At 67.4% G+C, this 450,249-nt stretch carries 433 protein-coding genes, 7 tRNA genes, 1 other RNA gene, 1 pseudogene and 1 riboswitch (2 of these 443 running past the window's edge); of the genes and pseudogenes, 255 read left to right on the top strand and 187 right to left on the bottom strand.

The features are described from left to right. Positions 1–284, bottom strand: partial view of a tripartite tricarboxylate transporter TctB family protein gene (locus M1D55_RS21255; RefSeq protein ID WP_006578403.1) — the 5' portion only. It extends 178 nt beyond the left edge of the window; 284 of the gene's 462 nt are visible here — the first part of the coding sequence; its start codon is at positions 282–284; the stop codon falls past the left edge of the window. A gap of 414 nt (positions 285–698) precedes the next feature. On the opposite strand from M1D55_RS21255, the gene M1D55_RS21250 reads away from it, so the two are divergent. Then, complete coding sequence (locus M1D55_RS21250) at positions 699–2,417, top strand: potassium/proton antiporter (protein ID WP_456281763.1); 1,719 nt, start codon at positions 699–701, stop codon at positions 2,415–2,417. On the opposite strand, the gene M1D55_RS21245 is transcribed toward M1D55_RS21250, so the two are convergent. The 4 genes from M1D55_RS21245 to M1D55_RS21230 form a co-directional block, all read right to left on the bottom strand. After that, positions 2,414–5,290, bottom strand: coding sequence for a hypothetical protein (locus M1D55_RS21245; RefSeq protein WP_456281762.1), 2,877 nt, complete (start codon positions 5,288–5,290; stop codon positions 2,414–2,416). The genes M1D55_RS21250 and M1D55_RS21245 overlap by 4 nt on opposite strands. A gap of 203 nt (positions 5,291–5,493) precedes the next feature. Next, positions 5,494–6,522: a Bug family tripartite tricarboxylate transporter substrate binding protein gene (locus M1D55_RS21240; protein ID WP_006578400.1), complete on the bottom strand. Its 1,029-nt coding sequence runs from the start codon at positions 6,520–6,522 to the stop codon at positions 5,494–5,496. 125 nt (positions 6,523–6,647) lie between these two features. Beyond that, positions 6,648–7,106: a DUF2214 family protein gene (locus tag M1D55_RS21235; RefSeq protein ID WP_053821254.1), complete on the bottom strand. Its 459-nt coding sequence runs from the start codon at positions 7,104–7,106 to the stop codon at positions 6,648–6,650. 121 nt (positions 7,107–7,227) lie between these two features. Then, complete coding sequence (locus M1D55_RS21230; RefSeq protein WP_006578398.1) at positions 7,228–8,448, bottom strand: CaiB/BaiF CoA transferase family protein; 1,221 nt, start codon at positions 8,446–8,448, stop codon at positions 7,228–7,230. A 370-nt stretch (positions 8,449–8,818) separates the two neighbouring features. Here M1D55_RS21230 and alaS point away from each other — a divergent pair, with 370 nt between their 5' ends. Continuing rightward, the gene (gene alaS, locus M1D55_RS21225) at positions 8,819–11,443 is read left to right on the top strand and encodes an alanine--tRNA ligase (protein WP_456281761.1); all 2,625 of its coding nucleotides are present in this window, start codon (positions 8,819–8,821) and stop codon (positions 11,441–11,443) included. Between the two features lie 216 nt (positions 11,444–11,659). Here the strand turns inward: alaS and M1D55_RS21220 are convergent, their stop codons facing one another. After that, complete coding sequence (locus M1D55_RS21220; protein ID WP_456281760.1) at positions 11,660–12,880, bottom strand: GNAT family N-acetyltransferase; 1,221 nt, start codon at positions 12,878–12,880, stop codon at positions 11,660–11,662. A gap of 167 nt (positions 12,881–13,047) precedes the next feature. Between M1D55_RS21220 and M1D55_RS21215 the strand changes: the two genes are divergently transcribed. Both M1D55_RS21215 and glnK read left to right on the top strand, forming a co-directional pair. Beyond that, positions 13,048–15,165 carry an NAD(+) synthase gene (locus M1D55_RS21215; RefSeq protein ID WP_064572883.1) on the top strand — a complete coding sequence of 706 codons (2,118 nt, stop codon included), beginning with the start codon at positions 13,048–13,050 and terminating at the stop codon, positions 15,163–15,165. Positions 15,166–15,246: 81 nt separating this feature from the next. Then, positions 15,247–15,585 carry a P-II family nitrogen regulator gene (gene glnK / locus M1D55_RS21210; RefSeq protein WP_006578394.1) on the top strand — a complete coding sequence of 113 codons (339 nt, stop codon included), beginning with the start codon at positions 15,247–15,249 and terminating at the stop codon, positions 15,583–15,585. Between the two features lie 63 nt (positions 15,586–15,648). Here the strand turns inward: glnK and M1D55_RS21205 are convergent, their stop codons facing one another. Both M1D55_RS21205 and trxB read right to left on the bottom strand, forming a co-directional pair. Continuing rightward, positions 15,649–16,347 (bottom strand): Smr/MutS family protein, encoded by a 699-nt coding sequence (locus M1D55_RS21205; protein ID WP_456281759.1) that lies wholly within the window; start codon positions 16,345–16,347, stop codon positions 15,649–15,651. Positions 16,348–16,642: 295 nt separating this feature from the next. Then, entirely contained in the window at positions 16,643–17,590 is a 948-nt protein-coding gene (gene trxB, locus M1D55_RS21200) for a thioredoxin-disulfide reductase (protein WP_456281758.1), read from the bottom strand. A 184-nt stretch (positions 17,591–17,774) separates the two neighbouring features. Between trxB and M1D55_RS21195 the strand changes: the two genes are divergently transcribed. The 4 genes from M1D55_RS21195 (at position 17,775) to M1D55_RS21180 (ending at position 22,554) form a co-directional block, all read left to right on the top strand. Beyond that, a complete protein-coding gene (locus M1D55_RS21195) occupies positions 17,775–20,096 on the top strand; it encodes a DNA translocase FtsK (protein ID WP_064572886.1) in 2,322 nt (773 codons plus the stop codon). 132 nt (positions 20,097–20,228) lie between these two features. Beyond that, positions 20,229–20,885 carry an outer membrane lipoprotein chaperone LolA gene (gene lolA / locus M1D55_RS21190; RefSeq protein WP_023263422.1) on the top strand — a complete coding sequence of 219 codons (657 nt, stop codon included), beginning with the start codon at positions 20,229–20,231 and terminating at the stop codon, positions 20,883–20,885. Then, the gene (locus tag M1D55_RS21185; RefSeq protein ID WP_456281757.1) at positions 20,882–21,313 is read left to right on the top strand and encodes a hypothetical protein; all 432 of its coding nucleotides are present in this window, start codon (positions 20,882–20,884) and stop codon (positions 21,311–21,313) included. Before lolA ends, M1D55_RS21185 begins: the two co-directional genes overlap by 4 nt. A 185-nt stretch (positions 21,314–21,498) precedes the next feature. After that, positions 21,499–22,554: a Fe(3+) ABC transporter substrate-binding protein gene (locus M1D55_RS21180; RefSeq protein ID WP_023265225.1), complete on the top strand. Its 1,056-nt coding sequence runs from the start codon at positions 21,499–21,501 to the stop codon at positions 22,552–22,554. 33 nt (positions 22,555–22,587) lie between these two features. On the opposite strand, the gene M1D55_RS21175 is transcribed toward M1D55_RS21180, so the two are convergent. Together M1D55_RS21175 and M1D55_RS21170 are read right to left on the bottom strand one after the other, a co-directional pair. Then, on the bottom strand, positions 22,588–23,322 hold the full coding sequence (locus M1D55_RS21175) for a hypothetical protein (RefSeq protein ID WP_456281756.1): 735 nt from the start codon (positions 23,320–23,322) through the stop codon (positions 22,588–22,590). A 169-nt stretch (positions 23,323–23,491) separates the two neighbouring features. After that, the gene (locus tag M1D55_RS21170) at positions 23,492–25,180 is read right to left on the bottom strand and encodes an ABC transporter permease (RefSeq protein ID WP_456281755.1); all 1,689 of its coding nucleotides are present in this window, start codon (positions 25,178–25,180) and stop codon (positions 23,492–23,494) included. Positions 25,181–25,402: 222 nt separating this feature from the next. On the opposite strand from M1D55_RS21170, the gene M1D55_RS21165 reads away from it, so the two are divergent. The 4 genes from M1D55_RS21165 (at position 25,403) to M1D55_RS21150 (ending at position 29,562) form a co-directional block, all read left to right on the top strand. Further along, a complete protein-coding gene (locus M1D55_RS21165) occupies positions 25,403–26,443 on the top strand; it encodes an ABC transporter ATP-binding protein (RefSeq protein WP_456282745.1) in 1,041 nt (346 codons plus the stop codon). A gap of 123 nt (positions 26,444–26,566) precedes the next feature. Continuing rightward, entirely contained in the window at positions 26,567–27,931 is a 1,365-nt protein-coding gene (locus M1D55_RS21160; RefSeq protein ID WP_064573729.1) for a replication-associated recombination protein A, read from the top strand. A gap of 119 nt (positions 27,932–28,050) precedes the next feature. Next, positions 28,051–29,364 (top strand): serine--tRNA ligase, encoded by a 1,314-nt coding sequence (serS, locus tag M1D55_RS21155; protein WP_456281754.1) that lies wholly within the window; start codon positions 28,051–28,053, stop codon positions 29,362–29,364. A 108-nt stretch (positions 29,365–29,472) separates the two neighbouring features. Then, positions 29,473–29,562, top strand: a tRNA-Ser gene (locus M1D55_RS21150). Positions 29,563–29,668: 106 nt separating this feature from the next. Here M1D55_RS21150 and M1D55_RS21145 read toward each other — a convergent pair. From M1D55_RS21145 to M1D55_RS21135, 3 genes are all read right to left on the bottom strand, one after another. Next, positions 29,669–30,613, bottom strand: coding sequence for an Rpn family recombination-promoting nuclease/putative transposase (locus M1D55_RS21145; RefSeq protein WP_456281753.1), 945 nt, complete (start codon positions 30,611–30,613; stop codon positions 29,669–29,671). Between the two features lie 171 nt (positions 30,614–30,784). After that, a complete protein-coding gene (locus M1D55_RS21140; protein ID WP_052511479.1) occupies positions 30,785–31,738 on the bottom strand; it encodes a glutamate/aspartate ABC transporter substrate-binding protein in 954 nt (317 codons plus the stop codon). 130 nt (positions 31,739–31,868) lie between these two features. After that, on the bottom strand, positions 31,869–33,131 hold the full coding sequence (locus M1D55_RS21135; RefSeq protein ID WP_456281752.1) for a D-amino acid dehydrogenase: 1,263 nt from the start codon (positions 33,129–33,131) through the stop codon (positions 31,869–31,871). 124 nt (positions 33,132–33,255) lie between these two features. Between M1D55_RS21135 and M1D55_RS21130 the strand changes: the two genes are divergently transcribed. Further along, positions 33,256–34,209 carry a LysR family transcriptional regulator gene (locus tag M1D55_RS21130; RefSeq protein WP_456281751.1) on the top strand — a complete coding sequence of 318 codons (954 nt, stop codon included), beginning with the start codon at positions 33,256–33,258 and terminating at the stop codon, positions 34,207–34,209. Positions 34,210–34,227: 18 nt separating this feature from the next. On the opposite strand, the gene M1D55_RS21125 is transcribed toward M1D55_RS21130, so the two are convergent. Together M1D55_RS21125 and M1D55_RS21120 are read right to left on the bottom strand one after the other, a co-directional pair. Beyond that, the gene (locus M1D55_RS21125) at positions 34,228–35,571 is read right to left on the bottom strand and encodes an MBL fold metallo-hydrolase (protein WP_023265219.1); all 1,344 of its coding nucleotides are present in this window, start codon (positions 35,569–35,571) and stop codon (positions 34,228–34,230) included. Continuing rightward, entirely contained in the window at positions 35,568–37,736 is a 2,169-nt protein-coding gene (locus tag M1D55_RS21120) for a S8 family serine peptidase (protein WP_456281750.1), read from the bottom strand. Before M1D55_RS21120 ends, M1D55_RS21125 begins: the two co-directional genes overlap by 4 nt. Positions 37,737–37,869: 133 nt before the next feature. Between M1D55_RS21120 and M1D55_RS21115 the strand changes: the two are divergent. After that, positions 37,870–38,847, top strand: a pseudogene (locus M1D55_RS21115) (phosphatase PAP2 family protein); the annotation flags it as partial. A gap of 148 nt (positions 38,848–38,995) precedes the next feature. On the opposite strand, the gene M1D55_RS21110 reads toward M1D55_RS21115, so the two are convergent. Continuing rightward, positions 38,996–40,441, bottom strand: a complete 1,446-nt coding sequence (locus M1D55_RS21110) for a hemolysin family protein (RefSeq protein ID WP_232204798.1) — start codon at positions 40,439–40,441, stop codon at positions 38,996–38,998. Positions 40,442–40,755: 314 nt separating this feature from the next. Here M1D55_RS21110 and M1D55_RS21105 point away from each other — a divergent pair, with 314 nt between their 5' ends. Continuing rightward, positions 40,756–41,493: a transporter substrate-binding domain-containing protein gene (locus M1D55_RS21105; protein WP_231906276.1), complete on the top strand. Its 738-nt coding sequence runs from the start codon at positions 40,756–40,758 to the stop codon at positions 41,491–41,493. Positions 41,494–41,706: 213 nt separating this feature from the next. Continuing rightward, positions 41,707–42,366, top strand: coding sequence for an amino acid ABC transporter permease (locus M1D55_RS21100; RefSeq protein WP_006576846.1), 660 nt, complete (start codon positions 41,707–41,709; stop codon positions 42,364–42,366). A 246-nt stretch (positions 42,367–42,612) separates the two neighbouring features. Here M1D55_RS21100 and cphA (M1D55_RS21095) read toward each other — a convergent pair whose 3' ends face one another. Then, complete coding sequence (cphA, locus tag M1D55_RS21095) at positions 42,613–45,186, bottom strand: cyanophycin synthetase (protein WP_456281749.1); 2,574 nt, start codon at positions 45,184–45,186, stop codon at positions 42,613–42,615. A gap of 130 nt (positions 45,187–45,316) precedes the next feature. Then, the gene (cphA, locus tag M1D55_RS21090) at positions 45,317–47,965 is read right to left on the bottom strand and encodes a cyanophycin synthetase (protein ID WP_456281748.1); all 2,649 of its coding nucleotides are present in this window, start codon (positions 47,963–47,965) and stop codon (positions 45,317–45,319) included. A 314-nt stretch (positions 47,966–48,279) separates the two neighbouring features. Here cphA (M1D55_RS21090) and M1D55_RS21085 point away from each other — a divergent pair, with 314 nt between their 5' ends. The 3 genes from M1D55_RS21085 to M1D55_RS21075 all read left to right on the top strand — a co-directional run bounded on the left by M1D55_RS21085 (position 48,280) and on the right by M1D55_RS21075 (position 51,865). Next, positions 48,280–50,640, top strand: coding sequence for a cyanophycin metabolism-associated ABC transporter (locus M1D55_RS21085; protein WP_456281747.1), 2,361 nt, complete (start codon positions 48,280–48,282; stop codon positions 50,638–50,640). Between the two features lie 12 nt (positions 50,641–50,652). After that, on the top strand, positions 50,653–51,147 hold the full coding sequence (locus tag M1D55_RS21080; RefSeq protein WP_456281746.1) for a cyanophycin metabolism-associated DUF1854 family protein: 495 nt from the start codon (positions 50,653–50,655) through the stop codon (positions 51,145–51,147). Between the two features lie 145 nt (positions 51,148–51,292). Further along, positions 51,293–51,865: an RcnB family protein gene (locus M1D55_RS21075; protein WP_006576842.1), complete on the top strand. Its 573-nt coding sequence runs from the start codon at positions 51,293–51,295 to the stop codon at positions 51,863–51,865. A 159-nt stretch (positions 51,866–52,024) separates the two neighbouring features. On the opposite strand, the gene M1D55_RS21070 is transcribed toward M1D55_RS21075, so the two are convergent. Beyond that, complete coding sequence (locus tag M1D55_RS21070; protein WP_456282744.1) at positions 52,025–53,845, bottom strand: DEAD/DEAH box helicase; 1,821 nt, start codon at positions 53,843–53,845, stop codon at positions 52,025–52,027. A 1,008-nt stretch (positions 53,846–54,853) separates the two neighbouring features. Here M1D55_RS21070 and M1D55_RS21065 point away from each other — a divergent pair. Then, a tRNA-Arg gene (locus M1D55_RS21065) sits at positions 54,854–54,928 on the top strand. A gap of 128 nt (positions 54,929–55,056) precedes the next feature. Here the strand turns inward: M1D55_RS21065 and M1D55_RS21060 are convergent. Further along, a complete protein-coding gene (locus M1D55_RS21060; RefSeq protein WP_456281745.1) occupies positions 55,057–55,497 on the bottom strand; it encodes a hypothetical protein in 441 nt (146 codons plus the stop codon). A gap of 358 nt (positions 55,498–55,855) precedes the next feature. Between M1D55_RS21060 and M1D55_RS21055 the strand changes: the two genes are divergently transcribed. Beyond that, the gene (locus tag M1D55_RS21055) at positions 55,856–57,184 is read left to right on the top strand and encodes a TrkH family potassium uptake protein (RefSeq protein WP_456281744.1); all 1,329 of its coding nucleotides are present in this window, start codon (positions 55,856–55,858) and stop codon (positions 57,182–57,184) included. Continuing rightward, positions 57,174–57,872 carry a potassium channel family protein gene (locus M1D55_RS21050; RefSeq protein WP_023264703.1) on the top strand — a complete coding sequence of 233 codons (699 nt, stop codon included), beginning with the start codon at positions 57,174–57,176 and terminating at the stop codon, positions 57,870–57,872. Before M1D55_RS21055 ends, M1D55_RS21050 begins: the two co-directional genes overlap by 11 nt. 126 nt (positions 57,873–57,998) lie before the next feature. On the opposite strand, the gene M1D55_RS21045 is transcribed toward M1D55_RS21050, so the two are convergent. The 4 genes from M1D55_RS21045 to M1D55_RS21030 form a co-directional block, all read right to left on the bottom strand. Further along, positions 57,999–58,859, bottom strand: coding sequence for an aminoglycoside 6-adenylyltransferase (locus tag M1D55_RS21045; protein ID WP_456281743.1), 861 nt, complete (start codon positions 58,857–58,859; stop codon positions 57,999–58,001). Between the two features lie 7 nt (positions 58,860–58,866). Further along, complete coding sequence (locus M1D55_RS21040) at positions 58,867–59,196, bottom strand: BrnA antitoxin family protein (protein WP_456281742.1); 330 nt, start codon at positions 59,194–59,196, stop codon at positions 58,867–58,869. 7 nt (positions 59,197–59,203) lie between these two features. Then, positions 59,204–59,473, bottom strand: coding sequence for a BrnT family toxin (locus tag M1D55_RS21035; protein WP_043440957.1), 270 nt, complete (start codon positions 59,471–59,473; stop codon positions 59,204–59,206). Between the two features lie 180 nt (positions 59,474–59,653). Continuing rightward, positions 59,654–60,835 carry a benzoate/H(+) symporter BenE family transporter gene (locus M1D55_RS21030; RefSeq protein WP_456281741.1) on the bottom strand — a complete coding sequence of 394 codons (1,182 nt, stop codon included), beginning with the start codon at positions 60,833–60,835 and terminating at the stop codon, positions 59,654–59,656. Positions 60,836–61,271: 436 nt separating this feature from the next. Here M1D55_RS21030 and M1D55_RS21025 point away from each other — a divergent pair, with 436 nt between their 5' ends. The 4 genes from M1D55_RS21025 (at position 61,272) to M1D55_RS21010 (ending at position 66,850) form a co-directional block, all read left to right on the top strand. Next, complete coding sequence (locus M1D55_RS21025) at positions 61,272–62,480, top strand: NAD(P)/FAD-dependent oxidoreductase (protein WP_456281740.1); 1,209 nt, start codon at positions 61,272–61,274, stop codon at positions 62,478–62,480. 57 nt (positions 62,481–62,537) lie between these two features. Continuing rightward, positions 62,538–63,245, top strand: coding sequence for a two-component system response regulator CreB (gene creB / locus M1D55_RS21020; RefSeq protein WP_064572915.1), 708 nt, complete (start codon positions 62,538–62,540; stop codon positions 63,243–63,245). 16 nt (positions 63,246–63,261) lie between these two features. Beyond that, positions 63,262–64,716: a two-component system sensor histidine kinase CreC gene (gene creC, locus M1D55_RS21015; protein ID WP_456281739.1), complete on the top strand. Its 1,455-nt coding sequence runs from the start codon at positions 63,262–63,264 to the stop codon at positions 64,714–64,716. Positions 64,717–64,888: 172 nt separating this feature from the next. Beyond that, complete coding sequence (locus M1D55_RS21010) at positions 64,889–66,850, top strand: ATP-binding cassette domain-containing protein (RefSeq protein ID WP_456281738.1); 1,962 nt, start codon at positions 64,889–64,891, stop codon at positions 66,848–66,850. 214 nt (positions 66,851–67,064) lie between these two features. Here the strand turns inward: M1D55_RS21010 and M1D55_RS21005 are convergent, their stop codons facing one another. Beyond that, positions 67,065–67,196, bottom strand: a complete 132-nt coding sequence (locus tag M1D55_RS21005; protein WP_006578368.1) for a hypothetical protein — start codon at positions 67,194–67,196, stop codon at positions 67,065–67,067. A 2-nt stretch (positions 67,197–67,198) separates the two neighbouring features. Further along, the gene (locus M1D55_RS21000) at positions 67,199–68,410 is read right to left on the bottom strand and encodes an MFS transporter (protein ID WP_023263934.1); all 1,212 of its coding nucleotides are present in this window, start codon (positions 68,408–68,410) and stop codon (positions 67,199–67,201) included. 359 nt (positions 68,411–68,769) lie between these two features. Between M1D55_RS21000 and M1D55_RS20995 the strand changes: the two genes are divergently transcribed. Then, positions 68,770–70,773 (top strand): DNA topoisomerase IV subunit B, encoded by a 2,004-nt coding sequence (locus tag M1D55_RS20995; protein WP_064572921.1) that lies wholly within the window; start codon positions 68,770–68,772, stop codon positions 70,771–70,773. A 38-nt stretch (positions 70,774–70,811) separates the two neighbouring features. Further along, complete coding sequence (gene parC, locus M1D55_RS20990; protein ID WP_456281737.1) at positions 70,812–73,136, top strand: DNA topoisomerase IV subunit A; 2,325 nt, start codon at positions 70,812–70,814, stop codon at positions 73,134–73,136. Positions 73,137–73,268: 132 nt separating this feature from the next. On the opposite strand, the gene M1D55_RS20985 is transcribed toward parC, so the two are convergent. The 3 genes from M1D55_RS20985 to M1D55_RS20975 all read right to left on the bottom strand — a co-directional run bounded on the left by M1D55_RS20985 (position 73,269) and on the right by M1D55_RS20975 (position 76,382). Continuing rightward, positions 73,269–74,867 carry a SulP family inorganic anion transporter gene (locus tag M1D55_RS20985; protein WP_456281736.1) on the bottom strand — a complete coding sequence of 533 codons (1,599 nt, stop codon included), beginning with the start codon at positions 74,865–74,867 and terminating at the stop codon, positions 73,269–73,271. Between the two features lie 35 nt (positions 74,868–74,902). Beyond that, the gene (locus M1D55_RS20980) at positions 74,903–75,535 is read right to left on the bottom strand and encodes a carbonic anhydrase (protein WP_456281735.1); all 633 of its coding nucleotides are present in this window, start codon (positions 75,533–75,535) and stop codon (positions 74,903–74,905) included. Positions 75,536–75,785: 250 nt separating this feature from the next. After that, entirely contained in the window at positions 75,786–76,382 is a 597-nt protein-coding gene (locus M1D55_RS20975; RefSeq protein WP_456281734.1) for a LysE/ArgO family amino acid transporter, read from the bottom strand. 108 nt (positions 76,383–76,490) lie between these two features. Here M1D55_RS20975 and M1D55_RS20970 point away from each other — a divergent pair, with 108 nt between their 5' ends. After that, entirely contained in the window at positions 76,491–77,441 is a 951-nt protein-coding gene (locus M1D55_RS20970) for a LysR family transcriptional regulator ArgP (protein WP_456281733.1), read from the top strand. A 40-nt stretch (positions 77,442–77,481) separates the two neighbouring features. Here the strand turns inward: M1D55_RS20970 and M1D55_RS20965 are convergent, their stop codons facing one another. Together M1D55_RS20965 and ycaC are read right to left on the bottom strand one after the other, a co-directional pair. Next, on the bottom strand, positions 77,482–78,060 hold the full coding sequence (locus tag M1D55_RS20965; protein WP_006576180.1) for a flavin reductase family protein: 579 nt from the start codon (positions 78,058–78,060) through the stop codon (positions 77,482–77,484). Positions 78,061–78,271: 211 nt separating this feature from the next. Next, positions 78,272–78,895: an isochorismate family cysteine hydrolase YcaC gene (ycaC, locus tag M1D55_RS20960; protein WP_006576181.1), complete on the bottom strand. Its 624-nt coding sequence runs from the start codon at positions 78,893–78,895 to the stop codon at positions 78,272–78,274. A 232-nt stretch (positions 78,896–79,127) separates the two neighbouring features. Between ycaC and M1D55_RS20955 the strand changes: the two genes are divergently transcribed. Further along, entirely contained in the window at positions 79,128–80,072 is a 945-nt protein-coding gene (locus M1D55_RS20955; protein WP_023265127.1) for a LysR family transcriptional regulator, read from the top strand. Between the two features lie 107 nt (positions 80,073–80,179). Here M1D55_RS20955 and ssrA read toward each other — a convergent pair. From ssrA to ompA, 4 genes are all read right to left on the bottom strand, one after another. After that, positions 80,180–80,538: a transfer-messenger RNA gene (gene ssrA / locus M1D55_RS20950) on the bottom strand. Between the two features lie 54 nt (positions 80,539–80,592). Beyond that, positions 80,593–81,267, bottom strand: a complete 675-nt coding sequence (gene gph, locus M1D55_RS20945) for a phosphoglycolate phosphatase (protein WP_006576183.1) — start codon at positions 81,265–81,267, stop codon at positions 80,593–80,595. Positions 81,268–81,269: 2 nt separating this feature from the next. Further along, on the bottom strand, positions 81,270–82,019 hold the full coding sequence (ubiG, locus tag M1D55_RS20940; RefSeq protein ID WP_006576184.1) for a bifunctional 2-polyprenyl-6-hydroxyphenol methylase/3-demethylubiquinol 3-O-methyltransferase UbiG: 750 nt from the start codon (positions 82,017–82,019) through the stop codon (positions 81,270–81,272). A gap of 203 nt (positions 82,020–82,222) precedes the next feature. Continuing rightward, the gene (gene ompA, locus M1D55_RS20935; RefSeq protein WP_023265125.1) at positions 82,223–82,885 is read right to left on the bottom strand and encodes an outer membrane protein OmpA; all 663 of its coding nucleotides are present in this window, start codon (positions 82,883–82,885) and stop codon (positions 82,223–82,225) included. Between the two features lie 436 nt (positions 82,886–83,321). On the opposite strand from ompA, the gene gyrA reads away from it, so the two are divergent. The 7 genes from gyrA (at position 83,322) to aroA (ending at position 92,807) form a co-directional block, all read left to right on the top strand. Then, the gene (gene gyrA / locus M1D55_RS20930) at positions 83,322–86,042 is read left to right on the top strand and encodes a DNA gyrase subunit A (protein ID WP_456281732.1); all 2,721 of its coding nucleotides are present in this window, start codon (positions 83,322–83,324) and stop codon (positions 86,040–86,042) included. Positions 86,043–86,123: 81 nt separating this feature from the next. After that, entirely contained in the window at positions 86,124–86,687 is a 564-nt protein-coding gene (locus M1D55_RS20925) for a DUF2059 domain-containing protein (RefSeq protein WP_023265123.1), read from the top strand. Between the two features lie 114 nt (positions 86,688–86,801). Then, the gene (gene serC, locus M1D55_RS20920; RefSeq protein WP_456281731.1) at positions 86,802–87,956 is read left to right on the top strand and encodes a 3-phosphoserine/phosphohydroxythreonine transaminase; all 1,155 of its coding nucleotides are present in this window, start codon (positions 86,802–86,804) and stop codon (positions 87,954–87,956) included. 82 nt (positions 87,957–88,038) lie between these two features. Beyond that, positions 88,039–89,190, top strand: a complete 1,152-nt coding sequence (gene pheA, locus M1D55_RS20915) for a prephenate dehydratase (RefSeq protein WP_043442431.1) — start codon at positions 88,039–88,041, stop codon at positions 89,188–89,190. A 71-nt stretch (positions 89,191–89,261) separates the two neighbouring features. After that, on the top strand, positions 89,262–90,377 hold the full coding sequence (hisC, locus tag M1D55_RS20910) for a histidinol-phosphate transaminase (protein WP_456281730.1): 1,116 nt from the start codon (positions 89,262–89,264) through the stop codon (positions 90,375–90,377). A 167-nt stretch (positions 90,378–90,544) separates the two neighbouring features. Next, on the top strand, positions 90,545–91,441 hold the full coding sequence (locus tag M1D55_RS20905; RefSeq protein WP_456281729.1) for a prephenate dehydrogenase: 897 nt from the start codon (positions 90,545–90,547) through the stop codon (positions 91,439–91,441). 61 nt (positions 91,442–91,502) lie between these two features. Beyond that, a complete protein-coding gene (gene aroA / locus M1D55_RS20900; protein WP_456281728.1) occupies positions 91,503–92,807 on the top strand; it encodes a 3-phosphoshikimate 1-carboxyvinyltransferase in 1,305 nt (434 codons plus the stop codon). A 24-nt stretch (positions 92,808–92,831) separates the two neighbouring features. Here the strand turns inward: aroA and M1D55_RS20895 are convergent, their stop codons facing one another. Next, positions 92,832–93,086 (bottom strand): DUF2061 domain-containing protein, encoded by a 255-nt coding sequence (locus M1D55_RS20895; RefSeq protein WP_456281727.1) that lies wholly within the window; start codon positions 93,084–93,086, stop codon positions 92,832–92,834. Between the two features lie 117 nt (positions 93,087–93,203). Between M1D55_RS20895 and cmk the strand changes: the two genes are divergently transcribed. From cmk to cysM, 11 genes are all read left to right on the top strand, one after another. Continuing rightward, positions 93,204–93,878: a (d)CMP kinase gene (cmk, locus tag M1D55_RS20890; RefSeq protein WP_006576193.1), complete on the top strand. Its 675-nt coding sequence runs from the start codon at positions 93,204–93,206 to the stop codon at positions 93,876–93,878. 167 nt (positions 93,879–94,045) lie between these two features. Next, positions 94,046–95,740: a 30S ribosomal protein S1 gene (gene rpsA / locus M1D55_RS20885; protein ID WP_006576291.1), complete on the top strand. Its 1,695-nt coding sequence runs from the start codon at positions 94,046–94,048 to the stop codon at positions 95,738–95,740. Positions 95,741–95,779: 39 nt separating this feature from the next. Continuing rightward, complete coding sequence (locus M1D55_RS20880; RefSeq protein WP_006576292.1) at positions 95,780–96,298, top strand: integration host factor subunit beta; 519 nt, start codon at positions 95,780–95,782, stop codon at positions 96,296–96,298. 338 nt (positions 96,299–96,636) lie between these two features. Continuing rightward, entirely contained in the window at positions 96,637–96,960 is a 324-nt protein-coding gene (locus tag M1D55_RS20875; protein WP_006576293.1) for a LapA family protein, read from the top strand. Between the two features lie 3 nt (positions 96,961–96,963). Beyond that, positions 96,964–98,211 (top strand): lipopolysaccharide assembly protein LapB, encoded by a 1,248-nt coding sequence (lapB, locus tag M1D55_RS20870; RefSeq protein WP_456281726.1) that lies wholly within the window; start codon positions 96,964–96,966, stop codon positions 98,209–98,211. Between the two features lie 44 nt (positions 98,212–98,255). Further along, on the top strand, positions 98,256–99,629 hold the full coding sequence (locus M1D55_RS20865; RefSeq protein ID WP_456281725.1) for a UDP-glucose dehydrogenase family protein: 1,374 nt from the start codon (positions 98,256–98,258) through the stop codon (positions 99,627–99,629). Positions 99,630–99,680: 51 nt separating this feature from the next. Then, positions 99,681–100,631, top strand: a complete 951-nt coding sequence (gene rfaE1 / locus M1D55_RS20860; protein WP_006577905.1) for a D-glycero-beta-D-manno-heptose-7-phosphate kinase — start codon at positions 99,681–99,683, stop codon at positions 100,629–100,631. A 26-nt stretch (positions 100,632–100,657) separates the two neighbouring features. Further along, positions 100,658–101,653, top strand: coding sequence for an ADP-glyceromanno-heptose 6-epimerase (rfaD, locus tag M1D55_RS20855; protein WP_064572953.1), 996 nt, complete (start codon positions 100,658–100,660; stop codon positions 101,651–101,653). A gap of 207 nt (positions 101,654–101,860) precedes the next feature. Beyond that, the gene (locus tag M1D55_RS20850) at positions 101,861–102,244 is read left to right on the top strand and encodes a ComEA family DNA-binding protein (protein WP_232204778.1); all 384 of its coding nucleotides are present in this window, start codon (positions 101,861–101,863) and stop codon (positions 102,242–102,244) included. Between the two features lie 341 nt (positions 102,245–102,585). Then, a complete protein-coding gene (locus M1D55_RS20845; protein WP_006577902.1) occupies positions 102,586–103,884 on the top strand; it encodes a solute carrier family 23 protein in 1,299 nt (432 codons plus the stop codon). A 111-nt stretch (positions 103,885–103,995) separates the two neighbouring features. Then, positions 103,996–104,898 carry a cysteine synthase CysM gene (gene cysM, locus M1D55_RS20840; RefSeq protein ID WP_006577901.1) on the top strand — a complete coding sequence of 301 codons (903 nt, stop codon included), beginning with the start codon at positions 103,996–103,998 and terminating at the stop codon, positions 104,896–104,898. A 67-nt stretch (positions 104,899–104,965) separates the two neighbouring features. Here the strand turns inward: cysM and mltB are convergent, their stop codons facing one another. Next, positions 104,966–106,078, bottom strand: a complete 1,113-nt coding sequence (gene mltB / locus M1D55_RS20835; RefSeq protein WP_456281724.1) for a lytic murein transglycosylase B — start codon at positions 106,076–106,078, stop codon at positions 104,966–104,968. 200 nt (positions 106,079–106,278) lie between these two features. On the opposite strand from mltB, the gene M1D55_RS20830 reads away from it, so the two are divergent. The 8 genes from M1D55_RS20830 to M1D55_RS20795 all read left to right on the top strand — a co-directional run bounded on the left by M1D55_RS20830 (position 106,279) and on the right by M1D55_RS20795 (position 114,733). Continuing rightward, positions 106,279–107,202: a histone deacetylase family protein gene (locus M1D55_RS20830; protein ID WP_006577899.1), complete on the top strand. Its 924-nt coding sequence runs from the start codon at positions 106,279–106,281 to the stop codon at positions 107,200–107,202. A gap of 58 nt (positions 107,203–107,260) precedes the next feature. Next, positions 107,261–108,067 (top strand): enoyl-CoA hydratase, encoded by an 807-nt coding sequence (locus M1D55_RS20825; RefSeq protein WP_456281723.1) that lies wholly within the window; start codon positions 107,261–107,263, stop codon positions 108,065–108,067. Between the two features lie 178 nt (positions 108,068–108,245). Continuing rightward, positions 108,246–109,280: a methionine ABC transporter ATP-binding protein gene (locus M1D55_RS20820; protein ID WP_006577897.1), complete on the top strand. Its 1,035-nt coding sequence runs from the start codon at positions 108,246–108,248 to the stop codon at positions 109,278–109,280. Beyond that, the gene (locus M1D55_RS20815) at positions 109,270–109,923 is read left to right on the top strand and encodes a methionine ABC transporter permease (RefSeq protein WP_006577896.1); all 654 of its coding nucleotides are present in this window, start codon (positions 109,270–109,272) and stop codon (positions 109,921–109,923) included. The genes M1D55_RS20820 and M1D55_RS20815 overlap by 11 nt, the downstream gene beginning before the upstream one ends. A gap of 95 nt (positions 109,924–110,018) precedes the next feature. Further along, a complete protein-coding gene (locus tag M1D55_RS20810) occupies positions 110,019–110,816 on the top strand; it encodes a MetQ/NlpA family ABC transporter substrate-binding protein (RefSeq protein WP_023264942.1) in 798 nt (265 codons plus the stop codon). A 235-nt stretch (positions 110,817–111,051) separates the two neighbouring features. Then, positions 111,052–111,801, top strand: coding sequence for an electron transfer flavoprotein subunit beta/FixA family protein (locus tag M1D55_RS20805; protein WP_456281722.1), 750 nt, complete (start codon positions 111,052–111,054; stop codon positions 111,799–111,801). Positions 111,802–111,821: 20 nt separating this feature from the next. Then, a complete protein-coding gene (locus M1D55_RS20800) occupies positions 111,822–112,757 on the top strand; it encodes an electron transfer flavoprotein subunit alpha/FixB family protein (RefSeq protein ID WP_456281721.1) in 936 nt (311 codons plus the stop codon). A gap of 191 nt (positions 112,758–112,948) precedes the next feature. After that, positions 112,949–114,733, top strand: a complete 1,785-nt coding sequence (locus tag M1D55_RS20795; protein ID WP_456281720.1) for an acyl-CoA dehydrogenase — start codon at positions 112,949–112,951, stop codon at positions 114,731–114,733. Between the two features lie 69 nt (positions 114,734–114,802). On the opposite strand, the gene M1D55_RS20790 is transcribed toward M1D55_RS20795, so the two are convergent. Then, entirely contained in the window at positions 114,803–116,095 is a 1,293-nt protein-coding gene (locus M1D55_RS20790) for a D-amino acid dehydrogenase (RefSeq protein ID WP_232204770.1), read from the bottom strand. 108 nt (positions 116,096–116,203) lie between these two features. Here M1D55_RS20790 and M1D55_RS20785 point away from each other — a divergent pair, with 108 nt between their 5' ends. From M1D55_RS20785 to phaZ, 3 genes are all read left to right on the top strand, one after another. After that, a complete protein-coding gene (locus M1D55_RS20785) occupies positions 116,204–116,707 on the top strand; it encodes an Lrp/AsnC ligand binding domain-containing protein (protein ID WP_006577018.1) in 504 nt (167 codons plus the stop codon). Between the two features lies 1 nt (position 116,708). Beyond that, positions 116,709–117,983 carry a PA0069 family radical SAM protein gene (locus M1D55_RS20780; protein ID WP_456281719.1) on the top strand — a complete coding sequence of 425 codons (1,275 nt, stop codon included), beginning with the start codon at positions 116,709–116,711 and terminating at the stop codon, positions 117,981–117,983. A gap of 90 nt (positions 117,984–118,073) precedes the next feature. Then, a complete protein-coding gene (phaZ, locus tag M1D55_RS20775) occupies positions 118,074–119,294 on the top strand; it encodes a polyhydroxyalkanoate depolymerase (RefSeq protein ID WP_064572968.1) in 1,221 nt (406 codons plus the stop codon). 1 nt (position 119,295) lies between these two features. On the opposite strand, the gene M1D55_RS20770 is transcribed toward phaZ, so the two are convergent. From M1D55_RS20770 to M1D55_RS20750, 5 genes are all read right to left on the bottom strand, one after another. Continuing rightward, a complete protein-coding gene (locus tag M1D55_RS20770; RefSeq protein ID WP_006577015.1) occupies positions 119,296–119,511 on the bottom strand; it encodes a hypothetical protein in 216 nt (71 codons plus the stop codon). 140 nt (positions 119,512–119,651) lie between these two features. Beyond that, positions 119,652–120,158, bottom strand: coding sequence for a TM2 domain-containing protein (locus M1D55_RS20765; protein ID WP_064572970.1), 507 nt, complete (start codon positions 120,156–120,158; stop codon positions 119,652–119,654). Positions 120,159–120,385: 227 nt separating this feature from the next. Next, positions 120,386–120,529, bottom strand: coding sequence for a hypothetical protein (locus M1D55_RS20760; protein WP_217435632.1), 144 nt, complete (start codon positions 120,527–120,529; stop codon positions 120,386–120,388). Positions 120,530–120,881: 352 nt separating this feature from the next. Further along, the gene (locus M1D55_RS20755; RefSeq protein WP_006577011.1) at positions 120,882–121,286 is read right to left on the bottom strand and encodes a hypothetical protein; all 405 of its coding nucleotides are present in this window, start codon (positions 121,284–121,286) and stop codon (positions 120,882–120,884) included. Positions 121,287–121,483: 197 nt separating this feature from the next. Beyond that, entirely contained in the window at positions 121,484–122,599 is a 1,116-nt protein-coding gene (locus M1D55_RS20750; protein ID WP_231906240.1) for a PQQ-dependent sugar dehydrogenase, read from the bottom strand. A 163-nt stretch (positions 122,600–122,762) separates the two neighbouring features. Between M1D55_RS20750 and rpsP the strand changes: the two genes are divergently transcribed. From rpsP to M1D55_RS20725, 5 genes are all read left to right on the top strand, one after another. Beyond that, a complete protein-coding gene (gene rpsP / locus M1D55_RS20745; protein WP_006577009.1) occupies positions 122,763–123,014 on the top strand; it encodes a 30S ribosomal protein S16 in 252 nt (83 codons plus the stop codon). Between the two features lie 36 nt (positions 123,015–123,050). Then, positions 123,051–123,761, top strand: coding sequence for a ribosome maturation factor RimM (gene rimM, locus M1D55_RS20740; RefSeq protein WP_064572974.1), 711 nt, complete (start codon positions 123,051–123,053; stop codon positions 123,759–123,761). A gap of 64 nt (positions 123,762–123,825) precedes the next feature. Beyond that, positions 123,826–124,608 (top strand): tRNA (guanosine(37)-N1)-methyltransferase TrmD, encoded by a 783-nt coding sequence (trmD, locus tag M1D55_RS20735; RefSeq protein ID WP_064572976.1) that lies wholly within the window; start codon positions 123,826–123,828, stop codon positions 124,606–124,608. Positions 124,609–124,683: 75 nt separating this feature from the next. Beyond that, positions 124,684–125,076 carry a 50S ribosomal protein L19 gene (gene rplS, locus M1D55_RS20730; protein ID WP_006577006.1) on the top strand — a complete coding sequence of 131 codons (393 nt, stop codon included), beginning with the start codon at positions 124,684–124,686 and terminating at the stop codon, positions 125,074–125,076. Positions 125,077–125,257: 181 nt separating this feature from the next. Next, a complete protein-coding gene (locus tag M1D55_RS20725; protein ID WP_006577005.1) occupies positions 125,258–125,938 on the top strand; it encodes a CoA pyrophosphatase in 681 nt (226 codons plus the stop codon). A gap of 36 nt (positions 125,939–125,974) precedes the next feature. Here M1D55_RS20725 and M1D55_RS20720 read toward each other — a convergent pair whose 3' ends face one another. Further along, positions 125,975–126,859 carry a sulfurtransferase gene (locus tag M1D55_RS20720; RefSeq protein ID WP_052511446.1) on the bottom strand — a complete coding sequence of 295 codons (885 nt, stop codon included), beginning with the start codon at positions 126,857–126,859 and terminating at the stop codon, positions 125,975–125,977. Between the two features lie 285 nt (positions 126,860–127,144). On the opposite strand from M1D55_RS20720, the gene dnaE reads away from it, so the two are divergent. Beyond that, entirely contained in the window at positions 127,145–130,657 is a 3,513-nt protein-coding gene (gene dnaE, locus M1D55_RS20715) for a DNA polymerase III subunit alpha (RefSeq protein ID WP_456281718.1), read from the top strand. A gap of 205 nt (positions 130,658–130,862) precedes the next feature. On the opposite strand, the gene M1D55_RS20710 is transcribed toward dnaE, so the two are convergent. Then, the gene (locus M1D55_RS20710; RefSeq protein WP_456281717.1) at positions 130,863–131,924 is read right to left on the bottom strand and encodes a glycosyltransferase; all 1,062 of its coding nucleotides are present in this window, start codon (positions 131,922–131,924) and stop codon (positions 130,863–130,865) included. 239 nt (positions 131,925–132,163) lie between these two features. Between M1D55_RS20710 and M1D55_RS20705 the strand changes: the two genes are divergently transcribed. Then, positions 132,164–133,447 carry an O-antigen ligase family protein gene (locus tag M1D55_RS20705; protein WP_456281716.1) on the top strand — a complete coding sequence of 428 codons (1,284 nt, stop codon included), beginning with the start codon at positions 132,164–132,166 and terminating at the stop codon, positions 133,445–133,447. A 4-nt stretch (positions 133,448–133,451) separates the two neighbouring features. Here M1D55_RS20705 and M1D55_RS20700 read toward each other — a convergent pair whose 3' ends face one another. Next, complete coding sequence (locus tag M1D55_RS20700; RefSeq protein ID WP_232204764.1) at positions 133,452–134,495, bottom strand: glycosyltransferase family 4 protein; 1,044 nt, start codon at positions 134,493–134,495, stop codon at positions 133,452–133,454. A gap of 52 nt (positions 134,496–134,547) precedes the next feature. Then, the gene (locus M1D55_RS20695; RefSeq protein WP_456281715.1) at positions 134,548–135,306 is read right to left on the bottom strand and encodes a glycosyltransferase family 2 protein; all 759 of its coding nucleotides are present in this window, start codon (positions 135,304–135,306) and stop codon (positions 134,548–134,550) included. Between the two features lie 232 nt (positions 135,307–135,538). On the opposite strand from M1D55_RS20695, the gene msbA reads away from it, so the two are divergent. From msbA to M1D55_RS20675, 4 genes are all read left to right on the top strand, one after another. Further along, a complete protein-coding gene (msbA, locus tag M1D55_RS20690; protein WP_232204762.1) occupies positions 135,539–137,263 on the top strand; it encodes a lipid A export permease/ATP-binding protein MsbA in 1,725 nt (574 codons plus the stop codon). 167 nt (positions 137,264–137,430) lie between these two features. Further along, positions 137,431–138,057, top strand: coding sequence for a peroxidase-related enzyme (locus tag M1D55_RS20685; RefSeq protein WP_064572986.1), 627 nt, complete (start codon positions 137,431–137,433; stop codon positions 138,055–138,057). A gap of 197 nt (positions 138,058–138,254) precedes the next feature. Then, positions 138,255–138,527: a hypothetical protein gene (locus M1D55_RS20680; protein WP_223819805.1), complete on the top strand. Its 273-nt coding sequence runs from the start codon at positions 138,255–138,257 to the stop codon at positions 138,525–138,527. A gap of 304 nt (positions 138,528–138,831) precedes the next feature. Beyond that, positions 138,832–139,194, top strand: a complete 363-nt coding sequence (locus M1D55_RS20675; RefSeq protein WP_456281714.1) for a hypothetical protein — start codon at positions 138,832–138,834, stop codon at positions 139,192–139,194. Between the two features lie 99 nt (positions 139,195–139,293). On the opposite strand, the gene M1D55_RS20670 is transcribed toward M1D55_RS20675, so the two are convergent. The 9 genes from M1D55_RS20670 to M1D55_RS20630 all read right to left on the bottom strand — a co-directional run bounded on the left by M1D55_RS20670 (position 139,294) and on the right by M1D55_RS20630 (position 147,687). Next, positions 139,294–139,779: a hypothetical protein gene (locus tag M1D55_RS20670; protein ID WP_043439705.1), complete on the bottom strand. Its 486-nt coding sequence runs from the start codon at positions 139,777–139,779 to the stop codon at positions 139,294–139,296. Positions 139,780–139,944: 165 nt separating this feature from the next. Continuing rightward, positions 139,945–141,408 carry a ribonuclease G gene (gene rng, locus M1D55_RS20665; RefSeq protein WP_023264366.1) on the bottom strand — a complete coding sequence of 488 codons (1,464 nt, stop codon included), beginning with the start codon at positions 141,406–141,408 and terminating at the stop codon, positions 139,945–139,947. Between the two features lie 169 nt (positions 141,409–141,577). Next, positions 141,578–142,240 carry a Maf family protein gene (locus M1D55_RS20660; protein WP_456281713.1) on the bottom strand — a complete coding sequence of 221 codons (663 nt, stop codon included), beginning with the start codon at positions 142,238–142,240 and terminating at the stop codon, positions 141,578–141,580. Between the two features lie 3 nt (positions 142,241–142,243). Further along, entirely contained in the window at positions 142,244–142,714 is a 471-nt protein-coding gene (rlmH, locus tag M1D55_RS20655) for a 23S rRNA (pseudouridine(1915)-N(3))-methyltransferase RlmH (RefSeq protein ID WP_232204759.1), read from the bottom strand. 31 nt (positions 142,715–142,745) lie between these two features. Continuing rightward, complete coding sequence (rsfS, locus tag M1D55_RS20650; protein WP_456281712.1) at positions 142,746–143,561, bottom strand: ribosome silencing factor; 816 nt, start codon at positions 143,559–143,561, stop codon at positions 142,746–142,748. A 99-nt stretch (positions 143,562–143,660) separates the two neighbouring features. Continuing rightward, complete coding sequence (locus M1D55_RS20645) at positions 143,661–144,401, bottom strand: nicotinate-nucleotide adenylyltransferase (protein WP_456281711.1); 741 nt, start codon at positions 144,399–144,401, stop codon at positions 143,661–143,663. Between the two features lie 20 nt (positions 144,402–144,421). Beyond that, entirely contained in the window at positions 144,422–145,333 is a 912-nt protein-coding gene (gene hemF / locus M1D55_RS20640) for an oxygen-dependent coproporphyrinogen oxidase (RefSeq protein WP_043440327.1), read from the bottom strand. 266 nt (positions 145,334–145,599) lie between these two features. Next, entirely contained in the window at positions 145,600–146,868 is a 1,269-nt protein-coding gene (gene purD, locus M1D55_RS20635; RefSeq protein WP_064572999.1) for a phosphoribosylamine--glycine ligase, read from the bottom strand. Positions 146,869–146,961: 93 nt separating this feature from the next. Then, positions 146,962–147,687: a YebC/PmpR family DNA-binding transcriptional regulator gene (locus M1D55_RS20630; protein WP_456281710.1), complete on the bottom strand. Its 726-nt coding sequence runs from the start codon at positions 147,685–147,687 to the stop codon at positions 146,962–146,964. A gap of 337 nt (positions 147,688–148,024) precedes the next feature. Between M1D55_RS20630 and M1D55_RS20625 the strand changes: the two genes are divergently transcribed. Further along, complete coding sequence (locus tag M1D55_RS20625) at positions 148,025–149,569, top strand: helicase HerA-like C-terminal domain-containing protein (RefSeq protein WP_064573005.1); 1,545 nt, start codon at positions 148,025–148,027, stop codon at positions 149,567–149,569. Positions 149,570–149,792: 223 nt separating this feature from the next. On the opposite strand, the gene upp is transcribed toward M1D55_RS20625, so the two are convergent. Next, positions 149,793–150,443 (bottom strand): uracil phosphoribosyltransferase, encoded by a 651-nt coding sequence (upp, locus tag M1D55_RS20620; protein WP_006577223.1) that lies wholly within the window; start codon positions 150,441–150,443, stop codon positions 149,793–149,795. A gap of 337 nt (positions 150,444–150,780) precedes the next feature. Between upp and M1D55_RS20615 the strand changes: the two genes are divergently transcribed. From M1D55_RS20615 to M1D55_RS20600, 4 genes are read left to right on the top strand one after another with little or no spacing between them, the layout of a single operon-like run. After that, the gene (locus M1D55_RS20615) at positions 150,781–151,722 is read left to right on the top strand and encodes a DMT family transporter (RefSeq protein ID WP_006577222.1); all 942 of its coding nucleotides are present in this window, start codon (positions 150,781–150,783) and stop codon (positions 151,720–151,722) included. Between the two features lie 43 nt (positions 151,723–151,765). After that, positions 151,766–152,554: an SDR family oxidoreductase gene (locus M1D55_RS20610; protein WP_023263585.1), complete on the top strand. Its 789-nt coding sequence runs from the start codon at positions 151,766–151,768 to the stop codon at positions 152,552–152,554. An 8-nt stretch (positions 152,555–152,562) separates the two neighbouring features. Further along, on the top strand, positions 152,563–152,979 hold the full coding sequence (locus M1D55_RS20605) for a methylglyoxal synthase (protein WP_064573008.1): 417 nt from the start codon (positions 152,563–152,565) through the stop codon (positions 152,977–152,979). Positions 152,980–153,036: 57 nt separating this feature from the next. Next, positions 153,037–154,011 (top strand): quinone oxidoreductase family protein, encoded by a 975-nt coding sequence (locus M1D55_RS20600; RefSeq protein ID WP_456281709.1) that lies wholly within the window; start codon positions 153,037–153,039, stop codon positions 154,009–154,011. Between the two features lie 69 nt (positions 154,012–154,080). Here the strand turns inward: M1D55_RS20600 and M1D55_RS20595 are convergent, their stop codons facing one another. The 6 genes from M1D55_RS20595 to M1D55_RS20570 all read right to left on the bottom strand — a co-directional run bounded on the left by M1D55_RS20595 (position 154,081) and on the right by M1D55_RS20570 (position 160,715). Then, positions 154,081–154,374 (bottom strand): YkvA family protein, encoded by a 294-nt coding sequence (locus M1D55_RS20595; protein ID WP_006579827.1) that lies wholly within the window; start codon positions 154,372–154,374, stop codon positions 154,081–154,083. 376 nt (positions 154,375–154,750) lie between these two features. Then, entirely contained in the window at positions 154,751–155,899 is a 1,149-nt protein-coding gene (locus M1D55_RS20590) for a BMP family ABC transporter substrate-binding protein (protein ID WP_006579826.1), read from the bottom strand. 75 nt (positions 155,900–155,974) lie between these two features. Next, complete coding sequence (locus M1D55_RS20585) at positions 155,975–156,895, bottom strand: ABC transporter permease (protein WP_232204750.1); 921 nt, start codon at positions 156,893–156,895, stop codon at positions 155,975–155,977. A 26-nt stretch (positions 156,896–156,921) separates the two neighbouring features. After that, on the bottom strand, positions 156,922–158,028 hold the full coding sequence (locus tag M1D55_RS20580; RefSeq protein ID WP_456281708.1) for an ABC transporter permease: 1,107 nt from the start codon (positions 158,026–158,028) through the stop codon (positions 156,922–156,924). Beyond that, positions 158,021–159,601 carry an ABC transporter ATP-binding protein gene (locus tag M1D55_RS20575; RefSeq protein ID WP_232204748.1) on the bottom strand — a complete coding sequence of 527 codons (1,581 nt, stop codon included), beginning with the start codon at positions 159,599–159,601 and terminating at the stop codon, positions 158,021–158,023. Before M1D55_RS20575 ends, M1D55_RS20580 begins: the two co-directional genes overlap by 8 nt. Positions 159,602–159,953: 352 nt before the next feature. Beyond that, positions 159,954–160,715 (bottom strand): GntR family transcriptional regulator, encoded by a 762-nt coding sequence (locus M1D55_RS20570; protein ID WP_006578958.1) that lies wholly within the window; start codon positions 160,713–160,715, stop codon positions 159,954–159,956. A gap of 186 nt (positions 160,716–160,901) precedes the next feature. Here M1D55_RS20570 and M1D55_RS20565 point away from each other — a divergent pair, with 186 nt between their 5' ends. The 5 genes from M1D55_RS20565 (at position 160,902) to M1D55_RS20545 (ending at position 168,636) form a co-directional block, all read left to right on the top strand. Further along, positions 160,902–162,122 (top strand): pyridoxal-phosphate-dependent aminotransferase family protein, encoded by a 1,221-nt coding sequence (locus M1D55_RS20565; protein WP_064573014.1) that lies wholly within the window; start codon positions 160,902–160,904, stop codon positions 162,120–162,122. Between the two features lie 15 nt (positions 162,123–162,137). Beyond that, the gene (locus M1D55_RS20560) at positions 162,138–165,305 is read left to right on the top strand and encodes an FAD-binding and (Fe-S)-binding domain-containing protein (protein ID WP_064573016.1); all 3,168 of its coding nucleotides are present in this window, start codon (positions 162,138–162,140) and stop codon (positions 165,303–165,305) included. Positions 165,306–165,482: 177 nt separating this feature from the next. Continuing rightward, on the top strand, positions 165,483–166,466 hold the full coding sequence (locus M1D55_RS20555) for a tripartite tricarboxylate transporter substrate binding protein (RefSeq protein ID WP_064573746.1): 984 nt from the start codon (positions 165,483–165,485) through the stop codon (positions 166,464–166,466). A gap of 69 nt (positions 166,467–166,535) precedes the next feature. Further along, positions 166,536–167,099, top strand: a complete 564-nt coding sequence (locus M1D55_RS20550) for a tripartite tricarboxylate transporter TctB family protein (RefSeq protein WP_231906241.1) — start codon at positions 166,536–166,538, stop codon at positions 167,097–167,099. A 10-nt stretch (positions 167,100–167,109) separates the two neighbouring features. After that, the gene (locus tag M1D55_RS20545; RefSeq protein ID WP_023263323.1) at positions 167,110–168,636 is read left to right on the top strand and encodes a tripartite tricarboxylate transporter permease; all 1,527 of its coding nucleotides are present in this window, start codon (positions 167,110–167,112) and stop codon (positions 168,634–168,636) included. A gap of 240 nt (positions 168,637–168,876) precedes the next feature. Here M1D55_RS20545 and M1D55_RS20540 read toward each other — a convergent pair whose 3' ends face one another. After that, positions 168,877–169,812, bottom strand: a complete 936-nt coding sequence (locus M1D55_RS20540; RefSeq protein ID WP_064573018.1) for a pirin family protein — start codon at positions 169,810–169,812, stop codon at positions 168,877–168,879. An 866-nt stretch (positions 169,813–170,678) separates the two neighbouring features. Between M1D55_RS20540 and M1D55_RS20535 the strand changes: the two genes are divergently transcribed. From M1D55_RS20535 to M1D55_RS20520, 4 genes are read left to right on the top strand one after another with little or no spacing between them, the layout of a single operon-like run. After that, a complete protein-coding gene (locus tag M1D55_RS20535) occupies positions 170,679–171,395 on the top strand; it encodes an ABC transporter permease (protein WP_064573748.1) in 717 nt (238 codons plus the stop codon). A 56-nt stretch (positions 171,396–171,451) separates the two neighbouring features. Then, positions 171,452–172,366 carry a glycine betaine ABC transporter substrate-binding protein gene (locus tag M1D55_RS20530; RefSeq protein ID WP_064573749.1) on the top strand — a complete coding sequence of 305 codons (915 nt, stop codon included), beginning with the start codon at positions 171,452–171,454 and terminating at the stop codon, positions 172,364–172,366. Positions 172,367–172,409: 43 nt separating this feature from the next. Then, positions 172,410–173,060 carry an ABC transporter permease gene (locus M1D55_RS20525; RefSeq protein ID WP_006580114.1) on the top strand — a complete coding sequence of 217 codons (651 nt, stop codon included), beginning with the start codon at positions 172,410–172,412 and terminating at the stop codon, positions 173,058–173,060. After that, positions 173,057–174,262 (top strand): osmoprotectant ABC transporter ATP-binding protein OsmV, encoded by a 1,206-nt coding sequence (locus M1D55_RS20520; protein WP_064573019.1) that lies wholly within the window; start codon positions 173,057–173,059, stop codon positions 174,260–174,262. The genes M1D55_RS20525 and M1D55_RS20520 overlap by 4 nt, the downstream gene beginning before the upstream one ends. A gap of 54 nt (positions 174,263–174,316) precedes the next feature. On the opposite strand, the gene M1D55_RS20515 is transcribed toward M1D55_RS20520, so the two are convergent. From M1D55_RS20515 to M1D55_RS20500, 4 genes are all read right to left on the bottom strand, one after another. Further along, entirely contained in the window at positions 174,317–175,282 is a 966-nt protein-coding gene (locus M1D55_RS20515) for a hypothetical protein (protein ID WP_456281707.1), read from the bottom strand. A gap of 203 nt (positions 175,283–175,485) precedes the next feature. After that, a complete protein-coding gene (locus M1D55_RS20510; protein WP_456281706.1) occupies positions 175,486–177,063 on the bottom strand; it encodes an aldehyde dehydrogenase (NADP(+)) in 1,578 nt (525 codons plus the stop codon). A gap of 127 nt (positions 177,064–177,190) precedes the next feature. Next, on the bottom strand, positions 177,191–178,108 hold the full coding sequence (kdgD, locus tag M1D55_RS20505; RefSeq protein WP_456281705.1) for a 5-dehydro-4-deoxyglucarate dehydratase: 918 nt from the start codon (positions 178,106–178,108) through the stop codon (positions 177,191–177,193). A gap of 216 nt (positions 178,109–178,324) precedes the next feature. Beyond that, positions 178,325–179,122: a FadR/GntR family transcriptional regulator gene (locus M1D55_RS20500; protein WP_456281704.1), complete on the bottom strand. Its 798-nt coding sequence runs from the start codon at positions 179,120–179,122 to the stop codon at positions 178,325–178,327. Positions 179,123–179,285: 163 nt separating this feature from the next. Here M1D55_RS20500 and gudD point away from each other — a divergent pair, with 163 nt between their 5' ends. Both gudD and M1D55_RS20490 read left to right on the top strand, forming a co-directional pair. Further along, positions 179,286–180,638 (top strand): glucarate dehydratase, encoded by a 1,353-nt coding sequence (gene gudD / locus M1D55_RS20495; protein WP_456281703.1) that lies wholly within the window; start codon positions 179,286–179,288, stop codon positions 180,636–180,638. Between the two features lie 108 nt (positions 180,639–180,746). Next, complete coding sequence (locus M1D55_RS20490) at positions 180,747–181,703, top strand: Bug family tripartite tricarboxylate transporter substrate binding protein (RefSeq protein ID WP_006578287.1); 957 nt, start codon at positions 180,747–180,749, stop codon at positions 181,701–181,703. Positions 181,704–181,857: 154 nt separating this feature from the next. On the opposite strand, the gene M1D55_RS20485 is transcribed toward M1D55_RS20490, so the two are convergent. Continuing rightward, positions 181,858–181,947, bottom strand: a tRNA-Ser gene (locus M1D55_RS20485). Between the two features lie 232 nt (positions 181,948–182,179). On the opposite strand from M1D55_RS20485, the gene M1D55_RS20480 reads away from it, so the two are divergent. After that, positions 182,180–182,671 carry an outer membrane lipoprotein gene (locus M1D55_RS20480; RefSeq protein WP_006578288.1) on the top strand — a complete coding sequence of 164 codons (492 nt, stop codon included), beginning with the start codon at positions 182,180–182,182 and terminating at the stop codon, positions 182,669–182,671. A gap of 93 nt (positions 182,672–182,764) precedes the next feature. Here the strand turns inward: M1D55_RS20480 and hemW are convergent, their stop codons facing one another. Genes hemW through rph form a run of 3 tightly spaced genes read right to left on the bottom strand, consistent with a single transcriptional unit; the run spans position 182,765 to position 185,414 of the window. Then, entirely contained in the window at positions 182,765–184,009 is a 1,245-nt protein-coding gene (gene hemW / locus M1D55_RS20475) for a radical SAM family heme chaperone HemW (RefSeq protein ID WP_456281702.1), read from the bottom strand. Beyond that, entirely contained in the window at positions 184,006–184,686 is a 681-nt protein-coding gene (gene rdgB, locus M1D55_RS20470) for an RdgB/HAM1 family non-canonical purine NTP pyrophosphatase (protein ID WP_456281701.1), read from the bottom strand. The genes hemW and rdgB overlap by 4 nt, the downstream gene beginning before the upstream one ends. A gap of 8 nt (positions 184,687–184,694) precedes the next feature. Next, positions 184,695–185,414: a ribonuclease PH gene (rph, locus tag M1D55_RS20465; protein ID WP_456281700.1), complete on the bottom strand. Its 720-nt coding sequence runs from the start codon at positions 185,412–185,414 to the stop codon at positions 184,695–184,697. A gap of 258 nt (positions 185,415–185,672) precedes the next feature. Here rph and M1D55_RS20460 point away from each other — a divergent pair, with 258 nt between their 5' ends. From M1D55_RS20460 to M1D55_RS20445, 4 genes are all read left to right on the top strand, one after another. After that, positions 185,673–186,608, top strand: a complete 936-nt coding sequence (locus tag M1D55_RS20460; RefSeq protein WP_456281699.1) for a YicC/YloC family endoribonuclease — start codon at positions 185,673–185,675, stop codon at positions 186,606–186,608. Positions 186,609–186,613: 5 nt separating this feature from the next. Then, positions 186,614–187,312 (top strand): guanylate kinase, encoded by a 699-nt coding sequence (gene gmk / locus M1D55_RS20455; RefSeq protein WP_456281698.1) that lies wholly within the window; start codon positions 186,614–186,616, stop codon positions 187,310–187,312. Positions 187,313–187,391: 79 nt separating this feature from the next. Then, positions 187,392–187,595 (top strand): DNA-directed RNA polymerase subunit omega, encoded by a 204-nt coding sequence (rpoZ, locus tag M1D55_RS20450; protein WP_006578656.1) that lies wholly within the window; start codon positions 187,392–187,394, stop codon positions 187,593–187,595. 125 nt (positions 187,596–187,720) lie between these two features. Next, positions 187,721–190,222, top strand: coding sequence for a RelA/SpoT family protein (locus M1D55_RS20445; RefSeq protein WP_232204735.1), 2,502 nt, complete (start codon positions 187,721–187,723; stop codon positions 190,220–190,222). Positions 190,223–190,253: 31 nt separating this feature from the next. Here the strand turns inward: M1D55_RS20445 and greB are convergent, their stop codons facing one another. Then, complete coding sequence (gene greB / locus M1D55_RS20440; RefSeq protein ID WP_006579280.1) at positions 190,254–190,820, bottom strand: transcription elongation factor GreB; 567 nt, start codon at positions 190,818–190,820, stop codon at positions 190,254–190,256. 123 nt (positions 190,821–190,943) lie between these two features. Here greB and M1D55_RS20435 point away from each other — a divergent pair. Next, a tRNA-Arg gene (locus tag M1D55_RS20435) sits at positions 190,944–191,020 on the top strand. 149 nt (positions 191,021–191,169) lie between these two features. Here M1D55_RS20435 and M1D55_RS20430 read toward each other — a convergent pair. Further along, complete coding sequence (locus M1D55_RS20430; RefSeq protein WP_456281697.1) at positions 191,170–191,577, bottom strand: hypothetical protein; 408 nt, start codon at positions 191,575–191,577, stop codon at positions 191,170–191,172. Between the two features lie 247 nt (positions 191,578–191,824). Between M1D55_RS20430 and M1D55_RS20425 the strand changes: the two genes are divergently transcribed. Next, entirely contained in the window at positions 191,825–192,085 is a 261-nt protein-coding gene (locus tag M1D55_RS20425; protein WP_006579278.1) for a hypothetical protein, read from the top strand. 135 nt (positions 192,086–192,220) lie between these two features. Beyond that, a tRNA-Met gene (locus tag M1D55_RS20420) sits at positions 192,221–192,297 on the top strand. Between the two features lie 176 nt (positions 192,298–192,473). Here the strand turns inward: M1D55_RS20420 and M1D55_RS20415 are convergent. Both M1D55_RS20415 and M1D55_RS20410 read right to left on the bottom strand, forming a co-directional pair. Then, a complete protein-coding gene (locus M1D55_RS20415) occupies positions 192,474–192,764 on the bottom strand; it encodes a hypothetical protein (protein WP_456281696.1) in 291 nt (96 codons plus the stop codon). Positions 192,765–192,883: 119 nt separating this feature from the next. Continuing rightward, a complete protein-coding gene (locus M1D55_RS20410) occupies positions 192,884–193,183 on the bottom strand; it encodes a hypothetical protein (protein WP_006579276.1) in 300 nt (99 codons plus the stop codon). A 248-nt stretch (positions 193,184–193,431) separates the two neighbouring features. Here M1D55_RS20410 and M1D55_RS20405 point away from each other — a divergent pair, with 248 nt between their 5' ends. Next, positions 193,432–193,743, top strand: a complete 312-nt coding sequence (locus M1D55_RS20405; protein WP_006579275.1) for a hypothetical protein — start codon at positions 193,432–193,434, stop codon at positions 193,741–193,743. 117 nt (positions 193,744–193,860) lie between these two features. Then, on the top strand, positions 193,861–194,763 hold the full coding sequence (gene lpxO, locus M1D55_RS20400; RefSeq protein ID WP_456281695.1) for a lipid A hydroxylase LpxO: 903 nt from the start codon (positions 193,861–193,863) through the stop codon (positions 194,761–194,763). Between the two features lie 73 nt (positions 194,764–194,836). Here the strand turns inward: lpxO and M1D55_RS20395 are convergent, their stop codons facing one another. Beyond that, the gene (locus tag M1D55_RS20395; RefSeq protein WP_456281694.1) at positions 194,837–196,273 is read right to left on the bottom strand and encodes an aminotransferase-like domain-containing protein; all 1,437 of its coding nucleotides are present in this window, start codon (positions 196,271–196,273) and stop codon (positions 194,837–194,839) included. Positions 196,274–196,545: 272 nt separating this feature from the next. Between M1D55_RS20395 and M1D55_RS20390 the strand changes: the two genes are divergently transcribed. From M1D55_RS20390 to M1D55_RS20375, 4 genes are all read left to right on the top strand, one after another. Continuing rightward, positions 196,546–196,890 (top strand): hypothetical protein, encoded by a 345-nt coding sequence (locus M1D55_RS20390; protein WP_006576023.1) that lies wholly within the window; start codon positions 196,546–196,548, stop codon positions 196,888–196,890. Positions 196,891–196,951: 61 nt separating this feature from the next. Further along, a complete protein-coding gene (locus tag M1D55_RS20385) occupies positions 196,952–197,932 on the top strand; it encodes a threo-3-hydroxy-L-aspartate ammonia-lyase (protein ID WP_232204730.1) in 981 nt (326 codons plus the stop codon). Between the two features lie 128 nt (positions 197,933–198,060). After that, a complete protein-coding gene (locus M1D55_RS20380) occupies positions 198,061–199,689 on the top strand; it encodes an NAD(P)/FAD-dependent oxidoreductase (RefSeq protein ID WP_023264642.1) in 1,629 nt (542 codons plus the stop codon). A 3-nt stretch (positions 199,690–199,692) separates the two neighbouring features. Beyond that, positions 199,693–200,253: a DUF1415 domain-containing protein gene (locus M1D55_RS20375; protein ID WP_456281693.1), complete on the top strand. Its 561-nt coding sequence runs from the start codon at positions 199,693–199,695 to the stop codon at positions 200,251–200,253. A gap of 31 nt (positions 200,254–200,284) precedes the next feature. On the opposite strand, the gene M1D55_RS20370 is transcribed toward M1D55_RS20375, so the two are convergent. Further along, complete coding sequence (locus M1D55_RS20370) at positions 200,285–201,112, bottom strand: class I SAM-dependent methyltransferase (protein WP_006576020.1); 828 nt, start codon at positions 201,110–201,112, stop codon at positions 200,285–200,287. A gap of 234 nt (positions 201,113–201,346) precedes the next feature. Between M1D55_RS20370 and M1D55_RS20365 the strand changes: the two genes are divergently transcribed. Further along, on the top strand, positions 201,347–202,981 hold the full coding sequence (locus M1D55_RS20365) for a DUF342 domain-containing protein (RefSeq protein WP_456281692.1): 1,635 nt from the start codon (positions 201,347–201,349) through the stop codon (positions 202,979–202,981). A gap of 56 nt (positions 202,982–203,037) precedes the next feature. On the opposite strand, the gene M1D55_RS20360 is transcribed toward M1D55_RS20365, so the two are convergent. The 6 genes from M1D55_RS20360 to pepN all read right to left on the bottom strand — a co-directional run bounded on the left by M1D55_RS20360 (position 203,038) and on the right by pepN (position 209,533). Further along, positions 203,038–204,057 carry a hypothetical protein gene (locus M1D55_RS20360; RefSeq protein WP_456281691.1) on the bottom strand — a complete coding sequence of 340 codons (1,020 nt, stop codon included), beginning with the start codon at positions 204,055–204,057 and terminating at the stop codon, positions 203,038–203,040. A gap of 179 nt (positions 204,058–204,236) precedes the next feature. Continuing rightward, entirely contained in the window at positions 204,237–204,665 is a 429-nt protein-coding gene (locus tag M1D55_RS20355) for a hypothetical protein (RefSeq protein WP_456281690.1), read from the bottom strand. 184 nt (positions 204,666–204,849) lie between these two features. Beyond that, a tRNA-Thr gene (locus tag M1D55_RS20350) sits at positions 204,850–204,925 on the bottom strand. Between the two features lie 103 nt (positions 204,926–205,028). Then, the gene (locus M1D55_RS20345) at positions 205,029–205,460 is read right to left on the bottom strand and encodes a hypothetical protein (RefSeq protein WP_456281689.1); all 432 of its coding nucleotides are present in this window, start codon (positions 205,458–205,460) and stop codon (positions 205,029–205,031) included. A 206-nt stretch (positions 205,461–205,666) separates the two neighbouring features. Continuing rightward, complete coding sequence (locus tag M1D55_RS20340; RefSeq protein WP_006576016.1) at positions 205,667–206,683, bottom strand: class 1 fructose-bisphosphatase; 1,017 nt, start codon at positions 206,681–206,683, stop codon at positions 205,667–205,669. A 144-nt stretch (positions 206,684–206,827) separates the two neighbouring features. Continuing rightward, entirely contained in the window at positions 206,828–209,533 is a 2,706-nt protein-coding gene (gene pepN, locus M1D55_RS20335) for an aminopeptidase N (RefSeq protein WP_064573053.1), read from the bottom strand. 334 nt (positions 209,534–209,867) lie between these two features. On the opposite strand from pepN, the gene M1D55_RS20330 reads away from it, so the two are divergent. Further along, positions 209,868–210,479, top strand: a complete 612-nt coding sequence (locus M1D55_RS20330) for a DUF4136 domain-containing protein (RefSeq protein ID WP_064573056.1) — start codon at positions 209,868–209,870, stop codon at positions 210,477–210,479. Positions 210,480–210,811: 332 nt separating this feature from the next. Then, the gene (locus tag M1D55_RS20325) at positions 210,812–213,133 is read left to right on the top strand and encodes an NADP-dependent malic enzyme (protein ID WP_064573057.1); all 2,322 of its coding nucleotides are present in this window, start codon (positions 210,812–210,814) and stop codon (positions 213,131–213,133) included. Positions 213,134–213,299: 166 nt separating this feature from the next. Here the strand turns inward: M1D55_RS20325 and M1D55_RS20320 are convergent, their stop codons facing one another. From M1D55_RS20320 to M1D55_RS20295, 6 genes are all read right to left on the bottom strand, one after another. Then, the gene (locus M1D55_RS20320) at positions 213,300–213,545 is read right to left on the bottom strand and encodes a hypothetical protein (protein WP_456281688.1); all 246 of its coding nucleotides are present in this window, start codon (positions 213,543–213,545) and stop codon (positions 213,300–213,302) included. Positions 213,546–213,921: 376 nt separating this feature from the next. Continuing rightward, on the bottom strand, positions 213,922–214,986 hold the full coding sequence (locus M1D55_RS20315) for a porin (RefSeq protein ID WP_064573059.1): 1,065 nt from the start codon (positions 214,984–214,986) through the stop codon (positions 213,922–213,924). Positions 214,987–215,218: 232 nt separating this feature from the next. Beyond that, positions 215,219–215,701 (bottom strand): 2-oxo-4-hydroxy-4-carboxy-5-ureidoimidazoline decarboxylase, encoded by a 483-nt coding sequence (gene uraD, locus M1D55_RS20310; protein WP_052511403.1) that lies wholly within the window; start codon positions 215,699–215,701, stop codon positions 215,219–215,221. A 131-nt stretch (positions 215,702–215,832) separates the two neighbouring features. Then, positions 215,833–216,783 (bottom strand): allantoinase PuuE, encoded by a 951-nt coding sequence (gene puuE / locus M1D55_RS20305; protein ID WP_456281687.1) that lies wholly within the window; start codon positions 216,781–216,783, stop codon positions 215,833–215,835. Between the two features lie 111 nt (positions 216,784–216,894). Next, positions 216,895–218,301 (bottom strand): nucleobase:cation symporter-2 family protein, encoded by a 1,407-nt coding sequence (locus tag M1D55_RS20300; protein ID WP_023263726.1) that lies wholly within the window; start codon positions 218,299–218,301, stop codon positions 216,895–216,897. A gap of 178 nt (positions 218,302–218,479) precedes the next feature. Next, complete coding sequence (locus tag M1D55_RS20295) at positions 218,480–219,220, bottom strand: GntR family transcriptional regulator (protein ID WP_006576976.1); 741 nt, start codon at positions 219,218–219,220, stop codon at positions 218,480–218,482. Positions 219,221–219,513: 293 nt separating this feature from the next. Here M1D55_RS20295 and uraH point away from each other — a divergent pair, with 293 nt between their 5' ends. Continuing rightward, positions 219,514–219,867, top strand: coding sequence for a hydroxyisourate hydrolase (gene uraH / locus M1D55_RS20290; RefSeq protein ID WP_006576977.1), 354 nt, complete (start codon positions 219,514–219,516; stop codon positions 219,865–219,867). Between the two features lie 31 nt (positions 219,868–219,898). After that, positions 219,899–221,107, top strand: coding sequence for a urate hydroxylase PuuD (locus tag M1D55_RS20285; RefSeq protein WP_064573062.1), 1,209 nt, complete (start codon positions 219,899–219,901; stop codon positions 221,105–221,107). 425 nt (positions 221,108–221,532) lie between these two features. On the opposite strand, the gene M1D55_RS20280 is transcribed toward M1D55_RS20285, so the two are convergent. The 12 genes from M1D55_RS20280 to xdhA all read right to left on the bottom strand — a co-directional run bounded on the left by M1D55_RS20280 (position 221,533) and on the right by xdhA (position 236,214). Then, positions 221,533–222,636, bottom strand: a complete 1,104-nt coding sequence (locus M1D55_RS20280) for a HesA/MoeB/ThiF family protein (protein ID WP_456281686.1) — start codon at positions 222,634–222,636, stop codon at positions 221,533–221,535. Positions 222,637–222,652: 16 nt separating this feature from the next. Beyond that, the gene (locus tag M1D55_RS20275) at positions 222,653–223,147 is read right to left on the bottom strand and encodes a glycine-rich domain-containing protein (RefSeq protein WP_156526363.1); all 495 of its coding nucleotides are present in this window, start codon (positions 223,145–223,147) and stop codon (positions 222,653–222,655) included. Further along, positions 223,125–224,435, bottom strand: coding sequence for an MFS transporter (locus M1D55_RS20270; protein WP_456281685.1), 1,311 nt, complete (start codon positions 224,433–224,435; stop codon positions 223,125–223,127). The genes M1D55_RS20275 and M1D55_RS20270 overlap by 23 nt, the downstream gene beginning before the upstream one ends. 1,230 nt (positions 224,436–225,665) lie before the next feature. Next, a complete protein-coding gene (locus M1D55_RS20265; protein ID WP_064573066.1) occupies positions 225,666–226,109 on the bottom strand; it encodes a type II toxin-antitoxin system VapC family toxin in 444 nt (147 codons plus the stop codon). Positions 226,110–226,133: 24 nt separating this feature from the next. Further along, positions 226,134–226,349, bottom strand: coding sequence for a FitA-like ribbon-helix-helix domain-containing protein (locus tag M1D55_RS20260; protein WP_064573068.1), 216 nt, complete (start codon positions 226,347–226,349; stop codon positions 226,134–226,136). A gap of 119 nt (positions 226,350–226,468) precedes the next feature. Then, on the bottom strand, positions 226,469–227,044 hold the full coding sequence (locus tag M1D55_RS20255; RefSeq protein ID WP_006576979.1) for a TMEM165/GDT1 family protein: 576 nt from the start codon (positions 227,042–227,044) through the stop codon (positions 226,469–226,471). A 57-nt stretch (positions 227,045–227,101) separates the two neighbouring features. Next, a riboswitch (yybP-ykoY riboswitch) is annotated at positions 227,102–227,275 on the bottom strand. A 68-nt stretch (positions 227,276–227,343) separates the two neighbouring features. Beyond that, complete coding sequence (locus tag M1D55_RS20250) at positions 227,344–228,465, bottom strand: fatty acid desaturase (RefSeq protein ID WP_456281684.1); 1,122 nt, start codon at positions 228,463–228,465, stop codon at positions 227,344–227,346. Between the two features lie 190 nt (positions 228,466–228,655). Continuing rightward, entirely contained in the window at positions 228,656–229,987 is a 1,332-nt protein-coding gene (gene guaD, locus M1D55_RS20245) for a guanine deaminase (protein WP_456281683.1), read from the bottom strand. A gap of 70 nt (positions 229,988–230,057) precedes the next feature. Continuing rightward, positions 230,058–231,113, bottom strand: coding sequence for an adenosine deaminase (locus M1D55_RS20240; RefSeq protein WP_023263723.1), 1,056 nt, complete (start codon positions 231,111–231,113; stop codon positions 230,058–230,060). A gap of 60 nt (positions 231,114–231,173) precedes the next feature. Continuing rightward, entirely contained in the window at positions 231,174–232,244 is a 1,071-nt protein-coding gene (gene xdhC, locus M1D55_RS20235; protein WP_456281682.1) for a xanthine dehydrogenase accessory protein XdhC, read from the bottom strand. 32 nt (positions 232,245–232,276) lie between these two features. Then, positions 232,277–234,685: a xanthine dehydrogenase molybdopterin binding subunit gene (gene xdhB, locus M1D55_RS20230; RefSeq protein ID WP_456281681.1), complete on the bottom strand. Its 2,409-nt coding sequence runs from the start codon at positions 234,683–234,685 to the stop codon at positions 232,277–232,279. Positions 234,686–234,702: 17 nt separating this feature from the next. Next, on the bottom strand, positions 234,703–236,214 hold the full coding sequence (gene xdhA, locus M1D55_RS20225) for a xanthine dehydrogenase small subunit (protein WP_456281680.1): 1,512 nt from the start codon (positions 236,212–236,214) through the stop codon (positions 234,703–234,705). Positions 236,215–236,482: 268 nt separating this feature from the next. On the opposite strand from xdhA, the gene M1D55_RS20220 reads away from it, so the two are divergent. Beyond that, on the top strand, positions 236,483–237,433 hold the full coding sequence (locus tag M1D55_RS20220) for a LysR substrate-binding domain-containing protein (protein WP_064573078.1): 951 nt from the start codon (positions 236,483–236,485) through the stop codon (positions 237,431–237,433). 62 nt (positions 237,434–237,495) lie between these two features. On the opposite strand, the gene M1D55_RS20215 is transcribed toward M1D55_RS20220, so the two are convergent. Beyond that, complete coding sequence (locus tag M1D55_RS20215) at positions 237,496–238,353, bottom strand: substrate-binding domain-containing protein (RefSeq protein WP_456281679.1); 858 nt, start codon at positions 238,351–238,353, stop codon at positions 237,496–237,498. A 164-nt stretch (positions 238,354–238,517) separates the two neighbouring features. Here M1D55_RS20215 and M1D55_RS20210 point away from each other — a divergent pair, with 164 nt between their 5' ends. From M1D55_RS20210 to M1D55_RS20190, 5 genes are all read left to right on the top strand, one after another. Next, positions 238,518–239,609, top strand: a complete 1,092-nt coding sequence (locus M1D55_RS20210) for a substrate-binding domain-containing protein (RefSeq protein WP_023263840.1) — start codon at positions 238,518–238,520, stop codon at positions 239,607–239,609. Between the two features lie 150 nt (positions 239,610–239,759). Next, positions 239,760–240,359 (top strand): DUF4126 domain-containing protein, encoded by a 600-nt coding sequence (locus M1D55_RS20205; RefSeq protein ID WP_456281678.1) that lies wholly within the window; start codon positions 239,760–239,762, stop codon positions 240,357–240,359. Positions 240,360–240,421: 62 nt separating this feature from the next. Next, on the top strand, positions 240,422–243,112 hold the full coding sequence (locus M1D55_RS20200) for an ABC transporter permease (protein ID WP_456281677.1): 2,691 nt from the start codon (positions 240,422–240,424) through the stop codon (positions 243,110–243,112). A 33-nt stretch (positions 243,113–243,145) separates the two neighbouring features. Further along, positions 243,146–243,637 carry a group II truncated hemoglobin gene (locus M1D55_RS20195; protein ID WP_456281676.1) on the top strand — a complete coding sequence of 164 codons (492 nt, stop codon included), beginning with the start codon at positions 243,146–243,148 and terminating at the stop codon, positions 243,635–243,637. Positions 243,638–243,866: 229 nt separating this feature from the next. Further along, complete coding sequence (locus M1D55_RS20190; RefSeq protein ID WP_456281675.1) at positions 243,867–244,487, top strand: DUF924 family protein; 621 nt, start codon at positions 243,867–243,869, stop codon at positions 244,485–244,487. 6 nt (positions 244,488–244,493) lie between these two features. Here the strand turns inward: M1D55_RS20190 and M1D55_RS20185 are convergent, their stop codons facing one another. The 10 genes from M1D55_RS20185 to M1D55_RS20140 form a co-directional block, all read right to left on the bottom strand. After that, entirely contained in the window at positions 244,494–245,078 is a 585-nt protein-coding gene (locus tag M1D55_RS20185) for an LOG family protein (protein ID WP_006577683.1), read from the bottom strand. Next, positions 245,075–245,809, bottom strand: a complete 735-nt coding sequence (locus M1D55_RS20180) for a TetR/AcrR family transcriptional regulator (RefSeq protein ID WP_006577682.1) — start codon at positions 245,807–245,809, stop codon at positions 245,075–245,077. Before M1D55_RS20180 ends, M1D55_RS20185 begins: the two co-directional genes overlap by 4 nt. 128 nt (positions 245,810–245,937) lie before the next feature. After that, positions 245,938–246,417 carry a diacylglycerol kinase gene (locus M1D55_RS20175; RefSeq protein ID WP_149319401.1) on the bottom strand — a complete coding sequence of 160 codons (480 nt, stop codon included), beginning with the start codon at positions 246,415–246,417 and terminating at the stop codon, positions 245,938–245,940. Next, the gene (locus M1D55_RS20170; protein WP_006577680.1) at positions 246,338–247,453 is read right to left on the bottom strand and encodes a glycosyltransferase family 4 protein; all 1,116 of its coding nucleotides are present in this window, start codon (positions 247,451–247,453) and stop codon (positions 246,338–246,340) included. The genes M1D55_RS20175 and M1D55_RS20170 overlap by 80 nt, the downstream gene beginning before the upstream one ends. 69 nt (positions 247,454–247,522) lie before the next feature. Next, positions 247,523–248,548 (bottom strand): UDP-2,3-diacylglucosamine diphosphatase, encoded by a 1,026-nt coding sequence (locus M1D55_RS20165; RefSeq protein ID WP_232206819.1) that lies wholly within the window; start codon positions 248,546–248,548, stop codon positions 247,523–247,525. A gap of 150 nt (positions 248,549–248,698) precedes the next feature. Beyond that, entirely contained in the window at positions 248,699–249,715 is a 1,017-nt protein-coding gene (locus M1D55_RS20160; protein ID WP_456281674.1) for an esterase/lipase family protein, read from the bottom strand. Then, the gene (locus M1D55_RS20155; protein ID WP_456281673.1) at positions 249,712–250,287 is read right to left on the bottom strand and encodes an RDD family protein; all 576 of its coding nucleotides are present in this window, start codon (positions 250,285–250,287) and stop codon (positions 249,712–249,714) included. Before M1D55_RS20155 ends, M1D55_RS20160 begins: the two co-directional genes overlap by 4 nt. A gap of 233 nt (positions 250,288–250,520) precedes the next feature. Next, positions 250,521–251,345, bottom strand: a complete 825-nt coding sequence (locus M1D55_RS20150) for a DUF3106 domain-containing protein (RefSeq protein WP_231906243.1) — start codon at positions 251,343–251,345, stop codon at positions 250,521–250,523. Then, positions 251,320–251,748 carry a DUF3619 family protein gene (locus M1D55_RS20145; protein ID WP_064573092.1) on the bottom strand — a complete coding sequence of 143 codons (429 nt, stop codon included), beginning with the start codon at positions 251,746–251,748 and terminating at the stop codon, positions 251,320–251,322. Before M1D55_RS20145 ends, M1D55_RS20150 begins: the two co-directional genes overlap by 26 nt. Beyond that, positions 251,745–252,311 (bottom strand): RNA polymerase sigma factor, encoded by a 567-nt coding sequence (locus M1D55_RS20140; protein WP_006577025.1) that lies wholly within the window; start codon positions 252,309–252,311, stop codon positions 251,745–251,747. The genes M1D55_RS20145 and M1D55_RS20140 overlap by 4 nt, the downstream gene beginning before the upstream one ends. 303 nt (positions 252,312–252,614) lie before the next feature. Here M1D55_RS20140 and M1D55_RS20135 point away from each other — a divergent pair, with 303 nt between their 5' ends. The 8 genes from M1D55_RS20135 to M1D55_RS20100 all read left to right on the top strand — a co-directional run bounded on the left by M1D55_RS20135 (position 252,615) and on the right by M1D55_RS20100 (position 261,957). Continuing rightward, positions 252,615–254,378 (top strand): acetolactate synthase 3 catalytic subunit, encoded by a 1,764-nt coding sequence (locus tag M1D55_RS20135; protein ID WP_006577026.1) that lies wholly within the window; start codon positions 252,615–252,617, stop codon positions 254,376–254,378. After that, entirely contained in the window at positions 254,378–254,869 is a 492-nt protein-coding gene (ilvN, locus tag M1D55_RS20130) for an acetolactate synthase small subunit (protein WP_006577027.1), read from the top strand. The genes M1D55_RS20135 and ilvN overlap by 1 nt, the downstream gene beginning before the upstream one ends. Beyond that, positions 254,866–256,011, top strand: a complete 1,146-nt coding sequence (gene ilvC / locus M1D55_RS20125) for a ketol-acid reductoisomerase (RefSeq protein ID WP_255674175.1) — start codon at positions 254,866–254,868, stop codon at positions 256,009–256,011. Before ilvN ends, ilvC begins: the two co-directional genes overlap by 4 nt. 197 nt (positions 256,012–256,208) lie before the next feature. Further along, positions 256,209–256,853: a phosphatidylserine decarboxylase gene (locus M1D55_RS20120; RefSeq protein WP_006577029.1), complete on the top strand. Its 645-nt coding sequence runs from the start codon at positions 256,209–256,211 to the stop codon at positions 256,851–256,853. Positions 256,854–256,879: 26 nt separating this feature from the next. Further along, entirely contained in the window at positions 256,880–257,758 is an 879-nt protein-coding gene (gene pssA / locus M1D55_RS20115; RefSeq protein ID WP_456281672.1) for a CDP-diacylglycerol--serine O-phosphatidyltransferase, read from the top strand. A gap of 213 nt (positions 257,759–257,971) precedes the next feature. Then, positions 257,972–258,475, top strand: coding sequence for a peptidoglycan-binding protein LysM (lysM, locus tag M1D55_RS20110; protein ID WP_006577031.1), 504 nt, complete (start codon positions 257,972–257,974; stop codon positions 258,473–258,475). A gap of 373 nt (positions 258,476–258,848) precedes the next feature. After that, a complete protein-coding gene (locus M1D55_RS20105; RefSeq protein ID WP_064573094.1) occupies positions 258,849–260,387 on the top strand; it encodes a 2-isopropylmalate synthase in 1,539 nt (512 codons plus the stop codon). 292 nt (positions 260,388–260,679) lie between these two features. After that, positions 260,680–261,957, top strand: a complete 1,278-nt coding sequence (locus M1D55_RS20100) for a hypothetical protein (RefSeq protein ID WP_456281671.1) — start codon at positions 260,680–260,682, stop codon at positions 261,955–261,957. Between the two features lie 11 nt (positions 261,958–261,968). Here M1D55_RS20100 and M1D55_RS20095 read toward each other — a convergent pair whose 3' ends face one another. Then, entirely contained in the window at positions 261,969–262,493 is a 525-nt protein-coding gene (locus M1D55_RS20095) for a hypothetical protein (RefSeq protein ID WP_006577034.1), read from the bottom strand. Between the two features lie 131 nt (positions 262,494–262,624). On the opposite strand from M1D55_RS20095, the gene M1D55_RS20090 reads away from it, so the two are divergent. From M1D55_RS20090 to ureG, 42 genes are all read left to right on the top strand, one after another. Beyond that, complete coding sequence (locus M1D55_RS20090) at positions 262,625–263,872, top strand: branched-chain amino acid ABC transporter substrate-binding protein (protein ID WP_043442207.1); 1,248 nt, start codon at positions 262,625–262,627, stop codon at positions 263,870–263,872. A 196-nt stretch (positions 263,873–264,068) separates the two neighbouring features. After that, on the top strand, positions 264,069–264,338 hold the full coding sequence (gene rpsO, locus M1D55_RS20085; RefSeq protein ID WP_006577035.1) for a 30S ribosomal protein S15: 270 nt from the start codon (positions 264,069–264,071) through the stop codon (positions 264,336–264,338). A 519-nt stretch (positions 264,339–264,857) separates the two neighbouring features. Next, on the top strand, positions 264,858–267,029 hold the full coding sequence (gene pnp / locus M1D55_RS20080) for a polyribonucleotide nucleotidyltransferase (protein WP_174781427.1): 2,172 nt from the start codon (positions 264,858–264,860) through the stop codon (positions 267,027–267,029). A gap of 214 nt (positions 267,030–267,243) precedes the next feature. Next, the gene (locus M1D55_RS20075; RefSeq protein WP_006577037.1) at positions 267,244–268,254 is read left to right on the top strand and encodes an NAD(P)H-quinone oxidoreductase; all 1,011 of its coding nucleotides are present in this window, start codon (positions 267,244–267,246) and stop codon (positions 268,252–268,254) included. 157 nt (positions 268,255–268,411) lie between these two features. Next, on the top strand, positions 268,412–268,639 hold the full coding sequence (locus M1D55_RS20070; protein WP_456281670.1) for a hypothetical protein: 228 nt from the start codon (positions 268,412–268,414) through the stop codon (positions 268,637–268,639). Between the two features lie 221 nt (positions 268,640–268,860). Then, the gene (gene tpiA / locus M1D55_RS20065; RefSeq protein WP_006577039.1) at positions 268,861–269,601 is read left to right on the top strand and encodes a triose-phosphate isomerase; all 741 of its coding nucleotides are present in this window, start codon (positions 268,861–268,863) and stop codon (positions 269,599–269,601) included. A gap of 45 nt (positions 269,602–269,646) precedes the next feature. Beyond that, positions 269,647–270,015, top strand: coding sequence for a preprotein translocase subunit SecG (gene secG, locus M1D55_RS20060; protein WP_456281669.1), 369 nt, complete (start codon positions 269,647–269,649; stop codon positions 270,013–270,015). 199 nt (positions 270,016–270,214) lie between these two features. Continuing rightward, a tRNA-Leu gene (locus M1D55_RS20055) sits at positions 270,215–270,299 on the top strand. A 169-nt stretch (positions 270,300–270,468) separates the two neighbouring features. After that, the gene (locus M1D55_RS20050; RefSeq protein WP_006576543.1) at positions 270,469–270,828 is read left to right on the top strand and encodes an NADH-quinone oxidoreductase subunit A; all 360 of its coding nucleotides are present in this window, start codon (positions 270,469–270,471) and stop codon (positions 270,826–270,828) included. Between the two features lie 6 nt (positions 270,829–270,834). Beyond that, positions 270,835–271,317 (top strand): NuoB/complex I 20 kDa subunit family protein, encoded by a 483-nt coding sequence (locus M1D55_RS20045; protein WP_006156837.1) that lies wholly within the window; start codon positions 270,835–270,837, stop codon positions 271,315–271,317. 1 nt (position 271,318) lies between these two features. Beyond that, positions 271,319–271,918, top strand: a complete 600-nt coding sequence (locus tag M1D55_RS20040) for an NADH-quinone oxidoreductase subunit C (RefSeq protein ID WP_006576544.1) — start codon at positions 271,319–271,321, stop codon at positions 271,916–271,918. Between the two features lie 19 nt (positions 271,919–271,937). Beyond that, positions 271,938–273,191 (top strand): NADH-quinone oxidoreductase subunit D, encoded by a 1,254-nt coding sequence (locus M1D55_RS20035; RefSeq protein WP_006576545.1) that lies wholly within the window; start codon positions 271,938–271,940, stop codon positions 273,189–273,191. Between the two features lie 166 nt (positions 273,192–273,357). Continuing rightward, positions 273,358–273,858 (top strand): NADH-quinone oxidoreductase subunit NuoE, encoded by a 501-nt coding sequence (gene nuoE, locus M1D55_RS20030; RefSeq protein WP_456281668.1) that lies wholly within the window; start codon positions 273,358–273,360, stop codon positions 273,856–273,858. Position 273,859: 1 nt separating this feature from the next. Then, positions 273,860–275,155, top strand: a complete 1,296-nt coding sequence (gene nuoF, locus M1D55_RS20025; RefSeq protein WP_053821438.1) for an NADH-quinone oxidoreductase subunit NuoF — start codon at positions 273,860–273,862, stop codon at positions 275,153–275,155. Between the two features lie 12 nt (positions 275,156–275,167). Continuing rightward, entirely contained in the window at positions 275,168–277,534 is a 2,367-nt protein-coding gene (nuoG, locus tag M1D55_RS20020) for an NADH-quinone oxidoreductase subunit NuoG (protein WP_064573104.1), read from the top strand. A 30-nt stretch (positions 277,535–277,564) separates the two neighbouring features. After that, positions 277,565–278,629 (top strand): NADH-quinone oxidoreductase subunit NuoH, encoded by a 1,065-nt coding sequence (gene nuoH / locus M1D55_RS20015; protein WP_023263596.1) that lies wholly within the window; start codon positions 277,565–277,567, stop codon positions 278,627–278,629. A 98-nt stretch (positions 278,630–278,727) separates the two neighbouring features. Then, the gene (gene nuoI / locus M1D55_RS20010) at positions 278,728–279,219 is read left to right on the top strand and encodes an NADH-quinone oxidoreductase subunit NuoI (protein WP_006576689.1); all 492 of its coding nucleotides are present in this window, start codon (positions 278,728–278,730) and stop codon (positions 279,217–279,219) included. Positions 279,220–279,377: 158 nt separating this feature from the next. Further along, a complete protein-coding gene (locus tag M1D55_RS20005) occupies positions 279,378–280,019 on the top strand; it encodes an NADH-quinone oxidoreductase subunit J (RefSeq protein WP_006576688.1) in 642 nt (213 codons plus the stop codon). 15 nt (positions 280,020–280,034) lie between these two features. Further along, complete coding sequence (nuoK, locus tag M1D55_RS20000) at positions 280,035–280,340, top strand: NADH-quinone oxidoreductase subunit NuoK (RefSeq protein WP_006576687.1); 306 nt, start codon at positions 280,035–280,037, stop codon at positions 280,338–280,340. A 72-nt stretch (positions 280,341–280,412) separates the two neighbouring features. Next, entirely contained in the window at positions 280,413–282,521 is a 2,109-nt protein-coding gene (gene nuoL / locus M1D55_RS19995; RefSeq protein ID WP_456281667.1) for an NADH-quinone oxidoreductase subunit L, read from the top strand. A 14-nt stretch (positions 282,522–282,535) separates the two neighbouring features. Beyond that, positions 282,536–284,002 carry an NADH-quinone oxidoreductase subunit M gene (locus tag M1D55_RS19990; RefSeq protein ID WP_064573111.1) on the top strand — a complete coding sequence of 489 codons (1,467 nt, stop codon included), beginning with the start codon at positions 282,536–282,538 and terminating at the stop codon, positions 284,000–284,002. Positions 284,003–284,020: 18 nt separating this feature from the next. Then, on the top strand, positions 284,021–285,496 hold the full coding sequence (nuoN, locus tag M1D55_RS19985; protein WP_456281666.1) for an NADH-quinone oxidoreductase subunit NuoN: 1,476 nt from the start codon (positions 284,021–284,023) through the stop codon (positions 285,494–285,496). A 32-nt stretch (positions 285,497–285,528) separates the two neighbouring features. Then, positions 285,529–285,837: a DUF2818 family protein gene (locus M1D55_RS19980; protein WP_006576683.1), complete on the top strand. Its 309-nt coding sequence runs from the start codon at positions 285,529–285,531 to the stop codon at positions 285,835–285,837. Between the two features lie 48 nt (positions 285,838–285,885). Continuing rightward, positions 285,886–286,530 carry an NUDIX domain-containing protein gene (locus M1D55_RS19975; protein ID WP_006576682.1) on the top strand — a complete coding sequence of 215 codons (645 nt, stop codon included), beginning with the start codon at positions 285,886–285,888 and terminating at the stop codon, positions 286,528–286,530. Between the two features lie 296 nt (positions 286,531–286,826). After that, a complete protein-coding gene (locus M1D55_RS19970) occupies positions 286,827–287,288 on the top strand; it encodes a DUF1178 family protein (RefSeq protein WP_006576681.1) in 462 nt (153 codons plus the stop codon). An 89-nt stretch (positions 287,289–287,377) separates the two neighbouring features. Beyond that, positions 287,378–288,580 carry an acyl-CoA dehydrogenase family protein gene (locus M1D55_RS19965; protein WP_232206808.1) on the top strand — a complete coding sequence of 401 codons (1,203 nt, stop codon included), beginning with the start codon at positions 287,378–287,380 and terminating at the stop codon, positions 288,578–288,580. Positions 288,581–288,593: 13 nt separating this feature from the next. Next, positions 288,594–289,712, top strand: coding sequence for an acyl-CoA dehydrogenase family protein (locus M1D55_RS19960; protein WP_456281665.1), 1,119 nt, complete (start codon positions 288,594–288,596; stop codon positions 289,710–289,712). A gap of 230 nt (positions 289,713–289,942) precedes the next feature. After that, positions 289,943–290,395 (top strand): MaoC family dehydratase, encoded by a 453-nt coding sequence (locus tag M1D55_RS19955; RefSeq protein WP_064573115.1) that lies wholly within the window; start codon positions 289,943–289,945, stop codon positions 290,393–290,395. Between the two features lie 19 nt (positions 290,396–290,414). Further along, a complete protein-coding gene (locus M1D55_RS19950) occupies positions 290,415–290,894 on the top strand; it encodes a MaoC family dehydratase (protein WP_006576677.1) in 480 nt (159 codons plus the stop codon). Between the two features lie 202 nt (positions 290,895–291,096). After that, complete coding sequence (urtA, locus tag M1D55_RS19945) at positions 291,097–292,353, top strand: urea ABC transporter substrate-binding protein (RefSeq protein WP_023263595.1); 1,257 nt, start codon at positions 291,097–291,099, stop codon at positions 292,351–292,353. Positions 292,354–292,675: 322 nt separating this feature from the next. Further along, the gene (gene urtB, locus M1D55_RS19940) at positions 292,676–294,325 is read left to right on the top strand and encodes an urea ABC transporter permease subunit UrtB (RefSeq protein WP_440268080.1); all 1,650 of its coding nucleotides are present in this window, start codon (positions 292,676–292,678) and stop codon (positions 294,323–294,325) included. Then, positions 294,322–295,524, top strand: a complete 1,203-nt coding sequence (gene urtC, locus M1D55_RS19935; protein ID WP_156526365.1) for an urea ABC transporter permease subunit UrtC — start codon at positions 294,322–294,324, stop codon at positions 295,522–295,524. Before urtB ends, urtC begins: the two co-directional genes overlap by 4 nt. Positions 295,525–295,532: 8 nt before the next feature. After that, positions 295,533–296,381 (top strand): urea ABC transporter ATP-binding protein UrtD, encoded by an 849-nt coding sequence (gene urtD, locus M1D55_RS19930; RefSeq protein ID WP_456281664.1) that lies wholly within the window; start codon positions 295,533–295,535, stop codon positions 296,379–296,381. A 50-nt stretch (positions 296,382–296,431) separates the two neighbouring features. Beyond that, complete coding sequence (urtE, locus tag M1D55_RS19925) at positions 296,432–297,124, top strand: urea ABC transporter ATP-binding subunit UrtE (protein WP_006579909.1); 693 nt, start codon at positions 296,432–296,434, stop codon at positions 297,122–297,124. 43 nt (positions 297,125–297,167) lie between these two features. Then, entirely contained in the window at positions 297,168–298,052 is an 885-nt protein-coding gene (locus tag M1D55_RS19920; protein ID WP_456281663.1) for an urease accessory protein UreD, read from the top strand. Positions 298,053–298,153: 101 nt separating this feature from the next. After that, entirely contained in the window at positions 298,154–298,456 is a 303-nt protein-coding gene (locus M1D55_RS19915) for an urease subunit gamma (protein ID WP_006579911.1), read from the top strand. Positions 298,457–298,562: 106 nt separating this feature from the next. Next, complete coding sequence (locus tag M1D55_RS19910) at positions 298,563–299,201, top strand: HupE/UreJ family protein (RefSeq protein WP_456282743.1); 639 nt, start codon at positions 298,563–298,565, stop codon at positions 299,199–299,201. Positions 299,202–299,263: 62 nt separating this feature from the next. Next, entirely contained in the window at positions 299,264–299,569 is a 306-nt protein-coding gene (locus M1D55_RS19905; RefSeq protein ID WP_006578015.1) for an urease subunit beta, read from the top strand. Next, entirely contained in the window at positions 299,569–301,287 is a 1,719-nt protein-coding gene (ureC, locus tag M1D55_RS19900; protein ID WP_456281662.1) for an urease subunit alpha, read from the top strand. Before M1D55_RS19905 ends, ureC begins: the two co-directional genes overlap by 1 nt. Before the next feature lie 2 nt (positions 301,288–301,289). After that, the gene (gene ureE, locus M1D55_RS19895; RefSeq protein WP_456281661.1) at positions 301,290–301,961 is read left to right on the top strand and encodes an urease accessory protein UreE; all 672 of its coding nucleotides are present in this window, start codon (positions 301,290–301,292) and stop codon (positions 301,959–301,961) included. A 15-nt stretch (positions 301,962–301,976) separates the two neighbouring features. Beyond that, positions 301,977–302,669 carry an urease accessory protein UreF gene (locus M1D55_RS19890; RefSeq protein WP_456281660.1) on the top strand — a complete coding sequence of 231 codons (693 nt, stop codon included), beginning with the start codon at positions 301,977–301,979 and terminating at the stop codon, positions 302,667–302,669. Between the two features lie 32 nt (positions 302,670–302,701). Beyond that, positions 302,702–303,325, top strand: coding sequence for an urease accessory protein UreG (ureG, locus tag M1D55_RS19885; protein ID WP_006578011.1), 624 nt, complete (start codon positions 302,702–302,704; stop codon positions 303,323–303,325). Positions 303,326–303,342: 17 nt separating this feature from the next. Here ureG and M1D55_RS19880 read toward each other — a convergent pair whose 3' ends face one another. From M1D55_RS19880 to M1D55_RS19870, 3 genes are all read right to left on the bottom strand, one after another. Further along, positions 303,343–303,735 (bottom strand): helix-turn-helix domain-containing protein, encoded by a 393-nt coding sequence (locus M1D55_RS19880; RefSeq protein WP_023263593.1) that lies wholly within the window; start codon positions 303,733–303,735, stop codon positions 303,343–303,345. Between the two features lie 391 nt (positions 303,736–304,126). Continuing rightward, the gene (locus tag M1D55_RS19875; RefSeq protein WP_456281659.1) at positions 304,127–304,819 is read right to left on the bottom strand and encodes a glutathione binding-like protein; all 693 of its coding nucleotides are present in this window, start codon (positions 304,817–304,819) and stop codon (positions 304,127–304,129) included. Positions 304,820–305,012: 193 nt separating this feature from the next. Continuing rightward, entirely contained in the window at positions 305,013–306,275 is a 1,263-nt protein-coding gene (locus M1D55_RS19870) for an acyl-CoA dehydrogenase family protein (RefSeq protein WP_064573137.1), read from the bottom strand. A gap of 192 nt (positions 306,276–306,467) precedes the next feature. On the opposite strand from M1D55_RS19870, the gene M1D55_RS19865 reads away from it, so the two are divergent. Continuing rightward, a complete protein-coding gene (locus tag M1D55_RS19865; protein WP_023263592.1) occupies positions 306,468–307,400 on the top strand; it encodes a LysR family transcriptional regulator in 933 nt (310 codons plus the stop codon). 71 nt (positions 307,401–307,471) lie between these two features. Here M1D55_RS19865 and M1D55_RS19860 read toward each other — a convergent pair whose 3' ends face one another. From M1D55_RS19860 to M1D55_RS19830, 7 genes are all read right to left on the bottom strand, one after another. Then, positions 307,472–309,256 (bottom strand): hypothetical protein, encoded by a 1,785-nt coding sequence (locus M1D55_RS19860; RefSeq protein WP_456281658.1) that lies wholly within the window; start codon positions 309,254–309,256, stop codon positions 307,472–307,474. Between the two features lie 194 nt (positions 309,257–309,450). Then, complete coding sequence (locus M1D55_RS19855; protein WP_456281657.1) at positions 309,451–310,374, bottom strand: NAD-dependent protein deacetylase; 924 nt, start codon at positions 310,372–310,374, stop codon at positions 309,451–309,453. Continuing rightward, positions 310,371–310,565 (bottom strand): oxidoreductase-like domain-containing protein, encoded by a 195-nt coding sequence (locus tag M1D55_RS19850; RefSeq protein ID WP_456281656.1) that lies wholly within the window; start codon positions 310,563–310,565, stop codon positions 310,371–310,373. The genes M1D55_RS19855 and M1D55_RS19850 overlap by 4 nt, the downstream gene beginning before the upstream one ends. 94 nt (positions 310,566–310,659) lie before the next feature. Continuing rightward, positions 310,660–311,646, bottom strand: a complete 987-nt coding sequence (locus M1D55_RS19845; RefSeq protein WP_456281655.1) for a Bug family tripartite tricarboxylate transporter substrate binding protein — start codon at positions 311,644–311,646, stop codon at positions 310,660–310,662. 262 nt (positions 311,647–311,908) lie between these two features. Beyond that, positions 311,909–312,994 carry a phosphotransferase gene (locus M1D55_RS19840; protein ID WP_456281654.1) on the bottom strand — a complete coding sequence of 362 codons (1,086 nt, stop codon included), beginning with the start codon at positions 312,992–312,994 and terminating at the stop codon, positions 311,909–311,911. A gap of 39 nt (positions 312,995–313,033) precedes the next feature. Beyond that, positions 313,034–313,813, bottom strand: coding sequence for an oxepin-CoA hydrolase, alternative type (locus tag M1D55_RS19835; protein ID WP_006578002.1), 780 nt, complete (start codon positions 313,811–313,813; stop codon positions 313,034–313,036). A gap of 60 nt (positions 313,814–313,873) precedes the next feature. Then, positions 313,874–315,397, bottom strand: coding sequence for a 3-hydroxyacyl-CoA dehydrogenase (locus M1D55_RS19830; RefSeq protein WP_456281653.1), 1,524 nt, complete (start codon positions 315,395–315,397; stop codon positions 313,874–313,876). 162 nt (positions 315,398–315,559) lie between these two features. On the opposite strand from M1D55_RS19830, the gene M1D55_RS19825 reads away from it, so the two are divergent. Further along, positions 315,560–316,201, top strand: coding sequence for a glutathione S-transferase (locus M1D55_RS19825; protein ID WP_064573146.1), 642 nt, complete (start codon positions 315,560–315,562; stop codon positions 316,199–316,201). Between the two features lie 187 nt (positions 316,202–316,388). On the opposite strand, the gene M1D55_RS19820 is transcribed toward M1D55_RS19825, so the two are convergent. Both M1D55_RS19820 and M1D55_RS19815 read right to left on the bottom strand, forming a co-directional pair. Continuing rightward, the gene (locus tag M1D55_RS19820) at positions 316,389–317,552 is read right to left on the bottom strand and encodes a pyridoxal phosphate-dependent aminotransferase (protein ID WP_064573147.1); all 1,164 of its coding nucleotides are present in this window, start codon (positions 317,550–317,552) and stop codon (positions 316,389–316,391) included. Positions 317,553–317,603: 51 nt separating this feature from the next. Continuing rightward, entirely contained in the window at positions 317,604–318,137 is a 534-nt protein-coding gene (locus tag M1D55_RS19815) for a putative toxin-antitoxin system toxin component, PIN family (RefSeq protein WP_023263588.1), read from the bottom strand. Positions 318,138–318,175: 38 nt separating this feature from the next. Here M1D55_RS19815 and yaaA point away from each other — a divergent pair, with 38 nt between their 5' ends. Further along, complete coding sequence (gene yaaA / locus M1D55_RS19810) at positions 318,176–318,973, top strand: peroxide stress protein YaaA (protein ID WP_006577998.1); 798 nt, start codon at positions 318,176–318,178, stop codon at positions 318,971–318,973. A gap of 97 nt (positions 318,974–319,070) precedes the next feature. Next, positions 319,071–320,240 carry a M14 family metallopeptidase gene (locus M1D55_RS19805; protein ID WP_006577997.1) on the top strand — a complete coding sequence of 390 codons (1,170 nt, stop codon included), beginning with the start codon at positions 319,071–319,073 and terminating at the stop codon, positions 320,238–320,240. A 54-nt stretch (positions 320,241–320,294) separates the two neighbouring features. On the opposite strand, the gene M1D55_RS19800 is transcribed toward M1D55_RS19805, so the two are convergent. The 3 genes from M1D55_RS19800 to M1D55_RS19790 all read right to left on the bottom strand — a co-directional run bounded on the left by M1D55_RS19800 (position 320,295) and on the right by M1D55_RS19790 (position 323,205). After that, positions 320,295–321,125, bottom strand: a complete 831-nt coding sequence (locus M1D55_RS19800; protein WP_456281651.1) for a BspC domain-containing protein — start codon at positions 321,123–321,125, stop codon at positions 320,295–320,297. Positions 321,126–321,308: 183 nt separating this feature from the next. Beyond that, positions 321,309–322,193: an N-formylglutamate amidohydrolase gene (locus M1D55_RS19795; RefSeq protein WP_006578942.1), complete on the bottom strand. Its 885-nt coding sequence runs from the start codon at positions 322,191–322,193 to the stop codon at positions 321,309–321,311. A gap of 25 nt (positions 322,194–322,218) precedes the next feature. Beyond that, positions 322,219–323,205 carry a Bug family tripartite tricarboxylate transporter substrate binding protein gene (locus tag M1D55_RS19790; protein ID WP_023263476.1) on the bottom strand — a complete coding sequence of 329 codons (987 nt, stop codon included), beginning with the start codon at positions 323,203–323,205 and terminating at the stop codon, positions 322,219–322,221. Positions 323,206–323,402: 197 nt separating this feature from the next. Here M1D55_RS19790 and gcvA point away from each other — a divergent pair, with 197 nt between their 5' ends. Beyond that, positions 323,403–324,305: a transcriptional regulator GcvA gene (gene gcvA / locus M1D55_RS19785; RefSeq protein ID WP_064573152.1), complete on the top strand. Its 903-nt coding sequence runs from the start codon at positions 323,403–323,405 to the stop codon at positions 324,303–324,305. A gap of 122 nt (positions 324,306–324,427) precedes the next feature. Here gcvA and M1D55_RS19780 read toward each other — a convergent pair whose 3' ends face one another. Genes M1D55_RS19780 through M1D55_RS19770 form a run of 3 tightly spaced genes read right to left on the bottom strand, consistent with a single transcriptional unit; the run spans position 324,428 to position 327,210 of the window. Then, positions 324,428–325,603, bottom strand: coding sequence for a vWA domain-containing protein (locus M1D55_RS19780; protein ID WP_006578945.1), 1,176 nt, complete (start codon positions 325,601–325,603; stop codon positions 324,428–324,430). Between the two features lie 55 nt (positions 325,604–325,658). After that, complete coding sequence (locus tag M1D55_RS19775) at positions 325,659–326,264, bottom strand: GNAT family N-acetyltransferase (protein ID WP_006578946.1); 606 nt, start codon at positions 326,262–326,264, stop codon at positions 325,659–325,661. Positions 326,265–326,319: 55 nt separating this feature from the next. After that, positions 326,320–327,210 (bottom strand): AAA family ATPase, encoded by an 891-nt coding sequence (locus M1D55_RS19770; protein WP_064573157.1) that lies wholly within the window; start codon positions 327,208–327,210, stop codon positions 326,320–326,322. Between the two features lie 339 nt (positions 327,211–327,549). On the opposite strand from M1D55_RS19770, the gene M1D55_RS19765 reads away from it, so the two are divergent. The 3 genes from M1D55_RS19765 (at position 327,550) to M1D55_RS19755 (ending at position 328,655) form a co-directional block, all read left to right on the top strand. Continuing rightward, entirely contained in the window at positions 327,550–327,897 is a 348-nt protein-coding gene (locus tag M1D55_RS19765) for a c-type cytochrome (protein ID WP_006578948.1), read from the top strand. Positions 327,898–327,908: 11 nt separating this feature from the next. Next, positions 327,909–328,307: a c-type cytochrome gene (locus M1D55_RS19760; RefSeq protein ID WP_064573158.1), complete on the top strand. Its 399-nt coding sequence runs from the start codon at positions 327,909–327,911 to the stop codon at positions 328,305–328,307. Positions 328,308–328,400: 93 nt separating this feature from the next. Further along, positions 328,401–328,655: a DUF2442 domain-containing protein gene (locus M1D55_RS19755; RefSeq protein ID WP_006578950.1), complete on the top strand. Its 255-nt coding sequence runs from the start codon at positions 328,401–328,403 to the stop codon at positions 328,653–328,655. Positions 328,656–328,700: 45 nt separating this feature from the next. On the opposite strand, the gene aroG is transcribed toward M1D55_RS19755, so the two are convergent. From aroG to M1D55_RS19735, 4 genes are all read right to left on the bottom strand, one after another. After that, entirely contained in the window at positions 328,701–329,780 is a 1,080-nt protein-coding gene (aroG, locus tag M1D55_RS19750) for a 3-deoxy-7-phosphoheptulonate synthase AroG (RefSeq protein WP_006578951.1), read from the bottom strand. Between the two features lie 410 nt (positions 329,781–330,190). Further along, positions 330,191–331,651 (bottom strand): metalloprotease TldD, encoded by a 1,461-nt coding sequence (gene tldD, locus M1D55_RS19745; protein WP_023263474.1) that lies wholly within the window; start codon positions 331,649–331,651, stop codon positions 330,191–330,193. A gap of 117 nt (positions 331,652–331,768) precedes the next feature. After that, positions 331,769–332,650, bottom strand: coding sequence for a carbon-nitrogen hydrolase family protein (locus tag M1D55_RS19740; RefSeq protein WP_006578953.1), 882 nt, complete (start codon positions 332,648–332,650; stop codon positions 331,769–331,771). A gap of 90 nt (positions 332,651–332,740) precedes the next feature. Beyond that, positions 332,741–337,087 carry a YhdP family protein gene (locus M1D55_RS19735; protein ID WP_456281650.1) on the bottom strand — a complete coding sequence of 1,449 codons (4,347 nt, stop codon included), beginning with the start codon at positions 337,085–337,087 and terminating at the stop codon, positions 332,741–332,743. 228 nt (positions 337,088–337,315) lie between these two features. Between M1D55_RS19735 and glnE the strand changes: the two genes are divergently transcribed. Both glnE and rrtA read left to right on the top strand, forming a co-directional pair. Then, on the top strand, positions 337,316–340,126 hold the full coding sequence (glnE, locus tag M1D55_RS19730; protein ID WP_064573159.1) for a bifunctional [glutamate--ammonia ligase]-adenylyl-L-tyrosine phosphorylase/[glutamate--ammonia-ligase] adenylyltransferase: 2,811 nt from the start codon (positions 337,316–337,318) through the stop codon (positions 340,124–340,126). Between the two features lie 90 nt (positions 340,127–340,216). After that, positions 340,217–340,789: a rhombosortase gene (gene rrtA, locus M1D55_RS19725; protein ID WP_456282742.1), complete on the top strand. Its 573-nt coding sequence runs from the start codon at positions 340,217–340,219 to the stop codon at positions 340,787–340,789. A 16-nt stretch (positions 340,790–340,805) separates the two neighbouring features. On the opposite strand, the gene M1D55_RS19720 is transcribed toward rrtA, so the two are convergent. The 4 genes from M1D55_RS19720 to M1D55_RS19705 form a co-directional block, all read right to left on the bottom strand. Next, a complete protein-coding gene (locus tag M1D55_RS19720; protein WP_456281649.1) occupies positions 340,806–342,467 on the bottom strand; it encodes a S8 family peptidase in 1,662 nt (553 codons plus the stop codon). 193 nt (positions 342,468–342,660) lie between these two features. Next, entirely contained in the window at positions 342,661–343,164 is a 504-nt protein-coding gene (locus M1D55_RS19715) for a hypothetical protein (protein WP_456281648.1), read from the bottom strand. 80 nt (positions 343,165–343,244) lie between these two features. Beyond that, positions 343,245–344,963, bottom strand: coding sequence for a DNA repair protein RecN (gene recN, locus M1D55_RS19710; protein WP_064573163.1), 1,719 nt, complete (start codon positions 344,961–344,963; stop codon positions 343,245–343,247). A gap of 83 nt (positions 344,964–345,046) precedes the next feature. Then, a complete protein-coding gene (locus M1D55_RS19705) occupies positions 345,047–345,964 on the bottom strand; it encodes an NAD kinase (RefSeq protein ID WP_456281647.1) in 918 nt (305 codons plus the stop codon). A gap of 102 nt (positions 345,965–346,066) precedes the next feature. Here M1D55_RS19705 and hrcA point away from each other — a divergent pair, with 102 nt between their 5' ends. From hrcA to M1D55_RS19690, 3 genes are all read left to right on the top strand, one after another. Then, on the top strand, positions 346,067–347,104 hold the full coding sequence (gene hrcA, locus M1D55_RS19700) for a heat-inducible transcriptional repressor HrcA (protein WP_006576819.1): 1,038 nt from the start codon (positions 346,067–346,069) through the stop codon (positions 347,102–347,104). Between the two features lie 64 nt (positions 347,105–347,168). Then, positions 347,169–348,284, top strand: a complete 1,116-nt coding sequence (gene hemH / locus M1D55_RS19695) for a ferrochelatase (RefSeq protein WP_023263767.1) — start codon at positions 347,169–347,171, stop codon at positions 348,282–348,284. Further along, a complete protein-coding gene (locus M1D55_RS19690; RefSeq protein ID WP_006576818.1) occupies positions 348,281–348,676 on the top strand; it encodes an RNA-binding S4 domain-containing protein in 396 nt (131 codons plus the stop codon). Before hemH ends, M1D55_RS19690 begins: the two co-directional genes overlap by 4 nt. Before the next feature lie 13 nt (positions 348,677–348,689). On the opposite strand, the gene M1D55_RS19685 is transcribed toward M1D55_RS19690, so the two are convergent. Further along, positions 348,690–348,887 carry a hypothetical protein gene (locus M1D55_RS19685; RefSeq protein WP_006576817.1) on the bottom strand — a complete coding sequence of 66 codons (198 nt, stop codon included), beginning with the start codon at positions 348,885–348,887 and terminating at the stop codon, positions 348,690–348,692. Between the two features lie 264 nt (positions 348,888–349,151). Between M1D55_RS19685 and grpE the strand changes: the two genes are divergently transcribed. Beyond that, positions 349,152–349,739, top strand: a complete 588-nt coding sequence (grpE, locus tag M1D55_RS19680; RefSeq protein WP_456281646.1) for a nucleotide exchange factor GrpE — start codon at positions 349,152–349,154, stop codon at positions 349,737–349,739. Between the two features lie 89 nt (positions 349,740–349,828). Beyond that, positions 349,829–350,245, top strand: a complete 417-nt coding sequence (locus tag M1D55_RS19675; protein WP_006576815.1) for a thioredoxin family protein — start codon at positions 349,829–349,831, stop codon at positions 350,243–350,245. Positions 350,246–350,305: 60 nt separating this feature from the next. Here M1D55_RS19675 and M1D55_RS19670 read toward each other — a convergent pair whose 3' ends face one another. Beyond that, a complete protein-coding gene (locus M1D55_RS19670) occupies positions 350,306–351,634 on the bottom strand; it encodes a phospholipase A (RefSeq protein WP_456282741.1) in 1,329 nt (442 codons plus the stop codon). Between the two features lie 141 nt (positions 351,635–351,775). Beyond that, on the bottom strand, positions 351,776–352,207 hold the full coding sequence (locus M1D55_RS19665; RefSeq protein WP_006576813.1) for a DUF1841 family protein: 432 nt from the start codon (positions 352,205–352,207) through the stop codon (positions 351,776–351,778). Between the two features lie 138 nt (positions 352,208–352,345). On the opposite strand from M1D55_RS19665, the gene M1D55_RS19660 reads away from it, so the two are divergent. Together M1D55_RS19660 and M1D55_RS19655 are read left to right on the top strand one after the other, a co-directional pair. After that, positions 352,346–353,278, top strand: a complete 933-nt coding sequence (locus tag M1D55_RS19660; RefSeq protein ID WP_064573165.1) for a DMT family transporter — start codon at positions 352,346–352,348, stop codon at positions 353,276–353,278. A gap of 84 nt (positions 353,279–353,362) precedes the next feature. Further along, complete coding sequence (locus M1D55_RS19655; RefSeq protein ID WP_232207132.1) at positions 353,363–353,950, top strand: malonic semialdehyde reductase; 588 nt, start codon at positions 353,363–353,365, stop codon at positions 353,948–353,950. Between the two features lie 40 nt (positions 353,951–353,990). On the opposite strand, the gene nth is transcribed toward M1D55_RS19655, so the two are convergent. Both nth and rsxB read right to left on the bottom strand, forming a co-directional pair. Then, on the bottom strand, positions 353,991–354,635 hold the full coding sequence (gene nth, locus M1D55_RS19650) for an endonuclease III (protein ID WP_006580006.1): 645 nt from the start codon (positions 354,633–354,635) through the stop codon (positions 353,991–353,993). Then, positions 354,632–355,420 (bottom strand): electron transport complex subunit RsxB, encoded by a 789-nt coding sequence (gene rsxB, locus M1D55_RS19645; protein WP_043437378.1) that lies wholly within the window; start codon positions 355,418–355,420, stop codon positions 354,632–354,634. Before rsxB ends, nth begins: the two co-directional genes overlap by 4 nt. A 267-nt stretch (positions 355,421–355,687) precedes the next feature. Here rsxB and M1D55_RS19640 point away from each other — a divergent pair, with 267 nt between their 5' ends. Next, positions 355,688–356,323, top strand: coding sequence for a TetR family transcriptional regulator (locus tag M1D55_RS19640; protein ID WP_006577706.1), 636 nt, complete (start codon positions 355,688–355,690; stop codon positions 356,321–356,323). Positions 356,324–356,410: 87 nt separating this feature from the next. Here the strand turns inward: M1D55_RS19640 and M1D55_RS19635 are convergent, their stop codons facing one another. Both M1D55_RS19635 and M1D55_RS19630 read right to left on the bottom strand, forming a co-directional pair. Beyond that, the gene (locus tag M1D55_RS19635; RefSeq protein ID WP_006577707.1) at positions 356,411–357,652 is read right to left on the bottom strand and encodes a polyhydroxyalkanoate depolymerase; all 1,242 of its coding nucleotides are present in this window, start codon (positions 357,650–357,652) and stop codon (positions 356,411–356,413) included. A 295-nt stretch (positions 357,653–357,947) separates the two neighbouring features. Further along, a complete protein-coding gene (locus M1D55_RS19630; protein WP_006577708.1) occupies positions 357,948–359,144 on the bottom strand; it encodes an amino acid aminotransferase in 1,197 nt (398 codons plus the stop codon). A gap of 153 nt (positions 359,145–359,297) precedes the next feature. Between M1D55_RS19630 and uvrB the strand changes: the two genes are divergently transcribed. Next, positions 359,298–361,394 (top strand): excinuclease ABC subunit UvrB, encoded by a 2,097-nt coding sequence (uvrB, locus tag M1D55_RS19625; protein WP_006577709.1) that lies wholly within the window; start codon positions 359,298–359,300, stop codon positions 361,392–361,394. A gap of 252 nt (positions 361,395–361,646) precedes the next feature. Here uvrB and M1D55_RS19620 read toward each other — a convergent pair whose 3' ends face one another. Genes M1D55_RS19620 through M1D55_RS19605 form a run of 4 tightly spaced genes read right to left on the bottom strand, consistent with a single transcriptional unit; the run spans position 361,647 to position 363,755 of the window. After that, positions 361,647–362,732: a tyrosine-type recombinase/integrase gene (locus tag M1D55_RS19620; RefSeq protein WP_456281645.1), complete on the bottom strand. Its 1,086-nt coding sequence runs from the start codon at positions 362,730–362,732 to the stop codon at positions 361,647–361,649. A 4-nt stretch (positions 362,733–362,736) separates the two neighbouring features. Further along, positions 362,737–362,931 carry an excisionase gene (locus M1D55_RS19615; protein WP_151022319.1) on the bottom strand — a complete coding sequence of 65 codons (195 nt, stop codon included), beginning with the start codon at positions 362,929–362,931 and terminating at the stop codon, positions 362,737–362,739. A 60-nt stretch (positions 362,932–362,991) separates the two neighbouring features. Continuing rightward, a complete protein-coding gene (locus tag M1D55_RS19610; RefSeq protein ID WP_456281644.1) occupies positions 362,992–363,453 on the bottom strand; it encodes a hypothetical protein in 462 nt (153 codons plus the stop codon). Positions 363,454–363,455: 2 nt separating this feature from the next. Then, on the bottom strand, positions 363,456–363,755 hold the full coding sequence (locus M1D55_RS19605) for a hypothetical protein (RefSeq protein ID WP_456281643.1): 300 nt from the start codon (positions 363,753–363,755) through the stop codon (positions 363,456–363,458). Positions 363,756–363,788: 33 nt separating this feature from the next. Between M1D55_RS19605 and M1D55_RS19600 the strand changes: the two genes are divergently transcribed. Beyond that, the gene (locus tag M1D55_RS19600; RefSeq protein WP_456281642.1) at positions 363,789–364,046 is read left to right on the top strand and encodes a hypothetical protein; all 258 of its coding nucleotides are present in this window, start codon (positions 363,789–363,791) and stop codon (positions 364,044–364,046) included. A gap of 2 nt (positions 364,047–364,048) precedes the next feature. Here the strand turns inward: M1D55_RS19600 and M1D55_RS19595 are convergent, their stop codons facing one another. From M1D55_RS19595 to M1D55_RS19510, 18 genes are all read right to left on the bottom strand, one after another. Further along, positions 364,049–365,623 carry a DNA cytosine methyltransferase gene (locus tag M1D55_RS19595; protein WP_456281641.1) on the bottom strand — a complete coding sequence of 525 codons (1,575 nt, stop codon included), beginning with the start codon at positions 365,621–365,623 and terminating at the stop codon, positions 364,049–364,051. Next, complete coding sequence (locus tag M1D55_RS19590; protein WP_456281640.1) at positions 365,620–365,994, bottom strand: Lar family restriction alleviation protein; 375 nt, start codon at positions 365,992–365,994, stop codon at positions 365,620–365,622. Before M1D55_RS19590 ends, M1D55_RS19595 begins: the two co-directional genes overlap by 4 nt. Beyond that, entirely contained in the window at positions 365,987–366,229 is a 243-nt protein-coding gene (locus M1D55_RS19585) for a hypothetical protein (protein ID WP_456281639.1), read from the bottom strand. Before M1D55_RS19585 ends, M1D55_RS19590 begins: the two co-directional genes overlap by 8 nt. A 2-nt stretch (positions 366,230–366,231) precedes the next feature. Then, complete coding sequence (locus M1D55_RS19580; RefSeq protein WP_456281638.1) at positions 366,232–367,029, bottom strand: hypothetical protein; 798 nt, start codon at positions 367,027–367,029, stop codon at positions 366,232–366,234. A gap of 1 nt (position 367,030) precedes the next feature. Beyond that, complete coding sequence (locus M1D55_RS19575) at positions 367,031–367,291, bottom strand: hypothetical protein (RefSeq protein WP_456281637.1); 261 nt, start codon at positions 367,289–367,291, stop codon at positions 367,031–367,033. Continuing rightward, positions 367,288–367,623 carry a hypothetical protein gene (locus M1D55_RS19570; RefSeq protein ID WP_456281636.1) on the bottom strand — a complete coding sequence of 112 codons (336 nt, stop codon included), beginning with the start codon at positions 367,621–367,623 and terminating at the stop codon, positions 367,288–367,290. The genes M1D55_RS19575 and M1D55_RS19570 overlap by 4 nt, the downstream gene beginning before the upstream one ends. Further along, the gene (locus M1D55_RS19565) at positions 367,620–368,027 is read right to left on the bottom strand and encodes a zinc-finger-containing protein (protein WP_456281635.1); all 408 of its coding nucleotides are present in this window, start codon (positions 368,025–368,027) and stop codon (positions 367,620–367,622) included. Before M1D55_RS19565 ends, M1D55_RS19570 begins: the two co-directional genes overlap by 4 nt. A gap of 4 nt (positions 368,028–368,031) precedes the next feature. After that, positions 368,032–368,532 carry a hypothetical protein gene (locus M1D55_RS19560; protein WP_456281634.1) on the bottom strand — a complete coding sequence of 167 codons (501 nt, stop codon included), beginning with the start codon at positions 368,530–368,532 and terminating at the stop codon, positions 368,032–368,034. A gap of 57 nt (positions 368,533–368,589) precedes the next feature. Beyond that, positions 368,590–369,408: a hypothetical protein gene (locus M1D55_RS19555; RefSeq protein WP_456281633.1), complete on the bottom strand. Its 819-nt coding sequence runs from the start codon at positions 369,406–369,408 to the stop codon at positions 368,590–368,592. Between the two features lie 22 nt (positions 369,409–369,430). After that, positions 369,431–370,015, bottom strand: coding sequence for a PD-(D/E)XK nuclease family protein (locus tag M1D55_RS19550; RefSeq protein WP_456281632.1), 585 nt, complete (start codon positions 370,013–370,015; stop codon positions 369,431–369,433). Further along, positions 370,015–370,962, bottom strand: a complete 948-nt coding sequence (gene bet, locus M1D55_RS19545; protein WP_456281631.1) for a phage recombination protein Bet — start codon at positions 370,960–370,962, stop codon at positions 370,015–370,017. Before bet ends, M1D55_RS19550 begins: the two co-directional genes overlap by 1 nt. 35 nt (positions 370,963–370,997) lie before the next feature. After that, positions 370,998–371,273: a KTSC domain-containing protein gene (locus tag M1D55_RS19540; RefSeq protein WP_456281630.1), complete on the bottom strand. Its 276-nt coding sequence runs from the start codon at positions 371,271–371,273 to the stop codon at positions 370,998–371,000. A gap of 21 nt (positions 371,274–371,294) precedes the next feature. Next, a complete protein-coding gene (locus tag M1D55_RS19535; protein WP_456281629.1) occupies positions 371,295–371,477 on the bottom strand; it encodes a hypothetical protein in 183 nt (60 codons plus the stop codon). After that, positions 371,474–371,623, bottom strand: a complete 150-nt coding sequence (locus M1D55_RS19530) for a hypothetical protein (protein ID WP_198752607.1) — start codon at positions 371,621–371,623, stop codon at positions 371,474–371,476. The genes M1D55_RS19535 and M1D55_RS19530 overlap by 4 nt, the downstream gene beginning before the upstream one ends. 112 nt (positions 371,624–371,735) lie before the next feature. After that, positions 371,736–371,954, bottom strand: coding sequence for a hypothetical protein (locus M1D55_RS19525; protein ID WP_456281628.1), 219 nt, complete (start codon positions 371,952–371,954; stop codon positions 371,736–371,738). Continuing rightward, entirely contained in the window at positions 371,951–372,268 is a 318-nt protein-coding gene (locus M1D55_RS19520; RefSeq protein WP_456281627.1) for a hypothetical protein, read from the bottom strand. The genes M1D55_RS19525 and M1D55_RS19520 overlap by 4 nt, the downstream gene beginning before the upstream one ends. A 19-nt stretch (positions 372,269–372,287) precedes the next feature. Beyond that, positions 372,288–372,623 carry a hypothetical protein gene (locus tag M1D55_RS19515; protein ID WP_456281626.1) on the bottom strand — a complete coding sequence of 112 codons (336 nt, stop codon included), beginning with the start codon at positions 372,621–372,623 and terminating at the stop codon, positions 372,288–372,290. A 175-nt stretch (positions 372,624–372,798) separates the two neighbouring features. Then, positions 372,799–373,803 (bottom strand): LexA family transcriptional regulator, encoded by a 1,005-nt coding sequence (locus M1D55_RS19510; RefSeq protein WP_456281625.1) that lies wholly within the window; start codon positions 373,801–373,803, stop codon positions 372,799–372,801. Between the two features lie 82 nt (positions 373,804–373,885). On the opposite strand from M1D55_RS19510, the gene M1D55_RS19505 reads away from it, so the two are divergent. Beyond that, positions 373,886–374,131, top strand: a complete 246-nt coding sequence (locus M1D55_RS19505; protein WP_456281624.1) for a YdaS family helix-turn-helix protein — start codon at positions 373,886–373,888, stop codon at positions 374,129–374,131. A gap of 235 nt (positions 374,132–374,366) precedes the next feature. On the opposite strand, the gene M1D55_RS19500 is transcribed toward M1D55_RS19505, so the two are convergent. Beyond that, the gene (locus M1D55_RS19500) at positions 374,367–374,774 is read right to left on the bottom strand and encodes a hypothetical protein (protein ID WP_456281623.1); all 408 of its coding nucleotides are present in this window, start codon (positions 374,772–374,774) and stop codon (positions 374,367–374,369) included. Between the two features lie 175 nt (positions 374,775–374,949). Between M1D55_RS19500 and M1D55_RS19495 the strand changes: the two genes are divergently transcribed. The 37 genes from M1D55_RS19495 (at position 374,950) to M1D55_RS19315 (ending at position 401,761) form a co-directional block, all read left to right on the top strand. Beyond that, complete coding sequence (locus tag M1D55_RS19495) at positions 374,950–375,336, top strand: XRE family transcriptional regulator (RefSeq protein WP_456281622.1); 387 nt, start codon at positions 374,950–374,952, stop codon at positions 375,334–375,336. Further along, a complete protein-coding gene (locus tag M1D55_RS19490; protein WP_456281621.1) occupies positions 375,333–375,518 on the top strand; it encodes a hypothetical protein in 186 nt (61 codons plus the stop codon). The genes M1D55_RS19495 and M1D55_RS19490 overlap by 4 nt, the downstream gene beginning before the upstream one ends. Then, entirely contained in the window at positions 375,518–375,694 is a 177-nt protein-coding gene (locus M1D55_RS19485) for a hypothetical protein (protein WP_456281620.1), read from the top strand. Before M1D55_RS19490 ends, M1D55_RS19485 begins: the two co-directional genes overlap by 1 nt. Before the next feature lie 3 nt (positions 375,695–375,697). Continuing rightward, the gene (locus M1D55_RS19480) at positions 375,698–376,558 is read left to right on the top strand and encodes a hypothetical protein (RefSeq protein ID WP_456281619.1); all 861 of its coding nucleotides are present in this window, start codon (positions 375,698–375,700) and stop codon (positions 376,556–376,558) included. Further along, positions 376,555–377,925 (top strand): replicative DNA helicase, encoded by a 1,371-nt coding sequence (dnaB, locus tag M1D55_RS19475; protein ID WP_456281618.1) that lies wholly within the window; start codon positions 376,555–376,557, stop codon positions 377,923–377,925. Before M1D55_RS19480 ends, dnaB begins: the two co-directional genes overlap by 4 nt. 110 nt (positions 377,926–378,035) lie before the next feature. Further along, a complete protein-coding gene (locus tag M1D55_RS19470) occupies positions 378,036–378,494 on the top strand; it encodes a hypothetical protein (RefSeq protein WP_456281617.1) in 459 nt (152 codons plus the stop codon). Next, positions 378,494–378,964 carry a hypothetical protein gene (locus M1D55_RS19465; RefSeq protein ID WP_456281616.1) on the top strand — a complete coding sequence of 157 codons (471 nt, stop codon included), beginning with the start codon at positions 378,494–378,496 and terminating at the stop codon, positions 378,962–378,964. The genes M1D55_RS19470 and M1D55_RS19465 overlap by 1 nt, the downstream gene beginning before the upstream one ends. A 110-nt stretch (positions 378,965–379,074) precedes the next feature. Further along, the gene (locus M1D55_RS19460) at positions 379,075–379,497 is read left to right on the top strand and encodes a recombination protein NinB (RefSeq protein ID WP_456281615.1); all 423 of its coding nucleotides are present in this window, start codon (positions 379,075–379,077) and stop codon (positions 379,495–379,497) included. Then, entirely contained in the window at positions 379,494–380,483 is a 990-nt protein-coding gene (locus M1D55_RS19455; protein WP_456281614.1) for a phosphoadenosine phosphosulfate reductase domain-containing protein, read from the top strand. The genes M1D55_RS19460 and M1D55_RS19455 overlap by 4 nt, the downstream gene beginning before the upstream one ends. Then, positions 380,480–380,686, top strand: coding sequence for a hypothetical protein (locus tag M1D55_RS19450; RefSeq protein ID WP_456281613.1), 207 nt, complete (start codon positions 380,480–380,482; stop codon positions 380,684–380,686). The genes M1D55_RS19455 and M1D55_RS19450 overlap by 4 nt, the downstream gene beginning before the upstream one ends. Beyond that, complete coding sequence (locus tag M1D55_RS19445; RefSeq protein WP_456281612.1) at positions 380,683–381,312, top strand: hypothetical protein; 630 nt, start codon at positions 380,683–380,685, stop codon at positions 381,310–381,312. The genes M1D55_RS19450 and M1D55_RS19445 overlap by 4 nt, the downstream gene beginning before the upstream one ends. A 201-nt stretch (positions 381,313–381,513) precedes the next feature. Continuing rightward, positions 381,514–382,515 carry a RelA/SpoT domain-containing protein gene (locus M1D55_RS19440; RefSeq protein WP_456281611.1) on the top strand — a complete coding sequence of 334 codons (1,002 nt, stop codon included), beginning with the start codon at positions 381,514–381,516 and terminating at the stop codon, positions 382,513–382,515. Between the two features lie 201 nt (positions 382,516–382,716). Continuing rightward, positions 382,717–383,250 carry a hypothetical protein gene (locus M1D55_RS19435; RefSeq protein WP_456281610.1) on the top strand — a complete coding sequence of 178 codons (534 nt, stop codon included), beginning with the start codon at positions 382,717–382,719 and terminating at the stop codon, positions 383,248–383,250. Continuing rightward, positions 383,180–384,721, top strand: a complete 1,542-nt coding sequence (locus M1D55_RS19430; RefSeq protein ID WP_456281609.1) for a terminase — start codon at positions 383,180–383,182, stop codon at positions 384,719–384,721. Before M1D55_RS19435 ends, M1D55_RS19430 begins: the two co-directional genes overlap by 71 nt. A 5-nt stretch (positions 384,722–384,726) precedes the next feature. Then, entirely contained in the window at positions 384,727–386,001 is a 1,275-nt protein-coding gene (locus M1D55_RS19425; protein WP_456281608.1) for a phage portal protein, read from the top strand. Continuing rightward, the gene (locus tag M1D55_RS19420) at positions 385,940–386,776 is read left to right on the top strand and encodes a phage minor head protein (protein ID WP_456281607.1); all 837 of its coding nucleotides are present in this window, start codon (positions 385,940–385,942) and stop codon (positions 386,774–386,776) included. Before M1D55_RS19425 ends, M1D55_RS19420 begins: the two co-directional genes overlap by 62 nt. Before the next feature lie 11 nt (positions 386,777–386,787). Then, positions 386,788–387,849 carry a DUF2213 domain-containing protein gene (locus M1D55_RS19415; protein ID WP_456281606.1) on the top strand — a complete coding sequence of 354 codons (1,062 nt, stop codon included), beginning with the start codon at positions 386,788–386,790 and terminating at the stop codon, positions 387,847–387,849. A 2-nt stretch (positions 387,850–387,851) separates the two neighbouring features. Continuing rightward, positions 387,852–388,295 carry a structural cement protein Gp24 gene (locus M1D55_RS19410; RefSeq protein WP_456281605.1) on the top strand — a complete coding sequence of 148 codons (444 nt, stop codon included), beginning with the start codon at positions 387,852–387,854 and terminating at the stop codon, positions 388,293–388,295. Positions 388,296–388,359: 64 nt separating this feature from the next. Beyond that, positions 388,360–389,319, top strand: coding sequence for a DUF2184 domain-containing protein (locus M1D55_RS19405; protein ID WP_456281604.1), 960 nt, complete (start codon positions 388,360–388,362; stop codon positions 389,317–389,319). Between the two features lies 1 nt (position 389,320). Further along, entirely contained in the window at positions 389,321–389,617 is a 297-nt protein-coding gene (locus M1D55_RS19400; RefSeq protein ID WP_456281603.1) for a HeH/LEM domain-containing protein, read from the top strand. Positions 389,618–389,620: 3 nt separating this feature from the next. Next, the gene (locus M1D55_RS19395) at positions 389,621–390,013 is read left to right on the top strand and encodes a DUF4054 domain-containing protein (RefSeq protein WP_456281602.1); all 393 of its coding nucleotides are present in this window, start codon (positions 389,621–389,623) and stop codon (positions 390,011–390,013) included. Continuing rightward, a complete protein-coding gene (locus M1D55_RS19390; RefSeq protein ID WP_456281601.1) occupies positions 389,988–390,443 on the top strand; it encodes a hypothetical protein in 456 nt (151 codons plus the stop codon). Before M1D55_RS19395 ends, M1D55_RS19390 begins: the two co-directional genes overlap by 26 nt. Before the next feature lie 98 nt (positions 390,444–390,541). After that, positions 390,542–390,802 carry a hypothetical protein gene (locus tag M1D55_RS19385; RefSeq protein ID WP_456281600.1) on the top strand — a complete coding sequence of 87 codons (261 nt, stop codon included), beginning with the start codon at positions 390,542–390,544 and terminating at the stop codon, positions 390,800–390,802. Then, complete coding sequence (locus M1D55_RS19380; protein ID WP_456281599.1) at positions 390,799–391,311, top strand: phage neck terminator protein; 513 nt, start codon at positions 390,799–390,801, stop codon at positions 391,309–391,311. Before M1D55_RS19385 ends, M1D55_RS19380 begins: the two co-directional genes overlap by 4 nt. Positions 391,312–391,356: 45 nt before the next feature. Continuing rightward, positions 391,357–392,718, top strand: coding sequence for a DUF3383 family protein (locus M1D55_RS19375; protein ID WP_456281598.1), 1,362 nt, complete (start codon positions 391,357–391,359; stop codon positions 392,716–392,718). A 12-nt stretch (positions 392,719–392,730) separates the two neighbouring features. Beyond that, entirely contained in the window at positions 392,731–393,159 is a 429-nt protein-coding gene (locus tag M1D55_RS19370) for a phage structural protein (RefSeq protein ID WP_456281597.1), read from the top strand. Further along, positions 393,159–393,662 carry a phage tail assembly chaperone gene (locus tag M1D55_RS19365; RefSeq protein ID WP_456281596.1) on the top strand — a complete coding sequence of 168 codons (504 nt, stop codon included), beginning with the start codon at positions 393,159–393,161 and terminating at the stop codon, positions 393,660–393,662. The genes M1D55_RS19370 and M1D55_RS19365 overlap by 1 nt, the downstream gene beginning before the upstream one ends. 14 nt (positions 393,663–393,676) lie before the next feature. Then, on the top strand, positions 393,677–393,814 hold the full coding sequence (locus M1D55_RS19360) for a hypothetical protein (RefSeq protein ID WP_456281595.1): 138 nt from the start codon (positions 393,677–393,679) through the stop codon (positions 393,812–393,814). Then, on the top strand, positions 393,811–395,763 hold the full coding sequence (locus M1D55_RS19355) for a tape measure protein (RefSeq protein WP_456281594.1): 1,953 nt from the start codon (positions 393,811–393,813) through the stop codon (positions 395,761–395,763). Before M1D55_RS19360 ends, M1D55_RS19355 begins: the two co-directional genes overlap by 4 nt. Further along, positions 395,760–396,341, top strand: a complete 582-nt coding sequence (locus M1D55_RS19350; RefSeq protein WP_456281593.1) for a phage baseplate protein — start codon at positions 395,760–395,762, stop codon at positions 396,339–396,341. The genes M1D55_RS19355 and M1D55_RS19350 overlap by 4 nt, the downstream gene beginning before the upstream one ends. Beyond that, positions 396,341–396,676, top strand: coding sequence for a phage baseplate plug family protein (locus M1D55_RS19345; RefSeq protein WP_456281592.1), 336 nt, complete (start codon positions 396,341–396,343; stop codon positions 396,674–396,676). The genes M1D55_RS19350 and M1D55_RS19345 overlap by 1 nt, the downstream gene beginning before the upstream one ends. Beyond that, a complete protein-coding gene (locus M1D55_RS19340) occupies positions 396,660–397,574 on the top strand; it encodes a phage protein (RefSeq protein WP_456281591.1) in 915 nt (304 codons plus the stop codon). The genes M1D55_RS19345 and M1D55_RS19340 overlap by 17 nt, the downstream gene beginning before the upstream one ends. Beyond that, the gene (locus M1D55_RS19335) at positions 397,571–398,260 is read left to right on the top strand and encodes a Gp138 family membrane-puncturing spike protein (RefSeq protein WP_456281590.1); all 690 of its coding nucleotides are present in this window, start codon (positions 397,571–397,573) and stop codon (positions 398,258–398,260) included. The genes M1D55_RS19340 and M1D55_RS19335 overlap by 4 nt, the downstream gene beginning before the upstream one ends. After that, positions 398,260–398,619: a hypothetical protein gene (locus M1D55_RS19330; RefSeq protein WP_456281589.1), complete on the top strand. Its 360-nt coding sequence runs from the start codon at positions 398,260–398,262 to the stop codon at positions 398,617–398,619. The genes M1D55_RS19335 and M1D55_RS19330 overlap by 1 nt, the downstream gene beginning before the upstream one ends. A gap of 18 nt (positions 398,620–398,637) precedes the next feature. After that, the gene (locus M1D55_RS19325; protein ID WP_456281588.1) at positions 398,638–400,089 is read left to right on the top strand and encodes a baseplate J/gp47 family protein; all 1,452 of its coding nucleotides are present in this window, start codon (positions 398,638–398,640) and stop codon (positions 400,087–400,089) included. Further along, entirely contained in the window at positions 400,089–400,751 is a 663-nt protein-coding gene (locus M1D55_RS19320) for a DUF2612 domain-containing protein (protein ID WP_456281587.1), read from the top strand. The genes M1D55_RS19325 and M1D55_RS19320 overlap by 1 nt, the downstream gene beginning before the upstream one ends. Next, positions 400,751–401,761 (top strand): hypothetical protein, encoded by a 1,011-nt coding sequence (locus M1D55_RS19315; RefSeq protein WP_456281586.1) that lies wholly within the window; start codon positions 400,751–400,753, stop codon positions 401,759–401,761. Before M1D55_RS19320 ends, M1D55_RS19315 begins: the two co-directional genes overlap by 1 nt. Positions 401,762–401,952: 191 nt before the next feature. On the opposite strand, the gene M1D55_RS19310 is transcribed toward M1D55_RS19315, so the two are convergent. From M1D55_RS19310 to M1D55_RS19300, 3 genes are all read right to left on the bottom strand, one after another. Beyond that, positions 401,953–402,942 carry a class I SAM-dependent methyltransferase gene (locus tag M1D55_RS19310; RefSeq protein ID WP_456281585.1) on the bottom strand — a complete coding sequence of 330 codons (990 nt, stop codon included), beginning with the start codon at positions 402,940–402,942 and terminating at the stop codon, positions 401,953–401,955. 79 nt (positions 402,943–403,021) lie between these two features. Further along, entirely contained in the window at positions 403,022–403,567 is a 546-nt protein-coding gene (locus M1D55_RS19305; protein ID WP_456281584.1) for a hypothetical protein, read from the bottom strand. 20 nt (positions 403,568–403,587) lie between these two features. Continuing rightward, entirely contained in the window at positions 403,588–403,932 is a 345-nt protein-coding gene (locus M1D55_RS19300) for an Arc family DNA-binding protein (protein WP_456282740.1), read from the bottom strand. Between the two features lie 97 nt (positions 403,933–404,029). Here M1D55_RS19300 and M1D55_RS19295 point away from each other — a divergent pair, with 97 nt between their 5' ends. The 8 genes from M1D55_RS19295 (at position 404,030) to M1D55_RS19260 (ending at position 407,136) form a co-directional block, all read left to right on the top strand. Then, on the top strand, positions 404,030–404,200 hold the full coding sequence (locus M1D55_RS19295) for an Arc family DNA-binding protein (RefSeq protein WP_456281583.1): 171 nt from the start codon (positions 404,030–404,032) through the stop codon (positions 404,198–404,200). 79 nt (positions 404,201–404,279) lie between these two features. Next, the gene (locus M1D55_RS19290) at positions 404,280–404,537 is read left to right on the top strand and encodes a hypothetical protein (protein ID WP_456281582.1); all 258 of its coding nucleotides are present in this window, start codon (positions 404,280–404,282) and stop codon (positions 404,535–404,537) included. Then, positions 404,534–405,175, top strand: coding sequence for a KilA-N domain-containing protein (locus M1D55_RS19285; protein WP_456281581.1), 642 nt, complete (start codon positions 404,534–404,536; stop codon positions 405,173–405,175). Before M1D55_RS19290 ends, M1D55_RS19285 begins: the two co-directional genes overlap by 4 nt. Before the next feature lie 85 nt (positions 405,176–405,260). Continuing rightward, a complete protein-coding gene (locus tag M1D55_RS19280; RefSeq protein ID WP_456281580.1) occupies positions 405,261–405,767 on the top strand; it encodes a glycoside hydrolase family 24 protein in 507 nt (168 codons plus the stop codon). 17 nt (positions 405,768–405,784) lie between these two features. Further along, positions 405,785–406,126 (top strand): hypothetical protein, encoded by a 342-nt coding sequence (locus M1D55_RS19275; protein ID WP_238510215.1) that lies wholly within the window; start codon positions 405,785–405,787, stop codon positions 406,124–406,126. Further along, positions 406,110–406,541: a hypothetical protein gene (locus tag M1D55_RS19270; RefSeq protein ID WP_456281579.1), complete on the top strand. Its 432-nt coding sequence runs from the start codon at positions 406,110–406,112 to the stop codon at positions 406,539–406,541. The genes M1D55_RS19275 and M1D55_RS19270 overlap by 17 nt, the downstream gene beginning before the upstream one ends. Then, positions 406,538–406,741, top strand: coding sequence for a hypothetical protein (locus M1D55_RS19265; RefSeq protein ID WP_456281578.1), 204 nt, complete (start codon positions 406,538–406,540; stop codon positions 406,739–406,741). Before M1D55_RS19270 ends, M1D55_RS19265 begins: the two co-directional genes overlap by 4 nt. Continuing rightward, entirely contained in the window at positions 406,738–407,136 is a 399-nt protein-coding gene (locus M1D55_RS19260; RefSeq protein ID WP_456281577.1) for a hypothetical protein, read from the top strand. Before M1D55_RS19265 ends, M1D55_RS19260 begins: the two co-directional genes overlap by 4 nt. Before the next feature lie 803 nt (positions 407,137–407,939). Here the strand turns inward: M1D55_RS19260 and M1D55_RS19255 are convergent. Then, the gene (locus M1D55_RS19255) at positions 407,940–408,374 is read right to left on the bottom strand and encodes a hypothetical protein (RefSeq protein WP_456281576.1); all 435 of its coding nucleotides are present in this window, start codon (positions 408,372–408,374) and stop codon (positions 407,940–407,942) included. A gap of 35 nt (positions 408,375–408,409) precedes the next feature. Beyond that, on the bottom strand, positions 408,410–408,586 hold the full coding sequence (locus tag M1D55_RS19250) for a hypothetical protein (protein ID WP_456281575.1): 177 nt from the start codon (positions 408,584–408,586) through the stop codon (positions 408,410–408,412). A 267-nt stretch (positions 408,587–408,853) separates the two neighbouring features. Between M1D55_RS19250 and M1D55_RS19245 the strand changes: the two genes are divergently transcribed. Then, positions 408,854–409,120, top strand: a complete 267-nt coding sequence (locus M1D55_RS19245; protein ID WP_456281574.1) for a hypothetical protein — start codon at positions 408,854–408,856, stop codon at positions 409,118–409,120. Between the two features lie 111 nt (positions 409,121–409,231). Here M1D55_RS19245 and M1D55_RS19240 read toward each other — a convergent pair whose 3' ends face one another. Both M1D55_RS19240 and M1D55_RS19235 read right to left on the bottom strand, forming a co-directional pair. Beyond that, positions 409,232–409,627, bottom strand: coding sequence for a hypothetical protein (locus M1D55_RS19240; protein ID WP_456281573.1), 396 nt, complete (start codon positions 409,625–409,627; stop codon positions 409,232–409,234). Positions 409,628–409,648: 21 nt separating this feature from the next. Beyond that, on the bottom strand, positions 409,649–409,912 hold the full coding sequence (locus tag M1D55_RS19235) for a hypothetical protein (RefSeq protein ID WP_456281572.1): 264 nt from the start codon (positions 409,910–409,912) through the stop codon (positions 409,649–409,651). 223 nt (positions 409,913–410,135) lie between these two features. Between M1D55_RS19235 and M1D55_RS19230 the strand changes: the two genes are divergently transcribed. The 10 genes from M1D55_RS19230 to iscX all read left to right on the top strand — a co-directional run bounded on the left by M1D55_RS19230 (position 410,136) and on the right by iscX (position 418,962). After that, positions 410,136–410,612: a low molecular weight protein-tyrosine-phosphatase gene (locus tag M1D55_RS19230; protein ID WP_456281571.1), complete on the top strand. Its 477-nt coding sequence runs from the start codon at positions 410,136–410,138 to the stop codon at positions 410,610–410,612. Positions 410,613–410,708: 96 nt separating this feature from the next. After that, positions 410,709–412,910, top strand: coding sequence for a site-specific recombinase (locus M1D55_RS19225; protein WP_456281570.1), 2,202 nt, complete (start codon positions 410,709–410,711; stop codon positions 412,908–412,910). A 134-nt stretch (positions 412,911–413,044) separates the two neighbouring features. After that, positions 413,045–413,611, top strand: coding sequence for a Fe-S cluster assembly transcriptional regulator IscR (iscR, locus tag M1D55_RS19220; protein ID WP_006577712.1), 567 nt, complete (start codon positions 413,045–413,047; stop codon positions 413,609–413,611). 63 nt (positions 413,612–413,674) lie between these two features. Beyond that, positions 413,675–414,892 (top strand): IscS subfamily cysteine desulfurase, encoded by a 1,218-nt coding sequence (locus M1D55_RS19215; RefSeq protein WP_023263778.1) that lies wholly within the window; start codon positions 413,675–413,677, stop codon positions 414,890–414,892. A gap of 47 nt (positions 414,893–414,939) precedes the next feature. Then, positions 414,940–415,344: a Fe-S cluster assembly scaffold IscU gene (gene iscU / locus M1D55_RS19210; protein WP_053821503.1), complete on the top strand. Its 405-nt coding sequence runs from the start codon at positions 414,940–414,942 to the stop codon at positions 415,342–415,344. 23 nt (positions 415,345–415,367) lie between these two features. Next, on the top strand, positions 415,368–415,688 hold the full coding sequence (gene iscA, locus M1D55_RS19205; protein ID WP_023263777.1) for an iron-sulfur cluster assembly protein IscA: 321 nt from the start codon (positions 415,368–415,370) through the stop codon (positions 415,686–415,688). A gap of 117 nt (positions 415,689–415,805) precedes the next feature. Then, the gene (gene hscB / locus M1D55_RS19200; protein WP_006577716.1) at positions 415,806–416,324 is read left to right on the top strand and encodes a Fe-S protein assembly co-chaperone HscB; all 519 of its coding nucleotides are present in this window, start codon (positions 415,806–415,808) and stop codon (positions 416,322–416,324) included. Positions 416,325–416,448: 124 nt separating this feature from the next. Beyond that, positions 416,449–418,314, top strand: coding sequence for a Fe-S protein assembly chaperone HscA (gene hscA / locus M1D55_RS19195; RefSeq protein WP_064573183.1), 1,866 nt, complete (start codon positions 416,449–416,451; stop codon positions 418,312–418,314). Between the two features lie 47 nt (positions 418,315–418,361). Next, on the top strand, positions 418,362–418,700 hold the full coding sequence (gene fdx / locus M1D55_RS19190; RefSeq protein ID WP_064573185.1) for an ISC system 2Fe-2S type ferredoxin: 339 nt from the start codon (positions 418,362–418,364) through the stop codon (positions 418,698–418,700). A gap of 67 nt (positions 418,701–418,767) precedes the next feature. Further along, positions 418,768–418,962, top strand: coding sequence for a Fe-S cluster assembly protein IscX (gene iscX / locus M1D55_RS19185; RefSeq protein ID WP_006577719.1), 195 nt, complete (start codon positions 418,768–418,770; stop codon positions 418,960–418,962). An 81-nt stretch (positions 418,963–419,043) separates the two neighbouring features. Here the strand turns inward: iscX and lysS are convergent, their stop codons facing one another. The 3 genes from lysS to prfB form a co-directional block, all read right to left on the bottom strand. Beyond that, the gene (lysS, locus tag M1D55_RS19180; protein WP_006577720.1) at positions 419,044–420,576 is read right to left on the bottom strand and encodes a lysine--tRNA ligase; all 1,533 of its coding nucleotides are present in this window, start codon (positions 420,574–420,576) and stop codon (positions 419,044–419,046) included. Positions 420,577–420,617: 41 nt separating this feature from the next. After that, positions 420,618–421,388: an SDR family oxidoreductase gene (locus tag M1D55_RS19175; RefSeq protein WP_456281569.1), complete on the bottom strand. Its 771-nt coding sequence runs from the start codon at positions 421,386–421,388 to the stop codon at positions 420,618–420,620. A gap of 109 nt (positions 421,389–421,497) precedes the next feature. Continuing rightward, positions 421,498–422,602 (bottom strand): peptide chain release factor 2 gene (gene prfB / locus M1D55_RS19170; protein WP_144425760.1). Its coding sequence is split into 2 segments (ribosomal slippage): positions 421,498–422,520 and positions 422,522–422,602, totalling 1,104 coding nucleotides; the frame shifts between segments, so codons are not numbered across the junction. A 324-nt stretch (positions 422,603–422,926) separates the two neighbouring features. On the opposite strand from prfB, the gene M1D55_RS19165 reads away from it, so the two are divergent. Continuing rightward, positions 422,927–423,670 carry a peptidoglycan DD-metalloendopeptidase family protein gene (locus M1D55_RS19165; protein ID WP_456282739.1) on the top strand — a complete coding sequence of 248 codons (744 nt, stop codon included), beginning with the start codon at positions 422,927–422,929 and terminating at the stop codon, positions 423,668–423,670. 110 nt (positions 423,671–423,780) lie between these two features. Here M1D55_RS19165 and recJ read toward each other — a convergent pair whose 3' ends face one another. Together recJ and M1D55_RS19155 are read right to left on the bottom strand one after the other, a co-directional pair. Beyond that, positions 423,781–425,478, bottom strand: a complete 1,698-nt coding sequence (gene recJ / locus M1D55_RS19160; protein ID WP_023264021.1) for a single-stranded-DNA-specific exonuclease RecJ — start codon at positions 425,476–425,478, stop codon at positions 423,781–423,783. A 99-nt stretch (positions 425,479–425,577) separates the two neighbouring features. Then, the gene (locus M1D55_RS19155) at positions 425,578–426,729 is read right to left on the bottom strand and encodes a hypothetical protein (protein ID WP_456281568.1); all 1,152 of its coding nucleotides are present in this window, start codon (positions 426,727–426,729) and stop codon (positions 425,578–425,580) included. Positions 426,730–426,876: 147 nt separating this feature from the next. Here M1D55_RS19155 and M1D55_RS19150 point away from each other — a divergent pair, with 147 nt between their 5' ends. From M1D55_RS19150 to M1D55_RS19135, 4 genes are all read left to right on the top strand, one after another. Continuing rightward, entirely contained in the window at positions 426,877–428,127 is a 1,251-nt protein-coding gene (locus M1D55_RS19150) for a lipoprotein-releasing ABC transporter permease subunit (protein WP_006579673.1), read from the top strand. Beyond that, positions 428,120–428,878 carry a lipoprotein-releasing ABC transporter ATP-binding protein LolD gene (gene lolD / locus M1D55_RS19145; RefSeq protein ID WP_456281567.1) on the top strand — a complete coding sequence of 253 codons (759 nt, stop codon included), beginning with the start codon at positions 428,120–428,122 and terminating at the stop codon, positions 428,876–428,878. The genes M1D55_RS19150 and lolD overlap by 8 nt, the downstream gene beginning before the upstream one ends. Before the next feature lie 26 nt (positions 428,879–428,904). Further along, a complete protein-coding gene (locus M1D55_RS19140; RefSeq protein WP_456281566.1) occupies positions 428,905–429,747 on the top strand; it encodes a TatD family hydrolase in 843 nt (280 codons plus the stop codon). A gap of 196 nt (positions 429,748–429,943) precedes the next feature. Then, positions 429,944–432,469, top strand: coding sequence for a DNA internalization-related competence protein ComEC/Rec2 (locus M1D55_RS19135; RefSeq protein ID WP_456281565.1), 2,526 nt, complete (start codon positions 429,944–429,946; stop codon positions 432,467–432,469). An 11-nt stretch (positions 432,470–432,480) separates the two neighbouring features. On the opposite strand, the gene M1D55_RS19130 is transcribed toward M1D55_RS19135, so the two are convergent. Next, positions 432,481–433,464, bottom strand: coding sequence for a MurR/RpiR family transcriptional regulator (locus tag M1D55_RS19130; RefSeq protein ID WP_064573193.1), 984 nt, complete (start codon positions 433,462–433,464; stop codon positions 432,481–432,483). A 294-nt stretch (positions 433,465–433,758) separates the two neighbouring features. On the opposite strand from M1D55_RS19130, the gene edd reads away from it, so the two are divergent. From edd to ftsB, 11 genes are all read left to right on the top strand, one after another. After that, positions 433,759–435,621 carry a phosphogluconate dehydratase gene (gene edd, locus M1D55_RS19125; RefSeq protein WP_456281564.1) on the top strand — a complete coding sequence of 621 codons (1,863 nt, stop codon included), beginning with the start codon at positions 433,759–433,761 and terminating at the stop codon, positions 435,619–435,621. A gap of 219 nt (positions 435,622–435,840) precedes the next feature. Continuing rightward, positions 435,841–436,350 (top strand): gluconokinase, encoded by a 510-nt coding sequence (locus tag M1D55_RS19120; RefSeq protein ID WP_149319295.1) that lies wholly within the window; start codon positions 435,841–435,843, stop codon positions 436,348–436,350. A gap of 231 nt (positions 436,351–436,581) precedes the next feature. Continuing rightward, positions 436,582–438,054 carry a circularly permuted type 2 ATP-grasp protein gene (locus M1D55_RS19115; protein WP_006576083.1) on the top strand — a complete coding sequence of 491 codons (1,473 nt, stop codon included), beginning with the start codon at positions 436,582–436,584 and terminating at the stop codon, positions 438,052–438,054. An 81-nt stretch (positions 438,055–438,135) separates the two neighbouring features. Next, the gene (locus M1D55_RS19110; RefSeq protein ID WP_006576082.1) at positions 438,136–439,089 is read left to right on the top strand and encodes an alpha-E domain-containing protein; all 954 of its coding nucleotides are present in this window, start codon (positions 438,136–438,138) and stop codon (positions 439,087–439,089) included. A 31-nt stretch (positions 439,090–439,120) separates the two neighbouring features. Next, a complete protein-coding gene (locus tag M1D55_RS19105; RefSeq protein WP_023263462.1) occupies positions 439,121–439,939 on the top strand; it encodes a transglutaminase family protein in 819 nt (272 codons plus the stop codon). A gap of 98 nt (positions 439,940–440,037) precedes the next feature. Continuing rightward, positions 440,038–440,859 (top strand): peptidase, encoded by an 822-nt coding sequence (locus tag M1D55_RS19100; RefSeq protein WP_082928252.1) that lies wholly within the window; start codon positions 440,038–440,040, stop codon positions 440,857–440,859. 146 nt (positions 440,860–441,005) lie between these two features. Continuing rightward, positions 441,006–442,661, top strand: a complete 1,656-nt coding sequence (locus M1D55_RS19095) for a CTP synthase (protein WP_006576080.1) — start codon at positions 441,006–441,008, stop codon at positions 442,659–442,661. Between the two features lie 25 nt (positions 442,662–442,686). Further along, entirely contained in the window at positions 442,687–443,556 is an 870-nt protein-coding gene (gene kdsA / locus M1D55_RS19090) for a 3-deoxy-8-phosphooctulonate synthase (protein ID WP_006576079.1), read from the top strand. A gap of 128 nt (positions 443,557–443,684) precedes the next feature. Beyond that, positions 443,685–443,975, top strand: a complete 291-nt coding sequence (locus tag M1D55_RS19085) for a DUF1330 domain-containing protein (protein WP_006576078.1) — start codon at positions 443,685–443,687, stop codon at positions 443,973–443,975. A gap of 130 nt (positions 443,976–444,105) precedes the next feature. Next, on the top strand, positions 444,106–445,395 hold the full coding sequence (eno, locus tag M1D55_RS19080; RefSeq protein WP_006576077.1) for a phosphopyruvate hydratase: 1,290 nt from the start codon (positions 444,106–444,108) through the stop codon (positions 445,393–445,395). A 91-nt stretch (positions 445,396–445,486) separates the two neighbouring features. After that, positions 445,487–445,828, top strand: coding sequence for a cell division protein FtsB (gene ftsB, locus M1D55_RS19075; protein WP_006576076.1), 342 nt, complete (start codon positions 445,487–445,489; stop codon positions 445,826–445,828). Positions 445,829–445,887: 59 nt separating this feature from the next. Here the strand turns inward: ftsB and M1D55_RS19070 are convergent, their stop codons facing one another. From M1D55_RS19070 to M1D55_RS19060, 3 genes are all read right to left on the bottom strand, one after another. Next, a complete protein-coding gene (locus M1D55_RS19070) occupies positions 445,888–446,292 on the bottom strand; it encodes a hypothetical protein (protein ID WP_456281563.1) in 405 nt (134 codons plus the stop codon). Between the two features lie 497 nt (positions 446,293–446,789). Next, on the bottom strand, positions 446,790–447,818 hold the full coding sequence (gene hslO / locus M1D55_RS19065) for an Hsp33 family molecular chaperone HslO (RefSeq protein WP_456281562.1): 1,029 nt from the start codon (positions 447,816–447,818) through the stop codon (positions 446,790–446,792). Between the two features lie 35 nt (positions 447,819–447,853). Then, the gene (locus tag M1D55_RS19060) at positions 447,854–448,378 is read right to left on the bottom strand and encodes a gamma carbonic anhydrase family protein (RefSeq protein WP_023263671.1); all 525 of its coding nucleotides are present in this window, start codon (positions 448,376–448,378) and stop codon (positions 447,854–447,856) included. Positions 448,379–448,560: 182 nt separating this feature from the next. On the opposite strand from M1D55_RS19060, the gene M1D55_RS19055 reads away from it, so the two are divergent. After that, positions 448,561–449,472 carry a ferritin-like domain-containing protein gene (locus tag M1D55_RS19055; RefSeq protein WP_456281561.1) on the top strand — a complete coding sequence of 304 codons (912 nt, stop codon included), beginning with the start codon at positions 448,561–448,563 and terminating at the stop codon, positions 449,470–449,472. Between the two features lie 19 nt (positions 449,473–449,491). Here M1D55_RS19055 and M1D55_RS19050 read toward each other — a convergent pair whose 3' ends face one another. Beyond that, a protein-coding gene (locus M1D55_RS19050) for an acyl-CoA synthetase (RefSeq protein ID WP_456281560.1) crosses the window boundary here: on the bottom strand, positions 449,492–450,249 show its final stretch. 1,015 nt of this gene lie beyond the right edge of the window; 758 of the gene's 1,773 nt are visible here — the last part of the coding sequence; its start codon lies off the right edge, out of view — the gene reads right to left on this strand; the stop codon is at positions 449,492–449,494.

Raw genomic sequence — 450,249 nt, 5'->3', positions numbered from 1 at the left:
GGCTTGAGCAGCAGGCCGAACAGCACCACCGAACCGAGGATCCACAGCAGCAGCTTGATATCCCAGCGGGCCAGCTCGTCGCCCTCGCCCTTGCTGGACATCGATCCGATCAGCACCAGCACGCCCAGCAGGGCGAGCACGACGCCGAGCCAGAACGGGAAATACCCCGGGCCCATCTTCGCGGCGGTTCCCATCGAATAGCCGCGAGCGACCCAGGAAAAGCCGAATCCGACCAGGATGAACATCAGGCCGGAGGCAAAGTCCTTTTGGCTACGTATGCGCAAAATGATTCTCCTCGATTTGACAAAACTGGTGCTTGCGGTGCTGTGAGCCGCGCGTCGATGGCGCTGGTCTCATGGTGTCGCGACGGGCCGTTGCGGCGTTTGTGCAGTGCAACGAAATCGCGCGCGGCACCCTCCCCGTCCGCAGGCAGGGGGAAGGTAAGGGCGCCACCTTTCAGCCACCTTTCAGATGTCTGCAAACTTGGTCAATGTGAGGGTATCTCCCTAGGTCCCCGCCGAAGCCGCCTGACCGGTCGTACCGGAGGGCGGTGCCGTGGACCGCGGCGGTGCCGTCATGGCCGTCGGCTATCATCGGCAGCGCCGCGGCGGTCATGCCGCGCCGCCGCGCCGTCGTGCGCATTCATGCGACGGCGTACGCCGTCGTCGCCTCCTCCACCGTTACTTGCAAGGGCCAGTTTGGAAAGCATTGAACACGTGATCCTGATCGGCGCCGTGGTGATGTCGCTCGGCATCGTCGTCGGCGCCTTCTCTTCGCGCATCGGCGTGCCGTTCCTGCTGGTATTCCTGCTGGTCGGCATGCTGGCCGGGGTGGACGGGCCGGGCGGAATCCGCTTCTCCAATACCTGGCTCAGCTTCCTGGTCGGCAATTTGGCGCTGGCCGTGATCCTGCTCGATGGCGGACTGCGAACCCGGTACGAAACCTTCCGCGTCGCGTTGCGGCCGTCGCTGGCGCTTGCCACCGTGGGCGTGCTGCTGACCACCGGGCTGGTCGGCCTGTTCGCCGCCTGGGTGCTGGAGATCGACTGGAAGCTCGGCCTGCTGCTGGGCGCGATCGTCGGCTCGACCGACGCGGCCGCCGTCTTCTCGCTGCTCAACAGCAGCGGGGTGCGGCTGAAGGAGCGGGTCGCCAGCGTGCTGGAGATCGAATCGGGCATCAACGATCCGATGGCGATCTTCCTGACGCTGACGCTGATCGAGTGGATCCATGTGCCGGAAGGGCTCGGTGGCGGCGCGCTGCTGTGGCGGCTGCTGGTGCAGTTCGGCGTCGGCGGCGCGCTGGGCCTGGCGCTCGGCTATTGCCTGGCCAATGTGCTCGAGCGCATCCGGGTCGCCGAGGGACTGCAGGCGATCCTGCTGTGTTCGGGCGGCGCCATGGTGTTCGCGATCGTGCAGAGCGCCGGCGGCAGCGGCTTTCTGGCGGTGTATCTGACCGGCATGCTGATCGGCAACCGCGACCGCGCGGTCAGCCCCGACGCGATGCGGGCGATGGACGGCATGGCGTGGCTGGCCCAGTCGGCGATGTTCCTGCTGCTGGGCCTGCTGGTGACGCCGCACCGGATCTGGGACGTGGCAGTGCCGGCGATGGCGGTGGCGCTGTTCCTGATGCTGGTCGCTCGTCCGCTGGCGGTCTGGATTTCGCTGCTGCCGTTCCGCTTCAATGCGCGCGAGAAGGGTTTCATCGCGTGGATGGGACTGCGCGGCGCGGTGCCGATCGTGCTGGCGCTGTTCCCGCTGCTGCAAGGCATGCCCGATGCCGGCCTGCTGTTCCGCATCGCCTTTGCCGTGGTGCTGGCCAGCCTGCTGCTGCAGGGGACCACGGTACCGTTCGCCGCGCGGCTCGGGCGCGTGCTGCGGCCAGCGTATCCCGAGCCGCTGGCGCGCGAACGCCTGCATGGCACGCGCGCGCCGGCGATGGACCTGATGCAGTTCGAGGTCGAACCCGACTCGGCGGCGGCCGGCGTGCGCGCGGATCGGCTGGAATTGCCGCCGCGTTGCCGCCTGATGACGGTGGCCCGCGACGAGGCGCTGATGCCGCCCGAGCAGGCCGTGCTGCACGCCGGCGATACGGTCTCGGTGCTGGGGCCGGCGAGCAGCGTGCCGACGCTGGCCCGCTTGTTCAGCACGCCGGAGCGGGCGCCGGTCTGGCAACAGGTCCCGCACGACTTCGTGCTGTCGGGCGACGTGCTGCTGCGCGACGTGGCCGGACTGTACGGCACGCGCGACCTGACGCCGAGCGAATATCCGTCGACGCTCGAGGCCGCGATGCTGAACGCCTTCGCCACCCCGCCGGTGGAAGGCGACGCGATCGAGATCGCGGGACTGACCTTGACCGCGGCGCGCATGGAGGATGGCCGGATCCTGCAAGTCGGGTTGAGGCTGCCGCGGCAGGCTTAGCGCAATGCTCCCATATTGACCAATTGACGCACGGTCCAGCCCAGCACGGGGGGCAGCTTGCCGCTATACAGATCGGGCACGATCTTGCTGGCAGAGGGCTTCCTGCGTTGCACTTGCTGGCGGGACGGGTCGGACAACTCGAACTTGCCGACATCGCCTTTGGGATGGGGCATCTCCATGCCGGCGATGCGTATCGTCGAGACGACCCATTGCAGCGAGTGGGCCAGCGCGTCCAGCGCCCGGTGCACCGCCTGCAGGTCCTCGCGGTATGGCGCGACCGCGGCGTCCGGCAGATCGGCGGTATGGTCGAGGGGGACGACGTGCTCGCGCCGGATCCGGTCGATCAACGGCATCGCATTCGCTGCCGCCTCGCGCAGTTCCAGCGCCTGTCGGCGCGTGGCGTGGTTCGCGTCGAGTTCGCCTTCGTGGTTCATCGAGGCCAGCCAGCCCGGCAGTTTCGCGCTCGCGCGTTCCAGCACGTCGCAGACGGTTTCCAGCATGCCGGGCCTGGACCGGCTGCCTTCGAGCGCGTCGCGCAGTGCCCGCTCGATATCCCGCTTGACATTCCCCATCTGCGCCGCCGATTGCCGGCGTAGCTGCTCGATTTCCGCGTCCAGGCGATTCTCCAGCGCATTGGCGGTGTCGCCCAGCGCCATCGAGGCATGGCGGTCGGCATGGTCCCATTGCTGCCGCAACGTGTGGGCGAGCGCGCTGTTGCCATCCTTGTCCAGCTCCGCCAACTGCCAGTCGGTCCCGCCGTCCCGGCCGGGGCCGCCCGCATCGGGCTCGTCAATGCCGTGGTCCGCCATCCTGGCGCGATACTGGTCGCGCAGGCTGGCCCACTGCTGCAGCGAGCCGTCCAGCGTGCGGGCCGCCCTGACCGCAAGCTGCCCTTCCTGCTGCGCCACGTCTTGCACGCGCCTGGCTTCGAGGCGCCGATTGTGTGCGTTCATCAGCCGGCCGGTAATGTGGACGCTGGCCAGGTCGAGCAGGGTTGCGGCCATCGCGCCGGTCGGCACGCTGGTGGTCCAGTCCGACAGTTCGGGGAACAGGCCGCGCAGTTCTTCGAGCCGGGCTTCGGCGAGCAGCATGTCGCGGCGCACCTGCTCCATGACCTCGTGCCGTGCGCGCAGGAACGACTTGATCGCGGGAAACATGACGCCGATCACATCGGACGGGCCAAGCTCTGCGTTGCGGATACGGTCGTGCAGCGCATGTACGCCGGCCTGCCAGCGTGCCTCCAGCGGGATCGCCGGATAGCCGCCGCGCCGGTGCGACGCGTGGCCGTGGTCTTCGGCAAAGTCGTCGAGCAGCGCGGCAACGTTGTCGCAGATGGCGGCGATCGGCCAGCGTTCCCGGAAGAAGCGCGCGAACAGCTTGCGCGCGCCGTTCAGCATGGGGCGGTGGTTCAGGGCCACGGCTTCGGTTTCGCCGGCTTCGAGCGCGGCGGACAGCCACTGGAAGTCGCTGCTGTCGAGCTCCCCTCGTGTGGCTTCGTCGAACGGATACCGATCGCTGGCGCGCACGAGCGCGGCAATGGCCGCGGCCCGCTCGTGCCCATGGCCGAGGTCGTGCAGATATTGCAGGTTGCGGGCCGCGAGAAACTGCCGCAGGCAGGCGGGGTCCGACAATTTCGCGTCGACGACGCGCAGCAGTGCTGCCTCGTCCATCCGTTCGCCGCGTGCGGTATGGCGATCGACTTCCTGTTGTACGGCCACGCACAAACCCTTGACCAGATCGGCGCGGATCAGGTCGCGCTGCTTCTGCACCGCCAGGTTGCCGTCCAGTTGCGCGCGCGCATGGCTGCGGCGCTGCATCAGCGAGCGGATGTGCATCGCGTCCTGGCTCAGCGGGCTCAGTGCCAGCTCGCCATCGCAACGGCGCAGCACGTCGTGCAGCTCGCGCTCCTTCAGCGCCGCGAGCAGGCCGGTGCGGTTGGTCAGCAGATCGGTCAGCTTGTCGTCGGCTTCGTGGTCGGCATCGTCGTCGGACTCGCGTGCCAACCGGGACCGCTTTTGCGCGATGTCGGCTTCGTTCTGCTTCAGGTCGCGCACCAGCTCCCCGTGCTTCAATTCGGCCAGCAATCCCGCGACCGCGGCCTCCCGGTCGCAGGCCTTGCGTTCGCTGGGGCTCATCGCCGCCTGCTGGATCGGTCCGGCGCGCAGACGGCGATCGTATTCGCGCAGCCATCGGTCGCGTCCCGCGATGTTGTTCGGGCTCGCCAGCTCGGGGGCGCAACTGGCCAGCGTGGATAGCAGCACGGCGGGATCGCGCTGGCGCGCCCGCGTGGTTTGCGCCTGCAGTCCCAGCTTCAGCTGTTCGGCGACGTAGGCGCGGGTGGCGGGCAACGGACAGGCAGCGCCGTGGCCGACGGTGCTGCCCAGCCCGAGGCTGATGCCATCGAGCATCGCGTACAGCGGCGTGGCCGTCGCGGAATTGGCGGCCGGGGTCAGCAATTCGGCATAGAGCCGCTGATTGGCGCGATGCACGGAGAGGGAGCAACGAAACAGCTGGAACACCTGGTGCAGCGCCGCGTGGGAAAGATAGCTGCCGCGCTCGATGCGGTCTGCGATGGTCAGGCCCGGGACGCGATCGCCGGGCAGGGCCAGGCTGGCGCGGCACAGGCGCTCGCGTACCGCGGCGCCGCCCCGGCTTTCGAACGCGGCGATCAGCGCGCGCCATGACGCCCGGTTGCGCGCGGCGTCGGCGCTGATCTTGCCGATACGGAAGATCCGGTGAAGCCCGGCGCGCAGCGCCATGCCGAAACTGCTGCCGAGCTCCAGCTTGCCGTCGGCGCTGCACTGCACGTGACAGCCGCCGTGCCAGGCGGCAGGCGGCAGCGGCATGTCGAAGTCGATGTGGCAGACGGCCATGATGTCCCCCGAGGGCGTTTCGATTCGCAAGCAACCTGGTGGTCGCGTGGCTCACGATAGGGGCAAGGCCATGTCCGGGCATGCGCAAACATCGTTAAATCCGTCCGCGCGGCAATGTCGATGTCAAAAAAGGAAACGGCCCGCCGCCCATGACGGGCGGCGGGCCGCTATCGCGCCAGCCGGGGAAGGCCGGGTAGATGTCGTCAGTCGACCTTCGCGCCCGAGGCCTTGACGATCTGCGCGTACTTCTTCAACTCGCGCTGCACCAGCGCGCCGAACTGTTCCGGCGTGGTCGGCGCGGGCTGGGCGCCGATACGGGCCATGCGCGCCTTCATCTCGTCGGTCTTCAGGATCGCGACGATCTCGCGATTGAGACGGTCGACGACGTCGCGCGGCACGTTGGCCGGCGCGAACACGCCGAACCAGGTCGAGATGTCGAAGCTCTCCAGGCCCAGGCCCTTGCCCGCTTCGGCGATGGTCGGCAGTTCGGGCACGGCGCTGGCGCGCGCCGGCGTGGTCACGGCGAAGGCCTTGAGCTTGCCGGCCTTGATATTGGCGCTGGCCGAGGCCAGGTTGTCGAAGATCAGGTCGGTCTGGCCCGACAGCACCGACAACTGCGCCGGCGCGGCGCCGTTGTAGGGGATATGGACCATGCTGACTTTCGCCAGGCTCTTGAACAGTTCGCCCGACAGATGGCCGGCGCTGCCGTTGCCGCCCGAGGCGTAGTCCAGCTTGCCCGGGTTCTTGCGCGCGTATTCGACCAGGTCGCGCACCGATTCGATGTGCAACTCGGCGGCCTTGCCCGGGTGCATCACCAGCACGTTGGGCACGTCCGCAACCAGCGTGATCGGCGTGAAGTCCTTGATCGGGTCGTACGGCATCTTCGCGAACAGCGTCGGGTTGATCGCGTGCGTCGCGACCGCGCCCATCACGATGGTGTAGCCGTCGGCCGGTTGGCGGGCCACGTAGTCGGCGCCCAGGTTGCCGCCGGCGCCGGGCCGGTTCTCGATGACGACCGGCTGGCCGAGCGAGTCCTTGAGCTTGTCGCCGATCGCGCGGGCGACGGTGTCGAGCGGACCGCCGGCCGGATAGGGCACGACGAACTTGATCGGCTTGCTCGGCCAGGCGGCGGCAGGCGGTTGGGCAGCGGCCGGAGCGGCGAACAGGGCGGCGCCGACGGACGCCACGAGGGCGGCCGCGCTCAGCGCGTTGGCGGCGAAGGTCTTGAACATGGTAGCCAGTCAGCAGGTTTGGGAATCGGCGGGCGCGGCGGGTCCGCCGGCGCCTCGTATTGGTTTCGTATCCGTCTTGGGTGTCTTCAGTGTCTTGCGTGTCTTCGCCGTCCTGGCGGCCCGACTCAGCCGCGGATGCCGAGCCCGCGCGCCATCATCACGGCGCACAGCGGCAGCAGGATCAGCAGATGCGCTTCGATCATGACCCAGCGGCGCGCGGCCTTCAGCTCGGCGTCGGACGGCACGAAGCCGGCCTGGCCCGCGGCCTGCGCGCGCCAGCGGCGGAAGCGGAAGGTCGGCGGCAGCGAGCACAGCGCGATCAGCACGAACACCGTCATCTTGGCGTGGAACCACGGGTTGGGCAGATAGAACTCGACGCCCTTGGCGCCATAGAACAGCCGCAGCAGGCCCGTGGCCAGCGCCGCCATCGCGGAGCCGAAGTACAGCAGATCGTAGATGCCGACGCGGCGCACCGCGGCCGGCGTGATGCCGGGCCGCAGTACGACCGCCTCGGCCACCAGGAAGGTGATCAGCGCGAAGATGGACAGGAAGTGGAGAAAAGCGAGCAAGGCATCGATCTGCATGGGTACTCCGGCTCGGTTCAGGATGGGGGAGGGGCGGAATCGGTGCGGGCGACGGCCGGCCCCGCGGCCGCCGCTTCGTCATTCATCGCTCAGACCGTGATACCAATCGTCATTCGAACCGTCACAGCACGCCCCTGGCCCGCAGTTCGGCGATGCGCTCCGGCGAATAGCCGAGCATCTCGCCCAGCACTGCGTCGGTGTGCTCGCCCAGCAGCGGCGGGTGACGGACCGCCTGCGGCGGCGTGGCGCTCATCTTGATCGGGCTGCCGACCAGCTTGACCTCGCCGGCGCTGGGGTGCGGCAGGTCCACGCGCAGGCCGCGCGCCTTGACCTGGGCGTCCTCGAACACGTCGTCCAGCGTATTGATCGGGCCGCAAGGCACGCCGGCCGCCTCCAGGTCGGCGATCCACTGCGCGCGCGTACGCGGCCGAACCATCTCGGCCAGCATCGGCACCAGCGTGTCGCGGTTGGCCACGCGCTGCGGATTGGTGGCGAAGCGCGGATCGGCCGATAGTTCAGGCCGGCCGCCGGCCTCGACGAACTTGCGGAACTGCCCGTCGTTGCCGACCGCGACGATGATCCAGCCGTCGGCCGCCTGGAAGGTCTGGTACGGCACGATGTTCGGGTGCGCGTTGCCCCAGCGCTTCGGCGCGACGCCGCTGGCCAGATAGTTGGTGTTCATGTTGGCCAGCATGGCGACCTGCACGTCCAGCAGCGCCATGTCGATGTACTGGCCCTCGCCGGTGCGGTCGCGGTGCGCCAGCGCCGCCAGTACCGCGATGGTCGCGTACTGGCCGGTCATCAGGTCGGAGATCGCCACGCCCGCCTTCTGCGGCCCGCCGCCGGGCAGGTCGTCGCGCTCGCCGGTCAGGCTCATGAAGCCGCCCATGCCCTGGATGATGAAGTCGTAGCCCGGGCGGGCGGCGTAGGGGCCGGTCTGGCCGAAGCCGGTCACCGAGCAGTAGATCAGGTCCGGCTTGACCGCCTTCAGCGATTCGTAGTCGAGGCCGTACTTCTTCAGCTGGCCGACCTTGTAGTTCTCCAGCACCACGTCGCTCTGCGCCGCCAGTTCGCGTACCAGCTGCTGGCCCTCGGGCGTGCTGATGTCGCAGGTCACCGAGCGCTTGTTACGGTTGGCGGCGAGGTAGTAGGCCGCCTCGGCGGTGTCGCGGCCCGACTCGTCCTGCAGCCAGGGCGGGCCCCAGGTCCGCGTGTCGTCGCCGGCGCCGGGCCGTTCGATCTTGATCACGTCGGCACCGAAGTCGGCAAGGTTCTGCGCGCACCAGGGCCCGGCGAGCACGCGGGTCAGGTCGAGAACGCGGAGGTGGCTTAAGGCTCCCATGGGAATATCAGGCGGTATCGGTGAGGCAGCTGGACGGCGAAACGGGCAGGGCGGCGAGGCCGGCCGGCGGAACGGACCCGGCGAGGCGGGCCGGCAAGACCTGGCCGGCAAAACCAGACGGCACTGGCGCGCAGGCGGGCGGGCCGCCCCGGCCCGGACAGCCAGCACTGTACCACCGGCGGGTCGCCGGACGCACATCCGCGGACGTCGGCGGCGGTGTCGCCTGCATGCCGCGCATGCCGCCCCGGCAGGCCCCGCGACCACCGGCCCAGCCTGCCGTTGCGGCGGCGTTCCCCGTATAATCAACGGTTTGCAAATCCAATCCGACTGCGCCCTGCGATGTCCATGCGGGGACGCCTTGCCCCCAAACATGAAAGTCTCCGACATCCGCAGCAAGTTCCTGCAGTTCTTCGAATCGAAGGGCCATACCGTGGTCCGCTCGTCGAGCCTCGTGCCCGCCAACGATCCGACGCTGTTGTTCACCAACTCCGGCATGGTGCAGTTCAAGGACGTCTTCCTCGGCACCGACAAGCGGCCCTACTCGCGCGCGACCTCGTCGCAGCGTTCGGTGCGCGCCGGCGGCAAGCACAACGACCTGGAAAACGTCGGCTATACCGCGCGCCACCATACCTTCTTCGAGATGCTGGGCAACTTCTCGTTCGGCGACTACTTCAAGCGCGAGGCGATCCAGTACGCATGGGAGCTGCTGACCAAGGTCTACAACCTGCCGGCCGAGAAGCTGTGGGTCACGGTCTATGCCGAGGACGACGAGGCCTATGACATCTGGGCCAGGGAAGTCGGCGTGCCGGTCGAGCGCATCGTGCGGATCGGCGACAACAAGGGCGCGCGCTATGCGTCCGACAACTTCTGGCAGATGGCCGACACCGGTCCCTGCGGCCCGTGCTCGGAAATCTTCTACGACCACGGTCCGGACGTCTGGGGTGGCCCGCCGGGATCGGCCGAAGAGGACGGCGACCGCTACATCGAGATCTGGAACCTGGTGTTCATGCAGTTCAACCGGGACGAGCAGGGCAACATGACGCCGCTGCCCAAGCCCTGCGTCGACACCGGCATGGGCCTGGAGCGCATCGCCGCGGTGCTGCAGCACGTGCACAGCAACTACGAGATCGACCTGTTCCAGGCGCTGATCCGCGCCGCCGCGCGCGAAACCGGCGTCGACGATCTGAACAACAACTCGCTGAAGGTCATCGCCGACCATATCCGCGCCTGCTCGTTCCTGATCGTCGACGGCGTGATCCCGGGCAACGAGGGCCGCGGCTACGTGCTGCGCCGGATCGTGCGCCGGGCCATCCGCCACGGCTACAAGCTGGGCCGCAAGACGCCGTTCTTCCACAAGCTGGTGGCCGACCTGGTCGCGCAGATGGGCGAGGCCTATCCGGAACTGGCCGAGGCCGAGCCGCGCGTGGTCGAGGTGCTGAAGGCCGAGGAAGAGCGCTTCTTCGAGACCATCGAGAACGGCATGAGCATTCTCGACGCGGCGCTGGCCGATCTGAAGGCCAAGGGCGGCAACATGCTGGACGGCGAGCTCGCGTTCAAGCTGCACGACACCTATGGCTTCCCGCTGGACCTGACGCAGGACGTCTGCCGCGAGCAGCAGGTCTCGGTCGACGAGACGGCCTTCGACGCCGCGATGACGCGCCAGCGCGAGCAGGCCCGCGCCGCCGGCAAGTTCAAGATGGCCGCCGGCCTCGAGTACAGCGGCGCCAAGACGACCTTCCACGGCTACGAGAAGCTGGTGCTGAATGACGCCAAGGTGGTCGCGCTGTACGTCGACGGCGCCTCGGTCGACACCATGCAGCCGGGCCAGACCGGCGTGGTGGTGCTCGACCACACGCCGTTCTACGCGGAGTCGGGCGGCCAGGCCGGCGACCAGGGCGAGATTAAGGCCGGTGCGGCGGTGTTCGCGGTGGCCGATACGACCAAGGTGCAGGCCGATGTGTTCGGCCATCAGGGCACGCTCGCCGGCGCCGCGCTGAAGGTCGGCGACACCGTGACCGCCGAGGTCGACGCGCTGCGCCGCGCGCGCACGATGCGCAACCACTCCGCGACCCACCTGATGCACAAGGCGCTGCGCGAAGTGCTGGGCAGCCACGTGCAGCAGAAGGGCTCGCTGGTCGACGCCGACAAGACCCGCTTCGACTTCTCGCACAACGCACCGCTGACCGCGGCGCAGATCCGCGAAGTCGAGGAGATCGTCAACGCCGAGATCCTGCGCAACGAGGCCACCGGCGCCGAGCTGATGCCGTTCGACGATGCCGTCAAGGGCGGCGCGATGGCGCTGTTCGGCGAGAAGTACGCCGACGAGGTGCGCGTGCTGTCGATCGGCAGCTCGAAGGAACTGTGCGGCGGCACCCATGTGGCCCGCACCGGCGATATCGGCCTGTTCAAGATCGTGGTCGAGGGCGGCGTTGCGGCCGGCATCCGCCGCGTCGAGGCGATCACCGGCGACAACGCGCTGCACTATCTGCAGTCGCTGGACGCGCGCCTGAACGAGGCCGCTTCCGCGCTGAAGGCGCAGCCGAGCGAGCTGGTGCCGCGCATCGGCCAGATGCAGGACCAGGTCCGCGCGCTGGAAAAGGAGCTGGAGCGCCTGAAGAGCAAGCTGGCGGCGTCGCAGGGCGACGAACTGGCGAGCCAGGCGATCGAGGTCAAGGGCCTGAAGGTGCTGGCCGCCCAGCTCGAGGGCGCCGACGTCAAGACACTGCGCGAGACCATGGACAAGCTCAAGGACAAGCTCAAGAGCGCGGCCATCGTGCTCGGCGCGGTGCAGGACGGCAAGGTCAGCCTGATCGCCGGCGTCACCGCCGACGCGACCGGCAAGGTCAAGGCCGGCGAGCTGGTCAACTTCGTCGCCCAGCAGGTCGGCGGCAAGGGCGGCGGCCGCCCGGACATGGCCCAGGCCGGCGGCACCGAACCGGCGAAGCTGCCGGCGGCGCTGGCGGGCGTTGGCGAGTGGGTGGCGGCAAAGGTCTGAGGTCGATACGATCGGCCTTGCCGTTGGTTGGCTCGCCTCTCCCACATGTGGGAGAGGGGCTGCGGGAGAGGGCGATGGGCGTCCGTAAGCGCTGACGGCGCTGGCATCCCTACCGGCGTTTCCCTCTCCCCCGACCCCTCTCCCCGACCCCTCTCCCGCAAGCGGGAGAGGGCGAACACCTCCGCCGTGAGCTATTTCGCGCTCACACTGGCCGCGCTAGCCCGGCTCCCCCGCCGTCCTCGCATACGGCGTCCTGTCGTTCAATTCATCCAGATACGCATCGATTCCGGCGCGTTCGCGCGCGAGGAAGCGCTCGACCGCATCGGCGAAGGCCGGGTGCGCGAGCCAGTGGGCCGAGCGCGTGGCGACCGGCAGGAAGCCGCGCGCCATCTTGTGTTCGCCCTGCGCGCCGCCCTCGAAGGTGCGGATCCGGTGTTCGATGCAGAAGGTCAGCGGCTGGTAGTACGCGGTCTCGAAATGCAGGCAGGGATGGTGTTCGAGCGCGCCCCAATAGCGGCCGTACAGCGTGCTGACCGCCGGATCGTCGTCGTAGACCAGCAGCGAGGCGGCGATGTCACGGCCCTCGCGGCGGGCGATCACCATCAGCAGATGCTCGGGCATGGCCGCGCCGATGCGCTCGAAGAAGTCCAGGTTCAGATACGGCGTCGAACGGTGTTCGCGATAGGTCTGCCGATAGCAGCGATGGAACAGCCGCCAGTCGTCGGGGCCGATCTCCATGCCGCGCAGATGGCGGAACGAAATGCCGGCCTCGGCGACGCGGCGCCTTTCCGCCCGGATGTTCTTGCGCTTCTTCTGCGACAGCGTGGCAAGGAACGCGTCGAAGTCCGGATAGCCGGGATTGGTCCAGTGAAACTGCACGCCGTGGCGCATCATCATGCCGGCCTGCTGCATCAGCTCGGCCTCGGCGTCGTCGGGGAACAGCACATGCAGTGAGGACAGCTGGCTCTGCTCGGCCAGCGTCAGCGCGACCTGAAGCAGCAGTTCGCGCGCCAGCGCGTTCTCGGCCAGCAGGCGCGTGCCTTGCACCGGCGTGAACGGAATCGCCGACAGCCACTTCGGGTAGTACTCCAGGCCGTTCTGCGCATAGGCATCGGCCCAGGCCCAGTCGAACACATACTCGCCGTACGAGTGCGCCTTGGCGTAGAGCGGCATCGCCGCGGCCAGGCGCTCGCCGTCGGCGGTCTCCTTCCACAACGTCAGATGGCGCGGGCTCCAGCCGGTGTCGTCGCTGGCGCTGCCGCTCGCATGCAGCGCATGCAGGAAGGCATGGCGCAGGAACGGTGTGCGGCCGGGCTGCCGCGCCAGCAGGCCGTCCCACTCCACCGGCGAGAGGTCGGCCAGGTTCTCGACGATACGCGTGCGATAATTCTCGGGTCGCTCCGCCGGCATGGCGGCGCTGCCTGCGTGGGATGGCATGGACTTGCTTGCTTTCACGATGTGCCTTGCCGAGATCCGTGGGACCTCCGGCCAGAAGGGGTGATGCGGGTGGTTGCGGGGCAGGTGCCGACTCGCATTATCGCCTGTGGCCGCGCCTGGCATCGGTCCGGCACCATGCGGTCCTGCGCACAACAAGGGTGTTCGAGATGAGCCGATTCTTCAATCTGTATTCCCATGGCTTCGTGCGCGTGGCGGTCGGCGTGCCACGCTGCAAGGTCGCCGATCCCGCCTTCAACGCGCAGCAGACCATCGCGCTGGCCCGCCAGGCGGCGGACGCCGGCGCCGCGCTGGTGGCCTTCCCCGAGCTGGGTTTGTCGGCCTACAGCTGCGACGACCTGTTCCATCAGAAGACCTTGCTCGACGCCTGCGAGCGTGCGCTGGGCGAGATCGTCGAGGCCTCGCGCACGCTGCCGTGCGCGCTGGTGGTCGGCATGCCGCTGCGGGTCCAGCATCAGCTGTTCAACTGCGCGGTGGTGGTCGCCGGCGGCCAGCTGCGTGGCGTCGTGCCCAAGAGCTTCCTGCCCAATTACTGGGAATTCTACGAGGCGCGCCAGTTCAGCGCGGCCGACTGCGCCACGGTCGACCAGGTAGACCTGCTGGGCCAGAGCGTGCCGTTCGGCGCCGGCCTGCTGTTCGAGGTCGAGAACATCCCGCTGCTGCGCTTCCATGTCGAGATCTGCGAGGACGTCTGGGTGCCGATCCCGCCGTCGTCGTTCGCCGCGCTGGCGGGGGCCACGGTGCTGGTCAATCTGTCGGCGTCCAATATCGTGATCGGCAAGTCCGGCTACCGCCATCAGCTGGTGTCGCAGCAATCGGCCCGTTGCCTGGCCGCCTATCTGTACAGCTCGGCCGGCAAGGGCGAATCGACCACCGACCTCGCCTGGGATGGCCAGGCGCTGGTCTACGAGAATGGCGAACTGCTGGCCGAATCGGAGCGCTTCGCCGACGATTCGCACATGATCTTCGCGGACGTCGATCTGGAGCGGCTGTCGCGCGAGCGCATGCACATGACGACGTTCGGCGATTCGGTGCGCCGCCATGCCGGCGAGGTGGCGAAGTTCCGCACCGTCGGTTTCGTGCTGGGGGTCGACGAGGACCGCGATCTGCCGCTGCAACGCCGCGTCGAGCGCTTCCCCTATGTGCCGGCCGATCGCCGGCGGCGCGACGAACGCTGCAACGAGGTCTACCAGATCCAGGTCCAGGCACTGGTGCAGCGTCTGTCGGCCACCGGCATCTCGAAGGTGGTGATCGGCGTCTCCGGCGGCCTGGATTCGACCCATGCGCTGCTGGTCTGCGCCAAGGCAATGGACCGGCTGGGACTGCCGCGCGCCAATATCCTCGGCTTCACGATGCCGGGCTTTGCCACCAGCGACCGCACGCTGCAGCAGGCCAGGCGGCTGATGGAGGTGGTCGGCTGCACCGCGCGCGAGATCGACATCCGGCCGAGCTGCCTGGCGATGCTCAAGGACCTGGGCCATCCGTTCGCCGACGGCAAGCCGGTCTACGACGTGACCTTCGAGAACGTGCAGGCCGGCGAGCGCACCAATCATCTGTTCCGGCTGGCCAATCACCACAACGGCATCGTGATCGGCACCGGCGACCTGAGCGAGCTGGCACTGGGCTGGTGCACCTATGGCGTCGGCGACCACATGTCGCATTACAACGTCAATGCCAGTGTGCCGAAGACGCTGATCTCGCATCTGGTGCGCTGGGTCGCCGAAACGGGCCAGATCGGTGCGGGTGGCAGCGAGGTGCTGCTCGACGTGCTGGGCACCGATATCAGCCCGGAACTGGTGCCGGGCGATTCCAGCGACAAGCCGGGCCAGAAGACCGAAAGCGTGATCGGGCCCTACGAGCTGCAGGACTTCAATCTGTACTACACGCTGCGCTTCGGCTTCACGCCGTCGAAGGTGGCCTACCTGGCGCTGCATGCCTGGGGCGACCGCGAGGCGGGGCAGTGGCCCGAGGAGGCCCATGTCGCGCGCAACGAGTACCAGCTGGCCGACATCAAGCGCAACCTGCGGATCTTCCTCGACCGCTTCTTCCGCACCAGCCAGTTCAAGCGCTCGTGCATTCCGAATGCGCCGAAGGTCGGCTCCGGCGGTTCGCTGTCGCCGCGCGGCGACTGGCGCGCGCCCAGCGACAGCGAGTCGAGCGCGTGGCTGGCCGATCTGGACCGCATTCCGGATACCGCCGCTGAGCCAGGCCGCAAGGGCAAGGGCGGGGCGGCCCCGCAGGCCGGCAATCGACACGACAAGGGGTGATCTCCAACCCGCTTTGGCGCGTCATCGCGCCGCGCGGGCTAGAATCTTGCATCAACCAATCACGACAGAAAGGGGGCCGACATGAAGCAAATTACCGCCATCATCAAACCGTTCAAGCTGGACGAAGTGCGTGAGGCGCTGGCCGACGTGGGCGTGACCGGCCTGACGGTCACCGAAGTCAAGGGCTTCGGCCGGCAGAAGGGCCACACCGAGCTGTATCGCGGCGCCGAGTATGTGGTCGACTTCCTGCCGAAGATCAAGATCGAGGTGGTCGTAGCCGAGAGCCAGCTCGATACCGTGCTGGACGCGATCGTCAAGGCGGCCCATACCGGCAAGATCGGCGACGGCAAGATCTTCGTCACCGAGATCGAGCGCGTGATCCGGATCCGTACCGGCGAGCAGGACGAAGCGGCGGTCTGACGCCGCCGGGTTTTGCCCCTCTCCCGTCCGGGGGAGGGAATTGCAGCCGTCACGCGGCAGCCGTCACGCGTACGGCTGACGCAGCAACACCATCAAGGCCCCCGAGCCGCCCTCGGCGCCCCGGGCCTCCACGAAGGCCAGCACTTCCTCCTTCTGCACCAGCCAACTGCGCACCTTGCCCTTGAGCACCGGCTGCTTGTCCGGCGAGCCGTTGCCCTTGCCGTGGATCACCCGCACGCAACGCACGCCGCGCCGCACGCAACGGCGCAGGAATTCGGCCAGCGCCTCGCGCGCTTCGTCGCGCCGCAGTCCGTGCAGATCGATGCGGTCCTGCGGCACCCATTCGCCGCGCCGCAGCTTGCGTATGACGTCGTTGCCGATGCCAGGGCGGCGGAACGACAGCGTATCGTCGGTCTCCAGCAGGTTTTCCACATCGAAGTGATCCGATAGCGAGGCCGCCAGTACCGCCTGGTCGTCGAGCCGGGTTTGCACCGGCACCGGCTCGGGCCGCCGCGCGGGCGGCGTCACGCGGTTGCGATCGCGCAGTGTCTGGACATTGCCGATGCTGTTGCGGAACACGTTGGCTTCCAGCGCCGCCTGGCGCGCGGCTTCCTCGGCGGCAAGACGCTCAGCCTCGCGGCGCTCGGCGTCGGCCTTCATCTGGTCGCGCAGGCGTGCCAGATCGTCGAGACCAAGGCGGGTACGGGCGGGAGTGGGGGACGAACCGGCAGGGCGGCCGGATTTGCTGGCACCGTGCATCATGATGGGAAAAGCGGCACCGCCGCGGGGCGGCGGGCAAGACCGTGAAACCGGCAAGGTAACACGATCGGCGGCAGAAGGTGGCGCGGGTGGAGGGGCGGAATCCCTCTCCCCCGGCCCCTCTCCCGCAAGCGGGAGAGGGAGAAAACCAGGGGCAGCGGAGACGCCGGCTTGCCCCTCCTCCGCTCGCGGGGTAGGGGAGAAAGCCAAGGGACAGCGGACACGCCGGTTTTCCCCTCTCCCGCTGGCGGGAGAGGGGCAGGGGAGAGGGCAGCTCGCCGAAGGCGAGCAACAAGACTTACTTCAGCGCTTCGACGTAGCGCTGCGCGTCGAGCGCGGCCATGCAGCCGGTGCCGGCGCTGGTGATGGCCTGGCGATAGACATGGTCCTGCACGTCGCCGGCGGCGAACACGCCCGGGATGTTGGTGGCCGTGGCGTCGCCCGACAGGCCGCTCTTGGTCACGATATAGCCGTTGTTCATCTCCAGCTGGCCGACGAACAGGTCGGTGTTCGGCTTGTGGCCGATCGCGACGAACACGCCCGCGAGCTTGCGCTCCTCGGTGATGCCGCTCTGCACATTGCGGATGCGCACACCGGTCACGCCCGACTCGTCGCCCACCACCTCGTCGAGCACGGTGTTCCAGACGATCTCGACGCGGCCTTCCTTCTCGCGCGCCAGCAGGCGGTCGACCAGGATCGGCTCGGCGCGGAACTTGTCGCGGCGATGGATCACGGTGACCTTGCTGGCGATATGCGACAGGTACAGGGCCTCTTCGACCGCCGTATTGCCGCCGCCGATCACCGCCACTTCCTGGTTCTTGTAGAAGAAGCCGTCGCAGGTCGCGCAGGCCGACACGCCGCGGCCCATGAAGTTTTCCTCGGAAGGCAGGCCCAGGTACTGCGCCGAGGCGCCGGTGGCGATGATCAGCGCATCGCAGGTGTACTCGCCGGCGTCGCCGACCAGGCGGATCGGACGCTCGGTCAGCTTGGCCGTATGGATGTGGTCGAAAATGATTTCGGTCTTGAAGCGCTCGGCATGCTCGAGAAAACGCTGCATCAGCTCGGGGCCCTGCACGCCGTTCGGATCGGCCGGCCAGTTCTCCACGTCGGTGGTCGTCATCAGCTGGCCGCCCTGGGCCAGGCCGGTGATCAGCACCGGCTCCAGGTTGGCGCGCGCCGCGTAGACGGCGGCGGTGTAGCCGGCGGGACCGGAACCGAGAATCAGCACTTTCGCGTGTTTGGCCATGATGCGTTCCTGTGGCCGGCGTGCGCCGCGCGCCGGCATGGGTAATCGAAAACCCGCATTATAAGTGGACCGGCGTTGGCGCATTGTTGCAAATTCCAATGGCGGCGATAGCCTGCGGGGGAGGTAAAATGCCGCCACCGCAATTCCGTACGGCGCCGTGCCGCGCCGCCATCCGTACCCCCGCATGGCCAGAACCACCACGACCACCCGCACCGATCCCTCCGTCCTGCCTTCCCGCATCGGCAAGCTGTTGGGAGAAGTACGCTGGTTCCTGCTGCTGGCCGCGACGCTGGCCTTCCTGTGCATCCTGGCCAGCTACAGCAAGGCCGATCCGGGCTGGTCGCACGCCAATCAGGTGGCGCAGATCCACAACCTGGGCGGCCGCGTCGGCGCCTGGCTCGCCGACGTGCTGTTCTTCATCTTCGGTTTCTCCGCCTACTGGCTCGGCGTGCTGCTGGTGCGCCGCTGCTGGCGCGGCTGGCGCATGCTGACGGCCGAGTTCCCCGACCAGGTCGGAGAGGCGCGCCAGGGCGTGGTGGTCAGCTGGATCGGCTTCGGCCTGACGCTGGCCGCCAGCATGGGCCTGGAGGCGGTTCGCATGTACCCGCTGCGCGAGGCGCTGCCGCGCGCCCCCGGCGGCGTGCTGGGCGATCTGCTGGGCGGCTGGCTGCAGACCGCGCTGGGCTTTACCGGCGCCACGCTGCTGCTGCTGTTGATGCTGGCGATCGGGCTGTCGCTGTTCTTCCATTTCTCGTGGCTGTCGGTCTGCGAGAAGGTCGGCGCCTTCGTCGAGACCGCCTTCCTCGGCTTCAAGGCGCGCCGCGAAAGCAAGCAGGACCGCATCATCGGCGAGGCCGCCAAGGTCGAGCGCACCGAGACCGTCGAGGTCCAGCGCGTGCGCATCGAGGAGGCGGCGCCGGTGCAGATCGTGCGGCCGCAGGCGGTGCCCAAGCACGAACGGGTCGAGCGCGAGAAGCAGCAGCCCTTGTTTGCCGACCTGCAGGATGCCGACCTGCCGCCGCTGTCGCTGCTGGACCCGGTACCGGTCTCGCAGGAGACCGTCAGCGCCGAGACGCTGGAATTCACCTCGCGCCTGATCGAGAAGAAGCTCAAGGACTTCGGCGTCGAGGTCAAGGTCGTGGCCGCCTATCCGGGCCCGGTGATCACCCGCTACGAGATCGAGCCGGCCACCGGCGTCAAGGGCAGCCAGATCGTCAACCTGGCCAAGGACCTGGCACGCTCGCTGTCGCTGGTGTCGATCCGCGTGGTGGAGACCATTCCGGGCAAGAACTACATGGGCCTGGAGCTGCCGAATCCGAAGCGCCAGGCGGTGCGGCTGGGCGAGATCCTCGGCTCGCAGGTCTACAACGAGAGCGTCTCGCAACTGACGCTGGCGCTCGGCAAGGACATCGCCGGCAAGCCGGTGGTCGCCGACCTGGCGCGCATGCCGCACTGCCTGGTTGCCGGTACCACCGGCTCGGGCAAGTCCGTCGGCATCAACGCGATGATCCTGTCGCTGCTGTACAAGGCCAAGGCCGACAGCGTGCGGCTGATCCTGATCGATCCGAAGATGCTGGAAATGAGCATCTACGAGGGCATCCCCCATCTGCTGTGCCCGGTGGTCACCGACATGCGCCAGGCCGGCAACGCGCTGAACTGGGCGGTCGGCGAAATGGAACGCCGCTACAAGCTGATGAGCAAGATGGGCGTGCGCAACCTGGCCGGCTACAACAAGAAGATCGACGAGGCGGCGGCGCGCGAGGAAAAGATCCCGAATCCGTTCAGCCTGACGCCCGACGCGCCCGAACCGCTGGAGAAGCTGCCGACCATCGTGATCGTGATCGACGAGCTGGCCGACCTGATGATGGTGGTCGGCAAGAAGGTCGAGGAGCTGATCGCGCGGATCGCGCAGAAGGCGCGCGCGGCCGGCATCCATCTGGTGCTGGCGACGCAGCGGCCGTCGGTCGACGTGATCACCGGCCTGATCAAGGCCAACGTGCCGACCCGGATCTCGTTCCAGGTTAGCAGCAAGATCGACTCGCGCACGATCCTGGACCAGCAGGGCGCCGAAACGCTGCTCGGCATGGGCGACATGCTGTATCTGGCGCCGGGCACCGGCCTGCCGGTGCGCGTGCACGGCGCCTTCGTCTCGGACGACGAGGTGCACCGCGTGGTCGACAAGCTGAAGGAAGCCGGCGAGCCCAACTATATCGAGGGCATTCTCGAGGGCGGGCTGGCCGAGGGCGACATCGGTGTCGATGGCATGGGCGGCGGTGCCGGCATCGGCGGTGGGGGCGAGGCCGACCCGCTGTACGACCAGGCGGTCGAAGTCGTGCTGAAGAACCGCCGCGCGTCGATCTCGCTGGTGCAGCGCCATCTGCGCATCGGCTACAACCGCGCGGCGCGCCTGCTCGAAGACATGGAGAAGGCCGGCCTGGTCTCGGCGATGTCCGGCAACGGCAACCGCGACATCCTGGCGCCCGCCGGCGGCGCGCGCGAGGAATAGCGCGCGCGGGTGGCCGGTCCGATGCCCGGTAATATGCCGTTACGCGTGTCACGCTTGCTGACGCCCGCGGACGGAATCCGGCGCCGCTCCCCGGCTCTAACCGGACACTTACCCAAAACAAGGATCGATTGCATGCCTAATCGCGTACTGGCGTCCGCACTTGCCGCCGTCGGCGCTGCCGCCACCCTGGGCTGGGCCGCGCTGGCCCCGGCCACCGCGCAAGCCGCCGCCACCGATCAGCTGAAGACCTTCGTCACCACCGTCAAGAGCGCACGCGGCGAATTCACGCAGCGCCAGGTCAAGGGCACGGGCGAGGCGATGCGAGTCACCGGCACCTCGAGCGGCACCTTCGTATTCTCGCGCCCCGGCAAGTTCTCCTGGCGCTATACCAAGCCCTACGAGCAGCTGCTGCAGGCCGACGGCCAGACGCTCTTCATCTACGACAAGGATCTGAACCAGGTCACCGAGCGCAAGCTGGACGCCGCGCTCGGTTCGAGCCCGGCAGCGATCCTGTTCGGCAGCAACGACCTGGAGAAGAGCTTCGTCGTCAAGGACGGCCCGACCCGCGACGGCATCGAATGGCTGGAGCTGACGCCGAAGGCCAAGGACACCCAGTTCGAGCGGATCGGCATCGGCTTCAAGGGCGGCAATCTGGAAGCGATGGAGCTGCGCGACGCGTTCGGCAACACCACGCTGCTGACCTTCAGCGCGATGCAGAAGAACCCGTCGCTGCCGGCCGACACCTTCCGCTTCAGCGTCCCCAAGGGCGCCGACGTGATCCGCCAATGAAGCCGGCCAGCTCGAGCCCCGGGGCGCTGCGATTGGCGCGGGGGTTGGCGATCGGGCCGGCGCTGGCCGCGCTGCTGGCGCTGGGCGCGTGCGCCGGCGGCAAGAGCGCGGCCCCTAGCCGGCAATTCGATATCGACGCCTTTCTGCGCGCGCCCGACACCACGCTGTCCGAGGTGCTGACCAACCCGGACTTCCTCGCCGCCACCGCCGCCTCGGCGCGCGACTGCGCGACGATGCTGCAGTCCGAACGCAGCGGCGTGCTGGAGGAATTGCCGGGCGCCGCGCGCGGCGATGCCTGGTTGATGCGTCCGACTGGCCAGCCCGACCGGGTCTGGCTGGTGACGCAGCGGCGCGGCGGTGAACGCGGCTGCCACGGGCCGCTGCCGGCAGACGCGGTCGGCGCGCTGGTTTCTCGCGCCGGCGGCTGAAGTCCAGCACTTGGGCCGGGCGACGTTCTCGCCTGTAAATCGGCTGTTCACCGTCCCTGTCCGTCCCTGTCGCGGCCGTTCCACGCGGGGAAACCGACATTGACGCCGAAAACGGGAATCATTATTGTTTGCGCTCGCCCGCTGACATTTGGCCAGCGGCGGAACCGCAAAGCCCGGAGGAGTCCATGTACGTGTTTCGTCGTCTGCTGCCCACCGCGGCAGCTCTCGCCATGGCGGCCAGCGCCGCATCGATGCCCCTGTCCGCGATGGCCCAGGGCGCCCAGGAAAAGGTGCTGAATCTCTATACGGCCCGGCACTATCAGACCGACGAGGCGCTGTACAGCAACTTCACCAAGCAGACCGGCATCAAGATCAATCGCATCGAGGGCCAGGAGGATCCGCTGCTCGAGCGGATCAAGAGCGAGGGCGCCAACAGCCCGGCCGATGTGTTCATCACGGTCGATATCGGCCGCCTGTGGCGCGCCCAGCAGGCCGGCGTGTTCGCACCGGTCAAGTCGAAGGTGCTCGAATCGCGCATCCCCGCCAACTTTCGCGATCCCAACGGCGAATGGTTCGGCTTCTCGGCGCGCGCCCGCGTGATCGCGTACAACAAGGACACCGTCAAGCCGGGCGACATCAAGACCTACGAGGACCTGGCGGACCCGAAGTGGAAGGGCAAGCTGTGCACGCGCTCGAGCGGCCACGTCTACAACCTGTCGCTGATCTCGAGCCTGATCGCGCATGACGGCGAAGCGAAGACCGAGCGCTGGGCGCAAGGTGTGGTCGCCAACCTGGCGCGCACGCCCAAGGGCGGCGACACCGACCAGCTGAAGGCCGTGGCTGCCGGCGAATGCGATCTGGCGATCTCCAACACCTACTACATCGCGCGCCTGCTGAAGTCGACCAAGCCCGAGGACAAGGCGGTGGCCGACAAGCTCGGCGTGGTCTGGCCGAACCAGGACAGCCAGGGCGTGCACATGAACATCTCGGGCGGCGGCATGCTCAAGCACGCGCCGAACAAGGAGTCGGCGGTCAAGTTCCTGGAGTATCTCGCCAGCGACGAGGCTCAGGCCTACTTCGCCAACGGCAACAACGAGTGGCCGGTGGTGCCGAGCGTCAAGGTCGGCAATCCGGCGCTGGAGGCGATGGGCAGCTTCAAGGCCGACCGGATCAACGTGGCCGAACTCGGCAAGTATCAGCCGGTCGCGCAGAAGCTGGCGGACAAGGCCGGCTTCAAGTGATCGCTCGCTGAAGGCCGCGGCCGGCGCGGATCCTCACGACGGATCGCCGGCCGCGTCGTCACTGGTCTGGCCAGACCTGGCGGTGCTGGCTGTCTCCGCGAACGCCGCCTTGCCGTCCGGCCCTTCGACGCGGCGGAAGGTCAGCCGCGTGCTGCTCGACAAGGCCCGCTTCGCCATGCGGCGTTGCAGTTCGCGCCGCGCCAGGTTCATCTGGCCCACGGTGCCGGTTCCATACGGCTCCTGATTCAACGCGGCAAACGTCGCCAGCGTGGCCCGCAGCGCCGCCAGCGCGGCCTGCGCATCCTTCTTCAGCAAGGCATCGAGCGCCTGGCGCGCGCGCACCTGGGCCTGCAGCAGCGCATCGCCGGGATTGGACTTGGCACGTACCGCGTCCTGCGGCAATTGCACGGTGCCCGCCAGCCGGCGCAGCCCCGCGCGCACCAGCCCGCCGTCCATCGCCGCTTCCTGAATGACCCACACCGCATCGTGGCGCAGCCACGGTTCGGCATCGCACAACCTGCGCAGCAGCGCCGCCTGCAGGCCCGGCACGTCGAAGCGGCCGGTGCGGCGGATCGCATTGACGGCGATGCGGCGCAGCTGCGGATGGTCATCGTCGAACAGTTCCTGCACCACCCGCTCGGCGATGCCTTCCTTGACCACCAGTTCGGCGAGCTCGGTGGCGAAGCCGATCTCCTGCACCGCCGTCAGCTTGTTCTGGCTGGCCAGGCGCGACATCTTGAAGACCAGCATCCGGTAACGAATTTGCATACGACTCCCGCCCATCGAGTTCGAGGAAAGCGGGCCGGCTTGCGCGGCCCAGCTTGGCATTCACGGGATATCGGCGGAAATCGCGGCGGGCTTTAGTCCGACATGGAGAGCGGGCAGCGAGCCTGCACCCCATGCAGGTACGCCGCCAGCGGGGCTGCGTGCCGCTGGTTCAGTCCTGCGCGCTGCGGCGGATCTGCCGCGACAGCACGATCACCGGAATCAGCCCGACCAGCACGATCACCAGCGAGGCGGTCGCGGCCTCGGCGAGCCGCTCGTCGGCGGCGAGGTTGTAGGCCTGCACGGCCAGCGTGTCGAAATTGAACGGGCGCATCACGAAGGTGGCCGGCAGCTCCTTCATCACGTCGACGAAGACGATCAGCGCCGCGGTCAGCAGGCTGCCGCGCAGCATCGGCAGATGCACGCGGCGCAGCGTCGCGGCCGGTCCGTGGCCGAGGCTGCGGGCCGCGGTGTCCATGCTGGGCGTGATCTTCGCCAATCCGGCGTTGACCGTCTGCAGCGCGACGCCGAGAAAGCGCACCAGATAGGCGTAGACCAGCGCGGCAATGCCGCCGGTCAGCAGCAGGCCGGGCGACGCGCCGGTCAGCTGCTGGATCCAGCCGGCGATCGCATTGTCGAGCCGCGCGACCGGCACCAGCACGCCCACCGCGATCACGGAGCCCGGCAGCGCATAGCCCATGCCGCACAGCCGCAGCAGCGCCCGCATCGGCCAGCCCCGGCCGAGCCGGCCGGCATAGCCGATCGCCAGCGCGATCAGCACCGCCGCGAGCGCCGTGACGCTCGCCAGCAGGAAGCTGTTGCGGACCAGCCCGACGAAGCGCGGGCCGAACTGCGCATCGCCGTCGGTGAAGGCCATCTCGAACAGCATCAGCGCCGGCACCAGGAAGCCCAGCAGCACCGGCAGCGCGCACGCCGCCAGCGCGGCCCAGCCTCGCCAACCCGTCAGCCGATAGGCCGGCGCGCGGCGCTGGCCGCCATGCACGCGGGCCCGGCCGCGCGAGATCCGTTCCGCCACCAGGATCGCGATCACGAAGGCCAGCATGCAGGCCGATAGTTGCGCCGCCGCGCTCTTGTCACCGAGCGAGAACCAGGCGCGGTAGATCCCCGTCGAGAAGGTCGGGATCGCGAAGTAGGCGACGGTGCCGAAGTCCGCCAGCGTCTCCATCATGGCCAGCGCGGTGCCGGCCGCGATGCCGGGACGCGCCAGCGGCAGCACCACGCGCAGCACGCTGCGCCAGGGTCCGTGGCCCAGCAGGCGTGCCGCCTCCAGCGTGTTCAGCGTCTGCTGCAGGAAGGCGGCGCGGGCGGTCAGGTAGACGTAGGGGTAGAGCACCAGCGAGAACAGCACGATCGCGCCGCCCAGCGTCCGCACGTCCGGAAACCAGTAGTCGCGCGCGCCCCAGCCGGTCAGCGCGCGCAGCCAGCCCTGCACCGGGCCGGCGAACTGCAGCGCGTCGGTATAGGCGTAGGCGATCACGTAGGCCGGCATCGCCAGCGGCAGCACCAGCGCCCATTCCATCAGGCCGCGGCCGGGGAAGCGGTAGGTGCAGACCAGCCATGCGGTCGGCACGCCGAGCAGCAGCACGCCGACGGCGACGCCGGCCAGCAGCCACAGCGTATTGGCGATGTATTCGGCCAGCACCGTGTCGACCAGGTGGTGCCAGGTCTCGGTGCTCGGGGTCAGCAGGCTGGCCGCCACCACCAGGATCGGCACCGCGATCAGCAGGGCCACCACGCCCGCCGCAAAGGACAGCGGATGGATGGCCGTCAGCCGCCGGCCGCGCCGTGCCAGACCGGCAGGGTCGCTATCGGGCAATCGAGCGGGATGGAGCAGGGACATGCGCGGCGATCGGCTGGGAAGAAGTGCCGCGGAGGGCGCGGCTGGGGCATTCTATCAATCGCCGGTCCGGCGTTGCTGATACTTATAATGATTCGCATGTCCGCCTTCGATCTCGATACCGCGCCTCCGACGGCGCCTACGGCACCCGCCGCGCCGACCGCTTCTGCGGAGCCCGCCGCCGCCGCTGTCCCTGCCGCTGCTTCAACAAGCGTGCCGCCCGATCTGGTGCTGGAGGTCGAGCACATCCGCCACGGTTTCGACAGCCAGATCGTCATCGAAGACCTGTCGTTTTCGCTGGCGCGCGGCAGCATCGGCTGCCTGCTGGGCCCGAGCGGCTGCGGCAAGACCACCGTGCTGCGGGCCATCGCGGGCTTCGAGCCGCTGCGTGCCGGGCGCATCGTGCTGGACGGGCAACCGGTGTCGGCACCGGGCCTGGCGGTGCCGCCCGAACGGCGGCGCGTCGGCATGGTGTTCCAGGACTACGCGCTGTTCCCGCATCTGAGCGTGGCGGACAACATCGCCTTCGGCCTGCATCGGGACAGCCGGCAGGCTCGGCGCGAGCGTGTCGCCGAAGTGCTCGAGCTGGTCGGCCTGGCGGGCGCCGGCGCGCGCTTTCCGCACGAACTGTCCGGCGGCCAGCAGCAGCGCGTGGCGCTGGCCCGCGCGCTGGCGCCGCGGCCCGAACTGCTGCTGCTCGACGAGCCGTTTTCCAATCTGGACGTGGACCTGCGCGAGCGGCTGAGCCTGGAGGTGCGCGCGATCCTGAAGGCCCAGGGCGCGACCGCGATCCTGGTCACGCACGACCAGCTCGAAGCGTTCGCGATGGCCGACGAGATCGGCGTGATGCACGCCGGCGCGATCGAGCAGTGGGGCACCGCCCATCAGCTCTATCACAAGCCCGCCACGCGCTTCGTCGGCGATTTCATCGGGCAGGGCGTGCTGATGCCCGCTCGCGTCACCGCACCGGGACAGCTCGACTGTGAACTGGGCACGCTGCACAGCCGCGACGGGCTCGATCTGGCGCCCGGCGTCAGCGAGGTCGACGTGCTGATCCGCCCCGACGACATCCTGCACGACGATGCCAGCGCGCTGCGCGCGCAGATCCTGCACAAGGCCTTCCGCGGCGCCGAGATTCTCTACACGCTGCGGCTTGCCAGCGGCGGCAGGGTGCTGTCGCTGGCGCCGTCGCACCACGACCACGGCGTCGGCGACTGGATCGGCATCCGCGTCGAGGTCGACGATGTGGTGGCGTTTCCGCGCTAGCGCGGCGAGCCCGATCCCCGCCGGGCGGCGCCGCGTACGGATGCACTACACTGGCGCTTTGGCCGGCCGCGCCGCTTGCAGCCGCCTGCACTGAACCCAAGCCTTCCCAAGCCTTTGACCACCGTGCCGGACACGCTGTTTTCCGAACCCTCCGACGCTTCCCGCCAACCGCTGGCCGAACGGCTGCGCCCGCGCAATATCGATGAGGTCATTGGCCAGCAGCATCTGCTCGGCCCCGGCAAGCCGCTGCGCGTGGCCTTCGAATCGGGCGAGCCGCATTCGATGATCCTGTGGGGCCCGCCCGGCGTCGGCAAGACCACGCTGGCGCGGCTGATGGCCGATGCCTTCGATGCCGAGTTCATCGCGCTGTCGGCGGTGCTGTCCGGCGTCAAGGACATCCGGGAGGCGGTCGAGCGCGCCGAGCAATACCGTGCGCACGGGCGCCGCACGCTGGTATTCGTCGACGAGGTCCACCGCTTCAACAAGAGCCAGCAGGACGCCTTCCTGCCGCACGTGGAAAGCGGGTTGTTCACCTTCATCGGCGCGACCACCGAGAATCCGTCGTTCGAGGTCAACGGCGCGTTGCTGTCGCGGGCCGCCGTCTATGTGCTCAAGAGCCTGGACGATGCGGAACTGCGCCAGCTGGCCCTGCGCGCCAGCGAGGCGCTGGGCGGCGTCGCCTGGGACGACGAGGCGCTGCAGTTGATCGTCGCGTCCGCCGACGGCGATGGCCGCAAGCTGCTCAACAATATCGAGATCGTCGCGCGCGCCGCGCGTACCGCTGGCGCACAGACGATCGACAAGGCGCTGCTGGGCAGCGCGCTGTCGGAGAACCTGCGCCGCTTCGACAAGGGTGGCGACGCGTTCTACGACCAGATCAGCGCGCTGCACAAGTCGGTGCGCGGCTCCGACCCCGATGCGGCGCTGTACTGGTTCTGCCGCATGCTGGACGGCGGTGCCGATCCGCGCTATCTGGCCCGCCGCATCGTGCGGATGGCGTGGGAGGACATCGGCCTGGCCGATCCCCGCGCGGCACGGATGACGCTGGACGCGGCCGAGACCTACGAGCGCCTGGGCTCGCCCGAGGGCGAGCTGGCGCTGGCGCAGGCGCTGATCTACCTGGCGGTCGCGCCCAAGTCGAACGCCGGCTACAACGCCTACAACGCCGCGCGCGCCTTCGTCGCCAAGGACAAGTCGCGCGCGGTGCCGGTCCATCTGCGCAATGCGCCGACCAGGCTGATGAAGGAGCTCGGCTACGGCCATGCCTACCGCTACGCGCACGACGAGCCCGAAGCCTATGCCGCCGGCGAGCACTATTTCCCCGACGACCTGAAGGCGCAGGGCTGGTATCAGCCGACGCCGCGCGGCCTCGAGGGCAAGATCGGCGACAAGCTGCGCCACCTGCGCGAGCTGGACGACGCCTGGCATCGCCGCCAGAAGAGCCAGCCGGCGGGCAAGGGCGGCAAGGCGGACGAGGGCGACGCGTAGCGGGCCGCGGCCCTCAGCCGCCATCCCGGCCGGGCGCTGCCGCGGTGCAGTAAAATGTGCGGTTCGGCGGCATGCCAGCCGCCTCCCGATCGCTCCGACCGCACGCTTTTCCCGCAAACATGCTCGACATCCAGCTGCTCCGCAAAGACCCCGACGCCGTGGCACAACGCCTTGCCACGCGTGGATTCCAACTCGACCTGGGCGCCTTCCAGGCGCTCGAAAGCGAGCGCAAGCAACTGCAGACCCGCACCGAGGAACTGCAGGCCCGCCGCAACACGCTGTCCAAACAGATCGGCATGGCCAAGGGCAAGGGCGAGGACGCGTCGGCGCTGATGGCCGAGGTCGGCGGTATCGGCGACACGCTGAAGGAATCGGCGGCGCGGCTCGACGACATCCAGGCCCAGCTGCAGCAGCTGATGCTGTCGCTGCCGAATCTGCCGCACGACAGCGTGCCGGTCGGCAAGGACGAGAACGACAACGTCGAAGTGCGCCGCGTCGGCACGCCGCGCAGCTTCGACTTCCCGGTGCGCGACCACGTCGACGTCGGGGAGCGGCTCGGCCTCGATTTCGAGAGCGCGGCCAAGATCACCGGCTCGCGCTTCGCGGTGCTGCGCGGCGGCATCGCCCGCATGCATCGCGCGCTGGTGCAGCTGATGCTCGATACCCATACGCTCGAGCACGGCTACACCGAGATGTACGTGCCGTACATCGTCAATGCGGCGTCGATGCGCGGCACTGGCCAGTTGCCCAAGTTCGAGGACGACCTGTTCAAGGTGCCGCGCCAGGTGGGCGGCGAGGGCGCGGACGGCGGCGAGCGGACCGAGAACTACTACCTGATTCCGACCGCCGAGGTGCCGCTGACCAATCTGATGCGCGACGTCATCGCGTCGGCCGACGAACTGCCGCTGCGTTTCGTCGCCCATACGCCGTGCTTCCGCTCGGAGGCCGGTTCGTACGGCAAGGACACACGCGGCATGATCCGCCAGCATCAGTTCGACAAGGTCGAGCTGGTCCATATCGTGCGCCCGGAGGCCTCGTTCGACGCGCTCGAACAACTGACCGGCCATGCCGAGGCGATCCTGAAGAAGCTGGACCTGCCGTTCCGCACCATCGTGCTGTGCACCGGCGACATGGGCTTCGGCAGCACCAAGACCTACGACCTCGAAGTCTGGATCCCCGCGCAGAACACCTATCGCGAGATCAGCTCGTGCTCGAACATGGGCGACTTCCAGGCGCGCCGCATGCAAGCACGCTGCCGCGCCGGTCAGGGCAAGCCCGAGCTCGTGCACACGCTGAACGGCTCCGGCCTGGCAGTCGGCCGCACGCTGGTGGCGATCCTCGAGAACTACCAGAACGCGGACGGTTCGGTCACCGTGCCGACCGCGCTGCAGCCGTATCTGGGCGGCCTGACGCGGCTCGAATCCGAGGCCTGAGGTGGATGAACCAGGCAGCAGGAAGTCACGGGAAAAACGTGCCGACCCTCTTGCAGTCTGTTTTTGACTTCTCTATAATCTCGGTTTCGCCGCAACGCGACCAGTTCAGGAGAGGTGGCAGAGTGGTCGAATGTACCTGACTCGAAATCAGGCGTACCGGCAACGGTACCGTGGGTTCGAATCCCACCCTCTCCGCCAGTAGTGCAAAACCCCCGAAGGCCTGCCTTCGGGGGTTTTTGTTTTGGGCGGTGCTCGTCGAATCGGAAGCGGGCTGCCTCAATCGATCGAACTTGCGCTCTGGCAATCAGGCGGCGGCCAGTCCTTCAGTGTGGTGACTGAAGACGTCGTCGAGGCATCCGGCCGCACCAAGCCGATCTATCCAGGCTTCAATTTGCGAGGCCTTGGCTGCCGCGATCCGCGACGCGATGTCCGGCGACAGCGGGCCGAAACGCTGACTCAACACCTTCTGCAGAACGTACGCTTCACCTTCGACCTTGCTGTCCTGCTTCATTTTGTCCAACGACAACACCAGGCTCATATTGACCTCCTTCAGGTTGACCACCTCCGGCAGCAACAGAACCCCGTCGCTCCGGCGATGGAGTAGTTGACGCATCCAGATCGAAAAAATCCGGTGCAGTTCGACGTCGCCAGCGATCATCTCGTTCAGTTGATCGACCAGTTCCGGCAGACGATCCAGATCCCCGCGCTCGATCAGGATCACCATGGCCACGCGATTGTTCAGCGCCTGCAGATCGCGGTCCCGATACTGGCTCGTATCGATCAGCAGGTAGGCGAGTTGAGGCTGGAACCTTGCTGCCAAGCGGGGAGCGGCAGTGACCATCGACGCAATATCGGTAGGCGCGGTCCACGGTGCCTTGCCGGTGTACATCACCAGCGGCAGCACGGGCGGCAGCTTGCGATCCGCGAGCACGTTCTTGCGGCGGCCAAGGTCCTGATAGAGCAGTCCCATATATTCCATGACCCGCACCGCCATATAAGGGTCGACGGTGCTCTGGAATTCGATCGGCATGTAGAGGTAGAGCCAATCGTCATCGGCGCGGACGCGCCAGACCACATCATTGGCGCGTTGGCGCAAGTTGTCGCCAACATATTGCGGGGGAATTTTCTCCAGCGTTTCGAAATCGAGGCTGCGCAGCCAGTCGTTCTCGACGAATGCGGTGACCAGTTCGCGCACCAGGTCGGGCGTGGAGAACAGCAGCTTGTAGCAGGAGTCGTAGGTCTGAACCATGATCGGCGATACCGTATTGAGACCTGCGTAGCTTGCCGAACGGCGGACCCGGAAGCTTCTGAAAAATGCACGCACTTTACGTTTCGGTTGGAGGCGCGCGCAGAATGAGAAAAGTCCGCATCGACGCGCGAGCGCCGACGCGGACTTCCTGATGTGAGAAACCGAAAACGCTTACTGGAACGCCTTGTCGTTCGGGTTCGCGAACAGTTCCTTCATCTCGGCCGACAGCGGGTAGTTCATGTTGATGCCGCGCGGCGGGATCGGCGACTGGAACCACTTCTTGTACAGCTGCTCGGCCTTGCCCGACTTCATCAGGTCGGCGATCACGCCGTCGGCGAGCGCCTTGAACTGCGGATCGTCCTTGCGCAGCATGCAGGCGTAGTTCTCGGTCTGCAGCGGCGTGCCGGCGACGGTCCATTCGCCGGGATTCTTCGCCTTGGTCAGTTCGCCGTACAGCAGCGGCTCGTCCATGACGAAGGCGACCGCGCGGCCCGATTCCAGCATCAGGAAGGCCTGGCCGTGGTCCTTGGCGCCGGTCAGGTTCATGTTCATCGCCTTCTCGCCGTTCATCTTGACCAGCAGGCGCTCACCCGTAGTGCCGGCGGTCGTCACGACGTTGCGGCCCTTCAGGTCATCGAAGTCCTTCACGCCGGCGTCCTTGCGCACCAGCATGCGGATGCCGTAGACGAACAGGCTGTTGGTGAAGCCGACCTGCTTCTGGCGCTCGAGGTTGTTGGTGGTCGAGCCGCATTCGAGATCGATGGTGCCGTTCTGCATCAGCGAGATGCGGTTCTGCGAGGTGATCGGGATCATCCGCACCTGCAGGTTCGGCATGTTTAGCTGCGTCTTCACCTTGTCGACGATCGCCATCATGATCTCGTGCGAATACCCCATGACCTCGCGGCCATTGGTATAGGAGAACGGGATCGACGATTCGCGATGGCCGAGGGTGATCACGCCGTTCTGCTTGATCTTGCTCAGCGTGTCGTTCTGCTGGGCATGGGCGGCGCCGATGGTGCCGAACGCACCGCAAGCGAGCGCGGCGGTCAGCACGGCGCCCAGGGCGGATCGCAGCGAACGGCGCGCCTGTCGTGGCGCAGTGCGGGTGGCGGTAGGCAGTTTCATGGTCAGGCTCTCCTTGGTTGTGGAACGGCTCTTGTTGAAACGCGACATCGGTTGTACTGCTAGCAAGGGCCGTGCAAGCGGCGGCTCCTCGTTCCGCTCTTCTGTCCTGTACTGCGCGGGCAGTGGCGCGCTACGCCAGCGTCGCGCTGTAGTCGGCGGGATCGACGGCGGGCGGCCGCTTCGCGATCATATCCGCCAGCAGGCCCGCGCTGCCCATTGCCAGCGTAAACCCCAGTCCCCCGTGCCCGATGTTGAGCCACAGATGACGCAGCCGCGACTGTCCGATCAGTGGCAGTCCGCTCGGTGTGGCAGGGCGCAGCCCGGCCCAGGGCTGCAGGTCGGACAGCGCGCGGTCGCCAGCGATGCCGCCGAACACCGCGCGCGTTTCGTCCAGCAGCGTTGCCGCGCGGCGTTCGTCGATGCGCGTATCGGGCCGCGTCAGGTCGGCCATGCCGGCCACGCGCAGCGTATTGCCGATGCGGGCATAGACGATCTTGCGGGCGAAGTCGGTGACGCTGATATGGGGCGCCTGCGCGCCGCTGCCGACGGGCACGGTGATGCTGTACCCCTTCAGCGGCCACAGCGGCGCGCGCAGTCCGAGCGGCCGCAGCAGTGTCGCGCTGCCGATGCCGCCGGCAAGCACCACCGCATCGGCGGCCTCGAAGCCGCTGTCGGTATGCACGCCGCGGGCCGCGTCGCCCCGGCGTTCGATCGCACGGACCGCGGTACCGAAGCGCAGCGACACATTGGGGTGCTGGCGCAGCAGATTGGCCAGCCCGACGCAGAAGCGGTGGCAATCGGCCACTTCCTCGCTCGGGGTATGGATCGCGCCGACGATCTGGTCGCGGATGCCGGCCAGCGCCGGTTCCAGCGCCACGCAGGCGTCGCGGTCCAGCGCATGCTGCTCGCTGCCGAGCCCGGCCTGGTAGTCCAGCAGCCGGCGCGCCGCATCGAAGCTGGCCGCGTCGCGGTGGACGATCAGCTTGCCGCGCCGTGCAAAATCGAAATCGATGTCGTGCCGATCGAGGAAGGCGCGCATGCGGTCGCGCGAATGAAAGGCCAGCCGCAGCAGCTTGCGCGTGGTCGCATCGCTGCGCGAGGCATTGCAGGCGCCGACGAAGGCGGCCAGCCAGCGCCATTGGGCCGGGTCCAGCCGCGGGCGCCAGCGCAGCGGCGCGTCGCGGCGCAGCAGCCAGCCGGGCACCTTGGCCAGCACGCCGGGACCGGCCAGCGGCGCCACATAGCTGTAGCTGAGCTGCCCGCCGTTGGCGAAGCTGGTCTCCAGCCCCGGACCGTCGCGCCGCTCCAGCACCGTGACCTCGTGGCCGTCGTTGGCCAGTTGCCAGGCGGTGGCCATGCCGACCACGCCGGCGCCGGTGATCACCACCTTCATTGCCGTATCCGTCCCTACCGGTTTGCGATGCCGCAAGGGTAGAGCAGGGCGGCGCGGCTGCCCAATGCGAAGACGTGCCAGAATATGTCTTTGGGCTATACCCTGCCCGGCTGCCGAGGATTCCATGCGCCTGAGACAGATCGAGGTCTTCCGTGCCGTGATGCTGACCGGCACCGTCAGCGAGGCGGCGCGGCTGCTGCATGTGTCGCAGCCGGTGGTCACGCGCGTGCTGCAGCATGCCGAGGCCTCGCTCGGCTTCCGGCTGTTCGACCGCGCCAAGGGCCGGCTGCGGCCGACGCCCGAGGCCACCGCGTTGTATGGCGATGTCGAACGGCTATATGGCGAGATCGACCGCGTGCGGCGCGTCTCCGAGAGCCTGCGCCACAAGGGCGCCGGCCGCCTGCGCGTGGCGGCGACGCCGAGCCTGGCCGATCCGCTGCTGGTGCCGGCGCTGCAGCGCTTCTGCGCGCGCCATCCCGACACCCAGGTGCAGGTACTGACCCACCATACCGACGAGATCGTGCAGGGTCTGCTGCGCAACCAGATCGATATCGGCTTCGCCTTCGCGCCGCCACGGCACGAGGCGATCGCCGCGCAGACGGTGGCCGAAGGCCGCATGCTGCTGTCGGTGCCGCGCGGGCAGCCGCTGGCCGGGGCGGCGCGGCGTACGCCTTTGCCGATGGCCAGGCTGATGGACCGCGCCTTCATCGGCTACGACGACCACAGCTCGCTCGGCCTGATGGTGCGCCAGCTGCTGGCGCGCAATGCGCTGGAGCCGCGCTCGACGCTGGAGGTGCAGACCTACTCGCTGGCGCGCAAGCTGGTCGAGAGCGGGCTCGGCGTGGCGCTGCTCGACCAGTACACCGCGCTCGGCAGCGATCCGCGGACCGTCTCGCTGCACGAGATCCAGCCGGCGATGGCCTTCGAGATCCAGATGCTGCGCGCCAGCCATCGCGGCATACCGAGCCTGGCCGACCAGCTGCGCGAGCGCTTTGCCGAGGCCGCGCAGGAACTGGCCGGCCAGCTCGGCCGGCGCCTGTCCGCGCCGGTGGTCGCCTTCGAGCACGCGCTCAAATAGCGCCGCTGGATGCCGTGCTCAGCGCAGCGTCAGGCTGGCGTAGGCGCCTTCGACGAAGCGCACCCGCAGCCGCGGACCGTGCTTGCGCAGTGCCGCTTCGGCCCAGCGCTGGACCTGCTCCATGTGGGCGATATGGCTTTGCTGCGTCTGCGCGGCGGCGGTGGTGTTGAACCAGAACGTGAACGGCCGGGATTCGGCCTCGGGTGTGCGCGCGCGCTGCGCCGCGGGTCCGACGCGTGAGGCCAGCAAGGCGTCGAGCACCGTCAGCTCCGGGTTGGTATGCGCGCCGTTGCCGCAGAACAGGTAATGATCGGCCGATACCGTGCGGCAAAACGCCGGCGACATATTGTTCTCGGAGCCGTGATGCTGGACCTTCAGCACGTCGACGTGCAGCGCGCCGTCGCGCAGCAGTTCGGCCTGCTTGAGGCCGGCCAGGATCATGTCGGGATGCGCGTCGCCGGTCAGCAGCACGCGACGGTCGTCCTCCTCCACGAGCAGGATCAGCGAAGCGATGTTCGGCGTGGTAACACCCCGGTACGACGGCGTGCCCTCCCACTCGCGCAGGTCGAACGGATCGTCGGCCCGGCCGCCCGCCATCGCCAGCAGCCCGCTGGCGTAGCGGTCGCGAATGGCCTGGGCGCGCAGGCGATTGGCGGGATCGCGCAGCCAGTTGTTCCAGCCTTCGCGCAGCCGCTTCAGTTCCGCCGCGGTGGGGCCGAGCACGCGGATGCGCAGCGAGCCGAGCGACTGCACCGGTGCGTCGGGCCGCGCGACGATCAGCTTGCCGGCGGAAGCGGCGGCCGGCGCCACGCCGGTCTCCGCGGTGTCGCCCAACGGGCCATTCAACGCAATATCGAGCAGATCGGCCTTGACCAGCCGGGATACCCGCAGCGCCTGCGGCACCGAGTTGGCAATGCGCGCGTATTCGTGCCCCAGCCGCTCCAGCGGCTCGACGTGGCTGGCCCGCAGCGCCCGCGCATTTGCCGCCAACAGCGTGTGGATCGGTCCCGCGTTGGTGCCGATCTGGTCGTGGAAGGCGTTGTGCCACAGCGCGCCGATGCGCGGCACACGGCGAGCCTCCGGTTTGGCGGGCGGATCGCCCCGCTCGGCATGGTAGTCGTAGACCTTCCACTGGAGCGCGGCCTCGAGCATTGCCAGCACGCCGCCCAGATGATCGTCGTCGATATGCGAGACGTAGACCAGATCGAGCATGGCGCCGTCGCGCGCGAGCCGCTCCAGCGACGGCGCGACGAAATCGCGCATCGCCGCGCCGGTGCCGCCGTCGCACAGCATGCGGTGGCCCGACGCCGCCTCGATCAGCAGGCAGTCGCCCTGATAGGACTGGAACAGGCGGATCTTCATGCGCGCCTCCGCGCCGGTGGGTCGCGACGCTCGCGGCGCTCGTCGAAGGCACGTGCCTCGGCGATCGCGGCGACCGGATCGATCAGGCCGTAGCCCGCGTCGTTGCGCCAGGCGTAGTCGTGCGAGGGCAGCGGCCGCGCGGTGCGCCGCAGGATGCCCTGGCACTGCGCCGCCGTCAGCGTCGGCTTGGCCGCCAGCATCAGGCCGATCACGCCGCATACGTAGGGACTGGCCATGCTGGTGCCCGTCATCGGGACCCAGCCGCCGCCCTCGACGAAGCCATTGGCGGCGACGATGCCGGTGCCCGGCGCGCAGACGTCGGGCTTGTTGCGGCCGTCGCGCGTCGGCCCCTGGCTGCTGGAGATATGCACGCGCGCCTGCTCGGTGTCGGCGTTCGCCACGCCGATCACCCAATGCGCGCAGGCCAGCGAATTGATCGAATGCGAATCGACGTTGGTCGCCTCGGCGAAGAACGATGGGAAGCGGTAGGCCGCCAGTTCGCGCCGGCGCTGCAGCTCCATCGGATCGTCGCGCTCGATCCATGCGTGAAAGCTGCCGTCGCGGATCTCGTCGCCGTGCAACCGTACCTTCCACACGCCGGCGGTGATCGGCGTATAGGCGCGCGCATCGAGGAAGGGCGACAGGTAGACGCCGATGTAGTTGTCGCCGTTGGACGGGTGGTAGAGCTCGTTGTAGACCGACAGCACGGTGCCGTCGGGCAGCCGCCGGTTCTCGATGTATTGCTTCGGCGCGACCTCGTACCACTCGGTCGAGCCGGGCGGCTGCACCGAGACCGTCATGCGGTCCTGCGCGCCGTACCAGATCTCGAGCTCGTTCTCGGACAGATCGGCGATGCCGTCGCCGACCACGATCCATTCGAGCTCGACCGTCAGGCCCTTGGCCGCGATCCTGCCGCTGGTATGGATGCGGCCCATGATCCAGCCGAAGCGGTCCTCGTCGGTGGGACGCTCCTGTCCGGCATTGCCGGCCGCGATCGAGATCGCGCGGCCCGGCGTGGCGAGGAACGCGTCGAGCCAGCGGCAGGTGCCGTTGGCGCCGTCGTGCGAGCCGCCGTTGGTACCCAGGCTGATATTGATCGACAGCGGCAGGCCCTCGCGTTCGGCCACCGCCAGCAGATATTCGACCGCATGGACGATGCGCGAGGCATCGCTGAAGGTCCAGCGCCGCGCGGCATAGTCGTCGCCGGGCGGCTCCACGCTGATCAGCACGCCGGCAATCAGCGCGCCGGGACACAGTCCCTGATTGCCCGCGGCGATGCTGGCCACATGGGTCGCATGCGAGCCGGGCTCCTGCTGCGATTGGCGCTCCAGCTCGGTGGCCGGCGGTCCGCCCTTGCGCGCGGCCTGCAGCGCCGCGTTCAGGCGCTCGCGCGTCAGCTCGGCGCCATAGCCGAAGGCCTGCGGCGGCGGCCGGAAATCGCCGCCCTGGTCCCAGATCGAGACGAAGCGCGTATTGCCGTCGGCATCGAAGAAATCCGGATGCGAGAAGTCGAAGCCGCCGACGTCGATGATGCCGATCAGCACACCGGCGCCGTTCTGCGGCTGGCCGTCGACCGCGACGCGGCGCGGCGTCGGTTCGATCGCCGCCGCCGGGCCGCGGTCGGGCCGCGGCAGCCGCAGCGACAGCGTCTCGCTGCGGTGCACGTAGCGCACGCCGTCGAGCGCGGCCAGCGCGCGCAGCGTGGAGATCGGCACGGTGGCGGCGATGAAATTGCGCCGATGCAGCAGCGGCGTGGCGGGCTGCTGTCCGGGACGGCGCCGATGGCCGGCTTCGGCCAGCATGCGGTCGATGGCGCGCAGCACGTGCTCGGTATCGTCGGGCGCGCCGGGCTCGCGCGGCTCCGTCTCGACGATCACGTTGATGAAGACGTCGTCGGCCACCGGCATGGCCTGCTGCTTGGGCCGGGTCACGCGGCCGCGATGCACCGTCAGGCAGCTGAAGTCGCTGAGGCCGGCGGCAAAGCGGTCGCGTTCCTGCTGCTCGATCGTCAGCCGGCGCCCGGCCGGCTCGGGCAGCGCGGACTTGCGCGTGACCACGCATTGCGAGTATTGCGCGCGCAGCTGGTTGACCGGCTCGCTGCCGTTGCTGACCTGGCGCAGCTTGGGATGCAGATGCTGCAGGGGCGGGATATCGTCGCGTGGCATCGGGGTTTTCTCCTCGTCGCGCTCGCTGCATAGCCTAACGGCTTCGTGCCGGCGCGGCCACTGCAAAATTTTCAAGCGTGAGTTCAGCGCGATCGCAGCCGGGCCGCCGGTTTGCCCAGGGCCGCGTTCTATCATGCGGACTGAGCGGTGGTTTTACCTGGCCGGGATGACACGGTCATTGCCGCGGTCCAATACCGAATACACGGAACCTGCCCATGCTCCGATTGACGACGAGATTGACGACGAGATTGACGACGAGTTCGAGGACACGATGGACGAGCTGATCGCCGAGTGGCCTGCCTGGCTGCGCTTCGAGCAACCCACGCCCGGCCTGCTGATCGGCGGCCTGCTGCTGTTCGTCGTGCTGGCCGTACTGGGGCTTTGCCTCGTTCGTATCGCGCTGGTGCTGATCCATCCGGCGGTGCGGCTGCTCGATTCGCTGCGCCGCGTCGCACACGATGCGCTGCACGCGCGGGCGGGTGACCGCTGGCCGCGCGTGCTCAAGCTGCTGGAGCGCGAGGTCGCCGAAATCCTGCTGGTGGCGATCGCGGCGGCGGTGCTGCTTGCGAGCGGCGGCCTGCTGATCTGGCTGGCGATGGCGGTCGCCGCGGAAACGCCGCTGGTGCGCGTCGACCAGGCGGTGTTCGCGTGGCTGCAGCAGGGCCGGCAGGACTGGCTCGATGTCGCGATGACCGCGATCACCGAATTCGGCGGTGCGCGCATCGTGGTGGCGATCGGCATTGCGGTGTTCGGGTGGCTGGCGTGGCGCCGGGCATGGGCCGCCGCCGCCTATTGGACGATCGCGCTGATCGGTGCGCGTGCCTGCGTGATGGTGCTCAAATACGGCCTGGCCCGCGGGCGGCCGGCCAGCATCTACGGCGGCGTGGAGTCGTTCTCGTTTCCGAGCGGGCATGCGACCAGCAGCATGGTGACCTACGGCTTCCTGGCCTTTCTGCTGTGCGTGCGGCAACCCTGGCGGGTCCGCATCCCGGTGCTGGCGGTGACGGCGACCGTGGTGGTCGCGATCGGCCTGTCGCGGCTCTACCTGGGCATGCATTGGCTGTCGGATGTGGTGGCCGGCTACGCGCTGGGCATGGCCTGGATCGTGATGCTGGCAACCGCCTATCTGACGCTGCATGTGCCGGCCAGGCTGTCGCCGGCGCCGCTGGCCGGCGTGGCCGCGGCCGCGGCGCTGGCGATGGGGGCGTGGGTCGCGGTCTATCATCTGCCCCACAACGTGGAGCGCTACCGCGATGCGGCTAAGGCCGTGCCCGTTGCGCCGGCGCCGGAGACGGAGACGGAGGGGAGTCCGGCGCGGCTGGACCGGCAGCCGGACCGAGTGCTGGCCCCGCAGGCTGTGGCGATGCCTGCGGCGGCGTAGCGCGGGCGCCGCCACCCGTGCCGCTGCCGCCGCCCCGGCCCGCTGGCAGCCGCGACACCAGCAACTGGTCGATCTTGTGGTGGTCGATGTCGAGTACCTCGAAGCGATAGCCCGCGGTCTCGATGAACTCGGACTTCTTCGGGATGCGTTTCAGGGTATAGATCACCAGCCCGGCCGCGGTGTCGACATAGTCCTCGGCCGGCAGCGCATCGAGATCCAGCGCCTTCTTCAGGTCGACCAGCGGCGTCACGCCGTCGACCAGCCACGAGTCCTCGTCGCGCCGCACGATCTGCTCGTCCTCGGACGAATACAGGATGTCGCCCATCAGCGCGCCGACGATATCGTCGAGCGTGACGATGCCGACCACCAGCCCGTATTCGTTCATCACCACCGCGAAGCTCTGGTGCATCTCGCGAAAGCGCGTCATCGCCTCGGACAGCGTCAGCGTGTCGGGAATCACCAGCACGTTCTTGTCGTAGTGCCGCGCGAGATTGGCGATCGCGGAATCGGCCTCGTCGGCCAGCATCGAGCGCAGGATGTCCTGCGATTCGACGAAGCCCTGCACGTCGTCCAGATCGTGGTCGCAGACCGGGTATTGCGCGTGCGGGTACTTGACCAGCTTGCGCCGCAGGCTGTCGGCGCTCTCGTCCAGCGCGAGGTAGACCACCTCGTCGCGCGGCGTCATGATCGCCGTGACGCTCTTCGAATCGAGCTCGAACACGTTCTCGATCAGATGGATCTCGTGCTTGAGCAGCACGCCGGCCTCGGCGCCGGCATCGACCATCGCCGCGATGTCCTCCGACGTGATCTGCTCGACCGCCTTGGTCGGCAGGCCCAGCAGCCGCAGCGCGGCATCGGCGGCGGCATTGAACAGCCAGACCAGCGGCTTGAGCACCTTCAGCAGCCACAGCATCGGCCCGATCACCGCGAGCGCGCAGGCCTCGGGGAAGCTCATCGCGATCCGCTTCGGAATCAGGTCGGCGAACTGGATGAACAGCAGCGTGACCAGCAGGAACGAGCCAATATTGGCGGTGCGCTGCGCGACCGTGTCGCTGAAGTGCGGCGACAGCAGCGCGTAGGCAACGTCGGACAGATGCTTCTCGCCCAGTACGCCAGCCAGGATCGCGACGGTATTGACGCCGATCTGCACGATGGTGAAGAAGTTGCCCGGCTCCTCCTTCAGCAGCATCACCTTGGTCGCCCGCCGGTCGCCACGCTCCGACAGCGTCTGCAGCTTGGTGCGGCGCGCGGCGGTCAGGGCGATCTCGGAGATCGAGAAGAAGGCGCTGATCAGGATCAGCAGCAGCAGGATCAGGACGAACATGGCGATGGCGGCAGGGGCCGGTGGCTTTTGGCCGAAAGGGCGTTTCGATGATGGTGCAGGCCGATGCGGACTGTCAATGCGAACCAGACGCCGCCTGGAGGGGGCGTTATATAGCCATAATAAATTGTTATTTTTCGCTTGATAGGAATTGACTTACTCTGTGCCGGTACGCATGGGGGTGTCGCGTGGGTCGAAACGCCGTCAGGCCCATGCACTATCATGCCGTCCATCAACCTCGATTGGAGAACTCGATGACCTGGTTTCCCGCTGGCTGGATTCGCCCGCTGATCGCGGCGCCGCTGCTGGCCCTGACGATGGCCGGCGCCCATGCCGCCGATCTGCTCGACAACGTCAAGCAGGCAGGCGTCTTGAAGATCGGCCTGGAAGGCACCTATCCGCCGTTCGGCTATCGCGGCGCCAACAACCAGCTCGAAGGCTTCGACGTCGACGTCGCGCGCGCGGTCGCGGGCAAGCTGGGCGTCAAGCCGGAGTTCGTCACCACCGAATGGAGCGGCATCATCGCCGGCCTGCAGGCGGGCAAGTTCGACGTGATCGTCAATCAGGTCAACGTGACGCCGCAGCGCAAGCAGGTGCTCGACTTCTCCAAGCCCTACGTCTTCTCGGCCGCGCAGCTGATCCAGCGCAAGGACGACAAGCGCGAGTTCAAGTCGCTGGAGGACCTGAAGGGCAAGCGGCTGGGCGTCAGCCTCGGCAGCAACTACAACGAACTGGCCAAGTCGGTGGCGGGCATCGACGTCAAGACCTATCCGGGCGCGCCCGAATATCTGCGCGACCTGGCCGCGCAGCGTGTCGATGCCGCGCTGAACGACCGGCTGATGGTCAACTACCTGATCAAGACGTCGAATCTGCCGCTGCGCGCCGGCGCGGTGGTGAAGGGCGGCGATACCGAGGTCGCGATCCCGTTCCGCAAGGACAATCCGAAGTTCGCACAGGCGCTCGACCGCGCGCTGGACGATCTGCGCAAGGACGGCACGCTGACCAAGCTGTCGAACAAGTGGTTCGGCGCGGACGTGACCAAGCCGGTGAAATAAACCGACAAGCCCGTCGTCCCCGCGAAGGCGGGGACCCAGTGGCTTTCGCAGTCGAGACCAAGTCGCTGGGCCTGCGCCTTCGCGGGGGCCACAACTTCAAAGAGCGGACGGCAGTGCAATCGCACTGCCGTTTTGTTTTTTGGGGCACCAATTTATGATTCCGACTTTGCGCGGTCATCAGCGCCTCCATCCCCGCCTCCATTCCCGCCTGCCATGCCATCCCTTCAACTGGTAATCGATTCGCTGCCCGTGCTGCTGCAAGGCATGGTGCTGACCATCAAGTTCGCGCTGTGGTCGATGGCCTTCGGGCTGGTGATCGGCCTGGTGGTCGCGCTGATGGGGATCGGCCACAACCGCGTGCTGAGGGCGATCGCGCGCGTCTATGTCAGCGTGATGCGCGGCACGCCGCTGCTGGTGCAGATCTTCGTGGTGTATTACGGCCTGCCGGGCATCGGCATCACGATGGAGCCCACTCCCGCCGGCGTGCTGACGCTTAGCCTGAATGTCGGCGCCTATCTGTCGGAAAGCATGCGCGGGGCGATCCTCGGCATCTCTCGCGGGCAATGGCTGGCGGCCTACAGCCTCGGGCTGACGCCCGCGCAGACGCTGCGTTACGTGGTCGGTCCGCAGGCGCTGCGCATCGCGGTGCCGAGCCTGTCGAACAGCCTGATCAGCCTGATCAAGGACACCTCGCTGGTGTCGGTGATCACGGTCACCGAACTGCTGCGCACCACGCAGGAGCTGATCGCGGCGACCTACCAGCCGCTGCCCCTGTATCTCGCGGCGGCCGCGATCTACTGGGTATTGAGCACGCTGCTGTCGTTCGTGCAGCGGCTGCTGGAGAGAAGATTGTCGTTGCCGGGGCGGCATTGACGGTGGTGGGGCGGGCGCTGTTTGCCCTCTCCCCAGCCCTCTCCCGCAAGCGGGAGAGGGAGCGGGTCAGCGCGGGCTTGACCTCTAGCGTCTGATCATCGCTGCACGGTGTTCTTTCCCTTTCCCGCAAGAGGGAGAGGGAGCGGGTCAGCGCGGGTGCGACGTCCAGCGCCTGATCACTGCCGCACGGTGTTCCTCCCCTCTCCCGCTTGCGGGAGAGAGGGGCCGGGGGAGAGGGCAAGCGCCTCACCCCGCTTCCGCGATCCGCTTCGCGATATGGTCCAGCGCTTCCTCGACCTGATCGACCAGGATCAGGCACAGGTCGCCCGGCTGCAGGCGGCCCAGCGCGGTATCGATGGCGAGGAACTCGCCGCGGATCTCCTCGACCGCGCTGGCCCGCGTGGCACCCTGCAGCCCTTCGCGCAGCAGCGCCAGCACCTCGCCATCTTCGCGCCCGCGCTGGCACTGGTCCTGGTACAGCACCACGTCGTCGAACACGCCGCCGAGGATCTGCGTCTGGCGGCGGATGTCCTCGTCGCGGCGGTCGCCGGCGCCGCTGATCACCACCATGCGGCGGCGCGAGGGCATCGTCTCGATCGCGTTGCACAGTGCCTGGATCGCGTCCGGATTGTGGCCGTAGTCGGCGATCAGCGTCGCGCCGCGATAGTCGAACAGATTGAAGCGTCCCGGCGCGCTCGCCGCGTCGCTGACGAAGGTCGCCAGGCCGCGACGGATCACCGACCAGTCGATGCCCAGCGCCCATGCGGCCGCGGTCGCCGACATCGCGTTCTCGACCTGGAAGCCGATGCTGCCGCCGCGCGTCAGCGGAATATCCTTCAGCGCGATCCGCACCTGGGAGTCGCCCTCGGCGGCAACGAGCTCGTCGCCGTCGGTGAACACCACGCGCTTGCCTTGCGCGCGATGCGTGGCCAGCACCGGGTGCTCGGCATCGCGGGCGAAGAACGTCACCGCGCCCGGGCAGGCGTCGGCCATGCGCGCGACCATCGGATCGGCCGCGTTGAGCACCGCCATGCCGTGCGGCGCGACGTTCTGCACGATCACGCTCTTGAGCACCGCCAGGTCTTCGACCGTGCTGATATAGGAAAGCCCGAGGTGGTCGCCTTCGCCGACGTTGGTCACCACCGCGACATCGCAGCGGTCGAACGCCAGTCCTTCGCGCAGCAGGCCGCCGCGCGCGGTCTCGAACACGGCCGCGTCGACGTCGGGGTGCAGCAGCACATTGCGCGCGCTGCGCGGACCGCTGCAGTCGCCGGTGTCGATACGCTGGCCGTTGATATAGACGCCGTCGGTGCCGGTCATGCCCATGCGCAGGCCGCTGCCGGCCAGCAGGTGGGTGATCAGCCGGACCGTGGTGGTCTTGCCGTTGGTACCCGACACCGCGACGACCGGAATGCGGCCGTCGTCGCCGTCGGCGAACATCGTCGAGATGATCGCCTCGCCGACCGCGCGTCCCTTGCCGTAGGAGGGCTGCAGATGCATGCGCAGGCCCGGCGCGGCATTGACCTCGACGATGCCGCCGGCCTGTTCCTCGAACGGCTTCAGCACGGTTTCGCAGACCGCGTCGACGCCGCAGATATCGAGGCCGACCATCTGCGCCGCGGCCACCGCGCGCGCGGCCATCTCGGGATGCACGTCGTCGGTGACGTCGGTGGCGGTGCCGCCGGTCGACAGGTTCGCGTTGTTGCGCAGGATCACGCGCGTGCCCTTGGGCGGCACCGATTCCGCGGTCAGGCCTTGCTTGGCCAGCGTGGCCAGCGCGATATCGTCGAAGCGGATCTTGGTCAGCGAGGTCGCATGGCCCTCGCCGCGGCGCGGGTCGCGATTGACCTCGTCGACCAGCTGGCGCACGGTATGCACGCCGTCGCCGATCACCTGCGGCGGATCGCGCCGGGCCGCGGCGACCAGCTGGTTGCCGACCACCAGCAGGCGGAAGTCGTGCCCGGGGATATAGCGCTCGACGATCACGTCGCTGCTGATCTCGGCCGCGACCTCATAGGCGGCCATCACTTCCTCGCGCGTGCGGATGCGCACCGCGACGCCCTTGCCCTGGTTGCCGTCGCGCGGCTTGACCACCACCGGCGCGTCGATTTCCTGCGCCACTTCCCATGCCTCTTCGGCGCTGCTGACCGAGCGGCCCAGCGGCACCGGTACGCCGGCCGCGTGCAGCAGGCTCTTGGTCAGCTCCTTGTCCTGGGCAATCGATTCGGCGACCGCGCTGGTCATATCGGTTTCCGCGGCCTGGATGCGCCGCTGGCGGCTGCCCCAGCCGAATTGCACCATGCTGCCCTGCGTCAGGCGGCGATAGGGGATGCCCCGCGCGACCGCCGCATGGACGATCGAGCCGGTGCTCGGTCCGAGCCGCACGTCCTCGTCCAGTTCGCGCAGGCGGGACAGCGCATCGTCCAGGTCGAACGGCGTGTCGTCGCGCGCGGCGATGCACAGCTGCCGGGCCAGATCGAGTGCAAGGCGTCCAACCTCTTCTTCGCTGTACTGGACCACCACCTGATAGGTGCCGGGCTCGACCGTCGGCGAGGTACGGCTGAAGGTCACCGGGCAACCGGCGGCCGCCTGCAGCCGCAGCGTCGCGCATTCGAGCGCATGGGCCAGCGACGCATCGCCGTGCGCATCGTCGGGTCGCAGCGGGCCGATGTCGGGGAAGCGCGCGCGCAGGCGCTCCTCGAATCCCGGCAGGTCCTCGATCGTGCCCGCTTCATCGGGGCACGCGACGATCGCTTCGATCGCGGTGTGGCGGCACCACAGGTTCGGACCGCGCAGCGCGCGGATGCGTGAGACTTCCATCAATCAGTTTCCTATCGGTCGGCCGCCGGCCGGTCGGGGCGCGACCCCGCGGCAGGCGACCGTTCTATCCTTCAGCGCTTCAGCGTGTCAGAACCTCGGCGCCTTGCCTCTGATCATCGATGCCGGCCGGTCAACCGCGCCGGGCCGGCTGGCCCAGCCAATGGTGAACCTGGTCCAGCGTGGTGCCGATATCGGCCTCGTCGGCCTGCAACACCAGCAGATCGCCCGCCACCAGCTGCGACAGCGCGGCCTCGACGGCCTCGCGGCGGCTGCCCTGGTCGATGATCTTGCTGACGCGGCGGCCTTCGTACAGGCCCTTCTTCAGCAGCGCGCGCGCCTCGCTGTCGGGCAGCTTGCGCGCGACGCTGCGGTCCTCGCACAGGAACACGCGATCGAAGGCGGCGCCGAGCGCCTTGCCCTGTTCGATCAGGTCCGCGTCGCGGCGATCGGCGCCGGCGCCGAACACGGCGAGCCGGCGTTCGGACGGGAAGCGCTCCAGCGCCTTGGCCAAGGCCTCCAGCGCGGGGGCGTTGTGCGCGTCGTCGACGATCACGGTGGCGCCGTTGCGCTCGAACAGCGTAAAGCGGCCCGGCACGTCGAGCTGGCCGACATCGAAGGTCATCACGCCGGCGCGGATCAGCTCGTGCGAGATGCCCAGCGCCCACGCCGCGGCCACCGCCGCCAGCACGTTCTCGATCTGGAAGCCGACGCGGCCGGCATAGGTCAGCGGAATCGTCGCGACGTCGGCCAGCGGCATCTCGCTGTTGCCGGTGGCCAGCACGATGCGGCCGTCGCGCACGTAGACCGCGCGCTTGCCGGCCGCACGGTGCTGCGCGATCGCCGGCAGCTCGGCGCTGCCGCCGAAGAAGATCACGTCGCCGTCGCACAGCTCGGCCATCTCGACCACCAGCGGATCGCGCGCGTTGAGCACCGCGGCGCCGTGCTTGAGCACGACGTCGACCTGCGTGCGCAACACGCTGTACATCTTGTCGGCGTCCTCGATGTAGTAGTGGCCGAGGTGATCCGGAGTATCGATATTGGTGACCACGCCCACCAGGCAGCGGTCGTAGGCCAGGCCCTCGGACAGCATCGTGCCGCTGTCGTTCTCGAACACGGCGGCCTCGACGGCGCGGTTCTTCAGCACGCGGGTCGCGGCCTCCCAGTTGGCACGATCGCCGCCTTCGACCAGCCGGCGATCGAGGTAGAGGCCGTCGCTGCAGGCCAGCCCGGTATGGCGGCCGGACAGCTGCAGCAGACGCGCGACCAGCTTGGCCACCACGGTCTTGCCGTTGGTGCCGGTGATGCCGACCACCGGAATGCGGCCGTCGTCGGCCGGCGCGTCGCCGTCCGCGGCGGGCGGGAACAGGTGATCGACGATCGCGCGGCCCACGGGGCGCGGCGTGCCGGCGGCGGGCTTCAGATGCATCAGCAGGCCGGGGCCGGCATTGACCTCGACGATCGCGCCGCCTTGCTCGGCCAGCGGGCGCGAGATGTCCTCGGCGACCAGGTCGATGCCGGCGATATCGAGGCCCACCACGCGCGCGGCCAGCGCGGCATGCGCGGCGACGCTCGGATGGACCCGATCGGTGACGTCGAACGCCACGTTGCCGTTGCGCTGGATCAGCACATGGCGGCCCTCGGGCGGCACCGACTCGCCGGTAAAGCCCTGGCGCTTCAGTTCGAGGCGGGCGGCCGAGTCAAGCCGCACGCGGTTCAACGGATGATCCTCGGTGTTGCCGCGGCGCGGGTCGCAGTTGATCTGCAGCTCGATCAGCTCGTCGATGGTCGACTTGCCGTCGCCCACCACGCTGGCCGATTCGCCCATCGCCGCCGCGACCAGGCGGCCGCCGACCACCAGCAGGCGGTGCTCGTTGCCGGGCACGAAGCGCTCGACGATCACGCCGCTGCCCTCCTCGATGGCGACCGCATAGGCGGTCTGCACTTCCTCGCGGCTGAACAGGTTGGTGAACACGCCGCGGCCGTGATTGCCGTCGTAGGGCTTGACCACCACCGGCACGCCGATCTCCTCGGCGGCCTCCCAGGCATCCTCGGCGCTGTCTACCAGCCGGCCTTCGGGCACCGGCACGCCGCACGATTCGAGCAGCGACTTGGTCAGGTCCTTGTCCCGCGAAATGCTTTCGGCGATCGCGGGGGTGCGATCGGTCTCGGCGGTCCAGATGCGGCGCTGGCGCGCGCCGTGGCCCAGCTGGACCAGATTGCTGTCGGACAGGCGCAGCGCCGGGATACGGCGGTCGTCGGCGGCATAGACGATGCAGGCGGTGCTCGGGCCGAGCCAGTGGCGATCGATCAAACGGCGCAGTTCATCGACGGCGCCATCGACGTCGAAGGGACGGTCCTCGATCGCGGCCATCACCAGATCGCGCGCGAGGAACAGCGCGGCGCGTGCCACGCGCTCGTCCCAGGCGGTGACGATGACCTTGTAGACGCCGACCAGCGGCGTCTCGCGCGCCTTGCCGAAGCCGCCGGGCAGGCCGGCCAGGCTCTGCAGTTCCAGCGTCACATGCTCCATGATGTGCGCCGGCCAGGTGCCTTCCTTCAGCCGCTGCAGGAAGCCGCCGCGCTCGCCGATGCTGCAGCGGTGCTCGATCAGCGAAGGCAGCCAGGCCGTGAGGCGTTCGTAGAAGCCGGGAATCTTGTTGGAGGGGTATTCCTCCAGTTCTCCGATATCGACCCACGCCTCCAGCACCGGCCCATATGTCCACATATTGGGGCCGCGCAGCGACATGACATCGAATATCTCAATGTCCTTTTTCTTCATTGAATTAGCTTGAGGCATGGGCGATGCGCCCGTGGGGCGGAAGTCTAACCTTTCAATAACGTTACAGCGTAGACCTGGTTGACTTCCCGACGAAAAAGCGTTTGTGCGCCGCGACAGACGCTGCCGCGCCGATGTGGCTTCGATGTGGCTTATGTATACTTGCGCCGCGCTTGCGCCGATCCATCCTGCGACATATCGGCATCCTGGCAGCGCCCGCCATTTTTATTTGTATCAAGACATGTCGTTTCGACCGTCGACCGACCGCTTGCGCCATGCTCGCGCAGCTCGACGAAACGACGCCCGCTGTGCCGACCATGACCCTAGCCGCTACCTCCGTATCCTCGACCCCCACGCTGCCTGACCCCTGGCGCGTCTCGCTGGAGGCCGAACTCGGCTCCCACCGGGACCTGCACGGTGAAACGGTGCTGGCCTGGCTGGAGGTCGATCTCGACCGGCGGCTGCATTTTACAGAAGGCGTGGTAGTTGTCACCGACCGCCGCGTGCTGGCCCGGGGCAATGGACAGGACGGGAAGGACGGGCATGGCGGGCAGGACGGCTGGCGGCAATGGCCGATCGGCGCCGAACTGACGATGCACCATGGCGACCATGCGGGCGTCGGCACGCTGGAGCTGCAGGACCGCAACGGCCGGCTGGCGGCCTGGCACTACACGCTCGGCAACAATCCCGCGGCGCTGCGCCTGCTCGATACGTTCAACGCGCAGCGCGATCGTCTCGCCGCCGGCGCGGCCGCGCGCGAGCCGATCGAGGCCGAGGGCGTCTGCCCGACCTGCCGCGCGCCGCTGCCGCCGGGCGAGGACGAATGCCCGCAATGCAGCCGCGAACTGGAGACGCCTCCGTCGACCTGGGCGCTGCTGCGGCTGTGGCGCTTCGCCCGGCCCTACCGGATGCAGCTGCTGGCGGGCTTCGTGCTGACGCTGCTGTCGACCGGCGCCACGCTGGTGCCGCCGTACCTGACCATGCCGCTGATGGACAAGGTGCTGATCCCCTACCAGAACGGCGTGCCGATCGACTACGACCTGGTGCGGCTCTATCTGGGCGGCCTGCTCGGGGCGGCGCTGATCGCGTGGAGCCTGGGGTGGGCGCGCACCTATCTGCTGGCGCGGGTATCGGAGCGGATCGGCGCGGACCTGCGCACCACCACCTACGAGCACCTGCTGAAGCTGTCGCTCGAGTATTTCGGCGGCAAGCGCACCGGCGACCTGATGGCGCGCATCGGCAACGAGAGCGACCGCATCTGCGTCTTCCTGTCGCTGCATCTGCTCGACTTCTTCACCGACGTGCTGATGATCATGATGACGGCGGTCATCCTGATCTCGATCAACCCCTGGCTCGCGCTGGTCACGCTGGTGCCGCTGCCGTTCATCGCGTGGATGATCCACCAGGTCCGCGACCGGCTGCGCCATGGCTTCGAGAAGATCGACCGCAACTGGTCCGAGATCACCAACGTGCTGGCCGACACCATTCCGGGCATCCGCGTGGTCAAGGCCTTTGCGCAGGAACGCCGCGAGGTCGAGCGCTTTCGCGAGGCGAACCGGCACAACCTGGCGATCAACGATCGCGTCAATGCGGTGTGGTCGCTGTTCACGCCGACCGTGACGCTGCTGACCGAAGTCGGCCTGCTGGTGGTCTGGATCTTCGGCATCTGGCAGGTCTCTCGCGATGCGATCACGGTGGGCGTGCTGGTCGCCTTCCTGACCTATATCAGCCGCTTCTACACGCGGCTCGATTCGATGAGCCGCATCGTCTCGGTCACGCAGAAGGCCGCGGCCGGCGCCAAGCGGATCTTCGACATCCTCGACCACGTGTCGAGCGTGCCGGAGCCGGCGCGGCCCACGCAGCTGCCCCAGATCAGCGGCGCGATCGAGCTGCGCGATATCGGTTTCCGCTACGGCAGCCGCGCGGTGATCCGCGGGCTCGATCTGCAGATCCGTCCGGGCGAGATGATCGGCCTCGTCGGCCACAGCGGCTCGGGCAAGAGCACGCTGGTCAATCTGATCTGCCGCTTCTACGACGTGTCGGAAGGCGCGATCCGCGTCGACGGCGTCGATATCCGTTCGCTGGCGGTGGCCGACTACCGCCGCCATATCGGCCTCGTGCTGCAGGAGCCGTTCCTGTTCTTCGGCACCATCGCCGACAACATCGCCTATGGGCGGCCCGATGCAACGCGCGCCGAGATCATCGCCGCCGCGCGCGCGGCCCATGCGCACGAGTTCATCCTGCGGCTGCCGCACGGCTACGACTCGCTGGTCGGCGAACGCGGCCAGGCGCTGTCGGGCGGCGAGCGCCAGCGCATCTCGATCGCGCGTGCGCTGCTGATCGATCCGCGCATCCTGATCCTTGACGAGGCGACCTCGTCGGTCGACACCGCGACCGAGAAGGAAATCCAGAAGGCGCTGGACAATCTGGTGCAGGGCCGCACCACGATCGCGATCGCACACCGGCTGTCGACGCTGCGCAAGGCGGACCGGCTGGTGGTGATGGATCGCGGCCGCATCGTCGAGGTCGGCCCGCATGACGAGCTGATGGCGCGCGAGGGCGCCTACTACCGGCTGTACCAGGCGCAGGCCCGCAACGTCGATACCGATCCGGACGATCCGGTCGAGGTCAATACCGTCGCGCCCCATGTCACGGCCAGTGCCGCCGTCGTGCAATAAGGAAGTCCGATCATGCAAGCAAGCGAATCGACGACTGCGGTCGCATTCCCGTTCCAGCTGTCGCGCAATCCCTTCGGCCGTCTGGTATTGACGACCGCCGAGGGCGTGGTGCATGAGGGCGTGGTCGCCGTGCGCGCGTTCCCGATCACGGCACCGGACGATGGCATCGCGCTCGTCAGCGCCGAGGGCCACGAGCTGGCGTGGATCGAGCGCCTGGAGCACCTGCCGGCAAGCGCGCGCGCGATCGTCGAGGAAGAGCTGGGCGGGCGCGAATTCATGCCCGAGATCCGCCGCATCGTCAGCGTGTCGACCTTCGCCACGCCGAGCACCTGGCAGGTCGAGACCGATCGCGGCCCGACCCGGCTGGTGCTGCGGGGCGAGGAGGACATCCGCCGGCTGGCGGGCACCACGCTGCTGATCTCGGACAGCCACGGCATCCACTATCTGATCCGCAGCCTGCAATCGCTCGACAAGGCCAGCCGCAAGCTGCTCGACCGCTTCCTGTAGCGGCCGGCGCGCGGCCGGCGCTGCGGTCTCCAGTGGCGAGTCTCTTACGCCGCACCACCGAAATATCCAGATACAAAGCTGCGTTGCCGCCTCGCGCCCCCGGGTGTAACTTGCCATCGCTGTCCCAACCAACAAGGAGATCTCGATGAAGAGGAACCACATGTTGATGGGTTTGCTGGTGGCCGCGGGCGTGCTCGGTTCATCGGTCGGCCTGGCGCAATCCAGCTCCGGTGGCGGCTCGGCCGGCGCCGGCGGATACGGCGCAGGAGCGGGGGCCCCGCCCGAGTCGCAGCGGGGCGGCTCGCAGATGGGTGGGCCGCAGACGGGTGGCTCGGATACGCGCGGCTCGCAGATGGGTGGGCCGCAGACGGGCGGCTCGGATACGCGCGGCTCGCAGATGGGTGGCTCGCAGAGGGGGGGTGCGCAGATGGGCGGTCCATCGGGACGGGTCGCTCAACCCGGCGAGCGCGCCACGCCGTCGGCTACGCCCGGCGGCCCGGGCGCATCGGCCTCGCCGTATGCTTATGCGCCGGGCCAATGGAAGAAGGGCGATCGTTTGCCGGCCGCCTATCGCGATCGTCAGTACGTGATCGACGACTGGCGCTCGTTCCAGCTGGAACGCCCGCCGAAGGGGCACCAATGGGTCGGCGTCGGCAATGAGTTCCTGCTGGTCTCGACCCGCAACGGCACCATCGCCCGCGTCGTTACGGGGCAATAGCCCGGCAATCGTCGCCCCGGCAATCGTCTTGTCTCGGGCAACACGGCCCGCGCAGCGTGAGGACGCTGGCGCGGGTTCTTGTTTCAAGGCATCGCCAAAGAAAAAAGGACGTCAGAAGACGTCCTTTCTTTTTGGTGCGGGGCTGGGCCCCGCACGGTCTTAACGCGAGAAGCGCGAGCGGGCGGGGCGCTGGCCGCCGAAGCCGCCGCCGTTGGCGCCATGGCGATTGCCGTAGCCGCCGCGATTGCCGTCGCCGAAGCTGCGGGCACCATCGCGGCTGTCGCCACGATTTTCGCCACGATAGCCGCCACGGTTGCCGTCGCGGTCGCCGAAGCTGCGCTCGGCAGGCTTGCGGTCGCCGAACGGGCGGTCGCCATATTGACGATCGCCGAAGCTGCGCTCGCCGAACGGGCGATTGCCGTTGCCGCCATTGCCATAGCCACGCGATTCGCCGCCGAAGCTGCGCGGTGCCTGCTCGCGGTCGCCGCGATAGCCGCCACCGTTGCCGCCGCCGTTGCCGCCGCCGTTGCCGTAACCGCGCGACTCGCCGCCGCCGAACTTGCGCTCGCCGCCGCGATAGCCACCACCATTGCCCGGACGGCCGCCGCCCGGCTTGCCGCCGAAGCCGGTGCGCGGCTTGGGCGTACGGCGCGGTTCCAGGCCTTCGATCACCGACGCCGTGACGCGGTTGTTGGTGAAGCGCTCGATCCGCTTCCACTGGAAGGCATCGTTGTGGTTGACCAGGTTGATCGCCACGCCCGAGCGGCCCGCGCGGCCGGTACGGCCGATACGGTGCACATAGTCCTCGGCCTGCTTGGGCAGGTCGAAGTTCACCACATGGGTGATATCGGGCACGTCGATGCCGCGCGCCGCCACGTCGGTGGCGACCAGCACGCGCAGGTTGCCGCGGCGCAGTGCCGTCAGTGTGCGATTGCGCGCGCCCTGCGTCATGTCGCCGTGCAATGCGCCGGCGGCAAAACCGGTGTCCGACAGGCGCTCGGCCAGCGAATCGGCATCGCGCTTGGTCGCGGTGAACACGATCGCCTGCTTCAGCGACGCGTCGCGCAGCAGATGGTCGAGCAGGCGCTCCTTGTGCGACATGTCGTCGGTGAAGTGCAGGCGCTGCTCGATGTTGCTCTGATCGGCACGCGCCGCCGCGATTTCGATGCGCTGCGGGTCACGCAGCTGGCGCGCGGCCAGTTGCGCGATGCGGCCATCGACCGTCGCCGAGAACATCAGCGTCTGGCGGGTGGCCGGCGTCGCGGCGACGATCGCGTCGATGTCGTCGGAGAAGCCCATGTCCAGCATGCGGTCGGCCTCGTCGAACACCAGCATGTCGAGCTGCGACAGGTCGATGCGGCCGGCGTCGATATGGTCGAGCAGACGGCCCGGCGTTGCCACCAGGATGTCCGGCATCTTCGACAGCATCGCCAGCTGCTTCGGATAGGGCATGCCGCCCAGGATGCTCGCGCAGATGATGCGGCGCAGATGGCGGCCGTACTTGGCGGCCGCGTCGGTCACCTGCAGCGCCAGTTCGCGGGTCGGCGTCAGCACCAGCAGCGACGGCTGGGCCGGGGCCGGGCGAGGACGCTTGCCCTTCATCCGCTTGACGGGCTCGTCGGCGCGCGGGCGGTTCGGCGCGGGACGCTCCGAAATGCGCTGGATCGCCGGCAGCATGAACGCGGCGGTCTTGCCCGAGCCGGTCTGGCTCGACACCAGCAGGTCGCGGCCGGCCAGGAAGGCCGGGATCGCTTGTGCCTGTACCGGCGTCGGCGTGGTGTAGTTGGCCTCTGCCAGGGCGCGCAGGATCGCGGCGTCCAGGCCGAGCGCGGCGAAGCCGTCGGCGCTTACCGGTGCCGCAGGCGCTTCCTGCGGGTCGAGGATCGCCTGCAGGCGGTCCAGCGGGCTCGCTGCATTGGTGTTGGAAATATCGTTGGCGGAGGCAATAGGCTGCTCCGCACGGAAATCGTGCTGGGTCATGTCGTAAGGGTCTTGATGCATGGCACCCCTGCCATCGGGCAAGAGGTGGGCGCAGTGCAAAGTCTTAAAAAGGCTTCGGCGCCAATCGGAAGGCCGTGACGACAGACTCAGCTGGCAGTACGGCGGCAGGCAGGGGGCGACCGGTGCAAGACCGGAAGCCGGGTCCCTGGCAGGCAAACAGCGACGAGGCTGTTCAACAGGATCGGAGACGAGGCGGCGTCAAGTGAGATGGCGGCCTGGCAAGCGGCGGGTGGTCGAACACTACTGGAAAACGACCGGAGAACCGAGCGACAGAGCTTGAGAGCGGAAGCGGCATCGCCTCTGGCCCGTGGGGCTGGTCGGCGTGTGCACGGCTCGCATTGCGAACTCACGGGGCGCATTCTAGCAGAACCCGCAAATTCTTGCTGCACTGCGAAAACATGGTCCGCAAGCGCCTTTGGGCGGACATTCGCGAGGCCGCCGCTGGCGGGCGAGTCCACGTCTCTTGAATCCCCGAACCCCCGCCCTATACTCGCAGTGTCGACACGAAGTGCCGGCACGGATGCGGACAACCTCCCACCCGATGGCCGTCTTCAGCGAGTGCCTCGCTGTTCGCCATCGGTATCTCCGCAATGCACGCCAGCGCCTTCTTTCTCCGACTGTCCGGGTGGTCCGGATGGGCGGCCGCGACATCGGCGGAACCATGAGGAAGAGGACCTGTACCGTGGCTTGTGGCGATGCCGCCAGCGTCGACCCAGACTGCCCGGCCCGTCCGCAGCCAGCCCGCCAGGACATTGGCGGGCTTTTCATTTGCGCGGGAGTTGGCGCCACGATGCGGGCTCGACGCCAGATCGCACCCGCGACGCAGCTCCGCGCGCGAAATCGCACATTTCCTGGTGCCGGCGAGACGCTCCCCGCCAAGTGACTTTGCTATACTCCGCCCCTGCCTCGGCCGATGGCCGAGCGCGCGGGTTCACCGGTTCGACGGTGGCCGCATCCCAGGGCGTCGCAGCGATGCCCGTCTATCCGCTCGCCGTAGTTCAATGGATAGAACGAGCGCCTCCTAAGCGCTAGATACAGGTTCGATTCCTGTCGGCGGGACCAATCCCCATATCCGTATTCGCATCGCCCCGTTTCCACGCGGTTGCCGCTCGCAATCCGCGACGCCGGACGCCGCGCGTGCTGTCATGGCCGAGCGTCGGCATCCGGCAGGACCGAATGGCTATCGACGATCAGGCGCCGTCGAGGAACGGACTGCGCTGGCCCAGGCGCGTGCCCAGCGCATCCGGCGGCAGGCTCATGCTGGCCGGATCGATGGCAGGGTCGGTGCTCGCCATGCCCGTTTGCGCGGCAGGCGCGGCGGCTTGCGTGTACGGATCGCCGGAGACCGGCGCGGCGGCTGGAGCTTGCGCCGTTGCCGCGGGCATGCCCTGCATCGGCTGGGCCGACGGCATCGACTGCGTGGCAGGCGCGGACTGGATCGATTGCGCGGATTGCCCGGATTGCGCGGATTGTGCGTATGGCGAGGATTGGGTGGACTGCATCGGCTGCATCGTCTGCGCGGCCGGCATCGGCTGAGTCGGCTGCATCGGCTGGGACTGCTGCGCGAGCAGCGGGTACGACGCGATCATCGCGCCAGCCATCAACAGGGATTTCGCCAGATGTTGCTTCATTCGTGTACCTCCATCAAAACGCCTACAGGCAAGGGAGGAATCACTGTAGCGGCGAGGCGTCTGACATTCTGTTCGATTTTGCAACGGTGATTTACGAGCCTTGTCATCGGCGCCAATGCGGCTTACAACCACGCGCGCAACACTGCGTGCCGCGCTGGCATGCATGTCAAACCAGCGCGAACGCAAGGGCTCGACGTAAATGGGCCAGTGTAGAATCGGCGGCCTGTTGCGGTAGCGCGTGAACCAGCTCTGACGCCGCGGTCGAGCGCCTTCTCGGAGTCGGCAACATGGACGGACAACAAGAAGCGATCCCCTGCGTGCCTCGGACCGGCACCGTCGATGCGCGGATGGCCCATCGATGAAAGCCATCGCGCATCCCCCACGCATCGTCGCGATGGTCTTCCTGCTGGCGATCGCGGCCGGCACGCTGTTGCTGCGCTTGCCGATATCCCAGGCCGACGGGGACTCCGTGCCGTGGCTGACGGCGCTGTTCACCGCGGTATCCGCGATCTGCGTGACGGGCCTGCTGGTCGTCGACACCGGCAGCTACTGGTCCGGCTTCGGCCAGGCCGTGATTCTCGTGCTGTTCCAGATCGGCGGCTTCGGCATGATGACCGCGGCGACGCTGCTGGGCCTGATGGTCAACCGCTCGCTGCGGCTGCGCACCAAGCTGATCACGCAGGTCGAAACGCGCTCGCTCGGCGTTGGCGACGTGACCAGCGTGGCGCGGCTGGTGCTGGTGGTGACGCTGGCATCCGAGGCCGTGGTCACGGCGCTGCTTGCCTTGCGGCTTCGCTACGGCCATGACTTGCCATGGGGCGATGCCATCTGGAGCGGACTGTTCCATGCGGTGTCCGCCTTCAACAACGCCGGCTTTTCGATCCATGCGGACAGCCTGACGCGCTATGCCGCCGATGCGCTGATCCTGATTCCGGTGATGATCGCCGTCGTGGTCGGCGGTATCGGTTTCCCGGTGCTGCACGATGTCCGGCGCAAGGCGCGCAGTCCCCATCATTGGTCCCTGCATACCAAGCTGACCCTGGCCGGCACCGCGGTGCTGCTGGCGATGGGCTTTGTCGGGGTCCTGCTGTTCGAATGGACCAATCCGAATACGCTGGGGCCGATGTCGGCCGGCGACAAGCTGCTGACCGCGGCGTTCGCCTCGGTATCCGCGCGGACGGCCGGCTTCAATACCGTGGACATCGGCGTGCTGACGCCCGAGACATGGGCGCTCCACTACTTCCTGATGTTCGTCGGCGGCGGCAGCGCCAGCACAGCCGGGGGCGTCAAGGTGGGCACGATCGCGATCCTGGCGCTGCTGGTGTTCGCCGAAATCCGCGGCCAAAGCGATTGCGAGGCATACGGCCGCCGGCTGGGCGCATCGGCCCAGCGCCAGGCCATCACGGTGCTGGTGCTCGGCAGCGCGCTGGTCACCCTCGGTACACTGGTGTTGCTGCGCACGACCGATATTCCGACCGATCAGGTGATCTTCGAGGTCATCGCCGCCTTCGGCACGACGGGCCTGTCGACGGGCATCACCGGGGATCTGCCGGCGCCGGCCCAGTTCACGCTGGTGCTGCTGATGTACGCCGGGCGCGTGGGCACCATCACGCTGGCCGCGTCGCTGGTATTGGGCGAGCGCCGCATGCCGTTCCGCTATCCCGAGGAGCATCCAATTGTTGGCTAGATTATTTACCGAGCAGTTCTCGTTCTCGAAGGGCGACAGCGTGGTCGTGATCGGGCTCGGCCGCTTCGGCAGCTCGGTCGCGCAATCGCTGATGCGCCTGGGCCACGACGTGATGGGCCTGGACAAGGAAGCGGAGCCGGTGCAGGTCTGGGGCAACTACCTGACGCATGCGGTGCAGGCCGATTCCACCAACGTCAACGTGATGCGCCAGCTCGGCGTGGCCGACTTCGCCCATGCCATCGTCGGCATCGGCTCGGACCTCGCCGCCAGCCTGATGACGATCATGACGCTGACCGAACTCGACATCAAGGACATCTGGGTCAAGGCGATGTCGGCCGAGCATGGGCAGATCGCGCAGCGCATCGGCGCGCATCACGTGGTCTATCCGGAAGCCGACATGGGCGAGCGCGTCGCGCACCTGATCACCGGCCGCATGATGGATTTCATCGAGTTCGACGACGGTTTCGCGATCGCCAAGGTCCATGCGCCGGCGTCGACCCACAACCAGACGCTGGCGCAATCCGGCGTGCGCGAGAAGTCCGGCGTCACGGTGGTCGGCGTCAAGCGCGCCAACGAGGATTTCCAGCACGCCACGCCAAGCACGCGCGTATTGCCGGGCGATCTGCTGATCGTGTCGGGCCCGACGCGCAAGATCCAGTCGTTCGCGGGCGACGTCACCAAGCGCTAGTGGACGGTCCCGGGGCAGCATGACGAGCTGACTCGATCAAGCGCGCCGCCTGCTGGCACTGGCGCAGACGGGCCTGCACGACGGCCGCGATTCCCTCGATGCCGAGGGTGGCTGCGCGTTCCCCGGTCAGCCGCGCAGGCGCGCCAGCACGGCCCGATTCCATTCCTGGATCTGATCCTCGCAGGCCTGCGGATATGCCAGTCCGGTACGCTCGGCCACCTCTCGCCCGAGGCGCCCATAGAGCTCGACCGTGGCGTCGAAAGCGCGCCGGGCATCCGCGGTGTCGAAGCGTCCGAAAACCTGCTGCATCGCATGCCATGTATCGCGATCGGTCCACTGGTCCATGTGCAGGCCGTTGTGCCAGACGTCGACCTTGCCGCCGTGCAGCGCCAGCGCATGCCATTGCGCCATGCACAGCAGCAACGTCTTCATCGTCCAGTCGCGCTGCTTGACCAGCCACAGTTCGCCGCGCACCAGATAGCGCGGGACATGGAACGCTTCAAACCAGAACTCTTCGACACTGGCCTGGAATTCCTGCTGTGACGGCAGGCCTTGCAACGGGAAGCGATACGGCGCAGGCGGCAGCGAGCCGGTCACGCTGGCCTTGTCGAGCAGGACGCGATAGCCGCGGGCATACAAGCCGTCCAGGCCCTCGGGGCCCGTCATCCGTTCCAGCCGTTCGATACCGGCGACGGTGAAGTCAATCTTGACGCCGCCCCGGTATATCGCCAGCCGCGTCGGCCAAGGCTGATCGTCGCCGGCCTCGAGGCGCAACACCGTGATCAGCGCGCCAATCTGGTGGAGCCACTCGTCGTCGCGCGCCAGCGTATCGGGATCGGACGAGATGATTTCGATATCGAGATCGGAATACTCGTCCGCGGAATCGTCGCGTCGTGCCAGCGAACCCGTCTGGATCACCGCCAGGACCGCGTCCGTGGCGCTCGCCCAATCCAGTACCGACTGCAGATAGCCGTCTCGTGATGTCATGCGACGCTCAGCAGCCGCGCGCCAGCATCCGATGAGCCTTGGCATAGGCGCGCAGCGCATCATTGATGCGCGTTTGCCACCCGTCGCCGGTTGCCTTGAATGCCTGCAGCACGTCAGGATCGAGTCGCAGGGTTTGACTGACTTTGCGTTCGGCCGCCGGAAGGGCAGGGCGACCCCGTCGCTTGATCAGCGCCTCAACGTTTTTCTCGCCAAGCACTTCGGCCAATGCTTCACGTGCCGGACGCATACGCTTGATCTGCTCGGTCGTCAGTTCGACCGCATCCGGATCGCCCGCAATGCCGCGCGCGATGGCGGCGTTCTCGTGGGCGGCCGGCATGGTCAGCTTAGATTTCCTGTTCATAGTCTCGCACCTCTCGGAAATTGGCTTTGCGTAGACTGATGGCCCGCAGCGTGTCGCCTCGTATGGTGAAGACCAGACAGTGCAGGCGGGTACCGATCGGGCCGTAGGCGATGTAGCGTGTTTCGCCGTATTGCCTGCGTTCATCTATTGCAATCAATGCCTTGTCGAAATCCATCAGGCCTGCGTCGGCCAAGGACATGCCGTGCTGGCGCACGTTGCGGCTGTCTTTCACGCAGTCGAACTCGATTTCCATGGATTATTGTAGTAGCAAAAAATATGTTGAACAAGATTTTTGCTACTACGCTAAATCGCCGAAATCGGCTGCGCTTGTGCCGAGTTGACGAAAGCTGTCGGGAACAGGCCGTAGTTGGAGCGGATGCGCCGTTGTCTCAATGCTCCGGCGCGCCGCGAAGCCCCAAGTCTGCGTTGACCTTCAACGGCCTTCCCGCGGCCGCAGCACCCACAGCGCGACGATCCCGCCCACCACGCCCCAGAACGCCGAGCCGATGCCGACCAGCGTCATGCCGGAGGCCGTGATCATGAAGGTCAGCAGCGCGGCCTCGCGCTCGCCAGCGTTTTGCATCGCCGTGGTCAGGCCGCTGGCGATCGAGCCGAGCAGCGCGAACGCCGCCACGGCGATCACCAGCGCCTGCGGGAAGGCAGCGAACAGCGCCGCGATGCTGGCGGCCAGCGTCCCGGCGACCAGGTAGCCGATGCCGCAGACCACCGCGGCGGTGTAGCGCCGCGCCGGGTCCGGGTGCGCCTCGCTGCCGGTGCAGATCGCCGCCGTGATCGCAGCGAGGTTGATGCCGTGCGAACCGAACGGGGCCAGTACCGCCGAGGCCAGGCCCGTCACGGTGATCAGCGGCGACGCCTTGACGTGATAGCCGTCGGCCCGCAGCACGGCCAGGCCCGGAATGTTCTGCGATGCCAGCGCGACGATGAACAGCGGGATCGCGATGCTGACGAAGGCCTGCAGCGAGAACGCCGGCGTGGTCCATACCGGCGCCGCCACCGCGAAATGGAACTGTTCGAAATGCAATTGTCCGAGCATGCCCGCCAGCGCGACGCCGATCACCAGCACACCGGGTACCGCATAGCGCGGCCACCAGCGCTTGCCCAGCAGATAGACCGCGAACATCGGCAACAGCAGCAGCGTCTGGTGCTGCGCCTGCACGAACACGTCGATGCTGATGCGAAACAGGATGCCGGCCAGCAGCGCCGCCGCGATGCTGGCCGGCAGCGCGCGCATCAGCCGGTCGAACCAGCCGGTCAGGCCGGCAGCCGTCATCAGCAGCGCCGCCAGCAGGAAGGCGCCGATCGCTTCGGCGTAGGGCACGCCGGGCAGGCTGGCAATCAGCAGCGCCGCGCCGGGCGTGGACCAGGCGATCACGATCGGCACGCGCGTGACCAGCGACAGGCCGATCGTGGTCACGCCCATGCCGATCGACAGCGCCCAGATCCACGAGGCGATCTGCGCGTCGCTCAGATGCGCGGCCTGTCCGGCCTGGATCATCAGCACCAGCGAACTGGTGTAGCCGGTCAGCATGGAGACCAGTCCGGCGACGAAGGCCGAAATGGAGAGATCGGTGACTTTGAGCGTGGCGGAGGGCATGGCGATTTGTTTCAGTCGGTGCGGTCGGTCGCATATTGCGGGAACAACCGCCGTTGCGGCGATCGGCAACGGCAGACGCAATGCGAAGAGCGTGGCGATCGGGCCAGCAGTGCGTTGAAGGCGACATCTTCGCACGAGCGCGCGATGCCGTCGCTGCGGCGAGCGGGCCGCCGCCGGACTACAGGCGTTTTCCCTTACGGATTTGTCCGACTGGAGCGCCCATCGCGGTCCCGATACAGTGAGGCCGTGCCTTGGGAGCAGGGCACCGAGGAGAGACTCTTCAGCCCGCCTATGTCGCGGGCTGTTCTTTTTTTTGGGCCGCCGCTCGGCCCACCGAGGCACCTCCCGCGACCCGCCGCTACACATCGACCCCACGCCGCCTTCACATTCGCGCGCGACACTGCGCTGCCTGTCACCGACGCAACAGGAGCCCGGCATGATGCCATCCCGTCCCGCAGTGTCCGTTCCGAAGTCCGCTTCCGCCAGCCCTCTGGATAGCGCCTCCACCGTCTCGCGGTTTCCCGCCAGCACTGCCGACTACGACGTGATCGTCGTCGGCGCGAGCTTCGCCGGCGCGGCATGCGCGCTGGCGGCTGCCCGTGCCGGCCTGCGCGTGGCGGTGCTCGAGCGCAAGAGTGATCCGGGCGCGAAGCTCCATACCACCGGCATCGTGGTCAAGGAAGCGGCCGAGCGCACCTGGCTGGGCCGCGCGCCGGCGCACTGCTTCCGCCGCGTCGAGCAGGTCCGGCTCTATTCGCCGGCGCTGCGCAGCCTGCGGCTGGACGCCCCCGGTTACTACTTCCTGACCACCGACACGCCGGCGCTGATGCGCTGGCTGGTCGACGAGCTGGTGCGGCATGGCGTGGCGGTGCACCTGGGCACGCCATTCGTGCAGGCAATGCGCGACGGCGACCGCTGGCGCATTCCGGGCATCGGCCGCACGCGCTACCTGGTCGGCGCCGACGGCGCCAGGTCACGCGTGGCGGCCTGGCTGGGCCTGCCTGGCCCGCGTGACTTCCTCTATGGCATCGAGTACGAATTCGACGGCCTGATGCTGCCCGAGCCCGGGGCCCTGCATTGCTTCGTCGGCAAGCGCTTTGCACCCGGTTATCTGGGCTGGGCCGCGCAGACACCCACCGGCGTGCAGATGGGCGTGGCGCTGCGGCGGCGCCGGCGCGGCCCGCGCACGCCGGATATCGACGGATTCCTGGCCCGCGTGCGTCATCTGCTCGGCGTGCCCGACGACGCGGTGCCGGCGTCGACGCGCGCCGGCCTGATTCCCTGCGGCGGCCCGGTGCTGCCGCTGGGCCGCGATGGCGTGCTTTTGGCGGGCGATGCGGCCGGCGTGGTGTCGCCGGTCACCGCCGGCGGCATCCATTCGGCGTGGGAACACGGCGAGACGATCGCCGCCGCGATCGCCGCGCATCTGCGCGATGGACGGCCGGCGCCGGAGCGCGCCGTCCCGCGCGCCACGCCGCGCTTTCGCGCAAAGCGCGCGCTGCGCTGGCTGTTCGACCGCTGCCAATCCGACCGCCTGTTCGAGTGGATGCTGTATTCGCCGCCGCTGCGCTGGGCCGCGCAACGGCTCTATTTCCACCGCCGGCGCCAGCGGCACGGCGGGGCGGCCGTCGGCGCGCTCGACTAGAATGACGGACCCGTTTCCCCCCTCTCATTTCCTGCCGCAGCCGCCCGCAAGTCCTCGATGCAAGCCAACGCCACGCATGCCCCGTCGATCCTCGTGGTCGACGACGAGTCCGCCATTGCCGATACGATTCTCTATGCGCTGCGCACCGAGGGTATGCAGGTCGAGCATTGCGCGCTGGGCGGCGAGGCGATCGCGCGGCTGCGCGCGCAAGCGGTCGATCTGGTGATCCTCGACGTGGGCTTGCCGGACCTGAATGGCTTCGAGGTCTGCCGCACGCTGCGCACCTTTTCCGATGTGCCGGTGATTTTCCTGACCGCGCGCCACGAGGAGATCGACCGTGTCGTCGGGCTGGAGATCGGCGCGGACGACTATGTGGTCAAGCCGTTCTCGCCGCGCGAACTCGCGGCGCGCGTGCGCGTGATCCTGCGCCGCATGCGCGGCCGGGGCGAGGGCGCCGCGCCGGCGGGCGGACAGGATGCGGTGCCGCCGTTGCTGCACGATCGCGACGGCGCCCGGCTCGCCTACCGCGGCCAGTGGCTCGACCTGACCCGCTACGAATACCGGCTGCTCGCGCTGCTGGCCGACCATCCGGGCCGCATCTACTCGCGCGCGCAGCTGATGGACCTGGTCTGGGACGACGCGCTCGATACCAGCGACCGCACGGTGGACACCCATATCAAGACGCTGCGCGCCAAGCTGCGCGCCGCCGGCGACGAGGACCCGATCCGCACCCATCGCGGCATGGGTTACTCGCTGGCCATCTGAGCGGGACCGGCGACGGATGCGGATCGGCCTGCGCATCTTCCTGGGTTTCTTCCTGATCGTCGGGCTGGCGGCCTGGCTGACGCTTCGCGTGTTCGTGCAGGAGGTCAAGCCGGGCGTGCGCCAGGCGATGGAAGACACGCTGATCGATACCGCGCACGCGCTGGCGGCGCTGGCGGCCGACGACATGCGCGACGGCCGCATCGCCGACGGTGCCTTCGCGCGCCAGCTGAACGCGCTGCGCGACGCGCCGCTGGACGCGGAGCTGTGGGGGCTGCGCAAGCGCGAGATCGGCTACCGCGTCTATGTCACCGACACGGCCGGCATCGTGCGCTTCGATTCGGCCGGCACCGCGGTGGGCCAGGACTATTCGCGGTGGAACGACGTCTACCTGACGCTGCGCGGCAAGTACGGTGCGCGCAGCACGCGCAGCGACCCGAACGACGAGGGCAGCACCGTGATGTACGTCGCGGCGCCGATCCGCGATGGCGAGCGCCTGCTGGGCGTGCTGACGGTGGCCAAGCCCAATGCGGTGATGGCGCCGGTGATCGCGCGCAGCCAGCACCGCATCCTGCTGCACGGGCTGCTGCTGATGGGCGTGGCCGCGGCGATCGGCCTGGCCTGCACGTTGTGGCTGGCGAACGGATTGCGCCGGCTGCGCCGCTATGCACGCGCGGTGGCGGCGGGCGAGCGCGCCGCGATGCCGCTGTCGGGCGCCGGCGAGCTGGCCGAGCTGGGCAGGGCGATGGAGACGATGCGCCTGCGCCTGGAGGACAAGCAGTACGTCGAGCACTACATCCATACGCTGACGCACGAGATGAAGAGCCCGTTGGCGGCGATCCGTGGCGCGGCGGAATTGCTGCGCGAGGACATGCCCGCGCCCGATCGCGCCCGCTTCGTCGGCAATATCGACAGCCAGGCGCGGCGCCTGGCCGAGATGGTCGCCAAGCTGCTGGCGCTGGCCGAGGTCGAGCAGCGCCAGCGGCTGGAGGCGCCGCGTCCGGTCGCGCTGGCGCCGCTGCTGACGGAAGTGGCGGCCGAACTGGAACCGCGCGCGCGGCAGCGCGGCGTGGTGCTGTCGCCGCGCGTCGAGACCGATGCCGCGCCCGCCGAAGTGCTGGGCGATCCGTTCCTGCTGCGGCAGGCGCTGGTCAACCTGATCGACAACGCGGTCGACTTTGCGCCGGCCGGAAGCACGGTCGCGCTGGGGCTGCACCGCGAGCGCGGCGCGCACGGGGAGGCGTTTGCCGTGACGGTCGCCGACAGTGGCCCGGGCATCCCCGACTACGCGCTGCCGCGGGTGTTCGAGCGTTTCTATTCGCTCCCCCGGCCGGGCGGCCGCGACAAGGGCACCGGGCTCGGCCTGTGTTTCGCGCGCGAGGTGGCGCTGCTGCACCGGGGCGAGCTGACACTCGGCAACCGGCCGCAGGGCGGGGCCCAGGCGCTGCTGCGCCTGCCGGCGGTGCCGCGCTAGCCCTCCGTCCGCGGCGGGCGCGCCGCTCCCGCGCATGCTCTACAATGCCGGCTCGCCGCCGATCCGGCATGACGCGCGCCGTGCCAGGCTCGCGCCGCGTCCTCCGCGCCGGCCTCGGCGCTCGCGACCCTTCATTTCGCGCCCTTATTTCGCGCCTCCTTCCTTCGCTGTCATGGCCCTGTTCTCCATTTCCGACGCCCAGCTGGCCTTTGGCCATGTGGCGCTGCTCGACCACGCCGACTTTTCGCTGGAGGCCGGCGAACGGGTCGGCCTGATCGGCCGCAACGGCTCGGGCAAGTCCTCGCTGCTGAAGATCGTGGCCGGACAGGCCGCGCCCGACGACGGGCTGATCGCGCGCCAGCAGGGCATCACCACCGCCTATGTGCCGCAGGAACCCGAGTTCGCGGCGCAGCTGACGGTGTTCGATGCGGTCGCCCAGGGCATGGGCGCCGCCCACGACCTGCTGGTCGCCTACGAACATGCCGCCAACCGGCTGGCCGAGCATCACGACGAGGCCACGTTGGCCGAACTGCATCGGCTGCAGTCGGAGCTCGACGCGGCCGATGCCTGGCAGCTGCGCACGCGCGTCGAGACGACACTGGCGCGGCTCGGCCTCGATCCGGTTGCGCGCGTCGACGCGCTGTCGGGCGGCACGCGCAAGCGCGTGGCGCTCGCGCAGGCGCTGGTGGCCGAGCCCGACATCCTGCTGCTCGACGAGCCGACCAACCATCTCGACGTCGAGGCGATCCGCTGGCTCGAGGATCTGCTGCTGGGCTTTCGCGGCAGCGTGCTGCTGATTACCCACGATCGTGCGTTCCTCGATCGCGTCGCCACGCGCATCGTCGAGCTCGATCGCGGCAAGCTGGTGTCCTTCCCCGGCAACTTCGCCGCTTACCAGACGCGCAAGGCCGAGATGCTGGCGGCCGAGCAGGTCGAGCAGGCCAAGTTCGACAAGCTGCTCGCGCAGGAGGAGGTGTGGATCCGCAAGGGCGTGGAGGCCCGCCGCACGCGCAGCGTCGCGCGCATCCAGCGGCTGGTGACGATGCGTGCCGAACGGGCGGCGCGGCGCGAGGTGCAGGGCAATGTGAAGCTCGAGGTCTCGCAGGCCGAGCGCTCGGGCAAGATCGTCGCCGAACTGACCGGCGTGACCAAGTCCTTTGGCGAGCGCACCGTGGTGCGCGACTTCACCGGCACCATCATGCGCGGCGACAAGGTCGGCCTGATCGGGCCGAACGGCGCGGGCAAGACCACGCTGCTGCGGCTGATCCTCGGCGAACTGGCGCCGGACGCGGGCGTGGTCAAGAACGGCAGCAATCTGCAGGTTGCGTACTTCGACCAGATGCGTACGCAGCTGGATCTGGAGACGTCGCTGGCCGACACCATCAGCCCCGGCAGCGACTGGGTCGAGGTCAACGGCCAGCGCAAGCACGTGATGAGCTATCTGGGCGATTTCCTGTTCGCGCCCGAGCGGGCGCGTTCGCCGGTCAAGTCGCTGTCGGGCGGCGAGCGCAACCGGCTGCTGCTGGCGCGGCTGTTTGCAAGGCCGGCCAATGTGCTGGTGCTCGACGAGCCGACCAACGACCTCGATATCGAGACGCTGGAACTGCTGGAGGAACTGCTGCAGGACTACGGCGGCACCGTGTTCCTGGTGTCGCACGACCGCGCCTTCCTCGACAACGTGGTGACCTCGACGATCGCGTGGGAAGGCGAGGGGCGCTGGCGCGAGTATGTCGGGGGCTATTCGGACTGGGTCCAGCAGTCGGAGCGCAGCGCGGCCGCGCAGGGCCAGAAGGGAGCGGAGCGGGGCGCGGAACGCAAGGCCACCGAGACCGGCAAGCCCGCCGGCGGGGACGAAGCGGCCAAGGCGGCGGGGCGCGATGCGCGCGGCGCCAACCGGACCGTCAAGCTGTCGTACAAGGAGCAGCGCGAACTCGACGCGCTGCCCGAGCGCATCGCCGCGCTGGAGGCCGAACAGAAGACCATCGGCGGGCAGCTCGAGGACGGCTCGCTGTATGCCAGCGACCCGCCGCGCGCCGCGCAGCTGGCGGCGCGCTTCGACGAGATCGAGGTGGAACTGCTGGAAGCGCTGGAGCGCTGGGAGTTGCTGGAGGCCAAGCGCCGCGGCGAAGGCTAGGGCGCGGGCGCTTTCGGCAGGCTGCCCTCTCCCCCGGGCCCTGTCCCGCAAGCGGGAGAGGGGAGTGTCGGTTCATCGGGGGGAGTGCTGGTTCGTCGAATGCCGCCGGTTTCTCCCTCTCCCAAGGCGGGAGAGGCCGCGTCGGCTCATCGACCCCCCCCCGGTTTTCTCGCCTCTCCCGCGCGCGGGAGAGGGCATTGGGCGCCCAAATCCCTCACCCGCACCAGGCCAGCACCATATTGGTCACATCGACCATGAACCCGGGCTGCAGATAACCGATAAAGCCGAGCACCAGCGCCGCCGCCAGCGTGGCGGCGCCCATGATCCGCAGCACGCGCGTCGTCATGGTCAGGCGGCCGCCGCCTGCGGGCGCACCAGCGCCTGCTCGCGGATCGGCAGATTGACCAGCGCCGCGACCACGCCGAGCGCGATCGCGATGCCCCAGACGATGTCGTAGGCGCCGGTGCGGTCGTACAGATAGCCGCCCAGCCACGCGCCGAGGAAGCTGCCGATCTGGTGCGAGAAGAACACCACGCCCGACAGCATCGACAGGTACTGCACGCCGAACACCTGCGCGATGATGCCGTTGGTCAGCGGCACCGTGGACAGCCACAGCGCGCCCATCAGCGCGGCGAATACCCAGGTGCTGAACGCCGACAGCGGCAGCAGCAGATAGGCCGCGATCACGATCGAGCGGCTCAGGTAGATGAACGACAGCAGATAGCGCTTGGGCATGCGCTGGCCCAGCGCGCCGGCGGTATAGGTGCCGAACACGTTGAACAGCCCGATCAGTGCCAGCGCCACGGTGGCGACCTTGGGATCGGTGAAGCCGCGGTCCTTCAGGTACGGCGCCAGGTGCACGCCGATGAAGACCACCTGGAAGCCGCAGACGAAATAGCCGAGCGTCAGCAGCTGGAAGTTGCGGTTGCCGAACGCTTCCTTGACCGCCTGGCCGATGGTCTGGCGATGGCCGTGCGCCGCGCCGCCCTGGTCCGGCTCGCGCAGTGCGATCGCCAGCGGCAGCATCATGCAGGCCATTACCGCCAGCACGAACAGCGCGTTCTGCCAGCCCACGCCCGAAATCAGGCTCTGCTCGACCGGAATCATCAGGAACTGGCCGAACGAGCCGGCCGCCGCGGCGATGCCCATCGCCCAGACCCGCTTCTCGGGGCTGGCGACGCGCCCGATCACGCCGTAGACCACGCTGTAGGTGGTGCCTGCCTGCGCGATGCCGATCATGATGCCGGCGCCCGAGGCGAACGCGGTGCCGCTGCTGGCCATCGCCATCACGACCAGACCCGCCACGTACAGCGCCACGCCGACCAGCATCACCTTGAGCGCGCCGAACTTGTCGGCCAGCGCGCCGGCAAAGGGCTGCGCCGCGCCCCACATCAGGTTCTGCAGCGCGAGCGCGAAGGCGAAGGTTTCGCGGCTCCAGCCGTGCGCCTGTGTGATCGGCAGGTTGAACAGGCCGAAGCCGTGGCGGATGCCCATCGACAGCGTGACGAGCAGGCCCCCGCAGATCAGCACGGTGGTCAGGGAGAGTGGTTTTCTTGGCATGTCTGGCTCGGTCCGGAGGGTGTTGCTGTTGTCGTTGTTGTGTTGTTCGTTGCCGTCGTCTTGCCCTGCCGGGCAATCGTGCTGGCGAGTGTACTCCGCATCGAAAAGGCGCGTCGGCCGCCGCCGAATTCACCCGGCCGGCCAGGGTTTTATGCGGAGGGAGTGGCCAGCGAGCCGCGCCGGCGCGCCTTCGGCTCGGCCGCGGCCTGGGACGCCGTCCCTGCTGGAACGGGCAGAATTCCCCGCTTGATACGGGATTGGCGCCTGCAGCGTTCCATTACAATGCAGGCTGCCCGGCTTGGCCGGCCCTCCCGATGCGGATGTCCGGCGGCCGCGATTCCCACTTTCGTAACGACTCCATGGCGAGCAAACCCAGTCAGTACAGCGAATCTTCCATCCGCGTCCTGAAAGGACTGGAGCCGGTCAAGCAACGACCCGGCATGTACACCCGTACCGACAACCCGCTGCATATCGTGCAGGAGGTCATCGACAACGCCTCCGACGAGGCGCTGGGCGGCTTCGGCAGCGAGATCGTCGTCACGCTGCATCGCGACGGCAGCGTCAGCGTCGACGACGACGGCCGCGGTATTCCGGTCGGCATCCATCCAGAGGAAAAGGTGCCGGTCGTCGAGATCGTCTTCACGCGGCTGCACGCGGGCGGCAAGTTCGACAAGGGCAAGGGCGGCGCCTACGCGTTCTCGGGCGGCCTGCACGGCGTCGGCGTGTCGGTGACCAATGCGCTGTCGACCCGGCTGGACGTCTCGGTCTGGCGCGACGGCAATTTCTCCACGCTGACCTTCTCCGGCGGCGACGTGACCACGCCGCTGACCACGCGCAAGATCGAGCGCGGCGAGAAGAAGAACGGCACGCGGGTGCAGGTCTGGCCCGATCCGAAGTACTTCGATTCGGCCACGATTCCGCTGGCCGAACTGCAGCGGCTGCTGCGCAGCAAGGCGGTGCTGCTGCCCGGGGTCAAGGTCACGCTGGTCATCGAGAAGAGCGGCGGCCAGGAGCCGACCGTGCAGACCTGGCAGTACGACCAGGGCCTGAAGGGCTATCTGATCGAGGCGCTGGCGCAAGGCAGCGGCGCCGAGCTGGTGATCCCGATGTTCGAGGGCGAGCATTTCGCCGATCCCGATGCCAATGCCGGCGAGGAGGGCTTCGCCGAGGGCGAGGGCGCGTCGTGGGTGGTGGCCTGGACCGAGGAAGGCGCGCCGGTGCGCGAGTCCTACGTGAACCTGATTCCGACGCCGGCCGGCGGCACGCACGAATCCGGCCTGCGCGAGGGCCTGTTCCAGGCCGTCAAGAGCTTCATCGAGATGCACGCGCTGCTGCCCAAGGGCGTCAAACTGATGTCCGAGGACGTGTTCGCGCGCGCCTCATTCGTGCTGTCGGCCAAGGTGCTGGACCCGCAGTTCCAGGGCCAGATCAAGGAACGGCTGAACAGCCGCGACGCGGTGCGGCTGGTCTCGACCTTCAGCAGGCCGGCGCTGGAGCTGTGGCTGAACCACCATGTCGACTATGGCAAGAAGCTGGCCGAGCTGGTGATCCGCCAGGCCCAGGCGCGCACGCGCGCCGCGCAGAAGGTCGAGAAGAAGAAGGGCTCCGGCGTGGCCGTGCTGCCCGGCAAGCTGACCGACTGCGAATCGACCGACGTGTCGCGCAATGAGCTGTTCCTGGTCGAGGGCGATTCGGCCGGCGGCTCGGCCAAGATGGGCCGCGACAAGGAGTTCCAGGCGATCCTGCCGCTGCGCGGCAAGGTGCTGAACACCTGGGAGACGGAGCGCGACCGCCTGTTCGCCAACAACGAGGTGCACGACATCGCGGTGGCGATCGGCGTGGACCCGCACGGCCCGGACGACGAGCCGGACCTGTCGAACCTGCGCTACGGCAAGATCTGCATCCTGTCGGACGCCGACGTCGACGGCGCGCACATCCAGGTGCTGCTGCTGACGCTGTTCTTCCGCCATTTCCCCAAGCTGATCGAGCAGGGCAACGTCTATGTCGCGCGTCCGCCGCTGTATCGCGTCGACGCGCCGGCGCGCGGCAAGAAGCCCGCGCAGAAGCTGTACGCGCTCGACGACGGCGAGCTCGAGGCGATCCAGGACAAGCTGATCAAGGACGGCGTCAAGGAAGGCGCGTGGCAGATCTCGCGCTTCAAGGGCCTGGGCGAGATGAGCGCCGAGCAGCTGTGGGAGACCACGATGAACCCCGACACGCGCCGGCTGCTGCCGGTGGCGCTCGGCGAGTACGACCTGCCGAAGACGGTCGGCGTGATGAACATGCTGATGGGCAAGGGCGAGGCCGCGCAGCGGCGCAACTGGCTCGAGGAACGCGGCAACGAAGTCGTGGCCGACATCTGACGGCCCATCAAGGCCCTGACGGCAGGTATTGAGCATCCATGGAACAACAAGACATTACGTTTCAACCCGACGAGCCGGCCGATTCGCTGACGCTCGCCCACTACGCCGAACGCGCCTATCTGGACTATGCGATCAGCGTGGTCAAGGGCCGCGCGCTGCCGGAGGTGGCCGACGGCCAGAAGCCGGTGCAGCGCCGCATCCTGTTCGCGATGCACGAGATGGGCCTGCGCGCCGACGCCAAGCCGGTCAAGTCGGCACGCGTGGTCGGCGACGTGCTGGGCAAATTCCACCCGCACGGCGACCAGTCGGCCTACGACGCGCTGGTGCGGCTGGCACAGGACTTCTCGCTGCGGTATCCCCTGATCGACGGCCAGGGCAACTTCGGCTCGCGCGACGGCGACGGCGCGGCGGCGATGCGCTACACCGAGGCGCGGCTGACGCCGATCGCGCGGCTGCTGCTCGACGAGATCGACCAGGGCACGGTCGACTTCGCGCCGAACTACGACGGCTCGATGGAAGAGCCCAAGCTGCTGCCGGCGCGGCTGCCGTTCGTGCTGCTCAACGGCGCGTCCGGCATCGCGGTCGGCATGGCCACCGAAATCCCGCCGCACAACCTGCGCGAGGTCGCCGCGGCCACGGTCGCGATGATCCGCAATCCGAACATCACGCTGGCCGAGCTGCTGGCGCTGATGCCGGGCCCGGACTATCCGGGCGGCGGCCAGATCATCTCGTCGCCGGCCGACATCGCGCAGATCTACGAGAGCGGCCGCGGCAGCCTGAAGGTGCGTGCGCGCTGGGTCATCGAGGACATGGCGCGCGGCCAGTGGCAGCTGGTGGTCAACGAGCTGCCGCCCGGCACCTCGGCGCAGAAGGTGCTCGAGGAAATCGAGGAACTGACCAATCCGAAGGTCCGCGCCGGCAAGAAGTCGCTGACCCCCGAGCAGCTGCAGCTGAAGCAGACCATGCTCGGCGTGCTCGACGCGGTGCGCGACGAGTCCGGCAAGGACGCGCCGGTGCGGCTGGTGTTCGAGCCCAAGAGCAAGAACATCGACCAGCAGGAATTCGCGCAGACGCTGCTCGCGCATACCAGCCTCGAGACCGGCGCGCCGATCAACCTGGTGATGATCGGCACCGACGGCCGTCCGCGGCAGAAGGGCCTCGCCGAGATCCTGCGCGAATGGATCGCCTTCCGCTTCGAGACGGTGACCCGCCGCAGCCGGCACCGGCTGGGCAAGGTCGAGGACCGCATCCATATCCTCGAAGGCCGGATGCTGGTGCTGCTCAATATCGACGAGGTGATCCGCATCATCCGCGAGGGCGACGAGCCCAAGCCCGCGCTGATGCAGGCCTTCGGCCTGTCCGAGCGCCAGGCCGAGGACATCCTCGAAATCCGGCTGCGCCAACTGGCGCGGCTCGAATCGATCCGCATCGAGCAGGAGCTGAAGGACCTGCGCGAAGAACAGGCCGACCTCGACGTGCTGCTCAAGTCCGAGACCATGATGCGCCGTCGCATCGTCAAGGAGATCGAGGCCGACGCCAGGCAGTACAGCCCGGCCGACAAGGACCCGCGCCGCACACTGATCCAGGAAGAGCGCCGCGCCGCCGCCGAGGTGCGCGTGATAGACGAACCGGTGACCGTGGTGGTGTCGGAGAAGGGCTGGGTGCGCACGCGCCAGGGCCATGGCCACGATGCGCAGCAGTTCGCCTTCAAGGCGGGCGATGCGCTGTACCGCACCTTCGAATGTCGCACGATCGACGTGCTGCTCGCCTTCGGTACCAATGGCCGGGTCTATTCGGTGCCGGTCGCGGGCCTGCCCGGCGGCCGCGGCGACGGCGTGCCGCTGACCACGCTGGTCGAGCTGCAGGCGGGCACGCAGATCGCGCATACGTTCGCCGGCACGGCCGGTCAGCGCATGCTGATCGCGACGCGCGGCGGCAACGGCTTCCAGAGCAAGGTCGGTGACATGATCAGCCGGCAGAAGGGCGGCAAGTCGTTCCTGACGCTCGACGATGGCGACGCGCCGCTCTCGCCCGCGCCGATCGGCGACGAGGCGACGCACGTGGCCTGCCTGTCGGGCAATGGCCGCCTGCTGCTGATCGCGCTCGACGAGATCAAGGTGCTGTCCGGCGGCGGACGCGGCGTGATCCTGATGGAGCTGGAACCGAAGGAAACGCTGCAGCAGGTCGCCGCGGTGGGCGCGCCCGGACTGATGGTGTCCGGACTCGGCCGAGGCGGCAAGGCGACGTCGCAGAAGCTGGCCGGCGCGAACCTGCTGCCCTATGTCGGCAAGCGCGCGCGCAAGGGCAAGGCGGTCGAGCTCAAGCTCAAGGAGATGGCGATCGAGCCGGTCAAGGCCGATTGATGCCCGCTGGATGGGCGGGTTGATCGCCGGTTGATCGCCGGTTGATCGCCGGTTGATCGCCGGTTGATTTGCCGGTGGTTGACTGACCGCCCGCCCGCCCGCTCGCCGCCCGCGTCGCAACGCGGGCGGCCGCTACGACCCGGCGGCGGCCAATGCCGCCGGCAGGCGCGACGCCGGCCCCGGCGTGCGCAGCGTGACATCGATGCCCGCCACCCGCGCGGCGTGCTGGAAGTCGGTCAGCGTTTCCTCGATATCGTGGTCGATGCGCTCGCAACGGGTCGCATCGATGATCAGTTTCCCGCCCGCTTCCACCTTCGCCAGATGGCGCCGCAGCTGCGCCTTGTGGAAGAACGACACGTCCTTGTGCAGCCGTAGCAGATAGCAGTCCTCGTAGCGCGTCAGCGAGATCGCGCTTTGCGCATGATGGCGCAGCGTGAAGGCAATCCCCACCGCCATGCCGATGGCGATGCCGAACAGCAGGTCGGTGGCCAGGATCGCCGCGATCGTCACGACGAACGGCAGCGCCTGCGCCGGCCCCTTGCGCCAGGCCTCGACGAACAGCGCCGGCTTGGCCAGCTTGTAGCCCACATGCAGCAGGATGGCCGACAGCGCCGCCAGCGGAATCCAGCGCAGCAGATCCGACAGGAACAGCACGCTGGCCAGCAGCAGCACGCCGTGCACGACCGCCGACACCTTGGTGCGGCCGCCCGCGCTGATATTGGCCGAGCTGCGCACGATCACCGCGGTCAGCGGCAGCGCGCCCAGCAGGCCGGCCACGATATTGCCGACGCCCTGCGCGTAGAGCTCGCGATTGGGCGGCGCCACGCGGCGCATCGGGTCGAGCTTGTCGACCGCCTCCAGGCTCAATAGCGTCTCCAGGCTGGCGACGATCGCCAGCGTCAGCGCGACCACATAGAGATCGGGATTGGCCAGCGCCGAGAAGTCCGGGCGCGCCAGTTCGGCCAGCAGCGAAGCCGGGCCGTCGATGGCCGGCAGCTGCACCAGATGATCGGGCGCCAGCGCGGCATCGGGGCTCGCATGCACGGCGAAGCGCTGGTACAGCACGCCCCACAGCACCGCCAGCAGCGGCGCGGGCAGGGCCCGCAGCGCGCGCCGTTGACGGATGAAGTCGGTATCCCACAGCACCAGGATCGCCAGCGCGACCGCGGCCACCGTCAGGTTGCTGCCCGACACCATGCCGAGCACCTGTTGCGCGGCGTCGGCCAGGCCGGCCTCGTCGACCAGCCGGCTGTCCAGCGGCGCCGACGAAGGCAGGCCGAGCGCGACCGGCAGCTGCTTGATGATCAGCAGCAGGCCGATCGCCGCGAGCATGCCCTTGATCACCGCCGACGGCACCAGCGCCGCGATATCGCCGGCGCGCAGCCACGCGAAGACGATCTGCAGCATGCCGGCCAGCATCACCGCGACCAGGAACGCGGAAAAGCTGCCGAGCGTCGCGATCGCGCCGACGACGATGACGACCAGGCCGGCCGCGGGACCGCTGACGCTCAGCTGCGAGCCGCTCAGCATGGCGACCACCACGCCGCCGATCACGCCGGCCAGCAGGCCGGACAACAACGGTGCGCCGGAGGCCAGCGCGATGCCCAGGCACAGCGGCAACGCAACGAGAAATACCACCACGCCGGCCGGGATATCGCGGCCGAGGTGGCGCAGATAGGCATCGCGCGAGGACGGGATGGAGACAGTCGAGGTAGGGGGCGCCGAGTTCATAGGGTCGATGCGGTCCAGTGGTCAGGTCGATGGGGTCAGGCGGCCAGCGGTTCCAGGCCCGTTGCCGCTTCCGTGCCGTCCAGGCACAGCCGCTCCTCGAGCAGACCTGTTTCCAGCGAGTAGATCCATGCATGCAGGCGCAGCGCGCGGCCGCTGTCCCACACCTTGCGGACCAGCGGCATCCCGGCCAGCTTGCGCACCTGCGCAATCGCATTGAGCTCGACCAGGCGCGCGGTGCGGGCGTCGTCGCCATCGAGCCGATCGAGCTCGCCGCAATGCGCGCGATAGACCTGCCGGATCTCGTCGAGCCGCGCATCGACATGCGGCAGCTCGGGAACGCGCGCCAGCGACGCGCGCACGCCGCCGCAGCCCTGATGCCCGCAGACGATCACGTTGCCGACGCGCAGCACCTCCAGCGCGTACTGCAGCACGCTCATCAGATTGGGGTCGTCCTCGCACACCAGGTTGGCGATGTTCCGGTGCACGAACAGATCGCCCGGCTCGGCATTGGTGATCAGTTCCGCCGGCACCCGGCTGTCCGAACAGCCGATCCACAGTACGTCCGGTGCCTGGCGCACGGCGAGGCGCTTGAAGCGTTCGGGATCGCGTGACAACACTTCGGTGGCCCAGGCGCGGTTCTCGAGCATCAGGCGTTTGGCGACTTCCATGGTGGCTCCTTGCTGGCGGACGGTTGGAACGGGACGGCCGCCGCGGCCACGTGCACTGCGCCAGCGCTTGCGAGGAGGCGCTGGGTCAGTGCGGAAACGCGCTAGTGCACTGCATCAGTGCATCGGGATCGCGGTGCCGTACGGCGGAACAATTCTTCGTCCGGCCTCGGCAAAAGTCAGTTCCGTGTTACATCGCACAAATTTGTGCAATGCAGAATTCGGCCGCATTGAAGCCGCGCGAGCGCACTGGCTAGCCCAGTACCAACGTCAAGGCCAGACCGATCATTACCGCCGCGATCGCGCCGTCAAGACAGCGCCACGCCACCGGGCGGCGGAACAGCGGCGCCAGCAGTCCGGCGCCATAGGCGAGTGCGAGAAACCACGACAGGCTGGCCAGCGCCGCGCCGATGCCGAAAATCCAGCGGCCATCGCTGCCATGCTGGCTCGCCAGCGCGCCGAGCAGCACCACGGTATCGAGATAGACGTGCGGGTTCAGGAAGGTGAAGGCGAGGCAGGTGGCCAGCGCGGTTGCCAGTGGCAGCGGCGCCGCGGCCTGCAGTTCGACCTTGCCGGCATCGAAGGCACGGCGCGCCGCCAGCAAGCCATAGGCCGCGAGGAAGGCCGCGCCGCCATAGCGCGTCAGCGTCAGCCAGCCGGGATGGGCGTGCAGCAGCGCGCCGAGGCCGGCGATGCCGACACCGATCAGCAGCGCATCGGACATCGCGCACAGCAGGGCCACCGGCAGACGGTGCTGGCGCCGGATGCCGAGCCGCAGCACGAAGGCGTTCTGCGCGCCGATCGGAATGATCAGCGCCAGGCTGGAGAGAAAGCCGGCCATCAGGGGCATGTCGATCTTCATCGGGGGAGCGCGCGGCAGTGGAAAGGTCGTCAGCCTAGCTTGGCCCCAGTCAAAAGAAAAACTAAACTTCCTTGCCGTGGATTAGAAACGCTAACGATGAAGATCGACAACGGCCAACTGGCCGCCTTTGCCGCGGTGCTGCAGGAGGGAAGCTTCGAGGCCGCCGCGCGGCGCCTGCATGTCACGCCGTCGGCAATCAGCCAACGGATGCGCCAGCTCGAGGAGCGGCTCGGCCAGGTGCTGCTGCAACGCGGCAGCCCGTGCCAGCCCACCGCGGCGGGCCGCACGCTGGCGCGCTACACCGAGCAGCTGGCGCTGCTCGAAGCGGAGACCCTGGCCGAACTGGGCGATGCCGACGGCAATGGCTTGCGGGGCACGGGCGGGATGCCGCTGCGCGTGCCGCTGGCCGTCAACGCCGATTCGCTCGACAGCTGGTTTCCCGCCAGCTTCGACGCATTGCCGGCCGAGCCCGCGATGGTCTTCGATCTTCGCGTCGAGGACCAGGACCATTCGGCGACGCTATTGCGCGAGGGCGTGGTGATGGCGGCGGTCAGCGCCAGCGCCGAGCCGGTGCAGGGCTGCACGGTCGAACCGCTGGGCATCATGCGGTATCTGGGCGTCGCTTCGCCGCCGTTGATTGCACGGGTCTTTGCGAAGGGCGTGAACGCCGGCAGCCTGTCGCGTACGCCGATGCTGGCCTTCAATCGCAAGGATGCGCTGCAGGCCCGCTTTATCGCGCGGCTGATCGGCGTCGATGCCGAGCAGCCGATGCCGCCGATTCACTACGTGCCGTCCACCGCCGGCTTCGTCGCGTTCGCCCAGCGCGGGCTCGGCTGGGGCATGATGCCCGAGCCCTTCGTGCGCGAGCCGCTGGCGCAGGGCTCGCTCGCCGAATTCGCGCCCGGCCGGCACCTGGACGTGCCCTTGTACTGGCACCGGTGGCGGCTGCGCTCGCCGGCGCTCGACGCGGTCACGCAGGCGGTGCGGCAGGCGGCGTCTTCGTCGTTGCGGCCATTGAGGCCGTTGCGGGCAGGGAAAAAACGCTGAACGGTAGCGCTCGCGGTCGTGTCCAGCACGGGCCGTTGGCTCAGGCGATCGGCCTGGCGGCGATCGTCGACGACGAGCGCACGAAGTTGCCGCCGCCCAGATGATGGATCGTGTGCAGTGCCTCGTTGCCGGCATCGAACTTCCACCGGCCATTGGCGAACACGCGCGGATCCGCGGCGGCCGCGACGACCTCGCCGAAGCAGGTGTCGTAGGCATCCTCGGTATGCGCTTCCGGAATCAGCCGGCACTCCATCCACGCGCTGCAGCCGGCTTCGATCAGCGGCAGTCCCAGCTCGGGGCCGGTGATGGTGGCGATGCCGAATTGCGCGTACTTGTCGACATCGCGGCCGGTGGCGCTGCCGACCGCATAGGTCATGTCGATCGCGGCCGCGCCGGGAATGCAGATGCCAAAGCTGCCGCTCGCCGCGACCAGCTCGCGCGTGAAGGTGCGCTTGTCGATCACGATCGCAATGCGCGGCGGCGTGAATTCGACCGGCATCGACCACGCGGCGGCCATTACGTTGCGGCGGGCGCCGTCGCTGCTGGTGATCAGCACCGTCGGGCCATGGTTGATCAGGCGGCTGGCGTATTGCAGGGGAACGGGCTGGAAGGCGGTCATCGGCGGGCTCGGCAATGAAAAAAGGAGGACTCGGTTGCGCGATGATGCCATCAGTGCGGCGTGAAAGCCCGCTGGCGCCGCGGCGCGGCCGCAATGAAAACGCCGCAAGGCCTCGGCAATTGAGGGCTTGCGGCGCAGGGGCCGGGGAATGGGGAAGTCGATGGATTCGCCAGCCGGTTCCAATCAGCCGCGCCGAGGGCGGCGGGGCGTGTTACCTGCCCTGGCGCAGCGCATAGGACGCCATCAGGTTGCGATAGTCGGGAATGTGTTCGGAGAACATCTGGCCCAGCCCTTCGATGTCATTACGCCAATCGCGATGCAGCTCGCAGGCAACGCCGAACCAGTTCATCAGTTGCGCGCCCGCGGCGGACATGCGGTCCCAGGCGGCATAGCGAGTCACTTCGTTGAAGGTGCCCGAGGCGTCGGTCACCACGAAGACATCGAATCCTTCTTCGATCGCCGACAGCACGGGAAACGCGACGCAGACTTCGGTCACGACGCCGGCGACGATCAGCTGTTTCCTGCCGGTCGCCTTCACCGCCTTGACGAAGTCCTCGTTGTCCCAGGCATTGATGTTGCCGGGTCGGGCGATATAGGGCGCGTCGGGGAATTTGTCCTTCAGCTCCTGCACCAGGGGTCCGTTCGGCCCGTCTTCGAAGCTGGTGGTCAGGATCGTCGGAAGTTTGAAATACGCCGCGAGATCGGCAAGGGCAAGCACGTTGTTCTTGAACTGATCGGGCTGGAAATCCCGTACCAGCGACAGCAGACCCGTTTGATGGTCGACCAGCAGCACGGCGGCCTGGCTCTTGTCGAGTCTCGTATAGGGTTTTGTCATGACAGTCTCCACAGGTTGATCGCGTCGTGCCGTTCGCGCGGTTGCAATGGCTTGGACGATCCGGAGCGCGTCCGCGGCACCGTTGGCATCGCCCCCGGATGAAGACAGAATATGGCGAAATCGAGGGCGTTGTAGCGGCCAATCGGTTGGGCGGCAGCGAACATCACGTTCGGCGCGAACGAACGTGCCGAGGCGCGATGCACCAGTGCGGTGCTGATGGGGGTGGGGACCGATGCAGTGGCGATACGATGATATGGAAACGTTCGTGCGCGTCGTGCAGGCCGGTGGCATCACCGGGGCGGCACGGCGGCTCAACGTGACGAAATCCGTCGTCAGCAAGCGCATTCGCGACCTCGAGCTCGCGCTGTCGGTACAACTGTTCCATCGTGCACCGGGACAGCTTCAACCGACCGAGGCGGGCGAGGCGTTCTACGAACGGATCGCGCCGCTGCTCAGCGAGATTCATGAGACGGCGGAGGGCATGGCCGCGCACCGGGACGTCGTGACCCTGCGCGGCAGGCTGCGTGTCGCCACGCCGATGTCGTTCGGCATTCTCTATCTGGGGCCGGTCATTGCTGCGTTTGCGCGCCAGCATCCGGACCTGGAAATCGCCGTGGATTACGATGACCGGCCGATGGCCTTGTCCCATGGCGGCTACGACGTCGCGATCCGGATCGGCTACCTGCAGGACTCGAGCCTCAGAATGCGGATGCTCGGCGAATGTCCGCGCGTGCTGTGCTGCAGCCCCGGCTATGCGGAGCGCCGGGGCGTGCCGCGCCACGCCGCCGAACTGGCGGAGCACGACGCGATCGACTATGCGCTGGTCCATGCGAGGCGCTTCTGGCAGTTCGAGGACGAGCGGGGAACGCCGGTCTCCGTCGCCATGCGTTCGCGCATCGTCGCCAACAATGGCGAAGCGATCCGCGACATGGCGATCGCCGGGCTGGGCATTGCGTCGCTGCCGATCTTCCTGGCCGCTGAGGCGCTCAAGCGCGGCCAGTTGATGGCGATTCCGCTGGAGCTGACCCAGCGGCCCTATGTCATATCCGCGCTGTATCCGAACACCAGCCATGTGCCGGCGAAGGTGCGGACCTTTATCGATCATCTGGTCGAGATGTTCTCGCCATCGATGCCGTGGGAACGGGCCGAGGGCAACGCCGTCTCCGAAGCGGCTTGAGTCCGGATGCAGGCGTCGAATCGGCCGCGGCCGGGCAAACAAAAACCCGCGCAGCTGACGCTGTCGCGGGTTTGAGGACATCTGCCGGATGTCGTCGGGTGGAATACTGGTGGAGCCGGCGGGAATCGAACCCGCGTCCGCAGATCCTCCACAGAGAGTTCTACATACTTAGTTCTGTCATTTGATTTAACCGCCGCATCGCGGACGAACACGCTCTACGACGGCGAGTCACTTGGTTTTCGTCCCTGAGGTCGTGACACCCGCAGGGCTTATCTGACGTCAATGACCTCGCGTGGTCTTGCGACCCTAGCCCGTCAGCGAGCCAGTGCGAGGACGGCGGCCCTTAGGCTGCCAGTGCGTAACGTTCGTCGTTAGCAGTTATTGCGTTCCCATTGATTTACGAGGTGACGGGTCCTCGGTATGCCCTCTACTGCTTTGCAACCCACGTCGAAACCAGGTCGGCCCCAGTAAGGAAAACGGATTGTACTCGCTTTCGACGCCGGGCGTGCGTGTCGGTTCCCTAGAGAGCGGCAGCGCCCGTCGTGAGCAGCGGAATCAACTCGCTGGGATGGCGAACCAGATAGTCGCCGCCCCAGCGCTCCGGTGGCTCGCCTTCGCCGCAGTAGCCGTAGGCCGCCGTGATGGTGGCCATGCCGGCCGCCTTGCCGGCCTGGATATCGCGCAGGTCGTCGCCCACATAGGCGCAGCGCAGCGGGTCGACGCCGCTGACCTGCGCGGCGTGCAGCAGCGGGGCCGGGTGGGGCTTCGGGTAGGGCGTGGTGTCGCCGCTGACCACCGCGGCGGCGCGCGGCGCCAGGCCGATCGCATTGACCAGCGGGGTGGTGAAGCGGGCGATCTTGTTGGTGACGATGCCCCAGCGGATGCCGGCGGATTCGAGCGCGGCCAGCACCTCGTCCATGCCGTCGAACAGGCGCGTCTGCACCGCGATATCGGCTTCGTAGTAGTTCAGGAAGGCATCGCGCAGCGCCGGGAAATCGGGGTCGTCCGGCGTCTTGCCGAAGGCGGCGCCGATCAGCCCGCGTGCGCCGTGCGAGGCGACCGGGCGCAGCAGCGCGTAATCGACCGGCTCGCGGCCATGCTCGACCACGAGGCGGTTGGCCGCGGCGGCGAGGTCGGGCGCGGTATCGGCGAGCGTGCCGTCCAGATCGAAGAAAACAGCGTCGAAGGTCGGCATGCTCAGGCGGTCCGGCGCAGGGCCATCATGTAGTTGACGTCGGTATCGCGACTCAGCTCGTAGACCTGGGACAGCGGACGGTAGACCATGCCGCGCAGCTCGATCAGGTCCAGACCCGCTTGCCGGGCGAAGCGGGCCAGTTCGGCGGGTTTGATGAACTTGTCGTAGTCGTGCGTGCCGCGCGGCAGCATGTTGAGCACGTATTCGGCGCCGAGCACGGCCAGCAGATACGCCTTCAGATTGCGGTTGATCGTCGAGAAGAACACGTGGCCGCCGGGCCGGACCAGCGTGGCGCAGGCGCGCACGATCGAGGCCGGGTCCGGCACGTGCTCCAGCATTTCCATGCAGGTGACCACGTCGAAGCTGGCCGGCATGCGCGCGGCCAAGGCCTCGGCCGCGATCTCCTCGTAGGTTACGGCGACGCCCGATTCCAGGCTGTGCAGGTCGGCGACCTTCAGTGCCTTGGTCGACAGGTCGATGCCACGCACGGTGGCGCCGGCGCGGGCCATGCTCTCGGACAGGATGCCGCCGCCGCAGCCGATGTCCACCACGTTCTTGCCGCGCAGGTCGGCGATGCTGTCGATCCAGCTCAGCCGCAGCGGATTGATTTCGTGCAGCGGCTTGAATTCGCTGTTCGGGTCCCACCAGCGGTGGGCCATTTCGCTGAACTTGTCGATTTCCTTCAGATCGGCGTTGCGCGCAATCTGGCGGGTGTCGACGGTCGGGTGAATCACGGGGGAAGTCGGCGTCATGAATCTGGCGCGCGCCTGGCGGCGCGGGACATTGGGAATTGGGGCAACTCTAACAAAATGCGTCCCCCGAAGCGAGCCGGGCGGCGCGTTGTCCGATGGACAAGAGGGCGGCGCAGGAAGGCGGTACAAGGACGCCGAACGAAAACGCAGGGCGAAAAAAAGCCCAGCTTGCGCTGGGCTTTTTCGCCGTGGAGCGGGACCGATCAGCGAGCGCTGCGGGTACCGACCACTTCGACTTCCACGCGGCGGTTCGGCTGCTGGCAGGCGATCTGAGCGGTGCGGTTGCCCTTGCACGACTTCGGATCGACCTTCAGCTGACGCTCGCCCTTGCCTTCGGTGTAGACGCGGTTGGCTTCCACGCCCTTGCTCACCAGATAGGCCTTGACGGCTTCGGCGCGGCGGATCGACAGGCGATCGTTGTAGCGATCGGTACCGAACGAGTCGGTGTGGCCGACGGCGATGATCACTTCCAGAGTGATGCCCGACAGCTTCGACACCAGGTCGTCCAGCTTGGCGCGGCCTTCCGGCTTCAGGACAGCCTTGTCGAAGTCGAACAGCGTGTCAGCGGCGAAGGTGACCTTCTCGCTCGAGACCACCGGGGGAGCGACCGGAGCCGGAGCCGGAGCCGGGGCAGCAGCCGGAGCCAGCGCGCCGTCGCACTGAGCATTGGCCGTGGCCGGGGTCCAGGAGCTATCGCGCCAGCAGAGCTCGTTCGTGCCATTCTTCCACACGTACTCGCTCGTACCGTTACCCCAGTTGTCGTTGACCGCCTTCTTTTCGTAGGGGACCGACGCGGTCTGGGCTTGAGCGGATGCGGCCATTACTGCGGTAGCTGCAACGAGCGCGAGCTTGGCAAATTTTTTCATATTTCTCCTCTCAGGATGAGATCACCGCAGGGTTACTGCGAGCAAATGGACGAAAACAAGTCATACATTCTTCGGAGTATAACCTTCTCGCTCGAGGTGACGAATGCTCCACTTCGAACAATGTCTGGCTCTTCGCTGGGGAATTGTGCCACAAGGCTCGTTTCCTAAGAAGTAAATATATGCGATTCAATCCATGGCTTCGGGGCCTGTGGTGTTTGTGCAACATGGCCCTTGCGATGCCCGCAAACCCTTGTCCCGCTTGGGTTCCAAGGCATCGTCCCCGAGCGGGGCGGGCCGCGTGAAGGGTGGTGGGAGGGGCGCCGGGCCCCGGTGCGCCGCATGTTAGAATGCCATGTTACCCGCCGCGCCGGCCGCACCGATTCACCCCGTGCCGACCGCCGCTTGCGGGCGTTTCAACCGCATAAGCCACGCCGCAATGGATCAATTCGCCAAAGAAACCCTTCCGGTCTCCCTCGAAGAGGAAATGCGTCGCTCGTACCTGGATTACGCGATGAGCGTGATCGTCGGGCGCGCGCTTCCCGATGTACGGGACGGCCTGAAGCCCGTCCACCGGCGAGTGCTGTATGCGATGCACGAGCTGAACAACGACTGGAACCGCCCTTATAAGAAGTCGGCGCGTATCGTCGGCGATGTGATTGGTAAATATCACCCGCACGGCGACACCGCGGTCTACGACACCATCGTCCGCATGGCGCAGGATTTTTCGCTGCGTTATATGCTGGTCGACGGCCAGGGCAATTTCGGTTCGGTCGACGGCGACAATGCCGCGGCCATGCGTTATACGGAAATCCGGTTGTCCAAGATAGCGCATGAAATGCTGCTGGACATCGATAAGGAAACCGTCGATTTCGTTCCGAACTACGACGGCTCCGAAAACGAGCCGCAAATCCTGCCGGCGCGTATTCCGAATCTGCTGATCAACGGTTCGTCGGGTATTGCGGTCGGCATGGCCACCAATATCCCGCCGCACAATCTGAATGAAGTGGTCGACGGCTGCCTGCACCTGCTGCGCAACCCGCAGGCGACGGTCGACGAACTGATCGAGCTGATTCCGGCGCCCGATTTCCCGACCGCCGGCATCATCTACGGTATCCAGGGTGTCCGCGAAGGCTACCGCACCGGCCGTGGCCGTGTGGTGATGCGAGCACGTACTCACTTCGAGGACATCGACCGGGGCCAGCGGCAGGCGATCATCATCGACGAGCTGCCGTACCAGGTGAACAAGCGCACGCTGCTGGAGCGCATCGCCGAGCTGGTCACCGAGAAGAAGATCGAAGGCATCTCCGACATCCGCGACGAGTCCGACAAGTCCGGCATGCGCGTGGTCATCGAACTGAAGCGCAATGAGGTGCCCGAGGTTGTCCTGAACAACCTATATAAGAACACCCAGCTGCAGGACACCTTCGGCATGAACATGGTGGCGCTGGTCGACGGCCAGCCGCGCCTGCTGAACCTGCGCCAGATGCTGGAGTGCTTCCTGTCGCACCGGCGCGAGGTGGTGACCCGCCGCACCGTATTCGAGCTGCGCAAGGCCCGCGAGCGCGGCCACGTGCTGGAAGGCCTGGCGGTAGCGCTGGCCAACATCGACGAGTTCATCGCGATCATCAAGGCCGCGCCGACCCCGCCGATCGCCAAGCAGGAACTGATGGCCAAGTCCTGGGATTCGCAGCTGGTGCGCGAGATGCTGGCGCGCGCCGAGACCGATACTCCGGGCGGCCGCGCGGCCTACCGCCCGGACGGCCTGCCGCCGGTGTTCGGCATGCAGGACGACGGCCTGTACCGCCTGTCCGATTCGCAAGCCCAGGAAATCCTGCAGATGCGCCTGCAGCGCCTGACCGGCCTGGAGCAGGACAAGATCGTGCAGGAATACCGCGACGTGATGGCCGCGATTACCGACCTGCTCGACATCCTGGCACGGCCGGAGCGCATTACCACGATCATCACCGACGAACTGACCGCGATCCGCGCCGAATTCGGCGACGACCGCCGTTCGCAGATCGAGCTGAACGCGACCGAGCTCGATACCGAGGACCTGATCACGCCGCAGGACATGGTGGTCACGCTGTCGCACAGCGGCTATATGAAGAGCCAGCCGATCTCGGAGTACCGCGCGCAGAAGCGCGGCGGCCGCGGCAAGCAGGCGATGGCGACCAAGGAAGACGACTGGATCGATACGCTGTTCGTCGCCAACACGCACGACTACATCCTGTGCTTCTCGAACCGCGGCCGGCTGTACTGGCTGAAGGTCTATGAAGTGCCGCAGGGCTCGCGGACCTCGCGCGGCCGGCCGATCGTCAATATGTTCCCGCTGCAGGAAGGCGAGAAGATCACGGTGATCCTGCCGGTGCGCCAGTTCGACGCCGAGCACTTCATCTTCATGGCGACCGCCCGCGGCACCGTCAAGAAGACCGCGCTGACCGAGTTCTCGAACCCGCGCAAGGCCGGCATCATCGCGGTCGACCTCGACGAGGGCGACTACCTGATCGGCGCGGCGATTACCGATGGCCAGCACGACGTGATGCTGTTCTCGGACGCCGGCAAGGCGGTGCGCTTCGACGAGAACGACGTGCGTCCGATGGGCCGGCAGGCCCGCGGCGTGCGCGGCATGAACCTCGACGACGGCCAGACCGTGATCGCGATGCTGGTTGCGCCGGCCGAGAACGCGGAAAACGCCGAGGATGCCGGTTCGGTTGGCAGCGTGCTGACCGCGACGGAGAACGGCTATGGCAAGCGCACGCCGATCACCGAATACACTCGACACGGCCGCGGCACCAAGGGCATGATCGCGATCCAGACCAGCGAGCGTAACGGCCGCGTGGTCGCCGCCGCGCTGGTCGCGCCGGAGCACGAGATCATGCTGATCACCACCGGCGGCGTGCTGATCCGCACCCGCGTGGCCGAAATCCGCGAGATGGGCCGCGCGACGCAGGGCGTCACGCTGATCAACGTCGACGAGGGCACCAAGCTCTCGGGCCTGCAGCGCATCGTCGAAAGCGATGCGGATAATGGCGAGAACGGCGAGAACGGCGAGGCCGGCGAGAACGGCGATCACGACGCTGCCACCAACGGCGACGACAATGGTGCCGGCAATGGCGCCGATGATGTCGCAAATGGTGACAATGGCGCTCAATCGTAATCAGATGCAACAATGTCGCGGCTGCTGGAACTAGGCCAGTCGCTACCGGACTAAACCGGACGAATTCATCAGGGAGTCATAATGCTCAACACCACTCGACGTATTGCTGTGCTGGCTGCTTTTGTTCCGGCCTTGATGGTCGCGCAGCATGCGCGCGCGCAGGACGCGGACAAGACCGCGGCGATCAAGGAACTGCTGTCCGTGATGCAGGCCGACCAGGCCGTCAAGGGCCAGGCCGAGAACTGGCAGGCCGGCGCCAAGCAGGAAGCGCCGCTGGTGCTCGAACAGGTGCTGGTCGAGAACAAGACGCTGAGCGACACGCAGAAGCAGGCCGCGGTCGAGAAGCTGAAGAAGAACGGCGCGGTGCAGCGCATGGTCGATGGCGCCGGCAAGCAGTTCGGCACCGATGCGTTCAAGAACGACGCGATCAAGGCCCACTACGACGCCTTCGGCAAGTACTACACCGCGCAGGAAATCCGCGACCTGACGACCTTCCTGAAGTCGCCGACCGGCCAGAAGTTCATGGCCAACCAGGGCAAGGCGACCCAGGAAATCTGGGGCTCGATGATGCAGAAGTACGGCCCGCAGGTGGGCAAGTCGATGCGCGACGCCGCCGAGAAGGAAGTCACCGCGGCATCGAAGTAAGCCGGGCGCGGCGTCCGGTGCGCCACCTCGGCGACGCCGGGACGCCAACGAAATGCGTCTTTAGGTAATAATGGCTGCTTGGGCTATCCCAAGCAGCCATTTTTCTTTCCGTTCATGAACGATCCCCAGAATCCTTCCCTTGCCGCCATGATGCAGCGCGCCATGGCCGAACGTGTCTACAACTTCTCCCCGGGGCCCGCGACCCTGCCGGCCGAGGTGCTCCAGCAGGCAGCCGAGGAAATGCTCTCCTGGCACGGCACCGGTATCTCGGTGATGGAGATGAGCCACCGCAGCAAGGAGTTCGAGGGGATCCACAACGAGGCGCTGGCGGATCTGCGCGAACTGCTGAAGGTGCCGAAGGAATTCCGCATCCTGTTCCTGCAGGGCGGGGCGATCGGCGAAAACGCCATCGTCCCGCTGAACCTGATCGGCCGGTTGAATCCCGAACGGCCCAAGGCCGACTTCGTCGTGACGGGCACCTGGTCGGTCAAGACCGAACAGGAAACGCGCCGCTACGGCGCCAGCCATATCGCCGCCAGCAGCGTCGAACAGCGCTTCGCGCGCATCCCCGAACCGGCGACCTGGCAGCTGTCCGACGATGCCGCCTATGTGCATCTATGCACCAACGAAACCGTCGTCGGCGTCGAATTCCAGCAGGTACCGGATATCGGCCAGAACCGCGGCCGCGTGGTGGTCGCCGACGCATCGAGCCATATCCTGTCGCGGCCGATCGACTGGTCTCGCGTGCAGGTGGTCTATGGTGGCGCGCAGAAGAATATCGGCCCGGCCGGCGTCACCATCGTGATCGTGCGTGAAGACCTGCTTGGCCACGCGCATCCGCTGTGCCCGTCGGCATTCAACTGGCGCATCGTCAACGACAACAATTCGATGTACAACACGCCGCCGACCTATGCGATCTATATCGCCGGGCTGGTGTTCAAATGGCTGAAGCGGCAGGGCGGCGTGGACGGCATCGAGCAGCGCAATATCGCCAAGGCGCGCGCGCTCTACGACTTCCTCGACCAGAGCGCGTTCTATCGGAACGAGATCGATCCGAGCTGCCGCTCGCGCATGAACGTGCCGTTCTTCCTGGCCGACGAGTCGCGCAACGAGGCCTTCCTGGCCGGCGCGCGCGCCAATGGGCTGGTCCAGCTCAAGGGCCACAAGTCGGTGGGCGGCATGCGCGCCAGCCTGTATAACGCGATGCCGCTGGAGGGCGTCACCGCGCTGATCGACTACATGCGCGAGTTCGAGCGCAGCGCCGCCTGAGCGGCGGCCATTGCGCCAGCGGCGGCGCGACCGGCCTGCGTGGACGCGGTCTGCCGTTCGATGGCGAATCGGGATTTTCATCATGACGACACAAGATAAAAACGCTGCGGCCCCAGCCCAGGGCCAGCAGCCGACCATGCCGACCGAGGAGCAGGAGCGCGCGCTGTCCGTGGAGCTGGCGCCGCTGCGCGAGCAGATCGACGCCGTCGACCGCGAGCTGCTGGCGATGCTGAACCGCCGCGCGCAGCTGGCGCTGGACGTCGGCGAGGTCAAGAAGAAATTTGGCGCGCCGGTATTCCGGCCGGAGCGCGAGCTGCAGGTCATTCGCAAGGTCCAGGGCAACAATCCGGGCCCGCTGCGCGGCGACAGCGTCGCGGCGATCTGGCGCGAGGTGATGTCGGCCTGCCGTGGCCTGGAGAAGCCGCTGGAAGTCGCCTTCCTCGGTCCGGCCGGTACTTTCTCCGAGCAGGCGCTGTACGCCCACTTCGGCCACGAGGTCGCCGGCGTGCCGTGCCCGAGCATCGACGAGGTGTTTCGCGCGGTCGAGGCCGGCACGGTCGAGTACGGCGTGGTGCCGGTCGAGAATTCGACCGAGGGCGCGGTGTCGCGCACGCTCGACCTGTTCCTGCAGACCTCGCTGAAGATCAGCGGCGAGATCGCGCTGAAGGTCCATCACAACCTGATGGCGTCGTCGCCCGACATGAAGGGCGTGACCGTGGTGCGCGCCCATCCGCAGGCGCTGGCGCAGTGCCAGCACTGGCTGACGGCCAATTATCCGCATCTGGAGCGGCAGGCGGTATCGAGCAACGGCGAGGCGGCGCGCATGGCCAGCGAAGACCCGACCGTGGCAGCGATCGCCGCCGAGACCGCGGCCAATCGCTATCACCTGCATATCATCCGCTCGCATATCCAGGACGATCCGCACAATCGCACGCGCTTCGCCGTGATCGGCCGCTACGAGACCGAGCCGTCGGGCAGCGACCAGACCTCGCTGATCCTGTCGGTGCCTAACAAGGCCGGCGCGGTGTACCAGCTGCTGGCACCGCTGGCCGACAACGGCGTGTCGATGTGCCGCTTCGAATCGCGGCCGGCGCGCAGCGGGGCCTGGGAGTACTACTTCTACGTCGATATCGAGGGCCACCAGCGCGATGCCGCCGTCGAGCGGGCATTGCAGCAGTTGCGCGCCAACGCGGCGTACTTCAAGGTGCTGGGCTCGTATCCGTCGAGCAAGTAGCAAGCTGGCGGGCAGCGGCGACACGAACATCGGGCCCGCAGCGGGCCGAGGCAAAGCAATCAGGAGTCGATATGGCAGAGCAGGGCAGGCAGTTCGGTCCGGAATATGTGCGGGCGATTTCCCCTTACGTGGCGGGCAAGCCGATCTCCGAGGTCGCGCGCGAGTTCGGCCTCGACGAGGCCGGCATCGTCAAGCTGGCCTCCAACGAGAATCCGCTCGGCATGCCCGAGTCCGCCAGGACGGCAATGGCGGCCGCGGTGGCAGAGCTGGGCCGCTATCCCGACTCCAACGGCTTCGAACTGAAGGCCGCGCTGTCGGCGCGCTACGACGTGCCGGCCGACTGGCTGACGCTGGGCAATGGCAGCAACGACATCCTGGAGCTGGCGGCGCACGCGCTGGTCAAGCCGGGCGAGTCGATCGTCTATGCGCAGTACTCGTTCGCGGTCTACGCGCTGGCGACGCAGGAAATCGGCGCGCGCGCGATCGAGGTGCCGGCGCGCGACTACGGCCACGATCTCGAGGCGATGGCCGCGGCGATCGCGCCCGATACCCGGCTGGTCTTCATCGCCAACCCGAACAATCCGACCGGGACCTTCCTGCCCGCCGCGCAGATCGAGGCCTTCCTCGCCAAGGTGCCGGCCGACGTGGTGGTGGTGCTCGACGAGGCCTACAACGAATATCTGGACCCCGAGGACCAGTACGAGTCGGTGCAGTGGGTGCGCAAGTATCCGAACCTGATGGTCTCGCGCACGTTCTCGAAGGCCTATGGGCTGGCCGGGCTGCGGGTCGGCTATGCGGTCGCGCAGCCGGCGCTGACCGATCTGCTGAACCGAATCCGCCAGCCGTTCAACGTCAACAGCCTGGCGCAGGCGGCCGCGGTGGCCGCGCTCGGCGACGACGCCTTCCTGCGCAAGAGCGCGACGCTCAATCGCGAGGGCAAGGCGCAGCTGGTGGCGGCCTTCGAGCGGCTCGGGCTGCAGTATGTGCCTTCGTACGGCAACTTCGTGCTGGTCCGCGTCGGCGACGACAACGAGGCCGGCGCGCGCGTCAATCTCGCGCTGCTCAAGCAGGGCGTGATCGTACGGCCGGTCGGCAGCTACGGGCTGCCGCAGTGGCTGCGCGTGACGATCGGGTTGCCGGATGAAAATGCCGCGTTTATCGCGGCGCTCGAGCGCGCGCTGCAATAGGGTTGCCGCCGTGCGGCGGCGGCGCCGTGGCTGAACATTCGACAGGGCGCCGCTGGCGCCCTGTTTGCCATATCCGGCCCGCGTGTACCGATCGCGCCCGCCGCCGTGCAGCGAGCGGCTACAATGCCGGTTTTCCTCCTTTCCGCCGCCGGTCTCGGCGTACTGTCGTGAGTGCCCTGCATTTTTCCCGTGTCGTGATCGTCGGCGTCGGCCTGATCGGCGGTTCCCTGGCCCGAGCCCTGAAGCGCGCCGGTGTCGTCGGCGAAGTGGTCGGCGTCGGCCGTTCGCCCGCCTCGCTGGAACGCGCGCTTGCCCTTGGCGTGATCGACCGGGCCGCCTCGCTGGAAGATGCCGCGCAGGGCGCCAGCATCATCGTGCTGTGCGCACCGGTCGCGCAGACCTTCGCGCTGCTGCACGCGCTGGAGCCGCACCTGCAGCCCGGCACCATCGTCACCGACGCGGGCAGCACCAAGTCCGACGTGATCATGGCGGCCAAGACCGCGCTGGGCGACAAGGTCGCGCAGTTCGTGCCGGCCCATCCGATCGCGGGACGCGAACTGAACGGCGTCGAAGCGGCGCTCGACGATCTCTACGACGGCAAGAAGGTGGTGCTGTGCCCGTTGCAGGAGAACAGCCGGGCGGATGTCGCCGCGGTGCGCGCGATGTGGGAAACGGCCGGCGGCGTCTGCGAGATCATGTCCGCGGTGCAGCACGACGCGGTGTTCGCCGCGGTCAGCCACCTGCCGCATCTGCTGTCGTACGCGCTGGTCGCGCAGGTTGCGAATGCCGAGGACGCGGCGCTCAAGCTCGCCTGCGCGGGCGGCGGCTTTCGCGACTTCACGCGGATTGCCGCGTCGTCGCCCGAGATGTGGCGCGACATCTGCCTGGCCAACCGCGACGCGCTGCTGCGCGAACTCGGTACCTACCAATCGGTGCTGGCGCACCTGAAGGCGCAGATCGAGGCCGGCAATGGCGAGGCGCTCGAGCGCGTGTTCGCCCGCGCCAGCCAGGCGCGGCTGCAGTGGGGCGCCGAGCGTGCCGCCGCGGCCGACGTCGAGTCGTGATCCCCGCCGAGCCGGCGATCACTTGCCGCCCCTTGCAAGCCCTACCGACCGCAGCCCGACCATGGAACATCTGACGCTTGGCCCTTTCACCCGTGCCGCTGGCACGGTCCGTCTTCCCGGCTCGAAGAGCATCTCCAACCGCGTGCTGCTGCTGGCAGCGCTCAGCGAGGGCGAGACCCGGGTGCGCGACCTGCTCGATTCCGACGACACGCGCGTGATGCTCGGCGCGCTCAAGACGCTGGGCGTGGACTGGCGCAAGGATGGCGATGATCATCTTGTCACCGGTGTCGCGGGCAAGTTTCCGGTCAAGGCGGCCGAGCTGTTCATGGGCAATGCCGGTACCGCGATCCGTCCGCTGACGGCGGCGCTGGCGCTGCAGGGCGGCGACTATCGGCTCTCGGGCGTGCCGCGCATGCACGAGCGGCCGATCGGCGATCTGGTCGACGGCCTGCGCCAGGTCGGCGCACGTATCGACTACCTCGGCAACGAGGGCTATCCGCCGTTGCACCTGCAGCCGTCGGCGATCCGCATCGATGGCCCGATCCGCGTGCGCGGCGATGTGTCGAGCCAGTTCCTGACCGCGCTGCTGATGGCGCTGCCGCTGGCCGACGCGCCGGGCGGCCGCATCGAGATCGAGGTGGTGGGCGAGCTGATTTCGAAGCCCTATATCGAGATCACGCTGAATCTGCTGGCGCGCTTCGGCATCGAGGTCCAGCGCGACGGCTGGTCGCGCTTCGTGCTGCCGGCGCGGGCGCGCTACCGCTCGCCGGGCGAGATCTTCGTCGAGGGCGATGCCTCGTCGGCATCGTATTTCCTGGCCGCCGGCGCGATCGGCGGCGGCCCGGTCCGGGTCGAAGGCGTGGGGCTGGCCAGCATCCAGGGCGACGTGCAGTTCGCCGATGCGCTGAACCGGATGGGCGCCAACGTGATGGCAGGCGCCAACTGGATCGAGGTGCGCGGCGTGGACCGCGACGACGGCCGGCTGCAGGGCATCACGCTGGACTGCAACCATATTCCCGATGCCGCGATGACGCTGGCGGTGGCCGCGCTGTTCGCCGACGGTCCGACCACGCTGACCAATATCGGCAGCTGGCGCGTCAAGGAGACCGACCGCATCGACGCGATGGCGGCCGAGCTGCGCAAGCTCGGCGCCGACATCGAGGCGGGCCAGGACTATCTGCGTATCGCCCCGCCGACGCAGTGGCAGACGCCCGCCGACGGCATCGATACCTATGACGACCATCGGATGGCGATGTGCTTCTCGCTGGCCACGTTCGGCCCCTTGCCGATCCGCATCAACGATCCGCGCTGCGTGGCCAAGACGTTTCCTGACTATTTCGACGTGTTCGGCCAGGTGGTCGGCTGAGCCTTGGCCGAGAGCGCGACCGGCTTATTGTGCCGGCGCCATCGCCATGCCGGCGTGGTGCCGTTCGGACGAATGCGCGGAATCCGGCGCGGCGGCCTGCGCGGCCTTGCGCCGTTCGCGCTGTTCCCAGTAGCGGTCGAAGAAGTAATGGGCCACCGTGTTGACGGCTGGTTCGATGAAGGTGACGGCACCGCTGATGGCAATGCTGCCCGTCAGCGCATAGGTCACGCTGAACGCGATGCCAAGGTGCATGATGCCGAACGACAGGGTTTTTGCCATGGTAGATTGCCTCGTTGGTCTGCGGGAGCCGCGGATCGACGCTCCCTACCGATGGAAGAATGATAATGGTTCTCAATTAGATCGAGAAATTGATCGTTGCTTTTGTCTTGATAAGAAATGACTATCGCTGAAGTCGTCACCATCGACGGGCCAACGGCCTCCGGCAAGGGAACCGTGGCGCACAAGGTCGCCGACGCGCTGGGCTTCCATCTGCTCGACAGCGGGGCGTTGTACCGTCTGGTGGCGCTGGCCAGCGAACGGGCGGGCGTCGACGAAGGCGACGTGCCGGCCCTTGCAAACCTGGCGAGCCGCCTCGATGTCAAGTTCGGCCCGGACCGGGTCTGGCTGTCCGGCGAGGAGGTCAGCCTGGCCATCCGCGCCGAGGCGATCGGCAACCGGGCCTCGGCGCTGGCGGTCCATCAGCCGGTTCGCGATGCGTTGACGGCACTGCAGCGGGGCTTTCGCAAGCTGCCCGGCCTGGTGGCCGACGGCCGCGACATGGGCACGGTGATCTTCCCGGACGCGCGGCTGAAGGTGTTCCTGACCGCAAGCGTCGAAGCGCGCGCTCGCAGGCGCTATAAACAATTGATTGATAAGGGAATTTCTGCTAGTATCGAAAACCTTTTGCGTGATCTGGAAGCACGCGACGCGCGGGACCGTTCCCGTGCCGCCGCACCGCTTCGTCCCGCGGAAGATGCGCGGCTGCTCGATACCTCCGACATGACGGTGGATCAGGCGGTGGCGCAGGTGCTGGCGTGGCACGCCGAGCTGGGTCCGCTGACCCAGGGGTGACCGCGCCGCGCCACGAGGCGCCGGCAGCCGCCCGCCGCGGACGCGACAACGGTCGCGCCGCAGGCGGGAACACGCCGCCGGCATGGTTCAACCTGACCCCGCTGCCCTGGCAGACTGAGCGCGATCGTCGCGCCGGCCACGGTATTGCGGATTGCTAACTTACGTTTATGTCCGACCTGCAAAACAACGAATCCTTTGCCGCACTGTTCGAGGAATCGATCGCCCGCTCCAATATGAAGGCTGGCGAAGTGATTTCCGCCGAAGTGGTGCGGATCGACCACAACTTCGTGGTCGTCAACGCCGGCCTGAAGTCTGAAGCCTTCGTGCCGGTGGAGGAGTTCCTGAACGACCAGGGCGAACTCGAAGTGCAGGCCGGCGACTACGTTTCCGTGGCCATCGACGCGCTCGAGAACGGCTATGGCGACACCATCCTGTCCCGCGACAAGGCCAAGCGCCTGGCATCGTGGCTGAACCTCGAGAAGGCGCTGGAAGACGGCGAAATCATCTCGGGTACCGTGACCGGCAAGGTCAAGGGCGGCCTGACCGTGATGGTCAACGGCATCCGCGCGTTCCTGCCGGGTTCGCTGGTCGATGTGCGTCCGATCAAGGACACCACGCCGTACGAAGGCAAGACCCTGGAATTCAAGGTCATCAAGCTGGATCGCAAGCGCAACAACGTGGTGCTGTCGCGCCGCGCCGTGGTCGAGGCGACCCTGGGCGAAGAGCGCCAGAAGCTGATGGAAACCCTGAAGGAAGGCGCCATCGTCAACGGCATCGTCAAGAACATCACCGACTACGGTGCGTTCGTCGACCTGGGCGGCATCGATGGTCTGCTGCACATCACCGACCTGGCATGGCGCCGTGTTCGCCATCCGAGCGAAGTGCTGTCGGTTGGCCAGGAAATCACCGCCAAGATCCTCAAGTTCGACCAGGAAAAGAACCGCGTCTCGCTGGGCGTCAAGCAGCTGGGCGAAGATCCGTGGGTCGGCATCTCGCGCCGCTACCCGCAAGGCACCCGCCTGTTCGGCAAGGTCACCAACCTGACCGACTACGGCGCGTTCGTCGAGATCGAAGCCGGCATCGAAGGCCTGGTGCACGTGTCGGAAATGGACTGGACCAACAAGAACGTGGCCCCGTCCAAGGTTGTCCAGCTGGGCGACGAAGTCGAAGTCATGGTGCTGGATATCGACGAAGACAAGCGTCGTATCAGCCTGGGCATGAAGCAGTGCAAGGCCAATCCGTGGGACGACTTCAGCCGCAACCACAAGAAGGGCGACAAGCTGACCGGCCAGATCAAGTCGATCACCGACTTCGGCGTGTTCATCGGTCTGCCGGGCGGCATCGACGGCCTGGTGCACCTGTCGGACCTGTCCTGGCAAGAGTCGGGCGAAGAGGCCGTGCGCAAGTACAAGAAGGGCGACGAAGTCGAGGCCGTGGTGCTGGGCATCGATGTGGACAAGGAACGCATCTCGCTGGGCATCAAGCAGCTGTCGGGCGATCCGTTCAACAACTTCATCTCGGCCAATGACAAGGGCTCGATCGTCACCGCGACGATCAAGACCGTCGATCCGAAGGGTGCCGTGGTCCAGCTGGCCGACGACGTCGAAGGCTATCTGCGCGCCTCGGAAATCTCGGCCGACCGTGTCGAGGACGCCCGCAACGTGCTGAAGGAAGGCGAGCAGGTGACCGCGGTGATCGTCAACATCGATCGCAAGTCGCGCAACATCAACGTGTCGATCAAGGCCAAGGACTCGGCGGAGCAGCAAGAAGCCCTGCAGAAGTTCCAGGCCGACACCGGCACGGCTGGCACGACCAACCTGGGCGCGCTGCTGAAGGCCAAGCTGGGCCAGGACAACCAGTAATCGCGTCCATCGCGACCGTCCAACTCACGCGCGGATGCCATGACCAAGTCCGAGCTCGTCGAAAAGCTGGCTGCCCGCTTTCCGCAGTTGCTGCTGCGGGACGCGGACATCTCGGTCAAAACGATCCTCGACGCGATGTCCGATGCGCTGGCCGATGGCCATCGCATCGAGATCCGCGGGTTCGGCAGCTTCGGCCTGAATCGCAGGCCGCCGCGCGTGGGGCGCAATCCCAAGTCCGGTGAGCGAGTGCTGGTGCCCGAAAAACGGGTGCCGCACTTCAAGGCGGGCAAGGAGCTGCGCGAGCGGGTCGACCGCAATCCGGCGGCCGGCAACGGTAGCGGTAACGGCGACCACGGTGTCGATGGCAACGGCGGCAACGGTGTCGATGGCGCCGCGCTGGGCCTGAACGGCAACAGCAACGGCAACGGCAACGCCGCCGCCAACGGGCATGTCCCCGGGCATGCCCCGCTCGGCGGCGAACGCGGTCCGCTGACCCATGGCGCCGCGATGCCTGGCGTCCAGCAGGAAGGCTCCGGCCTGAACCTGGCACAGTCCTGACTCCCGGCCGCTTCGGTGACGAAGGCGGCTACGGAATCGAAAAAGCGCTCCGCAAGGAGCGCTTTTTTTATGCCTGCCAGATGCGCAGGCGTGGAACCGCCGGGTCGGGGCGCGTGTCTGAGTGACCTCTCCGCATCCTCGTGGGGTCGACGAATTGCCCGCCGCGCCGGCCCCGATCGCGCCGTGTGCGCCAATCGATTCCGCTACAATGCCGGGGAGCCGCCGCCCGCGGCCGGCTTGCCGTTCGGTATGCGCCGACAGCCGGTGCCCGGGGGGACGCTTCTTCGCCATTTCGCCGCTTTTTGCCGCCACGCCGCCGCAGACACCTCGTCAATCGCATGAAACTTGTCGCCTGGATTATCCGTATCGTCCTGTTCGCGCTGCTGTTCGTGCTCGCCTTGCGCAATACCGCCGATGTGTCGCTGCAGCTGTTCTTCGACGCGGTCTGGCGCGCGCCGCTGATCCTGATCCTGCTGGCCGCGTTCGTGCTGGGCGCGCTGGCCGCGCTGATCTCGGTGGCGCCGGGCTTGATGCGGCAGCGGCTCGAGATCGCCCGGCTGCGCCGCGCGGTCGGCAATGCGCGCACGCCGGCCGAGGACGGCGCCGGCGCGTCTTCTTCCAAGGCCGTGGCGCCCTACAACGTAATCGGCCCGAAAGTCTAAGCAATGAATTTTGAAACCTGGTGGCTGCTCGCCCTTCCGCTCGTATTCGGGCTCGGCTGGATGGCGGCCCGCCTCGACCTGCGGCAGGCGATCAGCGAGCAGGGCGCCTTGCCGCGCTCGTATTTCAAGGGCCTGAACTTCCTGCTCAACGAGCAGCCGGACAAGGCCATCGACGCCTTCATCGAGGTCGCGCGGCTCGATCCGGAAACCACCGAGCTGCACTTCGCGCTGGGCGCGCTGTTCCGCCGCCGCGGCGAGACCGAACGCGCGATCCGCGTGCACCAGAACCTGGCCACGCGTCCCGATCTGCCCGACACCGAGCGCGAGCATGCGCTGTACGAACTGGGGCAGGACTATCTGCGCGCGGGCCTGCTCGATCGCGCCGAGGACGCGCTGCGTGCGCTGATGTCCGGCCCGTATGCGGCCTCGGCCAAGCGCGTGCTGCTGGAGCTGTACGAGGTCGAGAAGGAATGGCGCAAGGCAATCGACGCCGCGCGCGAGCTGCAGAGCGCGACGCAGCAGGATTACAGCGTGCAGATTGCGCAGTTCTGCTGCGAGCTGGCGCAGGACGCGCTGCAGCGCAAGCAGCCGGACGAGGCGATCGGCTGGCTCGAGCAGGCATTGCGCGAGAATCCGAAGAACGTGCGCGCGCCGATCCTGCTTGGCGATGTCGCGATGGCGTCCGGCGATCTTGGCGCGGCGCTGGGTCACTGGCTCGGCATCGAACGCCAGGACGCCAGCTATCTGCCGCTGGTCGCCGACCGCGTGGTCAAGGCCTATCGCGAGCTGGGCGAACAGGGCAAGGCGCTCGAATGGCTGCGCGGCCTGCTGAAGACGGGTCTTGCGGCCGAGCTGCTCGACACTGCCTATCGCACCGAGCTCGAACTCGAGGGTCCGGCCGCCGCGGCCGCGCTGATGCGCGAGCAGCTGCGCCGCCAGCCGTCGCTGCAGGCGCTGACGCGCTACTTCGATGCGCGCGCCGCGCTGGCCACGCCGGCGCCGGCGACCGCCGACGTCGCGGAAGGCAATGGCGCGCCCGCCGTGAACGGGGCTGCCGCCGACGTGACGCCCGCCGACGCGGCCGCGCAGGAAGACGCCGCGATCCGCGACCTGCTGCAACTGCGCACCCGCAATCTGGCGCGCTACACCTGCCGCGAGTGCGGCTTCCGCGCGCGCCTGTTCTACTGGCAGTGCCCCGGCTGCAACCGCTGGGAATCCTACGCGCCGCGGCGCACCGAAGCGCTCGGCTGAGTCCGCGTCCAGCCTGATCCGCCCCGTCTCACGGAGTCGTCCTCATGAAAGTCACCATCATCGGCAGCGGTTATGTCGGCCTGGTCACCGGCGCCTGCCTGGCCGAGCTCGGCAACGATGTGTTCTGCCTCGACGTCGATGAAGAAAAGATCGCGCTGCTCAACGATGGCGGCGTGCCGATCTACGAGCCCGGCCTGAAGGACCTGATCCAGCGCAACCGCGAAGCCGGGCGGCTGGTGTTCTCCACCGACGTCGCGGCCGCGGTCGACCATGCCGACGTGCAGTTCATCGCCGTTGGCACGCCGCCGGACGAGGACGGTTCGGCCGACCTGCAGTATGTGCTGGCGGCCGCCCGCAATATCGGCCGGCATATGACCGGCTTCAAGATCGTGGTCGACAAGTCGACCGTGCCGGTCGGTACCGGCGACCGCGTCGCGGCGGTGATCCGCGAGGAGCTCGCCGCGCGCGGGCTCGAGGACCTGCAGTTCTCGGTGGTCTCCAATCCCGAATTCCTGAAGGAAGGCGCCGCGGTCGAGGACTTCATGCGGCCCGACCGCATCGTGCTCGGCTGCAACAACGACGCCGCCGGCCGCCATGCCAAGGCCATCATGCGGGCGCTGTACGCGCCGTTCAACCGCAACCACGAGCGCACCTTCTACATGGACGTGCGCTCGGCCGAGTTCACCAAGTACGCGGCCAACTCGATGCTGGCGACGCGCATCTCGTTCATGAACGAGCTGGCCAACCTGGCCGACGAGGTCGGCGCCGATATCGAGCTGGTGCGCCTGGGAATCGGCTCCGATCCGCGGATCGGCTACAGTTTCCTCTATGCCGGCGCGGGCTACGGTGGCTCGTGCTTTCCCAAGGACGTGCAGGCGCTGATGCGCACCGCCGCCGGGAGCGGCAAGGCGATGCGGGTGCTGGAGGCCGTCGAGGCGGTCAACGAGGCGCAGAAGCGCGTGCTCGGCGACAAGGTCGTGCGGCGCTTCGGCGAGGACCTGAGCGGGCGCACCTTCGCGATCTGGGGCCTGGCGTTCAAGCCCAATACCGACGACATGCGCGAGGCGCCGTCGCGCGTGCTGGCGCGCGAGCTGGTCTCGCGCGGCGCGTCGCTGCGGGTGCACGACCCGGTCGCGATGCAGGAAGCGCGGCGCGCGCTGGCGCAGGACCTGGCCGGCATCGAAGGCGGCTTCGCGCGCGTGACGTTCTGCGACGCGCAGATGGAGACGCTGGACGGCGCCGACGCGCTGGCCATCGTCACCGAATGGAAGGTGTTCCGCAGCCCGGACTTCGCGCAGATCCGGCGCCGCCTGAAGACGCCGGTCGTGTTCGACGGGCGCAATCTGTATGAGCCGGCCGCGATGCAGGAGGCCGGTATCGAATATCACGCGATCGGCCGGCCCGCGGCGGCGGCCTGACGCAACATGCCGGTGCGGCCGCCGGGCGGCGCGCCGGCCAAAAGGAAGCTCATGAACAGGAACCCGATCTCTCGCGAACAGATCCAGCAATCGCGCATCCTGGTGGTGGGCGACATGATGCTGGACCGCTACTGGTTCGGCGATGTCGAACGGATCTCGCCGGAGGCCCCGGTCCCGGTGGTCCAGGTCAAGCGCAGCGAGGAGCGCCTGGGCGGCGCCGCCAACGTGGCGCGCAACGCCGCCGCGCTGGGCGCGTCGGTCGGCATGCTGGGAGTGGTCGGCGACGACGAACCCGGCAGCATGCTGGAGAACCTGCTGACCGCCGAACACGTGCAGCCGTTTCTCCACCGCGACCGCAGCGTCAACACGACGATCAAGCTGCGCGTGGTCGCGCACCAGCAGCAGCTGCTGCGCGTCGACTTCGAGAACCCGCCGGCGCACGAGGTGCTGCTGTCGGTGCAGGACCGTTTCCAGGCGCTGATCGGCGACTACCAGGTGCTGGTGCTGTCCGACTACGGCAAGGGCGGGCTGACCCATGTCGCGCGCATGGTCGAAGGCGGACGCGCCGCCGGCAAGATGGTGCTGGTCGACCCGAAGGGCGACGACTATTCGCGCTATCGCGGCGCCACGCTGATCACGCCGAACCGCGCGGAGATGCGCCACGTGGTGGGTGCCTGGAAGACCGAGGCCGACCTGACCATCCGCGCGCAGAACCTGCGCCGCGCGCTGCAGCTCGAAGCGCTGCTGCTGACGCGCTCCGAGGAAGGCATGACGCTGTACACCGAGGCCGAAGTGCTGCACGTCTCCGCGCAGGCGCGCGAGGTCTACGACGTGTCGGGCGCCGGCGATACCGTGATCGCGACGCTGGCCACGATGCTCGGCGCCGGCATTCCGCTGAAGGAAGCGGTGCAGCATGCCAACCGCGCCGGCGGCATCGTCGTCGGCAAGCTGGGCACGGCCGTGGTCAGCTACCCCGAACTGTTCGGCGCGGCGCAAGGCTGACGCCCCTTATCACTGCTGGATTCACCATGACCATCATCGTCACCGGCGCCGCCGGTTTCGTCGGCAGCAACCTCGTCAAGGGGCTGAACGAGCGCGGCGAGAACAACGTCATCGCGGTCGACAACCTGACCCGCGCCGACAAGTTCCACAACCTGGTCGATTGCGAGATCGCCGACTACCTGGACAAGACCGACTTCCTGGACCGCTTCGCTCGCGGCGAATTCGGCAAGGTCCGCGCGATCTTTCATGAAGGCGCCTGTTCGGACACGATGGAGACCGACGGCCGCTACATGATGGAGAACAACTACCGCTACACCAAGGCGCTAATGGAAGCGTGCCTGGAGCAGGGCGTGCAGTTTCTCTATGCGTCGTCGGCCGCCACCTACGGCGCCTCGCAGACGTTCAAGGAAGAGCGCGAATACGAGAAGCCGCTGAACGTCTACGGCTACTCGAAGTTCCTGTTCGACCAGCTGGTGCGGCGCACGCTGCCGAACGCCCACTCGCAGATCGTCGGCTTTCGCTACTTCAACGTCTACGGCCCGCGCGAGGCGCACAAGGGCCGCATGGCTTCGGTGGCCTTCCACAACTTCAACCAGTTCCGCGCGGACGGCACCGTCAAGCTGTTCGGCGAATACGGCGGCTATGGCCCCGGCGGCCACAGCCGCGACTTCGTCTCGGTCGAGGACGTGGTCAAGGTCAACCTGTTCTTCCTGGACCATCCCGAGAAGTCTGGCATCTTCAATCTCGGCACCGGGCGCGCGCAGCCGTTCAACGACATCGCCACCACCGTGGTCAACACGCTGCGCGGCGCGGAAGGCAAGCCGCCGCTGACGCTGGAGGAGATGGAGCAGGAAGGGCTGATCGAATACATCAAGTTCCCCGATGCGCTGCGCGGCAAGTACCAGTGCTTCACGCAGTCCGACGTCTCGCGCCTGCGCGGCGCCGGCTATACCGCGCCGTTCTATACGGTCGAGGAAGGCGTGGCGCGTTATTGCCGCTGGCTGCTCGAGCGCGGGGGCTGAAGACTCAGCCGCCGCTCTCCGACTGTCGTTTCGCCGCAAACCGGCGCCGGGCTTTCCGCGCAAACCGCGTCAACATTTGTTGCGCGGCGCGCCGCCCCCCTTCCTGGCTCTTATGCTCGGCCTACCCCGTCGCGACGACGGGGCGGCATGCCCGCCCGGGCATCGCCAACGAAGCCGAACTCCGGTCACCGGAGAAGGAGCCTGTTCATGATCAAGCAAACCTTGCTGGCGCTGGCGTGCTGCCTGGGCATGTCGATGGCGCTGGCCGGCAGCGCACTGGCCGCTGTCGACGTCAACAGTGCCGACGAGGCGGCGCTGACCACGGTCAAGGGAATCGGACCCGCGATGGCGCGCCGGATCGTCGAGGAACGCGGCAAGCAGGGCGCGTTCAAGGACGCCACCGACCTGGCCGATCGGGTCAAGGGTCTGGGGCCAAAGTCGGTCGTGCGTCTGCAGGGCGAGGGGCTGAACATCGGCAAGGGCGGGGCGCCGGCCGCAGCCAGGAGCGGCAAGCCGGGCGCCGCCACGCCAACGGCGGCTGTCGCGCCGGCCGGCAAGGGTTCGGGCAAGACCGCCAGGACCGCACACTGAGAGGCACGGCGCCTGCCGCCCGTCCTTGCTCCCGTTCTTTGCTGCCGTTCTTGCTGCCGACCTGTGCTGGTACGGCTCGTGCTAACGCCTGAGCGGCGCCGCGATGTCGCAGCGCCGCCAATCGGATGCCGTGGCGCTTCGCAGGCCCAAGGCCACAGAGTATGATGCGGGCGCTGCGGCAGGGCGCCTCCTTCGTCTCTCCAGCCGGATCTCTCCAACGGGGGAGCGAAGCAGGCCGGCGGCGCCCCCGCGGACCACGACACACCACAACACATCAAACACATCACCGGGAACGGCCGGGCGCGGCGCGCCGGCGGCCACCTCGGAACGGGAGCTCAACGATGGCGAATGGCGACGAGGCGGGATTCCTGCCGCGCTGGACACTGAAGACCGAGGGCGTGATCGCGCCCGATGAACGGCTGCCCGCGGGGCAGACCGTGCTGGCCGGCATCCAGCACGTGGTGGCGATGTTCGGCTCGACCGCGATCGCGCCGATCCTGATGGGCTTCAATCCCAATATCGCGATCCTGTTCTCGGGCATCGGCACGCTGATCTTCTTCCTGTGCGTGCGCGGCCGCGTGCCGAGCTACCTCGGTTCGAGCTTCGCCTTCATCGCGGTCGTGATCGCCGCCACCGGCTATGCCGGCAGCGGCCCCAATCCGAACATTCCGCTGGCACTGGGCGGCATCATCGCCGCCGGCCTGCTTTATACCGTGATCGGCCTGGTGGTGCAGGCCGCCGGCTATGGCTGGGTCGAGCGGCTGATGCCGCCGGTGGTGACCGGCGCCATCGTCGCGGCGATCGGGCTGAATCTGGCGCCGGTCGCGGTCAAGGCGGTCAGCGCCGCCGCGCTCGATACCTGGATCGGCCTGCTGACGGTGGTCGCGGTCGGGCTGGTCGCGGTGCGCGCGCCGGGCATGATCGGCCGGCTGCCGGTGCTGATCGGCGGGCTGATCGGTTACCTGGCCTACTGGGTCTGCGCCAATGCGTTCGGCCTGGGCAAGCCGATCGACTTCTCGGGCGTCGCCAGCGCCAGCTGGTTCGGCCTGCCGGCCTTCACCACGCCGGTGTTCGAGCTGAACGCGATGCTGCTGATCGCCCCGGTGGCGATCGTGCTGGTCGCGGAAAACCTCGGCCATATCAAGGCGATCGGCGTGATGACCGGCCGCAACCTGGACCCGTATATCGGCCGCGCCTTTATCGGCGATGGCGTCGCCACGATGCTGTCGGCCGCTGGCGGCGGTACCGGCGTGACGACCTATGCCGAGAACATGGGCGTGATGGCAGTGACGCGCATCTATTCGACCCTGATCTTCGTGGTCGCCGCGCTGGTGGCGATCCTGCTGGGCTTCTCGCCCAAGTTCGGTGCGCTGATCCTGACGATTCCCGGTCCGGTGATCGGCGGCCTGACCATCGTCGTATTCGGCCTGATCGCGGCCACCGCGGGCCGGATCTGGGTCGAGAACCGCGTGGACTTCTCCGATTCGCGCAACCTGATCACCGTCGGCGCCACGCTGACGGTTGCGGCCGGCGACCTGACGCTGCGTTTCGGCGGCATGACGCTGGGCGGCATCGGTACCGCCACCTTCGGCGCGATCCTGCTGTACCACCTGCTCGGCAAGGGCCGCACGCCCGCCTGATGAGCCGGGGCGGGGCATGCGAATGCTGCCCCGCCGCGCTTGCCGCCGCGCTGGCGGCAGGGTCATGACACCTGCATTACAATGGGCGCCGACATTTGGACTCGCCCCATCATGGCCTACAAGACGATCGAAGACACCATCGGCAATACGCCTCTGGTGCAATTGCAGCGTATTCCCGGAGCCGCCAACGCCGAGCGTGGCAATGTGATTCTGGGCAAGCTCGAAGGCAACAATCCCGCCGGCTCCGTCAAGGACCGGCCCGCGCTGTCGATGATCGCGCGTGCCGAGGCGCGCGGCCGTATCAAGCCGGGCGACACGCTGATCGAGGCGACCTCCGGCAATACCGGCATCGCGCTGGCGATGGCCGCCGCGATCCGCGGCTACAAGATGGTGCTGATCATGCCGGAGGACCTGAGCATGGAGCGCCGCCAGAGCATGGCGGCGTACGGCGCCGAGATCATCCTGACCCCGGTCAAGGGCGGCATGGAATACGCGCGCGATCTGGCCGATTCGATGGAGCGCGACGGCAAGGGCATCATCCTGGACCAGTTCGCCAATCCCGATAATCCACAGTCCCACTACGAGACCACCGGTCCCGAAATCTGGCGCGACACCGACGGCCGCGTCACGCATTTCGTCTCGGCAATGGGCACCACCGGCACCATCACCGGGGTGTCGCGCTATCTGAAGGAACAGAACCCGGCGATCCAGATCGTCGGCGCGCAACCGGCCGAAGGCTCGCGCATTCCGGGCATCCGCAAATGGCCGGAAGCCTATATGCCGAAGATCTACGATCCGCGCCATATCGACCGCACCGAGCCGGTCAGCCAGGCCGATGCCGAGCATATGGCTCGCCGGATGGCGCGCGAGGAAGGCATCTTCTGCGGGATCTCGGCCGCCGGCGCGCTGTGCGTGGCGCTGCGAATCGCCGAGGAAGTCCGCGATGCGACCATCGTGTTCGTCGTCTGCGATCGCGGCGACCGCTACCTGTCGACCGGCATCTTCCCCGCCTGATTCAGCGTCGACCAGGGCCGGCGCCGTCCGCCAACAGCGGGACATGCGCCGGCCGGACCATCGGTCCTTACACCATCGAGGCCTTGACCGCCTCGCCCAGCTGATAGACCGCCAGCGCGTAGAAGAAGCTGCGGTTGTAGCGCGTCAGCACATAGAAATTGCGCAGCCCAAGCATGTAGTCGGTCGGCGCATCGGGCGTCGGCAGGTCTACCACCAGCACGCCGGTCTCGCCTTCGCGCGCCAAGTCGATCGGCTCGTCCAGCCGCAGCCCGGCGCGCGTCAGCTGATTCAGCGTGCGCGTCGGCCACGGTTCGCCGTCCGCCGCGGCCGCTGCGATGCCGCGGCTGCCTTCGTCCTGTGCCAGCCGCCACACCACCGGCCGTCCGGCCTCCCATCCGTGCAGTTGCAGAAAGCGGCCGACGCTGCCGATCGCGTCGACCGGGCTGTTGCGCAGGTCGACATGGCCGTCGCGGTCGAAGTCGGTCGCGTATTCCCGCAGGCTGGTCGGCATGAACTGCGGAATGCCGATCGCGCCCGCGTACGAGCCGAGCACCGAGAACACGTCGGTGCGGGTATCGCGGCACCACAGCAGGTAGTCCTGCAGCTGCGCGCGGAACATGGCGGAGCGGCTGGCGCGGTTTGGCGTATCGGGATAGTCGAAGGCCAGTGTCGACAGCGAATCCAGCACGCGGAAGGTGCCCATGTCGCGTCCGTAGATCGTCTCGACGCCGATGATGCCGACGATCACCGAGGCCGGCACGCCGAACTCGCTTTCCGCGCGGCGCAGCGTGTCGCGATGCTGCTGCCAGAAGCGCACGCCGGCGTTGATGCGGATCGGTTCGATGAAGCGTGAGCGGTAGGCACGCCAGCTTTTTCGGCCCGGCGTGGCCGGCGGCATGATCAGCCGCGCCACCGTGGCCGAGTAGACGGCCTGTCCGAACCAGTCGTTCAGGGTCGCGCGGGAGAACCCGTGCTGCGCGACCATCTCGTCGATGAAGGCGGCCGCTTGCGGGTTGCTGCCGTTGCGATAGCGGCCGGGATCGATTTCTTCTTCCTGGAAGCTGGCGCGGCGCTTGCCGGCCGCCAGCAGCGAGGGGGTGGCGCCGCACAGGCCAAGCGCCACGGAGCAGAGCGCGGCGCCCAGCAGCGGGCGGCGCAGGTTACGCGTGTGTTCGGTCATGGTGTCCTTTGCAAGTCGGACCGAGTATAGCGGACGCCTCCGACGCAAAACATCACGGCACGATACGACCCGGCGACGAAGGCGGCAGCCGCATTGTCCGGCCATCCGCTGTGCTAACGTACGGGGATGGAGACAGCGGCGCACCCGGCAGGGTGTCCGCCACGCGCCCAACAACGCCTCGATAAACGCGCTGACATCCCATGCCGACCGGCTACTACACGCATCCCGAATTCCTGCTGCACGAGATGGGGCACTTCCATCCCGAGTGCCCGGAACGCCTGACCGCCATCGAAGACCATCTGATCTCGCACGGCATCGACGGCCTGCTGGACCGCCGCGAGGCGCCGGCCGCCAGCCGCGAGCAGATCGAGCGCGTGCACCTGCCCGGCTATGTCGACGGGCTGCACGAAGCGAGCCCCGCCAGCGGCTACCATGCGATCGATCCCGATACCGCGATGAACGCGCATACGCTGGCCGCGGCCACGCATGCGGCGGGCGCCGCGGTGGCCGCCACCGATGCGGTGATCGCCGGCGAGCTCGAGAACGCCTTCTGCTGCGTGCGCCCGCCCGGCCACCACGCCGAGCCCGATCGCGCGATGGGCTTCTGCTTCTACAACAACGTCGCGATCGCCGCTCGCCATGCGCTCGACGCCCACGGGCTCGAACGCGTGGCGATCATCGACTTCGACGTGCATCACGGCAACGGCACCGAGGCCGCCTTCCGTGGCGACGAACGCGTGCTGATGTGCAGCTTCTTCCAGCATCCGTTCTATCCGTACAGCGGCACCGAGCACGTGGCCAACAACATGGCCAATATTCCGCTGCCGGCCTATACCAACGGCATGGCGGTGCGCGAGGTCGTCGAGACGATCTGGATGCCGCGGCTGCAGGCGTTCCGTCCGCAGATGCTGTTCATCTCGGCGGGCTTCGACGCGCATCGCGAGGACGACCTCGGCCAGATGGGGCTGGTCGAGCAGGACTACGCCTGGATCACGGCCGAGCTGATGACGCTGGCGCGGCAGCACGCGCAGGGGCGCATCGTCAGCTGCCTCGAAGGCGGCTACAACCTCAGCGCGCTGGGCCGCAGCGTGCTGGCGCATCTGAAGGTGCTGCTGGAGAAATAGGCTGCGACCGGCGCCACCGCGGCACGACAACCTCAGATCAGCAAACCAGGAGACCATCATGGCCGCATCGGAACACGCACAAGCCGCCGGGGCGCTGCTGATGCAAAGCGAGGATGCCCCGGGCGTGCTGCGCCTGACGCTGCAACGTCCCGACGCCTTCAACGCGCTGTCCGAGGCGCTGATCGACGCGGTGACCGAGGCGCTGACCCGCATCGCCGCCGATCCCGCCGTGCGGGTCGTGGTGCTGGCCGGCGCGGGCCGCGCCTTCTGCGCCGGACACGATCTGCGCGAGATGCGCGCGCAGCCGTCGCACGATTACTACCGGCGGCTGTTCGACCGCTGCACGCGCATGATGCTGGCGATCCAGCGCATGCCGCAGCCGGTGATCGCGCGCGTGCAGGGCATCGCCACCGCGGCCGGCTGCCAGCTGGTGGCGATGTGCGACCTGGCGGTCGCGGCGGACGACGCGCGCTTCGCGGTGTCGGGCGTCAACCTCGGGCTGTTTTGCTCGACCCCGGGCGTGGCGCTGTCGCGCAACCTGCATCGCAAGCATGCGATGGAGATGTTGCTGACCGGCGAGATGATCGGCGCCCGCGAGGCGCAGGCGCGCGGCCTGGTCAACCGGGTGGTGCCGGCCGCCGAACTGGACGGCGAGGTGGCGAAGCTGGCCGCCAGCATCTGCGCGAAGCCCGCGGCGGCGATCGCGGCGGGCAAGGGCCTGTTCTACCGCCAGCTCGAAATGGGCGTGGAGGCGGCCTATCAGCTGGCCGGGCAGACCATGGCGTGCAACATGATGGACGAAGCGGCGCTGGAAGGCGTGCAGGCGTTCATCGACAAGCGGCCGCCGGCCTGGCGCGCGAGTTGACATACCGGCACTTCGGATCGGCGCCTTATTCCCTTTTCGTCTAAAGACATCGGCAAAAAGTCGTTTCTGGTAAGAAGCGGATCGCTTAAAATAGCCCGTTACATCCAAAAACGATAAATGCGGCAGCAGCGTTGGAGACCCCGTCCCGGCTGTTGCCGTTTTCTTTTCGCTCTGTCTCATGATCGAACTGCAAGGTCTCTCGCAGCGATTCCCCGGTGCGACCGGGGATGTGCACGCTTTGCGGGATGTCAGCCTGTCCATCGCGGCCGGCGAAGTCTTCGGCATCATCGGCCGCAGCGGCGCCGGCAAGAGTACGCTGGTGCGCGCCATCAATCTGCTGAACCGTCCGACCGCCGGCCGCGTGATCGTCGCCGGTCAGGACCTGACTGCGCTCGACGCGTCGGCGCTGCGGCTGGCGCGCCGCGACATCGGCATGATCTTCCAGCATTTCAACCTGCTATCGTCGCGCACCGTCTATGACAACGTGGCGCTGCCGCTGGAGCTGGCCGGCAAGAACCGGGACGAGATTGCCGCGACGGTACTGCCGCTGCTCGATCTGGTCGGCCTGTCGGCGCTGAAGGACCGCTATCCGGCGCAGATCAGCGGCGGGCAGAAGCAGCGCGTCGGCATTGCGCGCGCGCTGGCCAGCAAGCCCAAGGTGCTGCTGTCGGACGAGGCCACCTCGGCGCTCGATCCGGAAACCACGCGTTCCATCCTCGACCTGCTCAAGCAGATCAACCGCGATCTGGGCCTGACCATCGTGATGATCACGCACCAGATGGAGGTCATCAAACAGGTCTGCGATCGCGTCGCGGTGCTCGACGCCGGCTGCGTGGTCGAGCAGGGCCAGGTCATCGACGTCTTCCTGCGGCCGCAACATGCGGTCACGCGCGCAATGATCGGCGACGTGATTTCGCAGGAGCTGCCGGCCAGCGTGCTCAAGCGCGTCGAGAGCCGGCTCGGCAACGGGCGCGACCACGTCTACCGGCTCGCCTTCACCGGCGAGGGTGTCGACCAGCCGGTGCTGGCACAGGCGATCCGCCGCTACGGGCTGGACTTCAACATCCTGCACGGGCATATCGACGAGATCCAGGGACAGGCCTTCGGCTCGCTGGCCATCATGGCCACCGGCGAGACCGACAACGTCCGCGCGGCAATGGCATTCCTGCAGCAGCAGGGCGTGGTGGTGGAGGAGTACGAGCATGTGGTCTGAGCTGTTCGACCTGTTTGTGACCTCGCTGGGCGAGACCCTGGTGATGGTCGGCATCTCGGGCGTGATCGGCGCGCTGCTGGGCGTGCCGCTCGGCGTGGTGCTGCACCTGACCGACCGCGGCGGCCCGCTGGCGCATCCGTTGTTCAACCGGCTGATCGGCGTGGTCGTCAACGCCGTGCGCTCGATCCCGTTCATCATCCTGCTGGTGGTGGTGATTCCGTTTACCCGCTTCCTGGCGGGCTCGTCGATCGGTACCGCGGCGGCCGTGGTGCCGCTGACGATCGCCGCGATTCCGTTCATCGCGCGGCTGGTCGAAAGCGCGCTGCGCGAGGTCGACAAGGGCCTGGTCGAGGCGGCGCAATCGATGGGCGCCAGCACGCGCCAGATCGTCTGGAAGGTGCTGCTGCCCGAGGCGATGCCCGGCATCGTCGCGGGCCTGACCATCACCTTCGTCAGCCTGGTCGGCTATTCGGCGATGGCCGGCGCGATCGGCGGCGGCGGCCTGGGCGACCTCGGCATCCGCTATGGCTACCAGCGCTACATCACCGAGGTGATGGTGGCGGTGGTGCTGATCCTGATCGTGCTGGTGCAGGCCGTGCAGAGCTTCGGCGACTGGCTGGTCCGCCGGATCAGCCACCGCTGAGCGCCACGTCGCGGCCGAAGGAATCGCCTCGTTTTCCGTTTCGTTTTTGCTTTATCCCAGACCCAACCCAGAACACATCGCAAAGGAAGTCAGCCATGCAACGTCGTAGCCTGCTGCAATGGATCATCGGCGCCGCGCTCGGCGCCAGCCTCGCCACCGCCGCGGTGGCGCAGGACAAGCCGATCAAGATCGGCGTGACCGGTGGTCCGCACGCCCAGATCATGGAACAGGTCAAGAAGGTCGCCGCCAAGGATGGTCTCAATATCCAGGTCGTCGAGTTCAGCGACTACATCCAGCCGAACGCCGCGCTGGCCGCCGGCGATCTCGATGCCAACAGCTACCAGCACCTGCCGTACCTCGAAGCCCAGATGAAGGACCGCGGCTACAAGTTCGCCAACGTCGGCTACACCGTCACGTTCCCGATGGGCGTCTACTCGAAGAAGATCAAGTCGCTGGACCAGCTCAAGCAGGGCGCCCGCGTCGGCGTGCCCAACGACCCGACCAACGGCGGCCGCGGCCTGCTGCTGCTGCAGAGCAAGGGCGTGATCAAGCTGCGCGCGGACGCCGGCCTGAAGGCCACGCCGCTGGATATCGTCGGCAATCCGAAGAAGCTGCGCATCGTCGAACTGGACGCCGCGCAACTGCCGCGCTCGCTGGACGACCTGGATGCCGCCGCGATCAACGGCAACTACGCGGAATCGGCCGGCCTGTCGCCGACCAAGGACGCGATCGCGATGGAAGGCCCGAAGGGTCCGTACGCCAACCTGATCGCCGTGCGCGAGGCCGACAAGAACAAGCCGTGGGTCGCCAAGCTGATCAAGGCCTATCACTCGCCGGAGATCAAGCAGTACGTCACCACGACCTTCAAGGATTCGGTGATCACGGCCTGGTAAGCCGCGAGCCGGGCGTCACGGCCGGGTATCGAACAAAACCTCGAATCCGGCCGCCGCCTCTGTGCCGCGAAGGGTTTTCTGCGGCACAATACGTGTCGCCAGATCGCTTGCCGGGCTATGCCCGGCAATTCTTTGCCTATAAAATAGTACGGTCGTTCGAAAATTCCGGGCGCCGCCGACCCGGTGGTTATAATGGCGAGCGAACCAAATTTCTGACAATCAGTGGAGTGAGCGCATGAAAGTACTCGTCGCAGTCAAGCGCGTGGTTGACTACAACGTCAAGGTCCGTGTGAAGTCCGATGGCTCGGGCGTCGACCTGGCCAACGTGAAGATGAGCATGAACCCGTTCGACGAGATCGCCGTGGAAGAGGCGGTCCGCTTGAAGGAAGCCGGCGTGGCCACCGAGGTCGTGGCGGTCTCCTGCGGCGTGGCGCAATGCCAGGAAACGCTGCGTACCGCGATGGCGATCGGCGCCGACCGTGGCATCCTGGTCGAGAGCGGCGAAGACCTGCAGCCGCTGGCGGTGGCCAAGCTGCTGAAGGCGCTGGTCGACAAGGAGCAGCCGCAGCTGGTGATCCTGGGCAAGCAGGCGATCGACGACGACTCCAACCAGACCGGCCAGATGGTGGCCGCGCTGGCCGGTCTGCCGCAGGCGACCTTCGCCTCGAAGGTCGTGATCGCCGATGGCAAGGCCTCGGTGACGCGCGAGGTCGATGGCGGCCTCGAAACGCTGTCGGTCAAGCTGCCGGCGGTGGTGACCACCGACCTGCGCCTGAACGAGCCGCGCTACGTCACGCTGCCGAACATCATGAAGGCCAAGAAGAAGCCGCTGGAAACCGTGAAGCCGGAAGACCTGGGCGTCGACGTGGCGCCGCGTCTGCAGACGCTGAAGGTCGTCGAGCCGCCCAAGCGCAGCGCGGGTGTGATGGTGCCGGACGTCGCGACGCTGGTGCAGAAGCTCAAGAACGAAGCCAAGGTCATCTAAGCGCGCCAGGAGATACGAACATGACTGCACTCGTCATTGCTGAACACGACAATCAATCGATCAAGGGCGCGACCCTGAATACCGTGACCGCCGCGGCCCAGTGCGGCGGCGACGTCCACGTGCTGGTGGCAGGCGCCAACGCCCAGGCCGCCGCCGAGGCCGCCGCGAAGATCGCCGGCGTCGCCAAGGTGCTGCTGGCCGATGCGCCGTACTTCGGCGAAGGCCTGGCCGAGAACGTCGCCGAGCAGGTGCTGGCGATCGCCAGCGACTACAGCCACATCCTGGCGCCGGCCACCGCCTACGGCAAGAACGTGCTGCCGCGCGTCGCCGCCAAGCTGGACGTGGCCCAGCTGTCGGACATCACCAAGGTCGACGGCCCGGACACCTTCGAGCGCCCGATCTACGCCGGCAACGCGATCGCCACGGTCAAGTCCTCGGACAAGATCAAGGTGATCACCGTGCGCGGCACCGCCTTCGACCCCGCCGCCGCGGAAGGCGGCTCGGCCTTGGTCGACACCGTGCCCGCCGTGGCCGATGCCGGCATCTCCCAGTTCGTGTCGCGTGAAGTCACCAAGAGCGATCGCCCCGAACTGACCGCCGCCAAGATCATCGTGTCCGGTGGCCGTGGCGTCGGCTCGGGCGAGAACTACACCAAGGTGCTGACGCCGCTGGCCGACAAGCTGGGCGCCGCGCTCGGCGCCTCGCGCGCCGCGGTCGACGCCGGCTTCGTGCCGAACGACTATCAGGTCGGCCAGACCGGCAAGATCGTCGCGCCGCAGCTGTACATCGCCGTCGGTATCTCGGGCGCGATCCAGCATCTGGCCGGCATGAAGGACTCCAAGGTGATCGTCGCGATCAACAAGGACGCCGAGGCGCCGATCTTCTCGGTCGCCGACTACGGCCTGGTGGGCGACCTGAACACCGTGGTGCCGGAGCTGGTGGCGGCGCTGGGCTGATTCGGAAGCCGTCCGCGGCGCCGCCCGGTGCCGCGGACGGACGAAGCCACGCAACACAAGAAAAAGAAAAGCCAAGACAAGCCGTTCCGGGCCCGCCCGCGAACGGCTTTTTTATACGCTGTATCGAACGGCCGCAGCGATCCGCGCGCCCTGCGCGACCTGTGCGACATATTGCGATAACGGAGACATCGATGACCTACCGCGCCCCGCTCAAGGACATGCTGTTCGCGATCAACGAACTGGCCGGGCTGGATGCCATCAGCCAATTGCCTGGCTTCGAGGAAGCGACGGCCGACACCGCGCAGGCGGTGCTCGAGGAAGCGGCCAAGTTCACCGAGCAGGTCGTCGCGCCGCTGAACCGGGCCGGCGACATCGAGCCGAGCCACTGGAAGGACGGCGCGGTCACCACCACGCCGGGCTTTCGCGAGGCCTTCCGCCAGTTCGGCGAGGGCGGCTGGCAGGGCGTGCTGCATCCGCAGGAATTCGGCGGCCAGGGTTTGCCCAAGCTGATCGCCACCGCCTGCAACGAGATGCTGAACTCGGCCAATCTGTCGTTCGCGCTGTGCCCGCTGCTGACCGACGGCGCCATCGAGGCGCTGCTGACCGCCGGCAGCGACGCGCAGCGCCAGGTCTTCCTGCCGAAACTGATCTCGGGCCAGTGGACCGGCACCATGAACCTGACCGAGCCGCAGGCCGGCTCCGACCTCGCCGCGGTGCGCACGCGCGCCGAGCCGCAGGGCGACGGCACCTACAAGCTGTTCGGCACCAAGATCTTCATCACCTACGGCGAGCACGACATGGCGGAGAACATCGTCCATCTCGTGCTGGCGCGGACGCCGAACGCGCCGGAAGGGGTCAAGGGCATCTCGCTGTTCATCGTGCCCAAGTTCCTGGTCAACGAGGATGGCTCGCTGGGCGCGCGCAACGACGTGCACTGCGTCTCGATCGAGCACAAGCTCGGCATCAAGGCCAGTCCCACCGCGGTGCTGCAGTTCGGCGACCACGGCGGCGCGATCGGCACGCTGGTCGGCGAGGAGAACCGCGGCCTCGAGTACATGTTCATCATGATGAATGCGGCCCGCTTCTCGGTCGGCATGCAGGGCATCGCGGTGTCCGAGCGCGCCTATCAGCAGGCCGTGGCCTATGCCCGCGAGCGCGTGCAGAGCCGGCCGGTCGACGGCTCGGCGCGGCAGGCGGTCACGATCATTCATCATCCGGACGTCAAGCGCATGCTGATGACGATGCGCGCGCTGACCGAAGGGGCCCGTGCGCTGGCCTACGTCGGCGCGGCGGCCTGCGATACCGCGCACCAGCATCCCGACGAGGCGGTACGGAGCGAGAACCAGGCGTTCTACGAGTTCCTGGTGCCGGTGATCAAGGGCTGGAGCACCGAGCTGTCGATCGACGTGACGAGCCTCGGCGTGCAGGTCCACGGCGGCATGGGCTTCATCGAGGAGACCGGCGCCGCGCAGCATTATCGCGATGCGCGGATCCTGCCGATCTACGAGGGCACCACCGCGATCCAGGCCAACGATCTGGTCGGCCGCAAGACCGTGCGCGATGGCGGCGCGGTGGCGCGCGGCATCTGCGCACGGATCGCCGAGACCGAGGCCGCGCTGGCCGCGCATGGCGGCGCGCCGTTCGCCGCGATGCAGGCGCAGCTGGCCAAGGGCCGCGCCGCGCTGGAGCAGGCGATCGACTTCATCGTGGCCAATGGCAAGACCGATCCCAACGCGGCGTTTGCCGGCAGCGTGCCGTATCTGAAGCTGTGCGGCATCGTGTTCTCGGGCTGGCAGCTCGGGCGCGCGATGCTGGCCGCCGATGCGCGGCGTGCCGAGGACCCGGCCTTCCACGAGGCCAAGATCGCTACCGCGCATTTCTTCGCCGAGCACGTGCTGTCGCAGGCCGGCGGCATTCGCGATGCCATCGTGTCAGGTGCGCCGGCGGCGCTGGCGCTGACCGAGGCGCAGTTCTGAAGGCGGTGGAGGTGGAAGCAATAAAAAAAGACGGCCGGTTGGCTGTCTTTTTTTTCGAGGGCGGTTCTGTCAGGCCGTCGCCGGACGCGGCGCCGGATGCCGTGCCGTCTGCTGCTGATAGCGCGCGACCGACAGATCGTCGGCGCGGATCGCCGGCGAGGCGCCCGACACCAGGTCGGCCAGCAACTTGCCCGAACCGCAGGCCATCGTCCAGCCCAGCGTGCCGTGGCCGGTATTGAGCCATAGCCCCTTGACCGGGGTCGGGCCGACGATCGGCGTGCCGTCCGGCGTCATCGGGCGCAGGCCGGTCCAGAACGAGGCCCGCGCCACGTCGCCGGCGCCGGGGAACAGATCGGTCACCACGTGCTCCAGCGTGCGCCGCTTGGCCGGATCCAGCGAGCGGTCATAGCCGACGATCTGCGCCATGCCGCCGACGCGGATGCGGTCGTCGAAGCGGGTGATCGCGACCTTGTAGGTCTCGTCCAGCACGGTCGACACCGGGCTGCGCGCGGCGTCGGTCATCGGCACGGTGATCGAGAACCCCTTCAGCGGATAGACCGGAATCCGCACGAAGTCCTTGATGAACGGGGTCGACCAGCTGCCCAGCGCGACCACCACGGCATCGGCGAAGATCGGCTCGCCGCCGACGATGGCGCCGGTCACCGCGGTGCCCTGGGTCATCAGGCTGTCGATCGACCGGTTGTACAGGAACTGCACGCCCAGGCCCTCGGCCATTGCCGCCAGGCGTTGGGTAAACAGCTGGCAGTCGCCGGTTTCGTCGTTGGGCAGGCGCAGCCCGCCGGTCAGCTTGTGGCTGACCGCGGCCAGCGCCGGTTCGCTCGCGGCGAGGTCCTCGCGCGACAGCAATTGATACGGCACGCCGGCTTCCTCGAGCACGGCGATGTCCTTGGCCGCGCCTTCAAGCTGCTCGTCGGTGCGGAAGACCTGCAGCGTGCCTTGCTGCCGGCCCTCGTAGGCGATGCCGGTTTCGGCGCGCAGCGCGCGGATGCAGTCGCGGCTGTACTCGGCCAGCCGCACCATGCGCTCCTTGTTGACCGCGTAGCGGTCGGCGCTGCAGTTCATCAGCATCTGCCACATCCACTGCAGCTGGAACAGCGTGCCGTCGGGCCGGATCGACAGCGGCGCATGCTGCTGGAACATCCATTTGATGGCCTTCAGCGGCACGCCGGGCGCGGCCCACGGCGAGGCATAGCCGGGGGAGATCTGGCCGGCATTCGCAAAGCTGGTGCCGAGCGCCGGCGCCGCTTCGCGGTCGATCACCGTGACCTGATGGCCGGCCCTGGCCAGGTACCAGGCGCTGGTCACGCCGATCACGCCACTGCCAAGAACGAGAACACGCATTGCGATGGACCCCAACCAGAATGACGATTGTATGAAGGTATATCCGCTATGGTATTGGATTCATTCCAGTCATAATTACCGAAAATTTGTCGTAAAAAGGAAATATTCATGAGAACGACCCGACAGCCGGTACGCGGCCTGGACCGCCTCGACCGCCGCATCCTGGCCCTGCTGCAGGCCGACGGCCGCATCTCGATGAAGGACCTCGCCGAGGCGGTCGGGCTGACCATCACGCCGTGCATCGAGCGGGTCAAGCGGATGGAGCGCGACGGTGTCATCATCGGCTACTACGCCCGCCTGAATCCGGCGCTGCTGGGCAGCGCACTGCTGGTCTTCGTCGAGATCACGCTGAACAACAAGGCCGGCAACATGTTCGAGCAGTTCCGGCGCGAGGTGCTGCGTATCCCCGAGGTGATGGAGTGCCATCTGGTATCGGGCGATTTCGATTACCTGATCAAGGCGCGCATCCGGGAAATCGGCGAGTACCGCCGGCTGCTGGGCGACATCCTGCTGCAACTTCCGGGGGCCGCCCAGTCCAAGAGTTATGTCGTGATGGAAGAGATCAAGGAGACGCTGGCCATCCCCGTCGACGAGAAGAGCCAGCCTGCATGAGATGAAGGACAACGCGCGCAACGGGCGCCACATCGGTCAGTACGATCCGGACCGGCCGGCGGATGACGTCCCTGACGAATCGGCGCCGCTTCGGCCGCCACTTCGGCCGCCGCTTCGAGCGCTGAAGGGCCGCGGTGCGGTCAGCAATCTGCAGGGGCGCTTCGAGCGGGATACCCGCGAGCCCTTCGACGATGGCTGGGGTCCGGCGGACATCGGCGAGCACGAGGCCATCGCGGGCGGCGAGGGCGGCGAGGGCGCCGCCGCCGAACCGGCGCCGCCGAAGCTGATCACCCGCGTCACGCAGGAGCAGGCGCGCTCGATCCTGAGCCGCAATTCGTCGCCGGACATCCCGTTCGGCGTCTCGCTGAACCCCTATCGCGGCTGCGAGCACGGCTGCATCTATTGCTTCGCGCGGCCGACGCACGCCTATCTCGACCTGTCGCCGGGCCTCGATTTCGAGACGCAGCTGTACGCCAAGACCAATGCCGCCGAGCGGCTGCGCGAGGCGCTGTCGCGGCCGTCCTACCGGTGCGAGCTGATCGCGCTGGGCGTCAACACCGACGCCTATCAGCCGATCGAGCGGACCCAGCGCATCACGCGTCAGGTGCTCGAGGTGCTGCACGAATGCCACCATCCGGTGGCGCTGATCACCAAGTCGTCGCTGATCGAGCGCGACATCGATCTGCTGGCGCCGATGGCGGCCCGGCGGCTCGCGGTCGCCGCGATCACGATCACCACGCTCGATGCCGAGATCGCGCGCACGCTGGAGCCGCGCGCGGCCACGCCGTCGCGGCGGCTGCGGACCATCCGCACGCTGTCGGAGGCTGGCATTCCGGTCGCGGTCAGCGTGGCGCCGGTCATTCCCTTCATCACCGAGCCCGATCTGGAGCGCATTCTGGAGGCCGCGCGCGAGGCCGGCGCCGTCTATGCGAACTACATCGTGCTGCGCCTGCCATGGGAGGTCGCGCCACTGTTCCAGCAATGGCTCGAGGCGCATTTCCCCGACCGGGCCGAGCGCGTGATGAATCGCGTGCGCGAGATGCGCGGCGGCAAGGATTACGATTCCGATTTCTCGACCCGCATGCGCGGCACCGGCGTCTGGGCGGACCTGATGCGCCAGCGCTTTCACAAGGCGGCCGAACGCCTCGGCTTTCGCTATCACCGCTTCGATCTGGATACCTCGCAGTTCGTCCCGCCCGCGCCGCCGGCGGGCGCGCGACGCGGCGCGCGTGGCGCCCGCAAGCCGGAGGACGACGCGCAAGGTTCGCTGTTCTGAACCTGCGGGTTTGTACAAGCCCGGCACGCTGTCCATAATGGCTGTTCGATCCGCCGCGCCTGCCCGTCCCGGCGCCGCCTTGGGGAAGCCATGATCCATCTGATGCAGCACGGCGGCCGTGCCTTCGATCCGGTCGTGATCTGGGGCGAGCTGGCCCAGCAGGCGCTCGCCGCCGGGCCGTATCCGCTGGCCGCGGCCACGCACCGTCGCCGTTTCGAGCACTACTACCGCTGGTTCCAGACCTGGCTTGCGCCGTTCGGCACGGCCGATTTCGAACTCGAGGATATCGAGGTCGACGGCGTGCGCACGCCGGTGGCCGAAAGCACGGTGTCCGTGACGCCGTTCTGCACGCTGCGGGCGTTCCAGTGTGCGTCGCCGTCCCGCCGCAAGCCGCGCTCGCGCGTGCTGCTGTGCGCGCCGCTGGCGGGGCATCGCGCGGTGCTGATGCGAGATACCGTCGCGGCGCTGCTCCCGCACGCGGACGTCTACGTCACCGACTGGGCCGATGCGCGCGATGTGCCGCGCGAAGCCGGCGCGTTCGGTCTCGACGACTACGTACTGTTGGTGGAGCGATTCATCCGCCAGCTCGATCCCGCCGGTCTGCATGTGCTGGCGGTCTGCCAGGCGACAGTGCCGGCGCTGGCCGCGGTCTCGCGCATGGCGCAGGCCGATGGCGCCGAGCCGGCGACGCTGACGCTGATGGGCGGGCCGATCGATGCGCGGCTGGGGCCGACCACGCTCGATCGCGTCGCCGCCACGCTGTCGCTGCCGTGGCTCGAGGCGACCGCGATCGATGTGGTGCCGAGCGGTTATGCCGGCGCCGGACGGCGCATCTATCCAGGCTTTCTGCAATATCCGGCGCTGGTCGCGGCGCAGCCGGACCGCCACGCGACGCTGATGTTCGACTGGCTATGCCGGCGCCAGGCCGCCGATGCCGATACCGCGCGCGAGATCGAGCGTGCCGTCGCGCAATACGGCGCCGTGCTGGACATGACCGCGGAGTTCTTCTTCGACACGCTGCGCGTGGTGTTCCAGCAGATGCTGCTGCCCAAGGGGGCGTGGCGGGTCGGCGGCGAGATGGTGCGTCCCGACAGTCTGCGGCGAACCCGCTTGCTGACGGTCGAAGCCGAGCGCGACGATATTTCGGGACCGGGGCAGACGCATGCGGCGCAGGGACTGTGCAGCGGCCTGCCGGCACGGTGCCGCGAACGGCTGACGATCGAGCGATGCGACCACTATGGCCTGTTCAGCGGCGCACGCTGGCGCGAGACGGTACACCCCGCGGTGCGCCACTGGCTGGCGGCGGCCTAGCTCATTGCCGGCCCGGCCGCACAGGGTTCGCCGCGGCAGGGGGACGCACTGCGCCTGCCCGCACCGGGCCGGCCGGCCGCGGCGCCATGTCGTCGTCCATCATCCTGCAGGCCAGATCCAGCGCCGCGACCGCGTCGTCGTGCGACAGGCCGGACGCGCGCATCAGTCTGACGGTCAACGCGGCCACCCGGCCCACTTCATAGCTGGGAACGTTCATGTCCACTCCTGGGGTTCACCGACCTGGCAAACAACGGGTTCAGTATGGGCGACGAATGCCGGAATGGGGTTGACGTGGATCAGCAAAACGAAGGGCGCACGCATGGCATGCCTGCTCGCCGCGGACGGTCTTCGTCGGTGTTATTGCGACAGCTCGCGCGCCGCTTCGACCTGCGACTCGAAGAACGTCTGGAAGCTGATGGCGAGCCCCGCCATCAGCAGGCCGGTGCCGATCAGCAGCGACAGGATCACCAGGATCACGACCGGCCAGCCGGAGCGGGTCGGCTCGCCGTCCGCATTGAAGCGCGCGTCCCAGCGCTCGTCCGGCCGCAGCCCGTAGACGATCGCCGCCAGGAAGGCGCTGATCACCGAGGCGCCGCCTGCCACCGCAAAGGTCCAGTTCAGCGCCGGCGCGCCGACGTGCAGCACCATCGAGGCGATGCCCAGCACGCCGGCCAGCGTGGCCAGCAGGTGCAGCCAGCCATAGCGGTCGCGCAGGCCGCCAAGATAGAAGCGGTGGGCACCGAGGCTGCCGAGCAGGAACGCCAGCGCCACGGTCAGCAGCTTCGATTTGCGCCTCGGCGCGCGGTCCATGCCGGCGGCGATGGCGGGAGAGGCGGGCGAGGCGGAGGACGGAGCGGCGGACATGGGCGTGGACGTTGGAAGGGAAAATCTGCCGAGATTCGGCCCGGGGCCGACAAGGGCACCGAGCCGGCGACCCTACGATGGAAGCGGGCAGTGCAGCGCACATTGTACGCCGCACCGCCCGCTTCGATGACCTGGTTGAAGGCCGGCGGATCGTGAGTCGACCACCGGCCGGGGGGCGCTGGTGCAAAACCTGCAATGACCTGTCTTGCAGCAGCGTCCGATGGCCGTCAGCGCGGCGCGTTCGACACGACGCCCAGCAGGACGCCGAGATTGGTTTCGCCGTACAGCACGGCAGCCAGAATTCCCATGAACAGCACGGTCAGAGTGAGCTGGCCCGCGTGTCGAGCCAGGTCGGTCAGCATGGATAGCATACGAACCTCGTCGGTGGTTGGACGAAGGCCGCGCCCATCGCGACACGATCCGAAGGAGAGGGCATGTCAGTGTGCGTTCGCCGCCTGCGATCGACGGCACGCTGCTGAACACCGGTCAGCGCCGGGCGGCAGCCAGGTGGCGGCGCAGCTTCGGCCGCCACAAGCTATTGGACCGTTGAAAGGGGGGTGGAGTTCCGGCGGGGAGTTTCGAGCCCATCGCGATCGGCGAAGGCTGCGGGAATCGCGCCAGCGATCCCGGCTGGAAGCGCAAAAAAGCGCCTGAACACGCGCGACAGCAAGGCGGCCGCGTTGGGGCGGCCGCTGATTGCAGTCAGGATGGGGAGGAGCGGGACTAGCGGGTGGTCTCGCGCCCGGAGCCTTGCCAGCCGGGTCCGACATTGGCGGGGCGATTGTCACCGGACACGCCGCTGCCGTTCTGCGCGCTGCGGTCGGAAGTCGGCGTACGTTCCGGAACCCCGCGTTCGGCGGGCGGGTTCGGGCGCCCGTTCAGCCGGCTGTCGGCGCGGGCACGCGCCTCCATCCGCTCGATCTGGGCACGGACGTGATCGGGGCTTTCCGCGCGCATCACGGTGCGTTCCATGCCGGTCGGCAGCAGGCGCGCACCGAAACCATCCCGCATGTCGGCGCCTTGCCGCGACCAGCCGCCCTGAGCATGGCTCAGGGCCGCAAGGCCGAGCACCGACGCCACCAGCACGGTGGCGGCCGCGGCGTCGCGCAGGAGAGAGCGGAAAAGCATGCGGAATCCCAGAGCCTTCGCTTGCTGTCGTTATCAAGAAGATTGGGATCATGGTACGCAGCGCTGCCAGCAGGCGCCTATGCCAATCCCGTTACCGGTGTAACGGATTGTTTCGCCTGCGAATGCGGTCTGTTCTCATCTCCGGCGCCGCCCGCGCGAGCGCCGCCCTCGACGGCGATCGACGGTCGTCGCCTCGGCTATGGCGCATAGCGGATGCGGTAGATTGCGCCGGCCATATCGTCGCTGACCAGCAACGAACCGTCGGGCGCGACCTCGACATCGGCGGGCCGGCCCCACGGTTGGCCGTCCTGCAGCCACCCCTGCGCGAACACCTCCTGCCTGACCGCCTTGCCGCTGTCGTCGAGCACCACGCGCGTGATGCGGTAGCCGATCCGTTCGCTGCGGTTCCAGCTGCCGTGTTCGGCGATGAAGATGTTGTTGCGATATTCGGCGGGGAACTGCGTGCCGGTGTAGAAGCGCATGCCAAGCGCGGCCACGTGCGGGCCCAGCCGGGCCACCGGCGGCTGGAACTCGGAGCAGGGACGCTGCTTGCCGAACTCCGGATCGCGCAGATCACCGGCGTGGCAATACGGAAAGCCGAAATGCAGCCCGGCACGCGGCGCCCGGTTCAGCTCGTCGGGTGGCTGGTCGTCGCCGAGCCAGTCGCGGCCGTTGTCGGTGAACCACAGCTCGCCGGTGGCCGGATGCCAGTCGAAGCCGACGGTGTTGCGCACGCCCTTGGCCACGACCTGCAGGTCCGTGCCATCCGGCTTCATCTTCATCACGTTGGCATAGCGGCCCTCGTCGCGCGTGCAGACATTGCAGGGCGCGCCGATCGGCACGTACAGGTAGCCGTCCGGTCCGAAGGCGATGAAGCGGCCGCCGTGGTGGGTCTCGCTAGGCAGCTGGTTGTTGATGACGACCGGCTTGGGCGGATTGGACAGCCGCTGTTCGATGCCGTCCAGCCGCAGGATGCGCGAGACCGACGAGGTATAGAGCGCGCCGTCGCGCCACGCGACGCCGATCGGCAGCGTCAGGCCGCTGACGACCGTATGGACCACCGGCTTGCCGCTGAGCGGCGCCTGCACCGCGTAGACCTTGCCGGCGCCGCGGCTGCCGACGTACAGTGTGCCGCCCGGAGAAAAGGTCATGCCGCGCGCCTCTGGCACGTCGCCGGTCAGCCGCTCGATGCGAAAGCCGGGCGGCAACTGGATCTGCTCCAGCGACTGGGCTTGCGCGCTCGGCACAATCGTCTGGAACAGCGCGGCGGCAAAGCCGGCCAGGATGGTGGAAAAGTGACTGAAGTAGCGCACGACCCCTCCTGCAATTGGTGTTTTTGCCACGATGCCGACGCGTGACGCGGCCGTCAATCGGCCCACACCGCCGTCGGACACCCTAAGTGTTTGTTTGGCCTCAGTAATTGGGCTATACTCTTGCGTTTCGTGTTCGAACACCCCGTTTTCGAGGAATTCACCCATGGTCGTAATCCGTCTGGCCCGTGGCGGCAGCAAGAAGCGCCCGTTCTTCAATATCGTTGCAGCTGATTCGCGCAACCGCCGCGACGGCCGTTTCATCGAGCGTATCGGCTTCTACAACCCGCTGGCTTCGCAAGGCGAAGAAGGTCTGCGTCTGGCGCAAGACCGCCTGACCTACTGGCAAGGCGTTGGCGCCCAACTGTCGCCGACCGTCGCCCGTCTGGTCAAGCAGGGCGCCAAGGCCGCTGCCTGATTTTCGCTGTCTGATTTTCACTACCGCTAGTCTGCCGTGGCCACGTCCGCGCGCGGCACGCAACGGCGGCCGTTGAACCTGCCGCCCGGTGCCACCGGGAAAGGGGCCGGGACCGGCACGCCGCGCGAGGTGCGCGAGGTGCGCGAGGTGCGTATCCCCGCCGCGCTGGTGCATGCACAAGCCCTGCCCGAAGACCTGATCGAGGTCGGCTATGTCGCCGCGGCGTATGGCGTGCGCGGCTGGATCAAGGTCCAGCCCCATGCCCAGGATGCCGGCGCCTTGCTGCATGCCCGGCGCTGGTGGTTGCTGCAGCCCGAAGCTCCGGCTTCGAGGCCGGTGGCCCAGTCCGCGGCGCGCGATGCGGAACCGCTGTGCCTGAAGATCGCCCAGTCGCGCGAGCATAGCGGCACGGTGGTGGCGCAGGCGTCCGGTGTGGCGGACCGCAATCTGGCCGAGGCGCTCAAGGGGCGCCGCGTCTGGATCCGGCGCGAGGATTTCCCCGCGCCCGAAGAGAACGAGTTTTACTGGGTCGATCTGATCGGCTGCACGGTGAGCAACGAACAGGGCGAGGCCCTGGGCGAAGTCGCCGGGCTGATCGACAACGGCGCCCACCAGATCCTGCAGGTTGCCTACGCGCTGCCGGACGGCAAGCCGGGCGAGCGTCTGATTCCCTTCGTCGACGCCTATCTGCGCCACGTCGATATCGACGGCAGGCGCATCGTGGTGGACTGGGGACTGGACTACTAGCCACGGCACCAAGGGCGGCAAGGCAACGGCAGGTAATGGCGGCAATGGAACAGGAGTGAGACGGATGCAGTTCGACGTGATCACGCTGTTCCCGGAGATGTTCCGCGCGCTGACCGACTGGGGCATCACCAGCCGGGCCGCCAAGCAGCAGCGCTATACGCTGCGCAGCTGGAATCCGCGGGACTTCACCACGGATAACTACCGCACCATCGACGACCGTCCCTACGGGGGCGGACCCGGCATGGTGATGCTGGCCAGGCCGCTGGAAGATGCCATCGACGCCGCGGTGGCGGCGCAGGCGGATGCCGGTGCCAGCCCTGCCCACGTGGTGCTGATGTCGCCGCAGGGCGCGCCGCTGACGCACGCCAAGGTGGTCGAGCTGGCGCGGCGCCCCGGACTGGTGCTGATCTGCGGCCGCTACGAGGCGATCGACCAGCGCCTGATAGACCGCCGCGTAGACGAGGAAATCAGCCTCGGCGATTTCGTGCTGTCGGGCGGGGAGCTGCCGGCGATGGCGCTGATCGACGCGGTGGTGCGGCTGCTGCCCGGCGTGCTGGGCGATGCGCAATCCGCGGTGCAGGACAGCTTCGTCAACGGGCTGCTCGATTGTCCGCACTACACGCGGCCCGAGGAATACGAAGGCGTGCGGGTCCCCGACATTCTGCTCGGCGGCCATCACGCCGAGATCGAAAAATGGCGGCGCCGCCAGGCGCTGGCCAATACGGCGCGCAAGCGGCCCGACCTGATCGAGTCCGCGCGCCGTCAAGGTTTGCTGACCAAGGCCGACGAGAGCTTCTTGTCGGAGTGGGCGGCGAAGGAAGGGCGGGGGCAAGCCTCCGCCAGTTGAAACCCCATCCTCTGTCGGGGCCGCGCCATCAGGCGAGGCATGCAACGCCGGCACGATGGCACAGGAGAAGAAACGATGAACATCATCGAGCAGATCGAGAAGGAAGAGATCGCGCGTCTGACCGCGAACAAGACCATCCCCGCATTCGCGCCGGGCGACACCGTCGTCGTCAACGTGAACGTGGTCGAAGGCAACCGCAAGCGCGTGCAGGCTTACGAAGGCGTGGTGATCGCCAAGCGCAACCGTGGCCTGAATTCGTCCTTCATCGTGCGCAAGATCTCGTCGGGTGAGGGCGTGGAGCGTACGTTCCAGCTGTACTCGCCGCTGATCGCCGGCATCGAAGTCAAGCGTCGCGGCGATGTGCGCCGTGCCAAGCTGTACTATCTGCGCCAGCGTTCGGGCAAGTCCGCTCGCATCAAGGAAAAGCTCGTCACCAAGGCCTCCAAGGCCGCGGTCGCTGCCGAGTAAGACGCAGCGCATGGCCGGCCACGCCGGCCGGAGCGATCGACGGGGTTCGCGCCCCGTCTTCGAGGGCACCTTCGGGTGCCCTTTTTGCATGGTGGCCCCATGGCCGCCCACATCGTGGCCATGCCGCCGTCTCGCCGGGCCACCGATGCGCCGCGGCGACCTCTGTCATACTTGTGCCGCTATGCGCCCCGCCTTCGATCCCGAAGCGCTGCCGATCGTCTCCGTCGACAGCCAACATCCACCGCTTTCCGAGCCGCGCCTGCGGCCCGACTTCATCCGCCATCGTTTCCTGACCCCGCCGGCCTGGCAGCCCGAGCTGACCGACGAGTCGCGCGCCTACGATCCCAGGCAGAGCCTGCGCGACGCCGCGGTGCTGGTGCCGCTGGTGCAGCGCGCCGACGGCCTGACCGTGCTGCTGACGCAGCGCAACGCCAATCTGAGCGCGCACGCGGGGCAGATCAGCTTTCCCGGCGGCCGCTGGGAGCCAGAGGACGCCAACCGGGTCGCCACCGCGCTGCGGGAAACCGAGGAGGAGATCGGGCTGGGACGGGATTACATCGAGGTGCTGGGCGCGCTGCCGGACTACATCACCGGCACCGGTTTTCATGTCAGCCCGGTCGTGGGCCTGGTGCGCGATGGCTTCACGCTGCGCCCCGATGCGCGCGAGGTCGCCGATGTGTTCGAGGTGCCGCTGGCCTTCCTGATGGATCCGTCGCGCCATCAGCGGCGGCTGTTCCGCTGGGTCGACGGCGAACGGATGTTCTATGCGATGCCGTATCCGCGCGAAGGCGGAGGCCACCGCTTCATCTGGGGCGCGACCGCGGGCATGCTGCGCAATCTGTACCACCTGCTGGCGGCCTAGCGCGCGGGCGCATGCCTTGCGACGGCGTGCAGGCAATCAGGCCCGCGCCGCTTTCCCTTCCTGCTTCGATTCGGACTCGCGCTGCGCCGCACGGTCGGCATGGCAGTGCGGGCAGCTGACGCCCACGACGTAGTGCGGGCTCTGCTGCTCCTCGGGCGTGACCACGGCCCGGCAGGCAAAGCACTGCTTCGGTCCGGCCGGCTGCAGTTCGGGATTGAGCGCGGTGCGGTAGTCGAAGACGAAACAGTCGCCGCGATAGTGGCTGCCGCCGACCTCCTCGAAGTACTTCAGGATGCCGCCCTCGAGCTGATAGACGCGTTCGATGCCGGCCTGCTGCATATGGATCGCGCCCTTCTCGCAGCGGATGCCGCCGGTGCAGAACGACACCACGGTCTTGCCGGCGAACTCGTCCTTGTGCTCGGCGACCACCGCCGGGAAATCGCTGAACTTCTGCAACCCGTAGTCGACGGCCTGCTCGAAGGTGCCGACCGCGACCTCGAACGCATTGCGCGTGTCGAGCATCACCACGGGCCGGCCCTCGTCGTCATGGCCCTGGTCGAGCCAGCGCTTCAGGTCGGCGGGGCGTACCGACGGCGCGCGGCCTTCCTCCGGCCGGATCAGCGGCATCTTCATCGTGATGATCTCGCGCTTGATCCGCACCAGCATCCGCTTGAACGGCTGCGTTTCCGACAGGCTCTCCTTCGGTTCGAGGTCGGCGAAGCGCGGATCGGCGCGCAGCCAGCCCACCACGTCGTCGATGCCTTCGCGGCTGCCGGCCAGGAACAGATTGATCCCTTCGGGGGCGAGCAGCACGGTGCCCTTGAGCCCGGCCGCTTCGCAGCGCTCGCGCAGGGCCGCGCGCAGCGTCTCGATGTCGTCCAGCGTGACGAACTTGTAGGCGGAAATATTGACGATCTGCATGGACTGCGGCATGGACTGCGGAGGATGGCGTGGCGGCATGTCGGACGCGCCGGCGATGCACCGGATGAAGCGCCGGAGAAGGCGCCGGGACAGGTCCGTGGACCGCGCCGCGCAGCCACCCGCTGCCGCCATTAACTGCCTGACTGGAAACGCGAAATTATAGCGGTTCGGGCGGACGGACGGCACCGCGCCCGCCGGCCCGATCGCCGCGCAACCGCATCCGGATGCGGATTTCGTTGCCCGCCGGCGGCCCGGCAAACAGCCTGCGCCGGTACAATGGCGCCCATGTCTTCGCCCCGCTTCGTACATCTCCGTCTCCATTCCGAATACTCGATCGTCGACGGCATCGTCCGCCTCGAGGATGCGGTCAAGGCCGCCGCCGCCGATGGCATGGGCGCGCTCGCGCTGACCGACCTGGCCAATGCGTTCGGCCTGATCCGCTTCTACAAGGAGGCGCGCGGCGGCGGCGTCAAGCCGATCGTCGGCGCCGACGTCTGGCTGACCAACGCCGACGATCGCGACAAGCCGGCGCGCATGCTGCTGCTGGTGCAGGACCGGCGCGGCTATCTGAACCTGTGCGTGCTGCTGTCGCGCGCCTGGCTGTCGAACCAGTACCGCGGCCGCGCCGAACTCGAGCCCGGCTGGTTCGAGGAACCCGGCGAGGACGGCCTGCCGCTGTCGACCGGCCTGATCGCGCTGTCCGGCGCGATGGGCGGCGACGTGGGGCAGGCGCTGGCCAACGGCAACGAGGCGGCCGCGCAGCGCGCGGCCCGGCACTGGGCCACGGTATTCCCGCAGCGCTACTACATCGAACTGCAGCGCGCCGGCCATCCCGGTACCGAGGCTTATGTGCAACGCGCGGTCCAGCTCGCTGCCGCGCTGCAGCTGCCGGTGGTCGCGACGCATCCGGTCCAGTTCATGACCCCCGACGACCATACCGCGCACGAGGCGCGCGTCTGTATCGCCGAGGGCGAGCTGCTGGCCAATCCGCGCCGCGCGCGCCGCTTCACCACCGACCAGTATTTCAAGACGCAGGACGAGATGTGCGCGCTGTTCGCCGACATCCCGTCGGCGCTCGAGAACGCGGTGCAGATCGCGCGGCGATGCAACCTGACGCTCGAGCTCGGCAAGCCGCGCCTGCCGCTGTTCCCGACGCCGGACGGCATGTCGCTGGACGACTATCTGGTGCACATGTCGAAGGAAGGGCTGGAGCGCCGTCTCGAAGTGCTGTTCCCCGACGAGGCGACGCGCGAGGCCAAGCGTCCCGAGTACTACGCGCGGCTCGAGTTCGAGACCGGCATCATCATCAAGATGGGGTTCCCCGGCTACTTCCTGATCGTGGCCGACTTCATCAACTGGGCCAAGAACAACGGCGTGCCGGTCGGTCCGGGGCGCGGCTCGGGCGCCGGCTCGCTGGTCGCCTACGCGCTCGGCATCACCGACCTCGATCCGCTGAAGTACGCGCTGCTGTTCGAGCGTTTCCTGAATCCGGAGCGGGTGTCGATGCCCGACTTCGATATCGACTTCTGCCAGCACGGCCGCGATCGCGTGATCCAGTACGTCAAGGAGAAGTACGGCAAGGACGCGGTGTCGCAGATCGCCACCTTCGGCACCATGGCCGCCAAGGCCGCCGTGCGCGACGTCGGCCGCGTGCTCGATCTGGGCTACAACTTCGTCGACGGCGTGGCCAAGCTGATCCCGTTCAAGCCGGGCAAGCTGGTGACGATCGAGGAGGCCAAGAAGGAAGAGCCGCTGCTGACCGAGCGCGAGAACAACGAGGAGGAAGTGCGCCAGCTGCTCGAGTTGGCGCAGCGCGTCGAAGGCATGACCCGCAACGTCGGCATGCACGCGGGCGGCGTGCTGATCGCGCCGGGCAAGCTGACGGACTTCTGTCCGCTGTACACGCAGGGCGGCCAGAACGACGGCATGAGCGGCGTGGTCAGTCAGTACGACAAGGACGACGTCGAGGCCGCGGGCCTGGTCAAGTTCGACTTTCTGGGCCTGACCACGCTGACGATCCTTGACTGGGCCGAGCGCTATATCCGCCGGCTCGATCCGGGCAAGGCCGACTGGAACTGCAGCCAGATCCCGCTCGACGATCCGGCCGCCTTCGACATCCTGAAGTCCGCCAACACGGTGGCAGTGTTCCAGCTGGAAAGCCGCGGCATGCAAGGCATGCTCAAGGACGCCAAGCCCGACCGCTTCGAGGACATCATCGCGCTGGTGTCGCTGTACCGCCCCGGCCCGATGGACCTGATCCCGAGCTTCTGCGCGCGCAAGCACGGCCGCGAGAAGGTGGAATATCCTGACCCGCGCGTCGAACCCGTCCTGAAAGAGACCTACGGCATCATGGTCTATCAGGAGCAGGTGATGCAGATGGCGCAGATCATCGGCGGCTACTCGCTCGGTGGCGCCGACCTGCTGCGCCGCGCGATGGGCAAGAAGAAGCCCGAGGAGATGGCCAAGCATCGCGAGCTGTTCCGCGAGGGCGCCGCGAAGAACGGGCTGTCGTCCGACAAGGCCGACGAGATCTTCGACCTGATGGAGAAGTTCGCCGGCTACGGCTTCAACAAGTCGCACGCCGCCGCCTATGCGCTGCTGGCCTACTACACGGCCTGGTTGAAGGCGCATCATCCGGCCGAATTCATGGCGGCCAACATGTCGCTGGCGATGGACGACACCGACAAGGTCAAGATCCTCTACGAGGATTGCCGCGCCAACGGGCTGCGCGTGCTGCCGCCGGACGTCAATGCCAGCGAATACCGTTTCGCCCCGACCGATGCGAAGACGATCCGCTACGGTTTGGGCGGCATCAAGGGCTCGGGCCAGGGCGCGATCGAGGACATCCTGCGCGCGCGCGAGGAACGGCCTTTTACCGACCTGTTCGACTTCTGCGAGCGCGTCGACCGCCGCCAGGTCAACCGCCGCACGATCGAAGCGCTGATCCGCGCCGGCGCCTTCGACACGCTGCATCCGAACCGCGCCCAGCTGCTGGCCTCGGTGCCCCGCGCGATGGAGGCCGCCGAGCAGAAGGCCGAGTCGGCCAACCAGGTGTCGCTGTTCGACCTGATGGCAGACGATGGCGACGCGCACCGCCCGGAGCTGATCGACGAGCCGGCGTGGACGCCCAAGCGCACGCTGCAGGAAGAAAAGCAGGCGCTCGGCTACTACTTCTCCGGCCACCTGTTCGACGCCTATCGCGACGAGGTGCGGCGCTTCGTCAAGGGCACGCTGGCGGCGCTGGAAAAGGAAGTGCAGGGCAACGGCGGCGGCTATGGCCGCGACGTGCGCGGCAAGATGGTCGCCGGCGTGATCACCGGCATCCGCACCCAGATGACCCAGCGCGGCAAGATGCTGATCGTGCTGCTCGACGACGGCACCGGGCAGATCGAGATGACGGTGTTCAACGAGGTGTTCGACGCCAACCGGCACATGTTCCGCGAGGACGAGCTGCTGATCGCGCAGGGCAACGCGCGCCACGACACCTTTACCGGCGGCGTGCGCTTCACCGCGGAAACGGTGATGGACCTGACCACCGCCCGCATCCGCCATGCGCGCGCGCTGAAGCTGTCGCTGAACGGCAATTCGTCGACCGCGATGCTGCGCGAGCTGCTGACGCCGCACCTGGCCGCCTCCGCTGGCGCGGCGGGCCTGCCGGTCTGCATCCAGTACGCGAGCGCCTCGGCGGTCTGCGAGGCGGTGCTGGGCCAGGCCTGGCAGGTGGTGCCGTCGGATGACACGCTGGCGGCACTGCGGGCGGCGCTGTCGCCGGAGTGCGTCAGTACGTTGTACGAGTGAGGGGCAGCGAGTCGGCAAGACGCGCGCCTTGTCGATAACGGCCGTTATCGGCCCCCTCTCCCGCTGGCGGGAGAGGGTAGGGGAGAGGGAACAGGGCGGGTCAACGAGCGTCGAGGGTTACAGGAAGCGCCCGCTTCCCTCTCCCCCAACCCCTCTCCCGCAAGCGGGAGAGGGGAGTACCGAAGCCCCTCAGCGCTTCACCCCTTCACCCCTTCATCCCTTTCACCAGATTCCCCAGCGCGAAGAACGGCGCATAGATGCCGGGGCAGGCGGCATAGAGGAACATCCGCAGCCGGTGGCCCAGCCGCACGTCACGCGCGCGCAGCAGCAGCCGCAGCCGCTCGCCGTTGCTGCTCGCGGCGAAGATGTCGCGCGTGAAGGTCTCGCGGGCCAGCTTGCCGGCCTTGTGGCGGCGCATCGCGTCGCCGGCGCCGGCCAGCTCGGCGTCCTGGATGAACTGCAGCGTCTCGGCCAGCGAGCTGCGGTTGGTCAGCTGGATGCGCCTGACGAAGTCGGCCGGCGTGCGCCACTTGCGCTTGCCCGAGACGCCGCCGCGGCGATAGCGCACCAGCGGCCGGCGCAGCGTGATGGCGCCGCCGCCGAGCACCGCGCGCAGCGTGGTGATCTGGTCTTCGGAGATCATGCCGGGCGCGATCGGGCCGAAGCGTTCGAACTGCCGGCGCGTCCAGGTATGCGAGGCGCCGATGACGACCGGCGGTTCGGCGATCCAGCGATCGACGCTGTCATAGATGCCGAGCTCGCTGTGCGCGATGGTGCCGTGGTCGACGCCCTCGTAGTCCATGTCGATCAGGTCGCTGGCGATCAGGTCCGGCTTGCGGCCGTGCGCGAGCCAGGCCTGCGCGACCTCGCGGCAGCGCGTCGGCAGCGAGATATCGTCGCCGGCGGCGACGAAGATCAGCTCGCCGTGCGACAGCTCGACCAGCTGGCTCAGATGCCCGCTGATGCCGAGGTTGACCGGGTTGCGCCGCAGCGTCACGCGATGCGGGCCGGCGTAGCCCTGCAGCGCCCGCTGCGCGGCGGCGAAGGTGTCGTCGGTCGAGGCGTCGTCCGAGACGATGATCTCGAGGTCCGGGTAGTCCTGGGCCAGCGCGCCGGCGATCGCGTCGGCGATGAAGCGCTGCTGGTTATAGGTAATGAGCAGCAGGGTCGCGGACGGCCACACGCGGTCCCGCGCATTCGCCGCGTCCGCCGTGTCACCTGCGTCCGCCGTCGCCCGCACCTCGCCGCCATTCGCCGTACCGCTCATCCTCGCTTCCTCTCTGCTTGCCAATCTGCTTGCTGTCCGCTCGCCACCCGCGGGTGGCCCCATCGCGGCAAGGCCGAACGATACCATGCCGATCCGGCCCCCCAACGCAGGGAGGGGGCGCAAGGGGCAACGGTATAATGCGCCGCGTGGCGCCCCCCCGGCCGCCCTTTGTTTTCGGCTCATGGCCAATGTGCCCGCCAACGCCGTTCCGGCGCCGATCCGTATTTCACCCCATGAGCATGCATCGTGTTTCCATCGGTGTCGCGGCGATTGCCGCGGCGCTGTCCCCTGTGCTGATGCTGACCCTGCAGGGCGGCACCGGCTACTGCTTCTTCGTCGTGCTGGCCTTCAGCCTGCTGTGGCTGAGCCAGGCCGAGAACCGCCGCCAAAGCCGAGAGCTGTTGCTGCGCTACAAGTGGTACGTCGTGGCGATGACGGCCTATCCGCTGGCGATCGGCCTGCAGGCACTGCTGACCGGCGAGGTGCCGTCACGCGCGTTCGATTCGCCGTCGCGGCTGCTGCTGTCCGTGCCGATCTTCCTGCTGCTGGCCGCGGTGCCAGCCGAGCGGCTGCGGCCGTTTCAGTGGGGCTGCGTGGTCGGCGCGCTGGGCGCGTGCTTCTGGTCCGTGCTGATCCTGTTCTCGCCGGCCGAGTGGGTGATGTCCGGCCGCGCCGGCAATCCCTTCACCAACCCGATTCCGTTCGGCGACACCGCGCTGGTGCTCGGCTTCATGGGCGCGATTCCGCTGGCCGAACGGGGCCGCCCGCGCTGGGAGCAGGTGCTGCGCCTGCTCGGCCTGGCGGCCGGCTGTTATGCCTCGTACGCCTCGGAGAGCCGCGGCGGCTGGATCGCCATTCCGGTGATGCTGTGGGTGCTGCTGTGTCGCTTCGACCTGGCTCGCATGCGTCCGCGCCGGCTGATGCTGGTGTTCGCCGCGTCGCTGACGCTGGGGGCGATGGCCGCGCTCAATACGCCGGTGGTGCAGAGCCGGATTGCCGCCGCGACCTCGGACTTCGAGCGGCTGGCGCAGGGCGATGCCGACACCTCGATCGGCTTGCGGCTGCAGCTGTGGCAGGCGGCCTGGACGCTGTTCGAGCGGGAACCGGCGCTGGGCGTCGGCAAGGGCACGCTGAAGGACAATCTGCAGGTGCTCGCCGAGCGCGGCGAGGCCTCGCCGGCGATCGTCCATCCGCACGCGCACAACGAGCTGTTCTCGACGCTGGCCGAGATGGGGCTGCTGGGCCTGGCGGCGCTGCTGCTGCTGTACTACGGCTCGGCGATCTATTTCTGGCGCCATCGCCATTCGGCCGATCCCGACATCGCCACCGCGGCCGCGATGGGCCTGGTGCTGTCGCTGGGCACGGTGGTGTTCGGTCTGACGATCGACGTCTTCACGCTGGTGATGAACACCGCGTTCTTCGGGCTGACCTCGGCGACACTGCTGGGCATCATCGCCAATCGCACGCGGCAGCTGGAACTCGCTGCCCCGGCGGCGGGCCCGCCGCGCTCGACGAACGCGTAACCGTTCAGGCGCCGCCGAGCCGCAGCAGCGCATCGAGATGCGCCGCCGGTTCCGGGTTGTAGCGCAGATGCCGGCGCGGCTCGGCGATGCGCGCGCCGCCGTCCTTCGACCACGCGGCGGCCTCGCGCATCGCGGCGGCGATTGCCGCCACGTCGCTGCGCGGGAAGCGCCGCGCCACCGCATCGTCCATCACCTCGAGGCATGCGATATTGTCGGCCAGCAGCACCGGCGTGCCGCACAGCACCGACTCGATGCCGACCAGCCCGAACGGCTCGTAGCTCGAGGCGAGCACGGTGAAATCGGCCGCGGCATAGAGCTCGGCCATATTGGCGCAGTAGCCCAGTTCGCGCACGCCGGGCAGCGTCTTGCCGACCGGCCGGCCGGCGACGGCGAGCGTTGCATCGAGGCCGCTGTCGGCCAGCGCGCGGGCCAGCACATCGAGGCCCTTGCGGGAGTGGTCGGACGACGGGAACAGGAACACCGGCGTGTCGCCAAAGCCGAAGCGCTGGCGCAATGCCGCGCGTGCGGGGTCGTCGACCGGACGGAAGCGCGCGGTGTCCACCGGCGGATAGAGCAGGGCGAGCCGGTCGGCCGGCACGCCATAGAGCTCGGCCAGTTCGTCGGCCATCAATCGAGAATGCGCGACCACGCGGCGCGCGGCCGCATAGTGGCGCGATTCCAGTTCGATCTGGCGCCGGTCCCAGAAGGTCGGCGCGCGTCCCGATGCGCGCAGGTAGCCGCGATGGGTGCCGCCGCAGACCGCCAGGTCGGCGCCGACCACGCGGTTGCAGCCGATCAGCAGATCGCAGTGGCGATGCGCGTCGCGCATGCCCCACGAGAACGCGGTGTCACGCATCTTGCCGGGCAGCCAGCGCACGCGCACCAGATGCCGGTCGACCTGGCCGTACTCGGGAATGTCGCCGTCGAAGCGGCGCGCGAACACCGCGGGGCGCTCGCCGCGCGCGATCAGTCCGCGCGCCAGGTCCAGCGCATAGCGTTCGAAGCCGCCGCCCTTGCCGAAGCGGTTGCAGGAGATGCCGATCTTCATGGACACGGATATCGGGACGGGAGAAAAGCCATGGCTGCGGGTCGTTGGCCGTTCATTGGCCGCCGGGCTGCTGCCGGCCCAGGTACCACAGCTTCAGGTATTTGTAATAGCTCGCCTGCGCGTTCATCAGCGCGACGCCGAAGCCCTCGGCGCCGTCGAGAATGCTGCGCCGAAGCAGCCAGGTCCGCAGGAAGGCCCACAGGCCGTGGCCCGCGGCGGCCAACGGCGACGAACGCTTGCCGCGGCTGAATGCCTGGCGGGCGCCGGCCGACGAATAGCTGTCGATCTTGCGCAGCACGTCCGAGTAGTCGCGATAGCTGTAGTGCGTCAGCGGTTCGCGCAGCCGGCCGAGCCGGCCCTGCACGATCAGGCTCTCGTGCACCAGCGCATCGCTGAAGCGCCCATGGCCGCGGCGCACGAGCCGCGTCACATAGTCGGGATACCAGCCGCCATGGCGGATGAAGCGGCCGCAGAACTGCGACAGCCGCGGCATCTCGTAGCCGTCGGCGCTGTCGCTGGCGATCGCCGCGAGGATCTCGTCGCGCAGCGCGGGGCTGACGCGCTCGTCGGCATCGATGCTGAGGATCCAGTCGCCCGTCGCGGCGTCGACCGCGCGGTTCTTCTGCGGCCCGAAGCCGGGCCAGTCTTCGGTCTGGATCACGCGCGCGCCCATGTCCCGGGCAATCGCCGGGGTGGCGTCCGCGCTCATGCAATCCACTATAATCGCCTCGTCACACCACTTCACGCTCTCCAGACAGGCCTGGATATTGTGGGCTTCGTTGCGGGTGATGATGACGACGGAGAGTTTCATTGACGTGGTCGTATGGCCTGCTGTATGACGCGACCGAGCCGCGATCCGACCGCCATCGGCACGGTATCGCCCCGGTCGAGCGCGGCGCCATTGTACCCCGGCCCCTGCCGGCCTCTGCGCCGGGCCGACCCCGCCGGTGCCCGCTTCCGGTCTCCGGCCCGGGCTCACCGGCGCCTCTGATTATTCCGAAGGAGTGTTCTTGTCCCGCCCATCGACGCCAGGTGTGCAAACCATGCCCGCCCGACTCTGGTCCTACCTGCGCCCGGAGTTGCGCATCTTCATCGCGGCCATCATTGCGATGGCCGTCGTGGCCGCCAGCGAAGGGGTGATCCCCAAGGTCGTCAACGATCTGCTGGACAAGGGCTTCGGCGGCGACTACGCCGGCAAGCTGTGGCATGTGCCGGCGATCCTGACCGGCGTCGCGCTGATTCGCGGCCTGGCGCAGTTCGCTTCCGGCTATCTGCTCAGCCTGATTTCCAATCGCGTGCTGCTGAAGATGCGGCTGCAGATGTTCGAGCGGATGCTCCATGTGCCGGCGATGTTCTTCCATCGCAATACCGCGGCGTCGCTGATCAATGCGGTGATCTTCGAGGTCAACCAGGTGCTGCAGATCCTGACCAGCGTCTTCATCACGCTGGTGCGCGACTCGCTGACCGTGGTCGCGCTGTTGATCTACCTGTTCTACACGAACTGGCGGCTGACGCTGATCGTGGCGGTGATCCTGCCGGTGATCGGCTACCTGATGTCGAAGATCAACCGGCGCCTGCGCAAGCTCAATCGCGAGCACCAGACGCTGACCAACAGCGCCGCCTACGTCGTCGAGGAAGCGGCCGGCGGCTTCAAGGTGGTCAAGCTGCACGGCGGCGAGACCTACGAACTGGCGCGCTTTCGCGCGATGGCCGAGCGGCTGAAGAACTATTCGATGCGGATGGCGGTCGCGGGCGGGCTGAATCAGCCGGTCACCGCGTTCCTGGCGGCGCTGGCGCTGTCGGTGATCATCACCATCGCGATGGTGCAGGCGCAGGGCAATCAGACCACCATCGGTGGTTTCACCGGTTTCGTGATGGCGATGCTGCTGCTGATCTCGCCGCTCAAGCACCTGACCGACATCAACCAGCCGCTGACGCGCGGCATGACCGCCGCCGAAATGATCTTCCGGCTGATCGACGAGCCGGTCGAGCCGCAGCACGGCGGACTGCCGCTGGAGCGCGCGCGCGGCGAGCTGGTGTTCGACCGCGTCGGCTTCCGCTACGGCGATGCCGGGCGCCCGGCGCTGCAGGACGTGTCGCTGCGCGTCAGCCCCGGCGAGGTGCTGGCGCTGGTCGGTCCGTCCGGCAGCGGCAAGACCACGCTGGTCAATCTGGTGCCGCGCTTCTTTGATCCGACCGAAGGGCGCATCCTGCTCGATGGCCAGCCGCTCGATGCGCTGGCGCTGAAGGACCTGCGCCGCCAGATCGCCTTCGTCAGCCAGGACGTGGTGCTGTTCAACGACACCGTCGCCGCCAACGTGGCCTATGGCGTGCACTCGGCCGACCAGATCGACCTGGCGCGGGTCGAACGCGCGCTGGAGGCCGCCTATCTGACCGACGTGGTCAAGGGGCTGCCCGAGGGCCTGCAGACCAATATCGGCGACAACGGCATGAAGCTGTCCGGCGGCCAGCGCCAGCGCCTGGCGATCGCGCGCGCGCTGTACAAGGACGCGCCGATCCTGATCCTGGACGAGGCCACCTCGGCGCTCGATTCGGAGTCCGAGCGTCAGGTCCAGGCCGCGCTCGAATCGCTGATGGTCGGCCGTACCACGCTGGTGATCGCGCACCGGCTGTCGACCATCGAGAACGCCGACCGCATCGCGGTGCTGGACCAGGGCCGCATCGCCGAGCACGGCACCCATGCCGAACTGCTGGCCGCCAACGGCCTGTACGCGGGGCTGCACCGCATCCAGTTCGCCACGCAGTAAGTTGGCCTCGCAGTAAGCCGGCCGGGCAGTAAGCCGGCCGCGCGCTTGGGCGCCGGCCGGCGAGGCTTGGCGTGCCGCCGTGGCTGGCCGATACTGTCGCAGGCCCCGCACACCGCGCGGGGCCATGCCGACAGCCGGATCAACCGGAACCCACCGAGGAGACCACGATGAGCGAATCGCAGCAAGCCAGTCCGTCCTCGACTGCATCGGCCGACAGGCCGATCAGCCGCTACCCCGTGCCGACGCTGGAGCAGGTGCCCGACGATATCCGCGAGCGGATCCTGGCGGTGCAGGAGAAGGCGGGCTTCGTGCCCAATGTCTTTCTCGCGCTGGCGCACCGGCCGGCCGAGTTTCGCGCCTTCTTCGCCTATCACGACGCGCTGATGGACAAGGAGGGCGGGCTGACCAAGGGCGAGCGCGAGATGATCGTGGTCGCCACCTCCGGCGTCAACCAGTGCCTCTATTGCGTGGTCGCGCACGGCGCGATCCTGCGCATCTACGAGAAGAAGCCGCTGCTGGCCGACCAGGTCGCGGTCAATTACCGCAAGGCCGACCTGCCGCCGCGCCAGCGCGCGATGCTCGATTTCGCGATCAAGGTCTGCCAGGCCTCGCACGAGATCGACGAGGCCGATTTCGAGGCGCTGCGCCCGCACGGCTTCTCCGACGAGGACGCCTGGGATATCGCCGCGATCACCGCCTTCTTCGGCCTGTCCAACCGGATGGCCAACACCATCGGCATGCGTCCCAACGACGAGTTCTTCCTGATGGGACGCGTGCCGAAGGCCAAGCCATAAACCGCTTCCGGGACCGGCAAACCGCTTCCGGGACCGGCCGTCTCGCCCGCGGACGGCGGATGCCGTCCGCTCCCGACCTGCAAGGAGATTGCATGCCAAGGATCGTCGACCGATCGTTTCTTTCCTCGCTTCTTTCCTCGTGGCTTTCGCGCCTGACCAGCACCGGCCGGCTGGCCTGCGCCGCGACCGGCGCGGCCATGCTGACCGCCTGCGCCAGCGAACCGCCGCCGGGCCCGCCGCCGCCGCCGATGGGCGGCGCGGCCACGCCGCAAGGCTGCGCCGCCGACAAGCTTGCCGACGACGCGCTGGTCGGCAAGCCCGAGGCCGAGGCGATCGCGCTGCTGGACGGCTGCGCCTGGCGCATCGGCCAGCGCGACGCGCAGCAGTTTCCCGGCACCATGGATTACCGTCCGGACCGCCGCACGCTCGGCATCGCGGGTGGGCTCGTGGTCTGGGTCAAGCGCGGCTGAACGTCGGCATGCCAATGCCGACGTTGGTGGACCAATTGCAATAGGGCACGGCGATTGCGAAAGCAACCGCGCCCTCGATTGCGGATGATCCGAGTCTTGCTTGCGGTGACGGTTCGCCGAACCGGATCACCGCATCCTTCCCCGGTCAATTCGCCAACATCGAGGCTGTCACATGAGAGTCGGGCACCGCGTTAGTCTCCCGCAATCGCCATCGCAACCCACGCGCACGGCGTCCGTGCCGTCCCATCCGGGTCGAGCGCCCCGCAACGCCCCCGCGATTGGCGCCCAGCAAGCCGCGCCGCTGTTGCCCGCATGGCAGGCGCCGCAGGCTCCGGCAGCGCCCCGGCTGGCGGAGCGGCTCAAGAGCGGGCTCTGGTGGCTCGTGCGGGCGCGCGGGATGCCCCAGGCTCCGGTGCCGGGCGCCGGTCGCATTGTTGGCCGCGTGCTGGTCAGGGCAGCGCAGTGCGCGGTGGTTGGCGGCGTCGCCTGTGCCATCGTCATGACTGGCATGGCGATCCCCGCCCTCTTCGCGGCAGCGGGGATCGTTGCGTTGGTGGGGATGTGCGCGGCGCTCGGATACGTGGCCGGCAAGCTGCCTGGCGCGGCTGGCAACTTTGATATGCATCGGCCGCGGACTGGCGGCACCGGCGGCGGTCGGGCCGAATGATCGCTCGCACGGCGCCGGCGACGGTCGCGTTTCGGGCCGGCCGGCGCGCGGCCAAGTTCCGCCCTGATTGCCGCGTTGATTGCCGCCCTGATTGCCGCCCTATTTGACCTGCGCGCACATGCCGCTGCCCGGGTCGAACATCACCGGCCACGCTTCCTCGTAGATTCCCGGCGTGCAGCGCTTCTGGCAATTGGCATGCGCCAGCGTGACGCGCCGCGGATCCTGCCAGACCATCAGCTTGCAGCCGCTGTCGTCGCGTGCCACCAGCTCGATATGCGGGGCCTTCTGGACCTGCCGGAACTCGCTCAGTTCGAAGGCGCACGAGCCGCGGCGCCGCGGCACCCACAGCTTCCAGTTCAACGCATGCACCTCGTTGGCGATCACGCGCACCCGCGCCTCTTCGCGAAAGCCGTCGTCCTCGGTGCGGCTGCAGTAGCCGGCCAGTTCGATCACGCGCGCAGCGATCGGTGGCGGCGGGGCGGGGGTAACCTGGCGTTCGGGCGCGGCCGGCGGCAATGAGGGCGCGCGTTTCGCCAGTTCCTGCACGGGCGCGCAGCCCTGCATGCCGGCAATCGCGATCAGCATCGCGCCGATCCACGGCGCGCCTTGCCGAATCCAGAACTGTCCGGCCGTTGTCGATTGCCGCCCCGTCATGGTCCGCTCCTGCCGTGCTCTTGCTGTATTCGTTATAGGGGATCGGGACGGCAATGACATGCGGTCAGACCCTAGTGGAAATCCGCACGGGACACGCTACATCAGGATGATGTCGTACTGCTCCTGATGAAAGGTCGATTCGACCTGCAGCGAAATCGGCTTGCCGATGAAGTCGCCAAGCATCGCCATATGCTGGCTTTCCTCTTCGAGGAAGAGGTCGATCACTTCCTGCGAGGCCAGGATGCGGAACTCGCGCGGATTGAACTGGCGCGACTCGCGCATGATCTCGCGCAGGATCTCGTAGCAGACCGTGCGCGGCGTCTTGACCTGCCCCTTGCCCTGGCAGACCGGGCACTGCTCGCACAGCACGTGCGCCAGCGATTCGCGCGTGCGCTTGCGCGTCATCTCGACCAGGCCCAGCTGCGAGAAGCCGTTGACGGTGATGCGGGTGCGGTCGCGCGACAGCGCGCGCTTCAGTTCCGACAGCACCGCGTCGCGGTGCTCGGCGTTCTCCATATCGATGAAGTCGATGATGATGATGCCGCCCAGGTTGCGCAGCCGCAGCTGGCGCGCGATCGTGTGCGCCGCTTCCAGGTTGGTCTTGAAGATCGTGTCGTCGAAATTGCGGGCGCCGACATAGCCGCCGGTGTTGACGTCGATCGTCGTCATCGCCTCGGTCTGGTCGATCATCAGATACCCGCCGGACTTCAGGTCGACGCGCCGCGACAGCGCGCGCTCGATCTCCGCGTCGATATTGAACAGGTCGAAGATCGGCCGCTCGCCGGTGTAGTGCGACAGCCGCGGCAGCACCGCCGGCGTGTATTCCTGCGCGAACTCGACCAGCTTCTGGTAGTTCTCGCGCGAGTCGACCTGGATCACGCCGGTGGCGTCGTTGACGAAATCGCGCAGCACGCGCTGCGCCAGGCTCAGGTCCTGATAGAGCAAGCTGGGCGCCGGCAGCGTGGTGGCGTTGAGCCGGATCGCGCCCCAGATCTTGCGCAGGTAGGCGATGTCGTTGCCCAGCTCCTCGTCGGTCGCCTCCTCGGCGATGGTGCGCACGATGAAGCCGCCGCGTTCGTCCTCGGGCACCAGCCCCTGCACGCGGGCGCGCAGCGCCTCGCGATCGACCTCGCCCTCGATGCGCTGCGAGATGCCGATATGCGGGTCCTGCGGCAGATAGACCAGCGTACGGCCGGCGATGCTGACCTGGGTCGACAGCCGCGCGCCCTTGGTGCCGATCGGGTCCTTGATCACCTGCACCATCAGCGCCTGGCCTTCGAACAGCGTCTTCTCGATCGCCAGCTGCGTGCTGCCGTTGCGGTCCGGCTCGCGCCGGTGCCAGATATCGGCCACGTGCAGGAAGGCGGCCCGCTCCAGCCCGATGTCGATGAAGGCCGACTGCATGCCGGGCAGCACGCGCACGACCTTGCCGAGATAGATGTTGCCGACGAGTCCGCGCGTCAGCGTACGTTCGACATGAAGCTCCTGCACCGCGGCCTGCTGCACGATGGCCACGCGCGTTTCCTGCGGGGTGATATTGACGAGGATGTCTTCGGTCATGTTGTGTGCGATCCGTCGCCGGCTGGCTGGCTCCGCCGACGGTTGTCGGTGGCGGCGGAGCAGGTTGGTTCCCTGGATGCCGGGCGGCGCGGTCGGCGGGAGAACCGCGGCTTTGCCTGATCTGGCTAGGCGTTGCCCGGCGTTGTCCGGACCTGCGCGGCGGTGCGCTTCAGAAGCGCAGACCGGCCTGTCGCAACAGCGCCGCGGTCTCGAACAAGGGCAAGCCCATGATACCCGAATAGCTCCCCGCGATCCGCTGCACGAACTCGGCGGCGCGGCCCTGGATGCCGTACGCCCCCGCCTTGCCGAGCGGCTCGCCGCTGGCCACGTAGCGCGCGATCTCGTCGTCGCCCATCGTGCGGAAGCTGACCTCCGAGATCGACAGCGCATGGTGCGCGCCCAGCGTCGAGACCACGGTCACCGCGGTCAGGACCCGATGCGTGGTGCCGGACAGCGCCGCCAGCATCGCGGCGGCGTCGTCGGCATGCTCGGGCTTGCCCAGGATGCGGCCGCCCAGGCAGACCGTGGTGTCGGAGGTCAGGATCGGCGCGTCGGGCAGCGCGCGGCGCTCGCGGCGGCGCAGCGCGGCCTCGGCCTTCAGCGCGCAGACGCGCTGCACGTAGTCGTCCGGCGTTTCGCCGGGCAGCACTGCCTCGAGCGCCTCGGCGTCTTCGTCGTCATCGGGCAGCAGCAGCTGGTAGGAGACGCCGAGCTGGGTCAGCAGTTCGCGGCGGCGCGGACTTTGGGAGGCGAGGTAGAGGACGTCGTGGAGCACGATGGCACGGAAGGGCAAGCCGGGACGAACGCAGCGGCCGGCGCACCGGCTCTGCATGGATCAGACCCGATGGTAAGGGTGGTTTTGCGTGACCGTCCAGGCACGGTACAGCTGCTCGGCCAGCAGCACGCGGACCATGCCGTGCGGCAGCGTCAGGCTGGACAGCCGCAGCAGCGTCTGCGCGCGCGCCTTCAGCAAGGGATCGAGCCCGTCCGCGCCGCCGATCAGGAAGGCGACGTCGCCGCCCTCGCGCTGCCAGCCGGTCAGCTGGTCGGCCAGCTGCATCGTGGTCAGGTCGCGGCCGCGTTCGTCCAGCGCGACGATGCGGCACTGGCGCGGCAGCGCCGCCTCGATGCGTGCGGCCTCGCGCTGCATCACGGTCGCCGCGTTATTGCTGGCGGTGCGCGCCTCGGGCTTGATCTCGCGCAGCACGATGCGCAGCTCCGGCGGCATGCGCTTGGCATACTCGGCGAAGCCGGCTTCGATCCAGGCCGGCATCTTGTGTCCGACCGCGACGATCAGCAATTGCACGGCGACGCGCTGCAGCGAGGGCGGGCCTGGCTCAGGCCGAGCGGGTGGCGCGCTTGCGCGGTGCCGCGGTCTTGGCGGCGGCGCTGCGCGTGGTGGTGGTCCTGGCCGCGGTGCGGGTGCCCGTACCGGTTCCCGTCTTTGCCGCCGTCTTGGGGGCGCTCCTGGTGGCGGTCTTGGCCGCAGTCTTGGTCGCAGTCTTGGTCGCAGTCTTGCGCGCGGCGCCGGTACCGCTGCCGGTGCCCGTGCGGGCCGGCGCCTTGCGCGCCGGCGCGGCGCCGCTGACGCTGGTGGTGCGGGCGCGGGCGACCGGCTTGCGCTGCGTCGCGATCGCGTCCGGATCGGTGTCCTCGTGACCCATCGGCGGCGACGGTTCCTTCATGCCTTCGGGCAGCCGGGCCAGTGCCGGGCGTTCGCCGACCGCGCGGCGCGTGCGGGCGCGCGGTGCGTTGTCTTCCTCGTCCTCGTCGATCGGCTCGCTGGCCTTGATCAGGCCCTTGGCCGCGCTGCCGAGCTTCATCCGCACCGGCTTGTCGCCCCAGATCTCTTCGAGGTTGTAGTACTGGCGCAACTGCGGCTGCAGGATGTGCACCACCGCATCGCCGCAGTCGACCAGCACCCATTCGCCGGTCTCCATGCCTTCCACCGCGACGATGTGGCCGCCGGCTTCCTTGACGGTGTCGCGTACCGAGGCGGCCAGCGCCTTGGTCTGCCGGTTCGAGGTGCCGCTGGCGATCACCACGCGGTCGAACAGTTCGGTCAGGTGCGAGGTGTCGAACACCTTGATGTCCTGTGCCTTGACGTCCTCGAGGCCATCGACGATGGCGCGTTGCAGTTTGCGAATATCCATGGTGCCTTGGTGGTGCCCTTGTATTTGGTCAGCGAGGGATCGGTGGCCGTGGCCGCGTCCCGGGCCAGTGCCAAGGCCGGCCCGGTTCCACGGTCCTGCTCAGTCCTGGCGATAGAGTCCGTGGGTGGCGATGTAGTGTGCCACGCCCGGGGGGAGTTGGTCATCCGCGCGCTGGCCGGCCGCGAGGCGCTGGCGCAGGGCGGTGGAGGAGAGGTCGACGGCTAGCGTCTGGTCGATCCACATCCGGCCGGAGGGCGTGGATTGTATCAGGTGCGCGTCGGCGCGGCGTTGGGCCAGCGCGTCGCGTACCGGGCCGTCGAGCTGGTCCAGCGCGAAGCCGGGCCGGGTCGCCACGCACAGATGGACGTAGTCGAGCAGATCCTGCCAGCCATGCCAGGTGTGCAGGCGCAGCAATTGGTCGGCGCCCATCAGCCAGGCCAGCGAGGCCTCGGCGCCGACCTGCTCGCGCAGCTGGCGCACCGTGTCGATGGTGTAGCTGGGGCCGGCGCGATCGACTTCCATGCGGCTGGCGTGGACCCGCGCCGGCGCGTCGGCCAGCGCCGCGGCGGCCAGCTCGGTCATCGCCAGCCGGTCCGCGGCCGGCGTCACGTCGTTGCCCTTCTGCCACGACTGGCCGGTCGGGATCCACAGCAGCTCGTCCAGCTGCAGATGCTCGATGCACAGCCGGGCCAACGCCAGGTGGCCGACGTGCGGCGGGTCGAAGGTGCCGCCGAGGATGCCGAGGCGCCAGGGGCGGCCGTGCGGGGCCGGGGCGGGATCGGGATCGTCGGCCGGGGCCGGCCGGATCGGCGCGCTGGCGGCGGGGCGGGTGGTGTTCATCGGTGAGGTTCGGAGCCGGTTCAGACCCAGTCGCGTGCCGGCAGGAAGTCGGTGTACAGCGCCGCTTCGGCGCTGCCCGGCTCGGGCTGCCAGTCGTAGCGCCAGGCAGCCTGCGGCGGCATCGACATCAGGATCGATTCGGTGCGGCCGCCCGATTGCAGGCCGAACAGCGTGCCGCGGTCGAACACCAGGTTGAATTCGACATAGCGGCCGCGGCGATAGGCCTGGAAGTCGCGTTCGCGCGGGCCATAGGGCGTGTCCTTGCGCGCCTGCAGGATCGGCAGGTAGGCGTCGAGGAAGCCGTCGCCGACCGCGCGCATCATCGCGAAGCTGTCGTCGAAGCCGAGCGCGGAGAAGTCGTCGAAGAACACGCCGCCGACACCGCGCGCCTCGCCGCGATGCTTCAGGAAGAAGTAGTCGTCGCACCAGCGCTTGAAGCGCGGATACAGCTCGGCGCCGAAGGGATCGAGCGCGCGCTTGCAGGTCGCGTGGAAATGCCGGCAGTCGTCGGCATGGCCGTAGTAGGGCGTCAGGTCCATGCCGCCGCCGAACCACCAGACCGGCTCGGCGCCTTCCTTGACCGCCAGGAAGCAGCGCACGTTCATATGGACCGTGGGCACGTAGGGATTGCGCGGATGGAACACCAGCGACACGCCCATCGCCTCGAAGCCGCGGCCGGCCAGTTCGGGCCGGTTGGCGCTGGCCGACGGCGGCAGCGCGTCGCCGCGCACGTGCGAGAAGCCGACGCCGGCGCGCTCCATCACCGCGCCGCCTTCGAGGATGCGGGTGCGGCCGCTGCCGCGCAGGCGTTCGGTCGGCGGCTTTTCCCAGGCATCGGTGGCGAACGGCTGCCCGTCGATGGCGGCGACGGCCTCCGTGATGCGGTCTTGCAGATCCAGCAGATAGGCGCGGACCGCCTGGGAATCGATCATCAGCATGGTCAGGATTGTAGCCGCTGCCCCGTCATGGTGCGGCGGGACCGGCACGCGGGGGGCTGCCTCAGGGCCTTTTTCCCCTCTCCCGCGTGCGGGAGAGGGGTGGGGGAGAGGGCAAGGGCGGTGGTGTCACGACGATATTCGAAACCACCCCCTCTCCCCCTGAGGGGGAGAGGGAGAACAACCGGATGCCGGCGCGAAGGGGGAGAGGGAGAACAACATCGGCTGGAGCCATGTCGGCGAGCCGACGGAGCACCGATTCGTCAGCGCTTGATCGCCCGATATCCGATATCCGAGCGGTACTGCATGCCGTCGAAGTGGATCTGCTGGGCGGCCGCGTAGGCCGCGCGCTGCGCCGCCTTGACGGTATCGGCCAGGCCCACCACGCACAGCACGCGGCCGCCGGCGGTCAGCAGCTTGCCGTCGGCCAGCGTGGTGCCGGCGTGGAAGGTCACGCTATCGTCGGTCTCGGCCGGGATGCCGGTGATCAGGTCGCCCTTGCGTGGCGCATCCGGGTAGCCATGCGCGGCCATCACCACGCCCAGCGCGGTGCGGCGGTCCCAGTCGAGTTCCACCGCGTCGAGCCGGCCATTGACCGCGTGCTCCATCACGTCGAACAGGTCGGTCTTGAGCCGCGCCATGATCGGCTGCGTCTCGGGATCGCCCATGCGGCAGTTGAATTCGAGCGTCTTCGGGTTGCCTTCGCTGTCGATCATCAGGCCGGCGTAGAGGAAGCCGGTGTACGGGATGCCGTCCTTCTCCATGCCGCGCACGGTCGGCATGATGATTTCGCGCAGCACGCGCGCATGCAGCGCCGGCGTGACCACCGGCGCCGGCGAATAGGCGCCCATGCCGCCGGTATTGGGGCCGGCATCGCCGTCGAGCAGCCGCTTGTGGTCCTGGCTGGTCGCCAGCGCCAGCACGTTGGCGCCATCGACCATCACGATGAAGCTGGCCTCCTCGCCCTCGAGGAATTCCTCGATGACCACGCGCGCGCCGGCATCGCCGAGCTTGTTGTCGGCCAGCATCATGTCGACCGCGGCGTGCGCCTCTTCCAGCGTGGTGGCGACCACCACGCCCTTGCCCGCAGCCAGGCCGTCGGCCTTGATCACGATCGGCGCGCCCTGCGCGTCGATATAGGCGTGCGCCTCGCCGGCATCGGCGAAGGTTTGGTAGGCGGCGGTCGGAATCTGGTGCCGGTGCATGAAGGCCTTGGCGAAGTCCTTCGACGACTCGAGTTGCGCGGCGGCCTTGCTCGGCCCGAAGATCCGCAGGCCCTGCGCGCGGAACACGTCGACGATGCCGGCCGCCAGCGGCGCCTCGGGACCGACCACGGTGAAATGCACGCCCTCCTGCCGGGCAAACTCGGCCAGCGCCGCCGGATCGGTCACCGGGACGTTCTGCAGCCGCTTGTCCAGCGCCGTGCCGCCGTTGCCCGGCGCCACGTAGACGACCTGCACCTTGGGCGACTGGGCCAGTTTCCAGGCCAGCGCGTGTTCACGTCCGCCCGAGCCGACAACCAATACTTTCATGATCCACTGCCAGAAGATAAAGCTTTGGGGAGGGCGGCCGCCGCATTGCGTGGGCGGCGGCCGCCGGGGAGAGGGGAGGGCGGAGGCGCCGGCTCAGTCCTCGATCACCGCGTTGGTGAAGACTTCCTGCACGTCGTCGAGATTTTCCAGCGCGTCGAGCAGCTTCTGCATCTTGACGGCATCGTCGCCGCTGAAGCTGACTTCGTTCTGCGGCTTCATCACGACGTCGGCGACCTCGGCCTTGAAGCCGGCCGCTTCCAGCGCCGCCTTGACGGCGCCGAAGTCGTTGGGCGGGCAGGTGACCTCGATCGCGCCGTCCTCATGCGTCACGACGTCGTCGGCGCCGGCTTCGAGCGCCGCTTCCATCAGCTTGTCCTCGGGCGTGCCCGGGGCGAACAGGAACTGGCCGCAATGCGTGAACATGAACGCGACCGAACCCTCGGTGCCCATGTTGCCGCCGTGCTTGGAGAAGGCGTGGCGCACTTCGGCGACGGTACGGGTGCGGTTGTCGGTCAGGCAATCGACGATGATCGCGGCGCCCGACAGGCCATAGCCCTCGTAGCGGATTTCCTCGTAGCAGGCGCCTTCCAGACCGCCCACGCCGCGCTGGATCGCGCGCTGGATGTTGTCCTTCGGCATGTTGGCGTCCGTGGCCTTGTCCATGGCCAGGCGCAGGCGTGGATTGGAGTCGGGATCGCCGCCGCCAAGCTTGGCGGCGACGGTGATTTCCTTGATCAGGCGGGTCCAGATCTTGCCGCGCTTGGCGTCGGCGGCGGCTTTCTTATGCTTGATATTGGCCCATTTGGAATGACCGGCCATGTTTCTCTCCGAGGCGGAACAGGTACGCGAGGCGCGTGCAGCGCGGCAAGGGCAGCATGGCCGAAGGTTGGCGGCCGGGCCGGCGGACGTTCGAAGACGCCCACGGCTTGTTGCGATGCACGCGCCGGGTGATGGAATCATCAGCGGCAGGCCATGACTGCTGGCAATCACTGCTGGATATAATCAGCCCGGGATTTTATCACGCGCCCCCGCGCGCCAGACCGCCGGCCCGGCCCTTGCCGTGCCGGTGCAAGGCGGGCCGGAATGGCGCAACACCAGCCGCACCATCGCTTCATCAGCGCATCGTCATCGCCTCGTCATCCACCGGAGCCCCAGCATGGCCGACCCCATCGTTATCGCCAAGAACGCCCAGCACGAACTGGCCCTGCTGCCGCAGATGGGCAATCGCCACGGCCTGATCACCGGCGCCACCGGCACCGGCAAGACCGTGACGCTGCAAACGCTGGCGCAGGGCTTCTCGCGGCTCGGCGTGCCGGTCTTCATGGCCGACGTCAAGGGCGACCTGACCGGCATCTCGCAGCCGGGCCAGCTGTCCGACAAGCTCGGCAAGCGGCTGGCCGACCTCGGCCTGCCCGAGCCGGTCTGGGGCGCCTGCCCGACCACGCTGTGGGACGTGTTCGGCGAGAAGGGCCATCCGGTGCGCGCCACCGTGTCGGACATGGGCCCGCTGCTGCTGTCGCGCATGCTCGAGCTCAACGACACCCAGCAGGGCGTGCTGAACCTGGTGTTCCGCATCGCCGATGCCAACGGCCTGCTGCTGCTCGACGCCAAGGACCTGCGCGCGATGCTGCAGTACGTCGGCGACAACGCGTCGCAGTTCACCACCGAGTACGGCAATATCTCGGCCGCGTCGATCGGCGCGATCCAGCGCGGCCTGGTCGCGCTCGAATCGCAGGGCGCCGACGTGTTCTTCGGCGAGCCGATGCTGAACCTGGACGACTTCATGCAGACCGACAAGGGCCTGGGCATGGTCAATATCCTGGCCGCGGACAAGCTGCTGCACGCACCGAGGCTGTACGCGACCTTCCTGCTGTGGCTGCTGTCCGAGCTGTTCGAGAAGCTGCCCGAGGCCGGCGACCTCGACAAGCCGAAGCTGGTGTTCTTCTTCGACGAGGCCCATCTGCTGTTCAACGACGCGCCGAAGGCGCTGCTCGAGAAGATCGAGCAGGTGGTGCGGCTGATCCGTTCGAAGGGCGTCGGCGTGTACTTCGTCACGCAGAATCCGATCGATATTCCGGACACCGTGCTGGGGCAGCTCGGCAACCGCGTCCAGCATGCGCTGCGCGCGTTCACGCCGCGCGACCAGAAGGCGGTCAAGGTGGCCGCCACGACGATGCGCGCCAATCCCGAGCTCGATGTGGAGAAGGCGATCGGCGAGCTGGCGGTCGGCGAGGCGCTGATCTCGCTGCTCGACGCCAAGGGCACGCCCGGCATCACGCAGCGCGCCTGGGTGCTGGCGCCGGGCAGCCGCATCGGTCCGATCGACGAGGCCGAGCGCAAGCAGCTGCTGGCGTCGTCGCTGGTGGCGGGGACCTACGAGAAGGCGGTCGACCGGGAATCGGCCTACGAGCGGCTCAAGGGCAGGGCCGTGCAGGACGCGGATGCGCAGGCTGGTGCGCGGAACGGCGGGCAGGCAGGAAGCGAGCCCGCGCAGCAGCAGGCCGGCGATCGCGGCTGGCTCGACGAGGCCGGCGATCTGTTCGGCGGACTGACGCGCGGCACCGGCAAGAGCGGCCGCGGCGATTCGATCCTCGAATCGATGGCCAAGTCGGCGGCGCGCACCATGGGCTCGCAGGTCGGCCGCGAACTGATCCGCGGCGTGCTCGGCAGCCTGCTGGGATCGGGGCGCAAGCGCCGGTAGCGAGGGACGTTTGCCCTCTCCCCCGGCCCCTCTCCCGCAAGCGGGAGAGGGGAGAGAAAACCGGGCGGCGCTTCGATGTTCGTGGAACGGACTGCCCTGTTCCGCTCGCGTGACGCAGGGAAGAAAAAACCGGCGGCGCTTCAACATCTGTGGGGTGGCTCCCTCTCCCGCTTGCGGGAGAGGGTTGGGGAGAGGGCAAAGGCGCCGCCCCAACCCCTCCGCCTCAGTTCTTGGTACCGAACAACCGGTCTCCCGCATCCCCCAGCCCCGGCACGATATACGCGTGCTCGTCCAGATGGCTGTCGAGCGAGGCCACGTACAGCTTGACGTTCGGGTGGGCCTTCTGGAAGACCTCGACGCCTTCGGGCGCCGCCACCAGCGCGACGAACGTGATCGCCTCGTCCTTGACGCCGCGGCGCTTGAGCACATCGACCGCATGCGCCGCCGAATAGCCGGTGGCGACCATCGGATCGCACAGGATGAAGCTGCGGTCCTCCAGGTCGGGCAGCCGCACCAGGTATTCGACCGGACGATGATGCTCGTCGCGATAGACGCCGATATGGCCGATCCGCGCCGACGGGATCAGCTCGACCAGGCCGTCGCTCATGCCGACACCGGCGCGCAGCACCGGCACGATGGTCAGCTTCTTGCCGGCGATCACCGGCGCATCCATGCTGACCAGCGGCGTGTCGATATGGCGCGTGGTCAGCGGCAGGCTGCGCGTGATCTCGTAACCCATCAGCAGCGTGATCTCCCGCAGCAGCTCGCGAAAGGTCCGCGTCGACGTGTCGCGGTCGCGCATGTGCGACAGCTTGTGCTGGATCAGCGGGTGGTCGAGGATGAACAGATTGGGGAAACGCGGATCTTGCTTCATGGCGGGTAGCGGCAGGGCGGGAAGGAGGGGGCCTGGATCGGGCGCGGGGTTCGGTCGGCAGGCCGTTGGTGCGGGATTGTAATGGATCGACTCCATGTCGTCCCCGCGCAAGCGGGGACCCAGTGACTTTGCGCCCTGGCGGCGATCAAGACGCTGGGTCCCCGCCTGCGCGGGGACGACATGGCCGCCATCCGATGCCTTTGCGCCTTTTGACATACAATCCTCGCGTCTGTCCGGCGGCATTGTCGGGCGGCAATCCCAAACATTTCCCGATGTCATGCCTTGCCGCGCCCGCCTGTCGGCGGCCGTGCGCGGACAGGCCGTTTGCACCATACCCGTGCCCGCTTCCCAGAAATCCCTCGCCAGCCCCGCCAGCGCTTCCGCCGGCGCGCGGCAGCGCACCGGGCTTGCCGTCGCCGCGATCGGCGCGGTGCTGTTCTCCGGCAAGGCCATCGTCGCCAAGCTGATGTACCGCTACAACGTGGACGCCGTGATGGTGATCACGCTGCGCATGCTGTTCGCGGTGCCGCTGTTCATGGCGATCGGCTGGTGGCAGTCGATGCGGCTGCCGCCGCTGTCGTGGAGCGACCGCGCCCGCGTGCTGATGCTCGGCTTCATCGGCTACTACCTGTCGAGCTTTCTCGATTTCCTCGGCCTGCAGTACATCACCGCAGGGCTGGAGCGGCTGATCCTGTTCCTGACGCCGTCCTTCGTCGTGCTGGCGACCGCCTTCGGCTTCAAGCGCCATATCAGCCGCCAGCAATGGATCTCGCTGCTGCTGGCCTATGCCGGCATCGTGCTGGTGCTCGCGCACGACCTCGACGTCAGCGGCAGCCAGGTGTGGCTTGGCGCCGCGCTGGTGCTCGGCAGCGCGCTGAGCTACGCGGTGTATCTGATCGCCAGCGGCGAGCTGGTGGCGCGCATCGGCTCGCTGCGGCTGGTCGCCTATGCGATGTGCGTGTCGACCGCCTGCTGCGTGGTGCAATATCTGGTGCTGGGACGCCCCTGGGGCGAACTGCTGCAGCCGGCGCCGGTGATGTGGCTGTCCGTGATCAACGCGGTGTTCTGCACCGTGTTGCCAGTGTCGCTGACGATGATGGCGGTCGCGCGCATCGGCGCGCCGATGGCCTCGCAGGCGGGCATGATCGGTCCGGTGTCGACGCTGTTCCTCGGCTTCTGGCTGCTGGGCGAGCCGATCACCGTGGTGCAGCTGGCCGGCAGCGCGCTGGTGATGGGCGGCATCTATCTGCTGTCGCGCGGCAAGGCCGCGCGGGCTTGAACACAGGCGTGAATACAAACTAGCGAATCAAGGAGAAGGGAGCATGGATTTCGGACTGCGAGGCAAGCATGCGCTGGTGTGCGGCGCGAGCAAGGGCCTGGGCTTTGCCTGCGCCGATGCGCTGGCCGCCGAGGGCGTCGATGTGGTGATCGTCGCGCGCGGCGCCGAGGCGCTGGACAAGGCCGCCGCCGACCTGCGCGCGCGCCATGGCCGCCGCGTGATCGCGGTGGCGACCGACATCACGACGCCGGAAGGCCGTCAGCAGGCGCTCGACGCCGCGGCCAAGCTCGGCGACCTCGACATCCTGGTCAACAACGCCGGCGGTCCGCCGCCGGGCAACTTCCGCGACTGGAACCGCGAGGACTGGATCGCCGCGCTCGACGCCAACATGCTGACGCCGATCGAGCTGATCAAGGCCACCGTCGACGGCATGATCGCGCGCAAGTGGGGCCGCATCATCAACATCACCAGCGGCGCGGTCAAGGCGCCGATCGATGTGCTGGGCCTGTCCAACGGCGCGCGTTCGGGCCTGACGGGCTTTGTCGCCGGCGTGGCGCGCGAGGTCGCCCAGCACGGCGTGACCATCAACAACCTGCTGCCGGGGCCGTTCAATACCGACCGGCTGTACAAGACGATGGAAGGCGCGGCGAAGAAGGCCAACCTGACCGTCGACGAGGTCGCGCAGCGGCGCGCCGCGCAGAACCCGTCGCGCCGCTTCGGCGACCCGGCCGAGTTCGGCGCAACCTGCGCCTTCCTGTGCAGCAAGCAGGCGGCCTACATCACCGCGCAGAACATCCTGCTGGACGGCGGCGCCTACCCCGGCACCTTCTGAGCGCGCGCATGACGACCATCCCTGTCGCCGCGGTTCCGCCGCGCATCGCGCTGATCGCGCACGACCGCAAGAAGGACGATATCGTCGCCTTCGCCCGCCGTCACCGCGACTTCCTCGTGCATTGCGAGCTGCTGGCCACCGGCACCACCGGCGGCCGGCTGATCGACGAGGTCGGGCTGTCCGTCACGCGCATGCTGTCGGGCCCGTGGGGCGGCGACCTGCAGATCGGCGCGCAGCTGGCCGAGGGCCGGGTTGCCGCGGTGATCTTCCTGCGCGACCCGATGACGCCGCAGCCGCACGAGCCCGATATCAACGCGCTGGTGCGCGCCTGCGACGTGCACGACGTGCCGTGCGCGACCAATGTGGCGACCGCCGACATGCTGATCGCCGAGATGCGGCGGCGCGCCGAGGCGCCGGCGGCCTGAGCCGGTGCGGCATCGCCGCGGCGCTTCCATCCGATCATCCCCAAGGAGAACCGAACCATGAGCAAAGCCATCCGCATCTTCGAGAACGGCGGTCCTGAAGTGATGCAGTGGGTCGACGTCGAGGTCGGCGAGCCCGGCCCGGGCGAGATCCGCATCCGGCAGGAGGCGGTCGGCCTGAACTACATCGACGTCTATTTCCGTACCGGGCTCTACAAGCAGCCGCTGCCCGGCGGGATCGGCATGGAAGGCGCCGGCGTGGTCGAGGCGGTCGGGCCGGGCGTCACGCATCTGCGCGAGGGCGATCGCGTCGCCTATGCCGGGCGTCCCACCGGCGCCTATGCGCAGGTCCGCGTGATGCCGGCCGATATCGTCGTCAAGCTGCCGGACGATATCTCGTTCGAGCAGGCCGCCGCGATGATGCTGCAGGGCATGACCGTCCAGTACCTGGTGCGCGACACCTACCGCGTGCAGCCGGGCGACACCGTGCTGCTGCACGCCGCCGCCGGCGGCATCGGCCTGATCGCGTCGCAATGGCTGAAGGCGCTGGGCGCCACCGTGATCGGCACCGTCGGCAACGACGACAAGGCCGCGCTGGCGCGCGAGCATGGTTGCGACCATACCGTCGTCTATACGCGCGAGTCGTTCCTGGACCGCGTCAAGGAGATCACGGGCGGCAAGGGCGTGGCCGTGGTCTACGACTCGATCGGCAAGGACACCTTCAACGATTCGCTGGACTGCCTGGCGCCGCGCGGCACCATGGTCAGCTTCGGCAATGCTTCGGGTCCGGTGCCGCCGGTCGATATCTCGGTGCTGGGCGCCAAGGGCTCGCTGAAGCTGACGCGGCCGACCATCATGACCTATGTGACGCAGCGCGAGCTGCTCGAGCCGATGGCGGCCGAGCTGTTCGACATCGTGCGCAGCGGCAAGGTCAGGATCGAGATCCGCCAGCGCTATCCGCTGTCCGAGGTCGCGCAGGCGCATCGCGAGCTGGAGGCGCGCAAAACCACCGGCTCGACCGTGCTGATTCCGTAAGCTCGTCGCTAGTTGCAACGAAAAAGGGCGCCAGTTCAGTGGCGCCCTTTGTTTTTTGTTCCTGCGAGGTCAGTGCGGCCTGACCGTGGTCGACTGCGTGCGCATCTGCGCTTGCCGCAGGATGTGCGGTGGCAGGCGCTTCAGGATCAGGTGTACGGCCAGCGGGATCAACACCAGGTCATCGACGATGCCCAGTCCCGCCACCACGTCCGGGATCAGGTCGATCGGCGACAGCGCGTACAGCACCACGCCGATCACCGCCGGCTTGAGCCAGCCGGGCGCGTCCGGATGCCGCAGCGCATGCCAGAGCAGGCGCCCATCGCGCCGCGCGAGCGTCCAAAGCGCCGAGAATCGTTTCCACATGAGAGGCCTCCTTCACACTGTGCACCCGCGGCTCGAAATGCGCGGCACGACAACAGGATAGCTTGGGCCGGTTCGCCGCGGTTCAAGTTCCCGGGGGCGGATGTGGCGAAAGACTTAAAGCAGGAGGGGAGGGTCTGCGGAAGGGAGGGTCTGCGGAAGGCAGGGATCGCCGAAGGGAGGGTTTGCCGAAGGGCGGGTTTGCTCCCCTCTCCCGCTTGCGGCAGAGGGGCTGGGGGAGAGGGAAGGGACGGTCGAATTGCGTACGTCAGCAACCAGTGCCCGCGCCGCTTGCCCTCTCCCCCGACCCCTCTCCCGCCTGGCGGGAGAGGGAGCAAACAAGCGGCAGAGGTCAGACGTCGGCAGCAGAGCGTCCCGATCAACCCGGAATCTGCCCCTCCACACCCTCGACATAGAACTTGATGCCGTGCAGGAACTTGTCGTCGGCCACCTGGCCCTCGGCGAGCTGTTCCTTGCCGGTGTTGTCCTTGATCGGGCCCTTCCAGATCGGCGCGCTGCCCTCGATGATGCCGCGGCGGCGCTCGGCGACCAGCGCCTTGACGTCCTCCGGCACATCGGCGTTGAAGCCGGTCAGGTCGATCATGTTCTCCTTCAGGCCCCACCAGGTGGTGCCGTTGGTCCAGGTGCCGCTGAGCACGTCGCCGACCACCTTGTTGTAGTAGACGCCCCACGAGATCACCGACGCCGCCAGATGGGCCTTGGGACCGAACTTGCTCATGTCGCTGTCCCAGCCGAATGCGTGCACGCCCTTTTCCTGCGCGGTCTGCACCACGGCGGCGGAGTCGGTGTTCTGCATCAGCATGTCGACGCCCTGGCCGATCAGCGTGGTCGCGGCCTCGCGCTCCTTGCCCGGATCGAACCACTTGTTGACCCAGACCACCTTGACGGTCGCGTTCGGATTGACGCTGCGCGCGCCGAGCGCGAACGAGTCGATGTTGCGGATCACCTCCGGGATCGGCACCGACGCGACCACGCCCATCTTGCCGGTCTTGCTCATCTTGCCCGCGACCACGCCGGCCAGGTACGCGCCCTCATAGGTGCGCACGTCGTACTGGGCGACGTTCTCCGCGGTCTTGAAGCCGGTCGCATGCTCGAAGCGGACGTCCGGAAATTCCTTGGCGACCTTCAGCATCGATTCCATGTAGCCGAAGGTGGTGCCGAAGATCAGCTTGTTGCCCTGGCTGGCCAGGTCGCGGAACACGCGCTCGGCATCGGCGGCCGATTCGGGGATGTTCTCGACATAGGTGGTCTTGACCTTGTCGCCAAATTTCTCCTCGACCGCCTTGCGGCCGCGGTCGTGCGCATAGGTCCAGCCGGCGTCGCCGACCGGTCCGATATAGACGAAGGCGACCTTCAGCGGCTCGCCCGCCTGGCCGGCGGCCGGTGCGGAAGCCGCGCCCGGTGCGGGCTGCTCGGCCTCCTTCTTGCCGCAGCCGGCCAGCGTGGCGACCGCCAGCAGCGTGGTGGCGGCCAGCGTCGCGAGGGACTTCCTGCGCGTGACGATCATCGATTTCTCCTTGTGTTGAATGCGCGAATGGACACGCGCGTTGGCTCTTGCTGGAAAACGCTTGCGGGAAATGGGTCAGGCGTTGCCGGGGCGGAATGGCCGTCCCAGCGACGCGGGCATATTGAGGCGGATCCACGCCGGATTGCGCGAGATCAGCGCCAGCACGACGATGGTGGCCGCGTACGGCAGCATCGACAGGATCTGCGACGGCGCGGACACGCCGATGCCCTGCAGGTAGAACTGCAGGATCGTTACGCCGCCGAACAGCCAGGCGCCGACCAGCACGCGGCCGGGCCGCCAGGTGGCGAAGGTGGTCAGCGCCAGCGCGATCCAGCCGCGCCCGGCGACCAGGTTCTCGACCCACATCGGCGTATAGACCAGCGACAGATAGGCGCCGGCCAGACCGCAGCAGCCGCCGCCGAACAGCAGCGCGGCGAAGCGGATCCAGCGCACCGGATAGCCGAGCGCGTGCGCCGACTCGGGCGATTCGCCGATCGCGCGCAGCGTCAGCCCGGCGCGCGTGCGGAACAGGAACCACATGATGGCCAGGCACAGCAGCACGCTGGCATAGACCATCCAGTGATGCTGGAACAAGGCCGGGCCGACGAAGGGCAGGTCGCCCAGCACCGGCACCTTGCTGCCCTGCGCGGGCATTGCATGGCCGACGAAGCGCTGGCCCATGAAGGCCGACAGGCCGGTGCCGAAGATCGACAGCGCGAGGCCCGTGGCGACCTGGTTGGTGGCCAGCACCAGCGCCAGCCACGCGAACAGCGTGGCCATCGCCATGCCGGCCAGCGCGCCGGCGACGAAGCCGAGCAGCGGCGACTGGGTCTGGTAGCCGACCATGAAGCCGAACACCGCGGCGACCAGCATCATGCCTTCGGCGCCGAGGTTCAGCACGCCGGCGCGTTCGTTGATCAAGAGGCCGAGCGCGGCAAGCAGCAGGGGCGTGCCGGCATTGATCGCGGTGGCGACAAGGGGAGCGAATTGTTCCATGAGCGGATATCGGTAGAGCCGCCGGATCAGCGGGCGGCCGCCGCGCGCCAGCGCAGGCGGTGGTCGATCAGGCTGTCGCAGGCGAGCAGGAAGAACAGCAGCATTCCCTGGAACACCCAGCCGATGGCCGACGGCAGGCCCAGGCGCGATTGCGCCATCTCGCCGCCGATATAGAACAGCGACATCACGATGCCGCCGAACACCGCGCCGACCGGATGCAGCCGGCCGACGAAGGCGACGATGATCGCGGTAAAGCCGTAGCCCGGCGAGATCGACGGCAGCAGCTGGCCGATCGGTCCCACCACTTCGAACGCGCCCGCGAGCCCGGCGAAGCCGCCGGAGATCAGCAGCGCCATCCACAGCGAGGCGCGCGCCGAGAAGCCTGCGTAGCGCGCGGCCGACGGCGCGGTGCCGCCGACCTGCAGCCGGTAGCCGGCGAAGCTGCGGAACAGGAACACCGTCATCACCGCCACCAGCACCAGCATCACGGCGAAGCCCGCGTGCAGCCGCGAGCCGGACATCAGGTTGGGCAGCAGGAGCTCCGACGAGAACACCCTGGACTGCGGGAAATTCATGCCCTGCGGATCCTTCAGCGGCCCGTTGACCACGTAGAGGATCAGCTGCTGCGCGATGTACGTCAGCATCAGCGAGACCAGGATCTCGTTGGCGTTGAAGCGGTCGCGCAGCAGCGCCGTGATGCCGGCCCACAGCATGCCGCCGGCGATGCCGGCGAGCGAAGCGAGCACCAGCACCGCGACGCCGCTGACCGCATGGCCGGGCACGTCGAACCACAGCACCGTCGCCGCGGCGAAGATGCCGCCGAGGATCAGCTGGCCCTCGGCGCCGATGTTCCAGACGTTGGCCCGGTAGCAGACCGACAGCCCCAGCGCGCACAGCACCAGCGGCACGGTCTTGAGCAGCACCTCGCCGAGCGCGCGCTTGTCCTTGACCGGATCGACCAGGAAGACCTTCAGCGCGGCCATCGGGTCCTTGCCGAGCAGCACGAACAGCAGCGCGCCGAAGGCCAGCGTCAGCGCCAGCGCGATCACCGGCGAGGCATAGGCCATCGGGCGCGACGGCAGGCCGCGCGGGGCCAGCGAAACGGGGAAGGCGAAGCCGAGCGATTTAGCCATGGGCGCGCGCCTCCGCGACGTCATGCCGGCCTTCGTCCTGGCCGCCGGGTCCGCCTTGCCACAGCCCGCTCATCCACAGGCCGATCTGTTCTCGCGTGGCATCCTCGACCGGGATCGACGGCGACAGCCGCCCCTTGGCGATCACGTGCAGCCGGTCGCAGATCGCGAACAGCTCGTCGAGCTCCTCCGATACGACCAGGATCGCGCAGCCGGTCGCCTTCAGCGCCAGCAGCTCGTTGTGGATCTGCGCGGCGGCGCCGACGTCGACGCCCCAGGTCGGCTGCGCGACGATCAGCACGCCGGGGCCGCTCTCGATCTCGCGGCCGACGATGAACTTCTGCAGGTTGCCGCCGGACAGGCTGCGCGCCAGTGCGTCGGGGCCGCCGGCCTTGACGCGAAAGCGCTGGATGATCGCGGCGGCGAGCCCGGCCGCCGCCTTCGGCGACACCAGCCCGCGCCGCACATAGGGCGGGTCCTGGTGCGACAGCAGCGTATTGTCGGCCAGGCTCATGCCGGGCACCGCGCCGCGGCCCAGCCGCTCCTCGGGCACGAAGGCCAGCCCCGCGCGCCGACGGGCGCGCGCATCGAGCCGGCCGACCGGTTTGCCGTCGAGCGCGATCGCGTCGCGCGCGGCGCGCGTGTCCTCGCCCGACAGCGCCGCCAGCAATTCCTGCTGGCCGTTGCCGGAGACGCCCGCGATGCCGACGATCTCGCCGGCATGCAGCTCGAGCGAGATGTCCTCGAGCGCGGTGGCGAACGCATGCGCGCGCGGCAGCGACAGCGCGCGCACCGACAGCCGCAGCGCCCCGCGCGGCGTGGCCACGCGCGCCTCGCGCGGCGGCTCGCCGCCGATCATCATGCGCGACAGCGAGGCCGCGCTTTCCTGGCGCGGGTCGCACAGGCCGGTAACCCGGCCCATCCGCATCACGGTGGCGCGATGGCACAGCGCGCGGATCTCGTCGAGCTTGTGGCTGATGTAGAGGATGCTGGTGCCTTCGTCGGCGAGCTGGCGCAGCGTGACGAACAGCGTCTGCACCGCCTGCGGCGTCAGCACCGAAGTCGGCTCGTCGAGGATCAGCAATTGCGGCCGCGCCAGCAGCGCGCGGACGATCTCGACGCGCTGCCGCTCGCCGACCGACAGCGTATGCACATGGCGCTCGGGCTCGAGCGGCAGGCCGTAGCGCGCGGCCGTCTCGCGGATCCGTGCGGCCAGCGCCTTCATCGAGGTGCCGCCGCGCTGCGCGGCCGGCAGCCCCAGCGCAATGTTCTCGGTCACGGTCAGCGTGTCGAACAGCGAGAAATGCTGGAACACCATCGCGATGCCCAGGTCGCGGGCGTCGTGCGGACTGTCGATGACGACCGGCGCGCCGTTGAAGTGCATGTGGCCGGCGTCTGGCTTGACCGCGCCGAAGATGATTTTCATCAGGGTCGACTTGCCGGCGCCGTTCTCGCCGAGCACGGCATGGATTTCGCCGGGAGCGACGGTCAGCGAGACGTCGTCGTTGGCGGTCACGCCGGGATAGCGCTTGACGATATGGGCAAGCGCCAGCCTGGGGGTGGAATTGGATGTCACTGAGGCGGCTCTGGTTGTCGTGGCAGCTTCGTCCGTCGGCACTGCGCGGCACCGGGGCAGACCGCGGGGAAGCGGCGCCACGGCACGGCGGCAGCGATCAGCAGTGAACAGCGGCAAGGCGAAGGCCAGCATGGCCGGGGCGCCTGGCCGCGTCATCACGGAAGCGTAATGCCTGTTATCAGGTCGGGATTATATAAGTGCGCGGGTCTCGCAACGGCCGCCGTGACCGCCGCTGCAGGTCCCGCAACGGATGGCGGACGGTTGCAAGTCGCATGCCGGATGCGCGGCGGGGAAAGAGAAGAAAGGGGGAAGGCCCGGCGAACGCGGGCCCTCGAAGGGCTGTCTGGGGCGCTCAGGCAGCGGAGGCCGAAGCCCCGGTGTTCTCGCCCGCCTCGCTGCCGGCGCGCTCCGCGGCCAGCGAGCCCTGCATCACCGCCTCGCGCTTCTCCAGCAGATGCTGGCGCAGGATCGCGGCGAGCCGTTTGCCGTCGCGCGCTTCCAGCGCCTGGATCATGGCCTCGTGGTCCTGCACCGCGCGGTCCCATTTCTGGGTCTGCTGGTTGGAGCGGAAGCGCAGCGCCTTGAGCCGGCGGTTGATCGACAGATAGGTCTGGCGCAGCACGCCATTGCGCGCGGCCGCGTTGATGCGGTCGTGGATCTCCTGATTGCGGCTGTAGTAGCCCGACAGGTCGTTCTGCGCGCGGCAGGCCAGCATCGCGTAGTGCAGCGCCTTGATCTGCGCCAGCTCGGCCGGCGTGATGCGCTCGCAGGCCAGTTCGCCGGCAAACGCTTCGAGTCCGGCCATCAGTTCGAAGGTCTCCCAGATCTCGGCCTCGGTCATCCGCGACACGCTGGCGCCGCGGTTCGGCGAGATCTCGATCAGGTTCTCGGCGGCCAGCACCTTGAACGCCTCGCGCAGCGGCGTGCGCGAAATCCCCAGCGTCTCGCACAGTTCGCGCTCGTTGAGCTTCATGCCGGGCTTGAGCACGCCCTCGGTGATGAACTTGCGCAGGTGCTCGACCACGGTGTCGTGCAGGCGCTGGCGCTCCAGCCGGGGCAGCAGCGGGGTGGCGCCGCTGTCGGGCAGCGGTTCCCCTTCGGCGGAATTTTGCATTCAAAGTCCTTATCCGTGATGTCCCGGCCATTCTAGCGCAGAGTCGCCGGCAACTGTCCTGCAGCCCGCGTGGCGCCGGCAATCCGGGTAAACGAGCGCGCTTCCGGGGCAATTTCCGCTTGGGCTGGCCGACCTCGGCTGCTACAGTATTTTGAATTCAAAATTCAACAAGGAGGCACCAGTCCCATGATCTCGCTCGACTTTCACCCCGCCGGCCGCCATTTCCTGCAGATTCCGGGACCGAGTCCGGTACCGGATCGCATCCTGCGTGCGATCAGCTATCCGACCATCGACCATCGCGGGCCGGAATTCGGGGCGCTCGGGCGCAAGGTGCTGGCGGACATCCGCAAGATCTTCAAGACCGAGCACCCGGTGATCATCTACCCGGCCTCGGGCACCGGCGCCTGGGAGGCCGCGCTGTCGAACACCACGAGCCCGGGCGACACCGTGCTGATGTACGAGACCGGGCATTTCGCCACGCTGTGGAAGTCGATGGCCGAGTCGCTCGGCCTGCAGCCGGAATTCCTCGGCCTGCCCGGCATCGAGGGATGGCGCCGCGGCGTGCAGGCCGACATGATCGAGGCGCGGCTGCGCGAGGACAGCGGCCATCGGATCCGCGCGGTCTGCGTGGTGCACAACGAGACCTCGACCGGCGTGACCTCCGACATCGCCGCGGTGCGCCGCGCGATCGATGCGGCGGGCCATCCGGCGCTATTGATGGTCGATACGATCTCGGGCCTGGCCTCGGCCGACTACCGGCATGACGAGTGGGGCGTGGACGTGACGGTGTCGGGCTCGCAGAAGGGCCTGATGCTGCCGCCGGGCATCAGCTTCAACGCGCTGTCGCCGAAGGCCATCGCGGCCAGCAAGGAGGCGCGCATGCCGCGCAGCTTCTGGCGCTGGGACGAGATCATCGAGTCCAACAAGAACGGCTACTGGCCGTACACGCCGAACACCAACCTGCTGTACGGCCTGTCCGAGGCGCTCGACATGATCCTGGAGGAGGGGCTGGACAACGTGTTCGCGCGCCACCAGCGCCTCGGCGAGGCGACGCGCCGCGCGGTGCGCGCCTGGGGCCTGGAGATCCAGTGCGCCGATCCGGCGGTCTACAGCCCGGTGCTGACCGGCGTGATGATGCCCGACGGCGTCGACGCCGACGCGGTCCGCAAGCGCATCTACGAACGCTTCAACATGTCGCTGGGCCAGGCGCTCGGCAAGATGCGCGGCAAGATGTTCCGCATCGGCCATCTCGGCGATTGCAACGACCTGACGCTGATGGCGACGCTGTCGGGCTGCGAGATGGGGCTGAAGCTGTCGGGCGTGCCGCTGCAGGGCAGTGGCGTCGCGGCGGCGATGGAGTACCTGACCTCCCATGCCGACACCCCGGTGCTGAAGGCCGCTGCCTGAGCGGATGGAGCTGCGATGACGGATCTGTCCACGCCGTTGGCCCCTTCATTGGCTGCCTCGCCGATCGTCAAGCCGCTGCACTTCGTCCGCGCCGAAGGCGGCCCCGGCTCGCCGCTGGCCACACGGTTGCGGCGCGAGCTGCGCGGCGACGTGCTGTTCGACTGCGCCAGCCGCGGCCGCTATGCGACCGACGCGTCGATCTACCAGATCATGCCGGTCGGCGTGGTGGTGCCGCGCGACCAGCGTGACCTGCTGCTGGCGCTGGAGATCGCCCGCGATGCCCATGCGCCGGTGCTGGCGCGCGGCGCCGGCACCAGCCAGTGCGGCCAGACCGTCGGCGAGGCGCTGGTGATCGACAACAGCAAGTGGCTGAACCAGGTGGTCGACTTCGATCCGGTCGCGGCCACGGTGACGGTGGAACCGGGCATCGTGCTCGACCACCTGAACGCCTGGCTCAAGCCGCATGGGCTGTGGTTCCCGGTCGATGTCTCGACCGGCGCGCAATGCACGATCGGCGGCATGGCGGGCAACAACTCCTGCGGTTCGCGCTCGCTGGCCTACGGCAACATGGTCCACAACGTGCTGGCGATCGACGCGGTGCTGGCCGACGGGGCGCAATGCCATTTCGGTTCGCTGGCGCAGCCGCCGGCCGATGCACGCGTGCTGGCGATGCTCGAGCGCCTGCGCGCGATCGCCACGCGCGAGCGAGACGAGATCGCCGAGCGCATGCCCAAGGTGCTGCGCCGGGTCGCCGGCTACAACATCGATCTGTTCGACTGCCAGAATCCGCGCGCCTATACCGACGACGGTCATGCCAACCTGTCGCATCTGCTGGTCGGCTCGGAAGGCACGCTGGCCTACAGCCGGCAGATCACGCTGAAGCTCGCGCCGCTGCCGACGCACAAGGTGCTGGGCGTGGTCAATTTCCCGACCTTCTACCAGGCGATGGAAATGACCCAGCATATCGTCGGGCTGGCGCCGGTCGCGGTCGAGCTGGTCGACCGCACGATGATCGACCTGTCGATGGCCAACCCGGCCTTCCGCCCGGTCATCGCGTCGGCGCTGCGCGGCGAGCCGCAGGCGATCCTGCTGGTCGAGTTCGCCGGCGAGGATGCCGCCGCGCTGCGCGCCGACCTCGATGCGCTCGACGAGCTGATGGGCGACCTCGGCCTGCCCGGTTCGGTGGTCAAGATGCCGGACGCCGGCGCGCAGAAGGCGCTGTGGGAAGTGCGCAAGGCGGGCCTGAACATCATGATGAGCATGAAGGGCGACGGCAAGCCGGTCTCCTTCATCGAAGACTGCGCGGTGCCGCTGCCGCATCTGGCCGAGTACACGCGCCGGCTGACCGAGGTGTTCCATCGCCACGGCACCGAGGGCACCTGGTATGCGCACGCCAGCGTCGGCACGCTGCACGTGCGGCCGATCCTGGACATGCGCCGCGACGGCGCGCAGAAGATGCGCGCGATTGCCGAGGAGGCCGCCGCGCTGGTGCGCGAGTACAAGGGCGCCTATTCGGGCGAGCACGGCGACGGCCTGTGCCGCGGCGAATGGGTGGCCTGGCAATACGGCCCACGCATCCATGCCGCCTTCGGCGAGATCAAGGCGCTGTTCGATCCGGACAACCGCTTCAACCCGGACAAGATCGTGCGGCCGCCGAAGATGGACACGCGCGAGCTGTTCCGCTTTCCGCCCGGCTACCAGCGGCTGCCGCTGCAGCCGGCGCTCGACTGGTCGGCCTGGAACGTCAGCCGCGATCCGCTGAGCGGCGAGGAAACGCCGCCGGGCAGCGGCGGCGATCGCACCGGCGGGCTCGCCGCCGCGGTCGAGATGTGCAACAACAACGGCCACTGCCGCAAGTTCGACGCCGGCACCATGTGCCCGAGCTACCGCGTCACGCGCGACGAGCAGCATGTCACGCGCGGCCGCGCCAACACGCTGCGGCTCGCGGTGTCGGGCCAGCTCGGCGAGGCAGGACTGGCCAGCGAGGACGTCAAGGCAGTGCTCGACCTGTGCGTGTCGTGCAAGGGCTGCAAGCGCGACTGTCCGACCGGCGTCGACATGGCGCGGCTCAAGATCGAGGCGCGCCATGCGTGGGCGCAGCGTCATGGGCTGACGCTGCGCGATCGGCTGGTGGCCTTCATGCCGCGCTATGCGCCGTTGGCGAGCCGCATGCCCGGCCTGATGGCGCTGGCCGAGCGGATTCCGCTGCTGTCGGACTGGACCAAGCGGGCGCTGGGCTTCGCGCCGCAGCGCAGCCTGCCGCGCTGGCAGCGTTCGTTTCTGTCGACGATTGCGCGTGCCGGCCGCGGCGATGCCACCCCGGCCACTGCCGGCGCCGGCGCTGCGACGGACACCGCTTCCGTGGCCGTTTCGTTTGGCGATTCATCTGTCGATGCGGCCGCCGGGGGACAGCGGGAAGTGGTGCTGTTCGTCGACACCTTTAACAACCACATGGAGCCCGAGAACGCGCGCGCCGCGCAGGCGGTGCTCGAAGCCGCCGGCTACACCGTGCATCCGCTGATGCGGCCGGGCGAGCGTCCGCTCTGCTGCGGCCGCACCTTTCTCGCCGCGGGCCTGGTCGAGCAGGCGCGGCAGGAGGCGCGGCGGCTGCTCGACGCGGTGCAGCCGTTCGTCACGCGCGGCGTGCCGATCGTCGGGCTCGAGCCGTCTTGCCTGCTGTCGCTGCGCGACGAATTCCTCGGCTACGGCTATGGCGACGAGGCGGCGCGGCTGGCCGCCGGCGCCTTCCTGTTCGAAGAGTTCCTGGTGCGCGAGCGCCAGGCGGGGCGCCTGAGCCTGAAGCGGCTGGCGCTGCAGCCGCTGCCGCAGCGCGAGGCGCTGGTGCATGGCCACTGCCACCAGAAGGCCTTCGACGCGTTCACGCCGGTGCAGACGGTGCTGGGCTGGATTCCCGAGCTGAAGGTCACGCCGATCCAGTCCTCGTGCTGCGGCATGGCCGGCAGCTTCGGCTACGAGGCCGAGCACTACGAGGCGTCGGTGGCGATGGCAGAGCTGTCGCTGCTGCCGGCGGTGCGTGCCCGCGCGGACGACGCCATCGTCGTCGCCGACGGCACCAGCTGCCGCCATCAGATCCTTGACGGTGCCCACGCGCAGGCCTGGCACGTGGCGCGCGTGCTGGCCGCGGCGTTGACGGCGCGCGCAGGGGCGGCGGTGACGGACTAGCGAGGGGGTAGCAATACAGGGAGGACAGGCCGGCACCGTTGCCGTGCCGGCCGCAAACCAGTCCGCCGCACAGACCGCACAAGGCCGCTCGACGGCCGGCACGCGGCGGACCGATGTGACATTCCAACGAGGAGACAGGCAATGCAAAGCAAGCACAGCAAGCAGGGCAAGCGTTCGATGCTGGCGTTCGGCGCGGCCGCGCTCGCGATCGGCGGCGCGCCGGCCGCGGCATGGGCATGGGAGCCGACCAAGCCGGTCGAGATCGTCGTGCCGTTCAGCGCGGGCGGCGCGTCCGACCAGATGGCGCGCTCGATCCAGAGCATCATCGCCAAGCACAAGCTGATGAACCAGCCGGTGATCGTGGTCAACAAGGCCGGCGCCAGCGGCGCCGAGGGCCTGATGGACACCAAGGCGTCGCAGGGCAATGCGCACAAGCTGCTGGTGACATCGTCGGCGCTGTACACGGTGCCGATGGTCAGCCACCTGCCGTTCAGCTGGCGCGACCTGACGCCGATCGCGATGGTCGCGCAGGACGAGTTCGTGCTGTGGACCAATGCCGAGGCACCGTACAAGACCGTCGCCGAGTTCGTCGAGGGCGCCAAGGCCGGCGCCGGCAAGGTCAAGATGGGCGGCACCAGCTCCAAGCGCGAGGACCAGATCATCACCACGCTGATCCAGAAGAAGACCGGCGCGAAGTTCATCTACGTGCCGTACAAGGGCGGCGGCGAGGCGGCCACGCAGCTGTCTGGCAAGCATATCGACGCGAACGTCAACAACCCGTCCGAATCGATCGGCCAGTGGCGTGCCGGCGAGCACCGCGCGCTGTGCGTGTTCGCGCCCGAACGGATGGGCTACACCGCCAAGGTCACCCAGTCGCAGAGCTGGCGCGACGTGCCGACCTGCAAGGAGCAGGGGCTCGACGTCCAGTACCAGATGCTGCGCGTGTTCATGATGCCCGGCGGCATCACGCCCGATCAGCAGAAGTACTACGTCGAGCTGATGCGCAAGATCGTCGCCACGCCGGAGTGGAAGGAGTACCTCGAGCGCAATGCGCTGAAGAGCGAATTCGTCGCCGGCAAGGCGCTCGAGGACTTCCTCGTCAAGGACGAGAACGCGCACCGCGACATCCTGAAGGAAGCGGGCTTCATGGCCGCGCGCTGAGCCGGCACCGCAATGACGCGCGGCCGGCTCGACGCGGGCCGCCGCGCGCACCGACTGGGAGAGCTTTCGATGGAAACACAGCAAGAGCATGCGGCCGCCGCCGCGCACGCCGACCGGGCCGATCACGCCGACCGCGCTGATCACGCCGAGGCGGACGCGCCCGGCGTGTCGCTGCGCGCGGTCGAGCTGGTGGTGGCCGCGCTGCTGCTGGCGGCCGCCGCGGTGGTGATCTGGAGCAATCACCGCATCGGCGCCGGTTGGGCCGCCGACGGTCCGGAGGCCGGCTACTTTCCGCTGCGCGTCGGCGCGATCGTGCTGGTGTGCAGCCTGGCCGTGGCGTGGCAGGCGTGGCGCACCCCTGCGGACGCGATCTTCGCCAGCTGGCAGCAATTGCGGCAGGTCTGCGTGATCCTGCTGCCGCTGACGGTCTACGTCGCGCTGATCGGCTGGCTCGGCATCTATGTCGCATCGGCGGTCTTCATCGCCGGCTTCATGATGGCGGTCGGCAAGGCCGAATGGTGGCGCGCGGCGCTGCTGGGCGCGGGGATCAATCTGGTGCTGTTCTGGATCTTCGAGATCCAGTTCCGGGTGCCGCTGCCGAAGGGGCCGCTGGAAGCGGCGCTCGGCTTCTAGGAGGGGCACCATGGAGGAATTCAATGCGCTGATGCACGGCTTCTCGGTCGCGCTGTCGTGGCAGAACGTCGGCCTGATGTTCGTCGGCATCCTGCTCGGCATCGTGGTCGGCGTGCTGCCCGGGCTGGGCGGCCCCAATGGCGTCGCGATCCTGCTGCCGCTGACGTTCTCGATGGATCCGACCTCGGCCATCATCATGCTGTCCTGCATCTACTGGGGCGCGCTGTTCGGCGGGGCGATCACGTCGATCCTGTTCAATATCCCGGGCGAGGCCTGGTCGGTGGCGACCACCTTCGACGGCTATCCGCTGGCGCAGCGCGGCGAGGCGGGCCGCGCGCTGACGTCGGCCTTCACCGGCTCGTGCCTCGGCGCGATGGCCGGCGTGCTGCTGATCACCTGCCTCGCGCCGCTGGTGGCGAAGTTCGCGCTGCGCTTCGGCCCGCCGGAATATTTCGCGGTCTATCTGCTGACCTTCTGCAGCTTCGTCGGCATGGGCAAGGAGGCCAAGCCCAAGATCCTGATCGCGATGTGCGCTGGCTTCCTGCTGGCGGCGGTCGGCATGGACACGGTCTCCGGCACGCTGCGGATGACCTTCGGCTCGACCGAGCTGCTGCGCGGCTTCGACTTCCTGGTCGCGGTGATCGGGCTGTTCGGCATCAGCGAGATCCTGATGACGATGGAGGAGGGCGTGGCCTTCCGCGGCAAGCAGGCGCGCATCGACCTGAAGGTGGTGCTGCGTACCTGGGCCGAGCTGCCGCGCTACTGGATGACGGTGCTGCGCTCGTCGGCGATCGGCTGCTGGCTCGGCATCACGCCGGGCGGCGCCACCGCGGCGTCGTTCATGGGCTATGGCGTGGCCAAGCGGATGGCGCGCGATCCGGACTCGTTCGGCAAGGGCAATATCGAGGGCGTGGTCGCGCCGGAGACCGCCGCGCACGCGGCCGGCACCAGCGCGCTGCTGCCGATGCTGGCGCTCGGCATTCCGGGCTCGGCGACCGCCGCGGTGCTGCTCGGCGGCCTGATGATCTGGGGCCTGCAGCCGGGGCCGCTGCTGTTCCAGGAGCAGGGTCCGTTCGTCTGGGGGCTGATCGCCAGCATGTACCTGGGCAATATCGTCGGGCTGCTGGTGGTGCTGTCGACGGTGCCGCTGTTCGCCGCGATCCTGCGGATCCCGTTCTCGATCATCGCACCGCTGATCCTGGTGGTCTGCGCGATCGGCGCCTATACGGTCAACAACGCGCTGTTCGATGTCTGGCTGATGCTGGGCTTCGGCGTGATCGGCTATGTGCTGAAGAAGCTGGACTATCCGCTGGCGCCGCTGGTGCTGGCACTGGTACTGGGCGACCGCGCCGAGGACGCGTTCCGGCAGACCATGCTGGTGTCGTCGGGCTCGCTCGATATCTTCTGGTCCAACGGACTGGTCGGCACCATCATGACGCTGGCCATCCTGGTGCTGATCTGGCCGATGATCGGCGACCTGCGCGCGCGGCTGCGCAAGGGCAAGGGGGTGGCGGAGGCGGTGGAGGGGAATGGGTAGGGCGCGAGGCGGCCCTTTCCCCGGCCCTCTCCCGCAAGCGGAAGAGGGAGAACACCCACTGAATCACAACGCCGGCCGTCTGCTCCCCACTCCCGATTGCGGGGGGCGAGAACACCCACCGACCCACCAAACGCCGGTGGTTTGCTCCCCTCTCCCGCTTGCGGGAGAGGGGCCGGGGGAGAGGGCCCGGGGAGAAGGGCCGGGGGAGAGGGCAGCGGCGCATCGCGCCGCTTCCCGACCTTACCCCGCGCTCTGCACCTTCCCCTCGAACCGCCCATCGCGGAAGTCGCTGAGCGCCTGGTGGATCTGGGCCTCGCTGTTCATCACGAACGGTCCGTACTGCACGATCGGCTCGCCCAGCGGCTTGCCGGCGATCAGCAGGAAGCGCGCATCCTGCGTGGCCTTGACGATCACGCCGTCGGCGTCCGCCTCGTTGGCCAGCACGCCCATCCGCTGCGCGTCGAGCGCGGCCAGCGCGTCGCCCTCGCCGATGCTGACCTCGCCCCGATAGACGTAGACGAAGGCGTTATGCCCGGCGGGGATCGCCTGCGCGAACGATTGGCCCGCCGGCAGCGATACGTCCAGATACAGCGGCTCGGTGACGGGCCGCGTCATCGCGCCTTGCACGCCGTGCGAGGCGCCGGCGAGCACGCGCACCACTGCGCCGCCCGGCAGCGCGACGGTCGGGATCGCCGCGGCGGGCAGGTCGCGATACCAGGGCGCCGTCATCTTGTCGCTGGCCGGCAGGTTCAGCCACAGCTGGAAGCCCTCCATGCGGCCATCCTGCTGTTCCGGCATCTCCGAATGCACGACGCCGGCACCGGCCACCATCCATTGCGCGCCACCGTTTTCCAGCAGCCCCTCGTTGCCGGCGCTGTCGCGATGGCGCATGCGTCCGGCCAGCATGTAGGTGATGGTCTCGAAGCCGCGATGCGGGTGGGCCGGAAAGCCGCCGATGTAGTCGTCGGCCCGGTCCGTGCCGAAGGCGTCGAGCATCAGGAACGGGTCGAGCCGGCGCTGCAGGTTCTGCGTCAGCACGCGGGTCAGCTTGACGCCGGCGCCATCGGAGGTGGCGATGCCGCGCACCACGCGGTCGATGGTGCGGGTGCGCCGCACCGCTTCCTCGGCGGTCGCCGGCACGGTGGTCAATTCGTTCAGGTTGCGGATGTCGTCCATGTCGATCTCCTGTGTCTTGGCGAGCGGCGCCTCGCGCCGCGGTACCCCCTCAATGTAAGGGTTTGGCGGGAAAGCGGTAGCCGGGAACAGGGCAAAAGAGCGTTCTATTGATGGAATGATGGGACCTGGTTTGTGAACGCCACTGGAACGCCACTGGAACGCGGATTGCCGCCATGCCGGGTGCCTTCTCAGGCGTTTGGTCAGGCCCGCGGACGCGCAAAAAGAACCCAAAAGACGGCCGGCCGACGGGCGGGGTGACAAGATCGCTGAAGTTGGTTAGAATAGCGACCTCTTTGCCATCCGTTGTTGCAAATTAGCCGCTTGAGCTTCGCGCTCGCCGTGGCCGATTTCGCGACCACGGCCGATTGACCGGCGGCGCGTCGGAACTTTCAATTTTGCGCTGCCACTGGCCTGCGAGGTCTGGACTTACCGTCTGGCGACCGTCCGCGTCCGTCCGGCTCCTGCCGACGCCGCACCGACCGTCGCACCGATCCGCAGCGCCGCGCCAGGGCCGCTGGCGCCCGCCCGTTCCGGGCGGCACCCGCGGTCCGTCACCGGGCCCCCATCGCCTCGCCCCCTCGTGCGGCAATGGGCGCCCACCGTCCGTCCGCCGGCATCGCGCCGGTCATGGCGGACAGCACCAATCTAGTCTGGACCCGGCCGGGTCCGCCGTCATGGCGCATGTCCCCATCGGGTCCCGCCATCGCGCTGGTCCGTTGCCGTCGTCCTTCATGGACCGCCGTCGCGGCCGTCGCGCCTTGGTGCGCCTGTCGTGCCGCGCTTTTGCCGCCGCCTGTCGCCGCTTGGCCGATCTGCCGATCCGCCGATCCGCCGATTGCGACGCCGGCTGGCTTACGGGAGAAAAGATGTCGCAGCGAATCTGGCGTGGACTCGGCTGGACCGGTTTCATCGTGTTGGCACTGGCCGGCCTGCTGGCCTGGGTCGGCGTCGATGCGATCGCCGAGCACCGCGAACGCCTGCTTTACGACGTGGCCGACCACCTGCGCCTGGTGGCGTGGTCGATGGCGCTGGCGCTTGCCACCGGCGTGCCGGCCGGCATCCTGCTGTCGCGGCCGGCGCTGCGGCGCTGGGCCGACCGGCTGATGCAGGTCTTCAACATCGGCAATACCGTGCCGTCGCTGGCGGTGCTGGCGCTGTCGCTGGCCGTGCTGGGCATCGGCGAGCGGCCCGCGGTGCTGGCGCTGTGGCTGGCCTCGCTGCTGCCGATCGTGCGCAATACCTGCGAGGGCCTGCGCGGCCTGCCGCCCGCGCTGCTCGAGGCGGCCAAGGGCATCGGCATGACGCCGCGCCAGCGGCTGCTGCGGGTCGAGTTGCCCAATGCGATGCCGGTGATCCTGGCCGGCGTGCGTACCAGCCTGGTGATCAACGTCGGCACCGTGCCGCTGTCGTTCCTGATCGGCGCCAACAGCCTGGGCGAAATGATCTTCCCCGGCATCTACCTGAACAAGCCGTCGCTGCTGCTGCTGGGCGCCGCGGCCACCGCGCTGCTGGCGCTGGCGCTCGACGCGCTGTTCGCCGCGGGCGGACGCTTCTATCTGCGCCGGCGAGGGCTGGCGGCATGAAGCGGACCATCCAGCGGAACACCCAGCGGAACATCAAGGAGAACACCATGACGATGATGCGATCGCTTCGTCCGCGCGCGTGGCTGGCCGCACTGCTCGGCGCCGCCGCGCTGCTCGTCAACGCGCCGGCGACGGCCGCCGATGCGGCGCCCGTGCGCGTGGGCGGCAAGAACTTCACCGAGCAGCTGATCCTGTCGTCGATGACCTCGCAGTATCTGCGCGCCAAGGGCCTCGCCACCGAGCTGACGGCGGGCCTGGGCAGCACGCTGATGCGGCAGGCGATGGAGAGCGGCCAGCTCGACGTGGTGTGGGACTACACCGGTACCGCGCTGATCGTCTTCAACCGCGTCGAGGAGAAGCTCGATGCCGAGCAGAGCTACGCCCGCGTCAAGTCGCTCGATGCGGCCAAGGGCCTGGTGTGGCTGCAGCCCTCGACGATCAACAACACCTATGCGCTGGCGATGCCGCGCCACCGTGCGGAGGCGGCCGGCGTGAGCACGCTGTCCGAGCTCGCCGACAAGATCCGCGCTGGCGGCGAGGACAAGCGCCACAACTTCGCGGTCGACATGGAATTCGCCGCGCGGCCCGACGGCCTCGAGCCGCTGAAGGCCGCCTACGGGCTGCCGTGGGCGCGCCGCGACGTGATCCAGCTCGATCCGGGCCTGGTCTACACCGCGCTGCGCAACGACCAGGTCGAGACCGGCCTGGTCTACGCCACCGACGGCCGCGTCAAGGGCTTCGACCTGGTGCTGCTGCGCGACGACAAGGGCTTCTTCCCGGCCTACCAGGCGGTACCGGTGGTGCGCAAGGCGGTGCTCGACGCCCACCCGCAACTGGCCGAGCTGCTGAACGCGCTGGCCGCCGCGCTCGACAACGCGTCGATGACGGAGATGAATTACCGCGTCGACATCGAACAGAAACCGGTCGACGCCGTCGCGGCCGATTTCCTGCGCCAGCACGGGTTGATCTGACGCCCGCTCGGGCGCAGACAACACGGACAACCACGGACAATCCATGGACCTGATTTCCTACCTGCAACACAGCTGGCCGACGCTGCTGAAACTGACCGGCGAGCATCTGGCACTGGTCGGCGCGGCGGTCGGGCTGGCGATCCTGATCGGCGTGCCGCTCGGCATCCTGGCCACGCGCTGGCGCTGGCTGGCCACGCCAATGATGACGCTGGCCACGGTGGTGCTGACGATCCCGTCGATCGCGCTGTTCGGCCTGATGATCCCGGTGTTCGCGCGCTTCGGCCACGCGCTCGGCTACCTGCCGGCCGTCACCGCGGTGTTCCTGTATTCGCTGCTGCCGATCCTGCGCAACACCTACGTGGCGCTGGCCGGCATCGACAGCGGCATCCAGGAGGCCGGACGCGGCATCGGCATGACCACCTGGCAACGGATGCGGCTGGTCGACCTGCCGCTGGCGGTGCCGGTGATCCTCGGCGGTGTGCGCACCGCGGTGGTGATGAACATCGGCGTGGCGACCATCGCCGCGCTGATCGGCGCCGGCGGCCTCGGCGTGCTGATCCTGCAAGCGATCAGCCAGAGCAATATGAGCAAACTCGCGGTGGGCGCCGTCCTGGTCAGCCTGCTCGCCATCGTGGCGGACGTGTGCCTGCAATGGTTGCAGCGCGTGCTGACGCCCAAAGGAATCCGCACATGATCGAACTGGACCAACTGAGCAAATCGTTCACGCAGAAGGATGGCGCGCTGGTGCGCGCGGTCGACTCGGTGTCGCTGACGGTGCCGCGCGGCGAGATCTGCGTGTTCCTCGGCCCGTCGGGCTGCGGCAAGACCACCACGCTGAAGATGATCAACCGGCTGATCCCGCCGACCTCGGGCCGCGTGCGGATCGAGGGCGAGGACACCGCGGGCATCGACGAAGTCGCGCTGCGCCGCAAGATCGGCTACGTGATCCAGCAGATCGGCCTGTTCCCGAACATGACGATCGAGCAGAACATCACCGTGGTGCCGCGCCTGCTGGGCTGGGACAAGCAGCGCTGCCGCGAACGCGCGCGCGAGCTGATGGCGATGGTGCAGCTCGATCCGAACCGGATGCTGTCGCGCTATCCGCGCGAGCTGTCGGGCGGCCAGCAGCAGCGCATCGGCGTGATCCGCGCGCTCGCCGCCGACGCGCCGGTGCTGCTGATGGACGAGCCGTTCGGCGCGGTCGATCCGATTAACCGCGAAAGCATCCAGAACGAGTTCCTGCAGATGCAGCGCCAGCTGGGCAAGACCGTGATCATGGTCTCGCACGACATCGACGAGGCGATCAAGCTGGCCGACAAGGTCGCGGTGTTCCGCGCCGGCAAGCTGGTCCAGTTCGACCATCCGGACGCGCTGCTGGCGCATCCGGCCGATGAGTTCGTGCAGGCCTTCGTCGGCCACGACAACACGCTCAAGCGGCTGCTGCTGGTTCGCGCCGGCGACGCCGCCACGATGGGCGCCACCGCGACGCCGCAGATGCCGCTGGCGCAGGCGCTGGCGCTGATGGACGATGCCGACGTGCGCTATCTGCCGGTGCTCGATCGCGACCGGCGCGCGCTCGGCTATGTGGCGCGCCGCGACGCGCGCAATCCGGCCGCGGGCAAGCAGGCCTGCGGCGACGTGCTGCGCCCGTTCGCGGCGACCGCGGCGTTCGACGAGCATCTGCGCATCGTGCTGTCGCGGATGTACCAGCACAACACCAGCTGGCTGCCGGTGGTCGACGCCGACGGCGTCTACCTGGGCGAGGTCACGCAGGAGTCGATTGCGGGCTATCTGAGCTCGGGGCGCTCGCGCAGCGGCGCCATCGCGTCGCCTGCCGCCTCGGCGGCGCCGGCTTCGGCAGCGAGCGCGGCCGCGCCGCTGCGCGCGGCGGCCTGAGGACGTACGGCCCGGCGATACGGCGATACGGCGATACGCCGATGCGCCGCGGCGTCAGCGCAGCTTGCCGGGTGGGTCGATTGGGCCCGCCAGCCGCCGCTTGATCGCGTCGATCGCCGCTTCGAGCTGCTCGCGGCAATGCAGCGAATCGGCGGTCTCGCGCACGCGCCACATCAGCTCCTTGCGCAGATGGCCGAGGCGCGTCTTGTAATAGGTGTGTTCGGTGAAATCGGCGTTGATCATCGCCGGATTGATATAGACGCGATGTCCCCGCGCGCGCAGGTCGGCGTGGAAGGACACGTGCTCGTTGATCTCGCCGCCGTTGGCGTCGAGCCCGACATAGCGTCCCGTCACGAAGGCATCGCGCCGGTACACCGCGAAGCCGCCGAAGGCCGATTCGACCTCGATCGGCGCGGCGTCGGCCGGCACGCGGATCTGCTTCGATGCGACGCACATCTCCAGCGCCTGGCGATGCCCCACCACGTCCACGATGTCGCGATAGGCGGCCCAGCAGTCGACCGGCGACCAGGCCGGATGGCGCAGCGCCCAGATATCGTAGTAGCCCAGCCGCTGGTTGGCCGTCATGCCGGCCCAGTCCAACTCGCTGCGCCAGCAGCTGAGCACCGCGTCGGCGGTCAGGCCATGGTTGATGTCGTCCAGGTCGGCCGCAATCACGTAATCGATCTTCGCGTACCGCGGATCGCTGGCCAGGCGCTCGACATAGACATTGCGGCAGAGCGCGATGCGGTCGCAGCGCGCCGGATGACGCTCGCGCAGCGCGCCCATCGATTCGAAGGCGAAGTCCGGTACCTGCGCGGCCAGCTGCCGCAACTGCTCGACGGAATCGTCGCTGGAATCGCTCTCGACCAGCAGGAAGCCGACCGAGGCGAAGCCCGCCAGGACCTTGCGCAGGTGTGCCACTTCGCCCGCGATCGTCGCGCCGCAATTTCGCACCGGCCCTACCACCACGACATGGGCGGATTCGGGCGGGATGCGCAGGGGGCGCGGCGGGGCGGTCATGATGGCGGTCCTCTGTGGCCGGCGGGCACACGTTGCGGTGACAGTGTCACTGTACGTACGTCGACCTGCGGCGACTGTGGGATGGATCACACAGTCGCCGCCGGCCATGGCGGGCCACTCCGTCGTTCCCGCGCAGGCGGGAACCCAGCGTCTTTCAACGCCACTGGGTCCTCGCCTTCGCGGCGACGTCAACGTTTGGCCGGCTATGCCCTGCCCAACTCCCCATCCCGCAGCCGCCACAGCCCCAGCGGATTGTCGTCGCGCAGCGCCGGCGGCAGCAGTTCCGCGGGCACGTTCTGATAGCAGACCGGCCGCAGGAAACGCGAGATCGCCGCGGCGCCAACCGAGGTCGTGCGGGCGTCCGAGGTGGCCGGGAAGGGGCCGCCGTGCACCATCGCGTACGACACCTCGACGCCGGTCGGATAGCCGTTGAACAGCACCCGTCCGGCCTTGCGCTCGAGCATCGGCAACAGTTGCCCGGCCGCGGCGTGGTCGCCGGCATCGGCATGCACGGTGGCGGTCAGCTGTCCCTCGAGGCTGCGCGTCAGCGCGGCCATCTCGTCGATGTCGCGGCAGACCACCAGCACCGACGAGGGGCCGAACACCTCGGCCTGCATCCGATGATCGGCGATGAACTGCGCGGCGCTGGTCTCGAACATCGCGGCGCAGGCCTGGTTGGGTCCGCTGCCGGCCAGACCCGTGCCGATGCGCTGCAGGCCGTTGATTTCGCCCAGGCTTGCCACGCCCTGCTGATAGGCCTGGTGGATGCCGGGCGTCAGCATCGTGCCGGCGGGCTTGCCGCCCAGCGCCTGCACCGCGGCCGCGCGGAACGCGGCGAGCGCCGGACTGTCGATCGCGATCACCAGGCCCGGGTTGGTGCAGAACTGGCCCACGCCGAGCACCAGCGAATCGACCAGCTCCGTGGCGATGCGCTCGCCGCGCGCGGCCAATGCGGCCGGCAACAGGAACACCGGATTGATGCTGCTCATCTCGGCATAGACCGGGATCGGCTGCGGCCGCTGCTGCGCCACGCGGCTCAGCGCCAGGCCGCCGCCGCGAGAGCCGGTGAAGCCCACCGCCTGGATCGCCGGATGCGCGACCAGCGCCGTGCCGATCTCGTTGCCGGCGCCGAGCACCAGCGAGAACACGCCCTCGGGCAGGCCGGCGTCGGCCACCGCCTGCTGAATCACGCGGCCGACCAGTTCGGAGGTGCCCAGGTGGGCCGGGTGCGACTTGGCGACCACCGGGCAGCCCGCCGCCAGCGCCGACGCGGTATCGCCGCCGGCCACCGAGAACGCCAGCGGGAAGTTGCTGGCGCCGAACACCGCCACCGGACCCAGCGCGATGTTCTGCATGCGCAGGTCGGGGCGCGGCGGCGTGCGCTCGGGCAGCGCGCTGTCCCAGGTGGCCTGCTGCCAGCGGCCGTCCCGCAGCACGCGCGCGAACAGGCGCAGCTGATTGGCGGTGCGGCCGCGTTCGCCCTGCAGCCGCGCCAGCGGCAGGCCGCTTTCGCGGTGGGCGCGCTCGATCAGCGTGTCGCCGAGCGCCTCGATGCCGTCGGCGATGCGCTCCAGAAAGGCGGCGCGCTGCGCCGGCAGCGTGTTGCGGAAGGCGTCGAAGGCCTGTTCGGCCAGCACGCAGGCACGGTCGACCTCGGCCGCGCCGCCGCCATGAAAGTCGGGGCCCAGCGTCGCGCCGGTGGCGGGATCGATCGCCTGCAGCACGGCGTCCTGGCCGCGCACGGCGCTGGCGCCGATCAGCATCTCTCCGGTGATCTTCATTGGCTTCTCCTGAAAACGTCGATGGCGCAGCGGCCGCCGCGGTGCGATACCGCGAGCGGCCGATGCGCCGAGGGCATGATGGCGCGCGCCGCGCCGGCATGGCCGGGCGCGGCGTGCGTGGACGGGCTTACTGGCCGCCGACCTTGTCGATCAGCCGTTGCAGCATCGCGCATTCCTCTTCGCTCAGATCGGTCAGCGGCGCGCGCACCGGGCCGGCATCGTGGCCGACCAGGCGGGCGCCCGCCTTGATGATGCTGACCGCGTAGCCCTGCTTGCGGTTGCGGATGTCGAGGTAGGGCAGGAAGAACGTGTCGATCAGGCGGCCGACGGTCTCGTGATCCTCGGCGGCGATCGCCCGATAGAAGTCCATCGCGGTCTTCGGAATGAAGTTGAATACCGCCGACGAGTAGACCGGCACGCCGAGCGCGCGATAGGCGGCGGCGTAGACCTCGGCCGTCGGCAGTCCGCCCAGATAGGCGAAGCGCTCGCCCAGCCGGCGGCGGATCGACACCATCAGCTCGATGTCGCCCAGGCCGTCCTTGTAGCCGATCAGGTTCGGGCAGCGCTCGGCCAGCCGTTCCAGCTGCACCGCGTTCAGGCGGCACACCGCGCGGTTGTAGACGATCACGCCGCAGGACACCGAGCGGCAGACCGCCTCGACGTGGTTGGCGATGCCTTCGGGGCTGGCCTCGGTCAGGTAGTGGGGCAGCAGCAGCACGCCGTGGGCGCCCAGGCGCTCGGCTTCCTGCGCATAGGCGATCGCCACGCGGGTCGGGCCGCCGGCGCCGGCGATGATCGGCACCTTGCCGCGGCAGGTGTCGACCGCGGTGCGGACGATGTCGCTGTACTCGTTCGGCGCCAGCGAGAAGAACTCGCCGGTGCCGCCGGCCGCGAACAGCGCGCTGGCGCCATACGGGGCCAGCCATTCGAGGCGCTTCGCGTAGGACGCCGGGGCAAAGTCGCCATTGGCGTCGAAATCGGTCACCGGGAACGACAGCAGGCCGGCGCTGATGATCTGTTTGAGGTCTTGGGGGTTCAGGGACATGGTGGTTTCCGATTTACCGATTTACCGAGGAAAGGGCTGGGCGTCCTGCCCGAATGCGCAACGTTGGACGGCGAAGGCGCCGCGGTAGGGAAGCGCCATTCGATGTTCGATATCGTAAGACATCATACAACTCTGGCGCAAGGGGTCCGCATCGGGGGTTAACCCTCGGAGGGGGCGGGAGGCTTGCTTATCAGGCCTGCTTATCAGACCTGCTTATCAGACCTGCGTATTGGGGGTCTGCGTATTGGGGGCCTGCGTGTTGGAGGCCGGCGTACTGGCGGCCGCGGCCGAGGCCTTGCGCAGGCGTTCGCGGCTGTTGGTCAGGTGCATGCGCATCGCGGCCTTGGCGCCATCGGGGTCGCGGCGCTCGATCGCGTCGTAGATGCTGTCGTGCTCGAAGTTGACCCGTTCCAGATATTGCTCCCGGTCGCCCGGGGTGACGTGCAGCCGGCCGCGCGGAATCACCGAGGCGCCCAGGTGGCCCAGCATCTCGCTGAAGTAACGGTTGCCGGTCGCGCGTGCCACGGCCAGGTGGAAAGCAAAGTCGGACGCGACCGAATCGCCGCCCGAGGCGGCGGTGCGCTTCAGTTCGTCCAGCGCGCGCCGCATCTCGGCCAGATCGGCGTCGCTGCGCCGCACGGCCGCCAGGCCAGCGGCCTCGGCCTCGATGCTGACGCGAAATTCCAGCATCGCCAGCACGTCCATCGCGGTGACCATGGCCGACGGATCGATGCGAAACGGGGAGGCCGATTCGGCGGGCGGCGGTGTCAGCACGAAGGTGCCGATCCCGTGGCGGGTCTCGACCAGGCCGCTCGCCTGCAGGCGCGACAACGCCTCGCGCACCACGGTACGGCTGACGCCGAGCGTGGCCATGATTTCCGATTCGGTGGGCAGCTTGTCGCCGGGGCGCAGCGTGCCCTGGCGGATGCTGTCAGTCAGGCTGGCGACCGCTTCTTCGGCCAGCGTGCGGCCGCGGCGGCGCAGCGGAGTGGGGGCCAGGGTCGAGGCTTTCATAGGGTATGTACCGTGCTTGACCGGTTCGCGAACGGCTCATTATACTGCGTCGTAAGTCATACGACGACTGATAACCGACTTTGGCGCACGGCCCGACGTTTCACCCACTGGTGTGGCAGGCCCGTAGCGGCAAGCCATCCGAGACAGCATTCCGAGACGCTTCATGACAGACCACTCGATCTCCGCGCCGGGCGCCACGCCCGTCGTCACCGAACTGACCGTGATCCCGGTCGCCGGCCACGACAGCATGCTGATGAACCTGTCGGGCGCCCACGGACCGTTCTTCACGCGTAACGTGGTGCTGCTCAAGGACAGCGCCGGCCGCATCGGCGTCGGCGAAGTGCCTGGCGGCGAAGGCATCCGCCAGACGCTGGAGGACGCTCGCCCGCTGGTGGTCGGCCAGCCGATCGGCGCCTGGCAGGCGGTGCTGAACCGTGTGCGGCAGGCTTTCGCCAGCCGCGATGCCGGCGGCCGCGGCCTCCAGACCTTCGACCTGCGCATCACGATCCATGCGGTGACCGCGCTGGAGGCGGCGCTGCTCGACCTGCTGGGCAAGCATCTGGACGTTCCGGTCGCCGCGCTGCTGGGCGAAGGGCAGCAGCGCGATGCGGTCGAGATGCTCGGCTACCTGTTCTATATCGGCGACCGCAAGCGCACCACGCTGCCGTATCGCCAGGAGGCCGATGCCGACGATGCCTGGTTCCGGCTGCGCAACGAGGAGGCGATGACGCCGGAGGCGGTGGTACGCCTGGCCGAGGCCGCCTATCAGCGCTACGGCTTCAACGACTTCAAGCTCAAGGGCGGCGTGCTGCGCGGCGACGAGGAGATGGAGGCGATCGTCGCGCTGGCCGAGCGCTTTCCGAAGGCGCGCATCACGCTCGATCCGAACGGCGCCTGGTCGCTGGCCGAGGCGGTACGGCTGTGCCGCGACAAGCATGGCGTGCTGGCCTATGCGGAAGATCCGTGCGGCGCCGAGGACGGCTATTCGGGCCGCGAGATCATGGCCGAGTTCCGCACCGCGACCGGACTGCCGACCGCGACCAACATGATCGCCACCGACTGGCGCCAGATGGGCCATGCGGTGCGGCTGCAATCGGTCGACATCCCGCTGGCCGATCCGCACTTCTGGACCATGCAGGGTTCGGTGCGCGTCGCGCAGATGTGCGCGGAGTGGGGGCTGACGTGGGGTTCCCATTCGAACAACCACTTCGACATCTCGCTGGCGATGTTCACGCATGTGGCCGCGGCCGCGCCGGGACGCATCACCGCGATCGACACGCACTGGATCTGGCAGGACGGCCAGCGCCTGACCAGGGAGCCGTTGAAGATCGAGGGCGGCATGGTGCAGGTGCCAAAGCGGCCCGGGCTGGGCGTGGAGATCGACATGGCCGAACTGGAGAAGGCCCATCAGCGCTATCGCAGCATGGGACTGGGCGCGCGCGACGACGCGGTGGCGATGCAGTTCCTGATCCCCGGCTGGAAATTCGACAACAAGGCGCCGTGCATGGTGCGGTAGCCCGTACTGGCGATCCCTTCGACAACGAACAGAGATTCAGGAGACAACATGAGCAAGACCTTCATCACCTGTGTGCGCCGCCTGCCGCGGCTGATGCTGTCCGCGGGCATGCTGGCCGGCGCGTTCGCCGGCGGCCTGCTGGCCACCGGCACCGCGGCCGCGCAGGACTGGCCGCAGAAACCGGTGTCGGTGGTGGTGCCGTTCCCACCCGGCGGATCGACCGACACCATCGCGCGGATGCTGGCGCAGCCGCTGAACGAAAAGCTGGGCCAGCCCTTCGTCATCGAGAACCGCCCGGGTGCCACCGGCGCGATCGGCGCGGCGATGGTCAAGCGCGCGCCGGCCGACGGCTACACCATCATGATCGCGTCGATCGGCGTCTACGCGGTCAACCCGTTCCTGCAGAAGAACCTGCCGTACGATCCGGCCAAGGACTTCGACCTGCTGACGGTCGCGGTGCGCGCGCCCAACGTGCTGGTCGCCAATCCGTCGGTCGCCGCGCGCAGCGTGCAGGACCTGGTCGCCCATATGAAGAAGAACCCGGGCAAGGTCAGCTTCGCGTCGTCGGGCGCTGGCTCGTCGGATCATCTGACCGCGGCGCTGTTCTGGCAGAAGACCGGCACCGACGGCCTGCACGTGCCGTACAAGGGCGGCGGCCCGGCGATCCAGGACCTGCTGGCCGGCCAGGTCGAGGTCTCGTTCCAGAACATCAACGCGGTGATCCAGCACATCAAGGCCGGCAAGCTGAAGGCGCTGGCGATTACCTCGGAGAAGCGCTCGCCGCTGCTGCCCGATGTGCCGACGCTCGCCGAAGCGGGGGTCAAGGATGTCGAGGTCTATTCGTGGCAGGCCGTCGCCGCGCCGCGCGGGTTGCCGGCCAACGTCAAGTCCAAGCTGCACGGCGCGCTGGTCAGCTCGCTGACCGAGCCGAAGATGCGCGCCAAGCTGGCCGAGACCGGCTTCGAGGTCGTCGCCAATACGCCGGAGCAGTTCGCGCAGTTCGAGAACCAGGAGCTGCAGCGCTGGAAGAACGTGATCGAGGCCGGCAAGATCACCATCGATTGAAGATCGGACGATCGCTCCACGACATGTCGTTGCCCCGCCCGGTGCGGGGCTTTTTTATTGCGTGGGGAAGGATCGCCGTTTCTGTGTCGCCGTTCGGGTGTCGCCGTTCGGGTGTCGCCGTGCGGATGTGACCGTGAGGGTCTGGCGTTTGCAGTGGCGGAGACGGTGAGATTCGAACTCACGGATGGGTCACCCCATCGGCAGTTTTCAAGACTGCTGCCTTAAACCACTCGGCCACGTCTCCAGTCCCATGATGGGCCGGCCTTGCGCCGGCCGCGCATTATAGCAAGGCGGTATGCGGGTGGGGTTGGAAACGCCTCGTTACACATCTTGCACCGCGGGAAGACAAGAAACCGGCCCTGTCGGCGTCCGTCCGACATCGCGGAACCTTGTCTGGATGTATATCTCCTAGGGCAGGAGGGAAGCGGCGGTGCGCCGCATCCCGTCTCTTCTCGTCCCAGTCAGGAGAACATTAAATGAATGGCAAGACTTTGTTTGGCATGGCCGCGCTGGCGGCCGCGATCGGTACCGCGGGCTGCGCGGCACCCGGTGGCGGTTATGGCTACGGCGCCCCGGCGGCCAATACGGGTTACGGCCAGGGGTCCTACCAGGCGCCGGCCGGCTCGGTGTTCTACGGTCGCGTCGAAGCGATCGAACCGATTCAACAACCTCGCGGCGCCAGCTCGGGTCTGCTCGGCACCGTGATCGGCGGTCTGGCCGGCGGCCTGCTCGGCCACCAGATCGGCGGCGGCCGCGGCCAGACCATCGCGACGATTGGCGGTGCGGTGGCGGGCGGCGTGGCCGGCAACCAGATCGAACAGCGCGCCACCGGCGGCATGGAAACCGTCTATCGTGTGCACGTACGACTCGACGATGGCCGCATGGCCACGGTGACGCAGCGCCAGGCCAACAATCTGCAGGTCGGCCAGCGCGTGCAGGTCGCCAACGACATGGCGTCGCCGATCTGACGCGATGCCCGCCGCTGCGATGGCAGCATGAAATGGAGAAAGGCCGCGAATCGCGGCCTTTTTCATTGGTGCGGTTCTCTGTCCCGCTGCCACTCAAGACTTCAGGAAGATCTCCTGCAGATCGTTCAGGAAGCGCCGTCCCAGCTCGGTTGGACGGATCACGGTCGGGTCCGGGTCCAGCAATCCCTTGTCGGTTGCCTGCGCCAGCTCGCGGCGGATCGCATGCAGCGGCAGGCCGGTATGGTCATGGAACAGGCTCGCCGGCACGCCGTCGGTCAGCCGCAGCGCATTCAGCATGAATTCGAACGGCAGCTCGGCGGCATCGACGTCGCGCGCTTCCTGCACCGCGTTGCCCGCCATCGCCTGCGCCATATACGTCGCCGGATGCTTGTAGCGCATCTGGCGCAGCACGCGATGCGGGAACGACAGCTTGCCGTGCGCACCCGCGCCGATGCCGAGGTAGTCGCCGAAGCGCCAGTAGTTCAGGTTGTGGCGCGCCTCGCGATGCGGCTGCGCATAGGCCGAGGTCTCGTAATGGCGATAGCCGGCTTCGGCCGTGCGCGCCTCGATCCAGTCCTGCATCTCGTAGGCGGTGTCGTCGTCCGGCAGCGCCGGCGGGAAGCGCGCGAACAGCGTGTTCGGCTCCAGCGTCAGGTGGTACAGCGACAGATGCGTGGTGCGGTACGACAGCGCCGTCTCGACGTCCTGCCGGCACTGCGCGAGGGTTTGCCCGGGCAGCGCGTACATCAGGTCCAGATTGACGTTGTCGAAGTGGCGCAGCGCGATGTCGATCGCGGCGCGGGCCTCGGCGCCGCCGTGAATGCGGCCCAGCGCCTGCAGGTGTTCGTCGTTGAAGCTCTGGATGCCGATCGACAGCCGGTTGATGCCGCTGGCGCGATAGCTGGCGAAGCGCTCGGCCTCGAAGGTGCCGGGGTTGGCCTCCATCGTGATTTCGGCATCGGCGTCCAGCGGCAGCAGCGCGCGGAGGTCGGACACCAGCCGGTCCATGCCGGCGGCCGACAGCAGGCTGGGCGTGCCGCCGCCGATGAAGACCGTATGCACCGGGCGCCCCCATACCAGCGGCAGCGACTGCTCGAGGTCCGCGCGCAGCGCGTCCAGATACGCCGCTTCGGGAATCTCGCTGCCGTCGGGCGCCGCGTGCGAATTGAAGTCGCAATACGGGCATTTGCGCACGCACCAGGGCACGTGCACGTACAGCGACAACGGCGGCGAGGCCGGCAGCGAAATCTGCCCGGGCTTGAGCCACAGGCCGACGCTGTCGCCGCCGGACGAAGCGGGGGCGGGCGTGGCACCGGGGACGGGGACGATCGGAATCATGGCCGGCCTTGCGCGGCGGTATCCGCGGCGCTATCCGTGGCCGCATCCCGGCGCAGCCGCTCGCACAGCGCCTGCAAGGCCAGCGCGCGATGGCTGACGCGGTTCTTCTCTTGCGCCGACAGTTCGGCGGCCGTTTTGCCGAGCGCCGGCAGCAGGAAGTAGGGGTCGTAGCCGAAGCCGCCGTCGCCGCGCGGGACGTCGATGACTTCGCCGTCCCAGCGGCCTTCCGCGATGATCGGGCAGGGATCGTCGGCATGGCGCACCAGCACCAGCACGCAGTAGTAGTGCGCGCGGCGATTCGCGTGGCCCGCCAGTTCGGCGATCAGATGCGCGTTGTTGGCGGCGTCGCTCTTTTCCTTGCCGGCCAGCTGCGCGTAGCGCGCCGAGTAGACGCCGGGCGCGCCGCCCAGCGCGTCGACGCTGATGCCCGAGTCGTCGGCCAGCGCCGGCAGGCCCGACAGGCGGCTGGCATGGCGCGCCTTGGCCAGCGCGTTCTCGACGAAGGTCACGTGCGGTTCCTCGGCCTCGGGGATGCCGAGTTCGCGCTGCGGCACCACATCGAAGCCGAGCGGCGCCAGCAGCGCGCCGAACTCGCGCAGCTTGCCGGCGTTGTTCGAGGCCAGCACCAGACGTTGCGCGGCGCGCATGGCGATGCCGGCGGTCGAGTTCGCCATCATGCCCGCCGTCATGCCAGATTCAGCGCCTGGCGCTGCATCGTGACGAGCTGCGCGATGCCGCGCTCGGCCAGCTGCGTCATCGCGTCGAGTTGCGCGCGCGAGAACGGCACGCCCTCGGCGGTGCCCTGGACCTCGACGAAGCCGCCGCTGCCGGTCATCACGACGTTCATGTCGGTGTCGCAGGCGCTGTCCTCGGCGTAATCCAGGTCGAGCACCGGCACGCCGCCGACCATGCCGACCGATACCGCGGCGACGAAGTCGCGGATCGGGCTTTCCGCGATCAGGCCGTCGCGCAGCATCACCGAAACGGCGTCATGGGCGGCGACGAAGGCGCCGGTGATCGCGGCCGTGCGGGTGCCGCCATCGGCCTGCAGCACGTCGCAATCGAGCTGCAGCGTGTATTCGCCGAGCTTGGACAGATCGAACACCGAGCGCAGCGCCCGGCCGATCAGGCGCTGGATCTCCTGGGTGCGGCCCGACTGCTTGCCGCGCGCGGCCTCACGGTCCGAGCGGGTATGGGTGGCGCGCGGCAGCATGCCGTATTCGGCGGTCACCCAGCCTTCGCCGCTGCCTTTCTTGTGCGGCGGCACCTTGGTCAGCACGCTGGCGGTGCACAGTACCTTGGTGTCGCCGAAGGCGGTCAGCACTGCACCTTCGGCGTGGTGGGTGTAGTGGCGGGTCAGGGTGATCGGGCGCAGCGCGTCGGCCGCGCGTCCACTGGGTCGCATGGAGGCTCTCTTGGAAGGAAAATCGGGAACAGGCGCGATTTTAACGCCGGGCGCCCGGGGACGCTGGCGGCGGCGGTGCCGCGCCGGGCCTTGCGCTGCGGCACGAAGGCAGCGGCGCGGCAGCGGGGCGGCGGGGGGCCGCGGGGCAAAGTTCTTTACAATACAGTGTTCAATCCGTGTTGGTCGGCCCACTGCCGGGCCGGCCGCGGTCGCCGCGCCGTGCGGCCCTCGCCGCCAGCCCCTTCAAGAGACGAATCCATGATCCATAGCATGACCGGATATGGCCTGGCGACGCGCCAGGCACCGCTGACCGACGCGCATGGCGCGCCCAGCGGCAGGACCGCCGCCGTGTCGGTCGAATTCCGCACCGTCAATTCGCGCTTTCTCGATCTGCTGTTCCGCGCGCCGGAAGAGTGCCGCGCGTTCGAGCCGGCCCTGCGCGAGATGCTGATGGCCAAGCTGTCGCGCGGCAAGCTCGAATGCCGCATCAATCTGCAGCGCACCGACGCGGGCGGCGCGGCGCTGGCGCTCAATACCGGCCTGCTGGCGCAGCTGCGCGAGCTGGAAGCCACCGTCGCCAGGACCTTCGACCAGGCCGGCACGCTGCGCATGGGCGAGATCCTGCGCTGGCCCGGCGTGCTGATCGAGCCCGAGCTGTCGCAGGACGCGCTGCGCGAAGCGGTGCTCGGCGCCGCCAAGGACGCGCTGGCGCAACTGCTCGAAGCGCGCCGCCGCGAAGGCGATGCGCTGAAGACCACGCTGGTCGACCGCATCGACGCGATGCTGGCGATCGTGCAGCGGCTCGCTCCGGCGGTGCCGGACCTGATCGCGCAGCATCAGGAGAAGCTGACCGAGCGGCTGCAGGAGGCCTTCAACCTGGTCGCGCCGAACGGCATGCCGTCGATGTCGCGCGACGAGATCGGCGAGCGCATCCGCCAGGAGGCGACCGTCTACGGCATCCGCATCGATATCGCCGAGGAGCTGTCCCGGCTCGAGGCGCATCTGAACGAGACCCGGCATATCCTCCACAAGGGCGGCCAGGTTGGCAAGCGGCTCGACTTCATGATGCAGGAGCTGAACCGCGAGGCCAACACGCTGGGCTCGAAGGCCGCGGCCAAGGAACTGGCCGATGCGTCGATGGAGCTCAAGCTGCTGATCGAGCAGATGCGCGAACAGATTCAAAATCTCGAATGACGAACATGAGCGACCCTACTCAGCCTCATCCTGCGGCGAACTTGCAAGCCAGCGCGCCGGCGCAGTCGCATACCGCGATCGACACCGTATACCCCGGCAACCTGTTCATGGTGGTGGCCCCGTCCGGCGCGGGCAAGTCCACGCTGGTCAACGCGCTGCTGGCGCAGGACCCGTCGATCCGCCTGTCGATCTCGCACACGACGCGGCCGCCGCGCCCGGGCGAGCAGGACGGACGCGAGTACCACTTCACCACGATCGAGGCCTTCCGCGAGGCGCGCGATCGCGGCGACTTCCTCGAATGGGCCGAGGTCCACGGCAACTACTACGCGACCTCGCGCGTCTGGATCGAGCAGCAGATGGCGCACGGCCACGACGTGCTGCTGGAGATCGACTGGCAGGGCGCGCAGCAGGTGCACAAGCGCTTCTCCAACGCGGTCGAGGTCTTCATCCTGCCGCCGTCGCTGACCGCGCTCGAGGAGCGTCTGCGCAAGCGCGGGCAGGACGAGCCCAACGTGATCGTGCGGCGCCTGCTGGCGGCCGGCAGCGAGATGGCGCATGCCTCCGAAGCCGACTACGTGATCATCAACGACGTGTTCGACGAAGCGCTGGAAAAGCTGCGCTGCGTGGTGCGTGCCACGCGGCTGCGTTTCTCGTCGCAGAAGGCGCGGCACGCCGATCTGTTCATCGAACTCGGCATCCACTGAATGCGAGGCCGCGGGGCCGCTGGCCACCTGCGGTAAAATGGCGGCCATCGCATAGGTTCTGTCTCAAGGTAGATTTGATATGGCGCGTATTACCGTCGAAGATTGTCTGAAACACATCCCGAACCGCTTCGAGCTCGCGCTCGCGGCGACCTACCGCGCGCGCCAGCTGGTGCAGGGGCACACGCCGAAGGTCGAGGCCAAGGACAAGCCGACCGTGGTGGCACTGCGCGAGATCGCGTCGGGCCAGGTCGGCATCGAAATGCTGAAGAAGGTTCCGACCTGATCGGCCGGCGGCCCGGTTTTCAACGGCATTGCGAGCTACCCTGGCATCCCGCCCGATCGTCGCTTTGGTCGACCGGATTGTCCTGATCGCACTCGTTGCCCACGTCTGAACCACAGGCCGCCATCATGCCCTCGTCGCCGCGCTCTTCCTCGCGATCGTCGCCCAAGCCGGGCAGCACGGGGGAGACGCGCGCCGCGGCGCGCACCGGCGCGCCGAACCTGCCCGATCCCCTGGGCGACGACGTGGTGGGCGAGCGCGCCGTAGCCCCGGCGATGGCACCCGCCAAGGGCCGCGCCGCCAGCGTGCCGGCCACGCAGCCGCGCGAGGCCGACAGCGGCGTCGCGGTGGCCGCGCCGGCCGCTCAGGCGGCGGACGGTCTCTTCATCGACGCGGTCCTCGCGCAGACGTACCGGCATTTCTTCGGCCCCACCTCGCAGCCGGCGGTGCCGCCGCGGCAACAGGTGATCTCCATCTCCGGGCTGATGGAGAAGCTCGGCTACCTGAAGCCCGCCGACCAGGCCCTCGTCCGAGAGGCCTTCCAGTTTTCCGACGAGGCTCACCTCGGCCAGTACCGGCAGAGCGGCGAGCCCTATATCACGCATCCGGTGGCGGTCGCCGAGCTGTGCGCGGAGTGGAAGCTCGATGCGCAGTCGATCATGGCGGCGCTGCTGCACGACGTGATCGAGGACCAGGGCATCACCAAGAGCGAGCTGGCCGAGAAGTTCGGTCCCAAGGTCGCCGAGCTGGTCGATGGCCTGACCAAGCTGGACAAGCTCGAATTCCAGAGCCGCGAGCAGGCGCAGGCGGAAAGCTTCCGCAAGATGCTGCTGGCGATGGCGCGCGACGTGCGCGTGATCCTGGTCAAGCTGGCGGACCGCACGCACAACATGCGGACGCTGGACTTCGTGCCGCCCGAGAAGCGCCGGCGCATCGCGCTGGAGACGATGGAGATCTATGCGCCGATCGCGCATCGGCTCGGGTTGAACAGCACCTATCGCGAGCTGCAGGAACTGTCATTCAAGGTCGGCTCGCCGTTCCGCTACGCGACGCTGGAGAAGGCCGTCAAGGCGGCGCGCGGCAATCGCCGCGAGGTGGTCTCGCGCATCCTCGAGGCCGCGCAGAGCGCGCTGGCCAACGCGGGCATCGTGGCCGAGCTGTCGGGCCGCGAGAAGACGCTGTACAGCATCTATCGCAAGATGCATGACAAGCAGCTGTCGTTCTCGCAGGTGCTGGACGTCTACGGCTTCCGCGTGGTGGTCGAGACGCAGATGCATTGCTACATGGCGCTCGGCGCGCTGCATGGGCTGTACAAGCCGATGCCGGGCAAGTTCAAGGACTACATCGCGATCCCGAAGATCAACGGCTACCAGTCGCTGCATACGACGCTGGTCGGCCCGTTCGGCACGCCGGTCGAGTTCCAGATCCGCACGCGCGAGATGCACCAGATCGCCGAGGCCGGCGTCGCGGCGCACTGGATGTACAAGCATCACGCCGACCAGATCAACGACATCCAGCAGCAGGCGCACCAGTGGCTGCAGTCGCTGCTCGATATCCAGAGCCAGACCGGCGATTCGCAGGAATTCCTCGAGCACGTCAAGATCGACCTGTTCCCGGACGCGGTCTATGTGTTCACGCCGAAGGGCCATATCCGGGCGCTGCCGCGCGGGGCCACGGCGCTCGACTTCGCCTATGCGGTGCACAGCGATCTGGGTAACCAGTGCGTCGCGGTCAAGATCAACAACGAGCTGCTGCCGCTGCGTACCGAGCTCAAGAGCGGCGATATCGTCGAGGTCATCACGGCGCCGTACTCGAAGCCCAATCCCGCCTGGCTGTCGTTCGTGCGGACCGGCAAGGCGCGCGCGGCGATCCGCCACTATCTGAAGACGACCAAGCTCGACGAGGCGATCCAGCTCGGCGAGCGTCTGCTGGAGCAGGCCGCGCGCCAGCTCGGCATCGACCTGAAGGCGGTGCCGCAGCCGGTGTGGGAACGGATGATCCAGTGGACCGGCAACAAGCAGCGCGACGACATCTTCGCCGACCTGGCGCTGGGCCGGCGCGTGCCGGCGGTGGTCGCCAAGCGCATGGAGATCCTGCTGCAGGAGCTGTCGGGAGACTTCGATACCGCGCTGATGGCGGCGGTGCAGACCTTTGCCGGCGAGGAGGCGCCCGCGGTGCCGATCACCGGCGACGAGGGCATGTCGATGATCTTCTCGGCGTGCTGCCGGCCGATCCCCGGCGATTCGATCGTCGGCTATCTCGGCAAGGGCGAAGGGCTGCAGATCCATGTGCAGGACTGCAAGGTCGCCAAGCGGCTGCACAGCAAGGATCCGGAGCACTGGATCGAGGTCATGTGGGCCAACAAGACCACGCGCGCCTTCGATGTCTCGATCAAGGTCCTGGTGCGCAACGTCAAGGGCATCGTCGCGCGCGTCGCGGCGGACCTGACCGCCGCCGACGCCAACGTCGCGCACGTCGCGATGGAGCACCAGGACAACGGGCGGCAGGAAGCGACCTATATGCAGTTCGTGATCCAGGTCCACGACCGCCTGCATCTGGCCAACGTGATGCGGGCCCTGCGCCGCAACACCGACGTCATCCGCATCTTCCGCGACCGCAACGACGGCTGACGCGCGGTCGGTACCGGGGACGCCTCAGTCCTCAGGCCTCGCCGCGCTTCGGATAGCGGACTTCCAGAATATCGATCTGCTCGATGCCGTTGGGCGTGCGCAGCGGCACGGTATCGCCTTCGCGGGCCTTGATCAGTGCCTTGGCGATCGGCGAGATCCAGCTGACGCGGTGCGCGTCCAGGTCGACCTCGTCCATGCCGACGATCGTGATCGTGTTTTCCTCGCCCGCCTGGTTGGCGTATGTGACCGTCGCGCCGAAGAAGATCTGATCGTTGTCGCCCTGCAGCGAGGGGTCGACCACCTCGGCCTTGTCGAGCCGGCGGGTCAGGAAGCGGATGCGGCGATCGATCTCGCGCAAACGTTTCTTGCCGTACAGGTAGTCGCCGTTCTCGGAACGATCCCCATTGGACGCGGCCCACGAGACGATCTGCACGATCTCGGGGCGTTCGACGTCGATCAGGTGCATCAGTTCGTCGCGCAGCCGCTGATAGCCCTGCGCGGTGATGTAGTTCTTGGTGCCGGCAGGCAGCGGGGTCGCGCCTTCGGGGAGGTCGTCGTCTTCGTCGTCCGACGGTTCTTTGACAAAAGCCTTGCTCATGGTACGGATCACTTCTTGGCAGGCAGACATTATAGGAACAGCGGCCTGCAACGGTGACGCCGAAAAAGATGGCGCAGGGGGCTTCCCAAAAACAAATAACGCGATATAATCTCTTTCTCGCGTGCGGCTGTAGCTCAGTTGGATAGAGTACTTGGCTACGAACCAAGGGGTCGTGGGTTCGAATCCTGCCAGCCGCGCCACCTACATGCAGTACGAACGGCTTGGAGAGTCTTCTCTCCAAGCCGTTTTTGTTTTGGTGTTGCCGGTGTTGCCGGAGTTGCCGGTGGAGCAGGATTGCCGCAGATGCCCGGCCGCCAGCGTGGCCGTCAACGCCGATCGAACGCTCCCCTTACAGCGCGGCCGGATTCTCGCTGTTTGCCGCCGCGCTCGGGCGGCCGCTCTGGACGTTGGCGCCGGCCTTCAGTCCGGCGTAGGCGGCGAAGCCCAGCGCGGCGACGGAGATGGCCAGCGTGGCCACCCATTTATAGATGTCGGTATGCGCGCGTTCGACCGAGGCGCGGATCTCGCCGAGGTCAAGCTTGGCGTCGAGGCGCGTCAGCGTGGTCTGGATGTCCGCGACACTGGTGGTCAGGTGGGCGACATCAGTCTTCAGGGACGAGACGTCGGTCTTCAGCGATGAGACGTCGGTCTTTAGAGTCGACACGTCGGTCTTCAACATCGACACGTCGGTCTTCAACATCGACACGTCGCCCTCGAGCCGGGCCACCGATTGTTCCAGTCGATCGATTCGGTCCATCTTGCGATTTTCCATGACGCGTTGACGTTGGTGCGGGGTCCTGGCCGGCCTTGCGGCTCCGCGAGCAATGCCGGCTGACGCGGGTTGTGCAATGGCGAAGATGATGGCACGAATCGAGCGGGCCCACTGTCAATTTGCGTTTCGACTACGCCGTTCTCCGACAGCCGCGTCAGCCTTCGCCGCCTTGCGCCAGCGCCGCACGCTGGCTAGCCTGACACTGTGTACGGGCGAAATTGCAGGAGGCGCGATGCATGACGACGACTGGCGTGTCGAGGACTATCGCGGCATGGATGTCTATGTGCTGGTGTCCGAGCGCGAGGGCGGCGGACCCGCGGGCTGGAGCTACGAGGTCCGCATCGGCCAGGAGGGCGGCGATCCGAGCGATGCCGGCGACGTCGAAATGATCTCGAGCGGCGAGCAGGTCTTTGCGACCCGCCACGCGGCCGAGGTCGCGGCCTTCAGTGCGGGCTATGCGCGCGTGGATCGCATTCTCGGGCCCGAGGTCTGAAGCGGCTACGGGAAACGCGGGTGCCCGGCCCGATCATGTCACGTTGTGATGGATTGACGCGTGGCACCCGGTGTTCGGGCCAACAATAATGCTTGCAATGGCGGCGCGATTGCTGCATAATGTTGTTCTTCCAGACGCGGGGTGGAGCAGTCTGGCAGCTCGTCGGGCTCATAACCCGAAGGTCGCAGGTTCAAATCCTGCCCCCGCAACCAAATTCCCGAGATGTCGTCGTTACGCACGGTACCTGGCCCTGAATCAGGTACCGTGCAGACATCTCAGCGGCACGCAGTTTCGTCCCTGGCAGTTTCGTCCCTTCGCGTATCTCCCTGACCAGTACCGCCTTCAGTTACTCCGTGTTCGGGGCTAAGTCGCCCGCGCCTTGCCGCGCCTACACTGCGGAACCGCCGGCCAGCGCGATCGCCTCTTCGAAGGTTTCGCGTATCGCCGGCTGATCTTCGCGCTCGGCGGCCTCCGCGCGTTCGCGCAGCCTGGCCACGAGGACCTGCAGATTGTTGCCGACCGGCGCCGTCTTGCTGGCGTCGCATTCGCTGACTGCCTCGGTCATCAGCTGCTGCAGTTCGTCACCGACATCGGCGCCGTCGAACGCGCTGACCGACAGCGCCGAGATGCGCTCGAGGTAAAGGTTGACCAGCGCTTCGTCGTGTACCGGTTCGGGCATGTCCATCTCGGCCTCCGTGCTGTGGGTTGGCGGTGTGATGTCCATTCTAGTGGCGGCCCCGGCCAGCCTGCTGTCGGGACGTGGCCTACAGCGCGCCTGTCCGATGACCACGAATGCCGTCACCCTTCGGGTCGGTCGCGGGCCGGAAAGACAGGCAGCGCGATGCGCCGGCGCGCGGCCTTCAGCGCACGGGTGGGCCACAGCACGTAATTGGTATGCGGGTCGAGCGGCTTGCCGAAGTAGGACACCCACACCTGTACGCCGTGCTCGGTCTCGGCGATGATCGCGGCCACCGCGCGGGCGGCGACGGAAGGGGACTTCAGCAGTTCGGCCAGCGCCTCGACGCCCTGGACGACGTGGTGCTTGACTCCCCGGAACCACGCGTACTGCCGCATGGCGGACAACAAACGCTTCGTCATTGTCTGTGCATCTCCGTTGAAAACGAGAATGAGAACCACGTGTCTGACCGCGGCGCCCGGTCTTTGTTCAGCCTGTGTGCGCGGCTGTTTTCTATCGCTGGCCGGGACCGATTCGTCGCGCCGGTCGAGGGCCCGGAATTGACAGCCCGACGCCGTTTGCCGTAGCTTCGGTCGCATGGGCGCGCGCCCGCGGCCGTCGCCGCCCGATCCCCGCTGGGGCCACCGCATCATCCCGCAAGGAGCTGCCGATGACCGAGGACATGCTGATGCAATTGATGGTGGAGGTCGAGAAGGAAGATCCGATCGACTATGCGAACCTGCCGTTCGACGATGGCGCGCTGCGGTCCCTGGTCTGCCGCCTGGTGGCCGAGCGCTCGCAGGCGATGGAAGCGGCCGGCATGCCGGTCGACGCGGTGCTGGCGACCATGTGGGCGTCGACCGCCAAGCTGGTCCTCGAAAACATGGTGCTGAACGCGCGTCTGCTGACCTTGCAGGGCGCTCCCGACGACGCCCGCGCGCTGATCGAGCGCATCGCCCGCCGGTCCCGCGGCAAGCCGTGATCCCGCTCTCCAGCGCCGAGGCTGCCGTTTAGGTAAACTACGGTCCTTCATTGCAAATGGTGTGCCTTTGCCCGCACGGCAACAGTCTCGCACCAGGCAGCTCAGGGAGAGTTCGAGGTGGTCAAGTGGATCATTGTCGCGGCCTATCTCGGCGCGATTCTGTATGTGCATTTCCGCGGCAAGGTGCGCCTGCGCATCTGGCGGCAATTGCTGGATCATTCGGCGCTGGTCGCGCCGGTCAATTGCTTCATGTACGCCTTCTCGGGCGTCCCCCGCACGCCGTTCATCCCGGTGGAGCGCTTCCCTGAACTGGAGAAGCTGCGCGCCGCCTGGCCCGAGATCCGCGACGAAGGGCTGGCGCTGGCCGCGATGCGCAAGATCAAGGCGGCCGAGAAGAACGACGACGCCGGATTCAATTCCTTCTTCAAATACGGCTGGAAGCGCTTCTACCTGAAGTGGTACGAGGCGCATCATCCGTCGGCCGAGCAGCTGTGCCCGCGCACGGTCGCGCTGCTGCGCGAACTCCCGTTCGTCAAGGCCGCGATGTTTGCCGAGCTGCCGCCGGGCGGCAAGCTCAATCCGCATCGCGATCCGTTCGCCGGCTCGCTGCGCTACCACCTCGGCCTGGCCACGCCGAACGACGACCGCTGCTTCATCGAGGTCGACGGCGAGCGGCACAGCTGGCGCGACGGCCAGGGCGTGGTGTTCGACGAAACGTATCTGCACTGGGCCGAGAACCGCAGCGACCAGAACCGGCTGATCCTGTTCTGCGATATCGAGCGGCCGATGCGCTATGGCTGGGCCGGCAAGATCAATCGCTGGCTGGGCCGCAAGGTGATGAGCGCGGCCAGTTCGCCGAACGACGAGAACGACCAGACCGGCATGATCAACAAGCTGTTCCGCATCGTCTGGCTGGGCGGCCAGTATCGCCGCCGCCTGAAGGCGTGGAACCGCCACGTCTATTACGTGGTCAAGTTCGGCCTGATCGCCGCCGGCGTCGCGCTGATCGTCTTCCTGTAACGCTGCAGCCTTCAGGCCTGCACGCGGCCGCAACAAAGGACGCGGTGCCACGCACCGCGTCCCACCCCTTCCGCTAGCGTGGCGCCAGCCGCGCCACCACTCCCGCCAGCTTCCGATACGCCCGCTCCAGCGCGGTCGACCGCGGTGCGCCGATATTGATCCGCAGGCAATGGTCGAAACGGCTCGAGTTGGAGAACACCACCCCGGGCATCACGCGCACACCGGCCTCGAGCGCCTGCTCGAACACCGCCTCCGACGACAGCCGGTCCGGCAGCTCCACCCAAAGATGCATGCCGCCCTGCGGCGCCGACAGCCGCGTGCCCGGCGGAAACAGGGCAGCGATGGTCTCTGCCGCCCAATGCCGCTGATGGCGCAGCCGTGCGCGCAGCCGCCGCAGATGCCGATCGACATCGCCCGACGCCATCAGCTCGGCCACGGCGATCTGCGACAGCAGCTCGTTCGGCCGCGACTGGCTGAACTTCAGCATCTCGACGCGGGCCTGCCATTTGCCGGCGGCTATCCAGCCGAGCCGCATGCCCGGCGCCAGATTCTTGTGCAGCGAGGCGCAGTAGATCACGTTGCCGCTGCGGTCCCACGCCTTGGCGGCGGCCAGCGGCGCGTCGTCGTCGGCCAGCGTCGAGAAGCAGTCGTCCTCGATCAGCGCGATGCCGCGCGCCTCGCACCATTGCACCAGCCGCGCCTTGTTCGCGTCCGGCATGATGCTGCCCTGCGGGTTCTGCAGGTTCGGTACCACCACCACCGCGCGAATGTTGTCGTAGGTCTGCGCGGCCAGTTCCAGCGCTTCCAGCGACAGCCCTGTCTGCGGGCTGCACGGCACCTCGAGCGCCCGCATGCCGAGGCTTTCGAGGATTTGCAGCAATCCGTAATAGGTCGGGGATTCGACCGCGATGACGTCGCCCGGACCGGCCACCGCGCGCAAGGCGAGGTTCAGCGCCTCGGTGCAGCCATGCGTGATGGCGATCTGTTCCGGCGCCAGCGTCATGCGCGCCTGCAGCGCCTGGCGCGCCAGCGCGGCGCGCAGTGCCGGATGTCCATCGGGCTCGACTGCGCTGCCCAGCAGGCTGGGATGGCGGCGCAGCGCGCGGCCGGTGGCCTGGCGCAGCGCTTCGACCGGATAGAGCTCGGGCGGCGCGCAGGCGCCCGCCAGATTGATCGCGTCGGGATAGCGGCGGCCGCGCGCGATGATCGCCGAGATGCGTGCGTGGATGCCGACGTACTGCGCGGGATCGGGCAGCGACGCCGACGGTTCCGCGATGGGCGTGGTCTGCGGCGCCGGGGGGCGGACGAAGTAGCCTGAGCGCGGACGCGCTTCGAGCAGCCCTTGCGCCTCCATCTCGCGGCACGCCTGCAGCGCGGTCGACAGGCTGACGCCGTGGCGCTCCATCAGGGCCCGTATCGATGGCATCCGCTCGCCGGGCAGCAGCGTGCCCGAGGCGATGGCCTGCCGATAGTGGCCGGCGAGTTGACGGTACAGCGGGGCGGAGTCCATGCGGCATGGTGGCGCATCCGGCCGATGCGCAACAGATACAGAAAAGTATCCGCCGTATCGTAACAGAGCAAAGGATGGGCCTCTGTTCTGCTGTCCGTTGCGGTGCCGTGTGCCTGCCGCACCGCGACGGCGGCCGGTACGCTGCGTTCAGTCGATCGCGCATCCACGATGCCGGCCGCTCTTTGCTGCTGTGTCATGGCATCCCGTCGCAGACGGGCCGCCCGCAGCCACAGCACAACCCCAGCGGCATCAGAACCCGTCCGAGGCCCATCATGTCCATCCTGTCCCTGCTGCCACATCCGATCTACCACCACCGTGCGTTGACGCTGCATGCCGGCCACTCGGTCGGCTTCCACGCCAGGGCCGGTACCGAGCTGCATGTCGCCGATGGCGACGTGGAACTGATCGAGCCGCCGCTGCTGCTCGCCGACACGCTGCACTGGCCGCGACGGGCACTGGGACCGGGCAGCGTGGTCGCGCTGTCCCGCTCCGGCTGGTTTGCGCTGCGCGCGCGGCGCGATACCACCGTGCGGCTGCGCCAACGTGCCTGGGTATTCTCCCGGGCCCGTATCGCGCGCATACTTTCCGGCTGGCGCCGCCGGCGCCTGGCGCACTGAGCCGGCCGATGCCCGTCCTTTCGAACCGCGTATCTCATTTCCCTGCAAGGAGTGTTGTCCCATGACGCAATTGGCCATCTCGTTCATCGATGTCGTGGAGGCGCATCGCCGCATCAGCGGCGTCGCGCACCATACGCCGGTGCTGACCTCGGCCACCGCCGACGCGCAGGCCGGCGCGCGGCTGTTCTTCAAGTGCGAGAACCTGCAGCGCATGGGCGCCTTCAAGTTTCGCGGCGGCTACAACGCGATCGCGCAACTGTCTGCCGCACAGCGCGCCGCCGGTGTCGCGGCGTTCTCGTCGGGCAACCATGCGCAGGCGATTGCGCTGTCGGCGCGGCTGTTCGGCACGCGCGCGGTGATCGTGATGCCCAAGGACGCGCCCGCGGCCAAGATCGCCGCGACGCGCGGCTATGGCGGCGAAGTCGTGCTGTACGACCGCTATACCGAGGACCGCCATGCCATCAGCGAGCGGCTGGCGCGCGAGCAGGGCCTGACGCTGATCCCGCCGTTCGACCATCCGGACGTGATGGCCGGGCAGGGCACCGCCGCCAAGGAGCTGTTCGAGCAGGCCGGTCCGCTGGACGTGTTGCTGGTCCCGCTGGGCGGTGGGGGTCTGCTGTCGGGCAGCGCCGTGGCGGCGCGGGCGATGCATCCCGGCTGCAAGATCATCGGGGTCGAGCCCGAAGCGGGCAACGACGGGCAGCAAAGCCTGCGGGCGGGGCGCATCGTCGAGATCGGCACGCCCAACACGATCGCGGACGGGGCGCAGACCCAGCATCTTGGCCGCCACACCTTCCCGGTGCTGCAGCAGCTGGTCGACGATATCGTCACGGTCAGCGACGCCCAACTGGTCGAGGCGATGCGCTTCTTTGCCGGCCGCATGAAACTGGTCGTCGAACCGACCGGCTGCCTGGGCGCTGCGGCGGCCTTCGCCGGCAAGGCCCCGATCGCCGGCAAGCGGGTCGGCATCATCCTGTCCGGCGGCAATGTCGACCTGGCTCGCTATGCCGCGCTGCTGGGGCAGGTGCCAGCCCAGGATTGAGCGCCAAGGACCGACGGCCCACCCGGGGGGGGCAGCGGCGGCAGCGAGGGGCCGGCGCGGCCGAAAGGCTTTAGAATTGCGGGTTGGCCATCGGACCCGCCGCTCGGCCGCCGAATACCTCGTTCCCCATGCTACGCCTCAGTGAACTCAAGCTCCCCCTCGACCATTCAGAAAGTGACCTGGAGGCCGCTGTCCGCGCGCGGCTGATCGAGATCGGCATCAAGGGCGATGGCATGGTGTCCTTTACCGTGTTCCGCCGCGCGCACGACGCACGCAAGCGCTCCGATATCAAGCTGACGTATATCGTCGATATCGAGGTGAAGGACGAGGAGGCGGCGCGCAAGCGCATCGCCGGCAAGCCGAACTGGAGCGTGACGCCGGACATGACGTACCGCTTCGTCGCGCAGGCGCCGCAGCACACGGCCACGCCGCGACCGGTGGTGATCGGCATGGGCCCGTGCGGCCTGCTGGCCGGGCTGCTCCTCGCGCAGATGGGCTTTCGCCCGATCATTCTGGAGCGCGGCAAGGAAGTGCGCGAACGCACCCGCGACACCTTCGGTCTATGGCGCAAGAGCGTGCTGAATCCGGAATCGAACGTGCAGTTCGGCGAGGGCGGTGCCGGTACCTTCTCCGACGGCAAGCTCTACAGCCAGATCAAGGACCCGAAGCACTACGGCCGCAAGGTACTGCACGAGTTCGTCAAGGCCGGCGCGCCGGAGGACATCCTGTTCAAGGCGCGGCCGCACATCGGCACGTTCCGGCTGGTCAAGATGGTCGAGAACATCCGTGCGGAGATCTTCGCGCTCGGGGGCGAGATCCGTTTCGACACGCGCGTCGACGATATCGACATCGAAGGCGGCCGCGTGCGCGGACTGCAGCTGTCCAATGGCGACTATCTGCCGTGCGAGCAGGTGATCCTGGCGGTCGGCCACAGCGCGCGCGATACCTTCGAGATGCTGTACCGACGCGGCGTGTTCATGGAGGCCAAGCCGTTCTCGCTCGGCTTTCGCATCGAACATCCGCAGGGCATGATCAACCGCAGCCGCTTCGGCAAGTTTGCCGGCAACAAGCTGCTGGGCGCCGCCGACTACAAGATCGTGCACCACTGCAGCAACGGCCGTTCGGTCTACAGCTTCTGCATGTGCCCGGGCGGCACCGTGGTGGCGGCGGCATCCGAGCCGGGGCGCGTGGTCACCAACGGCATGAGCCAGTACAAGCGCGCCGAGCGCAACGCCAATGCCGGCATCGTCGTCGGCATCACGCCCGACGACTATCCGGGCGGACCGCTGGCCGGCATCGAGTTCCAGCGCCATTGGGAAGAACGCGCCTTCGAGCTGGGCGGGCGCAACTACTGCGCGCCGGGCCAGCTGGTCGGCGACTTCCTGGCGCGGCGGCCGTCCACCGCGCTCGGCACGGTAGAGCCCTCGTACAAGCCGGGCGTGACCCCGACCGATCTGAGCACCGCACTGCCCGACTACGTGATCGAAGCGATTCGCGAGGCGCTGCCGGCGTTCGAACGGCAGGTGCCTGGCTTCGCGATGGACGACGCCGTGCTGACCGGCGTCGAAACGCGGACCTCGTCGCCGCTGCGCATCCGCCGCAAGGACGACTACCAGAGCGTCAATGTCGCGGGACTCTATCCGGCCGGCGAAGGTGCGGGCTACGCGGGCGGCATCTATTCCGCCGCGATCGACGGCATCGAGGTCGCCGAGGCGGTCGCGCTCGATATCGTCGGCCGCATCGGCAAGGCGGCCTGAGCGATGTCGCCGGCGGAGCAGCAGCAGATCGTCGATGCCACGCGTCACTGGCTGACGCGCGCGGTGATCGGGCTCAATCTGTGTCCGTTCGCCAAAAGCGTCCACGTCAAGGACCAGATCCGCTACGTGGTCTGCGAGGCCACCGACGCCGAGGCGCTGCTCGATACCGTCGAGGCCGAGCTGAAGGCGCTGGCCGCGGCCAATCCGGCGCACATCGATACCACGCTGCTGATCGTCCCCCGGATGCTGGCGGACTTCGCCGACTACAACGATTTCCTGTACCTGGCCGAACGCATGCTCGACAGCCTCGGCCTGTCCGGCGTGCTGCAGATCGCCAGCTTCCACCCGCAATACCAGTTCGCCGGCACCGATGCCGACGATATCGAGAACTACACCAATCGCGCGCCGTATCCGATCCTGCATCTGCTGCGCGAAGACAGCATTGCCCGCGCGGTCGAGGCCTTTCCCGACGCGGCGGACATCTACGAGCGCAATGAGGAAACCCTGCGCCGGCTCGGTCACGAAGGCTGGCGGCGCTGGATGGCGGGGGACGAACCCCGGTAAGCGTGGGTGAGCGCGCGGCTGACGCCGTGGCTCAGGCCGGCGTGAAGAACCGCTCGCGCATTTCCTCGAGCCCCAGCGTTTCGAGCACGTGCGCCAGCCGCTCGGACGGGCGCCGGCGCGGCAGGTCCTTGTACTGGGCCACGATCAGCTCGTTCTTCATCGAGTGTTCCCACCCGACCAGCTCGGTCACCGTGACCTGGTAGCCGTGCGCCTCCAGCTGCAGGCAGCGCAGCACGTTGGTGACCTGGCTGCCGAATTCGCGCGTATGCAGCGGATGGCGCCAGATCTCGGTCAGCGGATTGCCTAGCGACTTCGACTTGTTCCTGCGCAGCACCGCCGCGACCTCGGCCTGGCAGCAAGGGACCACCACGATGTACTTGGCGCGCTTGGTCAAGGCGAAGCGGATCGCATCGTCCGTAGCGGTATTGCAGGCATGCAGCGCGGTGACCATGTCGACCGTCGCGGGCAGCCGGTCCGAGGTGATCGACTCCGCCACCGACAGATTCAGGAACGACATGCCCGGGAAACCGAGCCGCTCGGCGAGCGCGGTGGACGAACGCACCAGTTCCTCGCGCGTCTCGATGCCGTAGATGTGCGAGCGGTCCTGCTGCGTCTTGAAGAACAGATCGTAGAGGATGAAGCCGAGATACGACTTGCCGGCGCCATGGTCGACCAGCGTCAGGTCGGCATGGTCTCGCTTGAGATCCTGCAACAGCGGTTCGATGAACTGATAGAGGTGATAGACCTGCTTCAGCTTGCGGCGGCTGTCCTGGTTCATCTTGCCGTCGCGGGTCAGGATATGGAGTTCCTTGAGCAGCTCGATCGATTGGCCGGGACGGATTTCGTGGGTGTTCGACATGGGATACGGCGGGGTTGGCCCGGGTCCTGATGCGCCGCGTCTTGCGGCATGTTGCGGCGTCCTGCGAGCGGCGAAGGCCCGGGCGGGCAGGGCGACAGTTTACCGGAAGGCGTCCCGAAAAAATTCTCCTAAAGTTTTGCCGAAATCTGCCGTAGGTGACGGACAGGCGGCATGTCGACTCGGTGCCGCCCTCAACAACAACGATAAATCAAAGGCAGACGGCTGGAGGACGCGATGGGTGACGTAGCAGCTTCGGTTGTACGGGTGTGGGTGGAGGCCACGGACAAGGCCGTGCGGGCCCGGTACGAGGTGCCGGTGGAGGGCGAAGGCGGCAGCGGGCCGCCCGACCGCGCCGCGCTGATGGCAGCCCTCGAGACGCAGGGATGGGCGCATGCCAGGCTGGACGAGCACGCCATCGCGGCGTTCCTGCTCGCCTGCCATCGCGACGGGCCGCCGGCCGAGGCGGTGGTCGGCGAACTCGTCGACGGCTATTTCGAGATCGATATCGATGCCGACTCGCTGACGGTGCGGCTGACGCTCTGGCCGCCAGAAGGCGGACGTGCGGTGCAGCCCGACGATGTACGCATCGTGCTCGCGGGGCGCGGCATCAAGCTGCCCGTCGACGAGCCGGCATTGGCCGAAGCCTTCGCCGCGGGACGTTGCGACGACCTGCCGATCGTGCACGGCACGGCGCCGACGCGAGGCACGCCGGCCCGCTTCGTCAATCTGCTGGAGCCGCGCCGCGGCGGCGCCGAGGATGATCACGCCCGGATCGATCTGCGAGACCTCGGCAACCTGCTACTGGTGCAGCCCGGCACGCATCTGATGCGGCGGGTCGCCGCGGTGCAGGGTACCGCGGGTCAGGACGTGTTCGGCCGCGTGCTGCCGGCACCGGAGGTTGCCGACACGCCGTTCTCCGATCGCCTGACTGGCGTCGGCCCGGATGCGCACGATCCGAATCTGCTGGTGGCGACCGTCGCGGGCCTGCCATCGGTGCGCGCGCGCGGCGTCAGCGTCAATCCGGTCGTCGCGGTCGATGCGGTCGACATGCACTCCGGCAATATCGCGTTCGAGGGCACGCTGCGTGTCAACGGCGACATCAAGACCGGCATGTCGGTGCGTGTCGGCGGCGACGTGATCGTCGGCGGCACCATCGAGGCCGCCCATGTCGAGGCCGGCGGCAATGTGGTCGTCAGCGGCGGCATCATCGGCAAGTCCGAAGGGCCGCACGATCCGGCGAGCGCGATCGCGCGGATCCAGTGCAAGGGATCGGTGCATGCGCGCTTTATCGAAAACGCCGTGGTCGAGGCGGGCACCACGGTCACCGCCGACAGCGCCATTCGCCAGAGCGATGTTGCTGCAGGCGAGGTCATCACCGCGGGCGACCCGGCCATCGGCAGCGGCAATATCACCGGCGGCCGCTCGCGCGCCTGGCATGCGGTCCGTACCGGCACGCTAGGCGCGCCGGCCGGCACCGCCACCGCCATCCATGTCGGACTGAACCCCTATGCGGACGCCGAGAAGGCGGCGCTGGAGGCGGACAAGCGCCGGCAGGAACAGGAGCAGGCCAAGATCCAGCAACTGATGACGTTCTTCGCCAAGAATCCCGAGCGCGCCACGCCGGAACTGCGCGAGAAGGCGCGCGCCACGCTGTTCAAATACACGCGGGACATGCTGGACACCGACGCCCATCTGGCCAAGCTCGCCGAGCAACTGCATCCACGCCCGGACGCCGCCGTGGTGGTCGGCAAGTGCGTGCATGGCGGCGTCAGCGTGACGATCGGTCAGAAGACCATGCGCGTGATGGAAGATATGCCGAAGGTCGAATTGCGGCTGGTCGGCGAAGGGATCGGGGTGGTGCGGGAATGAAAAAGCGGCGCACAGGCGCCGCTTTTTCTGAGACTGGTTACGCCTTCGCGCCCTGGTTACTGCAGCGACAGCGCGGTCTGCGTGTAGTGCCGGATATTGCCGGCCGGCTCAATGCCGACATAGCTGTAGTTGAACTCGCACTTGACCGCCCGGCCGAGTTCGGTGGCCCACCAGCAGCGGTAGTCCATCCGGTAGGCGGCATTGCCGGTCACGCCGTTGGTCAGGTTGCCGTCATTGGAATTGGTGAATGCTACGCCGTACTTGATGCGCAACGTATCGAACGTATCGCTGCCGACGGCGACACGCTCGAACGCTTCCACGCTGGCTTCGAGGGCGGCCGTTTCGTGATATGCGCCACACTGATATTGCCAGCCCGAGGTCCAGGTCTTGCCGACGAACATCGGGTATTGGAAATGCTCGCGCTTCGGCGTGAAGGTGCAGGTCTGGCTCGGGCTGTCTGCGCTAATGCGCGCCGTACGGTTGCGATCCGCGTCGTTGAGGATGGTATCGGTCAGCTCGCCAGTGGTCCTGTAGCGGTTCATCGTGAATCCGCCTTGCGAATCGACGGCAGTCGTCGTATCGCGATAGGTGCGGTCGATGGGTGAGCCGTCGACAGTCGTGCCCTGCTCGCGCCACAACGTGGTTTCACCGACCTTGGCTGCGACCCGCGCATAGCGGTGCGGCGGCACCTCGATACGGATGGTCGCCAGCTTGCTCGCATCGGCGGCGGACTTGGCCACCAGCGTCACCGTGCCGCCTTCCGGGCTGATCAGCACGGCATCCCACACCGCACTGTTCTGGCTCTTCGGCTGGATCGTGGTCTTCTCCATGCTCGCGGTCCACGTCACGCCGTTGCTGGCGCTCAGACGCAGGTCCTGGCCCGACGCGATATTGAGCGTCGTGCTGCCGCCGTCCTTCAGCGCAAAGCCGGTGACCGGCGTGCCATCGAGACTGGCGGACAGTTGAAAGCCCGTGTCTTTACCCGCCTCATTGCCCCCGTCATCGCCGCCACCGCCGCACGCGCTCAGTGCCGCGGCAACCAATGCGGCTGCGGTAAATCCCGTCCAATTTCTCATCTCTTTTCCTTGTTATTGATCCTTGTTCTTTTATCGGCAACAAGCCGCGCGGGATATTAGCAAGGCGCTCCCCGAAAGTGGGGACCGTGAAGTAGGGTTGACCGGAACGGAACGTTGGGATAGAGCCGGGCCGGCTTCCATCCTGTCGTGTTCTTGCGTTGGCGATGTCGGCCCGTCGCTCAGACCGTGCCGCGCCAACGCCCACTACGGCGGATCGACTGACAGCGATCGTGATCCAACGCGGCAACGGCGCGACGCAATAAACGCGCTTCGTCCAACGTTACCGGATAGCGCGGCTCCACGTCGTCGATCGAGCCCAGATCGAAATAGCTCCAGAGCGTTTCGCCGTGGATCGTGACGCCCCAGCGGTCCATTTGCCGGAGGTCGGCGAGGCATAGCGTGACGAACGCATCGGGATCGTCCGAGCCGGCGCGGCCAATGGCCTGGTCCAGCCGCATCGTCATTGCGCGGACTTCGGTGCAAGTCGGCGTGTCGTTGTTTTCCGCGCTGTGCCTGGGCGTTGGCGCGAGCTTTCGTTCGAGCGGAGTTTCGGGAATGGACGCAGGGCCGAATGACTGCGACTGCCGGTGCAACGCGATCGGATTCATGGTGAGCTCGAGTGGGTGGAGGAGGTTCGAGCTTATCCAGCGTCGGCGCGGTGGGCGCTGAGCGGATTCTGAAAGGTAGAGCGGGAAAGCGACCGGCCGTCGGACGGAGCCTTGGCCTGGGGCGTAAGGGTGGGGCGCCAAAAAAAAATGCCCTTGGAAAATCCAAGGGCATTTCTTTGAAACCTGGTGCCGAAGAGAGGAATCGAACCCCCGACCTTCTCATTACGAATGAGCTGCTCTACCGACTGAGCTACTTCGGCAACACCACCGGTTGGGAACCGGATAGAGCCCGCAATAATAGCAGCGGATCCGGCGGCTGTGAAGCCCCCCGGCGCACTTTTTCACGGTTCCCGCAGGCGGCGGTCAGCCGAAGGTGCGGCCGGTAGGCGAGGCGGGATGGCCGGGCATGGCCTCGTCCGGCCGCGCCAGGGCGGTCAGCAGGTTGTCGATCGCGGCGATGAATTCGCGCAGGCGGACCAGCGTGACCGGAAACACCGGGTCCGATGCATCGATGGTCCAGGGGTAGAAGTACAGCTCGCGTTCGTGCTCGCTGATCGGCACGCCCCAGTTCGCCAGCTGGCGCAGATCGCAGACATGCAGGTCGATGCCGTCGCTCAGCCCGTAATGCAGCGCGACATCGAGCGTCTCGTGCAGCCGGATGGCGAGGGCCTGCACTGACGTGCGTTCCAGCGGGGCCTCGCCGCACGGCGGGTTTGCCGGCGTGGTGGCGGTGACGGGCGGGTTGATCGGTGGGGTGATGGCGTAGCGGGCGCCGGCATCCGAGAGGGGGGCCATCGCGGTTTCCTTGCTCCGTGGAGAAAACAGCAGGGTAGGGACTCTACGAGGCGGAGGAAATGAGCGGATTCTGATTTCCGCTGCGAAAAGAAAAAGGAGCCACCGGCAATGCGGTCGGCTCCCTGTCGGCGGGCACCATGCACGTCGATGCAGGCTTCGCGAGACCGGCCTCTGTCGAAAGACCGGCCCGCGTGCAAGCAGGCGTATCAGCTGCCCGCTTGCGCTTCCTGGTGGTAGCGCGTCACGCGCTCGACCTCGTTCTTGGAGCCCAGGATCACCGACACGCGCTGGTGCAGCTTTTCCGGCTGGACCTCGAGAATGCGCTGATGGCCGTTGGTGGCCGCGCCGCCGGCCTGTTCGACCAGCATCGCCATCGGGTTGGCCTCGTACATCAACCGCAGCTTGCCCGGCTTCTCCGGCTCGCGCTTGTCCCACGGATACATGAAGATGCCGCCGCGCGTCAGGATACGGTGCACGTCGGCGACCATCGACGCGATCCAGCGCATGTTGAAGTTCTTGCCGCGCGGGCCTTCCTCGCCGGCCAGGCATTCGTCGATGTAGCGGCGCACGGGCGGGGCCCAATGCCGCATGTTGGACATATTGATCGCGAATTCCTTGGTGTCCTCGGGAATCCTGACATCCGACTGCGTCAGCACGAAGCTGCCTGCCTCGCGGTCCAGCGTGAACATATGGACGCCGTTGCCGACGGTCAGCACCAGCGTGGTCTGCGGGCCGTACACCGCATAGCCGGCCGCGACCTGTTGCGTGCCCGGCTGCATGAAGTCGGACTCGGTGACGGTCTGGCCCGGCTTGGGCATATGCAGCACCGAGAAGATCGTGCCGATCGACACGTTGACGTCGATGTTCGACGAGCCATCGAGCGGATCGAACAGCAGCAGGTATTCGCCCTTCGGATAACGGTTCGGGATCTCGTAGAACGAGTCCATTTCCTCCGACGCCATCGCGGCCAGGTGGCCGCCCCATTCGTTGGCGTCGAGCAGCACTTCGTTGGCGATCACGTCCAGCTTCTGCTGGGTTTCGCCCTGCACGTTGCCGGTGCCGGCCGAGCCGAGCACGCCGGCGAGCGCGCCCTTGCTGACGGCATTGGAGATGGCCTTGCACGCGCGCGCGACCACCTCGATCAGCAGCCGCAGCTCGGGCTGGATGGTGTTGTGCTGGCGTTGTTCCTCGACCAGATAGCGGGTCAGGCTGATGCGAGTCATGGGTTTCCTCCTTGAATGGCCGCCATTCTACAGGCCGGGGCGGGCGGCCCACCGAAGCCGGCGGGCCTGGACCGCGATCGCTGGTTGGCTAGCGCACCCAATCGGCAGCCGACCGGCATCCCAACCCGCGGCCGACCAGCCGCCTCACGTCGACAGTGCCTTGCCGACGATCTCGCGCACGTCGCGCGACAGCTTGTCGGCCGCGGCCACCCGTTCCAGCGCGGCGCGCATCCTGTCGCGCAGCGGCAGCGCGTATTTCTGCCAGCGGTCCAGCGCGCGCGCCAGCCGTGCCGCCACCTGCGGATTGATCGCGTCGAGCGCCAGCACCTGTTCGGCCCAGAATTCGTAGCCCGAGCCGTCCTCGGCATGGAACTGCGCGGGGTTGCCAGAGCAGAAGCTGAAGATCAGCGCCCGTGCGCGATTGGGGTTGCGCAGCGTGAAGGCCGGATGCTGCATCAGCGCCCGCACCGTGTCGATGGTGCGCTTGCCCGCATGCGGGCCGACTTCGCCGCGCTGCATGCCCTGCAGCGAGAACCATTTGTCGACCACCAGCGGATCGTGCTCGAAGCGCTGGTAGAAGTCGGCCAGCGCCGCCTCGCGGCCCGGCGCGAAGCTGTTGACCAGGGCCGTCAGCGCGGCGAAGCGGTCGGTCATGTTGTCGGCCTGCTGATACTGCTCGCCGGCCAGCGCATACATCGCATCGTCGCCGACTTCGACCAGATAGCCGAGCGCGAGATTGCGCAGCGCGCGCTTGCCTGCCGATTCCGGATCGGGGCGATACGGGCCGGTGGTCGCGTTGCTTTCGTAGGCGCCCAGCCAGTCGCTCTGCAGCGTGCGGGCGAGGCCGGCGCGCATGAATTGCCGCGCGCGATGGATCGCCGCGGGATCTGCCACGCCCATGCGTTCGGCCAGATAGGCCTCGGCCGGCAGCATCAGCGCCTGCTCGCGGAAGGCGGGGCTCAGCGAGGTGTCGGTCAGCACGGAACGGAACGCGCCGATCAGCGCGTGGTCCAGCTCGAGCTCGCGCCCGGCCTGCACGTCGGCGACCAGCTTCAGCAGCGCGCGCGTCGCCAGCCGCTGGCCCGCTTCCCAGCGGTTGAACGGATCGCTGTCGTGCGCCAGCAGGAAGGTCAGCTCGTCGTCGCTGTAGTCGACATCGACGATCACCGGCGCCGAGAAGTTGCGCAGCAGCGAAGGCAACGGCGCGCGCGGGCCCTTGGGCAGGTTGACGAAGCGGAAGGTCTGCCGCGCTTCGGTGAAGTTCAGCACGCGCGTGGTGTCGCCGGCGGCAGCCTCGCCCTCGAGCTGCAGTGGCAGGTCCTTGCCGTCGGCGCCGATCAGCCCGACCGCGAACGGGATATGGAAGGGGAGCTTCTCCGGGGTGCCGGGCTGGGTCTCGATGCCGACCTTGGGGCATTGCTGCGTCAGCGTCAGCGTCAGCCTGCCCTCGCCGGCGTCCCATTCGGAATGCACGCCGACCACCGGCGTGCCGGCCTGGCTGTACCAGCGCCCGAACTGGGTCAGATCGCGGCCGTTGGCGTCGGCCATCGCGGCGAGGAAGTCGTCGCAGGTCACCGCCTGGCCGTCGTGCCGCTGGAAATACAGGTCCATGCCCTTGCGGAAGCCCTCGCGGCCCAGCAGGGTCTGGTACATGCGCACGACCTCGGCGCCTTTCTCGTACACCGTCACGGTGTAGAAGTTGTTGATCTCCTCGTAGCTGTCGGGCCGCACCGGATGCGCCATCGGCCCGGCATCCTCGGGGAACTGCACCTGCCGCAGCACGCGCACGTCCTCGATGCGCTTGACGGCGCGCGCCGAGCCGTCGTCGGCGCCTTGCTCGGCCATCATGTCGGCGGAGAACTCCTGGTCGCGGAACACCGTCAGCCCTTCCTTCAGCGACAGCTGGAACCAGTCGCGGCAGGTCACGCGATTGCCGGTCCAGTTGTGGAAGTACTCGTGGCCGACCACCGATTCGATATTGAAGAAGTCGGTGTCGGTCGCGGTGGCCGCATTGGCCAGCACGTACTTGGTGTTGAAGATGTTCAGGCCCTTGTTTTCCATCGCGCCCATGTTGAAGTCGCCGACGGCGACGATCATGAAGCGGTCCAGATCCAGTTCCAGTCCGAAGCGCCGTTCGTCCCAGCGGATCGAATGGATCAGCGAATCCATCGCGTGCTGCGTCTTGTCCAGGTCTTGCGGCTCGACCCAGACCTGCAGCAGTTTTTCCTTGCCCGAGCCGGTGGTGATGCGCTGCTCGATGCATTGCAGCTTGCCGGCGACGATCGCGAACAGATAGGAGGGCTTGGGGAACGGGTCTTCCCACACGGCCTCGTGGCGGCCGCCGTCCAGTTGCTGTTCCCCGATCAGATTGCCGTTGGACAGCAGCACCGGATAGGCGGCCTTGTCCGCGCGCAGCGTGACGCGGTAGGTCGCCATCACGTCGGGACGGTCGAGAAAATAGGTGATGCGGCGAAAGCCCTCGGCCTCGCACTGCGTGAAGAAGTTGCCGTTGGAGACGTACAGTCCCGACAGCGTGGTATTGGCTTCCGGCTGGCAGGCGCTGACGATCTGCAGCGTGCCATGCTCGGGCAGCCCGTTCAGCGTCAGGCTGCCATCGTCGAGGCGATAGTCGCCGAATGGCTGGCCATCGAGACTGACGCTCGCCAGCTCGAGCGCTTCGCCGGCCAGCACCAGCGGCGCGCCGGCCTGGCGGCGGGCAAAGCGCAGCGTGCTGGTCACCACGGTGCGCTGCGGATCGAGCTCGAACACCAGGTCGACGTGTTCGATCGCGAAGGCGGGCGGGGTATAGTCCTTGCGGTGGACGGTGACGGGGGTATCGGTGCGGAGCATGGATGGTCCTGTCCTGGAAGGCGATGAGTCGGGCGCGCCGGGCGCCGGGTAATCCATTGTAGCCAAGCACGGCATGGCCGCATGGCGCCAAGGGAATTCCAGCGCACGCCGCCGGTCTGATGCAACGAGAGGGCGGCCCGCCGACCGCCCCCGCGCCCACCACCGGCGCACGGTCCGGTGGAGCCCTGTCGGCGAGACCATGAACAGAAGGAAGAACATCATGTGGCAATGGCGAAACGCCTGTGCACGGACGGGTCAATGGCTGAGCACCGTCAGCCGTCGCGGTCAGGAAAGGGGGCGGACCGCCAGCTGGTCCGGATGGGCCGGGGCCGCGATGCTCGGCGCCTTGCTGCTGTCCGGCTGCGCCAGCACCGTGACCACCGACGTGACGGCGTTCCGCCAGCCCGGCTGGCAGAACGATCCGCCCCGCACCTACGCGTTCGACGCCGAAAAGGGGCAGGAGCAGCAGGGCCAGCTGGACCGCGCCACCTATCAGAACTGGATCGCCGACGCGCTGTCCGGCCACGGCTTCACGCAGGTGCCGCGGTCGCAGGCGCGCTATCTGGTCAGCTTCGATTTCGATTCGGATCCGCGCCTGGTGCGCGTGCACGAGACCTACTATCCCGATCCCTGGTATCCGTGGGGGCCGTACTGGGGCCCGTACGGCTATTACCGCCCGTGGGGGCCGTGGGGCTGGGGCCCGGGCTACTGGCCGCCACAGACGGTGATCCGCGACGTCCCGGCCACGCTGGCGAGCCTGCGCGTCTTTATCCGCGAGGCCGCCGGCAACAAGCGCGTCTACCAGGTGACCGCGCAGAACCTGAGCGAAGGCAGCACGATGCCCGGGCTGATGCCCTATCTGGTGCGCAGCGCCTTCGCGGAATTTCCGATGGAAAGCGGCCGGCCGCGGCGCGTGACGCTGGAGGTCGACAAGAACGCCAGATAACGGGCAACAGCGAGAAATACATCGACGCCGGTATGCATTGCCAACGCTGCATGCCGGCGTTTTGTTTTACCGGTGGATCGCCCAGGGCGCACTCGCACCCATTCGCACCCATTCGCACCCATTCGCACCCGATCCGGGCCATTGACGCTATTCCGGTAAAAGCTCTTTAACCGCAAAATCCCCGCGTTTGCGGCCTTCCGGGGCGCCATCGGGGCGACTCGCGCACGGCGGCTGGGCTAGAATAGCTGCTCGATTTTTTCGGCCCTGGCGGTTCGACCGGTATCGACCGGCATCGTACGGCGCCATGTTGGGCCTCTTTCCGGACGAGCGACATGAGCAGCAAGACCAGCGGTGACGCACCGCAACACGCCCCCAATAGTCCTGAAGCGCAACTGCGCCTCGCCGCGCTGGAATATCACCGCAGCCCGACCAAGGGCAAGATCCAGGTGACTGCGACCAAGGCGCTGTCCAACCAGCGCGACCTGTCGCTGGCCTATTCGCCGGGCGTGGCCTATGCCTGCGAGGAGATCGCCAAGGACCCGGCCATGGCGGCCGAGTACACCTCGCGCGGCAATCTGGTGGCGGTGGTCACCAACGGCACCGCGGTGCTGGGCCTGGGCGACATCGGCCCGCTGGCCGGCAAGCCGGTGATGGAAGGCAAGGGCTGCCTGTTCAAGAAGTTCGCCGGCATCGACGTGTTCGACATCGAGCTCGACGCGCGCGACCCCGATCAGATCGTCGAGATCGTCGCCGCGCTGGAACCCACGCTGGGCGGCGTCAACCTCGAGGACATCAAGGCGCCCGAGTGCTTCTACATCGAGAAGAAGCTGCGCGAGCGGATGAACATCCCGGTCTTCCACGACGACCAGCACGGCACGGCGATCATCTCGGCGGCGGCGCTGCTCAATGGCCTGAAGGTGGTCGGCAAGGACATCGCCAACGTCAAGATGGCGGTGTCGGGCGCGGGCGCGGCGGCGATCGCCTGCCTGGACACGATGGTGAGCCTGGGCGTCAAGCGCGAGAACATCTACGTGGTCGATTCGAAGGGGGTGATCTTCGTCGGCCGCGACGCCAACATGGAGGCCAACAAGGCGCGCTATGCGCAGGACACGTCGGCCCGCACGCTGGCCGATATCGTCGAGGGCGCCGACGTGTTCCTCGGCTGCTCGACCGCCGGCGTGCTGACCGCCGAGATGGTCAAGACGATGGCCGACAAGCCGATTATCCTGGCGCTGGCCAATCCCGAGCCGGAGATCCGTCCGGAAGTGGCCAAGGCCGCGCGTCCCGACTGCATCATCGCGACCGGCCGTTCGGACTATCCGAACCAGGTCAACAACGTCCTCTGCTTCCCGTACATCTTCCGCGGCGCGCTCGATTGCGGCGCGACCAAGATCACCGAGGAAATGAAGCTGGCCTGCGTCAAGGCGATCGCCGAGCTGGCCGAGGCCGAGACCAACGATGCGGTGGCCGCCGCCTATGCCGGCAAGGAACTGAAGTTCGGCCCCGACTACATCATCCCGACGCCGTTCGACCAGCGCCTGATCGAGAAGATCGCGCCGGCGGTCGCGCGCGCGGCGATGGAATCGGGCGTGGCCACGCGTCCGATCCAGGACCTCGAGGCCTATCGCCAGCAGCTGACCCAATACGTCTACCACACCGGCCTGATCATGAAGCCGGTGTTCTCGGCCGCCAAGGCCGCGCCCAAGCGCGTGGCCTATGCCGAGGGCGAGGAAGAGCGCGTGCTGCGCGCGGTGCAGACCGTGGTCGACGAAGGGCTGGCGCGCCCGATCCTGATCGGCCGTCCGCACGTGATCCAGATGCGCATCGACAAGGCCGGCCTGCGGCTGAAGCCGGGCGTCGATTTCGAGCTGGTCAATCCCGAGGACGATCCGCGCTATCGCGCCTATCACGAGGCCTATCACGCGCTGCGCGGACGCGATGGCGTGACGCCCGACATGGCCAAGGTCGCGCTGCGCCGCTCCAACACCCTGATCGGCACGATGCTGATGCACATGGGCGATGCCGATGCGCTGCTGTGCGGCACCGTGGGCCGCTTCGAGGCGCATCTGGAGCATGTGCGCGACGTGATCGGCCTGAAGCCCGGCGCCAAGGTGCTGGCGGCGATGAACGCGCTGATGCTGGAGAAGTACACGCTGTTCATCACGGACACCTTCGTCAACGAGGACCCGACCGCCGACGAACTGGCCGCGATCACGCAACTGGCGGCCGAAGAGATCCGCCGCTTCGGCCTGACGCCGAAGGTCGCGCTGCTGTCGCATTCGATGTTCGGCTCGTCGAACCGCGCCTCGGCGCGCAAGATGCGCGCGGCGCAGGAGATCCTGAGCCAGATCGCGCCCGAGCTCGAAGTCGAGGGCGAGATGCAGGGCGACGCGGCGCTGGTCGAGGACGTGCGCCGTCATTTCCTGCCGGGCACCAAGCTGGCCGGCTCTGCCAATCTGCTGGTGATGCCGACGCTGGACGCGGCCAATATCGCGTTCAATCTGCTCAAGATCACCGGCGGCCAGGGCGTGACGGTGGGCCCGATCCTGCTGGGCGCCGCCAAGCCGGTGCACATCCTGAATCCGCAGGCGACCACGCGCCGGATCGTCAATATGACGGCGGTGGCGGTAGCGGAGTCGGGCGCGCTGCGCTGAGCGGACGCTGGCGCTCGCCGCAAAATAAAAGCCGGGCTGGGTGCCCGGCTTTTTTCATTGCGACATTCGGTCGCGTTGGCATTCGTCGGTTTTGCTCAATGTTCGGTGCTCGTGATTTCATGCTGCGGTGCTGTGCTGCGGAGCAGCGTATTGGCTGAAGGCCGCGCTATTGCAATACGTTGTACTGCTGGCGCATGTCGACGATGATCGACTTCGCCGCACGCAATTGCATCGACACGCTGTCTTCGGCCGCACGGGGGAAGTTCACCTCGGCGCTCCAATTGCATCCCGTATGGTCGGGCTGGTGCACGCGTACCGCATGCAATTCGCACTCGCCGCATTCCGGATTGTTATCGAGGCACTGGTTGAGGATAGCCATCAACTCCGACCGGGTCTTTGCGTATCGCCGCATGAGTCACCTCTCTCGTTTGGCTAATCGTGGTCTGGACGTTCAATGTAGGCATTCGTCCTGGGCCGTGCCAATTGAATGAGCCTATGAGGTGAAGTCGTCCATTCCCGCGCGGGAGCAGGGGAACGGTGCTGCGATGCAGCGGGGAAGGGAGGAAATGATGCGATGCTGCGGCATTGCGCCGCAGCGTGGGAGCGCTGTTGCCCTCTTCCTAGCCCTCTCCCGCAAGCGGGAGAGGGACACCCACAGACCCGTGACACGCTGCTGGTCTTAGCCCCTCTCCCGCTCGCGGGAGAGGGGCCTGGGGAGAGGGCAAGGCGACAGGGTCCTTGGGGCCGTTCAGGCCGTTCAGGCCGTTCAGGCCCGAAGGCAATCCCGATCAGAACTTGTGCCGAATGCCCACACCGAACGAATCGCCGTGCTCCGCGCCGGTGATCTTGTCGTAGAAGTAGGCGGCATACACATCGGTGCGCTTCGACAGGTTGTAGTCGTAGGCGATCGCGAACGTGTTGCGCTTGAAGTCGTCGACATTGTTCTCGGCCTTGGCATAGCCATACGAAGCGAGCAGGCTGCCGGCGCCGATGGGCACCGAGGCACCGATCTGGCCGCTGGTGTGCTTGATGTCGCCGGTGGCATTGGTCACGTCGCTCTTGATGTACTGACCCTGGGCGAACAGCTTGACCACCTTGAAGTCGTACGACAGGCCGGCCAGCACCGCGTTCTGCTTGTCGAAGCCGGCCAGCGTGGCGGGCGACGTCACATCGCCCGGCACGTTGTTGAACTTGACCTGCTGGAAGGCGACGGTCGCGGCCAGCGGGCCGTTGAAGTACATCAGGTTGCCGCCCCACTTGTTGCGGCCGGTCGAGCCCGCCTGTTCGCCGAACGAGTAGATCAGGTTGGCGGTCAGGCCGCCGAAGGTCGGCGTCGAATAGACCAGCGAATTGCTCCAGCCCGAATCGCCGATGATGCCCGGATCGAACACCGTGCCATTGGTGGCCGTGAAATAGGTGTGGAAGATCGCCGGCGAGAACACGTACGAATCGACCAGCGGGTTGAACAGGATGGTCGAGATGAAATACGGCGTGGTATTGCGGCCGAGCTTGAGCGTACCGGCGCGGTCGCTCTGCAGGCCGACATACGCATTGCGGCTGAACATCGCATCGCCGTCGAAGCGGCCGGTGCGGCCGTTATCGGTGCGATAGAAACCGTTCAGGTCGAAGATCGCCTTGAGGCCGTTGCCCAGATCCTCGGCGCCCTTGATACCCCAGTACGACGTTTGCATGCCACCCGAATTGGCGACCCAGGCGCGCTCGCCGGTGCCCGGGCTCTTGACCGCGCCGACGAACATGTCGACCTGGCCGTAGAGCGTGACGCTCGATTGCGCCATGGCCCCGCCGCTGAAAAGGGCCGCGGCCAGTGCCGCCAACTTGAACTGCTTCTGCATGAAAGACCTCCGTGGTTTGATCCTGTTGGAACGTTGTGTACTGGGTCCCTGACGGGTTCTCTTTTTGGTATGTACCGGCGGCATCGGTGGCGAGGGTGCCGGCGGCGGACGGCGCTGGCTTCGGGCGCCGTTCATCGTGTCATCGGGCAGGGCGCCGGCGGTGACTTGCCGAGGCCTTGCCCGATGTGCGGTCTTGCTCCATGCATGGGTTCCATGCGAGGGGAATTTCGACTCAGCCGGATACTAAGTCGTCGAGACGGAACTGGGCAATGCGATGGATCTGATTGATGCAAGTTTGCAACTCATCGGCCGGCGAATTCTCGATGCGTCTTGCGAACTCGTCGATGATGCCGGCGCGATCGTAGCCGCGTACCGCGAGAATGAACGGAAAGCCGAATTTCTCGTTGTAGCGCGCATTCAATGCCTGCAGCCGTTCGAATTGCTCGGGCGTGCATTGATTCAGTCCGGCGCCGCTCTGCTCGCGCGTCGATTCTTCGGTCAGCTCGCCGCGCACCGCGGCCTTGCCCGCGAGCTCCGGGTGGGCGCGCACCAGCTTGAGCTGGGCCGCTTCGCCGGCCTGGTCGACGGCCGCCTGCATTGCCGCAGCCAGCGCCTGGCGATCGGCGAAGGGACGCTGCTCGGCGGCGCTCGCGGCGACCCAGGGCGAGTGTTCATAGATGCCGCCGAGGGCCTGCACGAATTCGGCGGACGGCATCGCGTTCAGTTGGGAGAGGGTGTAGGTCACGTCGGGACTCTGGTGTTGGTGTCGGAGAAGGGCGCCGGAGAAGGGCGCCGGAGAAGGGCGCCGGAGAAGGGCGCCGGAGAAGGGCGCCAGATAAGGGCGCATTACCGCGCCGTGCTGGCCTTGTACGGATGCGTCTCGATCCAGTGCCGCGCGATATCGATGCGGCGTGCGATCCAGACCTTGTCGTGCGACTGCACGTAGTCCAGGAAACGCTGCAGCGCGCGGAAGCGGCCCGGGCGTCCGAGCAGCCGGCAATGCATGCCGATCGACAGCATCTTCGGCTGGTTCAGCCCTTGCGGATCGCCCTCGGCGTACAGCACGTCGAAGGCGTCCTTCAGGTACTGGAAGAACTGCTCGCCGGTGTTGAAGCCCTGCGGTGTGGCAAAGCGCATGTCGTTCGAATCGAGCGTGTAGGGCACCACCAGATGCGGCTTCGTTTCGCCGTTGCTCGTCCGCACCTCGGTCCAGAACGGCAGGTCGTCGCCGTAGTAGTCCGAGTCGTAGACGAAGCCGCCGTGCTCGACCACCAGGCGGCGCGTGTTCGGGCTGTCGCGGCCGGTGTACCAGCCCAGCGGCGCGCTGCCGGTCAGCTCGCGGATGATCTGCATCGCGATGCGCATGTGCTCGCGCTCGGTGGCCTCGTCGATGTTCTGGTAGTGGATCCAGCGCCAGCCATGGCAGGCGATCTCATGGCCCAGCTCGACGAAGGCGCGGGTCAGCTCGGGATGGCGCTGCAGCGCCATCGACACGCCGAAGATCGTCAGCGGCAGGCCGCGCTGCTCGAACTCGCGCAGGATGCGCCAGACACCGGCGCGCGAGCCGTATTCGTAGATGCTCTCCATGCTCATGTGGCGGTCGGGGTAGGCCGCCGCACCGACGATCTCGGACAGGAACTGCTCGGAGGCCGCGTCGCCGTGCAGCACGCAGTTCTCGCCGCCTTCCTCGTAATTGAGCACGAACTGCAGCGCAACGCGGGCGCCGCCGGGCCATTGGGCGTGCGGCGGCTGGCTGCCGTAACCGATCAGATCGCGTGGATAGTTATGGTTTGTCATCAGGGTCACTCGGGTTGTCAAAACAGGCCGCACGGCATCGACCCGGCCCGCGCCGCCGCCGCGGCGGCAACAACGGCCACAGCGGCGGCGCGGGCAAACGCACGGCTGGCCTTACTCCGTGCCGTGGCTGTTGGCGGCCGCGTTGCGCATCGCTTCGTCGGCCGACTGCATGCCGTTGTAGAACAGGTTCAGCGCCACCGCGACCACCGTGCCCAGCACGATGCCGCTGTGCGTGATCGCATGCGTCCAGCTCGGCAGGTACTGGAAGAACGTCGGCGACAGCGTCGGGATCATGCCGAAGCCGATCGAGATCGCGACGATGAACAAGTTGTGGCGGTTGCGGGTGAAGTCGCACGAGCCCAGGATGCGGATGCCGGTCGCGGCGACCATGCCGAACATCACGATGCCGGCGCCGCCCAGCACGAACTGCGGCACCGAGGCGACCACGTGCGCCATCTTCGGGAACAGGCCAAAGGCGATCAGGATCAGGCCGCCCGCCGCGGCGACATAGCGCGAGCGCACGCCGGTCACCGTGACCAGGCCGACGTTCTGCGAGAACGAGGTGTACGGGAAGGTGTTGAACACGCCGCCGATCACCGTGCCCAGGCCGTCGGCGCGCAGGCCGCGCGTCAGGTCGGCGTTGGACAGCCGCTTGCCGGTGATGTCCGCCAGTGCAAGGAACATGCCGGTCGATTCGACCAGCGTGATCACCATCACGATGCACATCGACAGGATCGCCGAGAAGTGGAAGGTCGGCATGCCGAAATGCAGCGGCGTGATGACGGCCACATAGCTGGCCTCGTGCAGCCCTTCGAACGACACCTTGCCCATCGCCATCGCGATCAGCGTGCCGGCGATGATGCCCAGCAGCACCGCGCAGTTCGACACCAGGCCGCGGCCGTACTTGGTCAGCAGCAGGATGATGACCAGCACCGCGCCGGCGATGCCCAGATTGGTCAGGTCGCCGTAGGCGAGGTTGGGCACCTCCTTGACCACGCCGTCGATCACCGAGCGGGTCGTCGGCTGGCCGCCCGCGGCCCAGTTGATGCCGACCCGCATCAGCGACACGCCGATCAGCGTGATCACGGTGCCGGTCACCACCGGCGGGAACAGGCCCAGCATCCGTCCCATCATCGGCGCGATCAGGATGCCGAACAGCCCGGACGCGATCACCGCGCCATAGATGCCGAGCAGGCCGATATTGGGATCGGTGCCGATCGCGATCATCGGCGCCACCGAAGCGAACGTCACGCCCATCATCACCGGCAGCCGGATGCCGAACTTCCAGAAGCCGAACGCCTGGATCAGCGTGGCGATGCCGGCGGCAAACAGGTCGGCGTTGATCAGGAAGGCCAGCTGGTCCTTCGGCAGCTTCAGCGCGCCGCCGACGATCAGCGGCACCGCCACGGTGCCCGCGTACATCACCAATACATGCTGCAGCCCGAGCGCGAGCAGCCGGCCCGAGGGCAGCCGCTCATTGGTCAGGTCCGTGGGGACCGTGGTGCTTGCGCTTGTCATTGTGTTTGTCTCCTCTCCGATGGTTGGACGTTTGCTGGGCGTCCGCATGCCTTCTGTTATGTCCGGCCCGATCGTTGGGAACGACTCGGGCCCGGTCCCGCTGCCGGCACCTCGAAGGTGCGCGTGGCTGGGCGGGCGGTGAAAGCTGGGCGGGACGCCGGCAGGGTGGAACAGCGTGCTAGGTGGAGCGTCCCAGCACGCTGCGAAGGTCGAAGCTGCCCGGGTCATCGGGCTGTACGCGGTCGGCGCAGGCGCCGAGATGGTGCGCCATCCGCGATTGCGCCAGGGCGGCGTCGCCCTGTTCCAGCGCATCGAGAATGGCTTCGTGTTCGTCGAAGGAGCAGGCGTTGTTGCCCGGCGCCTCGACGCTGGCGATCATCAGCGTGGTGCGCGACACCAGCCGGCGCATCATCGTGACCAGCAGCGCGTTGCCCGACAGCTCGGCCAGCGCGGTATGGAATTCGGCCGACAGGCGGATCCACTTGGGCCGCTCGTTGTTCAGGAAGGCCTGCCGCTCCTGTTGCACCATCTGCCGCACCGGGGCGATCACGCTGCGGACATTGCGCTGCGCGGCGAGCTTCTCCAGCACGGCGCGCTCGAGCATCTGGCGCAGTTCGAACATGTCGTGCGCCTCGTCGGTGGAAGGGCTGGCGATGAAGGCGCCGCGATTGGGCTCGAGATCCACCATGCCGTCGGCCGCGAGACGGGCCAGCACCTTGCGCACGGTGTGCCGCGCGGTGGCATAGATCTCGCAAAGCGAATGCTCGGTCAGCTTGGTGCGCGGCGGCAGCCGATGCTCCATGATCGCGTCGTAGATCTCGTGATACATGCGCTCCTCGACCGAGCCCTTGCGCGGCTTCGTTTCGTTGGGCGCGGCGCCTTCATCGGCGCCGGCAATCAGCTTGAGAGTCTTGGACATCGTGGCACCCGCTGGTGGAGGATTCGGGCACGCATCGCTCGATGGCGCCGATCCAAAAATTGTTGACAATTATTTGGTTGTGCATTCAATATTGTCAACAAAACCGAACCAGGTTTTCGACAACTACGGGTAATCCCGCAGTTGTCATCCGGATTGGTGCAGCGCATTGTCGCCATGCACCAGTTCTGCGCCGGGATGCGTTGAAAAGACGTACCGAGCGGGCACCATACCCACAAATGGTGCTAGTGAAGGCAGCGGCGCCTCTCACCACCCACGTGCTAAGGAACCAGACCATGGGACGCTTGACCACCCACGTTCTCGACACCGCCGCAGGCATTCCCGGCCAAGGCCTGTCGATTACCCTTTCCAAAATTGTTGACAATCGCCGCGAAACGCTGAAGACCGTTGTGACCAATCACGACGGCCGTTGCGATCAGCCGCTGCTCGAAGGGGCCGACTTCGCCGTCGGCGTCTATGAGCTCGAATTCGGCGCCGGCGATTATTTCCGTGCGCGCGGCGTGCAATTGCCCGAGCCGGCCTTTCTCGACGTGGTGACGCTGCGTTTCGGCATTGCCGATACCAGCGCGCATTACCACGTGCCGCTGCTGGTGTCGCCGTGGTCGTACTCGACCTACCGCGGCAGCTGATCCGCGCAGCGAGGGAAACAGGAGACAAGAGATGGAAGGCTACATTCTCGACTGGGCCAATCTGCTGCTGCGCTGGGCTCACGTCATCACCGCGATCGCGTGGATCGGCTCGTCGTTCTACTTCGTCTGGCTGGACAACAGCCTGCAGAAGCCGGTCGATCCCGATCTGGTGGACAAGGGCGTCGGCGGCGAACTGTGGGCCGTGCACGGCGGCGGCTTCTACAACCCGCAGAAATACCTGACCGCACCGAAGAAATTGCCCGAGAACCTGCACTGGTTCTATTGGGAGTCGTATTCGACCTGGATGACGGGCTTCGCGCTGCTGGTGGTGCTGTACCTGTTCAACGCCAGCACGTTCCTGATCGACAAGAACGTCTACGACATGTCGCCCGGCGCGGCGGTCGGGCTGGCGATCGCCTATCTGGCGGTGGGCTGGGTCGTCTACGACTGCATCTGCCGCGTGTTCGGCAAGAACGATCGCGTGGTCGGCATCCTGGTCGCGCTGTACGTGGTGCTGGCCGCCTACGTGGCCTGCCACCTGTTCTCGGGCCGTGCGGCGTTCCTGCTGACCGGCGCGATGATCGCCACGATCATGAGCGCCAACGTGCTGGTGTGGATCATCCCGGGGCAGCGCAAGACCGTCGCGGCGATGCGCGAAGGCAAGCCGGTCGATCCGATCCACGGCAAGAACGCCAAGCAACGCAGCGTGCATAACACCTATTTCACGCTGCCGGTGCTGTTCGCGATGCTGTCGAACCACTACAGCATGACCTACGCGCACAAGTACAACTGGGTCGTGCTGGTGCTGATCATGCTGGCCGGCGTGCTGATCCGCCAGTTCTTCATCCTCAAGCACAAGGGCAAGATCAATGTCCTGTGGCCCGCCGCCGGCGTCGCCGCGCTGGGCGTGGTCGCCGTGATGATCGCCCCGCAGCCGCGCCAGCCGGTCGCCGCGCAGCCGGACGGTGCGACCGCGACCAAGGTCAGCTTCACCAAGGTGCAGGAAATCATGAACGCGCGCTGCGTGCAGTGCCATGCCGAAGCGCCGAAGATGATGCCGACCGCGGCCAAGGGCATCAAGCTCGAGACGCCGGGCGAGATCAAGGCGCACGCCCAGCTGATCTATCAGCAGGCCGTGCAGCAGAAGGCGATGCCGCTGGGCAACGTCACGCAGATCACGGACGACGAGCGCGCGCTGCTGGGCCAGTGGTTCGAGGCCGGCGCCAGCACGACGCAATAACCCGCCGATCGGTGATCGACGGTCCGGTGGCCGCGCAGTCGGCGACCGCAGTACCGGACCGGCGAGGGTTTGAACGGGGCGAAAGCCCCGTTTTTTTACCTTCTTCGCCCTTGCGCGATGCCTTGAAGCAAACCTCCGAATCCGAGCTACAGCGTGAAGCCAACGGCGAGACTGAGTTTGCTACAGGTGAGGCACCCTGTTTGCTCGAAGTAGCAACTGGCTCTGTTGATTAGCGTGGAGGTCGCCCCCTAATTCCCACTGGGCCGATCCGGCTAGATGATTGCTTAGCTTCCGCATCCAGAGCGAAGATGGGCGCCGACTGCCAGTGTCTTCCATGCGCCCGAGAACGCGATCAACCCGTAACCCTTCGCGCTGGGAGATACCGCCGTCCGTAAGGCAGCCGAGTTGAATGGAAAACTGCAATATTACCTATGGCCACAAACAACACAATTTCTATATTGCACCAACGTTTCCTCTTCCATTCCGCCGAGTACATCGAATTTGAATCGTCGATGCAACAATGATTCGCGATCTATGCCAACAAGGAAATGTATTATCGCAGACGAAAAAAAGCCAGACAGAATAAGAGGTCTAGGGCCAAATGATGCACGCGGGGGTACACTAGCACCATTTAGACTTTCAATGTACCCGGTTGTATCTGCGACTCGCGCACCATGAAAACGACCGATGCAAGCATGACACGGCGATAGTCCCGGCACGGAAATTGGGCCAACCCATTGGCCTGCCATTGATATGTGCGGAATATGTTTCTCGAAACATGCTTTGCCAACCCAATTGCGAATTAGAAATCGGGGTTGATCAGCACAAAGCGCCACAAAATCACATCCGCCCACTGCGTCGCGTGCGTCATCAAGGGATGATATGTAACCAACGTGGGCATCGACGGCTGGTTGGCTGTTATTTCGAAGTATTGCAGATTTGAGAGCAAGCGATTTATCCTGGCCTAGTGTTGACTCTGCATATAGGATCTGTCTTGGAAGATTGCTTTCCTCGATCTTGTCGCCATCAACCAATCGAAGTGCTCCGACCCCGCTCGCGGCCAAAGAAAGGGCTAATGTTGAGCCCACCCCTCCCAGACCGATGATACACACCTTGGCACACGCCAAGTCAGCGAACATTTTACTCACGGGCAGCGAGGGGCTGGCATATCTTCGAAGATACTCCTCGAACCATATGTATCTTGATGGATTGCTTCTATCTCGCTCGTCTAATTCATCGCTGGAGTTGAGCCTGATTATGTTGGAGCACCATAGATCAAGCAGGACCTTAGTCGCGGCTAGATTGGCTTGCGCAACCTCGCGGACACAGGTTTTCCTCGACTGAACCGCGTCAAGGATCTTTGCTTCCATCGAATCGCGTGAGAACGATATCGCCCCCGCGCTTTCGTTATACAACCAGATTTTATCCTGAGCCTCTTGGATGGACCAATTGGGCGCGATTTCGAGTATGGTGTCGGGCTTCTGAACATCGATCAGAATGTTTGGAGGAATTCGCTCTTTGGTAATCATTTGTCTTAGCAGCGAATTAATCGGCGATATTTTTGTAGAAGTATTTATTCGGCAAGTCGCGATACCATAGTTGGACGGTCTGTGGGCCGAGTGCTAAAGCAACTTCCTTCATGCCGTCCCTCAACATAGCTATTTTGTCGGCGATAAATTTTGGCCTATTGTTGATGGCCAGGGAAGAGTGGATGCCAAATTCCGAGCCGTCTTCGAGAATTCCATCCGGAGTCGCTACATGGTGAATGTATCGTCCAAAAAATCGATCACAGAACGCATGATAGTCTTTTGTATTCAAAATGAATTCATGCCAATAATCATCAATGATCGACTGTTCCGGGAAGACGGCAAAAGGCTTCGAGTCCGGGGCGCGCTGCGCAAGAAACCACAGCCACTTTTTTAGCTCTTCAAACAGCACGAGTGATTCACCCATGGGAATTTTCTTTTTTCGCGAGAACATCAAGATAACTTGATTATTTCTATATGCAAGTACTTCTTCAAGTGGTCTGATTTTGCTCATGTTTGCCATCCTGCGAAAAAATGCTTGGTTCCCTCACATCGAATTTGTATATCAGTTGCGAGATAAGGCTACTCACTAGTACGGTCACACCCACGAGTGCGAGAACAAGTCCCGACCAGGTGGGCTGGCCAATGCCTGCAATGCTGAAGGGTAAGCCAACACCCTTAGACTTAAAATGCTCCGCCAATGGAACGGAAATATATATCGACATCGGCGAAAATACGTATAGCATCATCGACCGTAGCGCAACGATTTTTCCTTGGATTTCTGTCGGTGTGAGGGTTTGCCATATTGTTTGATTCGATGCCGACACAAAACAAATACTGGCGCCAATTGCAAAGGCTGATACGGTCAATACAAAAGGAGTCTTGCACAACGCAAATGCAATGATTGAAAGCGATAGAGTGTGGCAACCCGCAAACAAGAGGCGATCCGGCCGCGCACTACCTCCCACCTTTGCTAAAAAAATGCCGGCAATCAGAAGTCCAGCGCCTTGGGCGGATACCACTAAAGCAAGCCATCCTTGTCCCATGGCATCAAGGATATGAGGGACGGTAAGTGTTCTAAATAGTGCTAGAAATCCACAAATTAAAGTGAAATGCAGCAGAATTGTGGTCAGGCTGGATACGCTTCGCAACCACCTCAGGCCGACCGCGTAGTCGTTAACAAACGACATCCACGAGATTGGCCCCATACCGCGTCGTGCTTCGTTCGCTTCAAACGACATGAGTGCGCGAGCCACTACTATTGCGTAGCCGCATGAGAGCGCGGCAATCATTAGGAGCGGAAGCAAACCCAACGAACTATAGGCGACCGCTCCGAGCAGCGGGCCGGTCACGACCACCGCACCTCGAAAGGCCTGCTGGATTCCGTTTACGGAATTAAGTTCCGCCTTCTTCGCCAACTCCGGGATCAAAGCCGTCATGGCCGTATAGCGGAATTCACTTGCTACAGCCATGAAGAATATACAGGCCGCAAGAACGGGAAATTCGAGACTTTCAAAGATATAGCAAACCGCCAATATCAAGGCGAGAAGCAGCGTGACCAGTTCGGATAGATAGAGAATCTTGGATTTTCTTAGTCTGTCAGACAGAAAGCCCGCAAGCGGCGAAATCAAAATTGGTGGAAGGGTCGTGAGTATATAAATGGTTGCGAAATCTGAATAAGAGCCTGTTGTTTGATAGAACCAGACGTCAATTCCAAATGATGCAAGCGCATTTCCAATGGCGGCCACACCACGGCTCACAACCAAGTGGAGAACATAGTTATTGCTGAACGATATGTTCAAGTCCGCTCCTCGGAGATACCCGACCGAGGATGCCAGCAATGGCATTCGGTCGGGGAGACTACCTATCGCTCGAAGTCTTACCTATTAGCGCGTCTCAACACAACACGGAGCCGGAATACAATCCATCTGACAGTTTCCCCGCGCTTCATATTCAGCAAGAATCGAGTCGATAAGTTCGTTCGTATCTTCGGAAGCAAAGGCCTGCTCTTTTTGCATTGCATATCTCCTGTTCGATACGTCGCGGGATTGCGACCGGCTCATCGTACAAGCAAGAACATCAAATGTATACTACAATCATAAATGGTAATTTTTATATCAGATTTTCGTGATTTTGAAAGGGATCTGGCCTTCAATGAGGAAGCGCATTCAGTTGAAGCGTAGGGTGACGTTAGTGATCCGGCATGCTGAGTCAATGATCCACAAACGATGACACTCAGCCTTAGGAATTGCAGGGCGGTTTCTATCACCCTGGCCAGAAACGCCGACGTGACCCTGATAGATGGGCCAGCGAGGGCGACGGTAACTGCTATGGAGCGATGACCTAGGCTGCCAAGGGAGCAACAGTTCCACAAACGTAAGGCGCGAATAGACTACTGGAAGCCGAGCCTGGATCGCTGGACGACGGGTGCTTGAAGAAGTCCGGCCTCGATCGCGATACGGCATCACGAAACACAGCGAAATTTCGTCTATCTTTTGCTTGGGATGGGGACGTAAAGTACGCCTGAAAATCAACGCAAGCGCTACTTGAACAAATTGCCGGCTACCTTTGTGTGGCTGTTGGCGCAGACAGACTTCCCCATTTGCCAGCGCTTCCATGAGCTTCTAGTTGCCGGCTGGACGGTAGACATCTACGCTTTACCTTACAACTGCCTAATGCACTTTGGCTCTTTCCCCTTGGACCTTGCGGCGAGTCTGCAAGACAGGATCGTCTAAACACTGCCCCCAGAGTGGAACACTACGCGCGGATAGAAAGGACAAGTAGATTCGCACAAGTGAGAATTGCCGGTTGAGCTGATGCTGCGGACACTGCGTGTGGCCGAAGCCGGAGCATACGCAATGGCTCGCTACTTATGCGCGCATGACAACGCGCGCCAGTTGCTACGCCGGCTCGGTTGTGTGAGGTCATGTCACCGCAATGTGGTCGAGTCTTATCCGCCGTCTTGGGCAGCGGTCAAAACGGATTGACCCGTGCCACTGCGTCTGCCGTATGACGCGTTCGGCGACGGCGTCTCAGCGGACGCTGGTGTCGCCTGGCGGCTGTTCCCACGGATTGACGATCGCGATACCGCAGTCGACGAAGTCCCTGGTATTGCGCGTGGCAACGATGGCGCCTTTCGATCGCGCCATCGCCGCGATCATGGCATCCAAGCGGCCGATGGGCCGTCCAATCATTCTTCGCCTGGCGGACACCTCGACATAGGCGTCGGCCGCATCGTTGTCGAACGGAATGATCCTGCCGGACAGCTCCTCATCGAGAATCGACCTGGTCGCTGCCCGCAAGGCGTCACGACGTCGACCGGGCGCCAACAACGCGATGCCGTAGAGAAGCTCGGCGCGAGTCACGGTGGTCGTAAAGACCGAGGCGGCAGGCAGCGCGGCTACCCAGGCCGTTACCCTTGGTTCGGGCAACGGCCGTAGCAGCTCGGACAGGACATTGGTATCGAGAACGATCATCGTTGGCCGCTCCGAACCGCGACATCAGCTTCTTGGCGGAATGTCGAGGTCGACGCCGCCCAGCGGGGCAATGCGTGCGCGGATCGCATCGACGAGCGGACGCGCCACTGGCGGCGACGACAGTGCCTGGCGCAGGATGTCGCGCGCCTCGTCTTCCACGGATTTGCCATGCAACGCCGCGCGTTCGCGCAAGCGCGCGGCAAGCTGGTCGTCGATATCGGGAATCGTCATGCTGGCCATGATAGTGTCCCCCGGCAGATGCGATTGCAATATTATGCTTCCGCCGTTGCGACCGCACGTGACGGGAGAATCGGCAAGAGCCGGCGACCGGCATTCCATGGCCGAAGCGCGTGGCAGGATCAGCCCCCGATATCCATCAGCGCCACCACCCCCAACACGACGAACACCGCCGCGGCGATGCGGTGGACCAGCTTGATCGGCAGCCGGTGCGCGAAGCGTTCGCCCAGCAGCACCGCCGGCACGTTGGCCAGCATCATGCCGATCGTGGTGCCGGCGACCACCGCGAGGATATCGGTGCTGAAGCGGGCGGCGAGAGCGACCGTGGCGATCTGGGTCTTGTCGCCCATCTCGGCGAAGAAGAACACCACCACGGTCGCGCACAGTACGCCGAACGCGCCCTTGACCGCCTTGGGCTTTTCGGTCTCGTCGAGCTTGTCGGGGATCAGCATCCATGCGCCCATCGCGATGAAGCCGAGGCCGAGGATCCAGCGCAGCAGCGCCGGGCCGACCATTTGCGTGATCCAGCCGCCGAGGGCGCCCGCCAGGCCATGATTGACCAGTGTCGCGATCAGGATGCCGAGGATGATGGGGATGGGCTTGCGGTAGCGCGCAGCGAGAATCAGCGACAGCAGTTGGGTCTTGTCGCCCATTTCCGCGAGGGCGACGATACCGGTCGAGACGAGCAGGGATTCCATTCGTTGTTTTCGGAGCAGCGGGCCGGACGCATCGCGAGATGCCAATGACGTGCGTTTTCCCCGGCCCAGCCGAAAAACGACGTCATCGGTCTCGCCAGGCCCTGGAACAGGCATTGCACCGTTCCGGAGCTGCGCACGCCATAACCGCAAGCGGTCAAGTCTGTTGACGTACGCCCCTGTCGCACAACGCGGTGTCGCGCGGCAGGGCGGCTACTCCCCAATGGGAAGCGCGATTATAGCCAGTCTGCAAGGCGGTCGTCCATACCGGCGCCGATCTCCGCTACGTCGGACCGCGCTCGCTACGCCGGCACCGGCGACGGCGTGGTGGTGCGGCGGCCGCGGAAATCGGTCCAGCACAGCGCGTGGAAGTCGTACAGCTTGCAGCGGCGCGCGGTATCGAAATACCAGCGCCACGAGAAGTTCTGCACCACGATGCGGCCGGGCAGCGCCTGCTCCAGCAGCGCCTGCGCGCGCTTGAGCCGGTACAGGGGCACGCTCATGTCGACGTGGTGGGCGGTGTGTTCCATGATGTGGTGAAGCAGCGTGCCGACGCCATGGCGAAAGCGCAGATGGACCGTGGTCGACACGAAGGGCTGCGCGCGCGCCCACATCGCCTTGCTGTGGTACCAGGCCACGCTTTCATGGGTATGGTGGACATACAGCACGAAGCCCACCGTCGCGTTCCAGACCAGGAAGGGCACGGCGAAACCGGCGGCCAGCAGCAGCGCGACCGACTGCTGCGTCGCCATGGCCAGCCAGACCAGCGTGCCGATCCACAGCGCCGCGAAGGCGGCTACCAGCAGGCAGTCGGCGAGGAAGATCCGGCGGCGTGTCGCCATCTGCCGCCGGCTGGGGAAGAACAGCTTCAGCCACCAGATCTCGATCAGGTAATACAGCCCGGCGCCCAGGCCGTTGCGATACAGCCGCTCCAGCGCGCGCCGCCACCAGGGCAGCGCCGCGTACTCCTGCATCGAATACGGGGCCCAGACGAAATCGAAGCCCTTCAAGTTGGTGTAGCCGTGATGGACGACGTTGTGGCCGACCTCCCACAGGCTGTACGGGGTCAGTGACGGCAGGAAGGCGATCCGGCCCAGCCATTTGTTCAGGCCGCGGCGCGGCGTCAGGCTCTGGTGGCAGGCATCGTGCCCGAGGATGAACAGGCGCGCGATCAGCATGCCGGCCAGCACGCCGAGCGCTAGCTTGGCGAGCCAGTGCGATGCCATCACGAGCGCGGCGAGGGCCGCGACAAACAGCGACGCGTCCAGCGCGAACAGCAGCAGTGCGCGCGGCGTGCTGCGTTCGGACAGCGGAATCAGCCAGCTGCGGATGATCTTGCGGGGCGGCAGCGGAGCGTGGGGCGACAGCGGTTCGGGTGGAACGCCGGATGGAACGGCATCGGCGGGTGCAACGGGTGTGGTCATATCGGGATCGGCATTGTCGAATGGCGCGGGCCAGCGTAATGCAGATCGATGGCGACGGCCTTGATCGGGGTCAAGCCAAGGCGAAAGCCGCTGGGTCCCCGCATGCGCGGGGACGACAGGTGCATGTGGGAACCCGCGTCGTCCCCGCGAAGGCGGGGACCCAGTGTCTTCAGAATGGCTGCCGTACGCGCTATGCCGCAGCGGTTTCCGCCCGCTCGCCCATCACGTAGACGCTGTCGATCACCCGATCGTCACCCAGCATTGCGAACGCGAACAGCTGCTCCTCGAGCGTTTCCGAGCGCGCGCTGCGGCGGGCCAGCAGCGGCGTGGCCTCCGGGTCCAGCACGATGAAGTCGGCCTCGTTGCCCGGCGCGAAGCTGCCGACGCGGTCGCCCCAGCCGAGCGCGTCGGCCGGCGCGCGCGTGGCCAGGTAGAACATCCGCAGCGCGGTCAGGTGGTAGCCGCCCATCCGCGCGACCTTGTGCGCGGCGTTCATCGTGCGCAGCATCGAGAACGAGGTGCCGCCGCCGACGTCGGTGGCCAGCGTCAGATTGAGCCGATGCGCGTCCGACTGGTGGAAGTCGTAGAGGCCGCTGCCGAGGAACAGGTTCGAGGTCGGGCAGTGGGCGACCGCCGCGCCGGTGTCGGCCAGCCGGCGGCGATCGTCGTGGTCCAGGTGGATCGCATGGCCGTAGAAGGCGCCCGGACGCAGCAGGCCGTATTGGTCGTAGACGTCCAGATAGCTGCGCGCCTGCGGGAACAGCTCGGCGACCCATTTGACCTCGTCGCGGTTCTCGGCCACGTGGGTCTGGATCAGCGCATCGGGGTAGGCGCGCGCCAGCTCGCCGCAGGCGGCCAGCTGCGCCTCGGTCGAGGTCGGCGCGAAGCGCGGCGTGATCGCGTACGACAGGCGGCCCTTGCCGTGCCAGCGCGACAGCAGGTCGGCCGATTCGCGCGCGCCGGACTCGGCGGTGTCGCGCAGGAAGTCAGGACAGTGGCGGTCCATCAGCACCTTGCCGGTCGCCAGCCGCAGATTGCGGCGATGGCTCTCGGCGAACAGCGCGTCGGCCGAGGCCGCATGCACGGTGCTCCAGACCAGCGCGCTGGTGGTGCCGTTGCGCAGCAGCTCGTCGGCGAAGAAGCTGGCCACGCCGGCCGCGTACTCGGGCTCGGCGAAGCGGCGCTCCTCGGGGAAGGTATAGGTGTCAAGCCAGTGCAGCAGGCCCGGCGACGGCGACGCGATCATGTCGGTCTGCGGGTAGTGCACGTGCGTATCGATAAAGCCCGGCACGATCAGCTTGCCGCGATGGTCGATCACCTCGGTGCCCGGCGCGATCGACGGTGCCAGCTCGGCGTAGGGGCCAGCGGCCACGATGCGGCCGTCCGCGACCAGCAGCACACCGTCTTCCCAATACTGATACGCGTCATCATGGAATTGCGGATCGCGCAGGAAATGCAGCACGCGGCCGCGGATGGCGCGCAGGGTACCGTTCGGGGAAGGGGAGCTGGTGGTCTGGTTCATGGTCGTGGGGTGGGGAAAGGCCGGCGCCGGGGCGCCGGCCGATGTTGCGCCGGTCAGCGCCGCAACGGCATCAAGCCGTTGCCGCGCGCGCCGGCTCCGGGGGACTGGCCGATTGCCAGAAGCGGTCCACTTCGGTCAGGTATTCGGCCTTCAGGGCCGGCCGCAGGAAGCTCGCCTCGAAGCTGTTGCGGGCGAGCCGGTGCGCGTCGGCGGCGTCGAGCGGCAGCGCGTCGAAGGTCGCTTCCCAGTTCGCGTTCATGTAGCCGCCGAAATAGGCCGGGTCGTCCGAATGGATCGTCACCGCGACGCCGGCGTCCAGCAGCGTCTTCAGCGAGTGGTCGCGCAGGTCCGGATAGACCTTGAGCTTCTGGTTCGACAGCGGGCAGACCGTCAGCGCGATGCGTTCGCGCGCGAGACGCTCGACCAGCGCGGGGTCGTCGATCGCACGCACGCCGTGGTCGATCCGCTCGACCTGCAGGATGTCGAGCGCGTCGCGGACATAGTCGGCCGGGCCTTCCTCGCCGGCATGGGCGACGCGATGCAGGCCCAGCTCTTTCGCGCGGGCGAATACCCGCGCGAACTTCTCCGGCGGATTGCCGCGTTCCGACGAATCGAGGCCAACGCCGATGAAGCGGTCGCGGTAGGGCAGCGCCGCTTCGAGCGTGGCGAACGCGTCTTCCTCCGACAGGTGCCGCAGGAAGCAGAGGATCATGCTGCTGGAGAAGTCGTACTGCGTACGAGCCTGGGCCAGCGCGTCGGCGATGCCGTCGATCACGACCTCGATGTCGACGCCGCGCGCGGTATGCGTCTGCGGATCAAAGAAGATTTCCGCGTGGCGCACGTTGTCGGCGACCGCGCGCTCGACGTACGCCATCGTCATGTCGAAGAAGTCTTCCTCGGTCAGCAGCACGCTGGCGCCGGCATAGTAGATGTCGAGGAACGACTGCAGGTCGGTGAACGCATAGGCGGCGCGCAGCGCCTCGACGCTGGGGTAAGGCAGCTTGACCTGGTTGCGCTGCGCGAGCCGGAAGATCAGCTCGGGCTCGAGCGTCCCTTCGATGTGCACATGCAGTTCGGCCTTGGGAGTGCGGCGGATGCGGTCCGCGAGCGCGGCGTCGAGCGTCATGGGGAATCCTTTTTTTCGATGCCGGCATGCTGTCCGTGTTCGAACAGACGGCCGGCGCGGTTACCGGTGGGCGGGGCTTTCGCTGCCGCCCGGTTGCCCGCCGTCCCGCTGCGCTGCCGGTGCGTCGGCGCGCAGCGCGGCCAGGCGCTGATCGCGCACTTGCAGCAGCTGGGCGACGATGGCAACTGCAATCATAGCCGGAGCCTTGTCGGTGATGCCCGCGACGCCGATCGGGCAGGTCATCCGTACAAAGGCAGCCGGGTCGATGCCATGTTCGACCATCCGGTGTTCGAAGCGGGCGCGCTTGGTCTTCGAGCCGATCAACCCGAAGTACGCGAAGTCGGTGCGCCGCAGGATCCGTTCGCACAGCGCCTGGTCCAGCGCGTGGCTGTGCGTCATCACCAGGAAGTAGCTGCCGGGCGGTGCCTCGTCGACCACCGCCTCGGCCGTGTCGGTGGCCTCGGCCACCACGTTGCCGGGCAGGCCGGCCGGGAACAGCGTGTCGCGCTCGTCGACCCAGTGGACGCTGCACGGCAGCGTGCCGAGCACCTTGACGAGCGCATGGCCGACATGGCCAGCGCCGAACAGCACCACGTGCATCTCGTCCGGGGCCAGCAGGTCGGTCCAGCTGCCGTCGTCGTGCAGCGTGACGGCGGGCAGCGTCGGCAGCGGCGTGCGGTCGAGCGCATGGCGGACCGGCCCGCTGGCCGGCACCGTCCGCGTCACGGTGCGGCGCGCGGCGAAGGCGGCCTCGACCGCGTCCAGCCATTCGAGATCGGCCGGACCCAGCCGCTCGAAGGCGAGCTGCACCACGCCGCCGCAGCACTGGCCCAGCGCGGGGCCGAGCGGGATCCGCACGACGCGGCGCGTGGCATCGGGCGCCAGCGACGAAGGCGCTCCGTGCGCGGCGGCGTCGAGCATCTCGCGCGCGATCGCCATGCCGCGCCATTCGAGATGGCCGCCGCCGATCGTGCCGATCAGATCGTCGCCGGTCACCAGCATGCGGATGCCGGGCTCGCGCGGCGCGGAGCCCTTGACCTCGACGATGGTGACCATCGCCGCCGGCACGCCTGCGCGCACCAGCGCGGCGGCATCGGCAAAGCGGAAGGGCTTGAGCGGGGCGTCCTGCATGATCGCGTCCGATCGTTCTGGCGAGCCGGCGCTCACGCTGCGGCGGCCTGACGCACGGCATCGGCCGCGTTCAGGATCGCCTCGCTGGTCGCCGGCGCATCGAGCGGCGGATTGATCCGATAGCCGCCCAGGCTGGCGATGGCATCGCGGATCGCGAAGAACACCGAGAACGGCAGCAGCAGCGGCGGCTCGCCGACCGCCTTCGAGCGGTGGATGCTGTCCTCGGCGTTGCGGTTCTCGAACAGCCTCACGTTGAACACTTCCGGGCAGTCGTTGACGGTCGGGATCTTGTAGGTCGACGGCGCATGCGTCATCAGCTTGCCGTCCTTGTTCCACCACAGCTCCTCGGTAGTCAGCCAGCCCATGCCCTGGATGAAGCCGCCCTCGACCTGGCCGATATCGATCGCCGGATTCAGCGAGCGGCCCACGTCGTGCAGCACGTCCGCGCGCAGCAGCCGGAATTCGCCGGTCAGCGTGTCGACGAGCACTTCGGAGCAGGCCGCGCCGTAGGCGTAGTAGTAGAACGGCCGGCCCTGCAGCTTGCTCTGGTCCCAATGCAGCTTGGGCGTCGCGTAGAAGCCGTCGGACCACAGCTGCACGCGGGCGACGTAGGCCTGGCGCGCCAGTTCGTCGAAGCGCAGGCGCAGCTCGCCCGCGACCACCAGATCGTCGCCGAAGCGCACCGTGGACGGATCGACGCCGGCCTGGCGCGCGGCGAAGGCGGCCAGCCGCTCGCGGATCTGGCGCGCGGCGTCCTGCGCGGCCTTGCCGTTCAGGTCGGTGCCGGTCGAGGCGGCGGTCGCCGAGGTGTTGGCCACCTTGCTGGTGTCGGTGGCGGTCACGCGCACGCGTTCGAGCCGGATGCCGAGTTCGTGCGCGACCACCATCGCCACCTTGGTGTTCAGCCCCTGGCCCATCTCGGTGCCGCCGTGATTGACCAGCACCGAACCGTCGTTGTAGACGTGCACCAGCGCGCCGGCCTGGTTGAAGTGCGCGACGTTGAACGAGATGCCGAACTTGACCGGCGTGATCGCGATGCCCTTCTTCAGCACCGGGCTGCCGGCGTTGAACGCGCGCGTGGCCTCGCGGCGCGCGCGGTAGTCGCTGCTGGCCTCGAGCTGCTCGAGCAGCTCGTGGATGACGTTGTCCTCGACGGTCTGGCCGTAGGGCGTCACGTTCCGCTCGGTCTTGCCGTACAGGTTGTCGCGGCGCACGTCGAGCGCGTCGCGGCCGACGGTGCGCGCGATATTGTCGAGGATGTACTCGATCGCGAAGGCGCCCTGCGGGCCGCCGAAGCCGCGGAACGCGGTGTTGCTCTGTGTATTGGTCTTGCCGCAGTAGCCGTCGATCTGTACGTGCGGCAGCCAGTAGGCATTGTCGAAATGGCAGATCGCGCGCGTCATCACCGGGCCCGACAGGTCGGCGGAGAAGCCGGCACGCGACACCATCTCGACCGCGACCGCGTCGATGCGGCCCTGCGCGTCGTGGCCGACCTCGTAGTCGAACACGAAGTCGTGGCGCTTGCCGGTGATCATCATGTCGTCGTCGCGGTCCGGACGCAGCTTGACCGGGCACATCAACTTCCACGCGGCCAGCGCCGCGCAGCAGGCGAACAGCGCCGACTGCGATTCCTTGCCGCCAAAGCCGCCGCCCATGCGGCGGCATTCGACCAGCACCTGGTGCACCTGCCAGCCCAGCACATGGGCGACCGCGTGCTGCATCTCGGTCGGATGCTGGGTCGAACACCAGACGTGCATGCCGTCGTTTTCCTTCGGCACGGCATAGGCAATCTGGCCTTCCAGATAGAACTGCTCCTGGCCGCCGAGCCGGATATGGCCCTTGTCCCGATGCGCGGCGGTGCCCAGCTGCTGGCGCGGCTGGCCGCGTTCCAGATGCATCGGCGGCAGCACGTAGCTGCCGGCCTCGTGCGCCGCCTGCGGCGACAGGATCGGCGGCAGGTCCTCGTAGTCGATCGCGGCCAGGCGTGCGGCGCGGCGCGCGGCATCGTGCGAGGAGGCCACCACGATGAAGATCGGCTGGCCGACGAACTGCACGGTGTCGCTCGCCAGGATCGGGTCGTCGTGGATGATCGGGCCGCAGTCGTTGACGCCGGGGATGTCCTTCGCGGTCAGCACCGCGACGACGCCGGGCGCGGCGCGCACCTTGTCCAGCGCGATCGCGCGGATGCGGGCATGGGCACGGGCGCTGATGCCGAGCGCGGCGTGCAGCGTGCCGGCGAGTTCGGGGATGTCGTCGGTATAGGTGGCCGTGCCGGCCACGTGCAGATGCGCGGATTCGTGCGGACGCGACACGCCGATCTGCGGCGGCGCCTCGGCGGCAATATGCGCGGCGAGGTCGCCGCTGCTGAAGTCCGCCGCCACGGGCGCACCGCCGTTGGCGACACCGGTGTCGAGCAGGAAGGCTTCGGTTTGCTTGTTCATGCCGATCGCTCCTTGTCTTAAGCGGTGACCACGGTGTTCGGCACGCTGCCCGCGCCGATCGCCCGTACGTTGACGGCCGCGGCCGGCAGCGCATCGTCGCGCGTCTCCAGCCAGAAGCGGTACAGCAGATTCGCGGCGCCGCGGGCGCGGTATTCGGCGGTGGCGCGCATATCGGTCAGCGGCGTGTAGTCCTGCGACAGCGCGGCCATCGCCGCCTTGACGGTGGCTTCGTCCCAACGCTGGCCGAGCAGCGCGGCCTCGGCCTGGGCCGCGCGCTTGGGCGTGGCGGCCATGCCGCCGAAGGCGATGCGGGCCTCGCTCACCACGCCGTTGACGACGGTGATGCCAAAGGCGGCGCAGACCGCGGAGATATCCTCGTCAAACCGTTTGGACAGCTTGTAGGTACGGAAGTGCTGGGGCCCGGCCACCGGCACGCGCAGCGCCGCGACGAATTCGCCCTCGGCCATCGCGGTCTTCTGGTAGGCCAGGTACAGGTCCTCGAGCGGCAGCGCGCGGCGCGTGTCGCGATGCTGCAGCACGACCTCGGCGCCCAGCGCGATCAGCGCCGGCATCGAGTCGCCGATCGGCGAGCCGTTGGCGATATTGCCGCCGAGCGTGCCGGCGTTGCGGATCGGCAGCGAGGCGAAGCGCTTCCACAGCTCTTCGAGTTCGGGGTGAGCGTTGTTCAGCGCGGCGTAGGCGCGCTCCAGCGAGACGGCCGCGCCGATCTCGATGACGCCGTCGTGTTCGACGACCTGCTGCAGGTCCTCGACCTGGCCCACATAGAGCAGGTTGCCCAGTTCGCGGAACTGCTTGGTGACCCACAGCCCCACGTCGGTGCTGCCGGCAAGGATGCGTGCCGACGGCTCGGCCGCCTTCAGCGCGGCGAAGGCCGACGCGGTGCGCGGCGCATGAAAGAAGGCGCCGGACGGATCGCGATAGTGGAAGGTGTCCTCGCGCGTCAGCGTGCGCAGCGCGCTGGCGATCGCCTTCGGCTCGAGCCGGCTCGCGTGCGGCGCGGGCAGCGACATCATCCGCTGGCCCGCCTCGATGATCGGCCGGTAGCCGGTGCAGCGGCACAGATTGCCGGTCAGCGCGTCGCAGATCGTCTGGCGGTCCGGCGCGGGGCCGCCCGGCTGGTGCTGCTGGTACAGCGCCCACAGCGACATCACGAAGCCCGGCGTGCAGAAGCCGCATTGCGAGCCGTGGCATTCGACCATCGCTTCCTGCACCGGATGCAGCGAACCGTCGGCCTGGCGCAGGTCCTCGACCGTGATCAGCGCCTTGCCGTCCAGCGTGGGCAGGAACTGGATGCAGGAGTTGACGGCCTTGAAGCTCAGTTCGCCATCCTGCTGCAGTTCGCCGATGACCACGGTGCAGGCGCCGCAGTCGCCCTCGGCGCAGCCTTCCTTGGTGCCGGTGCAGCGCGCGTCTTCGCGCAGGTATTGCAGCACGGTGCGGGTAATCGGGGCATCGGTGACCTGCTGAACCTGGCCGCGATGGTAGAAGCGGATGGGTTGTGTCTCCATGGTCGTTTTATCTCCTTGCGATGGGGACAAACATAGCACTGGCGCCGAGTAGCAATATTCGGCCCAGGTGATATGCCCCATCATGACGCCCCGGTCACCCGCGGCACCGGAGGCGCATGCCGCGAATGTGCCGTGGCGCACCAAAACCGATGGCATTCCGCGGGTTTGCGCCGAATTGACCGCTGCCAGGGTGACTGGCATACACTATGCGCCGATCCTTATCCCCACGCCACCGGCCCGCAGGCTTATCAGGCCGGACGAATTCACCATGCACGGACGCGACCATCTGGACACCTATCTGCTTCGGGTCTTGCACACCCTGCTGACCGAGCAGAGCGTCACGCGCACCGCCGTGCGGATGGGGCAATCGCAGCCGGCCATCAGCAATACGCTGAAGCGGCTGCGCGAGATCACCGGCGACGCGATCCTGGTGCGCGGCAAGAGCGGCATGGTGCCGACCGAGCGCGGCCGCGAACTGCTCGAACTTGCCGAGCAGAGCCTGGCCGCGATGGACCGCATCGCGCGCCCCCCGCAACAGTTCGATCCGGGTACCACGGACCGGACCTTCCATCTGGGCGCGCCCGACTATCTGGACGCGTTCTTCCTGCCCAATATCGTCGAACGGGTGCGCCGGCTGGCGCCGGGCGCGAAGCTGTTCGTCCATCCGCTGACCAGCGCCACGGATTTCCTGGAGGAACTGGAGCAGGGCAAGCTGGACATCGTGGTCGGCAACTGGCTGTCGCCGCCCGAGCATCTGCATATCTCGCCGCTGTTCGAGGACGAGGTGGTCTGCATGCTCGGCGCCCAGCATCCGCTGGCGAAGAAGGGACTGTCGCTGAAGCACTACCTGGAGATGCCGCATCTGGCGCCGGCGCCGTATGCGTCGATGCAGCGAAGCATGATCGACCAGGCGCTGGCGGAGCAGGGCTACAAGCGCCGCATCCAGGTCACGCTGCCGTATTTCGGGCTGGTGCCCTATGTGCTGATGAAGACCGACATGGTGTTCACCACCGGCCGGCAGTTCGCCGCGCACTATGCCCAGTACCTGCCGATCCGCATGGTGCCGGCGCCGGTGTCGTTCCCGCGGATGCGCTTCTACCAGCTATGGCATGAGCGCTGCCACGCGGCGCCGGACGTGCTGTGGCTGCGCCGGATGATCGCCGAGGTGGCGGCCGATCTGCCGCTGCTGCCGCGGCTGGAGATCGCAGCCGAGTCCTGAGTCGGACGGGCGCGGCCGCTGCGGCCGCTGCGACTGCGATTGCCGTGGCTTCCGACCGCAGGTCAGGAGCCCGCCTTTTCCTTGTAGCTGGGGAAGAACAGCTGCTCGCCGTCGACCTTGTAGCCGGCGATGGCGTCCTGCCCCGCCTTCGACGTGATCCATTCGATCAGCTTGCGCGCATCGGTGTAGTTGATGCCGGGATGCCGGGCAGGATTCACCGCGATGATGCCGTAGGGGTTGAACATCTTCGGATCGCCCTGCACCGCGATGGCCAGCCCGGTCTTCGCCCGATAGGCGCCATAGGTCGCGCGGTCGGACAGCGTGTAGCCGGGCATCTGCGCGGCCATCGTCAGCACCTCGCCCATGCCGAGCCCCGCGTTGACGTACCAGGCCTGGCCCTTCGGCTCGATGCCGGCCTCCTTCCAGTACGACTTCTCCATCACGTCGGTGCCCGAGTTGTCGCCGCGCGAGATGAACTTCACGCCGCTGGCGGCGATCTTGCGGAAGCTTGCGATCACGTCCTTGCTGCCCGCAATCTTCGCCGGATCCGCCGACGGACCGACCACGATGAAGTCGTTGTACATCACGTCGCGCCGGTCGATGCCGTGCCCCGCCGCGACGAAGGCGTCCTCCATCTTGCGCGCGTGCACCAGCAGCACGTCGACATCGCCCATCTCGCCCATCTTCATCGCCTTGCCCGATCCGACCGCGATCACCTTGACGGTGACGCCGCTGTCCCGCTCGAAGCGCGGCAGCAGGGTCTTGAGCAGGCCGGAGTTTTCGGTGCTGGTGGTGGTCGCCAGCTTCAGTTCGCCGGCGAAGTTCGCGCCGGCGCCGAGCAGCGAGGCGGCCGACAGCAGGGCGGCGGCGAGCCGTCGCGACAGCCCGCGGGAGGGGCGACCCGGAGTGGGAAATGGCATGTGGAATTCCTCTAGTTATGTTTGTCTGAACATAATTGCGCGCGCCCATCGGCTTCGGTGACAATGCGCGACATCCGAAGCTTCCGCTAATCTGCGCAAGCTTGTGCGGGCGCCATGATTGTCTCGGCACTCCAAGAACAAAGTAAATAAGAACAGCGGAACATATGACATTCCAATTCGAACTGTTTCCGGTGGTATCGGCGGACGACAACCCCCGTGCCAACGGCAAGGTGTTCCTGCTGCTCCAGGCGGTGCGCGAGACCGGCTCGCTGCATCGCGCCGCCGCCAAGGTCGGACTGTCGTACCGGCATGCCTGGGGCGTGATGCGGGACTGGGAAGCGCTGCTCGGGCGCAGCATGCTCGATATGGAGCGCGGCCGCGGCGCCTCGCTGACCCGGTTCGGCGAGCGCCTGCTGCGCGCCGAGGGCAAGCTGCGCGAGGCGGTCGATCCGGCGGTGCGCAAGGCGCTGGCCGAGTTCGCCGCGGAGCTGGACGACGCCGCCCGGCCGCAGACGCGCATCCATTTCTCCGGCAGCCACGACCCGGCGATGGAGGTGCTGGCGGGAGCCCTGAACGAGCAGCCGGAAGGGCTGCAGCTCGATACCGTGTTCTGCGGCAGCGTCGAGGGCCTGATCTGCCTGCACGAGCGGCAGGCCGAACTGGCGGGCTTCTATGTCGCGCCGATCCAGACCGCGGGCTCGGTCGCGCACGTGACGCTGCGCAAATGGCTGCGCCCGTCCGCGGTGCGATTGATTCCGGTGGCCTCGCGCGAGCAGGGGCTGATCGTCGCGCCGTCGCGGGCGCGCGAAATCCGCGAGCTGCGCGACCTGGTCCGCACGCAGGCGCGCTTCGTCAACCGGCAGCGCAGCTCGGGCACGCGGCTGCTGTTCGACCAGCTGCTGGCGGCGCACGGACTGTATGCCGACCAGGTGGTCGGCTATGACGAGCCCGAGTTCAGCAACGAGAAGGTTGCCGAGGCGGTGCATGCCGGCCGCGCCGAGGTCGGCTTCGGCCTGCGCGTCAATGCCGAGGCGCACGGCCTGGCCTTCGTGCCGCTGACGCGCGAGGTCTACTATCTGGCGCTGCGCAAGGCCGACCAGTTCGCGCCGTGGGTCCATGCGTTGCTGGCGCTGCTGGCCGACCCGGCGATCGCCGCCCGCATCACCGCGCTGCCCGGCTATGCGCTGGTCGAGCAGCGCGGGCTGCTGGCCCCGGAGCAGGTGCTGCCCTGGTACGGGGTCGACGGGCGCGAGTAGCTAGACCAGGGCGAGACCAGGGCGAGACCAGGGCGTGACCAGGGCGTGACCAGGGCAATCCCGGGGATCTTCGGGCAGTCCGGAACGACACCCGTATTACACTGCGCCCATGGCCGGCGCCGCCGGCCGCGACTCTGCGAGGGCGTCCCGATGCTGGAAACCGCCGCGCTGGCCGCCGGCATGTCCTGGGCCAGCGGCTTTCGTCTCTACCTGGCCGTGCTGGCCGCCGGCCTGCTGGCCCGCATGGGCTGGCTCGATCTGCCGGCCGGGCTGCAGCCGCTCGCGTCCAACTGGGTGATCGGCGTGGCCGCTGTGCTGGCGCTGGCCGAATTCGTCGCCGACAAGGTCCCGGGCTTCGATTCGGTCTGGGACGGCATCCATACCTTCGTGCGCATTCCCGCCGGGGCGATCCTGGCGGCGGCCGCGTTCGGCAATCTCGATCCGCAGTGGATGGTGGTCGCCGGCCTGGTCGGCGGCACGCTGGCCGGTACCGCGCATGCCGCCAAGGCCGGCACCCGCGCGCTGATCAATGTGTCGCCGGAACCCTTTTCGAATTGGGCGGCCTCATTCACCGAGGATGTGACCGCCACCGGCAGCCTGCTGCTGGCGTTCTTCCTGCCGGTGCTGTTCTTCGTACTGCTGGCGATCAGCCTGCTGCTCGCGCTGTGGCTGCTGCCCAAGCTGTGGCGCGGCGTGCGCAAGCTGCACGGCACGCTGACCCGCAAGGGCGGGCCGCCGGCCACGTACTGACCGGGATCGGCGCCATCCACGCCCCCGGCGCCCCGACAACGAATACCCCTGACCACGACATCATGCCGACCGATTCCGCCGCGGATTCCACCGCCCCTGCGCTGGTGCGCCCCGTCGCCGTTCCCCATGCCGGAGCGCGTTTCTCGCCGTGGGCCCAGGCGTGGCGGATGGCGCGGCGCGACTGGCGCGCCGGCGAGCTGACGCTGCTGCTGTTCGCGCTGGTGCTGGCGGTTGCAGCGCTGGCCAGCGTCGGCTTCCTGTCCGACCGGATGCGGCAGGGGCTGGAGCGCGATGCCCGCCAGCTGATCGGCGCCGACGTGCTGCTGGTGGCGGACCAGCCGTTCGATGCGGCCTTCGCGGCGCAGGCGGCGGCGCAGGGCCTGTCCGTCGCGCAGACGGTCACCTTTCCGAGCATGGCGACCGTCGCCCGCCCGGCAGACAGGCCGAACGGCGGCGAGACTGCCGAGCGGGCGGACAACCCGAACGCCGGCCAGGCCGGTACCGCGCCCGCCGAGGACGACGCGCCGGCCAGCCAGCTCGCCGCGCTGAAGGCCGTCAGCGCCGGCTATCCGCTGCGCGGCACGCTGAAGACGGCCACCGCGCCCGGCGCGCCGGGGCAGCCGGCCGACGGCATCCCGGCGCCGGGCACGGTATGGGTCGACGAGGCGCTGCTCGGCGCGCTCGGCGTGCAGATCGGCGACACGCTGCGGCTGGGCAGCCGCGGCTTTCGTATCGAGCGGATCATCACGCAGGAGCTGGACCGCGGCGGCGGCTTCATGAACTTCGCGCCGCGCGTGATGCTGCCGCTGTCCGACCTGGAGGCGACCGGCCTGATCGGCTGGGGCAGCCGCGTCAGCTACCGGCTGCTGGTCGCCGGTCCCGAGGCGGCGGGCGTCGCCTATCGCCAATGGGCGCAGGCCGAGATCGAGCGGCGCGGGCTGCGCAATACCCGCGTCGAGTCGCTGGACTCGGGCCAGCCGCAGATGCGCGCCACGCTGGACCGCGCCGAGCGCTTCCTGTCGTTGGTCGCGGTGCTGTCGTCGATGATCGCCGCGGTCGCGATCGCGATGTCGGCGCGCCGCTATATGCAGCGCCATACCGACGCCTGCGCGATCTACAAGTGCCTGGGGCTGTCGCGCCGCGAGATCCTGCTGGCGTTCGGACTCGAATTCCTGCTGGTCGGCGTGGTCGGCGCCGCGCTGGGCGTCGTGCTCGGCTATCTCGGCCACTACGGGCTGCTGCTGTCGCTCGGCGACCTGCTGACCGTGTCGCTGCCGCAGCCGTCCGCGCTGCCGGCGGTGATCGGCCTGCTGTCCGGACTGGTGCTGCTGGTCGGCTTTGCCTTGCCGCCGCTGCTGGCGCTGACGCGGGTCGCGCCGCTGCGGGTGCTGCGCCGCGACGTCGGCATGCCGCCGATTTCGGTGTGGATCGCCTATGCGCTGGGGCTGGGCGCCTTCATCTCGCTGCTGCTGGTGGCGGCGCGCGACCTGAAGCTCGGGCTGCTGACCGCGGGCGGCTTCGCCGGCGCCGGCGTGGTGTTCGCGCTGCTGGCGCTGGGCCTGTTGACGCTGCTGGCGCGGCTGGTGCGCGGCCGCCTGGTCGGCGGCAAATCGGCCGGCCGCGCGGTCGGCTGGCGCTTTGCGCTGGCGGTGCTGGAGCGCCGCCGCGCGGTCACGGTGCTGCAGACGGTCGCGCTGGCCGTCGGGCTGATGGCGCTGCTGCTGCTGGGCATGACGCGCAATGACCTGATCGACTCGTGGCGCAACGCCACCCCGGCCGACGCGCCGAACCGCTTCATCATCAATATCCAGCCGGACCAGCGCGAGCCGCTGCGCCAGATGCTGGCGCGCGACGGCATCGACGATCTGCTCTATCCGATGGTGCGAGGCCGGCTGACCCATATCGGCGGCGAGCCGGTGCAGGCCGCGCGCTTCGAGGAAGGCCGCGCGCGCAATCTGGTCGAGCGCGAGTTCAACCTGTCCTATACCGATGCGCTGCCCGAGGGCAACCGCGTGGTGGCCGGCCGCTGGTTCGACGGCAAGCGGCCCGAGGCGTCGATGGAGGAGGGCATCGCCAAGACGCTGGGCGTGAAGCTGGGCGATACCCTGCGCTTCGACGTGGCGGGCCAGCAGATCGAGGCGCCGGTGACCTCGCTGCGCAAGCTTGACTGGAGCTCGATGCGCGTCAATTTCTTCGTGATCCTGCCGCCGTCGATGATGCAGGGACTGCCGGAGACCTATATCACCGCCTTCCACCTGAAGCCCGAGCAGGCCTCGCTGGGCAATGCGCTGAGCGCGCGCTTTCCGAACATCACGATCGTCAATACCGAGCTGATCCTGCGGCAGGTGCAGGGCGTGCTCGACCAGGTCATCGCCGCGGTGCAGTTCCTGTTCGCCTTCACGCTGGCGGCCGGCGTGACCGTGCTGTATGCCGCGCTGGCGGGCGCGCGCGACGAGCGCCGCCGCGACGCGGGATTGCTGAAGGCGCTGGGCGCGTCGGCGGCGACCATCAAGCAGACGCAGTACGCCGAATTCCTGGTCGTCGGCGGCCTGGCGGGGCTGCTGGCCAGCATCGGCGCGATCGCGGTCGGCTGGGCGTTGTCGCGCTTCGTGTTCGACTTCTCGTATGTGCTCAATCCGTGGATCGTGCCGGTCGGCGTGGTTTCTGGCATGCTGTGCGCTTTTGCCGGCGGCTGGCTGGGCCTGCGCGACGTGCTGCGCCAGCCGGCGCTCGCGACGCTGCGCGAGGCCTGAGCCGGCAAGCCGATTCCATTGATTCAAACCGCCATGTCCGACGTATCCCGGCAGAATGCCGACACCGCTGCCGAGCAGCAGGCCAATGACAAGGTCACCGACAGCGCCACCGATGGCGCTACCGACGCTACCGAACAGGCGGCGCAGCCCACCGCCTACGAGCTGATCGGCGGCGAGGCGCGCGTGCGCGAGCTGGTCGACCGCTTCTACGACCTGATGGACCTGGAGCCGCAGTTCGCCGGCCTGCGCGCGCTGCATCCGCCGTCGATGGACGGCTCGCGCGACAAGCTGTTCTGGTTCCTGTGCGGCTGGCTGGGCGGGCCCAACCATTTCATCGAGCGCTTCGGCCATCCGCGGCTGCGCGCGCGCCATCTGCCGTTCGAGATCGGCATCAGCGAGCGCGACCAGTGGATGCGCTGCATGGCGATGGCGATGCACGACGTCGGCCTGTCCGAGGACCTGCAGATGCGGCTGCTGCAGGCGCTGTTCCAGACGGCCGACTGGATGCGGAACGTGGCGCGCTGAGTCGCCGGTCTGAGTTGCGGGCCTGAGTTGCCGACCTGAGTTGCCGACCTGAGTTGCTGACTGTTTACTCCCCTCTCCCGCTTGCGGGAGAGGGGGCGGGGGAGAGGGCAAGCGGCGGCGGCCATACCACTGCCGATTGAACCCACCTCCCTCTCCCCAGCCCTCTCCCCCTGAGGGGGAGAGGGAGTCCTTCATCGCGGGATTCGATTCGGGAAGGAAATTGCAAACGATGGACCAGACCAATCACAACAACCTCGCCGCGCGCATCCTGGCCTTCTGGTTCGGCACGCCGGACTCGCCCGACTGGGATCGCGAACGGGCGATGTGGTTCACGCGCAGCGAAGCGTTCGATGCGCGCGTGCGTGAAGAATTCCTGCCGGCATGGGAGGCCGCGCATGCGGGCACCGATGGATGGTCCGCGTTCGTCGAGACCACCGCCGAGCTCGCCCCGGAAACGGTCTGCGCGCGCATCGTGCTGCTCGATCAGTTCCCGCGCAACATGTTCCGCGGCGATCCGCGCAGCTTTGCCACCGATGCGCAGGCGCTGGCGCTGGCCCGGCAGATGGTCGAGCGCGGCGACGACCGCTGCCTGCCGACGCCGTATCACCGGATGTTCTGCTATATGCCGTTCGAGCATGCCGAGGCGCTGGACGCCCAGCACGCGGCGGTCAAACTGATGGCGGCGCTGCGCGAGGACACCGCGGGGCGCGTCGACGTCGTCGAATGGGCCGAGCGCCACCGCGTGGTGATCGAACGCTTCGGCCGCTTCCCGCATCGCAATGGGGTACTGGGCCGGCCCAGCACCGACGAGGAAGTCGCCTTCCTGCGCCAGCCGGGCTCGTCCTTCTGAATCCGATCAGGTCTTGTCGCGGGCCTGCTGCCACTTGTCGACGCGCAGCTGCGGCACGTTGGCCAGCGACGAGAGGATGCCGTCCGGCGTGTCGGCCACGCGCAGCAGGCCGGCGTGTTCGGGCTTCAGGAAGCCTTCGCCGACCGCATGGCGCAGGAAGCCGATCATGCCGTCATAGAAGCCGGCGACATTGAGCACGCCGACCGGCTTGGCGTGATAGCCCAGCTGCAGCCAGGTGAAGGTCTCGAACAGTTCCTCGTAGGTGCCGATGCCGCCGGGCATCGCGACGAAAGCGTCGGCGCGGTCGGCCATCATCTGCTTGCGTTCGTGCATGTTGCGCACGACGTGCAGCTCGGTCAGGCCGGCGTGGCCGATCTCCTTGTGCATCAGCGCCTCGGGAATGATGCCGATCGCGGTGCCGCCATGCTCGAGCACCGCATCGGCGACCATGCCCATCAGGCCGACCTTGCCGCCGCCGTAGACGAGCGCCAGGCCCTTGTCGGCCAGCGCGCGGCCCATCGCCCGCGCGGCCTGCGCGTATTCCGGCCGGTTGCCGGGGCTCGAACCGCAATAGACACAAACCGATTTCACTGCTTTCCTTCCTGTCTGGGTTTGGATGGGGGAGTCGATCCCGACGGGGTCGCCGCCTGTGCCTTCTCGGCGGCGAACTCGCGCGCCAGCTGATCGAAGGCCTGGCGCGCATTGCCGCGCAGATAGGGCGCGAGGATCGAGAAGATGTGATAGCTGGCGCTGTGCAGATAGCCGCGGATCTGTTCCGGATCGTTGTACTGGCGCGGATGCTGCACGAACTGGAACGACAGCCAGTAGGTCGCGACCACCACGATATTGGTGCAGATCGCTTCGACCTGGTCGGGCGTCGCCTCCATCTCGCCGTCGTCGAGGAACTGGCGGCAGATCTCCTGCGCGAAGCGCTTCTTCTGCTCGACGATCCGCTTGAAGTTGGTCTCCAGCATCCGGTTGCGGGCCAGCAGATCGTTGATGTCCCGGTACAGGAAGCGATAGTTCCACAGGAACTCGGACATGTACTGCAGGTAGCCCCAGCTTTCGCCGAGCGTCGGCTTGTGGTCGTCGGGCAGCTTCAGCCGGCGCTCCATTTCCTGCTCGAAGCGCGCGAAGATCGACGTGATGATGTCGTCCTTGTTGCGGAAGTGGTAGTACAGGTTGCCGGGGCTGATCTCCATCGCCTCGGCGATGGTGGTGGTGGTCACGTTGGGCTCGCCGACCTCGTTGAACAGGCGCAGCGAGACATCGAGGATGCGGTCCCGCGTGCGGCGGGGACCGGTCTGGGGTTTGGATTCCATGAGGCCGGGCAAGCTAGGCAGCCGCGGGCCGCAAACAGACGGGCCGGCGCACTGCGAATGGACGGACTGCGATTATATGCAATGGCATCGCATGCGCCCCTGCGGCGCTCCGCCGCCGCGGTCCCCGCTCAGCCGATCAGCGCGCGCAGCCAGCCCACCACGTGCGGGGCGGCGATCGCCAGCCAGGTGCCGCCGCACAGCACCAGCGCCAGCATCACCGCCGCGCTGCCGAAGTCCTTGGCCCGCTTGGACAGGCCGTGCCGCTCCAGCGAGATGCGGTCGACCGCGGCCTCGACGCTGGAGTTCAGCAGCTCGACGATCAGCACCAGCAGCAGCGTGCCGAGCAGCAGGATCCGTTCGACCACGGTCACCGGCAGCAGGAAGGCCAGCGGCGTCAGCACCGCGACCAGCGTCAGCTCCTGCCGGAACGCGCTCTCCTCGAGCACCGCATAGCGCAGGCCGGACAGCGAGTTGACCGCGGCCCGCCAGGCGCGGGCGATGCCGCGGTTGCCCTTGTGGGGGTTGTCTTCAATCGTGTAGTCGCCGTTCTCGCGGGGCAAGGTCGGCTTCGGCACGGAGTTGTCGGAGGGAAGAGGGGGTTTCGCCATGATCTTGTCGGGGGCGCGCGGCCTGGCCGTTCGGCATGCCGTGCAGCGGTCGCAGATGCGCGAGGAACTGTTCGGACGCGGCGCGCCACGAGAAGCGTTCGGCGTGCGCGCGCGCGGTGGCGCGGTCGATGCGCAGCGCTTCGAGGCAGGCCTCGCGCAAATCCTCGTGCATCACGCCGGCGTCGCTGTCGCCCAGTACATCGATCGGCCCGGTGACCGGATAGGCCGCCACCGGCAGACCGCTGGCCAGCGCTTCGAGCAACACCAGCCCAAAGGTATCGGTGCGGCTCGGGAACACGAAGACATCGGCCGAAGCATACACCTTGGCGAGTTCGGGCTGGCTCAGCACGCCCAGGTAGTTCGCGTTCGGATAGCGGGCCCGCAGCGCGGGCAGCGCCGGGCCGTCGCCGACCACCCATTTCGATCCGGGCAGATCGAGCGACAGGAAGGCCTCGACATTCTTCTCGACGGCGACGCGGCCGACGTAGAGGAAGATCGGGTGGGCGGTGTTCAGCACGTTGACCGGCTGCGGCACGAACACGTCGAGATCGACGCCGCGCGTCCACAGCACCGCATGCTCGATGCCGAAGCGGTGCAGGTCCTGCAGCACCACCGGGGTCGGTGCCATCACCGCCTGGGCCGGCCCGTGGAACCAGCGCAGGAAGCGATAGGTCCAGGCCAGCGGAATGCCGAAGCGCGCCTGCACGTATTCCGGAAAGCGGGTGTGGTAGGCCGTCGTGAACGGCAGCTTCTGGCGCACCGCATGGCGGCGTGCCGCCAGGCCGAGCGGGCCTTCGGTGGCGATATGCAACGCGTCCGGCGCGAACTCGCGGATGCGCCGGCGCACCGCGGCGCCAGGCAGCAGCGACAGGCGGATCTCGGGGTAGGTCGGGCAGGGCACCGTGCGGAATTCGAGCGGCGTCAGCAGTTCCACGGTATGGCCCATCGCCTGCAGTTCGCGGCGGGTCGACTTCAGCGTGCGAACCACGCCGTTGACCTGCGGTTCCCAGGCATCGGTGACGATCAGGATTTTCATGGTGTGTCCTTGCGGCGAAAGCCGCGGTATCGGTTGCCCGGCAGCGGTCGGTCGGAATGCGGCGCGGCGCTACGCCGTCGCCGCGCTCTTGCGCGTGCGGCGCGCGACCGCCGGCGCGGGGTCGCGCAGCGTGGTCCAGTAGACGATCTTCAGCTCGCCCTCGACGGTCTCGACCAGCGCCGACAGGCTCTCGACCCAGTCGCCATCGTTGCAGTAGAGCTGGCCGTCGACCTCGCGGATCTCGGCCTTGTGGATATGGCCGCAGACCACGCCATCGCAGCCGCGCCGGCGCGCTTCCTCGACCATCGCGTGTTCGAACGAGCTGATGTAGTTGACCGCGTTCTTGACCTGGTGCTTCAGGTACTGCGACAGCGACCAGTACGGAAAGCCCAGCCGCGCGCGGATGCGGTTGAAATGCCGGTTCAGCGCGAGGATCAGCGTGTACAGCGTGTCGCCCAGGTACGCGAGCCAGCGCGCGTGCTGCACGACGCCGTCGAACAGGTCGCCATGGACGACCCACAGGCGCCGGCCGGTGGCGGTCACGTGCACCGCTTCCTCGCGCACCACCACGTCGCCGAAGGCCAGGCCATCGAACTGGCGCGCGACCTCGTCATGGTTGCCCGGGACATAGATGACCTCGGTGCCCTTGCGCGCCTTGCGCAGCAGCTTCTGCACGACGTCGTTGTGGCTCTGCGGCCAGTACCAGCCGCGCCGCAGCTGCCAGCCGTCGATGATGTCGCCGACCAGGTACAGCGTGTCGGACTCGTTGTGCTTGAGGAAATCGAGCAGGTAGTCGGCCTGGCAGCCCGGCGTGCCCAGATGGATATCGGACAGCCAGATCGCGCGGTAGCGCTCGACTTCGGGCGGCTCGGGAGAGGGGGCTGCGGCGGGGACCGGGTCGCGCCGGTCGTGCTGGTCCGGGCGGCCGGTGTCGGCGGGGAAGGCGGTGGTCGGCGCACGGTCCAGGCCGGGCGGCATGAAGGCGGCTGGCATGCCGGGAATGGCGGCCAGCGGCAGCATCGGGTCGGAGCGTCCGCGCAGTCGCTGCGCGGCGCGGGCCAGATGTGCCCGGGCGGAACGGAGTGGACTGACCATGGCGGCCCCGGTGACGGCGATGACTGCATTGAGCCAGCCATCGATGACGGCGCCGTGACGGAAACATGAATGACATGTGACCAACCGTAAAGACGGTGGGCGACCTGCAGGCGCGGCGATGCCGCGGGCCAGCGTTCGATCAGCCGGGGATCAGGAAGCGGCCGTGGCAGGGGCGTGCGCGAGACGGTCCAGCGCTGCCAGCACCGCGTCGACGGCGCGTGGGTCGCGCAGCAGCGAAACATGGCCGATGCCGGCCAGCGCCACGTTGTGGGCGCCGTCGAGCCAGCTGGTTTCGGCCGGGCCGGCGATCGAATCGTGCCAGCTGAAGATCGACACCATCGCGGCGCGGTCGCGCGGGCTTTCGCTGCGCGCCAGCGCCTGCAGCCAGTCGTTGCCGCAGCGCATCTGGCGCGCATTGGCGCCGCTGCCGATGCTGGCCAGCGTGCAGCCGTGGTGCGGCGTGCCCAGCGTGACGATGCCCGCGCAGGCAGCGGGCCGCGGCTCGCGGCGGGCACGGGCCAGCGCCGCGCGCGCGGCCAGTCCGCCCATGCTGTGGCACAGCAGCAGCGGGGCGTGGCCGGTGGAGCGGTTCAGCGCTTCGATCGCGGTGAGCAGCGCGTCGCCGTAGTCGTCGATATCGGCCAGCATCGGCTCGAGGTCGATCGCCTCGCAGCGATAGCCCGCCGCCGCCAGCGCCGGCTGCAGGTCGAGCCAGACCGCGCGGTTGCAGCCGTAGCCGTGCACCAGCAGCACCGGTGGGCGGGATGCGGCAGCGTCCTGACGGGCCGGCATCAGCGGCCGCCGATGGCGGAAGGGTTGCAGCCAGTTGAACATGCGGAACACCGCGACGCATTCGCGCAAATAGCAGAGCAGCGCCTGCCGGGGTCCGAGCCGCGCGGCGGCGCGATGCGCCTGCAGCGCGGGCGGCAGCGTCGGCATGCCGGCGCGGAACGCGTTGGTAGCCGATGCGCCGGTGCCGCCCACCGAGATCGCGAAGGCCATCGCGACCGACAGCCCGAACAACACCAGCACGGTGACGATGCCGCCGGCCAGCGCCGCGGGCCAGTTCCAGTCGGCCAGTCGGACCAGCGCCAGCGCGACGCCGCAGGCACCGCCGAGCTGCATCGCCACGGCGATGCGGCGCACCGCGGTGGCGGTCAGCTTCATGGCTGGCGCGGCGGCCGCAGGTCTACCAGCCGCGTGCCGGCCAGCCGATCGTGCAGGAACTGGCGGCGCCGATCGAGAAAGGCTACCAATATCCACACGCCCAGGCCGCACGCCAGCACGCCGACGAACGGTCCCTTGACGAGGCCCAGCGCATGGCCCACCGCCGCCGACGGCGGCAGCCACAGCCATGCCAGCAGATAGCGCAGCGCCGCGCGGGGCCAGCGCGGCGGCCTGCCGTCGGCGCCTTCGACGCGGATGCGCCAGGTCTGCATCGGCAGCGTCTGGCCGGTGCGTTGCCAGAACCAGGTGAAATAGAGGCCCATCACCAGGAAGCTCCACAGCTGCATGGCCAGCGGCGTGTCGATACGCAGTTCCCGCAGCAGCGGCCGGGCCAGCAGATAGAGCGCGGTGGAGGCGCTGAGCACGCCGAACAGCAGCACGCCTTCGTACAGCATGCAGGCGACGCGGCGGCGGATCGGGGGCGCGTGCGTGGGGACCTGCTCGGGTGCCTGCGCGGAGGCGGTCGGCTCGGGGCGCGCTGCGGCGGCGTCAGTGGCGGTCTTGGCGGACATGGACTGGCATGGACGGAGTCGGGGCGAGGCGCGGACAAAGGCCGCGCTGGCGTGTGGGCAGCGGCATTATGCCAAAGGCGTCGCCATGGGCCGCATCGCGCGGCGGCGTGGCGGTTGGTACGGGAGAGCGGGGAGCGGGAGAGGGCAGCGCGGCTTCGGGCGGCTTCGGGCGGCTTCGGGCGGCCGCGGGCGACGGCGGCGCCGATCCGTTGCCGCGAATCAGCTTCCGCAGATCAATTGCCGCGAGAGAAGGTGTCGGTGCTGGCGGCCGGCGCGGTCTCGGCGACCGGTGTCGAGGCGGCCGTCGCGCTGGCGGCGTCGAGCGGGATGCCGGTACCGGGGCTCGCCGCAACGGCGCCGCTGGCCGGGGTGGCGCCCGGCACGAGCGCGGCGGAGGCCGACAGCACGGCTGGGGCGCTCGCCGCCGCGGCGGGCGCGGAAGCGCCGCCCGTCGCGTGCGGTACCGGCCGTACGGGCGCCGTCGTCGAGATCGGCGGCTTGCGGCTGGATGGCAGCGCGCTGACCGCGCCAGGGCGCGGGGGCACCTTGGCGGCCTCGGCGAGCTGACGTTTCTGTTCTTCGGGCAGCTGCTGGTAGCGGTCCCAGGCCTCGGTCTTGCGCTCGACCGGCACGGTGCGATGGATCTGGAAGTTCTCGCGCGCCAGCCGGCGCTGCTCCGGCGTCATCTGCGCCCACTCGGTCATGCGCGCATGCAGCCGCTGCTGCTCGGCCGGCGACAGTTCCTGGAAGCGGGCGGCGATGCGAAGCCACTTGCGGCGGTGGACCTCGGTCAGCGTGTTCCACTGGCCGGCCAGCGGCGCCAGCACGCGCTGCTGCGCCGACGTCAGTTCGGACCAGGTCGGGCGCGCCGCACGGACCGCGGGGTTGGCGGCCGGGCTCGACGCCCTGGCGGCCGGTTCGACCGCATCGCGCGCATGCGCGGCCGGCGGCGTCAGGCACCACAGCGCGGCGGCGCTCAGGCCGGCGCCCAGCCACAGCGCGAGCTCACGGTGCGCGCCGACGCGCGCGCGCTTACTCGCCATGCTTGAGAAAGACATGGAAGCCCTCGTCCGCGTAGGCGGCCGGAGGCAGTTCGTCGAGCAGCATCGCGGCGTCGACATCGGCCAGTTCCTCGATCCGTTGCTGCTGCTGCCATTGGTAGATGCCGGCCAGTCCGCCGGCCAGCGCGACCACCGTCCATACCAGGCCGAGCCGGCGCACCCAGTCGCCCAGCGGCCGCATCGACCGGTGCGCGCCGCCGTGCAGCGACGGTCCTGCCGTGGCCAGTCGAGGTGATGTTTGAGGCGCTTCTTCGCGGCGGCGCGACAGCGCCACGCGGCGTGCGGCGGCCAGGCGCGCGGCGATATCGTCCGGCACCTGGTTGGCGGAAGCGTCCAGCATGGCGGTGATCTGCCGGGCCAGGCGGCGTTGCTCGATCTCGGATGCGTTTCTGCTGTTCATAGTCGGAGTCCCCGGGCGCGCAGCGCCTGCGCCAGGGCGTGCGTGGCGCGCGAACAGTGGGTCTTGACGCTGCCTTCGGAACATCCCATGGCAGCGGCCGTTTCCGCGACGTCCATATCCTCCCAGTAACGCAGCAGGAAGGCCTCGCGTTGACGGGTGGGCAGGCGCTGGACTTCTTCCTCGATGATGCGCATGGTCTGCACGCGCTCGAACCGGTCGGCGCTGCTCTCGGCGGCCTGCGATCCCGGCTCGCTCTCCAGCGCCTCCAGCAGGTCGGCGTCCTCGCCATCGCGCTCGTCGCGCAGGTTCGAGAACAGCGTGACCCAGGTATTGCGCACCTTCTGGCGGCGAAACCAGTCGTGGATGGTGTTCTGCAGGATGCGCTGGAACAGCGGCGGCAACTCGGCGGGGCCGCGGTCGCCGTATTTTTCGGCCAGCTTGATCATGGCGTCCTGGACGATGTCCAGGGCGGCCTGTTCGTCCCGTACCGCGAATACCGCGTGCTTGAAGGCGCGGCGTTCGGCGCTGGCGAGAAAATCGGATAGTTCCTGTTCGGTTGCCATGCGGCGGGCAAGAGCGGCCGGCCAATGCCGCACGAGGGCGGGGCGGCCGGCAGCCCGGAAATCAGCAAAATGCGGCGATGCTAGCAAATAACGGGGCGGCCGTGTCGCCCCGGCGACACGATACGAGGTCATAGACCGCGCTGGTGCGATGCAGTATCATCGACGGTTCACGACATCAGTGGTTGTCTCATCTGGCCGCTTATGAGGCGGTCTCCCATGCAGACGCGCACCGCTTGAACCCGTGCCACAAGCCCGGCAGAGAGCATCCAAACAATTTTTTGCCGAAAATTGCAAAGGACTGACATGAACATGCCCAGCGCGGAATTCTCCCACGCCGACAGCAATTCATCCGCCGCACCCGAAATGATCGGGGCGGAAATCCTCGTCCACGCACTTGCCGAAGAAGGCGTCGAATACGTCTGGGGTTATCCCGGCGGCGCAGTGCTGTATATCTACGACGAGCTGTACAAGCAAAAGAAAATCGAGCACATCCTGGTGCGCCACGAGCAGGCCGCGGTCCACGCCGCGGACGGCTATGCGCGCGCGACCGGCAAGGTGGGCTGCGCGCTGGTGACCTCGGGTCCCGGCGTGACCAATGCCGTCACCGGCATCGCCACCGCCTATCTGGACTCGATTCCGATGGTCGTGATCACCGGCAACGTGCCGACCCACGCGATCGGCCAGGATGCCTTCCAGGAGTGCGACACGGTCGGCATCACGCGGCCGGTGGTCAAGCACAACTTCCTGGTCAAGGACGTGCGCGATCTGGCGGCGACCATCAAGAAGGCCTTCTATATCGCCGCGACCGGCCGACCCGGTCCGGTGGTGGTCGACATCCCGAAGGACGTGTCGCGCAATGCCTGCCGCTACGAGTACCCGAAAGCGATCGACATGCGCTCGTACAACCCCGTCAACAAGGGGCATTCGGGCCAGATCCGCAAGGCATTGGCGCTGCTGCAGAGCGCCGAGCGGCCGCTGATCTATTCGGGCGGCGGCGTGGTGCTGGCCAATGCCAGCGACGAGCTGCGCCAGCTGGCCGCGCTGACCGGCCATCCGGTCACCAACACGCTGATGGGCCTGGGCGCGTTCCCCGGCACCAGCAAGCAGTTCGTCGGCATGCTCGGCATGCACGGCACCTACGAAGCCAACATGGCGATGCAGAACTGTGACGTGCTGATCGCCATCGGGGCGCGCTTCGACGACCGCGTGATCGGCAACCCGGCGCACTTCACCTCGCAGCCGCGCAAGATCATCCATATCGACATCGACCCCTCGTCGATCTCGAAGCGGGTCAAGGTGGACATCCCGATCGTCGGCAACGTCAAGGACGTGCTGCAGGAGCTGATCGCGCAACTGCAGGCCAGTGACGTCAAGCCGCGCCGCGAGGCGCTGTCGCGCTGGTGGGAGCAGATCGAGCAATGGCGCTCGGTGGACTGCCTGAAGTACGACCGCGATTCCGAGATCATCAAGCCGCAGTACGTGATCGAGAAGATCTGGGAACTGACCAAGGGCGATGCCTTCGTCTGCTCGGACGTCGGCCAGCACCAGATGTGGGCCGCGCAGTTCTACAAGTTCGACCAGCCGCGCCGCTGGATCAACTCCGGCGGCCTCGGCACGATGGGCGTGGGCCTGCCGTACGCGATGGGCATCAAGAAGGCGTTCCCGGACAAGGAAGTCGTCACCGTGACCGGCGAGGGCTCGATCCAGATGTGTATCCAGGAACTGTCGACCTGCCTGCAGTACGACACCCCGGTCAAGATCTGCGCGCTGAACAACCGCTACCTGGGCATGGTGCGCCAGTGGCAGGAGATCGAGTACGACAACCGCTACTCGCATTCCTACATGGACGCGCTGCCCGACTTCGTCAAGCTGGCCGAGGCCTATGGCCACGTCGGCATGCGCATCGAAAAGACCGCCGACGTCGAGCCGGCGCTGCGCGAAGCCTTCCGCCTGAAGGACCGCACCGTGTTCCTGGATTTCCAGACCGACCCGACGGAAAACGTCTGGCCGATGGTGCAGGCGGGCAAGGGCATTTCGGAAATGCTGCTCGGCGCGGAGGACCTGTGATGCGACACATCATTTCGGTCCTGCTGGAGAACGAACCGGGCGCGCTGTCGCGCGTGGTCGGGCTGTTCTCGGCGCGCGGCTACAACATCGAGACGCTGACCGTGGCGCCCACCGAGGACGCCTCGCTGTCGCGGATGACGATCGTGACGACCGGCTCGGATGACGTGATCGAACAGATCACCAAGCATCTGAACCGGCTGGTCGAGGTGGTCAAGGTGGTCGACCTGACCGAGGGCGCGCACATCGAGCGCGAGCTGATGCTCGTCAAGGTGCGCGCCGTCGGCAAGGAGCGCGAGGAGATGAAACGCACCGCGGACATCTTCCGCGGCCGGGTCATCGACGTCACCGAGAAGACCTACACGATCGAGCTGACCGGCAACGGCAGCAAGCTCGATGCCTTCCTCGATGCGATCGACCGCAGCGCGATCCTGGAGACCGTCCGTACCGGCGGCTCGGGAATCGGCCGGGGCGAGCGCATCCTGAAGGTCTGACGCCGGTCTCTCGCGCGGCAACCCCACCACACCCCATTGCAGTATCGACGGCGGCGCGCCGGCGCCAACCCCATGCGCGGCGCGTCGTCGACTCCCAACATCGGAAAAAGAGCGAAGGAATCATCATGAAAGTGTTTTACGACAAGGACGCCGACCTGTCCCTGATCAAGGGCAAGAACGTCACCATCATCGGCTACGGCTCCCAGGGTCACGCCCACGCGCTGAACCTGAACGACTCGGGCGTCAAGGTGACGGTCGGCCTGCGCAAGAACGGCGCGTCGTGGAACAAGGCCGTCAACGCCGGCCTGCAGGTCAAGGAAGTGGCCGAGGCCGTCAAGGACGCCGACGTGGTCATGATCCTGCTGCCGGACGAGCAGATCGCCGACGTCTACAAGAACGAAGTGCACGACAACATCAAGGAAGGCGCCGCGCTGGCCTTCGCCCACGGCTTCAACGTGCACTACGGCGCGGTGATCCCGCGCGCCGACCTCGACGTGATCATGATCGCGCCGAAGGCCCCGGGCCACACCGTGCGTTCGACCTACAGCCAGGGCGGCGGCGTGCCGCACCTGATCGCGGTGCACCAGAACAAGTCGGGCGCCGCCCGCGACATCGCGCTGTCGTACGCCACCGCCAACGGCGGCGGCCGTGCCGGCATCATCGAGACCAACTTCCGCGAAGAGACCGAGACCGACCTGTTCGGCGAGCAGGCCGTGCTGTGCGGCGGTACCGTCGAGCTGATCAAGGCCGGCTTCGAGACGCTGGTCGAAGCCGGTTACGCGCCGGAAATGGCCTATTTCGAGTGCCTGCACGAGCTCAAGCTGATCGTCGACCTGATCTATGAAGGCGGCATCGCCAACATGAACTACTCGATCTCCAACAACGCCGAGTACGGCGAGTACGTGACCGGCCCGCGCGTGGTCACCGAGGAGACCAAGAAGGCCATGAAGCAGTGCCTGAAGGACATCCAGACCGGCGAATACGCCAAGAGCTTCCTGCTCGAGAACAAGGCCGGCGCGCCGACGCTGATCTCGCGCCGCCGCCTGACCGCCGAGCACCAGATCGAGGAAGTGGGTGCCAAGCTGCGCGCGATGATGCCCTGGATCGCCAAGAACAAGCTGGTCGACCAGTCGAAGAACTAAGCGTGCCGGACGCCGCGCCGCCGGGTTTGCCGGGCGGCGCGGTCCTGCGCGTTGCAGCCGTCCAGCCTTCCGTCCCGACCGGAGGCGGTCGCCATGGCCAGACCATGGTCCGCCGAGGGAAAACGGGGGAGGGCTGGGCGGCTTTTTGTTATCCTTGTCAGACTTGACTGACCTCCATAGACCTCTTTCCCACCTGCATGAACTATCCCCATCCGCTGATCGCCCGTGAAGGCTGGCCGTTCCTGGCCGGCGCTTTTGTCATCTCGCTGCTGGTGCATGCCAGCGCGGGATTCTGGTGGGCGCTGCCGCTCTGGATCATCACGGTGTTCGTGCTGCAGTTTTTCCGCGATCCGCCGCGGCCGATTCCGACCCAGCCCAATGCGGTGCTGGCGCCGGCCGACGGACGCATCGTCGCGGTCGAGAAGACCCAGGATCCCTACGCCGGCCGCGAGGCGCTGAAGATCAGCGTGTTCATGAACGTGTTCAACGTCCATTCGAACCGCGTGTCGGTCGACGGCACCGTCGAGAAGATCGACTATTTCCCCGGCCAGTTCGTCAACGCCGACCTGGACAAGGCCTCGACCGAGAACGAGCGCAATGCGGTGGTGATCCGCCGCGCCGGCGACGACAAGGTCGTCACGCTGGTGCAGGTCGCCGGCCTGATCGCGCGGCGCATCCTGTGCTACACGCGCGTCGGCGACACGGTGGCGCGCGGCCAGCGCTACGGCTTCATCCGCTTCGGCTCGCGCGTCGACGTCTATCTGCCGCTCGACGCCCGGCCGCGCGTGACGATCGGCGAGAAGGTTTCGGCTTCGTCGACGATCCTCGCCGAGCTGGATTGAGCCACGAGCGATCGAGGAGATTCGGCATGGGTGCATTCAATCGGCGCAACAAGCGCGTGGTCGGCGGCAACGTGACCCACCTGCGGCCGTTCCGGCATAACCAGATGCGAGGCGCGGAAAACGATCCGGCGGACGACGACGAGCTCGAGGTCGAATACGTGCGGCCGCGCCGGCGCGGCATCTACCTGCTGCCGAACGCCTTCACCACGGCCGCGCTGTTCGCCGGCTTCTTCGCCATCGTGCAGGCGATGAACATGCGTTTCGATGTCGCGGCCATTGCCATCTTCGCGGCGATGGTACTCGACGGCATGGACGGCCGCGTGGCCCGCATCACCAATACGCAGAGCGCCTTCGGCGAGCAGTACGACTCGCTGTCGGACATGACATCGTTCGGCGTCGCGCCGGCGCTGGTGATGTACGAATGGATCCTGAAGGACCTGGGCAAGTGGGGCTGGATCGCGGCCTTCGTCTATTGCACCTGTGCGGCACTGCGGCTGGCGCGCTTCAACGCCAATATCGGCGTGATCGACAAGCGCTTCTTCCAGGGGCTGCCGAGCCCGGCCGCGGCGGCACTGGTGGCCGGCTTCGTCTGGCTCGCGATCGACAACAAGCTGCCGGTGCGCGAACTGTGGATGCCGTGGGTGGCGTTCGCGATCACGCTGTATGCCGGGCTGTCGATGGTCACCAATGCGCCGTTCTACAGCGGCAAGGCGCTCGACGTGCGCCATCGCGTCTCCTTCGGCGTGATGATCCTGGTGATGGTGCTGTTCGTGGTGGTGTCCAGCGATCCGCCGGTGGCGCTGTTCGGGCTGTTCGTCGGCTATGCGATTTCCGGCTACGTGCTGTGGGGCTGGCGCGCGATGCAGGGCGGCGTGGCGCGCTCTCAGGCGGGCGGCCCGGACTGACGCCGGGCCGCGCGGAGGAGCCGCGGATGTCGATTTGATGAACGGAAAAGGCGCTTCGGCGCCTTTTTCGATTTTGCGTTTGCTTGCGATTCCCCGCTTGTGATGTCCGTCCAATTCGCGGTATGTTGCCGAGGCGTCATGCCGCGAAGGCATGGCGGCCCGCCGCGTAGCCGCGATCGGCTACCGACTTGCCACTGACACAAGGAGAATCCCATGAGCGTGCTGGATTTCATCAAGGAAGCAGGCGAGAAGCTGTTCGGCCGCGAAGCCAAAGCCGCCGAGCCGGCCCAGGCCGCGCCCGCCGATGCCGCGCAGCAGGCCGAGGCGGCCAACCGCACCGCCGGCGAAGCGATCGAAAACTACATCCGCAAGATGGGTCTCGATGCGACCGGGCTGTCGGTGCAGGTCGACGGCGCCCAGGGCAAGGTCACGGTGTTCGGCGTCGCGCCGGACCAGGCCACGCGCGAGAAGATCATCCTGTGCTGCGGCAACGTCGAAGGCGTCGAGCAGGTCGAGGACAAGATGTCGGTCAACGTCGAGTCGGAATCGGCGCAATGGCATACCGTGGCCAAGGGCGACACGCTGTCGGCGATCGCGCAGAAGTACTACGGCAAGGCCAACGCCTACAACGCGATCTTCGAGGCCAACCGGCCGATGCTGTCGCACCCGGACAAGATCTATCCGGGCCAGAAGCTGCGTATCCCGCCCCAGGCCTGAGGCCCTGCAGCGGCCCCGCGTTGCGCGGGGCAGAGCGGCGCGCGGCCGCTTGGGGGAAATCCCCGTGTTGCGCGCCGTTGCCATCTCGGCTATATTCGCTGCCATGATTTCGCGCCAAGCCCGTCTCGCCCGTACCCTGCTAGGTAGCCTACTAGGCAGCCAGGTCGGGACACGCGCGCGCTGAGGAAGCGATAGCCTCACGCGAAGTCGCACAGGATTTATCCACGCCCCGGCCTGCATCCCTGCACGCCGGGGCGTTTTGCATTGTGCCGCAGCGATCGGCGACGATGCGACCGGCAGGCAGCGGGGCACCGGAACAGAAACCGAAACCGCCGAAACCCGTTCGAGCACTTATCCCCCAGGAGCGTTTTCCATGTCGGACAAACTGATCATTTTCGATACCACGTTGCGCGACGGCGAGCAGTCGCCGGGCGCCTCGATGACGCGCGAGGAAAAGATCCGCATCGCGCGCCAGCTCGAGCGCCTGAAGGTCGATGTGATCGAGGCCGGCTTCGCCGCCAGCTCGAACGGCGACTTCGAGGCGATCCGCGCGATCGCCCAGACCGTCAAGGACTCGACCATCTGCTCGCTGGCCCGCGCCAACGACAAGGACATCGCCCGCGCCGCCGAGGCGCTCAAGCCCGCCAACTCCTTCCGTATCCATACCTTCATCGCCACCTCGGCGCTGCATATGGAAAAGAAGCTGCGCATGACGCCGGACCAGGTCTACGAGCAGGCGCGCCTGGCGGTGCGTTTCGCGCGCCAGTTCACCGACGACATCGAGTTCTCGCCGGAAGACGGCAGCCGCTCCGACATGGACTTCCTGTGCCGCGTGCTGGAGGCCGTGATCGACGAGGGCGCGACCACGATCAACCTGCCCGACACGGTCGGCTATGCGGTGCCCGAAGGTTATGCCGCGCTGATCCGCTCGGTGCGCGAGCGCATCCCGAATTCGGACAAGGCGGTGTGGTCGGTGCACTGCCATAACGACCTGGGCATGGCGGTGGCGAACTCGCTGGCCGCGGTCAAGCTCGGGGGCGCGCGCCAGATCGAATGCACGATCAACGGCCTGGGCGAGCGCGCCGGCAACACCAGCCTCGAAGAGGTGGTGATGGCGGTCAAGACGCGGCGCGACTACTTCAATCTCGATGTGGGCGTCGATACCACGCAGATCGTGCCGGCCTCGAAGCTGGTCTCGCAGATCACCGGTTTCGTGGTGCAGCCGAACAAGGCCGTGGTCGGCGCCAACGCGTTCGCGCACGCGTCGGGCATCCACCAGGATGGCGTGCTGAAGGCGCGCGACACCTACGAGATCATGCGCGCCGAAGACGTGGGCTGGACCGCGAACAAGATCGTGCTCGGCAAGCTGTCGGGCCGCAACGCGTTCAAGCAGCGCCTGCAGGAACTGGGCATCGAGCTCGACAGCGAGAGCGAGGTCAATGCCGCCTTCGCGCGCTTCAAGGAGCTGGCCGACCAGAAGGCCGAGATCTTCGACGAGGACATCATGGCCATCGTCTCGGACGAGGCCCACGACGCCAACGAACACTATCGCTTCATCTCGCTGTCGCAACGCTCGGAAACCGGCGAGCGGCCGCATGCACGCGTGGTGTTCAACATGGACGGCCAGGAGTACACCGGCGAAGGCGAGGGCAACGGCCCGGTCGATGCCACGCTGCACGCGATCGAGGCCAAGGTGAACAGCGGCGCCGAGCTGGTGCTGTATTCGGTCAACGCGATCACCACCGGCACGCAGGCGCAGGGCGAGGTCACGGTGCGGCTGTCCAAGGCCGGCCGCATCGTCAACGGCGTCGGCACCGACCCGGACATCGTCGCGGCCTCGGCCAAGGCCTATCTGGCCGCGCTGAACAAGCTGCACGACAAGGCGGTGCAGAAGATCAATCCGCAGATCTGATCGCGCCGGGACAGAAGGACCCGCCGGTCAATCTCGCCGGCGGATGCAGCCAGCCGACGCAAGCACAGCGCCGGTGGTTCGTGAGATTCGACTCACGGACCACCGGCGTTTTTTGTTGGCGCCTGGCAGTGGCCTGGCCGCCTGACATGCCGCAAAACGCAATGTGGCCATTAAAGCTGGAAGCAGGCCGGCAAGGACTCGACGATCATCGCGACCACGATTTGCCCCAGACGCATGGACACGGGTTTGGCGGTTTGGTGGCTGGTTTGTGACCCTTCGTTAAGGAATGTCGATGTCGTTGGCAGTCAGTGAATTCGCCATGCCATGCACGGTGTTGGATGTAGAACGGGTCAAGACCCTCGGGGAAACCGACAAGCAGCGCATCGCTCTGGGGGCGCCATTGATCATTGGCGATCGCTGTTATCGCTTCAACTGGGACAGGCAGTACGCCGCCCCCCGTCTGCAGTGTCTTTCCAATCAGCGTTCCACGCCGCGACGAAATCGTCGCGAAGAAAAGGTGCTGGCCGACAGCCTGGCGGGGCAATTGCGCGTGGGCCTGGTCAGCGCTGTCGATCTGGACCATTTGCATCCGTATCACACCGTCGGCCGGAATGCGGCGCTGGAACACGTCGCCGCGGGTGGCCTGCTGCAAGCGCGTGGGCGCGCCTGCTCCAGGCGCTTCACCGTCGTCGTGGATCGGCACGGCAAGGCGGCGTGGACGACGGTCAGCGAGTCGCGCTGGCCCGCGTTGAAGGCCCTGTGGAACTGGCTTCGCTGTCTGGGGCGCCAGGGGCGACGGGAGTGGCGGGACGAACGGCAGTTGCTGCAGGAGCTCCGCTGCCTGCTGCCGGCGGATCAGGTCAAGGCGCGGCGCGAATCGATCGAGGCCGGCCGCTCGAACCTGATGCGCGGGCTCGACCGGCAGAATCCGGCCGACGTTCAGGACAACTTTCGCGGCCGGATTGCCACGCCCGAGGGCGTCATGCAATTCCTGCGATACGACGAAAAGGCGTTGGAGCGCTTCGACAATGACGCCAGAACCGTGCTGCACCATGTCGCGTGCGACCCGGGGCTTGCCACCGGCCCGGTGCTCGATTCGCTGTTCATGAAGATCGCGATCGACGCGCTCGAATGCCGCGGGGCCGGTGTCGCCAACGCGCGACCGGGGGCGGCAGAAGGGGGAGAGACCACCCCGCGCATCTTCGCCTCGGACTACGACGGCAATACCCCGGTCCACCTTGCCGTACTCCATGGCGACAAGGCATCGGTGCTGCGCTTCCTGCGGCAGGCGGCAAAGACGGACTGGGACAATGCAGGAGGCGCGGGCCCGCGTTTTGCCGAGCGACGCAACCGGGCCGGACAGACGATATGGGATTGCGCGCAGGCCAGGGTCAGGGCCCGGCGGGCCGATGCCTGGGTGCTCGACATCGTGCGCGAGCACGGTGGCGAGCCGCCGGCAATCCAGGACAGTGCGATGGAACGGGAGCCGGCCAGGGGCATGCCGGGGTGCTCGCGCAGCCGGCTGACGTCACTGCCCACGTCGCCAGCAGGGCGGCATGGGCGGCATTAAGGGCGCGATGCCTAGCGGATCGTTTCCCGCGGATCGGCCAGCGGGTCGGGCGTGATCTGGGTCTGCCGCAGCACGCCGGCATCGTCGAAATAGAAGTGGAACAGCGACGGCCAGTTTTCTTCGTGCAGGAAGCGGTACGACCAGACATCGCGGCGCATCAGCGGGAAGTACTGCGTCGGCTCGCGCGGCAGGCCGAAATGTTCGGCGACGTCGCGCTTGGTCCAGGTGCCGATCCGCGCCTTGTACAGCTCGGTGGTGGTCAACATCTGGCGGAAGCGCGTCAGCTTGCCGCTGGTATCGAAGTCGGCCGCATAGGCCTGACGCCCCAGTGGCTGCTTCGAATAGATCCAGCGCACGGTGCCGTCGTCGAGCCGGAAGATGTCGGTCGGCTCGCCGAAGGTCGCGCGCACCGTGCTTTCCGGCGCGCCGATCAGCTTCTGCGCCTCCTGTACCGGCTGCAGGATGACGCAGGCCGTCAACAGCACGCCGGCGGTGCCGAGCGCCAACCAGCGGCCAATGCTCTTCAGTGCTTTCATTGCGAACCTCGGTCCTTCATTGCCACGAAATAGCCGCAGTGTAGCGCCGCAGGCGCCGCATCGCACCGCCGGCGCGATTGCAAGGCGGTGAGCGCTGGCTTACCATGCAGCGCTTTCGCGGAGATCGATCGATGGTTGTGAAGGGGTGGCTGGGGGCTTGCCTGTTGGCCCTCGCGGCGGGCGTTGCGTCGGCGCAGGAGCCGATCCGGCTCGGCATGATCGACGGACTGTCGGGTCCGTTCGCCAATGCCGGCGAAGCGGTGGTGCGCAACCTGCGGCTCGCGATCGACCGGGTCAACGCGCGCGGCGGCGTCCGCACCGCCGAAGGGCAGCGCCCGCTGGAGCTGGTCACCTTCGACAGCAAGGGCAATGTCGACGAGAGCCTGATCCAGTTCCGTGCGCTGGTGGACCGGCGCATCCCGTTCGTGCTGCAGGGGAACAGCTCGGCGGTCGCCGCGGCGCTGGTCGGCGCGGTGAACCGGCACAACGCGCGCCAGCCCGAGGCGCGCGTGCTGTTCCTGAACTATTCCGCGGTCGATCCGGCGCTGACCAACGAGAACTGCAGCTTCTGGCATTTCCGCTTCGACGCCGGCGCCGACATGCGGATGGAGGCGCTGACGGAGGTGATTCGCGCCGACGCCAGCGTGCGCCGCGTCTACCTGATCGCGCAGGACTACAGCTTCGGCCATCAGGTCTCGCGGCTCGCGCGCGACATGCTGGCGGCCAAGCGGCCCGACGTGAAGATCGTCGGCGACGAATTCCACCCGATCGGCAAGATCAAGGACTTCGCGCCGTATATCGCGAAGATCAAGGCCAGCGGCGCGGACGCGGTGATCACCGGCAACTGGGGCAACGACCTGACGCTGATGGTCAAGGCGGCGCGCGAGGGCGGCCTGGGCGCCAAGTTCTATACCTTCTACGGCAATGGCCTCGGCGCCCCGGCCGCGATGGGCGATGCCGGCGTGGGCCGCGTGCTGGCGGTGGCCGAATGGCACCCGAACGTCGGTGGCGCCGCCTCCGATGCCTTCTACCAGGCCTTCCGCAACCGCTATCCCGAGCCGAAGGACGACTACGTGCATCTGCGCATGCAGATGATGATCGAGATGCTGGCGAGGGCGATCGAGCAGGCCGGTTCCACCGATGCGGTCAAGGTTGCGCGGGCGCTGGAGGGCATGCGTTACGTCAACGACTTCCACGACGCCACCGTGCGCGCGGATGACCACCAGGTGCTGCAGCCGCTCTATGTGTCGATGATGGAGCGGCAGGGCGGCGAAGTGCGCTTCGACAACGAGGGCTCCGGATACGGCTTCCGCACGGTCAAGCGGCTGAAGTCGGCCCAGACCACGCGGGCCACGACCTGCAAGATGGAGCGTCCCTAGCCCCGGCAAGGCGCCGCCCGGCCGCTTTTGCCCGGCAACTCCAGTTGCGCTATAATGCGCGGCTGTCGTTCAGGCGGCACTCGCGGTAACGCGGGCGCGCCCGGCGGCAAGGCAGTGTGCGGCGCAAGCCGCATTTTTCTCCCGCACGACGTTCGCGGCCCTGGCGCTGCAACGTTCGCAAGTGAAAGGAAACATCATGTCCGTAGCCGATATCAACAAGTCCGAAGTCATCAAGCAGTTCGCCCGTGGCGCCAACGACACCGGCAGCCCCGAAGTCCAGGTCGCTCTGCTGACCTCGCGCATCAACGAACTGACCCCGCACTTCAAGGCCAACATGAAGGATCACCACAGCCGCCGCGGCCTGCTGCGCATGGTGAGCCGTCGTCGCCGCCTGCTGGACTACCTGAAGTCGAACGACGCCGATCGTTATCGCGCGCTGATCGAGAAGCTGGGTCTGCGCAAGTAAATTGCGCCAGGCTGCTCGGATCGGGGAAGGGACGAGGATGGCGATGCCGATGCCGGCATGGTCGGCAATGTCGGTCCTCGCACCGCACGCCCCGGCGTGACGCCACGATGCCTGCGTCAGCACTGCTGATGCAGGCATTTTGTTTTTGCGCGGCCGATCGGCCGTGCCGGCGAATGCCGGCAATCCGATTGCGCCGCGGGTGGCCGGCCAGGCCGGACACCGTTGCCGTTGCACCACGATGTGCAACGGAGTAAGTTGAATCGTTCTTTTCATTCATGACACCGGAGTCCGGCAAGGAACCAGGGCTTTGTGTCATTCCAGCGCCTCATCGGATATCGGCGGCGATCGTTTGACCTTGTTCGCTGCGGCGACCGCGGTGACGCGCTGGAATGGCATAGCACTTCCCTGCGACCGCGCCTGACAGCGATCCGGCAGCAATGCCCGCGGCTGCATCACGCGGGCGCCGGCACGCCGGCGGGCTTCCGGCCCGTCGCCGTGCAAGCACAAAGGGGAACGCTCATGTCCATGTTCAACAAGGTCGTCAAGCAATTCCAGTGGGGCCAGCATACGGTCCGCATGGAAACCGGCGAAATCGCCCGCCAGGCCGGCGGCGCGGTGCTCGTCGATGTCGAGGACACCGTGGTGCTCGCCACCGTGGTGGCCGCCAAGCAGCCCAAGCCGGGCCAGGATTTCTTCCCGCTGACGGTCGACTACATCGAGAAGACCTATGCCGCCGGCAAGATCCCGGGCGGCTTCTTCAAGCGCGAGGGCCGTCCGTCGGAGAACGAGACGCTGACCTCGCGCCTGATCGATCGTCCGCTGCGTCCGCTGTTTCCGGAAGGCTTCTATAACGACGTGCAGGTGGTCGTCCACGTCGTCTCGCTGAACCCCGAAGTGCCGGCCGATATCCCGGCGCTGATCGGTGCCTCGGCCGCGCTGGCGGTCTCGGGCATTCCATTCAACGGCCCGGTCGGCGCCGCGCGCGTCGGCTACCAGAACGGCCAGTACCTGCTGAACCCGACCCGCAGCCAGCTGGCCAGCTCCGAGCTGGACCTGGTGGTCGCCGGCACCGAGCGTGCCGTGCTGATGGTCGAATCGGAAGCCAACCAGCTGTCCGAAGAGGTGATGCTGGGCGCCGTGGTCTACGGCCACGAGCAGATGCAGGTCGCGATCAACGCGATCCACGAGCTGGTGCGCGAAGGCGGCAAGCCCGAGTGGAACTGGGCCCCGGCGCCGAAGAACGAGGCGCTGATCGCCAAGGTGGCCGAGGTCGGCTCGCCGCTGCTGCAGGAGGCCTATCAGATCCGCCAGAAGTCGGCCCGCTCGCAGAAGGTCAAGGAAGCCTACGCCGCGGTGGAGGCCCGTCTGGCCGAGGCCGGCGTCGAGTTCGACAAGGTCGAGGTCGGCAACATCCTGTTCGATCTGGAAGCGAAGATCGTCCGTGGCCAGGTGCTGGCCGGCGAACCGCGCATCGACGGCCGCGACACCCGCACCGTGCGCCCGATCGAGATCCGCTCGTCGGTGCTGCCGCGCGCGCACGGCTCGGCGCTGTTCACCCGCGGCGAGACGCAGGCGCTGGTGGTGGCCACGCTGGGCACCAAGAGCGACGAGCAGATCATCGACGCGCTGGCCGGCGAATACCGCGATCGTTTCATGCTCCACTACAACATGCCCCCGTTCGCGACCGGCGAGACCGGCCGCGTGGGTTCGCCCAAGCGCCGCGAGATCGGCCACGGCCGTCTGGCCAAGCGCGCGCTGATTCCGGTGCTGCCGGCCGAGGACGAGTTCGCCTACACGATCCGCCTGGTGTCGGAAATCACCGAGTCGAACGGCTCGTCGTCGATGGCTTCGGTCTGCGGCGGCTGCCTGGCGCTGATGGACGCCGGCGTTCCGGTCAAGGCGCACGTGGCCGGCGTGGCCATGGGCCTGATCCTGGAAGGCAACAAGTTCGCCGTGCTGACCGACATCCTGGGCGACGAGGACCACCTCGGCGACATGGACTTCAAGGTCGCGGGTACCGACAACGGCATCACCGCGCTGCAGATGGACATCAAGGTCCAGGGCATCACCAAGGAAATCATGCAGGTCGCGCTGGCGCAGGCCAAGGAAGGCCGCCTGCATATCCTGTCGAAGATGCAGGAGGCGATGGGCCATGCGCGCACCGAGCTGTCGGAACACGCGCCGCGCATGATCACGATGAAGATCCATCCGGACAAGATCCGCGAGGTGATCGGCAAGGGCGGCTCGACGATCCAGGCGCTGACCAAGGAAACCGGCACGACCATCGACATCCAGGAAGACGGCACGATCACGATCGCGTCGACCTCGACCGAGGGCATGGCCGAGGCCAAGCGCCGCATCGAGGGCATCACCGCGGAAGCCGAAGTGGGCAAGATCTACAACGGCACCGTGCTGAAGCTGCTGGACTTTGGCGCCATCGTCAACATCCTGCCGGGCAAGGACGGTCTGCTGCATATCTCGGAGATCGTCAACGAGCGCGTCAAGGACATCAAGGACTGGCTGAAGGAAGGCCAGCAGGTCCGCGTCAAGCTGATCCAGGCCGACGAGAAGGGCCGCCTGCGTCTGTCGCTGAAGGCGGCGATGGCCGAGGAGGGCGGTTCGATCGCTCCGCTGGCCAACGCCGAAGCGCCGGCGGCGCCGGCCGAGCCGGCGGGCGGCGAGCAGCAGTAAGCGCGCTCGCGTCGTCCCCGCGTACGCGGGCACGGCATGACTTCTGCCCGCTTGCCGGGCAGCGTGCAAGAAACGGCTGGGCGATGCCCGGCCGTTTTTTTGTTTACACTGCCGCCAGTCCCTCAGGGCAAGCGCGCCAGTTCGCGCTTTCTTTTTTCCCCTTTCCGCATCCCAGCCGCGCACCACGCGCGGTTTCCAGTTTCAAGGAGCCAGCATGCAAGCCATCGAGATCCGCGAATACGGCGGCCCCGACGTGTTGCAGTTGACCGAGCGTCCCGATCCGGCGCCCGGCCCCGGTGAAGTCCTGATCCGCGTCGCCGCGGCCGGCATCAACCGGCCCGACGTGTTCCAGCGCACCGGCAACTATCCGGTGCCGCCGGGCGCGTCCGACCTGCCGGGACTCGAGGTGGCCGGCGAGGTCGTCGGCGGCGACCTGTCGCATCCCGACAATCGCTTCGGCCTGAAGGTCGGGGACCGCGTCTGCGCGCTGGTGCAGGGCGGCGGCTACGCGCAGCTGTGCACCGCGCCGCTGGCGCAGTGCCTGCCGGTGCCGCAGGGCTTGAGCGATATCGAGGCGGCGGCCTTGCCGGAGACCTTCTTCACGGTGTGGAGCAATGTGTTCGACCGCGGCTATCTCGGCCGCGGCCCGCGCGGCAAGGAGGAAACGCTGCTGATCCAGGGCGGCTCCAGCGGTATCGGTACCACCGCGATCCAGATCGCGAAGGCGCTGGGTCACAAGGTCTTCGTCACCGCCGGCAGCGACGAGAAGTGCCGCGCCTGCGAGGAGCTCGGCGCCGACCGGGCGATCAACTACAAGACGCAGGACTTCGCCGCCGAGGTCAAGTCGCTGACCGGCGGCCGCGGTGTCGACGTGATCCTCGACATGGTGGCCGGCCCGTATCTGGCGCGCGAGCTGTCGTGCATCGCCGACGATGGCCGCATCGTGATCATCGCGCTGCTCGGCGGCGCCAAGGCGGAGATTCCGCTCGGCGACATCCTGCGCCGCCGTATCACCGTGACCGGCTCGACGCTGCGGCCGCGCCCCGCCTCGTTCAAGGGCGAGATCGCGCGGGCTCTGCACGAGCATGTGTGGCCGCTGCTGGCCAACGGCAGCATCAAGCCGGTGATCCACCAGGTCTTCCCGGCCGCGCAGGCCGCCGACGCCCATCGCCTGATGGAGTCGAGCGAGCACGTCGGCAAGATCGTGCTGACCTGGCAAGGCTGACAGCCAAAGCGGCCGGGCGATGGCTGGCCGCTTTCTGTCGCAAGCGCGCCCGGCGGGGCAGAAGTTGAAATCGGGGTGGCAACGAGACAGTCCCGGCGAGTTGGCGGCGAATACTTCCTTGGCCATACCGGCATCGGTCACTACCAAGGAGCTCGCCATGCAGACCAATCGAATCGCACCCCAGACCATTCGCCCGCAACTGTCGCCGTCGGAGGACCCCGGCGCGCTGACGCAGCAGGATATCGACGAGTTGACCGCGCTCGTCCAGCCCGAGCTGGAGCGGGCGGGAACGTGGGGGGCTGGCTATGCTGTTGCCTGCGCTGCCTTTTTCCCTGTATTTGCTGCGTCGAGGCCTGTCATTCCTACCGCGTGTCGAAGAGGGTGATGGAGCGGATGGAGGCGCGTGCCGCGGCCCAGGCACCGGCACGCCTGGCCCCTTGAGCGCCGGCCGTTGCCCGGCGTCAGGCTGGCGGGACGTGCCGCGCCGCCGGGCTTCAGCGCGATCGCGCCTGGCGGTGTGACGCGACGGCGCAGGGTATCGCGCGGTCGTAGCGCCCGGGTACTCAGCGCGGTACAATTGCGGGTTTGATTTTGAGAGGCGCTTTCGTGAGACAAAAGCTCGTCATCGGCAACTGGAAGATGCATGGCAGCCTGGCTGCCAACGAGGCCCTGCTGAACGGTATCAAGGCCGGCGCCCCGTCGGGCGCGAGCCTCGCGGTGTGCGCGCCGTTCCCCTACCTGGCACAGTGCCAGGCGTTGCTGGCGGGCAGCCAGGTCGCCTGGGGCGCGCAGGACGTGTCGGCCGAGGCGCGCGGCGCCTTCACCGGCGAGGTGGCGGCATCGATGCTGGCCGAATTCGGCGTCAGCTACGTGCTGGTGGGCCATTCGGAGCGCCGCACCTACCATGGCGAGAGCGATGCCGCCGTGGCCGCCAAGGCGCTGCGGGCCCTCGAATTCGGCATCGTGCCGGTGATCTGCGTCGGCGAGACGCTGGCGCAGCGCGAAGCGGGCGAGACCGAAGCCGTGGTCGGCCGGCAACTGCAGGCCGTGCTGGAAGCGCTGTCGGTGGAGCAGCTGAGCCGCGTGGTGCTGGCCTACGAGCCGGTCTGGGCGATCGGCACCGGCAAGACCGCCAGCAAGGAGCAGGCCCAGGCCGTGCACGCCTTCCTGCGCAGCCAGGTCGCCGCGCGCGACGCCGGCGTGGCGCAGCGCATGGCGATCCTGTACGGCGGCAGCGTCAAGCCGGACAATGCGGCCGAGCTGTTCTCGATGGCCGATATCGATGGCGGGCTGATCGGCGGCGCCTCGCTCAAAACCGAAGATTTTCTCGCGATCGGCAACGCCTGATGCCGGCCGCACCGACCGTCTGAATCAGGCAAGCGAATCGAATCCATGGCAATTCTAAAAACTCTATTGATGGTCGCGCAGGTGCTGTCGGCACTGGGCGTGATCGGGCTGGTGCTGCTGCAGCACGGCAAGGGCGCCGACGTCGGCGCGGCGTTCGGCTCGGGCGCCTCGGGCAGCCTGTTCGGCGCCACCGGCTCGGCCAACTTCCTGTCGCGCACCACGGCGATCCTGGCCACGCTGTTCTTCGTCTGCACGCTGGCGCTGACGCTGCTGGGCAACTACCGTCCGTCCGCCTCGCTGGGCGTGATGGGCGCCGCTCCGCAGACCGCTCCGGCCCCGGCCGCCTCGGTGCCCGCGGCGTCCGCGCCGGCCGCCGCGGCTTCGGCCCCGGCCGCGCCGGCCGTGCCGAAATAATCCGGCATTCGCGCCCGGGATTGCCGAACATTTTGCACTTGTGCATTGAACAAAGTGGCGATCATGGGTTAGAATGCAGGGCTTGAAACGATTCCCCAGCGACGGTTCCTGGCAGCGCAGCCAAATAGCAAAAATGGCCGCAAAACCAGCGTACCGAAGGGCTTGAAACCCGGCGCCAGGCAATATTGTTTCTCCCCCAGCCGACGTGGTGAAATTGGTAGACACGCTATCTTGAGGGGGTAGTGGCGAAAGCTGTGCGAGTTCGAGTCTCGCCGTCGGCACCAAACAACTTGATCGGAGTCTGCTCCCGGGCAATGCCCCGGTGAGGGGCTCCGGCAGTCCGCAAGGCGGCGCCGTGATGTCTGCGCAATGGCGTTGGGCGCTTGGGGTGGGCAACAGGACGCCGCTTCAGCTGGTGCTGTTGACAACATTCCAGATAAGGCTGGCCGTACCTTGAATCTCGAAGCCTATTTCCCCGTTCTCGTCTTCATCATCTTCGGCGTGGTGCTCGGCCTCGCGCTGATGTCGATCGGCCGGATCCTGGGTCCGAACAAGCCCGACGCCGCCAAGCTCTCGCCTTACGAGTGCGGCTTCGAAGCGTTCGAGGACGCGCGCATGAAGTTCGACGTGCGCTATTACCTGATCGCCATCCTTTTCATTCTGTTCGATCTCGAAACCGCTTTCCTTTTCCCGTGGGGCGTCGCTCTGCAGGACATCGGCTGGCCGGGTTTCATCGCCATGGGCGTGTTTCTGCTGGAATTCATCGTGGGCTTCGTCTACATCTGGAAAAAGGGCGCGCTCGATTGGGAGTGATGTGAAATGGCAATCGAAGGCGTTCTGAACGAAGGCTTCGTCACGACTACCGCTGACAAGCTGATCAACTGGACCCGCACCGGGTCGCTGTGGCCGATGACGTTCGGCCTGGCCTGCTGTGCCGTGGAAATGATGCATGCCGGCGCCGCGCGCTACGACATGGACCGCTTCGGCGTGATTTTCCGCCCGTCGCCGCGCCAGTCGGACGTGATGATCGTGGCCGGCACGCTGTGCAACAAGATGGCTCCCGCCCTGCGCAAGGTCTACGACCAGATGGCCGAGCCGCGCTGGGTCATCTCGATGGGCTCGTGCGCCAATGGCGGCGGCTACTATCACTACTCGTATTCGGTGGTGCGCGGTTGCGACCGGATCGTGCCGGTCGACATCTACGTGCCGGGCTGCCCGCCGACGGCCGAAGCGCTGATCTACGGCATCATCCAGCTGCAGAACAAGATCCGCCGCACCAACACCATCGCGCGCAAGGGTTGACATGGCCAAGCTCGATACCCTGAAGTCCGCGCTGGAGAAGGCGCTCGGCAATCGCATCGGCAAGCTGGTGGAGTCGTTCGACCAGCTGACGCTGATCGTCAAGGCCGACGACTACCTCGAAGTGGCCCGCATGCTGCGTGACGATCCGTCGCTGCGTTTCGAGCAGCTGATCGACCTGTGCGGCGTCGACTATTCCACCTATGGCGACGGTGCCTGGGACGGTCCGCGTTTTGCCGCGGTCACGCACCTGCTGTCGCTGACGCATAACTGGCGCCTGCGCGTGCGCGTGTTCGCGCCGGACGACGACATGCCGGTGATCCCGTCGCTGATCGACGTGTGGAACTCGGTCAACTGGTTCGAGCGCGAGGCGTTCGATTTCTACGGGATCATCTTCGAGGGCCATCCGGACCTGCGCCGCATCCTGACCGACTACGGTTTCGTCGGCCATCCGTTCCGCAAGGACTTCCCGGTGTCCGGCTATGTCGAGATGCGCTACGACCCCGAGCAGAAGCGCGTCATCTATCAGCCGGTCACGATCGAACCGCGCGAGCTGACGCCACGGGTGATCCGCGAGGAAAACTACGGCGGCCTGAAGCACTGACCGGCACTGAGAACCCGCGATGGCAGATATCAAGAATTACACCCTGAACTTCGGTCCGCAGCACCCGGCGGCGCACGGCGTGCTGCGCCTGGTGCTGGAGCTGGACGGCGAGGTGATCCAGCGCGCCGATCCGCACATCGGCCTGCTGCACCGTGCCACCGAGAAGCTGGCCGAGCAGAAGACGTGGATCCAGAGCGTGCCGTACATGGACCGTCTCGACTATGTGTCGATGATGGCCAACGAACACGCCTACGTGATGGCGATCGAAAAGCTGGTCGGCATCGACGTGCCGATCCGCGCGCAGTACATCCGCGTGATGTTCGACGAGATCACGCGCCTGCTGAACCATCTGATGTGGATCGGTTCGCACGCGCTGGACGTTGGCGCGATGGCGGTATTCCTGTACGCGTTCCGCGAGCGCGAGGACATGTTCGACATGTACGAGGCGGTGTCGGGCGCGCGGATGCATGCGGCCTACTATCGTCCGGGCGGCGTCTATCGCGACCTGCCTGACACGATGCCGCAATACAAGGCGTCCAAGGTCCACAACGAGCGGGCGATCAAGGCGATGAACGAGGCGCGCTCCGGCTCGCTGCTCGACTTCATCGAGGATTTCACCAACCGTTTCCCGAAGTACGTCGACGAATACGAGACGCTGCTGACCGACAACCGGATCTGGAAGCAGCGCCTGGTCGGCATCGGCGTGGTCAGCCCGGAACGCGCGCTGCAGATGGGCTTCACCGGCCCGATGCTGCGCGGCTCGGGGATCGAGTGGGACCTGCGCAAGAAGCAGCCCTACGAGGTCTACGACAAGCTCGATTTCGACGTGCCGGTCGGCGTGGGCGGCGACTGCTATTCGCGCTATCTGGTGCGGGTGGAAGAAATGCGCCAGTCCAACCGCATCATCAAGCAGTGTGTCGACTGGCTGCGCCGCAATCCGGGCCCGGTGATGAGCGACAACCACAAGGTCACGCCGCCGTCGCGCGTCGACATGAAGTCGAACATGGAAGAGCTGATCCACCATTTCAAGCTCTTCACCGAAGGCATTCGCGTGCCCGAGGGCGAGACCTACGCGGCGGTGGAGCACCCGAAGGGCGAGTTTGGCATCTACGCGATCTCCGATGGCGCGAACAAGCCGTACCGTCTGAAGATCCGCGCACCGGGCTTCGCCCACCTGGCCGCGCTCGACGAAATGGCCAAGGGCCACATGATCGCGGACGCGGTGACGATCATCGGTACGCAGGACATCGTGTTCGGCGAGATCGACCGCTAACGACGTGCCGCCTCCGGACGACGATCCGGACCGACCGCGGCAAGCCGGCATGGGGCTCATGCCTGCGAGGACAACGCAGCGACGGCTGCAACTGATGCGGACCGCGCCACCGGCTGGCGCGTTTCGCTTGTAAATCGGCGCATTAGGCAACACCACGGCAACGACCATGCTATCAGCAGAAGCTCTCAAGGAAATCGATCGCGCGATCGCCAAGTATCCGGCCGACCAGAAGCAATCGGCCGTGATGGCGGCACTGGCCGTGGCGCAGGGCGAAGTGGGCTGGGTGTCCCCGGAAGTCATGGAATTCGTGGCCAAGTACCTCGACATGCCGCCGGTGTGGGTGGAGGAAGTGGCCACCTTCTACAACATGTACGACACCAAGCCGGTCGGCCGCTACAAGCTGGCCGTCTGTACCAACCTGCCTTGCGCACTGTCCGGCGGCGAACGCGCCGGCGAGTACCTGAAGCGCAAGCTGGGCATCGACTACAACGAGACGACACCGTGCGGCACCTTCACGCTGAAGGAAGGCGAGTGCATGGGCGCCTGCGGCGACGCCCCGGTGATGATCGTCAACAACACCCGCATGTGCAGCTTCATGAGCGACGCCAAGCTCGACGCGCTGGTCGACGAGCTCAAGGCCGAATCCGCTGCCAAGGGGGACAAGTAATATGACCTGTCTGCACGACCGCCATATCCAGCCGCTGATCCTGGCCGGGCTGGATGGCAAGAACTGGCATCTGGAAGACTACGTCAAGCGCGGCGGCTATCAGCAGCTCAAGCGCATCCTGACCGAGAAGGTGCCGCCCGAGCAGGTGATCGCCGACGTCAAGGCCTCGGGCCTGCGCGGCCGCGGCGGCGCGGGCTTTCCCACTGGCCTGAAGTGGAGCTTCATGCCGCGTCAGTTCCCGGGCCAGAAGTACCTGGTCTGCAATACCGACGAGGGCGAGCCGGGCACGTTCAAGGATCGCGACATCATCCGCTACAACCCGCACGCGCTGATCGAAGGCATGGCCATCGGCGCGTACGCGATGGGCATCACCGTGGGCTACAACTACATCCACGGCGAGATCTGGAACGAATACAAGATCTTCGAGGAAGCCCTCGAAGAGGCGCGCGCCGCCGGCTTCCTCGGTGACAACATCCTGGGCTCGGGCTTCAGCTTCCAGCTGCATGCCCACCACGGCTATGGCGCCTACATCTGCGGCGAGGAAACCGCGCTGCTCGAATCGCTGGAAGGCAAGAAGGGCCAGCCGCGCTTCAAGCCGCCGTTCCCGGCCAGCTTCGGCCTGTACGGCAAGCCGACCACGATCAACAACACCGAGACCTTCGCCGCGGTGCCGTTCCTGCTGGCCGTCGGTCCCGAGAATTACCTGAAGATGGGCAAGCCGAACAACGGCGGCACCAAGATCTTCTCGGTCTCGGGCGACGTCGAGCGTCCCGGCAACTACGAGATTCCGCTCGGCACGCCGTTCGCGACGCTGCTGGAACTGGCCGGCGGCATGCGCGGCGGCAAGAAGCTGAAGGCCGTGATCCCGGGCGGCTCGTCGGCACCGGTGGTGCCGGCCGACCTGATGATGGCGTCCGACATGGACTACGACTCGATCGCCAAGGCCGGCTCGATGCTGGGCTCGGGCGCGGTGATCGTGATGGACGAGACGCGCTGCATGGTTCGTTCGCTGCTGCGCCTGTCCTATTTCTACTTCGAAGAATCGTGCGGCCAGTGCACGCCGTGCCGCGAAGGCACCGGCTGGCTCTACCGCATGGTGAACCGCATCGAGCATGGTGAAGGCCGCCAGGAAGACCTGGACCTGCTCAACAACGTTGCCGAAAACATCATGGGCCGCACGATCTGCGCGCTCGGCGATGCGGCGGCGATGCCGGTCCGCGGCATGCTCAAGCACTACTGGAAAGAGTTCGAATATCACGTCGAACACAAGCAGTGCATGGTTCCGGCCTACATCTAAGCGTGGCAGAACATGGTTGAACTCGAAATCGACGGCAAGAAGGTTGAGGTTGCGGAAGGCAGCCTGGTGATGGAAGCGGCCCGCAAGCTGGGCACCTACATCCCGCACTTCTGCTATCACCGCAAGCTGTCCATCGCGGCCAACTGCCGCATGTGTCTGGTCGAGGTCGAAAAGGCGCCGAAGGCGCTGCCGGCCTGCGCCACGCCGGTCACCGCGGGCATGAAGGTCTTCACCAACTCGGAGAAGGCGGTCAAGGCCCAGAAGTCGGTGATGGAATTCCTGCTGATCAATCACCCGCTCGATTGCCCGATCTGCGATCAGGGCGGCGAGTGCCAGCTGCAGGATCTGGCGGTCGGCTACGGCGCCTCCGAATCGCGCTACAAGGAAGAGAAGCGCGTGGTGTTCCACAAGAACGTGGGCCCGCTGATCTCGATGGAAGAGATGACGCGCTGCATCCACTGCACCCGCTGCGTGCGCTTCGGCCAGGAAGTGGCCGGCGTGATGGAGCTGGGCATGCTGAACCGCGGCGAGCATTCCGAGATCACGACCTTCGTCGGCAAGACGGTGGACTCCGAGCTGTCGGGCAACATGATCGACCTGTGCCCGGTCGGTGCGCTGACCAGCAAGCCGTTCCGCTACACCGCGCGGACCTGGGAACTGTCGCGCCGCAAGTCGGTGTCGCCGCACGACGGCCTGGGCGCGAACCTGATCGTCCAGTCCAAGAACCACCGCGTGATGCGCGTGCTGCCGCTGGACAACGAAGCCATCAACGAATGCTGGCTGTCGGACCGCGACCGCTTCTCGTACGAGGGCCTGAACAGCGCCGACCGGCTGACCCGGCCGATGATCAAGCAGGACAACCAGTGGCTCGAGACCGACTGGCAGACCGCGCTCGAATACGTCGCCAACGGCCTGGCCGGCATCAAGCGCGAGCATGGCGCCGACCAGATCGCCGCGCTGGCCAGCCCGCACGCGACCGTCGAAGAGCTCTATCTGCTCGGCAAGCTGGTGCGCGGCCTCGGTAGCGACAACATCGACTTCCGTCTGCGCCAGTCCGATTTCTCGGCGAAGGTCGAGGGCGCGCCGTGGCTGGGCATGCCGATCGCCGACGTCTCGACGCTGCAGGGCGCGCTGGTAATCGGCGCCTCGCTGCGCAAGGATCAACCGCTGCTGGCCTCGCGCCTGCGCCAGGCCGCCAAGAAGGGCGCCCGCGTCGCCGTGCTGGGCGCCAGTCCCGAAGATCTGCTGATGCCGCTGGCGGCGCGCATCGCCGTGGCGCCGTCGGCCTGGGCCGCCGCGCTGGCTGGCGTGGCGCGTGCCGTCGCGGCTGCCAAGGGCGTCGCCGCTCCGGCCGGCACGGAAGGTTTCGACGGTGGCGCGCTGGCCGAGGCGGCCGCGCAGGCCCTGCTGTCGGGCGAGCGCCGTGCCGTCTTCCTCGGCAACGAGGCCGTCCGCCATCCGCAATTCGCCGCGCTGCACGCGCTGGCGCAGTGGATCGCCGACAGCACCGGCGCCACGCTGGGCTTCCTGACGGAAGCCGCCAACACCGTCGGCGCGCATCTGGTCGGCGCGCTGCCGCGCCAGGGTGGGGCCGATGCCCGCGCCATGCTGGAGACGCCGCGCAAGGCTTACGTGGTGCTGAACGCGGAACCCGAGTTCGACAGTGCCGATCCGCAACGCGCGCTGGCCGCGCTGGGCCAGGCCGGTACCGTGATCGTGCTGTCGCCGTTCCGCTCGGAGGCCGCGCTGCAATACGCCGACGTGATCCTGCCGATCGCGCCGTTCAGCGAGACCTCGGGCACCTTCGTCAACTGCGAAGGCGTGCCGCAGAGCTTCAACGGCGTGGTCCGCCCGCTGGGCGAGACCCGTCCGGGCTGGAAGGTGCTGCGCGTGCTGGGCAACCTGCTGGAGGTGCCGGGCTTCGACTACGAGACCGCCGAGTCGGTCCGCGACGAAGCGCTGGCCGACGCGATCGCTCCGCGCCTGAACAACCGCACGTCCGCCGCGATCCAGGTCGCCGCGCCGTCGGCCGATGGCGCCGTGCCGGCGATCGAGCGCGTCGCCGACGTGCCGATCTACCACTCGGACGCGATCGTGCGCCGTGCCGATTCGCTGCAGCTGAGCGCGGCTGCGCGCCGCGCGATGCAGGTGGGCCTGTCGGCCGACCTGTTCGCCGCGCTGGGCGTGGCCGCCGGCGATCCGGTGCGCGTCACGCAAGGGCAGGGCAGCGTGGTGCTGCCGGCCGTGCTGGAAGAAGGTCTGCCCGCCAATACGGTGCGCGTGTCGGCGGCCACGCCGGCCGCCGTCGGCCTCGGGCCGATGTTCGGCACCGTGCTGGTGGAAAAGGCGGTGGAACTGGCCCCGGTGGCCGCGGCTTAAAGAAGCGAATACGACAGGCGAGAGAGAAAGATGATCGATTGGATTACCTCGCAGGGACAGGCCGTCTTCGGTGGCGCATGGACGCCGCTGTGGATCCTGATTCGCGCCGTGGTCATCGTGGTGCCGCTGCTGCTGTGCGTGGCCTACCTGATCCTGTGGGAGCGCAAGCTGATCGGCTGGATGCACGTGCGGATCGGCCCGAACCGGGTCGGCCCGCTGGGCCTGCTGCAGCCGATCGCCGACGTGCTGAAGCTGCTGCTCAAGGAAGTGATGACGCCCTCGCAGGTCAGCAAGGGCCTGTACCTGATCGCGCCGCTGATGGTGCTGATGCCGGCCGTGGCGATCTGGGCGGTGATCCCGTTCCAGGCCGAGGTGGTGATGGCCGACGTCAATGCCGGTCTGCTGTATGTGATGGCGATCAGCTCGGTCGGCGTCTACGGCGTGATCCTGGCCGGCTGGGCCTCGAACTCGAAGTACGCGTTCATCGGTGCGATGCGCGCCGCGGCGCAGATGGTGTCGTACGAAATCGCGATGGGCTTCGCGCTGGTCACCGTGCTGATGGTGTCGGGCAGCCTGAACCTGTCGGCGATCGTCAACGGCCAGAACACCGGCTACTTCGCCAACATGGGCCTGAACATCCTGTCGTGGAACTGGCTGCCGCTGCTGCCGATGTTCGGCGTCTACTTCATCTCGGGCGTGGCCGAAACCAACCGCCACCCGTTCGACGTGGTGGAAGGCGAATCGGAAATCGTGGCCGGCCACATGATCGAGTACTCCGGCATGGGCTTCGCGCTGTTCTTCCTGGCCGAATACATCAACATGATCATCATCTCGACGATGACCGCGCTGATGTTCCTCGGCGGCTGGGCGCCCCCGGTCGACAGCGTCGTGACCAACGCGATCCCGGGCTTCTTCTGGCTGCTGATCAAGGTGTTCCTGCTGCTGTCGGTGTTCATCTGGATCCGCGCTTCGTTCCCGCGCTACCGCTACGACCAGATCATGCGCCTGGGCTGGAAGGTCTTCATTCCGCTGACCGTCGCATGGCTGATCATCGTGGCGATCTGGATGAAGTCGCCCTGGAACATCTGGCACTGAAATCGCCGCCGATCCCGGCCACGAAGCTGGCCGGGACGGACCAAGCCGGGCTGCGGCGCACGCGCCGCGCCCGGTGGAATTACTAGGAAGCAATCGTCATGCTGCTCGCCATCAAGGACTTCTTCAACAGCCTGCTCCTGAAGGAACTCTTCAAGGGCATGGCCTTGACCGGCCGCTATCTCTTCGCCCGCAAGATCACGGTGCAGTTCCCCGAGGAGAAGACGCCGGTGTCGCCGCGCTTCCGCGGCCTGCACGCGCTGCGCCGCTATCCGAACGGCGAGGAGCGCTGCATCGCCTGCAAGCTGTGCGAAGCGGTCTGCCCGGCGCTGGCCATCACGATCGAGTCGGACGTGCGCGCCGACGGCACCCGCCGTACCACGCGCTACGACATCGATCTGACCAAATGCATTTTCTGCGGCTTCTGCGAGGAAGCCTGCCCGGTCGACGCGATCGTCGAAACCCAGATTCTCGAGTACCACGGCGAGAAGCGCGGCGACCTGTATTTCACCAAGGACATGCTGCTCGCGGTGGGCGACCGCTACGAGCCGCAGATCGCGGCGGCCAAGGCGGCGGACGCGAAGTACCGCTGATCGCCGGCCGTTCGCGCGAATCGGTGCGAACGGCGCGAATCCGGGCGAACCGGGCCGCAAGGCTACACATTGAATCGTGCCCCGCGAGGGGCAACTAGAAGGATGCCGCAGGGGCAGGCCACCGGGGGTGGGCTGTGCCGTGCGGCACGACGAGAACCATGGAATTCACGACCACCATCTTCTACGTCTTCGCAGTGGTGCTGGTGCTCTCCGCACTGAAAGTCATCACCGCCAGGAACCCGGTGCACTCGGCGCTGTACCTCGTGCTGTCGTTCTTCACGGCGGCCGCGCTGTGGATGCTGCTGCAGGCCGAATTCCTCGCCATCCTGCTGGTGCTGGTCTACGTCGGCGCCGTGATGGTGCTGTTCCTGTTCGTCGTGATGATGATCGATATCGATATCGAGCACCTGCGCCGCGACTTCTGGACCTATGTGCCGCTGGCCTCGGTGGTCGGCGCGCTGATCATCGCCGAGATGGCGATCGTGCTGGTGCGCAACTTCGTCGGCACCACGCAGCCGCTCAAGCCGATGCCGCAGGGGAGCGACTACTCGAACACCGGCGCGCTCGGCCAGGTGATCTACACCGACTACATCTACGCCTTCGAGGTGGCCGGCATCATCCTGCTGGTGGCCATCATCGCCGCGGTCGCGCTGACGCTGCGCCGCCGCAAGGACACCAAGGCGCAGGACGTGTCCGAACAGCTGCGCACCCGCCGCGCCGACCGCGTGCGGCTGGTTTCGATGCCGGCACAGACCGCGCAAGCCGCCGGCGAGCAAGCCGACGCCGCCAACAAGAACTGAAGATCGGGGAACGACGTGCTCTCTCTCGCCCATTTCCTGGTGCTCGGTGCGATCCTGTTTGCGATCAGCATCGTCGGCATCTTCCTGAACCGCAAGAACGTGATCGTGCTGCTGATGGCGATCGAGCTGATGCTGCTGGCGGTCAATATGAACTTCGTCGCCTTTTCGCACTATCTGGGCGATCTGGCCGGACAAGTCTTCGTTTTCTTCATCCTGACGGTGGCCGCCGCCGAGTCGGCGATCGGTCTGGCAATCCTGGTCGTGCTGTTCCGTAACCTGGACACGATCAACGTCGACGACCTGGACGCGCTCAAGGGCTGATGCCCGCGAGCCGATCCTGTCGAAACACGTCACCCAACCGACCGCACCCGACCGCACACCAACAAGCGTCCTATGGCAACCACGCTCAACCCCAACCTGCTGCTCGCGATTCCGCTGGCGCCGCTCGCCGGCGCGGCTATCGCGGGATTGTTCGGCACCAAGTTCTTCGGATCGTTCTCGTCGGAGACGCGCGCCGGCCGCGCCATCGCCCACACCGTGACCATTCTCGGTGTGGCGATCGCCTGCCTGCTGTCGCTGCTCGTGCTGCGCGACGTGATGGTGGATGGGGCCAGCTTCAACGCCACGGTCTATGAGTGGATGGTGCTGCCGTTCGCCGGCCACGAGCTCAAGATGGAGGTCGGCTTCCTGGTCGACTCGCTGACCGCGATGATGATGGTGGTGGTGACCTTCGTCTCGCTGATGGTGCATATCTACACCGTCGGCTACATGCAGGGCGACCCCGGCTACAACCGTTTCTTCGCCTATATCTCGCTGTTCACCTTCTCGATGCTGATGCTGGTGATGAGCAACAACTTCCTGCAGCTGTTCTTCGGCTGGGAAGCGGTGGGCCTCGTCTCGTATCTGCTGATCGGCTTCTGGTACACCCGTCCGACCGCGATCTTCGCCAACCTGAAGGCCTTCCTGGTCAACCGCGTCGGCGACTTCGGCTTCATCCTGGGCATCGGCCTGCTGCTGGCCTACAGCGGCAGCCTGAACTACACCGAGGTGTTCGCCGCGCGCGACCAGCTGGCGACCGTGACCTTCCCGGGCACCGACTGGATGATGCTGACGGTGGCGTGCATCTGCCTGTTCATCGGCGCGATGGGCAAGTCGGCGCAGTTCCCGCTGCACGTGTGGCTGCCCGATTCGATGGAAGGCCCGACCCCGATCTCGGCGCTGATCCACGCGGCCACCATGGTGACCGCCGGCATCTTCATGGTCAGCCGCATGTCGCCGCTGTTCGAGCTGTCCGACGCCGCGCTGTCCTTCGTGCTGGTGATCGGCGCCATCACCGCGCTGTTCATGGGTTTCCTGGGCATCATCCAGAACGACATCAAGCGCGTGGTCGCATACTCGACGCTGTCGCAGCTGGGCTACATGACGGTCGCGCTGGGCGCCTCGGCCTACCAGGTCGCGGTGTTCCACCTGATGACCCACGCGTTCTTCAAGGCGCTGCTGTTCCTGGCCGCGGGCTCGGTGATCATCGGCATGCACCATGACCAGGACATCCGCAACATGGGCGGCCTGCGCAAGTACATGCCGATCACCTGGATCACCTCGCTGGTCGGTTCGCTGGCGCTGATCGGTACGCCGTTCTTCTCGGGCTTCTACTCGAAGGACTCGATCATCGAGGCCGTGGCCGAGTCGCACATCGCCGGTTCGGGCTTCGCCTACTTTGCCGTGATGGCCGGTGTGTTCGTCACCGCGTTCTATTCGTTCCGCATGTACTTCCTGGTGTTCCACGGCGAAGAGCGCTTCGGCAAGCCGCACCTGCACCACGACCACGCCGAGGAAGAGGAAGAGGCGCATGGCGACGAGCATCACCATGGCCTGGCGCCGGGCGAGAAGCCGCACGAGTCGCCATGGGTCGTGACGCTGCCGCTGGTGCTGCTGGCGATCCCGTCGGTGGTGATCGGGGCGATCGCGATTGAGCCGATGCTGTTCGGCGACTTCTTCAAGAACGGCGTCGCCTTCCAGGACGTGATCTTCGTCGGCGAAAACCATCACGCGATGCGCGAGCTCGCCGAGATGTTCCACGGCTGGGTCGCGATGGGCATCCACTCGCTGCAGACCCCGGTGCTGTGGCTCGCGCTGGCCGGCGTGGTGCTGTCGTGGTTCTTCTACATGAAGCGCCCCGACATCCCGGCCGCGATCCAGCAGCGCTTCAGCGGCGTGTACAAGTTGCTCGACAACAAGTACTACATGGACGCCATCAACGAAGCGGTGTTCGCCCGCGGCGCGCGCCTGATCGGCACGGGCCTGTGGAAGGGCGGCGACCAGGGCCTGATCGACGGCCTGCTGGTCAACGGCGCCGCGCGTGTGGTCGGCTGGGTCGCCTCGATCAGCCGCTACGTGCAGTCCGGCTATATCTATCACTACGCATTCGCGATGATCCTGGGCATGCTGGTGCTGCTGTCGATCACGATCTTCGGCTCGGCTAGCGCGGTGGGCGCCAAGTAAGGAATACAACGAAAATGGTTCTCTCTTTCGCTATCTGGCTGCCTATCTTTTTCGGCTTGCTGGTGCTGGCTTTCGGCTCGGATCGCAGCCCGGGCTTCGTCCGCTGGACCGCGCTGTTCGGCTCGATCGTCAGCTTCCTGGTCACGCTGCCGCTGATCCTGAACTTCGACCGCGGCACCGCGCAGATGCAGTTCGTCGAGAAGTACTCGTGGATCGAGCGCTTCAACATCAACTACCACCTCGGCGTCGACGGCATCTCGATGTGGTTCGTCGTGCTGACCGCCTTCATCACGGTGATCGTCGTGATCGCCGGCTGGGAGGTCATCACCGAGCGCGTGGCGGCCTACATGGCCTCGTTCCTGATCCTGTCGGGCATCATGGTCGGCGTGTTCGCCTCGCTCGACGGCATGCTGTTCTACGTGTTCTTCGAGGCCACGCTGATCCCGATGTACATCATCATCGGCGTCTGGGGCGGTCCGAACCGGGTCTACGCGGCCTTCAAGTTCTTCCTGTACACGCTGCTCGGTTCGCTGCTGACGCTGGTCGCGCTGCTGTACCTGTACAACAAGACCGGCAGCTTCGAGATCCTGCAATGGCATCAGGCCAAGCTGTCGATGAACGAGCAGGTGCTGCTGTTCCTGGCGTTCTTCCTGGCCTTCGCGGTCAAGGTGCCGATGTGGCCGGTCCATACCTGGTTGCCCGACGCCCACGTCGAGGCGCCGACCGGCGGCTCGGTGGTGCTGGCCGCGATCATGCTGAAGCTGGGCGCCTACGGCTTCCTGCGCTTCTCGCTGCCGATCGCGCCGGACGCCAGCCACAGCCTGGCCGCGTTCATCATCGCGATCTCGCTGGTGGCGGTGATCTACATCGGCCTGGTGGCGATGGTGCAGGCCGACATGAAGAAGCTGGTCGCGTACTCGTCGATCGCGCACATGGGCTTCGTCACGCTGGGCTTCTTCATCTTCAGCGAGATCGGCATCGAGGGCGGCATCGTGCAGATGATCTCGCACGGCTTCATCTCGGGCGCGATGTTCCTTTGCATCGGCGTGCTCTATGACCGCGTGCACTCGCGCCAGATCGCCGACTACGGCGGCGTGGTCAACACGATGCCCAAGTTCGCGGCGTTCGCGGTGTTCTTCGCGATGGCCAACAGCGGCCTGCCGGCCACCTCGGGCTTCGTCGGCGAGTGGATGGTGATCCTGGGCGGCGTCCAGTACAACTTCTGGATCGGCCTGGCGGCGGCTACCTCGCTGATCCTGGGCGCGGCCTATTCGCTGTGGATGGTCAAGCGCGTGGTGTTCGGCGATATCAAGCACCAGCACGTCGCCGAGCTGGTCGACCTGAACAAGCGCGAGTTCGTCATGCTGGGCCTGCTGGCCGCGATGACGCTGTACATGGGCCTGCATCCGAAACCCTTTACCGATGTGATGCACGCATCGGTGGTCAACCTGCTGTCGCACGTGGCGCAGTCCAAGCTGTAAGCAGGGAGAGAACGAATCATGGAATCGACCACGACTTGGGCGCCTGTGGCCCCGATCATCTTCCTGGCGATCGCCATCGCGGCGGTCAACTGGATCGACCTCGCACGCGGCAAGAACCGCACGAGCGTCGCCTATCCGCTGTCGCTGCTGATCACGCTGGTGCTGACCGTCTGGTTCGGCCTGAACGCCGCCAACGGCGAGACCCACTACGCGTTCTCGAACTTGGCCGTGATCGACCCGATGGCCAACGTGCTGGCCTCGTTCTCGGCGCTGGCGCTGTTCGTGACGCTGGTCTACACCCGCCGCTACCTCGGCGACCGTGACCTGTACGCCGGCGAGTTCTACATGCTGGCGCTGTTCACGCTGGGCGGCCAGATCGTGATGATCACCGGCAACAACTTCCTGACGCTGTATCTCGGCGTGGAACTGCTGTCGCTGTCGTCGTACGCGCTGGTCGCGCTGCGCCGCGATTCGCGCGTGACCTCCGAATCGGCGATGAAGTATTTCGTGCTGGGCGCGCTGGCTTCGGGCTTCCTGCTGTACGGCATGTCGATGATGTACGGCGCCACCGGTTCGCTGAACCTGGGCGAGGTGTTCCGCGTGGTCGAGTCCGGCCGCGTCAACACGACGATGCTGGCCTTCGGCGTGGTGTTCCTGGTCGCCGGCCTGGCCTTCAAGCTGGGTGCCGCACCGTTCCACATGTGGATTCCGGACATCTACCAGGGCTCGCCGACCGCGGTGACGCTGCTGATCGCCGGTGCGCCGAAGCTGGCCGCGTTCGCGATGACGCTGCGCATCCTGGTCGAGGGCCTGCTGCCGCTGGCGGTGGACTGGCAGCTGATGCTGTCGGTGCTGGCGGTGGTGTCGCTGGCGATCGGCAACCTGACCGCGATCGTGCAGAGCAACCTGAAGCGGATGCTGGCGTATTCGACGATCTCGCACATGGGCTTCCTGCTGCTGGGCATGCTGTCGGGCGTGGCCGGCGGCCAGACCGACGGCGCCGCCAGCGCCTACGGCTCGGCGATGTTCTACGCGGTCACCTATGTGCTGACCACGCTGGGCACCTTCGGCATCATCCTGCTGCGCACCAACAAGGGCTTCGAGGCCGAGACGCTGGAAGACCTGAAGGGCATGTCGCGCAAGAACCCGTGGTTCGCGCTGCTGATGCTGGTGATGATGTTCTCGCTGGCCGGCATCCCGCCGACCGTGGGCTTCTACGCCAAGCTGGCGGTGCTCGAGGCGGTGGTCGCGGCGGACATGTCGTGGCTGGCCGTGGTGGCGGTGCTGTTCTCGCTGATCGGCGCGTTCTACTACCTGCGCATCGTCAAGCTGATGTACTTCGACGTGCCGGCCGGCGAGGAAACGCTGGAGGCCTCGGGCGGCCTGCGTTCGCTGCTGAGCCTGAACGGCCTGGTCATCGTCGTGCTGGGCATCTTCCCGGCCGCGCTGATGAACCTGTGCTACCAGGTCGTGCGCACCACGCTGGGCGCCTGAGCCCGGCCCACGCGCGCACCACGCGAACTGCAATGAGCGCATCCGCGGGCGGCTGGTTTGTCATCCTGCTGGCATTGGCCTGTGCCAATCTGCCGTTCGTCAACCAGCGCCTGTTCGCGGTCATTCCGCTCGGCAAGCCGCGCAAGCCGTTCTGGATGCGGCTCGCCGAGCTGATCGTCTACTATCTGCTGGTCGGCGCGGTTGGCTTCGCGGTCGAGGCCGGCCTGGGCAACCGCTTCGCCCAGGGCTGGCAGTTCTACGCGATCACCGCCTGCCTGATGCTGGTGTTCGCCTTCCCCGGCTACACCTGGCAGTACCTGGTCAAACATCGCGCGAGCTGACGCCGAATCCGGCATGACCTTCGGCGGCCTCGCCATCCCGGAGGGTTCATGTCGTCATCCCGATCCCAAGGCGCCAACGCCGCCTCCCTGGTCTCGCCCGAAGCGCTCGACGCCGGCGGCGACGACCATCTGAAGGAAGTCCCCCTGGCGTCCGCGACGCTGCACCGGGGCAAGTTTCTGACGCTGAAGCAGGACATCGTGCGGCTGCCCGACGGCAAGCAGGCCGGCCGCGAGTATGTCGAGCATCCGGGCGCGGTGATGATGATCCCGCTGTTCGACGACGGCACCGTGCTGGTGGAGCGCCAGTTCCGCTATGCGGTGCGCGAGGTCATGCTGGAATTCCCGGCCGGCAAGCTCGATCCGCAGGAAGGGGCGCAGCGCTGCGGCGAGCGCGAACTGCGCGAGGAGACCGGCTACAGCGCCGCGCGCTGGGACTATCTGACCCGCATCCACCCGGTGATCTCGTACTCGACCGAGTTCATCGACCTGTTCCTGGCGCGCGACCTGACCGCCGGCGAGGCGGCGCTCGACGACGGCGAATTCCTGGAAACGCTGATCGTGCCGGCGGGGCAGGTGATCGACTGGGTCCGCCAGGGCCGCATCACCGACGTCAAGACCATCATCGGGGCGTTCTGGCTGGAAAAGGTGCTGTCGGGGACTTGGCAGCCGGGGGAGCAGACGGTGCCGGGTTGATCCCGGCCCGCTGGTTGTGCGAGCGCTGCTGACCTCTCCCCCAGCCCCTCTCCTGCAAGCGGGAGCGGGGAGCGAACCGCCTGGTGGCGGTGTGCCAAGGGTGTTCTCCCTCTCCCGCTTGCGGAAGAGGGCCGGGGAGGGCCGGGGAGAGGGCAACCCACCTTTAAATTCGCCGAGACGCTACCATCTTCCCCAGACGCCAGCCCCAGGCTGGCCGCGGTCAGGAAAAAATTAGAACGACCGTTCACAAATTTGCGATTCACGGCTAATATTTGCTTTGACGGGCTGGAAACATCATGAAGGTGCTCGACCTGCGCTGCGCGCATGACCATCGGTTCGAAGGCTGGTTTGCTTCGGAGGACGATGCGCAGTCGCAGATTTCGCGCGATCTCGTTCAGTGTCCTGTCTGCGGCGACCACGCGGTGACGCGGCTGCCGAGCGCCCCGCGCCTGAATCTGTCCGGCGCGGCCGAGCGCCAGCCGGCTGCTCAGGCGCCGGCGCGGCAGGCACAGGCGGTCCCGCAGGCGGCGCAGGCTCTGCAATCGCTGTATCTGCAGGCGGTCAGGCAGGTGCTGGCGCAGACCGAGGACGTGGGGCCGCGCTTTGCCGAGGAGGCCAGGCGCATGCATTACGACGAGGCACCGGAACGCGGCATCCGCGGGACGGCGTCGCCGGAGGAAGTGCAGGCGCTCGCCGAAGAGGGCATCGAAACGTTTCCGCTCGTGGTGCCGGATGCGCTGAAGCAGACGGCTCACTGAATCGCGTCCCGTGCCCGCCTTCGCGCCGGTGCGAGGGTGCGTTGGCCAGAACAATTTGCCGGCCGCAGCCGGCATCACTGGAGACGGGCATGGATCTCAATTACACGGCGGCCGACAACGCCTTCCGCGAGGAAGTGCGCAGCTGGCTGGAAGCCAACCTGCCGGCGGACATTCGCGCCAAGATTCTGAATCACCGCCGGCCCAACCGCGACGATCTGGTGCGCTGGCACAAGATCCTGGCGGGCAAGGGCTGGTCGGCGCCGCACTGGCCGGTCGAGTACGGCGGCACCGGCTGGAACGCGACCCAGCGCCATATCTGGGATGAGGAAAATGCCCGCGTCGGCGCGCCCGGCGTGCTGCCCTTCGGCGTCGCGATGGTCGCGCCGGTGATCATGAAGTACGGCAACGAGCAGCAGAAGTCGTACTACCTGCCGCGCATCCTGGACTGCACCGACTGGTGGTGCCAGGGCTATTCGGAGCCGGGCTCGGGCTCGGACCTGGCCTCGCTGAAGACCCGCGCCGAACTGACCCCGGACGGCAAGCACTACATCGTCAACGGCCAGAAGACCTGGACCACGCTCGGCCAGCATGCCGACATGATCTTCTGCCTGGTCCGCACCGACCCCGAAGCCAAGAAGCAGGAGGGCATTTCCTTCCTGCTGATCGACATGAAGACGCCGGGCATCACCGTGCGTCCGATCATCATGCTCGACGAGGACCACGAGGTGAACGAGGTCTTCTTCGACAACGTCCAGGTGCCGGTCGAGAACCGCGTCGGCGAGGAGAACAAGGGCTGGACCTACGCCAAGTACCTGCTCGGCCATGAGCGCACCGGCATTGCCCGCGTCGGCAATTCCAAGCGCGAGCTCGGCTTCCTGAAGCGCGTCGCGCGCCAGCAGCAGAAGAACGGCAAGCCGCTGCTGGAGGATCCGGTGTTCGGCGCCAAGGTCGCCGCGCTGGAGATCGAGCTGATGGCACTGGAAATCACCGTGCTGCGCGTGGTGTCGAGCGAGAGCGCCGGCAAGGGCCCCGGCCCCGAGGCCTCGCTGCTGAAGATCAAGGGCACCGAGATCCAGCAGATGCTGACCGAGCTGATGGTCGAAGCCGTCGGCCCGTACGCGCAGCCGTTCGACCGCGACTACCTGGAGTGCGAGACCGAGCATGCGGTGACCGGCTACGACGATGCCGCGCCGCTGGCCGCGTACTACTTCAACTTCCGCAAGACCTCGATCTACGGCGGATCCAACGAAATCCAGAAGAACATCATCAGCCAGATGATCCTGGGGCTGTGAGGAGACAGGAACCATGAACTTCAATCTCAGCGACGAGCAGAAGCAACTGGCTGATGCGGTACGCCGCTTCATCGACAAGAGCTACGACTTCGAGTCCCGCAAGAAGGCCTACAAGAGCGAGACCGGCTACAGCGAGGCGGCCTGGAACGCGCTGGTCGAACTCGGCCTGACCGCGCTGCCGGTGCCCGAGGCGCAGGGCGGCTTCAACGGGTCGGCCATCGACATGATGGTGGTGATGCAGGAGCTGGGCCGCGGCCTGGTGGTCGAGCCCTATCTGGCGACGGTGACCGCCGCCTACGCGCTGAAGCAGGCCGGCGGCCAGGACGCGGTGCTCGAACAGGTTGCCGGCGGCGAAATCAAGCTGGCCACCGCGTTCAACGAGCGCGAGGCACGCTACACGCTGAACGACGTGCGCGTGACCGCCAAGGGCGGCAAGCTGAACGGCACCAAGGTCGTGGCGATCCACGGCGGCCAGGCCGACAAGCTGGTGGTGTCGGCGCGCAGCGGCGGCGGCAACGCCGACCAGGACGGCATCTCGCTGTTCCTGGTCGATGCCAAGGCGCCGGGCGTCACCATTCGCGACTACCGCACGATCGACAACCTGCACGCGGCCGATATCACGTTCCAGGACGCCGCTGGCGAACTGCTGGGCGCCGAGGGCCAGGGCTGGGCGCTGCTCGAGCAGGTCGCCGACTACGCCGCGGTGCTGCTGTGCGCCGAGGCCGTGGGCGTGATGGACACGCTGACCGCCGCCACCATCGAGTACGCCAAGACGCGCCAGCAGTTCGGCGTGCCGATCGCGCGCTTCCAGGCGCTGCAGCACCGCATGGTCGAGATGTTCATCCATGCCGAACAGTCGCGCTCGATCACGCTGCTGGCCGCGGCCCGCTTCGACGAGGCGAGCCCCGAGGAGCGCCGCCGCTACGTGTCCGCCGCCAAGGCGCGGGTCGGACAGGCGGCGCGCACGGTCGGCCAGGAAGCGGTGCAGATCCACGGCGGCATGGGCGTCACCGACGAACTGCCGGCCGCGCACATGTTCAAGCGGCTGACGCTGATCAACACGACCTTCGGCGACGTCGACCACCATCTTGGCCGCTTCGCCAGCCTGCCGGAATTCCAGCAGGCGGCATGATGGCCAGCCGCTGAGGCAAGCAAGGCCGCGCTCGGGCTGAACGTCCGGCGCGGCTTTTTGCATTCCGGGTTTCTCCCCTCTCCCGCGTGCGGGAGAGGGGCGGGGGAGAGGGCAGCGGCGGTCGCTATGTACGTGGCGACTGAAACCACCCCTCTCCCCGACCCTCTCCCCTGAGGGGAGAGGGAGAACACACTCGATACATTGTCGATACCGACAACCACGGAGACCCCATGTCCGACACCATGTACTTCGAAGACTTCGTCGTCGGCAGCCGGCGCGAGCTCGGCTCGCGGCTGATCACCGAGGACGAGATCGTCAGCTTTGCCACGCAATACGATCCGCAGCCGTTCCACGTCGACAAGGAGGCGGCGAAGAAGAGCATCTACGGCGGCCTGATCTCGAGCGGCTGGATGACCTGCGCGGTGATGATGCGCATGCTGGTCGACAACATGACATCGAAATCCGCCAGCATGGGCTCGCCTGGGGTCGACGAGATCCGCTGGCTCAAGCCGGTCTATGCCGGCGACACGCTGACCGTGTTTGTCGCGGTGCTGGACAAGCGGCCGTCGCAGTCCAAGCCCGATCGCGGCGTCGTGCACACGCAGTGGGAGGCGGTCAACCAGCGCGGCGAGCTGGTCTGCACCGTCAAGGGCATGGGCATGTATGGCCGCCGGCCGGCCTGACATTGGACAAGGAGAGAAGATGCGCACCATCGCTTCGCTGGAAGAACTCGAGGGCCTGCAGGGGCAGGAGGTCGCCGTCAGCGACTGGACCGAGATCACGCAGCACCAGGTCAATCTGTTCGCCGAGGCGACCGGCGACCATCAGTGGATTCACGTCGATCCCGAACGCGCGCGGCGCGAATCGCCGTTCGGCGCGCCGGTCGCGCACGGCTTCCTGACGCTGTCGCTGCTGCCCGCGCTGATGCAGAGTGCGATGCAGATGCCGGGCGTCAAGATCGGCGTCAACTACGGCCTGAACCGCGTGCGCTTCACCGCGCCGGTGCCGGTCGGCAGCCGGCTGCGCGCGCGCATCAAGCTGCTGAAGGTCGAGCGCATCGCGCCGCCGCCCAATGCACCGGACCTGGTCGGCGCGCAGTCGACCTGGGAGGTCACGATCGAGCGCGAGGGCAGCGACCGTCCGGTCTGCGTCGCCGAATCGATCAGCCGGCGCTATTCCTGACGCCCCGGCGCGGTGCGCCGCACCGCTTTGCGTCATCGCACCATCGTGATGCAAGGCGCCGGCGCACCGCCACGGTGCCGTCATCTCGATGCAGTCACCCACGCGGCCACAGGCCGCGTTCTTTTTTGGTGGCACGCTAGTTGCAGAAGTCCCTGCCGGGGTGCGTTCTTCCTCGAACACCAATACGAGCTAGGGAGCTGCAATGAAACGACGTGAGATATTGAAGCTGTCGGCGGTGGCCGCCGCGGCGATGATCGGTACCAGCCCGCTGGCGATCGCGCAATCGAAAGAGCCGATCAAGGTGGGCGTGCTGCATTCGCTGTCGGGCACGATGGCGATCTCGGAGACGTCGCTGAAGGACGTCGCGCTGATGGCCATCGACGAGATCAACAAGAGCGGCGGCGTGCTGGGCCGCAAGCTGGTGCCGGTAGTCGTCGATCCCGCGTCGAACTGGCCGCTGTTCGCCGAGAAGGCGCGCCAGCTGATCAGCAACGACAAGGTTGCGGTGACCTTCGGCTGCTGGACCTCGGTGTCGCGCAAGTCGGTGCTGCCGGTCTACGAGGAACTGAACGCGCTGCTGTTCTATCCGGTGCAGTACGAGGGCGAGGAGATGTCGAAGAACGTCTTCTACACCGGCGCGGCGCCGAACCAGCAGGCCATTCCCGCGGTCGAGTACCTGATGAGCAAGGAGGGCGGCGGCGCGAAGCGCTTCTTCCTGCTGGGCACCGACTACGTGTATCCGCGCACCACCAACAAGATCCTGCGCGCATTCCTGAAGAGCAAGGGCGTGGCCGACAAGGATATCGAGGAGGTCTACACGCCGTTCGGCCACAGCGATTACCAGACCATCGTCGCCAACATCAAGAAGTTCTCGCAGGGCGGCCGCACCGCGGTGATCTCGACGATCAACGGCGACTCCAATGTGCCGTTCTACAAGGAGCTGGGCAACGCGGGCCTGAAGGCCAAGGACGTGCCGGTGGTGGCGTTCTCGGTCGGCGAGGAAGAACTGCGCGGCATCGATACCAAGCCGCTGGTCGGCCACCTGGCCGCATGGAACTACTTCATGTCGGTCAAGAACCCGGAGAACGACGCGTTCAAGAAGCAATGGGCGTCCTGGGTCCAGGCCAACAAGCTGCCGGGCGGCGACAAGCGCGTGACCAACGATCCGATGGAAGCGACCTACGTCGGCATCCATATGTGGGCGCAGGCGGTCAAGAAGGCCGGCACCACCGATCCGAACAAGGTCCGCGCCGCGATGATCGGCCAGACCTTCAAGGCGCCAAGCGGCTTCACGCTGACGATGGGCGAGAACCACCATCTGTACAAGCCGGTGATGATCGGCGAGGTCAAGGGCGATGGCCAGTTCTCGGTCGTCTGGAAGACGCCGAAGCCGCTGCGCGCGCAGCCGTGGAGCCCGTTCATCGCGGGCAACGAGGGCAAGCCGGACAAGGTGATGTGAGGCTCCTTGCGGGAGAGGGTGGCAAACCACCCCCTCTCCCCGACCCTCTCCCCCTGAGGGGGAGAGGGAGAACACCGTCGGTTCTCTGATTCCGCTGGACGGAGAGGGAGAAGACCGTCGGTTCTCTCGCAGGTTTTCTTCTCTCCCGCTTGCGGGAGAGGGGCGGGGAAGAGGGAGAACACCGTCGCAAAGACAATTGCACCGCCGGTTTTCTCCCCTCTCCCGCTTGCGGGAAAGGGGCGGGGGAGAGGGTAGCGGCGCTCGCTATCCCACTGCCATCCGCTTCAAGCCCACTCCATCATCCAGGACACTACCCATTTCCATGTCCCGACCGATGCTGCCCCGCGCCTCCTGGTGGCGCGCCACGCTTGCCGTGCTGCTGGTGCTGCCGCTGCTGCTGGCCGCACCCGCGCTGTGGGCCGCCACCGCGCTGACCCAGGCCGACCTGCAGCCGCTGGCCGAAGACGACTTCGACGCCAAGCGCGCCGCCATCGCCGCGCTGGCCAAGGCCGATCCGAAGCAGGCTGGCCCGATCCTGCGGGCACTGCAGGACGACACGCTGCAGTTCGCGCCGGGCATCGGCATGGTGCGCGTCGACGGCGAGCGTGCGATCGACGCGATCACCGGCAAGCCGGTCGAGGTCGATGCCGGCGCGCTGCAATCGCTGACCCTGAACAACAGCCTGCGCGCGCAGGTCGACGGCGCGGCCGGCAGCCTGCTGCTGGCGTCGCCGGATGCCGCGGTACGCGCGCAGGCGATTGCCGCGCTGCTCGAGCGCCCCGAGGACGCGCCGCGCGAGGCCGTCGCCGCCGCACGCCAGTCGGAAGCCGACACCGCGCTGCGCGCCAGGCTCGACGTGATCTGGGCCAATACCGTGCTCGCCGACGGCAGCCGCGACGAGCGGCTGGAGGCGATTCGCATACTGGGCCGCGACAGCGATCCGGCCACGCGCCAGCGGCTGCAGCCGCTGGTCGAGCGCGACGACAGCGGCCAGTACCGCGAGCCCGACGCGCAACTGCGTGCCGCCGCGCAGCAGGCCCTCGACAATCTGCGCGCCAGTGAACGCCAGGCCGAGCTGATCGGCAACCTGTTCGCGGGCCTGAGCCTGGGCAGCGTGCTGCTGCTGGCCGCACTGGGCCTGGCCATCACCTATGGCCTGATCGGCGTGATCAACATGGCCCATGGCGAATTCCTGATGATCGGCGCCTATGCGACCTGGCTGGTGCAGACGCTGTTCCGCACCTATCTGCCCGATGCCTTCGACTGGTATCTGCCGGCGGCCTTGCCCGCGGCCTTCCTCGCTGCCGCCGCGGTCGGCTTCGTGCTGGAGCGGCTGGTGCTGCGCCATCTGTACGGCCGTCCGCTGGAAACGCTGCTGGCGACCTTCGGCATCAGCCTGCTGCTGATGCAGGCGGTGCGGATGCTGTTCGGCGCGCAGAACGTCGAGGTGGCGAACCCCAGCTGGATGAGCGGCGGCGTGCAGTGGATGCCGGGACTGGTGATTCCGTACAACCGCATCGTCATCGTCGTGTTCGCGCTGGCCGTGGTGGTGATCGCCTGGGCCGTGCTCAATCGCACCCGGCTCGGGCTGTTCGTGCGCGCCACCACGCAGAACCGCACGATGGCAGCGTGCGTCGGCGTACGGACCTGGAAGGTCGACAGCTATGCGTTTGCCTTCGGCGCGGGCATCGCCGGGCTCGGCGGCTGCGCGTTGTCGCAGATCGGCAATGTCGGCCCGGACCTGGGGCAGGCCTACATCATCGATTCCTTCATGGTGGTCGTCCTCGGCGGCGTCGGGCAGCTGGCCGGCACCATCGTCGGCGCCTTCGGCCTGGGGATCATCAACAAGTTCATCGAGCCGTTCTACGGCGCGGTGCTGGCCAAGATCATCGTCCTGGTGCTGATCGTGCTGTTCATCCAGAAGCGGCCGCAGGGACTGTTCGCGCTCAAGGGGCGCAGCGCGGAGGCATGATGCAAAGCTCGATCGATCCTTCAACGCGCGCCTTCACGCTGGCGGTGCCCGCGCGCCAGCCGCTGTTCTCCACGCGCGGCTGGCTGGCGCTGGCGCTGCTCGCGCTGCTCGCCGCCGTGGTGGTGCCGGTGTGCGCGCTGGTGCTGCCCGACACGCATCCGCTGCATCTGTCGGCCTATGCGCTGACGCTGATCGGCAAGATCATGTGCTTCGCGCTGGCGGCGATCGCGCTCGATCTGGTGTGGGGCTACTGCGGCATCCTGAGCCTGGGCCACGGGCTGTTCTTCGCGCTCGGCGGCTATGCGATGGGCATGTACCTGATGCGCGCGATCGGCCGCGACGGTGTCTATCGCAGCGAGCTGCCCGACTTCATGGTGTTCCTCGACTGGAAGGAGCTGCCGTGGTTCTGGCACGGCACCGAGCATCTGGGCTACGCGCTGCTGCTGGTGGTGCTGGTGCCCGGCGTGCTGGCCTGGCTGTTCGGCTTCTTCGCGTTCCGCTCGCGCATCAAGGGCGTCTACCTGTCGATCATCACGCAGGCGATGACCTATGCCGCGATGCTGCTGTTCTTCCGCAACGAGACAGGCTTCGGCGGCAACAACGGCTTCACCGACTTCAAGCGCATCGCCGGCTTCGCGATCGCCGCACCCGAGACGCGCACCGTGCTGTTCGTACTGACCGCGTTCGCGCTGCTGGGCGGGCTGATCGCCTGCCGCTATATCGTGACCTCGAAGCTTGGCCGCGTGGTCACCGCGGTGCGCGATGCCGAGACGCGCGTGATGTTCTCCGGCTACAACCCGCTCGGCTACAAGCTGTTCGTCTGGACCTTCTCGGCGGTGCTGTGCGGCATCGCGGGCGCGCTGTACGTGCCGCAGGTCGGCATCATCAATCCGGGCGAGATGTCGCCGGCGAACTCGATCGAGATGGCGGTCTGGGTCGCGGTCGGCGGACGCGGCACGCTGATCGGTCCGGTGATCGGCGCGTTCCTCGTCAATGGCGCCAAGACGCTGTTCACCGCGCATTTCGCCGAGTACTGGCTGTTCCTGCTCGGCGCGATGTTCGTGCTGGTGACGCTGTATCTGCCAAACGGCGTCGTGGGGCTGCTGGTTCGCCTGCGGCGGGGCGGCGCGGCGGGTGCAACGGCGGCACCCAAGCCCGCGCCCGTGGCGGTGCCTGCCGGCAGCGGAGGAAAGGCATGAACGCCGCAATGAAAGAACGCCACGACGCGGCGCAGGCGGAAAGCGGCGACGCCACCGGCCTGGGCCGCGTGCTCGAGCGCGGCGCCATCGACGTCTCGCACGGCCCGATCCTGTATCTGGAGGACGTCACCGTGCAGTTCGACGGCTTCCGCGCTTTGAACCGGCTGACGCTGTCGATCGACCACGGCGAACTGCGCTGCGTGATCGGCCCCAATGGCGCGGGCAAGACCACGATGATGGATGTGATCACCGGCAAGACCGGACCACGCAATGCCTCGGTCAGCGGCCGCGTGTTCCTTGGCCAGAGCATCGACCTGATGCGGCTGAACGAGCCGACCATCGCGCAGACCGGCATCGGCCGCAAGTTCCAGAAGCCGACCGTGTTCGAGCAGCACGCGGTGTGGGAGAACCTGGAGCTGGCGATGAAGGCCGACAAGCGCTGGTGGTCGTCGCTGCGCGCACGGCTCGACGCCGATGGCCGCCGCCGCATCGAGCAGACGCTGGCGCTGACGGGCCTGGAGGACGAGGCCTACCGGCCGGCGGGGCTGTTGTCGCACGGCCAGAAGCAGCGTCTCGAGATCGGCATGCTGCTGATGCAGCGGCCGCAGCTGTTGTTGCTCGACGAGCCGGTAGCCGGCATGACCGACGAGGAAACGATGCAGCTGGCGAAGCTGCTCAATGGCCTGCGGGGCAGCTGCTCGATGATGGTGGTCGAGCACGACATGGAATTCGTCGCCGCGCTGGCGGGCGAGGCCGGCAAGGTCACGGTGCTGGCGGAGGGCAGCGTGCTGGCCGAGGGCACGCTGGACGCGGTCAAGCGCGACGAGCGCGTGATCGAATCGTATTTGGGGCGCTGAACGGCGGCGCTGAACGGCGGCGCGGAATGGAAGCGCAGAAAGGAAAACCGATGCTGCAAGTCAGCGGATTGAACCAGTACTACGGCGGCAGCCATATCCTGCGCGACGTCAGCTTCGACGTGCCGGAGGGCCGGCTGACCACGCTGCTCGGCCGCAACGGCGTGGGCAAGAGCACGCTGCTGAAATGCCTGATGGGCGTGGTGCCGACCCGCAGCGGCACCATCCGCTGGCACGGCCGGACGCTGGACAAGGCGCCGCCCTACGAGCGCGTCGCCGCGGGCCTGGCCTATGTGCCGCAGGGCCGCGAGATCTTTCCGCGGCTGACCGTCGAAGAGAACCTGCTGATCGGCGCCGCCAGCCGCGGCAAGCCGGCCGGCGTGCCCGACCGCATCTACCAGCTGTTTCCGGTGCTGCGCACGATGCGGCAGCGCCGCGGCGGCGACCTGTCGGGCGGACAGCAACAGCAGCTGGCGATCGGCCGCGCGCTGATGAGCGAGCCGAAGCTGCTGATCCTCGACGAGCCGACCGAAGGCATCCAGCCGTCGATCATCCAGGACATCGGCCGCGCGTTGCGGCTGCTGGTCGACGAGTTCGGCATGACGGTGCTGCTGGTCGAGCAGTACTACGAGTTCGCGCGCCATCTGGCCGATCACTACGTGGTGATGAGCCGCGGGGAGGTGGTGGCCAGCGGCGAGGGCGGGCGAATGGAAGAGCAGGGCGTGCGGGAAATGATCGCGGTCTAGGCCGCGTTCCGTCTTCGCGTTCGCTTCCGCCTCCGCCGAGTCTATGCGCCATCCCGATTTTCCCGCCGACGATCCTGCCGCGACGATGGCCATGCCGGCCGCGTGGCACGCCAGCCTGCGGCTGCGCTTCGCGGTGCGCGGCGAACGCACCGCGCTGGTCGAGCGGCGGCATGCCGGGCCCCTGATGGTGCAGAAGCCGCTGTATCCGGAGGGCGGCATCTGCCATGCGGTGGTGCTGCATCCGCCGGCCGGCATCGCGGGCGGCGACGTGCTCGACATCGATATCGGCATCGAGCCCGGTGCGCACGCGGTGCTGGCGACGCCGGGCGCGACCAAGTGGTACAAGTCGCTCGGCCGCGACGCCAGCCAGCGCGTGCGCATCTCGGTCGCGGCCGGCGCGAAGCTGGACTGGCTGCCGCAGGAGAACATCGTGTTCGACGATGCGCGCGCGCGGCTCGCGACCACGGTGGAGGTCGCCCCGGGCGCCAGCGCGATCGGCTGGGACGCGCTGGTGCTCGGGCGGCAGGCGTCCGGCGAGCAATGGCGGCGCGGCACCGCGTGGATGGACACGCGCATCGGACAGGGCGTCCGCACGCTGTGGCGCGAGCATGCCCGCCTCGATGCCGATTCGCCGGTGCGCCGGGCGCGCGTCGGGCTCGACGGCCTGCCGGTGCTCGGCACGCTGTGGGCCGTCGGCGCGGGCGCGACGCAGGAACTGGCCGAGCAGCTTGCCGAGCGCCTGCCGTATCGGCCCGATCTGCGTGCCGGCGTGACGTGCCTGGCCGACCCCGAGCAGCCGATGCTGCTGCTGCGCGTGCTGGGCGCGCGCATCGAGCCGGTGCGCGAGCTGATGGTCGCGGCGTGGAGCGCGTTGCGGATGCCGATCCATGGGGTAGCGGCGAGGCCGTTGCGGCTGTGGGCGACGTAACGGGTCGAACTGACAAGTCGATCCAGCAGGTCGATCCAGCAGGTCGATCCACCAGGTCGATCTGACAGGTCGACGTAACGACAGAACGTTGAGGACTGGCGATGGAACTGACGCCAAGAGAGAAGGACAAGCTGCTGATCTTCACCGCCGCGCTGCTGGCCGAGCGCCGCCGCGCGCGTGGGCTGAAGCTGAACTATCCGGAGGCGGTCGCGCTGATCACCGCCGCGATCATGGAGGGCGCGCGCGACGGGCGCACCGTCGCCGAGCTGATGCATGCCGGCACCACGGTGCTGTCGCGCGAGGACGTGATGGACGGGGTCGCCGAAATGATCCCGGAGATCCAGGTCGAGGCGACCTTTCCCGACGGCACCAAGCTGGTCACCGTGCACCAGCCGATCGTCTGACCTGCGTCACCCGCATCGCCAGCATCGCCGCCGCTGACTGAATTTCCGTTTTCTACCGAGGACCAACATGGCCGGTTTCATTCGTTCCGTTTCCTTCCAACAAGCCATGCCGCGTGGCCGGGCGGGTGTCGCCGCTCATCTCGCCGCTGCGGCCGCGCTGCTCGCCAGCGGGCCGGCACTGGCGCATCCGGGCCACGATGTCGCCAGCGTCGGCGCCAGTCTCGCCTCCGGCCTGCTGCATCCGCTGACCGGTGCCGACCATCTGCTGGCGATGGTGGCGGTGGGCGTCTGGAGTGCGCTGGCGGTGCGTGGCGCAGGCGCGGGTGGCGGAGCGGGTGGCGGCGTGCTGCGGTTGCCGCTGGCCTTCGTCGCGCTGATGCTGGTCGGCGCCGCGCTCGGCCTCGCCGGTGTTGCCCTGCCCGCGGTCGAGCCGATGATCGCCGCCTCGCTGCTGGTGATCGGCCTGCTGGTCGCGCTGAGTGCGCGGCTGCCCTCCGGCGTGGCGATGGCGCTGGTCGGCGGCTTCGCACTGTTCCATGGCCATGCGCACGGTGCCGAACTGCCCGCGAGTGCCGGCGCGCTGCCTGCGGTGCTGGCCTATGTCGGCGGCTTCGCGCTGGCGACGATGGCGCTGCATCTGGCCGGCATCGCCGCCGGCTCGGTACTGCGCCGGCATGCGCCGTGGCTGGCGCGCGCGCTTGGGGCCGGCGTCGCGCTGTATGGCGTCGGGCTGATGGTGGCCTGATGGTGGCCCGATGGTGGCCCGATGGTGGCTCGAATCCGCCCCGACCAACGACAGGAGACCCGATGATCCCCGGTGAACTGATGCCCGCCGACGGCGAGATCGAACTGAACGCGGGCCGCGCGACGATACGGCTGGCGGTCGCCAATACCGGCGACCGGCCGATCCAGGTCGGCTCGCATTTCCACTTCCACGAGACCAACGCCGCGCTGGAGTTCGACCGCGATGCCGCGCGCGGCTTCCGGCTCAATATCGCCGCCGGTACCGCGGTGCGCTTCGAGCCCGGGCAGTCGCGCACGGTCGAGCTGGTCGCCCTCGATGGCGACCGCATCGTCTACGGCTTCAACGGCAAGATCATGGGAGCGCTGTGATGGCGTTGACGATCGGAAGGCAGGCTTATGCCGAGATGTTCGGGCCGACCACCGGCGACCGCGTGCGGCTGGCCGATACCGCGCTGGTCATCGAGGTCGAGAAGGATTTCACGATCTACGGCGAGGAGGTCAAGTTCGGCGGCGGCAAGGTGATCCGCGACGGCATGGGGCAGAGCCAGCGGCTGGCGCGCGACTGCGTCGACACCGTGATCACCAATGCGCTGATCGTCGACCATTGGGGCATCGTCAAGGCCGATATCGGCATCAAGGACGGCCGCATCGCCGGCATCGGCAAGGCCGGCAATCCCGATATCCAGCCGGGCGTGGCGATCGTCATCGGTCCGGGCACCGAGGTGATCGCGGGCGAGGGGATGATCGTCACCGCCGGCGGCATCGACAGCCATATCCACTTCATCTGCCCGCAGCAGATCGAGGAGGCGCTGATGAGCGGCGTCACGACGATGATCGGCGGCGGCACCGGTCCGGCTACCGGCACCTATGCGACCACGGTGACGCCGGGCCCCTGGCACATGGAGCGGATGCTGCAGGCGGTGGACGCCTATCCGATGAATATCGGCCTGCTCGGCAAGGGCAACGCCAGCCTGCCGCAGCCGATCGTCGAGCAGGTCGAGGCCGGCGCGATCGGGCTGAAGCTGCACGAGGACTGGGGCACCACGCCGGCCGCCATCGATACCTGCCTGTCGGTGGCCGACGCGACCGACGTGCAGGTCGCCATCCATACCGACACGCTGAACGAGGGTGGCTTCGTCGAGGCGACCATCGCCGCGTTCAAGGGCCGCACCATCCATACCTATCACACCGAAGGCGCCGGCGGCGGGCATGCGCCGGACATCATCAAGGTCTGCGGCGAGGCCAACGTGCTGCCGTCGTCGACCAACCCGACGCGGCCCTACACGATCAATACGATCGACGAGCATCTGGACATGCTGATGGTCTGCCACCACCTCGATCCGTCGATCGCCGAGGACATCGCCTTTGCCGAGAGCCGGATTCGCCGCGAGACCATCGCGGCCGAGGACATCCTGCACGACCTCGGCGCGTTCTCGATGATCTCCAGCGATTCGCAGGCGATGGGGCGCGTCGGCGAGGTGATCCTGCGCACCTGGCAGACCGCGCACAAGATGGCGTTGCAGCGCGGCAAGCTTCCCGGCGATCCGCACGATGCGCGCGGCGGGCACGACAACTTCCGCGTCAAGCGCTATGTCGCCAAGTACACGATCAATCCGGCACTGACGCATGGCGTCGCGCACGAGGTTGGCTCGATCGAGGTCGGCAAGTGGGCGGACCTGGTGCTGTGGAAGCCGGCGTTCTTCGGCGTCAAGCCGAGCCTGATCCTGAAGGGCGGCATGATCGCCGCCGCGGCGATGGGCGATCCCAACGCGTCGATCCCGACGCCGCAGCCGGTGCATTATCGGCCGATGTTCGCCAGCGCAGGCGGCGCGCTGCACCGGTCGTCGCTGACCTTCGTGTCGCAGGCCGCGCTGGCTGCGGATGTGGGCGGGCGTTATGGGCTGCAGAAGACGCTGTCGGCGGTGCGCGGCACACGCACGGTCAGCAAGCGCGACATGATCCACAACGACTGGCAGCCGACGGTCACCGTCGATCCCGAGACCTACCAGGTCGTCGCCGACGGCCAGCTGCTGACCTGCGAGCCGGCGACCTCGCTGCCGATGGCGCAGCGCTATTTCCTGTTCTGACCATGCACAAGATCGACAAGCATCTTCCCGCGCCGCACGGCATCGTGCCGGTGCTGGTGCGCCGCGCGCCGAAGCTGGTGCTGCCGTTCGGCGATCGCAGCAAGAGCCGGCTGCGCGCGGTGCTGGACAACGGCGAGGAAGCGGCGATCTTCCTGCCGCGCGGCACGGTGCTGCGCGGCGGCGACCTGCTGGTGACCGTCGACGGCACGTTCGTCGAGGTGCAGGCGGCAGCGGAATCGGTGCTCCAAGTACGGTCCGGCGATCCGCACGCACTGATGCGCGCGGCCTACCACCTCGGCAACCGCCACACCCCGGTGGAGATCGGCCGCGACTATCTGCGGCTGGAATACGACCCGGTGCTGGCCGACATGCTGGTCCGCCTCGGCGTGTACGCCGAACGCGCCGAGCTGCCATTCGAACCCGAAGCCGGCGCCTATGGCGGCGGTCACAAGCACGGCCACGACGCGACCTTCGCCGAAGACTACGCGGCGGCGCAGGCGGTGTTTCATGAGCATCATGGGCACTCGCACTCGCTCTCGCACCCGCACTCGCACCCGCACCCGCACTCGCACTCGCATCCGCATCCGCATCCGCATCCGCATCCGCATCCGCATCCGCATGATCATTCACATGGGGATCAAGGACACCATGTCGGCTGCGATCACCCGCGCTGAGCCGCTCGCGCTGCCATGACCCAACTCCCGCAACTGCTGTCGCTGCTGCATCTGGCCTCGCCGGCGCTGCCGATTGGCGGGTTCAGCTATTCGCAAGGGCTGGAGGCGGCGATCGAATGCGGCATCGTGCTAGATGCCGACAGTGCGCGGCAGTGGATTCGCGACAATTTGCTGCACGTCCAGGCGCATGCCGAAGGTCCGCTGTGGCTGCTGCTGCATCGTGCATGGCGTGCCGATGACCGCGATGCCGCGCGGCACTGGAACGATTGGTTCCACCAAAGCCGGGAAACCGCCGAGTTGCGGCTCGAAACCGAGCAGATGGGATGGTCGCTGGCGCGGCTGGTCGGGCAGATGGAATGGGGCGAGCCGGCGCTGCGCGAAGCGCTGGCGGCGATGTCGCCGGTGTGCCTGCCAACGGCGTTCGCGGCGGCCTGCGTCGCGCTGCAGGTCGACGAGCGCGACGGGCTGGCGGCCTATTGCTTCAACTGGGCCGAGAACCAGATCGCCGCGGCGATCAAGGCGGTGCCGCTGGGGCAGGTCGCCGGCCAGCAGATCCTGCGCGCCATGCATGGCTGCGTGCTCGACGCGGTGGCCGAGGCGGCGCGCCGCGCCGATGCCGAACCGCCCGCGCTGTCGACGCTGTCGCCGATGCTCGGCCTGCTGTCGGCGCGCCACGAAACGCAGTATTCCCGGCTGTTCCGCTCCTGAGCGCAGCCGCATATCGAATCGGAACAGACATCATGACCCGTACCAAGACACTTCCTCCGCTGCGCGTCGGCGTCGGCGGCCCGGTCGGCTCCGGCAAGACCACCTTGCTGGAGATGCTGTGCAAGGCCATGCGCGAGCGCTACGACCTGGTGGCGATCACCAACGACATCTACACCAAGGAGGACCAGCGACTGCTGACGATCTCCGGAGCACTGCCGGCCGAGCGCATCATGGGCGTGGAAACCGGCGGCTGCCCGCATACCGCGATCCGCGAGGACGCATCGATCAACCTGGAGGCGGTCGACCGCATGCTGGCGCGCTTTCCCGATGCGGACGTGGTGTTCATCGAATCCGGTGGCGACAATCTGGCGGCGACATTCAGCCCCGAGCTGTCCGATCTGACGATCTACGTGATCGATGTCGCCGGCGGCGAGAAGATTCCGCGCAAGGGCGGACCGGGCATTACCAAGTCGGATCTGCTGGTGATCAACAAGACCGACCTCGCGCCGTACGTCGGCGCCAATCTTGACGTGATGGAAAGCGACGCGCGCAAGATGCGCGGGGAACGGCCTTTCGTGATGGGGAGCGTCAAGTCGGGGCAGGGTCTTGACGCGGTGATCCGCTTTATCGAGCGGCAGGGCATGCTGGCGATGTAGCGCGGCGGCGGATGCCGTCAGGCGGCATTTTGTCCGGCGGCGCGCTTGCGGGCGAGAGCACGTGCCACCGAGGCAACGAGATCCTGGTCGTCATTATCGAGCCTTGCCATATAACGCCGCGCATTGCGTTGCGCGGTAGTTTCTTCCGCACCGAACGGCGTGCGTAATTCCTCGACGGTCAATACCGAGTTGTCGCCATCAAACTTCAACATTTCGCCGGGAGGAACGCCGAGGGTATCGGCCAGCGTGCAGATGTTGATCAGCGCCACGTTGCGCAGCCCGCGCTCGATGCCGCTGAGGTAGGAGCGCGCCATTCCGCTTTCGAGCGCGAGTTTTTCCTGCGACCAGCCCCTTTGTTTGCGCAGGGCCGTCAGTCTTTGGCCAAATAGCTTGAGAGGATCGCCGATCATGGTAAGGGGGAGAGAGGAATTTGAAGGAAGTTAAGGGATTCGCCTGATCGACTCGACATCCTAGAGTCCGTCGCACAATCGGTGTCAGACAACATAACCTTCGATATAAACACTATAGATTGCGTAAAGTGTTGAAAATCTGCGCCGGCATCGGGAAATCAAAAGCGCGTAACGCTTTTTTCTCATGTTCGGAGGTGAATGTCATACAGGTATTCACCTGAATCGATCTCTCAATAATCTAAAGAACAGCGCGTTTTAGTTAAGGAATGGGGCGACGGCGACCCGCGACGGATCCGCTGGCGCGAGCCGCGCCCCGCACACAAGCGCTCGTCCAATGAAAAAACCCCCAGCGTTCGCTGGGGGTCTTCGGTGCCGGAGGGCGGCTTTCGGCTCAGCGGCGGGCGTATTGCGTCGCGCCGAACAGGATCTCGCGTTCCTTGTCGGTATGCAGCGGCTTGCGTTCGCGTGCCAGTACCTCGACGCCGCGCTTGACCGCCGGGCGTTCAGCGATCGTATTGAACCAGCGCTTCAGGTGCGGATAGTCGTCCAGTTCGATGCCCTGGTTCTGCCAGCTGCGCAGCCACGGGAAGGTCGCGATATCGGCGATCGTATATTCGTCGCCAGCCAGCCAGGGGCGATTCGACAACTGCTTGTCGATCACGCCATAGAGGCGGCGCGCTTCATTGGTATAGCGGTTGATCGCATATTCGATTTTCTCTGGCGCATAGATGCGGAAATGATGCGCCTGGCCCAGCATCGGTCCCACGCCGCCCATCTGGAACATCAGCCATTGCAGCGTTTCGTATTTGCCGCGCACGTCCTCGGGCAGAAACTTGCCGGTCTTGCCGGCCAGATACACCAGGATCGCGCCCGACTCGAACAACGAAATCGGTTTGCTGTCCGGCCCTTCGCTGTCGACGATCGCCGGGATCTTGTTATTCGGGCTGATCTTCAGAAATTCCTCGCCGAACTGGTCGCCGGCTCCGATATTGATGGGGTGCACCTGGTAGGGCAGGCCGCACTCTTCCAGCATGATATGAACCTTGTGGCCATTGGGCGTGGCCCAGCTGTAGACATCGATCATCGAGGAAGCTCCTGGACGGGAGAAGGGCGCCGCAGACTCGGCAGCGCAGCGCCGGTTGAATGGACCGACGCATTTAATCACAGAAGAAAAAAACGCGCAGACAGGCTGCGCGTGGATGGCTTGCTGCCGGCGCAGCCGCCCTGGAATCGTGCGGCCGGATGGCCGCGGGGTGTTTTTTATCGTGACGACGGCATCAGCCGCCGCGCGTGACCGGCATCTGGATCTCGTCCGGATTCAGGCTCATGTGCTTGGCCAGTTCCAGCTTGGCGATCGCGTTGCGGTGCACCTCGTCCGGACCGTCGGCCAGACGCAGCGTGCGCTGGTGCGCCCACCACGAGGCCAGCGGGAAGTCTTCCGACACGCCGGCGGCGCCGTGTACCTGGATCGCCCAGTCGATGACCTTCAGCGCGACATTGGGCGCGACGACCTTGATCATCGCGATCTCGGCCTTGGCGACCTTGTTGCCGACCGTGTCCATCATGTACGCGGCCTTCAGCGTCAGCAGGCGCGCCATCTCGATCTCGCAGCGGGCCTCGGCGATGCGCTCCTGCGTGACGCCATGGCGGGCGATCTGCTTGCCGAACGCGACCCGCTCCAGGCTGCGCTTGCACATCAGTTCCAGCGCGCGCTCGGCCACGCCGATGCTGCGCATGCAGTGGTGGATGCGGCCCGGGCCGAGGCGGCCCTGCGCGATCTCGAAGCCGCGGCCCTCACCCAGCAGGATATTGTCCGCCGGCACGCGCACGTTCTTCAGCTCGATCTCCATGTGGCCGTGCGGCGCGTCGTCATAACCGAACACCGGCAGATGGCGCTTGACGGTGATGCCCGGCGTGTCGGCCGGCACCACGATCATCGACTGCTGCTCGTGGCGGCCCGCATCGGGATTGGTCTTGCCCATCACGATATAGACCTTGCAGCGCGGGTCGCCGGCGCCCGACGACCACCACTTGGTGCCGTTGATCACGTAGTGGTCGCCATCGCGCTCGATGCTGCAGCGGATATTGGTCGCGTCGGAGGACGCCACGTCCGGTTCGGTCATCAGGAAGGCGGAGCGGATCTCGCCGCGCAGCAGCGGCTCCAGCCACTTGTCCTTCAGTTCCTCGGAGGCGTAGCGCTCCAGCGTCTCCATGTTGCCGGTGTCGGGCGCCGCGCAGTTGAATACCTCGGGCGACCAGGGCACGCGGCCCATGATCTCGCACAGCGTCGCGTATTCGAGGTTCGACAGTCCTTCGGGCGCGCGCTTCGAACGCGGCAGGAACAGGTTCCACAGGCCGGCCTCGCGCGCCAGCGGCTTCAGTTCCTCGATCAGCTGGCTCGGCACCCAGGCGTTGCCGGCCTTGCGGTTGGCCTGGATCTCGGCGTGGAAGCGCTTCTCGTTCGGATAGATGTGCTGGTCGAAGAAGGCCAGCAACCTGGCGCGCATTTCCTTGACCTTGGGCGAGTATTCGAAATCCATGGTGTCTCCTCACAACCCCTGCGATTTGGCCCCGCCGGGGCTGCCGGACCGCGTGAGGGCGGAGCGGCAGGCGGCGGGCGGGCGCGATATACGCCGACTGAGGCCACTCTATCCGAATCGATGAAATATGAAAAATGAATTTTCTGGATTCGATGGTATCAATCTGCTGCATTCCATGACACAATCGCCGCCATGCAGCTCTCCCGCATCGACCTGAACCTGTTCGTCGTGTTTGACGCCATCTATACCGAAGGCAGCATCACGGCGGCCGCCCGGCAGCTGAACCTGACGCAGCCGGCGGTCAGCCATGCGCTCGGGCGATTGCGCACGCTGTTCGACGACCCGCTGTTCGAGCGGCGCGGGCAGGGCATGGCGCCGACCCCGCTGGCCCGCTCGCTGGCCGGGGAGGTACGCACCGCGCTGCAGTCGTTCGCGCGGACGCTGCAGGACACGCCGCATTTCGATCCGGCGGCGACGGTGCGGCGCTTCACCATCGGCATGCGCGATGCGCTGGAATCGACGCTGCTGCCGCCGCTGATGTCGCGCGTCGCCGCGGTGGCGCCACACGTCGACATCGCCGCGGTCCGCTTCGACCGCCGCGAGATGGAATCGGAGTTGCTGGCCGGCACGCTCGATGCCGCGATCGATATCCTGCTGCCGGTCTCGCCGGCGATCCACCACGCGCAGTTCATGGCCGACCCGATGGTGGTGCTGGCCCGGCGCGACCATCCCTTGGTGAAGAAGGAATTGACGCTGGAGCGCTATCTGGCCGCCGAGCACGTGCACGTGTCGTCCCGGCGGCGGGGGGCGGGGCTGGAGGACCAGGCGCTGCACCGGATGGGCATGACGCGGCGGGTGCGGCTGCGCTGCCAGCACTACGCGGCCGCGTGCCGCATCGTCAGTTGCACCGACCTGCTGGCGACGCTGCCGCTTCGCTATGCGCGCATCGCCAACGAGGCGTATGGCAACCGCCTGCTGACGCTGCCGTTCAAGGTGCCGTCATTGGAGCTGCACTTGTATTGGCATGCTGGTGGCGAGAATGACGGCGCGAATCGGTGGTTGCGGGAGCAGTTGGGGGCGGTGATCGGAGAGTTGGGCACGGGTATGGCGGACGTCGCGAGCTGACGAGCGTCCGCCATTGCCGCCGGGCGGCGGCCATCTGGCGCAAGGCGGCAAGAAGCGGTTCACCCGGCCTGCTATGCGTCATCCGTGGACGTCGTCGTGCCTGTCGTGGCGGTTGTCGCCGATGTAGCGGATGTGCCGGTCGTAGCCGGTGCCTCGGTTGTAGCCGGTGCCTCGGTCGTAGCCGGTGCCTCGGTTGTAGCCGGTGCCTCGGTCGTAGCCCGAGCCTCGGTCGTAATCGGAGCCACCGGTGTAGCCTGTATCGCGGCTGTGCGCGTCGTGGTTGACGTATTGGCGCCAGGCGCCGCGGGTCTCGTGCTTCTTTGGTTCGAGATTGACTGTGCCCGGTTCCTGACGATTCCGTTGGGGATGGGGCCGCCGTCCAGGCTATGCGGCATGGAGACGAGCGGGCTTCGCGTCGCCATCAGCGCGGTATGCGTCTTCATGAATTTCGCGTTCAACTCTTCGAGTTCCCCAGTCAGCTGCAATCGCTCTTCCTGCAGGGCCGCAAGTTGCACCCTCAGCTTCTCCGTTTCCGAGCGCAATCCATCGCGTTCGGTATCCGCCTGCTGCCGTGCGCTCCGTTCAGCCTCCAAGGTTTGTTGGAACTCTTGCAGCTGGGATTGAAGCGCCTCGACGGTCGGGCCGATCGGCGGCACCTCATCGGGCGGCGGCGGAACATCGAGCGGGCGCGCCGGCACTTCCTGCGGCGGCTGGCCGGCAATCTCGTTTGCTGCTGGATCGTTGAGCCCACGCTGGAACGCCCAATGGTCCAGGCGTTCGACCATGTTGGCCTTGACTCTCAATTCGGGTGCCCGGTGAGCCAACAGGACTTTCAGCGGAGCCACTTCGTTGGCGTCAACCTGCGCCGCGGCCATGGCGCGAGTCAGGTGCCGCGTCGCGTTTGGCCGGTGCGTCAGCCGTTTTGCGGTGATGTGGGTGCACGCGGCGAGATGGTGTCCCAGACGCCTGTCATGTCCCCGGCCGATCCAGTCTCTGTCGCCCAGATCGGCCGGCATGCAGGCGAGCCCATGGCCACGGAAGTTTTCCCCGACACACACCTTGATCTGCACGCCCCGGAACAGGCGACCGAGCAGCGGAAGGCTGGCCAGCGCGTTGAGAAGGGCCTGACCCAGCGTGGTCTTCCGTTCCTTGAGCTTGCTGGCGATTTCAGGGACAGGGCTGTTGGCGTGCAGATAAACGAAGGTCGGCTGCAATTCCTGCTGACCGCCTTTTCGCTTCAGCGGGATCCGCATCCGCACGTCCGCCTTCATCACGGGTTCAAGACCGGTCATGGCGTGCCACTTCGCACCGGCGGTGAACTCTTTCCAGGTGGCGCTGATATGGCACTCAAGGCTTTTCCCATCCTTGGCCAGCATGACATTCATTCCCAGCTGCGCCGCGTCGTGCAGGCGGATGTCGCCGCCCGTGGTGCCCAGGTTCAGCGTCGCTTTCATCGCGTCTTCGGTTGCCTCCCAGAACGCTGGGCTGGCAATCAGGCCCGCTGCTTCATAAAACGCCAGATCGCGAACCTCGACGTCTGAATGATTCTCGAAGGCGCGGGGCAGGGCTTCCGCGATGCCCGTCAGAATGACTGCGCCCTCCCGGTCATTGCTATTGCCCACCATCTCCGCCAGCGGCAGGGGGGTTCCATTGACCGACAGCTTGATTCGCTTTTCCTGGAGCAGCAACCGTTCGGCGTTCTCGATAAAGGCGGGAAGCTGTTCGGCGGTCAGCTCCGGGAAATGCAGTTGCGATTCGAACAAGGGTTTGGCGGCATAGGCCTGCTGGGTCGGCATCGAAGTCAGGTAGGAGACGGGCATGGTAATTCCCTCGGGCAGGATGGATTCGACGTCCATGGCCGGCATGGCATCCAAGGCGCGCGGACGGTTCGTACGTCGAGGACGGGGCGCTGTCGCGACGAACATTCGCTGTCGACCCCGCGCCACAACCAACGACGCGTCACATGCTGCTACCGAATTGGTATCTCAACTGTCGATGGTTTACGGCCGTTTCCGATTTGCGACTTATTCGTATCGAATTGGCAGCGAAGTCAGGCGGCGATGTTGCGCAGCGCGGCGTCGAGGCGCGTCAGCGTGGCGCCGCAGGGCGCGGCGATCTTCATCGTCAGAAGGGGGTCGGCGCGGGTGCGGCCGAGATTGATGGCAACCACCGGCTTGCCGGCCTGCGCGGCGGCGACGCAGAAGCGGTATCCGGAAAAGACCATCAGCGAGGAGCCGACGACCAGCAGCGCATCGGCGCGCTGCAATGCCTCGTGGACCGCGGCCACGCGATCGCGCGGCACCGAGTCGCCGAAGAACACCACATCGGGTTTGATGACGCCGGCGCAGCGGCGGCAGTGCGGCACCGTGAAGCCGTGCAGATCGTCGGGCTCGAGATGCGCGTCGCCGTCGGCCGACGGCACGGCGGACAGGCCAGCGATGGCGGGGTTCGCCGCTTCGAGTTCGCGCTGGATTTCGGCGCGCGGATGCCGTTCGCCGCAAGCCAGGCAGACCACCGAGGCGAGGCTGCCGTGCAGCTCGATCACGCCGGTGCTGCCGGCGGCCTGATGCAGGCCGTCGACATTCTGCGTGACCAGTGCCTCGACATGCCCGGCCTGCTGCAGCCGGGCGAGCGCGCGATGCGCGTCGTTGGGCAAGGCGCGCGACATGATCGGCCAGCCCACCATACTGCGCGCCCAATAGCGCTGCCGGCGCGCGTGCGATTCGAGGAACTCGCGGTGCTGGATCGGCGTGCTCGCACGCCAGTTGCCATCGGCGTCGCGGTAGCCGGGGATGCCCGAGTCGGTGCTGATGCCGGCGCCGGTCAGCACCAGCAGCCGCGGGTGGCGGCGCACGAAGTCGATCAGCGCCTCGGCATCGCCATGCGGCGGACCGTCGGTTGCGAGCGAGGAGGCAATCGAGGAGGCAATCGAGGAGGCAATCGGGGCGGCTGCGCCCGGCATCTGGGCGGTCACGACGAGGATGCCTGCTCGGGATGCCGCACCAGCCAGTCCTTCAGCGCCTGCCGGTAGCGCTCCATTTCCTCGTAGTAGAAATCGAAGATGCACGGGCTGCAGCCGCTGCCGCAGCAGGCGTCGTCGTCGGGCCGGTTGGGCGGCAGCGGGCGGGGATCGTCGTGGGCGTCGTGGGGAGTGGGGGCGGACACAGCGAACGGGCGAAAACCTATAGCAACGGCCAGTATACGCTTGACGCCCCGACGCTGCCCGTGACGCCACGGGCCCGCAGGCCTGTGACCGCCGTCAGTCGAGCTTGATGCCGGCCTGCTTGACCACCGCGGCCCAGCGGGTCTTCTCGGTCGCGAAGAACCGATTGGTCTCGGCGGGCGTCATCGTCACCACCTCGGCGCCCTGGCCGGCCAGCTGCGCGCGCACTTCGGGCGAGCGGATGATGCGCACGAGCTCGGCGTTCAGGCGCGTCACGGCGGCGTCCGGCATCCTGGCCGGCGCCATCACGCCCTGCCACGTGCCCGATTCGAAGTTGGCCACGCCCTGTTCGGCGATCGTCGGCAGGTTGCCGACCAGCGGCATGCGCGTGCGCTTGGACACCGCGATCGCCTTCAGCTTGCCGCTCTGCACATGCGGCAGCGTGGCGAGCATGCCGTTCATCAGCACCTGCGCGGTGCCGCCGACCGTATCGGCAATCGCCTGCGCGCCGCCCTTGTACGGCACGTATTGCCATTTGGCGCCGGTGGCCTGCTGCACGGCCACGCCGGCCAGATGCGGGGCGCTGCCGATCGCCGTGACGGCGAAATTCAGCTCGCCGCGCTTGGACATCTCGACCAGGTCCTTGAGCGTATTGGCCTGCACGGACGGGTTGACCACCAGCATGTGCGGCGAGTAGGCCAGCATGCTGACGCCCTTCAGATCCTTGGCCGGGTCGAAGGTCAGCTTGGTGTAGACGGACGGGCTGATCGCCAGCGCGCCGACGTCGCACAGCAGCAGCGTGTGGTTGTCGCCGCCGGACTGCGCCACGAAGGCGGCGCCGACGTTGCCGTTGGCGCCCGGACGGTTGTCGACGACCACCGGCTGGCCCAGCGCCTCGCCCAGCTGCTTGCTGATCAGGCGGGCGATGATGTCCGACGACCCGCCGGCGGGATAGGGCACCACCAGCCGGATCGGCCGGTTCGGCCAGGTATCGGCTGCCAGGGCAGGCGCCACCAGCATGGTAGAGGCAGCGGCGAGGGCGGCGGTGGAGGCGAGCTGGAGGAAGCGGCGGCGTGTTTGCATGATGTCTCCGGAACGGGTTATTTGTCAGTCGTCATACAACAATGGTCGCCATCATAAAAGCCGGAATGCACGCCGTCCAGCGGGAAAGCGGCGAAATTTTGCTGGGTTCAGGGAAATCCCGGGGGTCCAGTAGCCCCGTCTGTTATATGTCATCAGACAATATGGCGCCCGCGCCAGCTTTGCTCCGCACAACAAAAAAGGCCGGCACGGCTTGTCGCCGCGCCGACCCTTGTCAGGCCAGCCTTGGTCGCCGGTGCCGGGCTCAGGCGATCCGCTGCTTCGCCTTCTGCGCGTACTGCCAGCCCATCTCGGCCATCGGCCGGGCACGTTTGCCGGCGTCGACCGCCTGCGCGGACGAAGCGGTGCCGTCGACCACGCGCTTGGCGATCCCCTGCAGGATGCCGGCGATGCGGAACATGCTGAAGGCCAGGTAGAAGTTCCAGTCGCCGGTGATCTGGCGCCCGGTGCGCTGCTCGTACATGCGGCGGTAGGTGGCCTCGTCCGGAATGCCGAGCGCGGCGTAGTCGAGCCCGGCGATGCCGCGGAACTGGCCCGGCGCGATATGCCAGCTCATGCAGTGGTAGCCGAAGTCGGCCATCGGATGGCCCAGCGTCGACAGTTCCCAGTCCAGCACCGCGAGCACGCGCGGCTCGGTGGGGTGGAACATCAGGTTGTCGAGCCGGTAGTCGCCGTGGACGATGCTGGTCAGGTCCTGGTCTTCCTCGGGGATATGGTGCGGCAGCCAGTCCATCAGCGCGTCCATCGCGTCGATCTTCTCGGTCTCGGACAGCTTGTACTGCTTGGTCCAGCGCTCGATCTGGCGCGCGAAGTAGTTGCCGGGCTTGCCGTAGTCGCCCAGGCCGATGGCCTGGTAGTCGACGGTATGCATCGCGGCGATGACGCGGTTCATCTCGTCGTAGATCGCGGCGCGTTCGCTGGTGCTCATGCCCGGCAGCGACTGGTCCCACAGCACGCGGCCGTTGACGTATTCCATGATGTAGAAGGCGCGGCCGATCACGGCCTCGTCCTCGCACAGCGCGTACATCCGCGCGACCGGCACGTCGGTATTCGCCAGCGCCGCCATCACGCGGTACTCGCGCTCGATTGCGTGCGCCGACGGCAGCAGCTTCGACTTCGGGCCCGGCTTGGCGCGCATCACGTAGGTGCGGCCCGGGGTGATCAGCTTGAAGGTCGGATTGGACTGGCCGCCCTTGAACTGCTCGACGGTCAGCGGGCCGGCGAAATCCTCGACATGGTCGCGCAGCCAGGCCTCGAGCGCGGCGGTATCGAAGCGCTGCTGGTCGGCGACCGGGCGCGTGCCCTCGAACTGGGAAAGATTGCTGCTCATGCTGTCTCCGGTATCTTTTTTATCGGGATCGGTGCGGCTTCAACGATAGGTCGGCTTGCGCTTCTCCAGGAAGGCGCTGATGCCTTCGCCGCCGTCGGGGTGATGCAGCGCGGCGACGAAGTTCTCGCGCTCCTGCGCCAGATGCGCGTTCAGCGACAGCGTGCCGGCCTGGTTGATCAGGCCCTTGATGCGGCCCATTGCATGCGAGGACTGCGCCGCCAGCGACTGGCCCAGGCGCAGCGCTTCGCCGAGCGCCTCGCCCGGCTCGGTCACGCGATTGACCAGGCCGAACTGCGCGAGCCGCTGCGCGTCGACGGTCTTGCCCTCGATCAGCAGCTCGGAGGCCAGCTGGCGCGGCAGCGCGCGCGCCAGCTCGTAGGAGCCGCCGCCGTCCGGCGTCAGGCCGACCTTGACGTAGGCCATCACGAACTTGGCATTGCTGGCCGCCACCACGAAATCGCAGGCCAGCACCAGCGAGAAGCCCGCGCCCGCGGCCGCGCCCTCGACGGCCGCGATGATCGGCTTCGGAAACGCGTGCAGGCTTTCGATCCAGGCGTGCAGCATCGTGATGCTGTCGGCCTGCACCTGCGGCGGCTGCGCGCGGTTGCCCAGCAGCCGGTTCAGGTTGCCGCCGGCGCAGAACATGCCGTCGGCGCCGGTCAGCACCACCGAACGGATGCTGCTGTCCTGCTCGGCCGCCTGCAGGGCTTCTTTCGTTGCGAGATAGATCTCCGGGCCGAGCGCATTGCGCATTTCCGGATTCGAGATGGTCAGCACCAGCGTCGCATCGACGCGTTCGGACAGCAGTTGGGCAGGCATGGCGGCTCGGCTCGGTGGCGTGGTGGATGGAAGAAAGTCCGGGGAGGGCGGCCTGAAGCGTCAGGCTTCCTCGGTCAGCAGCGACAGGCCCAGACTGGCACGGCGCCACAGCCACGGGCTCGGACGGTAGCGCATGTCGCCGGTCAGCCGCTCCATATTGCGCAGCACCTCGAGCACCAGCTGCGGGCCGATCGCATCGCCCAGCGCCAGCGGGCCCTTCGGATAGCCGAGACCCAGGTTGACGGCGAGGTCGATGTCCGACGGCGTCGCGATGCGCTGCTGCGCGATATCGGAGGCGATATTGACGATGCACGAGACGATGCGCTGGGCGATGAAGCCGGCCGAGTCGCGGATCACCGTGACCGGCACGCCGTCGCTGGCGAACAGGCCGTGCGCGGCGTCGCGCATCGCCGCGCTGGTGGCGGGCGTCGTCATCAGCGTGCGGCGCTTGGTGGCCTCGAACGGCAGCAGCGTGTCGATGGCGACCACGCGGCTCGCGTCCAGGCCCTGCTGCAGCGCGCAGGTGGTGGCGTCCAGACCCAGCGGCGTGACCACGATCAGCGCATCGGCCGACGGGGCGTTGCCGCCCTCGGGCGTGGCGCCCATCGCGGTCAGCAGCTTGACGACCATCGCATGGCCGCGCTCGCTGTCGCGGCTGACCCAGACGCTGACCGGCCGGGCGCTCGGCACCGGCGCGGTGGCGGGGACCTGCTTCTGGCCATCGGCGTAGCGGTAGAAGCCCGCGCCGGTCTTGCGGCCCAGCAGCCCGCCGACCTGGCGGATCGCCGTGATCGGCGACGGGCGGTAGCGCGGCTCCTGGTAGAACTGGTTGTAGATCGACTCCATCACCGGGTGCGACACGTCGAGACCGGTCAGGTCCATCAGTTCGAACGGGCCCATGCGGAAGCCCGCCTGCTCGCGCATGATCGCGTCGATGTCGGCGAACTCGGCCACGCCTTCCTGCGCGGCCTTCAGCCCCTCGATGTTCATGCCGCGGCCGGCATGGTTGACGATGAAGCCGGGCATGTCCTTGCAGCGCACCGGCGTATGGCCCATGCGGCGCGACAGCGCCATCAGCGCATCGCCGACCGCCGGATCGCCCGACAGGCCGTCGATCACCTCGACCACCTTCATCAGCGGCACCGGGTTGAAGAAGTGATAGCCGACGACGCGGCCCGGATGCCTGGCGCCGACCGCGATCGCGGTGATCGACAGCGACGACGTGTTCGACGCGATTACCGCGTTCTCACGGACGATCGCTTCGAGCTTGGCAACCAGATCCCGCTTCACGTCGAGCCGCTCGACGATGGCCTCGAGCACCATGTCGCAATCGGCCATCTCCTCGAGCGCACCACACGGCTGCACGCGCGCCAGCGTGGCGGCGGCATCGTCGCTGCTGATCTTGCCCTTGTCGGCCAGCTTGGCCAGCGTGTCCTGCAGATACTGCCGGGCGGCGGCCACGGCCTGGGGATTGGTGTCGAACAGGCGGACGGTCAGGCCGGCCTGCGCCGCGATCTGGGCAATACCCCGGCCCATTGCGCCGGTGCCTACGATGCCGAGGGTGTCGATAGTCAAAGTGCTCATCGTGCTTCCAAAAAGTTGTGGTTAAATTAGCACGCTCGTGCGGTTTTTGCACTCGTTGCGTGAGCACTGCCGCGCAGGCGCGTGCGCTGATCGGCCAGACAAGCCGGGGCACGGCCACCGATCCCGTCCGGGAGAACGCAGCACAACAAAGGAGACATACCGATGCTGAAGCTCTGCGGCTTTGCCGCCAGCAACTACTACAACAAGGTCAAGCTGGCGCTGCTGGAAAAGAATGTGCCGTTCGAGGAGGTGCTGGCCTGGATCGGCGAGACGGACCTGAACGCCTCGCCGCTGGGCAAGGTGCCGTACATCATCGCCGATGGCGGCACGCTGTGCGAATCGGAGGTGATCGCCGAATACCTGGAGGCCGCGTATCCGCAGACCCCGCTGCTGCCGGCCGATCCGCTGGCCGCCGGCAAGGTGCGCGAGCTGGTCACCTACATGGAACTGTATCTGGAACTGACCGTGCGGGAGCTCTATCCCGAGGCGTTTTTCGGCGGCAAGGTCAGCGACGGGGTCAAGGAGCGCCAGCAGAAGCTGCTGACCCGCTACATTCCCGCCTTCGCCAAACTGGCGAAGTTCTCGCCGTATGTGGCCGGCGACAGCTTCACGCTGGCGGACTGCGCCGCGGTGGTCCATCTGCCGCTGGTGTCGGCGTGCACCAAGATCATTTACGGCACGGACATGCTGGCCGACCTGCCGGTCAAGGACTATCTGAAGCGGATGAGCGAGCGGCCGGCGGTGCAGAAGGTCAATGCGGACCGCAAGGCCAATACCGAGTTGATGCTGAGCCGGAACAAGTAAGGCGGCAGGGCGCTTCGAAACCACCCCCTCTGCCCAACCCTCTCCCCCTGATGGGGAGAAGGGGAACACCTCCGGCGGGCGAGTGCTTGCGCTGCTCGTCGTCACCGTACCGGTTTTCTCGGCTCTCCCGCTTGCGGGAGAGGAGAGGGTAACGGGCGGCCGCCTCGCGCCGCCCGCGCGCGCTATCTCACAGCTTGCGCAACCTCTCCAGCGCAAGCGCCAGCGTCTCTTCCCGCTTGGCGAAACAGAATCGCACCACGCCCGATTCGCGTGGCTGCGAATAGAACGCCGACACCGGAATCGCCGCGACGCCGATCTCGCGTGTCAGCCACATCGCGAAGTCCGCCTCGCTCATCTCCGAGATCGCCGAATAGTCGACGCACTGGAAATACGTGCCGTCCGACGGCAGCAGCTTGAAGCGCGTATCGGCCAGCCCCGCGCGGAAGTAATCGCGCTTGGCCTGGTAGAAGGCCGGCAATTCGAGATAGGGCGCGGGGTCCGCCATGTAGTCGGCCAGGCCGTGCTGCACCGGCGTATTGACGGTGAACACATTGAACTGGTGGACCTTGCGGAATTCGGCCATCAACGCGGCTGGCGCGGCGACATAGCCGACCTTCCAGCCGGTCACATGGTAGGTCTTGCCGAAGCTCGACACGACGAAGCTGCGCCGCGCCAGTTCCGGATGCCGCGCCACCGATTGATGCGACTGGCCGTCGTAGACCATGTGCTCGTAGACCTCGTCCGACAGCAGCAGGATATCGGTGCCCGCCAGCAGCTCCGCCAGCTGGCGCATGTCTTCCTCGCGCCAGATCGTGCCGGTCGGGTTGTGCGGCGTGTTGATCAGGATCATGCGCGTGCGCGGCGTGATCGCGGCCGCGAGGCGGTCGAACGGAATGCGGAAGTGCGGCGCGTCGAGCGTGACCGGCACCGGCTTGCCGCCGGCCAGTTCGATCGCCGGCAGATAGCTGTCGTAGCACGGCTCCAGCACGATCACTTCGTCGCCCGGATGGACCGCGCACAGGATCGCGGTCAGCAGCGCCTGTGTCGCGCCGGCGGTCACCGTGATTTCGCTGTCGGCGTCGTAGGCGCGGCCATAGAGCTTGCCGATCTTGTCCGCGATGGCCTGGCGCAGCTTCGGCACGCCCGCCATCGGCGGGTACTGGTTCAGGCCCGCCTGCATCGCGCGCGTGACCGCGTCGACGATCTTCGGGTCGCAATCGAAGTCCGGAAAGCCCTGGCCCAGATTGACCGCATTCTTCTCGGCGGCGAGCGCCGACATCACGGTGAAGATGGTGGTGCCCACGTTGGGCAGGCGGGACGGGGGAGGGCTGAGCGGGGCGTCGGCGGACATGGCGTCAAGGATCAATCGTCAATCGGTTGCAGGTGTAAAGCCGGGGCGATTCTAGCGCGCCCGCGCGGCCAGCCACGGCGCGAAGGCCTGCGGCGTCAGCACCGCGACGCCGCTGCTGCGGCGCAGCCGGCCCGCGAGCTTGAGCACCGCCTTGTCCTTCGACACCAGGCAATCGGCGCCGGCGAAGTGCGCCAGCTCGATGAATTTCTGATCGTCGCCGTCGCGGCAGCGCGGCAGCCGGATCGCCTCGGCCTGCGCCGGGCAGGGCGGTGCGACCGCGGTGGTCAGCCGGTCCACGGTGGCCAGCGCCTCGTCGATATCGACCTCGAAGCGGGCGAACTGCGGGTAGGCCAGCACGCGGCGCAATTCCTCGCGGCAATCGGCGCGGATCAGCGGCGCGATCGCGCCATCCTGCAGCGCGCTGCGGATCGGCTCGGCATGCCGATCGCGGAAGACCAGCAGGTCGATCCAGACGTTGGAGTCCAGTACCACGCGGGGGGCGGAAACGGCGGGCGGCGGCGATGCGCCATCGGCAAAGGATTCGGTGCCGGAAGCGGTGTCCGGCCCGGTAGAGGGGTTGAGCATTCGTTACAATCTGGACTTTGTTTCTGCCGCATTCTGCCATGTTGATCGTTCTGTCGCCCGCCAAGTCGCTGGACTACGAGACGCCGCCGCGCGTCCGGCCCCCGCTCAATGCCAGCCACCTGCCGCGGCTGATCCCGCGTTCGGCGCAGCTGATCGAGCGTCTGCGCGCGCTGGCGCCGCAGGAAATCGGCACGCTGATGGATATCTCGGACAAGCTGGCGGTGCTGAACGCGACCCGCTATGCCGACTGGTCGCCCAAATTCACCGCGCGCAACAGCAAGCCCGCGGCGCTGGCCTTCAATGGCGATGTGTACGAGGGACTCGACGCGCCGAGCCTGTCGGACGACGACCTCGCCTTCGCGCAACGCCATCTGCGCATCCTGTCGGGCCTGTACGGCGTGCTGCGGCCGCTGGACTGGATGCAGCCGTATCGCCTCGAGATGGGCACGCGGCTGGCCAACGACGCGGGCAAGGATCTGTATGCGTTCTGGGGCGACGACGTGACGCAGCTGCTGAACAAGGATCTTGCCGCGCTGAAGGGCGAGGGCGCGCCGACGCTGGTCAATCTCGCTTCCGAGGAATACTTCAAGGTCGTCCGGCCCAAGGTGCTGGACGCGCGCGTGATCACGCCGGTGTTCGAGGACTGGAAGGGCGGCCGCTACAAGATCATCTCGTTCCACGCCAAGCGCGCGCGCGGCACGATGGCGCGCTTCGCGGTGACCCGGCGCATCACCGATGCGGCCGGCCTGAAGAAATTCGCGGAGGACGGCTACGCCTACGACGCGAAGGCGTCCGACGCGACGCGCTGGGTGTTCCGCCGCCGGCTGGAAGACTGACGACGCGTGCGCCCGGTGCGTCGGGGCGATGGTCCGATGGTCCGATGGGCTACGCACGGTGCCGGCCAAAAAACAATTCGTCTTGCGAGGCTCAGACATGAAGACCGCAGCGCTGCATATCTCCAGCCGGTTCGATTCCGGCGCGATCGAAGTCGAGGCGCTGGATCGCGCCGACGATATCCGGCTGCGCATCCGCGCCGATTCGCATGCCGACTTCCGCCAGTGGTTCCATTTCGGGCTGCATGGCGCGGCCGGCCAGGCCTGCCGGCTGCAGTTCCTGAATGCCGGCGATTGCACGTATCCGGACGGCTGGCGCGACTACCGCGCGGTGGCCTCGTATGACCGCGTGCACTGGTTCCGTGTGCCGACGCGCTTCGACGGCCAGGTGATGACGGTGGAATTCACGCCGGCCCACGACAGCGTCTGGCTGGCCTATTTCGAGCCGTATGCCGAGGAGCGCCATCTGGCGCTGCTGGGCACCTGCCAGCGTTCGCCGCGCGCGCGGCTGACGCATCTGGGCAGCACGGTGCAGGGCCGCGACATGACCGTGGTGACGATCGGCGCGCCGCCCGAGGGTGCCAGTGACGGTGGCAATGACGGCCGCAAGACGATCTGGATGATCGCGCGCCAGCATCCGGGCGAGACCATGGCCGAATGGTTCGTCGAGGGCGTGCTGCAGCGGCTGACCGGCACCGGCATCTGGGCGGGCGACGGCGTCGCCGAGCGGCTGCTGCAGAAGGCCGTGTTCCATATCGTGCCGAACATGAACCCGGATGGCTCGGCACTCGGCAATCTGCGCACCAACGCGGCCGGCGCCAACCTGAACCGCGAATGGATGGCGCCGAGCCTCGAGTCCAGCCCCGAGGTCTATCACGTGCGCCGCGCGATCGAATCGACCGGCTGCGACCTGTTCTTCGACATCCACGGCGACGAGGGGCTGCCCTACAACTTCATCGCCGGCAGCGAGATGCTGCCGAGCTTTACCGAGTCACAGCGCGTCGCGCAGGCGCGTTTCGTCGAGGCGTTCAAGCGCGCCACCCCGGACTTCCAGGACGTGCATGGCTATGCCGCGAGCAAGTACAACGCCGATGCGCTGAAGCTGGCCTCGAAGTACATCGGCCACGCGTTCGGCTGCCTGTCGCTGACGCTGGAGATGCCGTTCAAGGACAATGCCGACCTGCCGCAGCCCGAGGTCGGCTGGAACGGCGCCCGCAGCGCGCTGCTGGGCGCGGCGATGCTGCAGGCGATCCTGGCGCAGCTGGACTGAGCGACGCCGCCGCGCAAGGCGGCGGTGATGCCGCCGCCTTGCGGCGCGGCAGGGTCAGCGCGACGGCTTGCCGGTCTTTTTCGTCGACTTGCTGGAAGAGGTCGACTTCGCCGCGGCCTTCTTCGTGCTGGCCGACGACCTGGCCGACGTGGCCTTGCCCGAACGGCTGGACCTGGTTGCCTTGGCCTTGCGGCCCTTGTTGGCCGTGGCATTGCGCGGTGCCACGCTGACGGCCGGCCTGGCGGCCGGTTCGACGATGATGTCGCCATCGTCGTCCAGCAGTTCGTAGGCCAGCATCATGCCGTCGTCATAGCCGCAGCGGACCTTGACCGGGTCCCAGCGCGATTGGCCCGATTGCCCGTTGCGGCGATGCGCGGCGGCGGAGAAGGTCACCACCGAGGTGACCGGCACGGCCTGCTTGCCGCGCGAGAAGCGGCCTTCCCAGCTTTCGACCGAGGCCTGGCCCGAGGCCAGCGCGCCGGTCGGAATGCGCAGCGCGTCGTAGGTCGCCGAGCGCGGCACCACCCAGCTCGCGTGCGCGGCGCAGTCGGCCACGTCGGCGCTGGCGTTCTCGCTGCGCATCAGCTGCTGGCGCATCTGCGCACGGTATTCGGCCAGGCTGACGCGGCCGGTGGGCGGCAGCGTCACGGTCTTGGTCGGGGAGTTGTCGTTGTCCGGCGGTGGTACCGCCTGCTTGTCGGAGTACGAGGTCGCGCCGCGCGGTGCGGGCGCGGCGGCCTGCGGTGCGGGGCCCGCGGCAGGGGCCTGGGCCTGCTGGCCCGCGGTGGTGCCCGGCTCGTCGGGGGCGGTGGCGCAGGCGGCCAGCATCAGGGCGGCGGTTGCGGCGGCAAGCGCGCGCAGCCGCATGGAAATTCGTCGGATCACGGGATCTGCTTGCTTCGGGGGCGAAGTGGTTGGCAAAAGACTGCCATGATAGAGGAAACCCTTTGCACAAAGTTCCTCGGCGCCGCCAACCTAGGGTCAGTCCCGACCTGCGGCAGGGCCCGATCCGGGGCCCTGGGGAGCCACCGGATCGGGCCGGACCGATACCGGCCCGGTGCCTGACGTTCAGCGCATCGTGCCGGCCGAGCGCGCGAAGCGGTCGAGCTCGGCGAGCAGCGCGTTCAGATCGCGCTTGAGCTTGTCGAAGCCCGCATTGCGGGTCAGCGCCACCTCGTCCATATACAGCTTGCGATTGATCTCGAGCTGCAGGCTGTGACGGCCCGCCTGCGGCTGGCCGACCACGCGGACGATCTCCACGCCCTTGTACGGGTGGTTGCGCCAGACGTCGTAGCCCATGTCCTTCAGCACGCCTTCGACCAGGTCGGTGAAACGCTTGTCGCAGGTAGTGCCGTCGCGGTCGCCGACGACGAAGTCCGGATGCTGCAGGCCAGGATGCTCGGTCGCGTACTGCGCCGCTTCGCTGGGCATCGAATGGCAGTTGATGTGCCACGCGCTGCCGTGCTCGGCGATCGCCCGGTCGGCCAGCTTCTGCAGCTGCGCGTAGTAGGGCAGGTAGTAGCGCTCGATGCGCGCCTGCACCTCGGCCACGCTCAGCGGGCGATCGTAGATCGCCTCGCCGGTGTCGAGCACGCGCCAGACCAGGCCCTTGCCGAGCCGGGTCTTGGGCGTTTCCTGCATCGGGCCGGGCCACGGGGCGTCGAGCAGGGCCTGGTCGATCTCCTCGATGCCGCGGTTGGCATCGAGGTAGCTGCGCGGAAAGCCCGCGCACAGCAGCGCAATGCCCTGCTTCGGCGCGTCGGCGTACAGCTCGTCGACGAAGGTGTCCTCGGCCTGGCGCAGCAGGTTCAGCGGCAGCCCGGCGGCGTAGCGGAAGTCCGCCGGGTAATTGGTGGCGCTATGCGGTGAATCGAGAAAGAGCGGGCTGCTCTCGCCTTCCGGCAACTGCAGGAAGTAAGGGCGCTCCGCGCTCTTTCGGTCTGCTTCGGTCATGATGCTTGCGGCTTGGTCTTGCGGCTTAGTCCATCGAGATCTTGGCGGCGGCGGCGATGCGCTTGTTCTTGGCCACTTCGTTCTTGATCTGCGTGGCGAACTGCGCCGGCGTGTCGCCGACCGGGGTCGCGCCCAGCTTCTCGAACTTCTCCTTGACCTCGGGCATCGCCAGCACCTTGACGGTGGCGTCGTGCAGTTTGGTCTGGATGTCGGCCGGCAACTTGGCCGGCGCGATCAGGCCGAACCACGACGAATCGTTGACTTCGGCCAGGCCCAGTTCGGCGAAGGTCGGCACGTTCGGCAGCGCGGCGACGCGCTTGGGCGCGGCCACGGCCAGCGCGCGCAGCTTGCCGCCCTGGATGAACGGCAGCGACGACGGCAGGTTGTCGAACAGGATCTGCACCTGGTTGGCCAGCGTGTCGTTCAGCGCCGGGCCTACGCCCTTGTACGGCACGTGCAGCAGCTCGGTCTTGCTGCTCAGCTTGAACAGCTCGCCCATCATGTGCGACACGCTGCCGTTGCCGGCCGAGCCGTAGGCCAGCTTGTTCGGCTGCGACTGCGCCAGCGCGATGAAGGCCTTCATGTCGTTGGCCTTGACCGACGGGTGGACGCTCATCACGTTCGGCACCGAGGCCAGGTTGGTGATGGTGGTGAAGTCCTTGGTCGCGTCGTACTGCAGGCGCGGGTAGATCGCCGGGTTGATGCCGTGGGTCGAGGCGGTGGCGATGCCGATCGTGTAGCCGTCCGGCGTCGCCTTGGCCAGGTAGCTGGTGCCGATGCTGCCGCCGGCGCCGCCGCGGTTGTCGACCACCACGGCCTGGCCCAGTTGCTGGCCCAGCTTGTCGGCGACGATGCGGGCGACGATGTCGGTGGTGCCGCCGGCCGGGAAGGGCACGACCAGCGTGATCGGCTTGGTCGGGTACGAACCCTGCGCGGCAGCCTGGAACGACAGGCCGGCGGCCAGGGCGGCCGAGCCGGCAGCGATGAGGCGGAGCATGTTACGGCGTTGCATGAATGATCCTGAAATGGGAGTCCAACACGGGATGGGGGAGAAAGGGCGCCGGCAGCGCGGGCCCGTCTTTGCTGTGCTAGAAAGCCTCGTTGAGCTTTGCTTGCGATTCTGCGCAAATCTGCAAGAACCGTGCAAACGAATTAAAATCGCACGGTCATTCCATTTGGTCGTGAAGTCTGGGAAATCGAGGAAGTCGCATGCGGCGCCTATGCCCGTCGTTGACCGGGCTGCAGGCCTTCGAGGCCGCCGCCCGTCATCTCAGTTTTACGCTGGCCGCCCGCGAGCTCCATGTCACGCAGGGCGCGGTCAGCAAGCAGGTCCGTCAGCTCGAGTCGTCGCTCGGCGTGGACCTGTTCGAACGCGTCCGTCAGCGGCTGCTGCTGACCGATGCCGGCCGGCGCTATCTGGAGCGGATCCGGCCCAGCCTGCAGGAGATCGAGGCCGCCACCGTCGAGCTGGTGGCCAGTCAGGGCCGCGGCGGCACGCTGCACATCGCCAGCATGCCGACGCTCGGCGCCAAGTGGCTGATTCCGCGGCTGCCGCAGTTTTTCGAGCGGCATCCCGAGGTCACGCTCGAATTCGTGCCGCACGCGCAGGGCTATGACTTCTCGCAGCCGGACCTCGACGCGGCAATCCGCTTCGGCGACGGCGTCTGGCCGGGCAGCCTGGCGGACTACATGACCGGCCGCGAGGTGCTGCCGGTCTGCCGGCCGGGTTTGCTTGCCAACGAGCCCAACGGCGTGGCCGCGTCGCCGCAGGCGCTGCTGAACTATCCGCTGCTGCACCATACGACGGTGCCCGAGGCGTGGTCCGACTGGCTGGGCGAGCTCGGCGTGACGACGCGCGAGGCCTGGAGCGGTCCGCGCTTCGACCAGTTCTCGCTGCTGACGCAGGCCGCGCTGTCGGGCCTGGGCATCGCGCTGATCCCGCGCTGCCTGATCGAGCAGGAACTGGCCAGCGGCGCGCTGGTGGTCGCGCATCCGGCGCGGGTGCTCAGCAAGAAGGGCTATTACCTGTGCTATCCGGAGCAGAAGCAGCATCTGCCGGCGCTGCAGACATTCCGGCAGTGGCTGATGGAAGGGGTCGACGTCGTGGCGTGAGGCGTCGCCTGTCGTCGTCCCCGCGCAGGGGGGACCCAGTGCCTTTGCCATGCCGATGTCGCCGACTTCAAGTCGCTGGGTCCCCGCCTTCGCGGGGACGACAGCAGGTACGGCGGAACGGTCTATTTCGACAGCACCTTCATCGCCTGCTCCAGCCCGGCGATGGTGACCGGATACATCCGCGCCTTCATGATCTGGTTGATCACGGAGATCGACTGGCGGTACTGCCACAGCCCCTCCGGCTCGGGATTGAGCCAGACGAAGCGCGGGAACTGGTCGATCAGCCGGTTCAGCCAGACCGCGCCCGCCTCGGGATTGTTGTATTCGACCGACCCCCCGGGCTGCAGGATCTCGTACGGGCTCATGGTCGCATCGCCGACGAAGATCACCTTGTAGTCGGGCGTGTACTTGTGGATCAGGTCCCAGGTGGCGATCTTCTCCGCATGCCGGCGGCGGTTGTTCTTCCACACGTAGTCGTAGACGCAATTGTGGAAGTAGTAGTACTCCAGATGCTTGAACTCGGTCTTGGCCGCCGAGAACAGCTCCTCGACGCGCTTGATGTGGTCGTCCATCGAGCCGCCGACATCCATCAGCATCAGCACCTTGACCTTGTTGTGCCGCTCCGGGCGCAGCTTGATGTCGAGCAGGCCCGCGTTGGCCGCGGTCGAATGGATGGTGTCGTCCAGATCGAGTTCGGTGTCGGCGCCTTCGCGCGCGAACCGGCGCAGCCGCCGCAGCGCGACCTTGATGTTGCGCGTGCCCAGTTCGACCTGATCGTCGTAGTCCCGATAGGCGCGCGTCTCCCAGACCTTGATCGCGGTGCGGTTGCCCTTGGACGGGCCGCCGATACGGATGCCCTCGGGGTTGTAGCCGCCGTGGCCGAACGGCGAGGTGCCGCCGGTGCCGATCCACTTGTTGCCGCCCTCGTGCTTTTCCTTCTGCTCTTCCAGCAGCTGCTTGAGCCGCTCCATCAGCTTGTCGAGCCCGCCCATCGCCTCGATCTTCGCCTTCTCCTCGGCCGACAGCTCGCGCTCCAGCGTCTTCTGCAGCCAGTCGAGCGGAATGTCGGACTTCCAGTCGACCAGGTTCTCGACGCCCTTGAAGTAGGCCGCGAAGGTCTGGTCGAACTTGTCGAAGTGCTTCTCGTCCTTGACCAGCGTCATGCGCGACAGGTAGTAGAACTCGTCGATCGACGGCGCGATCACCTGGGCCTTCAGCGCCTCCAGCATGGTCAGGTATTCCTTGACGGATACCGGCAGCTTGGCGTGCCGCAGCGAGAAGAAGAAGTCGATCAGCATGGCGGGTCTCGGTGTCGCGGGTGGCTGGCTGGGCGAGGGGGGAAAGCCCCGGCGCTCAGCGCGGCATCTCCAGGCGGTAGTGCAGATGGCGCTTCACCGTCGGCCATTCGCTGGCGATGATCGAGAAGACCACGGTGTCGCGCAGCGAGCCGTCGGCCATCACCTGGTGGTTGCGCAGCACGCCGTCCTGCTTGGCGCCGAGCCGCGCGATCGCGGCGCGGCTCTGGTGGTTCATCCAGTGCGTGCGGAATTCGACCGCGATGCAGCGTAGCTGCTCGAAGGCGTGCGCCAGCAACAGCAGCTTGCACTCGGTGTTGACCGCGGTGCGCTGCACGCTTTGCGCATACCAGGTGTGGCCGATCTCGAGCCGCCGATGGGTCTCGTCGACATTGAACATCCGCGTCGAGCCGACCACCGGGCCCACGACGCCGTCCTGCACGCGCCGCACCACGAACGGCATCGCGCCGAGGCGGTCGCGCTGGTCCAGTGCGGTGTCGATCCACGCGCGCAGGCCGTCTGGCGTCGGCACCGACGTGTACCACAGCTTCCACAGCTCGCCGTCGCTGGCGGCCGCGCGCAGCTCGGTTTCATGCGCGGCGTCGAGCGGTTCGAGCATGACGTGCCGGCCTTCCAGCACGATCGGCGCGATCAGACGGGTCATCGAGATTCCTGGCGAAGGTTGGACGTTCCGGGTTCGACGAGGGCGGGGCGGGCGTTCAACGATTGGCGCGGTTCATGAAGACCAGCCGCTCGAACAGATGCACGTCCTGCTCGTTCTTCAGCAGCGCGCCGTGCAGCGGCGGGATCGCGGCCTTCTTGTCCGGACTGCGCAGCGCCTCGGGCGGAATGTCCTCGGCCATCAGCAGCTTGAGCCAGTCGATCAGCTCCGAGGTCGACGGCTTCTTCTTCAGGCCCGGCAGGTTGCGCATCTCGTAGAAGGCCTCGAGCGCGGCGGCGACCAGCTCGCGCTTGATGCCGGGATAGTGGACGTCGACGATGCGCTGCATCGTGTCGGCGTCGGGGAACTTGATGTAGTGGAAGAAGCAGCGGCGCAGGAAGGCGTCCGGCAGCTCCTTCTCGTTGTTCGACGTGATGATGACCAGCGGGCGATGCTTGGCGCGGATCAGTTCGCGCGTCTCGTAGACGTAGAACTCCATCCGGTCGATTTCGCGCAGCAGGTCGTTGGGGAATTCGATGTCCGCCTTGTCGATCTCGTCGATCAGCAGCACCACCGGCTCGTCGGACTCGAACGCCTGCCACAGCACGCCCTTGACGATGTAGTTGCGGATGTCGTGAACGCGATCGTCGCCGAGCTGGGAGTCGCGCAGGCGGGACACCGCGTCGTATTCGTACAGGCCCTGCTGTGCCTTGGTGGTCGACTTGATATGCCATTGCAGCAGCGGCATGCCCAGCGCGGCGGCCACTTCCTCGGCCAGCATGGTCTTGCCGGTGCCGGGCTCGCCCTTGATCAGCAGCGGACGCTGCAGTGTGCGCGCGGCATTGACGGCAAGCTTCAGGTCGTCGGTGGCCACGTAGTGGGCGCTGCCCTCGAAGCGGGCGGAGGGGGCGGCAGAGGCGCCGGCGGCGGCTTGGGCGGTATCGGTCATGTCGCGTTCTGAGGCTCGTTCGGAGGCTTCGTTCGGGTCGGAATGGACCAGTATAAAAGAGCTTTCCCGTTCGCGTGCGCCCACGGCGCCGCTCTATGGACTGCCGCGTGCCGCGTGCGGTACAATGCGCCGGTTTGACGCGCCCCCACGTACGTCCATCCTCCTTCCCCTGCCGCCACGTCGCACCCCGGCGGCTCCGGTCGGGAAGCGGCGATCACGAAAGAATGGCCGGCATGACGGTCGATGCGCGCGGCCTCGGCCGTGCATTCGGCGGGAGTTCCATGTCTGGCCGCTCGGGCAGGTCACGCAAGGTTCAATCCTTCCAATCCGACTACGACAATGAAAAAGCTCCTCACGATGGTGGTGCTGGGCGCCGCCGCGACGGCAGCGCAGGCCCAGGAAGTCAAGGGCAATGTGGAGGCAGCCCGGGATAAGGTGGCGATGTGTATCGGCTGCCACGGTATTCCGGGATATCGGGCTTCGTTTCCCGAGGTGTACGAAGTGCCGATGATCGGGGGCCAGAGCGCGAAGTACATCGCGAACGCGCTGCAGGAATACAAGAAGGGTGGCCGCAAGCATCCGACGATGCGCGGCATCGCGGCGACGCTGAGCGACCAGGATATCGCCGATGTGGCTGCGTACTACGCGCAGCAGAAGCGCGATACCCGCGACAATCCGCAGAAGTGAGAGGACCCGACATGAAGACGCTCAAGACGCTCTCGTTCGCGCTCGGCGCACTCGTGCTGGGTGCCTCGGCGATGTCGGCCTCCGCCGCCGATGTCGAAGCCGGCAAGGCCCTGGTGCAGAAGGGCAATTGCGCCGCCTGCCACGGCGCCGACATGAATTCCCCGATCGCGCCGGACTATCCGAAGCTGGCTGGCCAGCACGCCAGCTATCTGTACCATGCGCTGGTCGCCTACCAGATCCACGGCAACCCGCAGGTCGGCCGCTCCAACGCGATCATGCAGGGCCAGGTCAACGCCAACCCCGGCGTGGTCGGCAAGGACGGCAAGCCGCGTCCGTTCACCCGGCAGGAGCTGAAGGACATGGCCGCCTATCTCGAATCGCTGCCGGGCGATCTGGTGTTGAAGAGGTAAGCTCGGTCGATTGGAAAAAAAGCCGCTTCATGATGAAGCGGCTTTTTTATTTTTCAGGAGAATGCCAAGCAATTCAATCCTGGAACAACTGAAATGGCCGCATGGCACGTCACCCGTCTGGCTGTCCTGCCAAATTACCGACTGGACGTTGAATTCGCCGATGGCACGCGCGGCATCGTGGACATGTCCCGCGATGATTTCCATGGCGTGTTTGCGCCGTTGGCGGATGAAGCCTATTTCGCCAAGGCGTCCATTGCCGACGGCGCAGTGGTGTGGCCAAACGGGGTCGATATTGCGCCGGACGCGATGTATGAGGACGTGACCGGGCGCCCGTTGATGGGATCGTAGGCGCCCGCGCGACGATGGCGGCGTATCGGCCGCCAGATCAATGTTTCAGTTTCCGCTGCCCTTCGCCAGCCGCCGTGCCTTCACTGCATTCGCCAGAATCTCCAGCACGCGCACCGAGTCGTCCCAGCCGATGCAGGCGTCGGTGACCGACTGGCCGTAGGTCAGCGAGTCGATCGGCGCGCCCTGGACATGGTCCTGGCGGCCCGCGATCAGGTGCGATTCGACCATCACGCCGATGATGCGATCGTCGCCGGCGGCGAGTTGGCGGCCGATGTCCTCGCAGACCGGGATCTGGTTCTCATGCTTCTTGCTGCTGTTGGCGTGCGAGGCGTCGATCATCAGCCGTGCCGCGAGCCCGGCCTTGGAAATCGCATCGCAGGCCTGCTGCACGCTGTCGGCGTCGTAGTTCGGGTTCTTGCCGCCGCGCAGGATGATGTGGCAGTCCTCGTTGCCCGAGGTCGACACGATGGCCGAATGGCCGCCCTTGGTCACCGACAGGAAATGGTGCGGCTGCGACGCGGCCTTGATCGCATCGACGGCGATCTTGACGTTGCCGTCCGTGCCGTTCTTGAAGCCGACCGGGCACGACAGCCCCGAAGCCAGTTCGCGATGCACCTGCGATTCGGTGGTGCGCGCGCCGATCGCGCCCCAGCTGACCAGGTCGGCAATGTACTGCGGCGAAATCATGTCGAGATATTCGGTGCCGGCGGGCAGGCCCATCTCGCTGATGTTGAGCAGCAGCTCGCGCGCGGTGCGCAGGCCATCGTTGATCTTGAAGCTGCCGTCCATGTGCGGATCGTTGATCAGCCCCTTCCAGCCGACCGTGGTGCGCGGCTTCTCGAAGTAGACCCGCATCACGACCTCGAGCTCGTTGCTGAAGCGATCGCGCTGCTCCTTCAGCAGCTTGGCGTATTCGAGCGCGGCGCGGGTGTCGTGGATGGAGCAGGGGCCGATGATGACGATCAGCCGGTCGTCCATGCCGTGCAGGATCCGGTGCATCGCCTGGCGCGCGCCGTAGATGACGTCCGACGCCTTCTCCGACAGGGAGAACTCGCGGATCAGGTGCGCCGGCGGCAGCAGCTCCTTCAGTTCGCGAATACGAAGGTCGTCGGTGTTCTTCAACATGATGGCTCCAGGTCTTGTCAGGTCGTGAGGGGTGGGGGGGATTCGGTATTCGGGTGCCGCGGCAGCGGCGGGAAAATCGGGCCAAAAAAAAGCCGCCAGTTCTGCTGGCGGCTTTTTTGCAATCTTGGGAGGCGCTTACGACTGATCCTCTCCTTCCGCCAGCGGTGCGAGATCGCTAAAAAAGTAAAAGTAAAACTTGGCGGACATCAGGGAGGACAGGGCGGTATTCAGTCTTGAATCAGTCGGTACTGCGCTGGTTTTCGTCGGTTTTTCGTGCCAGCCAGACGGCGGGCGTCGACGACGAAGCCACTTTATAGCCCGTTTCTGCAAGCTTGGCAAGCGCGCCGAAAGGGCCGGGCGGTGCCGGCTGTGGCGTCGGCGCAGCAGCGGCGCCGACGCCGGACGGCGCGTCAGGCGGTGCCGCCCACCGTCATGTTCTCGATGCGCAGCGTCGGCTGGCCCACGCCGACCGGCACGCTCTGACCCTCCTTGCCGCAGACGCCGACGCCCGAATCCAGCCGCATGTCGTTGCCGATCATCGTGACGTCCTTCAGCGATTCCGGACCGTTGCCGACCAGCGTCGCGCCCTTGACCGGCGCGGTGATCTTGCCGTCCTCGATCAGATAGGCCTCGCTGGCCGAGAACACGAACTTCCCGTTGGTGATGTCGACCTGACCGCCGCCGAAGTTGACCGCATACAGGCCGCGCTTGACGCTGGCGATGATTTCCTGCGGGTCGCGGTCGCCGTTCAGCATGTAGGTGTTGGTCATGCGCGGCATCGGCAGCGCGGCGAAGCTCTCGCGGCGCGCGTTGCCAGTCACCGGCATCTTCATCAGCCGCGCGTTCAGCGTGTCCTGGATATAGCCGCGCAGGATGCCGTCCTCGATCAGCGTGGTGCACTGGGTCGGGTTGCCCTCGTCGTCGAGGTTCAGCGAACCGCGGCGGCCCTCCAGCGTGCCGTCGTCGACCACGGTGACGCCCTTGGCCGCCACGCGCTCGCCCATGCGGCCGGCGAAGGCCGACGAGCCCTTGCGGTTGAAGTCACCTTCGAGCCCATGGCCCACCGCCTCGTGCAGCAGCACGCCGGGCCAGCCCGGGCCGAGCACGACCGTCATCGCGCCGGCCGGCGCGGGGCGCGCCTCCAGGTTGACCAGCGCCGACGACACCGCCTCGTCGACGTAGGTGCGCAGCAACTCGTCGCTGAAGTAGCCGTAGTGGTAGCGGCCGCCGCCGCCCGAGGTGCCCATCTCGCGGCGGCCGTTCTGCTCGGCGATCACGGTGACCGACACGCGCACCAGCGGGCGCACGTCGGCGGCGATCACGCCATCGCTGCGCGCGATCAGCACCACGTCGTATTCGCCGGCCAGGCCCGCCATCACCTGCACGATGCGCGGATCCTTGGCGCGCGCCATCTTCTCGACGCGCTCGAGCAGCGCGACCTTCTCGGCGGCCGGCATCGAATCGAGCGGATCGTTCGGCGCATAGAGGTCGCGGCCGCCATGCGAGGCCAGCGAGCCGGCCACCTTGGTGCGGCCGCTGCCGACCTTGCCGATGGTGCGCGTCGCGGCGCTGGCCTGCAGCAGCGCCTCCAGGCTGATCTCGTCGGAGTAGGCGAAGGCGGTGCGGTCGCCGGACACGGCGCGCACGCCGACGCCCTGGTCGATATTGAAGCTGCCCGACTTGACGATGCCTTCCTCGAGGCTCCATGCCTCGCTGCGGGTGTACTGGAAATACAGGTCGGCGTAGTCGACCTTGTGCGTGAAGATGTCGGCCAGCACGCGCTGCAGCCGGGCTTCGTCGAGCCCGTACGGGGTCAGCAGCAGCTGCTGCGCGGTGGCGAGATTGCGGATTCCGAGATCGCCGGCGTTCATGAATGTCCTCTGTTGGATTCGGTGTCGCGCTGCCCGGCGTCGGGCCGGCAGCCGCAAGGGTGGGGCGCCGGCCGATGCGGCGCCCGGGTGTTCGGATCGGTGCTACGGGTGTCCATGCTACAGCACCCGGTGGCGCAGCGCAGGCAGGTTCTGCCGCACTTCGGCGATGCGCGCCGGGTCCAGCGTGCCGCTGACCACGCCCTCGCCCTCGGGCAGCATGGCCAGCACCTCGCCCCAGGGATCGACCAGCATCGAATGGCCCCAGGTACGGCGGCCGTTCTCGTGCTTGCCGCCCTGGGCCGCGGCCAGCACATAGCACTGGTTCTCGATCGCGCGGGCGCGCAGCAGGATTTCCCAATGCGCCTGCCCGGTCGTGTAGGTGAAGGCGGCCGGCATCAGGATCAAGGCCAGGCCGTTGTCGCTGTCGGTGCTCGCCATCTGCCGATACAGCTCGGGGAAGCGCAGGTCGTAGCAGACCGACATCGCGACCCGGCCGCACGGCGCATCGAAGGTCACCGGCTCGCGGCCGGCCAGGATCGTGCGCGACTCGTCGTAGCGCTCCTCGCCGCGGGTAAAGCCGAACAGGTGGATCTTGTCGTAGCGCGCCACCCGTTCGCCCTGCGGATCGAAGGCGAGCGAGCTGTTGCGGACCCGCTCGGCGTCCTCGCACCACAGCGGCAGCGTGCCGCCCACCAGCCAGATGCCGTGGCGCCGTGCGGCATCGGCGAGGAAGCGCTGGATCGGCCCGTCGCCGTCCTGCTCGCGCACCGCGACCTTGTCGCTGTCCTGGCGGCCCATCAGGCAGAAATACTCGGGCAGCAGCACCAGTTCGGCGCCGCCGCGCGCGGCCTCGGCGATCAGCGCGTCGGCGCGCGCCAGATTGGCGTCGAGGCCGGTGCCGGTCACGGTCTGGATCGCCGCAACACGCATCGCGCGCGGCGCGGCGGAGCGTGTAGCGATCGGGTTGGCTGGCGTGGTGGCGGGGTCGGCGGCTGGCATGACGTTTCCTCGGCGCGATGGCGAACATTGCGGCAATTGCGGTAATTGCGGCAATTGCGGCGGTTACGGCAATTACGGCAATTACGGCAATTACGGCATGTAGGACTGCTCGGGCTGGCGGCGGTCGGGTGCGCGCCGTTGCCCGTCGGCGTTATTGTCGCCCACCTTGGCGATACGCGGCTCGGCCCAGCTGCCGGTGACCTTGTAGTGCTGGGTGAAGGCCTTGGAGAACTCGTCGGCGAACAGCAATTGCGCCGCCAGCGTGCCGATCCCCAGCGCCGGATTGATGAAGGCGGCCGCGACGGACGCCGAGGTCGCGTTGATGCGCGGCACCAGTGCGACCTCGAGATCCTGCGTTTCCTGCGGGATATTGGCGCTGCCTGTCATCGCCGCGCTGACCTGCGGGCTCTTCAGCCGGAAATCGCTGGTGCTGGCGATGCCGTTCTCGATGGTGCCGGTCGCGCTGATCTCGTCGAATACCAGGCCCTGGCCCGCGATGCCGCGAAAGTCCAGCGTCACCAGACGCAACACGCTCTGCAGGCTCAGCACGCCCAGCAGCTTGGCCGCGCCGGGCTCGACGCTGACGATCTGGCCATTGTCGAGCTTCAGTGCGATGCGGCCGTTCAGCGAGGCGTAGTCGATCGCCAGCGGCGAGCCGATCCAGCGGATGCGGCCCTCGAGCTTGCCCTTGCCGTCGCGCAGCGTGTGCGGCATGCCGAGCCGGTCGAGCACGTCGCCGGCATTGCGCACGTCGACGTTGAAGCTGAGCAGCGTGCGGCGCTGGCCGCCGGCCTTGCCGCTGTCGCGCACGCGGCGCGGCACGCGCCAGCTGCCCTGGCCGGTGAAGGTCGCGCCGGGCTGCTCCAGCGTCAGCGCTTCCAGCGTCCAGACCGGTTCGCCATTGTCGAGCGCGCTGTGCGCCTTGACCTGCAGCTTGCCGAAGTCGTGGCCGCGCAGTTCGAAGTGCTCGGCCTGCAGGTCGATCGACGGCAACTCCTCGATCTGGCCGGCCAGCGCGTCGGCAACCTGGCTGGTGTCCTGGCTGTCGGGAATGTTCAGCCGCGACAGCCGCAGCGTCAGCGCGCCGCCCGGGCTCGACGGCACCGCGCGCCACTGCATCTGGCCGGCGATCTGGCGCGAGTCCAGGCGGAACTGCCAGCCCGGATCGCCGGACTGGGGCGCGCGCACGGCGTCCAGCGTCACGTCGTCGAGCTCGCGGCCGAAGGCAAGCAGCGTGCGCGAACGTGCGGTGATGCGCTCCGGCATGTACGAGGCCGTGATCGGCCCCCGTGCGGCGCCGTCCTTGTCGCCGGCGGGGCCGCCCGCCAGCGCCGCCCGCCAGCCGTCCAGGTCGAAACGCTCGACCGCCAGCGCGGCGCTGACCCCGGTCGCGGGCGTGGGCGCCGGCTGGCCGATGCCGATGCCGCCGTTGACCACCTCGAGGCCGCCGGCGCCACGGCGCAGCAGGTAGCGCGCGCTGAGCATCGCGCCGTATTGCAGTTCGAGTTCTTCATGGCCCGCGCGTCCGGCCAGCGGGCGCAGTTCGAAGCGCAGCGGCGCGCTCTGGCCGGCCGGCTTGGCCAGCGGGGCGGGCAGGTCGACCGCCATGCCGGCCAAGTCGGCGGTGAACGAGATCACCGGCTGGCGTTCGCGCACGCCGATGACGGCCTGGTAGCTGGCATTGCCGTCGAAGCGGCGCGCCAGCGGGCTCAAGCCGGCGCTGGCCAACGCCTCGGCGATGCCGCGCGAATTGGCGCTGCCGGCCGCGGTCACGCGCACCGTGCCGTCGGACTGGCTGCCGCCGCTGGCGCGCACCTCGCCGCCGAGCAGTCGCGCGCGCACCGCGTCGAGCTGGAAACCGTGCTCGTTGAAGGCCACCGTGCCGGTGGCGCCGCCCAGTACCGGCAGGCCCGGCGCCAGTACCACGTCGTTGCCGGTCAGCCGGTACTGCCCGTCGACCTTGCTGCGCGCGGCATCGGCCAGCGGCAGATCGAGCTTCAGCCGCAGTTCGCCATTGCCCTGGCCGCGCGCCTCGCCGGTGAAGTTGCCGGTCCACTCGCGCACCGGGCTGCTGGCGATATAGCGCAGGAAGCCCTGCATCGGGCCGCTGGCGCTGCCGTCCAGCGTCAGCCGTCCGCGGTGGTCCAGCTCGTCGATGCGGCCCTTGATGTCGCGCAGCGCCACGCCGGGCAGGCCCTGCACCGCAGCCCGCTCGACGTTCAGCGCCATCGCGCCGCGCTCGAATTGCAGGCTGCCGTCGATCTCGGTGAACAGCGGCCAGAGCGGTTTGCCGTCGGGACCGTGCGGATCGATCTGATACGACGCCTGCCGCAGCGGCACGTCGACGCGGAAGTCGCCATGCCGCGCGGCGTCGCCATGGAAGGGGAAGTGGGCGAGATCGCCCTTGACCTGGAAGCGCACCGCCTCGGACTCGCCGCCGGCCAGCGCGCCCGCCAGATAGTGGCGCGTGCTGGCCGGGACGTGCAGCGGCAGGTAGCGCGGCACGCGCGCGACCTGCGCGCGGGCCAGCTCGCCGTCGAGCTCGGCAATGCCGGCATGGCCGTCGCCGCCTTCGCGCCAGCTGCCGCGCACGGTGCCGGCCGTATCGGCGTTGGCGAAGCGGATGCCGTCGCTGCGCACCGCCAGCTTGCCGCCCTCTCGCCGCCACTCGAACGCGCCGGCCAGTTCGTCGAAGGGCAGGCGCGGGTCTTCGAATACGCCGGGGAAGGTCAGCGTGGCCTGGGTGCCCTCGAAGCGCGCGTTGCCGCCCTGCTGGTCGAAGGAGAAGCTGCCGGACAGGCCGCTGAAGCCGGGCACGCCCAGATTCGCGTGGCCGTCCTTGTCGTAGGCCGGTTCGGCCGGCTGTTCGCGCACCGACACGTTGCGCAGCGTGCCTTGCACCTGGTAGCGGGTGGGGCCGCCTTGCCGCTGCAGCAGGCCGCCGCGCTCGCGCGCCCAGGTGATGTCGAGATTGTCGAGGCGGCCCGATGGCCGCAGCGCGCGCACCTTGCGCGCCAGCGCGGTATCGAGCGGCATCGCGGTCGACAGCGCGCGCAGCGCGTCGAGATCGAGCGTCGGCGCCTTCAGCGCCAGCCGCCGCAGCGCGCCGTTGTCGTCGCGCGACCAGCGCAGCGTGACGCGGCGCATGCCCTCGCGCCAGGCGCCGCCGCTGGCCTGCGCCTGCGCGCCGGCGGGCTCCCACAGCAGCGTGTCGACGGTCAGCTGGTTGTCGGCGCCCTCGCGCCGATGCAGCAGCAGTGCCTGCGACTGGTTCAGCCGCAACGGCTCCGCAGCGCCGGCCAGGCGCAGGTCGACCGCATTGGCGCGCAGCCGGGCCTGGCTGCGCAGCACCTCGCCATTGGCGAACTCGATGGTGCCGTCGCTGCTGAGCACGCCGCTGTCGACCTGCTCGAACAGGCTCGAATAGCGCTGCACGGCCGGCAGTTGCAGCTGGCCGATATCCCAGCTGGCCTGGCCGCGCCAGTTGCGCCAGTCTCCCTGCGCATGCAGATAGGTATGGCGGAAGGTGCCGGTGACCACCAGCGGGCGGGCGGCCAGCGCGGCCGAGCGCGCTTCCAGCCGCAGGTCGTGGCGGGCGCCGCTGCGGGTGGAGCGCAGCAGGATGTCGCCGACTTCCAGCACCGGCAGGCTCCGCTGTTCGTCGAGCCAGCGCACCTTGCCGCCGGTCAGCGTGACCGAGCCCTGTGCCAGCAGCCAGTCGAGGAAGCGATGGTCGTCGCCGCTGCTGTCCTGCATGCGGACCGGCATGCCGGCCACCTCGAGCTTGCCTTCGGCGGAGCGGTGCACCAGCACGTCGGCGCGGTTGGCATCGAAGCGGGCGAAGCGCAGCTCGAGCGCGCTCAACGACTGCCAGGACAGCGCGCCCTGCAGCGTGTCCGCCGACAGCAGCACGCGCTGCTGCTCGTCGACCAGCCGCACGCCGCGCGCATGGAAGGCCGGATGCCAGCCATCCCAGGAGGTCTCCAGCGTGGCGATGGTCAGCTGGGCCGACAGAGCCTCGGAGCCGCGTTGCTCCAGCCACGCGCGTGCGCCGGCGGCCTGCGGCCACAGCACGAAACGCATCAGCAGGAACAGCACCGCGGCGACGGCCGCCAGCGCGACGCCGATGCGCAGCAGCCAGCGCGCGATCCAGCCCCAGCAGCGGTGCCGTAGCGCGGCGGCGACGGCGCGCCCGGTGGCGCGGGGCGAAGCCTTCAGACGGCCGATCAGTTGGCCGGCCCGGCGGCGCCAGGCCGAGGTCGAAAACGACTTGCCGGAGGCATGGGAACTGGAGGAGGTGGGATCGGAGCCTGGGATGGGCGCAGGACCGGCGGCGGCAGCAGCGGCACCAGCGCTCGAACCCTCCGGCCCTTGAGCTGCTGCCGCGCCGCTGGACGGGGTGGGGCGTTCGGCGGGTGGGGTGGCGCGGCTGGACATGCGCAGATTATCCGACAATACTAGCCGCTCTCCAATTCGAAGCCAGCCCGGGCGGCGTTACCGGTGGCGCATGGTTCCTCGCGCGGCGATCCTCGGCCGCGATCCATCCAAGTGACAGGAATGACTTCCCCAGATATCCCGAGTTCCCAGGCGGGCGCCGGCGGGCACGCTGCCGCCGCTGACGCAGTTGCACCGGATGCCGCCACCGCGGCCGGCGGCCTGGGCGGCATGGCCAGCGGCGCCTTCGCGCTGACCGCCGCGACCGGTCTCGATCCCGCCGATTGCGAGGGACACGCATTGTACTCGGCGGCCGCCTCGCACTACGTGCGGCGCATGATGCAGGCCCGGCCCGAACTGCCGGCGCTGGTCGCGCAAGCCAGCGCCGAGCCGCTGACGCGGGTCTGGATGGAAGCGCGGCTGACGGCGCTGCGGCAGCCCGCCGCCGATGCGGAGCAGGCGATCGGCCAGGCGCTGCGCCGGCTGCGCGCCGAGGTGATGTGCACCGTCATCGAGCGCGATCTGCGCGGCCTGGCCACGCTGGCCGAGGTGACCGGCGCGATGACGGACCTGGCCGAACTGTCGATCCAGCATGCGCTGGCCACGCTGACCGACGACATGGCACCGACCTTCGGCCGTCCCGTCGGCGAGCACAGCGGCGAGGTCCAGGAACTGATCGTGGTCGGCATGGGCAAGCTCGGAGGCCGCGAGCTGAATGTGTCGTCCGACATCGACCTGATCTTTCTGTACGACGAGGACGGCGATACGCAGGGCGGGCAGCGCAGTCTGTCGAACCACGAATATTTCACGCGTCTGGGCCGCCGCCTGATCAGCGTGCTGGCGGAAACCACGGCCGACGGCTATGTGTTCCGCGTCGACATGCGCCTGCGTCCCAATGGCGATGCCGGTCCGCTGGCCTGCAGCCTCGGCATGCTGGAGGAGTACCTGGTGGTACAGGGACGAGAATGGGAACGCTATGCCTGGATCAAGGGCCGCGTGGTGTCGTCGATCGCCACGCCGCACGCGCAGCGCGCGGCCGACCAGCTGGCGCGGCTGACCACGCCGTTCGTGTTCCGCCGCTATCTCGATTACGGCGTGATCGCCGCGATCCGCTCGCTGCATGCGCAGATCCGCGCCGAGGCCGCCAAGCGCAGCGGCGGCCTGGCCGGCCATGGCGTCAACCAGCGCTCGGCCGACATCAAGCTCGGGCGCGGCGGCATTCGCGAGATCGAATTCATGGCGCAGGTGTTCCAGCTGATCCGCGGCGGCCAGGACCTGGCGTTGCGCGCGCGGCCGACGCTGGAGGTGCTCGCGATCGCGGTCGAGCGCGGGCTGCTGCCGGCCGGGCAGGCGCTGCAGCTGTCCGATGCCTATCGCTTCCTGCGCCAGCTGGAACACCGGCTGCAGTATCGCGACGATGCGCAGACCCATCATCTGCCGACCAGCGACGAGGAACAGGCCGCGGTCGCGCGGATGATGGGCTGTCCGGACTGGCCCGCGCTGCTGGCTCGCCTGGCCGAGCTGCAGGAGCCGGTGGCGCAGCAGTTCGAGGTCACCTTCTCGGACCCGGAGCAGGGCCAGACGCCCGCCGAGACGCTGTGGCCGGCGCTGGCGCATGGCGACGACGAGGAGGCGCCGTGCGCGCGGCTCGCGCAGGCCGGCTATTCCGACTGTGGCGGGCTGCTCGAGCGGCTGCGCGCCACCGCGAGCTCGCCGCGCTATCGCGCGCTGTCCGAGCAGAGCCGGGCGCGCTTCGACCTGCTGGTCAATCGTGCGCTGGACCTGGCGGGGCGGCAGGACGACGCCGATGCCACCATCGCGCGCTTTCTCGACTTCTTCGATGCGATCAGCCGACGCGCGTCCTATCTGTCGCTGCTGTCCGAATATCCGCAGGCGATGGAGCGCGTCGCCCATACCCTGCACGCGTCGCGCTGGGCCGCCAGCTATCTGACGCGGCATCCGCAGCTGCTCGACGAATTGCTCGACGCCGAGGCGCTGGCCAGCGTGCCCGACTGGGAGGGTTTCCGCGCCCGGCTCGGCGAGCGCCTGCTGGCCGCCCACGGCCAGGTCGAGGCCCAGATGGATATCCTGCGCCGCGAGCACCATGCGGAGACCTTCCGCGTGCTGCTGCAGGACCTGCACGGCAGGCTGACGGTCGAGCAGATCGCCGATCGCCTGTCCGACCTGGCCGACGCGATGCTTGACGTCACGCTGACCGCAGTGTGGCAGCAGCTGCCGATGCGCCATCGCGACACGCCGCGCTTCGCGGTGATCGCCTACGGCCGGCTGGGCGGCAAGGAGCTCGGCTATGCGTCCGACCTCGACATCATCTTCCTGCACGACGACGAGGACGACGGCGCGGCCGAGATCTACGCAGCCTATGCGCGCCGCCTGATCACCTGGCTGACCAGCCATACCGCGGCGGGCATGCTGTTCGACGTCGACACGCGGTTGCGCCCGAACGGCGCCGCCGGGCTGCTGGTCACCAGCTTCGAGTCGTTCCGCCGCTATCAGCTGCGCCAGGGCGACAACACCGCCTGGGTCTGGGAGCATCAGGCGCTGACGCGCGCGCGCTTCTGCGCCGGCGATCGCGAACTCGGCGCGCGCTTCGAGCGGCTGCGCGAGGAGGTCCTGCGCCAGCCGCGCGATGCCGACACGCTGCGTCAGGAAATCGTCGCGATGCGGCACAAGGTGGCCGAAGGCCATCCGAACCGCGGCGACCGCTTCGACCTGAAGCACGATCGCGGCGGCATGGTCGACATCGAATTCACCGTGCAGTATCTGGTGCTGCTGCACAGCCGTGCCCATCCGGAGCTGACGCGCAACGCCGGCAATATCGCGCTGCTGCGGATGGCCGGGCAGCTCGGCCTGATCGACGCCACGCTGGCCGAATCGGTCGGCGACGCCTACCGGACCTTCCGCGCGCGCCAGCACAAGCTGCGGCTCGACGGCCAGGATCAGGCGCGCGTGCCGCCACAGACGATCGAGGCGCAGGCACGCGATGTGCGGGCGCTATGGCAGGCCGTGTTCGGCGAGGACTGAGCGCCGGTGGGCGTTGAGCACGACGGCGGCGCCCCGCCGGCCACGGCGCCGTCCTCGACATGGCGGCGCGCACTGCCGGCCCTGGGCGCGATGGCAGCGATCGGCGCGCTGTCGGCCGCATTTACCTTCGTGCCGTGGCTGCATGCGCACGGCCTCTATCTGCGCGATGCGCTGATGCTGCCCGGCGGCGACCGCCAATGGTGGCGGCTGCTGACCGCGATGTGGGTCCATCTGGATGGACGCCACTGGCTCGGCAATCTGCTGGCGGCGCTGGGCTTGCTGCTGCTGACGGGCCGTGCCGCCGGCGCACGGCAAATGCTGCTGGCCCTGGTGGTCTGTGGGGTCGCGGTGCAGGTCGCGCTGCTGTGGCAGCCCGCGGTGCGCTGGTATGGCGGCCTGTCGGGCGCGCTGCATGGACTGGCGGTCTGGGGCGCCTTGCGTCTGCTGGCGGCCGACCGCTGGTCGCGCGCGATCGGCGTTGCGCTCGCCGCCGGCGTGCTGCTCAAGCTGTGGGTCGAACAGTCGTGGCTCGCACCGGTGCGCTTCGACGCGGCATGGGGGTTTGGCGTGGTGCGGGCGGCCCATTCGGCCGGCGCGGTCGCCGGCTTCGGCTGGTGGCTCGCCCAACAGTGGTGGGCGCAGCGGCGCGCCGCCGGAGGCTAGCGCGCCGGCCTTCGATTCAACGTGGCTCCCGACGGCGACGGCCCGCGGGCAGCCACAGGCCGAACAGACCGGCCAGCGCCAGTGCCGCGCCGCCCCACAGCGGCACGGCACCGCCGCCGCCGCCATCGTCTCCACCACCGCCATTGCCGCCGCCGGTGCCGCCGCCGGTGCCCGGCGCCGGTGCCGGCGGAAGCGGCGCTCCGGCCGCCGCCAGCAGCGCGCGATCGGCGTCCAGCAGGCCGGCTCCGCACGTGTTCGTATTGCTGCCGGTCGTGCAATAGGTATTGGCCGGGTGCGGGCGCGCGCTGCTCTTGAGCAGCTCCGTCACTTGCGCCGTCGACAGGTTGCCATTGACCGCCAGCATCAGCGAGGCCACGCCCGACACCATCGGCGCCGCAAAGCTCGTGCCTTGCGAGTTCACCAGCGTGTAGTTGCGCGCCGTCGTTTCGCCATCGTTGCTCAGCGTGCGGATCGTCGACGGCGGGGCCAGGCAGGTGTTGTTCGACACCTTGCTGTTGGCGCAGCCGCCGCCCGGCGCGCTGATCGCGATCTGCGGGCCGACGTTGGCATAGCTGGCGTTTTCGCCGTCGTTGACATGGGCGGTCACCGCGATCACGCCGCGGCAGTCGGCCGGCGCTTCGACCGCGCCGGCGCTGTTGCCGGCGGCGGCCACCACGACGACGCCGCGCGCGGCCAGTTCATCGACGGCCTGCTGCTCGAAGGTGCTGCAGCTGCCGGCGCCGAGGCTGATATTGACCACGCGTGCCGGCGTCGGGTTGTTCGGCACGTTCGGCACCGGCAGGCCGCCGGCCCAGCGCATCGCGTCGACGGTATCGGACAGCAGCGCGCCGCAGCGGCCGGAGACGCGCAGCGGCTGGATGCGGGCGCTCCAGTCGACCCCGGCGACGTCCTGGCCGTTGTTGGTCACCGCACCGAGCACGCTGGCGACGCGGGTGCCATGCCAGGTGCTGGGCCGCAGGTTCGGCGCGGCCGGCATGCCGGGACAGGCAAAGCCCTGCGGCACGAAGTCGCCGGCGTCGGTCGGATCGCCGTCGCGGCCGTCGCCGTCCTGCGAAAACTGCGGATCGGCGATGAAGTCATAGCCGGCGACCAGCCGCGCGGCCAGGTCCGGATGCCGCAGCACGCCGGTATCGACCACCGCGATCACCAGGTTTTCATTGCCGCGCGAACGGTCCCAGGCCGCGGGCAGATTCGCGGCACCGGGCACCAGTGAAGGCGAGCCCAGATAGGGCTGGTTGATGGCGAATTCGGGATCGTTGGGGACCGTGTCGTGCGGCCGCAGCCAGCGGTCCGGCACCGCGTCGGCGACGCGCGGATCCTGGCGCAGCTGCGCGGCCACCGCCTCGGGATCGGCGCCCTTGCCGGCCGGCACGCCGAGCAGCGCCAGGTTGCCGCCCATCTGCCGCTTGACGGTCAGCCCGATGCCGGTCTGCTCGGCCACCTTGCGCACCTGTTCGGCGGCGGCCTCGGCCGGCATCAGCGCGCTGCCGGCCGGGGCATCCTTCCAGCGGACGATGATGTTGCCGCTGTAGACCGGTGCCGGACGGGCGTCCGGATTCGGGGCGGCCATCGCGGCCGAGGGGGGCAGCAGGGCGCCTGCCGAGATGGCGGCGGCCAGGACCAGACGCAGGGCGACGGGCGGAATCGAACGCGGCATGAACACCTCCGGGAAGGGCGAAGCCGGGGTGCAGCGGCCGGCGCTCGCGGGCATGTGGCTAAACGATAGTCACGGGAATGCGGTCGGGCAATCGGCGGCCGTCCGACAGCGCACGCTATCGGGGTGACGTTCGGGGCGGTTCGCTTGCCTCGATCCGCTTCTCGATCGGTTAACGGCCGCCGGCGCTGCGTCTTCAGTCGGCCGGCATGTCGCGCCCGGTCGGCTTGGGCCGGCTGGGCGTCAGGCGGCGGTCCGCCTCTGCCGCCTCGATCCGCGGCAGCGCGCGCAGCGTGGTGACCGCCTCCTCGATGGTGGCCTCCGGCGATGGCGAGATCGCGGTGACGAGCCAGGTGCCGCCCGACATCGGCCGCTTGACGACGAAGCGGATCGGTCCCTTGGCCTGGGCCAGCAGTTCGCCGGCCTGCAGCGAGGTATCGACGGCCGGCGGCGTGAAGCGCACTAGGATGTCGCCGACCGCGCGGTCGTCGGTGATGCTGCCCGGCGGGGGGACGGCCGGCTTCGAGCTGCAGGCGGCGGCCAGCGCCAGGCCGCACAGCGCCACCGCCAGTGTCAGCCGGCGCGTGGTGCGGCGCGCAGGTCGGCTCACCGGGCGGCTCACCGGGCGGCGCGCCGCGCCGGCGGCGCCGGTCGTGGCGGACGGATCGTCGAGGGACGAGGGCGGCTTGGCGAAGAGCATGGGGTTTCCTGTGTCGGTGCGATTGATTGTTGCGAGTCGATGGTGCGTCGGCGCGTCGGTGCGGCCGTGCGCCGCCGGCGTCAGCTCGCCGCGCGGCGCGCGCGCCGGCCTTCCTTGGCCGCCGGCACGCCGCGCGCACCCTGCGCCAGCATTTCCTCCGCATGTTGCAGCGTGGTGGCGGTCACCGTCGCGCCGCCCAGCATGCGCGCGGTCTCGACCACGCGGCCGGCGGCGTCGAGCACGCGGATCTGCGAGCGCGTCACGGCCTCGCCGCCATCGCTGACGGTCTCCTTGCTGACCAGCAGATGCGTGCCGGCCTGCGCGGCGACCTGCGGCAGGTGGGTCACGCACAGTACCTGGCGGGCGCGGCCCAGTTCCTGCAGCCGGCGGCCGACCACCTCGGCGACCGCGCCGCCGATGCCGGTATCGACCTCGTCGAAGATCAGCGTCGGGGTCGGCGCGGCCTCGCTGGTGATCACCGAGATCGCCAGGCTGATCCGCGCCAGTTCGCCGCCCGATGCGACCTTGGCCAGCGGCCGCGCGCTGACGCCCGCATGGCCCGCGACCAGGAACTCGACCTGTTCGAGTCCATGGCTGGCACCTTCGTCGATCGGGTGCAGCGCCACGGTGAAGCTGCCGCCGGCCATCGACAGGCCCTGCATCGCCTCGGTGACCGCGGCCGACAGCCGCTCTGCGGCTTGGCGCCGGGCGTCGCTCAGGTGGCGCGCGATGGTCAGGTAGGCGGCGCGGGCCGCGGCCTCGCGCGCGGTGATCTTGTTCAGGTCCTGTGCGGCCTGCAGGTCGTCGAGCTGCTGGCGGCGCGCCAGCAATTCGTCGGGCAACTGTTCGGGCGGCACGCGGAACTTGCGCGCGGCGGTGTGCAGCGCCTGCATCCGCTCCTCGACGACCTGCAGCCGTTCGGGGTCGAGCTCGAGCCGGTCGACATAGCGGGTCAGCGAGTGGGCCGCTTCCTCGGCCTGCACCTCGGCCGCTTCCAGCGCGGTCACCACATCGCCCAGCGCGGGATCGACCTCGGCGAGCTGGCGCAGCCGGTGGACCATCGCATTGAGCGCGGACAGCACCGCGCCGTCGGCTTCGGACAGCCCGTCGAGCGCGGCGCGGCCGCCCTCGAGCAGATTGGCCGCGTGCGACAGCCGCTTGTGCTCGGCCTGGATCGCCTCCCATTCATCGGGCTGCGGCGCCAGCTTGTCGAGCTCGCCGACCTGCCATTCGAGCCGCTCGCGTTCGAGCTGCATCTCGCGCGACTGCTGTTCGACCGCCTCGCGCTGGCGCACGCAGGCGCGCCAGGTGCGCCAGGCCTCGGCGACCGCGGCCGACTGCGCGGTCAGGCCGGCATGCGCGTCGAGCAGCAGACGCTGCGCGTCCGGCCGCAGCAGCAGCTGATGCGCGTGCTGCCCGTGAATGTCGACCAGCTGGTCGCCGACCTCGCGCAGCTGCGCCAGCGTGGCCGCGTTGCCGTTGATGAAGGCCTTGCTGCGGCCGTTGGCATCGACGACGCGGCGCAGCAGCACGTTGCCGTCGTCCTCGGCCAGCGCCTGCTCGTTGAGCCAGGCGTCCAGCGCGGGGTGCGTGGAGAAGGTGGCGCTGACGCTGGCGCGCGCCGCGCCCTCGCGCACCACGCCGGCATCGGCGCGCTCGCCGAGCACCAGCGCCAGCGCATCGATCAGGATCGACTTGCCGGCACCGGTCTCGCCGGTGAACACGGTGAAGCCGGCGGAAAAGTCGAGGTCGAGCGTATCGACAATGACGAAATCGCGGATGGACAGGCTGCGCAGCATCTTCGGAGACGGAGGGCGGCGATGACTAGGGGAGGGATCGGGGCCGGCTGGGGCGGGCGGCAGACGATGCGGGACGCTTGCGCTCAGAGCCGGTTGTCTTCGGTCGGGTACTCGTGCCAGTGCAGCTTCTTGCGCAGCGTCGCGTAGTAGTTGTAGCCGACCGGGTGCAGCAGGTTGATGGTCTTGGCCGAGCGGCGCACCACGATGCGGTCGCCCGGCAGCAGCGAGGTCAGCGACTGCATGTCGAAGTTGACGCTGGCATCGCGCGCGGTGGCGACCTCGATCGACACCTCGGCGTCGTGCGGCAGCACGATCGGCCGGTTCGACAGCGCATGCGGGGCGATCGGCACCAGCACCAGTCCCGACAGCGTCGGATGCAGGATCGGCCCGCCGGCCGACAGCGCATAGGCGGTCGAACCGGTCGGCGTCGACACGATCAGGCCGTCCGAACGCTGGTTGTACATGAAGTAGCCGTCCACCGAGACCGCCAGCTCGACCATGCCGGAGATGCCCGAACGATTGACCACCACGTCGTTCAGGGCCAGCGCGGAGAAGATCACGGCCTCGTCGCGGATCACGCGCGATTCGAGCAGCATGCGGTTCTCGGGCTCGTAGTGGCCGCTGAGCATGGCCGGCAGCACCGATTGCACATCCTCCAGCGGGATGTCGGTCATGAAGCCGAGGCGGCCATGGTTGACGCCGATCAGCGGCACCGAGAAGCCGGCCAGCTGGCGCGCGATGCCGAGCAGCGTGCCGTCGCCGCCGAGCACCACCGCGACGTCGGCCTCGCGGCCGATCTCCTCGGCGGACAGCGCCGGGTAGTCCGTCAGGCCGGTCGCCAGCGCGGTCTCGCGTTCGAACACCACGTCCTGGCCGTTGCGCAGGATGCAGGCCGCCAGTTCCTCGAGCGGACCTTCGATGCCCGCGGTCGAATACCTGCCGACCAGGGCGACCGTGCGAAAGGGCGCGTGCGCGGCGCCGGACTTGGGGTGTGCAGACATGCCCGGATTAGACCATACCGCCATGACCATTGTCAGCACGGCCCGGGGGGCGAGTGCCAGAGCGAGCCCCACCGCGCAAAACTTGCGTAAAATCGGGACACCATGGACGAACGAGCGAAAACCCTTCTCAAGACCCTGATCGAGCGCTACATCGCCGAAGGGCAGCCGGTCGGCTCGCGTACGCTGTCGAAGTACTCGGGACTGGACCTGTCGCCGGCGACCATCCGCAACGTGATGTCGGACCTGGAAGAGATGGGCTTCATCGCCAGCCCGCACACGTCGGCGGGGCGCATTCCGACCCCGCGCGGCTACCGGTTGTTCGTCGATACCATGCTGACGGCCCAGCCGCTCGATACCCAGTTCGACCGCACCAAGCTGGCCGGTCTGATCCAGGGCGAACTCGGCGCGCAGGAGCAGAGCCCGCAGCGCATGATCACGTCGGCCGCGCGCACGCTGTCGAACCTGTCGCAGTTCGCCGGCGTGGTGATGACCCCGCGCCGCGCGCAGGCCTTCCGGCAGATCGAATTCATGCGCCTGTCCGACAAGCGCATCCTGTTGATCATCGTGACGCCGGAAGGGGACGTGCAGAACCGCATCATCCAGACCGAGCTGCCCTACAGCGCGTCGCAGCTGGTCGAGGCGGCCAATTTCATCAACACCCATTACGCCGGCATGCGCTTCGACACCGTGCGCGAGCGGCTGCGCGACGAACTGAAGGCGCTGCGCATCGACATGTCGGAACTGATGCAGGCCGCGGTCGAGGCCGGCAGCAGCGCGATGGCCGACGAGGACGAGCAGGTCTATATCTCGGGCGAACGCAAGCTGCTCGAGGTCGAGGACCTGGCCTCGAGCATGGACAAGCTGCGCCGGCTGTTCGACGTGTTCGAGCACAAGACCAGCCTGCTGCAGCTGCTCGATGTGTCGAGCCACGCCGAGGGCGTGCAGATCTTCATCGGCGGCGAGAGCCGGCTGGTGCCGCTCGAGGACATGGCCGTGATCACCGCGCCGTACGAGGTCGACGGCCAGATCGTCGGCACGCTGGGCGTGATCGGCCCGACGCGGATGGCCTATGACCGGGTGATCCCGATCGTCGATATCACGGCGCGGCTGCTGTCGAGCGCGCTGAGCAGCCAGAACTGATGGCGGCCAGGGCGGGCCGCCACGCGCAGGGCGGCCTTCGTGCCCCGGCGATACCGGAATCCCTATGACCTTTACCGCAGAACCGGCCTACCGCCATGGGCAGGCGCCCCGCACGGCGATCCTGCTGATCAACCTGGGCACGCCGGACGAGCCGACCCCCAAGGCGGTCGGCCGCTACCTGAAACAGTTCCTGTCCGATCCGCGCGTGGTCGAGATTCCGCGCGCGGCCTGGTTGCCGGTGCTGTACGGGCTGATCCTGCCGCTGCGCTCGCGCGCGTCGGCGCTGAAGTACGAATCGATCTGGCTGCGCGAGGCGCACCGGACCGGCTCGCCGCTGCTGGTCCATACCGAGCGGCAGGCGCATGCGCTGCAGCAGCTGCTGGCGCAGCAGGGGCATGACGTGACGGTGGCCTGCGCGATGCGCTACGGCAACCCGTCGATCCCTTCGGTGATGGAGGCGCTGCGTCGCCAGGGCTGCGAGCGCATCCTGGCGCTGCCGATGTACCCGCAGTATTCCGGCACCACCACCGCGACCGCGTTTGACGAACTGTTTCGCGTGCTCGGCGAATGGCGCAATCAGCCCGAACTGCGGCTGGTCAAACATTTTCACGACCACCCGGCCTATCTGGGCGCGCTGCACCAGCAGGTCGGCGCCTACTGGGCCCAGCATGGGGCCCCGGATTTCGCGCGCGGCGACCGGCTGATCCTGTCCTTCCACGGCGTGCCGCGGCGCACGCTCGAGCTGGGCGATCCGTATCACTGCGAATGCCTGAAGACAGGCCGCATGCTGGGCGAGGCGCTGGGCTTGCAGCCCGGCCAGTACCAGGTCACGTTCCAGTCGCGCTTCGGCAAGGCAGAGTGGCTGCAGCCCTATACGGCGCCGACGCTGACCGAGCTGGGCAAGGTCGGCACCGCGCGGGTCGACGTATTCTGCCCGGGCTTTCCGGCCGACTGCATCGAGACGCTGGAGGAGATCGCGATGGAAGGACAGTCCGAATTCAAGGTCGCCGGCGGCAAGGAATTCCACTTCATTCCGTGCCTGAACGATGCGCCGTTCTGGATCACCGCGCTGTCGGAGATCGCGCTGCAGCATATGCAGGGCTGGCCGTTGCGCCTGCCGCATGCGCACGAACTGGAAGCGAGGCGCTCGCTGGCGCAGGCAAGGGGGGCCGCGGCATGAATCCGTCGTACGAGGACGATGCGCGGCAGCGGATCGACAAGTGGCTGTGGTGCGCGCGCTTCTTCAAGACCCGTTCGCTGGCGGCCGAGGCCGTCGAGCGGGGCCGGGTAGAGGTCAACGGGCAGCCATGCAAGAATTCGCGCGAGGTCAAGCCGGGCGACACCGTGCGCATCGACGCCCATCAGCAGCGCTGGGAGCTGGTGGTCAAGGGCATCGCCCCGGCCCGCGGGCCGGCGTCCGTTGCGCAGACGCTCTATGAGGAAACCGAGGAGAGCCGGACGCGGCGCGCCGCGGAGGCCGAGCGGCGGCGTCTCCATGTCGAGCCGGCGTCGCAACTGCAAGGGCGCCCGACCAAGCGGGACCGCCGCCGCATCGACGGCTTCAAAGGGTAAGCCGCTGCAATGTTCAGCGGGAGTACTGGATGATGTATTGGCGCAGCGCGGGATCGGCACCGCCGGCCACGCTGTCGCGTGGGGTCAGCCCATCGGAGAGCCAGACGAAGACGGTCAGCGCCGCCACGGAAAGAAGAACCAGCAGCGTGAACAGCGAGAACTTCGGAGAGAACTTCGGCGTTTTGTTGGACGGCTTCGGCAGCTTGCGCATGGCCTTACCCCGGCAGGAAGGACTGCAATAGGAGACGGCACCCCGGCAGTGTTGTCGTTTTTTTGGATTTATCTTAGAAGCTGCACTGCAGCAAAGCAATTTCACTTCTCGCAGCACTGGTTTAAGTTTGTAAGCTGATGTTTCGTTGCAGATGTCCATCCGCTCTTGAAATATCGGCTTGGCGCCACCAGTTGCCAGCTGAATTCCGATTGACCCCAGGCGGACCGCCCTGTGCGGCCGCAACTTGTTCTGAAACGGATCGACATGGAAGACCAGAAGCAAACGCCATCCAACACGCCGCCGACCTCGCCCGCCGACCAGGCCGCCGAAGCGCAAGCCGCGCAATCGGCCACGCCCAATCCATCGGCAGAGCCCGCCGCCGCCGCGGATGACGCGTCGCAGTTTGCCGCGCAGTTGGCGGCACTGGAAGCCAAGGCACGCGAGAACTACGACCTGTATCTGCGTGCCGTCGCCGAGTCCGAGAACATCCGGCGCCGCGCGCAGGAGGACGTGGCCAAGGCGCACAAGTTCGCCATCGAAAGCTTCGCCGAGCATCTGTTGCCGGTGATGGACAGCCTGCAGGCCGCGCTGGCCGATGGATCGGGCGATATCGGCAAGCTGCGCGAGGGCGTCGAACTGACCGCCAAGCAACTGGCCAGCGCCTTCGAGAAGGGCCGCATGGTCGAACTGAATCCGGTCGGCGAGAAGTTCGACCCGCATCGGCACCAGGCGATTTCGATGGTGCCGTCGGAGCAGGAACCGAACACGGTGGTGGCCGTGCTGCAGCGCGGCTATCTGATCGCGGACCGCGTGCTGCGGCCCGCATTGGTGACGGTGGCTGCGCCGAAGTAAGGGGCGGCGGGCAGACCGGCCTGCCACCGATGCGCAGCCACGCCCGGCGCCGTGTCGGCACCGGGCGTTCTCGTTTGTGGAGAAATGCGATGCCTTACCCGTTCGGCGCAGCGCCGGCGCCCCATACGGATCACCGCGCGTTCGAGGCCTTTGGCATGCGCGCGGTCGATCATGACACCATCGACGACGCGCTCGCGGCCGCCGGTGACGAGCTGGTCTGCGTGTTCTTCTGGGGCGAGGACTGCTACAACTGCGAGATGGCCAAGAAGGCCATGCTGGCCAACCCGGACCCGCTGCGCGCGCTCGATCTGCACTGGCTGCATGCCGACGTCTACACGCATCCGGCGCTGGGACGGCGCTTCGGGCTGTACGGCATCCCGGTGTTCATGTTCTTCCACCGCGGCAAGAAGCTGGGCCGCGCCACGGGCTGGCACGGCATCGGACAGTTCTCCGCGGCGGTCGCCAACGCGCGGCTGAAGGCGAGCGGCAAGCCGCTGGCCGGATGACGGATCCGCCGCTGCCTCGGCTGCGCGGCCCGGCACCGGCCCAGCGGCCCAGCCAGCGGATCAGCGGTTCAGTGAATAGCCGATGCGGAACTGCCAGGGCGTCTTGCGGTTGTAGTCCAGCAGGCTCTCGCCATAGCCGACGAAGTAGCCCGCCATCAGGTAGCCGGCAGTGCCCGGTATCAGCCGGCCCATCGGGTAGGTGAACTGCGCATCCACGCTGCCGTACCACTGGCGCGTGCCCTTGCGCACCGTCGCCGCCAGCTCCCACGAATCGGGTTTGCCGTAGGCGACCCGCAGATCCATATAGCCGCGGTAGCGCGCGATATCGCTGTTGTCGCTCTTCTCCAGGTAGTAGTAGAGCTTGGGCGTCACGGTCCAGTGCCAGTCGTCCGGCTCGCCGAAGTGGAAGGTCGGCTTCAGGAACAGCGTATTGATGCTGCGCGACTGGTCGCCGTCGCGGCCGTTCGACTCGTGCTCGAGGCCGGTGGCCACCGACAGCCGGCTGATCCAGCGATTGCGCACGCCGGTATCGGACAGGTAGTAGAAGATGCTGGGCCGGTAGTTGGTGTCGTGGAAGGGCTTCGACTCCTCCGACAGATCCCACAGAGAGAACTGCGTGTAGCCCAGGTACAGGTTGTCCAGCCAGTAGCGCGAATTCGGGTCGCGGCCTTCGAAGATCCGGTACTTGAAGCTGAACTGGAACTTGGCGTTGGCGCCGCCGTGCGCGCCGACCGCGTAGTACATCGGATCGTTGAAGGTCAGGCGGCTGCCGCCGGTGAGGATCGGCTGATCGTAGACGGGCTGGCCCGGTCCGTTCGGCTGGAGCACCGGCTCGACCGGCGTCGCGGCGACATCGGCATGCTGATCGCCCTCGTCAGCCGGCGTGGCGGCGGCGGTGGCCGGCGCTGCAGAGGTGGATGGCGTCGCCGCGGTGGCGGGCGGCGTGAGCCCCGACTGATTCAGCGTCACCAGCACCGGCGCGGCGTCCAGGCCCACCGGATCCAGCCGGATCTGGCCGCGCAGCGTCGGCGGGATCTCGCCCTGGTATTGGATCGTGCGATTCTCGCCGCGGCGCAGGCGCACCGTGGACGGCCCCGGCGTGATCCGGCGCATCGTGATGCGCACCGGCGCCAGCATTTCGGGCGAGGCCACCACTTCCAGCGTGTCGGGCACCAGATAGCTGCGGTTGGCCGTGTCGGCGGTCACCAGCAGCGTCAGCCGCAGCGGCTGCGCGCCGTCCAGTACGCGGGGAGGCTGCAGCAGCGCGATCGCGGCATCGGCGGAGGGCGCGTACAGGGCGGCGAGCGCGACGGAGATCGCGGAGACGGCGGCGGCGGGCGCGAGCAGGCGCGGACGACGGCCCGCGGACGGGGTTCGGAGCAACGGCATCATCGGAGATTGTTTGGCGTGCCGTGCCGGATACGACGCTTGGCACGGCCGAGAATGGCAACGCGGCAAAGCCTAGCACGGGGCCGGCCGCGCTGGCTGTGACGATTTGTACCGGCCGGTCGGCCGGCACCGGGCGGGAGGTCAGCCGCGCGCGCGGCGCTGGACGCAGGCGATGTAGTGCTCGCCGTCGGGCGGCAGGCCGCTGCGCTGCGACTGCCACAGCATCTCGCCGAGGCATTCCATCATCTGGTGATGCGCCTCGTGCGGCGAATCGAGCCGGCGCGCCAGCTGTTCGAAGGCCTGGCGGATGCCGCGCGGCTGGTCGACCGATACCTGCTCGGCGATCGACAGATGCATGGCCAGATGCAGGAAGGGGTTGGTCTGCCCGCGTTCGGGCGTGAATTCCTCGGCGACCGCCGCCTCGGCATCGGCCAACTGGTCGTGGTATTCGGGATGGGCGCGGATCCAGTCGACGGCGATCGCCTCGAGCGGCGTCAGCACGTCGTTGGCGCCCTGCTTGCGCCAGGCTTCGCAAAAGAACCGGCGGACTTCTTCACGGGAGGGATTGAACATGATGGGGCGGATTGTAAACGACGGTCCGCGGACTTGCCGGCCGCGCCCTCCGCTCGATGGAGCGCCACTGTGCCGCAGGGGCCGCATGCCGACTAGAATGCGGGATCGTTGACCTCGCCATCGGGCCGGCCTCCCTCCATGACCGCTTCCCCACGCTCATCGACCCCGCTGCGGCATGCCGGCGACAAGCTCGCCGGCGTGCTGCTGATCGCGATCTCGGCCAGCGCCTTCGGCGCGATGGCGATCTTCGCGCGCTTTGCCTATGACGCGGGTGCCGACGTCTATGGCCTGCTGTCGGTGCGCTTCGTGCTGGCCGCGATCGCGCTGGCGGCGGTGATGCGCTGGCAGCGGATCGCGCTGCCGCCGTGGCCGCGCGTGCTGGCGTTGGCGGCAATGGGCGGCATCGGCTATGTCGGCCAGTCGTTCTGCTTCTTCAGCGCGTTGAACCATGCGCAGGCGAGCCTGGTCGCGCTGCTGCTGTATCTGTATCCGGTCTTCGTCACGGTGATGGCGGCACTGTTCCTGAAGGAGAAGCTGACCGGCGCGGCGGTGACCGCGCTGGTGCTGTGCTCGGTCGGCGCGGGACTGACCGTCGGCGGCGGGCAGGGCAGTGCGCTCGGCATCGGCCTGGGGCTGGCGTCGGCGCTGATCTATTCGATCTACATCATCGTCGGCGCGCGCTTGACGCCCGGCGTGCATCCGGTGGCGACCACCACGGTGGTCTGCATCGCGGCCGCGGTCGTCTATGTCGGCGCCGCGCTGGCCCGCGCGGCGGCCGGCGTGCCGCCGCAGTTTCCGGCCGATGCCGGCGGCTGGCTGGCGTTGGCGGCCATCGCGCTGCTGTCGACGGTGCTGGCGATCCTGACCTTCTTCGCCGGCCTGCAACGGCTCGGCGCGGCGCAGGCCTCGATGCTGTCCACGCTCGAGCCGGTGGTCACGGTACTGCTGGCCGCGCTGCTGCTCGGCGAGCAGATCGGCATGACCCAGGCGATCGGCGGCGGGCTGATCCTGGCTGGCGTGCTGTGGCTGACCCGCAAGGGCACGGCCCCGGCGCCTGTACAACAAAATTGAACGGCTTGCTGAAATCCTTGGCGTGGAACGGGTGGGGGCCGTCGGTAGAATGCGCCCTTTCCCGAACTTTGCCGAGGATTCCGCATGACACCGCTCGACCAGGCCGCCATCGCCCAACTGTTCACCGAGGCCCGCACGCATAACGCCTGGCAGGACCGGCAGATCGACGACGCCGTGCTGCATCAGCTGTATGAGGCGATGAAGTTCGGCCCCACCGCGGCCAACAGCACGCCGGCCCGCATCGTGTTCGTCAAGACCGCGGCGCAGAAGGAGAAACTGGTCGCTTGCGTGTCGCCGGGCAATGTCGACAAGACCCGCTCGGCCCCGGTGACCGCGATCGTCGCGTTCGACAACGCCTTCCACGAGCAGCTGCCGAAGCTGTTCCCGCATGCCGATGCCCGTTCCTGGTATGTCGGCCAGCCGGAGAAGATCGCGCGCGACGCGCTGGTCAACAGCTCGCTGCAAGGCGCCTATCTGATCCTGGCGGCGCGCGCGCTGGGCCTCGATTGCGGCCCGATGAGCGGCTTCGACCCGGCCAAGGTCAATGCCGCGTTCTTCCCCGACGGCAACTGGTCGGTCAACTTCCTGATCAACCTGGGCTATGGCGACGCCGACAAGCTGTTTCCGCGCAATCCGCGCCTGAGCTTCGACGAGGCCTGCCGCATCGTTTGATGGTCTGATGCGCCGGCCGGCCGGCTGGCCGCCGGCGCGCTCACAGCCGCGGCGGCAGCGTCTTGTCCGGGTACTCGCACAGCGTCTCGATCGCGCAATGCCAGCACTCCGGCTTGCGCGCCTTGCAGACGTAGCGCCCATGCAGGATCAGCCAGTGATGCGCGTCGTGCAGGAACTCGTCGGGCACGACCTCGAGCAGCTTCATCTCGACCGCCTGCACGGTCTTGCCGGGCGCGAGTCCGGTGCGGTTGCTGACGCGGAAGATATGTGTGTCGACCGCGACGGTCGGATGGCCGAAGGCGGTGTTCAGCACCACGTTGGCGGTCTTGCGGCCGACGCCCGGCAGCGCCTCCAGCGCCTCGCGCTCGGCCGGCACCTTGCCGCCGTGGCGCTCGGCCAGGATGCGGCAGGTCTCCATCACGTGCTTCGCCTTGGTCTTGTACAGGCCGATCGTCTTGATGTACTCGATCAGGCCGGACTCGCCCAGCGCCAGGATCTTCTGCGGCGTGTTGGCGATCGCAAACAGCCGGCGGGTGGCCTTGTTGACGCCGACATCGGTGGCCTGCGCCGACAGCAGCACCGCGATCAGCAGTTCGAACGGCGAGCTGTACTCGAGTTCGGTGGTCGGCGACGGGTTGGTTTCCTTGAGGGTTTCAAACAGCGCGCGGCACTTGGCGGCGTTCATTGTGGTCGCTTGGTGTCGGAGGGGACGGGATGGTCGGGATGGCCGGGCGGAGCGGCGGCCGGCGCGGCCTCGGCGCGGTCAACCGGATCGCCCTGTGCGGCGTTGAGCGGCTGGGCAGCCTGCCGCTTCAGGCGCGCGCGTTCGATGGCCGCCTGGATGATGGCTTTCTTGCGCTCCTGCGCCTGGCGTTCGGCCTCGGACGACGCGGCCTCCTGGCGCAGCGCCTCCAGCTTGGCGGCGGCCTTGGCCGCCAGGCGCGCTTCGTTTTCCTCGCGCTCGCGCACCAGCCGCTGCTTGCGCGACAGGTAGCGGGCACGGGCCGCGTCGGCCTGCGGCTGCGACCAGGCGTCCCAGCCGGTGCGCTCGCCGGTGACCGGGATCATCGCGATGCAGTCGACCGGGCAGGGCGCCACGCACAGGTCGCAGCCGGTGCACCAGTCCGGCAGCACGGTGTGCATCTGCTTGGCGGCGCCGGCGATTGCGTCGACCGGGCAGGCCTGGATGCATAGCGTGCAGCCGATGCACAGCGTCTCGTCAATGCGCGCGACCGCGCGCGGATGTTCGGTGCCGTGGCTCGTATCGAGCGGCAACGGCGCGGTGCCGAGCTCTGCCGCCAGCCGCCGGATGCCTTCGGCACCGCCGGGCGGGCAGCGGTTGCAGTCCGCTTCGCCGCGCGCCATGGCCTCGGCATAAGGCCGGCACCCCTGGAAGCCGCACTTCGTGCATTGCGTCTGGGGCAGCAGGGCGTCGAGCCGGTCGGCCAGGGGCGCCAAAGCGGCCGCCAGATCGGCGTCCCGGTGGGCGTCGGCGGAGGGTGCGGAAGCGGAATCGGCGGCGGAAGGGGTCACGAAAGCAGCAAGACGATGCGGGGTAACACAAGGTGCAGCCGTACGGTGCGGCTGACGCGGCAAGGATTATCCCCGATTTCGCCGCGCCGCAGAAACCTTGAAGATGCGCGCTTTGCCATGGCGCAGATGTTGTTCAACACGGCTGGCCCGCGCCGCAGGCGCGGTGGCGCCATGCCATCATTCACAAAATCGACCCGACCACGCATGTCGAACGCCACCAAGACGAAACGCGATCCCGAAGGAACACGCCGTCGCATCATGGATGCGGCCACCGAGGAGTTCGCCAAGGGCGGCCTGGCCGGCGCACGCGTCGACCAGATCGCCCGCCGCGCCGAGACCAACGAGCGCATGCTGTATTACTACTACGGCAGCAAGGAGGGCCTGTTTCTCGCGGTGCTCGAACGGCAGTATGCGCAGTTCCGCGCTGCAGAAGAGCGCCTGCAGATCGGCGACGAGGACCCGGTCGCGGCGGTCCGCACGCTGGCCCGCTTCGTCTGGGACTGGTACTACCAGCATCCCGAATTCATTCGCCTGGTCAACAGCGAGAACCTGCATGAGGCACGGCACCTGAAGAAATCCGCGCAATTGCACGACCTGGTCAACCCGGTGGTCGACGTGCTGGCCGAGATCGTTCGCCGCGGCCAGCGGCAGGGCGTGTTCCGCGACGGCGTCGATGTGCCCCAGCTCTATCTGACGATCTCGGCGCTGGGCTACTACGTGCTGTCGAACCGCTACACGATCAGCGCGGTGATCGGCCGCGATGTGGCCTCGCAGGACGAGCACGAGCGCTTCGCCCAGCTGCATACGGACATGCTGCTGGCCTATCTGGCGCGACGGTAGCGCGCGAGGATGGGCAAAAGGTAAAGAAAACGGGACCGCGTTGCGGTCCCGTTTGCCATCGGCGATCTGCTGGTGCCTGGCTGCGGCTCAGCGGTACTTGCGGATGAAGTCGCGCAGTTCCGGATAGATCGTTTCGCGCCAGCGCCGGCCCGAGAAGATGCCGTAGTGCCCGCACCTGGGCGCGGTCAGATGCTGCTTGCGGGTCTTCGGAATGCCCGCGCACAGATCGTGGGCGGCGGCGGTCTGGCCCGCGCCGGAGATGTCGTCGAGCTCGCCCTCGATCGTCATCAGCGCGGTGTGCTTGATGTCCTGCGGCCGCACCGGCTCGCCCTGTATCTCCCAGGTGCCATTGGCCAGCCGGAACTCCTGGAAGACTTCGCGGATCGTGTCGAGGTAGTACTCGGCCGCCATGTCCAGCACGGCGTTGTATTCGTCGTAGAAGCGCACGTGCGCCTCGGCATCGTCCGCATCGCCTTCGATCAGGCTCAGGTAGTAGTCGTAGTGCGAGGACAGATGGCGGTCCGGGTTCATCGCGACGAAGCCGGCGTGCTGCAGGAAGCCCGGATAGACGCGCCGGCCGTGGCCGGGATAGTTGGCCGGCACCGTGTAGATGACGTTGTTCTCGAACCACTCGTACGACTTGTTGGTCGCCAGCGAGTTGACCGCGGTCGGGCTTTTGCGCGCGTCGATCGGGCCGCCCATCATCGTCATCGTCTTCGGCGTCGTCTCGCCGGCCGACGCCATCAACGAGATCGCGGCCAGCACGGGCACGGTCGGCTGGCAGACCGATACGACATGCAGGTTCTCGGCGCCGAGATGGCGGATGAATTCCTGGATGTAGCGGATGTAGTCGGCCAGGTGGAAGGGACCGTCCTCGACCGGCACCATGCGCGCGTCGACCCAGTCGGTCACATAGACCTTGTGGTCCTGCAGCAGCGTGCGTACCGTATCGCGCAGCAGCGTCGCGTGGTGGCCCGACAGCGGCGCGCAGACCAGCACCGACGGTTCGTCCTTCAGCAGCTTGATGGTCTCGGGATCGTCGGCGTAGCGCTTGAAGCGGATCAGCTTGCAAAACGGCTTTTCCATGATCGTCTGTTCGACGATCGGAATATCGCGGCCGTTGGAGCGCACGGACTTGATGTCGAAGGCGGGCTTCTCGTATTCCTTGCCGAGCCGGTACAGCAACTCGTAGCCCGCGGCCAGCCGGGTGGCCCCCGGCACCAGCGACAGCGGGCTCAGGGGGTTGGTAAACGTCTTGGCCGTCGCCTGGGCCCACGCGGTCAGCGGGTTCAGGATCGAGCGCTGAAATTCATGCAGTTGGTAAAGCATTGCCGAACACCTGCCTTTCGATATCGGGTTTTCTGCTGTGGCGGATTATGCGCTCAACTCGTCCGTTTTGCGAACGACCGTGCGCACGATCTTGCAACGCAGCATATACCTAAAGGTATGACGGTGTGAGTGGAACTCAATAGGACAATGGCTGTAATTCTGGCGCGGTGTTGGACTACACCGACAGGAGGGCCGGGAAAGGTGGTGTGCGGCGCACAAAAAGTGCGGAGCGCCACCATAAAAAAAACGGGCCCATCGACGATGGGCCCGCTTGGGTGGGGATGCGCCCCGAGGCTTACAGCACGGCCGCGATGGCGTCGACCACCGCGTCGATATTGCGGCTATTGAGCGCCGCCACGCAGATGCGGCCGGTGCCGACGGCGTAGATGCCGTGCTCGGTCTTCAGACGCTCGACCTGCTCGGTGGTCAGGCCCGAGTACGAGAACATGCCGCGCTGCGCCTTGACGAAGGAGAAGTCGCGCGACACGCCCTTGGCGGCCAGCTTGTCGACCAGCGCGTGGCGCATCTGCTTGATGCGGTCGCGCATTTCGGCCAGCTCTTCTTCCCACATCGCGCGCAGTTCCGGGCTGTTCAGCACGGTCGCGACCACGGTGCCGCCGTGTGTCGGCGGGTTCGAGTAGTTGGTGCGGATCACGCGCTTGACCTGCGACATCACGCGCTGCGCCTCTTCCTTGCCGGTGGTCACGATCGACAGCGCGCCGACGCGCTCGCCATACAGCGAGAAGCTCTTCGAGAAGGAGCTCGACACGAAGAAGGGCAGGCCCGACTCCGCGAACAGGCGCACGGCCGCGCCGTCCGGGTCGATGCCGTCTGCAAAGCCCTGGTAGGCCATGTCCAGGAAGGGAATCAGGTTCCGTTCCTTGATCAGGCCGACCACCTGTTGCCATTGCTCGGCCGACAGGTCGACGCCGGTCGGGTTGTGGCAGCAGGCGTGCAGCACGACGATGGTGTTGGCCGGATACGACTTCAGCGACTCGACCATGCCGGCGAAATTCAGGCCGTGGCTCGGGGCGTCGTAATAGGCATAGTTAACCACCGGGAAGCCGGCGGCTTCGAACAGCGCGCGGTGGTTTTCCCAGCTCGGATCGCTGATCGCGACCTTGGCGTCGGGATACAGGCGCTTCAGGAAGTCGGCGCCGATCTTCAGCGCGCCGGTACCGCCGAGTGCCTGAGCCGTCACCACGCGGCCTTCCGTGATCAGCGGCGAGTTCTTGCCGAACAGCAGCGTCTGCACCGCCTGGTCGTAGGCCGCGATGCCCTCGATCGGCAGGTAGCCGCGCGGGGTGGCCGTCGTCAGGCGCGCCTTCTCGGCTTCCTGCACCGCGCGCAGCAGCGGAATCTTCCCTTCGTCGGTGAAGTACACGCCCACGCCCAGATTGACCTTGTTGGCACGGGTGTCGGCGTTGAACGCTTCATTCAGGCCCAGGATGGGATCGCGCGGGGCCATCTCGACGGCAGAAAACAAACTCATTTGGGATTCTCGTGGTCAGCTATGTAACAAAACGGGAAGGCGTAGAATGCTCGGACTGCGCTGGGGGCGTGCGGTGGGTCCGCCTTGAAACGGACCGCGCAACCCCGAGATTCTAGCGTATCCGCCCGTATTCCAAAGGTTTTCTCCCCGTCTATGTCGAATCTCGCCGTGCCCGTCGCGGATGCCGCTCCCGCCCTGGATGAGGACAAATTCGTCAGCTTCCCCGGCTCGCCATTCCAGCTGTATCAGCCCTATCCGCCGGCCGGCGATCAGCCGGAAGCCATCCGCCAACTGGTCGAGGGCATCGAGGACGGCCTGTCCTACCAGACGCTGCTCGGCGTCACCGGCTCGGGCAAGACCTTCACGATGGCCAATGTGATCGCCCGGATGGGCCGGCCGGCCATCGTCTTTGCCCCGAACAAGACGCTGGCCGCCCAGCTTTACTCGGAATTCCGCGAATTCTTTCCGCGCAATGCGGTCGAGTATTTCGTCAGCTATTACGACTATTACCAGCCGGAAGCCTACGTTCCGCAGCGCGATCTGTTCATCGAAAAGGACTCGTCGATCAACGAGCATATCGAGCAGATGCGGCTGTCGGCGACCAAGAGCCTGCTGGAGCGGCGCGACACGATTATCGTGGCGACGGTGTCTGCGATCTATGGTATCGGCAACCCGAACGAATACCATCAGATGATTCTGACTCTGCGGGCCGGCGACCGCATCAGCCAGCGCGACGTGATCGCGCGGCTGATCGCGATGCAGTACACCCGCAACGACACCGACTTCCAGCGCGGCACCTTCCGCGTGCGCGGCGACACCGTCGACATCTTCCCGGCGGAACACGCCGAGGTGGCGGTGCGCGTCGAACTGTTCGACGACGAGATCGAGTCGCTGCAGTATTTCGATCCGCTGACCGGCAAGGTGCGGCAGAAGATTCCGCGCTTCACGGTCTATCCGTCGAGCCACTACGTGACGCCGCGCGACACCGTGCTGCGCGCGATCGAGGCGATCAAGGCCGAGCTGCGCGAGCGGCTCGACTTCTTCTACAAGGAAAACAAGCTGGTCGAGGCGCAGCGGCTGGAGCAGCGCACGCGCTTCGACCTCGAGATGCTGGCCGAGCTCGGCTTCTGCAAGGGCATCGAGAACTATTCGCGCCATCTGTCCGGCGCGCGCCCCGGCGATCCGCCGCCGACGCTGGTCGACTACCTGCCGCCCGACGCGCTGATGTTCCTGGACGAATCGCACGTGCTGATCGGCCAGCTCAACGCGATGTACAACGGCGACCGCTCGCGCAAGACCACGCTGGTCGAATACGGCTTCCGGCTGCCGTCGGCGATGGACAACCGGCCGCTGAAGTTCGAGGAGTTCGAGCGCAAGATGCGGCAGGCGGTGTTCGTCACCGCCACGCCGGCCGACTACGAGCGCGCCCATGCCGGCCAGGTGGTCGAGCAGGTGGTGCGGCCCACCGGCCTGGTCGACCCGATCATCACCGTGCGTCCCGCGGTGTCGCAGGTCGACGATCTGCTGTCGGAGATCCATCTGCGGATCCAGGCGGGCGAACGCGTGCTGGTGACCACGCTGACCAAGCGGATGGCCGAGCAGCTGACCGAATTCCTGTCCGAGAACGGTATCAAGGTCCGCTACCTGCATTCGGACATCGATACGGTCGAACGCGTCGAGATCATCCGCGACCTGCGCCTGGGCGCCTTCGACGTGCTGGTCGGCATCAACCTGCTGCGCGAAGGGCTGGACATTCCGGAGGTGTCGCTGGTGGCGATCCTCGATGCGGACAAGGAAGGCTTCCTGCGCGCCGAGCGCTCGCTGATCCAGACGATCGGCCGCGCCGCGCGCAACGTCAACGGCACGGCCATCCTGTACGCCGACCGCATCACCGATTCGATGCGCAAGGCCATCGACGAGACCGAGCGCCGCCGCGCCAAGCAGATCGCATTCAATACCGCCAACGGCATCACGCCGCGCGGCGTGGTCAAGCGGATCAAGGACATCATCGACGGCGTCTACGATCCGAACGAGGTCAAGGCCGAGCTGATGGCCGCCGAGGAGCGCGCGCGCTACGAGGACATGAGCGAGAAGCAGGTGGCCAAGGAAATCAAGCGGCTGGAGAAGAAGATGCTCGACCATGCGAAGAACCTGGAATTCGAGCAGGCCGCGCAGGTCCGCGATCAGCTGAGCAAACTGAAGCAACAGGTGTTCGGTGCCGCGGGCGAGGGCGGGGCGCTGCCGGCCTGAGCCGCCGGCGGGTAGCGGTGGCCGCGCGGGCCGTCACGGCCAGCGGTTACAATCGCCTCCCTTCGCGCGTCGCGGCCGCGTGCCCGGCGCTTCGTTTGCGCGTGGCGCCATGCCGCCGCGCGTCGATCTGGACGGGTCCGAACGATGAAACGCTTCGCCATTTTGATGTGTTGCATGGGTAGCATCTGATACACCCCGGAAACCCGCATGGCATCGCGGGGTGTTCAATACCTGTTCAAAATTCGTTCGAAATCAGGCGGCAGAAATTCGAACTTTGATGGGCCCGATGCCGCGCGGATTCTCGTAGAGCGCGGCCATCCTTTCGGTGCTGTGGCCGAGCAACGCCTTCGTGTCGACGTTGCCCTGCTCGACATAGATGCGCTTGCACAGACTGCGGATCTCGTGGAAGGTCGGCGCATCCTCACCGCTGATGCCGACCAGATCCCGAGCCCCGCTGAAAGCGTGCGTGATCCGGTCGGGATGCACCTTTGAGCCGCGCGGCGCGTTGCCCCACACGCGGACGTGGTGGATCAGGTAACGGCTCACCACGCCGGTCGCGCGGCATTCCGCGACTACTTCGCCCAGGCTTTTGCCGACGGCGTCCATGCGTAGCTCGAGCGGGATGGCGATCGCGACGCCGGTCTTCGGGCGCACCACCTGCAGCATGCCGTCCTTCACGGCGGACCGCTCCAAGGTGGCGATGGTCACCCGGTCCTGTCCACTGATCAGCGCAAGCATCATCGCGCTCTGCAGCCATTCGGAAACTTCCGGCGCCCTCGCATAGATCGTCATGAATTCGTCCATCGTCAGCCGGCGGCGCTTGACCTTCACACGCGGCGCCTCGGTGATCTGCGCAGGGTTCGTCTGCATCCACCCCAGTGCGACGCCCTTGGTGCAGGCCGAGATCAGCCTGCTGCGTAGCGACTGCGCCCAGCGCAATTTGCCTTGCGCCTTGATTGCCTCCAAAAAGTCCGCCACATCCTTCGTGGTCAGTTCGCCGCAACGAATTTCGCCCAAGGCCGCGACGATGGCCTTGTCCTGAGCCTTATGCGCGCGCAGCGTATTCGCGGCGAGGTCATCCTTTGGCATGCGACCGAGCAGGTCTGCCATGGTCTCGGGGACCATGTCCATGCGCTGGACCAGCGACCGCCGCGGCGCAACGCGCTCGGCGTGGGCATTCGCCTCGTTGGCTTCCTGGATGGCTTGCGCCAACGGCACGCGACCGATGACATGCGTTTTACCGTCCAGTGGGTTGCGCCAGGTGTAGTAGCCCGGGCGCGGCTCGTGGAGGTTGGGCGGGAAGTGAGCCCGCTTCCGGATGCGTGGTCTGGCAGCCATGGCGTTATCCGAATACGCGCTGCGCGAGGCGAGGCTTCACGCCGTCCTGAAACACGGCCGTCTCCTCGACGTAGTAGGCCCGGCCGACCTTGACCGGCGGTGGGTAGATCTTGCCGTCCTTGATCCAGAGCCGCGCGGTGCGGATCGCGGGCGGCGGGTCAAATTGGCTCTTCAGCCATTCATCGAGGCGCTTTTTCATGTGCCTTCTCCAGATTCCATTGCTTGCGGGTCAATTCGATGATGCGTGCTGCTGCTTCGGTCATTGTTTGGTACGGGGTTCAGCTGGGAGGCCGCCGATCGCCCCGGCCAGCATTCCGAGTCCGGCTTCGTCGCGCGCGGCCAGCGCCTCGGCGATCTCCTGCTCGGTGGCGCCGGCCTGGCGCAAAGAGTCGTGGAAGGCCTGCCAGTCTGCGAAGGTCGGTGCCGCAGGCTTTCCTGCTGTCGCGACTTCCCGCCGCACTGCATCCCGCTCCCATTCGATGATCCGCCGGAGCCGCTTGTTGTCGGCCTCGACCATGCGGATGTGGTCATGAAGCATGGCGACCTTCCGGATGTAGTGCTGCGGGTCGAATGCGATGAGCCGGTGGATGTAGTCGCGCAGCGGCCGGGGCAGTGCGTTGACGTTCTTCGCGGACGGCACCCAATCGGGCGTGATGCGCAGCTTGTCGGTGACCACGCGATGGCGCCGCGCGCGGTCCTTGCGAACGTGCTTGATCTTCACGGCTACCACTCCACGATGGTGTACATGTCCACGAACCGCCGTTCCTCGTAGAAGAACCGGACCTTGTAGCCCAGCGCTTTCAACTGCTTCACGGCTTCGTCGTACTGGCGAGCCAGCGTGGTGCTGCGGTCGCTGCCGTATCCGCCGTTGGCCCAGAAGTCGCCGTGTAACGAGACCTGGCGCTGCTTCTTCTCGGCGGCCGCGCGGATGACGTCCAGCGCGGCGTCGACGCGTTCGGTGACAGTTGGGCCCGCGATGTCTCGGGCTTCGGCTGCGGTCAGGCGTTTCAAGTTTGTCGTCATGCTAGGATTCCGGCACAAAAATGGAGACTGCTGATGGCTACTATGGAGCGGGAGCGGATAACCGGCCCATTCAAAGAACGCTATTTCATCCGCGCCGCTGCTTGGTTCAAGACCAAGCTGGTCGGCCTGCCGTCGGTGGTGGCGACGGCAGAGGTGTTCGATGGTGACCCGAGGGTTCCTGGTGCCGTTTCTGTGGCGAGGGTCGCGGGGGACCGCTTCGTCGATGAACTCTGGGACGGCCTCGAGAACGCTGAGCGCGTGGCGCGGGACGTTATTGAGCGGCTTCCATAGCGTCACGCTGCAATCCTCCGTTCTTTCGTTTCCCGAGGCGACCAACTCGCCATCTCCAGTACGTTGGCACGCACCAGCGCGGCCGCCATTGGCGGGCTGACGCTGTTCCCACACATCCGCACCTGAGCGTGCTTGGGCAGCGGCCGACCGTCGATGACGGGTGCGATGACGTAGCTGCTCGGGAAGCCCTGCGCGGCGTACAGCTCGTGCGGCTCCAGCATCCGCATGCCGATGTCGGCAATCTGGTATTGCTCGCCGGCCACCGTCACGAGGCCGAGCCGGTCCTTGGTCGGGATGGTGTGCATCGGGTCGCGGCAGTCCTGATCCTGGCCGCCCTCGCTGTAGTACTTCACGAGGAATGCGCGGACCTCGCCGATGTGCGTGCCGCCAGCCGTTGCGGTCGGCGTCGGCGCGTCTGTCGCGCTGCCCGTGCATTCGCCGCGGAGCTTCACTAGGTTGGACGAGACCAGAGCATGGTGGTCGCTGGTGGTGATCGTGCTGGCCGGCTCCTGCAGTGCGACGCCCGGACCGTCGTAGTTGCCGCCGTAGTGCTTCGCCAGGAAGGCCGAGACCAGCGCGTGCTTGGCGCCGCCGGCCACCACGGTGCCGAGCGGCTTGTCCAGACCTGGCGCGCGCGGCGCCTGGCCGGCCCGCTCGCCGTATCCGGTCTGCACCAAGGTGGGCGCCACCAGGCCGTAGCCGTGTTTCGCGGTGATCGTCTGGAGCGGTTCGCGCAGCGTTTGCCCGCGGAAGTAGTCGTAGCCGTGATTGACCTTGACGATGAAAGGCTCTGCCGCGTCGATCACGTACCGCCGCAGACCCCGCGCGATTCGGCGCTGCGTGGCGTCGGCCAGCGGCCGTTTGCGCCCAAAGATTGATGGGCAGGGGATCGACCAGTCGATGCACTCTGCCGCCGTCCGCCACGGCTTGCGCTTGCGGGCCTTGACCTCGGTGCTCCCCGGTGCGCCGTGGGTCGGCTCCGGCCAGACGATGGGCTGGCCATCGCAGCGCGCGATCAGGAACAGCCGTTTGCGGATGGTCGGCGCGCCGTAGTCGCAAGCGCGCAGCTCGCGCCATTCGACCGCGTAGCCCTCTTCCTGCAACTGGTGGACGAAGCTGCGGAACGTCTTGCCTTTGCGGACCGGGCAGGGCGTGCCGTCGGCCAGCACCGGTCCCCAAGTTTGGAATTCCTCCACGTTCTCCAGGATGATCACGCGCGGCCGCACGAGCGCTGCCCAGCGCATGGCCACCCATGCCAGGCCGCGGATCTTCTTGTCACGCGGCTTGCCGCCCTTCGCCTTGGAGAAGTGCTTGCAGTCCGGCGAGAACCACGCCAGGCCTACAGGACGGCCGCGCGTCAGCGCGAGCGGATCGACGTCCCATACCGACTCGCAATGGTGCTCGGTCTGCGGATGGTTGATCGCGTGCATCGCCACGGCCTCCGGGTCGTGGTTGATGGCGATGTCGACGTGCCGGCCGAGCGCGAGCTCTATGCCGCAGCTCGCGCCACCGCCGCCGGCGAAGTTGTCGACGATCAGTTCGTGGCTGATATCGAGCAGGAACTGATCGCGGATCATGCGCCGGCCCCCTGGTTGCCTGCGATGGCGGCGATTTCATCCTCCACCAACAGCAGGCCGAGACTCAGGCCCTGCTCGGTCGCACTCATTGCTGTGGCATCCACCGGAAGTCGAGCGCCGCCTCGACGCATAGAAGCGGCAATTCGCTCCAACACTTTCCGCACGGTGTCGCGCCGCTCGTCCGTGGCGCGGCGGTTCCAGGCGGCGATGGCATCTGCGGGCGGATTGGTCGACCCAGACTGACATCCGCATTTGGTGCATCGCACGCCGCCTCGATACGTCGCAGGCTGGCCGGGGCGCCCCATCAGATGAAATGGGTAATACATTTCGGCAGCTCCGCCGCAGAACGGGCACGGTTTCAGTTCAGCCATGATTGCGCTCCCCCTCTGTCGCTTGCGAGGCAGTGCGCTCGCGGTGATACCTGCCAGTGAATATGTGCCAGGCATCGCGGTAATTCATGGTCACGTCATACGCGAACTTGCGCAGTGCCTTGGGCGCGTATGCGATCACAAACAGCGGCGGGAACAGCAGCGGCATCGCCAGCATCATGAGCAGGGAATATGCCCTTGCCAGCATCGGGTAGTTGTCCAGTCCGAATCGCAGCATGGTCACGCCTCCTTCGACGCGGCGAGGGCCGCGCGGGCCTTGTCCATTTCCTGCTGGAAAGCCCCGTCGACGTAGGTGCGGTGCCCCGGTGGGTTGTTTATCGCGTCGTCGTAGATGTCGACCAGCGCGGCCAGTTGATCGCGCCGCTGGTCTGCCGGCGCAGCTTGGGCGAGGACGGCGCGGGCGATACGGCCTGCGCGAATGGTGCCAATTCGTTCGGCCTCATCAGCAAGGCCGGCGTTCACCAGCATGCGCCACGCGTCTTGGTCCGTCAGCCCTTGCGCCCCGGTAGCGGTTTGCGGCACCAGCGGCACAGAGAAGTCATCCAGCGTGATACCGGGCACCTTTTGCGAGGCGCGCACAACGGCGCCGGTATCCGGCCGCATGTATGCCACCGGTTCCTGTTCCGTCCCTGCGGCGGGCGCGGAGAGTAGGGCCAGCAGCGTTTCTGCATGTTCCACCAATCGCCGCGACACTGCCTTGTTTTGAGCTTTCCAACGTTGGCTGAGAAGATCGCCCGCCACCAGCAAGTCTTTGATGATCGGGTCAATGGTGCGTCGATCCACCCCGCGCGCTTCCTCGGCGGGCTGCTCGGCCTGGCGCTCCACGCGCTCGGCGTATTCGCGCATGTCCTTGACGTAGCCGATCAGCAGTTCCCATGCGAGACCAATAGGTTTTCCGCCGCGGAGGCCGTCCGGGTAGCCCAACGCCTCGGCCAGTTCCTTGCGGTAGTCGCGCTGTTCGGCCTGCTGCGCGCTCGGCTGCGGCTCCCGGTAGAAGCGGTTCTCTCTTTGGTCCATGTCAGGCCTCCGGGATCAGTTGCCACCCCATGCGATCGCCGCTGGCGACGAAGCGGATCTTCCCGGCCTTCCGGAGCGCCTGGAGGCGGCGGTCCATCACCCGAAAGGGATCGACGCCCCATCGTGAACGGGTGGTACCTTCCGCTTTGGCGATGCGTTCGCACTCGTCATGCACCGTGCCAGCGAAGATCTGATTGAACTGCGTGCGGCCCGCTTCGATGCTGCTGAAAATGAGCGAGTCGAGCTTCTCGTACTTGGTCATGCTTGATCCTTGATCGATGCCAGAAATGCGGCCATCGGCCCGAACTTGACCCACCGCGAGATCGGCCAGTGCGGGTTCTTCACCGCGGCGCGCTTCACCTCGCGCGCCAGCTTCTCGAGCTGCGCGAGCTGCAGCGCCTGAACGGCGTGCGCCTGGTTGGCGATTTCGGCGCGTTCCTCGGCCAGCGCGGCCGCGCGCTCGGCGGCCTGTAGCCGCTGACGCATCTCGGCGATCTCGCGCTTGAGCGCCGTCGAATCGCGCGCGAGGTCGACGATGTCGGCCTGCAATCGCTGCTGAGCGCGCGAGAGTGGGGTGCCGATGGGCCAGTTCATGGTTTCTCTACTCCTTGGACAGCAGCGCAAACCTCGACCACGCGGCGGCATTCATCGACGCTCATGTAGCCGATGTGGGTCTTCTCGATCGGAAGTCCGAGTTGCTCAGACAGCCATCGATATCCGGCGCGCCGCGCATGCCCTTTAGAACATCCCTCCTTGGCGATCTTTCGCTTCCAGAGAGGATCGAAGGCGGCATGTGCCTTGACCTTCCATTCGCGCAGTTCTGCATTTGCCAGGCCTCCTAGGGGCTTCGTGGTACCCGGGTGGCAACCGACCCACGCAGCGCAGGGAGAGCAGGTCCACACCGGGCCGTAGTCGCGTTGATAGGGATAGCCCGGGTCGCCAGCTGCAGTGAGGCGTGCTGGCTGCTTGCAGTAGCGGCAGAGCTTTTCCTTCGGCATGGCGCTACGCCGCTTCCTGCTGGGCCGGCTCTTCCGCGCTCAGGCTCATGTGCACTTCCTGGCCGAGCAGCGACAGCAGCTTCGCCGCGGTCTTCTCGTCGGGATGGACCTGCGCGCGGAAGTTGACGAAGACGGTGCCGCCTTCCTGGAAGTCGAACTGCACCTTGTTGATGCGCGCTTCGTCGAGCACGATGTCGTCGGACTCGCGCACGCCGTTGTGGACGGTCAAAACGTGGTGCTCCCAGTCGCCGGCCCACTTCACCGGGCCGATGCTCGGGTGCTTCAGGTTCGGCAGGTAGCCGGGGTCGGTCACCAGGTCGCCCTGCACGGACTCGTCCTTGTGGTAGAAGCTCGCCTTCAACATGGGCGAGAACAGCGACAGCACGTCGTTGGACAGCCGCGCTTGCAGCTTCAGGTCGACGGCCAGCACCGGCTCGTCGCCGTGCTTCTCGTTGCGCGTGTTGATGTGGGTGATCTTCACCAGTTCTTGATCGAGTTCGAGCATTGGCGGCTCCTGTGGAATAGAAAGGGCCGGGTTGCAGCGCCGGCCAAGGGGGATCGGTCAGGCGGCGCGGGCCGACATCACCGCGTCGGGATAGGCCTCGACGCCGGGGATGCGCATGGCTTCTTTCTGCGCCTTGGCGAGCTGGTTCAGCGCCGACTGGTTGATGTCGACCAGGTGCTGGTGCTCCGGGTGCTCGGCGATGAAGCGGATCAGCGCCATCTTGTCGACGCAGCGCGCCTTCCAGTTCTGGCGGGTCGACAGGCCAGTCACCTTCGGTGCCGCGGTGGCCACCGGTACCGGCGCAGCGGTCACGAGCTCGGCTGCGGTGGCGATCTGCTGTGCCTGCTCGGCACCGGCGGCCGCGGTGCGCTCCGCCTCGGCCTTCAGTTCTTCGGCCTTCTGCTGGTCGCCTGCGGCGGCGGCCGCTGCGGCGTCGCGGGCAATGCGCTCGGCTTCCTCGCGCGCGGCGCGCTCGGCTTCCCGTGCCTCGGCCTCGATGCGCTCGCGTTCCTTCCGGGCGGCTTCGTCGGCGGCGCGCCTGGCCTCGTCAGCCTTGCGCTGCTGCTCGCGGTCGTAGGCCAGCAGGGCACCCTTGAGCGCCGCCTCCGCCGACTCGAGGTATTCCTTTGGCGCGCGGAACAGGTCGTTCACGGCCCGCAGCGCCTGATTCAGCGGGCCGGTGATCGAAGTGCGCTGATCCTCGACCTGCTTCATCAGCGCCTTGACGCCCTTCAGATCGTCGCTGGCGAGCTGGTACATGGTCGGGCTGTCGATGACGTAGCCCTGCGCGCTCTGCAGCGCCTTCTGCGCCTTGCCGGCCAGCACGACGGCGGCGCTAGCGTCATAGGCGATCGTGCCTTGAGTATTGGTGGTCATGATGTCGTTCTCCAGGCCGCGATTAGGCGGCGTGCTTGTTGCGGTAGCGGTGCAGGGTCAGGCAGGACAGGAAGACGGCCCAGTCCTCGGAATCGGTCATCGCGTGCAGTCGGTAGGTGCCGTCGTCGCGCAGCTCGACCGCGTAGCGGCCCTGGACGCGTCGGCCGGTCTCGTGCTCGACCGCGTTCTTGTAGGCGGCAAGCTGCGGGCCGTAGCTCGGGTACATCGCTCCGGTCTTGATGTCGAGCACGCAAAGCTTGCCGTCCATCACCACCAGGCGGTCGTAGGTGCCGGCGTAGCGGTGCACCGGGTGAAAGACGCGGTGCTCGAGGCCGACGATCTCGAACGGCTTTTCCGCGCGCAGGCGAATCCAGGCGTCGAGGTAGGGCTGCACCACCGCCGCTACGGTCGATTCGTCCAGTTCGCCGCGGTCGTGAAGCTCGGTCGCGGCGTGGACGGCCGTGCCGAGGTCGCGCTTGTACTGCAGCGTCGCCGGCGGAATCATCGACAGGTCGTTGAGCGGCGCCAGGATCTGCGTCACGCTCGGGATGACCGTGCCGCCGACGGTGTAGGTGTGCGACGCCGGGTCGAATTGCAGATCCGACATCAGCAGTTCTCCCGGATGTAGTCCTGGAAGGCGATGAAGCCGTCGCGCGTCAGGCCATCGAGCGATGCAGGCACAGACAGGCACAGCGTGGCGATCGCATCTTCGATCGCGATTTCGGCGCCGGTCAGCTTGTTGCGGATCCACTGCTTCTCGCCATCGGTGACGGCGTCATCGAGCTCCGCGGCTGTCGCGGTCGCCGGCGCAGGCGCCGGAACGGGGGCGGCCTGGCGCTGCACTGGCTCGCCTTGGGCGACGCGCTGCGCAGGCATGTCGATGGGGCGAGCCTCCTGCTGCTGGATCTGCCGTGGCCGCGCCTGTGGCATCTGGACCGCCGGCGCGCCGTTGCCGACGACGTCCGCCGTGCCCATGTCGCGCTCGACGATGCGCTGGGCCTCGTCCTCGTCGTAGATGCCAGCGAAGCCGTACGCCAGGCGGGCGCCTTGAATGAGGGTCTTGTGGCGCATCATTCGGGCCGGATGGCTCTTCCACGGCTGCATGGCCGCACGCACCACTTCCGCGAACCGCTCACGTACCTTGATAGGCCGCGCGCGATCTTTCCGGTAGATGTGGACCTCCATCCAGACCGGAACCTGCTTGCCCTCGAAGGTGGTGGTTTCCTCGGACTCGACGAACTCGAAGCCGTCCGACTGCGGGTGTTCATTGATGATCCGCGACCAGCCGTCGACGCCGACCACTGGCACGATGCCGCCCTTGTCGGGAAATGCGTAGATCTCGCGCGTGAAGGGATTGAGGCCGTACTGGTCCGCGACGATCAGCAGCGCGGCCATCTGCTCGTTGCTGATGTCCTGGTTGCCGTTCTGGCGGAAGGCAGTGGCTTTCAGCGTGCCGAGCAACTTCTCCGGCTCGATGCTGTACTTGGACGCGAACTTGGCGACCAGCGTCTGTTTCTGCGGGGCAGCCGGGCGTTCGGCGACGGCGGTGGTCATGTAGGTCTCCAGGCAGGAAAGGTGAAGGGGATGGTTCAGACGGCCGGCGCCGACTCGACCTTCACGTACGGGTACTTGTCGGCGAACGGCTTGATGTGCTTGTAAAAGTGCGAGCCGATCGACTCGGCGTCGCGGAACGCCGCGAAGTCATCGGCGCTCACGTTGCTGTAGTGGTAGAGCGAGGTCGGCGCGCCGTCCTTGCTCTTGAAGCGGATGGCCAGCGTCGAGCTGCCGGCGTCGTGGCCGATGCTGTGGATCTGCGACGAGTCGACACGATCCATCTGGATCGCGATGGAGACGAGGGAGGTCATGGTCTTCTCCGAAGGGTGATGTCAGGCGCCGGCGCGCAGAGCGACAGCGAGGTACCAAAGGGCGCCGATGCCGATGCCGTACACCGCGACCAAGAGCCAGTCGGTGATGTCGTATTCGGGCTCGACGTGCAGTTGGGCTTTAGGGCCGCACGCATCGCGCAGCGAGCGGTGGACCTGGTAGTCGGTGGTGGTGTCGTCGATCACAGGTATGCCCTCACGATGTCGATGACGTTGGCCAGCAGCAGCGCGCCGATGACCAGCCACGTTGCCGCGCGCAGCCGGCGCAGGTTCTTGGCCTGGCGCTCGCGCATGGCCCTGAAGTCGTGGATGTCGATCACGGCCAGGCTCACGGCAGCACGTTGGCGATCTCGTGCGCGGCGCAAACCACGGCGAAGATGGCCATCACGTAGTAGAGGATCAGGTTGTTGCGGCGCTGGACGGCGCGCAGATCGTCGTCGGACATCACAGGGTCTCCAGGTAGTTGCGGCACAGGGATTCGATGGCGCCGCGGTCGTAGTTGCGGTCGCCGAGCTTCGCCACGTCATTGCTTCCGGCGAAGCGGGCATAGACACCGCGCACGGCGATGTGCCCTTGGTCGAGCTCGAAGTCGACGGTCAGCTCGTAGTCCGGGCTGATGACAGGACCGTCGTCGCACTCGCGGGTGAAGACGTAGCGGCTCATTGCGCGGCTCCCGCGCGATTGGCGAACGATTCGGCCATCGCGATGAACTTCTTCGGCTCCCACTTCGCCATGCTGTCCAGTTCCTTGGCGAGCGCGGTGGCACCAAGCTTTGCGCCGTAGGTGGCCACGATGGCTTCGCCGTACGTCGCCAGCAGTTCCTTGGCCTTCTTCTTTGCCTCGCGCGTGTCGGCCGCCTTTGCCTTGCGCTGCACCGCCGCCTCGCGGGCGACGCGAGCCTTGTAGGCGTCCAATTCGCGGTCGATGGTGCTCAGCCGACCGGGAATGTTCAGAACGCCGTGATCGAGTCTGGTCATTGCTGGCTCCCGACGGCGATCAGGCGATCGCGCCGTTGCGCGACAGCAGGGAGTCGGGGAGGGAACGGATATGTAGGACGCGCAGACCGAGCGCTTCTTGCTCGTCGGCCGCCGCGGCTTCGTCGATTAGTGCGACGTGGTGGCGGGTGTCGCGCTCGTATTGCTGCAGGATCTCGCGCGCCATGGAGAGCAGTGCCACGTCGCTCAGATCGCCGCGCAGCACCAGGGCGGCCACGGGCGCCATGTAGGCGCCGGCCTCGAGGTCGTTGTCATTGGCGAAGTTCAGCGGGTCACGCTGAATCTGCTCGGCGACTTCGGTCTGGGCGGTGGTGAAAGGGTTGTTCTGGGCTCGCATCGCTGACTCCATCGGGTGGTGCGTCGATGGAGAAATACTAGCAACGCTAATCAAATCAATCAACAGCAACGCTTGTTGATTTCGATTGATTGTTTAAATAGCACTGCTTGTGTCAATAGCGACGGGCGAAAAAATACCCGCCATAGGGCGGGTTCGGATGGACCGGAACCGTGGCTTAATCCGGGCGCCAAGCAGACGACTTCACGATGCCGGCCACGTAGTGCATGCGCTCGATCTGTTCCAGGGGGATGCGCAGCATGCCGTGCCGCTCATTGACCGACGCCAGGTTGGCGACGCCATCCCGGACATACGCCAGTTCCTTGACCATGACGCGGCCATCAACCGATCGGACCAGAACTTCGTCGCCGTTGGTTACGGTTCGGTTGGGCTCGACCACCACGAACTCGCCGTGCTTCACGCGCGGCCGCATTGAGTCGCCATTGCAGCGGAGCCCGTAGGCATCCGGGTCTGAGGTCGGGAAGTAGAGGAACCCGTCTCCGTCGCCGACTGGGTACTCGATCTCACAGAAGTGTCCGTTGTCTCCGAGCTGTGCCATTCCTCTTACTGGTATTCGTCTAAAGGCGCCCGCTGGAATCGGGACGGTGTCCAGCGGGAGGCCCGGTTCATCGTGCTGGGCGGGCTGAATAGCCTGCACCTTGGTCGGCCCCTTGCCGTTTATAAGCCATGCCGGGTTGTAGCCAAAGGTGTCCTGCAACTTGACCGCGTGATGCAGGGGCATTTTGACGCCGTCGCCCTCCATCCATCCACGGACGACCGGCACCTCGACTTCCAGCACTTTCGCCAAGCCTTCGGCGTCAAGGCCTTGCTCGGCCATCACGCGGGTCAGCCGATCGACCGGTCGGGATCCATTTTCGCCGGCCGCCCCAATGGTCGGAACGGTATCGACCACCGCGGTCGAGGCGCGCCGGATCTCTTCAGCTAGGCGCGGGCTGAAATCACCCACCCCGACCCCCAGACCTTGAGCGAACCCGGTGGCCGCCTTGATGTTCAGCGGCCGGCGGCCATTCAGGTACTGCCACACCATGGACTGGCTCCCGATGCCAAAGCGGCTGCCGAACTCTTCCTGGCTGAGCTTTCCTTTCCGCTCGGCGAAGAGGGACTTCAATCGCTCGGCATCTTCGATTTGCCAAGGCTCGAGGGTAGTGGAGGGCCGATTCATGCGCGGGAGTGTAGCAATGCTAGTGGGCGTGACAACCAGCAGCGCTGTTGACATATGCACAAGCGATGCTAGTATTTCGGGTATGAAACTCGCCGAATACCTCGACTCGACAAAGACCAGCCAATCGGCTTTCGCCAAGCGGTTGGGCGTTTCACAAGGCCTGGTCTACCAGTGGCTCGCCGGCAAGCGACCTATTTCGGCGGAGCAGTGCCCCGTCATCGAACGCCTTACCGGAGGGCTAGTGACCTGCGAAGAGCTCAACGACAAGGTCGACTGGGGCTACGTCCGAGGGACGGGGCACCAGGCCAATGCGCAGGAGGCGGCGTGATGGCCTTCTTGGCGGTCGTACTCATTCTCGCCGCGGCGTGCCTGGTGGCATCGCTGCCGGTCGGCGGTTGGCCTGCAATCGACTTCCGCGGCACAAAGCACCTTTCACCCCCGGCCAGGCAACAGGTACCGGCCTGGAGGCGATTCGAATGACGCGTACCCGAGGACTGTCTCTCTGGCTTCTGCGCCTGGAGCGCTACGGCCGCCGAAGCAGAAAGCTGGAACGGACGACTTGGTTAATCGCGATCGTCGCGATCCAGCTTCATTACGGCGGCTTGGTCGCCAGGTCGACGGCGGTCGCGAATGATCTCTTGGGCCAACAGTGTCGCCCCGGACTCGAGCAGCAACAGAAAAACGATCAGGGCGGAAACGTAGAGCGAAGCGTCGTTTACCCACGTCAGACCGCTCATGACGTGTTTTGCCCCTTCGATTGCTTTGGGGTCCTGCGGAAGCGTTGCCAGTTTTCCGGATGCGGCCTGAGCGGTGAAGTACATCCCGGCGACCCATCCCAAGCCCGTCAGCGTGGCCACGGCAACGATCAGTTCGAAGCGGCGCTGAAGACGTAGATAGATGCGGGGCTCTTTCCACGCGAAGGTGAGGACGGCTCCGGCGAGAGTTATCGCGAGGGTGATGCTCAAGTTCATGCGTATCCCTTTCGTGGGCGGTTGAGAAGGTCAGAGGTCTCGATTGTTCCATGACTGTGGGTACGCACCCTAGTAGTGGTGAAGGCGTCGCAGGTCGACGCCTTCATTTGGCCCTCGGGCCAACTGTGGAAGCAACTGTGGAACCGATTGTTTTTGCCAATCAGGAGAACAACAAATGCGGGTAGCTGAAGAGCCGGAAACCGGCGTCAGTACTGGGTCTCAAGCGTTTTTCACCACCGGCAAGGGGCGCTTTCTGCCCGATGCCGAGATCGCGACGTGCTCGACGTACCGAGACGCCTGCGCTCTGGCGTGGGAACGGCGGACGCAGCATGGTCTGACGCTCCAGGCTCTGGCCGCTCTGGCCGATCTCTACCCGTCTCACGTCAGCGACTACTTCCAGCGCGAAGCCTTTAATGCGAAGGGCAACCCGCGCCGCTCGCTGCCGGCCGACAAGATCGCCGACGTCGAGCGCGTGCTGGGCAACCGGATTCTGAGCCAGTACCTCATGCACCGCGGGGCCCTGACCATCATGGAAGCGGTGCTGGCGGCGAGGAATGCATGACGGACACAGAAGCGATCGAAGTGGCCACCAAGGCCATGGAAGACGCGATGAAGCAGGGCGGTGGAGACGATCTGAAGATGACCAAGGCACTGGCCAAGGCCATGCGGAATCCACGCGTCGCCCAAGCATTCGCCACCGTCGGATACCTCGACGTGCTGGTCGAGCAGAACACGAAGCATTGATGGACACCATGGACGCACAGCAGGCACAGCGCGCGCAGATCGCGTGGATCAATGAGCTGCTGCACCGGATGACGGTCGCCAATTCGGCCGACGTCCGCATGCAGCTGTGCGCTGAAGCGAAACAAGCGATCGCCGAGCTGCTGGGCAGCCCGGGCACCGCGCAGGTATTGAGGTAGCAGATGCGCGACTACGGCAAGATGCCCACTGCGCTTTGGTCAGACCCCAGCTTCCTGGGGCTGAGCGACCAAGGCAAGGTGCTGGCGCTCTATCTCCTCAGCAGCCCACACACGAACATGATCGGCGCGTTCCGTCTTCCTGACGGCTATGTCGCCGAGGATCTTCGCTGGCCCATCGAAACGGTTTCGGAACGGTTTGACGAACTGTTTCGGAACGGTTTCGCGGCTCGTGATGAAGGGTCGAAATGGGTGGTCATCCACAAGTTCTGTCTGTGGAACGAGATCGAGAACCCGAACCAAGGCAAGGCAGCGGCCAAGCTGTTCCACCAGGTACCCAACGATTGCGCCGTAAAGCCAGTATTGGCGCGGGCTCTGCGGGATTTCGCGCCGAAATTTCCGGCCGAAGTTAGAGAGCCTTTCGAAACCCTTGGCGAACGGTTACCCAAACCGTTTCGAAACCAGGAACAGGAACAGGAACAGGAAAGAACTACCCCCCATACCCCCCAAGGGGGCAATGGACGGCCGATCGACAAGGCCGAGAAACCAAAGCGCTCGGCTATCGGTTTGCCGGCCTACCTGAAGGCCTGCAAGCAGCAGGGCGTAAAGCCCATCGCCGAGGACGACACCGTCTTCGCCTACGCCGAGCAAGCGGGCATCCCGCTCGAATTCCTCCGCCTCCATTGGCTCGAGTTCAAGGCCCGGTACAGCCTGCCTGACGCCAAGCGGTACAAGGACTGGCCGGCAGTGCACCGAAAGTCTGTGCGCGGCAACTGGTTCAAGCTCTGGTACATCGCCGGCGACGGTAACGTCGTGCTGACCACGGTCGGCGAACAGGCACGGCGCGTCCACGCGGAGGCAGCATGAACGCCCCCATGCCACTCCCGGGCCACGATGACCGCCTTACCGCGGTGGCTTCCGAGCAGGCCGTGCTCGGAGCGCTGCTGATCGACAGCGAGTGCTTCGACCGCATCGGTGACCTGCAGGCGGAGCACTTCACCGTCGGCGATCACCGCGCCATCTTTGCCGAGCTGTCGCGCCAGATCCAGGCCGGCAAGCCGGCCGACTGCATCACCGTGTTCGAACGCCTGAAGGCTGCTGGTCAAGGCGCCGCCGACCTGGCGTACCTCACCGAGCTCGCGCAGAACACGCCCGGTACCGCAAGCGTCGGCCGGCATGCCGCGATCGTCCGCGAGAGGGCGGTGCGCCGCGCGCTGCTGGTCCTCGGTAGTGAGCTTGCCCAGGAGGCGAAGGCTTCGCCAGACGAATCGCCGGCGTTGATCGACCGCGCCACCAGCCAACTGGAGGCGCTGGCCCAGGCTCGCGTGCGCAAGGAGCCGACGCACGTGTCGGCCAGCCTCGTGGAATACGCGCGGACGCTGCAATCCCGGGAGACCGATGGCGCTCGGGCGATCTCGACCGGCTTCCGCGACATTGACGCACTGCTCAACGGTGGCATTCGGCCGGGCGAGCTGATCGTGGTTGCCGCGCGGCCGAAGATGGGCAAGACCGCCTTCGCGCTCGGCCTGGCGCGCCATGCCGCCCGCGGCCGGCAGGTGCTGGTGCTGTCGATGGAGATGCCGCGCGCGCAGCTGGACGATCGGAATCTGGCCGCGATCGGCCACATCCCGCTTTCGAACCTGCTAACTCCAAGCCGTATGGCGGACGACGAATGGAACCGACTATCGCAGGCGATGGGCGTCCTGGAAAGCATGGGCCTGTGGCTCGACGACCAAGGCGGTCTGCGCTTGCTGGACGTGCGCATGAAGGCGAAGCAGGTCAAGCGCCGCGCCGGGCTCGACGTGCTGGTGATCGACTACCTGCAGCTCATGGAAGGCGAGGGCGACAACCGCAATGCGCAGATCGAAGGAATCACGCGCGGTCTGAAGGCGCTGGCGAAGGAACTGGACATCGCCATCGTTCTGCTGTCGCAGCTCAACCGCGAGCTCGAGCGCCGGCCAAACAAGCGGCCGCAGCCGTCCGACCTGCGCGACTCCGGCGCGATCGAGCAGGACGCCGACGTCGTGATGTTCCTGTACCGCGACGAGGTCTACAACCCGGACACCACGGACAAGGGCATCTGCGAGGTCGACGTCGCGCTCAACCGGCAGGGCCAGCCTGGCCGAGTTGCATTGGCCTACATCGGCGCGCAGACCCGATTCGAAACACTTGCGACGAACTGGCATCCGGCGCCACCGAAGCGGCCGCCCAACGCTTCGCGCGGCTTTGAATGAGGCATTCCATGACTGACTTTTTCGACACCGTGACGCGTGACGAGGCGACCGACCAAGTCGCTGATTCAAAACGCAATGACCTCGCAGCGTTGGGTACGCCGGCGTGCAACATGAACATCCTGGCGATCGACATCGGCACCACCACCGGCTGGGCGCTCGGCATGCGCGACGGCACCGTGCACAGTGGCAGCCAGTCGTTCGCGCCGCGGCGGCAAGAGGGACCCGGCCAGCGCTGGCTCAAGTTCTCGGCCTGGCTGGGCGAGCGCGCACGGCAGGCCGGCGAACTCCACGCGATCTACTACGAGCGCGTGCTGCGCCATACCGCGGTGCAGGCCGCCCACGTCTACGGCGGCTTCGAATCGCACCTGCAGGCCTGGGCCGATCGCAACCGCGTGCCGCTGATCGCCGTGCCGGTCACCGTCATCAAAAAGGCTGCGACGGGGAAGGGCAACGCGAAGAAGGACGCCATGATCGCCGCGATGCGCGCGCGCGGCCACCGCGTCGTCGACGACAACCACGCCGATGCGCTGGCGCTGCTCCAGTACGCCCGCGCACAGGAGGCTGCGTGATGGCCAAGAGCAAGAAGCCGCGCAAGCCGTATCGCCCCAGCTGGAACGGCGCCGGCGTGAAGCTGCGCACCGAGCCGTGGAAGGTCGACGCTGTGTTCCGGCCGCTGGAGACCATCCTCGACGGCCTGGAGCGTGACGGCGCCGTGACCGCGACCGCCGCCGGCGTGCCGATCTTCCGCGACGCGAACGACGGCTGCTGGTACGAGACCGCGCCGGCGGTGGAGGGCGTCGCCTGCGCCTTCGAGATCCACGCCAAGCGGCAGGGCCGCGCGGTACCGGTCGAACCGCTGCTGGTGCTGGCCAGGAAGCTGCGCTACGCGATGCCGCTCGAGCAGGCGGACGTCGCGGCCGCGCGCGGGGCGCTGGGCGCGCTGCGCGCCGAGGCCATGCAGATGACCGCGGCGTACGCGCGCGACCTGGTGCAGAACACCCGAATCCGAATCGAACTGGACGCGAAGGAGGCTGCCTGATGCTGACCTGGAACGGCTACTGCTGCTACTGCGGGGGTTTCGGCCACCGCGCCGAAAACTGCCGCTGGAACCGCGGCGTCAAGCTGGCGCGCTCGGTGGAGGCCTGAGCCATGGCAACGCTCTACCGCGAATTCACCCTCAAGAGCCCCGGCATCTGGCCGACGGTGCTGGCCTTCATCAAGTCCAACGCCGCGGCCTGCCTGGAAAAGGGCACGCCGCTGCGGCTCATTGTCACGGCCGAAGAGCGCCGGCGCACCACCGAGGCGAACCGGTACTACTGGGGCGTCGTGCTGCGCGACATCGCCGAGCAGGCGTGGGTCGACGGCCAGCAGTTCAGCAAGGACACCTGGCACGAGTACTTCGCGGACGTCTACGGCGTGAAGGTGGAGCTCCGGCTCCCGGATGGGCGCACGCGCGTCACGCGGAAGTCAACCGGCGATATGTCGGTCGGGGAGTTCAGCGAGTACCTGGCAAAGGTGCAGGCGCACGCGGCCAACGAGTTCGGCGTCACGTTCGATGGGGTGCATGCATGAGCGTTGTCCACGTGGTTTCCATGTCTGGCGGCAAGGACAGCACGGCCACCGCCATCCTAGCGCTGGAGCAGCATGGCAGCGCAGACTGCCGCTTCGTCTTCGCGGACACCGGGAACGAGCACGAGCAGACGTATGAGTACGCGCTCGACTATCTGCCCGCGGCGCTGGGGATCAAGGTCGATGTGGTTCGCGCAGACTTCGCTGACGAGTTTGCGACCAAGCGCGCGAATCTGTCGCGCATCGCTGCGGGGGAGCCGGAGAGCGTGGTCTATGGCCGGCGCAAGTTCCAGTACGCCTGGACGCCGGCCGCCGCAGCTCGCGCGCTGGAGCTGCTGCATCCGACCGGCAATCCCTACCTCGACATGTGCATGCTCAAGGGCGGTTTCCCTTCGCGCAAGCGCCAGTACTGCACGGATTACCTGAAGACTCAGCCGCTGACGGCCTATGCGGTTGATCTTCTCGACGCCGGTCACGCTGTCTGGTCCTGGCAAGGCGTCCGGATCGACGAAAGCCAGTCGCGCCGAGAGCGACTCCAAGGCACCGGCGCCTGCGTCAAGTCCTTCCAGGAAGTCGGCGGCGGCCTCTTCAACTACCGCCCCATCTTGCGCTGGACCGCTCGGGACGTGTTCCAGGCCCACGAGCTGGCTGGTGTCAAGCCTAACCCGCTGTACCTCCAGGGAATGGACCGCGTCGGCTGCATGCCGTGCATCAACTGCAGCAAAGCCGAACTTCGGCAGATCGCCCTTCGGTTTCCGGCCGAGATCGAGCGGATAGCCGAATGGGAGCGCTTGGTGTCGGCGGTCTGTCGCCCGCGCTCGCCAGTGTCGTTCTTTCACATGGGCACGCAGGGACATTCTGGACAGGACTCGACGATCCACGCCGTGGTGGAGTGGAGCAAGACCACGAGGGGCGGCCGGCAGTACAACCTTCTCGATCAACTGGAGGAGCCGACGGCGTGTGCATCCGCCTACGGCTTGTGCGAATGACGCTGCCCGCCCACATGTACCGCGACCCGGCCGAGGTCTACGAGCGCGCGGAGGCGCGAAGCTGCAAGGGCTGCGTCCATGAGCGGTCGGCCACGCTGTTCGGCACCACGGTCAGGGCCTGCATCAAGCTGTTACCGAACGGCAAGCGCCGACACCACGGCCGGCGCTGCCAGCACTACGACGATGGGGAAATCGAACAATGAGCGACGCGATCTTCAGGAGCACCGAGCAGGCGCTGCACGTGTCCTATCTGGTGCTGTCCATGCCGCCGCGGCAAGGCGCGCCGTTCCGGAACATGCTGATCCGGATGCTCGAGGATCTGGACCACCCGACCGACAAGCAGCAGGCGTGGCTGGACCAGCTCCGCGGCACGACGGGCAGCGGGACGGTGAACTTCGGTGGCCTGACCCCGGACGAGATCCGGGCCCAGTGCAGCATGGTCACGGCGGCGGTGCGCGACCGGCTGCCCAGCCAGGAGATGGCCGCCATCTGGGCCCGCTTCGCTGTGGGCGAGGAGAAGGTCGGCGGCATGAAGCGGCTGGCGCTGTTCGCGCGCCGGTCATGCGGGCTGACGGCCACCACGCTGCTGTTCGACCTGACGGCGCGGCACTACCTGCCGCGGGACCGGAAGGAGGGGTACAGCTTCCGCGCGATCGCGGAGAAGCACGAGGTCAGCAAGGATCAGGTGTTCCGGGCGGCGAAGTGGATGGACGCCCATTACCGGGCGCTGGAGAACCTGGCGCTGGCCCGGCTGGAGCCGAAGTTCGTGGCGCACGGCCTGGTCGAGGACCGTGCAACGTGCGATGAGCCGGAATGCCTTGCGGCATAAGGGATAGCGGCGAAAAAGGGCTTGCGTTTTTGCGACAAGCGGTATAGATTTTCGCCAGACTCGCAGCAAGAGTGCCTAAAGCCCCGCCGGTTAGTGCCGCGCGGGGCTTTTCTCTTCTGCCGCTGTCCTGAGGTTGGTGACAAGGGCTTACTGTAAAATTGGCTATCGATATCAAAGTACGGCGAAGCTCGCTAAGATCCGATGGCATTCGTGCCCCCAATTTTCAAGCCCAATAGAGTCCGTACAGCCGGGAAGCGCATCGCAGCTGGTACCGCTTCTCCTGAGGATTGGGCCGTCTTTGGTAATTGGCGCAACAGCCACGCCTATGTACTGAACACGTTCCAGAACAACCTCCGTCGGCATATCGGGGCGCGGAATGTAACCCTTGCCCAGCGCCTCAAGCGTAAGAACACGATCGTTGACAAGCTCACTACCGGGCGCGCGCGAGACTTGTCGACGATGCACGATCTCGCGGGCTGCCGGCTGATCTTTGAATCTATCGAGGAGCTCCTGGAATTTCGAGACATCGTGCACAGGTCCCGCGCGTTGCATGAGTACGAAAGCGACGGGAAGTACGACTACCTGGCTAATCCCAAGCCGACCGGATACAGGGGCATGCACGATGTATTCCGATATCGGGTCCTCTCTGAGGCAGGCAGCCTCTACAACGGCCTGCGCGTGGAGATCCAATACCGCACGCGGGTGCAGCACACTTGGGCGACTGCGGTCGAAATTAGTGACTTCATTGAGCAAAAGCGCGTGAAGTTCGATCAAGGAGCCGACCCACTGCGAGAGAGGTTCTTCACGTTGGCCAGCGAATTTTTGGCACGAACGTATGAGGACATGACCGGGCCGGTACCTGATATCACGGATCAGCGGCTAGAAGAAGAGCTAACGGTATTGGAGATGGAGCTTGGCCTTTTCCACCGGCTAAGCGTGCTCGACATTGAGAGGGTAGAGATCCCGCGGGGTAAGAATGTCGTGTTGCATTTTGCTCAGGACAGGCTCGTAGCGGAATCGTTCAGGCGAACTCAGCAAGCTCTTTCCCGTCGCGACGAAATCGAACGTGACAATCCGGACGACGATGTGGTCTTCGTGCGGGCATCTAAGCCCAATGAAGTTGCTACTGCCTTCAAGAATTATTTTAAAGACACGAAGGAATTTGTCGAATTGATGGCGCCTATCGCAGTCCACTGGGAATAACCATCGAGCTGTCTTCAGGCCCGCCTAGGGATACCTCGGCGGGCTTTTTTCGTTCTCACGGTCTCGATCGGAGTCGAGGTCTTCTCCCGGCCGGCGGTGGGGCAAAACACCGGCAGCTGCTGACGTGGTGACAAGCCGGTCTCCTCCTGCGCGCTGGCGCGGGCATCTCACGGCGGCGGGCAGCAGCATTCCTGAATTCCCATGGCAAAAGCAAAGGACATCGACTGGGTTGCCGTCGAGGCGGCTTATCGCGCCGGCACCGAGCCCGTGACCGCGATTGCCGCGAAGCACGGCATCAGCCATACCGCGATCAACAAGCGAGCCAAGGCGCAGGGGTGGATCCGGAACCCCGGCACCGCCAAGCGCGCCCTCGTGGAAGCGCATTTCAGCGGCGCGGCGCCGTCCGCCGAGGGCGGAGTTTCACCGGAAGTTTCAGGCTTAACCCGTGAAACCATCGCCGGCGCGGCCCGCCAGGACATCGACGACATGGAGCGCGGCCTGCGCATCCATCGGCTGTGCCTGGCGAACCTGGAGGCCTGCGCCGGCGAGGCGAGGGACCCGAAAGAAATCAAGACAATCGTCGAGGCGGCCAGCGCGGCTGTCGCGGCGATCCGCAAGATTCGCGGCCTCGACGCACCGACGCCTGCCGACATGAAAGACATCGATGCAGCAATCGAGGCAGAACTGGCGCAACTGGAGCGCAGCCGACAAGCTGGCGCTGCTGCAGACACTTAAGGCGCGCAACCGGCTGAACTGGAAGCCGCTGCCCGGTCCGCAGTCCATGGCCTACGCCTGCCGGGCAGACGTGCTGCTCTACGGTGGCGCTGCCGGTGGTGGCAAGACCGACCTGGCGCTTGGCAAGGCGCTGACCCAGCACCAGCGATCGCTGATCCTGCGGCGCGAGTTTCCGCAGCTCAAGGGCATCTTGCAGCGGGCGGAAGAGCTGTACAGCGAGTACGGCAAGTACGGCGACAAGGTCTGGCGCTGCGAATTCGCCGGCAAGCGCCGGATCATCGAATTCGGATCGGTTCAGCACGAAGCCGACAAGAACAAGTTCCAAGGCCGGCCGCACGATCTGAAGGTCTTCGACGAGGCGGCCAACTTCCTGGAATCTCAGGTCGAGTTCATCGCCGGCTGGAACCGCAGCGAAGATCCTGACCAGCACTGCCAGGTGCTGCTCTGCTCGAACCCGCCGACGGACGCCACCGGCGACTGGCTGAACAAGTGGTTCGCGCCGTGGCTGGATCCGGCGCATCCGAACCCGGCCGCACCCGGCGAACTGCGCTGGTTCGCGTCGATCGACGGCGAACAGCACGAGTGCGAGACCGGAGATCCGTTCATCCTGGTGGATGGTCAACGGGTGTATGACTTCGACCCGCAGAAGGTCAAGAAGGTCGACATCATCCGGCCGCTGACGCGCACCTTCATCCCGGCGCGGGTCACGGACAACCCGTTCTATGCCGATTCCGGCTATGTGGCGAAGCTGCAGGCCCTGCCTGAGCCGCTGCGCAGCAAGATGCTGTACGGCGACTTCGGTGCGGGCCGGCAGGATGACCGCTGGCAGATCATCCCGAGCGAATGGGTCCGGATGGCGCAGAGGCGCTGGGTCCAGCGTCCGGAGTGCGACGCGCCAATGACCGCGCTGGGCGTGGACGTGGCGCGCGGCGGGCAGGACAAGACGATCCTGTCGCCGCGGCACGGCAACTGGTTCGCCCCCCAAGTCTCGATTCCCGGCAAAGAGACGCCAGACGGGGAGGCGGTCGCGGCGCAAGTCCTGCTGCTGCGCCATGCACGCACGGCAGTCAACATCGACGTGATCGGCGTCGGCACAAGCCCGTACGACATCCTGAAGGGCAAGATCAAGGTCTACGCCGTCGCCATGAACGGGTCTGAGGGCTCGGATGCGAAGGATCGCACCGGTCATCTGGGCTTCGTGAACAAGCGCGCCGAGTGGTGGTGGCGGATGCGGGAAGCACTGGACCCAGTACACGGCGACGACCTGGCGCTTCCACCTGACCCGCAATTGGCCGCCGACCTCTGCGCGCCGCGGTGGAAGATGACTGCGCGCGGCATTCAGGTCGAGTCGAAGGAAGAAATCAAGAAGCGGATCGGCCGCAGCCCGGACAAAGGCGACAGCGCGGTCTATGCGCTGGCCGACGGCGGCGCCATGGCAATGCTGGCCCGACACTTGGCACTCGCAAGCTGACAATTATGAGACTCGACGGATACGAATCGGCGCTGCTGGGCAGTCGCGCCCTAGCGCCGCAGCTCGTGCCGCAGTCGGCGATCGAGCTCTACGCCACGGGCGGCTTGTATGGCAGGGTCGTCGACATGCCGGCCGACGCGGCTGTCGCGCGCGGCGTGACCATCGAGGGCGACACGGAGAGCGTGGTGGCCAATGAGCTGGATCGCCTCAAGGCGCTGCCGGCCCTGGCCGACGGCATCCGGTGGGCGCGCCTGACCGGCGCCGCGGCAATCTTGCTGGTCGCCGACGATGGCGGCCTGCTGCGGGATCCCCTCAATGTCGGTGGGCTGCGGAGCATCGAAGAGCTGAAGGTCTTCGACCTGGACGACATCAGCGCGACGGACGATCGGTACCTCGACCCGACAAAGTCCAACTTCGGCACGCCGGAGCGGTACCGCGTTCGGGTGAACGTCACCGGTGTCGCCGAGGGCGAGTTCACTGTCCATGAGACGCGCCTGATTCCGATCTCTGGCGATCCGCTGCCGCGGCGTATGGCGGCGATCAAGGGTATCCCGTGGGCCGGCCGTAGCGCCGTCACGCGCCCCTATGCCGTCATCAATCAGTACCGGCAGTCGCTGCGCTGGGCCCTGAGCATCCTTGAGCGGAAGCAGCAGGCCATCTACGGCATGAAGGGCCTGGCCGAGCTGATCCAGGCCGACATGGAAGGCGTGGTGCAGAAGCGCATCGGCCTGGTCGACGCCGTGCGGAACGTGCTGAATACCGTGGCCGTCGACGGCGAGGACCAATACCGCATCGAGGACACCAACGTCAGCGGCGTCCGCGACGTGGTCGCCGAGTTCCAGATTGCCCTGTCGGCAGAGACGGGCATCCCCGTCACGCTGCTGTTCGGCCGCTCTCCGGCCGGCATGAACTCGACCGGCCAGGCCGACTTCGACGGCTTCTACGACATGGTCGAGAACTACCAACGCAACCGCGGCACGCCGGCGCTGGAGCGGCTGGTGTCGTTGATCCTGGCGCAGAAGAGCGTCGCCAAGAACGTTGACCAGTGGTCGATCGGCTGGCCTGCACTGCAAAGCCCGACCGACAAGGAAAAGGCGGAGGTGCGCAAGGCCAACGCGGAAGCCGAGAAGGCGGAAGCCGACGCGCTGGGCGGCCTGATAGACCGCGGCGTGATCAGCGAGGAAGAGGGCAAGGACCATCTGGTCGCGGAAGGCAGGTATGGACTTGAACGCGCTGAAGGGAGCCGGACGGCGGCCACGCAGTACGCCACGCAGACCTAAGAAGTGGCTGCATCCGGCGGCGATCGAGCGGGAGTACGTGCGGGCCGTTCAGGGCTTTGCCGACCGGACGGTGCAGGCGGCAGAGCGCTACATCATCCCGGCGCTGGCCCAAGTCAGAAGTGACGACCTGAACCGGCCGCCTGAGGACGACCGTTGGTACACGGCCCTCGAGGTGGCATTCGCCGAGGCGCTGGCCGCCGCTGCCGTCTCCGACGAGGCGCTGCGCAACGTGATCGACCTGTTCGCCGGCCGGGTGGACGCCTTCAACAGCAACCAGTTCCACGCGCTGCTTCGCGGCGCCTACGGCGTCGACATCGTGACGGCCGAGCCTGGCATCGGGCCGCTGATGCGTGTCTGGGAGGCCGAGAACCTGCGCCTGATCAAGTCGATTCCGACGCAGTACCTCGACAACCTGCAGGGCCGAATCGTGGCCGCCGTCGCGCGCGGTGAGTCGCTGCGCAGCCTGACCGCCTTCGTGCGGGACACCTACCGACTGCCGATGGAGCGGGCCGAGCTGATCGCGCGAGACCAGATCGGCAAGCTCAATGGCCGGTTGACCGGCTACCGGCAAACAAATGTCGGCGTCTCCGAATACCGGTGGCGCGGCACGCTGGACGCGCGCGAGCGCGATGCCCACGTCGCCCGGGAAGGCAAGGTGATCTCGTGGGACATGCCACCGGACGACGGCCACCCCGGCGAGCCGATCCGCTGTCGCTGCTGGGCCGAGCCGGTGCTGCCCGATCTCGATGACCTGGACGCGTTGATCGTCCACTGAAGGTGAAAACGATGGTGATGCGATTCGACACCGCGCCGCTCAAGGCAACGAGCACGCGCGAGGGGTTCATCACGGACACGCCGATCCTGACCCGGACCGGCATCTTTCCGTACAAGAACCCTGACGGCTCCACGCGGCTGGAATTCCGGCCGCCGGAGGAGGTCTTCCACGCCGACTCGCTGGCCAGCCTTAAGGGCAAGCCGATCACCAACGGCCATCCCGGCCTGGTGACCGCGCGCAACGCCAAGCAGCACACCGTTGGCGCCGTGCTCACGGAGGGGCGGCAGGACGGCGACAACATGGTGGGCGAGGTGGTCATCTACGACACCGCGCCTATCGCCGAGGGCAAGAAGGAACTGTCCCTCGGCTACACCCTCGACCTCGACGAAACGCCGGGGGAGTGGAACGGGCAGCGGTACGACGCGGTGCAGCGAAACATCCGCATCAACCATCTGGCCCTGGTGAAAGCTGGCCGGGCGGGGAATGCCCGCCTGAATCTGGACGCGGCGGATGCCGATTTGACCAACGATGAGGAAAGCGAACCCATGAATATGGTGAAAGTTCGCCTGGACTCGGGACTGTCGTACGACGCCGCGCCCGAGGTTGCCCAGGAACTGGAGGCCCTGCGGGCCAAGGTGAAGGCCGAGGCCACGCGCGCCGACAGCGCGGAAGCCCGCGCCGACACCGAAAAGGCCCGCGCCGAGAAGGCCGAGAAGGATGTCGAGCAGGCGCGCGCCGACGGTCTGGCGCAGGCGCTGGCCCGCACCCGGCTCGAGTCCGAGGCCAAGACGCACGGCGTCGAGATCAAGCAGGACATGGCCGACAAGGACATTCGCGTCGCCGTGATCAAGGCGGTCCGCGGCGACGGCTTCGACGTAGCCGGCAAGTCCGACGCTTACATCGAGGCGGCCTACGACCTGGCGGTTGCGGAGAAGGGCCAGCGCGCCGACGCACTGGCGAGCCAGCGCAAGGAGATGCAGACCAAGACCAACATGGACGGCAAGGATGGCCAGCCGCAATCGGCGGCTTCCGCCCGCAGCAAGATGATCGCGCAACAGCGTGGGGGTGAATGACCATGTACGAGAACTATCAGGACGTCGCCTTCGCGGGCATGAAGGTGGATTCGGGCGATGACCGCGTCGAGTCGTTTCCCGTCGCGGGCAACCTGCCGATCGGCGTGGTGACCGGCACGGACGCACAGGGCCGGCTCGTTCCGGGCCCCGGTACCAAGGTGCGCGGCATCACGCTGCAATCGCACACGATCACGGCGCAGACCTACGTGCAGTACGACTGCGCTTCGGTCATGACGCGCGGTCTGGTGTGGGCGCGCGTGACGCCGGCCGCCGCGGTGACCAAGGACGGCCCGGTCAAGTTCGCCGCCGACGGCACGGTCTCCGACGCGGGCGCCAACACGCTGCCGAACGCGGTGTTCCGCAGCGCCAAGGTGACGACCAGCAATGGCGTCGAGATCGTGGCCGTCGAGCTGCACAACCCGTTCTCGGTGCCCGCCGCGGCGTAACCCCAGATCCAGAACCACAAGAGCCCGCCGCGCGCGGGCTTTTTCATTTCCGCGAGGGAAAACCATGGAACACCTGCACTACGACGAAGCCGATCTGGCTGGCGTCCGCGCAATCGCGCCCCAGATGGGCGGCCTGCGCGAGGACGAGTCGATCTTCACGGCGCGCCAGCTCGACTACGTCAAGGCTCGCGTCTACAACAAGAAGCTGCCGCCGATGAAGGGCCTGCAGCTCGTGCCGATCGAGACGGACGTGCCGGAGTGGGCGGAGACCGTCACCTTCCGCATGTACGACCAAGTCGGCATGGCCAAGATCGTGGCCAACTACGCCGACGACCTGCCGCGCGCGGACGTGAAGGGCACCGAGAAGACCATCCGGGTCAAGGACATCGGTGACAGCTACGGCTACAACATCAACGAGCTGCGCGCCAGCGTGGCGCTGGGCCAGAACCTGCCGACCCGCAAGGCTGATGCGGCGCGCCGGGCCGTGGAGATCAAGCTGAACCAGATCGCCATGGTCGGCGACGCGGACTATGGGCTCTACGGCCTGGTCAACCACCCGAACATCGGCATCACGGCCGGCCTGAATGGCAACTGGGACGACCCCACCACGACGGCCGACGAGGTACTGGCGGACCTGAACGCGCTCTACAACACGGTGCGCGTGCAGTCCAAGGGCGTGCACACCCCGAACATCGGTGCCGTGCCGAGCGCCCAGCACGCGGCGCTGTATTCGAAGCGCCTTCCCGACTCCGGCGGCCAGACGGTCGCCGAGTTCTTCATCAAGCAGCACCCGGGCTTCGCCTTCGAGGAAGTCCCCGAGCTCACCGGTGCAGGCGCGGGCGGTACCGACGTCGCGATCTTCTACGAGCGCAGCGCCGAGAACCTGAACCTGGATCTCGTTATGCCGTTCAACCAACTGCCGGCCCAGGCGCGCAACCTGGAACTGGTGGTGCCGTGCCTGGCGCGTACCGCGGGCGTCACCGTGCACTACCCGCTGGCGCTGACCAAGGGGGAGGGCATCTGACATGGCCAACGTCAAGAACGTCTCCACGCACGTCGTGTCGATCCGCGGCACGACCATCATCCCGCCGCTGGGCTCGGCCGACATCGACCTGAAGACGCCCGGCGTTTCGGCGCTGCTCAAGCGTGGCGTGCTCGAGGAAGTGCCCGACGCGCCTGTGCAAGAGCAGGGCGGCCAAGGTGACGGCTCGCCGGCCACCGTGGCTGAACTCAAAGCCGCGCTGACCGAGCTGGGCATCGACTTCCCGGACAACGCCAAGAAGGCCGATCTGCAGGCGCTGTTCGACGCGGCGGGGAAGTAAGCCATGGCGGCCACCATCGAGCTGCTCGACTTCCTGGCGCCGGCTGTGGCGGAGGCCGCGGAGGCGGACAAGAATCGGGCACTCTCGATGGCGGCTGCCTACCGGCCGTCGTGTCTGCCCGAAGCCAAGCAGGATGAGGCACAAGCCTGGTATGCGGCGTGGCTGCTGTACCAGCGCATGCAGCAGACCGCCGACGGCGGCGCCGTCATCCGGCCCGGTGTGGTGAGCGAGAAGGAAGGCGATCTCGCGCGGACGTTCGGCAGTACGGCGGGCGCCGACGGCGTTGCTGATCCGTTGGGCTTCTACGGCCAGTACAAGCGCCTCGCCGACCTGTGCGGGTACGGCGCCATCACCGTCGGGAGGCACCGTCATGGCTGCTGCTGTGAAGGTCATTGATCGGGGCCTGGCCAAGTACGTGCGCGGCATGTCGAAGCTGAGCGGCCGCGGCGTCAAGGTCGGCATCCAGGCCGACGCCGGCAAGGACCCGAACTCCGGAACGGACCTGCTCGACATCGCCATCTTCAACGAGTACGGCACCGAGACCATTCCGGCCCGGCCGTTCGTGCGGGACTTCTTCGAGAAGAACCGGACAGTGCTCGGCACGGCGATGGACCGGCAGGCCGACGCGGTTGCCGCTGGCGCCAGCCCGACCACCGCCATGGAAACGCTTGGCCTCTGGGTCGAGAAGCACCAGAAGCGGCACGTTCAGCAGTCGCCGGCCTGGGCAGTCCCGAATGCGCCGGCCACCGTCAAGCTCAAGGGCAGCAGCACGCCGCTGATCGACCACGGCACGATGCTGAACGCCATTCGGTACGAGAAGCTATGAGCAGCTTTCGCAGACCCGTGCAGGTGATCCGGCGCTCCGCCGGGCAGTGGGTGGGCGGGCGTTGGGTGGAAGGGCCGGACGGCCCAGCAGACACCATCATGGCATCCGTTCAACCGGCCACGCTGTCCGACTACGACACGCTGCAGGCGCTGCCGGAAGGGCGGCGAGTGGAGGCGATGGTGCGCGTCTACACCGACGCGGTGCTGACCGTGGCCGGTGCCGACGACACCAACGGCGATCGCGTCGTCTGGCCGCACGGGCCGCGACCCGGCAACTACCTGGTGCGCGCCGTCAGCCCGTGGCAATCGGGCGTGATCTCGCACTACCGCTATCTCGCCGTGCTGGAGGTCGAGCCATGACGCCGGAGCAGGCCATCTACGACCTGATCACCACCGCGGCGACCGCGCCCGTGATCTTTGCAGACGAGAACGGACCGCGCCCGGCCAAGCCGTACATCGCCCTGCGCGTGAATCCGGCCAGCCGACTGCCGGTTCATCGCGGCCCGGTCGACGACGCCGGCGTACAGGCAGTCTCCGCGCACCGCTCCGCACAGGTGGAGCTGCAGTGCTTCGGCTGGGGCTGCATGAACGCCCTCGACGCTCTGGGCCAGCGCCTGCACATGCAGGCGGCATTGGACCGCGCCGAGCAGCTCGACCTGGCCGTGACGGCCGTTGGCCAGCTTCGGCAGGTGCCGGTGCTGCGCGACGCCACGACGTACGAGCCCCGTGCCGTACTCGAGCTGACCATCGACTACACCACGACGCTGCCCGACGAGGTCGGCGTCATCGAGACGGTGAATATCACCGGAACAACGGACGGCGGCGCGCTGCCGGGTCCAACGATCACGATCCACGCCAGCGTGGAATAGAAGACCGACGCCGCCTCCGGGCGGCGATTTCATTTGGAGCCGCGAATGGCCAACCTCGACCGTATCGTCAACGTCCAGATCAGCCTGAGCACCACGGCGATCAAGGAACAGTCCTTTTCCGACCTGCTGGTGATCGGGCCCCATGCTCTGTCGCTCCCGCGCGTCATCGCCGTGACGGAGGCCGACGAGCTGCTGGAGATGGGCTTGCCCAGCACGTCGCCGATCTACGCCGCGGTGCGCGACGTGTTCAAGCAGATCCCGACGCTGAATCGCTGCTTCGTCGGCCGCCAGGCTGTCGACGATATCGATGTGGCGGTCACCCGGGCGTCCGAGTCGCAATACGCCGTGTCGCTGAGCTGGTACGACGCCAACGGCGTGGCACAGACAGCGACGGCCGCCTATACCGGCCTGGCGGCCGACACTGACACGCTGATCGCCCAAGGGCTTGCGGCTGCCATCGAGGCGACTGCCGCGCCGGTATCGACCACCACCACCGGCGGCGTGGTCACCATCACGCCGAACGTCAACGGCGAGGCGATCGCTGTCAGCCTGGCCGGCAACCTAGCGCTGCAGACGCCGACCAGCACCGAGCCGCTGGGTGAGGCGCTGGCCGCGTGCCGGCGTCAGAACGACGACTGGTACGGTGTGGTGCTCTACAGCCACGCGGAAGCCGACATTCTGGCGGCCGCCGAATGGGTGGAGACCAACGAGAAGCTGCTCGGCGTGTCGTCGAGCCAGGCCAGCATCTTGGATCCCGGCTCGAACACCGACATCGCGAGCAAGCTGCGCGACAAGCAGTACTTCCGCACCCACCTCTGGTATCACGCCGCCGCGGGCACCGAATGGCTGGAAGCCGCGATTTCGGGCAACCGCTTCACCATCTATCCGGGCGGCGAGACCTGGGCGAACGTGCGGCTGGCCGGCATCACCGTCGACAACCTGGCCGAGGGAGCATCCATCGCGGCGCGCGCGAAGAACGCCAACACCTTCGAGCCGTTCCGCAACTTCGCGATCACGCAGGGCGGCAAGGTCGCCGCCGGGGAATGGATCGACGTGATCCGCTTCCGCGACTGGCTGGCCGAGCAGATCAAGATCAACGTCGTCTCGGCGCTGGTCAACGCGTCGGCCAACGGCAAGGTGCCGTACACCGATGCCGGGATCGCGATCGTGACCACCGCGATGCGCAAGGCGCTCGACTTGGGCGTGGCCCGGAACGGCATCGCGCCGGAGGAACTGGACGAGGACGGGCGGAAGATCCCGTCGTACACGATCAGCGCGCCGCTGTCCGCCAACGTGCCGTTCAACGACAAGGCCAACCGGGTGCTGAACGACGTCTCGTTCACCGCGCGCCTGGCCGGCGCCATCCATGCCGTGACCATCCGCGGCAACCTGACCTACTCGCTCTAATCGGAGTCGCTTATGACCGTCCACACCTACGACCCCGCGCGGGTCATCGTCACTGTCGCGGCGGCCACGCTGAGCGGCCTCTCCGAAGACACCTTCATCAATATCGAGGAGATCGGCGACGGCGTCACCTCGACTGTGGGCGCCGACGGGGAAGTCGCGCGCGCGATGTCCAGCGATCGCCGCTGCCGGGTCACCATCACGCTGCAGCAGACCAGCGCCGGTAACGACGTGCTCTCGGCGCTGTTGGCCGCGGACCGCCTCAGCGGCGGTGGCGGCATCTTCCCGATCGCCATTGCCGACCTGCGCGGCCGCACGGTGTTCAACTCGTCCGAAGCCTGGGTGGTGAAGAGCCCGAACGCGGAATTCGGCGCCGAAGTGGGCGAGCGCGAATGGACCATCGAAACGGGCAGCAGCACCTACTTCGTCGGGGGTAACAGCTGATGGCCCACATCCTGAACGTCACGATCGGCGACGCCGAATTCATCATTCGCAAGATCGACCCGTTCGTCGCCCTGCAGATCTTCGGCGACCTGCAGCGGGACATCTTGCCGGCCGTCGGGCATCTCCTCGAAGGTGTCTTCGCCGAGGACAAAGGCGGCGATGCCAAGGCGAAGGCGGACGCGAAAGCAGACGCCGCGGTGGCCGAAGCCATTCGCGAGCTGTCCGGCAAGCTGGATGGCGCTTCGCTGACGGCCTGGGCGGACCGACTGTTCAATCCCGAGTTCGTCGCGGTGTCGATCAACGGCCGCGAGTCCAAGCTGACCAAGGAGATGCGCGCCCTGGCGTTCCGCGACGCCGGCGACATCCTGGAGCTGATGTTCCACATCATCCGCCACAACTTCGCGGATTTTTTTCTGCGCTGGGCCGGCCGTATTGGACCGGTCCAAGGTCTCGCGGCGAAGCTGTCGGGCGGTTCCGGCCCGACTTCGAACGCGAACTCGTGATCTGGCGCCCCGTCATGGCGGGGCACGTCAAGCTGGGCGAGATCCGAGCCGGCGCGGTCGACCTGGCCGACCTCCTGAAGCTGAACGCGCTGATGGACGCGCAGGAAGCCGCCCAGGAGCGAGCGGCAAAGAAGGCGAAAGGTAAGCCATGAATGCGATCCGCGAACTGGTGACCGTGCTGCGGTACCAGGTGGACAACTCCGGTCTGCGTCGGTACCAGGAGGCCTATCGCACCGCGCTCGGCAAGATCGGCGCCGGCGTGCGCAATGTCCGCGACTTTGGCCTCGGGTTCGTCGACGGTGTCCGTCAGGGTATCGGAGAGGTGGTGGCCGGCCAGCGCGCGCTGAACGGCGCTCAGGCGCAAGGCGTGCGGCAGGTCGAGCAGATGGCCACCGGATACCGTGCGATCGCCGGCGCGGTGCGCACCTTCCTAGCGGGTGTGTCTGTCATCTCGTCTGCGCGCATTGCCGACGAATGGGCGAGCGTTGAGGGCCGCGTCGGACTTGCCACCAGCAGCGTCCAGGAGCAGAAGACCGCGCTGGAGGAGATCTACGCCATCGCCCAGCGCGCGCGGCAGGAATACACCGCCACCGGTGACCTGTTCCAGAAGGTGCAGCGCAACGCAAAGGATCTCGGTCTGGAGCTGCGCCAGTCGCTCGGCCTGACCGAGATCATCGCCAAGACGATGACCATCGGCGGCGGCGACACCGGCTCGCAGCAGGCCGCGCTGATGCAGCTTGGCCAGGCACTGGGGTCGGGGTCGCTGCGTGGCGACGAGCTGAACTCGATCATCGAGCAGGCACCGCGGTTGGCCGAAGCCATTGCGGAGGCGTTCGGCGTGCGCGTCGGCGAGCTCCGCGACCTCGGCAAGGCTGGCAAGCTGACCAGCAAACAACTGGCCGAGGGGCTGCTCAAGCAGGCCGACAAGATCAACGCCGAATTCGAGCGCATGCCGAAGACGTTCGGCGGCGCGATGGTCGTCCTCAAGAACGCCCTCGGCCGCGAGATCGCCAGCTTCAACAAGGCCACCGGCGCGGCGGAGACCTTCGCCGGCGCCGTTGCGCTGGTCGCGCGCAATCTCCGCTCGGTGCTCGTCGTCATCGGCCTGATCGGCGCGTCGTGGGGGCTCGTGCGCCTGCGCGCGGCCCTGGTCGGCGCTACGGGCTCCGCGACGTTGCTGCAGGCCGCCATGGTGCGGCTGCGCGCGCTGTCGATGGCCGCGCTCTGGCCGTACCTCCGGATGGCGGCGCTACTGACCAGCCTCTACCTGATCGGCGAGGACATCCTCGTCTGGCTGCGCGGCGGCGTGTCGGTCACCGGTGGCCTGATCGGGCGCGTCGAGGAATGGCAGGAGTGGATCGACCGGATCCGCGATGGTCTGGCGTGGATCAAGGACCAGCTCGGCGGCCTCAATGACGAGTTGGGGCCATGGCTGCGCAAGTGGGGCACGATCGGCGTGCTGATCCTGGGCCTCAGCGGACCGTTGTTCCGGGTGCTGCAACTCGTGTTCACGCTGGGGAAAGGCGTGCTCTTGCTCGGGCGAGGCTTCGGCCTCGTGCTGCGCCTGGCCTGGATGCTGGTGGCCGGCTTGGCCGCGATTGTGGGCTGGCCAGCGCTGCTGGTCGCGGCCGTCGTCGCGGCGGTGGCCGCCGCCGGCGTGGCCATCTACAAGCATTGGGACGACATCAAGAAGTGGGGCGCTGACGCCTGGGACAGCATCACCGCTGGCGCCGGCGCGGCCTACGACTCGATCGTTGCCTGGATCAAGGGCATCGGCGAGTCCATCTCCACCTGGATCACCGGCAAGCTGGAAGAGGCGAAATCCATGTTCAGCAGCCTCGCACCGGACTGGCTTAAGACGGGAGCCTCGTGGGTAAGCCGGAACGTGCTCGGTGTCGGCGCCGCGGATGTTCAGCGCGCCGGCGTGGCGACCGGATCGGTGACGGTGCAGAACAACATCGCCGGGGTGACGGTGAACGCGCCGAACGCCAACCCGGCCACCGTTGCCGCGGCGACGCAGCGCGGCGTGTCGGGCGCGCTGGCCGGCGCGCGCGCCAGTACCGCCGGCGTCGCGGTACCGATGGTGGAGGCCATGCCATGAGCTTTGTGTCCCTTGTGTTCTCGCTGGGCACCGCCAAGAGCAGCGTCGGGGCGATAACCCTCGACGCGCTGCTCGACGAAAGCACGGAGCTCAACAGCCGCGCCACCGAGTACGCCGTCGAGGAGGGCGCGCCGATCTCCGACCACATCGTCCAGGAGTCGGAGCGGCTGTCTCTGTCCGGATGGGTGACGGCGGCCGATACGGAACTGTTCGGCGCCGGCGGCCGCAGCAAGCTGATCACGGCCAAGGATGCTTTGCGCGCCATGCACGCGGAGCGCGCGGCCACCACTGTCGTGACGGGCCTGGACACCTATCCCGACATGGTGATGGAGACCTGCAAGGTCAGCCGGGACGGGGAGGGCGAATTCCTGCATCTGGCCTGCGAGTTCAAGCGCATCCGCAAGGCGACACTTCGCACGGCCGAGATCCCGCCAGACAAGGTCTCCACCTCCGCCTCAGGCGGGCGCGCGAAGGGAAAGGCCGGCGCGACCAAGACAAAGGCCGGCAAGGTGAGCGGGACCGAGCCGACGGCGCAGGAGCGCTCCCGGCTGTCGAGCAACGTGCACTGGGGACGCTGATGATCAAGATCCCGGTGCTCGACGCCAACGACAGCCTGACCGAGGTGGTGCTGGACGGCGAAACGTTCTTCCTGCATCTGTCCTGGAACAGCGAGGCCGAGCTGTGGACGCTCGCAATCGAGAACGCCTACAACGAGGTGATCGTGAGCGGGATTGCCCTGGTGCCCGACACCCCTTTGCTGGACCGATACCGGCATCTGCTGGTGCCGGCCGGCGAGCTGGTCGCGCTGGCGCCGGATCGGCGGGACAACATCAGTCGCGAGGCCTTACCGTCGGGCGACGTGGCGCTGATCTACGTCGAGGCGGAGGAACTGGCCAATGGCACGCTTCAATAGGGTCTACCGCGCGCTGATCGGCCCCGCCGGCCGGCCCGGCATCGAGATCAAGCCCCCGATCCGGGTGACCTTCGACATCGACAAGGACGCCAGCGAACAGCCCAACCCGCACAAGATCCGCTTCTTCAACCTCGCCCCGGCGACCCGCAAGGGCATCGAGGAGCCGGACCTGCGCTGCGTGCTGTACGCCGGCTACGGTGAAGAGGATGGCCCGATCCTGCTGGCTGCCGGCGCCATCACCTTCGCCTACAGCTACTTCGACGGACCGGACGTGGTGACCGAGCTCGAGGTGCGCGACGGCTACGTCGAGATCCGCGACACCGCGGTATCCCTCGGCTATGGGCCCGGCGCCACGGCTCGAACGATCATCACGGACATCGCCAAGCAGATGGGCCTGCCGCTGGTGATGGCGAGGGATGTGCCGGACCGCGCCTGGCAGAACGGCTTCTCCTTCTACGGGCCGGCGCGCCAAGCGCTGCACAAGGTGGTGCAGGGCACCGGCTTGGAATGGTCGATCCAGAACCAGACCCTGCAGGTGGTGCCCAAGCGCGGCACGACACTGCGGCAGGCGGTGGTGCTGGCCGCCGACTCGGGCCTGATCGGCTACCCGGAACGCACTCGCGAGGGCGCGCGCGAGAAGGCGCGCGTCAAGGACGAACGGACGGGCAACCGCGCCAACCTGGTCAGCGCCGAGCAGCAGCGCGACGGCTGGCGCGTGCGATCGCTGCTGCTGCCGCAGGTGAATCCCGGCGATCTGGTGAAGCTGGAGAGCCGGTCGGCCGAGGGCTTCTATCGCGCAGAGAACGTCAAGCACACCGGCGACTCCGAAGGCGGCGACTGGCAGACCGAGCTGCATCTGGTCGACCGCAAGGCGCCCGTCAAACCGAAGAAGAAATGATGGACATCACCGAACTGCGCCGCCTGATCGCGACCGAGCTGTCCGAGGTCCATACGACCCTGCCGGGCGTGATCGTAAGCTACGACGGGCAGACGGCGGTGGTGCGGCCGGCGTTGCCGAAGCAATTGGCCAGCGGCCAAGTGCTGGACGCCCCGCAGATCGTGCAGGTGCCGGTGTGCTGGCCGATCGGCGACGTGGGCGGGGCGGTGGCGCTCATCTCGGTGCCGCTCAAGCCGGGCGACCCGGTGAAGCTGTCCTTTTCCGAACGCGCGCTGGAGAACTGGCTGTCGGGCTCGGACGGGCCACCGGACGATCCGCGGCAGTTTGACCTCTCCGACGCCTTCGCGACGCCGGTCATGCGGCCGGGCGCCGCGGCTGCCGACACGGTCAACGTGAGCGTGCAGTACGGCGCCTGCTCCCTGAAGCTGTCCCCCTCTGGCGATGCCACGCTGGTCGGGCCCGGGACGTTCACGGTGGACATGGTGACCGTGTTCAAGCAGGAGGTGACCATGGAGAAGCTGCTGACATACATGCAGGGTCTTGCAGGGGCGGGCGGAACTGGCCGCACGACGATCACCGGCGATATCGACCATACCGGCGGCACGATCCGCTCGACCAGCATCGTCGAGGATGGCCACCGCCATACCGACAGCATCGGCGGCAAGACGTCGACACCGGAGCAGTGATGGCACTCGATCTAGCACTGACCGCCGGCCACGACCTCGATCTGTCTCCGGCCGGCGATACCTCCCTGATCGACGGCGCCGAGCGAATCGCCCAGCAGATCAAGGTCACGCTGCTGACGTTCCTCGGGGAATGGTTCCTCGACATCACGGTGGGCGTGCCGTACCTCGAGCAGGTTCTGGTCAAGGCGCCGGATCGCGCGGCGCTGGAGGCGATCTTCCGCTCGCGCATAGCCGCGGTGCCCGGTGTCCGCCTGGTCCGGCGGATCGACCTGCAGATCGACCACCAAGGCCGCGCGCTGGCGGTCGACTTCGAAGTGGACAGCGACGAAGGGCTGATCGCCCGCCGCTACCTTCTGTAAGCACAAGGATTCCCTGATATGGCCTACGGTGTAACCCCGGAGGGGTTCGTGCGCCCGCGCCTGCCCGAAATCCGTCAGGAGATCGTGCAGGACCTGAACGACCGGCTGCGCAATGCCGGGTTCACCGGCGAGGTGGAGACTCGCCCCAACTCCATCACTGGGCTGCTGATCGACACGTTTGCCGAGCGCGAGGCCGCGCTGTGGGAGCAGGCCGAGGGCGTGTACCTCGCCATGTATCCCGGCTCGGCGATCGGCACGTCGCTGGATAACGCCGTTTCGTTCACCGGCGTCAAGCGGCTCGGCGCCGAGAAGTCTCGCTGCTACGTGGTCTGCTATGGCGCCGTGGGCACCGTGGTGCCGGCCGGCGCGCAGATCCGGCATCGGTCGACACAGACCATCTGGGCGACGGCGGCCGACATGACCATCACGCCGGGCGCGGCCGCAGACGTGGTCGTCGTGCCGACCGTCGTATCCGGGCAGCTCTACCGCATCACGCTGGACGGCACCGACTACACGTACACGTCGGACGCCACGGCGACGATCGCCGAGATTCTGGCCGGCCTGGTGGCCGCCCTCAGCAGCTCGCCGTATTCGGTCAGCAGCGATGGCGCGGCGTTGCGCATCGTGTCCGACGGGCGGGTGGCGTTCTCCGTGGCGCTGGGCGGCCCGCTGACGCTCTCAAGCGTCGGCTCGCCGGTGCTGGCCGAGACCATCGAGCCAATGGCAGAGGCCGCCGCGCCCGGCGATCTGAACGGCATCGTCACGACGGTCACGGGCTGGGATGCGGTCAACAACCTGCAGGCCGCAGTGGTGGGCCGACTGGCCGAGAACAACGCCGAGCTGCGCGCGCGGTATCCGAGCGGTCTGTTTCGCCTGGGTGCCGCGACGAAGCCCAGCATCGCCCCGAACATCCGGGACCGAGTGGCCGGCATCACTGCGATCAAGGACTTCCAGAACGACACCGACTTTACCGACTCGGTCGGCCGGCCGCCGCACAGCATCCACGTGGTGGTCGACGGCGGGCTGGACAACGAGATCGGCGACGCGATCTATCGGGTGAAGGGTGCCGGGATCGACACGCACGGCGCGATCGCGGTCGAGGTCACGGCGGACGACGGTGACAAGCACATCGTGCGCTTCGACCGCTCGACGCGGGTCTACGTGTGGGTGAGGGCGGCGCTGACGCTGCTGCCGGCGACCGAGCAGGCCTTTCCGCCCGACGGCTTCACGCAGGTCGCGCAGGCAATCGCGGCTGCGGGCGACGCGTTAGGCATCGGTCAGGACGTCGTTCAGCAGCGCTTCTACTGCGCGGTCTACGCGACGCCCGGCATAGCGCACGTGGATCTGACCTTCGCCCATTCCACCGATCCGACGTTCGACCCGCAGCCTGGCGATTACTCGCCGGCGAACATCACGATCGCCGACTTCGAGGTGGCGAAGTTCGACCTGTCGCGCATCGAGGTGTCCTGATGGATCTGACACAGGATCACGCTGGCACTGCGTGGGGACACTGGCTGAGCCAGTTCGACGGCAAGCCCCGACTCGAAGCGCTGGTCAAGGCGTTGCTCAAGCCGGCCGACGGCATCCAAGGCGCGCTCAAGGCGCTGTACGAAGAGCGCTGGCTCGACACCGCGGTCGGCAAGCAGCTCGACGGCATCGGGGAGATCGTCGGCCTCTCGCGCGTCATCGACGAGGCGCTATTCACGGCCTTCTTCGGCTTCGTCGGCCAGCCGGCCATCGCTGGTTTCGGCCAGGCGCGCATCCGGCGCGCGTACGAGAACGCTCTGGTCGGCTCGACCACGTTGCAGGACCCGGAATACCGGAAGCTGCTGTACTGGAAGATCGCGCTTAACAACGGCCACGGCACGGCACCTGAGATCGTCACGGCGCTGAAGCCCATTTTCGACGTCGAGCGAGTGATCGTCGAGGACGCTGGCAACGCCAAGATCCGGATCTGGGTGAGCAAAATCCCGGGGCCGGCGGACGTGCTCATGAACAACCCGTATCGCTGGGTGCCGAAGGCGGCCGGCGTGGGCGTGAAGATCATCACCGGCTCGACGCCGAAACCGTTCGGGTTCCTGAATCAGGGCTTCTATGGCTTCGGTGTGGGCGTATTGACAAGGGGTATTTGATGGCAGCGGTCAACTTCTTCGACAACTTCGAGACGCTGTGGGCGCAAGCCGGCGCCCTGGAGGTGATTGACGAGAACCAGTACAAGGCCGGCTGGGCGTACATCGGCGCCACGCCGCCGTCGGTGGAGCAGTTCAACAAGGTGCAACAGCTCAACGACCAAAAGGCGGCGTGGTTGTTCGCGCAGATGAAGGAATTGGCCGAGCGAGCCGGTTTTGACCTTACGGCGGCTACCACCGATGCTCTGACGCGAGGCGTGTCCCGACTGTCGGCGAGCGTCGTCGGCATGATGCGCAACGGACGGATGTCCATAGTCAACGCCACGCAAACGGCTTCCTTCACGGCTGATGAACTGATCGTTCAGGCGGGGCTGGACGGAGCGGCCTATCGCCTCGCCAACTTTAACGAAGGAATCAATCTGGGGATCACAGGCGCGGGGGGCATGGACACCGGTCTTGCGCCTGCGTCGGGTTTCGTGGCGATCTATGCAATCCACAATCCGACTACGGGTGAGCGTGCGCTGCTAGGAAAGGATGCGACCAACGCGGTCCAGCCTGAGGTCTATACCGGCGACCACATGCCCGCAGGGTTCGAGCCATCCGCTCTTGTGAGCGTGTGGCCCACCAATGCGACCCGGCAATTTGCTTTGGGGCATCAGCGTGATCGGGAAGTATTCACTGCGTACAACGCGATGCTCTCGACCACCGTTAAGCAGACAGCGCTGACGCCGCTGTCGGTGGCCGCCTATGCACCGCCGAACGCCAAAACGCTGTCCGGGGATGGCGGCATGTCGGCATCGGTCGATACCGCTGGTGATTTATTTGTCGCTGGCGCGCCGGGCGGCAATATCGGTCTGAAGCACATCACGCAGACCTCCATGAAGGCTGGCGCCGCGCAGATTGGTACCTACTCGTATGTTCCGGTCATCGAGCAACAGAAGATCTACTACGTGGCGACGACTGCGGCCGGGACAATGAATGCCACCATTTACATTTCGAGCTACACGTTCTGACCATGATCCACGTTCAATTCGCCGACGACACTGAATCCGGGATCGTTTCGTATTTCCCGTGCCCGCAAGATCCCAAGGTCTTTCAGCACCTCGGGGTCGTGGAGGCCTCCGACCCACGGTGGCATGGATACTACGAGCAGCTCGCGGACGCTGGGCTGCCGCTGGAGGGCGTGCCGGCGCCTGAATAAGGCTTACGGTTTCGGCCGGTAGACGGCAAAGACGAAGTCGGGGCCGACTTGGCCATTCCGCTCGAGCCATTCCTCCATGCCTTGCAGCAGGTGAATGAGCGCGAGGTCTTCGCTGGCGGACTCGTCGAAATTGGTGGCGATGCCTTTGAACACATGGTTCAGGACAGAGCCGCCAAGCGAATGGAACTCGACACGCTCGAACCGTTGGTCGAGGGCCGGGACGATGTCCTCCGAGCGGACGGCTTCCGATGGATCTTCCGCAATAACCTCGTGTACAGCTTGGCGCGACGCGGCGTGCTTTGTCGTGGTGCCATCCTTCGAAAGCCGATATCGCGGCGGCAGAAGATGCAAAAGCGTTGTGGCGTAACGAAGCTGGTCGTCAGAATACTGCAGTCTGTTCGGGCCGACGTAGTCGACGATCAGCAGAACGCCACCCGGCTTTAGACACGCTCGCACGGTATCGAGGCAGTGTTCCAGGTTTTCGACGTGATGGAGCGAGTGGAAGAAGATCGCGACGTCATAGGATGCCGCGGGGATCTGAAGAGCATTGAGATCCGCGACCTGGTAGCGCAGGTGGGTCGCTCCCATCTCTGCCGCCTTGGTGTTGGATACCCCCACCAGTTTGGGATTGAGTTCGTAGCCATCAATGGCGGCGCACTCATACCCGAAATTGGCGATCAGGCTCCGCTCAAGGTGCCCGCTCCCCGAGCCGAAGCTCGCCATCCGAATATCGGGCCGGCCCGTGACATATCTGTCCTTGAAATACTGGAGGAAATGCAGATTCGGGTCGCCTGTCACGAGCCTGTTGTAGTAGGCATGCATGGAGGCGAGCGAGGCAGCATTGCCTGCCGTAAAGCGGCGGATGTCCACATCCTCAGATAGATGGTCCCATGCATTCTCAGCAGTGTTCCGCGCCTTGGCGAAAGCCCTGCGCAGCATGCTGACAATGCCGCGAGCAGGCGAGGTGGCCTGCTGATCTAGGAAGGTCGCCATTCGTTCCAGCTCCGTTCTTGTTGTTGAGGCGACGGTGCGCCCCATTGGCCGAAGGATTCTATCAGGCGCAAGTTTGGCCTCAGGGGAGGCTCTGCGGCATGAGCGCTTTAGGAGCTGCGCCGCTCTCGTCAAGAACTATGCGCAGCGCGTGAATCAAGCCGAATAGCGCTTCCGGATGGTATCGAAACGCTGCCAAGTGTGAGGGCGCCCCGGCCGTAATCCAATCCGAGCCGATGGCCCGATACTCACGCTCGGTGAGGTGCTGGTACTTCTGGTACGGGTAGCGCAGGGATACGAAGTTTGTGCTGAGGTCAGCCAGGACGCCAGGTACGTCGTTCAACTGAACATGTCCAACACGATCGCGCGCCAGCGCAAGAACTCGGTCTTGGACGCTTTGGGGCAGTCCCCGATAGAGCTTCAGATAGTCATGAGAGCTCGGCGCATCCTTGCCGAGGCTAGCTTCATAGACACATTTAAGGAGCAGTTCGAAACCGAGTAATCGCAAGAGGTAAGGAGAGTCCGACTCCTCCCCGATCGGTAGTGATTCGTTGAGCCGTTCGGCGTCCGAAAGACGCTTTTCGGCCTCACGGTGCATTAAAGAAACCTTGAACAAGGAGGTCGGCATTTGGCTCCCTTGCGTTGCTGTCAGGTACGAGGCCGGCGCGCTGCGCTCTTTTTCTCCGCCGGCGGAGCATGGTCCTCAGTTGCGACGCCCTGGTATGGGCCAATGCCCTGGGCGGCAGGGTGCGAAGGGCGGCTTCCCGCCTTAATGCGCAGCCGCGTCACTTCTGCCTGGATCCTTCGGAGTAAGTCGAGGATCGCCGTTACTTCCTTGGCGGGCGCTCCTTCACTGGAAGGGTCAAAGCTCCCCTCAAGCCGAGCAACGATCTCGGCAGTCAGTGAGCGGTTGTTCTCGCGAGCTGTGACCTCAAGGCGCTCTTTGAGGTCCGCAGGCATGCGGAGGTTGACTTGGGGGTCTGTTCGGGCCATCGGCGAAGAATAATGCAGCACGGTGCTTGACAGCAATGTAGCACCGTACTACATTGCACACACATTGAAGCACGGTGCTTCATCACGGGAGAAAAACATGCAAGGTGCAAGGACGATGCCGGCGGTGAATCTGCGTATGCCGCCCGAGCTGAAGGACTGGCTGACTGAACAGGCCCAACGCAACTTTCGCAGCCTCTCTGCCGAGATCGTGATGCGGTTGGCTGAGGCGCGCCGCCGCGAAGCGGCTTCGGGCGAGCAGTCGAAATGACGGCGGAAATGAAAAACGCCCCAGCAGTTGCAGCTGCTGGGGCGTCTGATGCGAAGTGACCTTGAACGGGAATCACAACATGACGAATCCTAGCACACTGACACGCGAAGTGATGGAGAGCAACGTGGAGGCGCTGGACGAGGTAGTAGGCAGTCAAGCTAGGTATGCAAGCGCCATCTTCGTGGCCATCGGGGAACTTGCTGGCAACCCCAAGATGGCGGAGACGGTGGTCGGCTTGGCGAAGGTTGGCCGCTGGCTGACCGAAAACGTGGAAGCTGATATCGACTGCATCACAACTGATCTGCTGGAGCGCCTGCGCAAGGGGGGTGTGCAATGAGCAAAGCGCTTGTCAAGATGGAGTACCAAGGTATTCCGGTCAGCTTCACGGACGACGGGTGGTTCAATGCGACGGTGGCCGCCAAGCGGTTTGGTAAGTCGCCGGCTCAATGGCTGCGCCTTCCGGACACTCTCGCTTACCTGGAGGCGCTGCAGCGCAAATATGGGGAAATCACATATTTGCGTACGCAGCGGGGCGCCGCTGGCGGAACGTGGCTCCATCCCAAGTTGGCGGTCCGATTCACGCAATGGCTCAGCATCGACTTCTCGATCTGGTGCGATGAGCAGATCGACCGCATCCTCCGGCATGAGCCGCTCGAGAACCCACTTGCCGATGAACCGAGCACTGTGCGCGATCGATTGCCGCTTTATCACGCGGCGATCGATATCATGGTCACGTACCGTCTTCCCTTCGGCCGGGCGTACCAGGCCATGAACTGGTACGCCGGCGTCGACAAGATGCCGAAGATGTCGAAAGCGCAGGCCAACGAAGTTGCCTCCTTCGTGCGCCGGCTTCTCGCCGGTGAGGCGACCATCAAGGACTTCCAGCGGATTGAGACGAACCGTGTGGCAATCGCCGGAGAGTCTCCTCAGCTCAGTCTTATCAGCATGACCGTGCCGCTCGTCCACGGTCGCTAGCACGGTTCTTCGCGAACCGCCGCCGCCTTCGGGCGGTTTTTTTATGCCCGCCTCGCGCGGGCGTTTTCGCTTTCTGGAGCCTGCAATGCCATTCACCCATCCCGACCAACTGGTCGGCGGCCGGAACATGGCCGCCTTCCTCGACATGCTCGGATTCAGCGAAGGGACCACGACAGTCGCCGGCAGCGACGACGGCTACAACGTGAACGTCGGCGGCAAGGTCTTCACCGGCTACGACAGACACCCGCGCATCGTGGTGCTGACGCTCTGGGGCTTGAGCGACGCGGCTGGTCGCTACCAGATCATGGCGGCAGTGCCCGGGAAGATCCGGACCGACACGTGGGACTGGGCGAGCTGCGCCTGCGGCGTGACGGACTTCAGCCCTCGATCGCAGGACATCGTCGCGGCCTACCTGGTCAAGCGCCGCGGCGCGCTGCCCGACCTGCTGGCCGGCCGGTTCGCAGAGGCCGTACAGAAATGCCGAAAGGAATGGGCGAGCCTGCCGGGCGCCGGCTATGGCCAGCGCGAGCACAGGCTCGAGACGCTGCGGGACGTCTACCTGGCGCACGGCGGTACCGATATCGAGGCGTAAGCCCAATGGGAAAGACGATGGATCTGAATGAACTGGGGGGCGTGCCGGGCGGCCCGAGCGGGGCCCTGGGCGCGATCGTAGCGGCCATCGGCGGGGCGATCTGGCTGGTGCGCAAGGTGTGGCGCTCGGATCGGGTTGAAGGGGCGCAGAGCCAGGCCGAGATCGACATCATCGCGCGCTTGTCCGAGCAGCTCGACAAGGCCAACGCCCGCGCCGATCTGGCCGAGCAGCGGGCCGACACCGCCTACAAGGAGCGGAACGAGCTGCTGCGCGAGATCGGCGACCTGAAGCGGACGATCGCCGAACTGACGGCCGAGGTTCGCTTCCTGAAGGAGAGGCTCGATGGGAAAGCTACGTGACTGGGTGAGCCGGCACAGGGCGACGTTTCGCCGCGTGGCGCATGCCACCGAGGCCCTGACCTTGGTGGCGGTCATCGCGACCGGCGGCGCAGTCGGCGGCTACGCGCTCGCGCAATGGCAGGCGCGGGACGTGATCGTGCAGATGCGGACGGACCACGCGGCCGAGATCGAGCGTCTGCAAGCCACTTTCTCGTCGACGCTACAGGCATTGGCGCCGCAGCTCGGCGACATCGCGGAGACTGCCTCGGCGGCGGCCGGCGCGGCCGCTCAAGCGGCTGAGACATCGGCGGAGGCGGCGCGGACCGTCAAGCAGGCGGCCCGCGCGGCGCCGGCCCCGCTGTCCGAGGCTGAGCGATCGCGCGTCAACGGCGCCATCGAGGCGGCTAACCGGAAGCTGAAGGAGGGCGGCCGATGAAGGCGTTCGTGTTTTGTCTGCTGCTGGCCGGTTGTGCCACGCCGATCAATCCGGCGGTGCCCGAGGCGTCGACGCCGGCCGCGCGCGCGAGCTGCCCGCCATTGCCGAAGCTCCAACGAGGGGCAGGGCGCCAGGCGCTGCTCGCCCACATCGACATGACGGCGAAGATGTACGCCGAATGCGCGACGAGGGAACGATGATCCAGACGACTGCCATTCGAGCCGCAGCAGCGGCCGTGCCGTGGCGCGCGGTCGCGGCGGTGGTGCTGGCCGGCGCGGCGTTCGTTGCCGGTTGGACGGTGAACGGCTGGCGCAAGGATGCGGAGCTGGCCGAACTGACCGCGGCTCGCGCGCAAGCCGATTTGTCGACAGTGAATCAGGCGCTCGGCGATTTGAGGGCTGCCGGCGTCGACATCCGCGCCCGGGCCGACGAGTACCGTGGCATCACGAACCAGCTGGGCGCCGCGGCCAGCGCCATCCGGAAGGAGCTGAAGAATGCGAAGCCTCTGCCTGCTGATTGCCGCCCTGACGATTTCCGGGTGCGCAAGCTGTCCGACGCCGTCGACGCTGCCAAGCAAGCCGCCGCCGCTCGATAGCGCACTGGCAGCGCCCTGCGTGGTGCCCGACGCGCCGGCGGCGGCCAATTACGATGTTTGGCAAGAGTGGATGGTCGTGGTGCTGGCGGCGTTCGGTGACTGCGCGGCGCGGCATCGGAAGACGGTGGAGGCGTGGCCGAAGTAGTGTTGCAAGGCGTTACTTCACAATTCTCAGGCTAGGTTTGCCTAACGGCATTGGCCTCTCTGGGGGCGTGTGGTCGCCAGCTGGCCGGGGGCTTTCCTGCTTGCGCTCCTGTTGAAGCATCTGAAGCGCCTTCTCGATGTCTGCGAGAAGATTCCGGGCAGCGTCTGCCAATTCCTTGATACTCCATGCCTCGCCACGGAATCTGAACTCGTGTGTATGGGGGTCGTACCACCGCATTACGTCCGTGTCTGCAATCCCAGAAATATCGCCCCAACGGCCGATGGAGTCTTGGACGTAATTGTGGTGCTCGCTGGTCTGGTCCCAAGTGTCCAGACGCTCGTCAAAATGCTCGAGGTGATTACGCAGAGCGCGGTTCTGCAAAACGTGTCCAGTTTCTGGTACCCCAAGCAGGGCCCGAAGCTCTTTTCCGCGCTCGGTCCGCGAGGGACCCGGAATTGGCCAAAGCAACTTCGAGATGTTGCTGGCATGAGTCAATACGCCGTGAGCGCTTGCGAACACTGGGGCGTTCCCCAAGCTAAGGTCCCGATTCAACGAGTCGGCGAGGGCATTCTGCAGCCTGTTGAATGACAACAGAGTCATCTGGCATTGGGCTTGCATTTCCCTAAAGTAAACTTCAAGACTTTGCCGTCTCACTTGATTATCGACCGTACGGATCTTCAACCAGTCCAATGATCATGCCCAGCCGGGGGATGTAGATCGGGCCACCTTGGCTTTCCAGTTTCTCGATCTCATCCGGATAGAGATACTCGAACTTCACAACGCCCTGGGGATAGTCCTCATCCTCGGCCTGGTAATACGTCTGCACCTTCCGTCGCTCTGGCAGCACCATGTGAGCACCAATCTCGTTCATCTTCGTAAGCACGCGCTCGATCTCGTCTTGCGTCAGCGCAAGTCGCGCTGCGCCGAAGAAGAGCATCTGCGGTGCCATTTCCCGCGGCTGCGCGCCGCCAGTGTACTTGCGCCATTGCTGGCCCCCGGCGACGCCGAATAGCTCGGCCATCTGCTCGCCGGTCAGGCCGAGTTCGTTCTTGAGCCGCTGTAGGTCTTCAGGCTTCGGAGGGGAGTAGCGCATAGAGAAAACCCGCCTCGCGGCGGGTTGGTCTTGGATCAGGAGAAGAGTTTGCCGAAGGCCAGGGCCGCGCCCAACAGGCCGGTGGCCCAGATGACCGGATACCAGCGGGTCTCGCGTTGCATCTTGGCGGCCTCAGCGTTCAGCTTCATGGTCTCGGCCATCAGCTTGCTGATCTCGGCTTCGGTTTTCAGGATGTCCAAGGTCTTGTCCATTCGTATCGTCCTTTCGGGATGTCGGGCGGCGCGGCGCGCTACCTCTGAGACGAATAATAGCACCAAAGGGGCTAATGTCAAGCGACTCCCGCTTTCTTTATTGGAGTGTCTAACAGGGACCGGAATATCACGGTCTCTGCGGTGCTTGGATTGGCGGCCACTGATCCCCAGGGCGGTACACTTGGCGTCTGTCTTTCATAACGGCAAGTGGAAGGAATGGGGATAAAAGAGTTGCGCATAGCGCTTCACCGGGTTCACGCGTGGTTCATGGCGCCGATCTTCTTCGCAAAGACCATGCAGAGGGCGGCGCAAGTAAGACTACTTCGGAGCCGGCTTTTCTTCATTGTCGCATTCATGACCACCATGGGCGAACTTGGTGGAGCGATATCCACAACTGTGAAGCTGGTCAAACGACCGGAAGACAGCACCGCATGGATATTCTGGGCGGCTGTGGTTATGGGATGGATCTACTTCGCATTGGTCCTGGTATCTCGCTACTGGGATCTCCGGGCGAAACGCCGTGCCGGTCGGTGATCATCTTTGGAACTCCACCGCGAAAATCGCCTTCGGATTCTTGATCGCATCATCGCTTGAAACGCTTCGGTGGCACGGCGCCGGGCTGCCTTACGGGCACGTCTGACAATCTCAGCGCTCACGGCGCCGCCGGCGCTTCCGGTCGTTGATCCGGGCACGCGCCTCGCGGTGCATCGCCTCGAACTGCTGCAGCTCTTCGTCGGTTGGGATCTCGCCGCGCCACTTGCGGGAGCCCGGCGTGCCGTCGCTGTAGTCGGCCTCGATGTCCTCGACCACGCACGGCTCGGCGCCGAAGTTGGCCAAGTAGGTGTGCGCCATCATCTGGGCGCCGGGCTGGCCGGCCTCGACCAGCGCTATGAAATAGTGCGCCGAGGCGACGCGCTGGCGCAGCCGCGCGATTTCCCACAGCAGGTCGCGCACGTCAGGCAGTCGATTCCGCTCCCAAATGTCGCGCAGCTCTTCGGCAGTCAGGGCCGGCAGGTCGGACGGGCAGTACCGCTTGGGCATGCGTCATGTCGCCGCGGCGCCTCAGAGAAGGGGAAACTGGGCAGATTCCTGATCCAGCACGATCGGCCGGCCGACCGGGAAGCGGTGGTGGCGGTCGTAGGCTTGGAAGGAAAGTGCGTCCGGGATCCAGCGGATGGCGTTCAGGTGCCGCGTTTCGACGCCTCGCACCAGGATGGCGCCGCGGTGGACGGTCACGGCTTGGCAGGGCAGCAGGATCTCGTCACGGTCGTCACCGAAGAACTCGACCTCGAGGAAGATAGACTTGGCGGGGTAGGTGGCAGGCATCGTCTTGCTGAGTGACTACTGTATGAATGTACAGTATATCGCCGTCTGCCTGACAAGGTCACGATTTGCCTGTTCTGGGCAGTAGAATCGCCGTCGGAAAAACGCGCGCCCCAAAATCGCTACTGTTCAAAACCAACGGTAACTATCTGATTTTATTAGGACGTGTTTGCCGGTTTTTGTCCATGTTGAAGGCCGCGCGTTCTTCAATAAAGTGTTGATTTGTATGAAGAAATTTTCCGTTTTGATGTGCTGCATGGGTAATATCTGCCGCTCGCCGACCGCGGAAGGCGTGCTGCGCGCCAAGCTTGCGCAGGCCGGCCTCGCCGACGCCGTCGAGGTCGATTCGGCCGGCACCCACAGCTATCACCTCGGCCACGCGCCCGACCGCCGCGCGCAACAGCATGCGCTGGCGCGCGGCTATGACCTGGCCGGGCAGCGGGCGCGGCTGGCGGCGGTCGAAGATTTCGGCCGCTTCGATCTGGTGCTGGCGATGGACCGCGACAACCTGGCGCGGCTGCAGGCGCTGTGCCCGCCCGAGCATCGCCACAAGGTCAAGCTGCTGATGCACTTCGCGACCCGGCACGACGCCGATGAAGTGCCCGATCCCTACTACGGCGAAGGCGACGGCTTCGAGCGCGTGCTCGATTACGTCGAGGACGCCTGCGACGGCATCGTCGCGATGCTGCGCCAGCAGCAATGACCATGGGGCCGCGCCGCGGCCCGTCTGTTCTGCTTCCCACCGGCGCGCGTCCGAGCTGATTCGCGTGAATCGCGCCAGTCTTACCCTCCTTTCCCGATGTTTCGATCCCTGCTTCGCAAATGGCGCGAGTCGCGCAATGCCAGCCTGCAACTGGACGCCATCCTGTCCGCCGCCAATCCCGACGGTGCGCTGGCGGAGCGGAACGGCTGGCTGATCGAACTCGGCTATTGGCTGCGGCGCGACGGTCTGCCGGCCGACGACGCGACGGAAGCCGCCGGCCAGGACACCACCTGGCGCGAGCATGTCCGCTTGCGCTACCTGCTGCAGGTGCTGGAACGCAATCCGGAGCTCGCCGCACGCTTTGCGCGGACGATCCGATCGATCGTGCGCGACAACGATCCCACGGGCCTGTTCTGCGACACCGGCGTCGCCTCGCACCCCGGCTTCTGGGGCGAGATGATGGACCGCGTGCAGGCGCGCTTCCTGTCGCCGCCGCCGAACCGCGGCGATATGGCGGACCTGTTCGCGCTGCTGTTCGTCGGCGAGCGCGACGCCGACTGGGTGGCGGCGCTCGACGCCGAACTGCTCGATCGCCTCGGCGCGCTGCTGATGTTTGCGCCGGAGCAGGGCGGCGGGTTTGAAGACGAAGCCGAGGACAACGTCGGCGAACAAGCGGACGGCGAGGTTGGCGGCGCCTCCCCCGATCACGATAACGAGCTTGCCACCCATGCCGCCTCGGCGGCCGGCCAGGCGCTGCACGCGCGCTACCGTGACGATTTCGCCCGCACGCTGGCCAGCAGCATCCAGGTGCTGGCCAGCCAGGTGCGGGCGACCGGCCTGAGCCAGGCGATTCGCGCGCGTCTGCCGGGCCGGGTCGAAGACACGCCGTTCTTCCGCCTCGGCCCGGCCGTCGCCGCGCTGTGCGAGGAGGGGCTGCCGCGCGACAGCGATGCCTTCCGGCACCGCCTGAACTACTGCCGCGCCCTGCTCGACGGCTGCCACGACGCGGCGCGCCATGTCTATGCGGACCTGGAAGAGAACGGGGTCTCGGTCGAGGTCGTGTTCCAGATCGAGCGGATGAAGGTGCGGCTCGCCCGCATCGACATGCTGCTGGCCGCCTGGGTCGACCCGTCGCGCCGCGGCAAGGTGGCGCAACTGGCGGGCGAGCTGATCCGCACGACGCAGGCGCGCCGCAGCGTCAAGCATCTGGCCGCGGAGTCCTTCTCGCAGCTGGCGCGCAAGGTGGTCGAGCGTTCGGCCGAGAGCGGCGAACACTACATCACGCGCGATCGCAAGGAATACGGCGAGCTGGTGCGCGCGGCGGCCGGCGGCGGCCTGATCACGGTAGCTACGGTCTATCTGAAGTTCCTGATCTACGGCCTGCATCTGGACAAGTTCATCGAAGGGGTGCTGGCCTCGCTGAACTATGCCGGCAGCTTCCTGGCGATCCACTTCGCCCATTTCACGCTGGCGACCAAGCAGCCGGCGATGACGGGCCCGGCGCTGGCGCACCGGCTCGATGCGGTCGGGCGGCCGGAGGGCAGGGAGGCCTTCGTCGACGACACCATCGCGATGATCCGCTCCAACGCGGCGGCCATCGTCGGCAACCTCGCGGTGGTGTTTCCGGTGGCGCTGGCAATCCAGTGGCTGGCCGGCAAGCTGCTGTCGGTCAACCTGATCACGCCGGACAAGGCGATCGCCACCATCGAGTCGTTCTCGATCCTCGGGCCCACGCCGCTGTACGCGGTCTTCACCGGCGTGCTGCTGTGGGTCTCGAGCCTGATCGCCGGCTGGGCCGACAACTGGTTTGCGCTGCACCGGATGCACGACGTGCTGGCCTACCACCGCCGGCTGCGCTATATGCTGGGCGAGCGGGGGGCGATGCGGGTGGCCGATTTCTGGAAACGGAACGTGTCCGGCATCGCGGCCAACGTGTCGCTCGGCTTCCTGCTCGGGCTCGGCCCGGAAATCCTGAGCTTCTTCGGCCCGCATCTGGAGGTACGCCACGTGACGCTGTCGACCGGATCGGTCGGCACCGCGCTCGGCGTGCTCGGGGTCGAGGCGCTGCGGATGCCGGCCCTGTGGCTGGCGGTGGCCGGCATCGCGCTGATGGGGCTGCTGAACGTCGCCGTCAGCTTCGCGCTGGCCTTCCACATGGCGCTGCGCTCGCGCAATCTGCGCCGCGTCGATCGGCGGGCGTTGAGTGCCGCGGTACGGGCGCGCATCCTGCGCCATCCGCTGTCGCTGATCGTGCCGCCGCGCCAGGCGCCGGCAGGGCCCGGAACCCGCGCGGCCTAGTCAGCCCGGTCTCCAGATGCCGGGAAGACCCCACCGTCACCGCGGTATCTGCCGCACAAGTGACATGGGTAGTTGACCGATTTAGTCGGGAAATTTATACTTGACGAAATTCATCAGGTATTACCCCCGCAATCATGAGATTGACGACCAAAGGCCGCTTCGCGGTGACCGCCATGATCGACCTGGCCATGCGCCAGGACCAGGGGCCGGTGACGCTGGCCGGCATCAGCCAACGCCAGAAGATCTCGCTGTCCTACCTGGAACAGCTGTTCGCCAAGCTGCGCCGGCACCAGATCGTCGAGAGCGTGCGTGGCCCGGGCGGCGGATACAGCCTGGCGCGCAAGTCCGAGGACGTGACGGTGGCCGACATCATCATCGCGGTGGACGAGCCGCTCGACGCGACCCAGTGCGGTGGCAAGGGCAACTGCAATGGCGACGAGAATACCGGCCGCTGCATGACCCACGAGCTGTGGGCGACGCTGAATCAGAAGATGGTCGAGTATCTGGACTCGGTCTCGCTGAAGGATCTGGTCGAGCAGCAGCGCGCCCGCCAGCCCGGCGTGCTGCGCGACATGCGTGAGGACGGCGGCGCCCGCCAGCCGGCACCGGCGGCGCGCGCGCAGCCCAGCGCGGCGGAAAAGGCGGACAAGCCCGCCCGGCCCAAGATGGTGAATTCGGTTTTCAGCCTGGCGCAGTCCTGAGCGGACCGCGGCCAGGCGACGCACAATGTCCCACCCGGCAGTCAAAACAAGGCAGTGACAACGATGAGCACCCCACATTTCCCGATCTACATGGATTATTCGGCCACCACGCCGGTGGACCCGCGCGTGGCGGACAAGATGATTCCGTATCTGCGCGAGCAGTTCGGCAATCCCGCCTCGCGCAGCCACGCCTACGGCTGGGAAGCCGAGAAGGCCGTCGAGGAAGCGCGCGAGCAGGTCGCGGCGCTGGTCGGCGCCGATCCGCGCGAGATCGTCTGGACCTCCGGCGCGACCGAGTCCGACAACCTGGCGATCAAGGGCGCGGCCAATTTCTACTCGGGCAAGGGCAAGCACATCATCACGGTCAAGACCGAACACAAGGCCGTGCTCGACACCACGCGGGAGCTGGAGCGCCAGGGTTTCGAGGTCACCTACCTCGACGTGCAGGAAAACGGCCTGATCGACATCGAGGTGTTCAAGCAGGCGCTGCGCCCTGACACCATCCTGGTGTCGGTGATGCTGGTCAACAACGAGATCGGCGTGATCCAGGACATCGAGCAGATCGGCGAGATCTGCCGCGAGAAGGGCATCATCTTCCATTGCGACGCCGCGCAGGCCACCGGCAAGGTCGGGATCGACCTGTCGAAGCTGAAGGTCGACCTGATGTCGTTCTCGGCGCACAAGACCTATGGCCCGAAGGGCATCGGCGCGCTGTATGTCCGCCGCAAGCCGCGCGTGCGCATCGAGGCGCAGATGCACGGCGGCGGCCACGAGCGCGGCATGCGTTCGGGCACGCTGGCCACGCACCAGATCGTCGGCATGGGTGAAGCCTTCCGCATCGCCCGCGAGGAAATGGCGACCGAGAACGAGCGCATCCGCATGCTGCGCGACCGCCTGTGGAACGGCCTGTCGGGCATGGAAGAGGTCTATCTGAACGGCGATTTCGAGCGCCGCGTGCCGCACAACCTGAACGTCAGCTTCAACTTCGTCGAAGGCGAGTCGCTGATCATGGCGATCAAGGATGTCGCCGTGTCGTCGGGCTCGGCCTGCACCTCGGCCTCGCTGGAGCCGTCCTATGTGCTGCGCGCGCTGGGCCGCAACGACGAGCTGGCGCACAGCTCGATCCGCTTCACCGTCGGCCGCTTCACCACCGAACAGGAGATCGATTACACGGTCGAACTGTTGAAGAGCAAGATCGGCAAGCTGCGCGACCTGTCCCCGCTGTGGGAGATGTACAAGGACGGCGTGGACCTGAATTCGATTCAATGGGCGGCGCATTGAACGCTGTCCATCCGACCCCATAAAAGATACGTCACAGAGGTAGCCAAATGTCTTACTCCAACAAGGTACTCGACCACTACGAAAACCCCCGTAACGTCGGCTCGTTCGACAAGAACGACGACGCCGTCGGCACCGGCATGGTCGGCGCGCCGGCCTGCGGCGACGTGATGAAGCTGCAGATCAAGGTCAACGAGCAGGGCGTGATCGAGGACGCGAAGTTCAAGACCTACGGTTGCGGCTCGGCAATCGCCTCGTCGTCGCTGGTGACCGAGTGGGTCAAGGGCAAGACCGTGGACCAGGCGCTGGAGATCAAGAACACCCAGATCGCCGAGGAACTGGCGCTGCCGCCGGTCAAGATCCACTGCTCGATCCTGGCCGAGGACGCGATCAAGGCCGCGGTCGAGGACTACAAGAAGAAGCACGCGGGCGCCCCGACGCAGCAGGCCGCCTGAGCGATCGAAGGGAAGTGGTAGCGATGATCACATTGACCGAAAAAGCCGCGAAGCACGTTTCGCGCTATCTGGACCGCCGGGGCAAGGGCATCGGCCTGCGGCTCGGCGTCAAGACGACCGGCTGTTCCGGCCTGGCGTACAAGCTCGAGTATGTCGACGAGCTGCAGCCGGAGGACCAGGTGTTCGAGTCGCACGGCGTCAAGGTGGTGGTCGATCCCAAGAGCCTGCCCTATATCGACGGCACCGAGCTCGACTTCGCCCGCGAAGGGTTGAACGAAGGCTTCCGCTTCAACAACCCGAACGTCAAGGACGAGTGCGGTTGCGGCGAATCGTTCCGCGTGTAAGGCCGGCGGCCTGAGCGTTTTCCTCTCCCGCTGGCGGGAGAGGGCCGGGCACGGTGGCGGCGCCTCGCGCATCGGCGCGCGCCGCCGCCCCCGCCACAGCCTTCCAGCAGGACTACCTTGAAAGACGATTACTTTGCCCTGTTCGGGCTGCCGGCCCGCTTTACCGTCGACGAGGCCGCGCTCGACGCCGCCTACCGCACGGTGCAATCGCAGGCCCATCCGGACCGCTTTGCCCATGCCGGCGACGCCGAACGGCGCGTCGCGATGCAATGGGCCGCGCATGCGAACGAGGCGTACCGGACCCTGCGCCAGCCGCTCAAGCGCGCGATCTATCTGCTGTCGCTGCGCGGCATCGATATCCAGGCCGAGAACAATACGGCCATGGCGCCCGATTTCCTGATGCAGCAGATGGAATGGCGCGAGGCGCTGCAGGATGCGGTACAGCAGCGCGACGCCGCGGCGCTGGACGCGCTGCTGCGTTCGCTTCGGCAGGAGAAGCGCGAGCGCCAGAGCGCGCTCGGCGGCCTGCTCGATGCCGGCGACGACGAGGCCGCGGCGGCCGCGGCGCGCCAGCTGATGTTCGTCGAGAAGATCGAGCACGACGCGAGCGAGGCGATCGACCGCCTCGAAGGCTAGCGCGGCCGGCACCATCGCGGGGGCCATGACACAATGGCGCCCCGGCAAAAGCGGGTAATGCGGCGGTACGCGCTGGTCGTTCGCCCGGCCATCGCGCCGCCTGCCCCGACAACAGAAGATTGACATGGCACTGCTTCAGATTTCCGAACCCGGCATGTCGCCGGCGCCCCACCAGCGACGGCTCGCGGTCGGTATCGACCTCGGCACCACCAATTCGCTGGTGGCGGCCGTTCGCAACAGCATTCCCGAGGTGCTGGCCGACGAGAGCGGCCGCACGCTGCTGCCGTCGGTGGTGCGCTATCTGCCGAACCGGACCGCGCAGATCGGCTTCCGCGCGCAGGAAGAGGCGGTGCGCGACCCCAAGAACACGATCGTCTCGGTCAAGCGCTTCATGGGCCGTGGCCTGCACGACGTCGCGCATATCGAGCACACCCCGTACGACTTCGTCGACGCGCCCGGCATGCTGCAGATCAAGACCGTCGCCGGCGTCAAGAGCCCGGTCGAGGTGTCGGCCGAGATCCTGGCCACGCTGCGCCAACGCGCCGAGGATGCGCTGGGCGACGACCTGGTCGGCGCGGTGATCACCGTGCCCGCCTATTTCGACGACGCGCAGCGCCAGGCGACCAAGGACGCGGCGCGTCTGGCCGGCCTCGAAGTGCTGCGCCTGCTGAACGAGCCGACCGCGGCGGCGATTGCCTACGGGCTCGACAACGCCTCGGAAGGGATCTACGCGGTCTACGACCTGGGCGGCGGCACCTTCGATATCTCGGTGCTGAAACTGACCAAGGGCGTCTTCGAGGTGATGGCGACCGGCGGCGATTCCGCGCTGGGCGGCGACGACTTCGACCAGCGGCTGGTCTGCTGGATCGTCGAGCAGGCCGGCCTGCAACCGCTGTCGGCCGAGGACACGCGCCTGCTGATGGTGCGCGCGCGCGCCGCCAAGGAGGCGCTGTCGGAGGCCGACAGCACGGTGATCGACGCGGTGCTGGGCACCGGCGAGATCGTCCACCTGCCCTTGACCGCCGAGCAGTTCCGCGAGATGACCGCGCATCTGGTGCAGAAGACGCTGGCGCCGGTGCGCAAGGCCCTGCGCGATGCCGGCGTGGCGCCCGACGAGGTCAAGGGCGTGGTGCTGGTCGGCGGCGCCACGCGCATGCCGTCGATCCGCAAGGCGGTCGCCGATTTCTTCGGCCAGCCGCCGCTGACCAATCTCGATCCGGACAAGGTGGTCGCGCTGGGCGCGGCGATGCAGGCCAATCTGCTGGCCGGCAACCATGCGCCGGGCGAGGACTGGCTGCTGCTCGACGTGATTCCGCTGTCGCTGGGCGTCGAAACGATGGGCGGCCTGGTCGAGAAGATCATTCCCCGCAACAGCACGATCCCGGTCGCCCGCGCGCAGGAGTTCACCACCTTCAAGGATGGCCAGACCGCGATGGCGATCCATGTGCTGCAGGGCGAGCGCGAACTGGCCAGCGACTGCCGTTCGCTGGCGCGCTTCGAGCTGCGCGGCATTCCGCCGATGGTGGCCGGCGCCGCCCGTATTCGCGTGACCTACCAGGTCGACGCCGATGGGCTGCTGTCGGTCTCCGCGCGCGAGCTGCATTCCGGCGTCGAGGCCTCGATCACCGTCAAGCCCTCGTATGGTCTCGGCGACGACGATATCGCCCGGATGCTGCAGGACAGCTTCCGCGAGGCCGAGCATGACATGAAGAGCCGTGCGCTGGCCGAGGAGCGGGTCGAGGCCGAACGCCTGCTCGAGGCCACGCGCAGCGCGCTGCAGGCCGACGGCGATCTGCTGTCGGACGACGAGCGCGCCCAGGTCGAAGCGCTGATGGCGCAGGTCCGCGAGACCGCCGCCGACGACGACCATCTGGCGATCAAGGCCGCCATCGAAACGCTGTCGCGCGGCACCGACGAGTTTGCCGCCCGGCGCATGGACCGCTCGATCAAGAACGCGCTTGCCGGCCGCAAGGTGCAGGAGCTCGGCTGAAGGGCGCTCGCCACGGGACGCCCGTCACCCCCACATCAGGACCTGATATGCCACAGATTGTCGTACTGCCCCACGCCGAATACTGCCCCGAGGGCGCCGTCATCGAAGCCAAGAAGGGCACCAGCATCTGCGACGTGCTGCTCGAACATGACATCGAGATCGAGCACGCCTGCGAGAAGTCGTGCGCCTGCACCACCTGCCACGTGGTGGTGCGCGAGGGCTTCGATTCGCTGAACGGGGCCGAAGAGAAAGAGGAAGACCTGCTCGACAAGGCCTGGGGCCTCGAGCCGAATTCCCGGCTGTCCTGCCAGGCGATCGTCGCCGACGAAGACCTGACCATCGAGATTCCCAAATACACGATCAACCACGCCAAGGAAGGCCACTGAGCCCTGCATTGCCTGCCCGGGCGGCATGGCAACCCCGACGGCGAACGAAGACCTTGGAGAACCCCTGATGAAATGGACCGACACCTATGACATCGCGGCGGCGCTGTACGACAAGTACCCCGACGTCGATCCGCTGACCGTGCGCTTCACCGACCTGCGCCGCTGGGTGCTGGAACTGGACGGATTCGACGACCTGCCCGAGCGTTCGGGCGAAAAGATCCTCGAGGCCATCCAGGCAGCGTGGATCGCGGAAGCCGAGTAGGCTGCGGACGCAAAAAAAAAGCGCGCTTCATGGAAGCGCGCTTTTTGTTTGGCCGCCGGCCGGGCCCCGCGGGCCCTTGGCTCAGTCTTCCCGCCGCAGATGCGGGAACAGGATCACGTCGCGGATGTTCGGGCTGTCGGTCAGCAGCATCACCAGGCGGTCGATGCCGATGCCGCAGCCGCCCGTCGGGGGCATGCCATATTCCAGCGCGCGGATGTAGTCGGCGTCGAAATACATCGCCTCTTCGTCGCCGGCATCCTTCTGCTCGACCTGCTTGCGGAAGCGCTCGGCCTGGTCCTCGGCATCGTTGAGCTCCGAGAAGCCGTTGGCGATCTCGCGGCCGGTAATGAACAGCTCGAAACGCTCGGTGATGCCAGGCACCGTATCGGAGGCCCGCGCCAGCGGCGATACCTCGACCGGATAGTCGACGATGAAGGTCGGCTCCCACAGCTGGCTCTCGGCAGTCTCCTCGAACAGCACCAGTTGCAGCGTGCCCAGGCCCGCGTTCAGGAATTGCGGCGCGCTGGTGTTGACGCCGAACTTCTTCAGCTCCGCGCGCAGGAAGTCGGCATCGGCCAGCTGCGCATCGGTGTATTGGGGCGCGTACTTCTGGATCGCCTGCGTGATGGTCAGCCGGTGGAAGGGCTTGCCCAGGTCCAGCTCGCGGCCCTGATAGGTCAGCGTCGCGCTGCCGCGCGCGTCGATCGCCGCCTTGCGGATCAGGTCCTCGGTGAAGTCCATCAGCCACCGGTAGTCGGTATAGGCCGCGTAGAACTCCATCATCGTGAACTCGGGGTTGTGGCGCGGGCTGACCCCCTCGTTGCGGAAATTGCGGTTGATCTCGAACACGCGCTCGAAGCCGCCGACGATCAGCCGCTTCAGATAGAGCTCGGGCGCGATGCGCAGGAACATCTGCATGTCCAGCGCATTGTGGTGCGTGATGAAGGGCTTGGCCGCGGCGCCGCCGGGAATCGGATGCAGCATCGGCGTTTCGACTTCCATGAAGCCGGCCTCGGCCATATGGCGGCGCAGCGACGAGATCGCCTCGGTTCGGGCGCGGAACGTTGCGCGCGTCTCCGGCGAGACGATCAGGTCGACATAGCGCTGGCGGTACTTCATTTCCTGGTCGGCCAGGCCGTGGAACTTGTCCGGCAGCGGGCGCAGCGACTTCGACAGCAGGCGCAGCTCCTGCACCTGCACCGACAGTTCGCCCTTGTTGGTGCGGAACAGCAGCCCGCGCGCGCTGACGATGTCGCCCAGGTCCCAGTGCTTGAACTGCGCGTAGACCTCTTCGCCGACCTTGTCGCGCGTGATGTAGAACTGGATCTGGCCGCTGCCGTCCTGCACCGTGGCGAAGCTGGCCTTGCCCATCACGCGCTTGAGCATCATGCGGCCGGCCACCGCGACCTCGACCGGATTGGCCTCGAGCGCGGCCTGGTCGGCCTCGCCGTACTGCGCGTGCAGGCCGGCGGCCTGGTGGGTCGGGCGGAAGTCGTTGGGGAAGGCGACGCCTTGCTGACGCAGCGCCTGCAGCTTCTCGCGCCGTTCGGCAATGATCTTGTTTTCGTCGACGGCGGGGGCCTGCTCGGCAGGCGCGCGGGTGGGTTCGGTCATGATGTCGTCAAAGGGCGGGGCACGAGGGCCGCGCGGGAAAGTCAGGTATTGCGGATATCGTCGAGTTCGGTGCTGCCGAAGTCGGCGCGCTGCAGATAGGCGGCGATGCGGGCGGCGGCCTCGTCGGGGCTGGTCAATTGCGCGTTGGCCTTCAGCGAGCGGAAGCGTTCGACCTGGGCGAAGTCGGCCTCGCGGATCGCGGCCTGCATGCCGGTATCGACCACGCCCGGGGCCAGCGCCACCGCGCGCACGCCGCGCTCGGCCGGCAGCGACGCGTATTCGGCATTGACCGAGCGCACGAACATGTCGAGCGCCGCCTTGCCGGCGCAGTAGGCGCTCCAGCCCTCGACCGGCCGGCGCGCGGCGCCGGACGAGATCGCCAGCACCTTGCGTGGGCAGCCGAAGCGCTCGCTGCGCGCCAGGAAGGCCGCGGTCATCGTCATCGGCGACACCAGGTTGGTCATCAGGTGCGGCACCAGCGTGGCCTCCTGCAGCTCGGCGATCGGCGCGATTGGCTCGATCACGCCGGCGTTCAGCACCAGCGTCGCGCTGGCGGGGGCATCGACGCTGTCGAGCACGCTCGCCAGCCAGCTTGCCCCCTGCGCGGGTTTGGACAGGTCCTGCAGGTGCCAGGCGATCGGCACGCCGCTGGCCTGCGCGGCCTGCTCCAGTTCCGCGTTGCGGCTGCGCGCCACGCACACCAGCCGGTTGCCGGGGACCATCAGCGCGCGCACCAGCGCCGCGCCCAGCCCGCGCGAGGCGCCGGTGACAATGATCAGATGGGATGCGTCGGTCGATGCGGCTGTGGTCATGGATATCGCCCTGGCGGAGAGAGGTCGGACCCCGCGGCACGGCCGCGCCGCGGGATGGATGGCGCGAGCGGGCGCCGGTCCTGCTGGTGCTGCAACGCTCGGCCTGCGCTTACAGGCCCTGTTTCAGGCTCGCCTCGATGAAGTTGTCCAGGTCGCCGTCCAGTACCTTCTGCGTGTTGGACATTTCGACGTTGGTGCGCAGGTCCTTGATGCGGCTCTGGTCCAGCACGTACGAGCGGATCTGGTGGCCCCAGCCCACATCGGTCTTGGTCGATTCGAGCTTGTCGGCCTCGGCCTGGCGCTTGCGCATCTCGTGTTCGTACAGGCGCGACTTCAGCATCGACATCGCCTCGGCGCGGTTGCGGTGCTGCGAGCGGTCGTTCTGGCACTGCACGACGATGCCGGTCGGGATATGCGTGATCCGCACCGCCGAATCGGTCTTGTTGATGTGCTGGCCGCCCGCGCCGGAAGCGCGATAGGTATCGACGCGCAGGTCCGCCGGATTGATCTCGACCTCGAACGAGTCGTCGACCTCCGGATAGACGAACACCGACGAGAACGAGGTGTGCCGGCCGCCCGACGAATCGAACGGCGACTTGCGCACCAGCCGGTGCACGCCGGTCTCGGTACGCAGATAGCCGAACGCGTATTCGCCCTCGACCTTGATCGTGGCGCTCTTGATGCCGGCGACGTCGCCCTCGGATTCTTCCAGTACTTCGGCCTTGAAGCCCTTGCGCTCGCAGTACTTCAGGTACTGGCGCAGCAGCATCGAGGCCCAGTCGCACGCCTCGGTACCGCCGGCGCCGGCCTGGATGTCGATGAAGGCATTGGCCTGATCGAGTTCGCCGGAGAACATGCGGCGGAACTCCATGTCGGCGACGGTCGCCTCGAAGCCCTTGACGTCCTCTTCGATCGACACCAGCGTGTCGTCGTCGCCCTCTTCACGCGCGAGCTCGAACAGCTCCTGCGCGCTTTCCAGATCCTCGGTCAGCTTGCCCAGTACCTGGACCACGCCTTCGAGCATCTTCTTTTCCTTGCCGAGATCCTGGGCCCGCTTCGGGTTGTTCCAGACCTCGGGGTCCTCCAGTTCGCCGTTGACTTCGGCCAGACGTCCTACCTTGACGTCGTAGTCAAAGATACCCCCGTAGATCTTCCGTCCGGGAACGGAGATCGGAGATGGCGCCGGAGATGGCGTTGAGGCGTTCTGCTTCCATGGTGTTCTTGCGCTTTGAAAACCGTGAATTATAGCGGAACGGGGAGGCATTCCCCGGGCAATGACGGATAATGCGCCGCGCGGAAGGCCGCGCATGGCGCCCGCCGCCGGCGCGCTCGCCGGGGCCCGCGAAGGCCATTTCCCGAGGGCGAGCCGAACTGTGGCCGTGACCGATGGTCTACAGTTGCGGGTGCGTCAACCGTTACATCGGTGGCGCCGCTTCCGTTTTTATCCGCCGTTCCAGTCCGCCGTTGCGCCAGCCGATGCCGTAGATCGAGGCCCTCGATATTGCCGCGGGCGCCAGAATTCCGATGCAGCCATGACGATGCCAGCCACCTCGACCTTCCCGACCGCGACCGCCACCAACGACCCCGCCATCGGCCGCCGGCGCGCCATCGCCGCGTTGGCCGCCACGATGCTGGCGACGCTGGCCGGCTGCGGCACGGTGGGCGAGGGCGGCCCCGCGCCGGACGGCTTCTATCGCGTCCGTTCCGGCGACACGCTGTATTCGATCGCGCGCCGCCATCGCCGCTCGGTGCGCGATCTGGTGCGCTGGAACGCGTTGCCGAGCGCGGACCGCATCGAAGTCGGCCAGCTGATTCGCGTGCGGCCTGCCGCCGGCGCCGCGGCGGCGGCGAGCAACGCCAGCGGCCCGACTACGGTCGAGGACACGCCGCGTGCCGCGGCGCCGTCGAGCCGGCCGCCGTCCAGCCGCATCGCGCTGCAATGGCCGGCGGACGGCACGGTCACGCACGGCTATGCGCCGCCGTCGAGCAAGGGCCTGCGCATCGCGGTGCCGGCCAACGGCACCGTACGGGCGGCCGCGGCCGGCTGGGCGATCCACGTCGGCGCGCTGCGTGGCTACGGCACGCTGGTGATCGTCAAGCACAACGACGACTGGCTGACCGTCTACGGCAATCTGGATCAGCCGATGGTCAAGGAAGGCGCCCACGTCGACGCGGGCCAGGTGGTGGGCCGCATGGGTGCCGCGGCCAGCGAGCTGCATTTCGAGGTGCGCGGCAACGGCAAGCCGGTCGATCCGGCCAGCATGCTGCCGGCGCGGGGATAAGCGGCCGGTCTTGTCGTCCCCGCGCGGGCAGGGATCCAGCGACTGCAAACCTGGCCGCACAAGCCGCTGGACCCCGCCTGCGCGGCGGCGACAACGAGAGACGTTCCTTGCTACTGCGCGTGCTCGATCACCATCTGCACGCGCGTGACGCCGTTGAAGGTGTTGTTGTCGAGCCGGTAGGCGACCATCGCGCTGGCGCCCAGCGTGTCGGCGTGGTTGAACCAGATCGCGTCGAACTGGCGCTTGCCGCGCCCCAGCTGCAGCTTCAGATGCTTGCCCTTGAGCACGGTCTGGCGCAGCACGTCGAATTCCCCGCAGAAGGTCGGCGGCGGAAAGCCCTGGCCCCATACCTGCTGCTCCAGCAGCGAGACGAAGGCCGGATCGAAGCAGTGGTCCTCGATCTCGCCGTCGGTCTCGATCACGCGGGCCAGGTGATCGTCGGTCAGCCATTCGCGGCCGATTCCTTCGAACGCGTCCATGAAGCGCTCGAAATCGCCGGCGCGCAGCGTCAGGCCGGCCGCCATTGCATGGCCGCCGAACTTCACGAGCAGACCGGGATGGCGCTTGGAGACCAGGTCGAGCGCATCGCGCAGATGAAAGCCCGGAATCGAGCGGCCCGAGCCCTTGATCGTGGCCTCGTCGCCCGGCGCGAAGGTGATCGTCGGCCGATGGAATTTCTCCTTCAGGCGCGACGCCACGATGCCGATCACGCCCTGGTGCCAGGTGTCGTTGAACACGCTGACGGTAAAGCGCGACGACGGATCGAGCCCGTCCAGCGGACGCTCGAGGATCTGCAGCGCTTCCTGCTGCATGCCCGCCTCGATGTCGCGCCGCTCGCGGTTCATCGCATCGAGCTGCTGCGCGATCTCCCAGGCGCGCTCCGCGTCGTCGCTGAGCAGGCATTCGATGCCGAGCGACATGTCGGCCAGCCGGCCGGCGGCGTTCAGCCGCGGGCCCAGGCCGAAGCCGAGATCGAAGGTGGTGGCGCGGCTGGCCTCGCGCCCGGCCGCGCGGAACAGCGCGGCCACGCCCGCATGCATGCGGCCCGCCCGCATGCGCTTCAGGCCCTGCGCGACCAGGATGCGGTTGTTGGTATCGAGCTTGACCACGTCGGCCACGGTGCCCAGCGCGACCAGATCGAGCAGCGTGTCCAGCCGCGGCTGGCTGGCCGGCGTGAACACGCCGCGCTGGCGCAGTTCGGCGCGCAGCGCCAGCAGCACGTAGAACATCACGCCGACGCCTGCCAGGTTCTTGCTGGGGAAGCCGCAACCCGGCTGGTTCGGATTGACGATCACCGCCGCGTCGGGCAACTGGTCGCCGGGAAGATGGTGGTCGGTGACGACCACGTCGATGCCGCGCGCATTGGCCGCGGCCACGCCATCGACGCTCGCGATGCCGTTGTCGACGGTGACGATCACGTCTGGATTGCGTTGCGCCGCCAGCGCGACGATCTCCGGCGTCAGGCCGTAGCCGTACTCGAAGCGGTTCGGCACGATGTAGTCGACCTGGGCGCCCAGCATGCGCAGCCCGCGCACGCCGACCGCGCAGGCGGTGGCGCCATCGCAGTCGTAATCGGCGACGATCAGCAGCCGGCGGCGGGCCGCGATCGCGTCGGCCAGATAGACCGCGGCGCGGTCGATGCCCTTCATCGCCTGCGGCGCCATCAGCTCGGGCAGATCGGTGGCCAGCTCGCGCGCATGGGTGACGCCGCGCGCCGACAGGATGCGCGCCAGCGTCGGATGCAGGCCCAGCGCGGCGAGGGCGCTGGCGTGGTCGGGCTGGTGGGGGCGGATCGCGATGCGGGTCATGGGGTCGGAACGATAGCGGAGCAGGGGCCGGGGCGGCGGCCAGGCGAGCAAGACGGGTGGAACGGGCGCGTTGGCATCGGCATGGTCGTGCTCATGCGCTCATGCCGCCAGCGCCAGATCGGACAGCAGCGCGCGCCAGTCGCCGCGCATCCCCAGGCCGCGCCAGAACTTGCGCAGATCGCCGCGGCGCACGGTGAATTCGGCGTGATGGTCGTCGCCGCCGAGCACCAGCGTCAGCACCTGCAGCCGGCCCGCTTCGAGCGCGGCCAGCGCCGGCGCGAACCAGTCGGCCTCGAGCGCATGCAGCCGCTCGATCCAGCTGCCCCAGTCCTCGGCGATATAGGCCGAGACGCAGGCATCGAGCAGCGCCATGGCGCTGCCCCCGGCCTGCAGGGAATCCAGCGATTCAAGCGATGCCAGCGAGGACGGCAACGGCCGGCATGCGGCGCCGCCCGCCAGCGCCAGCCCGCGCAGCAGCGGATCGTCGGCCAGCACCGTATCGGCCAGCCGCGGCACCGGCCGCAGCGCGCCGCCGCCATGCAGCCAGACCGAGTTGACGGGCAGCGCGCCGTTGGCCTCGCGCGCCTGGTTGACCGGATGGTCGAACCAGGTCATCTGGATCTCGTTCTGCAGCCGGCGCCAGTCGCGCTCGCGCGGGCCGGACTGCATCCACACGTCGATATTGCGGCCGGCGGCACGCAGCGGCGGGGTAGCGTCCAGCGGGCCGAACACGGCTTCGGGCAGGTACCAGCGGCCGGGGTGCGGCGCATCCAGCGCGATGCCCGAATCGTCCAGCAGCGGCGCGATGGCCTCGCGCAGCGCGGCCGATTCGGCGGCGTCCAGCGTCAGCAGCGCCGGGTCCATCAGCACCAGATGATCGCGCGCGGCATGGATATGGACCGGCTGCAGGCAGACCCAGGAACCCTCGTCACGACCCGCCGCGGCGGCACCATGGTCGGCCAGCCGCATGTAGGGGGCGGTGGGCACGCGCGCGGTGTCCAGGCCCGCGCGCGCGGCGAGCCAGCGCTCGTGCGGCAGCGAGCGCAGCGCGGTCGGGTCGTAGCCCGAACCGTGGCGCTCGCGTGCGGTGGCGCCGGCGCGCGTCAGCAACTTTCCCAGCGCCGGCAACTCCAACTGGCGCAGCAGCGCGCCGGCAATGCCGCCACCGGCGCCGTTCGGTTCGTCCAGGCCCTCGGTATCCGCGCCGGGCGGGACCGAAAAGGGCACAATCAGGGTCAGGTGCGTCGTCATGGTTGGCGAGATTGTAAACTCGCGGCTGGCCGGTGCGTCCCGATTCACCGGATTCGCGCAGGATTTGCGCGGCGTCCGCGGGCGCCGCGGAGGCGATGGCGGCCCGGCAGGGCCCATCGCGCATTGGCAACGAACACAGGAACCGTCTTGAACTTTCCCTACGAGTGGCAGATTGGCTGGCGCTATACCCGCGCCAGCAAACGCGCCAGCCGCAATACCTTCATCTCGTTCATCTCGATGATCTCGATGCTCGGCATCGCCCTCGGCGTCGCGGCGCTGATCGTCGTGCTGTCGGTGATGAACGGCTTCCAGAAGGAGGTCCGCGACCGCATGCTGTCGGTGCTGGCGCATATCGAGGTGATCGGCCCGTCCACGCTGCCCGACTGGCGCCGCACCGCCGCCGAGGCGATGCGCAACAAGGAGGTCGTCGGCGCCGCGCCCTATGTCGCCGCGCAGGCGATGCTGACGCGCGACGACATCGTGCGCGGCGTGCTGCTGCGCGGCGTCGACCCGGCCGAGGAGCCCAAGGTCTCGGACATCGGCAAGCAGTTCAAGGCCGGCAGCCTGAACGAGCTGCAGCCCGGCGGCTTCGGCATCGTGCTCGGCGGCGAGCTGGCGGCGGCGATGGGCGTGCGCGTCGGCGACAAGGTCACGCTGGTGGCGCCGCAGGGCACCATCACGCCGGCCGGCGTGCTGCCCCGGCTCAAACAGTTCACCGTGGTCGGAGTGTATTCGTCGGGCCATTACGAGTTCGACAGCGCGCTGGCGCTGATCGACATCCAGGACGCGCAGACGCTGTTCCGGCTCGACGGTCCCAACGGCCTGCGGCTGAAGCTGGCCGACATGCAGCGCGCGCCGCAGGTCGCCGATGCGCTGGCCGGCACGCTGTCCGGCGAGCTCTATCTGCGCGACTGGTCCAAGCAGAACCGCAACTGGTTCGCCGCGGTGCAGACCGAGAAACGGATGATGTTCATCATCCTGACGCTGATCATCGCGGTGGCGGCCTTCAACCTGGTGTCGACGCTGGTGATGACCGTCACCGACAAGCAGGCCGATATCGCGATCCTGCGCACGATGGGCGCGCAGCCCGGCTCGATCATGCGCATCTTCATCGTGCAGGGCGTGGCGATCGGCTTCATCGGCACCGTGCTCGGCGTGCTAGGCGGCACGCTGATCGCGACCAATATCGACGTGATCGTGCCCTTCATCGAGCGGATCCTGCAGGTCCAGTTCCTGCCCCGCGACATCTATTTCATCAGCGAATTGCCCTCGGACCCGCGCGTGAACGACATCGCCACCATCGGCACCATTTCCTTCGTGCTGGCCATTCTGGCCACGCTCTATCCCAGCTGGCGCGCCGCCCGCGTGAACCCCGCGGAGGCGCTGCGCTATGAGTGAGGCCATGCTGAACCGCACCGCTTCCCCCGACGCCTGGCCCGAGGCCGCGCCGGCGGGCGCCACCGCCGCCGCGCAACCGATCCTGAGCGCGCAGGGCCTGTGCAAGCGTTTCCGCCAGGGCGGGCTCGACGTCGAGGTGCTGCGCGGCGTCGACCTGCGCGTCGATGCCGGCGAGAAGGTCGCCATTGTCGGCGCCTCGGGGTCCGGCAAAAGCACGCTGCTGCATGTGCTGGGCGGGCTCGACAATCCGGATTCGGGCAGCGTCGCGCTGCTCGGCAAGCCCTTCACCGATCTGCGCGAGACCGAGCGCAACCTCGTGCGCAACCGCTCGCTCGGCTTCGTCTACCAGTTCCACCATCTGCTGCCGGAGTTCACCGCGCTGGACAACGTCGCGATGCCGATGCGCATCCGCGGCCTGCGCCAGGGCGAGGCGCGCGAGGCCGCGCAGGCGATGCTGGCCCGCGTGGGCCTCGGCGAGCGTGCCAAGCACCGTCCCGGCGAGCTGTCGGGCGGCGAGCGGCAGCGCGTCGCGATCGCGCGCGCGCTGGTGGGGCAGCCCGCCTGCGTGCTGGCCGACGAGCCGACCGGCAACCTCGACGACCATACGGCCGGCGGCGTCTACGACCTGATGCTGGAGCTGTCGCGCACGCTGGGCACCAGCTTCGTGATCGTCACCCACGATCTCGATCTGGCCAATCGCTGCGACCGCGTGCTGCGGCTGCGCGACGGCCATCTGCATCGCGAACGCTGAGCGCGGCGCGCCGGAGTTCATCGCCGATGTGGATCGATACCCATTGCCACCTCGACGCGGCCGAGTTCGATGAGGACCGCGGCGCGGTGGTGACGGCCGCGGCCGCGGCCGGCGTCGGCGGCATCGTGCTGCCGGCGGTGGCGGTGTCGAACTTCGCGGCGGTACGCGCGCTGGCGCATCGCCATCCGGCCTGCGTCTACGCGCTCGGCATCCATCCGCTGTGCACGCCCGGGGCGGGGCAGGCCGATCTCGACGCGCTGCGCAGCGAGGTCGAGATCGCTCTGACCGATCCGCGCTTCGTCGGCATCGGCGAGATAGGCCTGGATTTCTTCGTGCCGGGCCTCGACGCGCAGCACCAGACCTGGCTCTATGTCGAGCAGCTGAAGATCGCGCGCGAGTTCGATCTGCCGGTGCTGCTGCATGTGCGCAAGTCGCAGGACCAGGTCGCCGCGCAACTGCGGCGCGTCGGCGTGCGGCGCGGCATCGCCCATGCGTTCAACGGCAGCGCGCAGCAGGCGCAGCGCTTCGTCGAGCAGGGCTTCAAGCTCGGCTTCGGCGGCAACGTGACGTTCAGCCGCGCGCGGCAGATCCGTCGGCTGGCGGTGGAGTTGCCGCTGGAAGCGCTGGTGCTGGAGACCGATGCGCCCGATATCGCGCCGGCCTGGCTGACCGACGACCAGTTCGGCGAGCAACGCAAGGTGCGCAACACGCCGGCCGAGGTCGCGGGCGTCGCGCGGGTGCTGACCGAACTGCGCGGCATCGACGCGGACACCTTGGCCCAGGCGACCTGGCGCAATGCGGTCGAGGCGCTGCCCCGGCTGGCCGCCTTTGCCGCGACGATGGCACCGTCCTCCGCCGTGACGGACTGACAAGTTCCGGGCCGCCGCCCGGCGGTATAAACGCGGGCATCGTGATCCCTTGATCGGGGGCGTGCATGTCTGCGCTGCGTGCGGTCGTTGCAACCGCTATCGTCGTTTCGTTCTCTGCGGCGCCTGCTGTTCCTGCCATTGCTGCGGCCGCTGTTGCTGCGGCCGCTATTGCTGCGGCCGCTATTGCCGGGCCGCGATGCGCCTGACGCTGTGCGCCTTCGTCGCGGGCTGCTGGCTGGTGCAGCAATTGCCGGCATTGCCGCCAGCTTCGATCGGCGTGACCGCCGGTCTGGCCGCATTGGTCGTGGTGATCGCGCTGTCGCCGCTTGCCGGGCGTCCGGAGCCTTCCTCGATCGGCTTCCATGTCCGCTTGCTGGCCACTGTGCTGGCCGCGCTGATCGCCGGCGCGGCATGGTCCGCCTGGCGTGCCGAGCGTCGCCTGGCCGAGCGGCTTGCGGCGCAGTTCGAAGGCGTCACGCTGTCGCTGACGGGCGTGGTGTCGGGACTGCCGACCGGCAACGGCGAGAGCCTGCGTTTCGCGTTCACGGTCGACGGCGACAGGCCGGCCGGCTTGCCGCCGCTGCTGTCGCTCGGCTGGCAACAGGCGCCGCCCGATCTGCTGCCCGGCACGCGGCTGGCGCTGACCGTACGGCTGAAGCGACCGCACGGCCTCGCCAATCCACATGGCTTCGATTACGAATACTGGCTGCTGCAGCGGGGCATCGGTGCGACGGGCTACGTGCTGGCGGCCCGCCCCGCAGCGCCGGTGGCCCTGCGGCCGGCCTGGCGCATCGCGCGCTGGCGCGCGCGGATCCGCTCGCGCATGCTGGCCGCGATGCCGGCCGAGGCGCCATTGGCTGGCGTGCTGGTGGCGCTGGCGATCGGCGACCAGAGCGGCATCGCCGCCGACCAATGGCGCTGGTTCACCCGCACTGGCATCGGCCATCTGGTCAGCATTTCGGGCCTGCATATCACGATGATTTCCGGGCTGGCCGGTGCGCTGGCGAGGGCGCTGTGGCGGTATTCGTTCGGCCTGGGCAGATGGCTGCGGCGGCCGCTGCCGTTGCGTTGTCCTGCGCAGCGGGCGGCGGCGCTGGTGGCGGTGGCGATGGCGCTGGCCTATGGGCTGCTGTCGGGAATGGAGGTGCCGGCGCAACGCACGGTGGCGATGGTGTCCGTTGCCGCGCTGGCGCTGTGGTGGCAGCGCCGGCCGCCCGCGTCGCTGGTGCTGGCCTGGGCTGCGGCGGTGGCGCTGGCCCTCGACCCCTGGGCGGTGCGGGCGGCGGGATTCTGGCTGTCGTTCGGCGCGGTCGCGGCGATCTTCGTGGCGGCGTCGCAGCGAACCGTGGCCGTGGCCGGCGGCGAGCCGTCGCGGCGTTCGGTCTGGCAGGCGCGCTGGCAAGGCCTGCGGCGGCATCTGGCCGAGTCGGTGCGCACGCAATGGGCCGTCACGATCGGACTGCTGCCGCCGACGCTGCTGTTGTTCCAGCAGGTGTCGGTGGTGTCGCCGCTGGCCAATGCGCTGGCGATTCCGCTCGTCGGCCTGTTGGTGACGCCGTTGGCGCTGGGCGCGGCGATGCTGGCGGCGTGGCCCGTGGACTGGCCGCTCGGCGGCGCCATCGCGCTGGTGGCCGCATGGCTGCTGACGCTGGCGCACCAGGCGATGGCATGGCTGGCGGCGGTGCTGGTGCGACTGGCGGCGCCGCACTGGGCCGTCTGGCAGGCGGCGCGGCCCGATACCGTCGAACTCGCCTTCGCGCTGCTCGGCACGGCGGTGCTGCTGGCCCCCCGTGCCTTCGGCTGGGGCTGGCGCGTGCATGGCCTGGTGCTGCTGATCCCGATGCTGTCGAGCGGCCGCGCGCCGCTGCCGGCCGCCGCCTTCCGCGCGACGGCGCTCGATGTCGGGCAGGGCGCGGCGGTGCTGATCGAGACCCGCGGCCATCGGCTGCTGTACGACGCCGGGCCGGCGTATGGCGCGACCAGCAATCCGGCCGATTCGCCACGGCCCAGCGCCGGCGAGCGCGTGGTGGTGCCGTTCCTGCGCGCGGTTGGCATTCACTCGCTCGATGCGCTGGTGATCAGTCACGAGGACGCCGATCATGCCGGCGGCGCGCGCGACGTGATGGCGGCGCTGCCGGTCCGGCGCCTGTGGGCGTCGCTGCCGCGTGGCCATCCGCTATGGCGGTTGCAGGCCGGGAGCGGGCCGGATGCCGGTGCGGTGTGTGCGGCCGGTATCGCGTGGCAATGGGACGGCGTGCGTTTCGAGCTGCTGCATCCGTTGCCGGGGCAGGGCGACGACGCGGCGATCGGCAGCAATGCGCGCAGCTGCGTGCTGCGGATCTCGAGCCCGTACGCCGCGATGCTGCTGACCGGCGATATCGACCGCGCCGCCGAACTGGCAATGGTCGCTCGCCTGCCGCCCGATGCGCTGCGTGCCGACCTGCTGCTGGTGCCGCACCATGGCAGCCGCACGTCGTCCAGCGACGAATGGCTCGACGCGGTGCGGCCCGTTGCGGCGGTGTTCCAGCTCGGCTATCGCAACCGCTACCGGCATCCGCATGCGCAGGTATGGGCGCGCTATGGCCGCCGCGGGATCGCGCGCTATCGCAGCGATCGCACCGGCGCCGTCGAAGTCGTCGCGGATCGGGACGGCATTGCGATCGCGTCGTTCCGGCAGCAGGCGCGGCGCTACTGGCGGCCGGCCCCGGATGCGCCGGAATGAACGAGTACGGGTTACCGCTTGGCCGCGCGGCGGGCAGCCGGGCTCGCCGCACGCTTGGTCGCGGGCGTAGTCACTCGCTTCGACGCACCTTTTGCCGCCGGACCCGCGCTGCGGCGCCCCTTGCCGCGCGGCAGCGGCTCGATCGCATGGCTGGGCTCGACGCTGGCGATGCGGCGCTCGCGCAGATGCGCCTTCGCGCGTTGCAAGCGGCCCGCCATCGTGTCGGCCCGTGCCAGCGCGACGCCCGCGGCGAGCACATCGCCGAGCACCAGATGGCTGATGCGCGAGGTCATCGGCGTATAGACCTCGCTGTCCTCTTCCACATCGGAGAACACGCAGACGTCGGCCAGCGCGGCCAGCGGCGAGCCGCTGTGCGTCAGCGCCAGCACGCTGGCGCCCGCGCCGCGCGCCAGCGTGGCCGCGGTCAGCATGTCCCAGGTGCGGCCGCTGTTGGACACCAGCACCGCGACGTCGCCCGGCGCCAGCAGCGCGGCGGACATGCTGAACACATGCGGATCGGAGTACGCGACGGTCGGCATGCCGAGACGGAAGAACTTGTGCTGGATGTCGAGGGCGACGATGCCGGAGTTGCCGCAGCCGTAGAACTCGATGCGGCGCGCGCCGGCCAGCAGCGCGATGCCGTGCTCGATCTGATCGGCCGACAACGCATTGCGCACCGACATCAATGTCGCGATGGTGCGGTCGAACACCTTGCCGGCGATATCGGCCGGCCGGTCCTGCGGATTGACGTCCTGGTGCACGAAAGGCGTGCCGGCGCCGACGGTCTGCGCGAACTGCAGCTTGAACTCGCGAAAGCCGTCGTAGCCGAGCGCCGCGCAAAAGCGTGCAATGGTCGGCTGCGACACGCCGGCAAGGCGAGCGAGCTCCGGCATCGACAGCCGGATCACGCTGGCGCCGTGGCGCGCGACGTAGTCGGCGAGGCGGCGTTCGGAGGGGCGAAGGGAGTCGTAGACGGCGAGGATGCGGTCACGCATGAGGGCGGCAAGAGTCGGATTGGATCGGGGTTTGTAGAGATTCTACTTGGCCGGCCGAATGATCGGGTGGAACGCCGTGCGCCGCAGTCGGGAATAACCCTGATGCCGAACGATGGAAAGCGCGATTTCACTGGGTTTTTTCGCTGTTTTGGATGGGGCGGTGCGACACGAGACTTCTGGAACGGCGCCGTCTTCCGGTAGAATGTAGAAATTCTACACAAATCGACCCTGCCGGGATCCGCCGATATCCCGTTGATCGAACCGCCCGATCCCCCGTTCGCCTCTTCATATCGAATGCCACAGACTCTCGATTCCGCCGTGCGCGACGTCACCGCGCGCATCGTCGAACGTAGCCGCGCCAGCCGCAGCGCCTACCTGGAGCGCTGCGCCCGCGCGCAACGCGAACTGGGCCCGGCACAGGGCTTGTCCTGCGCCAACCTGGCTCATGGCTACGCCGCGCTGCCGGCCGCCGACAAGCTGAAGCTGCGCGTCGAACATGCGCTGAATCTCGGCATCGTCACCGCGTACAACGACATGCTGTCCGCGCACCAGCCCTATGAGCGCTATCCCGCGCTGATCCGCGCGGCGGCGCGTGAAGTGGGCGCGGTGGCGCAGGTCGCCGGCGGCGTGCCGGCGATGTGCGACGGCATCACGCAGGGCAATCCCGGCATGGAGCTGTCGCTGTTCTCGCGCGATGCGATCGCGATGGGCGCCGCGATCGCGCTGTCGCACAACACCTTCGATGCGGTGGTGATGCTCGGCGTCTGCGACAAGATCGTCCCGGGGCTGGTGATGGGCGCGCTGCAGTTCGGCCATTTGCCGGTGGTGATGGTGCCGGCCGGACCGATGGCCAGCGGCCTGCCCAACAAGGAGAAGGCGCGCGTGCGGCAGCTGTATGCCACCGGCCAGGTCGGCCGCGACGCGCTGCTCGAGGCCGAGTGCCAGGCCTATCACGGCGCCGGCACCTGCACGTTCTATGGCACCGCCAACAGCAACCAGCTGCTGATGGAAATCATGGGCCTGCATCTGCCGGGCGCGGCGTTCGTGCCGCCGGAGGGCGGCCTGCGCGATGCGCTGACGGCCGCCGCGGCGCAGCGCGCGCTGGCACTGTCGGCACGCGGCGATGGCTATCTGCCGATCTGCCGCATCGTCGACGAACGCGCGGTCGTCAACGGCATCGTCGGACTGCTGGCGACCGGCGGCTCGACCAACCACACGATCCATCTGGTGGCGATGGCGCGTGCGGCCGGCATCGTGATCGACTGGGACGACTTTGACCAGCTGTCGCGCGCGACGCCGCTGCTGGCGCGCGTCTATCCGAACGGCGCCGCCGACGTCAATCATTTCCATGCGGCCGGCGGCGTCGGCTTCGTGATTCGGCAGCTGCTCGATGCCGGGCTGCTGCACGAGGACGTCGAGACCGTGGCCGGCCCGGGACTGGCGCGTTATGCGCGGGAGCCGGTACTGCACGACGGCGCGTTGCAGTGGCGCGAAGCCCCGGCGCAAAGCGGCGACGCGCAGGTGCTCGCGCCGATCGACAAGCCGTTCGATCCCGAAGGCGGATTGCGCTTGATGTCCGGCAACCTGGGCCGCGGCGTGATCAAGGTGTCGGCGGTCGCGCCCGAGCACCGGATCGTCGAGGCGCCGGCGCGCGTGTTCGAATCGCAGCAGGCGTTGCAGGACGCGTTCGCGCGCGGCGAGCTCGACCGCGACGTCATCGTCGTGGTGCGCTTCCAGGGGCCGAACGCCAACGGCATGCCGGAGCTGCACCGGCTGACGCCGCCGCTGGGCGCGCTGCAGGACGCCGGCCATCGCGTCGCGCTGGTCACCGACGGCCGCATGTCGGGTGCCTCCGGCAAGGTGCCGGCGGTGATCCACGTCGGCCCCGAGGCCAGCGCGGGCGGTCCGCTGGCGCGCGTGCGCGATGGCGACCTGCTGCGCGTCGATGCGGTCGCCGGCACGCTGGCGTGGCTCGGCGATCCGGCAGAGCTCGCGGCGCGCGCGCCTGCTGCGCCGCCGCAGGACGCGTTCGCCGACTACAGCCTGGGCCGCGGCCTGTTCGGCCTGTTCCGCCGCCACGCGCGCGGCGCCGAGCAGGGCGGCAGCGCGCTGGACCTCAGCGAGGCCGATGCGATGGCGGCGCCGCGCGCACTATAGTCGTGCTGTAGTCGTGCTGTAGGGCGTACTTGCGGCAGCCGCTATCCCGAACCCGCTATCCGCTATCCGCTATCCGCTGGACGATATCCGATACCGAATCAATCCCGAAGTCGGCCGGACCTGGCGTCCGGCCTCGACCGCCCGCATGCGAACTCGCCGGCGCGCGGTCAGACCAACAAGGACGGCACCGACCGTCCGATCCTGATCGATGGAGCAGACATGATCTATATCCTGATGGGCGTCTCCGGCAGCGGCAAGACCACGGTCGGCTCGCTGCTGGCGCAGGCGCTGCATTGCGGCTTCCATGATGCCGACGAATTCCACAGCGCCGCCAACAAGGCCAAGATGGCCGCGGGCATTCCGCTGACCGACGAGGACCGCTGGCCCTGGCTGGACGCGATGCGCGCGGCCATCGACCAGGCCCGCGCCGAGGGCCGCCCGCACGTGTTCACCTGCTCCGCGCTGCGCCAGATCTATCGCGACCGGCTGACGCCGCCCGACGGCGGGGTCAGCTTCATCTACCTGAAGGGCGATATCGACGTGCTGCGCACCCGCCTGGCCGGCCGCAGCGGGCATTTCTTCGACCCCAAGCTGCTGCAGAGCCAGCTCGATACGCTGGAGGAGCCGCGCGACGCGCTGGTGCTCGATATCCGCAAGCCGCCCGAGGAGCTGGTGCGCCAGATCCTGGCGGAGCGTCCGCCGGTCCGCGGCAGCCAGCCCGTGCACTGAAATGGTGTGCCGGGGCGGCCTGTTCCCGCGCCGCTCCGCGCCATTCCGTGCCGTGTCCCGCCCCTGCGCGTCTTTCCACCCCGTTTTGCGCAACCTTTCCACTGGCAGACATCTTGCTTGAATGTCTGCCAAGGCACCTGACTTCCTTCTCGGGGGCAGCGGCCGGACGTATGCTGTAGGAGTCAACGATGCGCGGCGGCCGGTCGGGCGCCCGGCACTGGGGAGGGCATCATGGCGGCGCGGTTTTTCGATGAAATGCTGGACTGGCGCGGCGATGCGCCCCCGAACATCGCCGCCGGGCAGGCCTTGTCGCCCGACGCGATCCGGCCGCACTACCGTCACTTCGCCGACTGGCTGGCGCGCCAGTCGGAGGCCACCATGGCCAACAAGCGTGCCGAGGCCGACCTGGTGTTCCGGCGCGTGGGCATCACCTTCGCCGTCTATGGCGACAAGGACGAGGACAACAGCGGCACCGAGCGCACCATCCCGTTCGACGTGATTCCGCGCATCTTCCCGGCCGGCGAATGGGCGCTGCTGGAGCGGGGCCTGCGCCAGCGGGTCGCCGCGCTGAACCGCTTCATCCATGACATCTATCATGGGCAGGACATCATCCGCGCCGGCGTGATTCCGCCCGAGCAGGTCTACGACAACGCGCAGTACCGTCCCGAGATGCTGGGCATCGACGTGCCGCGCGACATCTATGCGCATGTCGCCGGCATCGACGTGGTGCGCGCCGGCGAGGGCGAGTTCTATGTGCTCGAGGACAATCTGCGGGTGCCGTCCGGCGTTTCGTACATGCTCGAGAATCGCAAGATGATGATGCGGTTGTTCCCCGAGCTGTTTGCGCGCAACCGCGTCGCGCCGGTGGCCCACTATCCCGACCTGCTGCTGGACATGCTGCGCAGCGTGTCGCCGCAGGGAATGGCCGATCCGACCGTGGTGGTGCTGACGCCCGGCATGTACAACTCCGCCTATTTCGAACATGCGTTCCTGGCGCAGCAGATGGGCATCGAACTGGTCGAGGGCAGCGACCTGTTCGTGCAGGACGACTTTCTGTACATGCGCACCACGCAGGGCCCGCAGCGCGTCGACGTGATCTACCGCCGCGTCGACGACGACTTTCTCGATCCGCTGGTGTTCCGGCCCGATTCGACGCTGGGCGCGGCCGGCCTGCTGGCGGTCTATCGCGCCGGCAATGTCACGGTATGCAATGCGATCGGTACCGGCGTCGCCGACGACAAGTCGATCTATCCCTATGTGCCGGAGATGATCCGCTTCTATCTGGGCGAGGAGCCGCTGCTGGCCAACGTGCCGACCTATATGTGCCGGCGCCCGGACGATCTGCAGTACGTGCTCGACCACATGGACGAACTCGTGGTCAAGGAAACGCACGGCGCCGGCGGCTACGGCATGCTGGTCGGGCCGGCGGCGACGCGCGCGGAGATCGACGCGTTCCGCGAGGTGGTCAAGGCGCGGCCGCATCAGTACATCGCGCAACCGACGCTGGCGCTGTCGACCTGTCCGACCTATGTCGAGGCCGGCATCGCGCCGCGCCATATCGATCTGCGGCCATTCGTGCTGTCGGGCAAGGAGGTGCGCATGGTGCCGGGCGGGCTGACGCGCGTGGCGCTGCGCGAGGGGTCGCTGGTGGTCAATTCCTCGCAGGGCGGCGGCACCAAGGACACCTGGGTGCTGGAGCGCTGAACCGCTGAACCGCCGAGCCATCGATACCTGGCAACCCCTGCCGACCCCCCGCGATCTTCGACCGGACCACGGAGAGCCATCATGCTGAGCCGCACCGCCGACCACCTGTTCTGGATGGCGCGCTACACCGAGCGCGCCGAAAATACCGCGCGCATGCTCGACGTCAACTACCAGACCTCGCTGCTGCCGCAATCGATCGAGGTGGCCGAGCAGGGCTGGTGGGCGATGCTCGATATCTCCGAGTTGACGCACGCGTTCGACCACAAGTACGGGCTGCTCTCGCGCGAGGACGTGATCGACTTCATGGTGCGCGACATGACCAACCCGTCGTCGATCATGAGCTGCCTGCGCGCGGCGCGCGAGAACGCGCGCGCCGTGCGCGGTTCGCTGACGACCGAGGTGTGGGAGACGCTGAACACCACGTGGCTGGACGTGCAGCGGATGATCACGGACGGCGTGCTGCGCGACGATCCGTCGCAGTTCTTCGAATGGGTCAAGTTCCGCTCGCATCTGGCGCGCGGCGTGCAGTTCGGCACCATGCTGAAGGACGACGCCTTCCACTTCATGCGCCTGGGCACCTTCCTGGAGCGCGCCGACAATACCGCGCGGATCCTCGACGTCAAGTTCCAGGCCACCGGCAGCGAGAATGGCGGCAGCGAGCGGACCGAACAGGATTTCTATCACTGGGCCGCGGTGCTGCGCTCGGTCTCGGGCTTCGAGGTCTACCGCAAGATCTACCGCACCGTGATCACGCCGGTGCGCGTCGCCGAACTGCTGATCCTGCGGCCCGACATGCCGCGTTCGCTGGTGTCGAGCATGGACGAGGTGGTGGCGATCCTGGCGCTGGTGCGCAACCAGCAGTCCGCCGAGACCGAACGGCACGCTGGTAAACTGCATGCCGACCTCAAATACGCGCGCATCGACGACATCTTCGCGGTCGGGCTGCACGCGTTCCTGACCAGCTTCCTTGAACGCATCGGCGATCTGGGCAGCGGCATCAGCCGGGATTTCCTGGTGCCCCCGCTGGCAGCCTGAAAGCCTGAACCCGGCGTCGCGCGACAGGACCGTGAAATACCAGATCCACCACCGCACCGTTTATCGCTATACCGAGCCGGTGATCCGCAGCGTTCACGAGCTGCGGCTGGCGCCGCGCTCCGGCCCGCTGCAGCAGGTGCACCAATGGCAGCTGTCGGTGCCGGGCAATCTGTCCGAGGCGCTCGACGGCTTCGGCAATATCGTCCATCAGTTCACGCTGGCGCGGCCGGCCGACACCATTACCATCGCCGCCAGCGGCGAGGTCGAGATCACGCCCGCCGCCGATGCCGACGGCTGCTTCGGCGACGCCCCGCCGCCGGGCGAGGCGCGCGTGTCGCCGCTGTACTTTCGCAGCGGCACGCCGCTGACCAGCGCGCCGGCCGAGCTGAGCGCATTTGCCGCGCCGTATCTGGCCGCCGGCCATGACCCGGCCGCGCTGCTGGCGCTGGCCCAGGCGATTGGCGAACGCGTGCGCTACCAGCCCAATGCCACCGATGTCGGCACCAGCGCCGCCGAGGCCTTCGCACTCGGCGCCGGGGTCTGCCAGGACCAGGCGCAGGTGATGGTGGCCGCCTGCCGCGCCTTCGGTGTGCCGGCGCGCTACGTCAGCGGCTATTTCCACGACCCGGCCGCCACCGAGCTGGCCAGCCACGCCTGGGCCGACCTGTGCGTCGACACCGAGCGCGAGCGCTGGTGCAGCATCGACGTGACGCACGGCTGCTTCACCGACACCCGCCACATCCGCCTGGCGGTGGGGCGCGACTACCGCTCGGCGGCGCCGATCCGCGGCGTGCGCGAGGGCGGCGGCACCGAATCGCTGTCGGTGCAGATCCTGATCGAGCCGGTCTGAGCCTCCGGGGTGCAGGGCGCGCGCGAGGAGGGCGCTAGAATGCCGGGATGCTCCCGCGCGTTCCGCCGCGCGCCATGTCACCACAATAAGACAAAGCCATGACGTACTGTGTAGCCATGCGGCTCGATGCCGGCCTGGTATTCCTGTCCGACTCGCGCACCAATGCGGGTGTCGACGCGATCTCGACCGCCCGCAAGCTGACGGTGTTCGAGGAGACCGGCGACCGCGTCATGGTGCTGATGACCGCCGGCAACCTGGCCATCAGCCAGTCGATCCGCCAGATCCTGATGGAGAGCCGCGACGGCAAGCGCTCGCTGTGGACCGCGCGCGATATGTTCGAAGCCGCCTCGATCGTCGGCGACGCGGTGCGCCAGGTGCATCGGCGCGATGCCGATGCGCTGCGCGATGCCGGCATCGAGTTCAACGTCAGCCTGATCTTCGGCGGCCAGATCGGCCGGGAACGGGCGCGCCTGTTCAATATCTATGCGGCCGGCAATTTCGTCGAGGCGACGCCGGAGAACTGCTACTTCCAGATCGGCGAGGCCAAGTACGGCAAGCCGATCATCGACCGCGTGGTGCACCCAGCGTTGCCCCTCGCCGAAGGGGCCAAGTGCGCGCTGATCTCGATGGACTCGACGCTCAAGTCCAATATCTCGGTGGGGCTGCCGCTGGACCTGCTGGTCTACGAGGCCGATTCGCTGCATGTGACGCGCTTTGCCACGATCGACGATCGCAATCCGTATTTCTGCATGATCCGCGAGACCTGGGGCGAGCGCCTGCGCCAGGTATTCCGCGAGATCGACAATCCGGAATGGGACGCCGCCGACCGGGTCGAGCACCCGCTGACGCGGCAGGGCGAGGGCGACCGCTGGGGGCAGCCGGTGCGGGCACGGCGTGAGCGTCCGCGCGAACCGCAGTGAACCGTGGTGGAGCTGGCTTCGAGGGCTTGCACGGTGCCGGGGCGCGGCCGAATTCGACACGTGAGCGCACAGTCCGGCACGCCGATTCGGGCGGTCCATCCGGCCCCGCTCATGTATAATCCCGATTTCCCCGGCAAGCTCGGTTTATGACCAAATTCGTCTTCGTCACCGGTGGCGTCGTCTCTTCCCTCGGCAAGGGCATCGCTGCCGCCTCGCTCGCGGCTATTCTCGAGTCGCGCGGCCTCAAAGTCACCCTCCTCAAGCTCGATCCCTACATCAACGTCGACCCCGGCACGATGAGCCCCTTCCAGCATGGCGAAGTATTCGTCACGGAAGACGGCGCGGAGACCGACCTCGATCTTGGCCACTACGAGCGCTTCGTCTCGGCCAAGATGCGCAAGTCGAACAACTTCACCACGGGCCAGATCTACGAATCGGTGATCCGCAAGGAGCGGCGCGGCGAATACCTGGGCAAGACCGTGCAGGTGATCCCGCATATCACCAACGAGATCCAGGCGTTCATCGAGAAGGGCGCGGCCGCCTCGCACGAAGGCAAGGCCGATGTGGCGCTGGTCGAGATCGGCGGTACCGTCGGTGACATCGAATCGCTGCCGTTCCTGGAGGCCGCGCGCCAGATGAGCCTGCGCATGGGCCGCAACCACGCGGCCTTCGTCCATCTGACGCTGGTGCCGTTCATCGCCAGCGCCGGCGAGCTCAAGACCAAGCCCACCCAGCACTCGGTGCAGAAGCTGCGCGAAATCGGCATCTCGCCGACCGCGCTGCTGTGCCGCGCCGACCGGCCGATTCCGGACGACGAACGCGCCAAGATCTCGCTGTTCGCCAATATCCCGCAGGAAGCGGTGATTTCGGTGTGGGACGTCGACAGCATCTACAAGATCCCGCAGATGCTCAACGAGCAGGGCCTGGACCGGCTGATCTGCGAGGAGCTGCGCCTCGATCCGAAGCCGGCCGACCTGTCGATGTGGCAGAAGCTGGTCAATGCGCAGGAAAACCCCGAACACGAAGTGACGATCGGCATGGTCGGCAAGTATGTCGACCTGACCGAGTCGTACAAGTCGCTGATCGAGGCGCTGCGTCACGCGGGCATGCATACCGCGACGCGCGTCAATATCGAATACATCGATTCCGAGGAACTGGAATCGGGCCACCTCGAAGTGCTCAAGCCGCTGGACGCGATCCTGGTGCCGGGCGGCTTCGGCAAGCGCGGCACCGAGGGCAAGATCCGCGCGATCCAGTATGCGCGCGAGAACAAGGTGCCGTACCTGGGCATCTGCCTGGGCATGCAGCTGGCGGTGATCGAGTTCGCCCGCCATGTGGCCGGCATGCGCGACGCCAACTCGACCGAGTTCAGCCTCGAGACCGAACACCCGGTGGTCGCGCTGATCACCGAATGGGTGGACCGCGACGGCAAGGTCGAGCAGCGCTCGGCCGATTCCGATCTGGGCGGCACGATGCGCCTGGGCGCGCAGCGTGTGCCCGTCAAGGCGGACACCAAGGCCGCGCAGATCTACGGCGCCGAGGTCAACGAGCGGCATCGCCATCGCTACGAGGTCAACAATCACTATGTGCCGCAGCTGGAACAGGCCGGCATGGTGATCTCGGCCCGCACCCCGACCGAGAACCTGCCCGAGATGATGGAGCTGCCGGCGCAGATGCACCCGTGGTTCGTCGGCGTGCAGTTCCATCCGGAATTCACCTCGACGCCGCGCGCGGGCCATCCGCTGTTCAAGGCCTACGTGGAAGCCGCGCTGGCCGGCCAGCAGCGCCGCAAGGGCGCCTGAAGCGGCCGCATAGCAGGAGAGCAAGATGAAATTGTGTGGATTCGACGTCGGCCTGGACCAGCCGTTCTTCCTGATCGCCGGTCCCTGCGTGATCGAGTCGGAGCAGATGGCCCTCGATACGGCAGGCCAGCTGAAGACGATCACCGGCGAACTCGGCATCCCCTTCATCTACAAGTCCTCGTTCGACAAGGCGAACCGCTCGTCGGGCAAGTCCTTCCGCGGACTGGGCATGGAGAAGGGGCTGGAGATTCTGGCCACGGTCAAGCGCGAGATCGGCGTGCCGGTGCTGACCGACATCCACGAGATCGACGAGATCGCGCCGGTGGCGGCGGTGGTCGACGTGCTGCAGACGCCGGCCTTCCTGTGCCGGCAGACCGATTTCATCCGCGCCTGCGCCCAGAGCGGCAAGCCGGTCAATATCAAGAAGGGCCAGTTCCTGGCCCCGGGCGACATGAAGAACGTCATCGACAAGGCCCGCGACGCCGCCCGCGAAGCCGGCCTGCCCGAGGACAGCTTCATGGCCTGCGAGCGCGGCGTGTCGTTCGGCTATAACAACCTGGTTTCCGACATGCGCTCGCTGGCGATCATGCGCGAGACGGGCGCGCCGGTGGTATTCGACGCGACCCACTCGGTGCAGCTGCCGGGCGGGCAGGGCACCAGCTCGGGCGGCCAGCGCGAGTTCGTGCCGGTGCTGGCGCGCGCCGCGGTGGCCGTCGGTATCGCGGGCCTGTTCATGGAAACCCATCCGGATCCAAGCAAGGCGATGTCCGACGGTCCCAATGCCGTGCCGCTGTCGCGCATGCGCGAACTGCTGGCGGTGCTGAAGGACCTGGACGCGCTCACCAAGCGCGCCGGCTTCCTCGAAGACAATTTCGGCTGGCCGGCCTGCGCCTGAGCGCGGCGCCAAGCGCCAGCCGTCAATCGTCAGCTGCAACGGCTTTCTCGCCGATCACCGATTCCGCACGTTACCGCCGTCATCCGGCGGCAACGTTGACAACCATAAGATTCATCCTGGAGATACGCATGGCCGCCGGCTACATCATCGCCTACGTCGACGTCACCGATCCGCAGCAGTACGAGCAGTACAAGGTCCTGTCCAGCAAGGCCATGCAGGAGCACGGCGCCGAGGTGCTGGTGCGCGGCGGCCGCACGGTCCCGCTCGAAGGCGAATGGGCGCCGACCCGCGTGGTGCTGCTGAAATTCCCGAGCGTCGAGGCGGCCCAGGCCTTCCACGACGGCGAGACCTACCGCGCGGCCCGCAAGGCGCGCGAGCATGCGGCCCGGATGAACATGATCGTGGTCGAGGGCGTTTGAGCTTCGACCGGCGCGTCGCCTGACGCGGGTCTCCATCCGGAGCACGCGGCAAGGCAGCGCGATACCAGACGCGGTGCACAGTCGCAGTGCACGGACCCAAGCTTCATCAGATCTAGATCAAGAGGAATCCATGAGTGCAATCGTAGATATCATCGGTCGCGAGGTTCTCGACTCGCGCGGCAACCCGACCGTCGAATGCGACGTTCTGCTCGAATCGGGCGTGATGGGCCGCGCCGCGGTGCCGTCGGGCGCGTCGACCGGCTCGCGCGAGGCGATCGAACTGCGCGACGGCGACAAGTCGCGCTACCTGGGCAAGGGCGTGCTGAAGGCCGTCGAGCACATCAACACCGAGATCTCCGAAGCGATCATGGGCCTGGACGCCTCCGAGCAGGCCTTCCTGGACCGCACGCTGATCGATCTGGACGGCACCGAGAACAAGAGCCGCCTGGGCGCCAACGCGATGCTGGCCGTGTCGATGGCGGTCGCCAAGGCCGCCGCCGAGGAAGCCGGCCTGCCGCTGTACCGCTACTTCGGCGGTTCGGGCGCGATGCAGATGCCGGTGCCGATGATGAACATCGTCAACGGCGGCGCGCACGCCAACAACAGCCTGGACATCCAGGAATTCATGATCATGCCGGTGTCGCAGAAGAGCTTCCGTGAAGCGCTGCGCTGCGGCGCCGAGGTGTTCCACGCGCTGAAGAAAATCCTGGCCGACAAGGGCATGTCGACCGCGGTCGGCGACGAAGGCGGCTTCGCCCCGAACTTCGCCTCGAACGAGGAATGCCTGAACACGATCCTGCAGGCGATCGAGAAGGCCGGCTACCGTGCCGGCGAGGACGTGCTGCTGGCGCTGGACTGCGCCTCGAGCGAGTTCTTCCGCGAAGGCGAGGACCTGTATCACCTCGAAGGCGAAGGCCTGACGCTGAACTCGACCCAGTGGGCCGACTACCTGGCCAATCTGTGCGACAAGTTCCCGATCGTGTCGATCGAGGACGGCATGGCCGAGGGCGACTGGGACGGCTGGAAGGTGCTGACCGACAAGCTCGGCAAGCGTGTGCAGCTGGTCGGCGACGACCTGTTCGTCACCAACACCAAGATCCTGAAGGAAGGCATCGAGAAGGGCATCGGCAACTCGATCCTGATCAAGATCAACCAGATCGGCACGCTGACCGAAACCTTCGCCGCGATCGAGATGGCCAAGCGCGCCGGCTACACGGCCGTGATCTCGCACCGTTCGGGCGAGACCGAGGACAGCACGATCGCCGATATCGCGGTCGGCACCAACGCCGGCCAGATCAAGACCGGCTCGCTGTCGCGCTCGGACCGTATCGCCAAGTACAACCAGCTGCTGCGCATCGAGGAAGACCTGGGCGATATCGCCAGCTACCCCGGCAAGAGCGCGTTCTACAATCTGCGCTAAGCCCGGGAGTCGGCGGGTGTGCGGCGGCCCCGGCCGCCGCGCCCCTCGCGCAAGCGCCGCCACCGCCAAGTCGTCCGATCTCTAACTGCCCATGCGCCTGATTACGCTGCTGTTGTTCGTGGTGCTGCTCGCGATCCAGTACCCCCTGTGGCTGGGCAAGGGCGGCTGGTTGCGCGTGTGGGAATTGAACAAGCAGGTCGGCGAGCAGACCGCCCGCAACGAACAGCTGAAGCGCCGCAACGCCAAGCTCGAGGGCGAGGTGCTGGACCTGCAGGACGGCACCGGCGCGGTCGAGGAACGGGCGCGCTACGAGCTCGGCATGGTCAAGGACGGCGAGGTGTTCATCCAGTTCGTCGCGCCGGCCCCCAAGGTCAGCGCCACGCCGCCGCTGCCGCCGCCTCCGGCGACGAAGCCAGCCTCCGGCGGGCGCTAAGTCACCACCGCGCGAAGGAGCGCCAGGCTGGCGCCGGCTCGGCGCTCACGCCAGCCGCTTTACCACCACCAGTACGGATAGCCGCCCCAGCCCCAATAGCCGGGCGAGCCGATGCTGACCCCGCCGCCCCAGCGGCCGCGGCCCCATCCCCCGTAGTACAGACTCCAGCTCGACAGCGGATACGCCGGATAGGCGTAGGTCGACGCGCGCGCCCATGCCTGGGCCTGCTGATCGCGCGCGATCGCGGCTTCCTGTTCGCGCAGCACCTGCTTGTCCAGCGTGTCGAGGCGCTTGCGTTCCTCGGCACTGAGCGGCGCGGCCGGGCCGCGCGAGCCGGCATCCGGCGCCAGCCGGGCGATGGGCGGCGAACCGTTGATGTCGCGGGGCAGATTGGCGGCGCATCCCGCGGCCAGCAGCGGCGCGGCCAGCAATGCAAGACGGATCGACGAAGGGATGGCCGGCATGATGACCTCCAGGCGGTGCGCGGGTGTCGGTAAGACTTTGTTGTCTTTGATTTTAGTGAGCGCACAAAGTTTGCGGCGCCGGCGCACTGCAGGGTTTCTCCTCTCTCCCGCTTGCGGGAGAGAGGCGGGGCGGCGCCGGCGCACTGCAAGGTTTCTCCCCCTCCCGCTTGCGGGAGAGGGGGGCGGCGTCGGCGCACTGCAGGGTTTCTCCCCTCCCGCTTGCGGGAGAGGGGGCGGCGTCGGCGCACTGCAGGGTTTCTCCCCTCCCGCTTGCGGGAGAGGGGGGCGGCGCCGGCGTACTGCAGGGTTTCTCCCCTCTCCCGCTTGCGGGAGAGGGGCGGGGGAGAGGGCAGCGGCGGTGAATATGGCGGTGGGGCTTGAAACCACCTCCTCTCCCCAACCCTCTCCCCCTGAGGGGGAGAGGGAGAACATCCGAGGAACGGGTGAGGCTGGCGCGGTCGCGCTCAGTGCCGCCGCTCAGGGCAACTCAGTGCAGCTCAGTGCCGATGCCCGGCGCCCTCGCCGACACCCGCCGGCATCGCGGCGCCGCTGAACAACTGTGCGCAGTCGACCGGGTCGAAGCGGTACTCCTGGCCGCAGAAGTCGCAATGGATCTCGACCGAGCCGCGCTCGGCCACGATGTCGTCGACCTCGGCCTGGCCCAGCGACTGCAGCATGTTGGCCACCTTGGTGCGCGAGCACGAGCAACGGAAGTGCGGCGTGCCCGGTTCGAACACGCGCAGCCCGGCATCCTGCAGATCCTCCCAGAACAGCCGCCGCAGCAGCGTATCGGGCTGCTCGGCCAGCAGTTCCTCGGTCTTCAGCGTGGCGCCGAGCTGGCAGGCGCGGTCCCAGGTGTCGAGATCCTGGGCGCGGCCATGAGCCGACAGCGGCGCGCCGGTCTCGCCGACCTGCGCGGGCGGCCGGCCGGGCTTGCCTTCCATCGTGCCGCCGTAGGAGGGCAGCTTCTGCAGCAGCATGCCGGCGGCGACGCGGTCGTCGGCGGCCAGCCACAGCCGCGTGTCGAGCTGCTCCGAGGCCTGCATGTAGTGCTCGAGCACGGCGCTGATCGAACCCAGCGGTCCGTGGGCGTCGGCCAGCGGCACGATGCCCTGGTAGGGCTGCTGGCCCGGCAGCTTGTCGTGCGGGTCCAGCGTGATGGCAAAGCGGCCCTGGCCATGCTGATTGACCAGTTCGGCCAGCGTGGCATCGTCGGCGATCTCGACGCCTTCGGCCAGCTTGGCGGTGCCGCGCAGCGACAGGTCGGACAGGCATTCGACCACCAGCATCCGCACCGGCCCGTCGCCATGCAACTGCATCACCAGCGCGCCGTTGAACTTCAGGTTGGCCGACAGCAGCGCCGCGGCGGCCATCATCTCGCCGAGCAGCCGGCGGACCGGCGCCGGATAGTGGTGGCGCTGCAGCGCTTCCTGCCAGGTCGATTGCAGCCGCACCAGCTGGCCGCGCACCGGGGCGGCGTCGAACAGGAACTTCTGCAGGGTGTCCGGGGTTTGGGTTTCAGTCACGATCATCCATCGGTGGGATCGGCCGGCGCGTGGGCTCAGCCGATGCGTTTCAATTCGGTCTTGTAGACGGCCTGGCGTGCCGCGTACGTGTCGGTGTTGCGGTACAGGCCGGCCACTTCCTCGTCGCTCAGCTCGCGTACCGCCTTGGCCGGGGCGCCCAGGATCAGCGTGCGATCGGGGAACACCTTGCCTTCGGTGACGATGGCGCCGGCGCCGACCAGGCATTCCTTGCCGATCACCGCTCGGTTCAGCACCACCGCCTGGATGCCGATCAGCGCGCCTTCGCCGATCGTGCAGCCATGCAGCATGGCCTGGTGGCCGATGGTGACGCGGTCGCCGATCGTCAGCGGGCAGCCCGGATCGGTGTGCAGCACGGCGCCTTCCTGGACGTTGGTCGCTTCGCCGAGCACGATGGGCTCGTTGTCGCCCCGGATCACCGCGCCCGGCCAGACGCTGGCCCGCGCCTTGAGCGTCACGTTGCCGATCACGGTGGCTTCTGCGGCCACGTAGGCGTCGGCATCGATGGAAGGGGCGGTATCGCCGAGCTGGTAAAGCGGCATGAGGTCTCCTGTACGGGGTTCGTTTGTAGATGGGGATGGCCGCCGTGCCTTAAAGGGCGTGACCGCGTGCCGTTGCAGCGCTTGCCGGGCCGGACGACAGGCAGGGCAGGGCGCAAGCGCCGCGGCGGTGCCCATGGACGGCGGTGGGCCGTGCGGCCGGACGGTGCCGGCAGGGCTCTACAATGGCGGCCAGACCGGATTTTACGCCCATGCCCGCTGACGCTGCCGAACCCGCCCCGAACCACGCTACGCCGGGGCCGAACGACCCAGGTGCGACCTCTGCGCCGCTTTCGCTGCGCCACTGCGCGCTCGCCGTGCTGGCCGAGCGCGATCCTGCTGCCAAGGCGGCGGCCGCCCGCCGACTGCGCGCTACCGCATTGGAGGCCCCCGACGACGCCATCGGCGCCGGCCTGGAACTCGAGGCCGTCTGCCCGGTGCCCGGGCGCCCGGCACGCCCCGAGCTGGTGCCGCCGCAGAAGGTCGAGCGCCGTCGCTCGCTGCAGGACCCGGCGGGACGCGCGGTACTGATCCACGCGCTCGCGCATATCGAGTTCAACGCCATCAACCTGGCGCTCGACGCGGTCTGGCGCTTCGCCGGCATGCCGCCGGCGTATTACCGCGACTGGCTGCAGGTCGCCGACGAGGAGGCGCTGCACTTCACGCTGCTGGCCGCGCACCTGCGCCAGCTGGGCTTCGCCTACGGCGATTTCCCGGCGCACAACAGCCTGTGGGAGATGGCGGATCGCACCGCCGGCGACGTGCTGGCGCGCATGGCGCTGGTGCCGCGCACGCTGGAGGCGCGCGGGTTGGACGCCTCGCCGGTGGTCCGCACCCGCCTGGCCGACGCCGGCGATGCCGAGGCCGCGGCCATCATCGACATCATCCTGCGCGACGAGGTCGGCCACGTGGCGATCGGCAACCGCTGGTATCGCTGGCTTTGTGCGCAGCGCGGGTTGGACCCGGTTACCACCTACGCCGAACTGGCCGACCGCCACCAGGCGCCGCGGCTGCGGCCGCCGTTCAATCTGGCGGCGCGCCGCGCGGCCGGCTTCGACGAGGACGAGCTGGCCTGGCTGACCGGCAGCGCCGGCTGACCGTCCAGGCGTTCCTCTTCTAGGCGTTGCCGACGCGCTGAGTTCCGGCGCGCTCGCCGCCGTTTGCTCGCTGGCGCGCCGCCTCTTCCTCCTGCAGCCGCAGCACGCGGCGCTGGATCTTGCCGGTGGTGGTCATCGGCAGCTGGTCGATGAAGGCGATGGCCTTCGGGTACTCGTACGGCGCCAGCTGACCGCGCACATGCTGCTGCAATTCGGCGACCAGCGCGGCCTCGGCCTCGGCCGAGCGCTGCACGCCCGCCGTCAGCACGATGAACGCCTTGACGATGGCACCGCGCTCGGGGTCCGGCGACGGCACCACCGCGCAGTTCGACACCGCCGGATGCTTGAGCAGGCAGTTCTCGATCTCGCTGGGTCCGATCCGGTAGCCCGAGGACTTGAAGACGTCGTCGGCGCGCCCCTGGTACCACAGGTAGCCGTTTTCATCGACGCGGGCCAGATCGCCGGTGCGGCACCAGCGCAGGCCGTCGTGTTCGACAAACTTGCCCTCGGTGGCCGCCTCGTTCTTCCAGTAGCCGAGGAAGAACACCGGATCGGGATGGCCGTGGATGTCGGTGGTGCAGACCGCGACCTCGCCGTCCTCGCCGGGCGGGCAGGGGCGGCCTTCTTCGTCGACCACGGCGACGCGGTGGCCCGGGTAGGGCCGTCCCATCGAGCCAGGCCGCGCCGGCCAGCCGAGCTGCCCGTCGTCGTATTGCGCCGTGCAGTTGCCGACGATGTAGTTGATCTCGGTCTGGCCGAACATTTCGTTGACGATCA

The sequence above is a fragment of the Cupriavidus sp. JZ107 genome, from assembly GCF_053903255.1.
The sequence above is the reverse complement of the archived record's forward strand: the minus strand, read 5'-3'. Positions and strand labels throughout refer to the sequence as shown.

Coding starts and splice junctions, on each gene's coding strand:
- M1D55_RS20120 (WP_006577029.1), top strand. CDS start 256,209: ATGAACTATCCCCATCCGCTGATCGCCCGTGAAGGCTGGCCGTTCCTG.
- M1D55_RS19970 (WP_006576681.1), top strand. CDS start 286,827: ATGAAGGTGCTCGACCTGCGCTGCGCGCATGACCATCGGTTCGAAGGC.
- M1D55_RS20790 (WP_232204770.1), bottom strand. CDS start 116,095: ATGCGTGTTCTCGTTCTTGGCAGTGGCGTGATCGGCGTGACCAGCGCC.
- creC (WP_456281739.1), top strand. CDS start 63,262: ATGCGGATCGGCCTGCGCATCTTCCTGGGTTTCTTCCTGATCGTCGGG.
- M1D55_RS20405 (WP_006579275.1), top strand. CDS start 193,432: ATGACCGAGGACATGCTGATGCAATTGATGGTGGAGGTCGAGAAGGAA.
- M1D55_RS19540 (WP_456281630.1), bottom strand. CDS start 371,273: ATGACCTCCCTCGTCTCCATCGCGATCCAGATGGATCGTGTCGACTCG.
- M1D55_RS19575 (WP_456281637.1), bottom strand. CDS start 367,291: ATGACCAAGTACGAGAAGCTCGACTCGCTCATTTTCAGCAGCATCGAA.
- M1D55_RS19825 (WP_064573146.1), top strand. CDS start 315,560: ATGCTGAAGCTCTGCGGCTTTGCCGCCAGCAACTACTACAACAAGGTC.
- M1D55_RS21070 (WP_456282744.1), bottom strand. CDS start 53,845: ATGACCCAGCACGATTTCCGTGCGGAGCAGCCTATTGCCTCCGCCAAC.
- M1D55_RS20315 (WP_064573059.1), bottom strand. CDS start 214,986: ATGCAGAAGCAGTTCAAGTTGGCGGCACTGGCCGCGGCCCTTTTCAGC.
- M1D55_RS20580 (WP_456281708.1), bottom strand. CDS start 158,028: ATGGCTAAATCGCTCGGCTTCGCCTTCCCCGTTTCGCTGGCCCCGCGC.
- hscA (WP_064573183.1), top strand. CDS start 416,449: ATGGCACTGCTTCAGATTTCCGAACCCGGCATGTCGCCGGCGCCCCAC.
- hemF (WP_043440327.1), bottom strand. CDS start 145,333: ATGATCGATTCCCAGGCGGTCCGCGCCTATCTGCTGGATCTGCAAGAC.
- M1D55_RS21120 (WP_456281750.1), bottom strand. CDS start 37,736: ATGCCACGCGACGATATCCCGCCCCTGCAGCATCTGCATCCCAAGCTG.
- M1D55_RS21055 (WP_456281744.1), top strand. CDS start 55,856: ATGAAAGCCATCGCGCATCCCCCACGCATCGTCGCGATGGTCTTCCTG.
- M1D55_RS20140 (WP_006577025.1), bottom strand. CDS start 252,311: ATGGCAACCGAACAGGAACTATCCGATTTTCTCGCCAGCGCCGAACGC.
- M1D55_RS20155 (WP_456281673.1), bottom strand. CDS start 250,287: ATGTCCGCCAAGACCGCCACTGACGCCGCCGCAGCGCGCCCCGAGCCG.
- M1D55_RS19790 (WP_023263476.1), bottom strand. CDS start 323,205: ATGCAACGCCGTAACATGCTCCGCCTCATCGCTGCCGGCTCGGCCGCC.
- M1D55_RS21085 (WP_456281747.1), top strand. CDS start 48,280: ATGACCCTAGCCGCTACCTCCGTATCCTCGACCCCCACGCTGCCTGAC.
- parC (WP_456281737.1), top strand. CDS start 70,812: ATGGAACAACAAGACATTACGTTTCAACCCGACGAGCCGGCCGATTCG.
- M1D55_RS20325 (WP_064573057.1), top strand. CDS start 210,812: ATGAGCAGCAAGACCAGCGGTGACGCACCGCAACACGCCCCCAATAGT.
- iscU (WP_053821503.1), top strand. CDS start 414,940: ATGTCTTACTCCAACAAGGTACTCGACCACTACGAAAACCCCCGTAAC.
- M1D55_RS20600 (WP_456281709.1), top strand. CDS start 153,037: ATGAGCAAAGCCATCCGCATCTTCGAGAACGGCGGTCCTGAAGTGATG.
- M1D55_RS20275 (WP_156526363.1), bottom strand. CDS start 223,147: ATGAGCAAAATCAGACCACTTGAAGAAGTACTTGCATATAGAAATAAT.
- M1D55_RS19550 (WP_456281632.1), bottom strand. CDS start 370,015: ATGTCGGATCTGCAATTCGACCCGGCGTCGCACACCTACACCGTCGGC.
- urtB (WP_440268080.1), top strand. CDS start 292,676: ATGTCCCGACCGATGCTGCCCCGCGCCTCCTGGTGGCGCGCCACGCTT.
- purD (WP_064572999.1), bottom strand. CDS start 146,868: ATGAAAGTATTGGTTGTCGGCTCGGGCGGACGTGAACACGCGCTGGCC.
- M1D55_RS19905 (WP_006578015.1), top strand. CDS start 299,264: ATGATCCCCGGTGAACTGATGCCCGCCGACGGCGAGATCGAACTGAAC.
- lysM (WP_006577031.1), top strand. CDS start 257,972: ATGAGCGTGCTGGATTTCATCAAGGAAGCAGGCGAGAAGCTGTTCGGC.
- M1D55_RS19060 (WP_023263671.1), bottom strand. CDS start 448,378: ATGCCGCTTTACCAGCTCGGCGATACCGCCCCTTCCATCGATGCCGAC.
- M1D55_RS19355 (WP_456281594.1), top strand. CDS start 393,811: ATGAATGCGATCCGCGAACTGGTGACCGTGCTGCGGTACCAGGTGGAC.
- M1D55_RS19975 (WP_006576682.1), top strand. CDS start 285,886: ATGTCGTCATCCCGATCCCAAGGCGCCAACGCCGCCTCCCTGGTCTCG.
- M1D55_RS19305 (WP_456281584.1), bottom strand. CDS start 403,567: ATGCCGACCTCCTTGTTCAAGGTTTCTTTAATGCACCGTGAGGCCGAA.
- urtD (WP_456281664.1), top strand. CDS start 295,533: ATGAAAGAACGCCACGACGCGGCGCAGGCGGAAAGCGGCGACGCCACC.
- M1D55_RS19415 (WP_456281606.1), top strand. CDS start 386,788: ATGGTGATGCGATTCGACACCGCGCCGCTCAAGGCAACGAGCACGCGC.
- M1D55_RS19495 (WP_456281622.1), top strand. CDS start 374,950: ATGCGGGTAGCTGAAGAGCCGGAAACCGGCGTCAGTACTGGGTCTCAA.
- M1D55_RS19480 (WP_456281619.1), top strand. CDS start 375,698: ATGCGCGACTACGGCAAGATGCCCACTGCGCTTTGGTCAGACCCCAGC.
- M1D55_RS19100 (WP_082928252.1), top strand. CDS start 440,038: ATGACGTACTGTGTAGCCATGCGGCTCGATGCCGGCCTGGTATTCCTG.
- M1D55_RS19390 (WP_456281601.1), top strand. CDS start 389,988: ATGGCTGCTGCTGTGAAGGTCATTGATCGGGGCCTGGCCAAGTACGTG.
- M1D55_RS19760 (WP_064573158.1), top strand. CDS start 327,909: ATGAAGACGCTCAAGACGCTCTCGTTCGCGCTCGGCGCACTCGTGCTG.
- M1D55_RS19250 (WP_456281575.1), bottom strand. CDS start 408,586: ATGGACAAGACCTTGGACATCCTGAAAACCGAAGCCGAGATCAGCAAG.
- upp (WP_006577223.1), bottom strand. CDS start 150,443: ATGAAGCAAGATCCGCGTTTCCCCAATCTGTTCATCCTCGACCACCCG.
- M1D55_RS20680 (WP_223819805.1), top strand. CDS start 138,255: ATGCTGACCGCCTGCGCCAGCGAACCGCCGCCGGGCCCGCCGCCGCCG.
- M1D55_RS21010 (WP_456281738.1), top strand. CDS start 64,889: ATGGCCCTGTTCTCCATTTCCGACGCCCAGCTGGCCTTTGGCCATGTG.
- M1D55_RS19400 (WP_456281603.1), top strand. CDS start 389,321: ATGGCCAACGTCAAGAACGTCTCCACGCACGTCGTGTCGATCCGCGGC.
- M1D55_RS20100 (WP_456281671.1), top strand. CDS start 260,680: ATGTCGTTGGCAGTCAGTGAATTCGCCATGCCATGCACGGTGTTGGAT.
- M1D55_RS19770 (WP_064573157.1), bottom strand. CDS start 327,210: ATGACCGATACCGCCCAAGCCGCCGCCGGCGCCTCTGCCGCCCCCTCC.
- M1D55_RS19665 (WP_006576813.1), bottom strand. CDS start 352,207: ATGTTCAATCCCTCCCGTGAAGAAGTCCGCCGGTTCTTTTGCGAAGCC.
- M1D55_RS20605 (WP_064573008.1), top strand. CDS start 152,563: ATGACGACCATCCCTGTCGCCGCGGTTCCGCCGCGCATCGCGCTGATC.
- M1D55_RS19335 (WP_456281590.1), top strand. CDS start 397,571: ATGATGGACATCACCGAACTGCGCCGCCTGATCGCGACCGAGCTGTCC.
- M1D55_RS19340 (WP_456281591.1), top strand. CDS start 396,660: ATGGCACGCTTCAATAGGGTCTACCGCGCGCTGATCGGCCCCGCCGGC.
- M1D55_RS19920 (WP_456281663.1), top strand. CDS start 297,168: ATGCGCCATCCCGATTTTCCCGCCGACGATCCTGCCGCGACGATGGCC.
- lolD (WP_456281567.1), top strand. CDS start 428,120: ATGAGTGAGGCCATGCTGAACCGCACCGCTTCCCCCGACGCCTGGCCC.
- M1D55_RS20395 (WP_456281694.1), bottom strand. CDS start 196,273: ATGGACTCCGCCCCGCTGTACCGTCAACTCGCCGGCCACTATCGGCAG.
- M1D55_RS21005 (WP_006578368.1), bottom strand. CDS start 67,196: ATGACGACGCGCGTGCTGCGGATCATGGGCGCCGCCACGCTGGCGGCG.
- M1D55_RS19655 (WP_232207132.1), top strand. CDS start 353,363: ATGACACCGCTCGACCAGGCCGCCATCGCCCAACTGTTCACCGAGGCC.
- M1D55_RS19265 (WP_456281578.1), top strand. CDS start 406,538: ATGAAGGCGTTCGTGTTTTGTCTGCTGCTGGCCGGTTGTGCCACGCCG.
- M1D55_RS20145 (WP_064573092.1), bottom strand. CDS start 251,748: ATGAACAGCAGAAACGCATCCGAGATCGAGCAACGCCGCCTGGCCCGG.
- iscR (WP_006577712.1), top strand. CDS start 413,045: ATGAGATTGACGACCAAAGGCCGCTTCGCGGTGACCGCCATGATCGAC.
- M1D55_RS20035 (WP_006576545.1), top strand. CDS start 271,938: ATGGCAGATATCAAGAATTACACCCTGAACTTCGGTCCGCAGCACCCG.
- ftsB (WP_006576076.1), top strand. CDS start 445,487: ATGCGCCTGATTACGCTGCTGTTGTTCGTGGTGCTGCTCGCGATCCAG.
- M1D55_RS19485 (WP_456281620.1), top strand. CDS start 375,518: ATGGACACCATGGACGCACAGCAGGCACAGCGCGCGCAGATCGCGTGG.
- M1D55_RS19435 (WP_456281610.1), top strand. CDS start 382,717: ATGGCAAAAGCAAAGGACATCGACTGGGTTGCCGTCGAGGCGGCTTAT.
- M1D55_RS20500 (WP_456281704.1), bottom strand. CDS start 179,122: ATGAAAGCCTCGACCCTGGCCCCCACTCCGCTGCGCCGCCGCGGCCGC.
- M1D55_RS19260 (WP_456281577.1), top strand. CDS start 406,738: ATGATCCAGACGACTGCCATTCGAGCCGCAGCAGCGGCCGTGCCGTGG.
- nuoL (WP_456281667.1), top strand. CDS start 280,413: ATGGCAACCACGCTCAACCCCAACCTGCTGCTCGCGATTCCGCTGGCG.
- iscX (WP_006577719.1), top strand. CDS start 418,768: ATGAAATGGACCGACACCTATGACATCGCGGCGGCGCTGTACGACAAG.
- lapB (WP_456281726.1), top strand. CDS start 96,964: ATGAATTTTGAAACCTGGTGGCTGCTCGCCCTTCCGCTCGTATTCGGG.
- M1D55_RS20970 (WP_456281733.1), top strand. CDS start 76,491: ATGAAGATCGACAACGGCCAACTGGCCGCCTTTGCCGCGGTGCTGCAG.
- M1D55_RS19430 (WP_456281609.1), top strand. CDS start 383,180: ATGCAGCAATCGAGGCAGAACTGGCGCAACTGGAGCGCAGCCGACAAG.
- M1D55_RS20180 (WP_006577682.1), bottom strand. CDS start 245,809: ATGGAATCCAAACCCCAGACCGGTCCCCGCCGCACGCGGGACCGCATC.
- M1D55_RS19635 (WP_006577707.1), bottom strand. CDS start 357,652: ATGCTTTACCAACTGCATGAATTTCAGCGCTCGATCCTGAACCCGCTG.
- serS (WP_456281754.1), top strand. CDS start 28,051: ATGCTCGACATCCAGCTGCTCCGCAAAGACCCCGACGCCGTGGCACAA.
- M1D55_RS20150 (WP_231906243.1), bottom strand. CDS start 251,345: ATGTCTTTCTCAAGCATGGCGAGTAAGCGCGCGCGCGTCGGCGCGCAC.
- M1D55_RS19310 (WP_456281585.1), bottom strand. CDS start 402,942: ATGGCGACCTTCCTAGATCAGCAGGCCACCTCGCCTGCTCGCGGCATT.
- M1D55_RS19425 (WP_456281608.1), top strand. CDS start 384,727: ATGAGACTCGACGGATACGAATCGGCGCTGCTGGGCAGTCGCGCCCTA.
- M1D55_RS20330 (WP_064573056.1), top strand. CDS start 209,868: ATGCTCGGCGCCTTGCTGCTGTCCGGCTGCGCCAGCACCGTGACCACC.
- dnaB (WP_456281618.1), top strand. CDS start 376,555: ATGAACGCCCCCATGCCACTCCCGGGCCACGATGACCGCCTTACCGCG.
- M1D55_RS20875 (WP_006576293.1), top strand. CDS start 96,637: ATGAAACTTGTCGCCTGGATTATCCGTATCGTCCTGTTCGCGCTGCTG.
- M1D55_RS20160 (WP_456281674.1), bottom strand. CDS start 249,715: ATGAAGCTGACCGCCACCGCGGTGCGCCGCATCGCCGTGGCGATGCAG.
- rfaE1 (WP_006577905.1), top strand. CDS start 99,681: ATGAACAGGAACCCGATCTCTCGCGAACAGATCCAGCAATCGCGCATC.
- M1D55_RS19560 (WP_456281634.1), bottom strand. CDS start 368,532: ATGCTCGAACTCGATCAAGAACTGGTGAAGATCACCCACATCAACACG.
- M1D55_RS21180 (WP_023265225.1), top strand. CDS start 21,499: ATGTACGTGTTTCGTCGTCTGCTGCCCACCGCGGCAGCTCTCGCCATG.
- M1D55_RS21125 (WP_023265219.1), bottom strand. CDS start 35,571: ATGAAGATCCGCCTGTTCCAGTCCTATCAGGGCGACTGCCTGCTGATC.
- nuoE (WP_456281668.1), top strand. CDS start 273,358: ATGCTATCAGCAGAAGCTCTCAAGGAAATCGATCGCGCGATCGCCAAG.
- M1D55_RS20345 (WP_456281689.1), bottom strand. CDS start 205,460: ATGGCCCCCCTCTCGGATGCCGGCGCCCGCTACGCCATCACCCCACCG.
- M1D55_RS19805 (WP_006577997.1), top strand. CDS start 319,071: ATGAAGACCGCAGCGCTGCATATCTCCAGCCGGTTCGATTCCGGCGCG.
- M1D55_RS19580 (WP_456281638.1), bottom strand. CDS start 367,029: ATGGACCAAAGAGAGAACCGCTTCTACCGGGAGCCGCAGCCGAGCGCG.
- M1D55_RS19370 (WP_456281597.1), top strand. CDS start 392,731: ATGACCGTCCACACCTACGACCCCGCGCGGGTCATCGTCACTGTCGCG.
- dnaE (WP_456281718.1), top strand. CDS start 127,145: ATGTCTTCGCCCCGCTTCGTACATCTCCGTCTCCATTCCGAATACTCG.
- M1D55_RS21145 (WP_456281753.1), bottom strand. CDS start 30,613: ATGGTTCAGACCTACGACTCCTGCTACAAGCTGCTGTTCTCCACGCCC.
- M1D55_RS20995 (WP_064572921.1), top strand. CDS start 68,770: ATGGCGAGCAAACCCAGTCAGTACAGCGAATCTTCCATCCGCGTCCTG.
- rph (WP_456281700.1), bottom strand. CDS start 185,414: ATGCGACCCAGTGGACGCGCGGCCGACGCGCTGCGCCCGATCACCCTG.
- M1D55_RS20815 (WP_006577896.1), top strand. CDS start 109,270: ATGTGGTCTGAGCTGTTCGACCTGTTTGTGACCTCGCTGGGCGAGACC.
- nth (WP_006580006.1), bottom strand. CDS start 354,635: ATGAACGCCGCCAAGTGCCGCGCGCTGTTTGAAACCCTCAAGGAAACC.
- M1D55_RS19875 (WP_456281659.1), bottom strand. CDS start 304,819: ATGATCGATGTCTACAGCTGGGCCACGCCCAATGGCCACAAGGTTCAT.
- ureG (WP_006578011.1), top strand. CDS start 302,702: ATGACCCGTACCAAGACACTTCCTCCGCTGCGCGTCGGCGTCGGCGGC.
- urtC (WP_156526365.1), top strand. CDS start 294,322: ATGATGCAAAGCTCGATCGATCCTTCAACGCGCGCCTTCACGCTGGCG.
- M1D55_RS21035 (WP_043440957.1), bottom strand. CDS start 59,473: ATGGAAATCGAGTTCGACTGCGTGAAAGACAGCCGCAACGTGCGCCAG.
- nuoI (WP_006576689.1), top strand. CDS start 278,728: ATGCTGCTCGCCATCAAGGACTTCTTCAACAGCCTGCTCCTGAAGGAA.
- urtA (WP_023263595.1), top strand. CDS start 291,097: ATGAAACGACGTGAGATATTGAAGCTGTCGGCGGTGGCCGCCGCGGCG.
- M1D55_RS19420 (WP_456281607.1), top strand. CDS start 385,940: ATGGACTTGAACGCGCTGAAGGGAGCCGGACGGCGGCCACGCAGTACG.
- ubiG (WP_006576184.1), bottom strand. CDS start 82,019: ATGACGCCGACTTCCCCCGTGATTCACCCGACCGTCGACACCCGCCAG.
- M1D55_RS19215 (WP_023263778.1), top strand. CDS start 413,675: ATGAGCACCCCACATTTCCCGATCTACATGGATTATTCGGCCACCACG.
- glnE (WP_064573159.1), top strand. CDS start 337,316: ATGGCCAGCGGCGCCTTCGCGCTGACCGCCGCGACCGGTCTCGATCCC.
- rfaD (WP_064572953.1), top strand. CDS start 100,658: ATGACCATCATCGTCACCGGCGCCGCCGGTTTCGTCGGCAGCAACCTC.
- M1D55_RS20285 (WP_064573062.1), top strand. CDS start 219,899: ATGGAAGGCTACATTCTCGACTGGGCCAATCTGCTGCTGCGCTGGGCT.
- M1D55_RS20515 (WP_456281707.1), bottom strand. CDS start 175,282: ATGACCGCCCCGCCGCGCCCCCTGCGCATCCCGCCCGAATCCGCCCAT.
- M1D55_RS19795 (WP_006578942.1), bottom strand. CDS start 322,193: ATGACCGAAGCAGACCGAAAGAGCGCGGAGCGCCCTTACTTCCTGCAG.
- M1D55_RS20075 (WP_006577037.1), top strand. CDS start 267,244: ATGCAAGCCATCGAGATCCGCGAATACGGCGGCCCCGACGTGTTGCAG.
- hrcA (WP_006576819.1), top strand. CDS start 346,067: ATGGACGAACGAGCGAAAACCCTTCTCAAGACCCTGATCGAGCGCTAC.
- M1D55_RS21240 (WP_006578400.1), bottom strand. CDS start 6,522: ATGTTCAAGACCTTCGCCGCCAACGCGCTGAGCGCGGCCGCCCTCGTG.
- M1D55_RS19685 (WP_006576817.1), bottom strand. CDS start 348,887: ATGCGCAAGCTGCCGAAGCCGTCCAACAAAACGCCGAAGTTCTCTCCG.
- M1D55_RS19120 (WP_149319295.1), top strand. CDS start 435,841: ATGATCTATATCCTGATGGGCGTCTCCGGCAGCGGCAAGACCACGGTC.
- M1D55_RS20320 (WP_456281688.1), bottom strand. CDS start 213,545: ATGCGGCGATACGCAAAGACCCGGTCGGAGTTGATGGCTATCCTCAAC.
- creB (WP_064572915.1), top strand. CDS start 62,538: ATGCAAGCCAACGCCACGCATGCCCCGTCGATCCTCGTGGTCGACGAC.
- M1D55_RS21185 (WP_456281757.1), top strand. CDS start 20,882: ATGAAGCCGGCCAGCTCGAGCCCCGGGGCGCTGCGATTGGCGCGGGGG.
- M1D55_RS21025 (WP_456281740.1), top strand. CDS start 61,272: ATGATGCCATCCCGTCCCGCAGTGTCCGTTCCGAAGTCCGCTTCCGCC.
- M1D55_RS20590 (WP_006579826.1), bottom strand. CDS start 155,899: ATGATCGTCACGCGCAGGAAGTCCCTCGCGACGCTGGCCGCCACCACG.
- M1D55_RS19290 (WP_456281582.1), top strand. CDS start 404,280: ATGACGAATCCTAGCACACTGACACGCGAAGTGATGGAGAGCAACGTG.
- rdgB (WP_456281701.1), bottom strand. CDS start 184,686: ATGATGGCGAACTCGACCGCCGGCATCGCCATGCGCGCCGCGCAACGT.
- M1D55_RS19140 (WP_456281566.1), top strand. CDS start 428,905: ATGTGGATCGATACCCATTGCCACCTCGACGCGGCCGAGTTCGATGAG.
- M1D55_RS19615 (WP_151022319.1), bottom strand. CDS start 362,931: ATGAAAAAGCGCCTCGATGAATGGCTGAAGAGCCAATTTGACCCGCCG.
- ycaC (WP_006576181.1), bottom strand. CDS start 78,895: ATGACAAAACCCTATACGAGACTCGACAAGAGCCAGGCCGCCGTGCTG.
- M1D55_RS19465 (WP_456281616.1), top strand. CDS start 378,494: ATGGCCAAGAGCAAGAAGCCGCGCAAGCCGTATCGCCCCAGCTGGAAC.
- M1D55_RS20780 (WP_456281719.1), top strand. CDS start 116,709: ATGAAGGACAACGCGCGCAACGGGCGCCACATCGGTCAGTACGATCCG.
- M1D55_RS19755 (WP_006578950.1), top strand. CDS start 328,401: ATGGCCGCATGGCACGTCACCCGTCTGGCTGTCCTGCCAAATTACCGA.
- gmk (WP_456281698.1), top strand. CDS start 186,614: ATGAGCGACCCTACTCAGCCTCATCCTGCGGCGAACTTGCAAGCCAGC.
- M1D55_RS19280 (WP_456281580.1), top strand. CDS start 405,261: ATGCCATTCACCCATCCCGACCAACTGGTCGGCGGCCGGAACATGGCC.
- alaS (WP_456281761.1), top strand. CDS start 8,819: ATGAAAGTCTCCGACATCCGCAGCAAGTTCCTGCAGTTCTTCGAATCG.
- M1D55_RS19780 (WP_006578945.1), bottom strand. CDS start 325,603: ATGCTGATCGACTTCTTCTTCTCGCTGCGGCACGCCAAGCTGCCGGTA.
- lysS (WP_006577720.1), bottom strand. CDS start 420,576: ATGACCGAACCCACCCGCGCGCCTGCCGAGCAGGCCCCCGCCGTCGAC.
- secG (WP_456281669.1), top strand. CDS start 269,647: ATGGCAATTCTAAAAACTCTATTGATGGTCGCGCAGGTGCTGTCGGCA.
- M1D55_RS19605 (WP_456281643.1), bottom strand. CDS start 363,755: ATGACGACAAACTTGAAACGCCTGACCGCAGCCGAAGCCCGAGACATC.
- M1D55_RS19860 (WP_456281658.1), bottom strand. CDS start 309,256: ATGGACGTCGAATCCATCCTGCCCGAGGGAATTACCATGCCCGTCTCC.
- M1D55_RS20220 (WP_064573078.1), top strand. CDS start 236,483: ATGCACGGACGCGACCATCTGGACACCTATCTGCTTCGGGTCTTGCAC.
- M1D55_RS19835 (WP_006578002.1), bottom strand. CDS start 313,813: ATGCCTGCCCAACTGCTGTCCGAACGCGTCGATGCGACGCTGGTGCTG.
- M1D55_RS20965 (WP_006576180.1), bottom strand. CDS start 78,060: ATGACCGCCTTCCAGCCCGTTCCCCTGCAATACGCCAGCCGCCTGATC.
- M1D55_RS21135 (WP_456281752.1), bottom strand. CDS start 33,131: ATGAAGGTGGTGATCACCGGCGCCGGCGTGGTCGGCATGGCCACCGCC.
- M1D55_RS20880 (WP_006576292.1), top strand. CDS start 95,780: ATGACCAAGTCCGAGCTCGTCGAAAAGCTGGCTGCCCGCTTTCCGCAG.
- gph (WP_006576183.1), bottom strand. CDS start 81,267: ATGCCGACCTTCGACGCTGTTTTCTTCGATCTGGACGGCACGCTCGCC.
- rpsP (WP_006577009.1), top strand. CDS start 122,763: ATGGTCGTAATCCGTCTGGCCCGTGGCGGCAGCAAGAAGCGCCCGTTC.
- M1D55_RS19135 (WP_456281565.1), top strand. CDS start 429,944: ATGCGCCTGACGCTGTGCGCCTTCGTCGCGGGCTGCTGGCTGGTGCAG.
- M1D55_RS20830 (WP_006577899.1), top strand. CDS start 106,279: ATGCCGACCGGCTACTACACGCATCCCGAATTCCTGCTGCACGAGATG.
- M1D55_RS19765 (WP_006578948.1), top strand. CDS start 327,550: ATGAAAAAGCTCCTCACGATGGTGGTGCTGGGCGCCGCCGCGACGGCA.
- M1D55_RS20800 (WP_456281721.1), top strand. CDS start 111,822: ATGACTGCACTCGTCATTGCTGAACACGACAATCAATCGATCAAGGGC.
- M1D55_RS20530 (WP_064573749.1), top strand. CDS start 171,452: ATGCGATCGCTTCGTCCGCGCGCGTGGCTGGCCGCACTGCTCGGCGCC.
- rpoZ (WP_006578656.1), top strand. CDS start 187,392: ATGGCGCGTATTACCGTCGAAGATTGTCTGAAACACATCCCGAACCGC.
- M1D55_RS20195 (WP_456281676.1), top strand. CDS start 243,146: ATGTCCGACGTATCCCGGCAGAATGCCGACACCGCTGCCGAGCAGCAG.
- M1D55_RS20170 (WP_006577680.1), bottom strand. CDS start 247,453: ATGAAAATCCTGATCGTCACCGATGCCTGGGAACCGCAGGTCAACGGC.
- M1D55_RS19385 (WP_456281600.1), top strand. CDS start 390,542: ATGGCATCCGTTCAACCGGCCACGCTGTCCGACTACGACACGCTGCAG.
- M1D55_RS19225 (WP_456281570.1), top strand. CDS start 410,709: ATGTTTCGATCCCTGCTTCGCAAATGGCGCGAGTCGCGCAATGCCAGC.
- M1D55_RS19365 (WP_456281596.1), top strand. CDS start 393,159: ATGGCCCACATCCTGAACGTCACGATCGGCGACGCCGAATTCATCATT.
- M1D55_RS20595 (WP_006579827.1), bottom strand. CDS start 154,374: ATGTGGAAACGATTCTCGGCGCTTTGGACGCTCGCGCGGCGCGATGGG.
- M1D55_RS19505 (WP_456281624.1), top strand. CDS start 373,886: ATGAAACTCGCCGAATACCTCGACTCGACAAAGACCAGCCAATCGGCT.
- M1D55_RS19595 (WP_456281641.1), bottom strand. CDS start 365,623: ATGATCCGCGATCAGTTCCTGCTCGATATCAGCCACGAACTGATCGTC.
- M1D55_RS19115 (WP_006576083.1), top strand. CDS start 436,582: ATGGCGGCGCGGTTTTTCGATGAAATGCTGGACTGGCGCGGCGATGCG.
- M1D55_RS20785 (WP_006577018.1), top strand. CDS start 116,204: ATGAGAACGACCCGACAGCCGGTACGCGGCCTGGACCGCCTCGACCGC.
- M1D55_RS19980 (WP_006576683.1), top strand. CDS start 285,529: ATGAGCGCATCCGCGGGCGGCTGGTTTGTCATCCTGCTGGCATTGGCC.
- xdhB (WP_456281681.1), bottom strand. CDS start 234,685: ATGAACAAGCAAACCGAAGCCTTCCTGCTCGACACCGGTGTCGCCAAC.
- M1D55_RS20365 (WP_456281692.1), top strand. CDS start 201,347: ATGGGTGACGTAGCAGCTTCGGTTGTACGGGTGTGGGTGGAGGCCACG.
- M1D55_RS20105 (WP_064573094.1), top strand. CDS start 258,849: ATGTCGGACAAACTGATCATTTTCGATACCACGTTGCGCGACGGCGAG.
- M1D55_RS19095 (WP_006576080.1), top strand. CDS start 441,006: ATGACCAAATTCGTCTTCGTCACCGGTGGCGTCGTCTCTTCCCTCGGC.
- edd (WP_456281564.1), top strand. CDS start 433,759: ATGCCACAGACTCTCGATTCCGCCGTGCGCGACGTCACCGCGCGCATC.
- M1D55_RS20265 (WP_064573066.1), bottom strand. CDS start 226,109: ATGATCGTTCTCGATACCAATGTCCTGTCCGAGCTGCTACGGCCGTTG.
- M1D55_RS21060 (WP_456281745.1), bottom strand. CDS start 55,497: ATGAAGCAACATCTGGCGAAATCCCTGTTGATGGCTGGCGCGATGATC.
- ilvN (WP_006577027.1), top strand. CDS start 254,378: ATGCGACACATCATTTCGGTCCTGCTGGAGAACGAACCGGGCGCGCTG.
- M1D55_RS19890 (WP_456281660.1), top strand. CDS start 301,977: ATGACCCAACTCCCGCAACTGCTGTCGCTGCTGCATCTGGCCTCGCCG.
- M1D55_RS20490 (WP_006578287.1), top strand. CDS start 180,747: ATGCTGGCCGGCGCGTTCGCCGGCGGCCTGCTGGCCACCGGCACCGCG.
- cysM (WP_006577901.1), top strand. CDS start 103,996: ATGGCCTACAAGACGATCGAAGACACCATCGGCAATACGCCTCTGGTG.
- M1D55_RS20070 (WP_456281670.1), top strand. CDS start 268,412: ATGCAGACCAATCGAATCGCACCCCAGACCATTCGCCCGCAACTGTCG.
- M1D55_RS20985 (WP_456281736.1), bottom strand. CDS start 74,867: ATGAACTCGGCGCCCCCTACCTCGACTGTCTCCATCCCGTCCTCGCGC.
- M1D55_RS20975 (WP_456281734.1), bottom strand. CDS start 76,382: ATGCCCCTGATGGCCGGCTTTCTCTCCAGCCTGGCGCTGATCATTCCG.
- kdgD (WP_456281705.1), bottom strand. CDS start 178,108: ATGTCCCTGAACCCCCAAGACCTCAAACAGATCATCAGCGCCGGCCTG.
- M1D55_RS20925 (WP_023265123.1), top strand. CDS start 86,124: ATGCTCAACACCACTCGACGTATTGCTGTGCTGGCTGCTTTTGTTCCG.
- M1D55_RS19590 (WP_456281640.1), bottom strand. CDS start 365,994: ATGGCTGAACTGAAACCGTGCCCGTTCTGCGGCGGAGCTGCCGAAATG.
- M1D55_RS19300 (WP_456282740.1), bottom strand. CDS start 403,932: ATGGCCCGAACAGACCCCCAAGTCAACCTCCGCATGCCTGCGGACCTC.
- lolA (WP_023263422.1), top strand. CDS start 20,229: ATGCCTAATCGCGTACTGGCGTCCGCACTTGCCGCCGTCGGCGCTGCC.
- M1D55_RS19330 (WP_456281589.1), top strand. CDS start 398,260: ATGGCACTCGATCTAGCACTGACCGCCGGCCACGACCTCGATCTGTCT.
- M1D55_RS20460 (WP_456281699.1), top strand. CDS start 185,673: ATGATCCATAGCATGACCGGATATGGCCTGGCGACGCGCCAGGCACCG.
- M1D55_RS19245 (WP_456281574.1), top strand. CDS start 408,854: ATGGCGCCGATCTTCTTCGCAAAGACCATGCAGAGGGCGGCGCAAGTA.
- M1D55_RS20535 (WP_064573748.1), top strand. CDS start 170,679: ATGTCGCAGCGAATCTGGCGTGGACTCGGCTGGACCGGTTTCATCGTG.
- cphA (WP_456281749.1), bottom strand. CDS start 45,186: ATGGAAGTCTCACGCATCCGCGCGCTGCGCGGTCCGAACCTGTGGTGC.
- M1D55_RS21110 (WP_232204798.1), bottom strand. CDS start 40,441: ATGTTCGTCCTGATCCTGCTGCTGCTGATCCTGATCAGCGCCTTCTTC.
- M1D55_RS19275 (WP_238510215.1), top strand. CDS start 405,785: ATGGATCTGAATGAACTGGGGGGCGTGCCGGGCGGCCCGAGCGGGGCC.
- gudD (WP_456281703.1), top strand. CDS start 179,286: ATGACAGACCACTCGATCTCCGCGCCGGGCGCCACGCCCGTCGTCACC.
- M1D55_RS20810 (WP_023264942.1), top strand. CDS start 110,019: ATGCAACGTCGTAGCCTGCTGCAATGGATCATCGGCGCCGCGCTCGGC.
- M1D55_RS19705 (WP_456281647.1), bottom strand. CDS start 345,964: ATGTCTGCACACCCCAAGTCCGGCGCCGCGCACGCGCCCTTTCGCACG.
- M1D55_RS19620 (WP_456281645.1), bottom strand. CDS start 362,732: ATGGCTGCCAGACCACGCATCCGGAAGCGGGCTCACTTCCCGCCCAAC.
- hemH (WP_023263767.1), top strand. CDS start 347,169: ATGACCTTTACCGCAGAACCGGCCTACCGCCATGGGCAGGCGCCCCGC.
- recJ (WP_023264021.1), bottom strand. CDS start 425,478: ATGACCCGCATCGCGATCCGCCCCCACCAGCCCGACCACGCCAGCGCC.
- M1D55_RS20255 (WP_006576979.1), bottom strand. CDS start 227,044: ATGGAATCCCTGCTCGTCTCGACCGGTATCGTCGCCCTCGCGGAAATG.
- M1D55_RS19445 (WP_456281612.1), top strand. CDS start 380,683: ATGAGCGACGCGATCTTCAGGAGCACCGAGCAGGCGCTGCACGTGTCC.
- M1D55_RS19360 (WP_456281595.1), top strand. CDS start 393,677: ATGGCGGGGCACGTCAAGCTGGGCGAGATCCGAGCCGGCGCGGTCGAC.
- M1D55_RS19740 (WP_006578953.1), bottom strand. CDS start 332,650: ATGCCAGCCGCCGACCCCGCCACCACGCCAGCCAACCCGATCGCTACA.
- M1D55_RS20725 (WP_006577005.1), top strand. CDS start 125,258: ATGCGCCCCGCCTTCGATCCCGAAGCGCTGCCGATCGTCTCCGTCGAC.
- M1D55_RS19240 (WP_456281573.1), bottom strand. CDS start 409,627: ATGCCCAAGCGGTACTGCCCGTCCGACCTGCCGGCCCTGACTGCCGAA.
- M1D55_RS20670 (WP_043439705.1), bottom strand. CDS start 139,779: ATGCTGATCGCGATTGCCGGCATGCAGGGCTGCGCGCCCGTGCAGGAA.
- M1D55_RS19720 (WP_456281649.1), bottom strand. CDS start 342,467: ATGCCGCGTTCGATTCCGCCCGTCGCCCTGCGTCTGGTCCTGGCCGCC.
- M1D55_RS19130 (WP_064573193.1), bottom strand. CDS start 433,464: ATGCGTGACCGCATCCTCGCCGTCTACGACTCCCTTCGCCCCTCCGAA.
- M1D55_RS21000 (WP_023263934.1), bottom strand. CDS start 68,410: ATGCCAAGAAAACCACTCTCCCTGACCACCGTGCTGATCTGCGGGGGC.
- M1D55_RS21140 (WP_052511479.1), bottom strand. CDS start 31,738: ATGAAACTGCCTACCGCCACCCGCACTGCGCCACGACAGGCGCGCCGT.
- M1D55_RS20300 (WP_023263726.1), bottom strand. CDS start 218,301: ATGACAAGCGCAAGCACCACGGTCCCCACGGACCTGACCAATGAGCGG.
- M1D55_RS19735 (WP_456281650.1), bottom strand. CDS start 337,087: ATGTCCAGCCGCGCCACCCCACCCGCCGAACGCCCCACCCCGTCCAGC.
- M1D55_RS19410 (WP_456281605.1), top strand. CDS start 387,852: ATGTACGAGAACTATCAGGACGTCGCCTTCGCGGGCATGAAGGTGGAT.
- M1D55_RS19230 (WP_456281571.1), top strand. CDS start 410,136: ATGAAGAAATTTTCCGTTTTGATGTGCTGCATGGGTAATATCTGCCGC.
- nuoF (WP_053821438.1), top strand. CDS start 273,860: ATGACCTGTCTGCACGACCGCCATATCCAGCCGCTGATCCTGGCCGGG.
- M1D55_RS19345 (WP_456281592.1), top strand. CDS start 396,341: ATGATCAAGATCCCGGTGCTCGACGCCAACGACAGCCTGACCGAGGTG.
- M1D55_RS20200 (WP_456281677.1), top strand. CDS start 240,422: ATGCCGACCGATTCCGCCGCGGATTCCACCGCCCCTGCGCTGGTGCGC.
- M1D55_RS21130 (WP_456281751.1), top strand. CDS start 33,256: ATGCGCCTGAGACAGATCGAGGTCTTCCGTGCCGTGATGCTGACCGGC.
- rsfS (WP_456281712.1), bottom strand. CDS start 143,561: ATGGATATTCGCAAACTGCAACGCGCCATCGTCGATGGCCTCGAGGAC.
- phaZ (WP_064572968.1), top strand. CDS start 118,074: ATGATCCATCTGATGCAGCACGGCGGCCGTGCCTTCGATCCGGTCGTG.
- iscA (WP_023263777.1), top strand. CDS start 415,368: ATGATCACATTGACCGAAAAAGCCGCGAAGCACGTTTCGCGCTATCTG.
- M1D55_RS20705 (WP_456281716.1), top strand. CDS start 132,164: ATGCATCGTGTTTCCATCGGTGTCGCGGCGATTGCCGCGGCGCTGTCC.
- M1D55_RS19910 (WP_456282743.1), top strand. CDS start 298,563: ATGCCGCGTGGCCGGGCGGGTGTCGCCGCTCATCTCGCCGCTGCGGCC.
- M1D55_RS19570 (WP_456281636.1), bottom strand. CDS start 367,623: ATGAACTGGCCCATCGGCACCCCACTCTCGCGCGCTCAGCAGCGATTG.
- greB (WP_006579280.1), bottom strand. CDS start 190,820: ATGAGCAAGGCTTTTGTCAAAGAACCGTCGGACGACGAAGACGACGAC.
- M1D55_RS20755 (WP_006577011.1), bottom strand. CDS start 121,286: ATGCTTTTCCGCTCTCTCCTGCGCGACGCCGCGGCCGCCACCGTGCTG.
- M1D55_RS21030 (WP_456281741.1), bottom strand. CDS start 60,835: ATGCCCTCCGCCACGCTCAAAGTCACCGATCTCTCCATTTCGGCCTTC.
- M1D55_RS21245 (WP_456281762.1), bottom strand. CDS start 5,290: ATGGCCGTCTGCCACATCGACTTCGACATGCCGCTGCCGCCTGCCGCC.
- M1D55_RS20625 (WP_064573005.1), top strand. CDS start 148,025: ATGGCCGACCCCATCGTTATCGCCAAGAACGCCCAGCACGAACTGGCC.
- bet (WP_456281631.1), bottom strand. CDS start 370,962: ATGACCACCGCCGTCGCCGAACGCCCGGCTGCCCCGCAGAAACAGACG.
- M1D55_RS20700 (WP_232204764.1), bottom strand. CDS start 134,495: ATGAAGATCGGCATCTCCTGCAACCGCTTCGGCAAGGGCGGCGGCTTC.
- M1D55_RS19470 (WP_456281617.1), top strand. CDS start 378,036: ATGAACATCCTGGCGATCGACATCGGCACCACCACCGGCTGGGCGCTC.
- nuoH (WP_023263596.1), top strand. CDS start 277,565: ATGATCGATTGGATTACCTCGCAGGGACAGGCCGTCTTCGGTGGCGCA.
- ompA (WP_023265125.1), bottom strand. CDS start 82,885: ATGAAAAAATTTGCCAAGCTCGCGCTCGTTGCAGCTACCGCAGTAATG.
- nuoN (WP_456281666.1), top strand. CDS start 284,021: ATGGAATCGACCACGACTTGGGCGCCTGTGGCCCCGATCATCTTCCTG.
- M1D55_RS19775 (WP_006578946.1), bottom strand. CDS start 326,264: ATGACCCGTCTGATCGCGCCGATCGTGCTGGAAGGCCGGCACGTCATG.
- M1D55_RS21040 (WP_456281742.1), bottom strand. CDS start 59,196: ATGCCGGCCGCCCACGAGAACGCCGCCATCGCGCGCGGCATTGCGGGC.
- pheA (WP_043442431.1), top strand. CDS start 88,039: ATGACGACACAAGATAAAAACGCTGCGGCCCCAGCCCAGGGCCAGCAG.
- M1D55_RS20980 (WP_456281735.1), bottom strand. CDS start 75,535: ATGGAAGTCGCCAAACGCCTGATGCTCGAGAACCGCGCCTGGGCCACC.
- serC (WP_456281731.1), top strand. CDS start 86,802: ATGAACGATCCCCAGAATCCTTCCCTTGCCGCCATGATGCAGCGCGCC.
- M1D55_RS20645 (WP_456281711.1), bottom strand. CDS start 144,401: ATGAACACCACCCGCCCCGCCGCCAGCGCGCCGATCCGGCCGGCCCCG.
- M1D55_RS20560 (WP_064573016.1), top strand. CDS start 162,138: ATGACGGATCTGTCCACGCCGTTGGCCCCTTCATTGGCTGCCTCGCCG.
- M1D55_RS20555 (WP_064573746.1), top strand. CDS start 165,483: ATGCTGGCGTTCGGCGCGGCCGCGCTCGCGATCGGCGGCGCGCCGGCC.
- M1D55_RS20250 (WP_456281684.1), bottom strand. CDS start 228,465: ATGACCACACCCGTTGCACCCGCCGATGCCGTTCCATCCGGCGTTCCA.
- M1D55_RS19490 (WP_456281621.1), top strand. CDS start 375,333: ATGACGGACACAGAAGCGATCGAAGTGGCCACCAAGGCCATGGAAGAC.
- fdx (WP_064573185.1), top strand. CDS start 418,362: ATGCCACAGATTGTCGTACTGCCCCACGCCGAATACTGCCCCGAGGGC.
- M1D55_RS20545 (WP_023263323.1), top strand. CDS start 167,110: ATGGAGGAATTCAATGCGCTGATGCACGGCTTCTCGGTCGCGCTGTCG.
- uvrB (WP_006577709.1), top strand. CDS start 359,298: ATGTCGAATCTCGCCGTGCCCGTCGCGGATGCCGCTCCCGCCCTGGAT.
- cmk (WP_006576193.1), top strand. CDS start 93,204: ATGACTATCGCTGAAGTCGTCACCATCGACGGGCCAACGGCCTCCGGC.
- M1D55_RS20765 (WP_064572970.1), bottom strand. CDS start 120,158: ATGTCCGCCGCTCCGTCCTCCGCCTCGCCCGCCTCTCCCGCCATCGCC.
- M1D55_RS19405 (WP_456281604.1), top strand. CDS start 388,360: ATGGAACACCTGCACTACGACGAAGCCGATCTGGCTGGCGTCCGCGCA.
- M1D55_RS19830 (WP_456281653.1), bottom strand. CDS start 315,397: ATGAGCACTTTGACTATCGACACCCTCGGCATCGTAGGCACCGGCGCA.
- M1D55_RS20845 (WP_006577902.1), top strand. CDS start 102,586: ATGGCGAATGGCGACGAGGCGGGATTCCTGCCGCGCTGGACACTGAAG.
- glnK (WP_006578394.1), top strand. CDS start 15,247: ATGAAGCAAATTACCGCCATCATCAAACCGTTCAAGCTGGACGAAGTG.
- M1D55_RS21080 (WP_456281746.1), top strand. CDS start 50,653: ATGCAAGCAAGCGAATCGACGACTGCGGTCGCATTCCCGTTCCAGCTG.
- M1D55_RS21105 (WP_231906276.1), top strand. CDS start 40,756: ATGGCCGGCGCCCATGCCGCCGATCTGCTCGACAACGTCAAGCAGGCA.
- M1D55_RS20710 (WP_456281717.1), bottom strand. CDS start 131,924: ATGAGCGGTACGGCGAATGGCGGCGAGGTGCGGGCGACGGCGGACGCA.
- M1D55_RS20805 (WP_456281722.1), top strand. CDS start 111,052: ATGAAAGTACTCGTCGCAGTCAAGCGCGTGGTTGACTACAACGTCAAG.
- M1D55_RS20955 (WP_023265127.1), top strand. CDS start 79,128: ATGCAGTGGCGATACGATGATATGGAAACGTTCGTGCGCGTCGTGCAG.
- pssA (WP_456281672.1), top strand. CDS start 256,880: ATGGGTGCATTCAATCGGCGCAACAAGCGCGTGGTCGGCGGCAACGTG.
- xdhC (WP_456281682.1), bottom strand. CDS start 232,244: ATGCAGGACGCCCCGCTCAAGCCCTTCCGCTTTGCCGATGCCGCCGCG.
- M1D55_RS20760 (WP_217435632.1), bottom strand. CDS start 120,529: ATGCTATCCATGCTGACCGACCTGGCTCGACACGCGGGCCAGCTCACT.
- M1D55_RS19460 (WP_456281615.1), top strand. CDS start 379,075: ATGGCAACGCTCTACCGCGAATTCACCCTCAAGAGCCCCGGCATCTGG.
- M1D55_RS21205 (WP_456281759.1), bottom strand. CDS start 16,347: ATGATGCACGGTGCCAGCAAATCCGGCCGCCCTGCCGGTTCGTCCCCC.
- M1D55_RS20770 (WP_006577015.1), bottom strand. CDS start 119,511: ATGAACGTTCCCAGCTATGAAGTGGGCCGGGTGGCCGCGTTGACCGTC.
- xdhA (WP_456281680.1), bottom strand. CDS start 236,214: ATGGAGACACAACCCATCCGCTTCTACCATCGCGGCCAGGTTCAGCAG.
- M1D55_RS20280 (WP_456281686.1), bottom strand. CDS start 222,636: ATGATTACCAAAGAGCGAATTCCTCCAAACATTCTGATCGATGTTCAG.
- M1D55_RS21175 (WP_456281756.1), bottom strand. CDS start 23,322: ATGCAAATTCGTTACCGGATGCTGGTCTTCAAGATGTCGCGCCTGGCC.
- kdsA (WP_006576079.1), top strand. CDS start 442,687: ATGAAATTGTGTGGATTCGACGTCGGCCTGGACCAGCCGTTCTTCCTG.
- M1D55_RS19520 (WP_456281627.1), bottom strand. CDS start 372,268: ATGACCAGACTCGATCACGGCGTTCTGAACATTCCCGGTCGGCTGAGC.
- M1D55_RS20865 (WP_456281725.1), top strand. CDS start 98,256: ATGAAAGTCACCATCATCGGCAGCGGTTATGTCGGCCTGGTCACCGGC.
- yaaA (WP_006577998.1), top strand. CDS start 318,176: ATGTTGATCGTTCTGTCGCCCGCCAAGTCGCTGGACTACGAGACGCCG.
- M1D55_RS20370 (WP_006576020.1), bottom strand. CDS start 201,112: ATGTCGAACACCCACGAAATCCGTCCCGGCCAATCGATCGAGCTGCTC.
- M1D55_RS19555 (WP_456281633.1), bottom strand. CDS start 369,408: ATGACCACCAATACTCAAGGCACGATCGCCTATGACGCTAGCGCCGCC.
- M1D55_RS19715 (WP_456281648.1), bottom strand. CDS start 343,164: ATGCTCTTCGCCAAGCCGCCCTCGTCCCTCGACGATCCGTCCGCCACG.
- M1D55_RS19055 (WP_456281561.1), top strand. CDS start 448,561: ATGGCGGCCAGACCGGATTTTACGCCCATGCCCGCTGACGCTGCCGAA.
- M1D55_RS20190 (WP_456281675.1), top strand. CDS start 243,867: ATGGACCAGACCAATCACAACAACCTCGCCGCGCGCATCCTGGCCTTC.
- puuE (WP_456281687.1), bottom strand. CDS start 216,783: ATGACAAACCATAACTATCCACGCGATCTGATCGGTTACGGCAGCCAG.
- M1D55_RS19375 (WP_456281598.1), top strand. CDS start 391,357: ATGGCCAACCTCGACCGTATCGTCAACGTCCAGATCAGCCTGAGCACC.
- M1D55_RS19525 (WP_456281628.1), bottom strand. CDS start 371,954: ATGAGCCGCTACGTCTTCACCCGCGAGTGCGACGACGGTCCTGTCATC.
- M1D55_RS19960 (WP_456281665.1), top strand. CDS start 288,594: ATGAACTTCAATCTCAGCGACGAGCAGAAGCAACTGGCTGATGCGGTA.
- gcvA (WP_064573152.1), top strand. CDS start 323,403: ATGCGGCGCCTATGCCCGTCGTTGACCGGGCTGCAGGCCTTCGAGGCC.
- M1D55_RS19585 (WP_456281639.1), bottom strand. CDS start 366,229: ATGCTGCGATTCGGACTGGACAACTACCCGATGCTGGCAAGGGCATAT.
- M1D55_RS19670 (WP_456282741.1), bottom strand. CDS start 351,634: ATGCCGTTGCTCCGAACCCCGTCCGCGGGCCGTCGTCCGCGCCTGCTC.
- hisC (WP_456281730.1), top strand. CDS start 89,262: ATGGCAGAGCAGGGCAGGCAGTTCGGTCCGGAATATGTGCGGGCGATT.
- M1D55_RS21230 (WP_006578398.1), bottom strand. CDS start 8,448: ATGGGAGCCTTAAGCCACCTCCGCGTTCTCGACCTGACCCGCGTGCTC.
- rplS (WP_006577006.1), top strand. CDS start 124,684: ATGAACATCATCGAGCAGATCGAGAAGGAAGAGATCGCGCGTCTGACC.
- M1D55_RS19510 (WP_456281625.1), bottom strand. CDS start 373,803: ATGAATCGGCCCTCCACTACCCTCGAGCCTTGGCAAATCGAAGATGCC.
- M1D55_RS19880 (WP_023263593.1), bottom strand. CDS start 303,735: ATGATCGGCGATCCTCTCAAGCTATTTGGCCAAAGACTGACGGCCCTG.
- M1D55_RS19870 (WP_064573137.1), bottom strand. CDS start 306,275: ATGGATTTCGAATACTCGCCCAAGGTCAAGGAAATGCGCGCCAGGTTG.
- M1D55_RS19640 (WP_006577706.1), top strand. CDS start 355,688: ATGTCGAACGCCACCAAGACGAAACGCGATCCCGAAGGAACACGCCGT.
- M1D55_RS19660 (WP_064573165.1), top strand. CDS start 352,346: ATGACCGCTTCCCCACGCTCATCGACCCCGCTGCGGCATGCCGGCGAC.
- M1D55_RS19440 (WP_456281611.1), top strand. CDS start 381,514: ATGGCATTCGTGCCCCCAATTTTCAAGCCCAATAGAGTCCGTACAGCC.
- rng (WP_023264366.1), bottom strand. CDS start 141,408: ATGACCGAAGACATCCTCGTCAATATCACCCCGCAGGAAACGCGCGTG.
- M1D55_RS19165 (WP_456282739.1), top strand. CDS start 422,927: ATGCCAGCCACCTCGACCTTCCCGACCGCGACCGCCACCAACGACCCC.
- M1D55_RS20240 (WP_023263723.1), bottom strand. CDS start 231,113: ATGACGCTCGACGCCGCGCTCGCGGACCGCATCCGCCGCACTCCCAAG.
- M1D55_RS19350 (WP_456281593.1), top strand. CDS start 395,760: ATGAGCTTTGTGTCCCTTGTGTTCTCGCTGGGCACCGCCAAGAGCAGC.
- M1D55_RS19085 (WP_006576078.1), top strand. CDS start 443,685: ATGGCCGCCGGCTACATCATCGCCTACGTCGACGTCACCGATCCGCAG.
- M1D55_RS20585 (WP_232204750.1), bottom strand. CDS start 156,895: ATGGAACAATTCGCTCCCCTTGTCGCCACCGCGATCAATGCCGGCACG.
- M1D55_RS20430 (WP_456281697.1), bottom strand. CDS start 191,577: ATGGACCGAATCGATCGACTGGAACAATCGGTGGCCCGGCTCGAGGGC.
- M1D55_RS19315 (WP_456281586.1), top strand. CDS start 400,751: ATGGCAGCGGTCAACTTCTTCGACAACTTCGAGACGCTGTGGGCGCAA.
- rpsO (WP_006577035.1), top strand. CDS start 264,069: ATGTCCGTAGCCGATATCAACAAGTCCGAAGTCATCAAGCAGTTCGCC.
- M1D55_RS19155 (WP_456281568.1), bottom strand. CDS start 426,729: ATGACGACGCACCTGACCCTGATTGTGCCCTTTTCGGTCCCGCCCGGC.
- M1D55_RS20525 (WP_006580114.1), top strand. CDS start 172,410: ATGGACCTGATTTCCTACCTGCAACACAGCTGGCCGACGCTGCTGAAA.
- trxB (WP_456281758.1), bottom strand. CDS start 17,590: ATGGCCAAACACGCGAAAGTGCTGATTCTCGGTTCCGGTCCCGCCGGC.
- M1D55_RS20175 (WP_149319401.1), bottom strand. CDS start 246,417: ATGGCGAAACCCCCTCTTCCCTCCGACAACTCCGTGCCGAAGCCGACC.
- recN (WP_064573163.1), bottom strand. CDS start 344,963: ATGCTGCGCAGCCTGTCCATCCGCGATTTCGTCATTGTCGATACGCTC.
- M1D55_RS19950 (WP_006576677.1), top strand. CDS start 290,415: ATGCGCACCATCGCTTCGCTGGAAGAACTCGAGGGCCTGCAGGGGCAG.
- M1D55_RS19295 (WP_456281583.1), top strand. CDS start 404,030: ATGCAAGGTGCAAGGACGATGCCGGCGGTGAATCTGCGTATGCCGCCC.
- M1D55_RS19690 (WP_006576818.1), top strand. CDS start 348,281: ATGAATCCGTCGTACGAGGACGATGCGCGGCAGCGGATCGACAAGTGG.
- M1D55_RS19450 (WP_456281613.1), top strand. CDS start 380,480: ATGACGCTGCCCGCCCACATGTACCGCGACCCGGCCGAGGTCTACGAG.
- M1D55_RS19500 (WP_456281623.1), bottom strand. CDS start 374,774: ATGAACTTGAGCATCACCCTCGCGATAACTCTCGCCGGAGCCGTCCTC.
- M1D55_RS20415 (WP_456281696.1), bottom strand. CDS start 192,764: ATGCCCGAACCGGTACACGACGAAGCGCTGGTCAACCTTTACCTCGAG.
- M1D55_RS19235 (WP_456281572.1), bottom strand. CDS start 409,912: ATGCCTGCCACCTACCCCGCCAAGTCTATCTTCCTCGAGGTCGAGTTC.
- M1D55_RS19840 (WP_456281654.1), bottom strand. CDS start 312,994: ATGAGCAGCAATCTTTCCCAGTTCGAGGGCACGCGCCCGGTCGCCGAC.
- M1D55_RS19285 (WP_456281581.1), top strand. CDS start 404,534: ATGAGCAAAGCGCTTGTCAAGATGGAGTACCAAGGTATTCCGGTCAGC.
- M1D55_RS19915 (WP_006579911.1), top strand. CDS start 298,154: ATGGAACTGACGCCAAGAGAGAAGGACAAGCTGCTGATCTTCACCGCC.
- M1D55_RS20685 (WP_064572986.1), top strand. CDS start 137,431: ATGAGCGAATCGCAGCAAGCCAGTCCGTCCTCGACTGCATCGGCCGAC.
- M1D55_RS20090 (WP_043442207.1), top strand. CDS start 262,625: ATGGTTGTGAAGGGGTGGCTGGGGGCTTGCCTGTTGGCCCTCGCGGCG.
- guaD (WP_456281683.1), bottom strand. CDS start 229,987: ATGAACCAGACCACCAGCTCCCCTTCCCCGAACGGTACCCTGCGCGCC.
- M1D55_RS20215 (WP_456281679.1), bottom strand. CDS start 238,353: ATGCCATTTCCCACTCCGGGTCGCCCCTCCCGCGGGCTGTCGCGACGG.
- M1D55_RS19990 (WP_064573111.1), top strand. CDS start 282,536: ATGGTTCTCTCTTTCGCTATCTGGCTGCCTATCTTTTTCGGCTTGCTG.
- pepN (WP_064573053.1), bottom strand. CDS start 209,533: ATGCTCCGCACCGATACCCCCGTCACCGTCCACCGCAAGGACTATACC.
- M1D55_RS20795 (WP_456281720.1), top strand. CDS start 112,949: ATGACCTACCGCGCCCCGCTCAAGGACATGCTGTTCGCGATCAACGAA.
- M1D55_RS20095 (WP_006577034.1), bottom strand. CDS start 262,493: ATGAAAGCACTGAAGAGCATTGGCCGCTGGTTGGCGCTCGGCACCGCC.
- M1D55_RS20565 (WP_064573014.1), top strand. CDS start 160,902: ATGATCTCGCTCGACTTTCACCCCGCCGGCCGCCATTTCCTGCAGATT.
- M1D55_RS19175 (WP_456281569.1), bottom strand. CDS start 421,388: ATGACCACAGCCGCATCGACCGACGCATCCCATCTGATCATTGTCACC.
- hemW (WP_456281702.1), bottom strand. CDS start 184,009: ATGATTCCGATCGTCCCCGTCCCCGGTGCCACGCCCGCCCCCGCTTCG.
- M1D55_RS21045 (WP_456281743.1), bottom strand. CDS start 58,859: ATGACATCACGAGACGGCTATCTGCAGTCGGTACTGGATTGGGCGAGC.
- M1D55_RS19815 (WP_023263588.1), bottom strand. CDS start 318,137: ATGCTCAACCCCTCTACCGGGCCGGACACCGCTTCCGGCACCGAATCC.
- M1D55_RS20355 (WP_456281690.1), bottom strand. CDS start 204,665: ATGAATCCGATCGCGTTGCACCGGCAGTCGCAGTCATTCGGCCCTGCG.
- M1D55_RS19630 (WP_006577708.1), bottom strand. CDS start 359,144: ATGAGTTTGTTTTCTGCCGTCGAGATGGCCCCGCGCGATCCCATCCTG.
- M1D55_RS20295 (WP_006576976.1), bottom strand. CDS start 219,220: ATGTCCAAGACTCTCAAGCTGATTGCCGGCGCCGATGAAGGCGCCGCG.
- cphA (WP_456281748.1), bottom strand. CDS start 47,965: ATGAAGAAAAAGGACATTGAGATATTCGATGTCATGTCGCTGCGCGGC.
- gyrA (WP_456281732.1), top strand. CDS start 83,322: ATGGATCAATTCGCCAAAGAAACCCTTCCGGTCTCCCTCGAAGAGGAA.
- M1D55_RS20005 (WP_006576688.1), top strand. CDS start 279,378: ATGGAATTCACGACCACCATCTTCTACGTCTTCGCAGTGGTGCTGGTG.
- M1D55_RS20425 (WP_006579278.1), top strand. CDS start 191,825: ATGCATGACGACGACTGGCGTGTCGAGGACTATCGCGGCATGGATGTC.
- M1D55_RS20445 (WP_232204735.1), top strand. CDS start 187,721: ATGCCCTCGTCGCCGCGCTCTTCCTCGCGATCGTCGCCCAAGCCGGGC.
- M1D55_RS19600 (WP_456281642.1), top strand. CDS start 363,789: ATGGCTACTATGGAGCGGGAGCGGATAACCGGCCCATTCAAAGAACGC.
- grpE (WP_456281646.1), top strand. CDS start 349,152: ATGGAAGACCAGAAGCAAACGCCATCCAACACGCCGCCGACCTCGCCC.
- M1D55_RS20550 (WP_231906241.1), top strand. CDS start 166,536: ATGGAAACACAGCAAGAGCATGCGGCCGCCGCCGCGCACGCCGACCGG.
- M1D55_RS21215 (WP_064572883.1), top strand. CDS start 13,048: ATGAGCCGATTCTTCAATCTGTATTCCCATGGCTTCGTGCGCGTGGCG.
- ureE (WP_456281661.1), top strand. CDS start 301,290: ATGCACAAGATCGACAAGCATCTTCCCGCGCCGCACGGCATCGTGCCG.
- M1D55_RS20260 (WP_064573068.1), bottom strand. CDS start 226,349: ATGGCCAGCATGACGATTCCCGATATCGACGACCAGCTTGCCGCGCGC.
- M1D55_RS19325 (WP_456281588.1), top strand. CDS start 398,638: ATGGCCTACGGTGTAACCCCGGAGGGGTTCGTGCGCCCGCGCCTGCCC.
- M1D55_RS19515 (WP_456281626.1), bottom strand. CDS start 372,623: ATGCGAGCCCAGAACAACCCTTTCACCACCGCCCAGACCGAAGTCGCC.
- M1D55_RS19565 (WP_456281635.1), bottom strand. CDS start 368,027: ATGCCGAAGGAAAAGCTCTGCCGCTACTGCAAGCAGCCAGCACGCCTC.
- M1D55_RS20695 (WP_456281715.1), bottom strand. CDS start 135,306: ATGAAACTCTCCGTCGTCATCATCACCCGCAACGAAGCCCACAATATC.
- M1D55_RS20825 (WP_456281723.1), top strand. CDS start 107,261: ATGGCCGCATCGGAACACGCACAAGCCGCCGGGGCGCTGCTGATGCAA.
- M1D55_RS20480 (WP_006578288.1), top strand. CDS start 182,180: ATGAATGGCAAGACTTTGTTTGGCATGGCCGCGCTGGCGGCCGCGATC.
- M1D55_RS20610 (WP_023263585.1), top strand. CDS start 151,766: ATGGATTTCGGACTGCGAGGCAAGCATGCGCTGGTGTGCGGCGCGAGC.
- M1D55_RS19270 (WP_456281579.1), top strand. CDS start 406,110: ATGGGAAAGCTACGTGACTGGGTGAGCCGGCACAGGGCGACGTTTCGC.
- M1D55_RS19380 (WP_456281599.1), top strand. CDS start 390,799: ATGACGCCGGAGCAGGCCATCTACGACCTGATCACCACCGCGGCGACC.
- M1D55_RS20720 (WP_052511446.1), bottom strand. CDS start 126,859: ATGCAGATCGTCAATATTTCCGCCTACAAGTTCGTCACGCTGGACGAC.
- M1D55_RS20360 (WP_456281691.1), bottom strand. CDS start 204,057: ATGAGAAATTGGACGGGATTTACCGCAGCCGCATTGGTTGCCGCGGCA.
- M1D55_RS21170 (WP_456281755.1), bottom strand. CDS start 25,180: ATGTCCCTGCTCCATCCCGCTCGATTGCCCGATAGCGACCCTGCCGGT.
- trmD (WP_064572976.1), top strand. CDS start 123,826: ATGCAGTTCGACGTGATCACGCTGTTCCCGGAGATGTTCCGCGCGCTG.
- M1D55_RS21100 (WP_006576846.1), top strand. CDS start 41,707: ATGCCATCCCTTCAACTGGTAATCGATTCGCTGCCCGTGCTGCTGCAA.
- M1D55_RS19255 (WP_456281576.1), bottom strand. CDS start 408,374: ATGCGCTACTCCCCTCCGAAGCCTGAAGACCTACAGCGGCTCAAGAAC.
- M1D55_RS19865 (WP_023263592.1), top strand. CDS start 306,468: ATGCAGCTCTCCCGCATCGACCTGAACCTGTTCGTCGTGTTTGACGCC.
- M1D55_RS20045 (WP_006156837.1), top strand. CDS start 270,835: ATGGCAATCGAAGGCGTTCTGAACGAAGGCTTCGTCACGACTACCGCT.
- M1D55_RS19965 (WP_232206808.1), top strand. CDS start 287,378: ATGGATCTCAATTACACGGCGGCCGACAACGCCTTCCGCGAGGAAGTG.
- M1D55_RS20895 (WP_456281727.1), bottom strand. CDS start 93,086: ATGGCAAAAACCCTGTCGTTCGGCATCATGCACCTTGGCATCGCGTTC.
- M1D55_RS20165 (WP_232206819.1), bottom strand. CDS start 248,548: ATGGTCAGTCCACTCCGTTCCGCCCGGGCACATCTGGCCCGCGCCGCG.
- M1D55_RS20385 (WP_232204730.1), top strand. CDS start 196,952: ATGACGCAATTGGCCATCTCGTTCATCGATGTCGTGGAGGCGCATCGC.
- M1D55_RS19320 (WP_456281587.1), top strand. CDS start 400,089: ATGGATCTGACACAGGATCACGCTGGCACTGCGTGGGGACACTGGCTG.
- mltB (WP_456281724.1), bottom strand. CDS start 106,078: ATGACCGAACACACGCGTAACCTGCGCCGCCCGCTGCTGGGCGCCGCG.
- M1D55_RS21220 (WP_456281760.1), bottom strand. CDS start 12,880: ATGCCATCCCACGCAGGCAGCGCCGCCATGCCGGCGGAGCGACCCGAG.
- M1D55_RS20135 (WP_006577026.1), top strand. CDS start 252,615: ATGAACATGCCCAGCGCGGAATTCTCCCACGCCGACAGCAATTCATCC.
- M1D55_RS20390 (WP_006576023.1), top strand. CDS start 196,546: ATGTCCATCCTGTCCCTGCTGCCACATCCGATCTACCACCACCGTGCG.
- ureC (WP_456281662.1), top strand. CDS start 299,569: ATGGCGTTGACGATCGGAAGGCAGGCTTATGCCGAGATGTTCGGGCCG.
- uraD (WP_052511403.1), bottom strand. CDS start 215,701: ATGCCGTCCGCCGAATTCGTGCAGGCCCTCGGCGGCATCTATGAACAC.
- tldD (WP_023263474.1), bottom strand. CDS start 331,651: ATGAACGCCGGCGATCTCGGAATCCGCAATCTCGCCACCGCGCAGCAG.
- nuoG (WP_064573104.1), top strand. CDS start 275,168: ATGGTTGAACTCGAAATCGACGGCAAGAAGGTTGAGGTTGCGGAAGGC.
- msbA (WP_232204762.1), top strand. CDS start 135,539: ATGCCCGCCCGACTCTGGTCCTACCTGCGCCCGGAGTTGCGCATCTTC.
- M1D55_RS20510 (WP_456281706.1), bottom strand. CDS start 177,063: ATGAAGATCACCGGAGAGATGCTGATCGGCGCCAGCGCCGTGCGCGGC.
- M1D55_RS20205 (WP_456281678.1), top strand. CDS start 239,760: ATGCTGGAAACCGCCGCGCTGGCCGCCGGCATGTCCTGGGCCAGCGGC.
- M1D55_RS19395 (WP_456281602.1), top strand. CDS start 389,621: ATGGCGGCCACCATCGAGCTGCTCGACTTCCTGGCGCCGGCTGTGGCG.
- M1D55_RS20520 (WP_064573019.1), top strand. CDS start 173,057: ATGATCGAACTGGACCAACTGAGCAAATCGTTCACGCAGAAGGATGGC.
- M1D55_RS19455 (WP_456281614.1), top strand. CDS start 379,494: ATGAGCGTTGTCCACGTGGTTTCCATGTCTGGCGGCAAGGACAGCACG.
- M1D55_RS19820 (WP_064573147.1), bottom strand. CDS start 317,552: ATGTCCGCCGACGCCCCGCTCAGCCCTCCCCCGTCCCGCCTGCCCAAC.
- M1D55_RS20040 (WP_006576544.1), top strand. CDS start 271,319: ATGGCCAAGCTCGATACCCTGAAGTCCGCGCTGGAGAAGGCGCTCGGC.
- M1D55_RS19955 (WP_064573115.1), top strand. CDS start 289,943: ATGTCCGACACCATGTACTTCGAAGACTTCGTCGTCGGCAGCCGGCGC.
- M1D55_RS20540 (WP_064573018.1), bottom strand. CDS start 169,812: ATGGACGACATCCGCAACCTGAACGAATTGACCACCGTGCCGGCGACC.
- aroA (WP_456281728.1), top strand. CDS start 91,503: ATGGAACATCTGACGCTTGGCCCTTTCACCCGTGCCGCTGGCACGGTC.
- M1D55_RS19070 (WP_456281563.1), bottom strand. CDS start 446,292: ATGCCGGCCATCCCTTCGTCGATCCGTCTTGCATTGCTGGCCGCGCCG.
- urtE (WP_006579909.1), top strand. CDS start 296,432: ATGCTGCAAGTCAGCGGATTGAACCAGTACTACGGCGGCAGCCATATC.
- M1D55_RS19675 (WP_006576815.1), top strand. CDS start 349,829: ATGCCTTACCCGTTCGGCGCAGCGCCGGCGCCCCATACGGATCACCGC.
- M1D55_RS19845 (WP_456281655.1), bottom strand. CDS start 311,646: ATGCAAACACGCCGCCGCTTCCTCCAGCTCGCCTCCACCGCCGCCCTC.
- M1D55_RS20630 (WP_456281710.1), bottom strand. CDS start 147,687: ATGGCCGGTCATTCCAAATGGGCCAATATCAAGCATAAGAAAGCCGCC.
- M1D55_RS21075 (WP_006576842.1), top strand. CDS start 51,293: ATGAAGAGGAACCACATGTTGATGGGTTTGCTGGTGGCCGCGGGCGTG.
- uraH (WP_006576977.1), top strand. CDS start 219,514: ATGGGACGCTTGACCACCCACGTTCTCGACACCGCCGCAGGCATTCCC.
- M1D55_RS20380 (WP_023264642.1), top strand. CDS start 198,061: ATGCTACGCCTCAGTGAACTCAAGCTCCCCCTCGACCATTCAGAAAGT.
- M1D55_RS20660 (WP_456281713.1), bottom strand. CDS start 142,240: ATGCAGAGCCGGTGCGCCGGCCGCTGCGTTCGTCCCGGCTTGCCCTTC.
- M1D55_RS20850 (WP_232204778.1), top strand. CDS start 101,861: ATGATCAAGCAAACCTTGCTGGCGCTGGCGTGCTGCCTGGGCATGTCG.
- aroG (WP_006578951.1), bottom strand. CDS start 329,780: ATGTTGAAGAACACCGACGACCTTCGTATTCGCGAACTGAAGGAGCTG.
- M1D55_RS21195 (WP_064572886.1), top strand. CDS start 17,775: ATGGCCAGAACCACCACGACCACCCGCACCGATCCCTCCGTCCTGCCT.
- M1D55_RS19110 (WP_006576082.1), top strand. CDS start 438,136: ATGCTGAGCCGCACCGCCGACCACCTGTTCTGGATGGCGCGCTACACC.
- M1D55_RS20340 (WP_006576016.1), bottom strand. CDS start 206,683: ATGACTCGCATCAGCCTGACCCGCTATCTGGTCGAGGAACAACGCCAG.
- M1D55_RS20210 (WP_023263840.1), top strand. CDS start 238,518: ATGACATTCCAATTCGAACTGTTTCCGGTGGTATCGGCGGACGACAAC.
- pnp (WP_174781427.1), top strand. CDS start 264,858: ATGTCCATGTTCAACAAGGTCGTCAAGCAATTCCAGTGGGGCCAGCAT.
- rrtA (WP_456282742.1), top strand. CDS start 340,217: ATGGCAGCGATCGGCGCGCTGTCGGCCGCATTTACCTTCGTGCCGTGG.
- eno (WP_006576077.1), top strand. CDS start 444,106: ATGAGTGCAATCGTAGATATCATCGGTCGCGAGGTTCTCGACTCGCGC.
- M1D55_RS20410 (WP_006579276.1), bottom strand. CDS start 193,183: ATGACGAAGCGTTTGTTGTCCGCCATGCGGCAGTACGCGTGGTTCCGG.
- M1D55_RS20820 (WP_006577897.1), top strand. CDS start 108,246: ATGATCGAACTGCAAGGTCTCTCGCAGCGATTCCCCGGTGCGACCGGG.
- M1D55_RS21235 (WP_053821254.1), bottom strand. CDS start 7,106: ATGCAGATCGATGCCTTGCTCGCTTTTCTCCACTTCCTGTCCATCTTC.
- M1D55_RS20570 (WP_006578958.1), bottom strand. CDS start 160,715: ATGCAAAATTCCGCCGAAGGGGAACCGCTGCCCGACAGCGGCGCCACC.
- M1D55_RS20375 (WP_456281693.1), top strand. CDS start 199,693: ATGTCGCCGGCGGAGCAGCAGCAGATCGTCGATGCCACGCGTCACTGG.
- rpsA (WP_006576291.1), top strand. CDS start 94,046: ATGTCCGACCTGCAAAACAACGAATCCTTTGCCGCACTGTTCGAGGAA.